The sequence below is a fragment of the Gordonia malaquae genome (genome assembly GCF_037148075.1).
Classification (GTDB): Bacteria; Actinomycetota; Actinomycetes; order Mycobacteriales; family Mycobacteriaceae; genus Gordonia; species Gordonia malaquae.
Genome location: NZ_JBBCUB010000002.1, coordinates 519043 through 978432, shown reverse-complemented (window position 1 = coordinate 978432; position 459390 = coordinate 519043). Strand labels below are relative to the sequence as shown.

445 protein-coding genes, 13 tRNA genes and 3 pseudogenes (2 of these 461 cut by a window edge) are annotated in these 459390 nt (G+C 66.8%); 297 read left to right on the top strand and 164 right to left on the bottom strand.

Features of this window, described 5'->3' with window-relative positions:
• Positions 1 to 519: the 3' end of a DEAD/DEAH box helicase gene (locus WFK36_RS11745; RefSeq protein WP_336791829.1), read on the top strand. Its footprint begins 1206 nt before the window's first position; only the last 519 of its 1725 coding nucleotides appear in the window; its start codon lies off the left edge, out of view; the stop codon is at positions 517 to 519.
• An 82-nt stretch (positions 520 to 601) separates the two neighbouring features.
• Here WFK36_RS11745 and WFK36_RS11740 read toward each other — a convergent pair whose 3' ends face one another.
• Positions 602 to 1207: a TetR/AcrR family transcriptional regulator gene (locus tag WFK36_RS11740; protein ID WP_336791827.1), complete on the bottom strand. Its 606-nt coding sequence runs from the start codon at positions 1205 to 1207 to the stop codon at positions 602 to 604.
• A 97-nt stretch (positions 1208 to 1304) separates the two neighbouring features.
• On the opposite strand from WFK36_RS11740, the gene WFK36_RS11735 reads away from it, so the two are divergent.
• Complete coding sequence (locus WFK36_RS11735; protein ID WP_336791825.1) at positions 1305 to 2297, top strand: ABC transporter permease; 993 nt, start codon at positions 1305 to 1307, stop codon at positions 2295 to 2297.
• 27 nt (positions 2298 to 2324) lie between these two features.
• Here the strand turns inward: WFK36_RS11735 and WFK36_RS11730 are convergent, their stop codons facing one another.
• From WFK36_RS11730 to WFK36_RS11710, 5 genes are read right to left on the bottom strand one after another with little or no spacing between them, the layout of a single operon-like run.
• Complete coding sequence (locus WFK36_RS11730) at positions 2325 to 2879, bottom strand: hypothetical protein (RefSeq protein ID WP_336791823.1); 555 nt, start codon at positions 2877 to 2879, stop codon at positions 2325 to 2327.
• Positions 2876 to 3610: an SIR2 family NAD-dependent protein deacylase gene (locus WFK36_RS11725; protein ID WP_336791821.1), complete on the bottom strand. Its 735-nt coding sequence runs from the start codon at positions 3608 to 3610 to the stop codon at positions 2876 to 2878. The genes WFK36_RS11730 and WFK36_RS11725 overlap by 4 nt, the downstream gene beginning before the upstream one ends.
• Positions 3607 to 4038: an HIT family protein gene (locus tag WFK36_RS11720; protein ID WP_336791820.1), complete on the bottom strand. Its 432-nt coding sequence runs from the start codon at positions 4036 to 4038 to the stop codon at positions 3607 to 3609. The genes WFK36_RS11725 and WFK36_RS11720 overlap by 4 nt, the downstream gene beginning before the upstream one ends.
• A 59-nt stretch (positions 4039 to 4097) precedes the next feature.
• Positions 4098 to 4487 carry a DUF4189 domain-containing protein gene (locus WFK36_RS11715; protein ID WP_336791818.1) on the bottom strand — a complete coding sequence of 130 codons (390 nt, stop codon included), beginning with the start codon at positions 4485 to 4487 and terminating at the stop codon, positions 4098 to 4100.
• Between the two features lie 43 nt (positions 4488 to 4530).
• Positions 4531 to 5331 carry an LppX_LprAFG lipoprotein gene (locus WFK36_RS11710; protein ID WP_008378839.1) on the bottom strand — a complete coding sequence of 267 codons (801 nt, stop codon included), beginning with the start codon at positions 5329 to 5331 and terminating at the stop codon, positions 4531 to 4533.
• 298 nt (positions 5332 to 5629) lie between these two features.
• Here WFK36_RS11710 and WFK36_RS11705 point away from each other — a divergent pair, with 298 nt between their 5' ends.
• Together WFK36_RS11705 and acpS are read left to right on the top strand one after the other, a co-directional pair.
• Complete coding sequence (locus WFK36_RS11705) at positions 5630 to 14884, top strand: fatty acid synthase subunit beta domain-containing protein (protein WP_336791817.1); 9255 nt, start codon at positions 5630 to 5632, stop codon at positions 14882 to 14884.
• Between the two features lie 16 nt (positions 14885 to 14900).
• Positions 14901 to 15293: a holo-ACP synthase AcpS gene (gene acpS, locus WFK36_RS11700; RefSeq protein ID WP_008378843.1), complete on the top strand. Its 393-nt coding sequence runs from the start codon at positions 14901 to 14903 to the stop codon at positions 15291 to 15293.
• Positions 15294 to 15297: 4 nt separating this feature from the next.
• Here the strand turns inward: acpS and WFK36_RS11695 are convergent, their stop codons facing one another.
• Both WFK36_RS11695 and bcp read right to left on the bottom strand, forming a co-directional pair.
• Positions 15298 to 15912 carry a TetR/AcrR family transcriptional regulator gene (locus tag WFK36_RS11695; RefSeq protein WP_008378844.1) on the bottom strand — a complete coding sequence of 205 codons (615 nt, stop codon included), beginning with the start codon at positions 15910 to 15912 and terminating at the stop codon, positions 15298 to 15300.
• A gap of 14 nt (positions 15913 to 15926) precedes the next feature.
• The gene (gene bcp, locus WFK36_RS11690) at positions 15927 to 16400 is read right to left on the bottom strand and encodes a thioredoxin-dependent thiol peroxidase (protein WP_008378846.1); all 474 of its coding nucleotides are present in this window, start codon (positions 16398 to 16400) and stop codon (positions 15927 to 15929) included.
• Between the two features lie 117 nt (positions 16401 to 16517).
• On the opposite strand from bcp, the gene WFK36_RS11685 reads away from it, so the two are divergent.
• Together WFK36_RS11685 and WFK36_RS11680 are read left to right on the top strand one after the other, a co-directional pair.
• Complete coding sequence (locus tag WFK36_RS11685; protein WP_008378848.1) at positions 16518 to 16739, top strand: DUF3618 domain-containing protein; 222 nt, start codon at positions 16518 to 16520, stop codon at positions 16737 to 16739.
• A 90-nt stretch (positions 16740 to 16829) separates the two neighbouring features.
• Positions 16830 to 16902, top strand: a tRNA-Lys gene (locus WFK36_RS11680).
• Here the strand turns inward: WFK36_RS11680 and WFK36_RS11675 are convergent.
• Complete coding sequence (locus WFK36_RS11675) at positions 16868 to 17191, bottom strand: helix-turn-helix domain-containing protein (RefSeq protein WP_336791814.1); 324 nt, start codon at positions 17189 to 17191, stop codon at positions 16868 to 16870. The two genes, WFK36_RS11680 and WFK36_RS11675, sit on opposite strands and share 35 nt — an antisense overlap.
• A gap of 113 nt (positions 17192 to 17304) precedes the next feature.
• Between WFK36_RS11675 and WFK36_RS11670 the strand changes: the two genes are divergently transcribed.
• Positions 17305 to 17538 (top strand): helix-turn-helix transcriptional regulator, encoded by a 234-nt coding sequence (locus WFK36_RS11670; RefSeq protein WP_336791812.1) that lies wholly within the window; start codon positions 17305 to 17307, stop codon positions 17536 to 17538.
• Positions 17539 to 17564: 26 nt separating this feature from the next.
• Here WFK36_RS11670 and WFK36_RS11665 read toward each other — a convergent pair whose 3' ends face one another.
• Positions 17565 to 17915 (bottom strand): hypothetical protein, encoded by a 351-nt coding sequence (locus WFK36_RS11665; RefSeq protein WP_336791810.1) that lies wholly within the window; start codon positions 17913 to 17915, stop codon positions 17565 to 17567.
• A 183-nt stretch (positions 17916 to 18098) separates the two neighbouring features.
• Between WFK36_RS11665 and WFK36_RS11660 the strand changes: the two genes are divergently transcribed.
• Positions 18099 to 18413 carry a hypothetical protein gene (locus WFK36_RS11660; RefSeq protein WP_336791809.1) on the top strand — a complete coding sequence of 105 codons (315 nt, stop codon included), beginning with the start codon at positions 18099 to 18101 and terminating at the stop codon, positions 18411 to 18413.
• 8 nt (positions 18414 to 18421) lie between these two features.
• Here the strand turns inward: WFK36_RS11660 and WFK36_RS11655 are convergent, their stop codons facing one another.
• Positions 18422 to 19084, bottom strand: coding sequence for a hypothetical protein (locus WFK36_RS11655; RefSeq protein ID WP_336791808.1), 663 nt, complete (start codon positions 19082 to 19084; stop codon positions 18422 to 18424).
• Between the two features lie 47 nt (positions 19085 to 19131).
• On the opposite strand from WFK36_RS11655, the gene WFK36_RS11650 reads away from it, so the two are divergent.
• The 43 genes from WFK36_RS11650 (at position 19132) to WFK36_RS11440 (ending at position 55391) form a co-directional block, all read left to right on the top strand.
• A complete protein-coding gene (locus WFK36_RS11650; RefSeq protein ID WP_336791806.1) occupies positions 19132 to 19560 on the top strand; it encodes a hypothetical protein in 429 nt (142 codons plus the stop codon).
• Positions 19557 to 19880 (top strand): hypothetical protein, encoded by a 324-nt coding sequence (locus WFK36_RS11645; RefSeq protein WP_336791804.1) that lies wholly within the window; start codon positions 19557 to 19559, stop codon positions 19878 to 19880. Before WFK36_RS11650 ends, WFK36_RS11645 begins: the two co-directional genes overlap by 4 nt.
• A 5-nt stretch (positions 19881 to 19885) precedes the next feature.
• The gene (locus tag WFK36_RS11640; protein WP_336791803.1) at positions 19886 to 21343 is read left to right on the top strand and encodes a ParB/RepB/Spo0J family partition protein; all 1458 of its coding nucleotides are present in this window, start codon (positions 19886 to 19888) and stop codon (positions 21341 to 21343) included.
• Entirely contained in the window at positions 21340 to 22134 is a 795-nt protein-coding gene (locus WFK36_RS11635; protein ID WP_336791802.1) for a hypothetical protein, read from the top strand. The genes WFK36_RS11640 and WFK36_RS11635 overlap by 4 nt, the downstream gene beginning before the upstream one ends.
• 163 nt (positions 22135 to 22297) lie before the next feature.
• Positions 22298 to 22678: a hypothetical protein gene (locus tag WFK36_RS11630; protein ID WP_336791800.1), complete on the top strand. Its 381-nt coding sequence runs from the start codon at positions 22298 to 22300 to the stop codon at positions 22676 to 22678.
• Positions 22675 to 23154 carry a hypothetical protein gene (locus WFK36_RS11625; RefSeq protein WP_336791799.1) on the top strand — a complete coding sequence of 160 codons (480 nt, stop codon included), beginning with the start codon at positions 22675 to 22677 and terminating at the stop codon, positions 23152 to 23154. The genes WFK36_RS11630 and WFK36_RS11625 overlap by 4 nt, the downstream gene beginning before the upstream one ends.
• Positions 23155 to 23538: 384 nt before the next feature.
• Positions 23539 to 24777, top strand: a complete 1239-nt coding sequence (locus WFK36_RS11620; protein ID WP_336791797.1) for a hypothetical protein — start codon at positions 23539 to 23541, stop codon at positions 24775 to 24777.
• Between the two features lie 3 nt (positions 24778 to 24780).
• Positions 24781 to 25650 carry a hypothetical protein gene (locus WFK36_RS11615; RefSeq protein WP_336791796.1) on the top strand — a complete coding sequence of 290 codons (870 nt, stop codon included), beginning with the start codon at positions 24781 to 24783 and terminating at the stop codon, positions 25648 to 25650.
• The gene (locus WFK36_RS11610; RefSeq protein ID WP_336791795.1) at positions 25647 to 26102 is read left to right on the top strand and encodes a hypothetical protein; all 456 of its coding nucleotides are present in this window, start codon (positions 25647 to 25649) and stop codon (positions 26100 to 26102) included. Before WFK36_RS11615 ends, WFK36_RS11610 begins: the two co-directional genes overlap by 4 nt.
• Positions 26099 to 26656 carry a hypothetical protein gene (locus WFK36_RS11605; RefSeq protein WP_336791794.1) on the top strand — a complete coding sequence of 186 codons (558 nt, stop codon included), beginning with the start codon at positions 26099 to 26101 and terminating at the stop codon, positions 26654 to 26656. Before WFK36_RS11610 ends, WFK36_RS11605 begins: the two co-directional genes overlap by 4 nt.
• Positions 26649 to 26957 carry a hypothetical protein gene (locus tag WFK36_RS11600; RefSeq protein WP_336791793.1) on the top strand — a complete coding sequence of 103 codons (309 nt, stop codon included), beginning with the start codon at positions 26649 to 26651 and terminating at the stop codon, positions 26955 to 26957. The genes WFK36_RS11605 and WFK36_RS11600 overlap by 8 nt, the downstream gene beginning before the upstream one ends.
• Complete coding sequence (locus tag WFK36_RS11595; RefSeq protein ID WP_336791792.1) at positions 26954 to 27136, top strand: hypothetical protein; 183 nt, start codon at positions 26954 to 26956, stop codon at positions 27134 to 27136. The genes WFK36_RS11600 and WFK36_RS11595 overlap by 4 nt, the downstream gene beginning before the upstream one ends.
• A 127-nt stretch (positions 27137 to 27263) precedes the next feature.
• Positions 27264 to 27620, top strand: coding sequence for an HNH endonuclease (locus WFK36_RS11590; protein ID WP_336791791.1), 357 nt, complete (start codon positions 27264 to 27266; stop codon positions 27618 to 27620).
• A gap of 168 nt (positions 27621 to 27788) precedes the next feature.
• Complete coding sequence (locus WFK36_RS11585) at positions 27789 to 27983, top strand: hypothetical protein (protein ID WP_336791790.1); 195 nt, start codon at positions 27789 to 27791, stop codon at positions 27981 to 27983.
• On the top strand, positions 27983 to 28222 hold the full coding sequence (locus WFK36_RS11580) for a DUF7427 family protein (RefSeq protein WP_336791788.1): 240 nt from the start codon (positions 27983 to 27985) through the stop codon (positions 28220 to 28222). The genes WFK36_RS11585 and WFK36_RS11580 overlap by 1 nt, the downstream gene beginning before the upstream one ends.
• A gap of 68 nt (positions 28223 to 28290) precedes the next feature.
• Positions 28291 to 28794, top strand: a complete 504-nt coding sequence (locus tag WFK36_RS11575) for a hypothetical protein (protein WP_336791787.1) — start codon at positions 28291 to 28293, stop codon at positions 28792 to 28794.
• Positions 28784 to 29833 carry a terminase gene (locus WFK36_RS11570; RefSeq protein ID WP_336791786.1) on the top strand — a complete coding sequence of 350 codons (1050 nt, stop codon included), beginning with the start codon at positions 28784 to 28786 and terminating at the stop codon, positions 29831 to 29833. The genes WFK36_RS11575 and WFK36_RS11570 overlap by 11 nt, the downstream gene beginning before the upstream one ends.
• Entirely contained in the window at positions 29817 to 30458 is a 642-nt protein-coding gene (locus tag WFK36_RS11565; RefSeq protein ID WP_336791785.1) for a terminase, read from the top strand. The genes WFK36_RS11570 and WFK36_RS11565 overlap by 17 nt, the downstream gene beginning before the upstream one ends.
• Positions 30459 to 30473: 15 nt before the next feature.
• On the top strand, positions 30474 to 31913 hold the full coding sequence (locus tag WFK36_RS11560; protein WP_336791783.1) for a phage portal protein: 1440 nt from the start codon (positions 30474 to 30476) through the stop codon (positions 31911 to 31913).
• A 9-nt stretch (positions 31914 to 31922) separates the two neighbouring features.
• Positions 31923 to 33587: a hypothetical protein gene (locus tag WFK36_RS11555; protein ID WP_336791781.1), complete on the top strand. Its 1665-nt coding sequence runs from the start codon at positions 31923 to 31925 to the stop codon at positions 33585 to 33587.
• Positions 33574 to 33888, top strand: a complete 315-nt coding sequence (locus WFK36_RS11550; RefSeq protein ID WP_336791780.1) for a hypothetical protein — start codon at positions 33574 to 33576, stop codon at positions 33886 to 33888. The genes WFK36_RS11555 and WFK36_RS11550 overlap by 14 nt, the downstream gene beginning before the upstream one ends.
• 149 nt (positions 33889 to 34037) lie before the next feature.
• Positions 34038 to 34697 (top strand): hypothetical protein, encoded by a 660-nt coding sequence (locus tag WFK36_RS11545; protein ID WP_336791779.1) that lies wholly within the window; start codon positions 34038 to 34040, stop codon positions 34695 to 34697.
• A gap of 48 nt (positions 34698 to 34745) precedes the next feature.
• Positions 34746 to 35690, top strand: a complete 945-nt coding sequence (locus WFK36_RS11540) for a major capsid protein (RefSeq protein WP_336791778.1) — start codon at positions 34746 to 34748, stop codon at positions 35688 to 35690.
• A gap of 18 nt (positions 35691 to 35708) precedes the next feature.
• Positions 35709 to 35969, top strand: coding sequence for a hypothetical protein (locus WFK36_RS11535; RefSeq protein WP_336791777.1), 261 nt, complete (start codon positions 35709 to 35711; stop codon positions 35967 to 35969).
• Entirely contained in the window at positions 35969 to 36364 is a 396-nt protein-coding gene (locus WFK36_RS11530; protein ID WP_336791776.1) for a hypothetical protein, read from the top strand. Before WFK36_RS11535 ends, WFK36_RS11530 begins: the two co-directional genes overlap by 1 nt.
• Before the next feature lie 2 nt (positions 36365 to 36366).
• The gene (locus tag WFK36_RS11525) at positions 36367 to 36741 is read left to right on the top strand and encodes a hypothetical protein (RefSeq protein ID WP_336791775.1); all 375 of its coding nucleotides are present in this window, start codon (positions 36367 to 36369) and stop codon (positions 36739 to 36741) included.
• Between the two features lie 2 nt (positions 36742 to 36743).
• Positions 36744 to 37079 (top strand): hypothetical protein, encoded by a 336-nt coding sequence (locus WFK36_RS11520; RefSeq protein ID WP_336791774.1) that lies wholly within the window; start codon positions 36744 to 36746, stop codon positions 37077 to 37079.
• Between the two features lie 7 nt (positions 37080 to 37086).
• On the top strand, positions 37087 to 37401 hold the full coding sequence (locus WFK36_RS11515) for an HK97 gp10 family phage protein (RefSeq protein WP_336791773.1): 315 nt from the start codon (positions 37087 to 37089) through the stop codon (positions 37399 to 37401).
• Positions 37398 to 37880, top strand: coding sequence for a hypothetical protein (locus tag WFK36_RS11510; protein ID WP_336791772.1), 483 nt, complete (start codon positions 37398 to 37400; stop codon positions 37878 to 37880). Before WFK36_RS11515 ends, WFK36_RS11510 begins: the two co-directional genes overlap by 4 nt.
• A gap of 183 nt (positions 37881 to 38063) precedes the next feature.
• Positions 38064 to 38645, top strand: coding sequence for a hypothetical protein (locus WFK36_RS11505; RefSeq protein WP_336791771.1), 582 nt, complete (start codon positions 38064 to 38066; stop codon positions 38643 to 38645).
• Positions 38646 to 38660: 15 nt separating this feature from the next.
• On the top strand, positions 38661 to 39095 hold the full coding sequence (locus WFK36_RS11500) for a hypothetical protein (RefSeq protein WP_336791769.1): 435 nt from the start codon (positions 38661 to 38663) through the stop codon (positions 39093 to 39095).
• 80 nt (positions 39096 to 39175) lie between these two features.
• Complete coding sequence (locus WFK36_RS11495) at positions 39176 to 39532, top strand: hypothetical protein (protein WP_336791768.1); 357 nt, start codon at positions 39176 to 39178, stop codon at positions 39530 to 39532.
• A gap of 23 nt (positions 39533 to 39555) precedes the next feature.
• Positions 39556 to 44955 (top strand): phage tail tape measure protein, encoded by a 5400-nt coding sequence (locus WFK36_RS11490; RefSeq protein ID WP_336791766.1) that lies wholly within the window; start codon positions 39556 to 39558, stop codon positions 44953 to 44955.
• Positions 44956 to 44969: 14 nt separating this feature from the next.
• On the top strand, positions 44970 to 45800 hold the full coding sequence (locus WFK36_RS11485; protein ID WP_336791765.1) for a hypothetical protein: 831 nt from the start codon (positions 44970 to 44972) through the stop codon (positions 45798 to 45800).
• Positions 45791 to 47461, top strand: a complete 1671-nt coding sequence (locus WFK36_RS11480; protein ID WP_336791764.1) for a Gp37-like protein — start codon at positions 45791 to 45793, stop codon at positions 47459 to 47461. The genes WFK36_RS11485 and WFK36_RS11480 overlap by 10 nt, the downstream gene beginning before the upstream one ends.
• A gap of 1 nt (position 47462) precedes the next feature.
• On the top strand, positions 47463 to 47837 hold the full coding sequence (locus WFK36_RS11475) for a phage gene 29 protein family protein (RefSeq protein ID WP_336791763.1): 375 nt from the start codon (positions 47463 to 47465) through the stop codon (positions 47835 to 47837).
• 72 nt (positions 47838 to 47909) lie between these two features.
• On the top strand, positions 47910 to 49010 hold the full coding sequence (locus WFK36_RS11470) for an LGFP repeat-containing protein (protein ID WP_336791762.1): 1101 nt from the start codon (positions 47910 to 47912) through the stop codon (positions 49008 to 49010).
• Positions 49007 to 49198 (top strand): hypothetical protein, encoded by a 192-nt coding sequence (locus WFK36_RS11465; RefSeq protein ID WP_336791761.1) that lies wholly within the window; start codon positions 49007 to 49009, stop codon positions 49196 to 49198. Before WFK36_RS11470 ends, WFK36_RS11465 begins: the two co-directional genes overlap by 4 nt.
• The gene (locus tag WFK36_RS11460; protein ID WP_336791760.1) at positions 49198 to 49509 is read left to right on the top strand and encodes a hypothetical protein; all 312 of its coding nucleotides are present in this window, start codon (positions 49198 to 49200) and stop codon (positions 49507 to 49509) included. The genes WFK36_RS11465 and WFK36_RS11460 overlap by 1 nt, the downstream gene beginning before the upstream one ends.
• Positions 49510 to 49521: 12 nt before the next feature.
• Positions 49522 to 50568: a hypothetical protein gene (locus WFK36_RS11455; protein WP_336791759.1), complete on the top strand. Its 1047-nt coding sequence runs from the start codon at positions 49522 to 49524 to the stop codon at positions 50566 to 50568.
• 1 nt (position 50569) lies between these two features.
• Positions 50570 to 53230: a hypothetical protein gene (locus WFK36_RS11450; protein ID WP_336791758.1), complete on the top strand. Its 2661-nt coding sequence runs from the start codon at positions 50570 to 50572 to the stop codon at positions 53228 to 53230.
• Positions 53227 to 54945: a hypothetical protein gene (locus tag WFK36_RS11445; RefSeq protein WP_336791757.1), complete on the top strand. Its 1719-nt coding sequence runs from the start codon at positions 53227 to 53229 to the stop codon at positions 54943 to 54945. The genes WFK36_RS11450 and WFK36_RS11445 overlap by 4 nt, the downstream gene beginning before the upstream one ends.
• An 8-nt stretch (positions 54946 to 54953) precedes the next feature.
• Complete coding sequence (locus tag WFK36_RS11440) at positions 54954 to 55391, top strand: hypothetical protein (RefSeq protein ID WP_336791756.1); 438 nt, start codon at positions 54954 to 54956, stop codon at positions 55389 to 55391.
• Here WFK36_RS11440 and WFK36_RS11435 read toward each other — a convergent pair.
• Positions 55388 to 56245 carry a tyrosine-type recombinase/integrase gene (locus WFK36_RS11435; RefSeq protein ID WP_336791755.1) on the bottom strand — a complete coding sequence of 286 codons (858 nt, stop codon included), beginning with the start codon at positions 56243 to 56245 and terminating at the stop codon, positions 55388 to 55390. The two genes, WFK36_RS11440 and WFK36_RS11435, sit on opposite strands and share 4 nt — an antisense overlap.
• A gap of 157 nt (positions 56246 to 56402) precedes the next feature.
• Positions 56403 to 56813, bottom strand: coding sequence for a hypothetical protein (locus WFK36_RS11430; RefSeq protein ID WP_336791753.1), 411 nt, complete (start codon positions 56811 to 56813; stop codon positions 56403 to 56405).
• A gap of 292 nt (positions 56814 to 57105) precedes the next feature.
• Here WFK36_RS11430 and WFK36_RS11425 point away from each other — a divergent pair, with 292 nt between their 5' ends.
• The 3 genes from WFK36_RS11425 to WFK36_RS11415 all read left to right on the top strand — a co-directional run bounded on the left by WFK36_RS11425 (position 57106) and on the right by WFK36_RS11415 (position 60705).
• The gene (locus tag WFK36_RS11425; RefSeq protein ID WP_336791752.1) at positions 57106 to 57894 is read left to right on the top strand and encodes an esterase/lipase family protein; all 789 of its coding nucleotides are present in this window, start codon (positions 57106 to 57108) and stop codon (positions 57892 to 57894) included.
• A gap of 302 nt (positions 57895 to 58196) precedes the next feature.
• Positions 58197 to 59423, top strand: coding sequence for a L,D-transpeptidase (locus WFK36_RS11420; RefSeq protein ID WP_419717483.1), 1227 nt, complete (start codon positions 58197 to 58199; stop codon positions 59421 to 59423).
• Between the two features lie 142 nt (positions 59424 to 59565).
• On the top strand, positions 59566 to 60705 hold the full coding sequence (locus WFK36_RS11415; RefSeq protein ID WP_040519946.1) for an acyl-CoA dehydrogenase family protein: 1140 nt from the start codon (positions 59566 to 59568) through the stop codon (positions 60703 to 60705).
• A 22-nt stretch (positions 60706 to 60727) separates the two neighbouring features.
• On the opposite strand, the gene WFK36_RS11410 is transcribed toward WFK36_RS11415, so the two are convergent.
• From WFK36_RS11410 to WFK36_RS11400, 3 genes are read right to left on the bottom strand one after another with little or no spacing between them, the layout of a single operon-like run.
• Positions 60728 to 62212, bottom strand: coding sequence for a pyridoxal phosphate-dependent decarboxylase family protein (locus tag WFK36_RS11410; RefSeq protein ID WP_336791749.1), 1485 nt, complete (start codon positions 62210 to 62212; stop codon positions 60728 to 60730).
• A complete protein-coding gene (locus WFK36_RS11405; protein ID WP_336791748.1) occupies positions 62209 to 63525 on the bottom strand; it encodes an MFS transporter in 1317 nt (438 codons plus the stop codon). The genes WFK36_RS11410 and WFK36_RS11405 overlap by 4 nt, the downstream gene beginning before the upstream one ends.
• The gene (locus WFK36_RS11400) at positions 63522 to 65390 is read right to left on the bottom strand and encodes a sphingolipid ceramide N-deacylase (protein ID WP_336791747.1); all 1869 of its coding nucleotides are present in this window, start codon (positions 65388 to 65390) and stop codon (positions 63522 to 63524) included. Before WFK36_RS11400 ends, WFK36_RS11405 begins: the two co-directional genes overlap by 4 nt.
• A 71-nt stretch (positions 65391 to 65461) precedes the next feature.
• On the opposite strand from WFK36_RS11400, the gene WFK36_RS11395 reads away from it, so the two are divergent.
• The 6 genes from WFK36_RS11395 (at position 65462) to WFK36_RS11370 (ending at position 72619) form a co-directional block, all read left to right on the top strand.
• Positions 65462 to 65959 (top strand): nuclear transport factor 2 family protein, encoded by a 498-nt coding sequence (locus WFK36_RS11395; protein WP_336791746.1) that lies wholly within the window; start codon positions 65462 to 65464, stop codon positions 65957 to 65959.
• Positions 65960 to 66047: 88 nt separating this feature from the next.
• Positions 66048 to 68291: a glycerol-3-phosphate 1-O-acyltransferase gene (locus tag WFK36_RS11390; protein WP_336791744.1), complete on the top strand. Its 2244-nt coding sequence runs from the start codon at positions 66048 to 66050 to the stop codon at positions 68289 to 68291.
• Complete coding sequence (locus tag WFK36_RS11385) at positions 68288 to 69796, top strand: HAD-IB family hydrolase (protein ID WP_336791743.1); 1509 nt, start codon at positions 68288 to 68290, stop codon at positions 69794 to 69796. Before WFK36_RS11390 ends, WFK36_RS11385 begins: the two co-directional genes overlap by 4 nt.
• Complete coding sequence (locus WFK36_RS11380) at positions 69789 to 71225, top strand: wax ester/triacylglycerol synthase domain-containing protein (RefSeq protein WP_008378867.1); 1437 nt, start codon at positions 69789 to 69791, stop codon at positions 71223 to 71225. The genes WFK36_RS11385 and WFK36_RS11380 overlap by 8 nt, the downstream gene beginning before the upstream one ends.
• Before the next feature lie 19 nt (positions 71226 to 71244).
• Entirely contained in the window at positions 71245 to 72033 is a 789-nt protein-coding gene (gene thiD, locus WFK36_RS11375; RefSeq protein WP_336791742.1) for a bifunctional hydroxymethylpyrimidine kinase/phosphomethylpyrimidine kinase, read from the top strand.
• A gap of 25 nt (positions 72034 to 72058) precedes the next feature.
• Complete coding sequence (locus tag WFK36_RS11370; RefSeq protein ID WP_336791740.1) at positions 72059 to 72619, top strand: dihydrofolate reductase family protein; 561 nt, start codon at positions 72059 to 72061, stop codon at positions 72617 to 72619.
• Between the two features lie 161 nt (positions 72620 to 72780).
• Here the strand turns inward: WFK36_RS11370 and WFK36_RS11365 are convergent, their stop codons facing one another.
• A complete protein-coding gene (locus WFK36_RS11365; RefSeq protein ID WP_336791739.1) occupies positions 72781 to 74289 on the bottom strand; it encodes an HNH endonuclease signature motif containing protein in 1509 nt (502 codons plus the stop codon).
• Positions 74290 to 74502: 213 nt separating this feature from the next.
• On the opposite strand from WFK36_RS11365, the gene WFK36_RS11360 reads away from it, so the two are divergent.
• Genes WFK36_RS11360 through WFK36_RS11350 form a run of 3 tightly spaced genes read left to right on the top strand, consistent with a single transcriptional unit; the run spans position 74503 to position 76198 of the window.
• Positions 74503 to 74877, top strand: a complete 375-nt coding sequence (locus WFK36_RS11360) for a VOC family protein (protein ID WP_336791738.1) — start codon at positions 74503 to 74505, stop codon at positions 74875 to 74877.
• A gap of 42 nt (positions 74878 to 74919) precedes the next feature.
• On the top strand, positions 74920 to 75429 hold the full coding sequence (locus WFK36_RS11355) for a GNAT family N-acetyltransferase (protein ID WP_008378875.1): 510 nt from the start codon (positions 74920 to 74922) through the stop codon (positions 75427 to 75429).
• Between the two features lies 1 nt (position 75430).
• Positions 75431 to 76198 carry a crotonase/enoyl-CoA hydratase family protein gene (locus tag WFK36_RS11350; RefSeq protein WP_336791737.1) on the top strand — a complete coding sequence of 256 codons (768 nt, stop codon included), beginning with the start codon at positions 75431 to 75433 and terminating at the stop codon, positions 76196 to 76198.
• 19 nt (positions 76199 to 76217) lie between these two features.
• Here WFK36_RS11350 and WFK36_RS11345 read toward each other — a convergent pair whose 3' ends face one another.
• Together WFK36_RS11345 and allB are read right to left on the bottom strand one after the other, a co-directional pair.
• Positions 76218 to 76778, bottom strand: a complete 561-nt coding sequence (locus tag WFK36_RS11345; protein ID WP_336791736.1) for a Type 1 glutamine amidotransferase-like domain-containing protein — start codon at positions 76776 to 76778, stop codon at positions 76218 to 76220.
• Positions 76779 to 78152, bottom strand: a complete 1374-nt coding sequence (gene allB / locus WFK36_RS11340) for an allantoinase AllB (RefSeq protein WP_008378880.1) — start codon at positions 78150 to 78152, stop codon at positions 76779 to 76781. It abuts the gene before it with no gap.
• A 234-nt stretch (positions 78153 to 78386) separates the two neighbouring features.
• On the opposite strand from allB, the gene WFK36_RS11335 reads away from it, so the two are divergent.
• Both WFK36_RS11335 and WFK36_RS11330 read left to right on the top strand, forming a co-directional pair.
• Positions 78387 to 79880, top strand: coding sequence for an NCS1 family nucleobase:cation symporter-1 (locus WFK36_RS11335; protein WP_373278341.1), 1494 nt, complete (start codon positions 78387 to 78389; stop codon positions 79878 to 79880).
• Positions 79881 to 79905: 25 nt separating this feature from the next.
• Positions 79906 to 80628 carry an aspartate/glutamate racemase family protein gene (locus WFK36_RS11330; RefSeq protein ID WP_008378884.1) on the top strand — a complete coding sequence of 241 codons (723 nt, stop codon included), beginning with the start codon at positions 79906 to 79908 and terminating at the stop codon, positions 80626 to 80628.
• Between the two features lie 200 nt (positions 80629 to 80828).
• On the opposite strand, the gene WFK36_RS11325 is transcribed toward WFK36_RS11330, so the two are convergent.
• Together WFK36_RS11325 and WFK36_RS11320 are read right to left on the bottom strand one after the other, a co-directional pair.
• Positions 80829 to 81644: a bifunctional allantoicase/(S)-ureidoglycine aminohydrolase gene (locus WFK36_RS11325; RefSeq protein ID WP_336791734.1), complete on the bottom strand. Its 816-nt coding sequence runs from the start codon at positions 81642 to 81644 to the stop codon at positions 80829 to 80831.
• Positions 81641 to 82915 (bottom strand): DUF6986 family protein, encoded by a 1275-nt coding sequence (locus WFK36_RS11320; RefSeq protein ID WP_336791732.1) that lies wholly within the window; start codon positions 82913 to 82915, stop codon positions 81641 to 81643. Before WFK36_RS11320 ends, WFK36_RS11325 begins: the two co-directional genes overlap by 4 nt.
• Positions 82916 to 83065: 150 nt before the next feature.
• On the opposite strand from WFK36_RS11320, the gene WFK36_RS11315 reads away from it, so the two are divergent.
• The 3 genes from WFK36_RS11315 to WFK36_RS11305 all read left to right on the top strand — a co-directional run bounded on the left by WFK36_RS11315 (position 83066) and on the right by WFK36_RS11305 (position 85611).
• Positions 83066 to 83839, top strand: coding sequence for an IclR family transcriptional regulator (locus WFK36_RS11315; protein WP_419717482.1), 774 nt, complete (start codon positions 83066 to 83068; stop codon positions 83837 to 83839).
• Positions 83840 to 83999: 160 nt separating this feature from the next.
• Positions 84000 to 84806 carry a hypothetical protein gene (locus tag WFK36_RS11310; protein WP_336791728.1) on the top strand — a complete coding sequence of 269 codons (807 nt, stop codon included), beginning with the start codon at positions 84000 to 84002 and terminating at the stop codon, positions 84804 to 84806.
• A 232-nt stretch (positions 84807 to 85038) separates the two neighbouring features.
• Positions 85039 to 85611, top strand: a complete 573-nt coding sequence (locus tag WFK36_RS11305) for a hypothetical protein (protein ID WP_336791727.1) — start codon at positions 85039 to 85041, stop codon at positions 85609 to 85611.
• A gap of 38 nt (positions 85612 to 85649) precedes the next feature.
• Here the strand turns inward: WFK36_RS11305 and WFK36_RS11300 are convergent, their stop codons facing one another.
• Positions 85650 to 86495 carry an alpha/beta fold hydrolase gene (locus WFK36_RS11300; protein WP_336791725.1) on the bottom strand — a complete coding sequence of 282 codons (846 nt, stop codon included), beginning with the start codon at positions 86493 to 86495 and terminating at the stop codon, positions 85650 to 85652.
• A gap of 43 nt (positions 86496 to 86538) precedes the next feature.
• On the opposite strand from WFK36_RS11300, the gene WFK36_RS11295 reads away from it, so the two are divergent.
• From WFK36_RS11295 to WFK36_RS11275, 5 genes are all read left to right on the top strand, one after another.
• Complete coding sequence (locus tag WFK36_RS11295) at positions 86539 to 86817, top strand: 4a-hydroxytetrahydrobiopterin dehydratase (protein WP_336791723.1); 279 nt, start codon at positions 86539 to 86541, stop codon at positions 86815 to 86817.
• Between the two features lie 117 nt (positions 86818 to 86934).
• Complete coding sequence (locus WFK36_RS11290) at positions 86935 to 87264, top strand: PadR family transcriptional regulator (RefSeq protein ID WP_336791722.1); 330 nt, start codon at positions 86935 to 86937, stop codon at positions 87262 to 87264.
• A gap of 1 nt (position 87265) precedes the next feature.
• Positions 87266 to 87622, top strand: a complete 357-nt coding sequence (locus tag WFK36_RS11285) for a DUF1048 domain-containing protein (RefSeq protein ID WP_336791721.1) — start codon at positions 87266 to 87268, stop codon at positions 87620 to 87622.
• Positions 87619 to 88395 carry an ABC transporter ATP-binding protein gene (locus tag WFK36_RS11280; RefSeq protein ID WP_336791720.1) on the top strand — a complete coding sequence of 259 codons (777 nt, stop codon included), beginning with the start codon at positions 87619 to 87621 and terminating at the stop codon, positions 88393 to 88395. The genes WFK36_RS11285 and WFK36_RS11280 overlap by 4 nt, the downstream gene beginning before the upstream one ends.
• A complete protein-coding gene (locus WFK36_RS11275; RefSeq protein ID WP_336791719.1) occupies positions 88392 to 89168 on the top strand; it encodes an ABC transporter permease in 777 nt (258 codons plus the stop codon). The genes WFK36_RS11280 and WFK36_RS11275 overlap by 4 nt, the downstream gene beginning before the upstream one ends.
• Positions 89169 to 89395: 227 nt before the next feature.
• Here the strand turns inward: WFK36_RS11275 and nuoN are convergent, their stop codons facing one another.
• The 17 genes from nuoN to WFK36_RS11190 all read right to left on the bottom strand — a co-directional run bounded on the left by nuoN (position 89396) and on the right by WFK36_RS11190 (position 107614).
• Entirely contained in the window at positions 89396 to 91081 is a 1686-nt protein-coding gene (gene nuoN / locus WFK36_RS11270; protein WP_336791718.1) for an NADH-quinone oxidoreductase subunit NuoN, read from the bottom strand.
• Positions 91078 to 92634, bottom strand: a complete 1557-nt coding sequence (locus WFK36_RS11265) for an NADH-quinone oxidoreductase subunit M (RefSeq protein WP_336791716.1) — start codon at positions 92632 to 92634, stop codon at positions 91078 to 91080. The genes nuoN and WFK36_RS11265 overlap by 4 nt, the downstream gene beginning before the upstream one ends.
• Complete coding sequence (nuoL, locus tag WFK36_RS11260; protein WP_336791714.1) at positions 92631 to 94547, bottom strand: NADH-quinone oxidoreductase subunit L; 1917 nt, start codon at positions 94545 to 94547, stop codon at positions 92631 to 92633. The genes WFK36_RS11265 and nuoL overlap by 4 nt, the downstream gene beginning before the upstream one ends.
• 4 nt (positions 94548 to 94551) lie before the next feature.
• Complete coding sequence (gene nuoK, locus WFK36_RS11255) at positions 94552 to 94851, bottom strand: NADH-quinone oxidoreductase subunit NuoK (RefSeq protein WP_008378915.1); 300 nt, start codon at positions 94849 to 94851, stop codon at positions 94552 to 94554.
• The gene (locus WFK36_RS11250; protein ID WP_336791712.1) at positions 94848 to 95687 is read right to left on the bottom strand and encodes an NADH-quinone oxidoreductase subunit J; all 840 of its coding nucleotides are present in this window, start codon (positions 95685 to 95687) and stop codon (positions 94848 to 94850) included. The genes nuoK and WFK36_RS11250 overlap by 4 nt, the downstream gene beginning before the upstream one ends.
• Entirely contained in the window at positions 95684 to 96202 is a 519-nt protein-coding gene (gene nuoI / locus WFK36_RS11245; RefSeq protein WP_336791710.1) for an NADH-quinone oxidoreductase subunit NuoI, read from the bottom strand. Before nuoI ends, WFK36_RS11250 begins: the two co-directional genes overlap by 4 nt.
• Positions 96202 to 97533: an NADH-quinone oxidoreductase subunit NuoH gene (nuoH, locus tag WFK36_RS11240; protein WP_336791709.1), complete on the bottom strand. Its 1332-nt coding sequence runs from the start codon at positions 97531 to 97533 to the stop codon at positions 96202 to 96204. Before nuoH ends, nuoI begins: the two co-directional genes overlap by 1 nt.
• The gene (locus tag WFK36_RS11235) at positions 97530 to 99926 is read right to left on the bottom strand and encodes an NADH-quinone oxidoreductase subunit G (protein WP_336791708.1); all 2397 of its coding nucleotides are present in this window, start codon (positions 99924 to 99926) and stop codon (positions 97530 to 97532) included. Before WFK36_RS11235 ends, nuoH begins: the two co-directional genes overlap by 4 nt.
• The gene (gene nuoF / locus WFK36_RS11230; RefSeq protein WP_336791707.1) at positions 99926 to 101266 is read right to left on the bottom strand and encodes an NADH-quinone oxidoreductase subunit NuoF; all 1341 of its coding nucleotides are present in this window, start codon (positions 101264 to 101266) and stop codon (positions 99926 to 99928) included. Before nuoF ends, WFK36_RS11235 begins: the two co-directional genes overlap by 1 nt.
• Entirely contained in the window at positions 101263 to 101925 is a 663-nt protein-coding gene (gene nuoE, locus WFK36_RS11225; protein ID WP_336791705.1) for an NADH-quinone oxidoreductase subunit NuoE, read from the bottom strand. Before nuoE ends, nuoF begins: the two co-directional genes overlap by 4 nt.
• Positions 101922 to 103244 (bottom strand): NADH dehydrogenase (quinone) subunit D, encoded by a 1323-nt coding sequence (nuoD, locus tag WFK36_RS11220; RefSeq protein WP_336791704.1) that lies wholly within the window; start codon positions 103242 to 103244, stop codon positions 101922 to 101924. The genes nuoE and nuoD overlap by 4 nt, the downstream gene beginning before the upstream one ends.
• Entirely contained in the window at positions 103244 to 103909 is a 666-nt protein-coding gene (locus tag WFK36_RS11215; RefSeq protein ID WP_336791703.1) for an NADH-quinone oxidoreductase subunit C, read from the bottom strand. The genes nuoD and WFK36_RS11215 overlap by 1 nt, the downstream gene beginning before the upstream one ends.
• Positions 103906 to 104460 (bottom strand): NuoB/complex I 20 kDa subunit family protein, encoded by a 555-nt coding sequence (locus WFK36_RS11210; RefSeq protein WP_008378934.1) that lies wholly within the window; start codon positions 104458 to 104460, stop codon positions 103906 to 103908. Before WFK36_RS11210 ends, WFK36_RS11215 begins: the two co-directional genes overlap by 4 nt.
• Positions 104461 to 104465: 5 nt before the next feature.
• Positions 104466 to 104828, bottom strand: a complete 363-nt coding sequence (locus tag WFK36_RS11205; protein WP_008378935.1) for an NADH-quinone oxidoreductase subunit A — start codon at positions 104826 to 104828, stop codon at positions 104466 to 104468.
• A 76-nt stretch (positions 104829 to 104904) separates the two neighbouring features.
• Entirely contained in the window at positions 104905 to 105702 is a 798-nt protein-coding gene (locus WFK36_RS11200) for a hypothetical protein (protein ID WP_336791701.1), read from the bottom strand.
• A gap of 7 nt (positions 105703 to 105709) precedes the next feature.
• On the bottom strand, positions 105710 to 106105 hold the full coding sequence (locus tag WFK36_RS11195; protein ID WP_336791700.1) for a hypothetical protein: 396 nt from the start codon (positions 106103 to 106105) through the stop codon (positions 105710 to 105712).
• Between the two features lie 156 nt (positions 106106 to 106261).
• Entirely contained in the window at positions 106262 to 107614 is a 1353-nt protein-coding gene (locus WFK36_RS11190; protein ID WP_336791698.1) for a YhgE/Pip domain-containing protein, read from the bottom strand.
• Between the two features lie 68 nt (positions 107615 to 107682).
• Here WFK36_RS11190 and WFK36_RS11185 point away from each other — a divergent pair, with 68 nt between their 5' ends.
• On the top strand, positions 107683 to 108744 hold the full coding sequence (locus tag WFK36_RS11185; RefSeq protein WP_336791697.1) for a 2,3-butanediol dehydrogenase: 1062 nt from the start codon (positions 107683 to 107685) through the stop codon (positions 108742 to 108744).
• 21 nt (positions 108745 to 108765) lie between these two features.
• Entirely contained in the window at positions 108766 to 109857 is a 1092-nt protein-coding gene (locus tag WFK36_RS11180; protein WP_336791695.1) for an AI-2E family transporter, read from the top strand.
• Here WFK36_RS11180 and WFK36_RS11175 read toward each other — a convergent pair.
• From WFK36_RS11175 to WFK36_RS11160, 4 genes are all read right to left on the bottom strand, one after another.
• Positions 109847 to 111106: an RNA polymerase sigma factor gene (locus WFK36_RS11175; RefSeq protein ID WP_336791693.1), complete on the bottom strand. Its 1260-nt coding sequence runs from the start codon at positions 111104 to 111106 to the stop codon at positions 109847 to 109849. The genes WFK36_RS11180 and WFK36_RS11175 overlap by 11 nt on opposite strands.
• A 10-nt stretch (positions 111107 to 111116) precedes the next feature.
• Positions 111117 to 111461 (bottom strand): YciI family protein, encoded by a 345-nt coding sequence (locus WFK36_RS11170; RefSeq protein ID WP_336791692.1) that lies wholly within the window; start codon positions 111459 to 111461, stop codon positions 111117 to 111119.
• A gap of 130 nt (positions 111462 to 111591) precedes the next feature.
• Positions 111592 to 113244: an SLC13 family permease gene (locus WFK36_RS11165; protein ID WP_336791691.1), complete on the bottom strand. Its 1653-nt coding sequence runs from the start codon at positions 113242 to 113244 to the stop codon at positions 111592 to 111594.
• Positions 113245 to 113298: 54 nt separating this feature from the next.
• Complete coding sequence (locus WFK36_RS11160; protein ID WP_336791690.1) at positions 113299 to 114198, bottom strand: Rossmann-fold NAD(P)-binding domain-containing protein; 900 nt, start codon at positions 114196 to 114198, stop codon at positions 113299 to 113301.
• 127 nt (positions 114199 to 114325) lie between these two features.
• Here WFK36_RS11160 and WFK36_RS11155 point away from each other — a divergent pair, with 127 nt between their 5' ends.
• The gene (locus tag WFK36_RS11155; RefSeq protein ID WP_336791689.1) at positions 114326 to 115114 is read left to right on the top strand and encodes an ArsR/SmtB family transcription factor; all 789 of its coding nucleotides are present in this window, start codon (positions 114326 to 114328) and stop codon (positions 115112 to 115114) included.
• Positions 115115 to 115117: 3 nt separating this feature from the next.
• Here the strand turns inward: WFK36_RS11155 and WFK36_RS11150 are convergent, their stop codons facing one another.
• The 6 genes from WFK36_RS11150 to WFK36_RS11125 all read right to left on the bottom strand — a co-directional run bounded on the left by WFK36_RS11150 (position 115118) and on the right by WFK36_RS11125 (position 120105).
• Positions 115118 to 115639, bottom strand: a complete 522-nt coding sequence (locus WFK36_RS11150; protein WP_336791688.1) for a potassium channel family protein — start codon at positions 115637 to 115639, stop codon at positions 115118 to 115120.
• Between the two features lie 83 nt (positions 115640 to 115722).
• A tRNA-His gene (locus WFK36_RS11145) sits at positions 115723 to 115795 on the bottom strand.
• 111 nt (positions 115796 to 115906) lie between these two features.
• Positions 115907 to 116506 carry an oligoribonuclease gene (gene orn, locus WFK36_RS11140; protein ID WP_205331466.1) on the bottom strand — a complete coding sequence of 200 codons (600 nt, stop codon included), beginning with the start codon at positions 116504 to 116506 and terminating at the stop codon, positions 115907 to 115909.
• A 24-nt stretch (positions 116507 to 116530) separates the two neighbouring features.
• Positions 116531 to 117337 carry a mycolate reductase gene (gene cmrA / locus WFK36_RS11135; protein WP_008378306.1) on the bottom strand — a complete coding sequence of 269 codons (807 nt, stop codon included), beginning with the start codon at positions 117335 to 117337 and terminating at the stop codon, positions 116531 to 116533.
• 103 nt (positions 117338 to 117440) lie between these two features.
• Positions 117441 to 119504 (bottom strand): NADPH-dependent 2,4-dienoyl-CoA reductase, encoded by a 2064-nt coding sequence (locus WFK36_RS11130; RefSeq protein WP_336791687.1) that lies wholly within the window; start codon positions 119502 to 119504, stop codon positions 117441 to 117443.
• Positions 119505 to 119535: 31 nt separating this feature from the next.
• Complete coding sequence (locus WFK36_RS11125) at positions 119536 to 120105, bottom strand: PadR family transcriptional regulator (RefSeq protein ID WP_336791686.1); 570 nt, start codon at positions 120103 to 120105, stop codon at positions 119536 to 119538.
• 40 nt (positions 120106 to 120145) lie between these two features.
• On the opposite strand from WFK36_RS11125, the pseudogene WFK36_RS11120 reads away from it, so the two are divergent.
• A pseudogene (locus WFK36_RS11120) lies at positions 120146 to 120853 on the top strand (SMP-30/gluconolactonase/LRE family protein); the annotation flags it as partial.
• 9 nt (positions 120854 to 120862) lie between these two features.
• Here the strand turns inward: WFK36_RS11120 and WFK36_RS11115 are convergent.
• Positions 120863 to 122794 (bottom strand): ABC transporter ATP-binding protein, encoded by a 1932-nt coding sequence (locus tag WFK36_RS11115; protein ID WP_336791685.1) that lies wholly within the window; start codon positions 122792 to 122794, stop codon positions 120863 to 120865.
• A gap of 99 nt (positions 122795 to 122893) precedes the next feature.
• Positions 122894 to 123025 carry a hypothetical protein gene (locus WFK36_RS11110; protein ID WP_263053695.1) on the bottom strand — a complete coding sequence of 44 codons (132 nt, stop codon included), beginning with the start codon at positions 123023 to 123025 and terminating at the stop codon, positions 122894 to 122896.
• A 272-nt stretch (positions 123026 to 123297) separates the two neighbouring features.
• On the opposite strand from WFK36_RS11110, the gene WFK36_RS11105 reads away from it, so the two are divergent.
• Positions 123298 to 124686: a nitrate/nitrite transporter gene (locus WFK36_RS11105; RefSeq protein WP_336791684.1), complete on the top strand. Its 1389-nt coding sequence runs from the start codon at positions 123298 to 123300 to the stop codon at positions 124684 to 124686.
• Positions 124683 to 125819 (top strand): uroporphyrinogen-III synthase, encoded by a 1137-nt coding sequence (locus tag WFK36_RS11100; protein WP_336791683.1) that lies wholly within the window; start codon positions 124683 to 124685, stop codon positions 125817 to 125819. The genes WFK36_RS11105 and WFK36_RS11100 overlap by 4 nt, the downstream gene beginning before the upstream one ends.
• A gap of 71 nt (positions 125820 to 125890) precedes the next feature.
• Here WFK36_RS11100 and WFK36_RS11095 read toward each other — a convergent pair whose 3' ends face one another.
• From WFK36_RS11095 to WFK36_RS11080, 4 genes are all read right to left on the bottom strand, one after another.
• Positions 125891 to 126550, bottom strand: a complete 660-nt coding sequence (locus WFK36_RS11095; RefSeq protein ID WP_336791682.1) for a sirohydrochlorin chelatase — start codon at positions 126548 to 126550, stop codon at positions 125891 to 125893.
• Positions 126551 to 126561: 11 nt separating this feature from the next.
• Positions 126562 to 126966, bottom strand: coding sequence for a nitrite reductase small subunit NirD (gene nirD, locus WFK36_RS11090; protein ID WP_336791681.1), 405 nt, complete (start codon positions 126964 to 126966; stop codon positions 126562 to 126564).
• A complete protein-coding gene (gene nirB / locus WFK36_RS11085) occupies positions 126963 to 129488 on the bottom strand; it encodes a nitrite reductase large subunit NirB (RefSeq protein WP_336791680.1) in 2526 nt (841 codons plus the stop codon). Before nirB ends, nirD begins: the two co-directional genes overlap by 4 nt.
• 105 nt (positions 129489 to 129593) lie before the next feature.
• A complete protein-coding gene (locus WFK36_RS11080; protein ID WP_336791678.1) occupies positions 129594 to 133658 on the bottom strand; it encodes a bifunctional nitrate reductase/sulfite reductase flavoprotein subunit alpha in 4065 nt (1354 codons plus the stop codon).
• 80 nt (positions 133659 to 133738) lie between these two features.
• On the opposite strand from WFK36_RS11080, the gene WFK36_RS11075 reads away from it, so the two are divergent.
• The 5 genes from WFK36_RS11075 to WFK36_RS11055 all read left to right on the top strand — a co-directional run bounded on the left by WFK36_RS11075 (position 133739) and on the right by WFK36_RS11055 (position 137968).
• A complete protein-coding gene (locus WFK36_RS11075) occupies positions 133739 to 134869 on the top strand; it encodes a thiolase family protein (RefSeq protein WP_336791677.1) in 1131 nt (376 codons plus the stop codon).
• Positions 134866 to 135666, top strand: a complete 801-nt coding sequence (locus WFK36_RS11070; RefSeq protein WP_336791676.1) for a crotonase/enoyl-CoA hydratase family protein — start codon at positions 134866 to 134868, stop codon at positions 135664 to 135666. Before WFK36_RS11075 ends, WFK36_RS11070 begins: the two co-directional genes overlap by 4 nt.
• Positions 135663 to 136808 (top strand): FAD-dependent oxidoreductase, encoded by a 1146-nt coding sequence (locus WFK36_RS11065; protein ID WP_336791936.1) that lies wholly within the window; start codon positions 135663 to 135665, stop codon positions 136806 to 136808. The genes WFK36_RS11070 and WFK36_RS11065 overlap by 4 nt, the downstream gene beginning before the upstream one ends.
• Positions 136809 to 136948: 140 nt before the next feature.
• Entirely contained in the window at positions 136949 to 137599 is a 651-nt protein-coding gene (locus WFK36_RS11060) for an HAD-IA family hydrolase (protein ID WP_336791675.1), read from the top strand.
• Positions 137600 to 137662: 63 nt separating this feature from the next.
• Positions 137663 to 137968 (top strand): GlsB/YeaQ/YmgE family stress response membrane protein, encoded by a 306-nt coding sequence (locus WFK36_RS11055; protein ID WP_336791674.1) that lies wholly within the window; start codon positions 137663 to 137665, stop codon positions 137966 to 137968.
• 22 nt (positions 137969 to 137990) lie between these two features.
• On the opposite strand, the gene WFK36_RS11050 is transcribed toward WFK36_RS11055, so the two are convergent.
• Positions 137991 to 138635 (bottom strand): pentapeptide repeat-containing protein, encoded by a 645-nt coding sequence (locus WFK36_RS11050; protein ID WP_336791673.1) that lies wholly within the window; start codon positions 138633 to 138635, stop codon positions 137991 to 137993.
• Between the two features lie 197 nt (positions 138636 to 138832).
• Here WFK36_RS11050 and WFK36_RS11045 point away from each other — a divergent pair, with 197 nt between their 5' ends.
• Positions 138833 to 139018 carry a hypothetical protein gene (locus WFK36_RS11045; RefSeq protein WP_336791672.1) on the top strand — a complete coding sequence of 62 codons (186 nt, stop codon included), beginning with the start codon at positions 138833 to 138835 and terminating at the stop codon, positions 139016 to 139018.
• Between the two features lie 253 nt (positions 139019 to 139271).
• Here the strand turns inward: WFK36_RS11045 and WFK36_RS11040 are convergent.
• Positions 139272 to 139344: transfer RNA gene (locus WFK36_RS11040), tRNA-Arg, on the bottom strand.
• 59 nt (positions 139345 to 139403) lie between these two features.
• On the opposite strand from WFK36_RS11040, the gene WFK36_RS11035 reads away from it, so the two are divergent.
• Positions 139404 to 141455, top strand: a complete 2052-nt coding sequence (locus WFK36_RS11035; protein ID WP_336791670.1) for a bifunctional copper resistance protein CopD/cytochrome c oxidase assembly protein — start codon at positions 139404 to 139406, stop codon at positions 141453 to 141455.
• A 12-nt stretch (positions 141456 to 141467) separates the two neighbouring features.
• Here the strand turns inward: WFK36_RS11035 and WFK36_RS11030 are convergent, their stop codons facing one another.
• Together WFK36_RS11030 and WFK36_RS11025 are read right to left on the bottom strand one after the other, a co-directional pair.
• Positions 141468 to 141866 carry a PGPGW domain-containing protein gene (locus WFK36_RS11030; RefSeq protein WP_040519792.1) on the bottom strand — a complete coding sequence of 133 codons (399 nt, stop codon included), beginning with the start codon at positions 141864 to 141866 and terminating at the stop codon, positions 141468 to 141470.
• Positions 141867 to 142003: 137 nt separating this feature from the next.
• Complete coding sequence (locus WFK36_RS11025; protein WP_336791667.1) at positions 142004 to 142450, bottom strand: MarR family winged helix-turn-helix transcriptional regulator; 447 nt, start codon at positions 142448 to 142450, stop codon at positions 142004 to 142006.
• Positions 142451 to 142518: 68 nt separating this feature from the next.
• Here WFK36_RS11025 and WFK36_RS11020 point away from each other — a divergent pair, with 68 nt between their 5' ends.
• The 5 genes from WFK36_RS11020 (at position 142519) to WFK36_RS11000 (ending at position 151285) form a co-directional block, all read left to right on the top strand.
• A complete protein-coding gene (locus WFK36_RS11020) occupies positions 142519 to 143562 on the top strand; it encodes an ABC-2 transporter permease (RefSeq protein WP_336791665.1) in 1044 nt (347 codons plus the stop codon).
• A gap of 152 nt (positions 143563 to 143714) precedes the next feature.
• The gene (ettA, locus tag WFK36_RS11015) at positions 143715 to 145391 is read left to right on the top strand and encodes an energy-dependent translational throttle protein EttA (RefSeq protein WP_008378333.1); all 1677 of its coding nucleotides are present in this window, start codon (positions 143715 to 143717) and stop codon (positions 145389 to 145391) included.
• 153 nt (positions 145392 to 145544) lie between these two features.
• Positions 145545 to 150077 carry an NAD-glutamate dehydrogenase gene (locus WFK36_RS11010; protein WP_336791662.1) on the top strand — a complete coding sequence of 1511 codons (4533 nt, stop codon included), beginning with the start codon at positions 145545 to 145547 and terminating at the stop codon, positions 150075 to 150077.
• Positions 150078 to 150122: 45 nt separating this feature from the next.
• Complete coding sequence (locus WFK36_RS11005) at positions 150123 to 150605, top strand: acyl-CoA thioesterase (protein ID WP_008378335.1); 483 nt, start codon at positions 150123 to 150125, stop codon at positions 150603 to 150605.
• 2 nt (positions 150606 to 150607) lie between these two features.
• Complete coding sequence (locus tag WFK36_RS11000) at positions 150608 to 151285, top strand: DUF8185 domain-containing protein (protein WP_336791659.1); 678 nt, start codon at positions 150608 to 150610, stop codon at positions 151283 to 151285.
• Between the two features lie 5 nt (positions 151286 to 151290).
• Here WFK36_RS11000 and WFK36_RS10995 read toward each other — a convergent pair whose 3' ends face one another.
• Both WFK36_RS10995 and WFK36_RS10990 read right to left on the bottom strand, forming a co-directional pair.
• On the bottom strand, positions 151291 to 152889 hold the full coding sequence (locus tag WFK36_RS10995; protein ID WP_336791658.1) for a glycoside hydrolase family 13 protein: 1599 nt from the start codon (positions 152887 to 152889) through the stop codon (positions 151291 to 151293).
• Positions 152890 to 152908: 19 nt separating this feature from the next.
• The gene (locus WFK36_RS10990) at positions 152909 to 153301 is read right to left on the bottom strand and encodes a globin (protein ID WP_008378338.1); all 393 of its coding nucleotides are present in this window, start codon (positions 153299 to 153301) and stop codon (positions 152909 to 152911) included.
• Positions 153302 to 153465: 164 nt separating this feature from the next.
• On the opposite strand from WFK36_RS10990, the gene ctaJ reads away from it, so the two are divergent.
• Together ctaJ and WFK36_RS10980 are read left to right on the top strand one after the other, a co-directional pair.
• Positions 153466 to 153714, top strand: a complete 249-nt coding sequence (gene ctaJ / locus WFK36_RS10985; protein WP_008378339.1) for an aa3-type cytochrome oxidase subunit CtaJ — start codon at positions 153466 to 153468, stop codon at positions 153712 to 153714.
• Positions 153701 to 154168, top strand: coding sequence for a DUF5130 family protein (locus WFK36_RS10980; RefSeq protein ID WP_008378340.1), 468 nt, complete (start codon positions 153701 to 153703; stop codon positions 154166 to 154168). Before ctaJ ends, WFK36_RS10980 begins: the two co-directional genes overlap by 14 nt.
• A 138-nt stretch (positions 154169 to 154306) precedes the next feature.
• On the opposite strand, the gene fadD1 is transcribed toward WFK36_RS10980, so the two are convergent.
• Entirely contained in the window at positions 154307 to 155908 is a 1602-nt protein-coding gene (fadD1, locus tag WFK36_RS10975; protein ID WP_336791657.1) for a fatty-acid--CoA ligase FadD1, read from the bottom strand.
• Between the two features lie 22 nt (positions 155909 to 155930).
• Positions 155931 to 158537, bottom strand: coding sequence for an aminopeptidase N (pepN, locus tag WFK36_RS10970; protein ID WP_336791656.1), 2607 nt, complete (start codon positions 158535 to 158537; stop codon positions 155931 to 155933).
• A gap of 60 nt (positions 158538 to 158597) precedes the next feature.
• On the opposite strand from pepN, the gene WFK36_RS10965 reads away from it, so the two are divergent.
• The gene (locus WFK36_RS10965; RefSeq protein WP_336791654.1) at positions 158598 to 159206 is read left to right on the top strand and encodes a mycothiol-dependent nitroreductase Rv2466c family protein; all 609 of its coding nucleotides are present in this window, start codon (positions 158598 to 158600) and stop codon (positions 159204 to 159206) included.
• A gap of 97 nt (positions 159207 to 159303) precedes the next feature.
• On the opposite strand, the gene WFK36_RS10960 is transcribed toward WFK36_RS10965, so the two are convergent.
• Positions 159304 to 160344: a M48 family metallopeptidase gene (locus WFK36_RS10960; RefSeq protein WP_336791652.1), complete on the bottom strand. Its 1041-nt coding sequence runs from the start codon at positions 160342 to 160344 to the stop codon at positions 159304 to 159306.
• Between the two features lie 22 nt (positions 160345 to 160366).
• Between WFK36_RS10960 and WFK36_RS10955 the strand changes: the two genes are divergently transcribed.
• The 3 genes from WFK36_RS10955 (at position 160367) to WFK36_RS10945 (ending at position 162645) form a co-directional block, all read left to right on the top strand.
• Positions 160367 to 160846, top strand: a complete 480-nt coding sequence (locus tag WFK36_RS10955; RefSeq protein WP_008378346.1) for a ribose-5-phosphate isomerase — start codon at positions 160367 to 160369, stop codon at positions 160844 to 160846.
• Positions 160847 to 160861: 15 nt separating this feature from the next.
• Entirely contained in the window at positions 160862 to 161680 is an 819-nt protein-coding gene (locus WFK36_RS10950; RefSeq protein WP_336791650.1) for an Fpg/Nei family DNA glycosylase, read from the top strand.
• A gap of 65 nt (positions 161681 to 161745) precedes the next feature.
• On the top strand, positions 161746 to 162645 hold the full coding sequence (locus tag WFK36_RS10945; RefSeq protein ID WP_336791649.1) for a PE-PPE domain-containing protein: 900 nt from the start codon (positions 161746 to 161748) through the stop codon (positions 162643 to 162645).
• A gap of 69 nt (positions 162646 to 162714) precedes the next feature.
• Here the strand turns inward: WFK36_RS10945 and WFK36_RS10940 are convergent, their stop codons facing one another.
• Complete coding sequence (locus WFK36_RS10940) at positions 162715 to 163395, bottom strand: L,D-transpeptidase (protein ID WP_008378349.1); 681 nt, start codon at positions 163393 to 163395, stop codon at positions 162715 to 162717.
• Positions 163396 to 163559: 164 nt separating this feature from the next.
• Entirely contained in the window at positions 163560 to 164117 is a 558-nt protein-coding gene (locus WFK36_RS10935; protein ID WP_336791648.1) for a helix-turn-helix domain-containing protein, read from the bottom strand.
• Positions 164118 to 164177: 60 nt separating this feature from the next.
• Between WFK36_RS10935 and WFK36_RS10930 the strand changes: the two genes are divergently transcribed.
• On the top strand, positions 164178 to 165368 hold the full coding sequence (locus tag WFK36_RS10930; protein WP_336791647.1) for a benzoate/H(+) symporter BenE family transporter: 1191 nt from the start codon (positions 164178 to 164180) through the stop codon (positions 165366 to 165368).
• A 91-nt stretch (positions 165369 to 165459) separates the two neighbouring features.
• Positions 165460 to 165948, top strand: coding sequence for a lipoprotein LpqH (locus tag WFK36_RS10925; protein WP_336791645.1), 489 nt, complete (start codon positions 165460 to 165462; stop codon positions 165946 to 165948).
• Positions 165949 to 166017: 69 nt separating this feature from the next.
• Here the strand turns inward: WFK36_RS10925 and WFK36_RS10920 are convergent, their stop codons facing one another.
• Entirely contained in the window at positions 166018 to 166644 is a 627-nt protein-coding gene (locus WFK36_RS10920; protein WP_336791644.1) for a hypothetical protein, read from the bottom strand.
• Between the two features lie 362 nt (positions 166645 to 167006).
• Between WFK36_RS10920 and WFK36_RS10915 the strand changes: the two genes are divergently transcribed.
• From WFK36_RS10915 to WFK36_RS10890, 6 genes are all read left to right on the top strand, one after another.
• Positions 167007 to 168137, top strand: a complete 1131-nt coding sequence (locus tag WFK36_RS10915) for a tyrosine-type recombinase/integrase (RefSeq protein WP_336791643.1) — start codon at positions 167007 to 167009, stop codon at positions 168135 to 168137.
• Positions 168138 to 168367: 230 nt separating this feature from the next.
• Complete coding sequence (locus tag WFK36_RS10910) at positions 168368 to 168550, top strand: helix-turn-helix domain-containing protein (protein WP_336791642.1); 183 nt, start codon at positions 168368 to 168370, stop codon at positions 168548 to 168550.
• 1394 nt (positions 168551 to 169944) lie between these two features.
• Positions 169945 to 170709 (top strand): helix-turn-helix domain-containing protein, encoded by a 765-nt coding sequence (locus WFK36_RS10905; protein ID WP_336791641.1) that lies wholly within the window; start codon positions 169945 to 169947, stop codon positions 170707 to 170709.
• Positions 170710 to 170919: 210 nt separating this feature from the next.
• Positions 170920 to 171189: a hypothetical protein gene (locus WFK36_RS10900; protein WP_336791640.1), complete on the top strand. Its 270-nt coding sequence runs from the start codon at positions 170920 to 170922 to the stop codon at positions 171187 to 171189.
• Positions 171189 to 172418 (top strand): phage portal protein, encoded by a 1230-nt coding sequence (locus tag WFK36_RS10895; RefSeq protein WP_336791639.1) that lies wholly within the window; start codon positions 171189 to 171191, stop codon positions 172416 to 172418. Before WFK36_RS10900 ends, WFK36_RS10895 begins: the two co-directional genes overlap by 1 nt.
• A complete protein-coding gene (locus WFK36_RS10890; RefSeq protein WP_336791637.1) occupies positions 172390 to 174054 on the top strand; it encodes an HK97 family phage prohead protease in 1665 nt (554 codons plus the stop codon). The genes WFK36_RS10895 and WFK36_RS10890 overlap by 29 nt, the downstream gene beginning before the upstream one ends.
• A gap of 96 nt (positions 174055 to 174150) precedes the next feature.
• Here the strand turns inward: WFK36_RS10890 and WFK36_RS10885 are convergent, their stop codons facing one another.
• The 4 genes from WFK36_RS10885 to WFK36_RS10870 form a co-directional block, all read right to left on the bottom strand.
• Complete coding sequence (locus WFK36_RS10885; protein WP_336791636.1) at positions 174151 to 174531, bottom strand: hypothetical protein; 381 nt, start codon at positions 174529 to 174531, stop codon at positions 174151 to 174153.
• Between the two features lie 471 nt (positions 174532 to 175002).
• Complete coding sequence (locus WFK36_RS10880; protein WP_336791635.1) at positions 175003 to 175470, bottom strand: hypothetical protein; 468 nt, start codon at positions 175468 to 175470, stop codon at positions 175003 to 175005.
• Positions 175467 to 175595: a hypothetical protein gene (locus tag WFK36_RS10875; RefSeq protein ID WP_336791634.1), complete on the bottom strand. Its 129-nt coding sequence runs from the start codon at positions 175593 to 175595 to the stop codon at positions 175467 to 175469. The genes WFK36_RS10880 and WFK36_RS10875 overlap by 4 nt, the downstream gene beginning before the upstream one ends.
• A gap of 150 nt (positions 175596 to 175745) precedes the next feature.
• Positions 175746 to 175819 (bottom strand) — tRNA-Gly (locus WFK36_RS10870).
• A gap of 137 nt (positions 175820 to 175956) precedes the next feature.
• Here WFK36_RS10870 and WFK36_RS10865 point away from each other — a divergent pair.
• From WFK36_RS10865 to clpX, 5 genes are all read left to right on the top strand, one after another.
• A tRNA-Pro gene (locus WFK36_RS10865) sits at positions 175957 to 176030 on the top strand.
• 40 nt (positions 176031 to 176070) lie between these two features.
• On the top strand, positions 176071 to 177423 hold the full coding sequence (gene tig / locus WFK36_RS10860) for a trigger factor (RefSeq protein WP_008378354.1): 1353 nt from the start codon (positions 176071 to 176073) through the stop codon (positions 177421 to 177423).
• A gap of 229 nt (positions 177424 to 177652) precedes the next feature.
• A complete protein-coding gene (locus WFK36_RS10855; RefSeq protein ID WP_040519807.1) occupies positions 177653 to 178231 on the top strand; it encodes an ATP-dependent Clp protease proteolytic subunit in 579 nt (192 codons plus the stop codon).
• A gap of 46 nt (positions 178232 to 178277) precedes the next feature.
• Positions 178278 to 178955, top strand: a complete 678-nt coding sequence (locus WFK36_RS10850) for an ATP-dependent Clp protease proteolytic subunit (protein ID WP_008378356.1) — start codon at positions 178278 to 178280, stop codon at positions 178953 to 178955.
• A gap of 83 nt (positions 178956 to 179038) precedes the next feature.
• On the top strand, positions 179039 to 180322 hold the full coding sequence (gene clpX / locus WFK36_RS10845) for an ATP-dependent Clp protease ATP-binding subunit ClpX (RefSeq protein WP_336791633.1): 1284 nt from the start codon (positions 179039 to 179041) through the stop codon (positions 180320 to 180322).
• 96 nt (positions 180323 to 180418) lie between these two features.
• Here the strand turns inward: clpX and WFK36_RS10840 are convergent, their stop codons facing one another.
• Positions 180419 to 181012: a hypothetical protein gene (locus tag WFK36_RS10840; protein ID WP_336791631.1), complete on the bottom strand. Its 594-nt coding sequence runs from the start codon at positions 181010 to 181012 to the stop codon at positions 180419 to 180421.
• A gap of 489 nt (positions 181013 to 181501) precedes the next feature.
• On the opposite strand from WFK36_RS10840, the gene mobA reads away from it, so the two are divergent.
• The 11 genes from mobA (at position 181502) to proB (ending at position 194510) form a co-directional block, all read left to right on the top strand.
• Entirely contained in the window at positions 181502 to 182098 is a 597-nt protein-coding gene (gene mobA, locus WFK36_RS10835) for a molybdenum cofactor guanylyltransferase (RefSeq protein ID WP_336791630.1), read from the top strand.
• Between the two features lie 46 nt (positions 182099 to 182144).
• Positions 182145 to 184799, top strand: coding sequence for a valine--tRNA ligase (locus WFK36_RS10830; RefSeq protein ID WP_336791629.1), 2655 nt, complete (start codon positions 182145 to 182147; stop codon positions 184797 to 184799).
• Positions 184799 to 186196, top strand: a complete 1398-nt coding sequence (folC, locus tag WFK36_RS10825) for a bifunctional tetrahydrofolate synthase/dihydrofolate synthase (protein WP_336791628.1) — start codon at positions 184799 to 184801, stop codon at positions 186194 to 186196. Before WFK36_RS10830 ends, folC begins: the two co-directional genes overlap by 1 nt.
• Positions 186193 to 186591: a DUF4233 domain-containing protein gene (locus WFK36_RS10820; RefSeq protein WP_336791627.1), complete on the top strand. Its 399-nt coding sequence runs from the start codon at positions 186193 to 186195 to the stop codon at positions 186589 to 186591. Before folC ends, WFK36_RS10820 begins: the two co-directional genes overlap by 4 nt.
• Positions 186592 to 186666: 75 nt before the next feature.
• Positions 186667 to 187101, top strand: coding sequence for a hypothetical protein (locus WFK36_RS10815; protein ID WP_336791626.1), 435 nt, complete (start codon positions 186667 to 186669; stop codon positions 187099 to 187101).
• 37 nt (positions 187102 to 187138) lie between these two features.
• Positions 187139 to 187555 (top strand): nucleoside-diphosphate kinase, encoded by a 417-nt coding sequence (gene ndk, locus WFK36_RS10810; protein ID WP_040519809.1) that lies wholly within the window; start codon positions 187139 to 187141, stop codon positions 187553 to 187555.
• A gap of 270 nt (positions 187556 to 187825) precedes the next feature.
• Positions 187826 to 190999 (top strand): Rne/Rng family ribonuclease, encoded by a 3174-nt coding sequence (locus tag WFK36_RS10805; protein ID WP_336791625.1) that lies wholly within the window; start codon positions 187826 to 187828, stop codon positions 190997 to 190999.
• A gap of 203 nt (positions 191000 to 191202) precedes the next feature.
• Positions 191203 to 191514 (top strand): 50S ribosomal protein L21, encoded by a 312-nt coding sequence (rplU, locus tag WFK36_RS10800; RefSeq protein ID WP_008378366.1) that lies wholly within the window; start codon positions 191203 to 191205, stop codon positions 191512 to 191514.
• A gap of 32 nt (positions 191515 to 191546) precedes the next feature.
• A complete protein-coding gene (gene rpmA, locus WFK36_RS10795) occupies positions 191547 to 191810 on the top strand; it encodes a 50S ribosomal protein L27 (RefSeq protein WP_008378367.1) in 264 nt (87 codons plus the stop codon).
• A gap of 98 nt (positions 191811 to 191908) precedes the next feature.
• Positions 191909 to 193402, top strand: a complete 1494-nt coding sequence (obgE, locus tag WFK36_RS10790) for a GTPase ObgE (protein ID WP_336791624.1) — start codon at positions 191909 to 191911, stop codon at positions 193400 to 193402.
• Complete coding sequence (gene proB / locus WFK36_RS10785) at positions 193395 to 194510, top strand: glutamate 5-kinase (RefSeq protein ID WP_008378369.1); 1116 nt, start codon at positions 193395 to 193397, stop codon at positions 194508 to 194510. The genes obgE and proB overlap by 8 nt, the downstream gene beginning before the upstream one ends.
• Positions 194511 to 194617: 107 nt before the next feature.
• On the opposite strand, the gene WFK36_RS10780 is transcribed toward proB, so the two are convergent.
• The 4 genes from WFK36_RS10780 to WFK36_RS10765 all read right to left on the bottom strand — a co-directional run bounded on the left by WFK36_RS10780 (position 194618) and on the right by WFK36_RS10765 (position 197854).
• A complete protein-coding gene (locus WFK36_RS10780) occupies positions 194618 to 195055 on the bottom strand; it encodes an ectoine synthase (RefSeq protein WP_336791623.1) in 438 nt (145 codons plus the stop codon).
• Positions 195052 to 196323, bottom strand: coding sequence for a diaminobutyrate--2-oxoglutarate transaminase (gene ectB, locus WFK36_RS10775; protein ID WP_008378371.1), 1272 nt, complete (start codon positions 196321 to 196323; stop codon positions 195052 to 195054). Before ectB ends, WFK36_RS10780 begins: the two co-directional genes overlap by 4 nt.
• A gap of 30 nt (positions 196324 to 196353) precedes the next feature.
• On the bottom strand, positions 196354 to 196860 hold the full coding sequence (gene ectA / locus WFK36_RS10770) for a diaminobutyrate acetyltransferase (RefSeq protein ID WP_336791622.1): 507 nt from the start codon (positions 196858 to 196860) through the stop codon (positions 196354 to 196356).
• Positions 196861 to 196966: 106 nt separating this feature from the next.
• Complete coding sequence (locus WFK36_RS10765) at positions 196967 to 197854, bottom strand: Sir2 family NAD-dependent protein deacetylase (protein ID WP_336791621.1); 888 nt, start codon at positions 197852 to 197854, stop codon at positions 196967 to 196969.
• A 27-nt stretch (positions 197855 to 197881) separates the two neighbouring features.
• On the opposite strand from WFK36_RS10765, the gene rsmD reads away from it, so the two are divergent.
• From rsmD to mutM, 6 genes are all read left to right on the top strand, one after another.
• Positions 197882 to 198427, top strand: a complete 546-nt coding sequence (gene rsmD / locus WFK36_RS10760; RefSeq protein ID WP_336791620.1) for a 16S rRNA (guanine(966)-N(2))-methyltransferase RsmD — start codon at positions 197882 to 197884, stop codon at positions 198425 to 198427.
• A 37-nt stretch (positions 198428 to 198464) separates the two neighbouring features.
• Entirely contained in the window at positions 198465 to 198953 is a 489-nt protein-coding gene (gene coaD / locus WFK36_RS10755; RefSeq protein WP_336791619.1) for a pantetheine-phosphate adenylyltransferase, read from the top strand.
• Positions 198954 to 199057: 104 nt separating this feature from the next.
• Positions 199058 to 199852, top strand: a complete 795-nt coding sequence (locus WFK36_RS10750) for a DivIVA domain-containing protein (protein WP_336791618.1) — start codon at positions 199058 to 199060, stop codon at positions 199850 to 199852.
• 34 nt (positions 199853 to 199886) lie between these two features.
• Entirely contained in the window at positions 199887 to 200465 is a 579-nt protein-coding gene (locus tag WFK36_RS10745; protein ID WP_336791617.1) for a YceD family protein, read from the top strand.
• Positions 200462 to 201190: a ribonuclease III gene (gene rnc, locus WFK36_RS10740; RefSeq protein WP_008378378.1), complete on the top strand. Its 729-nt coding sequence runs from the start codon at positions 200462 to 200464 to the stop codon at positions 201188 to 201190. Before WFK36_RS10745 ends, rnc begins: the two co-directional genes overlap by 4 nt.
• 3 nt (positions 201191 to 201193) lie before the next feature.
• Positions 201194 to 202060: a bifunctional DNA-formamidopyrimidine glycosylase/DNA-(apurinic or apyrimidinic site) lyase gene (gene mutM, locus WFK36_RS10735; protein ID WP_336791616.1), complete on the top strand. Its 867-nt coding sequence runs from the start codon at positions 201194 to 201196 to the stop codon at positions 202058 to 202060.
• A gap of 51 nt (positions 202061 to 202111) precedes the next feature.
• Here the strand turns inward: mutM and WFK36_RS10730 are convergent, their stop codons facing one another.
• Positions 202112 to 203488 (bottom strand): MFS transporter, encoded by a 1377-nt coding sequence (locus tag WFK36_RS10730; RefSeq protein WP_336791615.1) that lies wholly within the window; start codon positions 203486 to 203488, stop codon positions 202112 to 202114.
• Between the two features lie 60 nt (positions 203489 to 203548).
• Between WFK36_RS10730 and WFK36_RS10725 the strand changes: the two genes are divergently transcribed.
• From WFK36_RS10725 to WFK36_RS10660, 14 genes are all read left to right on the top strand, one after another.
• On the top strand, positions 203549 to 204208 hold the full coding sequence (locus WFK36_RS10725; protein WP_336791614.1) for a TetR/AcrR family transcriptional regulator: 660 nt from the start codon (positions 203549 to 203551) through the stop codon (positions 204206 to 204208).
• A 714-nt stretch (positions 204209 to 204922) separates the two neighbouring features.
• Complete coding sequence (locus WFK36_RS10720) at positions 204923 to 205525, top strand: hypothetical protein (protein ID WP_336791613.1); 603 nt, start codon at positions 204923 to 204925, stop codon at positions 205523 to 205525.
• Positions 205526 to 205891: 366 nt separating this feature from the next.
• A complete protein-coding gene (locus WFK36_RS10715; protein WP_008378383.1) occupies positions 205892 to 206299 on the top strand; it encodes an OsmC family protein in 408 nt (135 codons plus the stop codon).
• Between the two features lie 3 nt (positions 206300 to 206302).
• Complete coding sequence (locus tag WFK36_RS10710; protein ID WP_336791612.1) at positions 206303 to 206572, top strand: acylphosphatase; 270 nt, start codon at positions 206303 to 206305, stop codon at positions 206570 to 206572.
• 25 nt (positions 206573 to 206597) lie between these two features.
• Positions 206598 to 210218: a chromosome segregation protein SMC gene (gene smc, locus WFK36_RS10705; RefSeq protein ID WP_336791611.1), complete on the top strand. Its 3621-nt coding sequence runs from the start codon at positions 206598 to 206600 to the stop codon at positions 210216 to 210218.
• On the top strand, positions 210215 to 211567 hold the full coding sequence (ftsY, locus tag WFK36_RS10700) for a signal recognition particle-docking protein FtsY (RefSeq protein WP_336791610.1): 1353 nt from the start codon (positions 210215 to 210217) through the stop codon (positions 211565 to 211567). Before smc ends, ftsY begins: the two co-directional genes overlap by 4 nt.
• Positions 211568 to 211720: 153 nt before the next feature.
• Complete coding sequence (locus WFK36_RS10695; protein ID WP_336791609.1) at positions 211721 to 212350, top strand: TetR/AcrR family transcriptional regulator; 630 nt, start codon at positions 211721 to 211723, stop codon at positions 212348 to 212350.
• Entirely contained in the window at positions 212347 to 213966 is a 1620-nt protein-coding gene (locus tag WFK36_RS10690; protein ID WP_336791608.1) for an acyl-CoA dehydrogenase family protein, read from the top strand. Before WFK36_RS10695 ends, WFK36_RS10690 begins: the two co-directional genes overlap by 4 nt.
• Positions 213967 to 213969: 3 nt before the next feature.
• Positions 213970 to 215487 (top strand): class I adenylate-forming enzyme family protein, encoded by a 1518-nt coding sequence (locus tag WFK36_RS10685; protein WP_336791607.1) that lies wholly within the window; start codon positions 213970 to 213972, stop codon positions 215485 to 215487.
• Between the two features lie 129 nt (positions 215488 to 215616).
• Positions 215617 to 216951 carry an ammonium transporter gene (locus tag WFK36_RS10680; RefSeq protein WP_336791606.1) on the top strand — a complete coding sequence of 445 codons (1335 nt, stop codon included), beginning with the start codon at positions 215617 to 215619 and terminating at the stop codon, positions 216949 to 216951.
• 69 nt (positions 216952 to 217020) lie between these two features.
• Positions 217021 to 217359, top strand: coding sequence for a P-II family nitrogen regulator (locus tag WFK36_RS10675; RefSeq protein WP_008378391.1), 339 nt, complete (start codon positions 217021 to 217023; stop codon positions 217357 to 217359).
• Positions 217334 to 219721 carry a [protein-PII] uridylyltransferase gene (locus tag WFK36_RS10670; protein WP_419717481.1) on the top strand — a complete coding sequence of 796 codons (2388 nt, stop codon included), beginning with the start codon at positions 217334 to 217336 and terminating at the stop codon, positions 219719 to 219721. Before WFK36_RS10675 ends, WFK36_RS10670 begins: the two co-directional genes overlap by 26 nt.
• Positions 219722 to 219869: 148 nt before the next feature.
• Positions 219870 to 221450: a signal recognition particle protein gene (gene ffh / locus WFK36_RS10665; protein WP_336791605.1), complete on the top strand. Its 1581-nt coding sequence runs from the start codon at positions 219870 to 219872 to the stop codon at positions 221448 to 221450.
• A gap of 13 nt (positions 221451 to 221463) precedes the next feature.
• A complete protein-coding gene (locus tag WFK36_RS10660) occupies positions 221464 to 222543 on the top strand; it encodes an amidohydrolase family protein (protein WP_008378394.1) in 1080 nt (359 codons plus the stop codon).
• A gap of 158 nt (positions 222544 to 222701) precedes the next feature.
• On the opposite strand, the gene WFK36_RS10655 is transcribed toward WFK36_RS10660, so the two are convergent.
• The gene (locus WFK36_RS10655; protein ID WP_205331537.1) at positions 222702 to 223364 is read right to left on the bottom strand and encodes a hypothetical protein; all 663 of its coding nucleotides are present in this window, start codon (positions 223362 to 223364) and stop codon (positions 222702 to 222704) included.
• 245 nt (positions 223365 to 223609) lie between these two features.
• Between WFK36_RS10655 and rpsP the strand changes: the two genes are divergently transcribed.
• The 12 genes from rpsP to dprA all read left to right on the top strand — a co-directional run bounded on the left by rpsP (position 223610) and on the right by dprA (position 232372).
• Positions 223610 to 224062 (top strand): 30S ribosomal protein S16, encoded by a 453-nt coding sequence (gene rpsP / locus WFK36_RS10650; protein WP_008378396.1) that lies wholly within the window; start codon positions 223610 to 223612, stop codon positions 224060 to 224062.
• The gene (locus WFK36_RS10645; RefSeq protein WP_008378397.1) at positions 224059 to 224301 is read left to right on the top strand and encodes an RNA-binding protein; all 243 of its coding nucleotides are present in this window, start codon (positions 224059 to 224061) and stop codon (positions 224299 to 224301) included. Before rpsP ends, WFK36_RS10645 begins: the two co-directional genes overlap by 4 nt.
• Before the next feature lie 13 nt (positions 224302 to 224314).
• Positions 224315 to 224851 (top strand): ribosome maturation factor RimM, encoded by a 537-nt coding sequence (rimM, locus tag WFK36_RS10640; protein WP_205332299.1) that lies wholly within the window; start codon positions 224315 to 224317, stop codon positions 224849 to 224851.
• 13 nt (positions 224852 to 224864) lie between these two features.
• Complete coding sequence (gene trmD / locus WFK36_RS10635) at positions 224865 to 225551, top strand: tRNA (guanosine(37)-N1)-methyltransferase TrmD (protein ID WP_336791604.1); 687 nt, start codon at positions 224865 to 224867, stop codon at positions 225549 to 225551.
• Between the two features lie 69 nt (positions 225552 to 225620).
• Complete coding sequence (locus tag WFK36_RS10630) at positions 225621 to 226775, top strand: hypothetical protein (protein ID WP_336791603.1); 1155 nt, start codon at positions 225621 to 225623, stop codon at positions 226773 to 226775.
• Positions 226776 to 226973: 198 nt separating this feature from the next.
• Positions 226974 to 227315 (top strand): 50S ribosomal protein L19, encoded by a 342-nt coding sequence (rplS, locus tag WFK36_RS10625; protein WP_008378400.1) that lies wholly within the window; start codon positions 226974 to 226976, stop codon positions 227313 to 227315.
• A gap of 95 nt (positions 227316 to 227410) precedes the next feature.
• Entirely contained in the window at positions 227411 to 228235 is an 825-nt protein-coding gene (gene lepB, locus WFK36_RS10620; RefSeq protein ID WP_336791602.1) for a signal peptidase I, read from the top strand.
• Positions 228235 to 228894 carry a ribonuclease HII gene (locus WFK36_RS10615; protein ID WP_336791601.1) on the top strand — a complete coding sequence of 220 codons (660 nt, stop codon included), beginning with the start codon at positions 228235 to 228237 and terminating at the stop codon, positions 228892 to 228894. The genes lepB and WFK36_RS10615 overlap by 1 nt, the downstream gene beginning before the upstream one ends.
• Positions 228894 to 229205, top strand: a complete 312-nt coding sequence (locus WFK36_RS10610; RefSeq protein WP_040519813.1) for a DUF2469 domain-containing protein — start codon at positions 228894 to 228896, stop codon at positions 229203 to 229205. The genes WFK36_RS10615 and WFK36_RS10610 overlap by 1 nt, the downstream gene beginning before the upstream one ends.
• Positions 229206 to 229320: 115 nt before the next feature.
• Positions 229321 to 229716 carry a YraN family protein gene (locus WFK36_RS10605; RefSeq protein ID WP_008378405.1) on the top strand — a complete coding sequence of 132 codons (396 nt, stop codon included), beginning with the start codon at positions 229321 to 229323 and terminating at the stop codon, positions 229714 to 229716.
• Positions 229713 to 231242 carry a YifB family Mg chelatase-like AAA ATPase gene (locus WFK36_RS10600; RefSeq protein WP_336791600.1) on the top strand — a complete coding sequence of 510 codons (1530 nt, stop codon included), beginning with the start codon at positions 229713 to 229715 and terminating at the stop codon, positions 231240 to 231242. The genes WFK36_RS10605 and WFK36_RS10600 overlap by 4 nt, the downstream gene beginning before the upstream one ends.
• Positions 231239 to 232372 carry a DNA-processing protein DprA gene (gene dprA / locus WFK36_RS10595; RefSeq protein WP_336791599.1) on the top strand — a complete coding sequence of 378 codons (1134 nt, stop codon included), beginning with the start codon at positions 231239 to 231241 and terminating at the stop codon, positions 232370 to 232372. The genes WFK36_RS10600 and dprA overlap by 4 nt, the downstream gene beginning before the upstream one ends.
• A 15-nt stretch (positions 232373 to 232387) precedes the next feature.
• On the opposite strand, the gene WFK36_RS10590 is transcribed toward dprA, so the two are convergent.
• Positions 232388 to 232948, bottom strand: a complete 561-nt coding sequence (locus WFK36_RS10590; protein WP_336791598.1) for a hypothetical protein — start codon at positions 232946 to 232948, stop codon at positions 232388 to 232390.
• A gap of 6 nt (positions 232949 to 232954) precedes the next feature.
• Positions 232955 to 233632, bottom strand: coding sequence for a DUF6891 domain-containing protein (locus WFK36_RS10585; protein ID WP_336791597.1), 678 nt, complete (start codon positions 233630 to 233632; stop codon positions 232955 to 232957).
• Between the two features lie 102 nt (positions 233633 to 233734).
• Between WFK36_RS10585 and WFK36_RS10580 the strand changes: the two genes are divergently transcribed.
• From WFK36_RS10580 to WFK36_RS10565, 4 genes are all read left to right on the top strand, one after another.
• The gene (locus WFK36_RS10580) at positions 233735 to 234520 is read left to right on the top strand and encodes a siderophore-interacting protein (RefSeq protein ID WP_008378415.1); all 786 of its coding nucleotides are present in this window, start codon (positions 233735 to 233737) and stop codon (positions 234518 to 234520) included.
• A 77-nt stretch (positions 234521 to 234597) separates the two neighbouring features.
• Positions 234598 to 235800, top strand: coding sequence for an MFS transporter (locus tag WFK36_RS10575; RefSeq protein WP_336791596.1), 1203 nt, complete (start codon positions 234598 to 234600; stop codon positions 235798 to 235800).
• 28 nt (positions 235801 to 235828) lie between these two features.
• Positions 235829 to 236389, top strand: coding sequence for a TetR/AcrR family transcriptional regulator (locus tag WFK36_RS10570; RefSeq protein WP_336791595.1), 561 nt, complete (start codon positions 235829 to 235831; stop codon positions 236387 to 236389).
• Positions 236390 to 236394: 5 nt separating this feature from the next.
• Complete coding sequence (locus WFK36_RS10565; protein ID WP_336791594.1) at positions 236395 to 237279, top strand: tyrosine recombinase XerC; 885 nt, start codon at positions 236395 to 236397, stop codon at positions 237277 to 237279.
• On the opposite strand, the gene WFK36_RS10560 is transcribed toward WFK36_RS10565, so the two are convergent.
• The gene (locus tag WFK36_RS10560; protein ID WP_336791593.1) at positions 237227 to 237781 is read right to left on the bottom strand and encodes a M23 family metallopeptidase; all 555 of its coding nucleotides are present in this window, start codon (positions 237779 to 237781) and stop codon (positions 237227 to 237229) included. The two genes, WFK36_RS10565 and WFK36_RS10560, sit on opposite strands and share 53 nt — an antisense overlap.
• A gap of 287 nt (positions 237782 to 238068) precedes the next feature.
• Between WFK36_RS10560 and rpsB the strand changes: the two genes are divergently transcribed.
• From rpsB to rlmN, 8 genes are all read left to right on the top strand, one after another.
• Positions 238069 to 238908, top strand: coding sequence for a 30S ribosomal protein S2 (rpsB, locus tag WFK36_RS10555; RefSeq protein ID WP_008378425.1), 840 nt, complete (start codon positions 238069 to 238071; stop codon positions 238906 to 238908).
• Positions 238909 to 239002: 94 nt separating this feature from the next.
• Positions 239003 to 239827, top strand: coding sequence for a translation elongation factor Ts (gene tsf / locus WFK36_RS10550; RefSeq protein WP_008378427.1), 825 nt, complete (start codon positions 239003 to 239005; stop codon positions 239825 to 239827).
• Between the two features lie 119 nt (positions 239828 to 239946).
• Positions 239947 to 240687 carry a UMP kinase gene (gene pyrH, locus WFK36_RS10545; protein ID WP_008378428.1) on the top strand — a complete coding sequence of 247 codons (741 nt, stop codon included), beginning with the start codon at positions 239947 to 239949 and terminating at the stop codon, positions 240685 to 240687.
• A 51-nt stretch (positions 240688 to 240738) separates the two neighbouring features.
• On the top strand, positions 240739 to 241296 hold the full coding sequence (gene frr, locus WFK36_RS10540) for a ribosome recycling factor (protein WP_008378429.1): 558 nt from the start codon (positions 240739 to 240741) through the stop codon (positions 241294 to 241296).
• Positions 241293 to 242126: a phosphatidate cytidylyltransferase gene (locus WFK36_RS10535; RefSeq protein WP_336791592.1), complete on the top strand. Its 834-nt coding sequence runs from the start codon at positions 241293 to 241295 to the stop codon at positions 242124 to 242126. Before frr ends, WFK36_RS10535 begins: the two co-directional genes overlap by 4 nt.
• 68 nt (positions 242127 to 242194) lie before the next feature.
• Positions 242195 to 243694, top strand: coding sequence for a basic amino acid/polyamine antiporter (locus WFK36_RS10530; protein ID WP_336791591.1), 1500 nt, complete (start codon positions 242195 to 242197; stop codon positions 243692 to 243694).
• 16 nt (positions 243695 to 243710) lie between these two features.
• Entirely contained in the window at positions 243711 to 244961 is a 1251-nt protein-coding gene (locus WFK36_RS10525) for an arginine deiminase (protein ID WP_336791590.1), read from the top strand.
• 36 nt (positions 244962 to 244997) lie between these two features.
• Positions 244998 to 246104 carry a dual-specificity RNA methyltransferase RlmN gene (rlmN, locus tag WFK36_RS10520; protein ID WP_336791589.1) on the top strand — a complete coding sequence of 369 codons (1107 nt, stop codon included), beginning with the start codon at positions 244998 to 245000 and terminating at the stop codon, positions 246102 to 246104.
• 79 nt (positions 246105 to 246183) lie between these two features.
• On the opposite strand, the gene WFK36_RS10515 is transcribed toward rlmN, so the two are convergent.
• On the bottom strand, positions 246184 to 246447 hold the full coding sequence (locus WFK36_RS10515) for a DUF2631 domain-containing protein (protein ID WP_336791588.1): 264 nt from the start codon (positions 246445 to 246447) through the stop codon (positions 246184 to 246186).
• 82 nt (positions 246448 to 246529) lie between these two features.
• Between WFK36_RS10515 and dxr the strand changes: the two genes are divergently transcribed.
• The 6 genes from dxr to WFK36_RS10485 all read left to right on the top strand — a co-directional run bounded on the left by dxr (position 246530) and on the right by WFK36_RS10485 (position 253841).
• Positions 246530 to 247699 carry a 1-deoxy-D-xylulose-5-phosphate reductoisomerase gene (gene dxr, locus WFK36_RS10510; RefSeq protein WP_040519799.1) on the top strand — a complete coding sequence of 390 codons (1170 nt, stop codon included), beginning with the start codon at positions 246530 to 246532 and terminating at the stop codon, positions 247697 to 247699.
• A 26-nt stretch (positions 247700 to 247725) separates the two neighbouring features.
• On the top strand, positions 247726 to 248934 hold the full coding sequence (locus WFK36_RS10505) for a M50 family metallopeptidase (RefSeq protein WP_336791587.1): 1209 nt from the start codon (positions 247726 to 247728) through the stop codon (positions 248932 to 248934).
• Between the two features lie 36 nt (positions 248935 to 248970).
• Positions 248971 to 250125, top strand: coding sequence for a flavodoxin-dependent (E)-4-hydroxy-3-methylbut-2-enyl-diphosphate synthase (gene ispG / locus WFK36_RS10500; protein ID WP_008378440.1), 1155 nt, complete (start codon positions 248971 to 248973; stop codon positions 250123 to 250125).
• 60 nt (positions 250126 to 250185) lie between these two features.
• Positions 250186 to 251022 carry a GNAT family N-acetyltransferase gene (locus WFK36_RS10495; protein WP_008378442.1) on the top strand — a complete coding sequence of 279 codons (837 nt, stop codon included), beginning with the start codon at positions 250186 to 250188 and terminating at the stop codon, positions 251020 to 251022.
• A gap of 22 nt (positions 251023 to 251044) precedes the next feature.
• Positions 251045 to 252850 (top strand): penicillin-binding transpeptidase domain-containing protein, encoded by a 1806-nt coding sequence (locus WFK36_RS10490; protein WP_336791586.1) that lies wholly within the window; start codon positions 251045 to 251047, stop codon positions 252848 to 252850.
• 187 nt (positions 252851 to 253037) lie between these two features.
• Positions 253038 to 253841, top strand: coding sequence for a hypothetical protein (locus tag WFK36_RS10485; RefSeq protein ID WP_336791585.1), 804 nt, complete (start codon positions 253038 to 253040; stop codon positions 253839 to 253841).
• A 51-nt stretch (positions 253842 to 253892) separates the two neighbouring features.
• Here WFK36_RS10485 and WFK36_RS10480 read toward each other — a convergent pair whose 3' ends face one another.
• Genes WFK36_RS10480 through WFK36_RS10470 form a run of 3 tightly spaced genes read right to left on the bottom strand, consistent with a single transcriptional unit; the run spans position 253893 to position 256676 of the window.
• A complete protein-coding gene (locus WFK36_RS10480) occupies positions 253893 to 254660 on the bottom strand; it encodes a heme ABC transporter ATP-binding protein (RefSeq protein WP_008378447.1) in 768 nt (255 codons plus the stop codon).
• A complete protein-coding gene (locus WFK36_RS10475) occupies positions 254657 to 255697 on the bottom strand; it encodes a FecCD family ABC transporter permease (RefSeq protein WP_336791584.1) in 1041 nt (346 codons plus the stop codon). The genes WFK36_RS10480 and WFK36_RS10475 overlap by 4 nt, the downstream gene beginning before the upstream one ends.
• Complete coding sequence (locus WFK36_RS10470; protein ID WP_336791583.1) at positions 255690 to 256676, bottom strand: heme/hemin ABC transporter substrate-binding protein; 987 nt, start codon at positions 256674 to 256676, stop codon at positions 255690 to 255692. Before WFK36_RS10470 ends, WFK36_RS10475 begins: the two co-directional genes overlap by 8 nt.
• Before the next feature lie 110 nt (positions 256677 to 256786).
• Between WFK36_RS10470 and map (WFK36_RS10465) the strand changes: the two genes are divergently transcribed.
• Positions 256787 to 257650 (top strand): type I methionyl aminopeptidase, encoded by an 864-nt coding sequence (gene map, locus WFK36_RS10465; protein ID WP_008378453.1) that lies wholly within the window; start codon positions 256787 to 256789, stop codon positions 257648 to 257650.
• A gap of 70 nt (positions 257651 to 257720) precedes the next feature.
• On the opposite strand, the gene WFK36_RS10460 is transcribed toward map (WFK36_RS10465), so the two are convergent.
• Positions 257721 to 258671, bottom strand: coding sequence for a sulfite exporter TauE/SafE family protein (locus tag WFK36_RS10460; RefSeq protein WP_336791582.1), 951 nt, complete (start codon positions 258669 to 258671; stop codon positions 257721 to 257723).
• A 125-nt stretch (positions 258672 to 258796) separates the two neighbouring features.
• Between WFK36_RS10460 and WFK36_RS10455 the strand changes: the two genes are divergently transcribed.
• Both WFK36_RS10455 and WFK36_RS10450 read left to right on the top strand, forming a co-directional pair.
• Entirely contained in the window at positions 258797 to 260353 is a 1557-nt protein-coding gene (locus WFK36_RS10455) for a cobyric acid synthase (protein WP_336791581.1), read from the top strand.
• Complete coding sequence (locus WFK36_RS10450) at positions 260322 to 261149, top strand: alpha/beta fold hydrolase (protein WP_008378458.1); 828 nt, start codon at positions 260322 to 260324, stop codon at positions 261147 to 261149. Before WFK36_RS10455 ends, WFK36_RS10450 begins: the two co-directional genes overlap by 32 nt.
• On the opposite strand, the gene WFK36_RS10445 is transcribed toward WFK36_RS10450, so the two are convergent.
• Genes WFK36_RS10445 through WFK36_RS10430 form a run of 4 tightly spaced genes read right to left on the bottom strand, consistent with a single transcriptional unit; the run spans position 261135 to position 264512 of the window.
• The gene (locus WFK36_RS10445; RefSeq protein WP_336791580.1) at positions 261135 to 261437 is read right to left on the bottom strand and encodes a hypothetical protein; all 303 of its coding nucleotides are present in this window, start codon (positions 261435 to 261437) and stop codon (positions 261135 to 261137) included. The genes WFK36_RS10450 and WFK36_RS10445 overlap by 15 nt on opposite strands.
• Positions 261438 to 261463: 26 nt before the next feature.
• A complete protein-coding gene (locus WFK36_RS10440; RefSeq protein ID WP_336791579.1) occupies positions 261464 to 262117 on the bottom strand; it encodes a DinB family protein in 654 nt (217 codons plus the stop codon).
• Positions 262114 to 263508, bottom strand: a complete 1395-nt coding sequence (gene mtr / locus WFK36_RS10435) for a mycothione reductase (protein ID WP_336791578.1) — start codon at positions 263506 to 263508, stop codon at positions 262114 to 262116. The genes WFK36_RS10440 and mtr overlap by 4 nt, the downstream gene beginning before the upstream one ends.
• On the bottom strand, positions 263505 to 264512 hold the full coding sequence (locus WFK36_RS10430; protein WP_336791577.1) for an alpha/beta hydrolase: 1008 nt from the start codon (positions 264510 to 264512) through the stop codon (positions 263505 to 263507). The genes mtr and WFK36_RS10430 overlap by 4 nt, the downstream gene beginning before the upstream one ends.
• A gap of 151 nt (positions 264513 to 264663) precedes the next feature.
• On the opposite strand from WFK36_RS10430, the gene mqo reads away from it, so the two are divergent.
• From mqo to WFK36_RS10405, 5 genes are all read left to right on the top strand, one after another.
• A complete protein-coding gene (gene mqo / locus WFK36_RS10425; RefSeq protein ID WP_008378467.1) occupies positions 264664 to 266148 on the top strand; it encodes a malate dehydrogenase (quinone) in 1485 nt (494 codons plus the stop codon).
• A gap of 3 nt (positions 266149 to 266151) precedes the next feature.
• On the top strand, positions 266152 to 268032 hold the full coding sequence (locus WFK36_RS10420) for a VWA domain-containing protein (RefSeq protein ID WP_336791576.1): 1881 nt from the start codon (positions 266152 to 266154) through the stop codon (positions 268030 to 268032).
• A gap of 156 nt (positions 268033 to 268188) precedes the next feature.
• Complete coding sequence (gene cobO / locus WFK36_RS10415) at positions 268189 to 268806, top strand: cob(I)yrinic acid a,c-diamide adenosyltransferase (RefSeq protein ID WP_336791575.1); 618 nt, start codon at positions 268189 to 268191, stop codon at positions 268804 to 268806.
• The gene (locus WFK36_RS10410; RefSeq protein WP_336791574.1) at positions 268800 to 270200 is read left to right on the top strand and encodes a cobyrinic acid a,c-diamide synthase CobB; all 1401 of its coding nucleotides are present in this window, start codon (positions 268800 to 268802) and stop codon (positions 270198 to 270200) included. Before cobO ends, WFK36_RS10410 begins: the two co-directional genes overlap by 7 nt.
• Positions 270197 to 271792, top strand: a complete 1596-nt coding sequence (locus WFK36_RS10405; protein WP_336791573.1) for a GAF domain-containing sensor histidine kinase — start codon at positions 270197 to 270199, stop codon at positions 271790 to 271792. The genes WFK36_RS10410 and WFK36_RS10405 overlap by 4 nt, the downstream gene beginning before the upstream one ends.
• Before the next feature lie 109 nt (positions 271793 to 271901).
• On the opposite strand, the gene WFK36_RS10400 is transcribed toward WFK36_RS10405, so the two are convergent.
• Together WFK36_RS10400 and WFK36_RS10395 are read right to left on the bottom strand one after the other, a co-directional pair.
• Positions 271902 to 272594: a hypothetical protein gene (locus WFK36_RS10400; protein WP_336791572.1), complete on the bottom strand. Its 693-nt coding sequence runs from the start codon at positions 272592 to 272594 to the stop codon at positions 271902 to 271904.
• Positions 272584 to 273252: a response regulator gene (locus WFK36_RS10395; RefSeq protein ID WP_040520887.1), complete on the bottom strand. Its 669-nt coding sequence runs from the start codon at positions 273250 to 273252 to the stop codon at positions 272584 to 272586. Before WFK36_RS10395 ends, WFK36_RS10400 begins: the two co-directional genes overlap by 11 nt.
• Before the next feature lie 100 nt (positions 273253 to 273352).
• Between WFK36_RS10395 and WFK36_RS10390 the strand changes: the two genes are divergently transcribed.
• The 3 genes from WFK36_RS10390 to WFK36_RS10380 are packed head-to-tail and all read left to right on the top strand — an operon-like array spanning position 273353 to position 275963.
• Positions 273353 to 274324, top strand: a complete 972-nt coding sequence (locus WFK36_RS10390) for an acyl-ACP desaturase (protein WP_008382119.1) — start codon at positions 273353 to 273355, stop codon at positions 274322 to 274324.
• A gap of 26 nt (positions 274325 to 274350) precedes the next feature.
• Positions 274351 to 275571, top strand: coding sequence for a uroporphyrinogen-III C-methyltransferase (gene cobA, locus WFK36_RS10385; protein ID WP_336791571.1), 1221 nt, complete (start codon positions 274351 to 274353; stop codon positions 275569 to 275571).
• Between the two features lie 41 nt (positions 275572 to 275612).
• Positions 275613 to 275963: a hypothetical protein gene (locus tag WFK36_RS10380; protein WP_336791570.1), complete on the top strand. Its 351-nt coding sequence runs from the start codon at positions 275613 to 275615 to the stop codon at positions 275961 to 275963.
• Between the two features lie 54 nt (positions 275964 to 276017).
• Here the strand turns inward: WFK36_RS10380 and WFK36_RS10375 are convergent, their stop codons facing one another.
• Positions 276018 to 276767, bottom strand: coding sequence for a YaaA family protein (locus tag WFK36_RS10375; RefSeq protein ID WP_336791569.1), 750 nt, complete (start codon positions 276765 to 276767; stop codon positions 276018 to 276020).
• Between the two features lie 60 nt (positions 276768 to 276827).
• On the opposite strand from WFK36_RS10375, the gene WFK36_RS10370 reads away from it, so the two are divergent.
• Positions 276828 to 278558 carry a proline--tRNA ligase gene (locus WFK36_RS10370; protein ID WP_336791933.1) on the top strand — a complete coding sequence of 577 codons (1731 nt, stop codon included), beginning with the start codon at positions 276828 to 276830 and terminating at the stop codon, positions 278556 to 278558.
• 72 nt (positions 278559 to 278630) lie between these two features.
• Here WFK36_RS10370 and WFK36_RS10365 read toward each other — a convergent pair whose 3' ends face one another.
• Positions 278631 to 279056, bottom strand: a complete 426-nt coding sequence (locus tag WFK36_RS10365) for a ferritin-like domain-containing protein (protein WP_008382114.1) — start codon at positions 279054 to 279056, stop codon at positions 278631 to 278633.
• The gene (locus WFK36_RS10360; protein WP_336791568.1) at positions 279053 to 279538 is read right to left on the bottom strand and encodes a hypothetical protein; all 486 of its coding nucleotides are present in this window, start codon (positions 279536 to 279538) and stop codon (positions 279053 to 279055) included. Before WFK36_RS10360 ends, WFK36_RS10365 begins: the two co-directional genes overlap by 4 nt.
• Before the next feature lie 127 nt (positions 279539 to 279665).
• Here WFK36_RS10360 and rimP point away from each other — a divergent pair, with 127 nt between their 5' ends.
• The 7 genes from rimP to WFK36_RS10325 all read left to right on the top strand — a co-directional run bounded on the left by rimP (position 279666) and on the right by WFK36_RS10325 (position 287309).
• Entirely contained in the window at positions 279666 to 280217 is a 552-nt protein-coding gene (rimP, locus tag WFK36_RS10355) for a ribosome maturation factor RimP (RefSeq protein WP_336791567.1), read from the top strand.
• Between the two features lie 49 nt (positions 280218 to 280266).
• Positions 280267 to 281355, top strand: a complete 1089-nt coding sequence (nusA, locus tag WFK36_RS10350) for a transcription termination factor NusA (protein ID WP_336791566.1) — start codon at positions 280267 to 280269, stop codon at positions 281353 to 281355.
• Positions 281356 to 281358: 3 nt separating this feature from the next.
• Positions 281359 to 281676 (top strand): YlxR family protein, encoded by a 318-nt coding sequence (locus WFK36_RS10345; RefSeq protein WP_336791565.1) that lies wholly within the window; start codon positions 281359 to 281361, stop codon positions 281674 to 281676.
• Positions 281677 to 281779: 103 nt separating this feature from the next.
• Positions 281780 to 284626 carry a translation initiation factor IF-2 gene (gene infB, locus WFK36_RS10340; RefSeq protein ID WP_336791564.1) on the top strand — a complete coding sequence of 949 codons (2847 nt, stop codon included), beginning with the start codon at positions 281780 to 281782 and terminating at the stop codon, positions 284624 to 284626.
• Complete coding sequence (rbfA, locus tag WFK36_RS10335; protein WP_008382165.1) at positions 284626 to 285075, top strand: 30S ribosome-binding factor RbfA; 450 nt, start codon at positions 284626 to 284628, stop codon at positions 285073 to 285075. Before infB ends, rbfA begins: the two co-directional genes overlap by 1 nt.
• Entirely contained in the window at positions 285072 to 286028 is a 957-nt protein-coding gene (locus WFK36_RS10330) for a DHH family phosphoesterase (protein ID WP_336791563.1), read from the top strand. Before rbfA ends, WFK36_RS10330 begins: the two co-directional genes overlap by 4 nt.
• Before the next feature lie 6 nt (positions 286029 to 286034).
• Complete coding sequence (locus WFK36_RS10325) at positions 286035 to 287309, top strand: MATE family efflux transporter (RefSeq protein WP_336791562.1); 1275 nt, start codon at positions 286035 to 286037, stop codon at positions 287307 to 287309.
• A gap of 11 nt (positions 287310 to 287320) precedes the next feature.
• Here the strand turns inward: WFK36_RS10325 and WFK36_RS10320 are convergent, their stop codons facing one another.
• Positions 287321 to 287956 carry a hypothetical protein gene (locus WFK36_RS10320; RefSeq protein WP_336791561.1) on the bottom strand — a complete coding sequence of 212 codons (636 nt, stop codon included), beginning with the start codon at positions 287954 to 287956 and terminating at the stop codon, positions 287321 to 287323.
• A gap of 52 nt (positions 287957 to 288008) precedes the next feature.
• Here WFK36_RS10320 and WFK36_RS10315 point away from each other — a divergent pair, with 52 nt between their 5' ends.
• Together WFK36_RS10315 and WFK36_RS10310 are read left to right on the top strand one after the other, a co-directional pair.
• Positions 288009 to 288617 carry a TetR/AcrR family transcriptional regulator gene (locus WFK36_RS10315; protein WP_336791560.1) on the top strand — a complete coding sequence of 203 codons (609 nt, stop codon included), beginning with the start codon at positions 288009 to 288011 and terminating at the stop codon, positions 288615 to 288617.
• The gene (locus tag WFK36_RS10310; protein ID WP_336791559.1) at positions 288617 to 288976 is read left to right on the top strand and encodes a DoxX family protein; all 360 of its coding nucleotides are present in this window, start codon (positions 288617 to 288619) and stop codon (positions 288974 to 288976) included. Before WFK36_RS10315 ends, WFK36_RS10310 begins: the two co-directional genes overlap by 1 nt.
• Here WFK36_RS10310 and WFK36_RS10305 read toward each other — a convergent pair.
• Together WFK36_RS10305 and WFK36_RS10300 are read right to left on the bottom strand one after the other, a co-directional pair.
• Positions 288915 to 289499 (bottom strand): hypothetical protein, encoded by a 585-nt coding sequence (locus WFK36_RS10305; RefSeq protein ID WP_336791558.1) that lies wholly within the window; start codon positions 289497 to 289499, stop codon positions 288915 to 288917. The two genes, WFK36_RS10310 and WFK36_RS10305, sit on opposite strands and share 62 nt — an antisense overlap.
• Positions 289499 to 289828: a GNAT family N-acetyltransferase gene (locus WFK36_RS10300; RefSeq protein WP_336791557.1), complete on the bottom strand. Its 330-nt coding sequence runs from the start codon at positions 289826 to 289828 to the stop codon at positions 289499 to 289501. Before WFK36_RS10300 ends, WFK36_RS10305 begins: the two co-directional genes overlap by 1 nt.
• A 129-nt stretch (positions 289829 to 289957) precedes the next feature.
• Here WFK36_RS10300 and WFK36_RS10295 point away from each other — a divergent pair, with 129 nt between their 5' ends.
• The 3 genes from WFK36_RS10295 to truB are packed head-to-tail and all read left to right on the top strand — an operon-like array spanning position 289958 to position 292495.
• Entirely contained in the window at positions 289958 to 290911 is a 954-nt protein-coding gene (locus WFK36_RS10295) for a metallophosphoesterase family protein (RefSeq protein WP_336791556.1), read from the top strand.
• Between the two features lie 19 nt (positions 290912 to 290930).
• Positions 290931 to 291596 carry a 4'-phosphopantetheinyl transferase family protein gene (locus WFK36_RS10290; RefSeq protein ID WP_336791555.1) on the top strand — a complete coding sequence of 222 codons (666 nt, stop codon included), beginning with the start codon at positions 290931 to 290933 and terminating at the stop codon, positions 291594 to 291596.
• Positions 291596 to 292495 (top strand): tRNA pseudouridine(55) synthase TruB, encoded by a 900-nt coding sequence (gene truB / locus WFK36_RS10285; protein ID WP_008382152.1) that lies wholly within the window; start codon positions 291596 to 291598, stop codon positions 292493 to 292495. Before WFK36_RS10290 ends, truB begins: the two co-directional genes overlap by 1 nt.
• Positions 292496 to 292499: 4 nt before the next feature.
• Here the strand turns inward: truB and WFK36_RS10280 are convergent, their stop codons facing one another.
• Both WFK36_RS10280 and WFK36_RS10275 read right to left on the bottom strand, forming a co-directional pair.
• Positions 292500 to 293939, bottom strand: a complete 1440-nt coding sequence (locus WFK36_RS10280) for a carboxylesterase/lipase family protein (protein WP_336791554.1) — start codon at positions 293937 to 293939, stop codon at positions 292500 to 292502.
• Positions 293940 to 294059: 120 nt separating this feature from the next.
• Positions 294060 to 294743 carry a metal-dependent transcriptional regulator gene (locus WFK36_RS10275; protein WP_008382182.1) on the bottom strand — a complete coding sequence of 228 codons (684 nt, stop codon included), beginning with the start codon at positions 294741 to 294743 and terminating at the stop codon, positions 294060 to 294062.
• A gap of 60 nt (positions 294744 to 294803) precedes the next feature.
• Here WFK36_RS10275 and WFK36_RS10270 point away from each other — a divergent pair, with 60 nt between their 5' ends.
• The 6 genes from WFK36_RS10270 (at position 294804) to WFK36_RS10245 (ending at position 301338) form a co-directional block, all read left to right on the top strand.
• Positions 294804 to 295766 carry a bifunctional riboflavin kinase/FAD synthetase gene (locus tag WFK36_RS10270; RefSeq protein WP_075051951.1) on the top strand — a complete coding sequence of 321 codons (963 nt, stop codon included), beginning with the start codon at positions 294804 to 294806 and terminating at the stop codon, positions 295764 to 295766.
• A 3-nt stretch (positions 295767 to 295769) separates the two neighbouring features.
• The gene (locus tag WFK36_RS10265; RefSeq protein ID WP_336791553.1) at positions 295770 to 296267 is read left to right on the top strand and encodes a hypothetical protein; all 498 of its coding nucleotides are present in this window, start codon (positions 295770 to 295772) and stop codon (positions 296265 to 296267) included.
• Between the two features lie 101 nt (positions 296268 to 296368).
• A complete protein-coding gene (gene rpsO, locus WFK36_RS10260; RefSeq protein WP_008382178.1) occupies positions 296369 to 296638 on the top strand; it encodes a 30S ribosomal protein S15 in 270 nt (89 codons plus the stop codon).
• Between the two features lie 347 nt (positions 296639 to 296985).
• Positions 296986 to 299268: a polyribonucleotide nucleotidyltransferase gene (locus WFK36_RS10255; RefSeq protein WP_336791552.1), complete on the top strand. Its 2283-nt coding sequence runs from the start codon at positions 296986 to 296988 to the stop codon at positions 299266 to 299268.
• Positions 299269 to 299408: 140 nt separating this feature from the next.
• Complete coding sequence (locus WFK36_RS10250; protein ID WP_336791551.1) at positions 299409 to 300677, top strand: sensor histidine kinase; 1269 nt, start codon at positions 299409 to 299411, stop codon at positions 300675 to 300677.
• Between the two features lie 22 nt (positions 300678 to 300699).
• Positions 300700 to 301338: a response regulator transcription factor gene (locus WFK36_RS10245; protein ID WP_336791550.1), complete on the top strand. Its 639-nt coding sequence runs from the start codon at positions 300700 to 300702 to the stop codon at positions 301336 to 301338.
• Here the strand turns inward: WFK36_RS10245 and WFK36_RS10240 are convergent.
• Complete coding sequence (locus WFK36_RS10240; protein WP_336791549.1) at positions 301331 to 303385, bottom strand: neutral/alkaline non-lysosomal ceramidase N-terminal domain-containing protein; 2055 nt, start codon at positions 303383 to 303385, stop codon at positions 301331 to 301333. The two genes, WFK36_RS10245 and WFK36_RS10240, sit on opposite strands and share 8 nt — an antisense overlap.
• 148 nt (positions 303386 to 303533) lie before the next feature.
• Between WFK36_RS10240 and dapB the strand changes: the two genes are divergently transcribed.
• From dapB to WFK36_RS10210, 6 genes and pseudogenes are all read left to right on the top strand, one after another.
• A complete protein-coding gene (gene dapB / locus WFK36_RS10235; RefSeq protein ID WP_075051952.1) occupies positions 303534 to 304286 on the top strand; it encodes a 4-hydroxy-tetrahydrodipicolinate reductase in 753 nt (250 codons plus the stop codon).
• 5 nt (positions 304287 to 304291) lie between these two features.
• Complete coding sequence (locus WFK36_RS10230) at positions 304292 to 304777, top strand: hypothetical protein (RefSeq protein WP_419717480.1); 486 nt, start codon at positions 304292 to 304294, stop codon at positions 304775 to 304777.
• Positions 304778 to 304934: 157 nt separating this feature from the next.
• Positions 304935 to 305150, top strand: a pseudogene (locus WFK36_RS10225) (flavodoxin family protein); the annotation flags it as partial.
• Between the two features lie 47 nt (positions 305151 to 305197).
• Positions 305198 to 305653 (top strand): flavodoxin family protein, encoded by a 456-nt coding sequence (locus tag WFK36_RS10220; protein WP_336791548.1) that lies wholly within the window; start codon positions 305198 to 305200, stop codon positions 305651 to 305653.
• Positions 305654 to 305775: 122 nt separating this feature from the next.
• Positions 305776 to 306792, top strand: coding sequence for a hypothetical protein (locus WFK36_RS10215; protein WP_336791547.1), 1017 nt, complete (start codon positions 305776 to 305778; stop codon positions 306790 to 306792).
• A 90-nt stretch (positions 306793 to 306882) separates the two neighbouring features.
• The gene (locus WFK36_RS10210; protein WP_336791546.1) at positions 306883 to 307428 is read left to right on the top strand and encodes a hypothetical protein; all 546 of its coding nucleotides are present in this window, start codon (positions 306883 to 306885) and stop codon (positions 307426 to 307428) included.
• Positions 307429 to 307750: 322 nt separating this feature from the next.
• Here the strand turns inward: WFK36_RS10210 and WFK36_RS10205 are convergent, their stop codons facing one another.
• Together WFK36_RS10205 and WFK36_RS10200 are read right to left on the bottom strand one after the other, a co-directional pair.
• Positions 307751 to 307948, bottom strand: a complete 198-nt coding sequence (locus WFK36_RS10205) for a hypothetical protein (protein WP_336791545.1) — start codon at positions 307946 to 307948, stop codon at positions 307751 to 307753.
• Between the two features lie 108 nt (positions 307949 to 308056).
• Complete coding sequence (locus WFK36_RS10200) at positions 308057 to 311956, bottom strand: YobI family P-loop NTPase (protein ID WP_336791544.1); 3900 nt, start codon at positions 311954 to 311956, stop codon at positions 308057 to 308059.
• Between the two features lie 591 nt (positions 311957 to 312547).
• Here WFK36_RS10200 and WFK36_RS10195 point away from each other — a divergent pair.
• The 9 genes from WFK36_RS10195 (at position 312548) to WFK36_RS10155 (ending at position 319426) form a co-directional block, all read left to right on the top strand.
• Positions 312548 to 313354, top strand: a complete 807-nt coding sequence (locus tag WFK36_RS10195) for a thymidylate synthase (protein WP_336791543.1) — start codon at positions 312548 to 312550, stop codon at positions 313352 to 313354.
• 1 nt (position 313355) lies between these two features.
• The gene (locus WFK36_RS10190) at positions 313356 to 313862 is read left to right on the top strand and encodes a DUF1648 domain-containing protein (RefSeq protein WP_336791542.1); all 507 of its coding nucleotides are present in this window, start codon (positions 313356 to 313358) and stop codon (positions 313860 to 313862) included.
• Positions 313862 to 314359: a dihydrofolate reductase gene (locus WFK36_RS10185; protein WP_336791541.1), complete on the top strand. Its 498-nt coding sequence runs from the start codon at positions 313862 to 313864 to the stop codon at positions 314357 to 314359. The genes WFK36_RS10190 and WFK36_RS10185 overlap by 1 nt, the downstream gene beginning before the upstream one ends.
• Positions 314356 to 314880 (top strand): bifunctional adenosylcobinamide kinase/adenosylcobinamide-phosphate guanylyltransferase, encoded by a 525-nt coding sequence (gene cobU, locus WFK36_RS10180; protein ID WP_336791540.1) that lies wholly within the window; start codon positions 314356 to 314358, stop codon positions 314878 to 314880. Before WFK36_RS10185 ends, cobU begins: the two co-directional genes overlap by 4 nt.
• Positions 314877 to 316097, top strand: coding sequence for a winged helix-turn-helix domain-containing protein (locus tag WFK36_RS10175; protein ID WP_336791539.1), 1221 nt, complete (start codon positions 314877 to 314879; stop codon positions 316095 to 316097). Before cobU ends, WFK36_RS10175 begins: the two co-directional genes overlap by 4 nt.
• On the top strand, positions 316094 to 316444 hold the full coding sequence (locus WFK36_RS10170; protein ID WP_336791538.1) for a hypothetical protein: 351 nt from the start codon (positions 316094 to 316096) through the stop codon (positions 316442 to 316444). Before WFK36_RS10175 ends, WFK36_RS10170 begins: the two co-directional genes overlap by 4 nt.
• Complete coding sequence (locus tag WFK36_RS10165; RefSeq protein ID WP_336791537.1) at positions 316444 to 317637, top strand: CaiB/BaiF CoA transferase family protein; 1194 nt, start codon at positions 316444 to 316446, stop codon at positions 317635 to 317637. Before WFK36_RS10170 ends, WFK36_RS10165 begins: the two co-directional genes overlap by 1 nt.
• Positions 317638 to 317715: 78 nt before the next feature.
• Positions 317716 to 318645, top strand: a complete 930-nt coding sequence (locus tag WFK36_RS10160; RefSeq protein WP_336791536.1) for a beta/alpha barrel domain-containing protein — start codon at positions 317716 to 317718, stop codon at positions 318643 to 318645.
• Positions 318646 to 318655: 10 nt separating this feature from the next.
• Positions 318656 to 319426 carry an HAD-IIB family hydrolase gene (locus tag WFK36_RS10155; RefSeq protein ID WP_008382228.1) on the top strand — a complete coding sequence of 257 codons (771 nt, stop codon included), beginning with the start codon at positions 318656 to 318658 and terminating at the stop codon, positions 319424 to 319426.
• 163 nt (positions 319427 to 319589) lie between these two features.
• Here WFK36_RS10155 and WFK36_RS10150 read toward each other — a convergent pair whose 3' ends face one another.
• Positions 319590 to 320417 (bottom strand): tyrosine-protein phosphatase, encoded by an 828-nt coding sequence (locus WFK36_RS10150; RefSeq protein WP_336791930.1) that lies wholly within the window; start codon positions 320415 to 320417, stop codon positions 319590 to 319592.
• A gap of 78 nt (positions 320418 to 320495) precedes the next feature.
• Between WFK36_RS10150 and WFK36_RS10145 the strand changes: the two genes are divergently transcribed.
• From WFK36_RS10145 to WFK36_RS10110, 8 genes are all read left to right on the top strand, one after another.
• On the top strand, positions 320496 to 321731 hold the full coding sequence (locus WFK36_RS10145; protein WP_336791535.1) for an esterase/lipase family protein: 1236 nt from the start codon (positions 320496 to 320498) through the stop codon (positions 321729 to 321731).
• 84 nt (positions 321732 to 321815) lie between these two features.
• The gene (thyX, locus tag WFK36_RS10140; protein WP_336791534.1) at positions 321816 to 322568 is read left to right on the top strand and encodes an FAD-dependent thymidylate synthase; all 753 of its coding nucleotides are present in this window, start codon (positions 321816 to 321818) and stop codon (positions 322566 to 322568) included.
• Positions 322569 to 322606: 38 nt separating this feature from the next.
• Complete coding sequence (gene dapA / locus WFK36_RS10135; RefSeq protein ID WP_336791533.1) at positions 322607 to 323509, top strand: 4-hydroxy-tetrahydrodipicolinate synthase; 903 nt, start codon at positions 322607 to 322609, stop codon at positions 323507 to 323509.
• A gap of 1 nt (position 323510) precedes the next feature.
• On the top strand, positions 323511 to 325325 hold the full coding sequence (locus WFK36_RS10130; RefSeq protein ID WP_336791532.1) for a ribonuclease J: 1815 nt from the start codon (positions 323511 to 323513) through the stop codon (positions 325323 to 325325).
• 2 nt (positions 325326 to 325327) lie between these two features.
• Positions 325328 to 325960: a TIGR03085 family metal-binding protein gene (locus WFK36_RS10125; protein ID WP_008379293.1), complete on the top strand. Its 633-nt coding sequence runs from the start codon at positions 325328 to 325330 to the stop codon at positions 325958 to 325960.
• A 97-nt stretch (positions 325961 to 326057) separates the two neighbouring features.
• Entirely contained in the window at positions 326058 to 328868 is a 2811-nt protein-coding gene (locus tag WFK36_RS10120; RefSeq protein ID WP_336791531.1) for an FtsK/SpoIIIE family DNA translocase, read from the top strand.
• Between the two features lie 174 nt (positions 328869 to 329042).
• Entirely contained in the window at positions 329043 to 330026 is a 984-nt protein-coding gene (locus tag WFK36_RS10115) for a TerC family protein (RefSeq protein WP_336791530.1), read from the top strand.
• 83 nt (positions 330027 to 330109) lie between these two features.
• Positions 330110 to 330811, top strand: a complete 702-nt coding sequence (locus WFK36_RS10110) for a hypothetical protein (protein WP_336791529.1) — start codon at positions 330110 to 330112, stop codon at positions 330809 to 330811.
• 4 nt (positions 330812 to 330815) lie between these two features.
• On the opposite strand, the gene WFK36_RS10105 is transcribed toward WFK36_RS10110, so the two are convergent.
• Together WFK36_RS10105 and WFK36_RS10100 are read right to left on the bottom strand one after the other, a co-directional pair.
• The gene (locus WFK36_RS10105; protein WP_008379289.1) at positions 330816 to 331094 is read right to left on the bottom strand and encodes a YciI family protein; all 279 of its coding nucleotides are present in this window, start codon (positions 331092 to 331094) and stop codon (positions 330816 to 330818) included.
• Between the two features lie 16 nt (positions 331095 to 331110).
• Positions 331111 to 331644 carry an amino-acid N-acetyltransferase gene (locus WFK36_RS10100; protein ID WP_052005401.1) on the bottom strand — a complete coding sequence of 178 codons (534 nt, stop codon included), beginning with the start codon at positions 331642 to 331644 and terminating at the stop codon, positions 331111 to 331113.
• A 75-nt stretch (positions 331645 to 331719) separates the two neighbouring features.
• Here WFK36_RS10100 and pgsA (WFK36_RS10095) point away from each other — a divergent pair, with 75 nt between their 5' ends.
• The 7 genes from pgsA (WFK36_RS10095) to WFK36_RS10065 all read left to right on the top strand — a co-directional run bounded on the left by pgsA (WFK36_RS10095) (position 331720) and on the right by WFK36_RS10065 (position 336798).
• Positions 331720 to 332325 (top strand): CDP-diacylglycerol--glycerol-3-phosphate 3-phosphatidyltransferase, encoded by a 606-nt coding sequence (gene pgsA, locus WFK36_RS10095; protein WP_040520022.1) that lies wholly within the window; start codon positions 331720 to 331722, stop codon positions 332323 to 332325.
• A 121-nt stretch (positions 332326 to 332446) separates the two neighbouring features.
• On the top strand, positions 332447 to 332758 hold the full coding sequence (locus tag WFK36_RS10090; RefSeq protein ID WP_008379285.1) for a helix-turn-helix domain-containing protein: 312 nt from the start codon (positions 332447 to 332449) through the stop codon (positions 332756 to 332758).
• A gap of 56 nt (positions 332759 to 332814) precedes the next feature.
• Entirely contained in the window at positions 332815 to 333621 is an 807-nt protein-coding gene (locus WFK36_RS10085) for a PspA/IM30 family protein (protein WP_008379283.1), read from the top strand.
• 14 nt (positions 333622 to 333635) lie between these two features.
• A complete protein-coding gene (locus WFK36_RS10080; RefSeq protein ID WP_336791528.1) occupies positions 333636 to 334805 on the top strand; it encodes a glycosyltransferase in 1170 nt (389 codons plus the stop codon).
• Entirely contained in the window at positions 334796 to 334990 is a 195-nt protein-coding gene (locus WFK36_RS10075) for a DUF3046 domain-containing protein (protein ID WP_008379281.1), read from the top strand. The genes WFK36_RS10080 and WFK36_RS10075 overlap by 10 nt, the downstream gene beginning before the upstream one ends.
• Before the next feature lie 240 nt (positions 334991 to 335230).
• Positions 335231 to 336277, top strand: coding sequence for a recombinase RecA (recA, locus tag WFK36_RS10070; RefSeq protein WP_008379280.1), 1047 nt, complete (start codon positions 335231 to 335233; stop codon positions 336275 to 336277).
• Between the two features lie 8 nt (positions 336278 to 336285).
• The gene (locus WFK36_RS10065) at positions 336286 to 336798 is read left to right on the top strand and encodes a regulatory protein RecX (protein ID WP_336791527.1); all 513 of its coding nucleotides are present in this window, start codon (positions 336286 to 336288) and stop codon (positions 336796 to 336798) included.
• Positions 336799 to 336802: 4 nt separating this feature from the next.
• On the opposite strand, the gene WFK36_RS10060 is transcribed toward WFK36_RS10065, so the two are convergent.
• The 4 genes from WFK36_RS10060 to WFK36_RS10045 are packed head-to-tail and all read right to left on the bottom strand — an operon-like array spanning position 336803 to position 340089.
• Positions 336803 to 337681, bottom strand: a complete 879-nt coding sequence (locus WFK36_RS10060; RefSeq protein ID WP_336791928.1) for an amino acid ABC transporter permease — start codon at positions 337679 to 337681, stop codon at positions 336803 to 336805.
• The gene (locus WFK36_RS10055) at positions 337678 to 338361 is read right to left on the bottom strand and encodes an amino acid ABC transporter permease (RefSeq protein ID WP_008379277.1); all 684 of its coding nucleotides are present in this window, start codon (positions 338359 to 338361) and stop codon (positions 337678 to 337680) included. The genes WFK36_RS10060 and WFK36_RS10055 overlap by 4 nt, the downstream gene beginning before the upstream one ends.
• The gene (locus tag WFK36_RS10050) at positions 338361 to 339359 is read right to left on the bottom strand and encodes a glutamate ABC transporter substrate-binding protein (protein ID WP_336791526.1); all 999 of its coding nucleotides are present in this window, start codon (positions 339357 to 339359) and stop codon (positions 338361 to 338363) included. The genes WFK36_RS10055 and WFK36_RS10050 overlap by 1 nt, the downstream gene beginning before the upstream one ends.
• Before the next feature lies 1 nt (position 339360).
• Positions 339361 to 340089, bottom strand: coding sequence for an amino acid ABC transporter ATP-binding protein (locus WFK36_RS10045; protein WP_157435990.1), 729 nt, complete (start codon positions 340087 to 340089; stop codon positions 339361 to 339363).
• A gap of 155 nt (positions 340090 to 340244) precedes the next feature.
• Here WFK36_RS10045 and miaB point away from each other — a divergent pair, with 155 nt between their 5' ends.
• Together miaB and WFK36_RS10035 are read left to right on the top strand one after the other, a co-directional pair.
• A complete protein-coding gene (miaB, locus tag WFK36_RS10040; RefSeq protein ID WP_008379274.1) occupies positions 340245 to 341744 on the top strand; it encodes a tRNA (N6-isopentenyl adenosine(37)-C2)-methylthiotransferase MiaB in 1500 nt (499 codons plus the stop codon).
• Positions 341741 to 342334, top strand: coding sequence for an Rv2732c family membrane protein (locus tag WFK36_RS10035; protein ID WP_008379273.1), 594 nt, complete (start codon positions 341741 to 341743; stop codon positions 342332 to 342334). The genes miaB and WFK36_RS10035 overlap by 4 nt, the downstream gene beginning before the upstream one ends.
• A gap of 24 nt (positions 342335 to 342358) precedes the next feature.
• Here WFK36_RS10035 and WFK36_RS10030 read toward each other — a convergent pair whose 3' ends face one another.
• Entirely contained in the window at positions 342359 to 343690 is a 1332-nt protein-coding gene (locus WFK36_RS10030; RefSeq protein WP_336791525.1) for a DUF349 domain-containing protein, read from the bottom strand.
• Between the two features lie 139 nt (positions 343691 to 343829).
• On the opposite strand from WFK36_RS10030, the gene WFK36_RS10025 reads away from it, so the two are divergent.
• From WFK36_RS10025 to hflX, 4 genes are all read left to right on the top strand, one after another.
• Positions 343830 to 344519, top strand: coding sequence for a class III extradiol ring-cleavage dioxygenase family protein (locus WFK36_RS10025; RefSeq protein ID WP_336791524.1), 690 nt, complete (start codon positions 343830 to 343832; stop codon positions 344517 to 344519).
• A complete protein-coding gene (miaA, locus tag WFK36_RS10020) occupies positions 344504 to 345418 on the top strand; it encodes a tRNA (adenosine(37)-N6)-dimethylallyltransferase MiaA (RefSeq protein ID WP_336791523.1) in 915 nt (304 codons plus the stop codon). The genes WFK36_RS10025 and miaA overlap by 16 nt, the downstream gene beginning before the upstream one ends.
• 10 nt (positions 345419 to 345428) lie before the next feature.
• Positions 345429 to 346328, top strand: a complete 900-nt coding sequence (gene dapF / locus WFK36_RS10015; protein ID WP_336791522.1) for a diaminopimelate epimerase — start codon at positions 345429 to 345431, stop codon at positions 346326 to 346328.
• Positions 346329 to 346390: 62 nt separating this feature from the next.
• The gene (gene hflX, locus WFK36_RS10010; RefSeq protein WP_336791521.1) at positions 346391 to 347800 is read left to right on the top strand and encodes a GTPase HflX; all 1410 of its coding nucleotides are present in this window, start codon (positions 346391 to 346393) and stop codon (positions 347798 to 347800) included.
• A 61-nt stretch (positions 347801 to 347861) separates the two neighbouring features.
• On the opposite strand, the gene WFK36_RS10005 is transcribed toward hflX, so the two are convergent.
• The 4 genes from WFK36_RS10005 to WFK36_RS09990 are packed head-to-tail and all read right to left on the bottom strand — an operon-like array spanning position 347862 to position 351943.
• Entirely contained in the window at positions 347862 to 348122 is a 261-nt protein-coding gene (locus tag WFK36_RS10005) for an HPr family phosphocarrier protein (protein WP_008379267.1), read from the bottom strand.
• 50 nt (positions 348123 to 348172) lie between these two features.
• A complete protein-coding gene (locus tag WFK36_RS10000) occupies positions 348173 to 350197 on the bottom strand; it encodes a PTS fructose transporter subunit IIABC (protein ID WP_008379266.1) in 2025 nt (674 codons plus the stop codon).
• 34 nt (positions 350198 to 350231) lie between these two features.
• Positions 350232 to 351176, bottom strand: a complete 945-nt coding sequence (locus WFK36_RS09995) for a 1-phosphofructokinase family hexose kinase (RefSeq protein WP_336791520.1) — start codon at positions 351174 to 351176, stop codon at positions 350232 to 350234.
• Entirely contained in the window at positions 351173 to 351943 is a 771-nt protein-coding gene (locus WFK36_RS09990; protein WP_008379264.1) for a DeoR/GlpR family DNA-binding transcription regulator, read from the bottom strand. The genes WFK36_RS09995 and WFK36_RS09990 overlap by 4 nt, the downstream gene beginning before the upstream one ends.
• Positions 351944 to 352062: 119 nt before the next feature.
• On the opposite strand from WFK36_RS09990, the gene WFK36_RS09985 reads away from it, so the two are divergent.
• Positions 352063 to 353775 (top strand): phosphoenolpyruvate--protein phosphotransferase, encoded by a 1713-nt coding sequence (locus WFK36_RS09985; RefSeq protein WP_336791519.1) that lies wholly within the window; start codon positions 352063 to 352065, stop codon positions 353773 to 353775.
• A gap of 30 nt (positions 353776 to 353805) precedes the next feature.
• On the opposite strand, the gene lexA is transcribed toward WFK36_RS09985, so the two are convergent.
• Complete coding sequence (gene lexA / locus WFK36_RS09980) at positions 353806 to 354477, bottom strand: transcriptional repressor LexA (RefSeq protein ID WP_008379262.1); 672 nt, start codon at positions 354475 to 354477, stop codon at positions 353806 to 353808.
• Between the two features lie 165 nt (positions 354478 to 354642).
• Between lexA and WFK36_RS09975 the strand changes: the two genes are divergently transcribed.
• Positions 354643 to 355242, top strand: coding sequence for a LysM peptidoglycan-binding domain-containing protein (locus WFK36_RS09975; protein ID WP_008379261.1), 600 nt, complete (start codon positions 354643 to 354645; stop codon positions 355240 to 355242).
• A gap of 30 nt (positions 355243 to 355272) precedes the next feature.
• Positions 355273 to 355719 (top strand): transcriptional regulator NrdR, encoded by a 447-nt coding sequence (nrdR, locus tag WFK36_RS09970; RefSeq protein WP_008379260.1) that lies wholly within the window; start codon positions 355273 to 355275, stop codon positions 355717 to 355719.
• Positions 355720 to 355723: 4 nt separating this feature from the next.
• Here nrdR and hrpA read toward each other — a convergent pair whose 3' ends face one another.
• Positions 355724 to 359407 carry an ATP-dependent RNA helicase HrpA gene (gene hrpA / locus WFK36_RS09965; protein WP_336791518.1) on the bottom strand — a complete coding sequence of 1228 codons (3684 nt, stop codon included), beginning with the start codon at positions 359405 to 359407 and terminating at the stop codon, positions 355724 to 355726.
• Between the two features lie 72 nt (positions 359408 to 359479).
• On the opposite strand from hrpA, the gene WFK36_RS09960 reads away from it, so the two are divergent.
• Positions 359480 to 359941 (top strand): SRPBCC family protein, encoded by a 462-nt coding sequence (locus WFK36_RS09960; protein WP_336791517.1) that lies wholly within the window; start codon positions 359480 to 359482, stop codon positions 359939 to 359941.
• Positions 359942 to 359950: 9 nt separating this feature from the next.
• Here WFK36_RS09960 and WFK36_RS09955 read toward each other — a convergent pair whose 3' ends face one another.
• A complete protein-coding gene (locus tag WFK36_RS09955; protein WP_336791516.1) occupies positions 359951 to 360562 on the bottom strand; it encodes an AAA family ATPase in 612 nt (203 codons plus the stop codon).
• A gap of 54 nt (positions 360563 to 360616) precedes the next feature.
• Between WFK36_RS09955 and WFK36_RS09950 the strand changes: the two genes are divergently transcribed.
• A complete protein-coding gene (locus WFK36_RS09950) occupies positions 360617 to 361849 on the top strand; it encodes an aminotransferase family protein (protein WP_336791515.1) in 1233 nt (410 codons plus the stop codon).
• Positions 361850 to 362100: 251 nt separating this feature from the next.
• Positions 362101 to 362802 carry a DUF899 family protein gene (locus WFK36_RS09945; RefSeq protein WP_336791514.1) on the top strand — a complete coding sequence of 234 codons (702 nt, stop codon included), beginning with the start codon at positions 362101 to 362103 and terminating at the stop codon, positions 362800 to 362802.
• Positions 362803 to 362863: 61 nt separating this feature from the next.
• Here the strand turns inward: WFK36_RS09945 and ahpD are convergent, their stop codons facing one another.
• Together ahpD and WFK36_RS09935 are read right to left on the bottom strand one after the other, a co-directional pair.
• Complete coding sequence (gene ahpD, locus WFK36_RS09940; RefSeq protein WP_336791513.1) at positions 362864 to 363391, bottom strand: alkylhydroperoxidase, AhpD family; 528 nt, start codon at positions 363389 to 363391, stop codon at positions 362864 to 362866.
• Positions 363391 to 363972, bottom strand: coding sequence for a peroxiredoxin (locus WFK36_RS09935; protein WP_008379253.1), 582 nt, complete (start codon positions 363970 to 363972; stop codon positions 363391 to 363393). Before WFK36_RS09935 ends, ahpD begins: the two co-directional genes overlap by 1 nt.
• Positions 363973 to 364119: 147 nt before the next feature.
• On the opposite strand from WFK36_RS09935, the gene WFK36_RS09930 reads away from it, so the two are divergent.
• Positions 364120 to 365070, top strand: a complete 951-nt coding sequence (locus tag WFK36_RS09930; protein ID WP_336791512.1) for a hydrogen peroxide-inducible genes activator — start codon at positions 364120 to 364122, stop codon at positions 365068 to 365070.
• On the opposite strand, the gene WFK36_RS09925 is transcribed toward WFK36_RS09930, so the two are convergent.
• Positions 365051 to 367057, bottom strand: a complete 2007-nt coding sequence (locus WFK36_RS09925; protein ID WP_336791511.1) for a DEAD/DEAH box helicase — start codon at positions 367055 to 367057, stop codon at positions 365051 to 365053. The genes WFK36_RS09930 and WFK36_RS09925 overlap by 20 nt on opposite strands.
• Before the next feature lie 101 nt (positions 367058 to 367158).
• Entirely contained in the window at positions 367159 to 368121 is a 963-nt protein-coding gene (locus tag WFK36_RS09920) for a proteasome assembly chaperone family protein (RefSeq protein WP_336791510.1), read from the bottom strand.
• A gap of 136 nt (positions 368122 to 368257) precedes the next feature.
• On the opposite strand from WFK36_RS09920, the gene WFK36_RS09915 reads away from it, so the two are divergent.
• Both WFK36_RS09915 and WFK36_RS09910 read left to right on the top strand, forming a co-directional pair.
• Positions 368258 to 368881 (top strand): hypothetical protein, encoded by a 624-nt coding sequence (locus WFK36_RS09915; RefSeq protein ID WP_336791509.1) that lies wholly within the window; start codon positions 368258 to 368260, stop codon positions 368879 to 368881.
• Between the two features lie 123 nt (positions 368882 to 369004).
• Positions 369005 to 370111, top strand: coding sequence for a DUF4192 domain-containing protein (locus tag WFK36_RS09910; protein WP_336791508.1), 1107 nt, complete (start codon positions 369005 to 369007; stop codon positions 370109 to 370111).
• 21 nt (positions 370112 to 370132) lie between these two features.
• Here the strand turns inward: WFK36_RS09910 and WFK36_RS09905 are convergent, their stop codons facing one another.
• On the bottom strand, positions 370133 to 370816 hold the full coding sequence (locus tag WFK36_RS09905; protein WP_040520028.1) for an iron-dependent transcriptional repressor DtxR: 684 nt from the start codon (positions 370814 to 370816) through the stop codon (positions 370133 to 370135).
• Between the two features lie 131 nt (positions 370817 to 370947).
• Between WFK36_RS09905 and WFK36_RS09900 the strand changes: the two genes are divergently transcribed.
• Positions 370948 to 372192, top strand: coding sequence for an acetoin utilization protein AcuC (locus WFK36_RS09900; protein WP_336791507.1), 1245 nt, complete (start codon positions 370948 to 370950; stop codon positions 372190 to 372192).
• Complete coding sequence (locus WFK36_RS09895) at positions 372185 to 374947, top strand: bifunctional acetate--CoA ligase family protein/GNAT family N-acetyltransferase (RefSeq protein WP_336791506.1); 2763 nt, start codon at positions 372185 to 372187, stop codon at positions 374945 to 374947. Before WFK36_RS09900 ends, WFK36_RS09895 begins: the two co-directional genes overlap by 8 nt.
• A 15-nt stretch (positions 374948 to 374962) precedes the next feature.
• On the opposite strand, the gene WFK36_RS09890 is transcribed toward WFK36_RS09895, so the two are convergent.
• Both WFK36_RS09890 and WFK36_RS09885 read right to left on the bottom strand, forming a co-directional pair.
• Positions 374963 to 375961 carry a sigma-70 family RNA polymerase sigma factor gene (locus WFK36_RS09890; protein ID WP_008379244.1) on the bottom strand — a complete coding sequence of 333 codons (999 nt, stop codon included), beginning with the start codon at positions 375959 to 375961 and terminating at the stop codon, positions 374963 to 374965.
• Between the two features lie 98 nt (positions 375962 to 376059).
• A complete protein-coding gene (locus WFK36_RS09885) occupies positions 376060 to 376599 on the bottom strand; it encodes a TetR/AcrR family transcriptional regulator (protein WP_336791505.1) in 540 nt (179 codons plus the stop codon).
• Between the two features lie 33 nt (positions 376600 to 376632).
• Here WFK36_RS09885 and zapE (WFK36_RS09880) point away from each other — a divergent pair, with 33 nt between their 5' ends.
• The gene (zapE, locus tag WFK36_RS09880; RefSeq protein ID WP_336791504.1) at positions 376633 to 377640 is read left to right on the top strand and encodes a cell division protein ZapE; all 1008 of its coding nucleotides are present in this window, start codon (positions 376633 to 376635) and stop codon (positions 377638 to 377640) included.
• Here the strand turns inward: zapE (WFK36_RS09880) and map (WFK36_RS09875) are convergent.
• Both map (WFK36_RS09875) and WFK36_RS09870 read right to left on the bottom strand, forming a co-directional pair.
• Complete coding sequence (gene map, locus WFK36_RS09875; protein WP_336791503.1) at positions 377624 to 378400, bottom strand: type I methionyl aminopeptidase; 777 nt, start codon at positions 378398 to 378400, stop codon at positions 377624 to 377626. The two genes, zapE (WFK36_RS09880) and map (WFK36_RS09875), sit on opposite strands and share 17 nt — an antisense overlap.
• Positions 378397 to 378837 carry a DUF3099 domain-containing protein gene (locus WFK36_RS09870; protein WP_336791502.1) on the bottom strand — a complete coding sequence of 147 codons (441 nt, stop codon included), beginning with the start codon at positions 378835 to 378837 and terminating at the stop codon, positions 378397 to 378399. The genes map (WFK36_RS09875) and WFK36_RS09870 overlap by 4 nt, the downstream gene beginning before the upstream one ends.
• A 35-nt stretch (positions 378838 to 378872) precedes the next feature.
• On the opposite strand from WFK36_RS09870, the gene WFK36_RS09865 reads away from it, so the two are divergent.
• Complete coding sequence (locus WFK36_RS09865) at positions 378873 to 379103, top strand: DUF3039 domain-containing protein (protein ID WP_008379238.1); 231 nt, start codon at positions 378873 to 378875, stop codon at positions 379101 to 379103.
• A 23-nt stretch (positions 379104 to 379126) separates the two neighbouring features.
• On the opposite strand, the gene WFK36_RS09860 is transcribed toward WFK36_RS09865, so the two are convergent.
• Positions 379127 to 380155: a YihY/virulence factor BrkB family protein gene (locus tag WFK36_RS09860; RefSeq protein ID WP_157435988.1), complete on the bottom strand. Its 1029-nt coding sequence runs from the start codon at positions 380153 to 380155 to the stop codon at positions 379127 to 379129.
• Positions 380156 to 380299: 144 nt separating this feature from the next.
• On the opposite strand from WFK36_RS09860, the gene WFK36_RS09855 reads away from it, so the two are divergent.
• Positions 380300 to 382036, top strand: coding sequence for a DEAD/DEAH box helicase (locus WFK36_RS09855; RefSeq protein ID WP_340410376.1), 1737 nt, complete (start codon positions 380300 to 380302; stop codon positions 382034 to 382036).
• Between the two features lie 78 nt (positions 382037 to 382114).
• Here the strand turns inward: WFK36_RS09855 and WFK36_RS09850 are convergent, their stop codons facing one another.
• The gene (locus WFK36_RS09850) at positions 382115 to 382312 is read right to left on the bottom strand and encodes a DUF7455 domain-containing protein (RefSeq protein WP_008379233.1); all 198 of its coding nucleotides are present in this window, start codon (positions 382310 to 382312) and stop codon (positions 382115 to 382117) included.
• A 109-nt stretch (positions 382313 to 382421) separates the two neighbouring features.
• Complete coding sequence (locus WFK36_RS09845; protein ID WP_336791927.1) at positions 382422 to 383027, bottom strand: TetR/AcrR family transcriptional regulator; 606 nt, start codon at positions 383025 to 383027, stop codon at positions 382422 to 382424.
• A 146-nt stretch (positions 383028 to 383173) separates the two neighbouring features.
• Here WFK36_RS09845 and WFK36_RS09840 point away from each other — a divergent pair, with 146 nt between their 5' ends.
• The 10 genes from WFK36_RS09840 to WFK36_RS09795 all read left to right on the top strand — a co-directional run bounded on the left by WFK36_RS09840 (position 383174) and on the right by WFK36_RS09795 (position 396653).
• Positions 383174 to 383941, top strand: coding sequence for an SDR family oxidoreductase (locus tag WFK36_RS09840; RefSeq protein ID WP_336791500.1), 768 nt, complete (start codon positions 383174 to 383176; stop codon positions 383939 to 383941).
• Positions 383941 to 384756 carry an SDR family NAD(P)-dependent oxidoreductase gene (locus WFK36_RS09835; RefSeq protein WP_336791499.1) on the top strand — a complete coding sequence of 272 codons (816 nt, stop codon included), beginning with the start codon at positions 383941 to 383943 and terminating at the stop codon, positions 384754 to 384756. Before WFK36_RS09840 ends, WFK36_RS09835 begins: the two co-directional genes overlap by 1 nt.
• On the top strand, positions 384753 to 385742 hold the full coding sequence (locus WFK36_RS09830) for an NADPH:quinone oxidoreductase family protein (protein WP_336791498.1): 990 nt from the start codon (positions 384753 to 384755) through the stop codon (positions 385740 to 385742). Before WFK36_RS09835 ends, WFK36_RS09830 begins: the two co-directional genes overlap by 4 nt.
• Complete coding sequence (locus WFK36_RS09825; RefSeq protein WP_336791497.1) at positions 385742 to 386917, top strand: acyl-CoA dehydrogenase family protein; 1176 nt, start codon at positions 385742 to 385744, stop codon at positions 386915 to 386917. The genes WFK36_RS09830 and WFK36_RS09825 overlap by 1 nt, the downstream gene beginning before the upstream one ends.
• Positions 386914 to 388029 (top strand): acyl-CoA dehydrogenase family protein, encoded by a 1116-nt coding sequence (locus WFK36_RS09820; RefSeq protein ID WP_336791496.1) that lies wholly within the window; start codon positions 386914 to 386916, stop codon positions 388027 to 388029. Before WFK36_RS09825 ends, WFK36_RS09820 begins: the two co-directional genes overlap by 4 nt.
• 24 nt (positions 388030 to 388053) lie before the next feature.
• A complete protein-coding gene (locus WFK36_RS09815; RefSeq protein ID WP_336791495.1) occupies positions 388054 to 389571 on the top strand; it encodes a long-chain-fatty-acid--CoA ligase in 1518 nt (505 codons plus the stop codon).
• A 137-nt stretch (positions 389572 to 389708) separates the two neighbouring features.
• Entirely contained in the window at positions 389709 to 391097 is a 1389-nt protein-coding gene (locus tag WFK36_RS09810; RefSeq protein ID WP_336791494.1) for an MFS transporter, read from the top strand.
• A gap of 58 nt (positions 391098 to 391155) precedes the next feature.
• Complete coding sequence (locus tag WFK36_RS09805; protein WP_223291343.1) at positions 391156 to 391773, top strand: TetR/AcrR family transcriptional regulator; 618 nt, start codon at positions 391156 to 391158, stop codon at positions 391771 to 391773.
• A 33-nt stretch (positions 391774 to 391806) separates the two neighbouring features.
• Positions 391807 to 393474: an AMP-binding protein gene (locus WFK36_RS09800; protein WP_336791493.1), complete on the top strand. Its 1668-nt coding sequence runs from the start codon at positions 391807 to 391809 to the stop codon at positions 393472 to 393474.
• Positions 393471 to 396653 (top strand): acetyl-CoA carboxylase family protein, encoded by a 3183-nt coding sequence (locus tag WFK36_RS09795; RefSeq protein WP_336791492.1) that lies wholly within the window; start codon positions 393471 to 393473, stop codon positions 396651 to 396653. Before WFK36_RS09800 ends, WFK36_RS09795 begins: the two co-directional genes overlap by 4 nt.
• 56 nt (positions 396654 to 396709) lie before the next feature.
• Here WFK36_RS09795 and WFK36_RS09790 read toward each other — a convergent pair.
• Both WFK36_RS09790 and ppgK read right to left on the bottom strand, forming a co-directional pair.
• Positions 396710 to 398167 (bottom strand): annotated as a pseudogene (locus tag WFK36_RS09790) (RNA polymerase sigma factor); the annotation flags it as partial.
• A 75-nt stretch (positions 398168 to 398242) separates the two neighbouring features.
• A complete protein-coding gene (ppgK, locus tag WFK36_RS09785; RefSeq protein ID WP_008379211.1) occupies positions 398243 to 399079 on the bottom strand; it encodes a polyphosphate--glucose phosphotransferase in 837 nt (278 codons plus the stop codon).
• Between the two features lie 56 nt (positions 399080 to 399135).
• On the opposite strand from ppgK, the gene WFK36_RS09780 reads away from it, so the two are divergent.
• On the top strand, positions 399136 to 400032 hold the full coding sequence (locus WFK36_RS09780; RefSeq protein ID WP_336791491.1) for an inositol monophosphatase family protein: 897 nt from the start codon (positions 399136 to 399138) through the stop codon (positions 400030 to 400032).
• A 48-nt stretch (positions 400033 to 400080) separates the two neighbouring features.
• On the opposite strand, the gene cei is transcribed toward WFK36_RS09780, so the two are convergent.
• Complete coding sequence (gene cei / locus WFK36_RS09775; protein WP_336791490.1) at positions 400081 to 400728, bottom strand: envelope integrity protein Cei; 648 nt, start codon at positions 400726 to 400728, stop codon at positions 400081 to 400083.
• 320 nt (positions 400729 to 401048) lie between these two features.
• Here cei and WFK36_RS09770 point away from each other — a divergent pair, with 320 nt between their 5' ends.
• Positions 401049 to 401348: a DUF4193 domain-containing protein gene (locus WFK36_RS09770; protein WP_205331674.1), complete on the top strand. Its 300-nt coding sequence runs from the start codon at positions 401049 to 401051 to the stop codon at positions 401346 to 401348.
• Between the two features lie 37 nt (positions 401349 to 401385).
• Here the strand turns inward: WFK36_RS09770 and WFK36_RS09765 are convergent, their stop codons facing one another.
• Positions 401386 to 401880, bottom strand: coding sequence for a DUF3093 domain-containing protein (locus WFK36_RS09765; RefSeq protein WP_008379203.1), 495 nt, complete (start codon positions 401878 to 401880; stop codon positions 401386 to 401388).
• Positions 401881 to 401922: 42 nt separating this feature from the next.
• Here WFK36_RS09765 and dut point away from each other — a divergent pair, with 42 nt between their 5' ends.
• Both dut and WFK36_RS09755 read left to right on the top strand, forming a co-directional pair.
• Positions 401923 to 402447 carry a dUTP diphosphatase gene (gene dut / locus WFK36_RS09760; RefSeq protein ID WP_336791489.1) on the top strand — a complete coding sequence of 175 codons (525 nt, stop codon included), beginning with the start codon at positions 401923 to 401925 and terminating at the stop codon, positions 402445 to 402447.
• Positions 402444 to 403286, top strand: a complete 843-nt coding sequence (locus tag WFK36_RS09755; protein WP_336791488.1) for a DUF3710 domain-containing protein — start codon at positions 402444 to 402446, stop codon at positions 403284 to 403286. Before dut ends, WFK36_RS09755 begins: the two co-directional genes overlap by 4 nt.
• A 4-nt stretch (positions 403287 to 403290) precedes the next feature.
• Here WFK36_RS09755 and WFK36_RS09750 read toward each other — a convergent pair whose 3' ends face one another.
• The gene (locus tag WFK36_RS09750) at positions 403291 to 404001 is read right to left on the bottom strand and encodes an alpha/beta hydrolase (protein WP_336791487.1); all 711 of its coding nucleotides are present in this window, start codon (positions 403999 to 404001) and stop codon (positions 403291 to 403293) included.
• 70 nt (positions 404002 to 404071) lie between these two features.
• Here WFK36_RS09750 and WFK36_RS09745 point away from each other — a divergent pair, with 70 nt between their 5' ends.
• Positions 404072 to 404464, top strand: a complete 393-nt coding sequence (locus tag WFK36_RS09745; protein WP_336791486.1) for an OB-fold nucleic acid binding domain-containing protein — start codon at positions 404072 to 404074, stop codon at positions 404462 to 404464.
• Between the two features lie 45 nt (positions 404465 to 404509).
• Here the strand turns inward: WFK36_RS09745 and WFK36_RS09740 are convergent, their stop codons facing one another.
• From WFK36_RS09740 to WFK36_RS09725, 4 genes are all read right to left on the bottom strand, one after another.
• A complete protein-coding gene (locus WFK36_RS09740) occupies positions 404510 to 404947 on the bottom strand; it encodes a hypothetical protein (RefSeq protein WP_336791485.1) in 438 nt (145 codons plus the stop codon).
• Positions 404944 to 406104: a globin domain-containing protein gene (locus WFK36_RS09735; RefSeq protein ID WP_336791484.1), complete on the bottom strand. Its 1161-nt coding sequence runs from the start codon at positions 406102 to 406104 to the stop codon at positions 404944 to 404946. The genes WFK36_RS09740 and WFK36_RS09735 overlap by 4 nt, the downstream gene beginning before the upstream one ends.
• 194 nt (positions 406105 to 406298) lie before the next feature.
• On the bottom strand, positions 406299 to 406961 hold the full coding sequence (locus WFK36_RS09730) for a potassium channel family protein (protein WP_008379189.1): 663 nt from the start codon (positions 406959 to 406961) through the stop codon (positions 406299 to 406301).
• 5 nt (positions 406962 to 406966) lie between these two features.
• Complete coding sequence (locus WFK36_RS09725; protein ID WP_008379187.1) at positions 406967 to 407626, bottom strand: potassium channel family protein; 660 nt, start codon at positions 407624 to 407626, stop codon at positions 406967 to 406969.
• 77 nt (positions 407627 to 407703) lie between these two features.
• Here WFK36_RS09725 and WFK36_RS09720 point away from each other — a divergent pair, with 77 nt between their 5' ends.
• From WFK36_RS09720 to dxs, 3 genes are all read left to right on the top strand, one after another.
• Positions 407704 to 409725 carry an APC family permease gene (locus WFK36_RS09720; RefSeq protein WP_336791483.1) on the top strand — a complete coding sequence of 674 codons (2022 nt, stop codon included), beginning with the start codon at positions 407704 to 407706 and terminating at the stop codon, positions 409723 to 409725.
• Positions 409722 to 410987, top strand: coding sequence for a class I SAM-dependent RNA methyltransferase (locus WFK36_RS09715; protein ID WP_336791482.1), 1266 nt, complete (start codon positions 409722 to 409724; stop codon positions 410985 to 410987). The genes WFK36_RS09720 and WFK36_RS09715 overlap by 4 nt, the downstream gene beginning before the upstream one ends.
• Positions 410988 to 411062: 75 nt before the next feature.
• The gene (dxs, locus tag WFK36_RS09710) at positions 411063 to 412946 is read left to right on the top strand and encodes a 1-deoxy-D-xylulose-5-phosphate synthase (RefSeq protein WP_336791481.1); all 1884 of its coding nucleotides are present in this window, start codon (positions 411063 to 411065) and stop codon (positions 412944 to 412946) included.
• Positions 412947 to 412949: 3 nt separating this feature from the next.
• Here dxs and WFK36_RS09705 read toward each other — a convergent pair whose 3' ends face one another.
• Positions 412950 to 414164, bottom strand: coding sequence for a ribonuclease D (locus WFK36_RS09705; protein WP_336791480.1), 1215 nt, complete (start codon positions 414162 to 414164; stop codon positions 412950 to 412952).
• The gene (locus WFK36_RS09700) at positions 414164 to 414796 is read right to left on the bottom strand and encodes a DUF3000 domain-containing protein (protein ID WP_008379177.1); all 633 of its coding nucleotides are present in this window, start codon (positions 414794 to 414796) and stop codon (positions 414164 to 414166) included. Before WFK36_RS09700 ends, WFK36_RS09705 begins: the two co-directional genes overlap by 1 nt.
• Before the next feature lie 136 nt (positions 414797 to 414932).
• Between WFK36_RS09700 and hemE the strand changes: the two genes are divergently transcribed.
• Genes hemE through hemQ form a run of 3 tightly spaced genes read left to right on the top strand, consistent with a single transcriptional unit; the run spans position 414933 to position 418059 of the window.
• Entirely contained in the window at positions 414933 to 415958 is a 1026-nt protein-coding gene (gene hemE, locus WFK36_RS09695; RefSeq protein ID WP_008379176.1) for a uroporphyrinogen decarboxylase, read from the top strand.
• Between the two features lie 5 nt (positions 415959 to 415963).
• Positions 415964 to 417340: a protoporphyrinogen oxidase gene (gene hemG, locus WFK36_RS09690; RefSeq protein ID WP_336791479.1), complete on the top strand. Its 1377-nt coding sequence runs from the start codon at positions 415964 to 415966 to the stop codon at positions 417338 to 417340.
• A 23-nt stretch (positions 417341 to 417363) separates the two neighbouring features.
• Positions 417364 to 418059, top strand: coding sequence for a hydrogen peroxide-dependent heme synthase (hemQ, locus tag WFK36_RS09685; RefSeq protein WP_008379172.1), 696 nt, complete (start codon positions 417364 to 417366; stop codon positions 418057 to 418059).
• A gap of 123 nt (positions 418060 to 418182) precedes the next feature.
• Here hemQ and msrB read toward each other — a convergent pair whose 3' ends face one another.
• Genes msrB through WFK36_RS09665 form a run of 4 tightly spaced genes read right to left on the bottom strand, consistent with a single transcriptional unit; the run spans position 418183 to position 422208 of the window.
• Positions 418183 to 418599, bottom strand: a complete 417-nt coding sequence (gene msrB / locus WFK36_RS09680; protein WP_205331692.1) for a peptide-methionine (R)-S-oxide reductase MsrB — start codon at positions 418597 to 418599, stop codon at positions 418183 to 418185.
• Between the two features lie 36 nt (positions 418600 to 418635).
• The gene (locus tag WFK36_RS09675) at positions 418636 to 419862 is read right to left on the bottom strand and encodes a glycosyltransferase family 87 protein (protein ID WP_336791478.1); all 1227 of its coding nucleotides are present in this window, start codon (positions 419860 to 419862) and stop codon (positions 418636 to 418638) included.
• Positions 419863 to 419888: 26 nt separating this feature from the next.
• Positions 419889 to 421460: an alpha/beta fold hydrolase gene (locus WFK36_RS09670; RefSeq protein ID WP_336791477.1), complete on the bottom strand. Its 1572-nt coding sequence runs from the start codon at positions 421458 to 421460 to the stop codon at positions 419889 to 419891.
• A gap of 10 nt (positions 421461 to 421470) precedes the next feature.
• Positions 421471 to 422208 (bottom strand): dihydrofolate reductase family protein, encoded by a 738-nt coding sequence (locus WFK36_RS09665; protein WP_336791476.1) that lies wholly within the window; start codon positions 422206 to 422208, stop codon positions 421471 to 421473.
• A gap of 35 nt (positions 422209 to 422243) precedes the next feature.
• On the opposite strand from WFK36_RS09665, the gene zapE (WFK36_RS09660) reads away from it, so the two are divergent.
• Entirely contained in the window at positions 422244 to 423263 is a 1020-nt protein-coding gene (gene zapE, locus WFK36_RS09660; protein ID WP_008379163.1) for a cell division protein ZapE, read from the top strand.
• Positions 423264 to 423371: 108 nt separating this feature from the next.
• Here the strand turns inward: zapE (WFK36_RS09660) and WFK36_RS09655 are convergent, their stop codons facing one another.
• The 10 genes from WFK36_RS09655 to WFK36_RS09610 form a co-directional block, all read right to left on the bottom strand.
• Positions 423372 to 423998: a GNAT family N-acetyltransferase gene (locus tag WFK36_RS09655; protein WP_336791475.1), complete on the bottom strand. Its 627-nt coding sequence runs from the start codon at positions 423996 to 423998 to the stop codon at positions 423372 to 423374.
• Between the two features lie 143 nt (positions 423999 to 424141).
• Positions 424142 to 424987, bottom strand: coding sequence for a DUF4261 domain-containing protein (locus WFK36_RS09650; RefSeq protein ID WP_336791474.1), 846 nt, complete (start codon positions 424985 to 424987; stop codon positions 424142 to 424144).
• Positions 424988 to 425097: 110 nt separating this feature from the next.
• Positions 425098 to 425169: transfer RNA gene (locus WFK36_RS09645), tRNA-Val, on the bottom strand.
• 32 nt (positions 425170 to 425201) lie between these two features.
• Positions 425202 to 425275 (bottom strand) — tRNA-Cys (locus WFK36_RS09640).
• Between the two features lie 26 nt (positions 425276 to 425301).
• Positions 425302 to 425374: transfer RNA gene (locus tag WFK36_RS09635), tRNA-Gly, on the bottom strand.
• A gap of 104 nt (positions 425375 to 425478) precedes the next feature.
• Complete coding sequence (locus tag WFK36_RS09630) at positions 425479 to 425859, bottom strand: DUF4259 domain-containing protein (RefSeq protein WP_336791473.1); 381 nt, start codon at positions 425857 to 425859, stop codon at positions 425479 to 425481.
• A 71-nt stretch (positions 425860 to 425930) separates the two neighbouring features.
• Positions 425931 to 426003 (bottom strand) — tRNA-Gly (locus WFK36_RS09625).
• A 55-nt stretch (positions 426004 to 426058) separates the two neighbouring features.
• Positions 426059 to 426133, bottom strand: a tRNA-Val gene (locus tag WFK36_RS09620).
• Between the two features lie 23 nt (positions 426134 to 426156).
• A tRNA-Cys gene (locus tag WFK36_RS09615) sits at positions 426157 to 426230 on the bottom strand.
• Positions 426231 to 426256: 26 nt separating this feature from the next.
• A tRNA-Gly gene (locus tag WFK36_RS09610) sits at positions 426257 to 426329 on the bottom strand.
• A gap of 264 nt (positions 426330 to 426593) precedes the next feature.
• Here WFK36_RS09610 and WFK36_RS09605 point away from each other — a divergent pair.
• Positions 426594 to 426665: transfer RNA gene (locus tag WFK36_RS09605), tRNA-Val, on the top strand.
• 53 nt (positions 426666 to 426718) lie between these two features.
• The gene (locus WFK36_RS09600; RefSeq protein WP_336791472.1) at positions 426719 to 427411 is read left to right on the top strand and encodes a hypothetical protein; all 693 of its coding nucleotides are present in this window, start codon (positions 426719 to 426721) and stop codon (positions 427409 to 427411) included.
• A 37-nt stretch (positions 427412 to 427448) separates the two neighbouring features.
• Here WFK36_RS09600 and WFK36_RS22755 read toward each other — a convergent pair whose 3' ends face one another.
• The 6 genes from WFK36_RS22755 to WFK36_RS09575 form a co-directional block, all read right to left on the bottom strand.
• Positions 427449 to 427856 carry a nuclear transport factor 2 family protein gene (locus tag WFK36_RS22755; RefSeq protein WP_419717479.1) on the bottom strand — a complete coding sequence of 136 codons (408 nt, stop codon included), beginning with the start codon at positions 427854 to 427856 and terminating at the stop codon, positions 427449 to 427451.
• Between the two features lie 685 nt (positions 427857 to 428541).
• A complete protein-coding gene (locus WFK36_RS09595; RefSeq protein ID WP_336791471.1) occupies positions 428542 to 429156 on the bottom strand; it encodes a hypothetical protein in 615 nt (204 codons plus the stop codon).
• On the bottom strand, positions 429153 to 430145 hold the full coding sequence (locus WFK36_RS09590; RefSeq protein WP_419717478.1) for an alpha/beta hydrolase: 993 nt from the start codon (positions 430143 to 430145) through the stop codon (positions 429153 to 429155). The genes WFK36_RS09595 and WFK36_RS09590 overlap by 4 nt, the downstream gene beginning before the upstream one ends.
• A 97-nt stretch (positions 430146 to 430242) precedes the next feature.
• Positions 430243 to 430389, bottom strand: a complete 147-nt coding sequence (locus WFK36_RS09585) for a hypothetical protein (protein ID WP_336791470.1) — start codon at positions 430387 to 430389, stop codon at positions 430243 to 430245.
• Between the two features lie 287 nt (positions 430390 to 430676).
• Entirely contained in the window at positions 430677 to 432515 is a 1839-nt protein-coding gene (locus WFK36_RS09580; protein ID WP_336791469.1) for an ABC transporter ATP-binding protein, read from the bottom strand.
• Complete coding sequence (locus WFK36_RS09575) at positions 432512 to 434275, bottom strand: ABC transporter ATP-binding protein (RefSeq protein ID WP_336791468.1); 1764 nt, start codon at positions 434273 to 434275, stop codon at positions 432512 to 432514. The genes WFK36_RS09580 and WFK36_RS09575 overlap by 4 nt, the downstream gene beginning before the upstream one ends.
• Positions 434276 to 434384: 109 nt before the next feature.
• On the opposite strand from WFK36_RS09575, the gene WFK36_RS09570 reads away from it, so the two are divergent.
• The 8 genes from WFK36_RS09570 to pdxS all read left to right on the top strand — a co-directional run bounded on the left by WFK36_RS09570 (position 434385) and on the right by pdxS (position 442642).
• A complete protein-coding gene (locus tag WFK36_RS09570; RefSeq protein WP_336791467.1) occupies positions 434385 to 435716 on the top strand; it encodes a glycosyltransferase 87 family protein in 1332 nt (443 codons plus the stop codon).
• A 126-nt stretch (positions 435717 to 435842) separates the two neighbouring features.
• Entirely contained in the window at positions 435843 to 437861 is a 2019-nt protein-coding gene (gene thrS, locus WFK36_RS09565) for a threonine--tRNA ligase (protein ID WP_336791925.1), read from the top strand.
• Positions 437858 to 438430 (top strand): ATP adenylyltransferase, encoded by a 573-nt coding sequence (locus WFK36_RS09560; protein WP_008378067.1) that lies wholly within the window; start codon positions 437858 to 437860, stop codon positions 438428 to 438430. Before thrS ends, WFK36_RS09560 begins: the two co-directional genes overlap by 4 nt.
• The gene (gene pgsA, locus WFK36_RS09555) at positions 438423 to 439085 is read left to right on the top strand and encodes a phosphatidylinositol phosphate synthase (RefSeq protein WP_008378066.1); all 663 of its coding nucleotides are present in this window, start codon (positions 438423 to 438425) and stop codon (positions 439083 to 439085) included. Before WFK36_RS09560 ends, pgsA (WFK36_RS09555) begins: the two co-directional genes overlap by 8 nt.
• A 7-nt stretch (positions 439086 to 439092) precedes the next feature.
• Positions 439093 to 440013, top strand: coding sequence for a phosphatidylinositol mannoside acyltransferase (locus WFK36_RS09550; protein ID WP_336791923.1), 921 nt, complete (start codon positions 439093 to 439095; stop codon positions 440011 to 440013).
• On the top strand, positions 440010 to 441134 hold the full coding sequence (locus WFK36_RS09545; protein ID WP_336791466.1) for a glycosyltransferase family 4 protein: 1125 nt from the start codon (positions 440010 to 440012) through the stop codon (positions 441132 to 441134). Before WFK36_RS09550 ends, WFK36_RS09545 begins: the two co-directional genes overlap by 4 nt.
• An 11-nt stretch (positions 441135 to 441145) precedes the next feature.
• Positions 441146 to 441670: a LemA family protein gene (locus tag WFK36_RS09540; protein WP_336791465.1), complete on the top strand. Its 525-nt coding sequence runs from the start codon at positions 441146 to 441148 to the stop codon at positions 441668 to 441670.
• Between the two features lie 66 nt (positions 441671 to 441736).
• Positions 441737 to 442642: a pyridoxal 5'-phosphate synthase lyase subunit PdxS gene (pdxS, locus tag WFK36_RS09535; RefSeq protein ID WP_008378058.1), complete on the top strand. Its 906-nt coding sequence runs from the start codon at positions 441737 to 441739 to the stop codon at positions 442640 to 442642.
• 140 nt (positions 442643 to 442782) lie between these two features.
• On the opposite strand, the gene WFK36_RS09530 is transcribed toward pdxS, so the two are convergent.
• The gene (locus WFK36_RS09530; protein ID WP_336791464.1) at positions 442783 to 443127 is read right to left on the bottom strand and encodes a hypothetical protein; all 345 of its coding nucleotides are present in this window, start codon (positions 443125 to 443127) and stop codon (positions 442783 to 442785) included.
• A gap of 262 nt (positions 443128 to 443389) precedes the next feature.
• Between WFK36_RS09530 and WFK36_RS09525 the strand changes: the two genes are divergently transcribed.
• The 5 genes from WFK36_RS09525 to WFK36_RS09505 all read left to right on the top strand — a co-directional run bounded on the left by WFK36_RS09525 (position 443390) and on the right by WFK36_RS09505 (position 446620).
• A complete protein-coding gene (locus WFK36_RS09525; protein ID WP_336791463.1) occupies positions 443390 to 443650 on the top strand; it encodes a hypothetical protein in 261 nt (86 codons plus the stop codon).
• On the top strand, positions 443650 to 444273 hold the full coding sequence (locus tag WFK36_RS09520; RefSeq protein WP_336791462.1) for a hypothetical protein: 624 nt from the start codon (positions 443650 to 443652) through the stop codon (positions 444271 to 444273). Before WFK36_RS09525 ends, WFK36_RS09520 begins: the two co-directional genes overlap by 1 nt.
• Before the next feature lie 176 nt (positions 444274 to 444449).
• A complete protein-coding gene (locus WFK36_RS09515; RefSeq protein WP_336791461.1) occupies positions 444450 to 445235 on the top strand; it encodes a PP2C family protein-serine/threonine phosphatase in 786 nt (261 codons plus the stop codon).
• A gap of 13 nt (positions 445236 to 445248) precedes the next feature.
• Positions 445249 to 445980 carry a hypothetical protein gene (locus WFK36_RS09510; protein ID WP_008378047.1) on the top strand — a complete coding sequence of 244 codons (732 nt, stop codon included), beginning with the start codon at positions 445249 to 445251 and terminating at the stop codon, positions 445978 to 445980.
• A 172-nt stretch (positions 445981 to 446152) separates the two neighbouring features.
• On the top strand, positions 446153 to 446620 hold the full coding sequence (locus WFK36_RS09505; RefSeq protein ID WP_008378045.1) for a helix-turn-helix transcriptional regulator: 468 nt from the start codon (positions 446153 to 446155) through the stop codon (positions 446618 to 446620).
• A 36-nt stretch (positions 446621 to 446656) separates the two neighbouring features.
• Here WFK36_RS09505 and WFK36_RS09500 read toward each other — a convergent pair whose 3' ends face one another.
• Entirely contained in the window at positions 446657 to 448615 is a 1959-nt protein-coding gene (locus WFK36_RS09500; RefSeq protein WP_336791460.1) for an acyl-CoA dehydrogenase family protein, read from the bottom strand.
• A 61-nt stretch (positions 448616 to 448676) separates the two neighbouring features.
• Here WFK36_RS09500 and WFK36_RS09495 point away from each other — a divergent pair, with 61 nt between their 5' ends.
• The 6 genes from WFK36_RS09495 to ruvB all read left to right on the top strand — a co-directional run bounded on the left by WFK36_RS09495 (position 448677) and on the right by ruvB (position 453225).
• On the top strand, positions 448677 to 449540 hold the full coding sequence (locus WFK36_RS09495) for an acyl-CoA thioesterase (RefSeq protein ID WP_008378041.1): 864 nt from the start codon (positions 448677 to 448679) through the stop codon (positions 449538 to 449540).
• The gene (gene pdxT / locus WFK36_RS09490; RefSeq protein ID WP_336791459.1) at positions 449537 to 450148 is read left to right on the top strand and encodes a pyridoxal 5'-phosphate synthase glutaminase subunit PdxT; all 612 of its coding nucleotides are present in this window, start codon (positions 449537 to 449539) and stop codon (positions 450146 to 450148) included. Before WFK36_RS09495 ends, pdxT begins: the two co-directional genes overlap by 4 nt.
• Positions 450149 to 450182: 34 nt before the next feature.
• Positions 450183 to 450938: a YebC/PmpR family DNA-binding transcriptional regulator gene (locus WFK36_RS09485; protein WP_008378036.1), complete on the top strand. Its 756-nt coding sequence runs from the start codon at positions 450183 to 450185 to the stop codon at positions 450936 to 450938.
• Between the two features lie 63 nt (positions 450939 to 451001).
• Entirely contained in the window at positions 451002 to 451571 is a 570-nt protein-coding gene (gene ruvC, locus WFK36_RS09480) for a crossover junction endodeoxyribonuclease RuvC (protein WP_008378035.1), read from the top strand.
• A complete protein-coding gene (ruvA, locus tag WFK36_RS09475; RefSeq protein ID WP_336791458.1) occupies positions 451568 to 452161 on the top strand; it encodes a Holliday junction branch migration protein RuvA in 594 nt (197 codons plus the stop codon). The genes ruvC and ruvA overlap by 4 nt, the downstream gene beginning before the upstream one ends.
• Positions 452158 to 453225: a Holliday junction branch migration DNA helicase RuvB gene (ruvB, locus tag WFK36_RS09470; protein ID WP_336791457.1), complete on the top strand. Its 1068-nt coding sequence runs from the start codon at positions 452158 to 452160 to the stop codon at positions 453223 to 453225. The genes ruvA and ruvB overlap by 4 nt, the downstream gene beginning before the upstream one ends.
• 46 nt (positions 453226 to 453271) lie before the next feature.
• Here the strand turns inward: ruvB and WFK36_RS09465 are convergent, their stop codons facing one another.
• A complete protein-coding gene (locus WFK36_RS09465; RefSeq protein WP_336791456.1) occupies positions 453272 to 457078 on the bottom strand; it encodes a WD40 repeat domain-containing protein in 3807 nt (1268 codons plus the stop codon).
• A 112-nt stretch (positions 457079 to 457190) separates the two neighbouring features.
• Between WFK36_RS09465 and WFK36_RS09460 the strand changes: the two genes are divergently transcribed.
• The 3 genes from WFK36_RS09460 to secD form a co-directional block, all read left to right on the top strand.
• On the top strand, positions 457191 to 457511 hold the full coding sequence (locus tag WFK36_RS09460) for a response regulator transcription factor (protein ID WP_336791455.1): 321 nt from the start codon (positions 457191 to 457193) through the stop codon (positions 457509 to 457511).
• A 74-nt stretch (positions 457512 to 457585) separates the two neighbouring features.
• On the top strand, positions 457586 to 457978 hold the full coding sequence (yajC, locus tag WFK36_RS09455; protein WP_336791454.1) for a preprotein translocase subunit YajC: 393 nt from the start codon (positions 457586 to 457588) through the stop codon (positions 457976 to 457978).
• Positions 457979 to 457989: 11 nt separating this feature from the next.
• Positions 457990 to 459390: the 5' portion of a protein translocase subunit SecD gene (gene secD, locus WFK36_RS09450; protein ID WP_336791453.1), read on the top strand. Its footprint extends 207 nt past the window's final position; only the first 1401 of its 1608 coding nucleotides appear in the window; it begins with the start codon at positions 457990 to 457992; its stop codon lies off the right edge, out of view.

Here is a 459390-nt window from a genome sequence, read left to right as displayed (position 1 = left end):
GGGTCGAGCAATCTCGACATGTTCCGCGGCCTCGTGGAGAACTACGCCCGCGAGAACGACGTCGCGATGGCGGACATCGCTGCCGCTCTTGCGCTCGAATCACGGGACGGCGGGTTCCTCATGGCGCCCGATCCGCCGGCGGGGCAGCGACGTGAGCGCAACGAGCGTCCGGAGCGTGCACCGCGCGGCAGCAACGGCGGTCACTTCGCGACCTACCGCATCGCCGTCGGACGCAAGCACAAGGTGTCGCCTGGAGCCATCGTCGGTGCGATCGCCAACGAAGGCGGCCTCACCCGAGGCGACTTCGGAAACATCAGCATCCGTGACGACTTCTCGCTGGTCGAGCTGCCGAACGATCTCGACTCCGAGACTCTGAACCTGCTCAAGCACACGCGGATCGGCAAGAACCCGATCGATCTGCGCGTCGACATGGGCGCACCGCGTGGCCGCGGCGGATACAACAAGCGTGACGGCTACAACAAGCGGTCGCCGCGCGTCGCCGGACGCGGCCGCGGCTGACGACACGCTTCACGCGTAACATTCACCGATTCGACGGGAAACGGGCCGATACCGGCCGGTAACCGTCGGATCGGTGAATCTTTTACGGCGAGACGGTTCCGTCGGCGTCCACGATCAGCTGGAGCCGGGGCCCGTACATCGCGATCACCTCGTCACGGCTCATCTCGGCGAACGTCGGGACTCCGATGAGATAGCGAACCATCGCCATGCCGAACATGCAGCTGATGAGCACGCGGGCGGTGTCCAGATCCACCCCGGCCTTCTCGGAGAGCAGTGGGACCATGCGGTGCGAGGCGAACTCGCCGAACGCATTCGATCGTCCGGGGTCGTTGACGATGGACCTCAGCAGTCCCTGGAGTGCAGTGCCGGTCGTCTCGCCCTCCCATGCTCCGGTGAACTCGGTGATCATCCTCGTGCCCAGCGCGGACCGGGGCCCAGTCGCGGCGCGCGTCAATTGCTCGGCGGGGTCGACCGGGACTTCGAGTGCTTCGACGAACAGGCCGTGCTTGCTGCCGAAGTAGTAGGAGACGAGCGCGACGTCGACGCCGGCCTCGGCGGCCACCGCGCGCAGTGACGTGCTCTTGAATCCGTTGCTTGCGAACATTTCTCGCGCCGCGGCCAGGATGTCGGCACGTGCCGTGGACTCTCCGCTGCGTCGTCCGGCTCGGGTGGATGAAGGCTCTGCCATGTGGTTCAGCCTACCTGAAATTCAACAGTTGTTGACTTGGTCCGGGGTTGGTCGTACCGTGTGCGTCAACAGTTGTTGAATTAATCGGAGGTTGGACATGTCCACGACAGTCCGCAAGCTGGGAGCCGTCGTCCTCGGACTCTCGATCGTCATTCCGCTCGTCCTGCTGATGTTCATCGGACCCGCGTCTCGGGGCACGCCGCACGAGGTGCCGATCGGTGTGGCGGGGCCCGCCGCTGCAGTGGACCAGGTGAGCGCTTCGCTCGACCAGCACCAGCCGGGGGCCTTCGACGTCCGTGGGTTCGAGTCGTCAGACGACCTGCAGGACGCCGCCCGCAATCGTGAGGTGTACGGCGGGTTTGTGCTCGGCGCGCAGCCTCGGACGATCGTCGCGACCGGTGGCAGCCCCACGGTCGCGACGATGCTCACGCAGATCGGGACCGGGCTGGCCGCGCAGTCGGGTGCGCCCGCCGCCCCGGTCGTGGACGTCGCGCCGGCCACCGACGACGACTCGCGTGGTGCGGGGTTCGGTTCGATGGTCATGCCGGTCTTCATGGCCGGTGTCGCACTCGGCGCCACAGCGGCGCTCGTCGGACGTCGCCGCAGGGTGATCCTGTGGGCTCTGCCCGTCGGCGCCGCGGCCGTTTCGGCCGCGTCGATCGGCGTCGCGATGGCGGTGGGTGTGCTCGGCGGGGGATTCGTGCTTCAGTGGTTGGCTCTCGCCGCGGGCATCCTCGCGATCGCGGCGCCGGTCGCGGGTCTTGTCCGTGTCGTGGGTGCACCGGGGATCGGCGTGGCCGCGCTGCTGTTCATGCTCGTCGGAATGCCGCTCGCGGGCGTCTCCGCACCGCCGGAGTTCCTGCCGTCGATCTGGGCGACCGTGGGACAACTGTTGCCGCTCGGCGCCACCGGGACCGCGCTGCGCAGTGCCGCGTTCTTCGACGGGGCCGGCTCTGCGGCGGCGTTCGCCGTGCTCACGGTGTGGATCGTCATCGGCTACCTGCTCCTGTCGGTTCCGAAAAGGACTCCAGAGGCAGAGAGTGACGGCGCTGCCGAGGTCGATGAGCTGCGTGAACCAGCCGCAGTCTGACGGCTGAGTCCACCACCCGGGTCACGCTCAGACGAGCATCAACCGTTGACGGACGCTGAGCCACCTGGCTTCGGCGATCTGTTGATGATCGGTGAGCGCCCGCCAGAAGCCGGCGAGGTCCGCAGTCGGAGACTCCTCGCAGGCGAGCGACATCCGAGCCAGGAGCGTCGGGTATCCGCGCCGGTACCAATGGTCGATGAGCGCGACCGCGAGATGCGCGACGTCGGCGCCTCCCGGAAGCGGCCCCGCACCCGACGGCGCGGCGATGTCGAGGAGCACACTGCGCAGGCTCGCCTTCGCTTTCGGATCGGCGATGCTCTCGGTGAGAAGGGTCGGGGTAACCGGCAGTCCGGCGTCCGTGCGGGCCACCACGGCGGCGAAGACGGCGGTGTGAACCGGACGAAGGAAGAGCTCGGTGTCGACGGGGAGCACGTCCCGCGACGAGGGGTCGCGATCGTCCGGTCCGCCGACCATCGCGTGCACGGCGGCGAGCGACACTGCCGCCGGAGCCCAGACGAGTGAGGTGAGGAACTCCAGTTCCAGGCGGATGGTGTCGTCGAGATCGGCCGATGTGTCGGTCATCCGATCACCCGAGGAAGCGTCTCGGCTGCAGATCCGGCGAGACGGATGGTCGCCAACCGCGTGAGCTCTGACGGCTCCGGGTTCACCTCGATGATGGGGACTCCCTCGACATGTGCTCGTTCGGGAAGACTCGCGGCAGGTCGAACGACTCCGCTCGTCCCGATCACGATCATCAGGTCGCAGGCGGCGACCGCATCCGATGCCGCAGCCCAGGCGTCGCGAGGAAGCAGTTCGCCGAACCAGACGACGCCGGGCCGCAGGGAGTCGCCGCACAGCGGGCACATCGGCCGGGGTGTGATGAGCGCTGTATCCGCGCTCTCGGGACGCCGACAGGATTCGCAGCGGGGCGCGAACAGGCTGCCGTGGAGGTGACTCGCGACCGTGCTGCCTGCACGTTCATGGAGATCGTCGACGTTCTGCGTGATCACACTGACCGCACGACCGTCGATGCGTGCGGTGACGGCCAACTGCGCGAGCGCGATGTGTCCGTCGTTCGGGTCGACACGGCGGACGTCGTTCGCCCGCTGCGCGTACCAGGCCCAGACGAGGTCGCGGTCGGCCGTCCAGCCCTCCGGCGAGGCGAGGGTCATCGGGTCGTGTTTCTCCCACATCCCGACGAGAGCGTCGCGGAACGTCGGGATGCCGCTCTCGGCCGACATGCCCGCACCGGTGAAGACGACAGTCCGCTCGGCATGCGCGATGAGCTCGGCGGCCCGTTCGGTGTCCGTCACGTGCGGTCTCCGATCAGGGATCGGAGGTGCGCTGCGGTCGTCGCGAGATCGCCTGCGCGGCGAGTGACGAGCCCCGTGGCGAACGAGAGTTTGTCGCCGCTCCGCCGTGGCACGACGTGCAGGTGAGTGTGGAACACGGTCTGCATCGCGGCGCGGCCGTCATTGACTGCGAGATTGACGCCGTGCGCGCCGAACTCGGGGGTCTTCATGGCGTCGGCGATCCGTTGAGCCGCCGCGAACAGGGGAGTGCCGAGTGCTGGATCGAGGTCGGACAGTCCGGACGAGTGTTTCCGCGGAATCACGAGCGTGTGGCCGCGGATGACAGGAGCTCGGTCGAGGAACGCGACGACGTGCTCGTCGGAGTAGACGAGGTGTGCGGGTCCGCGTCCGGCGACGATGTCGCAGAACACGCAGGGAACGGTCGACATGGAACAAAACTAACGGCCCGGGCGCGCTTGTGCGCTCCCGGGCCGTCGGCCGGCGGAGATCAGCTGTGCCCGGAGGTGCAGACCCAGTCGTAGATGTAGCCGCCCTCGGAGTAGTAGCGGGCGTACGACTGGGCTGTGTACAGGTCGTTCGCCGTACCGTAGCCCCAGTAGTTCGTGCCCTTGGCGATGGCGCCGCAGCCGTTGACGAACTGAGTCACGACCTTGCAGTCGGAGTACGAGCAGTAGCTCAACGCGACGTTTGCGGCGTCACGAGAGTTGTCGTAATCCCATGAGCGACCGGTCTGCCCGGTGCTCGGCGAGAGCGCGATCGCGCCGTAGTAGCTGTAGGCGTGCGCCGGAGCGGGGTCGACGATGGACGGGACGGTGAGCGCGGAGCCGACTCCGACTGCGATCAGTCCCGCGGTGACGAGACGCTTGCGGATGTTCATGGTGTTTCTCCTGTGGAAGAGAGGAAGGAATGGGACGAGAGGGTCAGCTGCCGGTCTTCTCACGCGGGGTCTCGCCCGACGTTGTCGACTTCGGCTTCGCGGTGGGCGCCTCGACGTTCTTCGGCTTGGTCACGTCGACCTTCTGGCCCCACTTGCTGATGTCGACGGTCAGTGTGGCGTCCTTGGCGGGGGAGACGACGACCCTGGCGACGTTGTTCTTGCCGTCGTTGGTGACGAAGACGGTGGCGTCGTAGGTCGCTTCGGCGAGCTCACCGGTGGACGGTGTCGATGCGAGACCTGCGAGGTCCTTGCCGCTGACGGTGCCGGTGATCTTGGTGGTCTCGACGCCGTTGACGGTCTCGGTGCCGGCCTTGTTGGCGCCCTGGAGTGCACGAAGGATGGCGGGGACGCCGTTCTTCGAGTCGAGGATCTTCGAGACGTCGTAGATGGATCGGCCGTCGCCGTAGTCCTGGTAGCCCTTGTCGGCGACGTCGGCGTACAGCTTGCCGTCGATGTAGACGAACGGCGCCTCGGTTGTGCGGTTGCCCATGTTCAGGGTGGTCCGTCCCTTGCCCTTGAGCTCGGGCTTGGTCTCGACGTCGGCCTCGACCTTGGTGGCGTTCAGGCTCTGCAGCTTGCCGTCGATGGACAGCACGATGTGTGCACCGGTCAGGGCTTCGGTCGCGGTGGCCGCGGCGTCGAGGGTGGATTTCGCGGCGGAATCGGAGGCTGCGGTCGTCGAGCTGCTGCCGCTGTCGTCGCTGCTGGAGCACCCGGTCAGGATGACCGACGCTGCGACGACTCCCGCGAACGCTCCGGCGACGAGTCGGTATGAACGGTTCATGGATGGTGCTCCTCCCCGCGCGATCGCACCCGGTGTGCGATTCACTGCGAATTTTCTGGCTCGAAATCTAGTACGTATCGGCGCGAAGTGGGGGATACACGTCGTTTCTGCGGATGACGCGGCTCGTCCGTCGGCGCGTGTGACCACAGTCACTGGACTTTCCGGCGGCGCAGGTCCGAGTGGTTACCGACGGGTCTACCAGTGGGTATACCTCCCGGTCACCATGAAACATGAGGGATCCCTCATGTTTCTGTGGCACTATGGCCGAGTTCCCCCACACAGGCCGACAGGAGTATCCGTGACCCTCGACCAGTTCCGCACCGGCGATCGAGCAACCTCAACCGACGACGGTTCGACGAGTCTGATCGACCGCTTCGCGGCCGGCGAGAGCTATGCGATCAGCTTCGGCGGACAGGGTGGGCCGTGGTTGCCGACCCTCGCCGAGCTCGTCGCCGACGCCGACCTCGGCCGACGGATCTCCGCGATCGTCGACTCCGCCACGCGTTCCCTCGAGCCCGTCGCCGATCGCCTGGCCGCTGCAGGCGGCGATCGTTTCGCGCCTGCCGACTGGATCGCCGCCATCGACGAGGACCGCGACGTGCCGACAGACGCCGAGCTCGCGGCCGCTGAGCTGTCGGTCCCGGGCATCCTCCTCGCTCAGATCGCGGCCATCGCCAACCTGTCGAAGCAGGGTCTGGACCCGAGCAGGCTCCCGGCGAGCGCGGTCATCGGCCACTCGCAGGGGCTCCTCGCCGCTGAGGCCATCACCACCGCCGAGCATCCCCGCGAAGCCGACGACGCCGCACTGCTCGCCATCGCCCAGCTCATGGGCGCAGCGGCGACCGTCACCGCCCGCCGCCTCGGGCTGCTCGGCTCCGCAGATCAGACCACCGAGGGCACCTCGCCGATGGTCGCGGTCAACGGCGTCCCGCCGCGCGAGATCGACGTGATGCTCGACGAATACCGCGCGTCGCTGCCCGCCGGGACCTCGGGACTGCCGACCGTCGCGATCGTCAACAACCGACGATCGATCGTCCTCTCGGGGTCACCGCGTCATCTGACTGGATTCCAGGCGCTGTGCGCACGTCGCGCAACCGCCGAAGCCGCAGACCGCAAGGCCAAGCTGACCGGCGGAAAGCCGTTCGCACCGACCTTCGAGGAACTGGCCGTCACCGTGCCGTTCCACCATCCCGATCTCGCGCCCGCCGTCGACCTCGTCGTCGAATGGGCAGGCCTCTCCGGACTCGACCCGCAGTTCGCGGGCCGTCTCGCGACCCGCATTCTTGTCGACCCCGTCGACTGGGTGGACCAGATCGGCGATGCCGTCGCCTCGGGTGCATCGTGGATCATCGACTTCGGCCCGGCCGATCTCGGTGCCCGACTGGCCGCCCCGCTGGTCCGCGGACAGGGCGTCGGCGTCATCGCCGCCGCCACCCGTCGTGGCCAGCGCAGTCTCTTCGTTCCGGGCAGCGCCCCCGCCGTCGCGCGGCCGTGGTCGGCCTTCTCGCCGCGCCTCGTGTCGCTGCCGACCGGCCGCACCGTCGTCGACACCGCTTTCACTCGGCTCACCGGCCGATCGCCGATGCTCCTCGCGGGCATGACCCCGACCACCGTCGACCCGGCGATCGTCGCGGCGGCCGCCAATGCGGGCCACTGGGCCGAGCTCGCAGGCGGTGGACAGGTGACCGAGGAGATCTTCGCGTCCAACGTCGCCAAGCTCACCGATCTGCTCGACGAGAACCGCCAGGTGCAGTTCAACTCGCTGTTCCTCGACCCCTACCTGTGGAAGCTGCAGCTCGGCGGCAAGCGCCTCGTGCAGAAGGCTCGCGCCCAGGGTGCTCCGTTCGACGGTGTCATCATCACCGCCGGCATCCCCGAGCTCGACGAGGCGGTGGATCTCGTCGGCGAACTGAACGACGCGGGCCTGCACTACGTCGCCTTCAAGCCGGGCACCGTCGACCAGATCCGCGCCGTCATCCGCATCGCGATCGCGGTTCCGCAGTTCCCGGTCATCGTTCAGATCGAAGGCGGACGCGCAGGCGGCCACCACTCGTGGGAAGATCTCGACGACCTGCTCCTCGCCACCTACGGCGAACTCCGCGACCGACCGAACGTCGTCGTCTGCGTCGGCGGAGGCATCGGAACCCCCGAACGCGCGTCGGCGTACCTGACCGGCGAATGGTCCGCGCGGTACGACTACCCGTCGATGCCGCTGGACGGCATCCTGATCGGCACGGCCGCGATGGCGACGCTGGAGGCCACCACCTCACCCGAGGTGAAGCAGCTGCTCGTCGACACCGAGGGCTGCGACACCTGGATCGGCGCGGGCCACAGTGAGGCCGGCATGGCTTCGGGCCGCAGCCAGCTCGGCGCGGACATCCACGAGATCGACAATTCAGCGTCACGCTGCGGTCGCCTCCTCGACGAGGTGGCGGGCGATGCCGACGCCGTGGCCGAGCGACGCGACGAGATCATCGCCGCGATGGAGCGCACCGCCAAGCCGTACTTCGGCGACGTCAGCACCATGACCTACCTCGAGTGGCTCACCCGCTTCGCCGAGCTCGCAGTGGGCGCCGACGGCGAGTACGCATGGGCCGACATCACGTGGGAGCAGCGTTTCGTCGACATGCTCCGGCGCACCGAGGCCCGTATGCACCACCTCGACACAGGCGAGTTCGAGTCGCTGTTCGGCGTCCGGGTGGACGACGCACACGGTGCGATCGCTCGCCTGGCCGAGACCTTTCCCGCTGTCGAGGCCGACATCCTGCATCCCGCGGATGTGGCGTTCTTCCTGGAGCAGTGCCGCACGCCCGGCAAGCCCGTCAACTTCGTCCCCGTCATCGACAAGGACGTCCGCCGCTGGTGGCGTTCGGACTCCCTCTGGCAGGCGCACGACGCCCGCTACTCCGCAGACGAGGTCTGCATCATCCCGGGCACTGTCGCGGTGTCCGGCATCACCCAGGTCGACGAGCCGGTCGGCGACCTGCTGAATCGATTCGAAGCCCAGGTCGTCGCCGATCTGCGCACCTCCGGTGAGCAGGCGCAGGTCGTCGCCGCGCGTCGTCGGCGGGGCATCGTCAGCGAGTCCGGGCCGCTCAGCATTCTGATCGAAGCCGAAGACGTGCTCTGGGCAGGTCGCCAGGTCCGCAATCCCATCGCTCTCCTCGGCGACCGCGAGGCATGGACCGTGTACGACGGCGAGTACGCCGAGCACTCCACGGGCGCGATGATCGCCTACGTCCCGGACGCGGAGACCGCGGACGACGAGATCCGTCTCGACCTGGTGATCCCGGTGTCCGGCTCGATCCTGCGCATCCCGTTCACCGGCGACCTCAAGGTGGTCGACGGCGGCAGCCCCCGCGTCACCACAGCGGGCGCAGCCGATGCCATGCGCGACCTGCTCACCGTCGCCGCAGGCGGCGATCTGCTCACTCTCACCGACGGCGCCACCTCCGGCACCGTCGCGTGGCGCGCCGACTCGGTCGCCGATCACAGCGGCGCGACGTCGTCGGGTCTTCCGACTCGATTCGGCGCGACCACGCCGTCGTCGCCCAACGGTTTCGCGGTGCCCGACGCGCTCGTCGTGGCCTGCTGGCCGACGGTGTTCAGCGTGATCGGCGGAGTCTTGACCGATGACGGCCTGCCGGTTGTCGAAGGGCTGCTCGATCTGGTCCACCTGGATCACGCGATCACCCTGGCGGCGGCGCTGCCGACAGTCGACACAGACCTGACCGTCGCGGCGCGCTGCGTCGGCGTCAGCGACGCCGACGTGGGACGCGTCGTCGAGGTCGAGGTGACCGTCACCGACGGCGACACTCCGATCGCCCAGCTCGTCGAGCGTTTCGCGATCCGCGGCCGCACCGGCGATGCCGGACTGGCCGACCCGCTCCGGGCCGGCGGCGCACTGAGCGACGAGCGGACCGGCACCCGTAAGCACCTGCGATCGGTGACGGTCAACGCACCGTCCCGCATGCACGGCTTCGCCGTCGTCTCGGGCGACCGCAACCCCATCCACACCGATCCGCTCGCGGCCCGCCTGGCCGGACTCGGCGACCCGATCGTCCACGGCATGTGGCTCTCGGCGCTCGCACAGCAGGTCGTGACCGCCTCCGACTCCGGTCAGCCGACCCCCGCACCGCGCGCTCTGCTCGGTTGGACCGCGCGCTACCTGGGCATGGTCCGTCTCGGCGACGCCGTGGACGTCCGTGTCGACCGTGTCGGAATCGACTCCGGTCGCGAAGTCATCGAGGTGACCGCCAAGGTCGACGGTGAGCTCGTGATGGCGGCCACCGGACTGCTCGCCGCGCCGCGGACCGTCTACGCGTTCCCCGGCCAGGGCATCCAGAGCAAGGGCATGGGCCTGGAGGCTCGGTCACGCAGTGCTGCCGCTCGCGAAATCTGGGACCGTGCCGACAAGCACACCCGCGAGACGCTCGGCTTCTCCATCCTCGCGGTGGTTCGCGACAACCCGACAACACTCGTCGCCTACGGTGCCGGGAGCGCAGCGAGCGGGCCGAATCGGAAGCGCAAGACCTACTTCCATCCGGACGGCGTGCTGTTCCTGACGCAGTTCACCCAGGTCGCGATGGCCACGCTCGGCGTCGCTCAGATCGCCGAACTCCGCGAGGCGGGCGCGTACGTCGAAGACTCGATCACCTGCGGTCACTCGGTCGGCGAGTACAACGCGCTCGCCGCCTGCGCCGGAGTACTGCCCCTCGAAGCGGTGCTCGAGGTCGTGTTCCAGCGCGGCAGCGCCATGCATCACCTGGTTCCCCGCGACGCGAAGGGACGAAGCGACTACCGTCTCGCAGCGATCCGGCCGAGCCAGTTCGGTCTGGCCGACGCCGACGTCGAGGCGTTCGTCTCCGGCATCGGTGCCGAGGCAGACGAGTTCCTGCAGGTGGTCAACCTCAACCTGCTCGGGTCGCAGTACGCGATCGCGGGCACCGTGCGCGGGCTCGAACTGCTCGAGGCCGAGATCGATCGGCGTCGTGCCGAGTTCGGCGGCAAGCGGGCGTTCATCCTCGTCCCCGGCATCGACGTGCCGTTCCACTCGACGGTTCTGCGTGCCGGTGTGCCGGAGTTCCGCGGGAAGCTCGACGAACTCCTGCCGGAGGTCATCGACCCCGACATCCTCGTCGGCAACTACATCCCGAACCTCGTCCCTCGCCTGTTCAACCTGGGACGCGACTTCGTCCAGGAGATCGCCGACCTGGTTCCGTCCGAGCCCCTCGACGCAGTGCTCGCCGACTGGGAGTCGTGGGAGGCCCGTCCGGCCGACCTCGCCCGGGTCATCCTCATCGAGCTCCTGGCGTGGCAGTTCGCCAGCCCGGTCCGGTGGATCGAGACGCAAGACCTGCTGTTCTCGACCGTCGAACAGGGCGGACTCGGGATCGATCGCTTCGTCGAGGTCGGCGTCAAGTCGGCCCCGACACTTACCGGGCTCGCCCGCAACACCCTCAAGCTCCCGCCGTACGGCGCAGCGGTCACCGAAGTCCTCAACGCGCAGACCGATGAACAGCTCCTGCGTGCCGAGGACAGTGCCCCAGAACCGGTCGAGGACGAGGCGCCGGCCGAGGCGGCCGTCGAAGCCACACCTGTGGAGGCCGCACCCGTCGCCGTCGCCGCGCCTGTCGCTGCAGCCGCCGGCCCGCGCCCGGACGACATCACGTTCGGCCCCGCCGACGCAGTCCGGGCCGTCATCTCCCTCTGGACCAAGATGACGCCGTCGCAGATCGGCTCCGCGGACACGATCGAGTCCCTGTGCGACGGTGTGTCGTCCCGACGCAACCAGCTGCTGCTCGACATCGGCGGCGAGCTCGGCCTCGGCGCCATCGACGGTGCCGCAGAGGCGGAGATGCACGCTCTCGCTGCAACAGTCGAGACGATGGCCCGCGGGTACAAGCCGCTCGGCGACGTTCTCACCGACGCCGTCGGCGATCAGATCCGCAAGGTGGCCGGACCCGTCAACAAGCGTCAGAACTACATCGTCGACCGTGTCACCGACACATGGCAGCTCGGCGGCGGGTGGGCGCAGCACACACTCGTCGCGGTCGCTCTGGGTTCGCGCGACGGCGCCAGTGTCCGCGGCGGCGATCTCGGCGACCTGCTCGAGAGCGCCGTCACCACGGTGAACGACCTCGACAACCTCGTCGACCGGGCGGTCCGCTCGGTCGGTGCGGCCCGCGGCATCAGTGTGGAACTGCCCGCGGCGGGCGGAGCAGCGGGAGGTGCAGTCGACTCGGCTGCACTCGACGCACTCGCCGAGCACATGGGCGGCAAGGACGGAGTCCTCGCGGCCACGGCGAACACGATCCTCGCGAAGCTCGGCCTCACCTCGACGGCGTCGACCGAGGAGATCCTCGACGACCCGAACGCCGTCGCCGCACAGCGGATCAGCGACGAGCTCGGCGCGGACTGGGTCCGCACCGTCACCCCGTCGTTCGACGAGCAGCGCGCCGTCCTCCTGGACGACCGTTGGGCCAGCGCCCGTGAAGACCTCGCACGCTTGTGGCTGCTCGACGAGACCACGATCGACGCCGACCACGATCGCATCGTCGCCCGGCTGGCGGGCAGCGGCGAGACCGTCGCCGAGCACGCCACCTGGTGGCAGGGCAAAGCACTGCACAGGGGCTTCCGTGTGCACGCCCGTCTGTTCGCCGCGATCGCCGAAGCGGCGCAGTCGACCCAGGCAGGCGCCTTCGCCGACGACGTCGCAGTCGTGACCGGCGCGTCGCCCGACTCGATCGCCGCGTCGGTCGTCGGAGAACTCCTGAGCGGGGGAGCGACGGTCGTCGCGACCACCTCGCGCCTGAGCAGTGAGCGTCTCGGGTTCTACAAGGAGCTCTACCGAGTCCACGCGAGCCACGGTGCCGCCCTCTGGGTGGTGCCGGCGAACCTCGCGTCGTACGTCGACGTGGACGCCGTCGTCGAGTGGATCGGCACCGAGCAGACCGAGAACCTCGGCGCCACCACGGGTGTCATCAAGCGGGCCATGACGCCGACCCTGCTGTTCCCGTTCGCGGCGCCTCGCGTCGCGGGCGATCTCACCGACGCCGGTGGTCGCGCGGAGATGGAGATGAAGGTCCTGTTGTGGTCCGTGGAGCGGATGATCGCGGGTCTCGGCGCCATCGGCGCAGATCACGACCTCGATTCGCGACTCCACGTGGTCCTGCCGGGCTCGCCGAACCGCGGCATGTTCGGCGGCGACGGCGCGTACGGCGAGTCGAAGGCGGCGCTCGACGCCCTCGTCACCCGCTGGGGCGCCGAGGAGTCGTGGGGCTCGCGCACCACGATCGCTCACGCCCTCATCGGGTGGGTTCGTGGAACCGGCCTCATGGGCGGCAACGACGGCATGGTCGCCGCAGTGGAAGCGGCGGGAGTCCGCACGTGGAGCACTGAGGAGATGGCCGCCGAACTCGTGTCGCTGTGCACCGCTGACAAGCGCACCCAGGCTCGGGCGGAACCGATCGTGGCAGATCTGACTGCCGGACTCGACCCGAACATCGACCTGAAGGCGCTGGCGAAGGTTGCGGCGGCCGACAGCGCCGACGAGCCGGAATCGGACGTCGACGAGCCGGTCAACCCGCTGGTCGCGGCACTCCCGTTCCCGGCACGCGCCGACCTCCCGACCGCTCACGAGTGGCCGGAGATCACGGCCCGCCCCGAGGACATGGTTGTCATCGTCGGCGCGGGTGAGGTGGGACCGTACGGTTCGTCGCGCACCCGATTCGAGATGGAGGTCGACGAGAAGCTGTCGGCCGCAGGCGTTCTCGAACTCGCGTGGAACACCGGTCTCGTCACCTGGGAGGAGACCCCGAAGCCGGGCTGGTACGACGTCGAGTCGGGCGATCCGGTCGCCGAGGCGGACATCGCCGACCGCTACCACGACGAGGTCGTCGCTCGATGCGGCATCCGCCGCTACGTCGACGAGGGCGCGATGGTCGACAACTCGTCGCCGTTGCTCGAGTCGGTGTTCCTCGACGAGGACCTCACGTTCACCGTTCCCAACGAGGCCGCCGCTCGTGCGTTCGCGTCGGCTGACCCGGAGCGCACGCGCATCGTGGCCACCGAGTCCGGCGACTGGAGCGTGACCCGCCTGGCGGGGACCGAGATCCGCGTCCCGCGTCGCTTCGAACTCTCGCGCACCGTCGGCGGCCAGATCCCGACAGGCTTCGATCCGGTCCGCTGGGGCGTCTCGCCCGACATGGCGGAGTCGGTCGACCGCGTCGCCCTGTGGAATCTCGTCGCGACCGTCGACGCGTTCATCACTGCGGGCCTCACCCCGTCGGAACTGATGCGGTGGGTCCACCCCGGTCTGGTCGCCAACACCCAGGGCACCGGCATGGGTGGCATGACGTCGATGCGTTCGCTGTACGTCGACACGCTGCTCGGCGAGTCGAAGGCGAACGACATCCTGCAGGAAGCGCTGCCCAATGTGGTCGCCGCGCACGTCGTGCAGTCGTACATCGGCAGCTACGGCGCCATGATTCACCCGGTCGCCGCGTGCGCCACCGCGGCCGTCTCGGTCGAGGAGGGCGCAGACAAGATCCGCCTCGGCAAGGCGCTGTTCGCAGTGGCGGGCGGCTTCGACGACGTCGGCATCGAAGGCATCGTCGGCTTCGGCGACATGTCGGCGACCGCCGATTCGGCGGCGATGAAGGCCAAGGGCATCGACGAACGTCGCTACTCGCGAGCCAACGACCGTCGACGCAGCGGATTCGTCGAGTCGGCGGGCGGCGGAACCGTCCTGCTGGCTCGCGGCGACGTCGCAGCCCAGCTCGGGCTTCCGGTCCTCGGTGTGGTGGCATGGGCGCAGAGCTTCGGCGACGGCGTGCACACGTCGATCCCGGCTCCGGGCCTCGGCGCACTCGGTGCGGCTCGTGGACAGAAGCTGTCCCCGTTGGCCACATCCCTCGCCTCGCTCGGTGTGAGCCCCGACGATGTCGCAGTCGTGTCCAAGCACGACACGTCGACCCGGGCCAACGACCCGAACGAGTCAGAACTGCATGAGCGTCTCGCCGGTGCGATCGGCCGTGGCGACGGAGCTCCGCTGTTCGTCGTGTCGCAGAAGTCGCTGACCGGTCACGCCAAGGGCGGCGCGGCGGCATTCCAGCTGATCGGCCTGTGCCAGGTGCTCCGCGACGGCGTGGTCCCGCCGAACCGCAGTCTCGACTGTGTCGACGAGAAGATGGCCGAGTACCCGCACCTGGTGTGGCCGCGGGAGACCCTGCGGATGGGAGAGCGCTTCCCGCTCAAGGCCGGCCTGCTGACCAGCCTCGGCTTCGGGCACGTCTCCGGTCTCATCGCCGTGGTCCATCCCGAGGCGTTCGTCTCGTCGCTCGACGAGAACGCGCGCGCGGACTACCGACGCGCGGCCGCAGCTCGACTGCGTGACGGACAGCAGCGTCTGCTCTCGGCCATGTGCGGCGGTGAACCCGCCTACCAGCGGCCGGCGGACCGTCGTCTCGGCGACGGCGACGAGCACACCGCTGAGGCGTCGCTCCTGCTGAACCCGGAGGTCCGTCTCGACGCAGAGGGCTCGTACGCATGACCACACCGGATGCACGATGAGCATCGTCGGAGTCGGCATCGACATGGTGTCGGTGACTGAGTTCGCCGAGCAGCTCAAGCAGCCCGGCTCGACGTTCGCCCGCCGGTTCTCGGTAGGCGAACGTCGGGATTCGGCCGACCGGACCGGTGCCGACGACCGTCACCTCGCGGCGCGCTGGGCGGCGCGTGAAGCCGTGATCAAGGCGTGGTCGTCGAGCCGGTTCGGTCTGGCGCCGGTGCTGCCCGAGACGGCGGTGAACGAGGTGGAGGTGCAGTCGGACGCCCACGGCCGTCCGCGCATCCGTCTGCACGGCGACCTGGCCGAGCAGATCGGACACCTGCGGATCCACGTGTCGTTGACGCACGACGGCGACATGGCCGCGGCGGTCGCGATCCTTGAGGAAGCCTGACGCTTCAGCGGCTGACGGCGTCCTCGAGGAGCAGGTAGCCGGCGAGCATCCGCTTGAGCTCGCCGACGACCTTCTGATGATCGTGCGGCTCCTGCACGGAGAAGCTCAGCAGCGAGTACGACGCGTGGACCAGGACCTCGGCCATCATTTGACGTCGTTGTCTCTCCGACGTCGGGGTTAGCGGCGCGAGGATCCGCGCGACCTGCTCGGCCAGGATCTTCTCGGTGATCGACGCGGTCGCTCGCGTCGCAGGCGTCGACTGGACGGCCAGCCACACCGCGCGCCTCGACGGGTCCGTGCGCCACAGTTCCGCGAGGTGATCGAGGAACTTCTCCAACAGCTCAGGCCATTTGAGGGACGGGATCTCGGCGGCGAACGCCGACAGCTCGTTGCTGACGGCGGTCGTGTCCTGCCGGTCGAGTTCGCACACCACGACGTACTTGTTGGCGAAGTACTGGTAGATGGTGCCGATCGGCAGGTCGGCGCGCTGGGCGATCTGTTCACACGTCAACGATTCGAATCCGACGTCGATGAGCACCTCGCGCGCGGACGACAGGATGGAGTCGAACGTGCGCCGACTGCGCTCTTGGGTCGGACGCTTGCGGGGAACGAGTTCCACTGGGAGCGGTGCCGCTAGACTGAGAGGTCGCGGCGCAACTTGGCGACGTGGCCGGTGGCGCGCACGTTGTACTGGGCTGCTTCGATCACACCGTTCTCATCGACGAGGAATGTCGACCGGATGACGCCCTGCACGACCTTCCCGTACAGCTTCTTCTCGCCGAACGCGCCCCACGCCGTCAGTACTTCTTTCTCGGGGTCGCTGAGCAGCGGGAACGTCAGCTCGTCGCGTTCGACGAACTTGGCGAGCTTGGCGGGCTTGTCGGGGGAGATGCCGACGACGTCGATGCCCTGACCGGTGAGTTCGGCGAGACTGTCGCGGAAGTCGCACGCCTGCTTGGTGCAGCCGGGTGTCATGGCGGCGGGGTAGAAGTAGACGATCACCTTGCGGCCCTCGTAGTCCGCGAGTGACACGGGCTTCTCAGTGGAGTCGAGCAGGGTGAATTCCGGGGCCTTGTCACCAACGGTGAGGCGTGCGTTCTCCGACATACCGCCAGGCTATCCGATCGCCCGACCTGATCGGCCGCCATGCGCCACAGCCCTTATAGGCTGGTCTGCACAAGTAGGCTTGCCTGCACAGACACAACAAGCAGAAGTGGAGACGCCGTGGCCGGGGAAACCGAACGGATCGAGAAAGAAATCGCACAGGCGCGCGAGGAGCTGGCCAAGACGCTCGATCAGCTCGCCGTGCGCGCCAATCCGGAACGTCTCGCGAACGACGCGAAGAGCAAGGCCCTCGCTGTGCTGGCGAGCCCCCCGGTGAAGTTCGGCCTCATCGGAGTCGGCGCGCTCGCCGTTGTGGTCGTGATTCGCAAGATCGTCCGCTGATGAGCCGCGAGAAGAGCTGAAAATAGAGTCTGACCAGCCGATTTTTGTTCTGGTTACATCTACTGTTAATGTTTCTTCTCGCAAGGCCAAGCGCCATTAGCTCAATTGGCAGAGCAGCTGACTCTTAATCAGCGGGTTCGGGGTTCGAGTCCCTGATGGCGCACAACGGAGCCCCCGTCTGGACCATTCGGTCCGGCGGGGGTTTCTTCTATTCCGGTCAGCAAGTATGCCGCCGAGATCCCCGTGACGTTCTCGATCAGTTCGAGCTCGTCCGTGTTGAGGGCTGTCTGCCCTGAGAGTCGTCGGCTGATCATTGCCCGACCCATTCCGGATCGGGTCGCCAGTTCGAGGCCGCTGATTCGTCTCTCGGCGAGCTTTCCGCGCAGACGCCGTGCAACGGCGTCCGTCAGGGACTCGCTTCGCGCGCTATCTACTACATGGAATGTCGTCATGCTGACATTGTGCGCGCTCAGCGTGCGCAATGCAAGCAGGTCGAATCTTCCAACACTCTCATCGTGCAGACGAGGGTTGACAAAGATTCCGCTCAGCGTGCAGTGTGTCTCCCATGACACAGGATTCCGCTCAGCGTGCAGTTTGCTCCGCAGTTAGGGCAGAGATGGCGCGCCGTCGCAAGACTCAAGCTGACCTGGCGCCGGTCCTTGGAGTCACACGCCAGGCTGTATCTCGTCGACTGACTGGCGATGTCCCGCTCACGGTGGACGAGCTTGCCGCGATCGCCGATTTCCTCGACGTACCGGTGACGCAGCTGCTCGGTGGCGGCGTCAAGGCGGGCGCGTGATGGCCGCCGAGCGGGACGACGCTCGCCTACTTCGAGAGTCTTGCGACGGCGACCATCTCGCCGGAGTCGTAGCCGTAGCTCGCGTCGCAGGTGAACGGGGCGAACCCGGCCTTGGCGCCGTAACTGTTCGCGGCATTGACCTCGCCGGTCACCGCCCACAGATTGCTGTCGGAACTCGCTGGCGATTCGATCGCCGTCTCATTGCGGTACTCAGCAGACTCTGGGTCCTTCAGCTTGTTCCCGACCTCTGCGCGGCACGCCGCAATCGCCATCTCTTCGCGCGACGGCTCGCTGTCGCTGTTACTGCACCCCGCAACTCCGGTCGCCATCACCACGGCGGCGGCAGAGCACATCAATACGTTCATTCGCTTCGTCATGGCCGGAGCGTATGCCCGGTCCGCGACGTTGCGGTGTGACTCGCCCTGCCCTGGCACTCAATCACCTGTTCACCCGACACCCGAGAGGTCTCCTGCCATGACCACCCTCCACCCGCTCACGATGGCCGTGCTCTTCGCGCTGGCCGTGTTCTCCGTGCTCCCGCTCCTCGAGAAGGATCCGCGATGAGCACAATCCAGATCCTCACCCTCGCCGCCATCGCCAGCCTCGCGTACGTCGCACTCGCCGCGGCGGCAGCGTACGCCGCGATCGTCGACGGCGAGCAGTCCTACGTCCCGCGCATCGGCCGCCGCTACGGCGACCAGTGGCCCACCCACAAGGCCCGTGCACGAAACCAGCGGGCGGCCCGGCGTGCACGCCACCGTGAGGCGATCCGTCGCCGCAGGCGCGCAGCCAGAGGCCACCGCGACGGGGGAGTGGTGGGAGCCGTAGGGGATTCGGCTCCCACCACTCGCCGGCACAGTGGAGGTTCGCGATGAACCACGTCCTAAGTAGTTGCGATTCTCTCGATGGTCCCGCCGACCGCCATGCGGTGACTCACGGTGGCCTCGACAATCTGAGTTCGGCGCACACCGGCAGGCGTGGTCCACGAGATATGAGCGCGGAAGGCCGTGGACACAACAGGTCCGTCGCTCGCAAACATCGTCACCTGCCCACTGAAGTAGCTCTCGGATGCGGGATGTTGACGAACACGTTCGAGATGCAGCTCGAACGCACCTTCGGACCCGAGCGACAACTCCTCAAACGCGGCTGCACTATCGAACCGTCGAGAGGTGCGCGAGACGCCGTTCGTCTCGATAACGACCATCACGTCACTCGCTTCGTGTGCGCTCCCATTTCGGACGACGGACATTCCGGCGTCATCGATCTGGAGAGTCCAGTCGTAGTCGATGTCGTCCGACGCGACCGCGAGCGCCCGCTCGCTGACCTTGTTCGCGTCGCGTGCGAGGCGATTCGACTCCTCGGCGATGTGATTCGCTTCGTCGGCCCGGTCGACAGCGTCACTCGCGGATTCCGCTGCACGCTCCGCGCTGCTGTTTGCGCGCTTCGCGAGCTGCTGACCGCGGTACCCGAACCACAAACCGCCGAGGCCGAACGCGATACCGGCGATCGCGCCGCTCGCCTCCAGCCATTCCGTCACGTCAGACATCAAGCCCCTTCCGTAGTTGATTCGACGAGCGTAGAGGCAGGTGTCCGATGACCACCGTCGAATACCTTCGACCCGTCCCGGATGGGGTCCGACCGATCAGCATCGGTGACGACGTCGCGCCGGTCGTCGAGTTGGTCGGCGCCCACGTCCGACACCTCGACTGGGCCCGACGCGTCGCCGCCCGCCGAGGCCTCGCCCTCGAGGTCACGGTCTGCGATGTCGACGGCATCGAGATCGACGGTGCCCCCGCCGACTCCGACGTCGAGCACTTCGCCTGTCGCGCCACCGCCCGCCCGTCAGGCCGCGCACGCCACCCCCGCGAGCCCGAGGTCCGCGCCGGCGTCACCGACCCGATCCCGCGCGCCGCGCTCCTCGCCCCGGGCGGGCTGCTCGGTGAGCTGATCGACGCCGTCGACGACCTGCTCGCGCAGCTGCACGTTCATCCGGCCGAGCTCGCCGAGCGACCGATCCGATGACCGCCCGCGGCAAGACCGCGCGCCGGCCGACGTCGACGTGCAAGCGGTGCCACCGCCCGGTCGCCTGGTGGCGTTCGTCCACCCGCGAAGGCGGATGGATCTGCGTCGACGCCAGCCCCGACGACGCGGGCACCGTGCAGCGCGTCCCGTCCCGCGAAGGCGGACGACCCGTCATGTACGGGCTCGTCCTCTCCGGGCTCGAACTCGCCGCCGCCGTAGCTGACGGCGAGCTCCTGTTCACCATCCACTCCAAGACCTGCCCGGCCGGACGCCCACGCAACCCGCGTCCCGCCGGACTCGCCCCCACCGAAAGGCCGTAGCAGCCATGCCGAGCACACGCACACTGCCCCGTTTCCTCGACGTCCCAATCGTCGACCTCCAGCCGCACCCCGAGAACCCGCGCCGCATCGTCGACGTCGACACCCTCGCAGCGTCAGTGAAAGCACAGGGCATCCTCGAACCGCTCGTGATCGCGCCGACCGACGACGCCAACAAGTACGTCGTCCTGGGCGGGCACCGACGACTTGCAGCAGCGACGGCCGCCAAGATCGCCGTCGTTCCGTGCCACCTCCGAGCAGACCTCACCGACCCCGCCGATCAACTCGCGGTCATGCTGTCCGAGAACGGCGAGCGCACAGACCTCACCGCGGCCGAGGAAGCAACGGGCGTGCAGGCAATGCTCGACCTGGGCGAGTCCGTCTCGTCCATCGCCAAGCGCACCGGTATGTCCCGCAGCCGAGTGACGCAGCGAGTGAAGATCGGGAAGCTCTCGCCTGATGTGCTCGACAAGGTCCACGCTCACGGCGTCACGCTGTCCGATGCTGTCTTTATCGCCGACCACCCGGCCTACTCTGACCGCCTCGAGGACGCGCTCGGCACCAACAATTGGGGCCAGGTCCGCGAGAGTGTCCTCCGCGAGGTAAAGCGAGAAGAGGCCAACGCCAAGCGAGTCAAGGAAGCGCACGAGTTGTTCGGCGCAGTCGAGGTCAGTCCTGGCGAGCTGCGCAACAAGGCGACCGCGGACGCGGGCCGGGACGTCGATATCACGTACCCGTTCGGGGAGTGGGACGAGCAGATCAAGAGCGCCCGCAGCGCTGTCGACGCCGACGAGTCGACGATCGTCTACGCCGTCAAGTCCTGGCAGAACATCATGATCGCATTCGCAACGCCGATAGCGGAGACGGCGGCGGCTCAGCCAGACGACGAGCCCTCCGCGGACCAGCCCGCTACTGAACCCGAACCGACCGCGGAGGCGATCGCGGAACGGGAGCGCGCTGCCGCCGAGGCCGAAGCGGAACGCCGCGCAGCCAGAGAAGCCCTTGCGTCTGCGACCGACGCACGTCGGCGGTACATCCGCACGCTCACTTCTGATCAGCTGATCGCCGCCGCTGAGGCCGGTCGGGCTCTTGCGGCGGAGGCGATGGACATGGTCGACGAGGGCGGAGTCTGGCTGTCGTACAACCTGGCCGCAGTCAAGGAGGTCTCGGAAGCGTTCGACTGGGACGACCTAGACACGATGCACCGACAGTGGCTCGCATCCGCACCAGTCGCAGAGATCGGCGCCGTCGGCGTCATCTCGACTCTGATCTTCGATGTCGACAAGGTGTTGACCGAAGAGCCTACCGAGTACCGGTTGACGATGAACCCGCAACGCACCGTCGACTACGTTGCGTGGCTGCGGTCGATCGGCCACGTCCTCTCCGATGCCGAGGAGACCATCGCGCAGGAGTACCTCAACGCTGCCACGGTGAAAGCCAACCTCGACGGCGGCGCGGATTCATGACCGTCATCATGGCCGCAACGCGCATGCTCGACGTCACCGTGGGCGCCGACGATCTCCGCCGCGCACTCATCGCAGTTCTCCCGCATGCCGCCAAAAAGGCCGAGCGCACGCATCTGCACCGCGTCCGCTGCTACGTCGCACCCGACACCCTCACCGTGACCGGGACCGATGGGTACACGGTCGCCGCCGCACTCGTCCCGGTGGTCGTCGACCACGATCACGACGCCGCCGCCGACTTCGGACATCTGGACCTGTCACCCGCCGATGCCGCCAAGATCCTCGCCGTATTCAGGATCGGCCCCAAGGGGCACGAGCAGGACGACGCGCCGGACTGGCTCATCCGGATCGAGGTCGAGGTCACCCTCTACCCGCCGGACAAGCAGGGAGAGGCCGACGTCCAGGTGCCCTACGTACGGCTCACCGACGTGTCCGGATTCATCCCCGGGGCCGAACTGGAACTGCCGATGCTCGCCGCCGACGAGCATGCGCCACACGTTCCGCGCCTGGTCGCGACACAGCTCGCTCGCCCCGCCGGAGCGCTCGACACATTCGGTGTCGGTACCGAGATGATCGCCCGGTTCACCGCTGCCGCTAAGGCCTACGGGTCCCCGCTGCTCCAGTCGGTCACCGAGTCTCCACAGATGCTCGTGATCCGCGTCGGCGACAGCTTCATCGGCTGCGTCCGTCCCCTCGAGTTCACCGAGGACGACAAGGCCCTGCACAAGCAGTGGCTCGAGGACTGGTGCTCACGACTGCCTGCCGCCCCGCCCGGAGATAGCAGGCCGGAGTGACCACGGCCGGTTCTTGCGACGACTGGTGGCACTCGCTCCCGCTCAAACGGCGTGAGCAGCTGTACCGCTGGTTCGGCGCCGAAGGCATGACCCCAACCGCCGAGATCGAAGGGCAGCAGCCCATGTTCGACGCTCTCGATCTCCAGCCCAGAAAGCAACGCCGATGACAAACGACTTGTGCTCCACGCCGCTTACGACGACCCGCCGGAAGCCTCGCTCAAGCACCACCGCCGCGACACCAGCCTGGCAGCGCCGCGGGCAGCCCACCTGGTGCACCCGAGCCACGCACGCAGGCTCCCCGCTCCCGAGCATCGTCGACGACGACGGAAACCGGAGCCTCGTCGGCGTCGGTGTCGACGTCCCGCTCGTTCGCCTCGGGATGAACGCTGACGGGTTCGACGTCTGGCAGGTGCCCGCGTCCGCCTGGTCGCCCGGCGACACCATCACCGTCGGCCCGCTGCCCGAAGGAGTCCGCGTCGAGTACGAGATCGACCGGCCCCACCACCCCTCCAACTTCCACATCGACGGGACGTACATTCCATGACCGAGCACTTCATCCACCAAGACTTCGCGCTGCAGCGCGTCATCCTCAAGGACGGCCGCGACCTGATAGTCGACCGGATCCCGCCGACGTTCACCAAGGCCCCGTGGGGCACACCGGGGGATGCAGGAGACCACGCACCGCGGCCCGGTCTAGTAACCCCAGACGGGTACTACTACCGAGTCCTCGGGTCGAACGAGACCGTACTGTACGGCGAGATCCGTGAGTTCCGATCCGACTACCCGATTGTGTGCCCGTGCCTGCGGTGCTCCGACCAACGCAACCGCGATCACCGGGTACGCCTGGCTATCGAAGCCGTGAAGTCGACGTCGACGACGATCAGGATCGAAGGCGTCAGGATCACCGCGGTTGAGCGGAACGGCGACGCTGACCCTGCCGGCGACGCGCCGATCGACGATGTCCCGCTCGGCGAGATCCCTCCGGGTCTCCCGCACATCCCGTACGTGCGGCGCGGCTGATGCCCTGGCTCATCGTCGACGGTGACGGCATCCTCGCTCCCGAGGATCAGCCATCTTCCGCGGCTGTCTCCAGACGGCTGAAGCACCCCCTGTGGGCACCTCGCGCGTGGCGCGTGTTCGGTCCGTCCGGGAACTTGATCGCCGAGGCAGGGGACGAGCGGTGAAGGCCTTCGTCCGCCGGCACGCTCTGCGGCTCCTCGAAGACGTCGCACTGTTCGCAGTCGCGATTCTGCTGGTCGTCGGAGCGTGGGCATGACTCCCCGCGGACGAGGCCGAGCCCCGCCCACAGAACCAACGATTCACAGTCCCAGTTCGATCGTCGAGAGGTAGCAGACCAGCATGTGGGCCCGGTTTGGTGACACCAGCGCGTTCCATCCGATCCCCATGACCGTGCTCGAGCACCCGGAGAACGACGAGCGCCTCCTGAACGAGGTGTTCGGATTCTTCGTCCGGTGCGGCACTCAGGCTGCAGCTCACCTCACCGACTACGTCGTCACTCTCGGCACCGCGACCATCATCGGCGGCGCCAGGGTGACCACACTCCTCGCCGTATGCGAGTTCACCGGACTCATGGCCCGGCAAGAACTCGACGGCGCGACCGTGTGGAAGCTCGTCGACGACGTACCCGACTTCCTCCACCTCAGGTTGAAGCGGGACATCGACTGGGAGAGGCAACGCAAGGCAGACGCGAACAGGCCTTCGCTCGTAGTACCGGTCCGCCTCCGAGATGGAGACGGATGCCGGTGGTGCGGCAAGGTCGTCGACTGGAACGACCGGAGATCCGGACGCTCCGGAACCTATGACCACCTTGATCCGGGAGAGCCGGCCACGGTGGACACGTACGTCGTCTGCTGCAAGACCTGCAACTCCAGTCGCCAAGAGGGCGTGATGCCCGCCGGCGTGACTGGACTGCTCGACCCACCCGACGAACCGATCTTCTCGACAGTGTCGATCAGGTGGCTCACTGAGAATCGCTGGCGCGCCGACAACGGGTTCCCCGTCCCGTCGGCCACGTCACCGGACACTCTCAGCCAGCTCGTCCGCGGCTCCCGCCCCCGGCAGGACCGCGCCAACTCTCCGGAAATTCCGGACGGTTCGTCTAAGCGCCGCGCATCCAGCGTGGGCACGCCGGGCATGACCGCAGCACAGAGCACCGCTCCGAGCGCGACTCCGACGTCGAAGACGCCGAACAAGGCAGCAGCGACCACACGCAGCGCCGACCCAACCCCGGGTATGGCAGCAGCACGCAGCGCCGGTTCGCCCGATCAGGCAGCACGACCACGCAGCGCCGACCCGAACCCGGGTATGGCAGCAGCCCGCGCGCCGATCACCGACGAGCACCCCGCGGCGGCGGACCCGACCCCAACGATCAACCCAAAGTTGACAGTTGCCGGGGCCGAGTCCGCCACCGCAGAGCCACCACCAGGCGATACCCGATCTGCCGGAAACCAGCTTGATCGGACAGATCGCAGGGGTACACGACCTGCCGTCTCTGGTCGGGACGGGTCGGGACGGGCCGGGACGGGAAGCGAATCCTCTCCACCTACCCACCATCACTCTCAGCGTCAGTCTCGCAATCGCCGTCGTGGTGGTCGTGGTGGACGCTCACGCCCGAAGGACTGACTCGTGACAGCACTAGACCTCACCCCGTTCGCCGCACTCAAAGCACCTCGACCACGCACGACCGCCGAGCTCCGGGAGACGCAGCGCGCAGTCACCCGAGCCAAACTCCGCGACGACGTCCGAGACCTGAACTACCTGTACGGCGCGTGGCCCTACGTGTGCGGCATCCGCGAGCGCGGCACCCCCCGACACTGGGTGCAGCACGACCAGCGACGCGCAGCCGGCATGCTCCGCATGTCCGAGCTCGAGCGGATCGGCGTCCGAGGCACGGCGATCTCGTCGCCGGCCGACGTCTCCGCGCTCGACGCGCTCTCGCAGATCGCATCGACCGTCACCTGGATTCACAACGAGATCACGCGGACCCTCCCGCAGTACAGGGCCGAGGTCTGGCAGCCACCACGCCGAGCGTCACTCGACCCTCGCTCGTGGATCCTGATCGTCCTCCGGCTGCTCCCGCAGGCGCACGCCGCGACCATCGACGACGACGAGCCGATCGCGCACTGGGTGGAGCACCGCCTCGCGCCGGTCGTCTCTGTCGTCGCCCGACTCCTCGGCGATGCTCGCGACGGCCAGGAGCTCGCAGGGATCTGCCCGTGGTGCACCGGCCGCACACCGAAGGGCACGCACTTCCCGACGATGCGGATCCACTACCCGGCCGAGATGGACCTCGGCCAGCCCCTCGACCCCGACACCGCGCACGCCGAGATGGCCGGCCGCGGCGTCGAGCCACTGATCGTGTGCCACGGACTCTCGTGCACACCACCGTCCACCGCGTACGGCCAGCAGTGGAAAGGCATGCCCGCGTGGGCCGCCCGCGAATGGGACTGGCTCGCGAAACAACTGATCGACCCCAAGGCAGGAGACCACCGATGACCACCAACGAGATCCTGGACCGAGCCCGACGCGCGATCGGTGACGACGGCACGAACGACGACGAGCACGAGGCGCTGCTCGAGTGCATCGACGAGATCGAGCGACTGAAGGACGGCGACTGGGCCCGACTGTCCCGCGAGCTTCACGACGCAGAGACAGTGCGAGACAAGCTCCGTGGGGACATCGACCAACTGAACGAGTGGCGCGACTTCAGCGACGGTCGGTACCAGGAGGTGATCGACGCGTGCGCTGTATTCGAGTGGCTTCACGCGGAAGCCGTGTACGACCGCGACGAGGCCCGCATCGAAGCGCGGACGCTGCGGCAGTCCGCTGCGCGGACGGCGCTGATCGAGAAAGCGCTGGAGGAGTACGGCGGCCTCGGTGCCGGCACTCACGGCGAGGCGCTTGGCCGCGTCGTCGACATGGTCCTCGCCGAGGCGGCACAGTCGTGAGCGCGCAGGAGACGCTCGCCGCGGAACTGTACGAGCACTGGGGTGCGGCACTCCCACGTGACGAGACCGAGTGCTGCGCCGAGGCGGGACTCAAGGCCCTCGCCGCCGCCGGGTACGCCGTCGTGAAGCTGCCCGAGCCTGTGCACGATGACCCCGGCCGCCACCCGTACTTCCCGTCCGCGGGCGTTAGTGCGGTCCAGGGCACCGTCTGGAGTGAGGAGGGTGAATGGACGGGCGTGCAGGCTGAGCAGATCGGCGCGGAGATGATCGCCGCTGGACGACTCGCGGGCGAAGGTCTGACGGCCAGTTGGCGCCGCCACCGAACGACACCGGCGATCGCCACAGTCCGCCGCGTGCGCGCAGCGAACGAACTCATCCACGCTCATCGATTCGATCTCAACAGCAGCGACCCTGCCGGGCATAAGGAGTGGCTCGCGACGCTAGGGGAGAAGAGTGCAGCAGGAGGACCAGACAGCTTCTACCACGGCATCACCTTCGCGCACCGGCGAATCACTCGTGCGCTCGACGAGACGGGGGGTGAGATCGGTGAGTGATGACGCTGCCGTCAGCATCGTCGCCTTCACGCACGCTCGACTCGACGAGGAGGCGAAGGCGTGCGCGTCGATCGACGACGCAGCACTCCGCGCTCGACATGGCCGCATGGTCGATGCGCTGCGCACGGTCGCGAACTCGATCGAGGCTCAGCTGGATTCACATCGTGAATCACATTTCGATTCACCTCTGGCTGCCGGGTTGCTGGTGGTGGCGCAGGTATGGGCCGAGCACCCCGACCACCAGCCGCGTCGCTGGTTCCCCCGCATGATCGCGGGCTGGACGCCGAGCCAGTCCCGATGACGACAGCGAACCGTGCTCGACGTGACGGCAAGGTGGCGGGAGCGATGATGCCGGCGAAGGTATTCACTCCGGCTGAGCGTCGTGCCGCCGGTCGGTGCATGGACTGTGAGTGGGATCCGCCGACGCAGGGTCACCACGAGCTGTGCCCGGCCAAGCCGGGACGCAAGCGCAGGCGATGAGCAGCAGCGTGCACGGTTGCGAGTGGAGTTATCCACAGGGCACAATGAGTTCGTTGGTTCCCGCGTGCCCTGATCAGGGTGCGCGGGTTCTGTCGTTCGAGGGGGCGACGTCGTGGTGAGGGCGCCGATGCGCGCGTGCGCTGATTCCGGGTGCGGTGAGCTGTCGACCCGGAGCCGGTGCCCGAAGCACCGTGCCGCCGAGGATCGCAGGCAGGCCCGGACCGTACCGACCAAGCTCAACCGCAACCGCGACCGGCAACGTCGAGGCAGGGCAGTCGACGAGCACAAGGCGAAGCACGGTGCATGGTGTCGAGGTTTCGGCCGTGATCCTCACTCGTCGACCGACCTCACTGCCGATCACGTCGTGGAGCAAGCCGACGGCGGCGCGTGGGACGGAGAGCTCGAAGTCCTGTGCCGCTCGTGCAACTCGAGGAAGAACCGCCTCGCGCAGGTCCGCCGGGCGAAGCGCTACCAGACGCCCTGAAGACTCCAGCTATCGGCGGCTTCGGTGGAGGTTCGAGACCGGAAAATTAAGGCAAAAATTTCAAAAATTTTTGAATCAAAAATTTTGAAAATCGTTTTCATGTACGCACCCCCAGGGGGGTACCCCCGACCGGCCTACCGTCCCCCGCGCCGCCGGAGAGGGCTGTAAATGGTGCGGAGGGTTCAAGACGATCCGGAGAAGGGACAGGGGCTGATGTTGGTGGATGCGCTCGTACTGACTGGAGCACTGACCTGGCTTCTTGCGATGGGAGTCGTCGGATCGTACGTCGGCTCGTGGCTCGTGTCCGGCGTGGCCCGGCTCGTCGACTGCGCGATGGCCGACGACGAACCGTCCGACGACTGATGACTGGCGGCCAGGTGCTCGCCGCGCTGGTCGCGCTCGTTGTGGTGTGGGAGCGGCGGTGCCATCGCTCGGGGCAGCTCGAGCACTTGATCTCGCGGGTCGTTGATCGACTGCGCGCTCGCCATCGGGTGATCCGGTGGTTCGTGAATTACGTCGTCGTCGCGACGGCGCTGCACCTGCTGCGGTGGGTGCCGGCGCGCTTCGACGTCTATCAGGCGATGCGCTGGACGCGTCGCTGATCCTCTGCGTGGCGAGACGCCGCGCGTGTTGATGCTCGGCGAGATGCCGGGCGGAACGGATGATGATCATGGCTGGACATGGTGGTGCCCGCAATCGGTCGGGCCCGGCGCCGTCGATGCACTCGGCGCGCTCTGATGCACGGGACGTCCGTGCGACGAAGCTCCCCGTCGGTGGATACGCCGGCGACTTCCCTCCGCTGTCGGAGCTGCTGGTCGATGCGACCGAGCGCGAGGGCATCGTCTGGGCGGACCTCTGGCGGACACCGCAGGCAGCGCAGTGGGCGCGGGAGAAGTGGCGCCATCGCGTCGTGGCGATGTACGTCCGGTGGCTGGTGCGTGCCGAGGACCGGGAGGCGACCGCCGCGACGATCAACGCCGCGCAGCGTCTCGCCGACCAGATCGGGCTCACGCCGGCCGGGCTGAAGGAGAACGGCTGGCTGATCGTCCCCGACGACTCGGCGTCGAACCCGGAGCAGGTCGAGAAGCACGAGAAAGTGAAGGCGTCGACCCGGCGTGCGGCTCGAACGAACGGTGGCGGGCGCCGGATGAGCACCGTGCCCAATGGCGACTGAGCCGGAGTCGTTCCTCGTAGACTTCCCGACGCTGGCACACGTGCAGGACCCGTGGGTGCGTGCGCACTGCTCGGTCCCTGACGGCTTCGACCAGGGGCAGCCGTTCGTGATGTCCGATGATCAGTTCTGGTGCACAGCCAACCACTACCAGGTCCGCAAGTCGGCGAAGTGGCAGCCGCGCCGCCCGATGAAGTCGCAGGCGTTCGTCTACCGCCGGTCGTTGATCGTCGGTCCACAGAAGTCAGGCAAGGGCCCGTGGTCCGCGACGATCGTCGCGGTCGAAGCGGTCGGCCCGTCACTGTTCGCAGGATGGGCACAGAAAGGCGACGGGTACTCGTGCGCGGACTGGGGCTGCGGCTGCGGGTTCGAGCACGAGTACGAGCCGGGCGAGCCGATGGGGATGCCGCACCCGACACCGCTGATCCAGCTGACCGCGACGTCCGAGGATCAGGTCGACAACGTGTACCGCCCACTTCGGTCGATGATCAAGATGGGCCCGCTCGCAGAGCTGATGCTGATCCGCGAGGACTTCATCCGACTTCCCGGCGAGGACAATCGCATCGACGTCGTCACCGCAGCTGCGAACTCTCGCCTCGGTAACCCGATCACGTTCGCGCTGCACGACGAGAACGGCCTCTACCTCAAGTCGAACAAGCTCCTGAAGGTAGCGCAGACGCAGCGCCGCGGCGCCGCCGGCATGGACGGCCGAACGATGGCGACGACGAACTGTTGGGACGCGTCGGAGAACTCCGACGCACAGCAGACGTGGGAGTCCAGCGCAAAGGACGTGTTCAAGTTTTGGCGGCAGCCGCCGAAGTCCCTGAGCTGGGGAAACAAGCGCGATCGCCGGAAGATCCTTCAGGAGGTCTACTCGTCGTCACCGTGGGTCACGATCCCCACGATCGAGGCGGAAGTCGACGAGTACATGGAACGTGACCCCGCCGAGGCGGAACGGTTCTTCGGCAACCGAGTAACGACCGGCATGGGCGCCTGGCTCGAGGACGACCTCTGGGAGAAGGCGTATGCCAACGCGTCCTAACCGGGTGTGGTTGCCGAACCCGCCGAAGGGCACACAGATCACCGCAGGCTTCGACGGATCGGAGACCGACGACTGGACGGCGCTGCGATGCCAGACGCGCGCAGGCCGACAGTTCACGCCCCGCTACGGGCCAGACCGTCGCCCGACGATCTGGCGACCCGAGGAGTGGGGCGGGGAGATCCCGCGCGATCAGGTGGCCGTCGCGGTGTCGGAGGTGTTCGAGCGGTGGCAGGTCGCCCGAATGTACTGCGACCCGTTCGGGTGGAGAACCGAGATCGGGGAGTGGGCGGCCGAACATGGCGCCGAGAAGGTCGTGGAGTGGGCGACCAACCGGCAGAAGCCCATGTACGAGGCGATCAAGACCTTCGAGACCGACCTCCGCACCGGCGCGATCACGCACGACGGATGCCCACTGACGGAACAGGCGATGGGCAACGCCCGCAAGGTACCGCTGCCAGGGCAGCGCTACGGGTTGGGGAAGCCGCACGGCGAGTACCACCGCAAGATCGACCCCGCGATCGCGTCGATCCTTGCCCGCGAGGCGGCCGGTGACGTTACCAGCACCAACGGCTGGGACGAGAAGCCCCGCAAGAAGATCTCCGACCGCATGTACGGATTCAACTGAGACGAAGGACCAGCGATGGACACCGTGATCGACCGCCTCCACATGGGCCTGAACGCGCTCAGCACGGGCGAGAAGGACTGGAACCGCCGGGAGGACAACTACCGCGGCGACCAGCAGCTCCCATACGCACCCGAAGGTGTCAGTGTCGAGTACCAAGAGCTCCGAGACCAGTCGATCGCGAACTGGCTGCGGCCGGCGATGGACGTCCCCGTGCAGCGGATGGAGGTCGAGTCGGTCACCGACGCCGACGGCGAGATCGACAAGGACGCGTGGGCGACGATGGAGGCTGCGCAGATGCAGACGCGCGGCAGGATCTTGTTCAGTCAGATGATGGTGCACGGTCGCGGCGTCATGTCGGTGTCCAAGAGCCCGTCCGGCCCGCGGATGATGATCGAGAACTGCCGGCGTGTGCACATCGAGGGCCGCGCCGACGATCCGTTCACGCGCGCGTGGGCGGTCAAGTCGTGGACCGAGAAGCGGCCGCGGACCTCGTCGCTGATTCTGCCCGCCGACGCCGATCTCGGTGGCCTCGAGGTGGCCGTCGTGTACGACGAGACGAAGTGCACCAGGTTTGAGAAGAAGTCGTCGGGCATGTACGGCAAGTGGGAGGACGTCGGCACCGTTGACCATGGGTTGAAGTCCGTGCCGTTCGTGTCGTTCGGTTCGCGGCTGGACGCCGACGCGGTCCCTCACTCGGCGATCGACGACCTGATCCCCATGCAGAACGCAATCAACACGATCAGGTTCAACACCCTCCTGGCGATGCAGTTCAGCGCGTACCGCCAACGCGTGGTCGTCGGATACGACCCGATCCTGCGCAACGACTCCGGCGACATCGTCTACATCACCGACGAGAACGGCGAGCCGATCGTCGGACCGGGAGGCGAACCGGTCCCCGCACTACGCCCAGGTGGCCGCGCAGGCGTCGACCGCCTGTTGGTGTTCCCTGGCTCTGAGACCAAGGTCTTCGACCTCGCAGAGTCGAACCTCAAGAACTACGTCGAGGTGTACATTCGGTTCCTCACGGACCTGTTCACGATGGCGCAGATCCCGCCGCAGTACGCACTCGACAAAATGGCCAACCTCTCCGGCGACGCGATGGCCGGAGCCGACGCCACCCTCCAGTCGCTCGTCTCCGACCTCCAGGCAGAAGCGTCCGGCGGGTTCAACGAGGTCCTACAGCTGATGGACATCGCGGCCGGTCGCTCCCCGCAGTCGCGCCGCCTCGCATGGGCCGACCGGGCGCCGAAGAGCTTCGGGCAGATCGTCGACGGGATCGTCAAGCTGATCTCGCAGGGGTTCCCCAAGCGCGACGCCTGGGACATGCTCCCCGGCGCGACGCCGGTCAAGGTGCAGGCGTGGATCGATCACGCGCTCGAGGAGTCGCGGTCGGAGATCGACCAACTGACCGCCACGTCGTCGATGTCGGCGCTCGAACCCGCACCGCAGGAATAGCACCGCGCCGTGGCGTTCGACGCGCAGCTCCGCTACACAGCCGCCCGCCACGACATCGTCGATGCGCTGCTGCGCCACCTACTCGTCGAGTGGGGGCGCCGCGCGCCAGCCGACCCGCAGGCGTGGATGGACAAGCACGCGCCGACGATGGCAGGGCGCATCGCCGAAGCTCAGGCGCAACTTATCGGGATCTCCGAAGAGTTCGTGCCCGCGGTCCTGGCCGAGCAACGAACACCGATCGCCGCAGTCGGTGAGATCGACGCGTCATCCCTCGTCGGCGTCGACGGCCAAGGCCTCCCGATCGACTCGCTGCTCGCCACGACTCTGCCGACGGTTGAGCGGAAAGTGCAGTCGCTCGTCATGCCCGACGACGCCGCGGGGCAGGCGGCCTCGCAGTCCGCTGGATGGGCCGCTGGCGCGCTCGATCTGGTGACCAAGGTCCGCACACTCACGTCGGACACCTCACGCGTGGCGACCGGGCTGCACACGATCGCACGCCCCGGTGTCGGGTACACGCGACGACTCGTCGGCGCGTCCTGCCCGAGGTGCGTCGTCCTCGCAGGCCGCGTCTACAAGTCGTCGCACGCATTCGACCGTCACCCGCGGTGCGACTGCGAGCACGTGCCCGCCGCGATGCGGAACCTCGACGCGCGCACCATCGACCCCCGCGCGCACTTCGACAGTCTGAGCGAGGCCGAACAGGACCGCATCTTCACCAAGGCCGGTGCTCGCGCGATCCGCGAGGGCGCCGACATCTCACAGGTGGTGAACGCTCGACGGGGAGCTGGTCTCGGCCCTGCATCGGGGCAGCGCTTGACCGATGCGGAGGCGGCCGAGATCCGCAACGGCACAGGGAAGTACGCGACCGCCCGCGACACCACCACAGAGGGAATGACCAAGCGGGGCCTTGCGCACAAGTCGATGCGCGCGAAGACCTCAAAGAAGCTGCCGCGCCTGATGCCGGAGACGATCTACCGTGTCGCCGGCGACGATGACGGCCTCGCTCGCGAGATGCTCCAGTTCTACGGCTATATGGGGAAGTCGTCGAAGAAGGTCAAGAAGGTCAAGGGGCCCGCCGGCGGAGCGGGCGGTGGCGGTGGTGGGAACCGCAACCGTGGTTCAGGGGGTGCCGGGGATAACGACGACCTGCCGATCGACACTCACGTCACTGCGCAGCCGGGCGGTACGCCGGTCGACCCCTCGAAGGTGCTCACCAGGCATCAGCTCGAGGAGTTCGGCAAGGTCGTCGCTGACGATGAGCACCGCTGGGACGAGTTCCTCGTCCACGAGAAGGCCATCGCTGAGTGGCTGCTGACTAGGAAAGTCCCGGTGTTGTCGGTCAGGACGTTCAAGGAGGGGCCGCGGACGAGGCAGGCGCCCGACGCCGTCACCCAAGGTGTGCGCTCGTCCCCGGTCGAGTTCAAGAAGCTGAATCCGGATGACGGGATCACGTTCAACTACCTGTCGTTCAAGGCCAACGTCCGCCTGATCGCCCAGAAGTGCCGCCGGGGTGTGATCGATGCGCGAGGGACTGACGGCACGATCTCCTCAGTATCGGCTGCGCTCAAGGACGCGATCCAGGAGCACGGAGTCAACCTCGATGAGGTCACAGTGATCATCAACGGCGCTGATGGGCTGCCGGTCGCGGTAGGATGGCGGCGTGGGCAGCGTTGAGGTCATGTACTGGGTTGGGGACGGTCCGTCTCCCGCCGCGGTGGAGGCTGCCGCAGCGTCGCTGGAGTCGTCCGATGTCGACGCGTGGGCGTGGGCCTTCGCCACGTCTGATCCGGACACCCCGGGGTTCTCAACGCAGCTGGTTGTTGAGGGGCCAGACGCGCCGGCGTTCGCCGAGCAGGTGTTGGCGCACGTTCGCGCCGAGTTCGGTGTCGAGACGCTTGACGAGCACGAGCTCGCGGTGCGGTTCGACCCGGAGTATCGCCGCCGGTACGAGGCACGTAGGCGGCTTGCATCGTGAGTTATCCACAGGCATAATCGAATCGGTGGTTACCCCCATGCCGTAAACGGCTGGGGGTTTCGTCATTTCAGGGTCCGACCGCGTGATGCGGCCGGGCCCTTTTCGTTTGTCCGGGAGAGCCGGACCCGCATCCGAGATGGAGCCGACCAATGCATCGCCGCACCCTTCCGAACGTTCAGCACCCGCTCGCTCCGTGCCCGCCTGCACCGTCGGGGATCGGGGCTAAGCCTCGTCTCCGGTTCTTCTCAATGGCGGGCGGCGACGGCGGGGGAGCGGGATCCGGCGGCGACGGCGGTCAGGGCGGCACTGACGGTGCCGGCGCGGGGAGTGACGGCGGCGCCGACGGCGGGCAGCAGTCGACGAACAACGCCGACGGCGGCGACGGGTTCAAGAGCGAGCACTCCAAGAACTCCGTGCTCGCCGATCTCGTCGCAGAGCGAAAGGCGCGCGCCGAGCTGCAGCAGAAGCTCGACGCGATCGAAGACAAGAACAAGACCGACGAGCAGCGCAAGGCCGATGCTGACGCAAAGAAGGACGCCGAGCATCGGTCCGCGACGCTGAAGGCGGCGCAGTACGAGGCAGCCGCCGCGGCGGGTCTGTCGCTCGAGTGGGCCAAGCGAATCTCGGGCACCACGCCGGAGGAAATGGCAGCCGACGCTAAGCAGCTCAAGGCCGCAATGGACGCCCAGGCAGGGACGCAGCAGCGCACCGATGGTGCCGGTGCCGGCGCGGGGTCCTCGACCGCCTCGACTGCGGCACCGGGCGTCGGACGTCTCAACGACTACTACGCAGCAACAGCCAAGAAATAACCGAAGCCCGGCGGCGGCCGCCATCGGGATCACAGGAAGGAACGCCACATGGCACTCACTCTGGCCCAGGCCGCTACCCTCTCGCAGGATCAGCTCGCCCGGGGGATTCACGAGATCTTCGTCCAGGAGTCGCCGATCCTCGATCGACTCCCGCTCATGCCGATCGAGGGCAACGCCTACGCGTACAACTCGGAGGAAACCCTGCCCGGTGTCGCATTCCGCGGCGTCAACGAGCCGTACACCGAGTCGACCGGTACGTTCAACCAGCTCACCGAGAAGCTCGTTATCCTCGGTGGCGATTCGGATGTCGATCGGTTCATCCAGCAGACCCGATCGAACGTGTTCAACCAGCGCGCCGAGCAGGACAAGCTCAAGGTCAAGGCCATGAGCTACAAGTTCCAGGACCACTTCATCAATGGCGACGTCGCGGTCGACACAAAGGGTTTCGACGGACTCAAGAAGCGCGTCGTCGGCAACCAGGTCATCGACGCCGGCACCAACGGTGCGCCCGTCCTGGGCAACGGCACCACCGATACGCACGCGTTCTTCGACAAGCTCGACGAGCTCGTCGCCGCGTGCCCCGGTGCGGATGCGTTCTACTGCAACCGGCAGGTGCGGTCCAAGCTCATCTCGGCCGGCCGCCGCATCGGTGGCACCGAGTTCGTCAAGGAGGACGAGACCGGCAAGCGTGTCGCGCAGTGGAACGGGATCCCGTTCCTCGACATCGGCGACAACCTCGCAGGCTCCCAGATCCTGCCGCAGTCCGAGACCGTCGGCTCCTCTAGCGTGACGTCCTCGATCTACGCGGTCCGGTTCGGCGGTACCGACGGTGATCAGGCCGTGACCGGACTGACCAACGGCGGGATCATGGTCGACGATCTCGGCCAGCTTCAGGAGAAGCCCGCACTGCGTACCCGCATCGAGTTCTACTGCGGTCTCGCACTGTTCGGCGGCAAGGCCGCAGCACGTCTCCGCGGCGTCATCGCCGCCTAATCCGAGAGGAACCGACAGATGACCGACGAGAACACCGGCCAGTCCACCGATACACAGGACGAGGACTCGGCCGTGGTGCCGCCTGCCGATACGGCCGACGTCCAGCCTCCGGCGAAGCCGACGCCCGCGAAGAAGGCGACGGCCGCGAAGAAGGCCACCGCCAAGCCGAAGCATCGGATGGAGACGTTCGACGCCGTCCGGCCCGACGGCAAGATCGCCACGATCGAACGCAACATCGACACCGGCGACCAGTCGGTCGTCGGGGTGCGCGACGCCTGATGTCCGCCCCGGTCGCGGAGCTCGTCACCGCGCAGGACGTCGTCGATGCGACGGCCGGCGAGCTCCCGGCCGCTGACACCGCAGAGCGCGTCCAGCTGGACGTGCTCTGCACCCGCGCGGCCGCTGAGATCCGCGCACACGTCGTGGCTGTCGATCGGCGCATCGCCGCCGGATCGCTCGACCTCGACCGGGTTCGCGGCATCGCCGTCGACATGGTCGTGGCCGCGCTCGAAACGCTCGAAATCGGGTTCCGGTCGACCGGCGAGACGTACCCGGAGATCGGGACTCAGCACGTGGCCGCCGCCAATCGCATGTCGATCGAGATGACACCCGCGCAGATGCGGGCCCTCGCACCGCCTGCGCCCGGCATGTACAGCGTTTCGCTCTCAGGCTGACCATGCTTGCCTTTCCGGAAGAGTGGGGGATCCGCCCGCCTCGCTCGTGGACCGTAGACCCGTCGACGGGAAACCGGCGGCCGGGGCAGCGTCCCGACGCTGTGCCGGTCCGAGCCTCGCTCGAGCAGCGGTTCCCGGCCAACGAACAGAAGTCGATCCGCAACGACGTCGTCTCCGATGAGCGGATCTTGCTGCTCCATCCGGGGGCGGACCGGAAGGTCGGCGGCATCACGAACGAGCACCAGGCGATCGCACCTGACGGGACGGTGTGGTCGATCGTCCTCGAACCGAACCCCCGTCGTCGCCGCCGATTCGGCGCGCCGACCCGCTACATCGCGCTCGTCATCCGGCGGGCCACAGACATCAAGGAGAAGTGATCATGGCTGATAACACCACCGCCGACCAGAACGACGAGGTCGAGTCGGACTTGGTCCAGTGGCTCGACGAAGACGGCCGCCAGCACACAGGCTCCCGCTACGGCGAGGGCTACCGGCTCCATCAGCAGAAGGAAGCCAAGAAGGCCAAGGCCGAGGCGGCGGCCAAAGCCAAGGCTGAGGCGGACGCCAAGGCCGCGGAGACCGCTGAGCCCGGCAACGCCGCCGAGGCGCCGGCGCCCGCTGCTGCGGGAGCGGCGTCCGCTGCCGAGGCTGCCGCGGCAGCAGCTCCGGTGGAGACGCCGGAGACCGCGAAGCCGACGCGGTCGGGCCGAAAGTAGTCGACCAGTGGCCGGCGTCCGTGTGTCTGCGCGGGCCAGAGTCATCGCCGATCAGGCGATCGCTCAAGCCAACCGGACTACGGTCGAGCAGCGCGCACGAGTCGCGCACATGATGGCCGACGACGCTCGCGCAGCTGCGCCGGTCCTCACCGGCAAGTACCGCGACGGTGTCGGCGTCACCGTCTCCGGAACCGACGTGAAGCTGGTCGACGAGGACGACCTCGCGATCCACAAGGAGTACGGGACCAGCGACACGCCAGCGCACGCGACGCTGATCAACGCCGCGAGCGCGTACGGCACCTACCACGGGCGGCGGCCATGAGGCGGACACCGTTCGCTCCCGGCGCAGCTCGTGAGCTGCTGCGCAGCAACGCCGACTTTCTCCGCCACTTCGACGGGCCGGACTCGATCACAACCCGTGAGGTCCCGAACCCGGTCACCGGGCCGTGCATCACCATCGTCACCGGCGTCAACCGCAAACAGAACGCCGAGCTGTCGAAGATCCGACTGTTCGTGTCCGTGTGGGTACCGAAGGCGGAGATCCTGGTCGACCGGGACGAGCCGATCCTCACCGACCCGGAAGAGCTGTCGTGGGACATCGCCGACGAGGCCGCGCGGATCTTCGATGCAACACGTGGCATGGGCAGAGGATCCAACGCGTTCGTCTTCCGCGGAGTCACGTGGAAGGCCGAGTGGGACGCCGGGCCGACGACGATGGTCGACAAGGACCGCGGCGACGACAACCCGCTCTACCGATCGGTGATCGAAGTCGTGATGAAGGCGGGCTCAGCGCCCGCATAAAGAACTCCTGCTCGCGCGCCGGGCAGCCCTTCTGCTGACGGGTTCGTATTCCGTCGAGTCGGTGTGGCGCAGCGTGCAGGACATGGCCCGGCCCCTGGTGCCTGCTCGGCACGCCAGGGGTCGGGCCTCCCCAATTTTCCGCAGTGATCGCTCACGACGTGGGCACCAGTAGAGGAGGCTCCGATGAGCACCACCCCCGACAACAGCAAGGCCTACGTGTGGCAGGACGGCGACGCATTCCGCGCGCCCGTCGGTACCGCGCTGCCGGCCGACCCGTGGGCAGCACCGCCGCTGGTCACCGGCACCAGCCCCGGCGTCACGTGGGATCCGTTCGGCGGCATCCAGGCAGGGTTCCAGCTCGATCCGCAGCAGGACGTCAAGAAGCACAAGATCTTCAACAAGCGCGAGAGCTCCTACGCGATCAGCCGCGGACCCCGCGAAGACACCACCAAGTTCCGTGCGACCGACTACTCGAAGGCAGCGGTGCTGACGGCACTGCTCGGCGGGTCGATCGTCGAGACGTCGCCCGGCAGCGACGTCTTCGAGTGGATCGAGGGCAGCGCCGAGGAGTTCGCGCTCCTGTGGATCCTCGCGGATCCGTCGAACGCCAGCGCGGACCGGACCGGCTTCTACACGCCGAAGGCGACACTCGCGACGCCTCCGCCGCGCGCCTTCACCGGAGAGGAGCTCGACGGCTTCGAGCTGGAGATCCTGTCTCTCGCACCGCTCCGACCCATCTCCAACTTCAACCCGCTCATCCCGTAGCAGGAGACGATCACTATGCCGAGCACCAAGAAGAACAAGTCCGGGGCGGCTGAGGTCGCGGCCGCCCCGGTCCTCGGGACGGCGCAAGCCGTCGCCGTCCCGAGGATCGACATCATGGCTGGACTCGAAGTCGGAGCGCCGTCTCTCGAACCGCTCCCTGCGACATTCCAGGGGATCGACTTCTCGATCCGACGGCACTTCTCGGCGGAGGTCGTGTGGGAGTGGACCCGCCTCCAGCACCGCGACTCAGCGAAGCTTTCCGTCGAGGAGATCGACAGTGCGTCGTCGCGACTGCTTGAGATCGTGATCGATGAAGCCGACCACGACAAGATCGCCGCACTGCGTGCCAAGGTCGAGGCGCTCGACGTACATGTTGCACGTCGGCTGTGGATGTACATCTACCTCCAGGCGGGCCTGGTGGACGAGCGGGGAAACCCTCTCGCGCTCTGATCGCTCTCCAGAAGTACGAGAGCGGTTGGGGCTCCCTGATCGCGAGGTTCCGTGTCGTCTACAGCACGGACCTGCGGACCGTGCTTGCGACGTGGCCGTGGCAGGACGCGCTCGCGATGCTCACCGATCTACCGTCATCGTGGTCGCACACGGACGAGAACGTCGCGACACTCGTCGACCTTCAGACGTACTGGCTTAGTGCGGAGTACGTGAAGTGGACCACGGATGCAGCCGAGGCGAAGAGGGCTGCTGCATCGCGTGAGAAGCCGCCCCCGATGCCTCTGATCCAGCCCGTTGCGCGCAGGCCACGGGCCGCACACGAGGCCGCCGTGCGCAGGTACGAAGAGCTCCGCTCTCGTGCGGAGCAGCCAGACGAGAGTGCGCACCGGCAGTGGACTGCTCGGGAACTGTGGGCCCACATCAGCGGGTCCGTCTAATCGTGAACGAAGGAGCACAGTAGATGGCCGGTGGCCGGATCGACATCGACGTTGTGCTCAACGATCGCGACCTCGCGCGCCGTCTCGACGGCACCCTGACCAGGGCGACGTCGATGGCGAGCAAGGCCGCCGGCGTTCTCGGGGTCGCGTTCGGTGGTGCCGCGATTGTCGCCGGCCTCAAGAGCGTCGCCGCCGCGGGTATGGACTACGACCAGGTCATGAACCAGATCCGCGGCACCTCGGGGGCCACGGACGCCGAGATGCGGAAGCTCTCAGAGACGGCGCGGCAGCTGGGCAACGACGCGTCGATCCCGGCGACATCGGCACGAGACGCCGCCACCGCGATGCTGGAGCTCGGCAAGGGCGGTCTCACTGTCCAGCAGGCGATGGAGGCCGCACGTGGGTCATTGACGCTCGCCGCGGCTGCGCAGATCGACGCTGGTCAAGCTGCCGAGATCCAGGGCCAGGCGCTCAACACATTCAGTCTCGACGCCAGCAAGGCGGGGCACGTCGCGGACGTGCTCGCCAACACCGCGAACCGGGCCGCTGGCGAGATCACGGACATCGCCGAAGGCCTCCAGCAGTCCGGCAGCGTTGCTGCGCAGTTCGGCATGACGATCGAGCAGACCGCCGGGGCCCTCGGCGTCCTCGCCAACAACGGCATCACTGGCAGCGACGCGGGCACCTTGCTCAAGTCGACACTGCTCGCGCTCCAGGACACCGCCGAGCCTGCATCGGCGGCGATGGAGACGCTCGGGATCAAGGTGTACGACGCCCAGGGCAAGTTCCGCGGACTGGGCCCGATCATGGACGAGCTCAAAGCCGCGTCGTCGAGGCTCACCGAGGAACAGTTCAACCAGGCGACGAACGTCCTGTTCGGCAGCGACGCGATGCGCCTCGCTGGAATCGCGGCGAAGGACGGTTCCGCGTCGTTCCGGGAGATGGCCGACGCTGTCGGTAAGGCTGGCGGCGCGGCGAAGCTCGGCGAGGAGATGAGCAAAGGGTTGCCGGGCGCCGTCGCCGCCCTCAGCAATGCTGCTGACGAGGCCAAGCTCGCTCTCTACGACTTGTTGCGGGGGCCGCTCACCGATCTCGCTGAGTATGGGGCCGACAAGCTTTCCGGTATCGCCGAGCTGATCAAGGGTGGCGGCATACCGCGCGCTGTCGATGGTCTCCGGCCGATCATTGAGAACGTCAAGGAGCTCGGGGCGGCGGGCACCGAGGCTGCACAGAAGTTCGCAGGGCCCGGTGGTGGTCTCGACATGGCCGCCGATGCGGCGAAAGCAACTGGGCAGGTTGCGGTCGCCGGACTGGCTCCCGTCGTCGGTGTCGTGCAGGGTGCGGCGAGCGCGTTCGCCGCACTTCCCGCCCCAGTCCAGACAGCCGCTCTGGCGATGGCATCGATGGGCTTCGCTCGGTCCAAGCTCAACAGCCACATTCAGGCCGGTGCGGGACTCGAACGCGGACAGATGACCCGACTCCAGCGGATGGGCCGTGAGATCGGGAGCTTCAACGGGGCGATGCGGACCCAGACGGCGCTCGCCGGTATGTCGGGTCAGCAGCTCAGCAGGTCTGCGTCGATCATGGCGGCGTACCAGACTTCGACCGGACATGCAGTCTCCGCGATGCGCGGGTTCACGAACCAGGTCGGGCAGATCCGCGCGGGTGCTGCCGCGGCAGGCACTCCGATCTCGGCGCTATCGGCGACCATGCGGACGATGGGTGAGCGCTCGGCAGCGCTCCAGCGGATCGGGACCGCGTTCACCACCGCGTCCGCGGGAGCGTCGACGTTCGCGCGGACGGCGGGGACAGTCGCCGCCAGCGGTACAGCATTGAAGATGGCCGGCAGTTCGATCGTTGGAGCGTTCGGCGGGCCCGTGGGATTCGGCATCACCGCGACAATCATGGCCGCCACCTGGGCGTTGAGCGCACACAAGAAGCGGCAGCAGGAAGCGGCGCAGGCCGCGGCCGAGCATGCGGCCGCAGTGAAGAACCTCGTCGGTCAGATCAACCTCGAGACGGGTGCACTCACCGCCGCCGGCAAAGAACAGCTGACGAAGGACCTGTCGGGCGGGGCTGGGCTCGGAGACGACAACGACACGTTCAAGTACGCGCGGGATCTCGGGATCTCCTCGCGACTCGTCGTGGACGCCGCGAGCGGGCAGCGTACTGCGATCCGCAGCCTGAACTCGGATCTAGACGATCTGATCGAAACCTCCCTCGCGTCATCGTCGGTCTGGAAGGACAACGCGCACCTACTCCGGGAGCAGGGGATCAGTGCGGGCACTCTCGGCAGAGCACTTCGCGGAGACAAAGACGCGATCGGTGCCGTGACCCCAGGACTCGACAACCTCAACCTCAGCCTCGACGACATGCGGGGACAGCTGAGTGGCGCGGGAAGCGCGGCAGCACACCTCGGAGTCAACACCGCGGCGGCATCAGACCGCGTCGAAGAGGCCACGGGCATTCAGCGTGGCCAGGCCGAGGCGCTGGCCGCGACGAACCCGCAGGCGAAGGCACTCGCCGAACAGATGGACGTGCTCGCCTCGAATACGTCGACGGCCGCGGACAAAGCGGGAGCGCTAAAGAAGGCACTCGACATCCTCACTGGCGATGCCGACACCTTCGATGAGGCGATGGGCGCGGCCGCCGAGTCGAATCGCAAGGTCGCCGATGCGTGGAACGCAGCCGCCGGTGAGGCCGGAAGCTACAACAAGGTCGTCGGCGACGACGGCCGGATCTCCACGAAGACAGAAGCAACGGCAGAGCTTGCGTCAACGGTCCGCGACGTCCGCGACTCGATGCACACCGCTGCGGCATCAGCCCTCGAGATGGCCCAGAACCAGGGAAAGAGCTCGGAAGAAGCGGCCACCGCCGCCACGACAGCGGCCCGCGAGATCTACGACTCGTTCATGCACCAGTCCGAGGGCGCCAAGCGCGCCGGCGTTGACGTCGCCGAGGTCGCCGCCGCGATGGGACTACTCCCACCCGAGACCACGATCGACCTACTCCTGGCCGGAGACGGCGAAGTGACCGCCGAACTGGCACTGGTTCGGGCCAAGCTAGAGATGGTCCCGAAGAACACCCCGGTAAAGATCACCGCGCTGTCTGACGATGCACGCGAAAAGCTCGAGATGATCAAGGGCCTGGTGATCGAACGAATCCCAGGGTCGAAGGACGTCAAGGTCACCGCCACGACGGACCAGGCGGCCGCCCGGATCAACGATCTCGTCGACGGACTCGCGAAGATCAACTCCAAGCAAGTCACCGTCACCGTCACTCAGCAGATTCACCAGATGGTCACGCAGGGCCCCGGCACCGCGCCCCAGCCTGTCGAGGGCGTGCCATTCCTCAATACCCCGGGACGCCGGTTCGCCACCGGTGGTGGAGTTGCTGACGATGGAGCGATCCGGGGACCAGGGTCAGGGACATCGGACTCGATCCGGACGTCGGTCCGCGAGGGCTCGCACATCTTCACAGCCGCGGAGGTTCGAGCCGCGGGAGGTCACGGCGCGATCAACCGCAAGATGGCCGCCATGTCGACGTCCTCCGTCGCATCGGCCGGCGCAGGCCCCATGGTTCCAGTCGCGCTCTCCAACGGTGAGCACTATGCGTCGCCGGAGCAGGTCGACGCGCTCGGCGGACACGACGCGATGCTCGCGTTCCGTGCCGGGCTGACCGGCGACGGTGGGACCGCGGCCGCGCAGCAGCGGCAAGGCCTCTATCTCGGCGGACTGGTGCGCGCGGAGCAGGTCGGCAAGCAGAATGACGGGCTCCCGTACATCACCGGCGCCCGCGACTGCTCGATGTGGGTGTCGTGGATGGTGTCGGCTGCGCAGGGCAAGGAGCTCCAGCGGCTGTTCACCACGTACAGCTTGATCGGTGGCCAGACAGCGGGGTTGGTCTCCGGCGCGTCGCCGTCCGATGCGCTCACGGTGGGCACGTCGATGGAGCACATGGCCGCGACCGTGCGCACCGAGCAAGGCCCGGTCAACACCGAGTCCGGCGGCAACAGCTCGCCGTCGCAGGTGCGGTGGGGGCGTGGTGCCGCGGGCGCTTTCGATCCGCAGTTCACGCACCGCTTCCACCTGCCGGAGAACCTGATCAATCCGCCGATCACCACCGAACCGGCGCCTGACGACAAGTCGTCGACCACGACGACGGATTCGACGTCGTCGGATTCGACGCCGCAGCGGCAGTACATCGAGGCACCGAAGGCCCCGAAGGCTGAGGATGTCGCGGCCGAGGCTGCGAGGATCGGCGTCCGCGGGCTCCTCGAAACGTTCGGCCTTGAGGACAGCGTGATCGCTGACCCGGACAAGTTCGTGGCGGGGCGTGCGTGGCAGATCGGCGAGAACACCAAACGGTTCCGCAATGAGCAGGGCGAGGCGCCGACGACGTCGGGGGTCAGCGAGGCCGACCAGAACGCGTACGACATCGCGAAGCTCAAGCGCGATCAGAAGTACGAGAACGATCGGCTCGCGATCAAGAACAGCATGCCGCCCGGTGCGGCTCGTGACCGGAAGCTGCTCGACCTCAAACAGGACCACGACAAGGCGGGACTGGACGCGAAGATCGCGCTGCGGGGGAAGAAGAACGGGACGACGTCGACGACCGACCCGTCGGCCCCGTCGACTCCGACCGGTCCGACGACGGGCTCCGCTGACTCCGACCCGTACCTCGCGGTCAACTCAGCTCCGTATCGGCCGGGTGCTGGCGCGGCGCAGTGGTCGAAGGAGATCGCGGCCGCCCTTAAGATCACGAACTCGGCGGCGTCGTTGGCGTCGGCGATGATCGGGCAGGGCGACATCGAGTCGAAGGGTGACCCGCGCGCGGTCGGTCCGGACTCGTCGGACGGCAAGCCGATGGGGTGGATGCAGGTCAAGCCGCCGACGTTCGCCGCGAACCGCGACCCGAAGCTGCCGAACGATCCGTTCAACGTCCTCGCCAACGGTGTTGCCTCCCTGAACTACGCGAACAAGCGCTACCCGCAGGGCATCCCGTGGCCGACGACGCAGGGCTACTGGGGTGGTGGGATCTCGCCGATGGACAGCAAGTCGGCCGCGATCGTCGGGCCCGGAAAGTTCCGGCTGCTCGGCGACCGGCAGCTCACCGATGAGTTCTTCATCCCGGACACCGACGATCCGCAGCACATCGAGATCGGCGCGGAGTGGGCTCGGCGCCGCGGGTTCCAGCTGGTGAACATGCATGCCGACGGTGGCACCGCGGCGCGTGCTCGTGGCGGGCAGGCAGCGCTGATGGACCGGCCTGCGGCGGTCGGCGGTCCGGTGACGAAGAACTACAACTACTCCGGTCCGGCCGAGCAGGCTCCGAAGTACTTCCGTGAGGCGCGGCGCCACGACCGCATCGACACCGCTGGTGCCGGTGTCCGTCGGGCTGGAGCGAAGGGGGTCCGGTGGTGAGGGCACGGGGATTGGTGGACGACACGGTCGTCCGGATCTACGACTGGCGAGGCAGCGGGGACTTCGTCGAGTTGTCGGGCCCTCGGCAGGGCGACCACGGGGCGCGGCTCCTCGAGGGCGTCGAGGGGATCTGGGAGGCCGAGCGGTCGTTGGTGTCGATCAAGACCGCCCGGCTGCCCGGGTCGATCCCTGTCGCGGTCCGCATCGAAGAGCTCGAGATCGACTTCATGACGATCATCCAGGGCAAGGATTCCCTCGAGTGGCAGTGGTGGAACAGGCGCATCCACCGGCTGCTGTCGTTCGATCACGATTCGCTGCTCGTTGTGCAGACGCTCCCGTGGGGGCCGCGGTGGATCAAGGTCCGCCGGTCGGGAAAACACGAGACGGAGATCGAAGAGGACCCGACGTGGTCGCTCTCGCAGCTGTGGGACTGGCGGTTGGTCGCCCACGACCCGGACTGGCGGACGAAGGATCTGACGGCGTCGTGGTCGAACAATACGGCCGCGCGCCGAGGGAACCTGCGCGTCGCGAACCGCGGTGACCGGCCGACGTTCGTGAAGTGGGCCGGCCGCGGCGGAAACTGGAATCTGCAAGCTCCGGGCGGGCAGTGGAATCCGCTGCCGCGCATGGCTGCTGACGAGGAGTGGAAGGTCGACTCGCACCCGCTCGCCACGCAGTTGTCGTCGACGGCGGACCGTGACAAGTGGCGCCGGCTGCAGCGTGGATTCACCACGCCGATCAGCGAGCCCGGCGCGCACGCGTTCGGCGTCGAGTGCGAGGGGCCGCTGTCGGCGGCCAAGGTTCAGCTGCGCGTCGAGCAGCGCTACGAACACCCGTGGGGCTGACGATGTACGGGGCGAACGATGACGATCTTGACGGCATCTTCCACCGGCTCGACGAGCAGGACCGCGCCGATCGGCACGCGCATTTCTCGTCGTCGCTGATCCAACTATGGGACGGCAACCTCGAGTATCCGCTCGAGGTGCGGTCGGTGATCTTCCATGAGGGGGAGGACCCCGCGTACAGCGTGGGCGGCGGCAAGACGCAGTTCGTCTATGACTCGCCGGAGGGGCACTACTGCTGGGACCTGATCCGGCCCGACGAGGATCTGCACCTCACGGTCGAGCTCGTCGACCCGGACGACCCGCAGGTCGGGTTCGATAGCCGCGTCCTGTTCAAGGCGATCGACGTGGACATGGTCGACGCCGAGGACGGAAGCAAGGTCATCGAGGTGACGTGGGTGTCGTCGCTGATCTGGTGGGACACCGCGATCCTGATGGCGTGCCCGGCTCTGCCGCCGGCGGTGCAGCCGATCCACTACTACGTCGCGCTCGGCAACATTCGGTCCGCGTTCCTCCAGGCGATCTTCTTGTCCCTCGTCGTCACGTACTCGCCACTGTGGCGGTTCGTCGATGACTGGACCTCGCCCGCGAGTTACCGGGACGCGGTCGACCCGCGCCGGTGGCCGTTGATGGTGTCTCCGGTGTCGCCGCTGCGCGACGCGACCAAGCCGGTGCTTGCTGCGTTCCGTTTCGACATGGCGCTGCCGGCGATGATCGACCAGCTTCGCGACGCGGACTGCTTTCCGACGGCGAAGCTCTGGCGGCCCGGTGATCCGCAGCCGTTCCCGAAGCACGTGACGCTGACGCGTCCGGTCGTCATCCTCGACATCGTTCACGAGGAGCTCGTCCCCGGCATCACCGGGACGGCGCTCGATGGGTGGATCCATCTGCTCGTGCAGCTCGGCGACGATCTGATCACCGAGATCGTGCACCCGATCCTCGACCCGTCGGCGACGAAGGCGCTGCCGTCGCAGCATCCGCTCGGCGACAAGCTCGGGTTGGCGCCGGCGAAACCGTGGCCGGTGTACCGGCAAGGGGAGTACTCGGGGATCACGGGGATCACGACGTCGCGGATCTCCCGGAAGAAGAGCCGCGGCACCGTCTACTGGACCGGTGGCCGGTCGCCGGAATGGGTGAACTCGGCGATCACGCTGGCGATCACGACGGCGTTGGACTACCTCGGGTGGGCGATGGCGATCCCCGGCCTGGGCAACCTGTACCAGGGCGAGTTCGACAACACGCTGCTGGCGTTCGCGAAGGTCGAGAACCGCCGGCAGGCGAGGCGCGCCGGCCGGTTTGCGATCCGGCACGTGTGGTGCTCGGAGGGCTCGACGGGGTTCGGTATGGCGACGGCCGTCGCGCTCCGGAAGGGCTACTACGACACCAAGCCGCGTCTCCTCCAGACGGTCGAGGTCATCGACGGGTTCCCGTACCGGATCGGCCGCGACATCCGGAAGGGTTCGGCGTGCTGCTTCGAGATGCCGGACGGATCGATCTACGTCGACCGCATCACCGACGTCAAGCACCGTCTCGACCGCGACGAAGAACTCCGGTTCGCACTCACTGTCGGTGACGGCGAGGCGGACCCCGACCCGATCGCCGAACTGTGGGCGCAGGCGAGCCATATCCGCGACGTCGCCCGCAAGATCTTCCTGGAGCACTGACATGGACCACCTCGAAGGCGTCTGGCGCGCCGACCCCGGACGCTCGACAGAGCCGCACCGGTTCGCGGACTTCTTCCGCGACGTTCCGCTCCTGCCCGACGGGCAGGCGATCTACCTCGACGCCGCCCAGCGCAACCGTCTCGCGATCCACTGCGAGGCCGTCGGCCTCCGCAAGACGGCACCGCAGCAGATCAAGTACTGGCCGCCGCCCCGCGGCCAACACATGCCCGGGAACTGCGGACTGTGGGTGCCCGTAGACGTCGAGGATCCCGTCGAGCTCGGCACCCCAGACCCGGCCCTGATGACCGCACACGAACGCGAGCACCTGCGCGCGCAGCTCGCTGCGTTCGACGCCGCAGACCACCCCACCGACTAGCACTGCCCCGATCTCTTGGCCCGTCGCCGACTTGGCGGCGGGCCGTCCTGTCACGCCCGCAAGGAGAAGCCCATGACCACCGCAGTACGCCCCACGTTCAAGGACATCGTCAACTTCGGCGGGTCGTTCTCACCGCGCTTCGGTGCCCGCGTTTGCTACGCGCTCGGCCACACACAGGAAGGACCGGGCGACGCGTACTCGTTGGCCGCGTACTGCCGCAACCCTGCGAACAACGCCAGCTACCACGACATCATCGACAACTTCACGTGCATCGCGATCGTCGACACCGACGACGCGTCGTGGTCAGTGCTCAACGCGAACCCTCGCGCGTACAACTTCTGCTACGCCGGATCGCGCGCGAGCTGGACTCGTGAAGAGTGGATCCGCAACATGCGCAACGGGATCCGGATCTCGGCCTGGAAGATCGTCGAGAACCTTGCGAAGTACCCGTACCTCAAGGCGATCGTGCAGGCCCGGCCGTACCCGAAGGGCGACATCGCGTGCGTCGCCGACCACTACTTCGTCACCCGCGTTCTCGGCATCGGCACGCACACCGACCTGGGCCCGCACTACCCGTTCGACCTCCTCGAGGCAGACATCCGCATGTACCTCGGCATGACGTCACCCAAGCCGCTGCCCGCCCCGGTGAACCGGATCAACGAGCGCGCCGCCAAGGCCAGCGACGATCTGTTCGTTCTCGGTGCGCGGGTCAAGACCGGCCGCGAGAACGCGATCGGCGAGGTCGTCACGCCGGACGGCCGCGGCCGATGGGCGAAGTTCGAGAACGGCTACGTCTACTGGTCACCGACCACCGGTGCCGTCGCGATGCCCGACGAGATCTTCGACGTCTGGAAGACCCACGGATTCGAGGGCGGAGCACTCGGCTACCCGACGGTCGAGCGCACTGAACTCGACGGCGGCCTGGTGCAGGCCTTCGAGCGTGGCGTGATCTACCGCCGCCACGGCTCGGACATCGGGTTCTACGTGCACGGCATCATCGGCACTCGCTGGGCACGAGAAGGGTACGAGGAGGGCCCGTTGGGCTGGCCGATCAGCAACGAGTACAGCGATGGTAACGGCGGCCGCCGGCAGGACTTCGAACACGGCTCACTCCTGTGGGATCCGTCCGGCGCCGTGAAGGTCGCAGCCGTGAAGGTGGTGATGGCCGCATGATCACCCTGACTCCGGCGCGTCGCCGGTTCATCTACCGCCTCCTGGTGGCGATCGCGGCGGTCGCCGTCGTCTACGGCCGGATGTCGCAGGCCGAAGCCGCCCAGTGGGTAGGGCTGGCTGCCATCATCCTCGGCGGCGCTGGCAACGTCCTCGCCGACCGCAACGTGCCGCCGGACGGTGATCGCTGATGCCCGTCGTCGAAGACGCCGTCGACCTGATCGGCCTCGCGCTCTACCTCGGACTGCCCTTGATCGGCAGCGTCGTCCTCGGCCGGTTCGCGCTCCAGCAGAAGCAGGTCGAGGCGCGGATTGCCGAACTCGAGCGGCTGCTCGCCGAGACCCGGGCCGACCTCGCCGCGTCGGTCGAGTCGAAGAGCGCCGTCGAACACCTACTGCGGGTGGCGGTCCGGCACATCCGGGACTGGGTGGCCTGGCAAGTCCAGCACGCACCCGAGACCCCGGCGCCCGCGCTGCCGCCCGAACTAGTCGACGAAGTCTGAGGAGGCATCATCATGGCAGTCCCGAATCTCGGCACGCACCTGGCCGACGTGCTACTGCGCGCGAAGGTGTGGGGCCTGGCAACCCCGCCCGGTGAGCCGCCGCTCCAGCAGGCACAGCTCTCGATCACCGGCGACGACGCTGACCTTGCGATCCCCGTACTCCAGGGCGAGCCGGGGCCGCCGGGAACCGCGGCCGCGCCGTTCCTGTGGCAGTTCCCCACACTCGCGTCGGCCGGTGAACTGCCGACGCTGGCCGCCGGGGACAAGGGGAAGGCGTGGGTGATCTCCGATGGGGCCGGTACCGGCGACATCGCGTACTGGACGGGGACGGAGTGGCGGTACTTTGTCGATGCGTTCGGGCCCGGACTGCCGGGCCCGGCGCCTGACGTCACCGCGACCGGTGAGCTGGTGGCGGAGGCCGATCCGTTCGAGGTCGAGATCTCGGGCCCGGCCGCCGCGCCGAACCTGCACTTCAAGATCCCCGGCACGCCGGGGCCGCCCGGGCCTGGCGGCGCGTGGTCGCTCTTCGACGCGTCGGTTGCTCGCCCTGATGGCGCCGTGCCCGTGTGGGATGCGGACACAGCGAAGTTCGTGCCGGCCACTGCGGAGACTGCGCTCCCGAGGCCGACTCGCTACACGCTGCCCGAGTCGGCGTTCACCGCGTACGCCGGCACCGCAGCATCCCAGACGGTGGCGACTATGCCGCTGCCAGTACTGCCGTACCCGTTCCAGGTCGACGTCACTGGTCACGCGAAGGTCGGCCTACAGTCCGGCTCCACCGCCGAGACATCGATCATGGTCCGGATCGACGACCCGACCGCCGGACAGCTCGTCGCGAAGTCGATCCCGATCTCATCCGGAGCAGCTGCGATCGGCCCGCACCACAGCTCGGCCGGCGCACCGTCGGCAGCAGCGGCACCCGGAGGAGCGACGGGGCTGATCCCGGCCCACGCTGCACGCAACCTCGTCGTGGTCGCCACGCGCGTCGCCGGGTCGGGCGGTTGGACGTTCGCGAAGACCGACGCCCAGCTGCGAGTGCTCATCGTCCCGGAAGCCTGACATGGGAGCGATTGAGGACTGGTACGACGATGTCGCTCCGGATCCGTCGGGACTCGACGCGGAGCTGTTCGACGACCCCGTGTCGCCGCTCGACACTTCCAAGATCCCGTCGCGCACTGCCGGCCTGCCGATCGACCCGGCGATCCTCGACATCCTCACCGGCCCGGACGGGCTGACGACCAAGCCCGGTGCCGCGCAGATCGCCGACGAGCTGATGGCGCCGTTGAAGTCGTTCGTCAACGCGATACTGGAGTCGTTGAAGACGGGGAGCCCGGCACCTCTGATCACGTGGATCAGCGAGGTTACCGCGGACTGGCTCGGCGACTTCGAGGACTTCGTCCTCGGGATCGGCGCGGATCTCGGGGCCCTTCTCGACGCGCTGTCGGGGGAGTACGTCGGCGACGACCCGATCCTGACCGCGATCCAGGACGTCACCGAACCGATCCGGATCATCTTCGACGGCGGCGGCCTGATCAAGCAAGCATTGCTCCCGCTGATCTCGATCGGCAAGCTGACCGATCAGTCGGTGAACATGCTCGACGGCGGCGACCTCGACGCCCTGCCGCCGGGCACCGGGACGGAGGGGACGTGGTACTACGCGGCTGGCGCCGGTCGGGCTGGCGCGTGTGCTGCTCTCGATGCTCCGTCGGTGGCGCGGGAGATGGTGTGGCAGCCGTCCGCTGTTGCCGCCGGGCAGACCGTGACCGCGTCGGCGTGGGTGCGCGGCGACGGCGCGACGTCGGTCGGATCCCCGTTCGAACTGCGGCTGCACGCGTTCGACGACAGTGGCGTGAAGGTCGAGTCGAAGCTCGTCACGTCGGCGCCGCTGACGGGCGCATGGGTGAAGGCGACTGGCGCGTGGGAGATCCCCGCTGGCGCGACGCGCGTGAGCCTCGGGGTCACCGGCACACCGGCACTGACGGCGGGGCGGATGCTCGTCGACGACGTCGGTCTGTCGCGGCCGTCGACGACGCTGCCGCAGGACTGGATCACTGGGCTGGTGCCGGACCTGGCAGGGCTGGTCGACAATCTCGAGTCGCTCGTCGACCACATGCTCGGGTCGCTCGGCGTCCCGCCGATCGGCACCCTGATTGACCGCATCCTTGATCTCGGTGACGAGATCGGCGACATGCTTGGTCTCGGCCAGGACAACGCCGCCGGCCTCGACGATCTGATCGACCGGCTGCTGCACGATCCGTCGCAGGTGATTGGGGCGATCCCGCAGGCTCTCGTGTCCGGGCTGCAGGGTGCGCTCGCGAACGCGAACGCCTTCGTCCAGAACCTGCTTAATGCGATCTTGCGCGGCATCCGTGGTATCCCGGTGGTCGGCGGAACGATCGCCGAGGTGATCGAAGAACTCGCCGGAATGAAGACAGTGGTCGACACGACCGAGGCGCAGATCGGCGCGGTCCAGATCCAGGTGACCGCTGTGCAGGAGGTCTTTTCGGTCACCTCAACGAAGCCTCTGTGGGCGGGGCTGGATCCGACGGCTGACGTGTCGTTCCCTCTGGCTCTGTTGTCGCAGGCGCCGCCGCACACTCACTCGTACGAGGTGTTCACAGGGTTCGGCGTCCGCACGGATGCGACGACCGGGTCGAGCGGAATCATGGAACATCAGCTGTCGGGGACTCGGATTCTCGGCGCGTGTGTCCGTGTCGGCGAGGCAGGTGCCCGGGACCAGATCGCGTTCCTTGCCCGACGCGTCGGTACGGTGTCGAACCTGTTCGGCTACGTGTTCAAGATGTCGCCGAACGGGAGCTTCGTGAAGGTCGGTGACACGGCCAACATGGCCGCCGATCTGACGACCTCCTCGTCGTGGATCCAAGCGAAGTTCCCGCCGATCCTCGCAGAGCCGGGCGACACGATCCTCGTCGCGTTCGCGGCCGACGGCAACGTGCAGATGATGGGCGTGCAGATGACCACCCCGGCGATCGCGACGGGGTTCCGGCCCCGCCGCATCGGCCTCGACGTCGCAGTGGCCGACACCTCCGATTCGGGGAGCACGATCCCCACCCTCGTCGCCGACAGTGGGTACACAGCGAAGACGGTGTACGTCGAGCTCGGACGCGACATCGGCGCGGCCGACCGGAGGTCGCTGTTCGACACGTTCAATCGCGGTGCCCTCGGCCAGAGCTGGCTTCTGGGTGTCGGGTCGTCCGGTGGTGCGAAGCTGGCCATCGAGTCGAACCAGGTTGTCAACCCGTCCGCGCAGCTCCTGTCGCAGCGGTCGTGGGGGATGTACACCGCAGCATTGGCCACGGACCACATCGCGTGCGAGGTGACCGTCACCGGGTCGGACTCACCTCCGTCGGGCATCGTGATCTGTGCGTCGTCGCAGCAAGGGAACCTTGCCGCGCTGGTCGTTACCGACACGACCGCATCCATCGTCACGGCCGATTCGATCTCGGGTGCCGGTGCAACGACTCGGGCCTCGGCATCCGGCGGTGGTGCGGCGCGCTGGCGTCTGGTCTACGACCCTGCCGACAACTCATTCCGAGGGTTCCGCGACGGCACGCAGGTGCTCGCATGGATCGACTCCGGCAACGTCATCAAGCACGGCCAAGGGCAGAGATTCTGCGGGATGTTCATCGACCATTCGGTCTTCAACAGCGGTGCCGCACTCGACGGGTGGCACGCCTACGACGTGGAGGAAACACCATGACCACTCCGTACTTCGCCCGCGGCCCGCGCGGCGCATCCATCGACTCGATCTCCGTCGACGGCTCCGACCTCGTGATCGCCCGGTCGCAAGAAGGTGGCCCAGCGTTGCCGCCTGTCCGTGCGGCGGTGCCGTCACTGTCGGCCGCCGCGGCCGCAGCAGCCGCAGCAGAGGCAGCGAAGGTCGCAGCCGCCGGATCAGCCACGGATGCGGTGGCCGCCCGCGACGGCGCGACCACCGCCAAGACAGCCGCCGAGTCGGCGAAGTCAGCCGCGCAGACATCGGCGACCGCGGCCGCCGGGTCGGCGACGGCCGCAGACAGCGCACGCGGCGTCGCGGTCCAGGCCGCCGAGTCCGCGTCGACCGCACAGACCGCAGCCGAGACCGCGCGAACCGCAGCGACCGGCGCACGCGACGCCGCAATCACCGCACGCGACGCCGCCCAGTCGTCAGCGACAGACGCCGCCGCCGCCGCCACTGGCGCCGACACCGCAGAAGCCGACGCATCCGCCTCGTCGGCCGCCGCGACTGCGGCCAAGACTGCCGCCCAGACCGCGGCGACCGCCGCCTCCGGATCGGCGTCGGCTGCCGACGCAGCCAAGACCGCCGCGCAAGGCCACGCCACGACGGCACAGTCGGCATCGACGTCAGCCTCGGCCGCGCAGTCCGGCGCCGAGACAGCTCGGTCACAAGCACAGGCGTCAGCCGACGCGGCGGCACAGTCAGCCGAGGACGCCGCGAGTGTCGTGACTGACGGCGTCCCGAACGCCACGTCGTCGATCAAAGGCGGCATCAAACTCACGGGGGACCTCGGCGGAACGTGGGATGCCCCGGCCGTCCCCGGCCTGAACAGCAAGGTCCCGACCGCACGGAAGGTCGACGCAGGCACCGGGCTCACCGGCGGCGGCGACCTCACCACAGACCGGGTCCTCGAGGTCGCGTTCGGCAACGTCGCCGGATCGGTATGCGAGGGCGACGACCCAAGGTTGGCTGGGCCCCGCACTCCTGCCGACGGATCGGTGACGTGGTCCAAGGTCGACCCCGCAGGCGGCGTGTTCGGCGTGCTCTCAGCCTCGGCCGTGATGGCAGACGAAGAGGCAATCGTTCCGCCGGGAATGTGGTTCGTGCTCTTCGACGTAGACCCCGATCCGTCGAAGCATCGGATCATGTACATGATCCGGTCGAACGGCGAGACCATCGCCGACATCGGTGCCGACGACCGCCTGTGGCCGATGTTCAAGGGTGCCACTGGCGGGCTGGAGTTCGACGTCGGGACTGGCGAGATGGGCCTCGCGGACTCCGGAGTGACCGCGCCGAAGATCGCGATGGGAGCAGTCACCGCCGACAAGCTCGCCGCCGGCGTTGTCCCCGCCGACATCAGCATGATCGTGGTCGGCAAGGACACCGTCCGGTCCAACGGAAGCGGGGATAACCCCTTCGGCGTGAAGATGCAGCGGGCAGTCGTCATCGAGTCGGTAACCGTCCGCTGTCTGACCGCCGACGCGTCGGGGAACCTGGTCGTCGAACTGCGGAAGAACGGGACGGCGATCCCGGTGACGTCGCAGACGATCGCCGCCGCCAACCAAGTTGCCGGCGCAACCGTATCGGGGCTGTCCGTGTCGCTCGCTGCTGGCGACATCCTCGCGGTGCAGGTAACCGGTGTCGGCGGCACCCCGGGCAAAGGCCTGGTCGCCGACATCAAGGCGCGGGTGGCCTGATGCAGATCGTGAGCGCACCGCCCGGCGGAGCCGGCCTCGCACGTCAACGGATGGTCAAGAGTGGGAACTTCGCGACCCGCTCCGCTGGTGCCGGCGGCATGCAGCTCGTCCCGTCGTGGTCCTCCGACGCGGCCGCCCCGGCAACGATCAGCAGCAACAAGCTGGTCGTCGCCGGGGCGATGGTCGGCGCGACAGTGCGGGCGACAGTCGAGGTGTCCGACGGTAACCCGGGCCGCCTGTCGTGCCGGTTGATGGTCGATGGTGTTCAGGTCGCGGCGGCCGAGCAGCCCACGACAAGCAGCTCGACGCCGGTGAGTTTGTCGGCGACGGTCAATCTGACCGCGGGCGCGCTGGTCCACCTCGAGGCATACAGCATCACCCTGTCCAGTTTTCAGGAGCGCACGATCAAGGCGACGACGACGTTCCTCGAAGTCGCGCCGGTCTAGGCTGCGGCCCCGAGCACCGCGCGCCTCTTCGCGCCGGACGGCACGGCCGTGTAGATCTGTGTCGTTCGGACATCGGCGTGGCCGAGGAGATCCTGAACGGCGCGGATGTCACGCTCGACGGCGTACGTCGCCGTGGCGAAACGGTGTCTCAAGGTGTGCGCAGTCCAATCGCCGGGCAGCGCCCGCGACACAAGCTTGCCGACGTACTCGGGGCTGAGGTGTCCCTCGATCTGGCCGGGGAAAGTCCAGCCCTCTCCGTGCATGAGAATCCGGTCGGCGATCTCGTCGACCAGCGGGACTGAGCGCATCACGCCGCCCTTGCCCGCGACGATCAGTTCGTACGTCCCGTCGTAGGCCTGGAGAACATCGGCGCCACGGACACGCGAGATCTCGCCGCGGCGCAGACCTTCGTAGGCGGCGAGGCTGACCATCAGCCGCACGCGCGGCGTCGCCTGCTCTAGGGATTGACGAAGCACGGCCTCCGGCGTCGGACGTGGGATTCCTCGTCGCGCTCGGATCGAGGCGAGCGCGGCGGCGGGGTTCTCCGGGCAGCGGCCGACAGCCGCAGCCCATGCGTAGAACGTCCGGCACGTAGTCAGGTATGAGCGCCGGGTCTCCGTCGACCAGCCCGTCTGTCCGAGGAAAGACACGAGGTCGGATTCGGTGACGTCCCACGGGCCGATCCCGGGCGTGTGCCGTTCCAGTCGCTCGAGGTGGTACCGGCGAAGGCGTCGTGTCCCGTGGAGTTTGTCGCCGGCCGCGAGCCACCGGCAGAACTCGTCGCGCGCGTCGATCCACGCCGGGGCTGCCGCGGTGTCGACGACGATAGTGAAGGTGGGGGGAAGTTCGTTCATGGTGGAGTGAATCCAATCGGACGACTGTCCAGACAGACACGACGAAATCGCGCGGAAGGGACTTTAGTCCCAATCGCCATCGGGGTGTCGCGGGTGAACGCGCCGACGGGCGGCACGTATTCGACGGCACAAAGCGAACCTTCGCGCGCGTCCTGACCTACTCGGGTCGGTTGTGTGCGGCCACGTGTGTCGGCCAGGTGGCCTCGATGTGGGCGCGTGCGGCCGCGAGTGCGGCTGTCAGGCCGTCGATGCACTCGGGCGGCACGCCCTGCGGACTCGCGGCGAGGAGCACTATCGGCCGGGGTGTGTCGTCGTACGGGTAACGGCCGCTGTCGTCGTAGACCTCGACGCGAGCGGCGTCCCACGAGTCCGTCGGGTCCCAGACGTGGAGACAGAACTCGCCCTCGCGTGATCCGCAGTAGGACGAGACGGCTCCGACCTGGCCGCCACCGGGGTACAGCTCGACGTCGGGGAGACCGTGGCAGTCGTAGTACCCCGTCGCGCGGATCTGAACGTCGCGCTCAGGGATGTCGTCCTCGCGCCGGACGAACGTCGTCTTCTCGCTCATGCCGGAACCGCCTCGGGGATCGGTGCCGGTGCGTGTCGCGGTGCGGGGAAAGGCACGACGACCGGGTTCGGGGTTCGAGTCCCGTCGCCTTCGGCCTGGTCAGTCGACGTGCCGCTTTGCGTTAACCAGCGGGTTCGGGGTTCGAGTCCCTGATGGCGCACATAGGAAAAAGACCCCCTCCAGTCGGAGGGGGTCTTTTTCGTTGCCGGCGAGAGCCGGTCCTCATCCGCGTCGTGTGGCGTCCGCCTCAGCCTCGTCCATTCGAAGCTAGGTGACGCTAACCTAATTCACCATGATGATCAGGAGAGCTGCCGTCCTCGGTGCCGCTGCCGTCCTCGCCGCGTCGATGGTCGGAACCGGAGCGGTGTCCGCGGAGAAGCCGACGCGCGACGCGGGTATCACCGATGTCGTGATCGTTCCGGGCCAGACCTTCGGCGGCACGCCATATCAGCCGCTCGCCGCGACTCTGCGCGACAAGGGATACCGGACGCATGTCCTCGAGCTCGCGGGCACGGAACTGCGCGAGGATCCGGCGAAGATCGGGGCTGCGGTCGACCGGATCCGTGCCGATCGACCGAGTGCGAAGATCGCGCTCGTCGGACACAGCATCGGCGGACTGACGGCCCGCTGGTATCTGAAGGAACTCGGGGGCGCGTCGAAGGTCGCCGCGTACATCGCGGTCGGAGCGCCGCAGTACGGCTCGATGGGCGGCTGCTCGCAGCGGGGGCAGGCGCGACTGGTCTGCCCGGGCACCGACTACATCACCCAGGTCAACGCGGGGGACGACACCCCTGGGGGCACCGCATACTTCGGCATCCGCAGCGAGCGGGAATGGGCGAGCGGCCACCTCGACGGTGGACAGTGCCGTGTGACCCCGGTGCGGGGCTACTCGCCGCTGCCGGACGTCGGTGTCGAGCACATGGTGGAGACGATCGATCCGGCAGGACAGGCCGCGATCGTGACAGCGCTGTCGGGGCGTTGCGACGGTGAATTCGTCGAGGAGAAGGACGGGGTGATCACCTACAAGTCGTCGGAGTTCCCCGGCGGTTACCCGGATGTCGCCGCTCCGCGGGCCAAGTAGACGTCCAAACCTCGACTACGACTCTAGGTGGACGCGTCGTTCGGCTGAATGCTCCGACTGTGATCCTGTGCGTCCTCGGTGGTGCTTGTCGGAGGGTGTCGGTACTCTCGAACGCGAATCCTCGCAGGCTGAATCGCCATTGACCTGCCGCTACGCCGTTGGGAGGCGTAGGGGTGGGCGATGGCCGGTTGTGTGGTGGGGATGACGGTCAATGTCGGATACGTGAAACGTGTTCGGCGTCTCGTACAATCGAGAAAACGGAATACCGGTCCGTTTACGGGTCACACAGTTTTGGGAGCAAGATGGGCATCACTCGGAGCGGCCTCCGTCGACCTCGCGTCAAAGCGACCTCTGCAGTCGCTTTGATGGTCGCGGCCACCGCATTCCTCTCGGCGTGCAGCGGCGTCAGCGGCTACGACACGGAAGTGCACGCGAACGGCGAGTTCGGCGACATGATCAAGCCTGCCGTCTCGATCACCGACGAGGACGGCAAGCCGCTGACGAAGAACGAACTCGGCGTTCAGCCGGGCCGTCCGGTCGTCGTCAAGGCCACCGAGGGCGCCATCTCCGATGTGCGCATCAAGAAGTCCGACGGTGGCCTCATCAAGGGTGAGTTGAGCGACGACGGCACCACCTGGACAAGCGCCGAGCCCTTCGGCTACGACCGGACCTACACGGTCAACGCGACGGCCACCGGCGTCGGCGGCAAGACCGTGCAGACCACCAAGTTCCGGACCCGTTCGCCCGAGAACCAGACCGCTGCCTACATCGGCCCGCCGGACGGCGAGACCGTCGGCGTCGCGCAGACCGTCTCGGTCCGCTTCGACGAGGCGATCGGCAACCGCAAGGCCGCGCAGGACGCCATCAAGATCACGTCCACTCCGGCCGTCGAGGGTGCTTTCTACTGGATCAGTGATCAGGAAGTCCGCTGGCGTCCCGAGAACTACTGGGCCTCGGGCACCAAGGTGAACGTCAAGGTCAACATCTTCGGCATCGACCTCGGCAACGGCACCTTCGGCCAGGAGAACGCCTCGTCGAGCTTCAAGGTCGGCCGCGACCTCGAGATGTTCGTCGACGACAACGACAAGATGGTCGTCGTCAAGAAGAACGGCAAGGTCATCCGGACCATGCCGACGTCGATGGGCAAGGAATCCGCGCCCACGAACAACGGCATCTACATGATCGGTGACCGCGTCGACCACATCATCATGGACTCGTCCACCTACGGCGTCCCCACCAACTCGGCTGACGGCTACCGCACGCCGGTCGACTACGCCACTCAGATGTCCTACAGCGGCATCTACCTGCACTCGGCACCCTGGTCGGTGTGGGCGCAGGGCAACACGAACACCAGTCACGGCTGCCTCAACCTCAGCCCGGACGACGCGTTGTGGACGGTGCGCAACACGCTGCGCGGCGACCCGGTGACGATCAAGAACACGATCGGCGACCCGCTGCCGGGCACCGACGGCCTCGGCGACTGGAACATCCCGTGGTCGACGTGGAAGAAGGGCAACGCGAAGGGCTGATCGCGAAGTAACGAGTCGCCTCGGAGCGAAGAGTTTCCGAACTGGTCAAGGTCCGGTGGGGTCATCCCCACCGGACCTTGTCATTGGTCAGTGTTAAGATCGCGGCGATCGAAAAAAGTCACCGAAGATTGGTATGAACACCATGGCTCGTCCCAGCTGGGAAACCGAGGATCTGTCCGCACTGCGTGAGATGGCCCGCGCCTTCTGCGAGAAGGAGATCGCGCCCAACACCGAGCGCTACATCGAGCAGCATCACGTCGATCGTGACCTGTGGACCAAGGCAGGCGAGGTCGGTCTTCTCGGCATGTCGATTCCCGAGGAGTACGGCGGCGGTGGCGGCACCTTCGCTCACGAGGCCGTCCTGATCGAGGAGCAGGCGCGTGTCGTCGACTCCGCGTGGGGCCAGAGCCTGCACAACGGGATCGTCGCTCACTACATCCTGGCGTACGGCTCCGAAGAGCAGAAGAAGACGTGGCTTCCGAAGATGGCGTCGGGAGAGGTCGTCGGCGCGATCGCGATGACCGAGCCCGGTACAGGTTCGGACCTGCAGAACATCAAGACCAAGGCAGTCAAAGACGGTGACGACTACGTCATCGACGGCTCCAAGACCTTCATCACCAACGGTGGTCAGGCCGATCTGGTGATCGTCGTGGTCAAGACCGATTCCAACGAGGGTGCGAAGGGCATCTCGCTCGTCCTGGTCGAGACCGACCGCGAAGGCTTCAGCCGAGGCCGAATCCTGGACAAGGTCGGCATGCGCGGTCAGGACACCGCGGAGCTGAGTTTCTCCGGCGTCCGCGTCCCGCAGTCGAACCTGCTCGGCGAGCAGGAGGGCCTCGGCTTCATCCAGCTCATGACGCAGCTTCCGCAGGAACGCCTCATCATCGCCGTCGCTTCGGTGGCGGGCATGGAGGTCGCGCTGGAGAAGACCGTCGCCTACACCAAGGAACGCACCGCGTTCGGTCGCCCGGTGTTCGGATTCCAGAACACCAAGTTCAAGCTTGCCGAGGTCGCCACCGAAGCTCACGTGGCCCGCGTGTTCCTCGACGACTGCATGGAGAAGCACCTGCGCGGCGAGCTCGACATCCCGACGGTGGCCATGGCGAAGTGGTGGACCACCGACCGCGCCATGCAGGTCGCCGACACCTGCCTGCAGCTCTTCGGCGGCTACGGCTACATGAATGAGTACCCGATCGCTCGCATGTGGGCCGACAACCGTGTCCAGATGATCTACGGCGGCACCAACGAGATCATGAAGGAGATCATTTCTCGTTCGCTGTGAGCTAGGTGTCGGGGAAGTACAGCTAGGGGTTGGTGAAGGCGGCGAGGAACTCGGTCAGCATCTTCGCGGTGACCGGCCGCGGCAGAAGGTCGATCGCCGCTATCACCGCGCTCAGGTCCAACGCGTCCGACGCGGCGGCGGGGTCGGTGTGCGGATCGATTCCCGCGCCGACGAGGATCGCCTCGGTCGTCGCGGAGTCGAGGCCGAGCGCGTCCTCGACGCTGACGGTGCCGGAGGCAAACGCCGCTCCCAGTTCGGCCAACGAGGTCGGCGCCTGAGCGGGTGAGACACCGCGTGCGGCCGTCGCTCCCAGGACCAACGCCTCCGACAACTCGCCGACGATCCTCGCGGTGATCGGTGTGATCGTCAGGTGAGTGCTGGGCGCGAGGGCCGTTCCGTCGCCCTGTGTGAAGCCAGGCTGAGCCTGAAGGGTGAATCCGCGGGAGGCGACCTCGTCGGCCCAACGATGCGGGTCGACGGGGTCGGGGGAGTCGTGGTCTGCGGCGACGGCGAAAACGGGTCCCTGCGGATCACCGACTACTCGGAGCCCGTCGATGCCGCGGATCGTGTCGATCAGAGCAGACTTGGCCGAGGCGATGTCGCGGACCAGCCTGCGGAAACCCGCAGTGCCGAGATGACGAGTGATGGCCCAGGCGGACGCGAGCCCCGCGGCCGACCGCGAACCGAGAAGGGTGGCGTTCACGATCGGATATCCCGGCCAGTCGGTGGTCGCGAAGTACGCGGACCGGTGTCGGTCTCGATCGGTGTGCAGCAGGATCGACGCGCCCTTGGGCGCGTATCCGTATTTGTGGAAGTCGGCGGAAAGGCTCGTCACGCCGGGCACCCGAAGGTCCCAAGCGGGCAACTCCTCCGGCCACCACGCCAGCGCGAATCCGCCGAGGCACGCGTCGACGTGCAACGGCAGTCCGAGGTCGAGCGCGACTGCTCCGATCTCCTCGATCGGGTCGAGGGCTCCGGTCGGGTAGTTCGGAGCGGATGCGACAAGCAGGAAGGTGTCGTCGGTGACGGCGTCGGCCATCGCTTGCGGGTCGACGCGGGTGGTGATGGGGTCGACGGGTACCCGGCGCGCGGTGACTCCGAGGAGTTTCGCGGCCTTGTCGAACGCTGCGTGGGCAGTGGACGGCATCACGATGCTGCCGGATCCGGCGCGGGTTCCGGAGTGCTCGCGAGCCGCGAGAACGGCGAGCACGCAGCTCTCGGTTCCGCCGGACGTGATCGATCCCACCGCGTCGTCCGATCCGAACGCGGTGCGCGCGAAGGTGATCAGATCTCGTTCGCACGACGCGACCGAGCCGAAGACAGTCGGATCGAGACCGTTGACCGGCTGGACTATGGCGGCTGCGTCAGCGGCGAGGCGGTCGATCTCGGCGAGTCCGGGATCGTAGACGTACGACAGGATCCGTCCGCCGTGCGTCGGAGCGTCGCCGGCCCGCCGGGACGCGAGTTCGGCGAGGACGTCGTCGACGGAACTGCCCGGTGAGGTCACTGTGTCGTCTTTCGTTCGTAGCGGAGGAGGACTGCGACGCTGACCGCGACGAGCAGGGCGGGCAGCACCGAGAACCCGAGGGAGATGCCCGTGCGAGCGAGGTCGGTCTGCTGTGCCGTCTCGTCCCCGCTGGAGGAGACGAAGCCGGTGGCGGCCAACACGAGCAGGTAGACGCCGGGACCGAGCGCGAGGCCGAGCGTCTCGCCCGCCGTCCACAAGCCGGAGAGTGCACCGCCCTGATCACGTCCTCGATCCTGAGACACTTCATCGATCACATCGGGCAACATCGCGAGGGGGAACGTCTGCATGCCGGCGTAGCCGACACCCGCGATCGCGACGAGCGCGAACATCCACGGCCCCGGTGCGGCGACCGCCCCGGACAGGCCGAGCGCCGCGACGCCGAACAGGACTGACGCCGCGAGCAGACCTGCGCGTTTGCCTTGGCGTACACCGACCCGCACCCACAGGGGCATCACCAGAAGCGCGGGCGCGACCAGTGCGACGAACACGATCGTCAATGCGCCCTTGTCCTCGAGCACATACGTCGCCACATACTGAGCACCCGCGAGCATGACCGCCGAGGCGAGAGCCTGCAGGACGTACACGGTCAGCAGAATCCGGTAGTGGGTGTTGGTCGTGAACGCGGTGAATGCGTCGCGGTGATGCAGGTCCGTGGCGTCGGTGCCGGTGACCGGGCGGGCCCTGGTCGCGGCGAACGAGGTCGCGACCGTCATCCCCGTCGCGATGAGGGCGACGGACGCGACCGCCATGACCACGTAGCCGACGGCTCCGCCGCCGAGAGCGTCCCGCACGGCGGGTGCACCCGCCCCGATCACCAGGATCGTCAAAGCGAGCACCGCGATCCGAACCGAGATGAGTCGGGTTCGCTCGTTGTAGTCGGGTGTCAGTTCGGTGGGCAGCGCCACGTATGGAACCTGGAAGCACGCGTAAGCGACGGCGCTGAGGGTGAAGAACAGCAGCACCCAGGCCGCGGCCGCCGCAGGCCCGAACGACTGCGGTGTGCTGAAGGTGAGGATGAACGCGGGAACTAGCGCGAATGCGCCGAGCCGCATCAGTCGCGTTCGCGTGCCCGTCGCGGCGGCCGCTCGGTCGCTGATCGCGCCGATGACCGGGTTGATCACCACATCGATCGCCTTGGGTATGACCACGACGATCGACGCGATGAGGGCGGCCACCCCGAGAGTGTCGGTCAGGTAGTACGCGAGGACGAGCCCCGGCAGGACGCCGAAGCCTCCGGTGCCGACGCTTCCGGCGGCGTACCCGCCGACAACTCTGCGGGGGAGCGACGTCATGGCCGGTAGGCCTCCACACGTTCCCACATCGCGGCGTACGATTCCGCCGCCCGGTACAGGTCAGCGACCAGTGCGGCGCCGTCAGCGCCCGCCTGAAGCCGCATCCCCTGGATCCAGTCGGGAAGGAGGCCGTAGTGGGCGGTGCCGTCCTTCGTCACGTCGAATACTCGTACACCGGTCCGCTGGCGACTGACGACGGCGCCGTTCGGCATGGTGAAGGGGTAGGTGACAGGTGTTCCAGTCTTCCGCGGTGGCGCCTGCGCGCCCAGCCCGTTCATGTCCGGACCGAACCCGAGGCCGAACGGGCGGTCTTTCGGCGCGGCCTTGCGTGCCTCTCGCCACTCGTCGATGAACGACTCGGTCTCACCGCCGTACAGGCCGACGACGCCGCCCGCCGCCATGATGCGACGGTAGTTCAGCTCGTCGGTCCACGAATGGGACGAGACGACACCCGGATAGCGGAGAGCACTGACGATGTCGAGCGCACGGTCGGACGACTTCGCCGACAGATGATCGACGTCGACCACCATGTTCCGCTTGATCGTGGCTCTGACCGCGTACTCGCCGAGGCGGGTGAGGCCTCGGACGTTGCAGCGCTCCGAGCCGCGCCCGACCGCATCGTTGTCATGCGTGTGACCCGGGCACTTGCCGACCTGCCAGAGTCCGCCGCCCGCGTAGACCTGACCGATCTCGACGCCGACGCCCGTGAGGCCGCCGTCCATGCGTGCACCGCCCAGGGCGTTGTCGAACTTGTGAGTGAGAATCACCTGTCGGACTCCGAGGCCGTGAAGTTCGTCGAGCCCACGGTCGATGTCGGCACTGGAGCACAGCGGACGTCCTCCGACCGCGCCGCAGCCGAACGGCTCGGAGATCTCGATGCCCAGCGTGACAGCGAGTTTGCCGGACGCGACGATACGGCGCAGTTCCTGGGAATTGGTCGCGATCTGGAAGAAGCCCTTACCCGGCCCGCCCGCCTGCGCGTCGATGTAGTCCCGAAGCTGCAGCAGCCGACGGTGCTGGATTCGGACGGACTCCATCTCGTTGCACGGTTCGTCGGACAGCGGGTAGATCTCGCACAGGACGCGGTTCTGGACGTAGTAGTTGTTGAGGACGCGTAGTCCGGATCGCCACGTCCTCTCGATCCACTTGTAGTACGTCTGCTCGTGAGTGAGCGAGTACCAGGCGGGATACCCCTTGAAGGTCGGCCAACCCTTCGTGTCATGCGGGCCGGGTCTGCTGAGGATGTGCTCGCTGACCGCCGGAATGCCGTCGGGTCGGTGATCGGGGCAGTCCGCAAGTGCGACGGTGATGCCGAGAGGACTGAACGGGCGGCCGCAGTGCATCCGGCCGCCGAGGAACTGTTCGGCCATGAGGTGCGCGTGCGAGTCCACGAAGCCCTGGAGTCGCCCGTCTGCGTCGGTCCCGGTCTGAGTCGGCCCGTTCACGTCGACCTGCGCCTCGGGGAAGGCGCGACACCCGGTGGCCGGGGTCAGTCGGACAGCGCGGGTCAGTCCCTTGGTTGAAGTGAACCGGTATGTGGAACCGGTCCGGTCGACTTTCCAGATCGCGTCGTCAGTCGGTGTCGCAGTCCGGACGGCCTTGCTGCCCTTGGCTGTCAGCAGTGTGCCCGCGGTGTCGTAGAACAGGAACTTGCCGAGCGCGGCGGCCTTGGCGGTGGACGGCCCCTTGCCCGGCAGCGCGGCGCCGCCGATCGCCGACATCGCGAAGCAGCCGTTCGCGATGTCGTAGGCGGGAGTGGCGGGCTCTGCGATGGCGGCCTGCGGGGTCAGCAGCGGCACGACGGCGATGACGGGCACCAGGAGGGCGGCGGCGAGACTTCGCCATTTCATCCGTGAGACGTCCATGGTCGATAAACGTAGTCGATCGATCGATCTAATTGTGAGCTTTCGCTCATCGTGAGCATTACCGTGAGCTGATGGACACCTTTTCGGCACAGATCGCCGCATTGACGGCGGTCTCCGACATAACGGCGCTCAAGCACAACTACTGGCGGGCATGCGATGCGAAAGACGTGGACGGCTTCCGTGCGTCGTTCATCACCGACGGTGCGATCATCGATTACGGGCCCCTCGGCACCTTCGACGACGCCGCGCCGATGGTCGCGGTCTTCGAGCGAGTCGCCCTCGCGAAGGTCGACGGCCGGTACGTCGTTCTCGACATGCACACGGGAGGACACCCGGAGATCGAAGTGACCGGACCCGACAGCGCACGTGGTCGCTGGTCGCTGCGATTCCGCCAGGTCAACACCGTCCAACGGACTGAGACGGTGTCAGTGGGCGAATATCACGACGAATACCGTCTCGAGGGTGGGAAGTGGCGGATGTCGGTCTGCCGATTCACTCAGCACTGGTCGATCACGCGTCCGATCGGTGACGACGTCGTCGTGGCCGAGGGGGTGTTCGCCGCCGGCTGAACGGGCTGTGGTGGCGATTCGGGTCCGTCGGCCGCGCCGATCGACCACAATCGGTCTTCTCGGCTGATGTAGAGGGGTGGACTGTTCCGTGGGTGTGATCGTTCTGGCCGATGTGCGTACGACGACCGAGCAAGAGATCGTCGCGGAGTGGGCCGCATCGAGCTATCCGGGGGTCGATGTCCGTCGACTCGGCGAGGTGGACTTCGCGGCACTCGATCCGGAGACGATGCTGGTCCCGGCACGTGTGGTGTGGCTGCCGCCGGTCCGCAAGGGGGAACGGAGGGTCGCACTGGCCGACGCCATCGTGCTCTCGAACCCGCGACGCCCTCCGGCATTCCGGCAACAGGCCATCAGGAGACTCGGGCAGGACCGAGTGCGTGTGGTGGAAGGCGTTCCCGCGACCGTCGCCGACCTCGGGGCCCGCTACGGAACCCAACAGGCCGAGGGGGAGTCGTTTGCCTCCTTCGTCGGGATGCAGGCGTCTCTGTCGGCCGAACGAGCCGAACTGGAGCTCGTCGGCACGCGTTACAAGGTGCCTCGGCTGGTGGCCGAACAGATCAGTTCGTCAGCGCGCTTCCAGGCGGCGGCTGCCCGACTCGCGGCCGATCTGGGGCGCAGTGCGTCGTCGGTGGCCCAAGAGGCGACCGAGAAGATGGGGACGTTCGTCGCCACCCAGAGCCGACTCGTGCAGGACGTCTTCACGTCAACCTTCAGCGGGCTCTACGAGAGAGCGTGGACGGTCTCGGCCGACCTGGACACGCTCGGCCGATTGCGGACGCTGAACAAGTCGAACTCGCTGGTGTTCCTGCCGTCGCACCGGTCGTACGTCGACACCCTCATCCTGGCCAGCGTGTTGCACGACCACGACTTCCCGCAGAACCTCGTCCTCGGCGGCGACAACCTGGCGTTCTGGCCGATGGGCTCGATCGCCCGTCGGGCGGGCACGATCTTCATCCGTCGCAAGTTCGGCTCCGACCCGGTCTACAAGTTCGCGATGCGCTCGTACCTGTCGTTCATCGTCGAGAAGCACTTCAACCTCGAGTGGTACATCGAGGGCGGCCGGTCGCGTACCGGCAAGCTGCGGCCTCCGATGCTCGGACTCCTCGCGTACGTCGCCGATGCCGTCGAAGCGCTCGACGACGGTGACGTGATGCTGGTCCCGACGTCGATCGTGTACGACCAACTGCCCGAGATCGCGGCGATGGCGCGGGAGTCGGCTGGCGGTGCGAAGACCCCGGAAGATCTGAAGTGGCTTTTCAAGTACGCGCGGGCCCAGCGGGAGTACCGGGGTGAGGCACGTGTGCGATTCGGCGAGCCGATCTCGCTGCGCACGGCGTTGGACGAAGCGGGAACCGGTCGCGCACGGCTGGAGAAGGTCGCTTTCCGCGTGATGGACGAGATCAACGCCGCCACCCCGATCTCGGCGACGTCGCTCGCCGGCTTTGCGCTCCTCGGTGCGGAGGACCGGGCCTATACGGCCCGCGAGATCGAGGAGATCCTCGCGCCGTTGCTGACCTACATCGACGCGCGGAAGTTGCCCGGCCCCGATCCGTCGTTGTGCCGCGGACTCGGTCTGCTGACCACACTCAGCGAACTGACTGACGCGGGCGTCCTCGACACGTTCGACGGCGGTCCCGAGCAGGTGTGGTCGATCGCGCCGGACAACCACGCGGTGGCCGCGTACTACCGGAACGGCGCCCTGCATCACTTCGTCGATCGGGCGATCGTCGAACTCGGCATGCTCGCGCTCGCGGACGGGAAGCCGACGCCGTCGGACGGACTGCTCGCCGCCGGACAGGCCGAAGCACTCCGGACCCGAGACCTGCTGAAGTTCGAGTTCTTCTTCCCGCCGAAGGAGGAGTTCCTCCATCGCCTCGGCCAGGAGATGGACCTGATCTCCGCCGATTGGCGCACCCGTCGACCCACCATCGAGTGGGTGTACGACACCCTGTTCGCCAGCGCCGGAATGCTGCTGGCGCGGCGCTCGTTGCAGACGTTCTTCGACGCGCAGTACGTCGTCGCGACGCATCTGGCGAAGCTCGGATCGGTCGACGTCGACAAGGACACGGTGTTGGCCGACTGCCTGGGTCTCGGTCGGCAGCTCGCGATGCAGGGACTCGTCAAGATGGACTCGGTGTCGCGTGAGCTGTACGACGCCGCGTACCGGCTGGCCGACAATCAGGGCGCCATCGCGGGAGAATCCGATGACGCCGTCCAGGCGGCGCGTCGGGCGTGGCTCGACGACGTGCAGGAGCTGCGGTCGCGTCTCACCCGGTTGGCGGCGATCGAAGCGGAACAGGCCGCCGCGAACCGACGAGAGGACAACCGGTGAGTGCGCTGGCCGACCGGCTGCAGGAGATCAAGGCGGCGCCGTCGGGAAAGCAGGTATGCGCCTTCTTCGACTACGACGGAACGCTGCTCGACGGTTTCTCCGCGGTCGCCATTCTGCGCGCCCGACTGAGGAGCCTCGAGTTCACCGGAGCCGAACTGCTCGACGGCCTGATGATCGCGCTGCGCGGCTGTTCGTCGGAGCAGGACTATGCCGAAGTGCTCGAAGCGACCCGGCCGGCGTTCGCGGGCAAGACGTATGCCGAGCTCCTCGCCATGGGGGAGAAGCTGTTCAAGGAGGACACGGCGTCCAAACTGCGACCACAGATGTGGCAGGTGATCCGCGCACACCGCGCCAAGGGGCACCGAATCGTCATCGCGTCGTCGGCCACCCGCTTCCAGATCGAGCCGATCGCCAAGCAGATCGACGCCGACCACGCCCTCGCGACCGACGTCGAAGTGATCGACGGAGTCGTCACCGGACGGATCCTCGGGCGTCCGCTGTGGGGGCCGGGCAAGGCCGCGGCAGTGCGTCGTCTCGCCGCCGAGCACGATCTCGACCTGGCGTCGTCGTTCGCGTACAGCGACGGGAACGAAGACGTGCCATACCTCGAGTCGGTGGGGCATCCTGCCGCGATCTCCCCGCAGAGCGGTCTGCGGGCCGTCGCCGAGGCGCGAGGGTGGCCGATTCTGGAACTCCGCAACCCGTCGCACAGCGCGCTGAGCATGATCGCCAGGACCAGCGCGTTCTACGGGTCGTTCCTCGGCGGTGCAGCCGTCGGAATCGCGAAGGGCCTGATGGGCGGTGAGGACAGCACCGCCGCCATGCAGGACGCGGTCGCATCGGGCATCGACACCGGATTCGCATTGGCAGGCGTGAGCGTCGACGTGCTCGACGGTCGGGAACACCTGGAGAAGGCCCGACCGTGTGTGTTCGTGTTCAACCACCAGTCGAAACTCGACCTGCCGGTGATGATCCACTTGGTCCGCGATCATGCAACAGGCGTCGCGAAGAAGGAGATCCGCAGCGTTCCGTTGTTCGGACAGATCCTCCAGATCGGCGGTGTCGCCTTCATCGATCGAGCCGACGCGGGCAAGGCCATCGAACAACTCGAGCCGGTGGTCCAGAAGATCCAGGAGGAAGGGCTGTCGTTGGTGGTCGCCCCCGAGGGAACGCGGTCGGCGACGCCGCGGATCGGGCCGTTCAAGAAGGGGCCGTTCCACATCGCGATGCAGGCCGGTGTGCCGATCGTGCCCGTTGTGATGCGCAACGCGGGCGAACTGATGTGGCGCGGCGCGCAACTCATCAAACCCGGAACTGTCGAAGTACGGGTCCTACCGCCCGTCGACACCTCGGACTGGGTGCCGGAGAAGGCCGGCGAGTACGCCGAGCAGGTGCGTGAACAGTTCTTGGACGCATTGGCGGACTGGCCGGTGACAGCGTTCGACGACGGACGAATGACCAGGACCATGGGAGTCTTCGAATGGAAGGAGTCGGCGGGTGACTGACGACAAGCCGCTCGACTGGGGCAACGACGCCGAGATGAGCGCAGTCGACACCGTCATGTGGCGAGGCGACGCCGACCGTCGTCTCCGGTCGACAATCTCGGTTGTCGAAGTGCTCGACTGCGAACCCGACTGGGACCGCCTCGTCGCCGCCCACGACTGGGGCACCCGAATGGCGCCCCGATTCCGCCAGCGGGTGGTGGAGTCGCCACTGCGCACGGGAACACCCAGCTGGCAGGTGGATCCCGACTTCGACCTGCACTATCACCTGCGGCGTGTCCGGGTGGCGGGCGACGGTTCGATGAGCGAGCTCTTCAGCCTGTGCGAGCAGATCGCGATGACACCGCTCGACCCGGCTCGCCCGCCGTGGGAGGGCTACCTGATCGACGGCCTCTCCGACGGCAAGACCGCGTACTTCATGAAGGCTCACCACGCGTTGACCGATGGGATGGGCGCGATGCTCGTCGTCGCCCAACTCCACTCGACGACGCGCGAGCCGAAGCCGGGCAAGCCTCAGCCGCCCGCACCGAAGCCCGCTGAGCTGTCCGGGCTCGACGTCCTGTCGCGCCAGGTGAGTGAGGAACTCAGCCGACTGCCCAAGCTCGCCGGTCTGGCAGTCGACGGTGTCCGGGCGCTCACCGATCCGAAGAAGACGTTGAGCCGCGTCCTGCGCTACGGACGCTCCGTTCCGCGGGTCGCCGGGATGATCAGCCCCGAGGGATCACCTCTCCTCGCAGGCCGCAGCGTGTCGTGGCGGTTCAGTGCGTTCGAGGCTGATTTCGGAGCCATCCGGGCCACGAGTGCCGCGACGGGAGCGTCGGTCAACGACGTGTACCTCGCCGGGCTCATCGGCGGGTTCCGCAAGTACCACGACGCGAACGGTGTGTTCGTCGAGTCGATCCCCGTCGCCATTCCGATCTCCGTCCGCCAGGAAGGCGATTCGGCGAGCGGCAACCGAATCGCCGTCGGCCGTCTCGCCGGTCCCATCGGCATCGACGACCCGTTCGAGCGGGTGCTGACGATTCGTGAGCAGGTGCGTGCGGCGCGCGGCGAGCCCGCAGTCGACATCTTCAACACGATCGGGCCGGTTCTGGCGTGGCTGCCGGGTCAGGTTCTGACGCAGTTCAGCGGCACCACGTCGATGAACGACCTGCAGGCGAGCAACGTGCCCGGCATCCCGTGGGACACGTACTTCGCGGGTGCAAAAGTGGAACGGATGTATCCGTTCGGCCCGCTGCCCGGCTGTGCCGTGATGGCGACGATGATCACGCACAACGGCGTCGCCTGCCTCGGCCTGAACATCGACGCTGCCGCTGTCACCGACATCGACCTGTTCGCGGAATGTCTTGTCGAAGGATTCGACGAGGTGTTCGACCTTGCCGAGTCGTCATCGGACCACCCCGTGGGATCACGAATGGTGAGGGTGATCTGACGGCCACTACCATGGCCTCATGGTTGACTTCGCATACGTGATCGCAGGTTCCGAGGCCACCGGCGGCGCCGGTATTCAGACGGACTTGAAGACGTTCCAGCAGCTCGGTGCGTTCGGGCTCGGCACGATCACGTGCATCGTCTCGTTCGACCCGAAGAACAACTGGGGTCACCGCTTCGTGCCGGTCGACCCGACTGTCATCGCGGACCAGATCGAAGCCGCGACCAGCGCGTACGACCTCGACGTCGTCAAGATCGGCATGATGGGCACGCCCGCGACGATCGACGTCGTCGCCGATGCGCTGGCACGGCAGTCGTGGCGGCACGTCGTCCTCGATCCGGTCCTCATCTGCAAGGGGCAGGAGCCGGGGGCCGCGCTCGATACGGACCAGGCGCTGCGAGCGAAGGTGCTGCCGCAGGCCACCGTGGTGACACCGAATCTGTTTGAGGCGCAGATCCTGTCGGGGATGGACTCGATTCAGACCGTCGACGACCTCGCTGAGGCCGCGCGCCGGATCGGCGCGCAGGGGCCGCAGTACGTTCTCGCCAAGGGCGGCGTGGAGTTGCCGGGTGACGACGCCGTGGACGTCCTCTTCGACGGCGAGGACGTGACGGTGCTCCGCGCACCGAAGATCGGAAGCGAGCGCGTGTCTGGGGCCGGCTGCACACTCGCCGCCGCGGTCACCGCGGAACTCGCGAAGGGCGCCACCGTTCTCGAAGCGGCGCGTCGGGCGAAGGATTTCACAAGCGACGCCATTGCGGCTCGTGTCAGCGGTAACCTCCCGTTCGACGCAGTCCGACAGGGCTGACACACCAGGCGAGGAGATCAGACGCATGGGCCTCTTGACCTACAGCATCAACGTCACACTTGATGGTTGTGTCGACCATCAGGAGGGCATCGCCGACGACGAGACCCACGCGTACTTCACCCGGCTCATGAACGACAGCGGCGCGATGCTGTGGGGCCGCGTCACATACGAGATGATGGAGAGCTACTGGCCCGCCGTGGCTCGCGGCGAGATCGACGCGCCGCTCGCGCTGCAAGACTGGGCTCGTGCCCTGGAGTCGAAGGCGAAGTACGTCGTGTCGACGACACGGACCGACTTCCCGTGGACGAACAGTCATCACCTCGGGGGTGATCTGACGAGCACGGTCGGCGAACTCAAAGAGCGCACCCCGGACGGTGTGCTCGTCGGCAGTGTCGCTCTCGCTGCAGAACTCGACCGACTCGATCTGATCGACGAGTACAAGTTCCTGATTCACCCGATGATCGCGGGCCACGGGCCGACGCTGCACCAGTCAGGTCTGCCCACAACCCGTCGTCTCGAACTGATCTCAGCGGAACCGCTAACCAACGGTGCCATCGCAGTCCACTACCGCCGCTCGCGCGCCTGAGCGAACCGCCCCTGCTCCTTGAGCGAGCCGACCCTGCTCCTGAGCGAACCGCCCCTGCTCTTTGAGCGAGCCGACCCCTGCTCCTTGAGCGAGCTTGCGAGTCGAAAGGCAAGCGACGATTCACCTGAGAGTAGGCATGGCGGTGTACTCGCCTGACCAGCTCAGGCGGGGTTCCGGACCACGTCGACCCCCGGTGGGGCCGGCGGTCCCGGTGGTGGTGCCGGGATCCGGCAGGAGAGCCATTTCTCGACTGCCGATCCGGACTGGGTGGCCCGGATGGCCGGGAGCAGCTTCTCGGGCTGCAGCGAGTGGTTGACTTTCCACGGCTGGTTCGAGCCGGTGGGTCGCCATCCGACCCGGCCTTTGAACGGGCCGGAGGTGAGGATGGTGGTCTCCCATCCGCCGGGTGTGGTGGAGACGCTGCGGTTGTGTCCTCCGCAGGCCCCACCCAGGTGGTTGATGTCGGTGGGTCCGCCGTCTTGCCAGTCGGGCATGTGGTGGGCTTGGGTGCGTGACCACGGGGTAGTGCAGCCGGGCGCGGTGCATCCGCGGTCCCGACCGAACAACGCCAGCCGCTGAGCCAACGAGGCCAGTCGCTTGCCGCGACCCAGGTGCAGAACCTGTGAGGACTGGCCTTCGAACACTTCGAGCCACGGTGTCGCGTCGGCGGCGATGTCGACCAGATCAGTGACCGGCAAGCGGGTGCCGGTGGCGGTGACCGCAACACCCGCGCGGTCTTCTAGGTCCTCCAGCGAGGCCGTCACGACCAGGTGTGAGGGGAGGGCGATGGAGTCGCCGAGGGCGCCGTTGGCGAGCAGGTGGTCGAGCATTGCCTCGAGCGCGTCGTGGTTGCGCTGGGACTGCGAGCGCGTATCGCGCTCACGAGCCGCGGAAAGGGCCTCAGCGTCTGCACCGTAGGCCGCGCCGCGCGGGGACTCGGGGTCGTCGGGATTGTTCATCCCGGGCTCTGCCCAGAGGGTGAGAATGGCTTCGAGCTTGGCTCGAAGCGACGGCGACAGTTGCGCCCGGATCTTGGACATCAGCCGCTTGTCTTGCGGCTGGATCGCGAATCCCCGCGTCCGGGCGCGATCGGCGTCGTCGGTCAATGACCCGTCGGGGTCGAGGTGTGCCAGGATCCGGCGGCCGACCTCCCGCGTCCCCTCCGGGGTCAACTCGCGGGACAGTTCGTCGATCTCGGATTCGGCACGAGCCTTGTCCTCGGCAGGAATCGCGGCGGGAATCTCTTCGATCACGGCGGTGATCTCACTGACGTGATCGACCGACAGGTCGCCATCGGCGACTGCTGCGGCGGTAGCTGGGAGTGCCGGGTCGAGCTGGTCGCCGGAGTAGTTGTACATCGGAGCCAGTGCCAACGCTGCGGCGACACGGCGCTTGCTAGCACCGGCACCAAGGCGCAGGACTGCGGTCAAATACTTGCCCGGCGTCTGGACCCCGGCTTTGCGGTACGCGCCGCGGGTGGAGACCTCGGCGTACACGCGGGCGTCGACGCCGTCGGACCGGCGATGTGAACGCTCCAGGACATCCGCGGTGAGCAGGACGTCGTCGTCGGTCATCGCCGTCAGCGAGACGGACGACAGCTTCACAGTCACCGCATCCTGCAGACGCGCGAGTTCGAGAGGCGAATCGGGGAGATCAAAGGTGCTGGTCATGGCGTCCGCCTCCCTTCCGTAAATCGTGGACCGTGTCCAGTTTTGCTGTTATCTCCATAGTACTCCGAAGGTGTCGAAAATCATAGTACTATAGCTAATCAGTTCGATTGAGCGGAACGAGAGCAAAGCGGACCGAAACTGGCCGGAATGGCTCCTATGTTCAGGGCATCGGCCCAATACGAGGTCGAGTGATCCGACTCCAGGAGAGACACCGTGACCTTCGCAGCAACTCGCATCATCACCGACGACGTCGACGGACTCGTCGCTTTCTACGAGGCGGTGACCGGCGGCACCGTTGAACGCCTGCATCCACTGTTCGCACAACTCAACACGTCGATCGGAAGCCTTGCGATCGCGAGTTCGGCCACCGCCGGACTGTTGGGGGAGGGCGCCGTGGAACCGGCGGCCAACAGGTCTGTTTTGCTCGACTTCCTCGTGGCCGACGTTGACGCCGAGTACCAGCGGCTGCAGGGTGTCGTCACGTCGTTCGTCAACGAGCCGACCGACATGCCGTGGGGCAACCGTTCCCTCCTCTTCCGCGACCCGGACGGCAATCTGGTCAACTTCTTCGCGCCACTGAACCGGTGAAGTGAGGTCGGGACGTTCGACGGCGCTCGGTAGGGTGACAGGATGACTGTGACCCTCCGCGCGCAAGAGACAACCGATCTGGAGTTCCTGCATTCGCTGTTCAGCGACCCGGAGGTGGTTCGGTACTGGTTCGTCGAGCCGTACGTGACGCGTGCTGATTTCGAAGCCAAGTTCGAGGCGCGTCGCGGTGACCCGACGTCTCGCCGCTTCATCATCGACGACGACGGAGAATCAGTCGGCATCGTCGAACTCGTCGACATCCGTCGCATCCATCGGAACTGCGAGTTCCAGATCATCGTCGCGCCAGGCCGGCAGGGGCATGGCTACGCGCAGACGGCCACCACGCTTGTGCTCGACTACGCGTTCAACACCCTCAACCTCCACAAGGTGTATCTGCAGGTGGACGACGAGAACAAGGGTGCGATTCACGTGTACAGCAAGTGCGGCTTCCACGTGGAGGGGCACCAGCGAGACGAGTTCTGGGTGGATGGTGCGTACCACGACGTGACGCGGATGGCAGTGTTCGCCGACGACCCTCGTCCACAAGCCTGACATGAGCGACGTCCGTGTGGAGCGCGACGGCGATGTCCTGATCGTCGTGATGGACCGCGGTGATCGGCACAACGCGGTCGACGGGCCGATGGCGGCTGAGCTCGCCGCAGCGTTCCGTGACTTCGAGGCGTCGGACGCCAAGGTCGCGGTCCTCGCGGGCGAGGGGCCGTCGTTCTGCGCAGGCGCCGACCTCAAAGGCGTCGGAACCGAGCGAGGCAACTCGGTGACTCCGGACGGCGACGGCCCCATGGGGCCGACCCGGTTCGACCTCGACAAGCCGGTGATCGCGGCGATCCACGGTCACGCCGTCGCCGGCGGACTCGAACTCGCCCTCTGGTGCGACCTGCGGGTGGCTGAGGAGGGTGCAACACTCGGAGTCTTCTGCCGGCGATGGGGAGTGCCGCTCGTCGACGGCGGAACCGTCCGTCTTCCGCGGCTCATCGGGCACAGCCGGGCGATGGACCTCATTCTCACCGGACGCCCGGTGGGCGCCGCAGAAGCGTTGTCGTTCGGGCTGGTCAACAGGGTGGTATCGGACGGCTCGGCTCGGGCCGCCGCAGTGGAGCTCGCGCACGAGATCGCGCGGATGCCGAACACGTGCATGCGCGGCGACCGTCGGTCGGCTCGTGATCAGTGGAGCCTCGACGAGGCGTCCGCGCTCTCTGCCGAATTCGAGATCGGGATGACGTCGCTCATGGCCGACGGTATCGGCGGCGCCGGCCGGTTTGCGTCCGGCAAGGGCCGCGGCGGATCGTTCGACGACATCTGACGCTCTCGCTCCAGCTTGGTCAGGGGCTTCGAATGAGGCGAAGTGTCGAGTCGTGGACCTCGACGGCTTGGTCGTCGTCGACGGGCAGGAGTGGGAACCGCGGCCCGTACGTACGCAGAGTCTGCGCGATCAACGACGACGGATAGGCCGGAAGCATGCCTCCGGCGTGGGGGATCACCACCTGATCGATCAGACCGAGACCCGCGGTGGAGCCCAGCTCCGGAGCCTCGGCGGGATCGTCGAGAAGTGCGGCGGGCTCGATGTCCGGGCCGACGATCACCGATCCGGCGCTGAGTCCGATGTAGGGCAGACCTGCGCGTACCCTCGCTGCGAGTTCCAGATCCATGCCCGAGCGTCGTAGGTCGCCGAGGATTCGGAACGTGTTGCCGCCGCCCACGTAGACGGCGTCGACGTCGTCGAAACTGAAGTCGTCGACTGTCGTGTAGCCGCGGTCGTGTAATAGTTCGCGGCCCGCGCCGGCGACAATCCCGATCCGAACGTCCGATGCGGGTCTGGAAACGCACTCGGCGACGAAGCGCGTGAGCGCTCCGTCGCCGAGGGACAGCAGTAGCAGGTGCAATTACACGTCGCCGCGACGCAGCATGCGACCCTGTGCGGTCGTGAAGTCGATCTTCTTTCCGCGAAGCCACGTGCTCTTGACGACGCCTGCGAGAGCCCGTCCATCGTAGGGGCTGATCGGGTTCTTGTGGTGAAGCTTGTTGACGTCGACCACCTGCGCAGATTCCGGCTCGAAGATCGCGAAGTCGGCGTCGTAGCCGAGAGCGATGCGGCCCTTGTTGTTCAGGCCCGCGAGAGCGGCCGGCTTGGCCGACATCCACTCCATGACCTGAGTGAGGGGGATCCCGCGCTTGCGGGCCTCGGTCCAGATCAGGGACAGGCCGAGCTGCAGCGACGCGACGCCGCCCCAGGCGACACCGAAATCGCCATTCTCGACGTCCTTGAGGTCGATCGTCGACGGGGAGTGGTCGGAGACGATGCAGTCGATGGTGCCGTCTTCGAGTCCCTGCCACAGGAGTTCACGGTTCGACGCCTCGCGGATCGGCGGGCAGCACTTGAAAGCGGTCGCGCCGTTCGGGATCTCCTCCGCGAGCAGCGTGAGGTAGTGCGGGCAGGTCTCGACCGTGATCTTGACACCGTCGCGGCGGGCCGAGGCGATCATCGGCAGTGCGTCGGACGACGACAGGTGCAGCACGTGGGCGCGCGCACCGGTCCAGCGTGCCCGCTCGATGACCTCCGCGATCGCCACGTTCTCGGCGCCGCGCGGACGCGAGGCCAGGAACTGCGAGTACTGATTCCCCTCGGCGGTGGGAGCGTGGTCGATCGCGCGGGAATCCTCCGCGTGCACGATCATGAGGGAGTCGAAACCGGCCAGCTCGGCCATGTCCTCTTCCATCTCGTCCGCGGTGAGGTGAGGGAACTCGTCGACGCCGGAGTGCAGAAGGAAGCACTTGAAGCCGAAGACGCCTTCGTCGTGCAGGCCGCGCAGGTCCGCCTTGTTGCCGGGGACCGCCCCGCCCCAGAATCCGACGTCGATGTGGGTCTTTCCTGCAGCGGCTGCGCGTTTCGCGTTGAGCGCCTCGACGTTGACCGTCGGCGGGATCGAGTTCAGCGGCATGTCGATGAGGGTGGTGACACCGCCGGCGGCTGCGGCACGGGTGGCGGAGTCGAAGCCCTCCCACTCGGTGCGGCCGGGTTCGTTGACGTGCACGTGGGTGTCGACGAGGCCGGGGATCATCACCTGGTCGGACGTCAGCTCGATGACCTCGGCGCCGTCCAGTCCGCTGCCGAGCGGTTCGATTGCGACGACACGACCGCCGGAGATTCCGATCTCGCGTGCAACGATGCCCGCCGTGGTCAGGGTCTTCTCGCCCCGGACGACAAGATCGAATCGGGCCTGCGGTGCCTGTGTCGAATCGGCAGCGTCGTCGGTCATGGACGGGTCTCCTTAGCGAGATGAAAGTTCCTCATCGTGGAACTAGAAGTCTACTCAACGGAAATGGTAGATGTGACGGGAGACACGGGTCAAGGCGGCCCGGGGCTTGACAGTTTGGCCTAAGGTACGCGTTACTTATCGAACCTGTGGAATACTCTTTCCGCAGAGTGGAATACAGCGGTCGGCTCCCCAGCTGCCGCCCCGAACGTGAAAGTTCTTCCCATGAGCACAGAGATGACCGAGCCGGTGGACGTCGTGTCGACCGTCAAGGACTCCGGATTCGTACCGAGTCCGGAGCTGTACAACGCCGACCTGGCCCCGACCAAACGCGAAGGGCGACGCTGGAACGCGTACAGCATCTTCACCCTGTGGGCCAACGACGTTCACAGCCTCGGCAACTACGGGTTCGCGCTGGGTCTGTTCGCGGCGGGCGGCCTCGGCGGCTGGCAGATCCTGCTGGCACTCGGCCTCGGCGGAGCCTTCCTCTTCCTGCTGCTCAACCTCTCGGGCTTCATGGGCGAGAAGACCGGCGTCCCGTTCCCGGTGATGAGCCGCATCTCGTTCGGCATCCGGGGAGCGCAGGTCCCCGCGCTCATCCGTGGCATCGTCGCCATCGCATGGTTCGGTGTGCAGACGTACCTCGCATCGGTCGTGCTGCGAGTCATGATCGTGGCGCTCGCGCCGTCGGCCGGCACGCTCGACACCAACGACTTCCTCGGCCTCTCCACTCTCGGCTGGATCTCCTTCGTCGGCCTGTGGATCATCCAGGTCTTCATCGTCAGCTACGGCATGGAGATGATCCGCAAGTACGAGGCCTTCGCCGGTCCGGTCATCCTGATCACCATGGTCGCGCTCGCGGCATGGATGCTGAACAAGGCCGACTGGTCGATCGCGTGGACCGCTCCCGACGCCAAGACCGGTGGCGCGATGTGGGCCAAGATCATCGGCGCTGCGAGCCTGTGGGTCGCGATCTACGGCACGTTCGTCCTCAACTTCTGCGACTTCACTCGTAGTGCGAAGTCGAAGGGCTCCATCGTTCGTGGCAACTTCGTCGGCATCCCGCTGAACATGTTGCTGTTCGGCGGCATCGTGGTGGTCCTCGCCGGTGGACAGTTCAAGATCGACGGCAAGGTCATAACGTCCGTCTCGGACATCGTCGAGACCGTCCCGAACACATTCCTGCTGGTCCTGGCCTGCCTCGCATTGCTGATTCTGACAGTCGCCGTGAATCTGATGGCCAACTTCGTCGCGCCGATCTATGCGCTGTCGAATCTGTTCCCGAAGGTCCTGAACTTCCGCCGTGCGGGCGTCGTGTCGGCCGTGATCGGCCTGGTGATCCTGCCCTGGAACCTGTACGACTCGCCCGCAGTGATCGACTACTTCCTCGGCGGCCTCGGCGCGCTGCTCGGCCCGTTGTTCGGAATCGTGATGGCCGACTACTGGCTCGTCCGCAGGGGCAAGATCAACGTTCTGGATCTCTTCTCGATGGACGAGAACGGTGACTACCACTACTCCAAGGGTGTCAATCCGCGTGCCGTGCTCGCGTTCGTGGTGACCGCGATCGTGGCGCTGCTTCTGGCGTTCGTCCCGGCGTTCAAGGTGGTCGCGGACTTCTCCTGGTTCATCGGAGCCGGCCTCGGCGCGGTGGTCTACCTGGTGGTCGCCGATCGCCAGGGGCCGTTCCGCGACGTCTCCGGCGAAGAGATCGCCGTCGCGAGCGCGCACTAGACCAACCGTCACCGAAGGAGACTTGATGAGGATTCTGGTAGCCAACGTCAACACGACGCAGTCGATGACCGACGCCATCGCCGAGTCGGCGCGAGCCGTCGCCTCGCCTGGAACTGAGATCGTCGGCATCACACCGCGCTTCGGCGCCGACTCGTGTGAAGGCAACTTCGAGAGCTACCTCGCGGCGATCGCTGTGATGGATGCGATCACCTCGTACCCGGAGCCGTTCGACGCCGTCATCCAGGCCGGATACGGCGAGCACGGTCGTGAGGGTCTGCAGGAGTTGCTCGACGTGCCCGTCGTCGACATCACCGAGGCGGCCGCGTCGACCGCGATGTACCTGGGGCACAAGTACTCGGTCGTCACAACGCTCGATCGCACCGTTCCGCTCATCGAGGATCGGCTCAAGCTCGCCGGGCTCGACGCTCGCTGCGCATCAGTCCGCGCGTCCGGGCTCGGTGTCCTCGAACTCGAGTCCGATCCGGACCGGGCCGTCGAGGCGATCGTCGCGCAGTCGCGCGAAGCCGTCGAATCCGATCACGCCGAGGTGATCTGCCTCGGGTGCGGCGGGATGGCAGAACTCGAAGAACGCGTGCGTGAGGCCACGGGGGTGCCGATCGTCGACGGCGTCCGGTCGGCCGTCACAATCGCGGAAGGCCTTGTCCGCATGGGACTTTCGACGTCTAAGGTACGGACATACGCGCAACCGCGCGAGAAGAAGGTCATCGGCTGGCCGTTCACGATCTGACGACCAGTATGACCACGCCGAAGCCGGGCGCCACCTCCCAGGTGCCCGGCTTCGTCGTGTCGTGACCTCCGGCTCCTTCGGTTCTTCGCTCGTCGGCTCGTCCGCTCTTCGCGTTTTCGGCTCTTCGGCTTTTCGAGCGCAGTCGAGAAATGGAAACTGCCCGGCACGCTGTCGCGTGCCGGGCAGTGTCTGTGGGGACGTCAGAGCGTGATCTGGCGGTTGACGTCCTTGTAGAGGAGGTATCGGAAGTTCGACGGTCCGCCGGCGTAGCAGGCCTGCGGGCAGAAGGCGCGCAGCGACAGGTAGTCGCCCTCCTGGACCTCCACCCAGTCGCCGTTGAGGTGATAGACGGCCTTGCCCTCGAGCATGAGCAGTCCGTGCTCCATCACATGGGTCTCGGCGAACGGGATCGATGCACCGGGCTCGAACGTGACGACGTTGACGTGCATGTCGTAGGCGAGATCCTGCGGGTCGAGCATGCGAGTGGTGCGCCACTTGCCGTCGGTGCCGGGCATCGCGGACGGTTCGATGTCCTGCTCGTTGCCGAACTTGACGGACGGGATGTGGCCCTCGGCGGGCTCGTAGCGCTTCCGGATCCAGACGAACGTCGCGGGGGCGTCGCCGTCGTTGCGCGAGGACCAGATGGTGCCGGCGGGGAGGTAGGCGAAACCGCCCTCGGTGAGGGTCTCAGTCTGGCCTGCGGCGGCGACGGTGAGGGCGCCGGAGGTCACGAACACGAACCCCTCGACCTCTGCCTGCGGCTCCGGACGCTCAGCTCCGCCGCCGGGCGCCACCTCGACGATGGCCTGGAAGAACGTGGTCGCGCCACCGGCGACAGGGCGATTGATGATCCACGCCCGGGTGTCGGTCCACTCGGGGAACACCGAGGTCACGATGTCGGAGAGGACGCCGCGGGGAATCACGGTGTACGCCTCGGTGACGATCGCGCGGTCGGTGAGCAGGTCTGTCTGCGGCGGCAGTCCGCCGCGAGGGGTGTAATACGACGCTGAGGTCACTGGTCTCTCCTGGTGGTGGTGGTCGCGCGGCCAAGGGCGGTGTCGCGGACGGTGGACATCGGAAGGTCTGTCGCCGACTCGGCTTCGTCGACCGTCACCGCACCGCAGGTGACGCCGCGGTCGATGACGGCGGCGAGGGCGCGTGCCGTGGCGGGTTCGTCGAGGATCGTCGAGTCGAGTTTGTGCATGTAGTTGCGCAGACGTGTCGCCGCCGGGCCGAAACCGTCGCGGTAGAACGCGTACGTGGCCAGGAAACGGGTCACGAGCTGGGCGGGGTGCAGGTCCCAGCCCTGGTAGATGCCGCGTTCGAGGTGGCGGCGCACCAGTCGTGCGTGCAGCTTCCAGGCGTGGGCCACGGTGTCGGCGTCGCCGATCGGCAGGATGTTGGTCGAGCCGTCGGACAGGTGGACGCCGGTGCCCGCGACAGCGAGCTGCATGACGTTCTTCGCGTGGTCGGCCGCGGGGTGTTCCATCGACTGGTACGCGGCGGCGATGCCGAGCGATGCGGAGTAGTCGTAGGTGCCGTAGTGGAGCGAGCTGACGCGTCCGTCGCCTGCGTGGATCATTCGGGCCACGGGTGCGGAGCCGTCGGCGCCGAGGATGGCCTGCGGCGTCTCGACCTGCACCTCGAAGCGGATGCGGTGGTCGGGGAGGTTGTGCTCGGACTCCAGGGTCTCGGCGACGAACACCATCGCCTCCACCTGGTCGACCGACGTCACCTTGGGGAGGGTGAGGGTCAGTCCGTCGGGCAGGCCGCCGGTCTCCATCAGACCGCCGATGAACAGATCGAGGGTTCGGAGGCCGCGTCGACGTGTCGGAGCCTCGAAGCATTTGAACCGAGTGCCGACGAACGGCGTCGACGTCCCGGCGTCCAGTGCCGTCCGGAGGCGACTGACGGCCGCGGCGACGTCGGCGTCCTCGGTCGTGTCGCCGCGGTTGCCGTACCCGTCCTCGAAGTCGATGCGGAGGTCTTCGATGGGCTCGGTCGTCAGCTTGCGGGCGACGAGTTCGGCGAGAGTGTCGGCGGTGTCCGTGCTGCCGATCATCGCGGCGACGGCGTCGAGGCCGCCCGCGTTGTGGGCGGCGTCCAGTGCTGCCGCGCCCCACTCCTGCGGCATGGTCGCCGTGTAGCGGTCGCCGGGCAGGTAGACGGTGTGGATCGGCTGGCGACGTCCGTCGTCGCCGGGGTACTGCGCTTTCAGTGCGGCGTCCGCTGATGTGAGACGGCGGTCGACGTCGTCGAGCAGGGCGTCGTCGAGATGTCGTGTCACGATGGTGGCCTCCCGGTTGGCTCGTACGGAATCGGAATCACAATTCCACGATGTGGAGTTTACTGTGAACGGGGTTGAATGCACAAGGATTCGCCGGTCTTCTTGCGGATCGCAGATTCCGCATTGCGGAACGAATCGTGAGCGTGTTGAATGAACCGCATGGCGGATGGCAGGTCGGGTGGCGTTCAATCAGTGGAGCGCGCATTTGAACTCATGGAACTGATCGGTCGCGCGGGCGGGGAGTGCTCGTTGACGGAGCTGTCGTCCGAGTCGCCGCTTCCACCTCCCACCATCCACCGACTGCTCCGAACGCTGGTCGGCATCGGTTACGTGAGGCAGCTTCCCAATCGCCGCTACTCGCTCGGGCCGAGACTCATTCGGTTGGGGGAGGTTGCGAACCGGCAGTTGGGCGCCGTGGCGGGCCCTGTCCTTCAATCGCTCGTCGACGAACTCTCGGAGACAGCCAGCCTCGCCGTTCTCGACGGCGACATGGTGATCTACACCGGCCAGGTCGCGTCGCTGCACAGCATGCGTACGAACAACGAGATCGGGCGTCGCGTGAACTTGCACAACTCGGGTGTCGGCAAAGCCGTTCTCGCCGAGCTCGACGACGCGCGGATCCTCAAGCTCGTGACGCAAGCCGGCCTTCCTGCCGCCACCGAGAACAGTGTGACCACGTTGTCGTCTGTCTTCGCCAACGTGGAGAAGGTGCGCGCCGACGGGTTCGCCGTCGACGAGCAGGAGCAGGAGATCGGCGTTCGGTGCATCGCGATGGCTGTGCCTGGCGCGCCGACGCCGATGGCCATCGGCATCTCCGGCCCGGAATCCCGCATGGATGCGGACCTGCTGAAGCGTGCGGTCCCTGCTCTCCGTCACGCGACCGACGTGATCTCCGAAGCCCTCATCGGGGCTCGGGAGGAGTAGGCCTGGGATCACGCGTGTGGCCGTACGTCCCGGCGTGGCGTCGTGAGCGACGGGGCGAATCTGTGTCATCAGTCGTGATGATCGGACCTGGGCGGGCAGATGTGACGTAGCGTTCTGCGCATACGTGATCGATGCTCGCTGTTTGCAATCCGGGGGTTCTGTGTTCAGACGTTCAATCGCCTGTGCTGCGGCAGTGGCTGCGCTCGCCGCCGTGGCTCCGACAGGCAGTGCCGAGGCGGCATCCATCCCGCGCCTCGTCTCGACCGTCGTCTCGCACGACTGCGAGAACCTCGGTGTGACTATCAGTCTGACGCCGTCGCAGAAGCGGCGAGCACAAGCTCTCCTGCCCGCGGGCTTCCGGCTGGCGGACGCCGCTACCCTCCTTGTCGAGACGTCGACGTGTGCGGGCGCGACAGTGAACGGGCAGGTCATTCATTCGTTCAAACTGTCCGAGGCCGCATTGTCGGTGGTGCCGCCGCGGCGGGTGGAGTCTCGCCAACTGCCGGATCTGGTCACCGAGAACGTCTTCATGCTGTCGCAACTCGACACGAACCGGTTGCTGTCGGAGACGAAGTCGAGGGCGGGCTATCGGACCGAGATCGCCGAGATCTCCCTCGACCGCGGCTCGAACAGTGCGGTCCCGCGCATAATGACCGCGTCGGCGGGCGGTTCACTCGCTCCGTCGTCGGCGCGGGCACGGACCACGCCGCTTCTGCTCCCGGCCGGAGTGGAAGTCCCGAACCCGGGCGTGGTCTACCAACTGTGGACCAAGGACGCCGCCGGGCGATTCGTCGTGACGACCAACTCGAACATGCGAATCGGGGCGCCCGCGGTGGGCGCCGGAACCGTCACCGCCGAACCCGGAACACTTCTGCATCGACTTCTCGGTGGACGGTCGGCGTCGGGGGTGGCGTTCTCCGGTCGGGCGAGTGGATTCATCAACGACACCTACGTCTTCCGTCGCTGAGACCGGACCGATTAGCCCGAAGCTGTCGCTTCACGGGCGGACGGGGATTGTCGGCGCCGTGCATCAGGACCCGTACATCATCCATCCGATTCGGCTCGCCCTGCGATTGCTGCGCTGGGGTGGCGTCCAGAGTGTCGCCGGCGTGACGAATCGCTCGGCCGCACCGGCCGCTCGACAGATTTGTCGGGGGTGGGGGATACCATCACGGAAATCGACATAGGGGGAGTTCAGGATGAATCGCACTGCTACGGCTGTGACTGCAATCGGCCTGATGGGAGTGCTCGCGGGGTGCGCCGACGGTGGTGCGTCCGACGAAGCGAGTGCCTCGGACGCCGCCGGCACCACGACGACCGGCTCGACGCGGACGGTGACGAGCACGCAAACGCAACCTCGAATCGTCGACGCAGACCCGGCCGAGTTCGCAACTGCCGGTTCGCCGGGCTACTACCGGTGGACGTACGCCACGGGTCGGGGATGTGCGGCCGCACCGGCGATGAATGGGATGGATCCTGCCGTCTATTGTTCGGTCACCTTCCCGGCGGGGACGCCGGACGTGAAGAACGATGTCTTCGTCGGAGCACCGAACTCGATCCGGCTCACCGCAGAGGGAACAGAAGCGACGATTCAAGAAGGTGGGCCACCTGGGGCTCGGACTCTTCCCGTGGGGAGTCGGATCGCCATCGGAGACAATGCGTGCACGGCGCTGGCGAACGGGATCACCTGCAGTAGTCCTGGCGGTGGCTTCACGTTCGAGGGTGGTGCATTGACTCGAACCGGGATCGAGATCCCGCCGACGGCTCCGTAGCGACTGCTCCGACGTGCGGCACTGGTTTCACGATCGCGTCATGACGACTCGGACACGAGGCGTCTGACCGCGGGAAGCACGACGTCCCACGTGTGCGGCGGCGGAACTTCGTGCCCCACTCCCGTCAAACGTAGAAGCCGGGATCCGGGGATCATCGCAGCGAGCGCTTTACCGTGCTCGACGGGGAACATCGGATCGTCCACGCTGTGAACGACGAGCGTCGGTGCGGCGATCATGGCGGGGTCGACGCCGCCGGATGGCGCCGCAACGAAGTGATTGGACATCGACGACTCCATATTCGCGGTGCGGCGCACCTCGAGAGATGCGATGTGCCGGACGCGCGCTTCGTCGAAACGTTCTGGGCAGGCGTAGGGTCGTTCGACGTCGACGCGATAGTCGATCACCGAGTCCAGATCGGCCCAGTCGATCGCGGGAGGGGGTTCGGTCCAGGTGGCGGCGACCGCTGGCGTCGGCCCCGGTAGCGATCCGTGGTCGCCTCCGGCCGGACTCGACTCGATGAGAGTCACCGACGCGACACGATCGGGATGGCCGACGGCGAGAGCTTGCGCGATTCCGCCGCCCATCGACATGCCGACGAGGTGAGCGCGCTCGATGTCGAAGGCGTTGAGCACCCGCAGAGCGTCTGTCACCAGATCGTCGCCCGTGTAGTCGGGTCGGCCGGGCGGCGACTGCGCCGATCGTCCGGTGTCGCGGTGGTCGTAGCGGATCACCTGGAGTCGCCCGGCGCTAAGGGCATCGCAGAACTCCGGTGTCCACCAGTCCATCGACTGGCCGCCGCCTGCGATCAGCAGGACCGCCGGCGCATCGGCGGAGCCACGTCGGTCCGCGGCGAGATCGATTCCATCTGCGTGCAGCATCGTCATGGGAGGCCTTTCGAGACGCTCTCCATCGTGTCATCGTGGAGTGATGGGCGACGAAGATTTGACGACAGCAGGTTGGACGGCGACCCCAGACGGGCTCGTCGCCCGCTTCCGCACCGGAACGATGGTCCGTGGTCTCGAGTTCGTGACTCGTGTCGTCGCGGCCGCGGAGGCGGCGAATCATCACCCGGACATCGACTTCCGGTACGGATCGGTGGCGCTCACGCTGATAACGCACGATGCCGGTGACGAGATCACCGATCTCGACCATCGCCTCGCGCGCGAGATCACAAACATCGCAGCCAGCCTGGACGTATCGTCCTGACCTCCTGATCCCCGGGTCCCTCACGATCGGAAACGACCGTGCGGGGCCTCTCTTGCGCTTCCACTATCAGCGTTACTATGTACTGGTAGTAAATATCACTTAGTAGTGGGAGGGGTTGTGGGAAAGCAGATCACGGAGATGCTCAAGGGCACGCTCGAAGGAATCGTTCTCGCGGTGCTGGCGGTCGCGCCGGCGTACGGGTACGAGATCACCGCGCGTCTGCGCGACGAGGGTTTCGCAGACATCGCGGAGGGCACCGTCTACGCGTTGCTGGTGCGCATCGAGAAGCGCGGCATCGTCGACGTGGAGAAGGTCCCGTCGGAGAAGGGGCCGCCGCGAAAGGTCTACTCGCTCAACGACGCCGGGCGAGCGGAACTCGACGAGTTCTGGCGCACCTGGACCTTCCTGTCCGACCGAATCGAACACCTGCACCGAGGAGTCAACTGACATGTCCATCATCAACAAGATCGTCGGCGACAAGAAGCGCTACCGCGCGTATCAGGCGCGAGTCGCGGCTCTGCCGACACCGCACCGCGAGACCGTTGAAGCACTCGCTCGCTACCTGATGTACTTCGGGCCCGGTGAAAGCGACAACCTGACGTCGATGCTCGAAGACCTCACCGACCTGTTCGAGCAGAGCGTGGCCGACGGCGTAGACGTCCGCGGCATCGTCGGGGACAATCCCGTCGACTTCGCCGAAGACTTCCAGCGCAACTACCCCGAAGGTCAGTGGATCGGCCGCGAGCGCGACCGCCTCAACGACACGATCAGCAAGGCCGTCGGCGACGAGGGGACACCACGATGACCGGCGCCGACAACGCGATCAGCGTGCGTGGGTTGACCAAGAAGTATGGTGACCATGTTGTTCTCAACGGCGTCGACCTGGACGTCGCCCGAGGCTCGGTGTTCGCGCTGCTCGGATCCAACGGTGCCGGAAAGACCACCCTCGTCAAGATCCTCGCCACCGTCCTGTCGGCCGATGCCGGGACTGCGACTGTCAACGGGCACGACCTCGGACAGCAGGCGCGGAGTGTCCGTCAGGCGATCAGCCTCACCGGGCAGTTCGCCGCCGTCGACGAGATTCTGACGGGCCGCGAGAACCTCGTGCTCATCGCGCGACTGCGCCATCAGGCGGATCCGGGAGAGGTCGCCGACCGCCTGCTCGCTCAGTTCGGCCTGACTGACGCCGGCGCGCGTCGAGTCGGCACGTACTCCGGCGGGATGAGGAGACGTCTCGACATAGCGATGAGTTTGATCGGCGACCCGCCGATCGTGTTCCTCGACGAGCCGACGACCGGGCTGGATCCGCAGGCCCGCATCGACGTGTGGAACGCGGTTCGGGGACTCGCCGACAGCGGCACGACAGTCCTCCTGACTACGCAGTACCTGGACGAGGCCGAGCACCTCGCAGACCGGATCGCGATCCTCCACGAGGGACGGATCATCGTCGACGGCACACTCGCCGACCTCAAACGGCTCCTGCCGCCCGTCGAGGTCGAGTACATCGAGAAGCAGCCGACACTGGAGGACGTGTTCCTCGCCGTTGTCAGCGACGACGACCTCGGGAGGTCGGCATGACCACTCAGGCTCTCGGCTCGACAGCCGTCTCCGACACTCTGACCCTTCTCGGTCGGTCGTTGCGACACATCACACGGAGTGTCGACACGGTGATCACGACGACGGTCATGCCGATCGCGTTCATGCTGCTGTTCGTCTACGTCTTCGGAGGGGCGATCGACACCGGAGCTCAGCGTTACGTCGACTATCTGCTGCCGGGGATCCTGCTGATCACCATCGCGTCGGGAGTCGCCTACACCGCGTTCCGCCTGTACCAGGACATGCAGGGCGGGATCGTCGAACGGCTGGTGTCCATGCCGATCAGTCGGACGAGTGTTTTGTGGGCGCACGTCTTCACATCGATGGTGGCGAACGCGGTATCGGTGCTCATCGTGCTGATCGTGGCCGCCGTGATGGGGTTTCGCACGAGCGCCGGGCCGGGCGCGTGGTTGGCTGTCGTGGGCATCCTCTGCCTGTTCACGCTCGCGATGACATGGCTTGCGGTGATCCCGGGGCTGACCGCGAGTTCGCCGGACGGGGCGACTGCGTTCTCCTATCCGCTGATCCTGTTGCCGTTTGTCAGTTCGGCATTCGTCCCGACAGCCGGCATGCCCGGTCCAGTGCGGGCCTTCGCGGAGAACCAGCCGGTCACCGCGATCGTCGACGCGATCCGAAACCTCTTTGCGGAGCAGCCGGTCGGTGGCGGGATCTGGATCGCACTGGGCTGGTGCTTCGCGCTTCTCGTCGCGGCGTACGCCGTCGCCATGCTCGTGTACCGCAGAAAACTGCGGTGAGCAGGCTGACACTAGACGCCGGGGGGAGGTCCCCACTGCTGTGGCGACTACAGCTCGTAGCCGGGGCGGACGTTCTGTTGCGGCGGCGCCTGCGGGTGCTGCGACGGCCGGACCGAGCGGAGTAGACGCGGAACGTTGGGCCGCAAAAGTCACGCGGGTGTGGTGTACGAAACGCACCCCGGCGCTACTCTCCTGCCAGGTCGCGAGTTCCGCGATCCCCAAGTCATCTATCCGAGGAACGTCGCCACGTCGTGGGAGACGTCGAGCAGCCAGGCGGGCACGATGCCGAGAGCGATCGTGAGGCCGACGCTGATCGCGATCGGGATCGTGGTCAGCAGGCTCGGTTGTGCGACCGTGGGTCCGCCTTCTGGAGGATCGGAGAAGAACATCGCAACGATCACCCGCACGTAGAAGTAGGCGGCGATCGCGCTGCACACCACTCCGACGATCACCAACGGCCACGCGCCCTCCTGGCCTGCGGCCGAGAACACTGCGAACTTGCCGATGAACCCGCCGGTGAGCGGGATGCCCGCGAAGGAGAGCAGGAGGATCGACATCATCGTGCCCACGAGCGGATGCTCGCGACCCAGTCCGGCCCACGCGCGGAGGTCGGACTCCTCTCGGCCGGTCGCATCGCGCACCACGCTGATCAGCGCGAATGCGCCGAACGCGGACACTGCGTACACGGCGATGTAGAACAGAGTGCCCGCGAGGGCGTCCCGCGAGAGGGTGATCGCCCCGATGAGGGCGAAGCCGACGTGACTCACCGACGAGTACGCAAGCATGCGTTTGCAGTCCCGCTGGGTGACGGCCATGAAGGTCGCGATCACCATTGTGGCGATCGTTATCGTCCACAGCGCGGGGCGCGCGATGTCGGCCAGGTCGGGGAATCCGACGTGCAGCACTCGGAGCAGCGCGCCGAAAGCGGCCGCCTTCGTCGCGGATGCCATCAACGATGTGACCGGAGAGGGAGCGCCCTGGTAGACGTCCGGGACCCACGACCCGAAGGGAACGGCGCCGACTTTGAACAGCAGGCCGACGGCGATCAAGACCAGCGCGATCACACCGAAGGTGCGATCGTCCGCAGTCTGCAACGACTGCCCGACGTCCCGCAGCGACAGCGAGGCGCTCGCACCGTAGGCGAAGGCGGTCCCGAACAAGAAGATCGCCGACGCGAACGCGCCGAGCAGGAAGTACTTGAGCGACGCCTCTTGAGACAGCAATCGGCGACGTCGAGCCAGACCGCACAGCACGTACAGGGGCAGTGACAGCACCTCGAGTGCGATGAACATCGTCAGCAGATCGCCGCACGAGCCGAACAGCATCATGCCGCCCACCGCGAACAGCGTGAGGGGATACACCTCGGTCGTCAGGAACCCGGCGCGTCCTGCGGCGAGTTCGTCCGTCGAACCGGGCACGGTGGCTCCGGACGGCGTGAATGCGTCAGCTGTCAGTTCGGCATCGGCATCCGAACCCGCGTCGTCGGAGCGTGTCCTCCGTTCGTCGAGTGGAGTCGAGACGTATCCCACCGCCACCGGTTTGCCTGCCGCGGTCCGGACCTCGGCGGGCGCCCACACCCTGTCGAGCCGCCGTTCTCCCATGAATGCGACGGCTCCCAGTGCGACGACGAGGACGACTGCCTGAACGAACAGCCCAGGGCCGTCGATCAGGACTGCGCCGGACATGAGGGTCCGTTGCTGTGGCGAGTCCGTTGTGGCGGTGTGTGCGACGAATCCCAGCGCGACCATCGCGGCGACAATGCCCGCACAGGACAATCCGAGCTGAATGCGGTACCGCGCCTCGCTTCGCGCGAAGGCCTCCACGAGGACGCTGACCACGGCGACACCGAACACGATCAGCATCGGCGAGAGCCGGTAGTAGTCGATCGAGGGAAGCACGAGTCCGTCGGTCATCGGTCTGCTCCGTCGTTGGCAGTGGTCGAGGTCGTCGCCGGTGCGGCCGGATCGACGAAGTCCAGGATGATCCGGGGGAAGAACCCGAGGACGAACAACAGGACGATCAACGGTGCGACGACGACCTTCTCCCGCACCCCGAGATCGGTGATGCGCTCGTCCGCACCGTCCGGCGCAGGGCCGCCCATCATTCGCTGATATGTCCAGAGGATGTAGACGGCCGACAGGACCAACGCGAGCGAAGCGATCACGGCTGCCGCGGGATACCGCACGAACGTTCCGATCAGGACGAGGAACTCGCTGATGAACGGTCCCAGCCCGGGAAGAGACAGGGTGGCGAGGCCTGCGATCAGAAATGTCCCCGACAACACCGGTGCAAGGCGTTGCACACCGCCGTAGTCGCTGATCAACGAACTGCCGCGACGCGAGACGAGGAACCCCGCGATGAGGAACAGGGCAGCCGTCGAGATGCCGTGATTGACCATGTAGAGAGTGGAGCCGACGTGGCCCTGATCGGTGAGCGCAAAAACGCCGAGCACGATGAAACCGAAGTGCGAGATCGACGTGTAGGCGATGAGCCGCATCACGTCGGTCTGGCCGATCGCCATCACTGCGCCGTAGACGATGCTGACGACCGCGAGAGTGCACAACACCGGGGCGAAGGTCTCCGAGGCGTCGGGGAACAGGCCGATGCAGAACCTCAGCATCGCGAACGTGCCCACCTTGTCCATCACCGCCATCATCATCACGGCGGCGGCCGGAGTGGTGGAGACGGCGGCGTCGGGCAGCCAAGTGTGCAGCGGCCAGAGCGGGGCCTTCACGGCGAATGCGAATACGAAGCCCGCGAACAGGAGGTTCTGTGTGGTCGGCGACATCTCAAGGGCGCCGTCCGCCACGGCGGTGGAGATCGACTCGAAGCTGAACCGGCCGGCGACGACGTACAGTCCGATCACCGCGGCGAGCATGACGAGTCCGCCGAACAGGTTGTACAGCAGGAACTGCACGGCCGCCCGCGACCGTTCGGCACGCACTCCGGGACCGGCCGTCCCGAAGCCGCCGATCAGGAAGTACATCGGAATCAACATCGCCTCGAAGAAGATGTAGAACAACAGCACATCGGTCGCGACGAAGCTCATCAGCACCATCGCCTCGACCGCGAGCAGCAGGGCGACGTAGATGTGGACGCTCTTGCCCTGCCCGTTCTCGGTTATGGCCGACGGAGCCGCGGTGGAGTCTGCGTCCCGCCACCCTGCCAGCAACAGGAGGGGAGTGAGGACAGCGGTGAGGAGGATCAAGGCGAGTCCGACGCCGTCCAACCCGAGCGAGTAGCGGGCTCCGAACTGCGGGATCCAGCTCAGATCCTCGGTCATCTGGAAACGCCCGCCGCCGGGTTCGAAACGGGCCGCGACGATCACCGACCACACCAGCACCAGCAGGGCTGCGCCGACGCCGATCACCTTCGCGTTGTGGGCGCGGGCCGCGGGCAGGAACATCACCACGGCGGATGCGACTGCGGGGAGCAGCCACAACACGGTGAGCCAGGGCATCGTCATAGGACGTTCACCACCATCGTCAGCGCGGCGATCACCACGGTTCCGGCGAGAATCGACAGAGCGTACGAGCGGACGAAGCCGTTCTGAGCACGTCGGGCGACGGTCGACGTGCCGGTGACGGCCGCGCCGATGCCTGTCGGAACCGCGCTGAGTCCACGCTCGTCCACCGTCACCAGGCCGGCCGTCGCGAGTGCCCCCGGACCCGCGAACACCTTCTCGTTGAAGGTGTCGCCGAACAGGTCGGCGCGCGCCGCGACAGTCAGCATCGACACGTCGTCGGGCGGTGTCGTGGGAACCGGTTGTCGTCCGTACTTGGCCCATGCGACGGCGGCGCCTGCGACGACACATACGAGGACGATGGTCGTGACAGCCCACGCCGGGACGGAACCGTGGTGCTCGGGCGCCTCACCGACGACAGGTGTGAGCCAGTCCGTCAGCGACCCTCCGATCGCGAGGAGCGCACCCGCGCCGACCGAACCGATCGCGAGCACGATCATCGGGCCGGTCATCGATGTGGACGACTCGTGCGGGTGTGCGTCGTCCCGCCACCTCGGCGGACCGAAGAACGTCAACACCATCACCCGGGTCATGTAGAACGCGGTGATCGCGGCGCCGAGAATCGTCGCACCGCCGAGCATCCATCCGCGGACTCCTCCCTCGGCGAGCGCGGCTTCGATGATGCCGTCTTTCGAGAAGAAGCCGGAGAACGGCGGCACGCCGATGATGGCGAGGTATCCGAGGCCGAAGGTGGCGAACGTGATCGGCATCGCCGTCCGGAGCCCGCCGAAGCGGCGCATGTCCGTCTCGTCGTTCATCGCGTGCATCACCGAGCCCGCGCCGAGGAACAGACCGGCTTTGAAGAAGCCGTGTGTGATCAGGTGCAGAATCGCGGCGGCGTAGCCGGCTGGACCGAGACCCGCCGCGAGGATCATGTAGCCGATCTGGCTCATCGTCGACGCCGCAAGCGCCTTCTTGATGTCGTCCTTCGCGCAGCCGATGATCGCGCCGAACAGCAGCGTCACGGCGCCGACCACGGTGACCGCGGTCTGCGCGTTCGGCGCGAGGTCGAAGACCGGACCCGACCGGGTGATCAGGTAGACGCCTGCGGTGACCATGGTCGCGGCGTGGATCAGCGCCGACACCGGGGTCGGGCCTTCCATCGCGTCGCCGAGCCACGCCTGCAGCGGCACCTGCGCCGACTTGCCGCAGGCTGCGAGCAACAGCATGAATCCGATGCCGGTCACCGCGGCGTCGCTCGCCCCCGAGGCGCCCGCGAACACGGTGTCGAAGTCGACGGACCCGAAGGTCGAGAACATGATCATCATCGCGATCGCCAGCCCCATGTCGCCGACACGGTTCATCACGAACGCCTTCTTCGCGGCCGTCGCCGCCGACGGCTTGTGCTGCCAGAAGCCGATGAGCAGGTACGACGCGACGCCCACCCCCTCCCAGCCGAGGTACAGGCCGAGATAGTTGTTCGCGAGGACGAGCACGAGCATCGCCGCGACGAACAGGTTCAGATACGCGAAGAACCGCCGACGGTCCGGATCGTCGGCCATGTAGCCGAGCGAGTACATGTGGATCAACGTCCCGACCACGGTGATCAACAGGACGAAGCACATCGACAACTGATCGAGTTGCAGGCCGAAGTCGACTCGAAGACTCCCCGCCGGCACCCATGAGTACAGGTCGTTGGAGACGGTGCGGTCGCCGACGTCGCGGCCGATCATGGAGATCCACGCGACGATCGCGGCAACCGCCGATCCGGCGGCGAGTGCCGTCGAGAGAAGAGGACCCCAGGTGTCGGCAGCCTTTCGGCCCGCCGGTGCGCTTCGATCAAGGACCGGGGGAAGCACGAGGAGGAGCGCTGCGCCGAGGGCGGGCAGTGCGGGGATGATCCAGAGTTGCGTCACGGGGTCACCGCCTCAACAGGTTGGCGTCGTCGACGTTCGCGGACCGTCGTGTGCGGAAGATCGTCATGATGATCGCCAGTCCGATCACCACTTCGGCGGCGGCGACCACCATCGTGAAGAACGCGATCACCTGTCCGTCGAAGCTGCCGTGCATCCGTGCGAACGTCACGAACGCCAAGTTCGCAGCGTTCAACATCAACTCGACACACATGAACACCACGATCGCGTTGCGACGCAGCAGAACACCGGACGCTCCGATCGCGAAGATGATCGCGGACAGGTAGAGGTAGTTGGCGGGGTTCACTTCTCGACTCCGCTCGAAGGCCGGGGACTCGTCGAAGGCTGGGGACTCCTCGACGACTGGGGACTCAGCTGCGGGGCGGCGCGGCCCGACTCCGGGAGCCGAGGAGTGAGATTCCGATTGACCGAGAGCAGCGACGGGCTGCCGTCAGCCTGCCGGCCGGGCATGTCGACGGCGTTGTGACGTGCGTAGACGCCGGGTGCGGGCAGCGGAGTCGGGTGCCCGGTCTTGAATCGCTCGATGGATTGTTCGCGTTGTCCGCGGACGGGTGCTGTCGGACGCCGGTGAGCGAGGACCATCGCGCCGAGTGTCGCCGTGATCAGAAGGGCGCCGGTCAACTCGAACGCCCACAGGTACCGCACGAAGATCAGTTCGGCGAGCGCTCGGATGTTCTCGTTGCCCCCACCCGGCGACGTCCCGCGGCTCGCGTCGGGCGCACCGATGAAGGGAGCGATGGAGGCGGTGCCGATCGCCGCCACAAGCAGGATCCCGAATCCTGCCGACAGGCCGATCGCCACCAGTCGTTGGCCCCGGACGGCCTCCACCAGAGAGTCGGCGGAGTCGACGCCGATGAGCATCAGCACGAACAGGAACAGCATCATCACCGCGCCGGTGTAGACCACCACCTGCACAACACCGAGGAACAGCGCGCCCTGCATCACGTAGAAGACGGCGAGGATGATCATCGTCATCGCCAGAAATACTGCGGAGTAGACGGCTTTCGGCGACAGGACCACGCCGAGCGCGCCGATGACGACGATCACGGCGAGCACCCAGAACGTCACGGCCTCGGCGCCGGACGTCTCCATCAGCGGCGCGGCCGCGCTCACCAGACTCATCGCATGCCGTCCGGTCCGACGTCGCCCCGGTAGTAGTTCTCGGGTCGTGCGCCGTCGGCCATCGGGTGCGGAGGCGCCGTCATGTCATCACCCAGCGGTGCGAGAAGTCGGTCCTTCTCGTAGATCATCGACTCCCGACTGGTGCCGACGATCTCGTAGTCGCCTGTCATCGTCAGCGCTCGCGTCGGGCAGGCCTCGACGCAGAGGCCGCAGCCGATGCACCGCAGGTAATTGATCTGATAGACCCGGCCGTACCGCTCGCCGGGGGAGAAGCGTTCCTCGTCGGTGTTGTCCGCGCCCTCGACGAAGATCGCGTCGGCCGGGCACGCCCAGGCACACAGCTCGCAGCCGATGCACTTCTCCAGCCCGTCGTCGTACCTGTTGAGTTGGTGCCGTCCATGAGTACGCGGCAGCGACGGGCGTCGTTCCTCCGGATACTGCTCGGTGACCGGCTTGCGGAACATCGACGAGAACGTTCCGCCGAAACCTGCGATCGGCTTGAGACCGTCCGACATCACTCACTCTCCTTCGACTCGACGGGGCGACTGGCCGCGGCGAGGGCAGGCGAGAGGACGACCTGCCCCGGAAGCGGTGGAACGGGGAAGCCTCCGGCCATCGGGTCGAACGGTTCGGACGTCTCGACTCCGCTCGACGATCGGGGCGGGGCGCTCGGGGACCGGGACGCGGTGCCAGAGGTTCGGGACAGGCGAGCGATGGCGTATACGAGAAACCCGGTCACGAGCAGGCCTGCGGCGGCGAGCAGCAACGACGACGTCAGTTCCGAGGCTTCTCGGGTGGCCTGAGTGATGATGCCGACCACCAGCACCCAGCCGAGGGCGATCGGGATCAACACCTTCCAGCCGAGGTTCATGAACTGGTCGTACCGAAGGCGGGGAAGTGCGGTCCGCAGCCAGATGAACCCGAACAGGAAGATCCACATCTTGACCGTGAACCAGACCAGCGGCAACCATCCGGAGTTCGCGCCGTCCCACATCGACAGCGGCCACGGCGCCTGCCATCCACCGAGGAACAGCGTGGTCGCCAGCGCGGACACGGTGGCCATGTTGACGTATTCGGCGAGCATGAACATCGCGAACTTGAGGGAGCTGTACTCGGTGTGGAACCCGCCGACGAGCTCGCCTTCGGCCTCGGGGAGGTCGAACGGCGCGCGGTTCGTCTCGCCGACCATCGAGATCAGATAGATCACGAACGACGGGAGGACGAGCAGGACGTACCAGTGGTGCTGTTGCCCGCCGACGATCTCCGACGTCGACATCGTCGACGACAGCAGGAACACCGCGGCGAACGACAGGCCCATCGCGATCTCGTAGGAGATCACCTGTGCCGTCGAGCGCAGGCCGCCGAGCAGCGGATACGTCGATCCCGACGCCCACCCGGCGAGGATGATCCCGTAGACGCCGATCGAGGTGACAGCCAGCACGAACAACACCCCGACGGGCAGATCAGTCAACTGAAGGGGAGTGCGGTGGCCGAAGACCGACACCTCGGGACCCATCGGGATGACGGCGAAAGCGGTGATCGCGGGGACCACCGAGATGATCGGCGCCAGCAGGTAGATCACCTTGTCGACGCCGGCTGGAGTGAGCCCCTCCTTGAGTGCGAGCTTCACACCGTCGGCGAGGCTCTGCAGCAGGCCGCCGGGCCCGACTCGGTTCGGTCCGAGCCTGCGTTGCATGCGCGCCATGATCTTGCGTTCGGCGAGGATGCCGACGAGCACCGTGAGCACCAGGAACACGAAGATGCCGATCGACTTCGCGAGGATCAGCCACCACGTGTCGTGTCCGAAACTGTGCAGTGTCGGGAACACGGTGCTCGCCGCAGTCATCGTGGTGCTCCGATCTCAACGACGTCACCCGGGGTCGCGCCGAGCGTCGCGTGGACGCGGGAGTCGACGGAGTTCATCGGCACCCACACCACACAGTCCGGCATGTCCGTGATCACGAGAGGCAAGGTGATCGACCCTCGCGATGTCGACACCCGCACGTCGTCGCCGTCGACGACGTCCATGCTCGCTGCAGTGGCGGACGACAGTCGGGCCACGGCGCGGTGCGCGGTCCCGGCGAGATTCGGTTCGCCGTCCTGCATGCGACCGAGGTCGAGCAGCATCCGCCACGATGCGAGGACTGCCTCGCCAGGACCCGCAACCGGACCTTCGACAGGTGCGGGCGGAGCGGAGGCGTGACGTTCACCTCGCCACGCGCCGATGCGGGCGAACTCGGCGTGGATGCCCTCGGCGGTGTCGCATCCGAGGTCGATGCCGATCTGCTCCGCGAGTGCGTGGAGCACGCGGTGATCCGAGAGGGGGACACTGCCGGTCTCGACGGGCAGAGCAGTATCGAACGGTCGTGGCCGGCCCTCCCAGTCGAGGTAGGTGCCCGACTTCTCGGGTGCCGCCGCGACGGGGAACACGACGTCAGCGTGGCGAGTGGCGTCGCTGGCGCGCTGTTCGAGGCTGACGACAAACGTGGCCGACTGCAGTGCACGCGCGGCGTGTCCGGGGTCGGGGAGATCGTCGAGTTCCACACCGCCGATCACCACGCCGTCGAGGTCTCCGCTGATCAGAGCGTCGAGGATCTGCGACGTCGAACGACCGGTCTCGGCGGGTACGTCGACGCCCCAGATCTCGGCGATGTCGGCTCGGGCACGTTCGGATCGCACCGGTCGGCCGGCGGGCAGCAGGCCCGGTGCGGCGCCGACGTCGAGCGCGCCGCGCTCGCCGGATCGGCGGGGGATCCACGCGATCGGCGCCCCGGCAGCGGCTGCCGCGGTCAGGGCTCCCGGGCTCGTGGCGAGTCGTTCGCCGACCACCAGTACGGCACCCGGTGTCGTGAGGAGGCCGCGCATCTCATCCGAGCCGAGAACCTCCGCCTCGTGGCCGGGCACGCACGAGTGCAGGGTGGCCGACAACTTCTGTGCGCCGGGACTGCACCACGACGCGATCGTGTGCACCCGCTGACCGCGTGCGCGGACGGCTTTGCGCAGCCGGAGGAAGACGATCGGAGACTCCTCCTCGGGCTCGAGACCGGCGAGGACCACAACCGGTGCCGCCTCGAGATCGGCGTAGGTGACTCCGAGCCCAGTGCCCGCGACGTGCTCGGCGAGGAACTGCGCCTCCTCCCCGGAATGGGCCCGCGCCCGGAAGTCGACGTCCGACGTCCCGAGCACCACCCGTGCGAACTTTCCGTAGGCATACGCGTCCTCGACGGTGCACCGTCCGCCGAGCAGCACACCCGAGCGCGAGCCCGACGCCGCGAGACCGGCGGCAGCGGTGTACAGCGCGTGCGGCCACGACGCCGGGCGCAACACTCCGTCGTCGCCTCGGACGAGTGGTGAGACGATGCGGTCCGGCTCCCGGGTGTATGCGAATGCCCACCGGCCCTTGTCGCAGTTCCACTCCTCGTTGACCTCCGGATCGTCGCCCGCGAGACGGCGCAGCACCTTCCCTCGCCGATGGTCGGTTCGCTGGTCGCAGCCCGACGCGCAGTGCTCGCACACGCCGGGCGACGACACCAGGTCGAACGGGCGTGCACGGAAGCGGTACGCCGCCCCGGTGAGCGCGCCGACCGGGCATATCTGCACGGTGTTCCCCGAGAAGTACGAATCGAATGGCGCATCGGTGGTGGCCTCGGGGTCCGCTCCAGGCTCCCGATACGCGCTCACCTGCTGCAACGCTCCGCGGTCGGACAGGGCGATCAACGGGTCGCCCGCTATCTCGTCTGCGAATCGGGTGCAGCGTGCGCAGAGCACACAGCGCTCCCGGTCGAGGAGGATCTCCGACGACAGCGGGACCGGCTTCGTGTACGTCCGCTTCACACCGGCGAAACGCGACTCGGAGCGGCCGGCTGACATCGCCTGGTTCTGCAGAGGACACTCGCCGCCTTTGTCGCACGTCGGGCAGTCGAGCGGATGATTGATGAGAAGGAGTTCCATGACGCCGCTCTGCGCTTTCGCCGCGGTCTCCGACGAATGCTGCGTGCGGACGATCATTCCGTCGCTCACCACGGTGGTGCACGACGCCATCGGCTTGCGGAGACCTTCGACGTCGACGAGGCACTGGCGGCACGCGCCGACCGGGGCGAGCAGTGGGTGATCGCAGAATCGGGGGATGTCGACGCCGATCATCTCGGCGGCTCGGATCACCAGCGTCCCGGTGGGCACGGAGACCTCCGTGCCGTCGATGACGACGGTGACCTGATCGTCGGCCGCGGCTTCGGGCATCAGTGCACCCCCTCGTGGAAGACGGTCGACAACGCGGGATCGAACGGGCATCCCCGGCCGTCGAGATGAGCGACGTACTCGTCGCGGAAGTACTGCAGCGACGACGTGATCGGGCTGCCGCTGCCGTCGCCGAGCGCGCAGAAACTCTTGCCGACGACGGTGTCGGTGGTGTCGGTCAGCAGGTCGAGGTCTGCTTCGGTGGCGTCACCGTTCTCGATGCGCTGCAGGATCTGGACCAGCCAATAGGTGCCTTCGCGGCACGGCGTGCATTTGCCGCACGACTCGTGTTTGTAGAACTCGGTCCACCGAAGCACAGCGCGGACCACGCATGTCGTCTCGTCGAAGAGCTGGACGGCCTTGGTACCGAGCATCGAACCCGCCGCGCCGACGCCTTCGTAGTCGAGGGGCACGTCGAGGTGCTCGGCGGTGAACATCGGCGTCGACGAACCGCCCGGTGTCCAGAACTTGAGCTCGTGGCCGGCGCGGATCCCGCCGGCGCGGTCGAGGAGTTCGCGGAGGGTGACGCCGAGCGGCGCTTCGTACTGGCCGGGCCGCGTGACGTGGCCGGAGAGCGAGTAGAGGGTGAAACCGGGTGACTTCTCGGTCCCCATAGACCGGAACCAGTCGACGCCGTTGCGCAGGATCGACGGGACGCTGGCGATCGACTCGACGTTGTTGACCACGGTGGGGCTCGCATACAGGCCGGCGGTGGCGGGGAACGGAGGACGCAGGCGTGGTTGGCCGCGGCGTCCTTCGAGCGAGTCCAGCAGCGCCGTCTCTTCGCCGCAGATGTAGGCGCCCGCTCCCGCGTGGACCACGAGGTCGAGACTGAATCCGGACCCGAAGATGTTCCTGCCGAGCAGACCGGCCTCATAGGCTTCGGCCACTGCGCCGCGCAGTCGCCGGATGACTGAGGCGACCTCACCGCGCACGTAGATGAACGCATGACTCGCCCGGATGGCGTGCGCCGCGATGATCACGCCCTCCACCAGCATGTGCGGCGACGCCAGCATCAGCGGCATGTCCTTGCATGTGCCGGGCTCGGACTCGTCGGCGTTCACCACGAGGTAGTGCGGCTTGGCCGACGGCTCGCCCTGTGGGATGAACGACCATTTCAGCCCGACCGGGAAACCGGCGCCGCCGCGCCCGCGCAGACCGGACGCCTTGACGAGCTCGATCACGTCATCCGGGGTCATCGCCAGCGCAGCCTTGAGCCCCTGGTAGCCGTGTTGACGGACGTAGTTCTGCAACAGCCACGACTCGTCGTCGGACCAGTGCTTGGACAGCACGGGCGCCTCTGCCGCCTCCGCGCCCGGGGTGGGCTGGTCGATGACGATCACGACGCACCTCCGGGTTGCTCCGGGACTCCGGCGAGGAGACGTGCGGTCTGCCGGAACGTGCACAACGCCGGTGCGCCGCGGCTGGGGGCGGGCGGTTGTCCGGCCTGCAGATCGGCGACGAGGCAGGCGGCGGACTCCGGTGTCTGGGCGTCGAAGAACTCCCAGTTCACCATCACGACGGGCGCATGATCGCAGGCTGCGTTGCACTCGACGTGCTCGAGCGTGACCGAACCGTCCGGGGTCGTCTCGCCAGGGGCGATGCCGAGCCGCTGCGTCAGATCCGCGAGTATCGCGTCCCCGCCCATCACCGCGCACAGCGTGTTCGTGCACACTCCGACGAGGTATTCACCTGTCGGTTGCTGTCGGTACATCGAATAGAACGTCGCGACCGATGCGACCTGCGCGGTGGTCAATCCGAGACGGTCGGCGCAGAACGCGACACCGGCCCGGGTGAGGTAACCGTCGTTGCTCTGGACGAGGTGCAGGAGCGGCAGGAGCGCCGACCTCGACTCCGGGTAGCGCGCGACGATGTCGTCCGACTCCGCGGTCAGCGACGCCAGCACATCGGTCGGGTAGTCCGCCGGCCCGTCGAACGAGATCGGGGGAACGGGCTCCGACGTCGTGAACATGATCGGAACGGTCCGAGAAGGTGTGCTCATCGGTCGACGCCTCCCATCACGGGGTCGATGCTGGCCACCGCTGTGATCACGTCGGCGATGAGGCCGCCTTCGCACATCGCGGCCACGGCCTGGAGGTTGGTGAACGACGGGTCGCGGAAGTGGACGCGGTACGGGCGGGTGCCGCCGTCGGACACCACGTGCACACCCAGCTCTCCCCGCGGCGACTCGATCGAGACGTAGCACTGTCCCGCAGGCACTCGCATGCCCTCGGTGACGAGTTTGAAATGGTGGATCAGCGCCTCCATCGACATGCCCATGATCTCGGCGATGTGCTCGGGGGAGTTGCCGAGTCCGTCCGGCCCGACGGCGAGATCGGCGGGCCACGCCAATTTGCGGTCGGTGACCATCACCGGTCCCGGTTCGAGCTTGTCGATGGCCTGTCGGACGATCCTGATGGACTGCCGCATCTCCTCGATGCGGATCAGGTACCTGCCGTACGAGTCGCAGGCGTCGTCGGTGACGACGTCGAAGTCGTAGTCTTCGTAGCCGCAGTACGGCGCGGTCTTGCGCAGGTCGTGCGGCAGGCCGGTCGAACGCAGGACTGGTCCGGTGACGCCGAGTGCCATGCATCCGGTGAGGTCGAGGAAGCCGACTCCCTTCGTGCGGGCCTTCCAGATGTAGTTCTCGGTGAGCAGTGCCTCGACCTCCGCGATCTCGTCGGGGAGAGCGTCGAGCACGGCGAGGATCTTCGGAATCACACCGTCGGGCAGGTCGGCGGCCACACCGCCGGGTCGGATGTACGCGTGATTCATGCGCAGTCCGGTGATCTCCTCGAAGAGGTCGAGGATCTTCTCGCGGGAGCCGAATCCGAGGAACATCGGCGTCACTGCACCGAGCTCCATCCCGCCGGTCGCCAACGCCACGAGGTGCGACGTGATGCGGTTGAGCTCCATCAAGATCACACGGATGACGGTGGCTCGCGCGGGGATGTCGACGGTGATGCCGAGCAGCTTCTCCACGGCCAGGCAGTAGGCGGCCTCGTTGAAGAACGGCGACAGATAGTCCATCCGGGTCACGAAGGAGACCCCCTGCGTCCAGGTGCGGAACTCGAGGTTCTTCTCGATCCCGGTGTGCAGGAAGCCGATTCCGCAGCGCGCTTCGGTGACGGTCTCGCCTTCGATCTCCAGGATCAGGCGCAACACACCGTGGGTGGACGGGTGCTGCGGGCCCATGTTGACGACGATCCGCTCGTCGATCTGGGCGGCTGCCGCACGTTCGGCGACGGCGTTCACGACGTCCTCCCAGTCGTTGCCGGTGACGGTGAACGCGGTGGAGTCGGAATGAGTGGTGCCTGCCATCAGCTGTACGACCTCCGCTGGTCGGGCGGCGCGACGGTGGCGCCTTTGTACTCGACGGGGATGCCGCCGAGCGGGTAGTCCTTGCGTTGCGGATGGCCCTCCCAGTCGTCGGGCATCTCGATGCGCGTCAACGACGGGTGGCCGTCGAAGATCAGTCCGAAGAAGTCGTACGTCTCGCGTTCGTGCCAGTCGTTCGTCGGGTACACGCGGAAGAGGGTCGGCAGATGCGGGTCGGCGTCGGGCGCCGTCGTCTCCAAGCGGGCCGTCCGGTTGTGGGTGATCGATCGGAGCGGGTAGACGGCGTGCAGTTCACGACCCGCCTCCTCGGGGTAGTGAACGCCGCTCACGCCGAGGCACAGCTCGAACCGCAGTGACGGCTCGTCGCGCATCGTCGACGCGACCGCAGGCAGATTCTCTCGGGTCACATGGATCGTCATCTCGTCGCGGTAGACGACGATCTTCTCGACCGCCGCGTCGAATGCGATGCCACGCCGACCGAGGCCTGCGGCGAGTTCGTCTGCGACCTCGTCGAAGTAGCCGCCGAACGGCCGTTCCGAGCTGCCCGGCAGGTTGACCTGTGCGATCATCCGACCGTATCCGGATGTGTCGCCGGTGCCGGAGGCGCCGAAGAGGCCGTGGCGGGCGCCGATGAGTTCGCCGCTCATCGCAGCAGCCCGGTGAACTCGATGGTCGGTTTCGCCGACAGTGCAGCCTGCTCGGCTGCGCGGATCGCCTCCTCGCGGTGCACTCCGAGCGGCATCTGCCCGATCTGTTCGTGGAGCGTGAGGATCGCGTTCAGCAGCATCTCGGGCCGAGGAGGGCAGCCGGGCAGGTAGATGTCGACGGGCACCACGTGGTCGACGCCCTGAACGATCGCGTAGTTGTTGAACATCCCGCCGGACGACGCGCAGACGCCCATCGCGAGGACCCATTTCGGTTCGGCCATCTGGTCGTAGATCTGGCGGAGAACGGGCGCCATCTTCTGGCTGACACGGCCTGCGACGATCATCAGGTCGGCCTGACGGGGCGACGCGCGGAACGCCTCCATGCCGAACCTCGCGAGGTCGTAGCGGCCGGAGGTGGTCGCCATCATCTCGATCGCGCAGCACGCGAGCCCGAAGGTCGCGGGCCAGAGGGAGCCTTTCCGCATGTACCCGGCGAGCTTCTCGACGGTCGTCAGCATCAGTCCGCCGGGAAGCTGTTCTTCGATTCCCACAGTTTCTAATCCCACCTGAGTCCGCCGCGGCGCCACTCGTAGGCGTACGCGACGGACACGTTGACGATGAAGAGTGCAACGGCCAGGAGGCCGAACCATCCGAGGGTGTCTGAGGCGACGGCCCACGGGTAGAGGAAGACGATCTCGATGTCGAAGATGATGAACAGCATGGCCGTCAGGTAGTACTTCACCGGGAAGCGCTGGACCATGTCGGCGGCGGGCGGAAGAGGTTCGATTCCGCACTCGTACGCGGCGAGTTTGGCGGCGTTCCGACGCTTCGGGCCGACGATCGACGCGATCACCACGGACACGATGGCGAAGGCGGCGGCGATCGCGCCGAGAACCAGGATCGGTGCGTAGACGTTCATCCGCGTTAGCCTCCCCACTGTGTGACTTGAACCACACCATACGCACGGAATGGTGTGTGCCGTGGGCGCTTTCGGCTTAAACCGAGGTGAACACCGCTTCCAACGCGAACGCCGGGTCGAGAGTTGTGGACACGTTCGCCGCGGTGACGAGGGCGGCCACCAGGGCGCACATCAGGAGGGTCGCGACGTAGGCCCTGGACACGATGGCGGCGCGCATCGAGGCGTGGTGTCGCGACCGCCACGCCCGGACTGCGAGGACGGCGAGAACCAGGGTGGCGACGCCGGCGAGGACTGCCATCACGAGGTGGTAGCGCCCGAAATCGTCGACCAGCGCCGATACGTCGGCCGGGTGCGGCGAACCCGCGGGTACGGCCGACAACAGCGACGAACGCGGAACCATCGTGCCCTGCAGGTTCGCCAGCAGGATCACCGCCGCGAGGCCGGTGAGGAGCGTGGATCCGATGATGGACGCTGAGGCCGCGGCGTCCACGAATCGGAGCCGGCCGCTGCGTGCCGAGAATCGCCGCGCGAGAGTTCTGGAGAGTTGGACCGCGACGATGAGAAGCAGTGCTGCGAGCACGGCCTTCGCTGCATGGAAACGCGACCAGTATGCAGCGAGGTCGTCGAGAGGCGGCGTCGAACCGGCCCAGAACGACGCGAATGCATCGCGCGACGCTGCGGGGAGGTCGCGTTGCGCGGCTGTCGCGCCCGCGAGCAGAGGCGGCGCGGTGAACACAGCGACTGTCAGCAGTGCTGCGATTCCAGCGAGCAGTCCGAGTCTCGTGCGGCCGTCGCCTGCACCTGCGGAAACCGGCGAGGTGAGAGTCCACCGTGGGCCGGTCGTGTCGGACCGGTGTGCAAAGGCGAAGGTCATCCGCCCATCATCGCAGCAGGTCGACCAGCGTGCGGGACAACCGCATCGGATCCACCGGCACCTGCGCGACGGCGTCGGCCCGTGACCAGTCGGCCAGCCACCGGTCGGCTTCGCGGGCCACCAGCACCACCAACGGCGGGCACGGGCTGTACTCGTCGCGGATCTGTTTCGCCATGCCCATGCCTCCGGCGGGGGAGGCCTCGCCGTCGAGGATGGCCACGTCCACCGTCCCGCTGTCGAGATGGGACAGCAGCATCGGCGCGGTGGCGACTTCGACGTACTCGAGGTCGGGCAACTCCGGGTGCAGGCGCTCGCCGAGCGCCCCGATCACCTGCTCACGTGTGCCTGAATCGTCGGAGTACACGACGACGCGCAGAGTCACCCGTTCCTGTGTCGTGCTCACGAGTCCGACAGTAACTCAGCCGACCGCGCTTGTTCCGCCCATCGTGCAGTTCCCAGGGATCACGAAAATCGCGACCTGGCATGAACGTAACGCCGAGGTGCGTTTCGTCCGCCACCCTCACGTGACTTCTGCGGCACAACGTTCACAATCGAACGTCTAGGTCTTGTCGAGTACCTGGACGCCGGCGCGGGCGAGGCCGCGGTGGTCGTAGTACCAGTTGACGCCGACGCCGAGTGCGACGCCGATGGCGAGGCCCGCGACTGTCATCCATAGACCGTGCGTCAGACCCGCGCTGCCGCGAGCGTCGAAGTAGAGGATCGCGCGGATGCCCATGTACACCTGGTGCAGCGGTTCGAACGACGAGAGCCACGCGAAGAATCCGGGGACCGCTTCGATCGGCGTCGTCGCGCCTGCGGACGGCAAGCCGAGGAAGATGAACACGAACATGTTGATCAGCAGGCCGATGGTGCCGAACGCCGACACGACGGCCAGCGCGGTGACTCCGACCGCGGCTGCGGCGAGCGAGCTGAACAGCCACAACGTCCACGGATGATCGATCGGCATGTCGAGTGCGGTCGCGATGCCGATGTACACCGCGGATACGGCGAGGCTGGTGACGACCATGATCGCCCACTTGATCAGCAACACCCTCAGCCGGGTGAGTCCGATGGCTTTGCGGACGATGACCCGGGGACCGATCTCCGACGGGATGTAGCCGAGAGTCGAGTCGACGAGCGAGTTGATCAGCATCGCACCGGTGAAGCCCGCGAGCAGCACCAGCAGGGCGAAGTAGAACGCCGACAGACCCATGCCGGTGCCGGTAGGCAGGGGTTGGAATGCCGTCGTGACGATGTCGATCGGTGCAGACAGCACGATCGACGCCGTGCCGGTGATGGTCAGCGGCGGGACGGCGGCTGCAGCCTGCTTCGTGACCGCGGCGGTCAGCTGCTGACCGAGCTGCTTGTTCATCTCGGCGAGCGCTTCTTTGCTCAGAGCCGTGACGAGAGAACTCCCGAGCGTTCCGGACTGAGGATTCGTGTACACGATGATCTGGGGACGTTCGACGGCGTTGGGCGTCACCGACCCTTCGGCGAGCGCGAGTGTTTTCGCCGTGAAGTCCGCCGGAACTCGGATCGCGCCGTAGACCTTGCCGTCGCGCAGCTTCTCCTGCGCGTCATCCCAGCTCAGATCCTCGAGGGAGACCTTGTCGGGGTCGACCTTCTCCTTGACCGTCGCCTCCATCTGGGCGCCGAAGTTCTGCTGTGCGCCGGTCGGGTCGACGGCGCCCTCATCGTCGTTGACGACGGCGATCGGGAACGACGTCAGGCTCCCCACCGGGTCGAGGATGCTGCCCAGATACAGGCCTGCCATCGCCGACATCGCCACGAGCACTGCGATCACCGGCGCGATCCACAGACGCCACGAGCGGAGGACTCCGTCCCTGTCGTCGGTCTCCACGACAGGCTCGTCGGTCGGCGGCTGGGGCTGATCTGTTTCGGCGTCGGTCACGCATCGATGGTAATTGCAACGCATCGCAACCCTGGAGCGGATCGGGCTGTCGCTCCTACCGTGTCGACATGAGAGCAGCGCGATACCACGACAGAAACGACATCCGCATCGAAGACGTAGCCGAGCCGCCGGTGCAGCCGGGCACGGTGGCCATCGACGTGGGGTGGTGTGGCATATGCGGCACCGACCTGCACGAGTTCCTCGAGGGGCCGATCTTCATCCCGCCGTCCGGCTGCCCGCACCCGATCTCAGGGGAGTCGGCGCCCGTTGTCATCGGACATGAGTTCTCCGGGACGATCACCGCACTCGGCGAGGGCGTCACGGATCTCACGGTGGGGGAGAACGTTGTCGTTGAGCCGTACATCGTCGGCGAGGACGTCGACACCGGCCCCGGCGAGGCATATCAGCTGTCGAAGGACATGAACTTCATCGGACTCGGCGGCCGTGGGGGCGGACTGGCGGAGAAGATCGTCGTCGAACGCCGCTGGGTGCATCCGATCGGGGACATCCCCCTCGACCAAGCCGCGCTCATCGAGCCGTTGTCGGTGGGTCATCACGCCTACGTCCGCTCGGGTGCGCGGACCGGCGACGTCGCCGTCATCGGAGGAGCCGGACCGATCGGGTTGCTCACCGCGGCGGTCCTCAAGGCCGAAGGGCTCACGGTGTACATCTCAGAGCTGTCCGAGGCGCGTAAGCAGATGGCGCGGTCCACGGGTGTCGCCGATGACGTCCTCGATCCGCGCGACGGCGACGTCGCCGAACGGATCCGGGAACTCACGGGCGGTCGAGGCGCCGACGTCGGCTTCGAATGCTCATCGGTGCCGGTCGTCCTCGACATGCTGCTCGACGCGGTGCGCCCGGGAGCGGTGATCGTCAATGTGTCGATCTGGGGCCACAAGCCCGAGGTCGACATGCCGAAGCTGGTGCTCAAGGAGATCGACCTCCGCGGAACGATCGGCTACTCCAATGATCATCCGGCGACCATCGCGCTGGTTCAGTCGGGGAAGATCGATCTCGCGCCGTTCATCACTGGCCGTATCGGACTCGACGGCCTCGTCTCCGAGGGCTACGACCAGCTGATCAACAACAACGAACACCACGTGAAGATCATCGTCGACCCGCGGGCCTGACAGGCGGTCTACAGTTGGCGGGTGACCGAGACCGAATCCGACAGGCCGGGCGATCTGAACACCGCGACCACTCGTTCCGCAGCCGACACGGTGCGGTCGATCGGAGCGCTGAGCTGGTCGATCATCGGTGTGGTCATCCTGGTTGTCCTGACAGCCGCCGCGATCAGCGCGATCAGTGGAATCGTCGTGCCGCTCATCATCGCCACGATCCTCGGAATTGTTCTGGAGCCGGCGGCTGCGGTGCTGCGCCGACGTCGGGTTCCTCCGGTCGTCGCAACACTCCTGGTGATGCTCGCGGCCGTGGTGGTCGCCGGAGGTCTGGTCGCCCTCGTGGTCTTCGGCATCGTCGATCAATGGTCGCAGATCTACGACCAGCTGATGGTCGGGTGGAACACGCTGCTGGAATGGTTGCGCGATCACGACCTGGACACCGCGGCGGCAGAACACCTTCGAACCGCTGTCGCCGATTACGCGCCGCAACTCGGCCAAGGTGTCCTCGGCGTCGTGACCAGCACGTTCTACGGACTGCTGTCGTTGATCCTCGGGACGTTCTTCTCGTTGTTCTTCTTGTTCTTCGTGCTGCGCGACGGCTACCGGTTCCCGGCGTGGGTCGCGCGGGCCGGACTCGACCCGATCGAGGTGTCGGCCGTCGCGGACCTCTCTCGTCAATCGGTGCGAGGCTACTTCTCGGGAACGGCGAAGACCGCGGTGATCACGGCGCCCATCTTCATGATCCCGATGCTGATCCTCGGTGTCCCGCTGCCGATTCCGATCTTCATCCTGTACTTCTTTCTGTCCTTCCTTCCCTACGTCGGCGCCTGGCTCACCGGTGCGGTCGTCGTGCTGATCGCGCTCGGGTCCGGTGGGACAACGGCGGCTCTGATCATGCTGGCGACGTTCATCGTGTCGAACGGATCCGTGCAGAGCGCAGTCAGTTCGTGGGCTCTCGGTACGTCGCTCAAGATCCACCCGGTGCTCGTCCTGCTGTCGACGATCATCGGGGGAGCGATCGCAGGGATGATCGGCATGGTCCTCGGACCGCCTGTCGTGGCTGCGACGGTCAAATCCGTCGCCGAAGTCCGACGTCTCAGAGCGGCGAGCACTACAGGCTGAGCCCGGCGAGCGACTCGGCGAGGTAGCCGTCCTCGACCCGGTTTCCGGGCAGGTCGAGAGCGCGCCGGTACGCGGCCGCGGCGGCGTGGTGGTCGTCCAGCTCGACGTAGGTCAACGCACGCGCGATGTGGAAAGGGCGGTAGCGGTCGAGGGCCGGATCGTCGGCGAGGCCGTTGAGATGAGCGATTCCGCGCTGCGGTCCGAACGCGCGTCCGATGGCGACCGCCCGTCCCACGCGGACCACTGGCCCGGGATCGACCGCCTCGAGGAGCCGGTAGAGGACTGCGATCTGCGGCCAGTCGGTGGCCGACGCAGTCGGGGCCTCGGCATGCACTGCGGCGATCGCGGCCTGAATCGCATACGGTCCGGCGTCCGGTCGTGACGCCGCCTGCTCGGCGAGGGAGGTGCCCTCCGCGATCAGGGAACGTTCCCACCGGGTGCGGTCCTGGTCGGCGAGGGGCACTGGGCGACCGTCGACGTCGATCCTGGACGGCCGACGGGCCTGCGTGAGGATCAGGAGTGCGAGCAGCCCCGTCGTTTCGGAGCACGGGAGGAGGCGGTGCAGGATCCGGGCCAGCCGGATCGCCTCGTCGGTGAGGTCGTCGTCGACGTGGCTGTCTCCGGTCGACCTGGCGAATCCCTCCGCGAACAGCAGGTAGACCACGCGTAGGACGCCAGGCAGTCGATCCGGGAGATCGCCGTGGCGCGGTGGCGTGAACGGCACCCCGAGCGCGCCGATTCGCTTCTTGGCGCGCACGATCCGCTGCTGCGCGGTTGGGACCGGAAGCAGGAGCGCGTGCGCGACCTCCGCCGTCGAGAGGCCTGCGACGAACCGCAGGGTGAGGGCGATCCGGTCCTCAGCCCGTAGCACGGGGTGCGCGCACGCGAAGAACATGCCGAGCCTGTCGTCGACTATCGGCGCTGGGTCGGGGCGTTCGCCGGGGTCCAGGAAGTCCGGCGGGATCGGGGATCTGTCGGCTTCGACGTGCATGCGCGCGAGCTTGCCGGTGAGAACGTTCGCCCGGCGAACGACGTCGAGCGCCCGATGTTTGGCCGTGGTGGTGAGCCAGGCGTCGGGAATGTCCGGCACCCCCGTCGTCGGCCAGGTGGTCATCGCCTGGGTGATCGCGTCCTGCAGAGCGTCCTCTGCGAGGTCGAGATCCCCGAACCGCCTCGTCAACGTCGCGAGGAGGCGGCTCCGGGTCTCTCGGTCGATCGCGGCGACCGCCCGCCGCGTCACATCGTCCATGACCGTCGGGTCAGTACGGGGCGAGCGGACGGATCTCCACGTGCCCACCGGGCGCCGATCCGGGGCTGCGCCGAGCCCACGCGATCGCCTCGTCGATATCGGCGACGTCGATGATGTAGCCACCACCGACGAACTCCTGGACTTCGGCGAAGGGCCCGGACGCCGCGATGACGCGGTCGCCTGCGTCGTCGCTGTGGACGTAGACGCGCTCGTCCTCGAGGGCGAACGAGCTGACGACCACCCCGGCGGCGGTGATCTCCTCGTCGAAGGCGAAGAACTCCTCCGGAGATGCCCCGCCCTCCTGTCCGCAGTCGGGGTCGGTGACGTGGCCCATGAGAAGCAGTGCGTACTTCATGTGTCCTCCTGTTGATCTCGCTCAGTGAATGTGACTGAGGTGCATGTCGTCGGGCCGAGCGGCTCGACACCATGGTGACGGACGGGACGGCTCGATATCGACAGGGTCGGAGAATCTCTTTTCGGCAGTGTCAGGCGAGGACGGCGCCGACGCCGATCGCGGTGACGACACCCGCGACCAGCACCGGAACACCGAACCGCACGAACTCCCTGGTGGAGTAGCCGATCGGGCCGATCACCATGAGATTGGTCTGGTGACTGTACGGGTTGAGGAACGTGAACGAGATGCACGTGCCGACGAGTGCCAACAGCACCACCGGACTCATTCCGACGTCGTGAGCGATGGCGATCGCGACAGGGGTCAGAATCGACGCTGCCGCGGCGTTGGAGATCACGTTGGTGAGAATCGTGGTCGCCACCGCGAAGACGACCACCACCAGCAACGACTTGCCGCCGACGAGGTATCGGATGGCCTCGGCGAGGGTGTCGGCGAGCCCGCTCGACAAGACGATCGCGCCGAGACCGACGGATCCGGCCAGTGTGAACAGCACCGGCCAGTCGAGGGCCCGCCCGGCGGATCGCGGAGACAACACTCCGGTGAGGACCATGAGCATCGCGCCCGCAACAGACGTGTACTCGATCGGGGCCAGGCCTGCAGACGCCGTCCCGACCACGACGGCCAGGATCAGCAGAGCCTTCCAGGTGTTCTTCGGCTGCGGTGCTCGGCTGGTGGCCTGCTGCCACAGTGCGACGAAGTCGCTGTCCGCAACAACGTGAGCGGACGGCGCCGACAGATAGCAGGTGGCTCCCGGGACGAGCGGAGTGCGGCGCAGCGAGACGTCGGTGCGCGCGGCGATGACCGTGATGTCGTCATCGGTCATGTCGTTGAGAGTGCCGACCTCGCCGGTGTTCACCGAGACGGTGTACAGGCGCTCCGGTTCGAGACCGAAGTGGGGGCTCGACCAGATCGCTGGGATGCCTGCTTCGGTGGCGTGGTAGATCAAGATGTCGCCGGACTCGATCGTCGTGTCGGGTGCAAGGTACTCGCCGTCGCGTTTGACGTAGTCGAGAACGTAGTCGCGGGCGGTCGCCATTCCGACCGAGTCCGCCGTCCTCCCGAGCACCACGGCACGTTCGCCCACCGGGATCTCCACCCGCCAGTCGAGCCCGGCAGGCTCGCCGTCGCGGTTGCCCGCGAGCATCCGTGGCGCGGTCACCGCGATGACGATGATTCCGACGATCGCGACCGGCAGCGCCACGATCCCGAACGACACCATGCCCATCTCGACGTCGCTGTCACCGGCGATGCCCGCGATCAGCAGATTGGAGCTGGTGCCGATGAGAGTGATCGATCCGGTGAGCGTGGTCAGGTGCGCGATCGGCAGCATGATCTCGCGTGCGGGGATCGAACGAGTCTGTTCGAGTTGCCTGCTGGCCGGGATCAGCATGGCGACGATCGGCGTCGTGTTCATCAAGCCCGATGCGACGCCGACGGGCAGCGCGAGGCGACGGAACGCCTGGCCCGCGGAGTTCACCGTTGCGAGCAGGCGTTGTGTCACGCGGGAGACCACGCCGGTCTTGACGACACCCTTCGCGATGACGAGCATCGCGCCGACCGTGATGACGCCGCCGTTCGACAGGCCTGCGAACAGGTCGCTGCGCGGTGCGATCCCGATGAGTCCGGCGATGACGATGGCCGATCCCAGTGCGATCACCGGTTTCACCCACCCCGCCGTCATCACGACCAAGGTGGCGATCACAAGAACAGCGGCGACCCATTGCACTGGAGCAGAATTCCGGCTCTGTTCGGGTCGTCTGCCCGTCGACGGCGAGGGGAGTCAGGCGTTCAGTGCGGCGGTCGCCTCGGAGAGCGTCATGACGTCGGCCATGGTCACCGCGCCATGGCCGCTGTGGACGGCCGCACGCTCGGCGGCGAGGGCGGTCAGCACACCGGTGGCCTCAGATTGACCGGCCCCGGACGCCGAGCGCTCCGTGCCGGTGCGTCGATTGCGGGCGGCGACGTGCCAGCGGTCCGATCCGATGGGCGGGACCCACCGCAGTGTCGGGCGCAGCACGGGGATCCGCGCCACGAGGGCGAGCGACGACGTCATCGGCGCAGAGGTCAGGGTGAAGTAGGTCCGGACCGTCGGACCGCCGTCGCCGCTGAGCAGAACGTGGTCGGGGAAGTCGGCACGCAGATAGCGTCGCATCACTCCGTCTGGTCCGGTCGCCCGGACGGACTCTCGAAGGTTGATCACTCTGCCCGACTCCGGGGGCGCGAACACGTCGGACCCGATGAGGCCCTCGGTCCATTCCACTGCGGCCGCGCCGTGCTTCTCGCCTGCGCCGAGCATGACGAACACGTCGACGGCGTCACCCGGAGCGTCGACGACGTCTGACACGAGCAGCGTCGAGAGGCCCGGTGCCAGTCCTGCGCCGAGGACGACGAGCCCCACGGCGGACCGTCGGAGGTCCGCCAGGTACGACCCGGTGGCCGAGATGTCCACCAGCGGTGTGTCGCCGACCGCTGTCGCCAGGTCGGCTCGCTCCACCCCGGACGTATTGATCACGACGTCGTGGTCGATCGCCGACTCCGACAAGGTGTCGAGATCACCGTGCAGGTCGACGGGCGTGTCGCTGGAGCGGCTGGCGACCGTCACCGAGTGTCCGGAACGTTCGAGTTCGCGACGGACGACAGTGCCGACGGCGCCTCGTCCTCCGAGTAGGAGTGCTTTCACGAAATCCCTCTCCAATCAGCGTCGCAGGGTCTGTTTCATTGTGTCTCACGGGCAACGTCGAGGCTGTCTGGGCAGGTCGGAGACGTGCCCATTGCAATATGCAGGTATTTACCTGCATTATTGGAGGGTGGATGCGGACCTCGTCTTCAAAGCGCTCGCCGACCCAGGTCGACGTCGCCTGCTCGACATGCTTCATGAGCGTTCCGGCTTGACGCTGGGGGAGTTGTGCGACGGCCTCGACATGAGACGGCAGTCGGTCAGTCAACATCTCGCGGTGCTCGACGAGGCAGGGCTGGTCACATCGATCCGAGACGGTCGCCGCAAGCTGCACTACCTGAACGCCGTACCCATCCACGAGATCCAGCAGCGCTGGATCTGGAAGTTCGAAGAGCCGACGCTGGCGGTCCTCGCCTCCGTCAAACGACACGCAGAGGAGAGTTTCATGACCACGGAGCAAGCGGGTCCAGTTCCCGACTACGTCTACACCACCTACATCCGGGCCACTCCGGACCAGGTCTGGGACGCGCTCACCGATCCGGAGATCACGGCTCGGTACTGGGGTCACGCGCAGACGTCCGACTGGCAGGTGGGCAGCCGCGTCGATCACGTCCGCATCGACGGTTCCGGCACCGTCGATGTGACGGGTCGCGTGATCGAGACCGATCGGCCCACGAGGCTGGTGTTCGGTTTCGGTGATCCCGCCGTCGCGGATGATCCCGACGCAGAGATCAGCGTCGTCGCATTCGACATCGAGCAGGGCCGCGACATCGTCAAACTCACTGTCACGCACACCAACCTGCAGAGCGCGAACGACCTGCGCGACATCAGTCAGGGGTGGCCCGCCGTGCTCGCGAACCTCAAGACGCTCCTGGAGACCGGCGACGTGCTCCCTCAGGAGCCGTGGACATTGGAGTGAGTGTCACGCACGGTGCTCGTGGCCGCGCTCGGCAAGCCGTTCCTTGACCATGACGGTCACGAACCGGACGCCGAGGCCGAGAAGGATCAGGGAGCTGGCCATCTGCAGACTGGTGACGATCCGAGCACCCTGGGTGATCGGCACGATGTCGCCGAACCCGGTGGTCGTGAAAACGGTGAGGCAGTAGTAGATCGCGTCGACCCGGGTGAGGGGTTCGGCGAAGGCACCGGGCGAATGCACGCTCATCAAGAAGTACGACGCCGAGAAGACGATGAGGTACAACGAGAAGCCTGCGGCGAGCATCTCGATCGCCGTCTCGACAGGTCGAGTCGAACGGATGAAGTGCCGCACCTCCCATGTGCACACGGCCAGGACGGCGAGACATCCGATCACGAGCGCACCCGGCGACGGCTCGCTGGGGAGTGCGAAGTAGCCGGCCAGGAGGACGATCATCGCGCCCAACGGGCGAAGCAGTGCCGGCCATACACGCCGGTTGTCCGACGCGGGCTCGTCCGTACGGGTCATCCACTGAACTGTTCCACAGCTCGGGCCAACGGCGTGAACGAAAGAACGCCCGACCGGAAATTCCGGTCGGGCGTTCTGTTCGGGGTGGCTGACGGGACTCGAACCCGCGACAGCCAGGATCACAACCTGGTGCTCTACCAACTGAACTACAGCCACCATCGGCGCGGATTCCCAGTGTTCACACACTGTTGGCCGGGCCAGGGTCATACTCTAGCCGGTTTCCACCGATCATGGCCAATCGGTTTCTGACCAGCGTGTTTCCAGGCGTCAGGCGGGACCGAGGTCCGAGACGATCTTCTCGAGTGTCTTCGAGTCGGGGCCGGGGGCGGGCACGAACGCCGCCGCACGGTAGTAGCGCAGCTCCAGAATCGACTCGCGGATGTCCGCGAGCGCACGGTGCGCCAGACCCTTCGGCGGCTGCCCGAAGTAGATCGCGGGGAACCAACGACGGGTCAGCTCCTTGATCGAGCTCACGTCAACCATCCGGTAATGGAGGAACGAGTCGAGGCGCGGCATGTCCCGCGTGATGAAACCGCGGTCGGTCGCGATCGAGTTGCCCGCGAGCGGAACGGTGCCGGTCGCGCTCACGTGTTGGCGGAGGTACGCCAGAACCATCTCCTCGGCCTCGGCGAGGGTGACGGTCGACGCGCGGACCTCCTCTGTGAGCCCCGACTTCGCGTGCATCTCGGTGACGACGTCGGGCATGTTCGCGAGCGCCTCGTCGTCGGCGTGGATCACCACGTCGACGCCTTCTCCGAGGATGTTCAGGTCACTGTCGGTGACGAGTGCGGCGATCTCGATGAGCTTGTCCGAGCCCAGATCGAGGCCGGTCATTTCACAGTCGATCCATACGAGTTTGTCTTGCACGGTGTCGACTGTAGTCGCCGAAGGCTAATCGCCCTCGCCGAGCTTGCCGTAGAAGCCGCCGACGATCGGCGCGACGATCGCTCGCGGGGAGTACCCGCCTGCTACGGACATCGCCTTCGACAGGGTGCCTGGAACGACGCGCATCTTGTTGCGGGCGAGGGCGTCCAAGCTCATCTCGGCGACCTTCTCCGACGAGTGCCAGAGGAAGTCGGGGACCATCTTGTCGACGATCGACTGATCCTCGGGAGCGGGCGTCTGGGTACGGACGGGCCCGGGCGCAAGCAGCGTCACGTGCACACCCGTGCCCTTGAGTTCACCGCGCAATGATTCGCTGAACGTGTTGACGAAGGCTTTCGTCGCGGCGTACGTGGCGTTGTTCGGAATCGGCATGTTGCCGGCCGCCGAGCCGACCATGAGGATGCCGCCGGTGTTTCGTTCGATCATCTGCGGCAGGACAGCCAAGGTCAGGTCGTGCACGGCGACGGCGTTCAACCGGACCTGGGCGCGCTCGTATGCGGCGTCGAGTTCGGCGATCGGACCGAACGTCGCGATTCCCGCGTTGTTGCACAGAACCGAGACCTGGCGGTTCGAGAGTTCGTCGCAGAGCACGCCGACCGCGTCCAGATCCGACAGATCCACGGCGCGCACCTCGGCCTCCACCGCAAAACGAGAACGCAGTTCGGTGGCCAGCTCTTCGAGGATCTCGCCGCGTCGAGCCACCAGGATCACCGAGTGACCGCGGGCGGCGAGGGCCCTGGCGAGCGCCATGCCGATTCCGGATGATGCGCCGGTGACGACAGCGCGGGCGGAGGCAGAGGGAGGTACTGGCATGGACCGATCGTATCTGTCGTTCAACCATTGTCGCTCGGTCAGACCAGCGCACTCTCCGCCGATTGTGACCGCATGTCGGTCACAATCGGCGGAAAGTGTCAGATCACGGCATGCCCGCGGCGACTTCCGTTCCCTGACGGATTGCTCGCTTGGCGTCGAGCTCGGACGCGAGATCGGCTCCACCGATGACATGGGTGATCACGCCGGCCTCGGTCAACGGATCGACGAGGTCGCGGACCGACTCCTGGCCCGCGCAGACGACGACGTTGTCGACCTCGAGGACTCGCTGGCCCGTCACGTTGCCCTCCTTGTCGCGCACGGTGATGTGCAGGCCGGCGTCGTCGATCTTGTCGTAGCTGGCGCCGGAGATCTGCTCGACGCCCTTCATCTTGACGGTTGCACGGTGCACCCAACCGGACGTCTTGCCGAGGGTCTTGCCCTGGCCGCCGGGCTTGCGCTGGACCAGGTACACCTGGCGGGTCGCGGGCAGCGGGCGCGGCTTGGTGACGAAGCCGGGAGTGTCGAGGTCTTCGGTGACGCCCCACTCCTGCTCCCACTCCTTCAAATTGAGGGTGGGGGACTCGTCGACGGTCAGGAACTCGGTGACGTCGAAACCGATGCCGCCCGCGCCGATCACGGCGACGCGCTTGCCGATCTCGCGGTGCCCGAGCACGGCGTCGGCGTACGACACGACCATCGGGTGATCGATGCCGTCGATGTCCGGGATGCGCGGGACCACACCGGTCGCGACGACAACCTGGTCGAACCCGCCGTCGATGATGTCCTGTGCGGTCACCCGGGTGCCGAGGTGGACGTTCACGTTGTTGATCTCGAGCTGGCGGGTGAAGTATCGGATCGTCTCGTTGAACTCCTCCTTGCCCGGAATGCGGGCCGCGATGGAGAACTGTCCGCCGATGGTGTCGCCGCCCTCGTAGAGGTCGACGCGGTGTCCGCGCTGAGCTGCCGAGACGGCCGCCGACAGGCCGGCGGGACCCGCGCCGACGACGGCGACCCGCTTGGCGGTCCTGGTGGCGCCGAGCGTCAGGACCGTCTCGCGGCCGGCCCGCGGATTCAGCAGGCACGAGACCTTCTTGCCGACGAACGCGTGGTCCAGGCAGGCCTGGTTGCAGCCGATGCACGTGTTGATCTCGTCGGAGCGACCATCCGCCGCTTTGTTGGCGAAATCCGGGTCGGCGAGCAACGGGCGCGCCATCGAGACCGCGTCGACCTTGCCGCCTTCGAGGATCTCCTCGGCGAACTCGGGCGTATTGATGCGGTTTGACGCGATCAGCGGGATCGACACCACGTCGCGCAGGCGCTCGGTGAACTTCACGAACGCGCCGCGAGGAACTGACGTGACGATCGTCGGGACCTGGGCCTCGTGCCAGCCGATGTCGGTGTTGATGGCGTCCACACCGAGTTCCTCGGCTTTGCGTGCGAGTTGCGCGATCTCGTCGAACGTCTGGCCGTTCTTCACGAAGTCGGCGACGCTCTGGCGCAGGATGATCGGGAAGTCGCGCGGGACCTGCTTGCGGATCTCCTTGATGATCTCCAGCAGGAAGCGCTGACGGTTCTCGGTGGAGCCGCCCCACTTGTCGGTGCGATCGTTGGTGTGGGGGCACAGGAACTGGTTGATCAGGTAGCCCTCGCCGCCCATGATCTCGATCGCGTCGTAACCCGCGCGGCGGGCGAGCTTGGCGCCCTGGCCGAATGACCGGATCACGTGCCAGATGACCTGCTCGGTCATCTGGAAATGCTTGAACGGGTGGATCGGCGACGGCTCGCTGCCGGCGGCGACCTTGAACGGCGTGTAGCCGTACCGTCCCGCGTGGATCAGCTGGAGCGCGATCTTGCCGTTCTCGGCATGCACGGCCTTGGTGAACTCGCGGTGTCGCAGAACGTCGGCCTGGTTGGTCATCTTGCCCGCGAACGGAAGCAGGAGGCCGGTTCGCGACGGCGAGAACCCGCCGGTGATGATCAGGCCGACGCCGCCGCGGGCGCGCTCGGCGTAATACGCCGCGAGCTTCGGAGTGTCCCACAAGCGGTCTTCGAAACCGGTGTGCATGGAACCCATGACGATGCGGTTCCGCAGCGTGGTGCCGCCGATCTGCAGGGGCTCGAACAGGAGCGGATAGTGGGTGTTGGGCTCGGCCGTCTGGGCTGACATGGCGCGACCTTTCTCTTTCGGGCTGGGCTGACTATCGGGCTGTGGCTGTGGCGGTGGTTCGGCGGAGCTCTCGCTGCAGACCCTCGAGCGCTTCATCGCACCAGTCGAGGGTGCTCTGGCACATGCGGATCCCGCCGCGGAGCACGAGGTACTGATTGAGGCGGCGCCCGTGAAGCGCATCGGGATCGGGGTAGTAGTCGCGTTCGAAGCCGGAATAGACCTCGAGCATCGCTGCTGCCTCGTCACGATGAGCGGCGAGCTGGGCGATCGATTCGGTGAGATCACCCATGTCGGCGGCGCGAAGCTTCACTCCGAGGTCGCTGCGGAGCGGGGCGAACGGGGTGGGGGTGACGACCCATTCGGCGAGCATGTCGCGTCCGGCGTCAGAGATCGTGTAGACCTTCTTGTCCGGACGGCCGTCCTGTTCGATCTCCTCGAAACTCACCAGGCCGTCGGCGTGCAGCTTCTTCAGGGTGCGATAGATCTGCTGGTGTGTGGCCGACCAGAAGTACCCGATCGACCGCACGAACTGCTGCCCGATCTCGTAGCCGGTCCCCGGTCGCTCGGTCAGTGAGACGAGGATGGCGTGCTCCAATGCCATGCGATGACGCTAGCAGTGCAACAGTGCGGTATGCAACAGAATGTTATGCAACAAGGTTCATAGTCGCGAGCGGGCGGCCTCAATCCCTGCTAAGAAAGGTGCCGTGAGCACTTTTCGTCGCATCGACCTGCCCGGATCCGCGCCCGAAGACGTCGTCGTGTTGCCCGACGGACGCATCGGCACCGGACTCTCGGATGGAAGACTGCTGGCCGTCGACGCCGAGTCCGGCACGGTGGAGGTGATCGCCGACACCGCGGGCCGACTCCTCGGGCTCGACGTGCAGGCCGACGGGTCCGTTGTGCTCTGCGATCACGATCGTGGTCTGTTGCTCCTCGGCGCGGGTAGACAACGGGCGTCGGTGCTCGTCGACACCGTCGACGGTCGCCCGCTGCACTTCGCGAGCAACGCCGCCACCGCGTCGGACGGGTCGGTGTACTTCTCATCGTCCAGTCAGCGCTTCACAATCGATCGGTGGCGGGCCGACCTCATCGAGCATTCCGGCACCGGACGGCTGATGCGCCGCAATCCGGATGGAACGGTCGACGTGCTGCGCGGTGGCCTTCAGTTCGCCAACGGTGTCGTGCTGTCGCCGGACGAGACGTTTGTGCTGGTGGCCGAGACCGGCGCGGCCCGGATCTCCAGGCTGTGGCTCAACGGCGCACGCGCCGGAGAATGGGACGTGTTCGCAGACGATCTGCCCGGCTATCCGGACAACATGTCGGTCGGCAGTGACGGACGCGTCTGGGTGGCCCTGGCGTCACCCCGCAACAGCGTCCTCGAAGCGCTCTTCAAACTGCCTCTGCGGGCCCGCAAGGTCCTCGCACGTGCCCCGGAACGCGTGGGACCGGCGCCGGAGGAGACCCTGTGGGCCCTCGGAATCGCCTTCGACGGCACGGTGGCGCGCGAGGTCCGGCTCGACGACGTCGACTTCTCGTTCGCCACGAGTGTCGTCGAGCGGGACGGTGTCCTGTACTTCGGCACCATCGCCCACGACGCGCTCGCCGTTGTCACGCTCGACTGACCAGCACGTCTCCGGTTCGAGGACACGACCGTCCCGGAGCGTCGCCACTCGGTCCGCGAGACGCAGGATTCGGGGGTCGTGTGTGATGAGCAGCGTGGTGCGGCCTTCGATCAATGTCCTCAACGGGCCCATCAGGCCGTCCACCGCCTCGTCGTCCAGCGCGGACGTCGGTTCGTCCAGGACGAGGATGCGGGTGTCTCGCAGCAGTGCTCGTGCGATGCACAGGCGTTGACGCTGGCCGCCCGACAGATCGAGTCCACCGTCGGACAGCACGGCGTCGTAGCCGCCGGGCAGGGAACGAATGAAGTCGTCGGCGCCCACCGCGACGGCGGCGTCGATCACAGCGTTCCGCGCCGCACCCGGTCGCCCGTAGGCGATGTTGTCGGCGACGGTGCCGGGTTTGATCAGCGGGACCTGCGGCAGCACAGTGACGTGATCGCGGACGGATGCCGCAGTCGTCGAAGCGATGTCGACGCCGTCGATGTGCACTGAACCTCGACTGGGAGTCTCGAGCCTGCCGAGGATTCCCGCCATCGTCGACTTGCCCGCGCCACTGGGGCCGACAAGCGCGGTCACCCGCCCGGCAGGCAGCGTGAGGTCGGCGTGACGCAGAACCGTCCGGTCGCCACGCTGCATCGTGACCTGGCGGAAATGAACGTGACCAGCGTGGATGGCGAGCGGACGCGCCTCGGGTCGATCCGGTGCGTGCGGTTCCTCGTCGAGCAGTTCGGCGATCCGGGCCGCACTGACCCCCGTCGACGCCAACGACAATCGGACCTCCGCCAACTCCTGGAACTTGGGGTACAGCATCGCGACATAGCCGGTCAGCGCCATCAACTGGCCGACGCTCATCGAGCCCTGACGGACCTGCCACACGCCGGTGACGGCGACGCTCAACGACACGAGCACCTGCGCGAATCCGAGCACCGCGCCGAAGCCGGCCTCCACCCGCGTCAGAGCCACCCGGGCCGTCATCCAGTCCCGTCCGCGACGGTGCAGCGCAGTCTGTTCGGTGCCCTCCTGGTTGTACGCAACCGTCACCTCGTGACCGGTCAGCGCCGAATGGAGTGTGTCAGTGAGTGCAGAGTCGGCGTCGCGTTCGCGCCACGTCTCGGTTGTCTGACGGCGCCCGTACCATGCCGACAGCAAGGCGATCGGCGGCACTGCGCACACCGCGACGACGGTGACGACGGTGTTCATCCAGAAGGCGGCGACCAGCAGGGCGACCATGTTGACGACCGCGATCACGCCCGTGAGCAGGCCCGACGCGATGAGGTGCTCCACGGCTTCGAGATCGCTGGAGTGGCGGACCACCAGATCGCCGATGCCACGTCTCCGGTGGGCAGACGGTGAGAGCCGCTGGACGTGAGCGAAGACGGTGTCTCTGAGCGTCAGGACGATCTTCTCCGACTCCTTCGCTGCGATCACCTGGCCGAGATAGTCGCCGAGCGACGACGCCGCAGTGACGGCGATCCACATGCACGCGAGGGGGATCAGCGCTGCTGTCGTATCGGAGTCGAGTGCGCTGTCGACGACGTCGGAGAGCACGAACACGCCGACGGCGTCGCAACTCGCCGCGATGATGAACAGCAGGGCGGCCGTCGTGAGCAGTCGACGGTGACCGCGGAGCAGAGGGACGAAGCGGGCAAGTGCGCGGCGGGCTGTCATTCGGGTGGCCTCTCTCGATCGAACTGGGTGCGGACGCGCCGCGTGCGCCGGACCCGAGGGGGGAGTCCGGCGCACGCGCAGGGGTTCAGGTGGTGCTTGTCAGCGCCAGATCCAGGTCCAGCGGTGGTTGCGGCGATCCCACTGACGCGTCCGGCGACGACGCGTCGGCTGTTGCTGGGTCTGGCGGTGCGGCTGCTGGTTGCCGGGGCGGGGTGCGGTGGTGTTCGACATGTGATGTTCTCCTTGTTCGCAGATTGTTTCTTGCTTCTCTTCGGGCGCCTCGGGTGTGCGCCACGTGATTCAAGGTAGGAATCGTTCCTGGCAGGATTCGGGTGCGCGGCCTGCCAACTTCCTGGCCGCGATCTCACACACGCGATGGTCGACCTGCGAGGTGTTCATTACGTACCGGTGATCGACCCCGCAGTCGGATGCAACATCGTCTCCCTAGTTTCGAAGTCGACAGTCGACGACCAAGCCGTCGACTCCGGCACGAGGAGGCATACGTGAGACGCAGTCACACGATTGAGAACTGGGACGCGGAGGACGTCGCCGCGTGGGAGTCCGGCGGGAAGGACATCGCGCGCCGGAACCTCATCTGGTCGGTGGTCGCCGAGCATGTCGGCTTCTCGGTGTGGTCGCTGTGGTCGGTGATGGTGCTGTTCATGCCGTCCGACGTCTACGGGATCTCCGCGGGTGACAAGTTCCTGATCGGCGCCGTCGCCACGCTCACCGGTGCGGTGCTGCGGTTCCCGTACACGATGGCCACCACCCGATTCGGCGGGCGGAACTGGACGATCTTCTCCGCAGTCGTGCTGCTGGTTCCGGTCTCGGCGACGATCGTCCTGCTCGCCAACCCCGGTCAGCCGCTCTGGATGTACCTGGTGTGCGCGGCCTTGACAGGCCTCGGCGGCGGCAACTTCGCGTCGTCGATGACCAACATCAACGCGTTCTATCCCCAACGGCTCAAAGGCTGGGCACTCGGTCTCAATGCGGGCGGCGGCAATCTGGGTGTGCCCGCCGTGCAGCTTCTCGGCCTGCTCGTCCTGGCGCTCGTCGGCGACACCGAGCCCTACTGGGTGTGTGCGTTCTACCTGGTTGCGTTGGTGATCGCGGGTATCGGCGCCGCCCTCTTCATGGACAACCTCGACGGGCCCGGCGTGGACATGTCGGCGATGAGAGCCGCGGTCGCCAATAAGAACACCTGGGTGATCGCCCTGCTGTACATCGGGACCTTCGGCTCGTTCATCGGCTTCTCATTCGCGTTCGCCCAGTTGCTGGTCATCAACTTCAAAGCCGACGGCCAGTCCGCGGGTGATGCCGCACTGCACGCTGCGTCGATCGCGTTCATCGGGCCGTTGCTCGGTTCGATCAGCCGCGTGTACGGCGGGAAGCTCGCCGACCGCATCGGCGGAAGCGTGGTGACCCTCGGTGTGTTCGTCGGCATGATCGGCGCTGCCGCGCTGCTGATCGTGGGGAACGGTTCACTCACCGTCTCCGTGATCGCCTTCATCGTCCTGTTCGTCTTGTCGGGCATGGGCAACGGCTCGGTGTACAAGATCATCCCGTCGGTGTTCGACGCGGCCTCGCGGTCGCTGCCCCTCGACGAGGCAGGGCGCTCGGACTACTCGCGGTCCATGTCGGGTGCGGTCATCGGAATCGCGGGCGCCGTCGGCGGCCTCGGCGGAGTCGGCATCAACCTGGTCCTCCGCCAGTCGTATCAGTCCGGCGACGCCGGATCCGGAGTGTGGGCGTTCACCGTCTTCGCAGTGTTCTACCTGATCGCCGCACTGGTCACCTGGCGCGCCTATGTCGCCACTCCTGCCGCGACGAGCGGCGGCGACGAGCAGGCACTCGCGTCGGAACCGGCCACATCTGGAACGATTGCTTCATGAGTCTCGGTACCGATCGGGGAACCCCGCCCACGTTGGCGGGGTTCTCCGTTGCCATCACTGCGGCTCGGCGCGCGGAAGAGTTCGAGGCGCTGCTGACTCGCCGCGGCGCGCGCGTCGTGTCGGCCGCCGCCATATCGATGGTCCCGCTGGCCGACGACCGCGGTCTCTCCGAAGCGACAGCCGACCTCATCGAGAACCCGCCGGACGTCTTGATAGCGACGACCGGCATCGGTTTCCGCGGCTGGATCGAGGCCGCCGACGAGTGGGGTGTGGCCGACGACCTGCTGTCTGCGCTCGCCGGCGCTCGTGTGATCTCCCGGGGCCCGAAGGCCACCGGGGCCCTGCGCGCAGCAGGCCTACGGGAGGAGTGGTCGCCGGAGTCGGAGTCGTCCGCCGAGGTCCTCGCGCACCTGACCAGCGACGACCTCGGCGGAAAGCGGGTCGCCGTCCAACTCCACGGGGCGATCGACGCGTGGGATCCCAATCCCGGATTCCTATCCGGGCTCGTCGGTCGCGGTGCCAGCGTCGTCGGAGTGCCCGTCTACAGATGGGAGGGACCGAGCGACGTCGCCGCATTCGACGCCCTCGTCGACGACGTCGCCCGAGCACGCGTCGACGCGGTGGCCTTCACGTCGGCGCCCGCAGCGGCGTCCATGCTGCTGCGGGCGGACGAGCTCGGCGTTCGAGACGCGTTGGTCGCGGCGCTGTCCGGCCCGGTCACCGCGTACAGCGTCGGCCCGGTGACGTCGGCGCCACTGGAGGCGGCAGGCATACCGTCGGTGGCGCCCGACCGGATGCGGCTCGGTGCGCTCGCTCGCCTGATCGCCGAAGATCTACCCGCAGGCAGCCCCGACATCGCGGTGGCGGGCCATCGACTCGGTGTGCACGCCGCTGCCGCAGTCGTGGACGGTGAGGTCCGTGACGTGTCCGCGAGCGGTCTGACCGTGTTGAAAGCTCTCGCCGAGCAGCCAGGAGACGTCGTGTCCCGACAAGACCTCCTGGCCCTGCTTCCCGCGGCGGGCGACGACCTGCACGCCGTCGAGGTCGCCATCGGGCGGCTCCGGGACGCGCTCGGCGTCAGGGAGATTGTCGGGACCGTGGTCAAACGCGGCTACCGCCTCGCGGTGGACTGAGCGCAGACAAGACTGGTGACCAACGGCTGCTCGTCAGCCGTTGGTCACCAGTTCTGTGTGTGCCGACGTGATCAGACAGTGACGGGTCGCGCTGCGAGAGCGCACGCGCGGTCCACGATGAGGGGATGGAGCCCGAGTGGGCGCGCGACGACGTCGGCTCCCGACTCGACGAGCCTGCTCTGGAACAGTCCGGGAGCGAGCAGGTGAGATGCGACGGCGACGCGGCCCCGAGTCCTCGACACCGCCTCGGCGACGCTCGGGATGTGCGCGACGTGCGGCGACGGCGCGGCGAACGCGACGGTCACCGGAGCGTCGACCAGCGACGACAGGCGGTCGGCGACCTCCTCGACGTCGGCGACAGCCATGGAGTCCGACGATCCCGCGGCCGCGAGGACCACGGCGTCCCCGCGGCGACGGCCCCCCTCGTCGAGCCGGTCGACGAGGGCGGCGAGCACCTCGTCCGACGGTCCGAGGGAGTCGGTGACTCTCGTCGGCGGGAGGCCGGGCCGTGACAGGTGCTCGGGGATGTCGCGGCGCACGTGGTAGCCGCGGCCGAGGAACGCGGGAACCACGGTCGTTTCACGGTTCAGGCGCGCGAGGGCCTCGCTCGGGCTGGGGCCGAGGACGTCGACGAACGCCACCGACACGTCGACGTCCAAGCGTTCGCGCATCGCGCAGGCGAGGTCTCCGATGAGGGCGACCCCGTGTGGGTTGCGAGTTCCGTGCGCCACCAGGAGGACCGTCATTTCACGACCGGTTCCGGGCGCCGACCGAACCGGACGTCGGGCGTGTTGGCGACGAACACGGTGCCGTCGATTCCGACGCGGGTCGCGAACACCGGCACCCGAACGCCGTCCGCGTCCAGGCAGCGGCCGTCGAGCAGGCTGAACGCCTGCTTCTTGAGCGGTGACTGCACCACCGGGAAGCCGCCGCGGTCGCCGACGATGCCGCGGGACAAGACCGCGGCCCGGCCGATCGGGTCGATGTTTCCGACGGCGCGCAGCGAGTCGTCGGCCAGCCGGAACAACGCCACCTGGACGCCGTCGGGCAGCAGGACCGCGACGCCGCGCAACGGCTGCAGACGCTCGTAGGGGCAGGCGGGAGTCCAGTCGCGGGTCCAGCGGTGCAGATCGAAGGCGAGGCTCATCGGGGACTCCTGACGGTGGGCTGTCCGAGGAGAACCGGAACCTTGCGGCCGTGGCTCTCGCCGAACGAGATGGTGGGGTCGGGAACGCCTGGGGCGTTGACGAAGGACGTGAAGCGGGCGAGCTTGTCGGGGTCGTCGAGGACGCCCTTCCACTCGCACTGGTAGCCGGACACGTGGCGGGCCATGTCCGCCTCGAAGTCGGCTGCGAGGCCGAGGCTGTCGTCGACGACAACGGCCTTGACGTGGTCGAGGCCGCCGTCGACGGTCTCCATCCAGGCCGCGGTGCGCTGCAATCGGTCGGCCGTCCGGATGTAGTACATGAGGTACCGGTCGATGTAGCGGACCAAGGTCTCGGTGTCGAGGTCGCCCGCGAGGAGCTGTGCGTGTCGCGGCGTCATTCCGCCGTTGCCGCCGACGTACAGATTCCAGCCGCTCTCGGTCGCGATGACGCCGATGTCCTTGCCGCGTGCCTCCGCGCACTCGCGTGCACAACCGGAGACGCCCATCTTGATCTTGTGCGGCGACCGGAGTCCTCGGTATCGCAGTTCGAGGTCGATGGCGAGCTGCACCGAGTCCTGCTGCCCGTACCGGCACCAGTCCGATCCGGCGCAGCTCTTCACGGTGCGCAACGACTTGCCGTACGCCTGCCCCGACTCCATCCCGCCGTCCACGAGACGCTTCCAGATCTCGGGAAGCTGGTCGACGGTGGCGCCGAACATGTCGATGCGCTGGCCCCCGGTGATCTTGGTGTACAACCCGAAGTCACGGGCGATCTCGCCGATCAAGATGAGCTGATCGGCGCTGATGTCGCCGCCGGGAACTCGAGGCACCACCGAGTACGTGCCGTTGCGTTGGATGTTGGCGAGGAAATGGTCGTTCGAGTCCTGTAGAGACGCCTGCTCGCCGTCGAGGATGTGATCACTGCTCGTGGATGCGAGGATCGACGCGACGGTCGGTTTGCAGATGTCGCAGCCGGTTCCGGTTCCGAAGCGTTCGACCAGGCCGGTGAACGTGCGGATCCCACTCGCGCGGACGAGCTCGAAGAGTTCCGCGCGAGAGACGCTGAAGTGCTCGCACAGCGCCGTCGACTGTTCGACGCCGGAGTCTGCCAGGATCTGCGACAGCAGCGGGACACACGAGCCGCACGACGTGCCCGCGCCCGTGCACTTCTTGAGCTCGGCGACGTCGCACGCGCCGTTCTCGATCGCCGCGCACAGGGTCCCCTTGGAGACGTCGTTGCAGGAGCAGATCTGGGCGTCGTCGCCGAGCGCGCCGACACCGAGTGCGGGAGCGTCGCCGGACGCCGGGCTGATGAGGGCAACCGGGTCGCCGGGCAGACTCGAACCGACGAGCGGGCGGAGCAGGCCGTACGAGCCGGCGTCGCCCACCAACACACCGCCGAGGAGAGTGGAGGCGTCGTCGGACAGGACGAGCTTGGCGTACGTGCCGTTGATCGGATCGCTCACCACCACGTTCAGCGCGCCCGGGGTCTCGCCATGCGCGTCGCCGAAACTGGCGACGTCCACGCCGAGGAGCTTCAACTTGGTCGAGGTGTCGGCGCCGGGGAACTCTGCGGTGCCGTCGAGGAGGCGGTCGGCGACGACTTCTGCGGTCGCATAGCCCGGGCCCACCAGCCCGTAACACCGTCCTTCGACGGCGGCGACCTCGCCGATCGCGTAGATCGCCGGGTCACTCGTCACGCCGGAAAGGTCGGTGAGCACACCGCCGCGTTCAGCCATCGCCAGTCCGGCGTCTCGTCCGAGTTCGTCGCGCGGGCGGACACCGGCCGCGAAGACGAGCAGAGCCGCGTCGACGACGGTGTCGTCGGCCAGGGTCACCGCGACGCCTGAAGCTCCGGGGGTGATGGCCTTGGTCCCGGACGACAGTGAGATGTCGATGCCGAGCTCGCCGATCATCCGCGCGAGGTGCTCGCCGCCCGCCGGGTCGATCTGTTGGGGCATCAGTCGCGGATTCACCTCGACCACGTGCGGTCGAAGGCCCATCTGGCGGAGCGCGTTCGCGGCCTCCAGACCGAGCAGTCCACCGCCGACGACAAGCCCGACCGGCGTCGTGTCGGGGTTCGCCGCGAGTGCCGCATCAGCGTCGACGCGGATGGCGTCGAGATCGTCGAGAGTGCGGTAGACGTGGCAGCCGACGGTGTCGTGACCCGGCACCGGCGGCACGAACGCGTACGACCCGGTAGCGAGGACCAGCGCGTCGTACGAGACGGTGTGGCCGTCGTCGAGACGGACGACGTGAGCATCGCGGTCGATCCCGGTGACGCGTCGACCGAGCACCACCTGAACGTTGTCGTCTCCGGCGTAGTCGTTGCCAGGCAACGCCAGCGCGCTCCGATCCCAGGCGCCGACATACGACGAGAGGCCGACCCTGTCGTAGGCGGCGTCGGTCTCCTCGCCGATCACGACCACCCGCCACTGCGAGTCGATGTCGCGTGTGCGGAGTGCTTCGACGAAACGGTGACCGACCATTCCGTGCCCGATGACTGCGACTGTTCTGTTCATGGCAACGACGTTATGGATCGGGTGTTGCAGCTGATGGGGCCCGGCGTTGCCCGATTGTCACCGCTTCCGCACAGTGTTACAGATCCGTGTGTGAGGAGGACGGGGTCAGTACACGTCGCGGACGTAGCGGTGATCGGCGGCGAGAGCAGTCACGTACTGGTCGGCGCTGTGCGGCGCGAGACGACCCTGTTGGGCGACGATCTCCCGCAGCGCGTCGTCGACGTCACGCGCCATGCGCGACGCGTCTCCGCACACGTAGACGTGGGCGCCCCGCCGGATCCACGACCACAGTTCGGCGGCGTGCTCACGCATCAGGTCCTGGACGTACACCTTCTCGGCCTGATCCCGCGAGAAGGCCACGTCGAGTCGGTCGAGGACGCCCGTGTCGCTGAGCTCGCCGAGCTCGTCGCGATACAGGTAGTCGGAGGCCCGGTGCTGATCACCGAAGAACAACCAGTTGTCGCCCGACGCACCCGACGCGGCTCGATCGTGCAGGAAACCACGGAACGGCGCGACGCCCGTGCCCGGGCCGATCATGATCGCTGGAGCGTCGGAGTCGGAGGGCGGACCGAACTTGGCGTTGGGTTGGACGAACACTCGGACGGGTGTGTCGGGGCCGGAGTCGGCGAGGAACGTCGAGCACACCCCGCCACGCGCCGAGCCGGACTCTGCCGCTGCGAATCTGACGGCCGACACGGTGATCTCCACTCGGTCGGCGCGGCTCCGGGGACTCGATGAGATCGAGTACAGCCGGGGTTGCAGGGGTCGGAGCACAGCCAGCCACTCTTCGACGTCGGCGACAACCGGGTACGCCGCCAACAAGTCGACCGACTGCCGTCCCCAGGACCACTCGCTGAACGCCGCCCGATCGTCCACGAGCGTCCGCAAGAACGGGTCGTCGTGACGATCGCTGACGAACACCAGGAGGTCGCGGGTGAGCCGCGCGATCTCGAATTGTTCGGACAGCGCCGACCGAAGCGGCGTCTCGCCCGAACCCACGGCGACGGGAAGGTCGCCGTCCAGTCCTGTCGCCGTCAGCCACTCGTCGACCAACGAGGGCGAGTTGGACGGCCATACTCCGAGAGCGTCGCCCGCCGTGTACGTGAGGGTGCCCGCGGGCAGGTCGAACGCCAGACGACGCACCTCTTTCGCCGAACTCTCGCCGGTCAAGAGCTCGTTGGCCACCAAAGACGTCGTCAGCGGATTCTTGCGGGAGTACGTCTCGACTGCGCTCGACGAGCCGGGGAGGTCTGCGCTTGACGAGCCGGGGAGGTCTGCGTTCGACGAGCCGGGGAGGTCTGCGCTCGACGAGCCGGAAGGATCCGCGCTCGACGGTTGGGGAGAGGCGAGCTGTGGAAGGAGTGCTGCGATCCAGGCGTCGGCGACGGCGTCGTCCCCAGGCTCGCAGGACACGCGCGCCGCGATGCGTGTCGCTCCGAGATGAGCGAGCCGCCCGTCGAGTTTGCGGGCGAAACCGCAGAAGTCGGCGTACGAGGAGTCGCCGAAGCCGATGACGGCGTAGGCCAGGTCGTCGACGTCCGACTCGGTGGCCGCCGACAGCCGGGTCCACAGCGCCGCTCCATTGTCCGGTGGGTCTCCGTCGCCGGTCGTCGACACGACGAACAGCACGGTGCCGTGAAGTTCGTCGAGGTCGACGGCATCGGCACAGCGCACCGTGGTGGTGACACCCGCCGAGCCCAATGCGGGCTCGAGTCCGATCGCGTACTCCTCGGCGGTCCCGGTCTGCGATGCCCAGACGACCGTCACCGACGGCTGCGCCGGAGCTCTGTGGGCGACGGCCGCGGCGGGAGTGCGCGAGTAGAAGCCCGCGAGAACACCATCGGCCCACGCCCGGACGTCCTCGGACAGCGGCGACTGTGCGGGGATCGTCGGGATCTCGTCGACGGGCGGATTGGCGGTGAGACCGTGTACAAGGCCGGACAGGTACGCCTGCTCGGCGGGCTCGGGCTCCGGACGGCGCCCGACGGTTCCGAACACTCCGGCAAGCGGATGGGCGTCGAGCGGTTCAGCGGTCACAGGGGGCGTCTCCAACGGTTGATCGATGCGGGTCAGCACGACAGCGCACGCTTTGAACTCGGGCTGCAGGGAGTCCTGGTCGACGGCGTCGCTGGTCACGGCGTTGACGGCGAGATCGGGGCCGGCGGCGTCGTTGAAGTGCATCGGCACGAAGCAGCAGCCGGGGGAGATGTCGGCCGAGATCTGTGCCGGCACGCGGACGGCGCCGCGACGAGAGCGGACCTCAACCCGGTCGCCGTCCGCGATGCCGAGACCGGCCGCCGTGTCCGGATGCAGTTGGACGAAACTCGACGGATTGAGCCGGTTGAGTTTGGGGACTCGGCCGGTCTTGCTCATCGTGTGCCATTGGTGTGCGAGTCGCCCGGTGGTCATGAGCAGCGGGAAGTCGTCGTCGGGAAGCTCCGCGGGCGGCAGGTAGGGGCGGGCGAGGAACTGCGCACGCCCGTTGGCGGTCGCGAAGCGAAGACCGTCGCCGTCGATGTACCGGATCGGGTTGCGGTCGGGCCCTCCCGGGGCAGCCGGCCATTGCACGGGGCCGCCGCGGAGTCGACTGTGGTCGACACCCCGGACGTCCCATCCGGTGCGCGGGTTGTGAAAGGTCTTCAACTCGTCGAACACGGCTGCCGCGTCGGGGAAGTCGAAATCGTCTCCGAACCCCATGGCGGTTGCGACGTCGCAGATCAGACGCCAGTCGGGCCGCGCGTCGCCAGGCGGAGGGACAGCGGGGACGCACAAGGTGAGGCTCCGTTCAGAGTTCACCATGACCCCCTCCGCCTCGGTCCAGAGCGCTGCCGGGAGGATGATGTCGGCGTACTCCGCCGTCTCCGTGCCGGTGAAGACCTCTTGCACGATCACGAGGTCCGCACGTTCCAGGGCGTCGATCACGGTCTGCCGGTTGGCGACCGACGCGACCGGATTGGTGCAGATGATCCACGCGGCGCGGATCTCGCCGGCAGCCATCCGTTCGAACATGTCGATGGTGCCGCCGCCCGGATCCGACCTCAGGGTTCCCGGATCGAGTCCCCAGACCGATTCGACTTCGGCTCGGTCACGCTCGAGCAGCGCCGTCCGCTGACCTGGGAGACCGGGACCCATGTAGCCCATCTCGCGGCCGCCCATCGCATTCGGCTGCCCGGTCAACGAGAACGGCCCCGATCCGGTGCGACAGATCGCGCCCGTCGCCAGATGAAGGTTGCAGATCGCGTTGGTATGCCAGGTGCCGTGTGTGGACTGGTTGAGCCCCATCGTCCACAGGCTCACCCACTCGTCGGCGTCGACGATCATCTGCGCCACCGCGCGGAGATCGTCCACGGCGAGCCCGGTGACCTCGGCGACCCGCTCCGGCGGGTACTCGTCCAACAGCGGGCCCATCGTGTCCCAGCCGTCGGTGTTGGCTTCGATGAAACCCTGATCCACACCGCCGGCGTCGACGACGAGGCGGAGCAGGCCGTTGAGCAGCGCGAGGTCGGTGCCCGGCCGTACCGGGAGATAGATGTCGGCTTTGGCGGCGGTCGCGGTGCGGCGAGGGTCGACGACGACAAGCTTCGCGCCCGCCTTCACTCGGTCCATCATGCGCAGGTACAGGATCGGATGGCACTCGGCCATGTTCGCGCCGATCACGAAGAACAGATCGGCGTGGTCGAGGTCGTCATAGCTGCCCGGCGGCCCGTCGGCGCCGAGGGACTGCTTGTATCCGGTGCCCGCGGACGCCATGCACAGGCGCGAGTTCGACTCGATCTGATTGGTCCCGAGGAATCCCTTGGTCAGCTTGTTCGAGAGGTACTGAGCCTCCAGCGACATCTGGCCCGACACGTAGACGGCGACCGAGTCCGGACCGTGCTCGTCGCGGATCGCGGACAGCCTGCGGGCGGCCTCGGCCACGGCGGCGTCGGTGGTGACCGCTGCCCGTTCGGACAACCGATCCGGACGAACGAACGCTGAGGTCAGGCGGCCCGGAGCCGCGAGCATGTCGGCGGTGGTCGAGCCCTTCGTGCAGAGCCTTCCCCGATTGGCCGGATGCCCCGGTGTGCCCTTCGACGCGGTCACTGCACCGTCGACCACGGTGAGGGTCAGACCGCAGCCGACGCCGCAGTAACCGCACACGGTGTCGACGGTGCGAGTGGCATCGTTCATGTGTTGATGGTCGCCACCGCGTGTTTCCAGATGTGCCCCTTCGTGTTACGCCCCGATCAACCGTGAGTGATGATGGTCATATGCGCGATGCAGTGATCGTCGATGCGGTTCGCACCCCCATCGGCAAGAGAAACGGTTCCTTGTCCACGATCCACCCCGGTGACCTGACCGGACACGTCCTCGGGGCGCTCGCCGGCCGAGTCGGGTTCGATCCGGCCACCGTCGACGACGTCGTCTGGGGTTGCGTCAGCCAGGTGGGTGATCAAGCGGGCAGCATCGGACGAGTGGGTGTTCTCGCCGCGGGATGGCCGGAGTCGGTTCCGGCGACCGTCGTCGACCGACGATGCGGATCGGGTCAGCAGGCGGTCGTGTTCGCGGCCGCCGGTGTGATCGCCGGTCACTACGACATCGCGATCGCGGGCGGCGTGGAGTCGATGTCCCGGGTTCCGATGGGCTCTGCCCGCGGCGACGGTGCTCCCTACCCGGCGTCTGTCCTCGACCGCTACGGCGTTGATGGATTCAACCAGGGTCTCGGCGCCGAGATGATGGCGAAGCGCTGGGATCTGTCTCGCCAGGTGCTCGACGAGTACTCGGCCCGCTCCCACGAACGCACCGCGGCGGCCATCGACGCCGGAGCGTTCGACGCTCAGCTCGCGCCGATCGGCGGGCTGACGCACGACGAAGGCCTCCGTCGCGGCACGACAGCCGAGAAGCTGGGCGGCCTGAAGACGCCGTTCGACCCCGAGGGTGTGATCACGGCCGGCAATGCGTCGCAGATCTCCGACGGTGCCGGCGCACTGCTTGTCACGTCGTCGGAGACCGCGGCGGAGCACGGCTGGAAGCCGTTGGCTCGCATCCACACCACGGTCCTCGCCGGGGACGACCCGGTGATCATGCTCAGCGCGCCGATCGCCGCGACCGAGAAGGTCTTGAAGCGTTCAGGCCTCTCGATCGGTGACATCGGCGCGTTCGAGGTGAATGAGGCGTTCGCGCCGGTCCCGCTCGCCTGGCAGAAGGAGACCGGCGCGTCCGACGCCGTCCTGAACCCGCTCGGCGGCGCCATCTCGGTCGGTCATCCGCTCGGCGGGTCCGGGGCCATCCTCATGACCCGCCTCGTGCACCACATGCGCGACAACGGGATCCGCTACGGCCTGCAGACGATGTGTGAGGCGGGCGGCATGGCCAACGCGACGATCCTGGAGCTGCTGTGAGCGATGACCTGCTGATCGAGCGTGACGGCGACGTCGTCACCTGGACTCTCAATCTTCCAGACCTGCGCAATGCGATCTCCGACGTCGGGATCATCGACGCGATCGTCGACGCGGTCACCGCGACCAACAACGACCAGTCGATCCGCGCGGTGATCCTGACCGGCGCGGGTTCGGCGTTCTCGGCCGGTGGCAATGTGAAGGCGATGGCCGCCGGTGAGGGGCTTTTCGGCGGGGCCGGTCACACCCAACGAATCGGCTATCGCGAGGGCATTCAGCGGATTCCGCGCGCCATGTACTCATTGGAAGTGCCGGTGATCGCTGCGGTGAACGGTCCGGCCGTGGGCGCGGGTTGTGACCTGGCGATGATGTGTGACCTCCGCGTCGCGTCGTCGACGGCGTTCTTCGCGGAGAGCTTCGTGAAGCTGGGCATCATTCCCGGCGACGGCGGCGCGTGGTTCCTGCCCCGGATCATCGGTCCGGCGCGCGCCGCGGAGATGGCTCTGACCGGTGATCGGGTGGACGCCGCGACAGCACTCGACTGGGGAATGGTGTCGCAGGTCGTCGATCCCGACGAGCTGCTGCCGACGGCGAGGGCCCTCGCCGCGCGGGTCGCGGTGAATCCGCCTGTCGCGGTTCGCATGACGAAGAAGCTGTTGCGCGAATCGTCCCAGCAGACTCTCGACCAACTCCTCGAACTGTCCGCCGCGATGCAGGGGCTGGCTCACCAGACCGACGACCACCGCGAGGCGGTCGCCGCGATGCTGGAGAAGCGGCCCGGCGTCTACACCGGGCGCTGACCGTGCGTGTGGTCGTCGTCGGTGCGGGGATAGCGGGACTCACCGCGGCCGTCGCCCTGCACCGCGACGGTCACGACGTCACGGTCCTCGAACGGTCGCCGGATCCTGCTCCTCGAGCGCAGTCTCCTGATCCTCGAGCGCAGTCGAGAGGCGGCATCTCCATCTGGCCGAACGCCTTGGCAGCGCTCGACCGGATCGACGCCGGCGATGCAGTTCGCGCGGCCGGGGGAGCGGTTGCTGCGGGCGCAGTTCGTTGGCGCGACGGAAGTTGGATTCGACGTCCGGCGGCCGATCGCCTGGTCGACGCTCTCGGCGAACCATTGGTCGTCATCGAACGGTCGGTGCTCCTGTCCGTGCTCGCGGACCGGTTGCCTGCCGGGACGGTGCGATACGGCGTCGACGTCGAGTCGTCGTCCGATCTTGACTCCGACGTGGTGATCGGTGCGGACGGGATCGCGTCGCGGGTGGCGACCGCGGTGGACGGTCCGCTGCCGCGAACCTATTGCGGTTACACCGCGTGGCGCGGCGTGGCCGACGCGAGCTTCGATCCGGTTCTGGCGGGAGAGGTGCTCGGCCCCCGATCACAGTTCGGGCTGGTCCCGCTCGGTGAGGACCGCACGTACTGGTTCGCGACCCAGCAACTGCCGGAGCGATCGTTCTTCGACGACGAGCTTGCGCACGTCAAGGACCTGGTCGCCGGGTGGGCGACGCCGCTGCCGGACCTGGTCGCGGCGACCGCGCCTCAGAATCTCCTGCGCAACGACCTTCACGATCGCCCGACCGCGGGGCGGTGGACAGACGGACGAACGGTGCTGATCGGCGACGCCGCGCACCCGATGCGTCCGCACCTCGGGCAGGGCGGCTGTCAGGCGATCGAGGACGCCGTGATTCTGGCCGCGTGCATCGCCGCGGGCCCCGACGTCGACTCCGCCTGCCGGACTTTCGAGAGTGTACGACGCGGACGGGTCACCGCGATCGTGCGTGAGTCGAAGCTCATCGGTCGAGTCGTGAACGGTCGACCCGCAGCACTGTCGGGCGCGGTGATTCGAGCCGGTGTCCTTGGCCCGGACCTGTTGGTCCGCAGGCATCTCGCGCAGATCGCCGGGCGGGCGGCCTTCGAGCGGAACCTCAATCGCGTCTGACCCTCGAATGTTCTCCGCCCGTCGAGCGCCGGTTCTCTGTTCTCTGAGCGACCGATCCTCGCTCGCCGAGCGACCGTTCCTCGCTCGTCGAGCGCGAGTTTTCTGCTCGTCGAGCGAAGTCGAGACGTACCGTGGCGAGCATGACTGTCACACTCTCCGCCCGTGCCCTGCTGCTCGACATGGACGGGACGCTCGTCGACTCGACGCCCGTGGTGAATCGGATCTGGAGTGAGTGGGCTGTTGACCATGACGTGGACGTCGAGGACGTTCTGCATCGGGCGCACGGCCGCCAAGGCCACGATGTGATGGCGGAGTTCTTGCCTGACCGGCCGCAGGAGGAGAACGTCCGCGAGAACGATCTCATGCTCGCGAGGGAGGTCGCCGAGACCGAGGGGATCGTCGAGATCCCCGGTGCCGCAGAGTTCCTCGCGTCGCTCGCCGGGCTGCCGCACGCACTCGTCACCTCGGCCAACGAACCACTCGCGGCAGGTCGAATGGCAGCCGCGGGACTCTCGGTGCCGTCGATAGCGGTCATGGCCGACGATGTCGCGGTGAGCAAGCCCGACCCCGAGGGCTTCCTGAAGGCTGCGGGGATCCTCGGCGTGGACCCGGCGGATTGCATCGTGTTCGAGGACTCGCGTGCCGGCATCACGGCTGCGCGGGCCGCCGGAATGCGTGTGATCGGTGTGGGTGACGCCGCAGCGTTCGAGCCCGACCACGTTGTGTCCGACTTGACGGCGGTAACGGTCACGCCAACACCGGACGGCGTCGAGGTCACGGTGCGCTCGTAACGGTTCCGAACTCGCGTGTCAGCCGATAGCGTTGGGACTCAACCACTATCGGAGGTCATGGACATGGACGTTCTTGCAGCATCAGAGATTCTGGCTCGTTCGACAACACTGACGAATGTGGGCTGGATCGGCTACATCGTGATCGGTGCGATCGCCGGCTTCATCGCCGGGAAGATCGTTCACGGCAGCGGTTCGGGATTCTTCGCGAACATCGTGATCGGCATCATCGGCGCCCTGGTCGGCGGCTTCCTGCTCAGCTTCTGGTTCGACACTGAATCCGGCGGCTGGTGGTTCACGCTGTTCACCGCGGTCCTCGGCTCGGTGATCCTGCTCTGGGTGATGGAGAAGCTCCAGAAGTCGCGCCGCTGACCGGCCGCGCCGATCGCAGCGCTCAGTCCAGAGTCACACCGAGGTGCGCGGCGAAGTGATTGACGAGGCCGACGGCCTGGTCGGTGTCCATCGTGGACCCGCGTAGGCCGTCCAGGTGATGCACGTTGCCGATGGTCAAGCCGCGCAGGTCGACGTCGGACAGTTCAGCTTGATGTACGTCGAGTGTCTCGACGCGGCAGTCGGTGAACGACACGCGAGCCACCGTCGCGCCGCCGAAGTCGAGTTCGCCGATGATGCAGCCGCGGAACTCGACGTCGCGCACGTCGCAGCCACGCAGGTTGACCAGCTCGATCTTGCAGTTCTCGACGACCATCGAGCGGACCTTGCCGTCGAAGAGGTCGAGCGCGCCGATCCGGCTGTCGGCGAGGTGAACGTTGCGGAGAAATGCTCGGGCGAGGGTGAATCGGGGAACGGTGATCCTCGTCAGTCGTGAGTCTGCGAACCGGGCTCCGGTGAAGTCGGTGTCGTCGAGATTCGACGCCGCGATCTCGCACTCGACGAGAGATGCGCCCACGGCGGATTCGCCTGCGAGGTCGACGTTGTCGAACATGGCCAACTCGACGTCGGAGTGCGGCGCGATGTCGGTCGCATCTCCCGTTTCGAGTTCTGGGAGGACCAGACGTTCCAAGCGAGGTGCACGCGGCACGTTCCGACCTTTCGTAGTTTTCGTACTGGTGATCGATCCTACCGACGTCGGCGGGCGTCCGATCGCGCTGAAGCCTGCCGGCTGAGTGTCGCCGGACGCTGTGGGGATCGGCGTGTTCGATCAGGTCCAGCGGGTTGTCGTGCAAGAGTGATCAGCGGGGGCCTGCTGTAGGCAGGTGAGAACTACAAGGGGGAACAATGACAAGATCTGACGGCTTGACCGCATTCTCCTGGACGCTCATCGCGATCGCAGGCGTGGTCGCGGTCGTGACGGGGAGCGGAGAAGGCACCGGCGACCGGATTCTCATCGTGCTGTTGGTAGCGGCAGTCGTGGCGGCGATTCAGTCCATCGGCCGAGAGCCAGAGGTCTCGAATTCAGAGTGACCGGTGCTCGCACCGCCAACCCTGGGCGCACGGAGTGCCGCGGCCGCCCATGCCAGACGATAGGCGCGTAAGGTTCCCCGATTTCGTGAGAAATCAGGGAAAGAAGAGCTTCCGCCGCTGTTATGGGGAACCTTAAACGCAGTTCACAGTGGGCAGGTCGCGGGAGTGGTACGTCTCAGTCTCATGACGGCGGACCGTCTATGACGGCTCGATGACCGTCAGCGGTACCACTCGCGCGATACGACTGCATGGGTGCCCCCGATAGGATTCGAACCTATGACCGGCGGATTAGAAGGCCGCTGCTCTATCCCCTGAGCTACGGAGGCGTCGACCGTCACACTAGGTGGCGGCGAGGGTTGAGTATATCGGGTCCTACGATGGACTCATGACAACGACGTCGCCTGCGAGCGGTACAGACAAGAGCGACGGCGCGACGATCGACCACGATCGGCTGAAGGACCCCTCCGGAATCCGGCGGATCCTGATCGCGGTGATGATGGTGCTCGGCTCCGTGGCGGGTGTCCTTGTGACCGCTGCTTCGGCGGCGACGGCGCTGAAGCTGACCGGACTTCCCGACGCGGGGAACCTCACGACCTACGGAATCCCGGTGGTCACCGTGGTGGGCCAGATCAGTGCGGCGATCGGTTTCGGGTGCGCGATGTTCGCAGCGTTCTTCGTTCCGCCCCAGCAGTCGGGAATCTTGGACGCAGGCGGCTTCCGCGCGATCCGATGGGCGTATGCAGCGATGCTGAGCTGGGCCGTCTGTGGTCTCATGCTGGTTCCGCTGACGATCTCGAATCAGAGCGGGCACTCGTTGGGGGAGACCCTCAAGCCCGACAATCTCATGAACGCCTACGGTCAGGTGGCCGAAGCGCGGTACTGGCTGTGGACGGCGATCTTCGCGATCGCAGCCGCCATCGTCGCGCGCCTTGCACTCGCGTGGGGGTGGACGTTCGTCGTTCTTGCGTTGGCATTCCTGTCCCTGATGCCGTCGGCGTTGGCCGGGCACTCGTCGTCGGGCGGTTCGCACGACATCGCGACCAACAGCCTGATCATCCACATCGTTGCGGCGGCGGCGTGGCTCGGCGGTCTGCTCGCGGTCCTCGCGTACGCGTTCGGTGACGGCCGATGGCGGACTCTGGCGCTGCGCCGGTACTCGCGGGTGGCCTTCTGGTGCCTCTTCGCGGTCGGCATCAGCGGCGTCATCAACGCGCTGGTCCGCATGCCGATCGGCGAACTGTTCACCACCACGTACGGACTCATCGTCCTCGGCAAGCTCGCCGCGTTTGTACTGGCAGGCGTCATCGGTGGACTGCACCGGGCCGTCACGTTGCGGGAGTTGGAAGAGACCGACGAACCTCGGAAGTCGCTGTTCGTGCGCTTCGCCGCGGTGGAAGCCCTCGTTTTCGCAGTGGCGTTCGGATTCGGCGCGGGGCTGTCACGGACGCCGCCTCCAGTTCTGTCGACGGCCGACGTGACACCGATGGAACTCAAGATCGGCTACAACGTCGACGGAGCTCCGACGCTTGCGCGACTGGCATTCGACTGGCGCTTCGACCTGATCTTCGGCACCGCGGCGATCATCGCGGCGGTCGTCTATCTCCGCGGTGTCTACCGCCTGCGCAAGCGAGGCGACGCCTGGCCGATCGGTAGGACCATCGCCTGGATCGCAGGCTGCCTCGGCCTGCTCATCGCGACGTCGTCGGGGATGGGACGGTATTCGCCCGCGTTGTTCAGCAGTCACATGATGAGCCACATGATGCTGTCGATGCTGGTGCCGGTGCTGATGGTCCTGGGTGGTCCGGTGACATTGGCCCTGCGCGCGATCCCGCCCGCGGGACGCGGCAACCCGGATGGTCCCCGTGAGTGGATCCTCGCGGGGCTACACAGCAAGTACTCCCGGATCATCACGCACCCGCTCATCGCGGTCACGGTGTTCGTCGGCAGCTTCTACGTCCTCTACCTCGGCGGGCTGTTCGACGCCGTCGTCGAGAACCACTCGGCGCACCTGCTGATGAATCTGCACTTCCTGCTGAGCGGGTACCTGTTCTATTGGATCGTCATCGGCATCGATCCCGCGCCGCGGCAGCTCAGTCACGTCGGGAAGCTCGGCATCGTGCTCGGCGCACTGCCGTTCCACGCCTTCTTCGGCGTCGCATTGATGATGACCACCGGGATCATCGCCGAGCAGTACTACAAGGGGCTGCAACTGCCGTTCGCGCTGGATCTCGCCGCAGACCAGAAGGTGGGCGGCGGTATCGCGTGGGCCACCGGCGAGTTCCCGCTCGTGTTGGTCATGTTGGCGCTGCTGATCCAGTGGCGGCGTCAGGACGACAAGGTCGCCCGGCGATTCGACCGCCGCGAGGAGCGCGACGAAGACGCCGAGTTGGAGGCGTACAACAAGATGCTGCGTGAGATGAAGGACGCGAGAGACTAGCTCAGAGCAGCGTTAGGCGAACGCGTAGGGCACCTGGAGCGACCGCTGGTGCTCGAGCCAGGTCTGGACGAGGCGCGCGCCGGTGATCCGCTCGACGCGACGGTGAACGGCTGCGTCGATCCGCTGCCAAGTGTGCTGCGCGATTGTGCCTGCGCGTCGGAGCGACGCGACGATGAACGACGTCACGCGGTGTGCCCACTCGAACTCGGTCGACAGCACGCCGAGTCCGAGGAAGAACGATCCCCAGCCGGGACCCGGGATCGGCAACGGGATCATGACGAGGCCGGCCAGGATGAGCAGGCTTCCGACGACGGCGACGCCGACGCGGTACATGCGATCAAGAGAACGGTGACGCCGGATCGCGTATCGCTGCTTCCGGTGCCAGATCTTGATTCGCAGGCGCGTACTCAAATCGCCGTCCCTCTCCTCGTCCGCCGTGTCGTCGGTGTGTCCGTCGGGCCTGCAGGGTGAACGACCCGCCTTTGCGCGACGGTTCCCAGTGTGACACACGTCATGGGAATAAATCAGGGTTGGCACGCAAACATCGTTCAGGGATTTCCCTGAGTTGAGGACGAGTTGTACCTGTGCAGGAGCGCGGCGAACGTCGCCACATCGTCGGCGGGCCAGTCCGTCAGCCGGGCGCTGATCGCAGCTTCGCTGGCAGATGCGATGTCGCTGAGGGTTGTTCGTGCGAGGTCAGTCAGTTCTAGTCGCTGACCTCGGGCGCTGCGACCGTCCGCCGCGCGCGCCAGTAGACCGCGATCGCGGAGTGCGCCGAGCTGTCTGCTCGCCGTCGACTTGTCGATCATTGCAGTGCTCGCCAGTTCGGCGGCGTTCATTCCGGGTCGATCGTCGACCATGCGCAGGAGCGAGTACTCGGTGAAAGTCAGCCCGTTTGCGGCGTAGATGCCGCGCGCGCCGTTTCGGAGTCGGCGGGAGAGCGCTGTCAGTTCGCGCTCGACGGTGACGACGCTCTCTTGCCCGGCCTCATTCATGGTTGTATATTACAACTAAGTCAAAGTTGCATATTACAACTTCACTGAAATGAAAGGTCGAACGCTTCATGTCAGCCAGCCCGGCACCGGCACTGCCCGTCAAGACGATCGCCTCCCACGTTCTTGTCCCTGTTCTCATCGGCATCGTCATGGCGCTCTGCTACCTGGGCGGCTTCCATAAACCGGATCCGCATGGACTGCGTGTCGATGTCGTCGGGCAGCCCGCAGTCACGCAGCCGGTGGGGGAGGCGTTGTCGGCGAAACTCGGCGACACCGTCGATCTGGACTACGTCGCGACCGTCGGGGAGGCCCGCGCCGCCATCGAGAATCGAGAGATCGTCGCGGCGTTCGTGCCCGGCGCCGACTACAACGAAGTTCTCGTCTCCACGGCTGCGAGTGATCCGACGGCGATGGTCGCCGAGCGCATCTTCTCCTCGGTCAGTGCCCACACGCAGACCCGACTCGTCATCACCGACGTCGTGCCCGCGGATCCGGCCACCGACCCGTCCGGCCAGAGCCTGTTCTTCCTTCTTGTCGCTCTCACTGTCGGCTCTTACGGAACCGGCATCGCGATCGCCGTCGCAGGTGGCGGCCGATCGGTGGGCGTCCGCCTGGCGTTCGCTGCGTCGGCGGCCATCGCAGTCCCGGCCGCCGTCATCGCGGTCGCCTCGGTGTTCGACGCGCTTCCGGGGTCGGGCTGGGGTGTGTTCGGACTCGCGGTGCCGTACGCCCTCGCGACGATGCTGTTCGCGATCGGCCTGCATCCGCTGATCGGGCGGTTCACGACCTTCGCCATGGTCACGATCTTCGTCGGACTCAACTTCACGACAAGTGGCGGTGTGTTCGCGCCGGCTCTTCAACCGGCCTTCTTCGGCGTCCTGCACAACTTCTGGATCGGCGCGGGATTCAACGAGGCGGCGCGGAACCTCGCCTACTTCCCGAACCTGAGCATCGCTGGAGAGCTCGGCAAGCTGGCGGGCTGGCTTGTCGCGGCGTTGGTTCTCGTCGCGGTGGCGACCGTCGTGGAGCGACGTCGTCACGCTGTCACCGTGAAGGCGGAGCAGCCGTCACCGGCCCAGCTCTCCGAACTCGAGGAGGAGTTCGTCGCCTGACCTGCTGCTGTGTCGCCCATGCTGATCACGCCACTGTGACGACCGATAGGATGGCCGATGAACCATGCCCACTCTTCCGGCCTGTTGTGACAGCCGAAGTGTCGTGAGCATGTCCGCAATCGCAGTAACCCTGATGCTAGGAGTCGAAACCGGTGGCCGGTGAATTCATTTACACGATGAAGCAGGTGCGCAAGGCGCACGGCGACAAGGTGATCCTCGACAACGTCACCATGAGCTTCTACCCGGGCGCCAAGATCGGCGTCGTCGGACCGAACGGCGCGGGCAAGTCGTCGATCCTCAAGATCATGGCCGGACTCGACCAGCCGTCGAACGGCGAGGCGTTCCTCGACCCGGAGGCGACTGTCGGCATCCTCATGCAGGAGCCGGCGCTCAACGAGGAGAAGACCGTCAAGGAGAACGTCGAGGAGGGCCTCGGCGAGGTCAAGGTCAAGCTCGACCGCTTCAACGAGATCGCCGAGCTCATGGCGACCGACTACTCCGACGAGCTCATGGAGGAGATGGGCAAGTTGCAGGAGTACCTCGACCACGCCGACGCGTGGGACGTCGACTCGCAGCTCGAGCAGGCGATGGACGCTCTGCGCTGTCCGCCCGGAGACCAGCCCGTCACTCATCTGTCCGGCGGTGAGCGCCGCCGCGTGGCGCTGTGCAAGCTGCTGCTGAGCAAGCCCGACCTGCTGCTCCTGGACGAGCCGACCAACCACCTGGACGCAGAGTCGGTCCTGTGGCTGGAGCAGTTCCTCGCGAGCTACGCGGGCGCCGTCCTGGCCGTCACGCACGACCGCTACTTCCTCGATCACGTCGCGCAGTGGATCTGTGAGGTCGACCGCGGCAAGCTGCACCCGTACGAGGGCAACTACTCGACGTACCTCGAGAAGAAGGCCGAGCGGCTCGAAGTCCAGGGCAAGAAGGATCAGAAGCTGCAGAAGCGCCTCAAGGAGGAGCTCGAGTGGGTCCGGTCGGGTGCCAAGGCACGCCAGACCAAGAACAAGGCCCGTCTGGCCCGCTACGAGGAGATGGCGGCCGAGGCCGAGAAGCACCGCAAGCTCGACTTCGAGGAGATCCAGATCCCGACGCCGCCTCGTCTGGGCAACGTCGTCGTCGAGGTCGACAACCTCGACAAGGGCTTCGACGGCCGCGTCCTCATCAAGGACCTGTCGTTCACGCTGCCGCGCAACGGCATCGTCGGCGTCATCGGTCCCAACGGTGTCGGCAAGACGACCCTGTTCAAGACCATCGTCGGCCTGGAGGAGCCCGACTCGGGCAGCGTGAAGGTCGGCGAGACCGTCAAGCTGAGCTACGTCGACCAGAACCGCGCGAACATCGACCCGAAGAAGTCGGTGTGGGAGGTCGTCTCCGACGGGCTGGACTTCATCGAGGTCGGCCAGAACGAGATGCCGTCGCGTGCGTACGTCAGCGCTTTCGGCTTCAAGGGCCCGGATCAGCAGAAGCCGTCCGAGGTGCTGTCCGGTGGTGAGCGCAACCGCCTCAACCTCGCACTGACGCTCAAAGAGGGCGGAAACCTGATCCTGCTCGATGAGCCGACCAACGACCTCGACGTCGAGACCCTGAGCTCGCTGGAGAACGCTCTCCAGCAGTTCCCCGGCTGCGCCGTCGTGATCTCGCACGACCGCTGGTTCCTCGACCGGACCTGTACCCACATCCTGGCGTGGGAGGGCAACGTCAACGAAGGCCAGTGGTTCTGGTTCGAGGGCAACTTCGAGGCTTACGAGGCGAACAAGGTGGAGCGTCTGGGCGCCGACGCGGCACGCCCGCACCGGGTGACTCACCGCAAGCTGACGCGCGACTGACAACACCGTCGACGAGCCGGTTCGGAACGTGAAGTTCCGGACCGGCTCGTGTCGTCTGCGGGGTCGGTGCGTCGGACTCGCAGACCATTCCGCCTGATACCTGCGGGTAACACGGTTGCGCCCGTAGGCTCGTCGCAGCACGAGAGGAAGGGCGTGGAGGAAGTGGCCGACTTGGCGGAGCGCTATGGCGCGGACGTCCATGACCTGGCGAAGGCCCAGGTCGACAGTCAGTTCGATCGGCACCGGGCGGTCGGTGCGGTCAGACCGCCGGGACAGGCCCGAGTCGCCGCGACCCGTATCGCAGGCGGGACGATCGAACTGCAGGTGGTGGTCGACGACGTGCCTCTGCTCGTCGAATCGATCCTCACCGTGGTGGGAGCCGCCGGGCACTCCGTGATCCGAATCGACCACCCGGCGCTCACCGTCACCCGCGACACAGAGGGGCGTCTCGCGGCGTCCGGCGGCGACGTCGCCGAATCGTGGATCAACGTCGCGATCGCCTCAGCGCCTGACGCCGACCTCGACGCACTCGTCCGCGCGGTGACCGCGGCACTGTCTCGGGCGGCGTCAGTCCGTGACGACACGATCATGATGCGAGAACGCATCGCAGAAGTGATTGCGGCACTCGCCGACTCCGACGCTGATCTCGAAGACGTCCGCCTGCTCGAATGGCTCGCCGCGCGCGCCAACTTCGTCGGACTCGGATACCGGGCGGCGGGCCTCGACGCCGAAGCCGGGGAAGCACTCGGCGTATGGCGCGACCCCGACACACCACGACCGTCACCGGCCGCCGTCGGCGTCGCCGTCGACCGGGTGTGGCTCCCGACCGGAGTGCTCCGCAGCACGTTCCCCGTTCTCGTCCGCGCCGCTGTCGGCGATGTGGAGCACCAGTTCGTCGGCCTGATCACCTCCACCGGGCTCTATCAGTCGGTCCGCGACATCCCGGGTGTCCGAGCCAAGGTGCGCACGGTCCTCGATGGCCTCGCGCTCGACGACGACTCGTACGACGGCCTCGCAGCCATCGAACTCCTCCAGACGTTCCCACTCGTCGAACTGATGGCGAGCGACGCCGACGACCTCACCGGGAGGATCGGTGAACTGCTCGACGCGCAGGCAGGCCGCACCCCGCGGTTCCAGGTTCGCGCAGGACTCGACGGGCACACCGTGACCGCGCTGGTCTTCATGCCCCGCGAGGCCTACTCGACGGCTGTCCGCACACGTGTCATCGACATCATCAAACGGGCGCACGGCGGCGACGAGACCGACTTCACCACCCGCATCTCGAACTCGCCGCTGGCTCAGCTGCAAGTGCTCATGCACGTCGGCGAGGCCACCACGCTCGCCGACGCCGCGGGCGCATCGTGCCGCGCGCAGCTGGCCGACGCCGTCCGGACGTGGGACGACCACATCCGAGACAGAGTGTCCGACGACGCGTCGCTCCGACTTCTCGGCACCGTCGCCGAGCGGTATCGCGACGAACGTGACCCCGCCGATGCGGCCGCCGACCTGCCGATCGCGGCGGGTTTGGAGTCCGGTGATCTCCATGTCGCCGTCGAGACCCCGGACTCCGACGCCTGGACCTTCACGCTGTACCTCTGCGATCGCCAGGCCGCGCTCACCGATGTGCTGCCGATGCTGCAGAGCCTCGGGCTCACAGTCGACGACGAACATCCTCACGTCATCGACCGACCCGACGGATCCCGAGTCTGGATCTACGAGTTCACCGTCCAACCAGCCCCCGGCGTCGACGTGGAACGCACCCCTGATCTGCCCGACCGTGTCGCGGACGCCTTCCGCCGGATGTGGCGCGGCGAGGCGGACATCGACGGTCTCGGCGAACTCGTCCTTCGAGCAGGACTGTCGGCGCGGTGGGTCGCGATGCTCCGCACCTACGCCCGCTACCTCGGCCAGTGCGGATTCGGGTACACCCTCGCGCACATCGCGACCGTCCTGGGCGAGCACCGTGACGCGACGGCTGCCCTCGTCGACCTGTTCGAGGCGTCGTTCGACCCCGACACCGCAGACGTTCAGCGGCGCGTCGAGGCGTCCGAACGCCTGGACCGGCATATCGCAGGCATCCTCAGCCTCGACGCCGACCGGGTGGTGTCAGCTCTCGCAGCGACTGTCCGGGCCACCCTGCGCACCACCTTCTACATCGACGCCGACGGCTGGACCCGGCCGACGATCGCAGTGAAGCTCAGCACCGGTGATCTCGCGCACGCGCCCGCGCCGCGCCCCAAGTACGAGATCTTCGTGCACTCGCCCCTCGTCGAAGGCGTGCATCTCCGGTTCGGTGACGTCTCGCGCGGAGGCCTGCGCTGGTCCGACCGGTTGGAGGACTTCCGCACCGAGATCCTCGGTCTGGTGAAGGCGCAGGCGGTGAAGAACGCCGTGATCGTGCCGGTCGGCGCCAAGGGCGGATTCGTCGTGCGACGGGGACCGGCTACCCGCGACGAGGGCATCGAGTGCTACCGGGCGTTCATCGCGTCACTCCTGCAGCTCACAGACGATCTCGACACCGCGACCGGTGCGGTCCTGCACCCGCCGCGCGTCGTGCGGCGCGACGGCGACGATCCCTACCTCGTCGTCGCGGCCGACAAGGGCACCGCGTCGTTCTCCGACATCGCGAACAGCGTGTCCGCACACTACGACTTCTGGCTCGGTGACGCATTCGCGTCCGGCGGGTCCGTCGGATACGACCACAAGGCGATGGGCATCACCGCCCGCGGTGCGTGGGAGAGCGTGAAGCGACACTTCTGGGAGATGGGCGTCGACGTCCAGACACAAGACTTCACCGCAGTCGGCGTGGGCGACATGAGCGGCGATGTGTTCGGCAACGGCATGCTCGCCTCCCGGCACACGCGACTGGTCGCGGCATTCGACCACCGCCACGTCTTCGTCGACCCGAACCCCGACGCGGCGTCGTCGTACGTCGAGCGTGAACGACTGTTCCGGCTGCCACGATCGTCGTGGGCCGACTACAACACCTCGCTGATCTCCGCGGGCGGCGGCGTGTGGCCGCGCGACGTGAAGTCGATCCCGATCAGCCCTGCGATGCGGTCGGCGCTCGGCCTGGCCGACGATGTGACCGAACTGTCTCCGCCGGAACTGCTGCGCAGTGTGCTGCTGGCGCCCGTCGATCTGCTGTTCAACGGCGGTATCGGCACCTATGTCAAGGCGTCGGACGAAGCCGACGCCGAAGTCGGCGACAAGGCCAACGATCCGATCCGAGTGACCGGCTCGCAGCTTCGTGTGAAGGTGGTCGGCGAGGGCGGCAACCTCGGCGTCACCGAACACGGACGCATCGAGGCCGACCTGTCGGGAGTTCGGATCAACAGTGACGCACTGGACAACTCCGCCGGCGTCGACTGCTCCGATCACGAGGTGAACATCAAGGTCCTGCTCGACTCGCAGATCGCCTCGGGCGCTCTCGACGCGGACGATCGTGTGAGCTTCCTCGAGTCGATGACCGACGACGTCGCCGCGCTCGTCCTCGCCGACAACATCGCACAGAACGCCGAACTCGGCGTCGCGCGCGGTACGGCTGTCGATGATGTCGAACTGCACGCCCGAATCCTGACCGAACTGGCCGAGGCGGGCGTCGACCTGGCTCTGGAGGCGTTGCCGACGCCGACCAAGCTCCGCGCGCGGCGTGCGGGTGAGCTCGGTCGAGGCCTCACCAGCCCCGAGCTGGCCACGGTGATGGCGCACGTCAAACTGCTCACCAAAGGCAGGCTGCTCGCCTCGAACCTGCCGGACAACGACCTGTTCATTCCGATGGCCGCCGCGTACTTCCCGGAGCCTGTCCGCGACCGGTTCGCCGACGGGATCGCGGGTCACCGGCTTCGTCGCGAGATCGTCACCACCTGCCTGGTGAACCAGATCGTCGACGACGGCGGCATCGCGCATCTGTTGACGATCGCCGAGTCGACCGGAGCCGACACCGGTGAGGGCGCTCGCGGCTTCGTCGTGTCCAACGACGTGTTCGGGCTCAGCGCGCTGATCGGCTCGATCCGCGGCAGGCGGATCCCGGCCGCGACCGGCGACGCGATGACCTCTCGAGTGAGGCGTCTGTTGGCGACGTCGTCCCGGTGGCTGCTGGCACACCGCCCGCAGCCGCTCGCCATCGCGGCCGAGGCCACTCGGTACAACGACGTGTCGGTGCTCGCCCCGAGGCTGGGGGAATGGCTGCGGCGCGCGAGCGCCGACGCCGTCGAGGCGACCTCCTCCGAGTACACCGCCGCGGGCGTGGACGCGGAGCTGGCTCGGGTCGTCGCCGAGGTCCCGTACCGGGTCCACTTGCTCGACGTCCACGACCTCGCCGAGATCGAGGACCGTGATCCAGACGAGGTCGGCGACCTGTTGTTCGCGGTACTCGACCACTTCGGGATCGACCGTCTGATCGCGGCGGTCGACGGGTTGCCGCACGGTGACCGGTGGGACCTGCTCGCCAGGGTGGCGTTGCACGACGACCTGCTCGCCGTGCTGCGCGGCCTCACCGGATCGATTCTGGCGATGAGCGAACCCGACGAGACATCGGAGCAGAAGATCTCCGAATGGTCGTCCGCGCGCACGGCCCTTCTGCAGCGCGCGAGAGGGACTCTCGAGGAGCTGACGGCGGCCGACAGTTGGGACATCGCCACGCTGTCGGTTGCGGTTCGGGCGTTGCGTAGTGTGATCGGGTAGGAGCGGCTGGTCCGACGGCCGCCGACGATGAAGGGGGCCGCCGGAATGACCGACCCGATTGCAGTGACCGATGCCGAACGTCGATTGTTCGACGACGGTGGACGACGCACCGACTCCGGGTACGTCGTCTCGGTACCAGTCCGATGGTCGGACATGGACGTCTACCAGCACATCAACCATGCGCGCATGGTGACGCTGCTCGAAGAGGCCCGCATCCCGTGGCTGTTCTACGACGACAAACCGACCGTGCTGCTGCGCAAGGGCTGCCTCGTCGCCGACCTGCACGTGAAGTACCAGGGACAGATCAGGCACGACGAGTCGCCGATCTCGGTGACCATGCATGTCGAGCGACTTCGTGCGGTGGACTTCACCGTCGGGTACGAGGTGCGGCCCCGTGGAGCGGACCTCGACTCGAAGCCTGCCGTCGTCGCATCGACCCAGCTCGTGTCGTTCGACATCGACACCCAGCGTCCTCGGAGGATGACGGCCGAGGAGAAGGCGTACCTCGCGTCCTTCCAGCGGTCGTGACGATGTCCACACGCGGCGTCGCACCGCACCGGGACTCCGATCGGGCCGATCTCGCAGCATTCGTATCTCGTGCACGACGCGTCGACGACTCGGGCGTGCTGCGCATTCACGCTCGTCCCGACTCCCGTGTGGGACTCTGGGTCCGCACCGGCTTCGACGTTCTGGCGACCCGATCGATCTTCGGCTCCGTCGAGCCGGGCGACGTGATCGCCGACGCCGTCGTCATGTCGTCGGCCCTTGCCGCGGGCGACGCGGTGATCGGTGTGGGTGCGCCGCCGACGATCGCCTGGCAGGGCGCACTTCCCGGCGCCAACGGTTTCGTCCAGGTGGACGATGTCCCTGCGCGTGACGTCATCGACCTCGCTCGTCGCGGAGCAGGGGTGGCGCGCGACGAGTCGGGAGCGCTCGGGCCCGCCTCGTCACTGCTCGACCAGAAGGTCCTGTCCGTCGTCGAGGGCGATCTGAGTGTCGACGTCACGATGAGAGCGGTGTTCGCGCTGACGGCGATGGGATTCGTCCGCGATGCCGTCGGCCGGGAGATCACCTCCGAATCGCCGCTCGACGCGATCGCGCCGGACGAACCGGTCCGTGTCCGCGCATCAGGCGCGTGGGTTCGCATCGACGCCCGTTTCGGGTCCGTCTATCAACGACGCTCGTCGCTGAATCTCAACGTCTCCTAGGACTCTCAGACGAGCCAGGCGGCGGTGTTCGGCGGGAGGAGACCCGCGTCGAGGGGAGTGCTGACGAGGAGAACCTGCCCCGGAGGCAGGGGGACGGGGACGTCGGAGGCGTTGAGCGCGCAGATCAGTCCGCCGGGACGACGGAACGCGATGCAGCCGTCCGGGGCGCCGTACCACTCGACGGTGTCGCCGGAGAACTCCGGCCGGTTGTACCGCAGCTCAAGCGCTTGCCGGTAGAGCGACAGCGTCGAGAAGATGTCTTCCAGCTGGGCTTCGACAGTCAGCGACGCCCATTCCGCCGGAATCGGCAGCCAGGTGTCGGCGCTGGAACTGAAGCCGAACGGCGGCTCGGTTCCCTCCCACGGCAGGGGGACGCGGCACTCGTCGCGTCCGCGGTCGGTGTGGCCCGAGTTCTCCCACACCGGGTCGACCAGCGCGTCGTCGGGCAGGTCGGCGTTCGGGAGGCCGAGCTCGGCGCCGTTGTAGATGAACACGGTGCCGGGCAGAGCGAGTTCCACAAGCGCCATCGCTCGCGCGCGCAGTTCGCCGATCCCGGTGTCCCCGGCGGGCGCGTACCTCGACACCTCACGCGGCACGTCGTGATTCGACAGCGTCCACGTCGGTGTCGCGCCGACGAGGTCGGTAGCCGCCAATGACGATGCGATGGCCTCACGGATCTGGTCGCCGTCGAAGTCGACGGTCGCGAGACGGAAATTGAATCCGAGGTGCAGCTCGTCGGGGCGGACGTACTTAGCGAACGCCTCGTTCGACTCGACCCACACCTCGCCGACGTTGAACGTGCCCGGATAGTCGTCCATCACGGCGCGGATCGCGCGGTGGATCGCATGCACACCCTCGCGGTTGAAGCGGGGGTCGTCGTCGGTGTGCTTGAGGATCTCCGACGGATGTTCCATGTCGGGGAGGCCTTCGGGTTTCGCCATCCCGTGGGACACATCGATCCGGAAGCCGCCGACACCGCGGTCGAGCCAGAAGCGCATCGTGGTGCGCAGGTCCTCGAGGACTTCGAGGTTGTCCCAGTTCAGGTCGGGCTGCTGCGGTGCGAACAGGTGCATGTACCACTGGCCAGGCGTGCCGTCGGGTTCAGTGATCCGACTCCAGGCCGGGCCGCCGAAGACGCTCGTCCAGTTGTTCGGCGGGAGGGACCCGTCGTCGCCGAGACCGTCGCGGAAGATGTATCGCGCACGTTCACGGCTGCCGGGTCCGGCGGCCAGCGCAGCGGTGAACCATGCGTGCTGATCGCTCGTGTGGTTGGGGACGAGATCCATGGTGACGCGGATGTCGCGGTCGTGAGCCTCACGCACCAGCCGGTCGAACACGGAGAGGTCGCCGAACAGTGGATCGATGTCCCGCGGGTCTGACACGTCGTAGCCGTGATCGGCCATGGGCGACCGCATGATCGGCGACAGCCAGATCGCGTCGACGCCCAACAACTCGAGATAGCCGAGCTTGTCGATGACGCCGGCGAGATCGCCGACTCCGTCACCGTTCAGGTCCGAGAACGATCGCGGATACACCTGATAGACCACGGCGGACCGCCACCAGTCATCGGCCGGTCCCGAATTGCTCACGTACTGTTCGCTCACGTACGCGATTGTTTCACAGTCAGATGGGGCTGTTGATCAACGAATCGGCCGCCATCTCCATGTATGCGAGGAGTCGGGCCCGATGGTCGTCGTCGAGGACGTCCGATTCGACGGTTCCGATCGCGATCCGCATGCATCGCAGCCACGCGTCACGCTCGAGGGGACCGACCTTGTACGGGACGTGGCGCATGCGCAGTCGGGGGTGACCGCGTTCGTCCGAGTAGGTGTGCGGTCCGCCCCAGTACTGCTCGAGGAACATGCGGAGGCGCCTCTCGGCTGGTCCGAGGTCCTCCTCGGGGTACATCGGGCGCAGAATCTCGTCGGACGCGACCTCCGCATAGAACGCTGCGGTGATCCGCTCGAACGTCGCGTGGCCGCCGACCTCGTCGTAAAAGGTGCTCACGACGCCCATTGTCCATGACGGGAGTCGTCTGCGACGTCGATGGCCGTCGTCTACGACGCTGCGTAGGCCCTATCGCGACACCGGTCGGAGCCGTGAGCTAAATTAGTCAACGATGACCTGCACCTGGCGGGTCGTGTGCGCTCAACTCCAGGCGCGAGTCGAAAGGGTGGGGTGTGGACCAGCTCATAGTTCCCGTCGGTGTGACGGTCACCGCGCTGTGCGTGCTCTCAGTGATTCTCTGTGTCGTCGCGATGGCCTTCTCCTGGGGCGTCAAGCGTCCCGAGGTCAAGGAATACACGCTCGACCAGCGGTGGGACCGCGGACCTGCGTTGTTCACCGCGACCGACATCGATCCGATGACTCTCGCCCGGCACACCGAGCCCGGCGACACCGAGGGAGGTTCCGCAAGTGGCAAGTGGTGACATCGCGCACGTCGATCCGGCGTCGCTCCCGATCGGTTCGGCCGTCACGTCCAGCGGTCGCGTGTCCGCGGCCCTCTACCCGGGCCAGGGTTTCGGCACCCCGCCGCTGAGCCAGGATGACCTGATCCTGCTCGACGACACGCTCAAGGAGACCAGCGAAGTGGCCCGCGTGCGCTTCTCGGTCTTCATCGGCGATCTCGGCTCCGACGTCGTCGCAGGTGCGCGTGCCGCGCTCGCGAAAGCGCCCGAGCCCTACAACGGCGCGCTCCTCGCCGTCTCTCCGAACTCGCGCGACGTTGTTGTGGTGTCGGGATCGGACGTCGCGGGTCGTGTCAACGATCGTGTCGCCGAACTCGGTGTCTCGGCAGCTCTCTCGGCGTTCAAGCAGGGTGAGCTCGTCGACGGACTCGTCTCTGCGCTGCGCGTGATGGCCACCGCCGTCGCCCGCCCCTGATCTGACCTGTTCTACGCCAAGGACCCCGGCCCGACGGCCGGGGTCCTTTGCTGTTCTACTCGTTCCTACTGCTCGTTGAGCCGCGTCCGAGGCGCTAGCCGAGGCCGCGTGTCGAAGCGTGCCACGCCGCAAGCAGAATCACGGCGTGCACCGCGTGTACGACCGCGAACGGGCGGCGCGGGTCCAGAGGACGTCGTCGCCGACGTCGACGCCCTCGGCGACGAGTGATCGTTTGAGGATCTTGTTGGTCGCGGTGGCGGGAAGGTCCGCGGCGACCCGGACGTACCGGGGCCATGCTTTCGGCGACAGGTCGTCCTGGTCGGCCAGGAAGCGGCCGAACTGGTCCGGCGACAGCTCAGCGTCGTCACGCAGGACCACTGCCGCCATCACTTCGTCGCCGACCGAGTCGGGTTCCCGCGCCGGGTACACGGCGACACGACTGATCGCGTCCAACCGCATCAGGATCCGTTCGATCGGACCCGCGGTGAGGTTCTCGCCGTCCACCCGCAGCCAGTCCGACGTCCGGCCCGCGAGATAGAGGTAACCGTCGGCGTCCTCGTAGGCGAGATCACCGGACCAGTACATGCCGCCGCGCATCCGTTCGGCGTTCGCTTCGGCGTTGTTGTAGTAGCCGGAGAAGAATCCGGCGCCCGTGGTGTTCACGAGCTCGCCTATCGCCTCGTCCGGGTTGATCAACACGTGGTGCTCGTCGAACTCGGCCGTCGCGCATCTGCGTGCGGTGTCGGAGTTGTACACGGCGACACCTTCGAGACCTCGACCGATCGAACCGGGAGGGGTCGTCTCGTCGCGGGTGATGATGACGGCGTTCTCGGTCGAACCGAACGCGTCCATGACGTGGGTGCCGAACCGTCGGGCGAATTCGGTGATGTCGCGTTCGGAGCCCTCGTTTCCGAAGGCGACGCGTAGCGGGTTGTCGGCGTCGTCCGGGCGAGGCGCGGTTGCCAGCACATACGACAGCGGCTTGCCGACGTAGTTCATGTACGTGACGCCGTAGCGGCGGAGGTCGTCGACGAAACGCGTCGCCGAGAACCGAGCCGGCACAAGCGTTCCACCTGCGTTGAGGGCTGGGGAGAAGCCGCCCGCGATGGCGTTCGAATGGAAGAGCGGCATCGACAGGTAGAACACGTCGTCGCCCGTCAGGTCAAAACGCTGCGCGAGGTTGCTGCCCGCGAACAACACCATCAGATGCGACACGAGGACGGCTTTCGGTTCACCGCTGGTGCCCGAGGTGAAGATCATCATGAACGGGTCTGTCATCTCGACAGTTCGGACCGGTGTCAGATCCCGTGCAGAGTCGACTTCGGCGGACCACGACCGTGAATCGACGTCGATCACGATGACTCCCGGCAGGTCGAGCCCGTCGAGGAGCGGTCGATGCTCGGCGTCGACGAGTAGCACCTGCGCGTCCGAGCGTGCGACGTCGCCCGCGAGCGCCGCGCCCCGCCTGGTGTTGTTGACGCCGCACAGTACGTACCCGCCCGCTGCAGCGGCTGCCAACGCCACGAGCATGTCGGGTGTGTTTCCGAGGAGGGCGGCGACGTGCGGAGGCCGCGCCGGGTCGAGGCGGCCGATCACGGCAGCAGCGTGCCGCCGCGCGCGGCCGATGTAGTCGGGCCACGACCACTCGACAAGAACGCCGGTGTCGGCGTGCGTGAAACGCACTGCGACACCGGCGGTCTCGGCTCGTTCAGCAATCAATTCCTGGACAGTCTGCGCCATATGGCGCATTGTGGCACAGGTCTCAGTCGGTGGACTCCGCATCGAATGAACGGGCCCGCATCGCACGCGCCGCCGAGTCTCGGCCCTCCAGAATCAGTCGCCGCAGTGCCGCGGGCAGGTCGGTCGCGAGCAACGCGTCCGCTGCGGCGAGCGCCGAGTCGGAGAGATCCCAGCTCGGGTAGAGGCCGATGACTACGGTCTGTGCGACTTCACTCGTGCGTCGTGCCCACAGGCCTTCGACCTCGCTGAAGTAGCGGTTCGTGTACGGCGCGAGGAGTTCAGTCTGGCCGGGACGGGCCAGACCTTCGACGATCGACCGGACGGTGACGTTGGCGATCGAGTCGTCGTCGAACGCGGTGGTCCACGCGGTCTCCTTGGCCTCGGTGGTCGGCAGCGCGGCGCGCGCGGCCGCCGCGTGACGCGCACCGGCCGCGGTGTTGTCGCGGTCGGCTTCGGCGCTGATCTCGTCGAGGCCGATCGTGCCGTGCGTCGCGAGGGCCTTGACGAGCCGCCAGCGGAACTCGTCGTCGACGACGAGACCGGTCAGGCCGTGTGCCGCGGGATCGTCTCCGGCGAGCAGACCTTGGAGCACGGACTGCTGGTCATCGGTCGTCACTCCGGCGAGCAGCGTGTTCACAAACGCCAACTGATGATCCGAGCCGGCCTCCGCTCCGCGGGCGAGTTCCAGGAGACGGTCGGCGAACTGCGGCCAGCCGGTGGAAGTGGCCCACCCCGTCTCGGCGTACGACTCCAGGGCCGTCGTCGCCTGCAGCAGCACACGCTGCACCACGCCGACCTCCGATTCGGCGGCGATTCCGCGGCTCACCAGTTCGACGAAGTCGCGCGCGGACATCTCCGCCTGGCGGGTCATCTCCCATGCCGCGGACCAGACCAGGGTCCGGGGCATCGGGTCGTCGATGGCGCCAATGCGGGCGGTCGCGGTTGCCAACGACTCCGGGTCCAGACGCACGGACGCGTACGTCAGATCGTCGTCGTTCAGGAGGATCAGCTCTCCGCGGTGCTTGCCGACGAGCTCGGGAACCTCCGTGCGCGGACCTTCGACGTCGAGTTCGACCGACTCGGTGCGGACGAGCTTGCCCCTCGACTCCGCTCGGGGATCGGATGACGCCGAGGCGTACACGCCGATCCGCATGCGGTGGACGCGGGTCTCGCCCGCGCCGGGAGCCGCGCCGTCCTGCAGCACGGCGAACGAGGTGATGACACCGTCCGAGTCGACCTCGATGTCGGGGCGCATCACGTTGATGCCGGTGGTCTTGAGCCACTGGTCTCCCCAGTCCGACAGGTCGCGCCCCGACGCCTTCTCGAGTGCGCCGAGCAGATCCGCGAACGTCGCGTTGCCGAATCGGTGAGCGGCGAAGTAGTCGCGCAGGCCCGCCAGGAACGGTTCGAGGCCCACGTACGCGACGAGTTGCTTGAGGACCGATGCGCCCTTCGCGTAGGTGATGCCGTCGAAGTTCACCTCGACGGCGGCGATGTCGGGGATGTCGGCGGCGATCGGGTGGGTCGACGGCAGCTGGTCCTGGCGGTACGCCCACGACTTCTCGACGTTGGCGAACGTGGTCCAGGCGTTGGTGTATTCGGTGGCCTCCACCTGGGACAGGACGGAAGCGAACGTCGCGAACGACTCGTTGAGCCACAGGTCGTCCCACCAGGTCATGGTGACGAGGTCGCCGAACCACATGTGCGCCATCTCGTGCAGCACGGTCTCGGCGCGACGTTCGTACAGGTAGCGAGTGACGCGCGAACGGAAGACGTAGTCCTCCAGGAAGGTGACGGCGCCCGCGTTCTCCATCGCGCCCGCGTTGAACTCGGGGACGAACAGCTGGTCGTACTTGCCGAACGCGTACGGCACGCCGAACACTCGGTGGTAGAAGCCGAAGCCCTGCTTGGTCTCGGTGAACAGGCGCTCGGCATCCATGTGTTCGGCGAGTGAGGCACGGCAGAACAGACCGAGTGGAATGGTGCCGTGTTCGTCGGTGTATTCGTCGGTCCACGTGGCGTACGGTCCGGCGATCAGCGCGACGAGGTAGGTGCTCATCACCTCGGTGGTGACGAACCGGTGGACGAGTGCGCCCGATTCGGTCGATGCGGGTGTGCCGTCCGGCGCCCCGTTGGAGATGACCTTCCAGTCGGCCGGCGCCGTGACCGTCGTCGTGTAGCGGGCCTTCAGGTCGGGCTGATCGAAGCAGGCGAACATGCGCTTCGCGTCGGCCGTCTCGAACTGCGAGTACAGGTACACCGCGCCGTCTGCCGGGTCGACGAAGCGATGCAGCCCCTCACCTGTGTTGGAGTACGCGCACTCGGCGACCACGGTCAGCGTGTTCTGCTCGGCGAGGTCGGGGAGTGCCAGGCCGACGGACTCGTCGAAGTCGGTGACGTCGAGCGCAACGCCGTTCAACGTGGCCGAGACCAGGGTCGGGGCGACGAGGTCGATGAACGTCGACGCACCCGCCGTCGCACGGAAGGTGACAGTCGAGGTGGAGGAGAACCGTTCCTCGCCCGGGGCTCCGGACCCGTCGGTCAGGTCGAGGTCGACGACGTACTCGTCGACGGCGAGAAGGGCTGCGCGCTGCTGCGCCTGGTCACGTGTCAGATTCGGTGCGCTCACGCGACCATCGTACTGACGAGGACGGGAATGCGACCGGTGCCGCGGTGGTTGAATGCAGGCATGGCTGATAACGATCGTGTTGACTTCTGGATCGACCCCTTCTGCCCGTGGTGCTGGATCACGTCACGCTGGATCCTCGAGGCCGCGCAGGTCCGCGAGCTCGACGTGAACTTCCACATTATGAGTCTGGCCGTCTTGAACGAGGGCAAGGACATCCCCGACGGCTACCGCGAGATGCTGAAGGACGCATGGCAGCCGGTCCGTGTGCTCGCCGCGGCTCAGGCGCGTCACGGTGACGACGTCCTCGCACCTCTGTACACGGCGATGGGCACCCAGCTTCACAACAACGGGAACCGCGACATCCCGGCGATGATCGCGACCTCACTCGCTGAGGCGGGTCTGGAAGCCGATCTGGCGGACGCCGCGCACAGCGAGGAGTTCGACGCCGCCATCCGTACCAGTCACCATGCGGGCATGGACAAGGTCGGCGACGACGTCGGCACCCCCACGATCCACGTCAACGGCATCGCGTTCTTCGGGCCCGTCCTGTCCCGCATCCCGCGTGGCGAGGACGCCGGTCGGGTGTGGGACGGCGTCGTCGCACTAGCGTCGTACCCGCACTTCTTCGAACTCAAGCGATCCCGCCACGAAGACCCGCAGTTCGACTGACCTCGGGCCTTTCGACTCGCTCCGCTCGCTCAAGGAGCAGTGGACGCGGGCGGCGTTTACTGCTCCTTGAGCGAGCGAAGCGAGTCGAAAGGTCGGTTCAGTACGTCCCGGTCTCTGACAGCTTGTTCGGCATCGAACCGGGCGCGACTTGCGCGGGTGGCAGGGGAGCGGGAACGGGGACCACGTTCCCGCTCCCCGTTCCCCTGACGAAGGTTCGGGGCCGCAGCAGGATGGATCCGCTGCGCGTTCGGTCGCGGAGCGCGGCGGCGCGCCAGGTGAGCACGGGGTGCGAGCTCAATGCGTTCACCAGGACGACGAAGAACCCCTTCTCGTGGGTGGCGCGGTCGGCGAACTGGTCGAAGTCGACTGCACTGAGCAGGTACTTGCCTGATGCGAGGACGCCGATCGCGGGCGCCGCGCCGTCGGGCCGCGTGTAGTAGCCGTAGTTGTCGGCGGTGTACTCCTGCGCGCGTGACAGCAGTGAGCCGAGGATCGGGATGTTCATGATCACGCTGCTGAACAGCTGACGCCAGTAGGAGACGTGGCCCGCCGCGATGTGCCCGACTTCGTGTCCGATCACGAACTCGAGGGCCTCGGGACTGCGGGCTCGCCCGCCGACCTCGAACAGGTCCGAGTACACGACGACGAACCGACGAAAACCGTGGCCGGACGCGAACGCGTTGATCTGACCGTTCCCGGACATCACGTACGCGTCGGGGACGTACTCCATTCCATACCGCGCCGCAGCCTCGACGACCATCGTGAACGCCTCGGGAAACTGTGTCGGCGTGATCTGGACTGCGTTCGCTCGAATGCTCGCGTAACCGATCCCGCGGCCGAGGAAGATGAGGAACGGCAGGGCGAGCGGAATCAACAGGTACTCGGTCACGAGGCCGATGGAGATCAAGGCGAGGATGACCGCGTAGACGCCGACCGCCAGGAGCACGGCGAGCACAAGCACCGGAATCTCCCACGGATGACGACGCGGAGCACCCGCGTACAACGCAGGCTGCTGCCAGACGCTCGTCGGCCCGGGAGGCGGGGTGACCGCGGCGGGCCGCGTGTCGTCCACACCGGGAACCGACGGGATCGGCGAGTCGGCGAGTCTGGAGCGGGGGATGGGCGCATCGGAGTCCACGCCCTCAAACTATAGTGGCGGCATGCGCATCTACCTCGGAGCCGACCATGCAGGATTTGAACTCAAGAACCAGATCTCTGACCATCTGAAGGCCGCGGGCCACGACGTGGTCGACTGCGGAGCTCACGAGTACGACGCGGTCGACGACTACCCGGCGTTCTGCATCGCGGCCGCCGAGCGCGTCGTCGCCGACCCGGGCAGCCTCGGATTCGTTCTCGGCGGAAGCGGCAACGGCGAGCAGATCGCCGCGAACAAGGTCAAGGGCGCGCGCTGCGCCCTCGCGTGGAGCGTGGAGACCGCCCAGCTCGCGCGTCAGCACAACAATGCGCAGCTCATCGGCATCGGTGGCCGCATGCACAGCACCGAAGAGGCGCTTGCGATCGTCGACGCGTTCATCGGCGCCGACTGGTCGGACGAGGCGCGTCACCAGCGTCGTATCGACATCCTCGCCGAGTACGAGACGACCGGCGTCGCGCCGGAGCTGCCCGAGCCCCCTCGCTGATCGGCGTCGGGCACCATGCCCGAAGGTCACGCTCTGCATCGGCTCGCTCGCCGGCAGCAACGACATTTCGGCGGACAGCGTGTCCGCGTCACCAGCCCGCAGGGTCGGTTCGCCCACGAGGCGGCCCAGCTCGACGGGCTGGTGTTTCGTCGTGCCGAGGCGTGGGGAAAGCACCTGGTCCACCGATACTCGGCCGACCCGGTCGGCAGGTTGGACGCCGGGCTGATCGTGCATGTCCACCTCGGCATCTACGGCACGTTCAGCGAAGAGCCGTCACCGATGGGAGTGCCCACCGGGCAGGTGCGGATGCGCATCGAAGGCTCCGACATCGGCACCGACCTGCGCGGGCCGAACGCGTGTGAGCTGTACACGCCGGCCGATCTCGACGCACTCGTGGCGCGGCTGGGGCCGGACCCGTTGCGGTCCGACGCCGATCCCGACAAGGCCTGGCGGGCGATCAGCAGATCCCGACGTGCGATCGGCTCGTTGCTGATGGACCAGAAGGTGATCGCGGGAGTCGGGAACATCTACCGCGCGGAAGTGCTCTTTCGGGTAGGCGTCGACCCGCACCGACCGGGAACGTCGATCAGCCGTGACGAGTTCGACGAGATGTGGGCCGACCTGCTTCACCTGATGCCGATCGGCGCCCGGCACGGCAAGATCCACGTCGTGCGACCGGACGACGATCACGGCGCCCCCGCGTACGCCGTAGACCGGCCGCGGACCTACGTCTACCGCCGCACCGGTAAGGAGTGCCGACTGTGTCGAACACCGATCGCCTGGGAGGACATGGAGGGCCGCAACCTGTTCTGGTGCCCGTCCTGCCAGTCGTGACTTCTCAGAAATCCCACAGTCGCAGCGACCGTCGTTTGTCAGAGTCGACGTGCAGAGTGGTCTTCATGAACAGAACCACCGAACCGATCACGGTGTTCGCCGTCGGCGGCACCGGTGAGTCGTACCCCGCCGACAACCGCACGCACGTCACCGGAATGCTCGCCGCGGTGACCGACCAGCTCGACTCCCGATTCGTCAGTCGATGGGTGCCGTATCCGGCCAGCTACGGTCCGACGGCAGGGCGCCACGGGATCGCGTATGTCGACAGCGTCGCATGCGGCGTGGCCTCATTGGCCGCTTCGATCCGTGACACCGACGGACCGATCATGCTGATCGGCTACTCGCAGGGCGCGGCCGTGATCCGCACGTTCCTCGCTCACCCCGCATCGTCGAACCTCGTGGCGAAGGTGACCGCAGTCGGGTTCGTCGCTGACCCGCATCAGCCGCGAGGCGCTGTCGACGGGTGCACCGGGTGGGGAGTCGCCGGGCCGGGAGCGCCGCTCCCGGGCGACGTGCCCGCGTGTTGGGTCGGTGTGGCCGACGACGTCATCTGCAATGCGACGGACGACTCGCTGATCCGCGACATCGCCGACCTCACCGACTCACTGTCGATGCTGCACGTCCGCCGTTGGATGACGGCGATGGGTTCCGCGGTGATCGGCAGACGGATGCAGAACGCCGCGCGCACGTCGGTCTCCCCACGTCAGTGGAGGCGGGACGTTCACCGCATCGCCACCGCAGCCCGGGAAGTCCGGGGATACCTGCCGTCGGTGCTGCCGGTCGGGCGCTGGTCGATCACGAATCGGTCCGGAGGCCGCCACGTGTCGTATGCGGCCGAGCCGTACCGGCATGCGCCGCTCACCGATCCGGACGTGACGGGATGCGAGATGCTCGCGGCCTGGATGCAGGTGGAGGCCACGATGTCGTACCGCCACCAGGCGCCTGCGACAGCTGTCGCCGCGTAAAGTCGTCACCAACGAGACAGGGCCCCTACCGACTGCGAGTCGGAAGGGGCCCTGTCGACGTCTACGGGACTAGTCGCCGGTGTACTGTCCGCCGATGGTGCCGCGAACCACGATCGGAGTGCCGCGTCCGACGTTGTCGAACACCCACTTGCCGTTCTCGGTGCTCACGTTGATGCAACCGTGGCTGGCGTTCGAGACACCCTGCTGGGCGACCGACCACGGTGCGGCGTGGATGAAGATGCCGTCCCAGGACATGCGCGTCGCGTACTCGACGTACGTGCGGTAGCCCTCGGGGGAGTCGATCGGGACACCATACGTGGACGAGTCCATGTACATGTCGCGGTACTTCTCCTTGGTGTGGTACACGCCATTGGGAGTCGGGTGCTTGTCGGTGCCCATCGAGATCGGCATCTTCTTGATGAACTCGCCGTTCTTCCACCAGTAGATCTGGTGGTCGCCGTCGACCGCGAGGGCGACGTAGCCGGTCTCGCTCTTCACGTTCGGCATCGCGGGAACACCCGGAGTGGTCGGCGTGGTGGGCTTGGGCTTCGGCTTCGACTTGGAAGTCGGGGGCACACCCGGGAAGGTCGGAGCCTTCGGGAGGTCGGGCAGCTGCACCGGCGGGAGGCCGGGGATCACGGTGACCGGAGCTGCGTCGGCGACGGCGGGGAGGCCGGCGGTCAGAGCCGCCACGCTGACTGCGATGGCGGTCAGGCGAGCCGCGCGGCTCGCACTCTTCTTCTTGAACACGTCGTTTCTACCTTCGTTTTGTCGTCACAAAAACGCCACCCCCGTGGACGCTCAGGAGTCATCGTTACACAACCGTTGCAGCCTCGCCAAGCGATAACACGCCGCCGGAGGCACTCGGAGTCCGTTTAGCGGGTTATTTGCCGGTGAAGCCTGTCACAGTAGCATCACCGCTGATCATACGGAACGCCGCCGGGACTGGTGATCACCACGACGGCTTCGGCGGGTCCGTCGACTGCGGCGAACACGTGTTCGCGGTCGCTGGTCCACGCGTGGCATCGACCTGCGGCGACGTTGGCGGCCTCGTCGACGGTGCCCGCGCGCACGACGCCGGTGACAACACAGAGCTGTTCGCGGACACCGGACCCGTGGGCGGGGGAGACGTGATGTGCGCCGGCGGGGAACTCGAGGCGGAACACCTCCACGGTTGCGCCGTCTGGGTGTTCTGCTGACGCAGGTAGACGCCTTGTGGACAGCAGGACTGTCACCATTCCGCCCTCTGCCGCGCCGTGCGCGCCCGGTGACTCGCCGAGTAGCGCCGTCAGTGGGACGTCGAGTGGTGCGCAGAGCGCGTACAGCGTCTCGATCGTCGGGTTGCGGCGGCCGCTCTCGATCTCCGACAGTGTCGCCTTGCCGACTTCGGCGCGGCGGGCGAGTTCGGAGAGGCTGAGTCCACGAGCAGCGCGCAGTTCGCGGAGTCGCTTGCCGATGTCGGTGTCGGTCATGCCGTTGAGCGTATCGAATGTTCCGTTTACAGAACGTTCTGTTTGTGGAACGATCGGCGGATGGCTCATTCCGACGTCGAGACTTCAGTGCCCATCGCCATTCCGATCGGCGCAGGCGTGGTCTGTGCACTCGTCGGTTTCACGTCGTCGTTCGCGGTGGTCCTCGCGGGTCTGCGCGCGGCGGGCGCAGACGCGTCCCAGGCTGCGTCGGGGCTCTTGGCGGTGAGCGTGGCGATGGGAGTGGCGACGATCGTGCTGTCGTGGCGCTTCCGCATGCCGATCACGTCGGCGTGGTCGACGCCTGGCGCGGCGCTGCTCGTGAGCACCGGAGCCGTGGCCGGTGGGTGGCCCGCTGCGGTGGGCGCGTTCCTGTGTTGCGGCGTCCTTCTGGTGGTCACCGGGCTGTGGCCGCGACTCGCCGATCTCGTCACCAGGATTCCGACGCCTATCGCCCAGGCGATGCTCGCCGGCGTCCTGCTCCCGCTGTGTGTGAAGCCGCTTCACGGGGTGGTCGATGATCCGGCGGCGGTGGTGCCAGTTCTGATCGTCTGGCTCGTGGTCTTGAAGATCCGGCCGCGCTGGGCCGTGCCCGCGGCGTTTGTGGCCGCTCTGGTGGTCATCGCCGTGTCCGTGGTGCGGGACGGCACCGCGCCCGGCCTGGCCGATCTGGTTCCGTCATTGACCCTGACCGCGCCGTCGTTCACTCTCGGTGCCCTCACCGGGGTCGCGTTGCCCCTCTATCTCGTGACCATGGCGGCGCAGAACCTTCCGGGTGTTGCGGTGATGGCCGGATACGACTATGCGGTTCCGTGGAGGCCTGCGATGACGGTGACGGGCATCGGTTCGATTCTCGCCGCGCCGTTCGGTGGGCACGCCGTCAACCTGTCGGCGATCAGCGCGGCCCTCGCCGCGGCGCCGGATGCCGATCCGGATCATGAACGGCGCTGGGTTGCCGGCCTCACGACGGGCATCACGTACGTCGTCCTCGGCCTCGGTTCTGCGGGCCTGGTCGCAATCGTGCTCGCCGCCCCCGACGGTGTGGTTCAGGCAGTAGCGGGCGTCGCGCTCCTCGGAGCGTTCGCGGGCGCCTGTGCCGCTGCGCTCTCGGACGCCGACGGCCGATTCCCGGCGGCTGTGACATTTGTGATCGCCGCGTCCGGCATCAGTATCGCCGGAGTCGGCTCCGCGTTCTGGGCGCTCCTTGTCGGAGTGCTCGTGTGGGTCTTGGGGATCGGGCGAGAAATTCGGTAACGCCCCGCGCTAGCCGTCGAGGTGAGAACCTCTTTCTCAGGCGTCTCTCAGAGGCGTGGGGGGCGTTGTCATCCTGATGAAAGGAACCCCCATGAAACGAATCATCGGAACTGCACTTGTAGCGATCGCGGCCGCCGCGGTCCTGGCCGGGTGTGGCAGTTCGGACTCCGACAGCAGCAGCGACCCCACGACGACGACAGCGGGCGTCGAGACCGGCTCAGACGCATCGACAGGTGGGGCCGCAGTCGTCAAGGTCGAAGGCAAGGATCTCGAGGGACTCGACCTGAAGTCGGTCACGTGCGTCAAGCAGGGCGATGGCATCGCGATCGCGAGCGGGACGATCGGCGGCCAGGAGGGCGTCTCGGCCACGATGAAGGACGGTAACCCTCCCACGGTCACCGCGTTGGCTGTGGTCGTCGAAGGTTCGACGCTCGCTGTGGCGCCCGGGGTCGGGTCCGCGGAGGTGGCGGTTGATGGGGACAAGTACACGATTACCGGTACCGCTACCGGCGCGGATCTGAAGGACCTCGCTGCTGGCCCGGTGAGCAAGAAGTTCGAGATCGTCATCACCTGCAAGTGACGAACGGACGATTCCGCCGGTTGTGACGAACATGTCGTCACAACCGGCGGAAAGTCGGTGGTGCTCGGCTTATCTGGCCGCGAATGAGTCCAGAACCCGGGTGAGTTCGATCGGGTCCGGCTCGAGGATCTCCCGCGTGACGCCGCCGACGACGGTGGTGATCACGGGGCAGCTGTCGGCTGCCTTGCTCTTGACGGTTCCAGCGTCGCCGGCGACCTCACCGGTCCGAGCATTCCGGATTGTCACCTTGAACTCGGTTGAGATGAGGTCGATGGTCACCTTCTTGCCATTGACGTCGAATGGGCACGACATCAGCTTCTTCTCCGAAGATGCCACAGACGAGAAACACGCGACGGCGTTGGTCGGCGAGGGATCGGTGGGGGACACGTACCAGCTGGACGTGGGCAGTCCGACGATGTTCTTCCGGTCCCCTGTCGCCTCGGGGTCGCCGAAGAGTTGGAACCGGTACGGCTTGGCGAAGTCCTTCGCATTCGTGATTGCGGTGCCGTCGCACACCGCCGCGTAGTCGAGAAAACTGTTCGCGGTGGTCTCTGCGGCTGCTGTCTCTGAAGCGGAGTCGGTCGTCGATTCACCGTCTGATCCGCATGCGGTCAATGCAGCAACAGCTCCGATCGCTGCAAATGCTCCGGCTGTCCGGAGGAATCGAGTGGGAAGCGCAAGGAGCGTTGTTGTCATGATGCAGAACTTCCTTCATGTCAGTCGTGGCAGATTGGTGCGTTTTGGCCCAATCTTCGGGTTGACACTAGCGGGGAACTCAGGCATCGTCCACGCGGCGTCGTTCCAATGGGTGACACTCTCTGGAACGACAAAGGCCCGGCATCTTTACGATGCCGGGCCCTCGACGGATCTTTGAGCGGGTGACGGGAATCGAACCCGCGTAGCTAGTTTGGAAGGCTGCCAGCGGTGAGCTGGTCTATTTGGTTGTTTACCTGCGGTGACAATGTCGGTCAAGGCGGGCACGACGAACGTTACACGTGGACATATGTGCACGCAAGAACCCATGATCGGACACGGTGCGCGTTCGATAAGGTTGCACCATGACGAGCACTAGACGGTCCTGGGGGACTGTGCGGAAGATGCGCGGGAAGTTCCAGGCGTCCTACGTCGGCCCGAACGGTCAGCGCTACTACGCACCGCACACCTATGCGGCGAAGATGGACGCCGAGGGTTGGCTGTCGGCAGAGCGCAAGCTGATTGAGCGTGGCGAGTGGGTGGCACCTGAAGAGCGGGAACGCGACCTAGTAGCAGCGGCAACCACGGTTCGCGACTACGCGACGACGTGGGTAGCTGAACGCAAACTCGCACCGAAAACCCGATGGCTCTACAACCACGAACTTGAGTCCAGGATCGTCCCGACGTTTGGGGACATGCGGATGGGCGACGTGGACGCAGCAACCGTTCGCACGTGGTGGGCGAACCTTCCGGACACGCCTACCGCGAATCGGCAGGCGTACACGCTGTTGCGGTCCATATTCGCCACTGCGGCAGAGGACAAGCTGATCCCTGAGAATCCAGTTCGGATCAAGGGTGCGAGCAAGGCCGCGCGGCGACGCGAGCTGGAGGTGTTGACTCCGGGGGAGCTGGAAGACATGGTCGATGACATGCCGGAGAAGTACCGAGCGGCGGCTCTGGTCCTGGCGTGGTGCGGACTGCGGTTCGGGGAACTAATTGAGTTGCGGCGCAAGAGTTTTCAGCGTGTCGATGGCGTCCCGGTGGCTGTCCATGTTCGCACCTCCGCAACGAAGGTCGGCACGAAGATGGTCGTCGGGCCGACGAAGTCTGATGCGGGCGTTCGTGATGTGGCGATACCGCCACACGTTGGCGTAGTCCTGGCCGAACACCTTCGGGAACATGTCGGGCGGGGGCCGGATTCGTACGTGTTCACGAACCAATCGAACGGTGAGCGACTTACGCAGCGTGCGTTCACGCTGGCGTTCAAGCGGTCGGCGGCGAAGGTGGGTCACGCCGACCTGCGGGTGCACGACTTGCGGCACGTGGGTGCGACCCTGGCGGCGCAAGCTGGCGCGACGACGCGTGAGCTGATGGAGCGTTTGGGCCATTCGTCGCCGGGTGTGGCTATGCACTACCAGCACGCGTCAGCGGATCGAGACCGCCAGCTCGCGGAGGCGCTTTCGGGCTTGGCTGGAAAGGCCGTCAAGTCGAAATAGTGTGTTCTGTGACACGTTCGGGAATCACAACGAACCAGTGTCGTCCGGTCTCGTCCAGTCTGGTCCGGTCGTGGACCGTTCGTGTCCATAAGTGTCCCAAAAACGGGTGTTAGATTCTCTCTACCGGCCAGCAGCCAACGACGGCGCTGCAACGTGAGGCCATGAATTCCGGCGAGACCGGAGCAGAAGACGTTCACTAACCCGCCACGCAAGTGGCGGGTCTATCTGTCATGCCTGGAGGCCCCGTGAATTATCTATCGATTGCTCAGACAGCGGATCAGGTCGGCGTCTGCACTAAGACTGTGCGGCGCTGGATCGCTGCTGGTGACCTGTCGGCCCGACGTGCTGGGCCGCGACTGCTGAGGGTCGCACAGGCTGACCTGGACGCGTTCATGTCGGCTGGTGTCGCATGAAGACGTGTGACCTGTGCGGCGTCCGCAAATGGCTTGACGCCTACCGCAAGAAAAACCGTGGTGGCGGGTACCGGTCGACGTGTACCGCGTGTAGCCGAGCACGCCACGCGGAAGCGACTGGCTGCACGCCGCGCACGGCGAAGAAGTGGAAGCCGCGTCACTCCGGCAGTACCGAACCCGCTCTGTGGGCAGAGCACGTCATAAATGGAAACACCTACCTAGGCGAGCTGGCGGCACAGCGGTACGTCAACCGTGGAACTACAACGTTGTGGGATTGGCGTCGGCGTGGGTCTGTTGTCGCGCGAAAGATCAAGGTGGAAAGCGGCTATGTCGGCTGGGCCTACCATCGCGGTTCACTCCGGCAAGGTCTCCGCGATGCCGACCGGCGCAGCCGGGAACGGTTACGTGTGGGGGGCGGTGGTCGTGGACGCAAGGGGCCGCAGAGTCCGGAGAAGCTGGCCGCTGCTCGGCTGCGGGCGGAGGCGAAGCGGGCGGCTCGGGAGCGGGTGAAGCGGGATCGTAGGGCGGCGATGCGGGCGGCTGCTGAAGAGGCTGAGCGGCTGGACGATCTGGAGTGGGCGCGTACCCATCCGGGCGAGTGAAAGCCCTTTTCGCGTGATGCGCGCGCGAGGGACGTCCGGAGTGGGTGCGTCTTGGCGTCTGGAATCGGCGCTGAACGGCTGCGGAGGATCGTTGCATTCAGAGTGGCCGCGGTGGTCACGGCGCCACCTTCGACTTCAGAGGAATTGATATGCCCATCTACTTGACCGCGCGGCAGGCAGCAGCCCACGTTGACCGAGCGGACCGGACCGTTAGGCGCTGGCGACGGTCGGGCCTTCCATTTGTCATGCAGCCGCGCGTGGGGTGTTTGATCCGAGTCGATGATCTGGAGGCGCACCGGGACCACGTGGAGCTACTGCGGGCGTTCGGTACTGACGGCGCACGGGAGCGAATCGAAGCGGGTTCACTGTGAGCGTCAGGCCGAAACGCGGAATCGTGTCGCGCGGGAAAATCGAGACCAGCGCGCGAAGGCGGAAAGACGGAGGTGCCACCATCCGGGTCCGCGTACGCAGCGACGACGACACGCAGCGGGTTCACCTATCCGTACAGGACGCCTACGACTTGCGGGACGCGCTCACGCAGCAACTCAGGCGACATGAAGCAATCCAATGGAGAGTGAGACGACGTGAGGCCCAAGCGGCGCAACTACACGCAGTTTGAACGGGACCTAGCGAAGAACTGTGGACTGACACCGGGGCAGGCGAGAACGGCACTGCATCAACTGGAGCGAGTCAGGTTGATTCGTAGAGCTGGCGAATCATTCGCCGATGGCGTCGTGCTCACTGTGCCGGAACTACCTGAGAACGGTCTGACCGTCGGTCCGCGGAGGTCGAATGACTGACTATTTCGTAATGACCCCCGACCGGGTTCTAGACATGGTCGAAGATTCAGAGCTACCGCCAACGTCAGCGTTCATGCTCACCGTACTGGTTCGGATGGCGCGCAAACAGGGCGGAGGCCCGTTCTTGGCGACGCGCCAGGAAATTGCGCGCGGAATGGGCATGGCGAGAAAGCAGAGTGTGGACCCGCACCTGAAGAACCTTCAGGACGCTGGCCTAGTCGAGGTGGCTCACCGTTGGAAGAACCGTGCTGGTGACGTCCGGACCGGCGACAAGGGCGAGGGATTCAACGAGCAAGTCGAGAGCGAGTACACCATCACGGGCGGACGTGTTGATGACCGTCGATCGCCACCGAACCACGGTGATGCGCCAGAGCGCACAAGGGTTGTACGCGATACCGCACCAGGGTTGTACGTTGTACCGAACCACGCTGATGCGCCAGACCGCACACTTCCTATAGAGGGTTCAGAAGATAAAGAACAGATCCGCGCGGATGGGTTCGAGGAATGGTGGACGGCGTACCCCAAACGGTCCGGGAAGGGGCAGGCACGGACGGCGTACAGGGCAGCCCTGAAGAAGGTATCGGCGGGCGAATTGCTGGCCGGAGCTGAGCGATATAGGGACGACCGGAACCGGAAGCCGGACTACACGAAGAACGCGAGTACGTGGCTGAACGGTGAGTGTTGGGCGGACGAGGTCGAGGTGGCTAAGGCGTCTGGTCCGGATCAGCGGTGGGATAGGTGGCAGTCGGGCGTATGACGGCGGCACAACCGACCAGGGGCCTCCAGATCGCGAGAATCTGAAGGCTACGGCCCACGCCGCTCCGGTGTGTGCCTCCCCCTCCGAATGCAGTACCCCATCATGTGCGCGCGAGGCATTCGACATGAATAACTGAATAGCAAACAACGATTATAACCCGCTGGCGTCCACGCTGGCGGGTTTTTCTATTGACCTGAGGTATTTGGGCGTATGAGTAACAAGATCACGGCACAGGCGCATATAGGCGCTGTTGCGCTGCTGGAATCGATTGAACGTGATGACCGGTCCGCGTACGAGGCGTGTATCGATGAGGCGTATCAGCGATTCGGCGGCATTGACATGTTGGTGACGGCACTTGCGTTCGAGGCGCTGCGCAACGTTGAGGACAGTCCGGGCCACTTCGCTCAGCGGCGCGCCGAACTTGTCGAGGACGTGTACGGATTCGCTGGTGGCTCGGCGGTCTATGCGGGTGACGAATAGTGCAGGTGTGGCCGTCGTCCTGGCGGATCAGACGAACCAGGGTCGAATCACTACCCGACAGTGAGGCGCTGCTGACGGCGCTCGATCCGGACGCCATCGCACAGTCTCCAGCGGACATGTACGAGAGTCAGCCTCATCTACGGACTGTGGTCAGCTTCCTTGCCCGCAACGTCGCTCACCTCGGGTTGCACGTCTACCGGCGTGACGAGAATGGATCACGCAAGCGTGTTCGCGACCATGCCCTTGCTCGGCTCCTGGCACGCCCGAACCCGCACACCACGACGTTCGAGTTCGTGCAGGCGATCGTGTCGAACCTGGCGCTGTTCGATCGGGCGCTGATCTGGGTGACGCCGGACAATACGGACACTCCGGCAGAGCTGCGGGTCATCACTGAGTCATGGATCGTAGACACGGTCGATTCGACTCCGTTCGCGGTCGGCTCCTATGTGCTGTCGCCGGATGGTAAGAACCGGGTCACTGTTCCGGCGTCGGACGTGATCGAGCTGCACGGCTGGAACGCCGGGGACTGTCGGACCGGAACCAGCCCTGTCGTGGCTCTGAGGGCTGTTCTCGCGGAACAGATTCAGGCTCAGGTCTATCGGGGTCAGTTGTGGTCGAACGGCGGGAGGATCGGCGCGTATCTGACGCGCCCAAAGGATGCGCCGGAGTGGGGCAACGTAGGCCGCAAGCGTTTCAAGGAACAGTGGAAGGCCGCGTACACGGGCACCGGCAAGAAGGTCGGCGGCGTTCCTCTGCTCGAAGACGGTATGGAGCTGAAGCGGCTCGGGTTCTCGGCGAAAGAAGAGGACTACGTCGAAGGAACCAAGCTTGCATTGACGACGGTAGCGGCTGTCTATCACGTCAATCCGACAATGCTCGGATTGCTCGACAATGCCAATTACTCGAATGTGCGCGAATTCCGGTCAATGCTGTACGTCGACACTCTCGGCCCGCTGATCGCCATGATTGAGGCACGCCTTAACGCCTACCTGATCGATCGGTTCGCGGATTCTGATGGGCTGTACGTGGAATTCAATATCAGCGAGAAGCTGGAAGGCTCGTTCGAGGATCAGAACCAGCAGCTCTCAACGGCTCTGGCGTCCGGATACATGACGGTTAACGAAGTCCGTCAGCGGCTCAATCTGCCAGCGCTACCGGACGGTGACGTACTCGCACGTCCGCTCAACACTGAATGGATCGATGGGAACAGTGAAGAAGAAACGGAATGAATCGCCGCTGCTCAAAGCGGCTGATGGCACCGCTGGAGTGTTTACGGGTTACGCGAGTGTCTTCGGCGTCAAGGACTCGTACGGTGACGTGGTGGAGCCTGGAGCTTTCCGCGACACGCTCGCGGAGTGGGCGGCGAAGGATACGCGGATTCCGGTCTTGTACGGTCACCGCTCCGACGATCCCGACTTTAATATCGGGTATGTTATCGCGGCTGAAGAAGACGAACGCGGCCTGAAGATCACCGCTCAGCTCGATATGGAATCGCCGAAAGGCGAACAGGTCTATCGGATGCTGAAGGATCGGCGAATCGGCGAAATGTCGTTCGCCTACAACATTTGGGACAGCGAACGGAAGTCCGATCACCTATCGCTGAAGTCGCTCGAATTGCATGAAGTTTCGATCGTGCCTATTGGCGCGAATCGGGAAACCAGTATCACTAATATCAAGGGGAATTGTATGAAGATTGATACCAAGGACGCGCGGACTGCTGCTATGTCGAAGGCCGACGGGCTGGCTACGAAGGCGGCGGCGGGCGACCTGGACGACGCCGGTAAGGCAGAGCTTGCGGCGCTGATCGATGACGTGAAGGAGTTCGATGCGAAGGTGGCTAAGGCTCTGGAGTCGAAGGCGCTGATTGATGCTGTGGCCGCGCTCGGCGGTGAGCCGGAGTCACCGGCAGACGAGGGCGCGAAGGCTGGACAGGTCGCTGGGCGTAAGTTCCTGGCGTTCGGCGGTGGGCAGAAGAGTCGGGCAGCGGCGGGCACGCTGGCGAAGGCGATGCTGGGCGGCGTCGGTGTGAAGTCGCTCGTTGCGTCCGGGTCGACCGTGGTCGGTGTGCCGCTGGAGGATAAGACCCCGATCGAAATGCAGAAGATTCCTACGACTCTGCTCGATCTGCTCCCGGTCACTCAGCACTCCAGCCCGACGTTCCGCTACCTCCGTCAGAAGACGCGCGATATGAATGCGGCACCCTGGACCACGGGCGCGAAGGCTGAGTCGACCTTCAGCGTGGAAAGCGTGGACGGGGCGCTGACCGTTATCGCCCACATTTCCGAAGGTCTGTCGACATACGACCTACTGGACAACGACGCGCTGACTGTCTTCGCCGAATCTCAGATGCTCTACGGACTCCGCACCGCGCTCGAAGCGCAGGTCGTCAATGGTTCGGGCACCGCTCCGAACATGCGCGGTCTGCTCAACACGTCCGGCATTCAGAACCAGGCGTTCGACACTGACCCGATCACCACGACGCGCAAGGCGATCACGGCTCTGGAGTCGACCGGCTTCACTCCCTCCGTGTTCGTGCTGTCGCCGAAGACGTGGGAAACGATCAGCCTCCAGCGTGCCAACGGGTCGGGAACCTTCGACCTCGGCAACGTCGCGGTCGATCGTGCCGCACAGCGCCTCCACGGCGTTCCGGTCGTGGTGTCGAACGCGCTCGCGACAAAGACGGGCGTCTTGCTCGACTCGACGGCTGCACGTGTCGACGCCGACACTCAGGGCATTCAGGTCGCTTGGGGCACGCAGGGCAACGACTTCGGATCGAACCTGATCCGCGTCCGTACTGAGCTGCGGGCGGGCGTGTCCGTGCTCCGTCCGGGCGGCGTCGTCAAGATCGCAACCGAAGCCGCTTGACCTGTGGTTACGTAAGGGCTGACACGTACGTTCGGATGACACGAGAAGCGCCCCACCTTGGTTCCAGGGTGGGGCGCTTTTCGTGTAGCTGACGTGCTAGTCGTCGAGGTGGGCTGCCTTCTTGAGCATGTCGATCATCTCGCGCAGTTCTTCAGCACTCGCGTGAAACTTCACGGAGTCTTTCTCGTCTGTGCCAAGCAGCTTCATATCCAACGTGATCTCGTATCGACGTGGAATGTGCTTGCTCTGTCGACGGCTGATCGCTCCGGAACCAACTTTCATGGATCGGGTGAGGTGCCATTCGTCCAGCTCCGCTAGATCGCTCCCGATGATCACTTCGGGGCCGTGACCCGTGAAGTTGTGGCAGGCCCAGTCGGTCTCTGGGTCCTGCAGGATTGTCAGATGCTGCTGGCAGACGGGCATCTCCATTGGGTAGCTGTAAGGCCCACCGGGCTTGTCCGGGTCAAGATCGATCACAGAAGCGGCGTTCTCGTTGCAGTGGCGTACGTGGCATGACATGTGTCCGTTTTACGTCCGCGATACGGTCTGAACGCCGAGGCTGCGGGAATTCGTTTGAACGTACGACTAGGTTCGGCACAATCAAGCGATAGGAACCCATACGGGTGCCGGTGTCGAAACCCGCTCCGCCCATCGATCCCACGAAACCATGCCCCTATCGCTTCCGGCCACGACGAGTAGCGCCCGCTGAGACAGCGCGCGTTGAGTCATGGCACCTGCGGGCGGCGATCAAACGCGCACAGATGGCGACGGGCCAGGCGTCGACTGAGCTACTGGCCGGAGGTCGGTTTACGTCGGACACTCCACAAAGCGACGGCGCACGCAGTTATGGTCGGTGCGGCTTAGTGCCCTGGCCGGTCGTCTGCCACCGGCTGACCGCTTGAACGGGTCAGGGCATAGGGGAGCGCACAAAAGGTGCGGGAGCACCGCCTACAGGCGGGAGATTGCGGCGTAGACAGCGGTCGCGTTGGCGACCTCGGCGGCGAACTCCACCGGGTCGGTCACTTCACCATCGGCTGTGATGAACATTCGCGGCTCACCGTGGCCGGTCTCGACGTCGAATCTGGAGCTGACGTAGACGCGCTGGAGGCGCGCGACACCTTCGGGAAGGCATGTCAGGTACCGGTTCACGTACGTGTATTCGAGGCAGTCGACGCCATCGATCGATAGAGCGCTGACGCGCGGTTCCTGAGCGATCGGTTCCGGAGCGGTAGGAGTGTCAGCGGGCACGTCGAAGTGCGCGGACTGCTGGCGGATGCGGGCGGCGTGCCGCTGAAGTTCGGCAATCACTGCGGGCAGCTCTTCGACCGTTTGGACGCGGACGAGGGCGTCGGCGGCGTGCTCTAGGCCGATGGCGGTTCCACGATTGACGCCGTGGGCGAAGTCGGCGGCGCTCATGCGGGCGCTCCGGCGTACAGGCCGAGGGCGTGGACGGCGTGGAAGACGCCGATCATGGCGGCGTACGTGCCGAGCACGAACACGGTGGCGATTGCCAGGCCGATTACTATGGGATGAACGTTCAAGACGGCTGCTTCCGTAGTGGGCGTGAGGCCCCAATCTGCATTGCCGTGCAGGTCGGGGCCGAACTTTCTTCACCACTGGAAGCGTTCGATAAGGTCGCAGACCTTCGGAAATAGCAAAAGGTCGGAGGCTAGAAACAGCCTCCGACCTGCTGGAGCGGGTGACGGGAATCGAACCCGCGTAGCTAGTTTGGAAGACTAGGGCTCTACCATTGAGCTACACCCGCGTGCCGCACGCTTGGTGCGACGGGTGAAACAGTACCCCAGGGCATCGGCGATGGACAAAACCGGTCCCTGGTTCGCGGTGGGACACCCTCGGCCCGTACTATGTGCGTTTGGCCGTGCCCGCACTGCGGGACGTCCACGGGATGTGGCGCAGCTTGGTAGCGCATCCGCTTTGGGAGCGGAGGGTCGCAGGTTCAAATCCTGTCATCCCGACGAATACGTGACGTACGGATCTATAAGGAGCATCGAAGTCGTGAAGAGCACCGTCGAGCAGCTGAGCCCGACCCGAGTCAAGCTGAGTGTCGAAGTTCCGTTCGAGGAGCTCTCCGCTGACTTCGACCGGGCATACAAGTCGCTCGCGCAGCAGATCCGAATCCCCGGCTTCCGCCCGGGCAAGGCCCCCGCGAAGCTGATCGAAGCCCGCGTCGGCCGTCAGTCGATCCTCGAGCAGGTCGTCAACGACGCACTGCCGAACAAGTACTCGCAGGCGATCGCCGAAGCCGACATCAAGGCGATCAGCCAGCCCGAGCTCGACGTCGCAGAGCTCGAAGACGGCCAGCCGGTTCGCTTCACCGCCGAGGTCGACATCCGCCCGGAGATCACGCTGCCGGAGTACTCGACGATCGCAGTGCAGGTCGACGCCATCGAGGTCGCCGACGCTGACGTCGAGACCGAGCTGGACAACCTCCGCGCACGCTTCGGCACCCTCGTCGGTGTGGAGCGCGGCGCGACCAACGGCGACTTCGTGTCGATCGACCTGGTCGCCACCGTCAACGGTGAGACCGTCGACGAGGCCACCACCGAGGGCCTCTCGCACGAGGTCGGCAGCGGCGATCTGGTCGACGGCCTGGAAGAAGCCCTCGAAGGCCTGAAGGCCGGCGAGAAGAACACCTTCACCACCAAGCTCGTTGCAGGCGACCACGCAGGCGAAGAGGCAGAGGTCACCGTGACCGTCAACTCGGTCAAGGAGCGCGAGCTCCCCGCCGTCGACGACGACTTCGCACAGCTCGCCAGCGAGTTCGACACCGTCGACGAGCTGCGCGAGAGCCTGCGTGAGCGCGCAGGCGAGTCGAAGAAGTACGAGCAGGCCGGCGCGATCCGCGACGCAGTCCTCGAGCAGCTCCTCGAGACCGTCGAGTTCCCGCTGCCCGAGAAGGTCGTCGCAGACGAGGTCGAGGGCGTCCAGCACCAGCTGGTCCACGCACTCGGTCACGACGACGCTCAGGTCGACCGCTTCCTCGAAGCCCAGGGCAAGACCCGCGAGGAGTGGGACGCCGAGAGCCGTACGGACGCGGAGAAGTCGGTCCGGACCCAGCTGCTGCTCGACGCGATCGCGGACGCGACCGAGGTCGAGGTCGGCCAGGACGAGCTGACCCAGCAGATCCTCATGCAGAGCCAGCGCTACGGCGTCGCACCGCAGGAGTTCATCCAGCAGCTGCAGAACGCGAACCAGATCGGCGCTCTGTACGCCGACGTGCGTCGCAACAAGGCGCTCGCCGAGGTCATCGGTGACGTCACGGTGACCGACACCAACGGTGAGGCCATCGACACCAAGGCGTTCTTCGGCGGAGCCGACGAGGACGCTCAGGACGACGAAGAGGCCTGATCCTCTCGCCTCGATCACGAGGTTTCACGACAGCCGGGACGGTATCCGTCCCGGCTGTCGTGTTCTCCCACAGATGAACCCGCAGGACGAGGCGTCGCCTTGTTCTGCTGTGAGCGAATCCGGGGTGTCACCGGAACATTCGGGACCCCGGTAGTGATTAATCTCGGTGACAACGCCGCAGTTTCTCGACAGATAGGTACAACCAGTGAGCACTCTCCACACGCCTTCGATGAGCTCGGGCGTCGCCGGCCTGAACCTGACTGATTCGGTTTTCGAGCGACTCCTCCGCGAGCGCATCATCTTCCTCGGCACTCAGGTCGACGACGACATCGCCAACCGCCTCTGCGCGCAGATCCTGCTGCTCGCCGCGGAAGACCCGGAGAAGGACATCAACCTTTACATCAACTCGCCCGGCGGCAGTGTCACGGCGGGCATGGCGATCTTCGACACGATGCAGCTCGCGCCGTGCGATGTCGCGACCTACGGGATGGGGATGGCCGCGTCGATGGGCCAGTTCCTGCTCGCCGCGGGCACCAAGGGCAAGCGTCACGCGCTCCCGCACGCACGCATCATGATGCACCAGCCGTCAGCGGGCATCGGCGGCACCGCGGCCGACATCGCGATCCAGGCCGAGCAGTTCGCCGCCACCAAGCGAGAGATGAACCGACTCAACGCCGAGTTCACCGGTCAGCCGCTCGAGAAGATCGAGGCCGACGCCGACCGCGACAACTGGTTCACCGCGGCGGAAGCCAAGGAATACGGCTTCGTCGACCACGTGGTGACCACCATCTCGCGACCGGGTGCCTGAGCGCCTCCTTCTTCCCTCACATCCCTTCACCGGCTACGGAGAAACCATGTACAACGATCTTCCCGCTGATGTCCGCGCAGGCATCTCGGATTCGGCGATCGCTCTGAAGAGCATCGAAGCCCGCTACATCCTGCCGTCGTTCATCGAGAACACCCCGAACGGTCAGCGCCAGTACGACCCGTACGCGAAGCTGTTCGAAGAGCGCATCGTCTTCGTCGGCACGCCGATCGACCAGACCGTCGCCAACGACGTGATGGCTCAGCTGCTGGTGCTGGAGAGCCAGGATCCCGACCGCGACATCACGATGTACATCAACTCGCCCGGCGGCAGCGTCCCGGACATGCTCGCGATCTACGACACGATGCAGTACGTCCACTGCGACGTCGTCACCGTCTGCCTCGGCGAAGCCGCGTCGGCCGCCGCGATCCTGCTCGCAGGCGGCACCCCCGGCAAGCGCGCGGCTCTCCCGAACGCAACCGTCCTGATCCACCAGCCTCGCACGGGTGGCGCCTACCAGGGCCAGGTCTCCGACCTGGAGATCCAGGCGGCCGAGATCGAGCGCATCCGCAAGCGTCTCGACGAGATCCTCAGCCACCACACCGGTCAGGACACCGACAAGATCCGCAAGGACACCGACCGCGACAACATCCTGACGGCCGATGAGGCCAAGGAGTACGGGATCATCGACGAGGTCTTCGACTACCGCAAGAAGTCGGCACGCTAGTAAACCGTGTTCGCCCCGGCGAACGCAGTCTGCGCGAGTACCGTTCATGGTGACGCGCGTCACGAGAAAGAAGGTGCGGCCACATGGCGCGAATGGGAGACGGCGGGGACCTTCTCAAGTGCTCGTTCTGCGGTAAGAGCCAGAAGCAGGTCAAGAAGCTGATTGCAGGGCCTGGGGTCTACATCTGCGATGAGTGCATCGACTTGTGCAACGAGATCATCGAGGAGGAGCTGGCCGAGACCAGCGATGTGAAGATCGACGAGCTTCCGAAGCCCGCCGAGATCCGTGACTTCTTGGACAACTACGTGGTGGGTCAGGACACGGCCAAGCGCACGCTCGCCGTCGCGGTCTACAACCACTACAAGCGAATCCAGGCAGGCGAGAAGAAGGTCAACGACAAGCGCGGCTCGGTGGAGACAGTCGAGCTGGCCAAGTCGAACATCCTGATGCTCGGTCCGACGGGCTGTGGCAAGACCTACCTCGCTCAGACGCTCGCGAAGATGCTGAACGTGCCGTTCGCGATCGCGGATGCGACCGCACTCACCGAGGCCGGCTATGTGGGTGAGGACGTCGAGAACATCCTGCTCAAGCTGATCCAGGCTGCCGACTACGACGTGAAGCGCGCCGAGACCGGCATCATCTACATCGACGAGGTCGACAAGATCGCTCGCAAGAGCGAGAACCCGTCGATCACGCGCGACGTGTCGGGCGAGGGCGTGCAACAGGCGCTGTTGAAGATCCTCGAGGGCACGCAGGCGTCTGTGCCTCCGCAGGGCGGACGCAAGCACCCGCACCAGGAGTTCATCCAGCTCGACACGACGAACGTCCTGTTCATCGTGGCAGGAGCCTTCGCCGGTCTGGAGAAGGTCGTGGCAGAGCGGATCGGCAAGCGCGGCATCGGCTTCGGCAACGAGGTCACCAGCAAGCGCGACGTCGACACGACGGACCACTTCGCCGAGGTGATGCCCGAGGATCTGATCAAGTTCGGTCTGATCCCCGAGTTCATCGGACGTCTCCCGATGATCGCGTCGGTTCGGAACCTCGACAAGGAGGCCCTCGTCTCCATCCTGTCCGAGCCGAAGAACGCGCTGGTCAAGCAGTACGCGAAGCTGTTCGACATGGACAACGTGGAACTCGAGTTCAGCCAGGACGCCCTGGAGGCGATCGCCGACCAGGCGATCCACCGCGGCACCGGTGCTCGTGGTCTCCGCGCGATCATGGAGGAAGTCTTGCTTCCCGTCATGTACGACATCCCGAGCCGCGACGACGTCGCCAAGGTCGTCGTCACCGGCGAGACCGTCCGCGACAACGTCCTCCCGACCGTCGTCCCGCGCAAGGACGAAGGCCCGAAGGAGAAGTCGGCCTAAGGCCGACGGACCGACAGGCCTAACCTTCACGCATCAGGCGTTGGTTCCCGCTAATTGTCAGACAATTAGCGGGAACTGACGCCTGATGCGTATTGGCTAAAGGAGTCCGTGGCGCCGGAGTTTCTGCGTCACGCGGGGGACCATCAGGCGGTTCTCGAGGTCGGCCCAGATGAATCGGACCACGTCGCACCCCAGGTCGCGGAGACGGTCCTCCCGGACCTTCTCGCGCACGACGGCGTCTTCGACGCTCTGGCCCGGGCGCACGTCTCGACCGTACTTCCGGAAACCGTCGAACTCTGCGATCAGGACTCGCCCCCAGTCGTAGTCGGTGAATGCCGTTGATCCGTCTCCGAGTTCGAACTCAGTCTGCAGTTCGGGGACGGGGAGGCCGGCTTCGATCATCTGCGCGCGACCCCACGATTCTCCAGGGTTCGCCGATCGGCCGTCTGCATACCGCAACGCCGCATCGACGACGGCCGCCCCGCGGATGCGGTGGCGCGCGGCCTCAGCACGCAGTTCTTCAAGCGTCACCCCGAGGCGAAGAGCGCTGTCCATCACGGCAAGGGCACGAGCAAGGTCGGCGCACGCGGCGACGTCCACAGCAGTTCGCGCGATCGACGTGACCGCGATACCGCTGACAACGACGAGGACGTCGTCGGGCACTCCGGTGTGGATGTGGCGACTGTGCATTCGGCGTCCACCGCTTGAGCGGTTCGTGCCGAAATGAACCACAGAGCGGTCCGGCTTGAGGGTCGCGAGTCCGTGGACGGCGGCCGCCGATTCGTGTGTGAGCGGCATCGACTGCCGAGACGCAGCGGCAACAAACCTTGTACCGGTAGACAGCGTCGTCTATGTCGTACGTGGGCAATTGTGCAGCCGGTAGGTAGAAGCCCCTGTCCAGGGCGATGATCTCGCCGGAGCGCAATGCACGTTTGACCTCGGCGTCGGTGACTCCGATGTCGAGGAGCGTTGAACGCTGGATGATCCCGTGTTCGTCTGTCGGCCACATGGCCAGATTGAAACCCGAAACGCCGATTTCGTCACCTGCGTTATCCACAGACCTGCTTGCGCCGCAAGTTTCGATTCCCGCTAATTGTCAGACAATTAGCGGGAGCCAACGCATCGTGCGTAAACGCCAAGCGGCGGCGGGAAGGTGGCGTCGCCGCTACGGTGGTCGGTATGACGCACAACACAGTTGCCGGAATCGTTCTCGCTGGGGGACGGTCGCGGCGCATGGGGCAGGACAAGGCAGCACTCGAGTACGAGGGAGTCACCATGCTCACTCGGATCACGGAGGCGATCGGGGAGCGGTGCGCGCCGGTCCTGGTCGCCGCACCGGAGGCGTCGCAGGCCTATCGGGAACTGTCAGCCGAGTCGGATCTGCAGTGGGTCACCGACGAGAAGGACGGAAGCGGCCCGCTCGGCGGGCTTGTGGCAGCCCTGCGAGCCGCCGCGGCGGCCGGAGCCGACGTCGCATTCGTGTGCGCCACGGACATGCCGCTCGTGAAGGCCGATCTCGTCGACGAACTGCTCGCCGGACTCACGCCGTCGACCGATGCCGTGATCGCTCACGACGCCCAACGCGACCACCCGATGGCAGGGGTCTACCGGACGAGTGCGGCCGACGCGCTGGCCGGCCTCGTCGACGCAGGAGAACTGCGCATGCTGGCGGCGTTGGACGCGATCAGCACGCGCCGCGTCGGTGTCAGCGACCCGAACTGGCTCACCAACGTCGACGCGCCCGAAGACCTGCACCGACTCCGAGTGGGAGCCTGACTGGGCCGGTTCGTCCCACGAGCTGTGTCGCTTCTAGAATCGAACCGTGACGAACTCCGACCAGAGCGCCAGCCTGCCCAAGTCATGGGACCCTTCCGAGCATGAAGCGGGCCTGTACGAGCGGTGGGTAGACGCCGGATACTTCGAAGCCGACGCGTCGAGTGACAAGCCCGGCTACTCGATCGTCCTGCCTCCGCCGAATGTGACCGGCTCGCTGCACATGGGCCATGCGCTCGACCACACCCTGATGGACACTCTGACGCGCCGCAAGCGCATGCAGGGTTTCGAGGTGCTGTGGCTGCCCGGCATGGATCATGCGGGCATCGCGACGCAGACCATCGTCGAGAAGCAGCTGGCGGCCGAAGGCACGTCCCGCGAGGAGCTCGGGCGCGAGGCCTTCATCGAGCGCGTCTGGAAGTGGAAGGCCGAATCGGGCGGCATGATCCAGGGCCAGATGCGTCGACTCGGCGAGGGCGTCGACTGGAACCGTGACCGGTTCACCATGGACGAGGGTCTGTCCCGCGCCGTCCAGACGATCTTCAAGAAGCTCTACGACGACGGTCTGATCTACCGCGCCGAGCGGCTGGTCAACTGGTCGCCCGCACAGCAGACCGCCATCTCCGACATCGAGGTCAAGTACAAGGACGTCGACGGTGAGCTCGTCTCATTCCGCTACGGTTCGCTCGACGACGCAGAGCCGCACATCGTCGTCGCCACCACCCGTATGGAGACGATGCTCGGCGACACCGCGATCGCCGTCCATCCCGACGACGAGCGGTACAAGGCACTGATCGGTGTCGAGCTCGACCACCCGTTCCTCGACCGCAAGATCCCGGTGATCGCCGACGACTACGTCGATCCTGAATTCGGTTCCGGCGCAGTCAAGATCACCCCTGCCCACGACCCGAACGACTTCGCGATCGGGCAGCGCCACAACCTGCCGATGATCACGATCATGGACAAGACCGCCGTCGTGGAGGGCACCGGAACGCAGTTCGACGGTCTCGACCGTTTCGCGGCGCGCGTCGCCGTCCGGGAGGCCCTCGCCGAGCAGGGACGCATCGTCAAGGAGGTGCGCCCGTACTCGCACAGCGTCGGCCATTCCGAACGCGCCGGCGAGCCGATCGAACCTCGCCTGTCGATGCAGTGGTGGGTCGACGTGTCGTCACTGGCCAAGGCCGCGGGTGACGCAGTCCGTGACGGCGACACCGTGATCCACCCCAAGAGCCAGGAACCGCGCTGGTTCGACTGGGTCGACGACATGCACGACTGGACCATCTCCCGTCAGCTCTGGTGGGGCCACCGCATCCCGATCTGGTACGGCCCGAACGGCGAAGTCGAGTGCTTCGGCCCCGACGAGACCGCACCCGAGGGCTGGGAGCAAGACCCCGACGTCCTCGACACCTGGTTCAGCTCCGGACTGTGGCCGTTCTCGACGATGGGCTGGCCCGAGCAGACTGCCGATCTCGACAAGTTCTACCCGACATCGGTCCTGGTCACCGGCTACGACATCCTGTTCTTCTGGGTCGCCCGCATGATGATGTTCGGAACCTACGTCTCGAACCTCGACCTCGGCGGCCTGCAGGGGCGCACCGCTGCAGTTCCGTTCCGCGACGTCTTCCTGCACGGACTCGTCCGTGACGAACGCGGTCAGAAGATGAGCAAGTCGAAGGGCAACGGCATCGACCCGCTCGACTGGATCGACCGCTTCGGCGCCGACGCCCTGCGCTTCACACTCGCGCGCGGCGCGAACCCGGGCAGCGACATCTCGGTCGGCGAGTCGCATGCGCAGAGCTCACGCAACTTCGCCACCAAACTGTTCAACGCCACCAAGTTCGCCATGATGAACGGTGCACGCCTGGGTGATCTGCCGGCCGCAGACGACCTCACCGTCGCCGACCGCTGGATCCTCGGCCGACTCGACCAGGTGCTGGCCGACGTCGACGCAGGCTTCGAGACGTACGAGTTCTCGAAGGCCTGTGAGGCGCTCTACCACTTCGCGTGGGACGAGGTCTGCGACTGGTACCTCGAGCTGTCGAAGGTTCAGGTCGCCGAGGGCGGCGCCCGCGCCGACGCCACCGCGCTTGTCCTCGGGACCATCCTCGACAAGCTGCTGCGTGCGCTGCACCCGGTGATGCCGTTCGTCACCGAAGTCCTCTGGACCACGCTGACCGGCGGCGAGTCCGTCGTGATCGCCGAATGGCCCACACCGTCGGGGGCGCCCGCGGACCCGACCGCGGCACAGCAGATCGACGACCTCCAGAAGCTCATCACCGAAGTGCGACGGTTCCGCAGCGATCAGGGGCTCAACCCGGGACAGCGAGTCGCCGCCACCGTCGAGGGCCTCGACGCACTCGGATTGGACACCCTGCGCGGACAACTAGACTCGCTCGCACGGCTCGAGACCGCGGGTGACGACTTCGCGGCGACAGCGACCGTTGAAGTCCGCCTCTCGGGCGGCACTGCCACCGTCGCGATCGACACCTCCGGGACAGTCGACATCGAGGCCGAGCGCAAGCGCGCGGCGAAGGACCTCGCCGCGGCCGAGAAGGAACTCGCGGGCACCACCGGGAAGCTCGGCAATGAGCAATTCCTGTCCAAGGCGCCCGACGCCGTCGTCGACAAGATCAAGGCCCGCCAGGCCCTCGCACAGGAGGACATCGCCCGTCTGAAGGCCAAGCTCGAGGCGCTGGGCGCCTGATGGCTCCCAGCCCGGAGGACCTCGCCGAACTCGCGGCGGTCGAGGCCGAACTCGACACCCGGTGGCCCGAGACCAAGATCGAGCCGTCGCTCACGCGGATCAACCTGCTGCTCGAGTTGCTCGGGAACCCGCAGCACGCCTACCCGGCGATCCACATCGCGGGAACCAACGGGAAGACGTCGGTCACGCGGATGATCGACTCTCTGCTGCAGGCGTTCCACCGCCGCACCGGCCGGATCACCAGCCCGCACCTGCAACTGGTGACCGAGCGGATCGCGATCGACGGCACGCCGATCTCGCCGAGGCTCTACGTGGACACCTACCGCGAACTGGAGCCGTTCATCACGATGGTCGACGACTCGTCGACCGCGCAGGGCGGCCCGCGCATGAGTAAGTTCGAAGTCCTCACCGCGATGGCCTACGCCGCATTCGCCGAGGCTCCGATCGAGGTGGCCGTCGTCGAGACGGGCATGGGGGGACGCTGGGACGCCACCAACGTGATCGACTCCAAAGTCGCGGTGATCACGCCGATCGCGATGGACCACGCCGACTACCTCGGTGACACGCTCACGGCCATCGCGGGGGAGAAGGCGGGGATCATCAAACCCGGCCCGACCGACGCCGTGGTCCCGAGTGATCCGGTCACGGTCATCGGACCGCAGGAACCCGAGGTGGCCGACGTGCTGCTGCGAGCGAGTGTGGAGGCCGGGACCATCGTCGCGCGGCAGAACTCCGAGTTCGCGGTGCTCGACTCGGCGACCGCCGTCGGCGGCCAGCTGCTGCGGATCCAAGGTCTCGGCGGCGTGTACGACGAGGTGTTCCTCCCGCTGCACGGTGCCCACCAGGCGCAGAATGCCGCCCTCGCGCTGGCCGCAGTCGAGGCGTTCTTCGGCGCCGGCGCCGACCGTCAACTCGACGTCGACACCGTGCGCGAAGCATTCGCCGAAGTCCGGACCCCCGGACGGCTCGAACGGCTGCGTAACGCGCCGAGCGTCTTCATCGACGCCGCACACAACCCACACGGTGCACGCGCACTGGCCCAAGCACTGGTGTCGGAGTTCGACTTCCGCCGCCTCGTAGGCGTGATCGGCGTGCTCGGCGACAAGGACGCGCGCGGACTGCTCACCGAGCTGGAACCGGTGCTCGATGCCGTCGTCCTCACCAACAACGGTTCACCGCGAGCCCTCGACACCGACTCCCTCTACGACCTCGCGCTGCCCATTTTCGGAGACGAACGACTGAGCGTGGAACCGTTCTTGCCCGACGCCGTCGAGGCGGCGATCGCCCTCGCGGAGGACGGTGAGACCGGGACCGTTTCCGGTGCGGGCGTCATCATCACCGGATCGGTCGTCACTGCGGGCGCCGGTCGCACACTGTTTGCGAAGGACCCGTCATGACCGACGAGAACACTCCGGCGGTCAACCCGCCCGCCACCGATCCGTGGAAGGGATTCCGCGGTGTGATGGCCGGAACGCTGATCCTCGAAGTGATCGTGATTCTGCTCGCGTTCCCGATCATCGCCAAGATCGGCGGTGGTCTCGGGTGGGGCTCGGGCCTGTACCTCGGTGCGATGGCCCTCGCTCACGTGCTGATGTCGGGCATGTGCGCGCGGTCGTGGGCACTCCCGGCGATCCTGGTGCTCCAGGTGGCTCTCATCGCAGGCGGACTGTTTCACTGGTCGATCGCTGTGATCGGAGTGATCTTCCTCTGTGTGTGGGTGTACATCGCCTACATCCGGCGTGACGTGGCACTGCGTATCGAACGAGGCCTGCTGCCCAGCCAACGCGCGTAGTCCGATCGAGCGAATCCGTCCGTTACACTCCTAGGCAGTAGCGTCGATCACTCCGAGATCGACCGGAAGGATTGCATGCGTTCGTCTCATCTCGTGTCGGCACTGATGGCTGCGGTCGCGGTCCCGTTGTTCATCGCGCCGCTCGCTCATGCGGGGCCCTCGTCGACTGTTCCGTCGCCGACGACGCCTCCGTCGGACGGCTTCGACCCGTCGATGGTGAAGCCTGGTCTGCCGATGCCCGTGCCCGAGGGCTCCTTCGGTTACATCGCGACGCGTGGTGCCACCAAGTGGATGGATGATCGTCAGCCGGGTGCGCTCGTTCGCAGTCTTCCGGTGCCGCCCGCTTTCCGCGAGGCGAACAGTGCGATGGGCAAGATCATCGACGCCGAGCTCGACGCGGCGATGGCCAAGCCGGGCGCCTGCGTCCAGATCATCGTCACGCCGCACTCCAAGTCGGGCCTGTTCAGCTACGGATTCTTCGCGGTCGAGCCCGAGTACTGTCCCAGCTGACGCGGCGTATCCGCCCAGTGGTCGTTACAGTGTGCTGGTGACTGAACAGACTCTCGTCCTCATCAAGCCCGACGGCGTGCAGCGCGGTGTCATCGGTGAAGTGATCTCCCGCATCGAACGCAAAGGCCTGACCCTGGCCGCGCTCGAACTGCGCACCGTCACCACCGAGATCGCCAGCGAGCACTACGCAGAGCACGCCGAACGCCCGTTCTTCGGTTCGCTGCTCGAATTCATCACCTCCGGCCCCGTGGTCGCACTCGTCGTGGAAGGCCCCCGCGCCATCGCGGCATTCCGTCAGCTCGCGGGCGGAACGGATCCCGTCGAGAAGGCCACACCGGGTACCATCCGCGGCGACTTCGGCCTCGAGACCCAGTTCAACCTGGTTCACGGCTCCGACTCGCCCGAGTCTGCCGCACGTGAGATCGGTCTCTGGTTCCCGTCGCTCAACTCCTGATCTGACACCCTCGCGCTGCGGCGCGCGGGGGCACTTTTCCAGGCTGTGCGGGTTCTGCCCGGCACGTGTGGGATACTTGTTGTAGTTCACGGCGTCACACTTTGACGCCGAGGGCTCGGCGGATGCACCGCCACAGCAAGGCGTCGAGAACGACGCGAAGACCACACAACACCCGGTCGCATCGACCGGCACACATTGGGAAGGCCCTCGCGTGGCCGCGTCGTGAGAAGTCCACACGCCCGACGCGCCCGGGGGTCTCGAGGAGACCACGTGACCGACAACGGGTCGCCGGTGAACGCCGACAAGGCGGATTTCACGGCGGAACATTTTCCCCTTCGACTCCGCGTGCACGCACTCGCCCGGATGCTGGAATCCACCAGCCGGGACGTGCTCGCGCACTTGGGTGAGTTGGGGGTGACGGCGCGCACCGCGCAGTCGTCCATCTCACGCGATGACGCGTACGCCGTCGCACAGCGTCTGGGCGCCACCGCGCCCGACGCCTCCAGCGATTCCGCAGCTCCCGCGGCAGAGCCGTCAGCCTCACTGTTCTCTGCAGTCGAGGTCGTCGAGCCGACCGCGCCCGCCGCCGCCGGCGACGCCGGAGCTCCGTTGTTCTTGTCGGCAGACACACCTGCGGGCGACAAGCCTGCCAAGAAGTCGCCTGCACGCAAGGCCGCTGCCCGTAAGACCAAGAAAGCCGACGCAGAGTCCGTCGCCGACGACCGTCACGCTGACGATCCGACGGCCGATGAGAAGTCTGACGACAAGAAGTCCGACGAGAAGAAGTCGACCCGCAAGGCTGCGAAGAAGGCCGACGACGCCGCGCCTGCGAAGAAGAAGAGCGCCAAGAAGTCCGGCAAGAAGGCCAAGGCCGCAGACTCCGACGACACCGCTGATGCGCCGGTCGCCGAGATCGCGGAACAGCCGCCGATCGACGGGCCGGCGGAGGAGAAGGGCGACGCTCCGGCGGTCGCCGATACTTCGACCGGCGACGCGCAGGACGCCGACGAGTCCGCCGCCGACGACACGACGAATGCCGACACCGCCCAGGAGATCGATGCCGACGGCGAGTCGCGGTCGCGCCGCCGTCGTCGTGGTCGCCGCGGACGTGGCCGTGGACGCGGCGATCAGCCCGTCGACGAGCAGAACGACAACGCGGAGGCCGCCGACACAGACGGTGCAGGCGACGACGAGGAGCAGGCCGCACCTGACGCTCCCGCAGACACGGAGTCGGAGTCCGCGGACACGTCCGACGACACGGAGACCTCCGAGGCCGACTCCGACGACGACGCCACCGATGACACGACGCCCACCAGCAAGCGTCGTCGTCGTCGCCGCCGCCGTCGCGGTGCCGGTGAGGGTGAGGAGGCGACGTCGTCCGACGACCCGCCGAACACCGTCGTCCACGAGCGTGAGCCGCGCACCAAGCGGGTCCGCGACGAAGTCCAGGGCATCTCCGGGTCCACTCGACTGGAGGCCAAGCGCCAGCGTCGGCGTGACGGACGGGATGCGGGACGTCGTCGTCCGCCGATCCTGACCGAGTCGGAGTTCCTCGCTCGCCGTGAGTCGGTGGAGCGGGTCATGGTGATCCGCGAGCGCGGCGCCAACGCCACCACCGAGGACTACACGCAGGTCGCAGTGCTCGAAGACGGCGTTCTGGTCGAGCACTTCGTCACCACCGAGACGTCGCAGTCGATGGTCGGCAACATCTACCTCGGCCGCGTTCAGAACGTGCTGCCCGGGATGGAGGCAGCATTCGTCGACATCGGTCGTGGCCGCAACGGTGTCCTGTACGCGGGTGAAGTCAACTGGGAAGCGGCGGGCCTCGACGGCCGGTCGCGCAAGATCGAGCAGGCTCTCAAGCCCGGCGACTACGTCCTGGTCCAGGTCAGCAAGGATCCGATCGGACACAAGGGCGCTCGCCTGACGACGCAGATCTCGCTGGCGGGTCGCTACCTGGTGTACGTGCCGGGCGGGACCTCGACCGGTATCAGCCGCAAGCTGCCCGACACTGAGCGCAAGCGTCTCAAGCAGATCCTCTCCAAGCTCGTTCCCGACGAGGCGGGCGTTATCATTCGCACCGCGTCCGAAGGCGTCAGCGCCGAGGAGCTCGCGGCCGACGTCGCGCGGCTGGAATCGCAGTGGAAGGGCATCGAAGCAGCCGCCGCTGAGCACTCGGAGAAGGCGTCCGGCACTCCTCGTGCGCTCTACGAGGAGCCCGACCTGCTGGTCCGCGTGGTCCGCGACCTCTTCAATGAAGACTTCAGCAAGCTCGTCGTCGAAGGCGACAAGGCATGGAACCTGGTGTCCGGGTACGTCAACGACGTCGCCGCCGACTTGTCCGAGCGCGTCGAGGAGTTCACCAAGGCGCATGCCGACGCACCGGACTCGTTCGCGGTGCACCGCATCGACGAACAACTCGCGAAGGCGCTCGACCGCAAGGTGTGGTTGCCCTCGGGCGGCACGCTGATCATCGAGCACACCGAGGCGATGACCGTCGTCGACGTCAACACCGGCAAGTTCACCGGTTCGGGCGGCAACCTCGAGGAGACCGTCACCAGGAACAACCTGGAGGCGGCCGAGGAGATCGTCCGGCAGATGCGTCTGCGCGACATCGGCGGGATGATCATCGTCGACTTCATCGACATGGTCCTCGAGTCGAACCGCGATCTCGTGCTGCGGCGTCTCACCGAGGCGCTGGCTCGTGACCGCACGCGTCACCAGGTGTCGGAAGTGACGTCCCTGGGGCTGGTGCAGATGACCCGCAAGCGTCTCGGAACCGGTTTGCTCGAGGCGTTCTCCACCACCTGCACCGCGTGTGCCGGTCGAGGAGTGATCGTTCACGCCAACCCGGTCGAGGTGCGTCCGGCGTCGTCCGACGACGCGTCGCGCGGCGATTCGAGCAGCCGACGGTCGCGTCGTAAGAAGGGCCGCGCCGACGCCGCTCCGGAGACGAAGCCGGAATCGGCCGCGCCGACGCAGCAGCCCAAGGCGCCGCACAAGCCGGCTGCGGAGCATCCGTTGTTCCGGACCATGGCTCACCACGACGACGAGCACGCTCACGATCACGGCGACGACCACGCCGTCGTCGATCAGCCGGTGGACGTCGCTCCGGCTGCGGTCGAAGAGAAGGCAGAGGCCGCTGTCGAGGTTGTGGCGGCCGAGACGGCTGTCGAGGCGACTCCGGAAGCTGCGCCCGTCGTCGATGAAGCCCCTGTCGCCGACACGGCTCCGGCCGTCGGCGTCGTCAGGCGTCGTCGCCGTGCGGTCCGCCGTCCGTCGGCGCCCACCGCGGTCGCCCCGGAGGCGATCACCGTGAGCAGCGAGGAACCGCCGGTCACCACCGTCGCGCCGCAGGCCTCCGAGCCTGTCGTGTCGGTCACCCGGACCCCGCGCAGGCGTACCGGTCGACGTGCGGCGGGGCCTCCGCCGAGCGGCGACTGACACGCCGACGGGATGAGTTTGACCTGATAGGGAGCGCTACCGTAACCTTAACAGGTCGCATCCCCCAGACGCGCGCTGACGCGCGCGCTGGAGAGGAAATGCTCCGAGGACGGATCCCCGGAGCGTGCAGCACCACAGATTCGCTGGAGCGCAGGAATGGCCTGCGACTTCGGCCCGATGAGACAAGTTAGAGGACAGCGGGAATGGCTACGTACGCGATCGTCAAGACCGGCGGTAAGCAGTACAAGGTCGCCGAAGGCGACATTGTGAAGGTTGAGAAGATCGACGCCGCTCAGGGCAGCAGCGTTGATCTGCCGGTGGCGCTGGTCGTCGATGGTGCGAACCTCACCACCGATGCGGACAAGCTCGCCAAGGTGTCGGTCGCAGCCGAGATCCTCGAGCACGTCAAGGGTCCGAAGATCCGCATCCACAAGTTCAAGAACAAGACCGGCTACCACAAGCGCCAGGGTCACCGTCAGAACCTGACGGTCCTCAAGGTCACCGGTATCAAGTAAGCAACGCACTTTTCTTTCAGGAGGAATGAACCATGGCACATAAGAAGGGTGCATCCAGCTCGCGCAACGGTCGCGATTCGAATGCCCAGCGACTCGGTGTGAAGCGCTTCGGCGGCCAGCAGGTCAGCGCAGGCGAGATCCTGATCCGCCAGCGCGGCACCAAGTTCCACCCGGGCGTCAACGTGGGTCGCGGTGGCGACGACACGCTGTTCGCTCTCGAGGCGGGCGCTGTGCAGTTCGGTACCAAGCGCGGCCGCAAGACCGTGAACATCGTCCCGGAGTCGGCCTCGGTCTGACACCAGGTGTTCTGGTAACAAAGCTCTACGCAGGGCGGGTCGGGGTCACTTCAGAACCCTGACCCGCCTTGTGTCATTCGGTGAGGAAGGAGACGAACGTGTCGCGTTTCGTCGACCGCGTCAAGATCGACGTGGTAGCAGGCAACGGCGGACACGGATGTTCGTCTGTGCACCGCGAGAAGTTCAAGCCGCTCGGTGGTCCCGACGGCGGTAACGGTGGCAACGGCGGCGACGTCCGCCTCGTCGTCGACCCTCAGGTGCACACGCTCCTCGACTTCCACTTCCGACCGCACGCACGCGGCACCAACGGCCGACCCGGTCACGGTGACAACCGCAGCGGCGCCAACGGCGACGAACTCGTGCTGCCGGTCCCCGACGGCACCGTCGTACTCGATGACAAGGGCAACATCCTCGCGGACATGGTCGGGGAGGGCACCGAGTTCATCGCCGCACAGGGTGGCCGCGGCGGACTGGGCAACGCGGCTCTGGCGTCGAAGGCTCGCAAGGCTCCTGGTTTTGCTCTGCTGGGCGAGCCCGGCGAGGAACGCGAGCTGATCCTCGAACTGAAGTCGGTGGCCGACGTCGGCCTCGTCGGCTTCCCGTCGGCCGGCAAGTCGTCGCTGGTCTCGGTGCTGTCCGCAGCGAAGCCGAAGATCGCCGACTACCCGTTCACCACGCTCACCCCGAACCTCGGAGTCGTCACGGCGGGTGCCGACGTGTTCACCGTCGCCGACGTCCCGGGTCTGATCCCCGGAGCGTCGGAGGGACGCGGTCTCGGTCTGGAGTTCCTCCGGCACCTCGAGCGCTGCGCCGTCTTGGCGCACGTCGTCGACTGCGCGACCCTCGACCCGGGGCGCGACCCGCTGTCGGACATCAACGCGCTCGAAGCCGAACTCGCCGCGTACCGACCCGCCCTGGACGCCGACCATTCGCTCGGCGACCTCGCGAGCCGTCCGCGCATCGTCGTCCTGAACAAGGTCGACATCCCCGAGGCGGCGGAGCTCGCGGACCTCGTCGAAGCCGACATCGCCGAGCGCGGCTGGCCCGTCTATCGGATCTCGGCTGTGGCGCACCAGGGGCTGTCGGAGCTGACGTTCGCGCTGGCGGAGATGGTCTCGGACTACCGGGCAAAGAACGCCAAGCCCGTTGCGCGCCGCGCGATCATTCGGCCCAAGGCTGTCGACCAGGGCGAGTTCACCATCGAGGCGGATCCGTCGATCGAAGGCGGCTTCATCGTCCGCGGCGCTCGCCCGGAGCGGTGGATCATCCAGACCCAGTTCGAGAACGACGAGGCCGTCGGCTACCTCGCGGACCGGCTCAATCGCCTCGGTGTGGAGGCGGCGCTGGTCAAGCGCGGCGCCAAGCCGGGAGCGGCGGTCACGATCGCCGGTATGACCTTCGACTGGGAGCCGACCACGCCGACCGGAGACGCTGTCCCGATCACCGGTCGTGGCACCGACATCCGTCTCGAGCGGAACGACCGTGTCGGCGCCGCTGAGCGCAAGGTCGCCAGGAAGGCTCGCCGTGAGCACTCCGACGCAGACAGCGAGCAGGCTCTCGGCTGGGATTCGGACGACCTCGACGATGAGTGACGTTCGGGCCGGGATCGCCGCGGCCCGGAGCATCGTCGTCAAGATCGGGTCGTCGGCCCTGACCGATCTGGAGAGTGGTCTCGACCGCGGTCGTCTGGACGTCCTCGTCGACGCTCTGGAAGCACGGATGCGAGCGGGGTCCGACGTGATCGTCGTCTCGTCCGGAGCGATCGGGGCGGGCATCGCTCCGCTCGGTCTGCGTAAACGACCGACTGATCTCGCGACCAAACAGGCAGCTGCCAGTGTCGGCCAACTCGCGTTGGCGCATGCCTGGGGGACGTCGTTCGCGCGATACGAGCGCGTGGTGGGGCAGGTGCTGCTCACCGCGGACGACATCTCCAACCGTGCGCACCATGCGAACGCCCAGCGGACGCTCGATCGCCTGCGGTCACTGCATGCGGTGGCGGTGGTCAATGAGAACGACACCGTCGCGACGAACGAGATCCGCTTCGGTGACAACGACCGTCTGGCCGCGCTCGTGGCACACCTGGTGTCCGCCGACGCGCTTGTGCTGCTGTCGGATGTCGACGGCCTGTACACGGGGGACCCCCGCAAACCAGGGCCTGACGGGCTGCCCGCGCGTCTCATCGAGCAGGTGGACGGTCCCGACGACCTCGACGGGGTGATCGCCGGGTCGGGTGGCGCCCTCGGCACCGGCGGCATGGCCTCGAAGTTGGCGGCCGCACGTCTGGCCTCGGACTCGGGTGTACCGGTTCTCCTCGCATCCGCCGCCGACGCGGCGGGCGCTCTTCGCGACGCGTCTGTCGGAACAGTGTTCGCCGCACGGCCCGAACGACTTTCCGCGCGACGCTTCTGGGTGCGTCACGCGGCGGAGTCGCATGGCCGGCTCGTGCTCGACGACGGCGCCGTCCAGGCTGTGTGCCTGCGGCGACGGTCACTGCTGGCCGCCGGGGTCACCGAGGCGCACGGGAACTTCTCCAGCGGCGACGTCGTCGACCTCGTCGACCTCACGGGCGCCGTTCGAGGTCGGGGAGTGGTGGCGTACGACGCAGACGACGTCGCGCGGATGATCGGACGGTCGACGGACGAGTTGCCCGGTGACCTTCAACGTCCGATCATCCACGCGGACGATCTAGTTCCTGCTTGACCTTTCGACTCGCAGGCTCGCTCAAGGAGCAGAAACTACTGCTCGCTGACCTAGCAAAAGCGTGCTACTGTTCGTTGAGCGAGCGAAGCGAGTCGAAGCGTCGTCGCCTAAGCGCGGTGACGACCCGCGAGCTCACCTTCGGGCGCGGGCGCCGGCACCTCGACGAGCGGGTAGACGCCGTTCTCGTCGTGGACCTCGGTGCCCACGACGGGCGGGTTGAACACGCACAGCATCCGCATCTGCTCGTCAACGGACACGGTGTGCCGCTCGTTGCCGTTAAGCAGGTACATGCTGCCGGGGCCGAGCGGGTACGTCTTGCCGGTCTCCCGATCGAGAAGTGTGCCCGACCCCTCGATGAGCCAGACGGCCTCGACGTGGTTCGCGTAGTGGAACTCGTTGATCGAACCGGCCTTGATGGTCGTCTCGTGGAACGAGAACCCCACCATGTCGCCGCCGAGGACGATGCGCTTGGAGACCCAGTTGCCCTTCGGGTCGGCGACTTCGCGGTCGGTGCCGGTGATTTCAGCGGTGGTGCGGACGATCATCCGAGTACCTCCTCGACTGCTGCGGACAGAATGGTGAGACCTTCGCTCAGTTCGGCGTCGGTGATCGTCAACGCCGGAAGCAGCTTGACGACTTCACTGGACGGGCCGGACGTCTCGGCGAGCAGTCCGCGTTCGAATGCCTTGGCGCACACCTCATCTGCCTTCGGTGCGTCGGCGAACACGAGACCTTGGACCATGCCGCGTCCACGGTGGCTGAGGCCGTCGAAGCGCTCGCACAGATCGTCGAAATGCTCGGAGATCGCGATGCCCTTCGCTTTGGTGGCGATCGTCAGCTTGTCGTCTGACCAGTAGTGATCGATCGCAGCCTTCGCCGTGACGAACGCCGGGTTGTTGCCGCGGAACGTTCCGTTGTGCTCACCGGGCTCCCACACGTCGAGCTCGGGGCGGATCAGGGTGAGCGCCATCGGCAGTCCGTAGCCGCCGATCGACTTCGACAGCGTGACGATGTCGGGGACGATGCCGGCTTCCTCGAAGGAGAAGAACTCACCGGTACGACCACAACCCATCTGGACGTCGTCGACGATGAGGAGCATGTCCTGGCGCTTGCAGAGGTCGGCGAGGCCGCGCAGCCACTCGGCGCGTGCGACGTTCACGCCGCCCTCGCCCTGGACGGTCTCGACGATGACGGCGGCAGGCTTGTTCAGTCCGCTGCCCTCGTCGTTGAGGACTCGCTCGAACCATGCGAAGTCTTCAGTGGCGCCACCCATGTAGTTGTCGAACGGCATCGGGGTGGAATGAACGAGCGGGATGCCCGCGCCTGCGCGCTTCATCGCGTTGCCCGTGACCGACAGCGAGCCGAGCGTCATGCCGTGGAAGGCGTTGGTGAAGTTGACGATCGCTTCGCGCCCGGTCACCTTGCGGGCGAGCTTGAGCGCCGACTCGACGGCGTTGGTGCCGGTCGGGCCGGGGAACTGGACCACGTAGTCCAGTCCGCGGGGCTTGAGGATCTTCTCCGCGAACGTCGAGAGGAACGCACCCTTGGCGCGCGTGTTCATGTCGAGTGCGTGTGTGATGCCGTCGCGCTCGATGTAGTCGAGCAGCGCGGACTTGAGGAGCGGGTTGTTGTGCCCGTAGTTCAGGGCGCCTGCGCCTGCGAAGAAGTCGAGGTAGCTGCGTCCGTCGACGTCTACGAGTCGAGAGCCGACGGCGGTGTCGAAGAGGGCAGGCCAATCACGGCAGTAAGAGCGGACTTGAGATTCGTGCTTGGTGAAAGTGTCGTCGCCGCGTGCTGTGTGCATCGTCGTCATTTGTTTAGGTTCCTTACGGATTTGTCGGCGTCATGCCGGCGAGAGCCGGTACAGGTCTTCCGGCTCGTGCGAGTCGCCGAAGAGTTCGGCCTCGAGAAAGGGCTCGCGTGTGAACTGCAAGCCCAGCGATCGGGCGACCCCGGAGAACAAGCGCTGAGAAGCGTCGTTGTCGGGGCTGATCGTGGTGTGGATCGCGGAGACCCCTGATCGGCTGAACAGTTCGCGGAGCATCGTGCCCGCGATCTGCTTGCCGCGTTGATCGGCGTCTACCGCCACCTGCCACACCATGAGGACATCGGAGGCGTCTGGCCTGCGATATCCGGTGATGAAGCCGACGGGCCTTCCGTCGACTTCGGCGATGATCGACGTGTCGGCGAAGTCGACGGCCCACAAGACATAGGCGTAGCTCGAGTTCACGTCGAGGACCTGCGAGTCGCGGGCTATCTGCCACATCCGCAGGCCGTCGGTGGCCCGGGGCCGCCGGTAGGCGACACCGCTGCGCTCATTGATTTGGATCGCGCTGAGTTCCGGGTTCATGACGTGACCGAGGCTAACGAGGGGCCTTGGCGATGTCACCCGATCAGGCCACGCGACGCCGATATGTCGGGCCTTTGTGCAGTTCACAGCTTTGCTGTGGGATAAATCACAGTAACGTCGTGGCGGCCGTCAGCGACGGCAGAATCACCTCGCATCGGTGATCGATCTTGAGTGTCGCAAAACGGTCCCCACGGGTGCCTCCGCGGTTCACGATCACCACCGGAATCCCGGATTGCGCGGCGTGGCGTACAAACCGGAGCCCGGACATGACGGTGAGCGACGACCCGGCCACCAGCATCGCCTCGGCGGCGTCGACCATCGCGAATGCGCGATCGGTGACCGGCCGGGGGACTGTCTCTCCGAAGTAGACGATGTCGGGCTTGAGGACGCCGCCACAGTTCTCGCAGTCGACCATCACGAAGTCGGCGGTGTCGTGCAGGACGGCGTCCGCATCGGGCGCCACTTCGATCGCGCCACGACTGCGGACCCTGTCGGCGAAGTCGGGATTCACGGCGTCGAGCCTGTCTGCCAGCGTGTATCTCGACAGCAGGTTCCCGCAGTCCAAGCAGATCACTCGGCCGTACGAGCCGTGAAGGTCGAGAGTCGGAACGCTCCCGGCTTTGAGGTGCAGCATGTCGACGTTCTGGGTGATCACTCCCGTCATGGATCCGTCACGCTGCATCCGGGCGATCGCATGATGGGCAGAGTTCGGCCGTGCGGCGTCCATGTGGCGCCAGCCGAGATGGTTGCGCGCCCAGTAGTGCCTGCGGAAGTCGGGGGAGGAGAGGAACTGGCCGATCGTCATCGGATTCCGGACCGGCGACCCGGGGCTTCGATAGTCGGGGATTCCGGACGGGGTGGAGATCCCGGCGCCGGTGAGGACAACAGTGCGGCGTCCATCGAGGATCTGAGCGGCATGAACTGCCGCGGCATGAGGATCTGGGTCTGCTGTGGTCGGCGGGGCCGGCGACCAGGCGTTGACGCGCGTACGCATGCCACGACGATACGATGGTTAACCGATATGACCAGGATCATCGCCGGAGAGTTCCGCGGCCGCCGACTCAGTGTTCCCGCCGACACCACCAGGCCCACGTCCGACAGGGTGCGCGAGGCCGTGTTCTCCATGCTCGGCGCGCGTCTCGACCTCGACGGGCTGCGAGTGGCCGACCTCTACGCAGGCACCGGTGCGCTCGGGCTCGAGGCGGTCTCGCGGGGAGCGGCGTCTGCGGTGCTGGTGGAGGCCGACCGTCGCGCGGCGAAGATCGTTCGCGACAACATCGCCACGTGCCGTGCCGGTGGGCGGGCGCGGGTCGTCGACCGAACCGTTGAATCATTCCTCTCGGCTGCCGCCGGGCCGTTTGATCTCGTCTTCCTCGATCCCCCGTACGACGTGACGACGGCCGACGTCGACGCGGTCTTGGCTTTGTTGCTTCCGGCGTTGGCCGACGACGCATGGGTTCTGGTGGAGCGCGGGGCTCGCACGGATCCGATCACCTGGCCGGACGGGCTCGACGAGGTCTCGACGAAGAAGTACGGCGACTCGGTGGTGCATCTCGCGGCACGATGATGCCGTCGGCGACCCTGCGCCCGGTAGATTCGGCGGCATGAGCGCCGCTGTCTGCCCCGGTTCGTACGATCCCTTCACTCTCGGTCACCGATTCGTCGTCGAGCGCACCGCCGCCCGTTTCGATCGAGTGGTCGTCGCCGTTGTGGTCAATCCCAACAAGCAGGGGATGTTCTCGATCGACGAGCGGATCGAGCTGATCCGTGAGGACTGCGCCGATCTGCCGAACGTCGAAGTCCGCAGCTGGTCGGGGTTGTTGGTGGATCTCGTGCGCGACGACGATCTTCCGACCATCGTCAAGGGCCTGCGGTCGGAGACCGACTTCGCATACGAGACGCCCATGGCGCAGATGAATCGTGAACTCGCCGATGCCGAGACCCTCTTCATGCTCACCGATCCCCGTTTTGCGCACGTCTCCAGCTCGCTGGTGAAGGAGGTCGCCAAGCTCGGCGGCGACGTCACGCCCTACCTCGCTCCACACATCCACCGTGCGCTCGCCGACAAACTCGCCGGTGCCCGCTCCATCTGACGAGCCACGACACGACACGCCGACCTCACCTCCTGAATCACAGTCGCAACATTCGGCACAATGGCCACAAGAACATCAAGGCCTTGTGCCGGATCGGAGTAACCGTGTACCGCGTATTCGAAGCGCTGGACGAACTCGTCGCACTCGTCGAAGAGGCGCGCACCGTCCCGATGACCGCCGGCTGCCTCGTGCCCCGCGGTGACGTCCTGGAACTGCTCGACGACCTGCGCGACGCGCTCCCCGGGGAGCTCGACGACGCCCAGGACGTGCTCGACGAGCGCGACACCATCGTCGGCAACGCACGTGACACGTCGGACAAGCTGATCACCGGCGCCGAGACCGACTCGGAAGCGATGCTCGCTCACGCGAAGGCAGAAGCCGAGCGAATCGTCGCCGAGGCGCAGGCCAGGGCTGATCGACTCGTCGGTGAGGCGGGGGTGCACGCCCAGCAGACCATCGACTCCGCAGACGAGGAGGCTCAGCGCCTCGAGGCGAGCGCCAACCGCGAGTTCGAGGCGGTCACCGGTCGCGCACGCGCTGAAGCCGCACGGGTGGTTGAGGCGGGCGACGCCAGTTACCACAAGTCGGTGGCGGACGGCATCGCCGAGCAGCAGCGGTTGGTGTCGGATTCAGAGGTCGTCGCCGCAGCCAAGAGCGAGGCCGAGCGGATCGTCGATGCAGCGCACGCAGAGTCCGACCGCCTTCGGGGCGACTGTGACATCTACGTCGACGACAAGCTCGCCGGGTTCGAGGACCTGTTGACGAACACGCTGCGGTCGGTGAACCGCGGTCGTCAGCAGCTTCGCACCGGAGCGGGCATGCACGACTACGTCGAGTACCCGCGCAGCGTCGAGGACTCGCATCGCGAGGACTACGACGAGCACGAGATGGCGGGCTGACGATCCGATTCGACACAAGCGCTAAAATCACTGCGTGAGTGTGAATCCCTTCGTAATCGACGTTCGGAGCGTCCCCCGTCGCGCAGGATCGATGGTCGAGGTCGACCGCACGGTTGCGGCGCCCGACCGAATCGGTGCACAGATGGTCGGGATCCCCGCCGGTGCGGACGTTCACCTCGATCTGCGGTTGGAGTCGGTCACCGAGGGTGTGCTGGTCAGCGGCACTGTCGACGGTCCGCTCGACGGGCAGTGCGGTCGATGCCTCGATCCGATCGAGGATTCGGTGTCGGTGTACCTGACCGAGCTGTTCGCCTACCCGGACAGTGAGACCGATAAGACGTCCGACGATGAGGACGTCGAGCGGATCGTCGACGAGGAGATCAACCTCGAGCAGACGATCATCGACGCCATCGGCACGGAGCTTCCCTTGACGCCGGTCTGCACGCCCGACTGTCCCGGCCTGTGCCAGGTGTGCGGTGTGAAGCTCGCCGACGCCGAGCCCGACCACGGACACGACGTCATCGATCCTCGTTGGGCGAAGCTGGCGCAGTTCTCATCTGATCCGCACGCGGGTCTGTCCGATCCACGAGCGCAGTCGAGGGGCGCCGAGTGAGTCGTCGTACCGACCAGACTGAGCTCCTCGAGGCTCTCGGGGTCACGATCAGTGACGAGATCCTCACGTTGGCGTTGACGCACCGCTCGTACGCGTACGAGAACGGTGGGCTGCCGACAAACGAGCGTCTCGAGTTCCTCGGCGACGCAGTGCTCGGCGTTGTCGTCACCGAACGGCTCTACGTAGGTTTCCCCGATCGTCCCGAAGGCGAGCTGGCGAAGATCCGCGCGAGTGTGGTGAACATGAACGCACTCGCAGACATCGCCCGTGGTCTGGGCGACGGCGGGCTCGGAGCGCACATCCACCTCGGTCGGGGTGAGGAGCTGACAGGCGGACGGGACAAGGCGAGCATCCTCGCGGACGGTCTCGAGTCGTTGTTCGGCGCCATCTTCCTCGATCACGGCATCGAGGTCGCCAAGCGTGTGGTCATGGGACTGTTCGAGCCGATCATCGCTCGCGCCGGAGAGCTCGGCGCCGGTCTCGACTGGAAGACGTCCCTGCAGGAGCTGTCCGCCGAACGTGGGACCGGGCAGCCGCATTATCAGGTGACGTCGACGGGACCCGATCACGACAAGGAGTTCACCGCCACGGCCGTGGTCGCCGGTCGTTCGCTCGGCGAAGGCGTCGGACGGACCAAGAAGGAAGCCGAGCAGAACGCCGCTGCGATCGCGTGGCGCGAACTTGACGGCGATCCGACTGTCGGACAGTCGACGTCCGGGAACTGACGGGTGCCTGAACTTCCCGAGGTCGAGACGATTCGGTCCGGCCTCGCTCCGTACCTCGCGGGTCGGACTGCGACGTCGGTCGAGGTGGCTCATCCGCGCGCTGCACGTCGTCACGTCGGTGGACCGTCCGATCTGGAGAATCGGTTGCGCGGCAAGCGTTTCGAGTCGGTCGATCGGCGAGGCAAGTACCTGTGGATCACCGGAGCCGACGCCACCGACGAAGTGGCGGTCGTCGTCCATCTCGGCATGAGCGGTCAACTGCTGATCAGCGAAGCCGATGCTCCCGATCCCGTGCACCTGCGTATTCGCGTCCAGCTCGACGACGGTCGACAATTGAGGTTCGTCGACCAGCGCACCTTCGGCGGCTGGCACGTCGACGAGCTGGTGACGGTCGGGGAGCGGGCGCTCCCGGAGTCGGTGGCACACATCGCGCCGGACCCGTTCGAGCCCGCCTACGATCCCGACCGCGTGGTGTCTGTGCTCCGCAAGCGCGACACGGAGATCAAACGCGCGATCCTGGACCAGACCGTCGTCTCCGGGATCGGCAACATCTATGCAGATGAATCGTTGTGGCGCGCGCAGCTTCACGGACGTCGACGTACACGTGGCATCACCAGGGCCGCACTCGGCGGACTGCTCGGTGCGGCGTCGGACGTGATGGGCGAGGCGATCAAAGTCGGCGGCACCTCGTTCGACGATCTCTACGTGAACGTCAACGGGCAGTCGGGGTACTTCGAGCGATCGTTGAACGCGTACGGCCGCGAAGGACTTCCGTGCAGGCGCTGCGAGACGCTGATGCACCGCGAACAGTTCATGAACCGCAGTTCGTTCTTCTGCCCGCTGTGCCAGCGGCCGCCACGAGCGAGATAGCGCCACGCACGGTCGTCGCGTCGACGATCAAGTCATGGGGTCTGCCGGAGATCAGTCGGTTCGCACCTTTGCCGGCAGAAGTAGCGCGATGACAAACGCCGCGCCGACCAGGCCTGCGCTCACGAACAGTGCGCTTCGGTAACCCGGGAGGACGTCGGCACCGGTGTTCACGGCAGCGGATACGGTCACCAGAATCGCGAGCCCGAGTGCGCCGCCGACCTGACGGAAGGTGTTGAGCAGCCCGGAGACCATGCCCGCGGCCGAGGGCGCCACGGCAGCGGTGGCGACGTTCGGGAGCGGTAGGAAGACCATTCCGATTCCGACCGAGGTCACGAGTGACGGGATGAGGATCGCGGTGATGAACGGGCCGTCAGTGGGGAGAGGCGCGAACAAGAGGAACCCGACAGTCGCGAGCGCCGCGCCACCGGCGACCACTCGGCGGGCACCGAATCTCGGCACGAGACGTGATGCGATCTGCACCGCGGCGATGGTGCCGAAGCAGAAGGGGAGGAACACAAGTCCGGTCTTCGTGGCGGAATAGCCGAGCCCCATCTGCAGGTACAGAGACACGAAATAGAAGGCGCCGAATTGCCCCGCGACGATGAAAGCGAAGACCAAGCACGGGACGAGGACCTCGCGACGACCGAGAACGCGAAAGTCGACAAGCGGGACAGCGGTTCGCCGCTCGGCCGCGACGAATGCGCCCAGCAGGACGGCGGCCACGGCGAACCAGACGAGTGTACGAACGCTGCCCCAGCCGTTGTCGGTCGCGGCGACGATCCCGTAGGTGAGCACTGTCAGCCCGGCAGTGGCGAGCACACCGCCCGCCCAATCGGTACGGCGGTCCGCACTCGCGATCGGGCCGGGTGCTGCGAATGACAGGGCGAGCCCCGCCGCCGACACCAGTGCACCGCAGGCGATCACCGTGCGCCAGCCGAACGCGTCGGTCAGCACGCCCGAGAGCACGACACCCACCGCACCGCCGAGAGACGCGCCGATCGCGATGGCTGCAAATCCTTTGGCGCGTTCAGTTGGTTCGCGGAAGGTCAGCGCCACCGAAGTGATCGCTGCGGGTGCAACGGCTGCGGCGCCAACGCCCTGCAGGATCCGCACGGCGATCACCTGCCACGGCTCACTGCACAGGTACGCGGCCAGTGACGCGATGGTGAACAGGGCGAATCCGAACCTGAGCAGTGATCTGGCTCCGAACCTGTCGGAGAGTCGCCCGGACAAGAGGAGCAGCCCTCCGAAGACGATCGCGTACGCATTGACGACCCACGACAACCCTTGTGGGCTGAAGTGGACGTCGTCCCGGATCGCTCGAAGCGCGACGTTGGTGACCGAGGCGTCGAAGGTGACGAGGAACTGGGAGAGGCCGGCGAGGACAAGCGAGGTCCGGACCGCAGTAGTTTGTGTAGCACGTAACATAATTAGTTAGGCTACACTTACTTGTGCTGTGAATGCAAGAGGCTCTGGCAGAATGCGGGCATGCGTCAGAGCACGCCCCGCCGGGGTCGTCCGCCGAGCATTACGCGGGACCAAATTGTTGAAAAGGCGCTTCATCGGCTCGATGAAGCAGGTGTCGACGAGCTCACGATGAAGGCTTTGGCTGGCGACTTGGGTGTGACGACCATGGCGCTGTACCGCCACGTGGGCGACAAGGAGACGCTGGTCGCGCTGGCCCTCGACGCGATCGCAGACCCGTTCGCGACAATCACGTATCCAGATGAGCCGCATGCATGCATTCGGCTCGCGATGACGACCCTCTACACCACGCTAACCGCACATCCGTGGGTGCCGGAAGCGCTCATCCGACCCCAGCGGATCGGACGCGGCGCTCTGTTGCTGGCCGATGCGGTGATCGGTGCGGCATTCGACATCACCGGTGATCGGGCCGCCGCGCTCGCAGCGTATCGAGCGCTGTGGAGCCTCACGCTCGGCAGTGTGCTCTCGCATCTGCGGCAGCGCGCAGAGGGGACGCCGCTGTCGCACGACCGGATGGACGAACTCATGGGTTCGGTCTCCGGCGACTCGCTGCCGAACCTGCGCGCGAGTGTCTTATTGGACCTGCAACCGTCCACCGGTGAGGATTTCGAGGAGAGTCTCGACGCGCTGATGACTGGACTGTTCGCCTCGTTCGGTGACTGATGCCAGTTGACTTCCTGTGCGGCCGAGACGGGCTTGCCTGCCGGCTACAGGGCGGCCATTCCCAACGGTCGGGGCGCTGTCGGCGAAGGCACGGACCGGTCCGGACTTCGACGGTGGTCACCGTGTGCGCGCTTCTTCGCCAGATTGGCTGCGCGCAGTCAACCGATGTCGGTGCTGAGCGGATCGGTCGCGTCGACTACCTGGTCCAGCATGCCGATCGCGCGAAGGACCTGGGCGACGCTGCGAAAGTTCACTCCGGGGTCGCCGGTCTCGATCTTGCGTAGAGTGTCGCGCGTTCAGCCTCCTGCTGTGCGGTCAATCCGAGCACCATGCGCCAACCGCGCACGTGCTCCCCAAACTCCGAGAGTTGTCTGTCGCTCCGGTACACGGCCATGATTCGCTCATTTTCAATGACGAGAAGAGCAGCCGTATCCGATGGTTACGAAGTGTTTCATCGTCATTGTGATCGCCTCCAGAGCTGAACGGCCGGAGGCTCGGACGACTCTGCGCGCATTGCTGGAATTGCTTACCTGGCTACACGTTCGACGGTAGCCATCCCGGCCGCCTGGACACGATCGTGGCGGGCGGCCCCTGGGTGTCACTGTTATGACGAGCCAATGGACGATCTGTGCCACAGGAACCGGTCTCGGGGGTTTGCGAAGGATTTCCTCACTATGATCGACGGGTCTCATCTCACCCGATCTGGGGGTTCGAATGTTCCGTAATTTCCGTCGTATCGCCGTCGTCGCCGCAGCGTCGATGGCCCTGGTCGCAGGCGCGGCCGTCGTCGCGCCCGGCGAGGCCGCCGCCGCCACCCGCTACGCGGCCCCGACTCTGAAGGCTGAGCAGGGAGCATTCGCCGGCGACAAGAACGTCAAGCTGACGATCACCAACACCAATGTCTCCAGCGGTCTCTTCGCCGAAAGCACCTGCTCGTCCAGCCTGCTCCACGGCACTGAGGCCCTGCAGGCGTTCGTCGCATTCAACAACAAGGACTACATCAACCTTCTCAAGATCATTGCGACCTCCAACAGCAAGGTCGGGCCGGTCGTCAGCAACAACCTGATCAGCCCCGGCCCGAACAGTGCGTCGCGCGAGGTCAATGCCGCTGACGGCGTCTACATCTACCTCGGCACCTGTGGCGGCATCAAGTCGCTGGAGCCGGGCAACGTCGGCGTCGCCTTGCTGCCGGTGATCGTGCCCAGTGGCGTCGGCAGCATCGGCTCCGTACTGGACTTCGGCAGCGCTGCAATGGAATCCGGCATGGCGATGGGCGACGTCCTGAGCCTGCTGAGCATCCTCGGCAGCGGCTCCTAGTCGCTCGCTTCAAAAACAGTCGCCCGTGACCGTCTCCATCTGGTCCCGGGCGACTGTTGTCTTCCGATCCGCGTCAGCATCGATCGGCGTCCGCGTGGTGGGTGAAGGCTTCTCGCCGTGACGAGCGGCCTGATGGGCAACCAGGGGTGTGCGCCGTCTTAGGTTCACCGATGTGTGGCATACAGTCGGCCCGGGGCACAGAACTCGCGGAATCGGGGAACATTAGACGACGGCTGGACTCGGCGACGTCGGTCGGCGCCATGAACGCGGCGGTCACTACGCTGGTGACAAGGACGAGCCGACGAGGGAAGCATTCGCGCGCCTCTCGTGTTGCCACCCACACAACGACGAAGGAGTCTTCCCGACATGACTGATCTGTGGGTGCAGCGCACCGGAACCCGGCGGTACACGGGCCAGAGCTCGCGCGGTGCGGAGGTGCTGATCGGTTCCGCCGACGTCGAGGGTGTGTTCACGCCCGGCGAGCTGTTGAAGATCGCTCTCGCGGCGTGCACCGGCATGTCGTCGGACAAGCCGCTGTCGCGTCGCCTCGGCGACGACTACGACGCGACCGTCCGCGTGTCAGGCGAGGCCGACCGCGAGAACGAGGTGTACCCGGTGCTGTCGGAGACCCTCGAAGTGGACCTGTCCGATCTCGATCCCGAGGCCGCTCAGCGGCTGCTCGTGGTCGTCGAACGCGCAGTCGACAAGGTGTGCACCGTGGGGCGCACCATCAAGGCCGGTGCGCAGGTCGAGCTGGCGATCGAAACGGACTGACACATGGAACGGTTGTCGGCGTGGGTGCACGGAAACGTCCAAGGCGTCGGTTTCCGCTGGTGGACTCGATCGCGAGCGTTGGAGCTCGGTCTGGTCGGTTATGCGTCCAACCACGCCGACGGTCGGGTCCACGTGGTGGCCGAAGGGCCACGTCCGCAGCTGGAGGCCCTGCTGAACGCACTGCGGTCCGACGAGACGCCCGGACGCGTGGATCTGGTGGTCGAGGACTTCCTCGCGGCGCGCTCGGACCTGCACTCGTTCGTCGAACGCTGAGGTCGCACGGGTAAACTGGACAGCCGTGCACCTCAAGAGCCTCACCCTCAAGGGCTTCAAATCGTTTGCGTCGTCGACGACGCTGCGATTCGAGCCCGGCATCACGTGTGTGGTGGGGCCGAACGGGTCGGGCAAGTCGAACGTCGTGGACGCCCTCACCTGGGTGATGGGTGAGCAGGGCGCGAAGGCGTTGCGCGGCGGAAAGATGGCCGACGTCATCTTCGCCGGAACGTCCGGTCGGGCGCCGCTCGGCCGTGCGGAAGTGACGCTGACCATCGACAACTCCGACGGCGCGCTGCCGATCGAGTACTCCGAAGTGTCGGTCACGCGGCGCATGTTCCGCGACGGTGCGGGGGAGTACGAGATCAACGGGAACGCATGCCGTCTCATGGATGTGCAGGAACTCCTCTCCGACTCCGGCATCGGCCGCGAGATGCACGTCATCGTCGGTCAGGGTCGGCTCTCCGCGATTCTCGAATCGAAGCCGGAAGATCGCCGAGCGTTCATCGAAGAGGCGGCGGGCGTCCTCAAGCATCGTCGGCGCAGAGAGAAGGCGGTCCGCAAGCTCGACGCGATGGCCGCGAACCTCGCCCGCTTGACGGACCTGACAGCAGAACTGCGCCGACAGCTCAAACCCCTTGGACGACAAGCGGAGGTGGCGCGTCGCGCGGCGACGGTGCAGGCAGACCTGCGTGACGCTCGACTGCGGCTGGCGGCTGACGACCTCGTGACCCGCCGTGAGGAGATGGCGCAGCACACGAGCCTCGAACACGAGATCCGCGAACGGCAGAACGAGGTGGCCGCCCAACTCGACGAGGCGACAGCCGCGCTGGCTGCGGCGCAGGAGCACCTCGCGCAGATCACGCCCGCGGCCACCGAGGCCGGACGCGTCTACCACCAGTTGTCGACGTTGGCCGAGCGTGTGGACGGCACTCGCCGGGTCGCGTCCGAACGCGCGGCACACCTCTCACAGCCTGCGTCGGCGCCCACCGGCCCAGACCCCGAGACGTTGGAGCGTCAGGCCGAAGAAGCGGCGATGACCGAGGCGGAACACGCGTTCGCCGTCGAAGAGGGCGCGGAACGCCTCGAGTACGCGACCGCCGCACTCCAGGCTGCGGAGCAGGCCGCATCGGCCGCTGAGAAGGCGCACATGGCTGCGGTGCAGGCCGTCGCCGATCGCCGTGAAGGCCTTGCCCGTCTCGAAGGTCAGGCCGCGAACCTACGGACCAAGGTGGAGTCGGTCGACGCTGAGACGTCGCGTCTGGCCGAGGGCATCGAGGCCGCCCACCAGCGTGCCGACGCCGCGCAGGCCCTCATCGACGAGCAGGCCGCCGCGACCGCGGAGCTGGAGTCGCGCGAGGCGAGTCTCGACGAGCATCACGAACGATGTGTCGCCGCACTCGAGACTGCGTCCGCGACCGTCGTCGCACTGCAGAAGACCGAACGCGAGGCCGAGCAGGCGATCGCCTCGCTCACCGCACGCATCGAAGCGCTCGCCGTCGGCCTCGAACGCGGCGACGGTGGCGCATGGCTCCAAGAACACGCTGGTGACGGACTTCTCGCTCCGCTGTCGGACCTGCTGACCGTGGAACCGGGATACGAGACGGCGGTCTCGCTGGCCCTCGGCCCCGCCGCCGACGCCATCGCCACGGTAGACGGACTCGCCGCGGTGCGGGCGCTCGACGCTCTCCGAGGCGGGGACGGCGGACGGGCGGCACTGATAGTCGGCGGCCTTCCGCAGACGGCCGAGCCCACCCGCCCGCAACTGCCGGCAGGCGTCGTGTGGGCACGTGACGTGGTCAGCGCACCGGACACGATCAGCGGTGCCGTCGACATTCTTCTGGCCGGCACCGTGATCGTCGACGATGCGGCACTCGGACTGCGGCTGGCCGCCGAGCACGGATTGGTGGCCGTCACCGGAGACGGTGACCGGGTGTCGGCAGCGTCGGTGGAAGGCGGCTCGTCCAAGCGTCCGTCGACTCTCGAAGTCCAGTCGGCCGTCGACACCGCGACCGACGACCTCGCAAAGGCACGTGCGACCGTAGACCGCGTGCTCGGCGAACTGAGCGAGGCTCAGGCCGCCGAGGCTCAAGCCAGGGAGGCCGCTGAGGGTGCACTGGCAGCGCTGAATGAGTCCGATGCCAACGTCGGCGCCGCATACGAACAACTGGGCCGCCTCGGTTCCGACGTCCGTTCCGCCCGTGATGAAGCCGACCGACTCACCCGGCAGCGGCGGTTCGTCGAAGAGGGGAGAGCCGATAATCTCGCGGCCCTCACCGAGGTCGAGGAGAGGCTCGCCCGGGCCCTCGACGAGCACGACGACCCGACGGCCGGAGACCTCGACAGCGGAATGCGAGAGGCGGCCGCAGCAGAGGTCGCGTCTGCGCGCTCGATGGAAGTCGAGACCCGACTGACCCTTCGGACGGCCGAGGAGCGTCTCGGATCGGTACGCGGCAAAGCCGAGAGTCTGCGCCGTGCGGCGGTCAACGAACGAGCCAACCGTGAGCGACTCAAGCGGCAGGACGCCAGCCGTCGGTACGCGGCGGGCGTCGCGAACGTCGTCGTCGACGCAGGACGGAAGCTCGCCGATGCGGTGTCGACCGCAGCCTCTGACGCTGCCCGCGGACGTGACGAACTCGAGGCCGTCCGTGCCGCACGGACCACGGAGACCGACGAATTGCGTCGACTCGTCGACGAGCTCACCGCCACCATGAACCAACTCCGCGACGCCGTCCACCGCGACGAGGTCGCCAAGGCGCAGGCCGAACTGCGCATCGAGCAGCTCGAAGAACAAGTACTCGAACAGTTCGCGATGGCGCCCGACGACCTCGTCGCCGAGTACGGGCCGGACGTCCCGATGCCGCCGTCCGATCTAGAGATGCGCGAGTACGAGGACGCCAAGGCGCGCGGCGAGCAGGTGGTCGCTCCGGCTCCGATGCCATACGACCGCAAGACACAGGAGATCCGTGCGAAGCGGGCGCAGAAGGACCTCACCACGCTCGGCAAGGTGAACCCCCTCGCGCTCGAGGAGTTCGCCGCACTCGAAGAGCGCTACTCGTTCCTGTCGACGCAGCTTGAAGACGTCAAGAAAGCACGTGAAGACCTCCTTGACGTGGTCGCCGACGTCGACGCCAGGATTCTGCAGGTCTTCACCGAGGCCTACGCCGATGTCGAAGCCGAATTCACCCAGGTGTTCGCGACTCTCTTCCCCGGCGGCGAAGGCAGGCTCGTGCTGACCGACCCGTCCGACATGCTGACCACCGGCGTGGAGGTGGAAGCGCGTCCACCGGGCAAGAAGGTCAAACGACTCTCACTTCTCTCCGGCGGGGAGAAGTCGCTGACCGCGGTCGCCATGCTCGTCGCGATCTTCCGCGCCCGACCGTCGCCGTTCTATGTGATGGACGAGGTGGAGGCCGCGCTCGACGACGCGAACCTCCGTCGTCTCATCAGCCTGTTCGAGCAGCTTCGCGAAAAATCGCAGCTCATCGTCATCACGCACCAGAAACCGACGATGGAGATCGCCGACGCCCTGTACGGCGTCAGCATGCGCGGCGACGGCATCACCCAAGTCATCTCCCAACGACTCCGCGGCGTCGACCTCGCCACGGCAGGCTCATCGCCACAAGGAAAGGCACAGTCTTCGTGACTACAGAAGTCCTCATCGGAATCATCGTCGGAGTGATCCTGCTGATCGCTCTGGTCGGCCTGACCGGCTATCTGATCAGCCGCAAGCGGCAGATCTCGATCTCCGACAAGCCCGAACAGATGGATGTCACCGACGGCACCACACGCCAAGTGGACCGATCGGGGGGCTACCAGGCCGGCTCGGGTTTCAACTTCAGTCAGGGCGGGACGGCGACCGTTGACGCGCCCGCACCCACGCCCGAGCCCGAGCCTGAGCCGGTCGACGCTCCGGAGGTCGAGGCACAGCCGGAGGTCTCGGAGTCGACCGCCGCTGAGCCTGCTTCCGCCGAACCCGAAGCGGCCGAGCCCGAGGGCGACGAGGTGGAGGCAGACGCCGAGCCCGAACCGGAGCCGATCGTCGAAGACGCTCCGGCGCCCGCCCTCGACGACATCGAACCCACGGCCGGACGTCTGTCCCGTCTGCGTGGACGACTCTCTCGTTCGCAAGGCGCCATCGGCGCCAGCGTCCTGGGCCTGCTCGGTGCGGGTGATCTCGATGAAGACTCGTGGGAAGAGATCGAAGACACCCTGGTCATGGCCGACCTCGGCACTGCGGCTACCGCCACTGTCGTCGAACGGCTCCGCGAGGAGTTGGCGACCGGCAAGGTCCGCACGGCCGACGACGCGCGTTCGGCACTTCGTCGGATCCTCATCGAACAGCTCCACCCGAAGCTTGATCGCTCGGTGAAGGCGCTTCCGCACGCCGACGGACCGGCAGTGGTGCTGGTGGTCGGCGTGAACGGTGTCGGCAAGACCACCACCACCGGAAAGCTCGCGCGAGTGCTCGTCGCAGACGGACGACGCGTGACACTCGGAGCCGCGGACACCTTCCGCGCCGCGGCCGCCGACCAACTGCAGACCTGGGGCGAGCGCGTCGGTGCGGGCATCGTCCGGGGCAAGGAAGGCGCCGACCCGGCGTCGGTCGCGTTCGACGCCGTCAGCAAGGGCATCGACGACGGGGTGGACGTCGTCCTCATCGACACCGCCGGTCGACTGCACACCAAGACCGGGCTCATGGACGAGCTCGGGAAGGTGAAGCGCGTGGTGGAGAAGAAGGTTCCCGTCGACGAGGTCCTGCTCGTCCTCGATGCGACCGTTGGACAGAACGGACTCATGCAGGCGAAGGTGTTCGCCGAGGTCGTCGACCTGACCGGCGTGGTGCTGACCAAACTCGACGGAACGGCCAAGGGTGGCATCGTCTTCCGCATCCAGGAAGAGCTCGGTGTGCCGGTGAAACTCGTCGGTCTCGGAGAAGGCGCAGACGATCTCGCTCCCTTCGAACCCGGCGCATTCGTCGACGCACTGCTGTAAGCGCACCTCGACGAGATCCCCATCCGGCCGTGCCGGGTGGGGATCTTTGCGTTCTGGGTCGCTTGAGGGCCGGATCCCTTGAAAGCAACCTCTGAATCATGGTTCAATACTTTCCGAACGAAGAATTGAATTGAGATTCAGAAGGGGTGGGCAGTGGCATACCGACCGACCGAGGCGACGCGTCGCGCGGCGCAGGCGAAACGCGCGGCGATGCTCGCCGCCGCGCGCGGTCTGGTCGCAGACGCCGGATTCTCCGCGACGACGGTTGCGGCCATCGCCGAGGGCGCCGACGTGAGCGTCGGATCGGTCTACTCGTACTTCGACAACCGTGAGACGCTTCTCGCCGAAGTGTTCCGCACCGCGGCGGAGTACGAGTTCGCCCAGGTGGCAGCGGCGGTCGAGGCCGCAGGCGGCGACCCTCTCGCGCAACTCGACGCACTGATCGTCACCTTCGCCGACCGTGCGCTGCGCGGTCGGCGGATGGCGTGGTCGCTGCTCTTCGAGCCCGTCATCCCCGCCGTCGACGCTGAACGCCTCCGGCTGCGCCAGTGGTACCGCGACCTGGGGGAAGCCGTGATCGCTGCGGGTGTGGCGTCGTCGATCTTCGTCGACCAGGACGTGCGTGTCACCGCTTCTGCAGTCATGGGCGCGATCTCCGAAGCGCTCGTCGGGGCCCTCAATCCCGACACATCGCCGCTGGCCACCGACCCCGATCAACTGCTCGGAACCATCCGAGCATTCTGCCTACGTGCGCTCGGCGCACCACCGAAGGAGACTCCATGACCGCCACCCACGATGTGTTCAACCAGGCCGCGCCCCGCGTCGACGTCAACGAGTATCTGACCGACCTGCCGCTCGTGGAAGCAGTGGAGGCGTACGGCGCGTCCTGGGCCACCGACGAGCTCACCGAAGCGGGTGCACTCGTCGGACGTGCGGACTTCCAGCGTGACGCGGAACTCGCCAACACGATCACTCCGAAGCTCCACACTCATGACCGATGGGGACATCGCGTCGACGAGATCGAGTTCCATCCCGCCTACCACCGGATCATCGGCGACGCCATCGCACACGGCGCGCACACGAGCTGCTGGGACGATCCGCGCGAGGGGGCGCACGTCGCCCGCGCGGCGATGTTCATGCAGTTCGGGCAGGTGGAGCCCGGCCACGCGTGTCCGGTGAGCATGACGCACGCGGTGGTCCCGTCATTGCGCGTGGATCAGACTCTCGCGGATCAGTGGATCCCGCGGACCCTGTCGCGCAACTACGATCCGTCACTGGCCGATCCGTCGAAGAGCTCCGCGATCTTCGGCATGGCGATGACCGAGAAGCAGGGTGGATCCGACATTCGCGCCAACACCACACGCGCGGTCGACAACGGGGACGGGACCTACCGGATCACCGGACACAAATGGTTCTGCTCCGCGCCGCAGTCTGACGCGTTCCTCGTCCTGGCGAAGGCTGAGCCGGGGGTGACCTGCTTCGTCGTCCCGCGCACGCTGCCGGACGGCTCGCGCAACACCTTCAACATCCAGCGCCTCAAAGACAAGCTCGGAAACAAGTCGAACGCGTCGAGTGAGATCGAGTTCTCCGACACCGTCGGCTGGCGCCTCGGTGACGAGGGCTCGGGCGTGCGCACGATCATCGAGATGGTCAACCAGACCCGTCTCGACTGCGCGTTGGGCAGTGCCGCGGGCATGCGTCAGTCGGTCGCGGAAGCAGCATGGCATGTGCGCCACCGCTCCGCGTTCGGCGCGACCCTGATCGACCAGCCCGCGATGACCGCGGTGATCGCCGATCTTCAGGTGGAGGCCGAGGCCGCGATGTGGACCGCGATGCGTCTGGCGTCCGCATACGACGACGACTCGGAGCAGTCGCAGGCGTTCCGGAGACTCGCCACCGCTGTCGGCAAGTACTGGGTGTGCAAACGAGGCCCGAACCACGCCTACGAGGCACTCGAATGTCTCGGCGGCAACGGATACACCGAGGCGTTCCCGCTGGCCCGTCGCTTCCGCGAACAGCCGGTGATGGCCGTGTGGGAGGGGTCGGGGAACGTCATCGCGCTCGACGTCTTGCGCGCGATGGTGCGTGATCCGCTGTCGGTCGAGGCGCTCGACGCCGAGTTCGAACTCGCACTCGGTCAGCACCACGCGTACGACCTGCATGTCGAGAACACACGCAAACTCGTGGCGCAGGCCGCCGCTGATCCTTTGAACGCGCCCGCCATCGCGCGTCGTCTGACGGAGTCGCTGGCGATTGCCCTTCAGGGATCGATCGTCATCCGACAGGCGCCGTCGTTCGTCGCGGACGCGTTCGTCGCAGGTCGGATCGCCGAACCGGGCCAGATGTACGGCGTTCTCGACTCGAAGCTCGACCTGGCCGGAATCGCCGGACGGGCCTGAGACATGCATCTGACAGCAGTCCTCGAACGCGCGGCGCGAATCGCGGCCGACAAGCCGGCACTGATCTCAGACGACCACGAGATCACTTTCGGGCAGCTCCTCGACCGGTCGAAGCGTGCGGCCGCGGTCTTCATCGACGCGGGCGTCCGCCCGGGGGATCGGGTCGCCGTGATGGCTTTCAACACACCGGGGTTCGTGGTCGCGGCTTTCGGCGCCTGGTTCGCGGGAGCGACCTTGGTGCCGGTGAACCACAAGTTCGCCGCACCCGAGGTCGAGTACACGATCGGGCACAGCCGAGCGAGTCTCGGAGTGGTCGACGGGACGCTGGTGTCGACCACACTCGGAACCGGCATCACGTGGCTGACCACCGACTCGACAGCTGCAGGCTTCGGCGACTTCGATGCGCTCGTCGCTGCTGCGACCGCGGTCTCCGGACCCGTCGACGACGATGTGGACACGCCGGCACAGATCCTCTACACGTCCGGGACCACGAGTTCGCCGAAGGGATGCGTGCACACTCATCGGGGGCTGTCGACAGTGGCTCCTCTGATCGCGACCGCTCTCGGCTTCACGTCGGACGAGCGTTTCCTTCTCGCGATGCCCATCTGGCACGCCGCGCCGCTGAACGATTGGCTGCTCACGATGATCTCGTTGACGGCTACCACCGTGCTGATGCGCGAGTACGACCCCGCAGCGTTCCTCCCGACTGTGGAGAGGCACCGGATCACCGCGTTCTTCGGCTCGCCGATCGCGTACCTGTTGCCAGTGCAACTCGCTGACGCAGGGCGCCTCGACCTCGCGGAATGCAACCTGTCCAGTGTCCGCGCATGGCTGTACGGCGGTGCATCGCTCGGCGAACACACCGCGCGCCGACTGATCGAGGCCTACCGGAGCGACCGCTTCTTCCAGGTCTACGGCATGAGTGAGACCGGCCCCGTCGGCACCGCTCTGTACCCGCACGAACAGACCACAAAAGCCGGATCGATCGGTCGCGGTGGGATGTACGGCGTGGATCTACGGGTTGTGGATGCCGGCGGTGTCGACCAGACAGCAGGCGGGACAGGCGAGATCTGGCTGCGCGCCGACACCCGCATGGTCGGCTATCTCGACAACCCGGAAGCGACTGCTGCCGCGTTCGCGGGACCGTGGTTCCGGACGGGCGACGTCGCGCGCATCGACGACGACGGCTACCTGTACATCGTGGACCGGCTCAAGGACGTCATCATCGTCGGTGGCGAGAACGTGCACTCACAGGAGGTGGAGGAAGTCCTGCGTGGGCATCCGCGGGTGGCGGACGTCGCGGTCATCGGTCGTCCGCACCCGGAATGGGGTGAGACCGTGGTGGCGGCGTGCGTGTCCACGGACGGCGTCGACGTCACCGTCGGCGAGGTCCGCGACTTCCTCGCCGATCGCCTCGCGCGCTACAAGATCCCCAGGGAGGTCGTCATGGTGGACGCGCTTCCGCGCAATCCGAGCGGAAAGATCGTCAAGCACGTCCTTCGCGATCGCGTCACTGTGTGATGTAACCCGCCCGAAACGTGGACCGTCCGCACGTGACGCGCACGAAACACGAGCGCGGCTGTGCGGCAACCTGCGGGCGACACAGTTACCTCACACGTCGACAGACGACGGGTGAGGAGGCCTGCAACAGTGAATGTGGCACTGCCGGACACAGTGTTCGGAACCATCGACAGCGGAAACACCGCCTGGGTGATCGCGAGTGCGGGACTCGTACTCCTGATGACCCCGGCCCTGGCGTTCTTCTACGGAGGACTCACCCGGGCCAAATCGGTCCTCAACATGATGATGATGTCGTTCGGCGCCCTCGGCGTCGTGACTGTCATCTACGTCCTGTGGGGATTCTCGATGTCGTTCGGCAACTCGTTGACGGGTTCGAAAGACATCCTCGGCATCTTCTCGAATCCGTTCGAACTCTTCGGATCCGACCAGCTGATGCAGTCCAAGGAAGTCGGCGGCACCACTCAGGTGGTCGTCTGGGGCGACTACGGCATCCCAGCCATCGTCTTCCTGGCGTTCCAGCTGACATTCGCGGTGATCACCGTCGCGCTGATCAGCGGTGCCATCGCCGAACGCGTCAAGTTCATCACGTGGCTCGTCTTCAGCGGGTTGTTCGCGACGATCGTCTACTTCCCGCTCGCTCACATGGTGTGGGGCGGCGGCATCCTCTCGGGTGCCGAGGACGGTATCGCGGCGAAGATGTTCGGAGTCACCGACGGCGCAGCGACAGTCGCGCCGATCGACTTCGCGGGCGGCACCGTCGTCCACATCAACGCCGGTATGGCGGGCCTGGTGCTCGCGTTGATCGTCGGTAAGCGCAAGGGCTTCGGAAAGACCGCCTACCGTCCTCACAACATCCCGTTCGTGATGCTCGGTGCTGCGCTCCTGTGGTTCGGCTGGTTCGGATTCAACGCCGGTTCCGAACTCGGCGCCGACGCGACTGCCGGACTGGTGTGGGTCAACACGACCGTCGCGACAGCCGCCGCCATGATCGGATGGCTTCTCGTCGAGTGGTTCCGTGACGGACACGCGACCAGCGTCGGCGCGGCTTCGGGCATCGTCGCAGGTCTGGTCGCCATCACCCCGGCATGCGCCGCGCTCACCCCGGTCGGTTCCATCGCTCTCGGCCTGGTCGCAGGTGCACTCGCCGCGGTAGCGATCGGCCTGAAGTACAAGTTCGGCTTCGACGATTCACTCGACGTCGTCGGCGTCCACCTGGTGGCAGGCCTGTGGGGCACGATCGGCATCGGCCTGCTGGCCAAGGACACCGGACTGTTCTACGGCAACGGATTCGAGCAGATCGCTGTCCAGACCGTTGTGGCGCTTGTGGCGCTACTGTTCACTGCAGTGCTCACCGCCGTGATCGGCTACGCCCTCAAGCCGCTCGGCTGGCGCGTGGACGACGAGGCGGAGTTCGTCGGAATCGACTCTGCGGAGCACGCGGAGAGTGCATATGAGACGACGTAGTCGACCGAACAGGCCGTCACGGCCGGAACGTTGCGCCGTAGGCTCGAAATCTCAGGGAAAGGTCTATTCATGAAGCTGGTCACCGCAATCGTCAAGCCGTTCACCTTGGAAGACGTGAAGGCCGCACTGGAACAGATAGGCATCGTCGGCATGACGGTCAGTGAAGTCCAGGGCTACGGACGTCAGAAGGGGCACACCGAGGTCTACCGCGGCGCCGAGTACGCCGTCGACTTCGTGCCGAAGGTCCGCGTCGAGGTCATCGTCGACGACGACGTGCTCGATCAGGTCACCGAGACCATCGTCGAAGCGGCCCGGACGGGCAAGATCGGCGACGGCAAAGTGTGGGTGACTCCCGTCGAGTCGATCATCCGGGTGCGCACCGGTGAACGCGGACCCGACGCGATCTAGTGCGGAGTCGTTCGCCGCGGCACGTCGAGTGCTGCTGCGCGCCGGCGATCTTCACGGGCAAGCTCTGCGGGACGCTCTCGCAGACCGGGCCGAGGAATGGATCGCCGCGCGTGCAGCGGAACTCGGCGTCGTCGAGGGGAGCGGCTTCGCCGTTGTCGCCGTCGGCAGCCTCGGGCGTCGAGAGATGGTCGGATACTCCGACCTGGACCTGATCCTGGTCCACGACGACCGGCACCGAGATCGTCTCGCCGAGGTCGCGGACGGGCTCTGGTATCCGATCTGGGACGCCGGGATCAAACTCGACCACAGTGTCCGGTCGGTTCCCGAGGCCATGAAAGTGGCGCGCGAAGATGTGACGGCAGCCCTCGGGTTGCTCGACGCCCGGTTCATCGCAGGCGACTCCGATCTCGCTGCGTTGCTGATCTCCTCGGTCCGGAACCTGTGGCGCGCCGAGGCGAGAATGCGTCTGCCCGAGGTGATCGACGCCGCGAAGGCACGGTGGGAGCGGACCGGTGAGATCGCGCACCGGGCCGAGCCGGATCTGAAGAACGGCAGGGGAGGACTGCGCGACGTCCAACTGCTCGACGCCCTCGCATTCGCACATCTCACCGACGGCCTCGGTCGTCTCGACCCCGGCCGGGCGGAGTCTCCGCTGCGGACCGCGTACGGAGATCTCCTCGCGGTTCGAACCGAACTGCACGTAGTGGCGGGCCGAGCGCGCGACCAGGTGCGAGCGCAGGACGCCGACGACATCGCCGCCGCACTCGGCGCAGGAGACAGGTTCGACCTGGCGCGAATAATCAGCCGGGCGGCCAGAACCACCTCGTATGCAGTCGACACAGGCTTCCGGACCGCCACCAACGCGGTGGGACGACGCGGACTGTCGCGCTTTCGCCGGAATCCGATCCGCAAGCCGCTCGACGAGGGAGTCGTCGAACACGACGGCGAAGTGGTCCTGGCGAAGACCGCCACACCCAGTTCGGATCCAGGACTGGTCTTGCGTGTCGCCAGCGCGTCCGCGCGGAATCAACTGCCGATTAACGGTGCTGTCCTCGAGCGTCTCGCGAACTTCGCGTCCCCGATTCCCGAGCCGTGGTCGAGCGAGAATCTGTCGGATCTGCTCGTACTGCTCGCATCGGGGCACGAGTTGATCGCACCGGTCGAGGCGCTCGACGCCACGGGGTTGTGGGAGAGGATCGTGCCCGAATGGCCTGTCGTCCGCGACCTGCCTCCGCGGGACGCGATCCACACGTGGACCGTCGACCGTCACCTGTTGGAGACCACCGCCTACGCCGGATCCCTGACTACGAGCGTGTCGCGCCCGGACCTCCTGATCCTAGGCGCGCTCTTCCACGACATCGGCAAGGGACGCGGCGGGGACCACAGCGTGGTCGGGGCCGAGCTCGTCGGCCCGATCGCCGACCGAATGGGCCTGTGGCCAGACGACCGGGATCTGCTCGTCGAGATGGTGCGGCTGCACCTCCTGCTTCCCTCGGTCGTGACGCGCCGTGACGTCACCGAGCCCGCGACGATCGCGTGGGTCGCCGACCAGGTCGGAGGTGATCGGGTGCTCATCGAACTGCTCGGCGCCCTGGCCGAGGCCGACTCTAGGGCCACGGGACCGGGCGTCTGGAACGAATGGAAGGCGTCGCTCATCGGGGGACTGGTGGAGCGGGTGGTCGATCATCTCGGCGGCCGGCCGGTTCCGACTCCCGAACCAATCGCCGACGATGTCCGAGCTCTCGCCGAGCATGGCGGCGTCCGCGTCCACACGGCGCCCGGGGACGGGCCGAACATGACCGTCGTGACGATGGTCGCGCCCGACGGGCCGGGAATGCTGTCGACGATGGCGGGTGTGCTCGCACTGGCGGGGCTGCAGGCGCATTCGGCGTCGGTTCGCACACATGCCGGTGCGGCAGTGGACTCGTTTGTGGTGATGCCGACGTTCGGCAGCGCCCCGGACGCGCAGTTGCTTCGGCAAAGGCTCGTCGCCGCAGTGTCCGGAAGCCTCGATGTGCATGACGCGCTGGCCAAGAGGATCGCGGATCGGAAGCCTGCGGTCGGCGTCGGCTCTGCTGCTGTGCCGACCGCTCGGACCACGCCGCCCCCGCGCGTCGCGTGGCTCCGGAGCCCGGAGAAGGAGCGTCAGCTCCTCGAACTCCGAGCCCAGGACGACGAGGGCCTGCTCGCCCGGGTGAGCGCGGAACTCGATCGTTGTGGTGTCGACGTCGTCTGGGCGACGGTCGCGACCATGGGCGCCACCGCGGTCGACACGTTCTGCGTCGTCCTGCCGGACGACAGTCCCGCGACCCGCGAACGCGTCGCCGCCGCGGTCCTGGCGGTCTGCGGGGGCCGGCCGTAGGTCAGGGCCGCAAACGAGGTGTTCAGCGACAAACGAAGCATGCAGGTATGCCTCGTCTGTCGTTGAACACCTCGTTTGTGGGTCGCCGCAGCGGTGGCTGATCTGATCCGGGAGGCGGCCGCTCGGCTCGGCATGGAAAGATAGAAGAATGTTCGAATCCCTCTCCGACCGGTTGACAGGCGCCCTGAAGGACCTGCGCGGCAAGGGTCGTCTCACCGACTCCGACATCGATGCGACGGCGCGCGAGATCCGTCTGGCACTTCTCGAGGCCGACGTCTCGCTGCCCGTGGTCCGCACGTTCATCGCGAACGTGAAGGAGCGCGCCAAGGGCTCCGAGGTGTCCGCGGCGCTGAACCCCGCGCAGCAGATCGTCAAGATCGTCAACGAGGAGCTCGTCGCCATCCTCGGCGGGGAGACCCGCCGTGTCCAGCTGGCGAAGACTCCGCCGACGGTCATCATGCTGGCGGGCTTGCAGGGCGCCGGTAAGACGACGCTCGCGGGCAAGCTGGCCAAATGGCTGTCGGGCCAGGGCCACACCCCGATGCTCGTCGCCTGTGACCTGCAGCGTCCCGGCGCCGTCCAGCAGCTCCAGATCGTGGGCGAGCGCGCCGGTGTGCCGGTGTTCGCTCCGCATCCCGGCACCGCCGTCGGCGGCGAAGGCACGCTCGGCGTCAGCTCCGGCGACCCCGTGCAGGTGGCGCAGGCCGGTGTCGCGGAAGCCAAGACCAAACAGCACGACGTGGTCATCATCGACACCGCGGGTCGTCTCGGCATCGACGCGGAGCTGATGCGCCAGGCGTCCGACATCCGCGACGCCACGAACCCGGACGAAGTCCTGTTCGTGCTCGACTCCATGATCGGTCAGGACGCGGTCAGCACGGCGCAGGCCTTCGCCGAGGGCGTTGACTTCACCGGCGTCGTCCTCACCAAACTCGACGGCGACGCCCGAGGCGGTGCGGCGCTCTCCGTGCGAGAGATCACCGGACGCCCGATCATGTTCGCGTCGACCGGTGAGAAGCTCGAAGACTTCGACGTCTTCCATCCGGACCGCATGGCCAGCCGCATCCTCGGCATGGGCGACGTCCTCTCGCTCATCGAGCAGGCCGAACAGCACTTCGACGAGGCTGAGGCGCAGCGCACCGCGGAGAAGATCAGCCAGGGTGAACTCACCCTCGACGACTTCCTCCAGCAGATGCTGATGATCCGGAAGATGGGTCCGATCGGCAATCTCCTGGGCATGCTGCCCGGCGCCGGCGACATGAAAGACGCACTGTCTCAGGTCGACGACAAGCAGCTCGACAAGATTCAGGCGATCATCCGCGGCATGACGCCCGCCGAGCGTGACAACCCGAAGATCATCAACGCCTCGCGCCGCATCCGAATCGCCAAGGGTTCGGGTGTCACCGTCACCGACGTGAACCAGCTCGTGGACCGCTTCTTCGCGGCCCGCAAGATGATGTCTCAGATGTCCGGCCGCATGATGGGCGGCGGCATGCGCAAGAATCAGCGCAAGGGCAAGAAAGGCGCCAAGGGACGCAAGGGCAAGGGCAAGGGCGGACGCGGACCCACGCCGCCGAAGGCGATGCGCGGTGGAGGTTTCCCCGGCATGCCCCCGGGCATGGGGATGCCGCCCGGCCTCGATCTGTCGAACATGCCGCCCGGGCTCGACGAACTGCCCCCGGGCCTGGAGGGCTTCGATCTCAACAACCTGAAGTTCCCGAAGAAGTAGGTTCACGCAGCCCATGAATGCGCCCCTCGAGTTCAACGGCACAGACCCGTTCACCGGTGAACCGATTCGGTTCTGGATGCACGACGGCGTCGTGTCGACCGAACCGATCGCGGGCGCCAACGTGGCGGTCGCGCGCGGCTGGATCGTTCCCGGTCTGGTCGACGCTCACAACCACGTGGGGATCGCGCCCGGACTCGGGGTCACCATCGAACGCGCGCGCGAGCTCGCCGCGCAGGACCTGCGCGCGGGCACCATGCTGATTCGTGAGGTCGGCTCGCCTGTGGACACCCATCCGCTCGACGCCGACGCTCACGGTCCGCGGTTCCTTCGCTCGGGCAAACACATCGCCCGACCCAAGCGGTACCTGCGCGACTACGGGGTGGAGCTGGACGACCCCGACCAGCTGGCCGCCGAAGTGGCCGTGCAGGCGCGGGCGGGCGACGGCTGGGTGAAGCTCGTCGGCGACTGGATCGACCGCGAGGTCGGCGACCTCGCACCGCTGTGGTCGCGGGAACAGCTCGTGGCCGCGGTCGAGGCCGCGCACGCCAACGGCGCACGCATCACCGCACACGTCTTCGGCGCCGAAGCGCTCCCGGACATCATCGCCGCGGGCTTCGATTCGATCGAGCACGGCACCGGCCTGGATGAGGACCTGATCGATCAACTGGTGGAACGGGACATCGCACTGGTTCCGACGCTGATCCAGCTGGAGACCTTCCCCGAGATCGCCGCGGGCGCCGACCGTTTCCCCAAGTACAAGCAGAACATGCTGTCCCTGCATGCTGGTCGCCACGAGGTCTTCGCTCGGGCTCGCGAGGCCGGTGTCCGGATCTATGCAGGCACCGATGCGGGCGGAACAATCAAGCACGGTCGAATCGTCGACGAGGTCGAGGCGCTGACGACCATCGGTTTCAGCCCTCTCCAGGCTCTCGCCGCCGCATCAACAGCTCCGCGCGACTGGCTCGGCGCTCCGGGCATCGTCCACGGTGCGCGTGCCGACTTCCTGGTGCTCGACTCCGATCCGGCAGAAGATCTCTCGACCCTCCGCCGTCCGCTCCACATCGTCTGCGGCGGCGAGAAGATACCCGCCTAGGGCGTGTCTCCTAATTCGCTTCGCGCGGTCTCGACGGCCAGGTGCACTCCCCGCGGCGTTGTCGTCGGTCGTGATACCTACCGGTATCCCTCCCTCCTCCGCCTTGCGGGGCGCACACCTGATCCGCCGATCCCGAGCGGCGAATTAGGAGACACGCCCTAGGCTTGCTGCACGATCTGCGCGATGCCGATCACGATCAGCAGCACGGTCACAAACCAGCCGGCGGCGCGGGCCACGGACTCCTGATTTCGGCGACCGTAGGCGAACACACGGCCGATCCACCAATGTGGGCGTGCGCGGACGGCGACGAGTGCCAGGCCGGTGAGGAACGGCAGACTCAACGCCACCGTCGCGTACAGGAACACGCCGATATAGCGCTCGACGGTCGGGAAATCTGCGGCAGACAGCACCGCGAGACCAGCGTAAAACGGGGCGGATGTAGCCGACTGCACCACGCCGAGGACGAAGCCGACCACCAGAGTCAGCGGCGACGGCGATCGCAGGGGAGTGAGGATCTTCTCCATCAGGCCGGACGAATCGCCGCCACGCCACGTCAAATACGCGGTCAGCACACCCGTCAGGATCAGCAGAATGCCGAACGTCGGCGAGTTCAACACGGCGTCGACCAGTGGCTTCAGGCCGTCGAAGACCAGCATCACCAACACTGACAGCACAAACACGCCGAGCCAGTCGCCGATCAGCAGCAGGGGGACGATACGCCGGTAGCTGCCTGGCGCGAGCATCATCGCGAGCGTCACGAGCACGCCGATCAGGAGGACGTTGACCGAGTCGACGAACGCGAGCGACAGTGCGTGCAGCATGGTTGAGGCGAGTCTCCGGCGGTCGTTCGGCAGCCCGGTCGGCCGTCGATGTGTGTCTGAAACGGTACCTGGAGAAGCACCTCGGCCACCGGTTTGGGTGCGTGACACGGGATCTGGCACAATGGACAGCTGGTTCGCCGGAGCCGGCCACGGCCGACCGGCGGTCACCCCAGAAGAGATCGCAAAACCGGGCCCATCGACGTGGTGGGTCGCTGAATTGCGCTGTGACGAATGGAGAGCCAACCATGGCTGTCAAGATCAAGCTCACGCGGCTCGGCAAGATCCGCAACCCGCAGTACCGCATCGTCGTCGCTGACGCTCGCACCCGTCGCAACGGTCGCGTCATCGAGACCATCGGCAAGTACCACCCGAAGGAAGAGCCGTCGCTGATCGAGATCGACTCCGATCGCGCGCAGCACTGGCTGAGCGTCGGCGCACAGCCGACCGAGCCGGTCGCAGCACTCCTGAAGGTCACCGGTGACTGGCAGAAGTTCAAGGGCCTGCCGGGCGCCGAGGGCACCCTCAAGGTCGCTGAGCCGAAGCCCAGCAAGCAGGACCTGTTCAACGCTGCGCTCGCTGCTGCCGAGAACGAGCCGGTCGCTGCCGCCACCACCGCCAAGAAGAAGGCGAAGAAGGCCGACGAGGCGCCGGCCGAGGCCGCAGCTGCTGACGCAGGCGAGGACAAGGCCGACGCGTGAGCACTGTCGTCGCTGACGCAGTCGAGCACCTGGTGCGCGGGATCGTCTCCAACCCGGACGACGTTCGTGTCGACCTGATCACCGGCCGTCGCGGCCGCATGGTCGAGGTCCACGTGAGCCCCGAAGACCTCGGCAAGGTGATCGGCCGTAACGGTCGCACCGCCACCGCTCTGCGCACCCTGGTCGCCGGAATCGGCGGCCGCGGCATGCGTGTCGACATCGTCGACACCGACCGCTGACGAGTCCGCATACATGGATCTCGTCGTCGGTCGCGTCGTCAAGACGCATGGCGTTCGCGGTGAACTCGTCGTCGATGTCCGCACCGACGACCCGCAGACGCGCTTCGCCGTAGGCGCACGCCTGGTCGGGCGTGCACCGAAGGGCGCAGGCGACACCGAATACGTGGTGACAGCCGCCCGGAATCACTCCGGGCGGCTGTTGCTGTCCCTGAAAGGTGTCGCCGATCGAACCGCAGCCGACGCGCTGCGCGGAACTCTGTTCGTGATCGATGCTGCTGACGTCGACTCAGGAGACGATCCCGACGAGTTCTACGACCACGAACTCGAAGGCGTCGCCGTCTCGACCGTCGCGGGTGATCCGGTCGGCACGTTGACCTCGATCCTGCACCTGCCGGGAGGCGACGTACTCGCGATTCGAACGGACGACGGCCGTGAGGTGCTGGTTCCGTTCGTACGCCAGATGGTCCCGACCGTCACGCGCGAGCGCATCGAGATCGATCCGCCGGAAGGCCTGATCGACCTCGACACCGCGGTGTCGGAGAGGGATTGACGGCGAGTCGACCATGAGAATCGATGTCGTCACCATCTTCCCCGAGTACCTCGAACCGCTGAAGGCCGCTCTGCTCGGCAAAGCCGTCGACGCGGGACTACTCGAGTTCGGTGTCCATGACCTCCGGCGATGGACGTACGACGTCCACCACAGCGTCGACGACGCGCCGTACGGCGGTGGGCCTGGCATGGTCATGAAACCGCAGGTCTGGGGCGAGGCGCTCGACGCCGTGTGCCCCGACGACGCACTTCTCGTGGTGCCGACACCAGCAGGTGTGCCGTTCACTCAAGCGACAGCGCACCGGTGGAGCGCAGAGAAGCATCTGGTGTTCGCGTGCGGCCGATACGAGGGCATCGACCAGCGGGTGTTCGACGACGCGGAACGCCGTGTCCGCGTCGAAGAGGTGTCGCTCGGCGACTTCGTCCTGATCGGCGGCGAGGTCGCCGTCCTCGCGATGGTCGAGGCGACCACTCGCCTGATGCCGGGAGTCCTCGGAAATCCGCAGTCGCATCAGGAGGACTCCTTCTCCGACGGGCTGCTCGAAGGGCCCAGCTACACCCGTCCCAAAGTGTGGCGTGACCTCGAGGTCCCGCCGGTTCTGCTGTCCGGTGATCACGGCAAGGTCGCCGCGTGGCGACGCGAGCAGTCGCTGGAGCGCACGAGACGTCGACGGCCAGATCTCCTTCCCGACGAAGGCTGACTCTCCCCATCGATCGGTGTGTCGCGGAACCGAACATCGGCGTGGTGCGTCTGACCTTATGTGGGAACTGTGTGGACCGACATCGCGACGACCCTCGCGCGCATCGACACGATGAGCTCCGCTTCGGCGGCCGCTGACGCCGCCGAACTCGCCAGGATCGTGTCGGCAGTCGAAAGCGTCGCGGTGGGTCTGCGTGCGGCCTTCGCGCCGGCGGCGGGCCTCCTGGGCGTAGCAACGGACGGCGCCTCCGACGCCGGGCAATCGCTGGCCGCACGGATCAGCACCTCGGCCGCCGAACTCGAACCTGCGGCTTCAGTCCTCTCCGATGTCTCTGGTGTGTTGGCGGCGAGCGAAGGGGTGCGAGGGAGGATCGCGGCGATGGCCCCGATCATGAGCATCCCGGGTCTGCGGGGATCTGTCGTCGGCGCCGTCAACTCGCTGATGGTCGGGACCTACAACGAGCCCATGACGGTGTCGCGGGGCATGGAGATCACGCCGGCGGGCGCGCCGGAGGCAGCCACAAGCGCCACTGCGACACTCGGAATGCCGAGTGTCGCCGCGGGTGATCAGCCGGTTGCGCTCCGGCCCGCCGGGCCCGATCCGTCGTACTCTCCCAGTCCTGTCGGCGTCGTGGCAGACGGGGGCGGTCCGCGCGGTGGTCCGGCGCCCGCGAGTTCGCCGCGAGAGGCGACCCCGAACGCGGCGCCGACACCGACTCGCGCTCCGGCCGTGCCACCGGGAACCGCGCCGCCTGATCCCGCCGTCACCCGTGGGGACCCTAGGGACGGTCCGGGGCCTGCGTCCCCAGCGGTCAGTGTCGCGCCCGGCGTCAAACCGACGCTGCGACCATCTGCAGTCACTCCGGGCACGTCTGTGCCGTTGAGAGTCTCGCTCCCCTCGACGCCGGCTGTTCCGGCGGGAACGGTCTCGTCGCCTGGTTCGCCAGTGACCCGGGTCGTTCCGCCCCTTGCGGCGACGCCTCCGACTCAGCCGGGACCGGCGGCAGGCAATCAGGCGCGTCCCGCCCCCGGCGGGGCGCAGCCGATGGGGCCGGGAGCGACTCGGTCGCGTGACGAGCAGACTCGGAGACCTGCGGACTATCTACGGTCGACGTCGGAGGGTGAACTCCTCTTGGGGGACCAGCGGTTGGTCACGCCTGCTGTCCTTGCACCGCCCATGCCGCCACCGGTCGACGACGAGCCCGATTCGACGGACGGGCCCTGATCGTCGTGACCGTGGGTCGATTTCGTTCAACGGTCGTCATCTGGCAGAATGTGTCAGGTTGCCTGTCGCCGCCGAGGATCTCTCGGATGCGCAGCGCACGAAGACCAATGATTCGGGCACGAACCGGTCGATCCTTTCGCACTCGCTGCGGAGCGGGCCACCAGGTTCCTCTGTCCTGCTGAACGAATGGACTCCACAATGAACACCCTCGACTTCCTCGACAAGCAGTCGCTGCGCGACGACATCCCCGAATTCGGCCCCGGCGACACCCTCGACGTTCACGTCAAGGTCATCGAGGGCTCGAAGGAGCGCATCCAGGTGTTCAAGGGCGCCGTGATCCGTCGTCAGGGCGGCGGCATCGGTGAGACCTTCACCGTCCGCAAGGTGTCGTTCGGCGTCGGTGTGGAGCGTACCTTCCCGGTTCACAGCCCGAACATCGCGAAGATCGACGTCCTCAGCCGTGGTGACGTCCGTCGCGCCAAGCTGTACTACCTCCGCGACCTGCGCGGCAAGAAGGCCAAGATCAAGGAGAAGCGCTGAAGTATCGCCTTCGGGCGACTTCTCGCACCGGCCCCGGCCGGTTCACCGCATACGCGGTGGATCGGGTCGGGGCCGTTCTGCATTAGGCTGTCGGGGTGGACGACGACAAGATGAACGGCGACGAGACCACTCCCGTTGACGCTGATGCTGCAGACGAACCGAAGTTCGTCATCAAAGACGAGTCGGAGGACGACGAGCCGAAGAAGTCGGGGAGGTTTCTCCGCGAGATCGCGATCATCGTCGCCATCGTTCTCGGTCTGATGTTCGTGTTCACCCAGTTCTTCTTCCGGCAGTACGTGGTGCCGTCGGAATCGATGGAGCCGACTCTGATGGGGTGCACGGGCTGCAGCAACGACCGGATCGTCGTCGACAAGATGGTGTACCGATTCAGCGACCCCGAGCCCGGTGACGTCGTCGTGTTCAAGGCGCCGACCAGCTCGTGGGACGGTACGTGGGTGTCGCCCCGGTCGTCCAACCCTGTCGTTCACAAGATCCAGGACGTCCTGTCGTGGTTCTCCCTCTCTCCGCCCGATGAGAACAACCTGGTCAAGCGTGTGATCGCGGTCGGCGGGCAGACTGTGCAGTGCACCAACGCGGACGGCAAGGGCGTGACCGTGAACGGCAAGCCGCTCGACGAGCCGTACATCGACAAGAGCATGCAGGTGAACACCAACACCGAGACCGACGGGGCCCTCGGCGGCGGAAGCTGCTACGGCTCGGATTTCGGCCCTGTCAAGGTGCCGGACGGCAACGTGTGGGTGATGGGCGACAACCGGTCCAACTCGGCGGATTCGCGTGCTCACGTAGATGACGAACTGCAGGGCACCATCCCGGTCTCGGACATCCGGGGCAAGGTGCGGTTCATCCTGTACCCGTTCTCGCGCTTCGGCGGAGTCGGCTCGGTGAACCCGCAGGGCTGATGTCTCGAACGGATCGTTGGCCGCCTCGTTCGCCGGTCCGCAAGGCCGCGTCGCTGCGCACCCTGGAGTTCACTCTGGCGCGCCACCGACTAGGACCCGTCGCCGGTGTCGACGAGGCCGGCCGCGGGGCCTGTGCGGGGCCGCTCGTCGTGGCCGCCTGTGTCCTCGGACCGACGCAACTCAAGTCCCTCGCCGATCTCGACGACTCCAAACGACTCAGCGAGTCCACGCGTGACCGACTCTTCGACGCCGTCCGACGTCACGCGGTGGCGAGCTGCGTCGTGATCGTCGACGCGCCCGAAGTCGACCGTATCGGCGTGCACGTCGCGAACATCGAAGGGATGCGGCGTGCGGTCGCCGGACTCGACGTGCGGCCTGGATACGTCCTCTCCGACGGATTCGGTGTGCCAGGGCTGCCGATGCCGTCCCTTCCGGTGATCGGCGGGGACGCGAACGCGGCATGCATCGCGGCGGCGTCGATCCTCGCCAAGGTCACTCGCGATCGGATCATGACGGACCTCGACGCGAGCGTGCCCGGCTACGATTTCGCGGTTCACAAGGGCTACAGCACCGCCCACCACATGTCGCGACTCGATGCCCTCGGCCCCTCTGCGGAGCACCGGCTCTCGTACCGGAACGTCCGCGATAGGCTTGCATGATGAGCACGGAGGACCTCGAGAAGTACGAAGCCGAGATGGAGCTGTCTCTGTACAAGGAGTACAAGGACATCGTCGGCCAGTTCACCTACGTGGTGGAGACCGAGCGTCGTTTCTACCTTGCGAACGGCGTTGATCTCATTCCGCGGAGCAACGACGGCGAAGTGTACTTCGAGATCCACATGACCGATGCCTGGGTGTGGGACATGTACCGCCCGGCGCGCTTCGTCAAGCAGGTCCGCGTCGTCACGTTCAAGGACGTGAACATCGAAGAACTCGAACGGTCGGAGCTTCGTCTTCCCGACGAGCCGTGATCTGAGCGTGCATCTGCGCAGGTGAATCTGTGGACACCGACCAGGCTGTCCACAAATCCTTCGCTTCGACCGAAACCCTCTGGTCGTTGTCGGCGGTCGGGGCCATTCTCTGCGCATGGGGGAGAACGCAGGGCGCCGGGACCGGCGTGGACAAATAGGTCGACTGGGCGAAGACGTGGCCGCCGAGTACATCAGCGGGCTCGGGTGGCAGGTGCTGGCTCGCAACTGGCGGACACGCTACGGCGAACTCGATCTCATCGCGGCGGACGGTCGCACGCTGATCATCGTCGAAGTCAAGACGAGGGCGAGTCGGACGTTCGTCGATCCGGTGGCCGCGGTGACACCACAGAAGCTCCGGACGATGCGGCTCGTCACTCGACAATGGTTGGCGGAGCAGTCCGAGTTCTGGCCGGTGATCCGGTTCGACATAGTCTCGATTCGATTGGACATCGGCGATCCCGAGGATCTGGAACGCGCGACGATCGCCCATCACCGGGGAATCGTCGAATGACCGGCGTCGCGACCGACCTCGGCCGAGTCCACTCGGTCGGGTTGAACGCGTTCGCGGCCGACGTGGTGGAGGTCCAGGCCAACATCAGCAGTGGACTTCCGGGCTTCTACATCAGCGGCAGCACCGACACGTCGCTGCGGGAGGCGAAGGAGCGCGTTCGGGCCGCCGTCAACAACAGTGATCTCAAGTTTCCGGAGAAGCGACTGACGGTCGCGCTCGCACCGGCCAACCTCCCGAAGTCAGGCGCCGGGTTCGATCTGGCAATGGCCGTCGCTGTGCTCGTCGCCACGGGACAGGCGCCGACGACGCTGCTGCCGGGCACGGTGATGATCGGCGAACTGGCGTTGGACGGGCGTCTGCGCTCGACGCGCGGCGTGTTGCCGTTGCTGCTCGGTGCGCGGGACGCCGGATTCACCAGGGCAGTCGTGCCGATCGACAACGTCGCCGAGGCGACTCTCGTCGAAGGAATCGAGATCGGCGGGGCGTATTCGCTGTCCGACGTGGTCGCCTGGATGGCCGGAAATCTCGTGCTCGACACCGTGGCGGACGGGCCCGGCCCGTCAGCGGCTCCTGCCGTCCCCGACATGACGGACGTCGTCGGCCAGCCGGCCGCTCGGCATGCGCTCGAGGTGGCGGCGGCAGGCGCTCATCACATCTTGATGACCGGGCCGCCCGGTATCGGGAAGACGATGCTCGCGTGCAGACTGCCGGGGATTCTTCCCGCGCTCGATCACGCGGAATCGTTGGAGGTCACCGCGATTCACTCGGTCGCAGGGATCCTGCCCGCGCATAGGCCGCTTGTCGTGGTGCCACCGTTCGTGGCGCCGCATCACAGTGCGAGCATCACGTCACTGCTCGGCGGCGGCACCGGGATGGCCCGGCCGGGTGCGGTGTCTCGGGCGCACCGGGGAGTGCTGTTTCTGGACGAGTGCGCGGAGATGGGCACCAAGGTGCTCGACTCGCTGCGGCAACCTTTGGAAGAGGGCATCGTGCGCGTCGCGCGGCGCGACGGGACGGCGGTCTACCCCGCGCGTTTCCAACTGATCCTCGCGGCCAACCCGTGTCCGTGTGCTCCCGTGAACGACGTCGACTGCGTGTGCACGTCCATCGTGCGCCGACGTTACCTGGGCAAACTGTCCGGTCCGCTGATGGATCGGATCGACATCCGGGTCCAGATGGAACCGCCGGGCAATACCGCGCTGATGACCGAGCAGGGAGAGTCGAGTGCACTGGTGAGTGCACGAGTGGCGACAGCCCGCGCTGCCGCCAGGGATCGGTGGCGCGATCACGGATGGCTCACCAACGCCGAAGTGCCGGGCAGCGCACTGCGGCGGGAGTACCGGTTGCCGCCTGACACGATGCGCCCGATCGAGGCGTTTCTGCGTGAGGGTCGGATCACCGCACGCGGTGCGGACCGCGCATTGCGGTTGGCGTGGACGCTAACCGATCTTCGTGGAGGGACGTCCCCGGAAGCGGACGACGTCGCTCAAGCACTCATGTACCGCGACCGGGGGAACGGGAGATGACCACACACGATGATTCCGAACGGCGCGCCTGGGCGTATCTCGCGAGTGTCGCCGAACCGCCGGCGGCGTCCGTCATCCGGCTGGTCGCAGCGATCGGACCGGTCGACGCGGCGGCCGCGATCCGAGCGCGCTCGGTCCCACCCGGGCACGCCGGCGTGATCGAGGTGACGGAGGCGCGACACATGATCACCACGGTCGACGACGACCTGGCAGTCTGCGACAAGATCGGGGCACGGTTGCTCACACCGGACGACGCCGAGTGGCCGGCGTGGTCGCTGTCTGCGCTCGATCGGGCGTCGACCGCTGCGCGCGGCGGTGCGCCGCTCGCCCTGTGGGTTCGTGGCCGAGCACCACTGGATGTGCTGGGCGACACGGCGGTGGCCCTGGTCGGATCCCGCGCCGCGACGTCGTACGGCGAATACGTCGCCGGGCAGTTCGCGTCCGGGCTGGCGGCCCAGGGGAGAGCGGTCGTGTCCGGTGGCGCGTACGGCATCGACGGAGCGGCACACCGAGGCTCACTCGCCGCAGGCGGCGTCACAGCAGCCGTTCTCGCTTGCGGGATCGACCGGACGTATCCGAGCGGACACGCTCGACTGTTGGAGGAGATCGGAGCGCGGGGCCTCGTCGTCTCGGAGTACCCGCCCGGAACCACCGCGGCCAAACATCGATTCCTGACACGGAATCGGCTGGTCGCCGCGCTGTCCGGCGCTACAGTCGTGGTGGAGGCGGGACGGCGTTCGGGTGCGACGAACACCGCGGCGTGGGCGACTCGGCTGGGTCGGCCACTCGGCGCGGTGCCCGGGTCGATCACCAGCGCGACGTCGGTCGGGACGCACGCCATGATCGCCGACGGCCAAGCGACGCTCGTGGCGGACGTCGACGCGGTCGCCACGCTGGTGACACCCGACGGTGAGGACCCTCGTGGGCCCGCCCCAACGCGGTCCACCGACGGACTGCCGCGAGATCAGTTCCGAGTGATCGACGCGATCCCCGCACACGACGGCGTCTCGATCGACGAGATCGCCTTCAGTTCAGGACTGCAGGTCGACGCGGTGCGTCGTGCGCTCGCCGGCCTGGACGTCGCTGGTCTGGTCGACGAGGACCGCGGCCTCTGGCGGCTGCGGAGGTGACCGGATCGCTTCTGTTCACTCGACGGTGAACTCGACCGACGCCGAGTCCGCCGGCGCACAGAGCGGTGCTCGGTCGGGGCGTGCAGCGCGCGGCGGAATCTCCAGGGCGGCGGTCACGCGGTAGTGGCCGCGCTCGGTGACCGGCCAGATCGTCGCCGTCATGCCGCCGGACGCCGCGACAGTGTGACTACGAATCGCAGCGGGGGAGCCTGTTCCACCGTCCACTTCGACATCGAGCGCCTGCGACTCCTCAGGGGCGAGGTCGCCGAGCGCCGCACGGACGGCGTCCACTGCGGGGACAATTGTCAGAATCGCTCGGGACGTGCTTGGCACGTCGACCCCGTCACGATGGACGGACACCACTCGCAGACTGCCGATCCCGTGTTTGGGGACCGCGCACGCCGCGTCGGAATTGTTGTGGACGGCCAAAGTCAACGTCGGAGCGGTCCCTGCCGGGTAGTTGTCGCGGGCCGACCGCAGCTCGACGGTGACTGCGCCTGGTGAGTCGTCAGCGGAGCATGCTCCGACGCCGACCGCCAGCAGTAGGACGGTCGCTGCTTGTAGACGTCGGCGCACGCCGGCTCAGCTCGCGGCCGGCATCATCGCGACGTAGTCGACGTTGTCGAGCCGGATCCGGACAGCGAGGTCGCCGGACCATTCCACCGCGATGTCGTGGCGCTCGAGCACGGTGCGGACCTCGGCCATGAGGTCCCGAACGATCCGTTCGTACTCGGCGTCCTTCTGGGCGTCGGAGAACGCGACCCACTGCTCCTCGGTGAAGTACGCGGGCAGGAACGCGCCGTAGCCGAGGTACGTCTGCCTGCTGTCGAAGATGCCGTCGGTGTCCTGCGAGTGATAGAAGACGTAGCCACGCCACTCGCTGGAGTCGTCGCGTTCGTCGAAGATCTCGGCGCTGCCACAGGTTCCACAGCACGTGAAGTCCTCGCGGGCGACGACGCCGATGGTCGCGAGTTCGGCGAAGGCCTCGGTGAGGCGGGATTTCGGGACGTCGCCCCACGACGCCTGCTGCTTGCGACGCTGGTCGATCACCGATTCGAAGAAGTCGGTGGCCGTCTCCTCCGATACGCCCGCGGTGTCCAACTCTTCTTCGAAGAGTTCGAGGTACCCCTCGACGTCGTCGGTGCCGCGGAGGACCAACTGCCAGGTCTGATCCGTGAGGTACTCACGGTCGTCGTCGGACAGCTTCCAGTCGGCTGGCACGGAGTACGTTGGCGGGGCACTGTAGAAGTCGACGCTCATAGACCTCGTTCTACACGAGGCGGCCGACGACCGTCGGCCGGCTGCCAGATCTGTTTGTTAGGCTGTCCTAAATTAGTTCTCATTGATATTCGGAGGTGCTTCATGGCGAAGCGACAGAACACGATGACGGTCCTGCGGTCGGAGGATCTGACCCCGCACATGCGCCGCGTGTGGCTCGGCGGCGACGGCTACGACGACTTCTTGGCCACCGGCGACACGGACATGTACGTCAAGATCATGTTCGCCGTCGATGGTCAGGACGACCCGGTGCTCCGCACGTACACCGTCCGTCACAACAACGAGCAGACGCGAGAGATCGCCATCGACTTCGTGGTTCACGGCGACGAGGGCATCGCAGGACCGTGGGCGGCGTCCGCGCAACCGGGGGAGACGGTCACGTTCCTCGGTCCTGGCAGCGGATATGCACCGGACGCCGAAGCGCCGTGGCACCTGCTGGTGTCCGACGAGGCCGGGCTGCCCGCGCTCGCCGCGGCACTCGAAGCGCTCCCGTCCGACGCTGTGGCGAAGGTGTTCATCGAGGTGGCTGGGCCGGGAGACGAGATGGAGCTCATTGCGCCCGCAGGTGCCGACATCACCTGGGTGCACCGCGGTTCGGGGTCGAACGAGGCGCCGGAAGAGCTTGCAGGCGACAACGCCCCGATCATCGCCGCGGTCAAGGCTGCCGAGTGGCTCGACGGCGAGCCTCAGGTGTTCATTCACGGCGAAGCTCAGGCCGTGATGAAGAACCTGCGCCCGTACGTCCGGAAAGAGCGAGGCGTCAGCGCAAAGCGTGCGGCCTCGATCTCCGGCTACTGGCGACGCGGTCGCACCGAGGAGGGCTTCCGCCAGTGGAAGGCTGAGCAGCGTCAGGCCGAAGCGTCTAACTGATCACATTTCGGAACACGTTGTCTTGAAATGGTGCTAGCTTCAATATCGAGTCACATTGTCTCGATATTGGAGTTGGCATGATTACCTCACAATCCCGCGGAGCCGTCGTCGCGACGGCGTCCGCACTGCTCGTCACCATGGCGGGCACCACCGTCCCCACCCCGCTCTACTCGATCTACGCCGGTCGGCTGGGTTTCACCGGTCTCACGGTGACGCTCTTGTTCGCGGTCTACGCGATTGGCGTCGTGGCCGCTCTCACCGCGTTCGGGCGGCTGTCCGACGAAATCGGTCGCAAACCGGTGCTGTTGGCCGCGCTCGCGTGCGCCGGTGTCAGTGCAGTTCTGTTTCTTCTCCCGCAGTCGTTGCCGATGCTGTTCGCGGCGCGAATCGTCTCCGGACTCAGCGCCGGCCTGATGAGCGGCGCCGCCACCGCGGCGATCGTCGATCTCTTCCCGGCGGAACGTCGAGCCGTCGGAGGTGCGCTCGCCGTCGGAGTGAACACGGGTGGCCTCGCAGCGGGCACCCTGATTGCCGGAATTGCAGCCGACCTCTCGTCGGCGCCGCTGGTTGTTCCGTTCGCCGTTCACCTCGGCTTCTCGATCCTCGCGTTCTGCGCTGTCTGGCGATTCGCGCCGGCACCCGTCGACGCAGGTCCATTGCGCATCCGGCCCCGAAAACTGCGCGTCCCGTCGTCGATCCGCGGTGCGTTCGTCCGTGCGGTGCTTGCAGGTGGATCTGCCTTCGCCGTCGCAGGCGTCCTGACCGCAGTCTCGGCGCTCTTCCTCGCCCAGCACATCGGACTGTCGAGCCATGCACTCGCCGGGTTCGTCGTCTGCCTCGTCTTCGCAGGCATGGCCGTGGGGCAGATCGCCGCGCGCAGGTTCGCTCCGCGGCCGGCGATGGCAGTCGGATGTGGGGGACTGGCCGTCGGTGCGGCGATTCTCGGCATCGCGTTGGGCGCCGTCTCGCTCACCGCACTGATCCTCGCGGCAGTCGTGTCCGGAGTCTCCGGCGGACTGTGCGTCAACGCGGGCCTCGCCACCACAGTCGAAGCAGTTGAACCCGCTCGTCGCGGTGAGGTCTCGTCCTCATACTTCGCCGGCCTCTACCTGATGCTCGCCGTCCCCGCGATCGGTGTCGGTGCGCTGTCGGCCGGCGTTGGACTCCAGACGTCCGGACTCGTGTTCGCTTGTGTCGTCGCACTCGTCTCGGCCGTCGTCGGGCTCGTCGAAGCGGTGAGCGTCAAGCGGTCATCGCCGGTGTTCGAGGCCGTCGGCTGACCTGAGTGCTGCTGCTACGGTGGCGATCATGACCAGAACCGCCGGGCGCCCTCGAAGTGAAGAGGCGCGCCTGGCGGTTCTGCACGCCGCCGACGATCTTCTCGTCGAGGGCGGCTACGCGAAGCTGACCATGAAAGGCATCGCGGAGCGTGCAGGCGTCGGCCGCCAGACGATCTATCGATGGTGGCAGTCGAAGGCGGAGATCCTCCTGGAGGCGAGCCGCTCGGACGCCGAGCGTGAACTCCGGACAGAGCCTCAGGCGACACCGCATGACGACGTCGTCGTGTTCTTGACCGCGCTCGTCACGTTTCTCACCACATCGGACGCCGGCCTCGCGTATCGAGCGCTCTTGGGCGAGGCTCAGCACGACGAGGCCGTCGCCGAACTGCTTCGCTCCGTCGACGTTCTCGGTGACGCGGCGGCGGCGGTGCTGACCAGGCTGCGCGACCGTGGAGAGTTCCACCGCACGGTCGACGGCCAGGTGACCGCCGAGCTCGTCGGGCCAGTGGTGTACCGAGTACTCGCTCACGACTGGCGCGGCGACGCCGACACGATAGCGGCGTCGGCGTCCGCATTCCTGCGATACTGAGAACCATGGCCGATGTCCTCGGGAAGTTCGCAGATCATCTGCGCTACGAGATGGCGCGCAGCGAGCACACGATTCGCGCGTACGTCGGCGACATCCGTGGCCTGATCACCTTCGCGGGCGCCCGCGGAGTGGAAGTGGCCGACCTCGACCTGCCGTTGCTGCGCGCCTGGCTCGCCGAACACACCCGACGAGGCGCGGCCCGGTCGAGCATCGCCCGGCAGGTGTCGTCGGCGAAGACCTTCTGCGCCTGGGCCGTCCGCGAAGGTGTGCTCGCGTCGAATCCGGCCCAACGACTCCAGGCGCCCAAGGCGCATCGGACCCTCCCGCACGTCCTCGCGCCCGAGGAGGCGGCTGCGGCCGTCGGCGTCGATCCCGATCCGACCGACCCGGTCGCGCTGCGCGATCGGCTGATCGTGGAGCTTCTCTACTCGAGCGGTATCCGCGTCGGAGAGCTCTGCGGACTCGACCTCGCCGACGTAGACGCCGACCGCAGGGTGCTCCGCGTGATCGGCAAGGGCGACAAACAGCGCACCGTGCCGTACGGCGCGCCCGCGGAGAAGGCCCTCCGTGCGTGGCTGAGGACTGGACGTCCGGCGCTGGCGACGACGGCGTCGAACAACGCACTGCTGCTCGGCGTGAAGGGCGGACGGCTGGACCAGCGGATGGCGCGCAGTGTTGTCCACAAGGCGACGGACGACGGCGACGGCGGCTCGATCGGACCGCACGGACTCCGCCACAGTGCCGCCACCCACTTGTTGGAGGGGGGAGCGGACCTCCGCGTGGTCCAGGAACTGCTCGGGCACTCGTCGCTCGCGACCACTCAGCTGTACACCCACGTCAGCGTCGAGAGGCTACGCGCGGTGCACGATCAGGCGCATCCGCGGGCGTGAGCGGTTTCAGCCGCACACGGAGCACGCCCAGCAGTCCGAGGGGATTCAGATAGTCGGCGTCGTGGCCGACGCCGCGCCGAGCACCCCAATGCAGGCACGCCGGCGCGGAACAGTCGGGATGGCCCGCGAGAAGAACACCGATCACCTCTCCGCGACCCACGGGGTCGCCCCGCCGCACCCGCGGTGTGACGGGCTCATAGGTGGTGGTGACGCCGTCGGCGTGCAGGATCGAGATCACCGGCCTGCCTCCGACCGAGCCCGCGAACTGGACTGTTCCGGCCCGCGCCGCCAGCACCGCCGAATCCGCCGGTGAGGCGAGGTCCACTCCGCGGTGGCCGGACTCCCAGTGCTGTTCGGGTGGGTCGAACCCCCGAGTCACCGGCGGGCGCGGCGCCAACGGCCAGTCGTACTGCGACTGCCCGCGGGAGCCGACCGGCCCGGCCACTGTCGCGCCGGCCACGACAGCGGCGGTCAGACCGGCAACGACTCGGCGTCCTCTCATACAAGGTCAGACGCGACGCGCCGGAGGCAAGTTCCACAACGCGCCGCAGTGAGCGTTGATAGGCCGGGATTTGCCTGGTCGAAGCGGATCAGAGTAGTCTGGCCGACGCACTCGGGTATGCCCGGGTGACTTCGCGCGCCCGCGTGACGTCTCCGCAAGGGGAATGAAGAAGTGCCGCAGAGCGCGGTCCCGGACTACAGAGAAGTCCGGGTGCTCTGACGGCGGCGGGCGCCAGGGTCGGACCCAAAACGTGGGCCCGACGTCAAACTGCGAGAGAGGACCCATTCATGGCTGTCGTGACCATGAAGCAGCTGCTTGACAGCGGTGCACACTTCGGACATCAGACCCGTCGCTGGAACCCGAAGATGAAGCGTTTCATCTTCACCGACCGCAACGGCATCTACATCATCGACCTGCAGCAGACGCTGTCGTTCATCGACCGCGCCTACGAGTTCGTCAAGGAGACCGTCGCCCACGGCGGCACCATCCTCTTCGTCGGCACCAAGAAGCAGGCGCAGGAGTCGATCGCCGCAGAGGCGACGCGCGTCGGAATGCCGTACGTGAACCAGCGCTGGCTCGGTGGCATGCTCACCAACTTCCAGACCGTGCACAAGCGCCTTCAGCGTATGAAGGAGCTCGAGGCCATGGAGCAGACCGGTGGCTTCGAGGGTCGCACCAAGAAGGAAATCCTCATGCTCACGCGTGAGAAGAACAAGCTCGCTCGTACCCTCGGCGGCATCCGCGACATGGCCAAGGTTCCCTCGGCCATGTGGGTCGTCGACACCAACAAGGAGCACATCGCCGTCGGTGAGGCTCGCAAGCTGAACATCCCGGTCATCGCGATCCTGGACACCAACTGCGATCCCGACGTCGTCGATTACCCGATCCCGGCCAACGACGATGCGATCCGCAGCGCTGCTCTCCTCACGCGCGTCATCGCTTCGGCCGTGGCCGAGGGTGTGCAGGCACGTGCAGGCCAGGGCGCGGCAGACGCCAAGCCCGAGGCAGGCGCAGAGCCGCTCGCCGAGTGGGAGCAGGATCTGCTCGCCGAGGCGACCGCACCGGCTGAGGCCGCTGCGCCCGCGGAGGCTTCGGCCGACGCTGCCGCCGCTCCGGCTGCAGAATAAGTCTGTGGCGCAGTGACCCCGCCACGGACATGAGTCCGAGGCGGGGCCACTCGCCTCACACCGACACAAAACTTTACGAAAGGGGCTCGCCTCAATGGCGAACTACACCGCTGCGGACGTGAAGCGTCTGCGCGAACTGACCGGTTCGGGCATGCTCGACTGCAAGAACGCTCTTGCCAACAACGACGGTGACTTCGACAAGGCTGTCGAAGAGCTCCGCATCAAGGGAGCCAAGGACGTCGGCAAGCGCGCTGAGCGCTCGACGGCCGAGGGCCTGGTCGCCGCTCGTGACGGCGTCATGATCGAGATCAACAGCGAGACCGACTTCGTCGCCAAGAACGACGAGTTCCAGAAGCTGGCCGACGACGTCCTCGGGGCCGCTGCAGAACTGCGCACCAACGACGTCGACGCGCTGCTCGCCGCACCGCTCGGTTCGGGCACCGTCGCTGAAGCAGTCGAGGCTCTCTCGGCCAAGATCGGCGAGAAGCTGGTCCTCCGCCGTGTCGCCGCATACGACGGCCAGGTTGCCGTTTACCTGCACAAGCGTGCGTCGGACCTGCCGCCGAGCGTCGGCGTCCTCGTCCAGTTCACCGGTGAGGGCGACGCCGCAGCCGAAGCTGCCCGTGGCGCCGCCATGCAGGTTGCCGCGCTGAAGGCCAAGTACGCCAGCCGCGACGAGGTTCCCGCGGAGATCGTCGCGCAGGAGCGCCACGTCGCCGAGGAGACCGCCAAGGCCGAAGGCAAGCCGGAGCAGGCGCTGCCGAAGATCGTCGAAGGCCGCGTCAACGGTTACTACAAGGACGTCGTCCTCGTGGACCAGGCATCGGTCACCGACTCGAAGAAGACGGTCAAGGCTGTCCTCGACGAGGCGGGCGCTGCTGTCGTGGCGTTCTCGCGCTTCGAGGTCGGCCAGTCCTGAGACTGACCCTCGTCTGACGATCCGGCCCCGGATCCGCTGAATCTCAGCGGGCCCGGGGCCGGGTTCTTGCGTGCCCTAAGATAGAGAAGATTGTGTCCACTTCTTCAGCGAAGGAAAAGATGAGCGACGCCGGTGTCAACGAAGACGGACGCGAGGGTTTCAGCCGGGTGCTGCTGAAGCTGGGTGGCGAGATGTTCGGCGGCGGCGGCGGAGTGGGCCTCGATCCCGACGTGGTCGCCATGATCGCCGACCAGATCGCCGAGGTCGTCGAATCGGGTGTCCAGGTGGGCATCGTGATCGGTGGCGGCAACTTCTTCCGCGGTGCGGAACTGCAGCAGCGTGGCCTGGACCGGTCCAGGTCGGATTACATGGGCATGCTCGGCACCGTGATGAACTGCCTTGCACTGCAGGACTTCCTGGAGAAGCGCGGCGTCACCACCCGTGTCCAGACGGCCATCACGATGGGGCAGGTCGCTGAGCCGTACCTGCCGTTGCGTGCAGTCCGCCACCTGGAGAAGGGTCGCGTTGTGATCTTCGGTGCGGGCATGGGCATGCCGTACTTCTCCACCGACACGACGGCCGCGCAGCGCGCACTCGAGATCAAGGCCGAAGCGGTCCTGATGGCGAAGGCGGTGGACGGCGTCTACTCGGATGATCCTCGCACCAATCCCGACGCGACGATGTACGACCACATCACCCATCGTGAGGCCATCGAGAAAGAACTCAAGGTGGCCGACGCGACCGCTTTCAGCCTCTGCATGGACAACAACATGCCGATTCTCGTGTTCAACCTGCTCGAACGAGGCAATATCGCACGTGCGGTCGCGGGCGAGAAGATCGGCACGCTGGTCAGCAGCTAGCCGACCACAGACCACCACTGTCGCAAGACTCGACGAAGGAACGATTCGACAATGATCGACGAAGCTCTGCTCGACGCCGAAGAGAAGATGGAGAAGGCCGTCGCCCACGTGCGTGACGACATGGCCTCCATCCGCACCGGCCGCGCCAACCCCGCGATGTTCAACAAGGTCGCCATCGAGTACTACGGGGCCCGCACACCGATCACACAGGTGGCCAGCATCAACACGCCGGAGCCCCGGCTCGTCGTCATCAAGCCGTACGAGGCGTCGACGATGAACGACATCGAGACCGCGATCCGCAACTCGGATCTCGGCGTGAACCCGACCAACGACGGCAACGTCATCCGCGTCGCGATCCCGCAGCTCACCGAGGAACGCCGCAAGGATCTCGTGAAGCAGGCTCGCAACAAGGGTGAGGACGCCAAGGTAGCCATCCGCAACGTGCGCCGTAAGGCCGCGGACGAGCTCAAGCGCATCCAGAAGGACGGCGAAGCCGGCGAGGACGAAGTGGTCCGTGCCGAGAAGGAGCTCGACAAGACGACGCACACGTACACCGATTCGGTCGACGTCCTCGTCAAGAACAAGGAAGCCGAGCTGCTCGAAGTATGACAACACCGACGACGTCCAAGGCCGGACGCAACCTGCCAGCCGCAATCGGAGTCGGCGTCGGTCTCGGCGCGATGCTGATCGCGGTCCTGGCGCTCGTCCCGCTGGCCTTCTACGGCGTCGTCGGCGTCGCCTTGGCGATCGCCACCTGGGAGGTGGGCAAACGCCTCCGAGACGGCGGCTATGACATCGCCCTGATCCCGCTGCTCGTCGGCGGGCAGGGCGTGATCTGGGCGACGTGGCCGTGGGGCATCGAGGGCGCCTTCGTCGCCTTTGTCATCACCGTGTTGGTGATGATGGTCTGGAAGCTCTTCGCCCAAGGGCTCACGGCCGCACCGCAGAACTATCTGCGCGACCTGTCGCTGTCGGTGCTCGTCCTCGCCTGGCTGCCGATGCTCGCGACGTTCGCGACGGCGATGATCCAGCAGGATCACGGCGCGAACCGGGTGTTCACACTGATCATCGTCGTGGTCTGCTCTGATGTCGGCGGTTACGCCGCCGGAGTGCTTCTCGGCAAGCATCCGATGGCGCCCGCGATCAGCCCGAAGAAGTCGTGGGAGGGACTCGGCGGTTCGATGGTGTTCGCCACCGCAGGTGCAGTCTGCTGCGCACTGTGGCTGCTCGACACGCACTGGTGGGTCGGCCTCGCACTCGGTCCGTTGATGGTGATCGTCGCGACCACCGGTGACCTCGTCGAATCCCAGGTCAAGCGAGACCTCGGCATCAAGGACATGGGCACCCTGCTGCCCGGTCACGGCGGCATCATGGATCGACTCGATTCACTTCTGCCCTCCGCGTTCGTTACGTGGGCGGTGCTCACACTGCTGATGTAGCGTCAGAATCAGGACGTGTCTCGTAACTCGCCCTAGCCGTAGCAGACCTGACGATCGGGGATTGGCAAGTGGCACAGGCGGAACCGTCAACAAACACGGACGCGGGTCCGGCCAAGGTCAGTCTTCCGACTCTGACGGCGATGGTCGTCGGATCCATGATCGGGTCCGGCGTCTTCCTGCTCCCGCGTCGTTTCGGCACCGAGACCGGGGTGCTGGGCGCGATCATCGCGTGGACGATCGCCGGCGGCGGAATGTTGATGCTGGCGCTGGTCTTCCAACGGCTGGCGACGCGAAAGCCTGAGCTGGACGCCGGCGTCTACGCCTATGCGAAGGACGGGTTCGGCGACTACATCGGTTTCAACTCGGCGTTCGGTTTCTGGGCGTCGGCGTGCGCGGGCAATACGTCGTACTGGGTGCTGATCATGGCGACCACCAGTGCGTTGTTCCCAGAATTGGGTGACGGCGCGACGGTGCTGTCGGTAGGACTCTCGTCGGTCGGGGTGTGGCTCTTCTTCCTGCTGATCAGCCGAGGAGTCCAGCAGGCGGCGATCATCAACCGGATCGCGACTGTGGCCAAGGTAGTGCCGCTGATCGTCTTCATCATCCTCGCGATCGTGATGTTCGACGCGGGCTACTTCGCCGACAACTTCTTGGGCGGCAACGGCATCGAGGTCGGGAGCCTGTGGGATCAGGTGACCGGCACGATGCTGATCACCGTGTTCGTCTTCATGGGCATCGAGGGCGCGAGCATGTACTCGCGCTATGCACGTCGGCGGGAGGACGTCGGGCGCGCCACAGTGCTCGGTTTCGTCGGCGTCCTCGGTGTCTTCGCTCTTGTCACGCTGGTGTCGTACGGCTCGATGAGCCAGGGCGACCTCGCCGCCGTCGATCAGCCGTCCGTGGCTTCGGTGCTCGCCCACCTCGTCGGCGACTGGGGATCGGTGTTCATCCGGATCGGCGTCATCGTGTCGGTCCTCGGCGCCTACCTCGCGTGGACGCTGATGGCGGCGGAGATCCTCTACATCCCGGCGCAGGCCGACGACATGCCTGCCTTCTTGAAGCGGACCAACTCGAAGGGCGCGCCGATCGCCGCGCTGATGATGGCGACCGGCTTCGTTCAGCTGCTCCTGATCTGGCTCCTGTTCGTCGATGACGCGCTCGACTTCATGCTCGACCTGACGGCGGCTCTTGCACTCGTGCCATACCTGCTCGTCGCGCTCTACGGTCTGCGTCTGGTGGTCAGGAGGGAGACCTATTCCGACGGGCGCGATCGGACAAAGGATCTGGTCATCGCGTCACTCGCAGTCGTGTACACCGGGTTTCTCGTGGTCGCGGCCGGACTCGACAAACTCCTCCTCGCCTTCAGCCTGTACGCGATCGGCACGATCCTGTTCGTGATCGCCAGGCGGGAGCGAGGTCTGACAGTGTTCCGACCCTTCGAGGCCACATTGTTCGGCGCGATCGTGGTCGGCGGCGTCGTGGGTGTGGTGCTGCTCGCGACCGGCGTCGAAGAGATCGACCATCATCCAGAACCAGACCGCTACTCGGTCGTCCACGAATCCGACTGAACGAGAGGCTTCCCACATGAATGACAGTCCGTCCAGCGCGTACGGTGTGCACTCCGAGGTCGGGACACTGCGCAAGGTACTGGTCTGCGCGCCGGGGCTCGCGCACGAACGCCTCACACCGACGAACTCCGACGATCTGCTGTTCGACGACGTCCTCTGGGTGCAGAACGCGAAGCGCGACCACTTCGACTTCATGACGAAGATGCGTGACCGTGGAGTCGACGTGGTGGAACTGCACAACGTTCTTGCCGAGACCGTCGCAGATCCGGCCGCGCGTGCGTGGCTGCTCGACCGGAAGATCGTTCCGAACGAAGTCGGTGTCGGACTCGTCGCCGAGACCCGGTCGTACCTGGACGGACTCGACGCGCGCGAACTCACTGAGAAGTTGATCGGCGGCATGTCGACGCGGGATCTCCCTGCCGAGCTGCGGACGGGTTACCTGTCTCTGGCCCGTGAGTCCGGCGGCGTCAACGAGTACTTGATGCCGCCGCTGCCGAACACGCTGTACACCCGCGACACCACGTGCTGGATCTACGGCGGTGTCACGTTGAACCCTCTGTACTGGCCTGCGCGTCACGACGAGACGTTGCTGATGAAGGCCGTGTACGAGTTCCACCCCGACTTCGTCGGTTCGCCTGTCCGCTGGGGCGATCCGGAGAAGCACTGGGGCGGCGCGACAATCGAGGGAGGTGACGTCCTCGTGCCGGGCGACGGTGTGGTGCTGATCGGCATGAGCGAACGGACCTCTCGACAGGCGATTACTCAGGTGGCGCAACAGTTGTTCGCGGCCGGGGACGTGACGAAGGTGATCGTCGCCGGTATGCCGAAATTGAGGTCGGCGATGCATCTGGACACGGTGTTCACGTTCGCCGACCGCGATCTGGTCACCGTCTACCCGAAGATCGTCGACGCGATCGTCCCCTTCACGATCGTGCCGGCGGACAACGAGGTCGGTCTCGACGTGATCGAGGAGTCCGAGCACTTCGTCGACGTGGTCCGCAAGGCCGTGGGTCTCGACGTTCTTCGAGTGGTCGAGGCGGGAGGCAGTGAGTACGCGTCCGAGCGGCAGCAGTGGGACAGCGGGAACAACCTCGTCGCCGTCGAACCGGGAGTCGTGTTCGCGTACGACCGCAACACCTACACGAACGCCCTCCTGCGGAAGGAGGGCATCGAGGTGATCACTATCGTCGGCGCCGAACTGGGCCGCGGGCGTGGGGGCGGACATTGCATGACTTGCCCGATCATCCGTGACCCGCTTCCCGCGTAGGCAGACGGCAGCTCCGATCGTGAGAGAATGGACGGCATGACGTCTCTGCCGCTCGTGTTCGACGCGCCCAAGCGTGGGCTTCCGCCCACGCACTTCGCCGATCTCGACGAGGCCGGACGCATCGCAGCGGTCGCCGAGCTCGGGCTGCCGAAGTTCCGCGCGAATCAGCTGGCCAAGCAGTATTACGGCCGGCTGACGGGCGACGTCACGGAGATGACGGACCTGCCCGCAGACAAGCGTGACGCGGTCGGCGAAGCCCTCTTCCCGACGCTGATGACGCCTGTCCGACACGTGGCGTGCGACGACGAGTCGACCCGAAAGACCCTGTGGCGACTGCACGACGGCACGCTTCTGGAATCGGTCCTGATGCGCTATAGCGACCGCACCACGCTGTGCATCTCCTCACAGGCCGGCTGCGGTATGGCCTGCCCGTTCTGTGCCACAGGTCAGGGTGGTCTGGACCGGAACCTGTCGACGGCGGAGATCGTCGACCAGGTCCGTGCCGCGGCACGGGCCACCCGCGACGGCGACCTCGGGGACCCGGGGCGACTGTCGAACATCGTCTTCATGGGCATGGGCGAGCCGCTCGCCAACTACAAGCGTGTTGTCGACGCGGTCCGCAAGATCACGTCGCCCTCGCCGGAGGGCTTCGGCATCTCCCAGCGCCACGTCACCGTCTCGACTGTCGGCCTGGCACCCGCGATCCGCCGCCTGGCGGACGAGGGGCTGTCGGTGACTCTCGCAGTCTCACTGCACACGCCGGACGACGAGCTCCGCGACACGCTCGTCCCGGTGAACAACCGCTGGTCGGTTGCCGAAGTGCTGTCGGCGGCGCGCTACTACGCCGACAAGACGGGCCGCCGTGTGTCGATCGAATACGCGTTGATCCGCGACGTGAACGATCAGCCGTGGCGCGCGGACATGCTGGGGGAGAAGCTGCGTCGCACGCTCGGCTCCCTGGCGCACGTCAACCTGATCCCGCTCAATCCGACTCCGGGGTCGGAGTGGGACGCGAGTCCGCGGCACGTCCAGGACGAGTTCGTCCGTCGGGTTCGCGAACAGGGGATCTCCTGCACCGTCCGCGACACCCGCGGCCAGGAGATCGCCGCCGCCTGCGGCCAGCTCGCCGCCGACGAACGCTGACAGCAGACCGGCGGGGACGAACGAAAAACGGTCGTCCACCTCGATGAGGCGGACGACCGTTGGTCGTGTGCAGGACGCGCTAGTGTCGCCAGGCGCCCTTCTTCGGGATCATCTTGAAGCCTGCGTAGCCGATCAGGACAACGGCGAATCCGATGAGGAAGATGTCCTCGACGTGGCCGATGTGGTTGCCCTTCAGCATCGCGAGGCAGATCAGTCCCGAGACGAACGCGGCGATCGCGTACGTGCGCGGTGCGGTGCCGTGCCAGCCGAAGCGGGCCGACGGTGCATCGGCGGGCTCACGGACCCAGCCGGTATCGATCGCCTGGACCTCAGTACTTGCCACGTCCACTCCTTATGACAGCCGGTAGTAGTTCGGGGTAAGCATAACCCGTGCCAGTGACGGAACCGGCACCCGGTGCGCGACAATGTCAGATGTGACGACACGTGTGCTGATCCTCGGATCGACAGGCTCCATCGGTACCCAGGCGCTGGAGGTGATCGACGAGCATCCAGAACTGTTCGAGGTCGTCGGACTCGGTGCGGGCGGCGGCAATCTGGACCTCCTGGAACGCCAGGTGGCGGCAACCGGGCTCACCGCTTCCCGCATCGCGGTCGCCGACCCGGCCGCGGCCGGTGTACTCGCCGATCGGATCGGTGCGGGCGTCCTCGCCGGAGACGACGCGATGGTCCGTCTCATCGAGTCGGTCGAGGCCGACGTGGTGCTGAACGGCGTCGTCGGAGCGATCGGGCTGCGCCCGAGTCTTGCGGCGCTCGAGTCCGGGGCGCGGTTGGCGCTGGCGAACAAGGAATCGTTGGTCGCGGGAGGCGCGCTCGTCCTCGATGCCGCGGCCCCCGGCCAGATCGTGCCCGTGGACTCCGAGCACTCGGCGATCGCACAGTGCCTGCGTGGTGGATCGGCATCGGAGGTCGACCGGCTGGTGCTCACCGCCTCGGGTGGTCCGTTCCGCGGTTGGACCGCGGAGCAGGTGGCGAATGTGACTCCCGAGCAGGCGGGCAAGCACCCGACGTGGTCTATGGGGCCGATGATCACGTTGAATTCGGCGACCCTGGTCAACAAAGCGCTCGAGGTGATCGAGGCGCATCTGCTGTTCGATGTGCCGTACGACCGGATCGACGTCACAGTGCATCCGCAGTCGATCGTGCACTCGATGGTGACGTTCGTCGACGGCGCGACCATCGCGAAGGCGTCGCCGCCGAGCATGAAACTCCCGATCGCTCTGGCGCTCGGCTGGCCGGACCGGGTGCCGGGCAGTTCGGCCGCCTGCGACTGGAGTCAAGCGTCGACCTGGACGTTCGAGCCGGTCGACAACGTCGTGTTCCCGGCGATCAACCTTGCCCGCGAAGCCGGGACCACGGGCGGAAGCCTCACCGCGATCTTCAACGCGGCCAACGAAGTCGCCGCCGACGGCTTCTTCGCCGGGCGGATCACCTTCCCGCGGATCGTGGGCGTCATCGCCGACGTGCTCGCCGACGCTGATCAGTGGACCGGCAGGCCGGGTACTCTGGACGAGGTCCTGGCAGCGGACCGGTGGGCACGCGAACGCGCTGCCGTGCTGGTCGCTGCTGCCACCTAGGTTCGTCGACGACTGGAGTCTTACGGGTGAGTTACGTGCTCGGCGTGGTGGCGTTCGCGCTCGCGCTGCTGATCTCGATCGGTTGGCACGAGTTGGGACACCACCTCGCGGCCAAGGCCACCGGCATGAAGGTCCGCCGCTTCTTCGTCGGCTTCGGTCCCACTGTGTGGTCGACGCGTGTAGGGGAGACCGAGTACGGCCTGAAAGCGATCCCGCTCGGCGGCTTCTGCGACATCGCAGGCATGACGCCGCACGACGAGATGTCGATCATCGATCAGCCTCGGGCCATGTACAAGCAGGCCACGTGGAAGCGTCTGGTCGTCCTCATCGCAGGACCGGTCCAGAACTTCATCCTCGGCTTCATTCTGATCATCGTGCTCGCGCTCGGGTGGGGACTGCCCGTCCTCGGTGACAAGCCGGTGCACGTCGCCGAGATCTCGTGCGTCGCTCCGACGACCGACGCGGAAGGCAAGCCCGTCCCGTGCACCGGAGCCGCACCCGCGGTCGACGCGGGACTGCGGACCGGTGACCTGATCGTCGCCGTCGACGGCTCGTCGATCTCCGACTCCACGGACATGATCGAGAAGGTCCGTGACGTGCAGGGCTCGACGGTGCTGACCGTCGAACGCGACGGTGAACGCACCGACGTGACGATCCCGGTGTCGCAGGTCCAGCGGATGGCGCAGAACCCGGACGGCACGTTGACGCCGGTGACCGTCGGCGCGATCGGCGTGACACTGTCGAACACGTTGGTCCAGCAGTACGACTGGGGCTCGGTCTGGGGTGGGGCGGTGTCGTTCACCGGCGACATATTCGTCGAGACCGCGAAGTCGTTGGCGTCGCTGCCGACGAAGATCGGTGACCTCTGGACGGCGGTGACCGGCGGTGAACGCGCTGTCGACTCGCCGGTCAGTGTGGTCGGAGCGTCACGCCTGGGCGGCGAGGCCGTCGAACGCGGCTACTGGGACCTGTTCATCGGGCTGCTGCTGAGCATCAACTTCTTCCTCGGCGCGTTCAACCTGGTGCCGCTGTTGCCGTTGGACGGCGGGCACATGCTGATCGCTCTGTACGAGAAGTTCCGCAACCTCATTCGCCGTGCCATGGGCAGGGCGGACGGGCCGCCCGTCGACTACGTGAAACTGCTCCCGCTGACCTATGCGGTCGTGGCGGTGATGGGTGCCTTCATGGTGCTGACTGTGACGGCGGACATCATCAATCCGATCCGACTCGGCTGACGTTCGCGGTACGGCGTGAGTCGGTAGACTCGGGGCATGACTGATCTGATCGGGCTGGGAATGCCTGCTGGACCTCCGCCTGTTCTTGCACCTCGCCGAAAGACCCGCCAGATCCAGGTCGGGTCGGTCGGAGTCGGAAGCGACCACCAGATCTCCGTGCAGTCGATGTGCACCACGAAGACGCACGATGTGAACGCGACACTGCAGCAGATCGCCGAGCTCACCGCTTCGGGCTGCGACATCGTGCGCGTTGCCTGCCCCCGCCAGGAGGACGCGGACGCACTCGCCACGATCGCCAAGAAGTCGAAGATCCCGGTGATCGCCGACATCCACTTCCAGCCGAAGTACATCTTCGCCGCGATCGACGCAGGCTGTGCCGCAGTGCGCGTCAACCCGGGCAACATCAAGGAGTTCGACGGCCGCGTCAAAGAGGTCGCAAAAGCGGCGGGCGACGCGGGCATCCCGATCCGCATCGGCGTCAACGCCGGATCGCTCGATCCGCGACTGCTGAAGAAGTACGGCAAGGCGACACCTGAAGCACTCGTCGAGTCGGCGCTGTGGGAGGCGAGCCTGTTCGAGGAGCACGGCTTCGGCGACATCAAGATCTCGGTGAAGCACAACGACCCGGTGATCATGGTGGAGGCGTACCGCCAACTCGCGGCGCAGTCCGACTACCCCCTGCACCTCGGCGTCACCGAGGCCGGTCCGGCGTTCCAGGGCACGATCAAGTCGGCCGTCGCGTTCGGGTCGCTGCTGTCGGAGGGAATCGGTGACACGATTCGTGTTTCCCTCTCGGCACCGCCGGCCGAAGAGATCAAGGTGGGCGACGCGATCCTGCAGTCGCTCAACCTGCGTCCCCGCAAGTTGGAGATCGTGTCGTGCCCGTCGTGCGGCCGCGCGCAGGTCGACGTGTACAAGCTCGCGAATGAGGTGTCCGCCGGGCTCGAGGGTCTCGAAGTGCCGTTGCGCGTCGCGGTCATGGGATGTGTGGTCAACGGACCCGGTGAGGCGCGCGAGGCAGACCTCGGTGTCGCGTCCGGCAACGGCAAGGGCCAGATCTTCATCAAGGGTGAGGTGGTCAAGACCGTTCCCGAGGCTCAGATCGTTGAGACGTTGATCGCCGAAGCGCTGCGTATCGCCGAGGAGTCGGGGGACACTGAGAGCGGATCACCAGTCGTCTCGGTGAGCTGAGACCCCCTCGGCCGACCGCGGAGCATTGACGACTAGGACTTCGAACACGGAGGTGGGGACGTGCTGCGATTGTTGGGCGGACGCCCGTTGGGAGCCCGTGACACCGAAGCGGTGAGCCGCGCCCTCGATCAAGACCCCGTCGGGTCGTGCATGGTCGCCGCACGCGTCGAGGCGTACGGCATGTCGCCGCGCTTTCTCGGTGGCGAGATGTGGAGTGCCTCCACGCCCGCCCAGTCGTTGTGCTTCTCGGGCGCCAATCTGATGCCGCTCCTCGGTGGCGACGCCGATCTCGACGATTTCGCCGGACGCGCTCTGGCATCGCCGCGCGGTTGCACGTCGGTCGTCGGATACGCGCCGCTCGCCCTCGGCCTGTGGGAGCGGTTGGCGCCCATGTGGGGCGATCCGCGAGAGATTCGTCCCGATCAACCGCTGCTGGCGTTGAGCGGAATGCCCGCCGTTATACCAGACCCGCTGGTCCGGCTCGTGACTCCTGCCGACCTCGACAACTACTTCCCGGCAGCCGTCGCGATGTTCCGCACCGAAGTGGGTGTGGACCCGTGCGAAGTCGACGGTGGTGCGTCGTACCGGCGTCGGTTGGCCGCGTTGATCTCCGCACGCCGCGTGTTCGCCCGGTTCGACGGTGATCGGGTGGTCTACAAGGCGGAGATCGGATCGATGTCGCGTCGGGTCGGACAGATCCAGGGCGTGTGGGTGGATCAGGAGTCGCGCGGCCACGGACTCGGCGCGTCCGGAACGGCAGCGGTCGCCGCAGCCATCGCACGGCAGGGACGTATCGCGAGTCTGTACGTCAACAGCTTCAACGCGCCTGCCCGTGCCACCTACCAGCGTGTCGGCTTCACCCAGGTCGGCACGTTCGCGACCGTTCTCGTCGACTGACAAAGAAAGTCCTCCGCACACGATGATCCTGCGTCGCGCCATTGCACTGTTCTGTGTCTTCGTGTTGGCGGTGACGGCCGCGGCGTGCTCGTCGGACGACGATGAACCCCGCGATGCGGCGGACCGTTTCATATCCGCGTTCGCCGCCCGCGACGTGCAGTCCGCGGCCGCCGTCACGACGAACCCGGACGCCGCGACTCGCGCGATGTCCGAGACGTGGGAAGGCCTCGGCGCGGAGTCGATGTCTGCGCGCACCGGACGCGTGCGCGTGGATCACGATGTCGCCGACGTCGACGTGACGTACACGTGGTCGCTGCCGGGTGGGCGAACGTGGGAGTACCAGGCCATGCTGTCGATGGGCCGCAGCGACACCGGATGGTCGGTGCGATGGACGTCCACCGCCATTCACCCGAAGCTCGGCACCGACCAGCATCTCGCCGTCGGCGACCTCAGCCCGCCGAGAGCGAGTGTCAACGAGTCCGACGGCACCGAGGTGATGGTGAACGGCGTGGTCACCGGGGTGTTGTTCGACGGCCGCGCTGCGGCGCAGGCCGGGGACGTCATCGGACCCGCGACTCGACTCGTGCAGGTCATGGGCCCCTTCGTGCCCGGCCTGTCTGCGCAGCGGATCGCCGAGCAGGCCACCGCGTCCAGCGACCCGATGCCGATCGGGACCCTGTCGGAAGCGGATGCGGCCAGACTGCGTGATCAATTGGCCCTGCCGGGCATCGTGCTGCGAGACGAGTCGGTGCTCCAGCCGCGGAATCCCGGCTTCGCCTCCGCCGTCGTCGCACGTGTCAAGAACGCCGTCGGCGCCGACATCATCGGCACTCCTGGATGGCGGGTGTCGGTGGTGAACGCCAACGGGCTGGTCGCAGATGTCGTCTTCGACCATCCCAGTGTCCCGGCGCCCGCCGTGTCGCTGACTCTGTCCCGGACCGTGCAGGATGCGGCGCAGCGAGCGGTGAACGCCGTCGCAGGCAAACAGGCGATGACCGTCGCGATCCAGGCGTCCACCGGCAAGATCCTCGCGATCGCGCAGAACGGTGACGCCGACCGTGCGGGATTCCCGGCCGCCGCGGGCCAGTTCCCGCCGGGTTCAACCTTCAAGATGGTCACCTCGGCCGCAGCGATGTACGGGCGTCTGAGCGAGCCGGACGCGCAGGTGCAGTGCCCCGGCGAGATCACCATCGGTGAACGCACCATTCCCAACTACGACGGATTCTCGCTCGGCCAGGTCACGCTGCGACAGGCCTTCGCGGCGTCGTGCAACACCACGTTCGCAAAACTCGCCAGCGAGATGGGGCCGTCCGACCTCGCTCACGCGAGCGCCGCCATGGGCCTCGGCTCGGACTACACGATCGCGGGAATCGAGTCCGAAACCGGATCGGTGCGTATCGAACCCGAACTCGTGCGACGCAGCGAGGACGGCTTCGGGCAGGGCACCGTACTCGCGAGCCCGCTCGGAATGGCGTTGGTGTCGGCGACAGCGGCCACCGGTCGCCGGCCCGTCCCGCAACTCATCAACGACCGCCCGACCAAGGTCGTGGGGCCGACGGTCGACTTCGACGGCGACGTCTACGCGCGCTTGCGGACGATGATGCGCGCCGTCGTGACGTCGGGGACGGCGTCGGCGATCGCTGATCAAGGCGAGGTGTACGGCAAGACAGGTGAGGCCGAGGTCGCGGGCGGATCGCACGCGTGGTTCGCGGGCTTTCGCGGCGACATCGCTTTCGCCACTCTCATCGTGATGGGCGGGGGATCGGAAGCCGCAGTGGCCGTCACCCGAGACTTTCTCGCAGCCCTGCCCGCCGACTACCACCCCTGACCGGCCCTGTCGCTCCGTCGATTGAGTTCAGGAATCGGCGGACGTCGACGCCGGATCTGGGTGTTTCGTCAATTCCGTGCCAGGCGTGTGCGTCATTCGGATGAACCCCCGTCGTGCATTCGGTCTAATGAGGGCATAGGTTATGGAAGTCTCACGGGAGACCCTGTAGTGAAAGTCGAGGCGAACCATGACTGGTCCCACACCCGGATACCCCGGGCAGAATCCCGAGCACGGTGGCGCTCCCCAATACGGCGCGCCCCAGTACGGTGCTCCCCAATACGGCGCTCCCCAGCAGGGCCAGCAGCCCCAGTACGGTGCTCCCCAACAGCCTCAGTACGGCGCTCCCCAGCAGCCACAACAGTACGGGCAGCAGCCGCAGTACGGCCAGCAGCCTGACTACGGTCAGGGGCAGCAGCCGCAGTACGGGCAGCAGCAGCCGCAGTACGGCCAGCAGCCGCAGGCGAGTCAGTACGGTGCCGCACCCGCGTACGGCCAGCAGTACCCGCCGCTGGCGGGCGCACAGGCGACGGCCCTGAATCCGCGGCTTGTCCCCGTGCTGTGGGGCATTGTCGGCGTGGCGGTTGTCCTTCTCATTGCGTCGTTCCTGCCATGGGCGTCGATCGAGAGCTCCTTCTACAGCGAAACGGTGTCCGGTACCGGCGACGGCAACGACGGTGTGTACACGCTGATCCTGGCATTGATCGCAGGCGGTCTGGCCGGTGCCGCGGTGTTTCTCACCGCTAAGCAGCCGGTGCTTCCTCTGGCCGCGGGCATCGCGGCCGTGGTTGCGGGCGCGATCTCGACGCTGATCGCGATCATCGACATCGTCGATGTCCAAGACGCGAAGAACGAACTCGGCGACATCGGTGGGCTGGGCGCCGGCGGTGTCGAGGTGAGCGTTGGCTTCGGCCTCTGGCTCACGTTGCTGGCGGGTTTGGCGCTCGCCGCGGCCGGCGCATACGCAGTCTTCCTTCGGAAGCAGCAGGCCTGACCTTCCGCAACAGCAAACGCGCCGTCCCGTCGAGGGGCGGCGCGTTTGTCGTCAGCGGCGCGGGACGATGAGCAACTCGCCGGTGTCGGGATGGTCGACGACTAGCACCGGATGATCGTAGGTCGTCGAGAGCAGATCGGCGGTCATCACGTCACGGACGGGGCCGCAGGCCTGAATGCGGCCGTCCTTCATCACCGCTACCCGGTCGGCATACGCGGCGGCGAGCGACAGATCGTGCACCACGAGGAGAACTGTGGCGCCGCCCTTCGCGCGTTCGGCGAGGATCTGAAGGACCTGTTCACTGTGGCCGATGTCGAGAGCGGCGGTCGGTTCGTCGAGCAGCAGGACCGGCGTGTCCTGTGCGAGGGCGCGGGCCAGGCTCACACGGGCCTGCTGCCCACCAGACAGTTGAGAGAAATGGCGTTCCAGCAGGTCGCCGAGTTCACAAGCCTCGACTGCAGCGGTGATCAACGCCTCCGACTGCGCGGCCTCCGGAGTGCGAGTCCACGGGTAGCGGCCCATCTCGACCACTTCGCGAACGGTGAAAGGCGTGTCGGTCCGGTTCGTCTGGGTGACGAGGGCACGCCGACGAGCGAGCGCTCGGGAATCGAGTGTCGCGATGTCCGCCTCGCCGATGAGGACCCGCCCCGAGTCGGGGGATCGGAGCCCGGACACTGCAGACAGCAATGTCGACTTGCCACAGCCGTTCGGACCGACGAGAGCGACGAGTTCACCGGGCTTCACAACGAGATCCACGTCGGATACGACTGTCCGTCCGCCGAGAGTCACGGTGACGCCGCGTGCATCGATGCCGGTCACAGGGCCGCTCCTGCACTCTTACGGCGCAACAGTAGGAAGAACACCGGGCCGCCGATCAACGAGGTCAACATACCCAGCGGCAGTTCGCCTGCGGTGAGCGTCCGTGCCGCGAGATCGGCGGCGGCCACGACGAGTGCACCGCCCAACGCGCTGGCAGGCAGGAGCACCGCATGTCGGGGTCCCACGACCAAGCGCATCACGTGCGGCACGATCAGGCCGACGAACATCAGGATCCCGGTGAAGGCGACGGCCGCGGCAGTCAGGATCGCGACCAACACGATCACCTGGCGTCGAACGACTTCGACATTGACACCGAGGGATGCGGCCTGGACCTCGCCGAGCGCGAGCAGATCGAGTTTGCGGACGAGCACCATGCCGCCCGCGACGCCCGCGATCACCAGGGGTGCGACCACACGGATCTGTGCCCACGACGCATTGCCCGCGAGTGAGCCGAGTTGCCAGAAGACGATCTGCTCCCGGGCCGCGGTGCTGGCGACGTAGGTCAGGTAGGCGATGACGCCGAGTGCGAACGCGTTCACAGCGATGCCGGTGAGAACCAGCATGATGGTCGACGATGCCCCGTCGCGCATGGAGAGGGTGTACACAGCGAACGTGGTCGCGAGACCGAACACGGCCGCGGCGCCCGCGACGGCCCATCCGTTGGTTCCGGTGCCGCCGATCACGATCATCAGGCAGGCTCCGATCGCCGCGCCGGAGGAGATGCCGACGATTCCGGGTTCGGCCAACGGATTGGCGAGCATTCCCTGGAGGAGGCAGCCCGCCGCGCCGAGCGCGATGCCGACCAGCAGCCCGAGGACGATGCGGGGGAATCGTGTCACCCACAATGCGGTCTCACCGTTCGGGTGACTCGGAAGCGGCCCGATGTCGAGGTGCCAATGGTGCGCGATCGAACCGAGGACTTCAGCCGGAGAGACGTGTACCGCGCCGGTGCCCGCCGAGACGACGACGATCACCGCGAGCACGACGAGCAGGGCGACGAACACCACGAGGGTGCGGCCGCGGATCAATTCACGCATAAATCGCCTTCGCCAAAGCACCCATCACCAGACCGGTGTCGGGCCCGAACATCAGAATCTGCGTCTCGTCCATCTCCACGATCCGCCTGGACCGCCCCGCCTTCGTCTGCGCGATGGCCGGCAGTTCGAGCAATCGGTCCATTCCGCCTACTGAATCCGCGCCCTGCGTCATCACCAGAATCACGTCGGGGTCGGCGGCCATCAGAATCTCGGCGCTGACGGTGGTGAACGGCGCCGTCAGACCGGATGCGGTGCCCGCGTCAACTCCGCCGAGGTGCTCGATAAGGTCGTCGGCGCCGGACTTCGGTCCCGCCAGGAGGAGCAGGTACTCGCCGCGGACGTAGAGGAACGCGATCGACGGCTTGGTCGGCAGGTCGGGGATCGATCGCCCGGCGTCGTTGATCTGAGACTGTGTCCGGGCGACGAGCTTCTCACCTTCTGCAGGCACACCGAGTGCTGTCGCAACAGCCCGGATCAGTTCAGGGGTGGATGCCACTGATCGTTCGGCCGGGAACTGAACCACCTGGAGGCCCGCCCGCCGGAGCGCGTCGACGGCGCCCGCAGGGTTGCTGTCGGTACCGGTCAACACGATGGTCGGAGACACGTTGAGGACACGCTCGGTGTTGATGGCGTGCCCGGTATCGGTGATGACGGGAACTGCGCGCGCCGACGGGAACGTCGTGGACTTGTCACGGCCCACGACGTGCGACCCGAGGCCGAGGGAGTAGACGATCGCGCCGAGCGTTCCGTTGCGGTCGATGGCCACGATGCGCTCGGCTCTCGCGGGGGCGGTCACGGTGGTCGACACCGGAACTATGTCCGGCGTGGGGAGCACCGCCGTGGTCGGCCCCGGTCGGAGGGAGGCCGAGAGCTTCGCCGACCGTGCTGCATCGGTCTCGATCGGCTCGGTGGTGCATGCCGACGTCAGTGTAACGAGGACCGCCACAGCGACGACCAGCACACGTGGGCGACCGATCACCAGAACCTGCCTGTCTCGAAATGAGTGAAAGTAGACTATTAGGAATACCTTACCTGTCCTGGAGCAGGCGACAGCCTCGGGAGTTCGGTTGGCATGAAACAATCGACGGCATGACTGTTCGTGCCCCGCTCACTCCCGGCGTCGTCGCGCCGGTCCTGTCCGTGCCAGACGCCATCGAGCGCCCCGAGTACGTGTGGAAGGACACCGTCGCGGAGGGGAGTGAGCCGTGGGTGCAGACTCCGGAGACCATCGCGAAGATGCGCGTGGCGTCGAAGATCGCCGCAAACGCTCTCGCCGAGGCGGGACGTGCCGTCGCGCCGGGAGTCACCACGGCCGAACTCGACCGGATCGCCCACGAGTACATGCTCGATCACGGCGCGTACCCGTCCACCCTTGGCTACAAGGGCTTCCCGAAGTCGTGCTGCACGTCGCTGAACGAAGTGATCTGCCACGGCATTCCGGACTCGACCGTGATCCAGGACGGCGACATCGTCAACATCGACGTGACGGCGTTCAAAGACGGTGTCCACGGCGACACGAATGCCACGTTCCTTGCGGGCGACGTCTCTCAGGAAGTCCGTGACCTCGTGGAACGTACCCGGATCGCAACCGACCGAGCGATCAAGGCGGTGAAGCCGGGCCGCGCGCTGAATGTCGTGGGACGTGTCATCGAGGCATACGCGAGCCGCTTCGGCTACTCGGTGGTCCGTGACTTCACCGGGCACGGCATCGGTGAGACCTTCCACAACGGGCTCGTCGTCCTCCACTACGACGAGCCGAGTGTGAGCACCGTCCTGGAGCCGGGCATGGTCTTCACGATCGAGCCGATGATCAACCTCGGCGGCAAGGACTGGGAGATGTGGGACGACGACTGGACCGTCGTCACCGCGGACCGGAAGTGGACGGCCCAGTTCGAGCACACACTCGTCGTCACCGAAACCGGCGCAGAGATCCTGACACTTCCCGACGCGTGAGCGAGACCGGACCGGGGCTAGGCCGTATCACGACCTCGTCCCGGTGCGGTCTCACCTCACGCGTATGACGTCACTTCGAAGTGGCGAGCTCTTGACCCGATTCTGCCGACCGGAGCTCCACGATCTCCGAGAGCGCATCGACCGACTCGAGGGCCTTGTCACGTCGGTACTGGACGAACGAGTACACGAACGCCGCCGCCCACAGCGCGACGATCGCGATGTACACGACCCGCTGCTGCAGCGGGTCGAGTCCGAAGCCGCTCTTGCCCACGAGGGTTCGAGCGTTGGTGAGGATGATCAATCCGCCGACGGTCGCTCCGAGCAGGCGCGGAGGGAAGTGGCGGACCACAAACGCTGCGATCGGTGCGGCGATCACACCGCCGATCAGGATCGCGCCGGCCGCGCCGAATTCGACGCCTTCACCGCCGAGATTCGCCAGGAAGCCGAGAGATGCGGCGACGGCGACGATGAACTCGCTGGTGTCGATTGTGCCCACCACTTTGCGGGGTTCAAGACGGCCCGATGCAAGGAGAGCGGGTGTGCCGACCGGGCCCCAGCCGCCACCGCCGGTGGCGTCGATGAAGCCGCCGAACAGACCGAGCGGGGTGAGGAAACGCGACTTCAGGGGTTTGCCGAGGTTCTTGGTGCTGATGCCTCGGAAGGTGAACCGCAGCAGCACGTAGAGGCCGAGGACCAGCAGGATCGTGGCCATGACGGGTTTCGCGTCCTCGGTGGACAGATTCGACAGGACCGTCGCGCCGACGAATGCACCGATGCCGCCGGGGATGCCGATCCGCGCGACGACCCGCCAATCGACGTTGCCGAACTTCCAGTGCGAGACCCCGGACACGAGACTCGTACCGATTTCGGCGAGGTGGACGGTGGCGCTGATCGCTGCGGGCGACAACGTCGTCAGCGCGATGAGGAATGTCGTCGCCGTGACACCGAACGCCATTCCGAGGCTTCCGTCGACCAATTGGCCGAGCAGGCCGACAAAACCGATGATGAGCAGGGTGGGCATGGGAACTCCTAGGGCGTGCACCGGGACTTCGAGCGGTGCGTGGCCTCTGACAGTGCTCTGTTTCGCCGACGACGCACAGGGTTTCGATCGTGGTGAGCGAAAGGGCGGTCGGTAGGGTCATCTGTGTGTCTGACAACCATGGCGCACTGCTGGTCGGCGGCACGACCAGTGACGCGGGCAAGAGCCTCATCGTCGCGGGACTGTGCCGTGCGCTTGCGCGGGACGGTGTGCGAGTGGCGCCGTTCAAGGCGCAGAACATGTCGAACAACTCCGCGGTGACGCTGGACGGTGGAGAGATCGGTCGAGCGCAGGCGTTTCAGGCTGTGGCGTGTGGGCTTCAACCGGACACGCGCTTCAATCCGGTCCTGCTCAAACCCGGAAGTGATCGGCGCTCGCACGTCATCGTGCGCGGTCGGCCGTACGGTGACGTCGGTGCGGCCGACTATCACGTTCGCCGCAGCGAGTTGTCCCACGTGGTCGCGGACGAGCTCGCGTCATTGCGTCGCGACTTCGACGCCGTGATCTGCGAGGGCGCCGGGTCGATCGCGGAGGTGAATCTCCGCGCGACGGACATCGCGAACATGGGTCTGGCGAGGGCCGCCGAACTGCCCGTACTGCTCGTCACCGACATCGATCGCGGCGGTTCGCTAGCGCATCTGTTCGGGACGCTCGCGCTCCTCGAACCCGACGACCAAGCACTCGTTGCAGGCTTTGTCATCAACAAATTCCGCGGTGACCCGTCTCTGCTCGATCCCGGTCTCGTCACTCTTCGTGAACGCACCGGCAGACGCACACTCGGCGTCCTGCCGTTCGCCGACAACCTGTGGATCGACGCCGAAGACTCGCTTGCGTCGCCCGTCGGACGGCGAGTCGGCGGGCCGGTCGCCCACACCGGCGGACAGCGTCTCACAGTCGCCGCCATCCGACTGCCGCGGACCTCCAACACGACCGACGTCGAGGCACTCGCGTGCGAACCCGACGTGGACGTGACCTGGGTGGACGACCCCGCCGCTGTTCGGGCAGCCGATCTCGTCGTCCTTCCGGGCAGCCGTGCCACAGTCTCCGATCTCGCCTGGCTGCGATCCACCGGCCTCGCCGACGCCGTGGTTGACCGAGCGCGCGCGGGGCGTCCGGTGCTCGGCGTGTGCGGTGGATTCCAGATGCTCGCGCGGCGGATCACCGATCGAGTGGAGTCGACCGCGGGAACCGTCGACGGACTCGGCCTGCTCGACGTCGACATCGAGTTCCGATCCGACAAGACCCTCCGAACGTTCTCCGGACACGACGGTGCAGGTGCACGAGTCGCCGGATACGAGATCCATCACGGCGTCGTGACGCGAAGTGCTGAAGAGACGTGGCTGGTGGATTCCGAGACCGGCCCTGAAGGCGCACGCCGCGGGCCGGTCGTCGGCACCCACTGTCACGGACTGCTCGACGGCGACGACATGCGGCGATCGTTTCTGCGGACGGTCGCCGTCCAGGCCGGACGTGCAGGGTTCACACCTGCGGCGGGACTGTCCGTGGCGAAGGTCCGCGAAGACCAGCTGGACACCATTGCCGATCTGGTCACAGAACACCTCGACATGAGAGCTGTGCACAGATTGCTCGAGGCGGGCACCGGGCCGCTGCCGTCCGTCCTATCCTGGCTGAGTGGAAACCGAGCACCTGAAAGTCGAGCATGACGGTCTGACCTTCGATGTGAAGCTCAGCGGACCGGCCCGCGGGCCATGGGTGGTGCTGTTGCACGGCTTCCCCGTCGACTCCCGCTGCTGGGACGATGTGGTCCCGCGGCTGCACGAAGCGGGCCTGCGCACCGTCACGTTCGACCAGCGCGGATACAGCCCAGGTGCGCGACCGGAGCACGTCGAGGACTACCGATTGGAGAAGTTGGTCGGCGACGTCCTCGGGGTGCTCGGTCACCTGAACATCGCGTACTCGATGATCGTCGGACACGATTGGGGCGGCATCGTCGCGTGGCATCTCGCCGCGAAGCACCCGGAACGCTTCACCGGTCTCGTCGCCGTCAGCACCGGCCATCCGTCTGCCATGAAAGAGGCGCTGGAGGCGGGCTCCGACCAGCGGGAACGCTCGTCGTACATCTCGACGTTCGTCAAACCCAAGGCGGAGCAGCTGCTCACCGAAGACAACGGTGTGCGACTGACCCGTCACGGGGTCACACCCGAAGAAGTCGCGCCGCTGCTGGAACCGGGCGCTCTCACCGGCCCGCTGAACTGGTATCGCGCCAACTTCACCGGCGACATCGCCGCCACTCTCGCGTGCCCGCCGGTCGAGATCCCGACAACCATGGTGTGGAGCGACGGTGACACCGCGCTGGGTCGCGAACAGGCCGAGTTCAGCGGTCGCCACGTGTACGGCGACTACCGGTTCTCCGTCATCGAAGGCATCGATCACTGGGTGCCGCAGAAGGCGGCGAAGGCCGTCGCGAGCGAGATCTCGCTGCGGTCAGCGCTGTACTGACTCGAGGCGCGCTACGAGCTCGTCGACCTGAGCTCGGCCGTGCTCGTCGACGGTCAACGCCATGAACGACGACATCGCGAGCAGCACGTCGAACTGACGCGGGTTCTTGGGCTTGCCGAACAGGGAGGTCTTCTCCTTGATCGACACCTCGCGGTATGTGGAGACCGGGTTGCGAGCCGTCTCCTCCTTGCCGTGATGCTTGAACTTCGCCACGGTGACGCCGTCGAACACCAACGACTCTCCGTTCGCGCCGATAACCTCGAGTCCGGCCTGGGAGGGGGTTGTCATCGAAGCAGCATAAACCCAGGCATCTTCTAGCGCAGGCAGGTGAAGCCATCCGGCATTTCGCCTCGTCCGAGGATGCCGCGAAGAAGCGTGTAGACGTCGTAGTCGCGGGTCAACGACGCGGCCAGTGCCGCCGCCCGGCGTGCGCACCCGGGCAGTTGCACAGGCGGTTCGATTCCGGCGGCGTCAACGATGTCGAGCGTGTGCACACTCAACTCGAAGGCTCGGGTGGCGAGGTAGTCCACTGCGGAGATCGCGCCGACCGGAGTGAGCAGCAGGTCATCGTCGGCAAGTGTGTCCACGAGAGCCACACCGCGTGCGGCGAGGTCGTGGGCGTGATCGAACGGATCGTCGCCTAGCCCGACACCGGCGCGCACGCCCGCCTCGGTGATAACCGCCTGGTCGGTCACCCAGTCCAGGGCGGCGTGAAAGTACGCCGCTGGGCCGTCGAGAAGATCACCGAGGCCCTCGCCGGCATCGATTCGATCGCGGGCCGCCGCGACGTAGATCTCGATCGTGGTGAAGCCAGATCTGCACGTGTGGCCCACCAGCGAACGCATGGTCCACTCGCCGAGCGCGGGACGATCCAGTGTCGATGCCGGGACCCGGTCGACGACGTCCACGAACGCGGCGGACGAGTCGGCGTACCACTCTCGCACCGACACCGGATCGTGCAGGCTCACAACTCCAACCCCAGCAGTGCGTTCTCGAGAACCTCCGGCAGCGCGGGGTGGATCCAGTACTGGCCGCGTGCCATCTCGTGCGCCGACAGCCCGAAGCTCATCGCCTGGATGACGGGCTGGATGATCGACGACGCCTGTGCGCCGAGAAGGTGGGCGCCGAGGAGTGTGCCGGACCCGCGTTCGGCGATCACCTTGCAGATTCCGACCGTGTCCTCCATCGCCCAGCCGTATGCGACGTCGCCGTACTTCTGGACCTTGACGGTGATGTCGAGGCCGCGTTCGCGGGCCTGCTCCTCGGTGAGCCCGACACTCGCGATCTGCGGGTGCGTGAACACCGCAGCGGGAACGAACCGGTGGTCGAAGGAGGCGAGTTCGGCCGACTCCCAGCCGAGCAGGAGATTGCCCTGCACCACACGCTGCTCGTGGTTCGCGACATGCTTGAGCTGGTACGGCGAACTCACATCGCCAAGCGCCCACACGCCGCGAGCCGGCGTGCGGCCGTGGGAGTCGACCGGGACCCGGCCGTCGTCGGTGAGTTCCACACCGATCGTGTCCAACGACAGCAGGTCGCCGTTCGGGATGCGGCCGGTGGCGACGAGCAGTGCGTCGGCGTCGAGGGTGTCGCCCGAGTCGAACGTCAGTCGAACGCCGCCACCGTCGAGCATCGTCGCGCCCTTGACCTGGGTGTTCAAGTGGACGTCCCACTGCTCCGCGGCGACCTCGGTGAATCGGGCGCTGATGTCGTCGTCCATGGGACGCAGCAGTCGGGGACCGCGGGCGATCACTGACACCTCGACGCCGAGGCCCGAGAACACATGGGCGAACTCGGAGGCGATGTAACCGCTGCCGACGATGACCAGTCGCTTGGGCAGTTCCGGGAGCCTCATCACGTCGTTGTTCGTGTAGTAGCGGACACCGGACTCGGCGATGGCGTCCGGGACCGCGGACCGGGCGCCCGCGGCGATGACGACCTGTGATGCGAGAACCACATCGCCGGCCGCCGTGACCAGGCGGTACCGGTCGTCGTCGACGCCGTCGAATCGGACGTGACTCTCGTACACGGTGATGTTGGGGCAGCGATCCACGCGGTACTCGCGGCCGCCGGCGGTGATCGGGTCGATGCGGCCGAAGACTCGATCGACGATCGACGGCCAGTCGACGCTGTCGACACTCGCGTGGACGCCGTACCGACCGGCGCTCCGAGCGGCCTCCGCCACGTCGGCCGCGTACACGAACATCTTCGTCGGGATGCAGCCGACGTTGAGGCATGTCCCGCCGAACAGGTTCTCCTCGAAGATCGCGATCGAAATGTCGTCGAACCGCTCGTCAGGGATCGAATTGCCGCTGCCGGTGCCGATGACCGCCAGGTCGACGATCTGTGGTGTGCTCACTTGTCGAACTCGCTCTCCATCCAGGCGTCGACCTCGGCGTACGCCCGTTTGCGCACACTCTCGATCGACAAGAACACGTCGTGCCGCGCGTCGGTCACGGCGACGGCCAGGACTCGGCCGCCGATGCATCCGGACCATTGCGCGATCTGCTTCACGTCCAGCACGCAGTCCGCCGTGTCGACCGACGCGTCGTACTTCCCGCGGAACGACGACTTGTCGGACCGCAGGACCAAGGCCGGGACACCTACGTCGAGGCCGGCATGCACCCGTCGGTGTCCGGCGCGGACGGCGGACAACCAACCGAACGTCACCGGGAATCCGGAGAGGGGCTTGCGGACGAGGTCGTACGTCCATTCGCCGTGGACGTCGGCGTGCAGGCTGTCGCCGTACGCCGACGACAGTTCGCGGGGGAGCGACTGCATGCCGCGGACCGACCCGACGGCGGAGATCAGCTTGGACGCTGGCGTCGACCGCAACACGGCCTCGCCCTGCAGATCGAGCCAGGGGCTGTTGAGCAGAAGGCCGACGACGTGCCCGTGGCGTTCGGGATCGCTGGTCCGCAGTCGGTTCAACCACAGTGGCGTCACCAGGCCGCCCGTCGAATGGCCCGCGACGATCACCTGCGGTGTCCCGCCCGCGGCGCTCACCTCATCGGTGACGATGTCCAGTGAGGCGTTCAACTCCTCGTCGTAGAACGCGAGATCGCTGGTGTAGTGCGGCTGATGGTGAGCCTTCAGGGACCGACCGCACTTACGGAGGTCGAGCGCGTAGAACGCGTATCCACGCTCGTGGAAGAAGTCGGCGAGTTCGGTCTGGAAGAAGTAGTCGGTGAAGCCGTGCACGTACAACACCGCGCCACGCGGCGTGATGCCGTCGAGCGGGCGGCGAACGAGACTCGCGAAGATCGGATCCTCGCCGTCGGGATCCGTTGCGAGGGGGATGGTTCGGACTTCATAGCCGTCGAGAAACTCGTCAGGGCGCCAGTCGGTGGTCACGCCGACCACTCTAGTGCTGCTTCATCCGCGTGTCGGACGCGACACATTTGGAAGCACCGGTGCTACCTGTCAACGTTCGATGGTGAACAATGAGTCTCCTAGAGCGGCCCCTGGAGTGGGTCGGCAAGGATTCACCCCGACCTCGGAGGAGAGCAGCATCGTGTCGCAGAAGGTCATCAAGACGGACGTGGCGTTGATCGGCGCAGGCATCATGAGCGCGACGCTCGGCGCCCTCATTCGTCAGCTGGAGCCGAGCTGGTCGATCAGCTTGTTCGAACGTCTCGACGCGGCAGCGGCCGAGAGCTCGGATCCCTGGAACAACGCAGGCACCGGACACTCGGCGCTGTGCGAACTGAACTACACGCCTGCGGGCGCCGACGGCGAGATCGACATCACCAAGGCACTCACCATCAATGAGCAGTTCCAGATGTCGCGTCAGTTCTGGGCCCACGGCGTCGACAACGGGGTGCTCGGTGCCCCGGACGAGTTCATCAACCCGATCCCGCACGTGGCCTACTGCCACGGCGCCGACGGCGTCGAGTTCCTCCGCAAGCGCCACGCGGCGCTGTCGAGCCAGACGCTGTTCGAGGGCATGGAGTTCATCGACGACGCCGACACCTTCGCCGAGCGTCTCCCGCTGATGGGCGCAGGCCGCGACTATTCCGACCCGGTCGGTCTGAACTGGTTCACTGAAGGCACGGACGTCGACTTCGGCGCGCTCACGCAGCAGCTCCTGAACTACGTCGGCCGCGACGCCGACCTGTACTTCGGGCACGAGGTCCGCAACCTGAGCAAGCAGTCGGACGGCAGCTGGGTGATCAAGCTCCGCAATACGCGCAGCGGCGAGAAGCTCCGCGTCGAGGCCCGGTTCGTGTTCGTCGGTGCAGGCGGCGGCGCCCTCGGCCTGCTGCAGAAGTCGGGCATCAAGGAAGCCAAGGGCTTCGGCGGTTTCCCGGTCAGCGGTGAGTTCTTCCGCTGCACCAACCCCGACATCATCGCCGAGCACTCGGCGAAGGTCTACGGTCAGGCCGCTGTCGGTGCGCCGCCGATGTCGGTGCCGCATCTCGACACCCGCGTCATCAACCACGAAAAGGGTCTGCTCTTCGGCCCGTACGCGGGTTGGTCGCCCAAGTTCCTGAAGACCGGCGGCGTCCTCGACCTGCCGAAGTCGGTGAAGCCGGGCAACCTGGTGCCGATGATGTCGATCGCCCCCAAGGAGTTCGGTCTCCTCAAGTACCTGATCTCCGAGCTCGCGGCGAGCCGGAACGATCGTGTCACCACCCTGCAGGACTTCGCACCGCTCGCCGTCGGCGAGGACTGGGAGCTGATCACCGCAGGTCAGCGCGTCCAGGTGATCCGCAAGAACGGCATGGGCGGAAGCCTCGAATTCGGCACCGCCGTCGTCACCTCGGAAGACGGTTCGATGGCCGGACTGCTCGGTGCGTCGCCGGGTGCGTCGACTGCCGTCCCCGCCATGATCTCGGTCCTGGAGAAGTGCTTCACCGCCCACTTCGACGGGTGGCGCGACAAGCTGACCGAGATGATCCCGTCGTTCGGCCAGAAGCTCAACGACAATCCCGCCCTGTACAACCAGGTCTGGGACTGGACCAACCGCAGCCTGCAGCTCACCGGCGACAACGACTGACCGATGTCCGACGCGGTTCGGTACCCGTTCAGCGCGGTTGTCGGTCAGGAGCGGCTCAAACTCGCGCTGATCCTGTCGGCGGTGTCGCCGGGGATCGGCGGAGTGCTGATCCGGGGCGAGAAGGGCACCGCGAAGTCGACCGTCGTCCGCGGACTCGGGCCGCTGCTCGGCTCTGCATCACGGGTCGTCGAACTGCCGATCGGCGCGACCGAGGACAGGGTTGTCGGGTCGCTCGATCTGACCCGCGTGCTCCGTGACGGCCAGGCACACTTCACGCCCGGCCTGCTTGCGAAGGCGGACGACGGTGTCCTGTACATCGACGAAGTGAACCTGCTGTCCGACCATCTCGTCGACGTCCTGTTGGACGCCGCGGCGAGTGGTCGGGTGACCGTCGAACGCGACGGTGTGTCCCACACCCAGTCCGCCCGGTTCGTTCTCGTCGGCACGATGAACCCGGAGGAAGGGGAGTTGCGGCCGCAGCTCCTCGACCGTTTCGGTCTGGTCGTCGACGTGGCGGGCCCGCGCGACGTCGACGAACGAGTGGCGATCGTGACCGCCCGCATGGCGTTCGACGCCGATCCGGCCGGCTTCTCCGGTCGGCACGATGCCGCCGAGTCCGAACTCGCGGCACGGATCTCGCACGCGCGCACGGCGCTGCCCGACGTGGTGCTGCCTGTCTCGGAACTGCGTCGCATCGCGGGCATCTGTGCGCACCTCGACGTGGACGGCCTCCGCGGCGACATCGTGATGGCCCGCACCGCGACCGCTCATGCCGCGTGGCGCGGCGCGTCAGAGGTGACCGAGGACGATGTCCGCGTGGCCGCCGAACTGGCACTCCCACACCGTCGTCGACGCAATCCGTTCGACGAATCGTCGATGTCGGAGGAACAACTCGACGACGCTCTCCGCGCAGGCGACGACGCCTCCGCCGGCGATCAGGACGAGACTTCTCCCGACACATCCGACGACAGTTCTCCCAACTCGCCGGACGACGGTCCGTCCGACTCGTCGAGCGAAGTCGAACCCGACCCCGACGACGACGATGACCCGCCGCCGAGCGGCGGCGGTGCTCCCGGACCGCAGTTTGGGACACGACCGACAGCCGGCTCCCCGCGGGTGCGGACCTTCCGCGCCGACGGAGTCGGTGACGGCGACCCCGGTCGGCGCTCGCGCGCCCGCAGTACCCGCGGGTCGACGGTCCGTGACGTGGACTTCGGCTCCGGAACCGGCGTCCACCTGTTCGGCACGGTGCTCGCGGCGGCCCGGCGTGCGTCCGGCGACGGGATGCCGAGCCTGCAACCGGGTGACCTGCGGGGCGCCGAGCGAATCGGCACCGAGTCGAACCTTGTGGTGTTCCTCGTCGACCTGTCCGGGTCGATGACCGCCCGATCACGTCTGACCGCGGTCCGTGACGCATGCGTCGAGATGCTGCGCGACTCGTACACCCGCCGCGATCGGGTCGCGGTGGTCGTCGCCGCAGGCGCGGACGCCTATGTCGCCGTCCCGCCGACTCGCTCCGTCGACATCGCCGTCAGTCGACTGGCCCAGGTCCGGACCGGTGGTCGGACGCCGCTCGCTGAAGGGCTACAGCGCAGTGTTGAGGTGATCGATCGGTCGGCGCGCGTCGACCCGCACCGCAGGCCGCTGCTGGTCCTCCTCACCGACGGTCGCGCGACCGGCGGACGAGACGCCGGGCGTCGGGCGGACGCAGCGGCCGACGATGTCGCGCGCCGCGGTGTCAGTTCGGTCGTCGTCGACTGCGAGCAGGGTTTCGTCCGTCTCGGTTCTGCGGTGGCCCTCGCCCAGCGGCTCCGAGCCGAGTACGTGCCTCTCGACGACCTCGCCGACACCGGCCTCGCCGCGGGCATCCGCGGCGTAGCCTAGCCGTCCTTCCCGCTCCTGCCCAGCGACGCCCCTCCCTGCCCAGTGACGCCCTTCCTGCTCGCTCAACGAGCAGTGGGGTCGGTTGCTGCGCAGTGGGAGGCCGATTGTCGAGCGGGGGATGGTGAGTACGTGGAGGGCGGTGGATAGGGTGATCACATGCCTCAGGGAGTCCCCGAATCTGTCCCGAACGACGGTCTGACCACACGTCAGCGACGCAATCAGCCGGTGCTGGCGGTGCACACCGGACCAGGCAAGGGCAAGTCGACTGCAGCCTTCGGAATGGCGATGCGTGCGTGGAACGCCGGGATGGACGTCGCGGTGTTCCAGTTCGTGAAGAGCGCGAAGTGGAAGGTCGGCGAGGAGTCGACGATGACCGCGCTGGGTCGCCTTCACGACCAGACCGGCGAAGGCGGACCGGTCGAGTGGCACAAGATGGGCCAGGGGTGGTCGTGGATCCGCCGGAGCGACGACGCCGAACAGGACCATGCCGATGCGGCGCGTGCCGGATGGACCGAGATCGCGCGGCGCATCGCATCGGAACAGCACGACTTCTATGTACTCGACGAATTCACCTATCCGCTGCACTGGGGATGGATCGACGTCGACGAAGTGGTGACCGCGCTCCGTGAGCGGCCCGGCCGCCAGCACGTCGTGATCACCGGTCGATACGCGCCCGATGCGCTCGTCGAAGCCGCCGACCTGGTCACCGAGATGACCAAGATCAAGCATCCGATGGACGCCGGCCGCAAAGGCCAGAAGGGCATCGAGTGGTGATCAGCACCCGCCCGTCACGTGGGCTGAGTGTTCCGACGATCGTCATCGCCGCACCGTCCTCCGGCAGCGGCAAGACGACGATCACCACCGGACTCATCGGTGCACTCGTCGCCGCAGGTCACCGGGTTGCGCCGTTCAAGGTGGGCCCGGACTACATCGACCCCGGATATCACGCAGTGGCCGCGGGCAGGCCTGGACGCAACCTCGACCCGAACCTCGTGGGGGAGCACCGCATCGGGCCGCTCTTCGCGGCGGGGTCGGCGGGCGCGGACATCGCGGTCGTCGAAGGCGTGATGGGCCTGTTCGACGGCCGGATCACCGACGACGACGGCACTCTCGGAGTCGGGTCCACCGCGCACGTCGCATCGCTGATCGGGGCCCCCGTGGTGCTGGTGGTCGACGCAGGCGGACACAGCCAGTCGCTTGCGGCCCTGCTGCACGGTTTCGTCTCCTACGATCCAACGGTTCACGTGGCGGGCGTGATCCTCAATCGGGTCGGGTCCGATCGACATGAAGCGGTGCTGCGGCAGGCTGCGGACCGGGCGGGTCTGCCGGTGTTCGGTGCGGTCCGCCGAGCCTCCGCGTTGTCGGTGCCGTCGCGGCACCTGGGACTGGTGCCCGCGGCGGAACGCAGCGCCGAGGCCCTGGCGTCCGTCGACGCGATCACTCGGCTGGTCGGCGCAGGCATCGACGTCGAGGCGATCGTCCGTCTCGCAGCGACGGCCAGGGGCAGCGACGTCGCACTGTGGTCTGCCGCCGACGAGATGGCCGAGCATCGTGTCGACACGAGACCTGTCGTGGCAGTCGCCCAGGGCGCGGCGTTCACATTCGGTTACGCCGAGCACCCAGAACTCCTGACTGCGGCAGGCGCCGATGTGGTGTCGTTCGATCCACTGCACGACAGGCTGCCCGAGCACACGTCGGCGGTGGTGATCGGAGGAGGCTTCCCGGAGGAGCACGCCGTCGACCTCGCCGCCAACGCGGGACTGCGCGCCGACCTCGCCCGCCATGCCGCGGCCGGACGTCCCGTCCACGCGGAATGTGCGGGGCTGCTATATCTCTCGTCGATGCTCGACGGCCATGAGATGGTCGGAGCGATCGAGGCCGACGGCGCGTTCGGACCGCGACTGACCCTCGGCTACCGGGACGCAGTCGCCGTTGCCGACAGCGTGCTCTATCGCACCGGTGAACGGGTCACCGGACACGAGTTCCACCGAAGCACCGTGGACTTCCGGACGGACAGGACACCGGCGTGGGCCTGGCGCGCAGGAGAGACGAACTGCGCTGACGGCTTCGTCTCAGGTGGCATTCATGCCTCTTACCTGCATGTTCACCCTGCGGGTGTGCCCGAATCGATCGGACGGTTCGTCGCCGCGGCAGGGCGGGCCCGATGACGTTCCAAGAGGTCCGCACGGCGGTCGACGCCCTCGCGGCCAAAGACGGCAACGATCCCACGGCTCTGCGTGATGTGCTCGAGGCAGTGCTTCTGGTCGGGCAGGGTCTCGAACTCGACCTCGCGCTGCAGCGGATCGTCGACGTCGCAGCAGGTGTGCTCGACGCACGCTACTGTGCGCTCGGCGTCCGTGGTCCGGAACTGAGCCTGCAGGCGTTCGTCTACACGGGGATCAGTCCTGATGTGCGTGCGACGATGGGCCGACTGCCCGTCGGACACGGTGTGCTCGGCGAACTGCTTCACCATCCCGAGGTACTGCGCATCGAACGACTGTCGGACCACCCGGCGTCGATCGGGTTCCCTCCTCATCACCCGCCGATGAACACCTTCCTCGGGGCGCCGATCATCGTCCGCGGGGAGTTGTTCGGCAGCATCTACCTCACGGAGAAGCAGGGGGCGCCTGCCTTCACGGAGCTCGACGAGAAGATCGTCGCGGTGCTCGCCGTCGCCGCAGGCATCGCGGTCGACAACGCGCGTTCCTTCGAGAGTTCACAGACCCGCTTGCGGTGGATGCAGCTGCTCGCCGACCGAGGCAGCGAACCGGTTCGTGGGATCTCACTCGACGACACGCTGACCGGCGTGTGCGGGGACGTTGCGGTGTTGAGTCACGCCACCGACGTGTATGTGGTGACGGGTGCGGAGCTCGTCGCACACACGGGAGATCCGGTGGACGTCGTCGACGTTGCAGACACATTCGGCGCGCGTGACGCAGGTCTCGCAGTGTCCGCTGTCGACGACGAGCGCGCGTGGCTGCGCGACGGCGCGAGGTGGGTCACCGTGCAACCGATTCAGGGGCCGCCCGGGCAGTTCCGCGCGATCGTCCTGACCCACGTCGATCGTCGAGTGTGGACCGCCGAAGAGGAAGCGGGGCTCGCCGGTGTCGCACGCGTCGCGTCGTTGTCGATCGCGTACGCGCAACAGCAGGAGCTGGCACGGGAGATGGAGGTCCTCTCCGACCGGCATCGGATCGCTCGTGACCTGCACGATCTGGTGATCCAACGACTGTTCGCGATCGGCATGTCGATGCAGACGATGAAGGCCCGGCCGGCCGAACTCGACGGCCGCATGGATCAGGCGATCACTGACCTCGACTCCACGATCGCCCAGATACGAACGTCGATCTTCGACCTTCACAGCAGTTCGGGCCAGAGCACGAGAACACTCCGGCGGCGGGTGCTCGACGTGGTCGCCGAGCTCGCCGCACACGCGCCGATCACCCCGAGCGTCGCGTTCTCCGGTCCGGTCGACACGATCGTCCCGGACACCTTGTCGCCGCACATCGAAGCGGTCCTGCGGGAAGGGCTGTCGAACGCCCTCCGCCATTCCGACGCCGAGTGGATCGGCGTCCGGATCGTGGCGTCCGACAACCTCGTCGTGGAGGTGTCCGACGATGGTGTCGGCATACCGCAGGACGCTCGTCGCTCCGGTCTGCGGAACTTGGAACGCCGCGCGACAGAATGCGGCGGCGTCTTCAGCGAACGGTCCGCCCCAGGCGAAGGCACCACTCTGACCTGGACGGTCCCGCTCGCCTGAGTGGTACCTCTGCGCCGGGGGCGCGCCGCTATCGGGCGACGCATCGCCGCTGCGGTACCACTCGGGCGACAGTCTCGATCGTCTGTCTCCGACGGTCGAAGAGCTGAGTTCAGTCGACCAGTTCGCGCATGTGGACGCTGGAGTCGGGGAGGATGATCACCTCGCGGTCGTCCGTCAGGACGTGCAGGAATCCAGGCTCGGCCTCGAGGACGTACCCCTCGATGACGCCCTCGTCGGTCGTGATCCGTTCCGCGCCCATCCACGGAACGTCGTTCACTGCGGCGAGGATCAGAACGCCTGCGGCGGCGAGCATCGAGACGCGTCGACTCACCCGGAGCAATACGTCGTGCACGGCACCGGTGCGCCACCACAGCCGCATGGCCGCGATGACGAGTCCGACGGCTGCGGCGCCCAGGAACGTCCACGGGTTGCCGAAGGTGACAGTCATCGACAGTGCCATCGTCAGCAGTGTCACCGCGCCCAGCACGATCGACACGGTGATGGTGCCGCGGTGTCGATCCATCGGCCACACCACGCGCATCAGCACGATCGGCAGCAGCAGCGCGATGAACACCCCCGTTAACACAGGCTGACCGACGACCGTCCCGAACGCGATCGGAAAGGCGTCCGAGAAGTCGAACGTGTCGGCGATCGCCGCGACCGTGTGCCAATCCCAATGTGCGACGGCGAGCATGCGGAGCACCAGGAACAGCACGGCGACCGCCGCGGTCGTCCCGAGTTGAACGCTCAGTTCCCGGCCCTCGGACGGTCCACGATCGGACGCGTCGGGATCAGCGGTCACGACCGCGCAGTTCTGTCGCCAGGACGGCGACCTGGGTGCGACGCTGCATGTCGAGCTTCGACAGGATGCGCGAGACGTAGTTCTTGATCGTCTTCTCGGCGAGGAACATGCGGTCGGCGATCTGCCGGTTGGTGAGTCCTTCGCCGATCAACGTGAACACTTCGCGCTCTTGCGACGTCAGTTGGGCGAGGGGATCGGTGGGTTCGCCCTTGCGCAGCTTCGCGAGCAGCGCGCCGGTGCTCTTCGGATCGAGCAGGGACCCGCCGTTGCCCACGGTCCGTACCGCTTCGATCAGGTTGTGGCCCAGAATCTGCTTGAGCACGAAGCCCGACGCGCCTGCGAGGACTGCCGCGAGGAGTGCGTCGTCGTCGGCGTAGCTGGTCAGCATCAAACAGCGGATGTTCGGGTTCTCTGCGCGGACGTCTCGACACAGTTCCACGCCGTTGCCGTCGGGGAGTCGAACGTCGAGCACTGCGACGTCGGGTTCTGTGGAGGCGATGCCGACCCGGGCCTCGCCGACGGTTGCGGCTTCGCCCACCACAAGAAGGTCGTCTGCGGTCCCGAGCAGATCACGGAGTCCACGTCGGACGAGTTCGTGGTCGTCGACGAGGAACACGCGTACTCGGCGTCGGGTGGGGTCAACGGGTCCTGCAGTCATGCGAGCAACGTTACCGCAGGTGAGGAGTGGACTCGGGGCCCAATCGACTCGGGACCTTCGGCTCAGGACATCATCGGGTCCGCGTCGTCATGGTGGAGGCATGACTGCACTGATCGGCTCGCCGATGACCGGCTCGGACCTGCTTCGTGAACTGCTTCCCGACTGCGAGCGGGAAGTGGAACGACACATGAAGCTCACCCGCGACTGGCATCCGCACGACTACGTCCCGTGGGACGACGGCCGCAATTTCGCAGCCCTCGGCGGTGTCGACTGGGACCCGGAGCAGTCGCAGCTGTCGGAGACGGCGAAGGCCGCGATGATCACCAACCTCCTGACGGAGGACAACCTGCCGTCGTACCACCGGGTGATCGCCGACAACTTCACCCTCGACGACGCATGGGGCTTCTGGGTGGGACGGTGGACCGCCGAGGAGATGCGTCACTCGATCGTGATGCGCGACTACCTCGTCGTCACCCGCGGTGTCGACCCGGTGGAGCTGGAGAACCTCCGAATGGAACACATGACCGGCGGATACAACCCGCTGCCGGACGACGACGGCCAGCGCGACCACAGTTTCGACATGCTGTACGCGGTGGCGTACGTGTCGTTCCAAGAACTGGCCACCAGGGTCAGTCACAAGAACACCGGCAAGGCGTGCGGCGACCCGATCGCCGACCGCATGCTGCAGCGCGTGGCCGCCGACGAGAACCTGCACATGATCTTCTACCGGAACATCGTCTCCGCAGCCCTCGACGTGGTGCCCGACGAGGCGATGGAGGCGATTTTCACGATCGTCTCGAACTTCGCCATGCCGGGAGCGACGATGCCGAACTTCCGGCGCAACGCCGTGTTGATCGCCAAGGGCGGCATCTACGACCTGCCGCAGCACATGAACGAAGTGGTGATGCCGGTGTTGCGCAAGTGGCGGATCTTCGATCGCGACGACTTCGGTCCGACCGGCCAGATGTACCGGGAGAAGCTCGCCGCCTTCCTCTCGGCGATGGACGTGAAGGTCACGAAGTTCGAGGAGTCGCGCGCACGGGCCCTGGCCCGGGCCGAAGCACGGATGTAACACGTCGCCGACTACTGTCAACGGTCATGGGGCACCCTCATTACCTGGCCGGACTGGACCTGCGAGACCGACGTGTTGTCGTCGTCGGAGGCGGAAGCGTCGCGCAGCGTCGCTTGCCGAATCTGCTGGCAGCGGGCGCGGACGTGCATGTGATCGCCGTCGATCCGACACCGACGATCGAGTCCGAACCGGCGGTGACCGTCCATCGCCGGGCGTACGCCGCCGGTGATCTCGCCGACGCCTGGTACGCCATCGCCTGCACCGACGATGCGGCGGTGAACGCCGCGGTCGTCGACGAGGCGACGGCAGGCCGGATCTTCTGCGTCCGGGCCGACGACGGTTCGTCCGGCACCGCGGTGACACCGGCGTCCGGACATCACCGTGATCTGCAGTTCGGAGTTCTGGCCGGGGGCGATCACCGTCGTTCCGCGGCGGCCCGCGCCGCGATCACCGCGGCGTTCGCAGACGGCACGTCGTTGACCGTCGAGGACGACAACCGTCATGCGCCGGGTGTCGCGCTCGTCGGCGGTGGGCCCGGCGCGGCGGACATGATCACCGTCCGCGGACGCAGGCTGCTCGCCGAGGCCGACGTCGTGGTAGCCGATCGTCTGGCTCCCGTCGCACTGCTCGACGAACTCGGTCCTCAGGTGGAGATCATCGACGCGGCGAAAGTTCCGTACGGCCGCGCGATGCGCCAGGAGCAGATCAATGAGATTCTCGTCGATCGGGCCAAAGCGGGGAAGTTCGTCGTCCGTCTGAAGGGCGGGGATCCGTACGTGTACGGGCGTGGATTCGAAGAACTGCAGGCGTGTGTCGAGGCCGGTGTCCCGGTGACGGTGGTCCCCGGTGTCACGAGCCCGATCTCGGCGCCCGGCCTCGCGGGAATCCCGGTGACCCACCGGGGAGTGACCCACGAGTTCGTCGTCGTGTCCGGTCACGTCGCACCCGATCATCCGGACTCGCTGACGAACTGGAACGCACTCGCGCAGTTGCGGGGCACGATCGTGCTGATGATGGCGGTCAAGCGGATCGACGTGTTCGCCCAGGCACTGCTCGACGGAGGGCGCCCGGCGGACACTCCCGTCGCCTTCATCGAGAACGCATCTCGCCCCGATCAGCGGCTCATCCGCACCGACCTCTCTCATGCGGCGCAGGCCGCGAGTGACGAGGGACTGATCGCGCCCGCTATCGCGGTGATCGGTCCGGTCGCCGGATTCACCGACGTCGATCGTGCGGTGCTCCTGTGAACGCCCGCATCGCCGCCGGGGTATCAGGTTCACTTCTGCTCGTGGCCGCCATCGCAGCGTGGTTCGTGAATCCGGTGGTCACCGCCGTGCTCGTGGGACTGGCAGTGGTGGTGATGTCGGGGTGGCAGATGTACCGCCGCCGTGCAGGCATCGAACCGCTCCCCGAATCCGGTTTCACCACGATCGTCGTCCCGCTCGTGTTCGGCGGGCTCGCGGTCACGGCTCTCAACGGCTGGATCTACCGAATCTCCGCCGACGCGGGCTCGGGATCCGGCGACCTGCGCATGCTGATCGGGCTGATCACCGGCGTCATCGGGATGGCCGCGGCGTACGGTTACGGCCGCATCCGGGCGCAGAAGGCCCAGATCGCGGCGATCGACGACGAGGACTGACCTCAGGGTGCGAATCGGTGTCATCAGGTGGCACCGATTCACCCTTAATCTGTGTCAGCCTTCCGTGACCACTGTGATCTCGATCGGTGAGGTGATCTCCACTCGCTGACCGGCGTCGGACAGCACGGCGGCCAGCCCGTTGATGTCACGGACGTTCCGGCGTGTGCGGACGAGTTCGTGTGCGACGAGGCCCTTGTAGTGCTTGTTGAAGTGGCTGACCACCTTGCGGGTACCGTTCGCGTACTCGGTGACGACGGTTGCGGTCACTGCGCCCGCAACGGGCCCGAGCTTCTGGTAGACGCCCGACCGCAGGTCGACCACGAAGTCGTCGATCGCATCGAGCGCGGGGGAGAGGACTGGTTTCCACACGGAGCCGAGTGTCCCGAAACCGGGAAGCTTCGATCCGCCCGAGAGTCGATACGCCGGGATCTCGTCGGTGGCCGAGACGACGCCGAACAGCGCCGATCCCACCATGAGCCGGTCGGCGGCCTTCGCCTTGGACGCGCGGGTCATCCCCGGGTAGTCCAGGGCGTCGTAGAGGACGCCCGTGTACCGAGTGATCGCCGGACGGGTCGGACTGGTGAACAGTTCGGCGTTGCGGGCGACCTCGGCGATCGCCGCGTCGCTCGCGCCCAGTCCGAGTGCCTCGCGGGAGGCGTCGAGATCGGACGACAGCGTGACGACGGCGTCGGCCACACGTCCGCGGACGTCGGTGAGTGCAGGAAGCGACAGCGATTCGAGGTCGAGCGGGACCGACGTCCCGCCGTCGGACTTGGTCTCCGAAGGAGGCAGGATCACGAGCACGCGACCACCCTAACGAACGCGACGTGACCCGCACTAAGCTGGACTACCGTGATCACACGCATGTCCGCACTGTTCCTCCGCACGCTCCGCGACGACCCCGCCGACGCCGAGGTTCCGAGCCACAAGCTCCTCGTCCGCGCAGGCTACATCCGACGCACCGCACCAGGCGTCTACTCGTGGCTGCCGCTCGGCCTGCGGGTGTTCAGGAACGTCGAACAGGTCGTGCGCGACGAGATGGACGCGATGGGCGCGCAGGAGATCCTGCTGCCCGCGCTGCTCCCTCGTGATCCGTACGAGTCGACCGGCCGGTGGACCGAGTACGGCCCCAATCTGTTCCGCCTCAAGGACCGCAAAGGCGCCGAGATGCTGCTCGGCCCCACCCACGAGGAGATCTTCACCCAACTGGTGAAGGGCGAGTACAGCTCGTACAAAGATCTCCCAGTGATCCTGTACCAGGTTCAGACCAAGTACCGCGACGAAGAACGGCCCCGCGCAGGCATCCTCCGCGGGCGCGAGTTCGTGATGAAGGACTCGTACTCCTTCGACCTCGACGACGCGGGTCTGCAGGTCTCGTACGACAAGCACCGCGCCGCGTACCAGAACATCTTCGACCGTCTCGGGGTCAAGTACGTGATCGTCAAGGCGACCGCAGGCGCGATGGGCGGCAGCCAGTCCGAAGAATTCCTCGCCGAGTGCGAGGTGGGCGAGGACACCTTCGTCCGCAGCACCGAGTCCGACTACGCAGCCAACGTCGAAGCAGTCGTCACCACCGTGCCGGCCTCGCGGCCGATCGACGGCCTGCCCGCGGCAGTCGCACACGAGACCGGCGACACTCCAACGATCGAGACGCTCGTCGACTGGGCGAACGCGACCCTCGGCGGGGAGTACACGGCAGCAGACACCCTCAAGAACGTGATGGTCAAGATCCGCAAGCCGGGAGGCGAGTGGGAGATCACCGCGATCGGCGTGCCAGGCGACCGCGAAGTCGACTTCAAGCGGCTCGAGGCGTCCGTGGAGCCCTCAGAGGTCGAGCTTCTCGAGGAGTCCGACTTCGTCGCGAACCCCGCGCTGGTCAAGGGCTACATCGGTCCCAAGGGAGTGCAGGGCGCCGGATTCACGTATCTCGTCGACCCGCGAGTCGTCGAGGGCACGTCGTGGATCACGGGCGCCGATGTGAAAGGTCAGCACTTCGTCGACCTCGTCGTGGGCCGCGACTTCACTCCGGACGGAGTGATCGAGGCCGCATCGGTGCGCGACGGCGACCCGTCGCCCGACGGCAAGGGTGTTCTGACCTCGGCCAAGGGCATTGAGATCGGGCACATCTTCCAGCTCGGACGCAAGTACGCCGACGCCTTCGAGCTCGACGTCCTCGGCGAGAACGGCAAGCCGGTCCGCGTGACGATGGGGTCGTACGGGCTCGGCGTCTCGCGCATGGTCGCGGTCCTCGCCGAGCAGATGCACGACGACAAGGGGCTGCGTTGGCCGCGCGAGGTCGCGCCGTTCGACGTTCACCTGGTGATCGCCAACAAGGATGAGGCCGCTGTCGCAGGCGCCGAGGATCTCGCCGCCGAACTCGACGCGGCGGGCGTCTCGGTGCTTCTCGACGATCGCAAGGCGTCACCCGGTGTGAAGTTCAAGGACTCCGAACTCCTCGGCATGCCGATCGTCGTCGTCGTCGGACGTGGCTGGTCCAACGGCACCGTCGAGATCCGGGACCGCTTCACCGGTGAAGCCGTGGAAGCGCCGGTCGACAGCGCCACCGACGCCGTTCTCGCCGCAGTACGCGGCTAGTCAACGTCTAAGGTTCCCCGATTCCGCCGATTTCGCCGGCGCGCAGCCGGAAATCGCGCGGATCGGGGAACGTTACGCGCCGGGGAAGGGAACCGTCGTCGGAGAGACGCCCTGCGACGCCCTCCAGTGTGCGATGCGCAGTGCGGAATCGGTGAGGCCGTCGACTCCGAGCCTGCGGGCCGCGGTGTCTGATGCTTGTTCAACGAGGGCGCGATAGGCCTGCGCGCACGTGTTCTCCGCCTGCAGGATGGCCTTTCCGGCAGTGGCGCCGTCGGTCACGTCGAACGGCAGTGTGTAGCCGGCCGCGGGTACTCGTTCGTTCGACCCCGCCGTGACCAGCGCATTGTTCAGCGCGTCGCGGCGAACCCGGTGCGCGGCGATGTACGTGCCCACGGCGGCTCGGTCGTCGCCCGTTGCGAATGCGGTGGCGAGACCGTACACGAAGATCGCGGTGTTCTCGGCGTCGGCCGCAGTGGAGAGTGCGTCGACCTGGGTCATGCGAGCTGGACCTCCGTGAGAGTGCGGCACGCGGCCGAGGTGGATGCGAGCAATCCCGCGACGAACCCCTCGGCGGCGACCGCCGAGGTCGCGGCCGACTTGGTGGACGCGGTGATCGCCGAACGCAGGGCGTCGATCGTGGTGATGGCGGGTCCCGCGTCGTCGATCCGTGCCGCCGACGAGGAGTGAAGTCTGTTCACTTCGTCACGCAACGCCTGTGCGTGTTCGCCTCGCTGCGCCGCGACCACCGCCAGCGCTGCTGTGTATTCGGTGACCCGCGGGCCGAGCGACTGAGCGGCCTTCTGCTCACGAACCGCCGCCTGCGCATGCTGGACCAGCATCTCGGCGGTGTCTCGCTGCTCGTCGACTGTCGGGCCACATGCTGTCACCGATACGCCGGCGACAACGACGAGGGGGACCGCAGCCGCTCCGCGTAGGACTGCTCGGCGGGATGGACCGGGGTACGGGGATAGGGCAGTCACGTTGTCGAATTCTGCCAGTCCGTCGAATCGACTACACTCAGCAGGCCCCGAACGGTGCGTTCTCGGCCACGTAGAGTGGACCGTCGGAACGGGGCGCGGATCAGGAAAGTCACGAGGTGAGGGCACGATGAGCGGCGACAAGACCGAGTTGATCGGAACGGTCGTCGAACCGGTTCTCACCGATGCAGGGTACGACCTCGAAGAGGTCGCACTGCTGACTCCGCCGGGACGACGTGACGTTCGCATCGTCGTCGACCGAGACGGTGGAGCGAGTCTCGACGCGATCGCCGAGCTGAGCCGAGCCGTCGACGAGGCGCTGGAAGCGTCCGGGGTGATGGGCGAACAGCCGTACGACCTCGAGCTCACCACGCCGGGCGTCGGGCGACCGCTCACCGCGGAACGCCACTGGCGGCGCTCGACCGGCCGGACCGTGAAAGTCGCGTACACGGTCGATGGAGTCGACAACGACGTCGTGGGGCGGATCGGACCGATCGCCGAGGGAGTGGTGACACTCGTCAAAGCGGACAAGGGTCGCCTCTCGACGGTCGACGTGGTCCTCGACACGGTCACGCGCGCTGTGGTCGACGTCGACTTCCGCCGGCCAGGTGAAGCGGAGTTGCGGGCCTGCGGCCTCGACGACGCCGAGATCGCGCGGCGGCGCGAACGCACAGACGACTGAACACAGAACTGAACAGACAACTCAACCCGACAAGCGAATAGGAGTCGCCATGCACATCGATATCAGTGCTCTCCGCCTGATCGAAGCCGACAAGGGCGTGTCCATCGACACCGTCGTCACCGCCATCGAATCGGCGCTGCTCACCGCCTACCGGCACACCGACGGCTTCGCGCCGAACGCCAGGATCGACGTCGACCGCAAGAGCGGCGCCGTCCGGGTGATGGCGCAGGAGGTCGACGAAGCAGGCGTCGTCGTTCACGAATGGGACGACACTCCTGAAGGATTCGGCCGCATCGCCGCCACGACAGCCCGTCAGGTGATCCTGCAGCGTCTCCGCGACGCCGAGAACGAGAAGAACTACGGCGAGCTCGCGGCCCACGAAGGCGAAGTCGTCGGCGGCGTGGTCCAGGCCGACGCCCGGCTCAACGCCAAGGGCATCATCGTCGTCCAGATCGGGTCGGACGCCAATGCCACCGAGGGCATCATTCCGCCTGTCGAGCAGGTTCCGGGGGAGCAGTACAAGCACGGCGACCGCATCAAGTGCTACGTCGTCGGAGTGACGCGCGGAATGCGCGGACCGCAGATCACCCTGTCGCGCACCCACCCGAACCTCGTCCGCAAGCTCTTCGCGCTCGAGGTGCCGGAGATCGCCGACGGCTCGGTCGAGATCGTCGCGGTCGCGCGCGAGGCAGGCCACCGCTCGAAGATCGCCGTCCACACCGGCGTCAACGGGCTCAACGCGAAGGGCGCGTGCATCGGCCCGATGGGCCAGCGGGTTCGCAACGTGATGAGCGAGCTGTCCGGCGAGAAGATCGACATCATCGACTTCGCATCCGATCCCGCGGTCTTCGTCGGCAACGCGCTGTCGCCGGCGAAGGTGCTGTCGGTCACCGTCATCGACGCCGAGACCAATGCCGCGCGAGTCATCGTGCCCGACTATCAACTGTCGCTCGCAATCGGCAAGGAGGGGCAGAACGCGCGCCTGGCTGCACGTCTGACCGGGTGGCGCATCGACATCCGCTCCGACACCGGCGACGGCGGGCCTCGTGAGACTCCGGAGAGCACTGAGGGGGACGTCACACCTGACGCGGCGCACGACAATGCGGTGACGTCCGGCCCGTCCGATGAGCTAGACTGACCTGTGGCTCCTCGAACGTCGACCGCGCCGGTCCGTACGTGCATCGGATGCCGCCGTCGCGACAACGCTCCCGAACTGGTGCGTGTTGTCGCTCGGCGAGCGCCCGGTGAACCGAGCACCGTGGTGATCGACACCACGAGGAGTCTGCCGGGACGTGGCGCCTGGCTGCATCGCACCGCCGACTGTGTTTCGGCCGCGATGCGGCGACGAGCCTTCGGTCCGGCGCTACGGGATCGCGGTCTCACCGTGAACCCGCAGGACCTCGCCGATCTGATCGACGAGATCACGCCAACAGATCCCACGCGGGATCAGGACAGGTAGCAGAGAACCATGAGCACACCGTGAAGTCTCCACGATGAGCACGTTGACCGAATAAATCGAGGTCGCAGCGGGAAGCCCGCTCGACCTCCAAGTGAGGAGAGCAGTGGCAGGCAAGGCCCGCGTTCACGAACTGGCCAAGGAACTCGGCGTTCCCAGCAAGACAGTGCTGGAGCGTCTGAAGGAACAAGGCGAGTTCGTCAAATCCGCATCGTCGACAGTGGAAGCCCCCGTGGCTCGTCGACTGCGTGAATCCTTCTCCGGCGGATCCGCCGGAGGCGACGCCCCCAAGGCGTCCCCCAAGCCCTCGGCTGCGAAGCCGAGCCCCGCGAAGCCGGGCGTCCCCGGCCCCAAGCCCGGTGTGCCGAAGCCCGCGGCACCCGCAGCAGCAGCACCCGCACCGGCGGCTCCGTCGCCGCGTCCGGCGACACCCGGACCTCGTCCGGGCCCCGCGCCGACTCCGGCGGCTCCCGCCGCACCGGCACCGAAGCCCGAAGCTCCGCAGGCGCCTGCCGCGGCTGCTCCGACACCGTCGGCCCCCGCAGCGTCAGCTGCTCCGGGCCCGAAGCCGGCCGGACCCCGCCCGGGTCCGCGCCCCGGTCCGCGTGCACCGCGTGTCGGCAACAACCCGTTCTCGTCGGCGCCCGCTCCCGCGCCTCGTCCCCAGGGCGGACCTCGCCCGGGTCCGGGCCAGGCAGGTCCCCGTCCAGGTGGCGGCCGTCCCGGCGCTGCAGGCGGACGTCCCGCACCCGGCCAGGGCGGTCCTCGTCCTCCGGCCGGTGCAGGCGGTCCCCGTCCCAACCCCGGCAACATGCCTCCTCGCCCGTCGCCCGGTGCGATGCCGCAGCGTGCGGCCCGTCCTGACGCGCGGCCCGGTGGCCGTGGCGGTCCGGGTGGACGTCCCGGCGGCGGCGGTGGCGGCGGCTACCGCGGCGGCCCAGGCGGCGGCGGTGCTCCCGGTGCCGGTGGCGCACCTGCGGGCGGCTTCCGCGGTCGTCCCGGTGGCGGTGGCGGCGGCAACCGTGGACGCGGCGGCGCAGCAGGCGCCTTCGGTCGTCCCGGTGGCGCTCCGCGTCGTGGACGCAAGTCGAAGCGTCAGAAGCGGCAAGAATACGATTCGATGCGCGCTCCCGAGGTCGGCGGCGTCCGTCTGCCTCACGGCAACGGCGAGGTCATCCGCCTCGCCCGCGGCGCATCGCTGTCCGACTTCGCCGAGAAGATCAACGCCAACCCGGCATCGCTGGTCCAGGCACTGTTCAACCTCGGTGAGATGGTCACGGCGACCGAGTCGGTCAACGACGAGACGCTGGAGCTGCTCGGCGGCGAGATGAACTACACGGTTCAGGTCGTCAGCCCCGAGGACGAAGACCGCGAGCTTCTGCAGAAGTTCGATCTCACCTACGGCGAAGACGAAGGCGACGAGGACGATCTCCAGCAGCGTCCGCCGGTGGTCACCGTCATGGGTCACGTCGACCACGGCAAGACCCGCCTGCTCGACACGATCCGCAAGGCGAATGTCGGCGGCGGCGAAGCCGGCGGCATCACCCAGCACATCGGTGCGTACCAGGTGAACACTCACCTGAACGACGAAGATCGCCTGATCACGTTCATCGACACCCCGGGTCACGAGGCGTTCACCGCTATGCGTGCCCGTGGTGCGAAGGCCACCGACATCGCGATCCTCGTGGTCGCGGCCGACGACGGCGTCATGCCGCAGACGGTGGAGGCTGTGAACCACGCGCAGGCGGCCGGTGTGCCGATCGTCGTCGCGGTCAACAAGATCGACAAGGAAGGCGCCGACCCGGCCAAGATCCGCGGTCAGCTCACCGAGTACGGTCTGGTGCCCGAGGAGTACGGCGGCGACGCAATGTTCGTCGACATCTCGGCCAAGCAGGGCGAGAACATCGACGCACTGCTCGAAGCCGTCCTGCTCACCGCGGACGCGTCTCTCGATCTGCGCGCGAACCCGGACATGGACGCACAGGGTGTGGCCATCGAAGCTCACTTGGACCGCGGTCGCGGCCCGGTGGCAACGGTGCTCATCCAGCGCGGAACGCTCCGCGTCGGCGACTCGATCGTCGCGGGCGACGCCTACGGTCGTGTCCGTCGCATGGTCGACGAGCACGGCGACGACGTCACCGCGGCGTACCCGTCGCGTCCCGTCCAGGTCATCGGCTTCACGTCGGTGCCGGGTGCAGGCGACAACCTGCTCGTGGTCGACGAAGACCGCACGGCACGTCAGATCGCGGACCGTCGTAATGCACGCAAGCGCAATGCGCTCGCTGCACGAAGCCGTAAGCGCATCAGCCTCGAGGACCTGGATTCGGCCCTCAAGGAGACCAGTCAGCTGAACTTGATCCTCAAGGGCGACAACTCGGGCACTGTGGAGGCGCTCGAGGAGGCCCTGCTGGGCATCGAGATCGACGACGAGGTGTCGTTGCGTGTCATCGACCGCGGCGTCGGCGGCGTCACCGAGACCAACGTCAACCTGGCGGCGGCTTCGGACGCGATCATCATCGGCTTCAACGTCCGTGCCGAAGGCAAGGCGACGGAGCTGGCGAACCGCGAAGGCGTCGAGATCCGCTACTACTCGGTCATCTACCGGGCCATCGAGGAGATCGAAGCAGCGCTCAAGGGCATGCTCAAGCCTGTCTACGAAGAGGTCGAACTGGGACGCACCGAGATCCGCGCGATCTTCAAGTCGTCCAAGGTCGGCAACATCGCAGGCTGCATGGTCCAGTCGGGTGTGGTCCGCCGCAACGCCAAGGCTCGTCTGCTGCGCGACAACACGGTCATCGCCGAAACTGCCACGATCTCGTCGTTGCGACGTGAGAAGGACGACGTCACCGAGGTCCGCGAAGGCTTCGAGTGCGGTCTGACGATCACCTACAGCGACATCAAGGTCGGCGACATCATCGAGACCTACGAGATGGTGGAGAAGGCGCGCGACTGATGGTCGATCATGCACGAGCCGCACGGCTCGCCAAGCGGATCACCACCATCGTGGCTTCCGCTATCGGCTCGGAGATCAAGGATCCCCGGCTGGCGCACGTGACGATCACGGATTGCCGGGTGACCGGCGATCTGCACGACGCCACGGTGTTCTACACGGTGATGGGAGCGTCGGTCGACGCAGAGCCCGACATCGCCGAGGCACAGGCCGGCCTGGCCGCAGCCACCGGCTCCCTGCGCTCCAAAGTGGGCGCGGGGACCGGGGTGCGGTTCACACCGACCCTCCGGTTCGAGCTCGACACCGTGCCGGATGCGACGCGGGCCATGGACGAACTGCTTGCTCGCGCTCGTGCTCAGGACGAGCTCGTCGCTCGAGCTGCGCAGGACGCGAAGCCCGCAGGAGAGTCGGACCCGTACAAGCACGACGATGAGTCGTCTGGGGAGTCGTGAACCGGGCGTCTGCCTCAGCGGTCGCGTCCGCCCTGCGGGACGCGGATTCGGTCGTGATCATCAGTCACGTCCGGCCCGATCCCGACACCATCGGCAGCGCCCTCGGACTGGGACTCGGACTCGCATCGCTCGGCATCGCCGTGCGGTGCGGGTTCTCCGGTCCCGAGCCGTTGCCGAGCACCCTCCTGGAGCTTCCGGGCGTCGAGTTGGTCCAGTCGTTGACGATGCCGTCCGCCGGTGAGGTGGCGGTGGCCGTCGACGCTGCGACGCCGAGTCGGCTGGGGGACTACGAGGCTGTGTTCGCTGCGGCCGACACCACCGTCTGCATCGATCACCACGTGTCGAATCCCGGTTTCGGCGATCTCGACTTCATCGACGCCGAATCCGATTGCACCGCCGTGCTGGTCCTCCAGGTGCTCGACGAACTCGGCGTCGAGCTGACCGCCGACATCGCGACATGTCTCTACGCGGGTCTGGTCACCGATACCGGATCGTTCAAGTGGGCTCGCCCCGCGTCGTTCGAAGTGGCGGCGCGACTGCTGAAGGCGGGTGTCGACGGAGGCAAGTGGAGCCGGGTGCTGCTCGACTCCCATCCGTATGCGTGGCTGCAGATGGTCTCCCAGGTGCTCGGTTCGTCTGTGCTCGATGAGACGGCATGCGATGGACGTGGACTCGTCTACGGATGTGTCAACGCCGACGCGATGGCGGACATGAGCTGGGACGAGTCGGAGAGCGTGATCGACATCGTGCGCACCGCTCGCGAAGCCGAAGTCGCAGCCGTCTTCAAGGAGGCGACAGAGGGATCGTGGACGGTGTCGCTGCGGAGTAAGGGCGCCGTCGACCTGGTGCCGATCGCGCGGGCGCTCGGCGGGGGCGGACACACTCGTGCGTCCGGCTACTCCGACACCGGGACGGCCGACGAGGTCGTCGCCCGGCTGCGCGCACTTCTGTAGTCGTTCATGCTCAAGCTCGCCGCGTCGGCATTGGTCGTCCTCGTGGCGCCGCCGTTGTATCTCATGCTCGACCTCGCCGTCGTCGGACGGCTCGGCGCTCACGAGCTGGCGTCGCTCGCGGTGTCGACGCTGGTTCTCGGAGTGATCTCCACGCAATTGACATTTCTGTCGTACGGGACCACCGCTCGGTCGGCCCGTGCGTTCGGCGCGGGTCACCGAGAGCGGGCCGTCGACGAGGGGGTGCAGGCCACATGGATCGCGCTCGGTGTCGGCGCGCTGATCGTCGCCGTCGCCTGGGTGGTCGCGCCGTGGGTCACCGGCGTCCTCGTGCCCGACGACGTCGTGGCGTCCGACGCTGCGCGATGGCTTCGCATTGCCGTGTTCGGAGTACCGCTGATCCTCGTGTCGATGGCGGGCAACGGGTGGATGCGCGGCGTGCAAGACACCCGGCGACCAGTGGTCTACGTGGTGGCCGGGCTGTCCGTCGGCGCCGTGCTCTGCGTCGGGCTCGTTCATGGACTGTTCGGCCTTCCGCGACTCGGATTGGAAGGCAGCGCGATCGCCAACCTGGTCGGCGAGTCGATCACCGGCGCACTCTTCGCGTGGCGATTGGTCCGTGAGGCGTCGGGGCGGTTGGCACCGGTAGGCGGCGTCATCCGCGCGCAACTCACAATGGGTCGCGATCTCATCCTGCGCAGTCTTTCGTTCCAGGTCTGTTTCGTGTCTGCTGCCGCTGTCGCCGCGCGATTCGGCGTGGCCCAGGTGGCGGCGCATCAAGTGGTGCTGCAGTTGTGGGAGTTCACCGCCCTGCTGCTGGATTCGCTCGCCATCGCCGCTCAACAACTCGTCGGCGCAGCGCTCGGAGCCAAGCTGTTCGACGACGCTCGGAAGACGTCGACCCACGTCACGAAGGTGTCTGCCGCGGTGTCTGTTGCCGTGGCCGCAGGTCTGGCGCTCGGGGCAGGACTACTCCCGCGCATCTTCACGTCCGATCAGGGAGTCCTCGACGCGATCACCACACCGTGGTGGTTCTTCGTGGCCATGCTTCCGATCGCCGGTGTCGTCTTCGCGCTCGACGGTGTGCTCCTCGGCAGCGGCGACGCGGCGTTTCTCCGCACGGCCACCCTCGCGGGTGCGCTCGGCGCATTCCTGCCGATGATCTGGCTGTCACTCGTGTTCGACTGGGGCCTGGCCGGCATCTGGTCCGGTCTGCTGCTGTTCATGATCACCCGGCTCGGCGCCGTCGTCTGGCGTGTCCGTTCAGGCGCCTGGGTCCGCTGATCTGCTACAGGTCAGTCGCGATCGGCGAGCCAGATCAGAAATGGGTCCGTCGGGTCGTCGTCGTCCATGTCTGCGGCGGTGGTGACGATGTCGACGCCTCGATCAGGGATGTCCACCGCGAACGCTGTCCTGAGAAACGTCTGGAACGCGGTCGGGGCGGTGAACGGAGGATCGTCGTCGTCCGCTTCGGCGGCGTAGACCTCTTCCGGCGTCAGCGCGTGCGCCTCGGGCCAGCAGGGTTCGTCGTAGCCGATCGCGAGGAATCGGAGGAAATCGACGGCGTCGTCGGTGATCACTCCGGACCACGTCGAACCGGACCCGGACCCCAGATGGACGAATCGACTGCGGCCATCGTCATCGACCCACAAACCTGCGTGCGAACCGTCGCCGCCCGTGCGGAACAGCGGGATCACCCGGTCGCGTTTGGACTCGTCGTCGTGCCAGTACGTCATGAAGTCGGGATCGACGTCGACGGCGACCTCGCTCAGCGAGTCGATGCCGACCGGAACGAGGCGGGCATGCAGATGGTCAGTCGCTTCGTCGACATGTCCGTTGTCGGCGAGCCAGTCGAATGTGGTGAGGATCGGCTGTGGAAGGACGATTCCGGCAGGGAGCAGCGCGACGAGCCGGTCGGTGAACGTGGTCATGGAACGAACGTATCGCTGGACTGGATCCTCCGCCGCGGGTACCGTAATGAACATGTTCAATGAACGGGTTCAGTCAACGAGGGCGGAGCAGAAGTCTGCGACTCGAGAACGAGTCATCGCCTCGGCGCAGAGGCTGTTCGTCGAAGTCGGGTTCGGGGCGACGACGATCCGCCGGATCGCCGAAGACGCGGGAGTCAGTGTCGGGACGGTGATGAGCGTGGGGGATAAGGACTCGCTGCTGCTCGCCGCATTCGACGGATGGATCGGTGCCGTGCACGAGGCGAGGGGAGAAGTGTCTCCCGGTGGTGACCCGGTCACTCGGATCGGCGACGTCGTGCAACCGTTCCTCGACATCTTCGACGCCGACCTCCATTTGGCTCGGGAGTACGGAGCTGTGCTGGCCCGGGGTTCGCAGTCGACCGAGGTGTTCGGCGCCCTCGCCGTCGCGCTGCAGAACGACTTCGAGGCGGTGTTCGCCGACGCGGGCCTCGGACCAGACGCCGGAACCGCCGCCCGGGCGGTTTACCTGGCCTATCTCGGGCTGGTGATGACGTCCGCCGTCGTCGACAGCGACGCCGTCGCCATCCGCGCCGACCTCGAGTCCGTCGCTGCCGTGCTCATCCGCTCGACCGTCGCAGATACGCAACCCGAGGAGTCCTGATGTTCGCAACACCCGATCCCGTCTGGCCCGTTCTGCTGCTCGCCGTTGTCATCGGCGGGGACGCGCTCATGTCGATCCGACCACCGGCTTTCATCCGTGACTGCTACGCGGGTGTCGGCTTCCCCCTCGAATGGGGATGGGCGCTCGTCTACATCAAGGCGCTCGCCACCGCGGGCCTGATCGTCGGAGTCTGGCATGACGGCGTTGGAGTCGCGGCGACGGCAGGCGTGGTCGCGTACTTCGTGGCCGCGTCCATCGCTCACATCCGGGCGGGCTTCGTCGGTGTCACCTTCTGGATCAACTGCTTGGGAATGCTGGCGCTGTCTCTCGGGGTGCTGGTGTGGTCGTTCGTCTGGTGATCCGTTCCCGGACCACTTCCTCGAGCCAGAGTGCGCCATTGGCGGCGGCGATGATCACCCAGCCGATTCGGATGGCGCCGGACGCGTGGTTCACCAGGTGCTCGGAGGCGGGGCCGGGCATCGCGAAATAGATCATCAACATCACGCACCCGTAGACGACCACGATGGTCGCGGTGATCACGCCGAAGAGACCGATACCGGCTCGCCTCGCGATCGACCATGCGAGGACGTACGCGAATGGCCAGCCGACGATGAATAAGGTCGCGTCTGGGACCAGAGGCAGGGACGCGACTGGAATCACGGTCGCCGCCATTGCAGTGCTCGCCGCGGATGCGGCTCTTCCAGCTGGGGCAATCGTGAAGAGCACCGCGCTGTACACCACAGCGTTGACGATCAAGCCGACGAGTGCGGCAGCATTGGGGATCTGATCGGCGAACGTGAACACTGCTACCGGCACAGCACTCGACACCGCGAGGGCGACCACGGCGATCACAGCGCGCAGCCGCGAGTCCGTCGGCCGCATCAGGCCAGGATCATGTGCTGGTATTGCGGGAATCTTTCCACGAACTTCTGCACATACGTGCAGACCGGGACCACTTGCCGGCCCTCGGCTTCGAGGGCGTCGAGCAGTTGGACGGTGAGGAGGCGAGCGAAGCCGGCTCGTCCGAACTTCTCGGTCACCACCGTGTGGAGGATGACGATGTCGCCCCCTGCGGTCATTTCATAGCCGGCTAATCCGATCAACTCGTCGCCCGACCACATCTCGTAGCGGTCCCGGTCCGGGTTGTGTCGGAGGAGCGGGGACGGATCGAGTTCCACTGTCGGCGGCGGAACCGGGGTGGGCTGCGTCATGGCTCCACGGTAGTCCTCTCATCGCGCCGCGCGTCCGATCCGGAAATGAACCCAGGCAGTCGACGAATGCCTCGGAAGGTGTTGTGCGGCGGTGATCAGCCGTGAATCGACGCGTGCGACGATGAACGCATGGCGACTCTCTGGGCGATCAGCGATCTGCACGTCTCGCACCGCGGCAACGAGCAGATCCTGGACCAGATCAGGCCCACAGATCCCGGGGACTGGCTGATCGTCGCAGGCGACGTCGCCGAGCGCACCGACGACATCGTCGACACGCTGCGCCGTCTTGCGGCACGTTTCGCCAAGGTCGTGTGGGTCCCCGGAAACCACGAGCTCTACACGACGGCGAAGGATCCGCTGCAGATCTTCGGCGTCGCCCGATACGACTACCTGGTTCAGGCCTGCCGCGACCTCGGTGTGATCACCCCGGAGGACATCTATCCGCTGTTCGACCCGGGAGACGGCTCGGACCCTGTGCGGGTCGTCCCGATGTTCCTTCTGTACGACTACACGTTCCGCCCCGAAGGCACAGCGACCACCTTGCAGGCGCTGGCGGTCGCACGGGAGCGGAACGTCGTCGCGACCGACGAGTTCCTGTTGTCGCCGGAACCGTTCGGAACCCGCGACGCGTGGGGTCGAGCCCGGATCGACGCCACGCGGACACGGTTGGAGGCGATCGATCCGAGTGAGAAGACCGTGCTGATCAACCATTGGCCGCTCCGACGCGAGCCGTGCGACGCGTTGATGTACCCGGAGTTCGCATTGTGGTGCGGCAGTGAGCTGACCGCCGACTGGCACACCAGGTTCAACGCTGTCTGCAGCGTCTACGGTCACCTGCACATCCCGCGGACCACCTGGTACGACGGTGTCCGGTTCGAGGAGGTGTCTGTCGGCTACCCACGGGAATGGAAGCGACGCGGTCTGCCGCATCCGCTGCTGCGTCCGATCGTGCCGGACGGCGGCATCACACCCGACGCGCTGCCCGAGCACGGTGCGCGCTTCGACCTGCCGCCGGACTACGAGGAGAAGGCGGCCGAGTTCCGCAAACGCATCGAGGAGCGGCGCGCCAAGCGCGACACATGAGCATGGCAAAATCGAACACATGATCTCGCGACTCGTGCCGTCCGGCGTGGGCGCCGCCGAAACATTCGGCGACCCACCCGGACTGACAGCCATGCCCGCCGAAGAGAGCCTCATCTCGCAGGCGGTGGAGAAGCGTCGTCGCGAGTTCATCACCGCGCGGCACCTCGCCCGTCAAGCCCTCGGCCAGCTCGGATACGACCCGGTTCCGATCCTGCGCGGCGAACGCGGGATGCCGCTGTGGCCGAATCAGGTGGTTGGCAGCATGACGCACTGCGACGGCTATCGCGCCGCCGTCGCCGCCTACACGATGCAGGTCCGCTCGCTCGGCATCGACGCCGAACCGCACCTGGCGCTGCCGGACGGCGTCCTCAGCCATACCTCGGTACAGGCTGAGCGCGACGTCCTCGCCACCCGAGACGACGACCTGCACTGGGATCGCCTGCTGTTCTGCGCCAAAGAGGCGACATATAAGGCGTGGTTCCCGATCACTCACCGTTGGCTCGGCTTCGAGGACGCTCACATCACGTTCACCAGGGACACCGACGCCGACGGACTGAGCGGCACGTTCACGTCCACCATCTTGATCGACGGCGCCACCATCGACGGGGGCGACCCGCTGCTGACGATGCCCGGTCGGTGGGCCGTCACGGACGGTCTGATCCTCACGACGATTGCGCTCACCTGATGGCAGATTCCAGCATCGACAACGCGGGGCTGCTCATCGTCGACAAGGCTGCCGGAATGACCAGCCACGACGTCGTCGCCAAGACCCGCAAGGCGTTTCAGACACGCAAGGTCGGGCATGCGGGGACCCTCGACCCGATGGCGACCGGGGTCCTCGTGATCGGCGTCGAGCGCGCCACCAAGCTTCTCGGCCTGCTGTCGCTGACGACGAAGTCGTACGCTGCGACCATCCGACTCGGTCAGAGCACGAACACTGACGACGCCGAGGGCGACGTCCTCGAATCGTCGGATGCGAGCGGCGTCACCGATGAGCAGATCGTGGCCGGCGTCGCCGCGTTGACCGGCGACATCCTGCAGATCCCCGCCAAGGTCAGTGCCATCAAGGTCGACGGCCGACGCGCTCACGTCCTCATGCGCACGGGCGAGGAGTTCGAGCTCGACGCCCGACCCGTCACGGTGTCGAGATTCGACATCCTCGACATCCGCCGCGACGGTGCGTTCGTCGATGTCGACGTCGACGTCGACTGCTCGTCAGGAACCTACATCCGTTCCCTCGCGCGGGATCTCGGCGCCGGCCTGGGCGTCGGCGGTCACTTGACTGCGCTCCGCCGCACGGCCGTCGGGCCGTTCACTCTGGATCACGCGCGGACGATGGATGCGGTGACGGAGGCTCCCGGACTGTCGCTCGGGATCGATGATGCGGCGAAGCTGTGTTTCCCGCTGCGCGAGATCAGCGACGACGATGCGGAGTCGATCAGCCAGGGCCGCTGGCTGGAGCCTGTCGGGATGAAAGGCGTCTACACCGTCGTCGATCCGTCCGGGCAGGCGATCGCGCTGGTCCAGGAGAAGGGTCGACGAGCGAGCTCGGTCATGGTCGTGCGCCCCGCGACCCTCCGCTGATCCCTCACGCGAACAGATGCGGCTGCGCTCCTGCGACGTGAGGTTCCCACCCCGGGTCACCGGACATGACGAATGCCGTCCAGACGGCGTGCATTCGGGTCGCGAGTGCTTGGTCGGGGGAGTCGCCGACCAAGCGGTGAGCGTCATCGAGGTGATCGAAGACGTAGGGGATCTCGACGGCGTGTCCGGCGCGGATGCCTGCGACCGGGCTGTGGCGGCCGAACTCGTACAGGAACGTGTGAGTGTCTCCTCGGGCGTCGGCGATGTTGATCGTCGGGTCGGAGAACCCCGTCCGTGTCAGTTCGGCGCACAGAGCGTCACCCGGAGTGACGCCGCTCGCGACGAGTTCGGTGAACCGCGCCGTGTCGAGTCCGGCACGTGCCAGGAACCCGGCGGCACCGGCCTCGTCGACCGCGGCGACCAGACCGGTCGGCGCCAGGAAGAAGTGGAACTCGTCGGCGTTCCAGCCCGCGAGCAGCGGCACTCCGGCACCTGCGCCGTCGGCGATCGATGCAACAGGGTGGGCAGGCAGTACGTCACCGTCGATCACCGGGAACAAGCTCATGATGCCTTGGCCTGCAGCGATGACCGACTCGCCCCACACGGATGCATCGGGGTTCATCGACAGTTCGAGGGCCATCTGGGTCTGGGCCGCAAGCAGGTCCTCGGACGACACGGATGCCCAGCCCGCAGCAGTCGGTTCCACGCCGAGGATTTCGCTGATTCTGGCGCTGACCTTGCGAGCGTCGGGGATCGTCGCGGCCGCCACGCCGTTGCCGCTCTCCATCACGGCCCGCTGGAACAGTCCCGTGGCGCGCGGTGACGCCAGGAGCGACGCGACGCTCATCGCGCCTGCGGATTCACCGACGATGGTGACTTGCGACGGGTCGCCGCCGAACGCGGCGACATTGTCGCGCACCCATTCGAGGGCGGCGATCTGATCGAGCAGTCCACGGTTCTCCGGTGCACCTTCGACAGACGCGAAGCCGGGCGCCCCGAGGCGGTAGTTGATTCCGACGAACACCACGCCGTCGCGGGCGAAGGAGTCGCCGGAGTAGATGCCGACCCGATTCGCTCCGCGAGTGAAGGCTCCACCGTGGATCCACACGAGAACCGGAAGGTCGTGCGCGTCGGTGTCGGGTGTCCACACGTTGACGTTCAGGTAGTCGTCGCCGGGCGCGATGACGTTCTCCAGGATCGATCCGATCGGCTCCGGATACCCGACCTGCGGTGCCGCGGGCCCGTACTCACCGGCGTCGCGAAGCGCCGTCCAAGCAGTGGGAGGCTGCGGTGCGGCGACTGCGAGATCGCCGACAGGTGCTGCGGCGTAGGGGATTCCGAGGAACGCGGCGACGGTCGAACCGTTGCTCGTGGGGACGAATCGGCCGCGGACGGGGCCGGACACGGTCTCGACGACGGGATGCTCGATTGAGGCAGAGGTCACATCCTGCACCCTATCCGCTTCGGGCTCGGTGAGGTGGGTTCCCCAAACTCAGTCCCCAGAACGCCGGTCGAGGACTGTCTTCCCTCGGATGTCGCTGTGAGTACTGAGTTTGGGAGTGGGTCAGGCGCGGTCGAGGAAGATCGCGCGGGCGGCGATGTCACCGAGGTGGATCGGTGTGCCGTCGTCGACACACACGGTCACCGTGCCTGCGAAGGCTCGCTTCTCGGTGATCCGCACTCGACAGTCGAGGCTGATGCCGATCTCTTCGAAGTACCGGAGCATCTCGGGGTCGGAGTCGGAGATGCGGGTGATCGTGCCGACGTCGTCCACGTCGAGGTCGGCGAGTTGGAGTGACGCCGACGAGGGCACCGTTCCGTTGGCATCCGGAATCGGGTCGCCATGAGGGTCGCGCTTGGGATGGCCGAGTTTCGCGTCGATGCGTTGGAGGAGAAGCTCGGAGACGGCGTGTTCGAGGACTTCGGCGTCGGTGTGCACCTCGTCCCAGCCGTACCCGAGTTCGCGGACAAGGAAGGTCTCGAGGAGTCGATGTCGGCGGACCATGCCGACTGCGGCCTCACGGCCGCTGTCGGTCAGAGTCACCGCACCATACGGGGCATGGTCCACAAGGCCCTGATCGGCGAGCTTGCGGATGCCTTCCGACGCGGTGGACGGGGACACGCTCAGCTTCTCGGCCAGCAGTTTTGTCGTCACCTTGGTGTCGGACCACTCCTGCGACGTCCAGATCACTTTCAGGTAGTCCTGGGTCACTGACGAGAGTTCGTCGACCGGTCGAGAGTCGGGCATGAACCAAACCTTACCCACCGGGCACTGCCGATAGCGCGCGCGAGTCGTACTCTTAGACCCGTGTTGCGTTGGCGAGGTTTGGACGAGGTACCTGCCGGATGGGGTCGCTGTGTGGTGACCATCGGCGTGTTCGACGGTATTCACCGTGGGCACGCCCAATTGGTGAACGCGGCGACGCGTGCGGCGGCGGAGCGCGGAGTGCCCGCCGTTCTCATGACGTTCGACCCGCATCCGTCCGAAGTGGTGCGACCAGGCAGCCACCCGCCGCAACTGTCGACGCTGCGACGCCGTGCGGACCTCGCGGAGGAGATGGGGATCGACGTCTTCTGCGTCATCCCGTTCACCCCGACGTTGGCGGCGCAGTCGCCCGAGGAGTTCGTCCACGAGGTCCTCGTCGAGCAGTTGCATGCCGCAGAGGTGATCGTCGGCGACAACTTCACGTTCGGCCACAAGGCGCTCGGCGATGTCCCGAAGCTCCGCGAACTCGGCCAGCGGTTCGGATTCGAGGTCACCGCGGTGTCGCTGTTCGGTGAGCACGCAGTGACGTACTCGTCCACCTACATCCGTTCGTGCGTCGCATCGGGCGACGTCGAGCTGGCCGCAGAAGCGCTCGGCCGCCCGCATCGGGTCGAGGGCGTCGTCGTCCACGGTGAGCGCCGCGGCCGCGACCTCGGATACCCGACCGCCAACGTCGCTCCGCCCGAGCATGCCGCCATCCCCGGCGACGGGGTCTACGCCGCATGGTTCACGGTCCTCGGCGACAAGGAAGCGGACGACATCCGTGTGGGCGAGCGCTACGCGGCATCGGTGTCGGTCGGAACCAACCCGACGTTCTCTGGACGGAACCGCACAGTCGAGGCGTACGTCCTCGACGTCGACGCCGACCTCTACGGACAACACGTCGCCGTCGACTTCGTCAGTCGTCTGCGCGGCATGGAGTCGTACGACGGCATCGACGCCCTCATCGCCGCGATCGCCGACGATGTCGACCGCACGCGAACGATTCTGTCGGCCGAAGACTGACAGATGGAACGCCGCGGCGGAGCCGCCGGCACGCTTGCAGCAGTCCTCGGCGTCGCCGCAGGGTGCATGCTGATCATCGCGAGCACGGCGCGGTGGTACGGGCCCCCGAACATGGCGCTCGAACCGCGTGGTCTCGGTGTCTTCTACGTCCACCGCGACGAACTGATCACGACTCATCCGGCTGGTTGGGCCGTGCTCGTGACCGGAGTCGCCGTTTGTCTGGCGTTCGCTGTGGGGGCGTTCTACTGTCGTCGCACTCTGGGCGTCATCGGCGCAGTTTCTGCGCTGGTGGGCTTCGTCGTGCTGCTGAGGTCGTGGCTCGACCCTGACTCGGTATTGCGTGAGAGCGAAGCTCGGATCGGCGTGAATGTGTTTGTCGATTCATCGGCCGCGTGGGGGCTGTACGCCGGGATGGCTGCGAGCGTCGTTGCTCTGATCTGCAGTGCGGTCGTCTCTGTCAGCGGTGCCGCCGCCCGATCGGATTCTTCACAACAGGTGTGACCTGGTAACGTACACCGCTGGTGTCGGCTGCGGTCCGTGGCGGCGCACCCTTTCCCTGGTGGGGAAGTCTGGAGCACGGACTGGAAATCAAGGAGACTCTCATGGCATTGACCACTGAAGAGAAGAAGGCCATCCTCGCTGAGTACGGCGTGCACCCGACCGACACCGGTTCGCCGGAGGCTCAGGTCGCGATGCTGACCAAGCGAATCAAGGATCTCACCGAGCACCTCAAGCAGCACAAGCACGATCACCACAGCCGTCGTGGTCTGCTCCTGCTCGTCGGTCGTCGTCGTCGCCTGCTGAAGTACTTGGCCGGCGTGGACATCAACCGCTACCGCTCGCTGATCGAGCGTCTGGGCATGCGTCGCTGACGTAGCCGTGATTTCGCCTTCGAGGCCGCAACCCGCACGGGTTGCGGCCTCGAAGTGTTTTTGCAGGGTGAATGCTAGAATGTCCGTGCGATGAAGGTGCGGTACGCACGAATGGTCGTGACACGTCAGATCGGTCCTCGGTAGTGGCTGTCGGAAGTGCAAGGGCACATCCGGCCGCTTCGATCGAAGGCCGTCTACTCACAGCGCGAGGTGCGCTGTTCACGACCGTAGGGCCGTTCCCACTCTCATCTCGGTAGACCCGCCACGGCGCCCGCCGCTGGAGGGTCTGCACCTGCATATTCGCCGCGCGTGGATCGCGACGGCACAAACAAAGGAAAATCCACTTCATGACTGATGTCATCAACGACGACTTCGACGATTCGATCACCGAAGTCTCCGCTGTCATCGACAACGGATCGTTCGGCACCCGCACGATCCGCTTCGAGACCGGCCGCCTCGCACTGCAGGCCGCAGGCTCGGTCGTCGCGTACCTCGACGAGGGCACCATGATCCTCTCGACGACCACCGCCTCGAAGTCGCCGAAGGACCATTTCGACTTCTTCCCGCTGACCGTCGACGTCGAAGAGCGCATGTACGCCGCGGGACGCATCCCCGGATCGTTCTTCCGCCGCGAAGGCCGCCCGTCGACCGACGCGATCCTCACCTGCCGTCTCATCGACCGTCCGTTGCGCCCGTCGTTCGTCGACGGACTCCGCAACGAGATCCAGGTCGTCGAGACCATCCTCTCGCTCGACCCGAACGACCTGTACGACGTCGTGGCGATCAACGCTGCTTCCGCGTCGACGCAAATCGCCGGCCTGCCGTTCTCCGGTCCCGTCGGCGGCGTCCGCGTCGCACTCATCCCGACCGACGAGAACAAGGCGGGCCAGTGGGTCGCGTTCCCGACCGTCGAGCAGCTCGAAGGCGCCGTGTTCGACATGGTCGTCGCAGGCCGCATCGTCGCCGGTGAAGGCGCATCCGCCGACGTCGCGATCATGATGGTCGAAGCCGAGGCCACCGAGAACGTCCTCGAACTCATCGCAGGCGGCGCGCAGGCGCCGAGCGAGACCGTCGTCGCAGAAGGCCTCGAGGCCGCGAAGCCCTTCATCGCCGCTCTGTGCGAGGCGCAGAAGCAGCTGGCCGCGGCAGCCGCCAAGGAGACCCGCGACTTCCCGCTGTTCCCGGCCTACGCCGACGACGTCTTCGCGGCAGTCTCCGAGTTCGCATCGGCACGCCTCGGCGACGCCCTCGCGATCTCCGGCAAGCAGGAACGCGACAACGCGACCGACGCACTCAAGGCAGACGTCCTCGCCGAACTCGGCGAGCGTTTCGAGGGTCGCGAAGGCCAGATCGGCGCAGCCTACCGCTCGCTGACCAAGAAGCTCGTCCGCCAACGCATCCTGACCGACCACTTCCGCATCGACGGCCGTGGCATCACCGACATCCGTGAGCTGTCGGCCGAGATCGGGATCATCCCGCGCGCACACGGCAGCGCACTGTTCGAGCGCGGCGAGACCCAGATCATGGGTGTCACCACCCTCGACATGGTCAAGATGGCTCAGCAGGTCGACTCACTCGGCCCCGAGACCAGCAAGCGCTACATGCATCACTACAACTTCCCGCCGTACTCGACCGGTGAGACCGGTCGTGTCGGCTCGCCGAAGCGTCGCGAGATCGGCCACGGCGCACTCGCTGAGCGCGCCATCGTGCCGGTGCTCCCGAGCGTCGAGGAGTTCCCGTACGCGATTCGCCAGGTGTCCGAGGCTCTCGGCTCCAACGGTTCGACGTCGATGGGTTCGGTCTGTGCTGCGACCATCTCGCTGCTCAACGCCGGTGTGCCGCTGAAGGCTCCGGTCGCAGGCATCGCGATGGGCCTGGTCTCCGACGAGGTCACCATCGATGGCAAGACCGAGACCCGCTACGTCGCCCTCACCGACATCCTCGGCGCCGAGGACGCATTCGGCGACATGGACTTCAAGGTCGCAGGCACCAAGGACTTCGTGACGGCCCTCCAGCTCGACACCAAGCTCGACGGCATCCCCTCGAAGGTTCTCGCCGGTGCGCTGAGCCAGGCCAAGCAGGCCCGCCTCACCATCCTCGACGTCCTCGCCGAGGCCATCGACGAGCCCGACGAGATGAGCCCGTACGCTCCGCGGATCACCACCGTCAAGATCCCGATGGACAAGATCGGCGAGCTGATCGGCCCCAAGGGCAAGACGATCAACGGCATCACCGAAGAGACCGGCGCCAACATCTCGATCGAGGACGACGGCACCGTGTTCATCGGCGCAGCCGACGGCCTGTCCGCTCAGGCGGCGATCGACAAGGTCAACGCCATCGCCAACCCGCAGCTGCCGAAGGTTGGCGAGCGCTTCCTCGGCACCGTCGTCAAGACGGCCGCCTTCGGCGCATTCGTCTCGCTGCTGCCGGGCCGCGACGGTCTCGTCCACATCAGCAAGCTGGGCAACGGCAAGCGCATCGGCAAGGTCGAAGACGTCGTCAAGGTCGGTGACAAGCTCCAGGTGGAGATCGCCGACATCGACGAGCGCGGCAAGATCAGCCTCATCCCCGTCAACAACGACGCGGACAAGGCAGACGACAAGAAGGCGGAGGAGAAGGCTGACGCCTGATCCCTCGGACTGACGGCTCCGGCCCGCGACACCCACCGTGTCGCGGGCCGGAGCCGTCTGTGAGGGTGGTGCTGGCTCTACCATGAACTGTCCACACCAGGCCCGTGACTCCATCTGTGCAGGTCAATAGCGTTCAAGGCATGGCAATCACCGATATGAACCGAACCGTCCACTCCGCGGACGAACCGTCGCCCGGAGCCCCGTGGCAGCGCATGCGGCAATCGCCGCTCACGTACCTCCTGTCCGCCGCGCCGTGGCGCGCGGCGACGTACACCGGCGTCACGCTGATCCTCGGCTGGCTGACGATCCTCGTCTACATCGCGATCGTGCTGCTGCCGTTTGTTCCCGCATGGGCGAATCTGCTCGGCAAGATCGAACGCCAGCGCGTGAGACTGCTCGGGCTGCCCGAGATCGGCGACCCGCACCGACCGGTGGACGGTGGCCTCGGGATGCGGATCGGAGTCCGACTCGGTGAGGCGTCGACGTGGCGCGAGGTGGTCTACACGCTCGTGCTGGCCGCGGTGACTCCTGTGCTGACACTCGTCCTCGTTCTCGAAGGTGTTGTGCTCGGCATGTTCGCCCTCGCGCCGATGTTCGTCGTTCAGGACATGCCCATCGAACTCGGGTTCTGGACGGTGGAAAGCACGGCCGAAGCCTGGATGCTTGTCCCGATCGCGATCCCGCTCCTGATCATCACGCTGTATCTGTGGGCCGGTGTCGCCGCAGCGACGGCGTCGATCGCGATCGCCCTGCTCGGCCCCCGCCAGGAGGAGCTCGCCGCCCGTGTCGAAGCGCTGGAGTCGTCTCGTGGTGTGCTCGTCGACTCTTTCGAGGTGGAGCGGCGCCGTATCGAGCGGGATCTCCACGATGGCCCGCAGCAGGAGTTGGTGGGCGCGGCGATGCAGTTGGGAGAGATCGCCCAGATGAACGACGACCCGACCGTCCGTACCGACGTCGAAGCAGTTCAGGCGCGCGTCGAGCGTGCGCTCTCGTCTCTGCGGGACACGGTGCGGGACATCCATCCGCAGGTTCTCGAAGACCACGGTGTCGAGGCGGCGTGCGCGGAGCTCGGCGGCCCGGTGGTCGTTCACGTGAGCGTGGGCGACGGATGGACGCCGGGCCGACGACTGTCGGGCCCCGTGGAGCGGGCGCTCTACTACACGGCTAGCGAAGCGGTGACGAATGCCGTCAAGCACGCGGCGGCGTCGACGGTGACCATTCACCTCGCCGGTGCGGACACGGTCACCATGACCGTCACAGACGACGGCGCGGGTGGTGCGGACGTCTCGGCAGGCAGCGGGCTCGCCGGCCTCGTCGAGCGGGCGGAGGCAGTTGGAGCCGCTCTCACCGTCGACAGCCCGACAGGCGGCCCCACCGTCCTTCACTGGTGCGGCCCGTCGTCGTCCTGACGGCGTCGGGGACAATCGGACGGTGACACAACGCATCGTCCTGGCCGAGGACTCGATCCTGCTGGCCGAAGGTATTCAACGCATCCTGGAACGTGCAGGCCACGATGTGGTCGCCGTAGTCGACAATGCCGACGCACTGCGTCTCGCGGACGTGAGCGACGTCGACCTGGTGATCACCGACGTGCGCATGCCCCCGGGGTCGGGTGACGACGGCTTGCGCGCAGCGCTTGAGCTTCGGCAAGGCCGACCCGGACTGCCGGTGCTGGTGGTGTCGCAGTACGTCGCCGCAGCGTATGCCAGGACGATGCTCGCCGAACCCGGGGGAGCGGTCGGCTACCTGCTCAAAGAGCGGGTCGGGCGCGTCGCGGACTTCCTGCGTGCCGTCGACACGGTGATCGCGGGCGGTGTGGTCGTCGATCCGGAGGTGGTCGCATCCATGTTCGCCACGGCGGCGCTCGACCGGCTCACGCCCCGTGAATCCGAAGTGCTCGAACTCATGGCTCGTGGTGCGAGCAACTCGGAGATTGCGGCGTCGCTCGTCGTGTCTGACGCCGCGGTCTCCAAGCATGTGGCGAACATCTTCGCCAAACTCGATCTGCCTCCCGAGACGGAGAATCGTCGCGTGCGCGCGATCCTCCTGTATCTGGGACGGGTCAGCTGACCTTGATGCGACCCGTGGTGCCGGTGATCTCGCGAAGGCCGCCCGACGCAGACTTCACGTCGCCGTAGTACCGGATGCGGTAGTCGCCTGCGGGAGTGTTGCGCGGCACGTGCCAGGACACGGTCACCTTGGACGCCGACGCACTTCCGCCGGGTCGGACCCAGGTCATCTCCGTCGACTCGTGGTCGTCGTCGAAAGCGACCGTCCACGCGGTGCCGGTGAAGCGCTCCACGGCGAAATAGCCCTTGGTGCCTTTGCCGCGGCGGATCTTGTTGGACGGGAACGCCCCGCAGAAGCTTGCGGAGACCGTCGTCCCGACCTTCGCCGACGACGGGACCTTCGACACGACCTGCCCGAACTTGCGGCCGGGCATCGGTGTGTCCGCGGGTTGACCGCCGAGGAGATCGGGCTGCAGATCGTCACGGTTCGCCGGGCGGGCACCCGCAGGCTTGCGGCTGCCTCGCGCCATCGAGCGCGCCATCGAATGGAACTCCTGCATGTACGCGCACAGCGTCCACCGGCCGAACAGGCTCTCGCCGCCCTCGTACTGCTGGGCCAAGTACTCCTCAGGCGTCACCGTGTACTGGCTGTAGCCGTTCGAGTAGCCCTGGAGAAGGACGTTCTCCAACGGCATACCGAGAGCATCGGCGACGAGGCGGCGAATGCGCAGACCTGCGACGATCGTCGTCTCCGAGGGCATCGCCGCGAGCGCGAGGTCGCCGATGCGGATCAACTGGATCGGCAGGCGCTGCTCGATCCACGAGCGAGGCGGAAGCAGACCGAGCGGAAAGAGGTCGGCTTTCGGCGCCTGGACGTCGAGCATCCACTGCGCGGGAGTGGGTGTCTTGCCTGCGCCGAGTGCCATTGCGAGCTCGTTGCGCATGCCCTCGTGCAGGATCGCGAGCTGGCTGCGGTTGTTGTCCTCCATGCTCGTCGCGGCCGCGGCCATGCCCATGATGGCGGGCGACGTGCGGGTCGACTTGCCGTTGGGGGTGTAGTGACCCGAGATGTGCAGGTCGTCGAGGTTGAGATAGCGGGTCGCAGTGTCGACGCCGCCCTTCGACATCGCGCGGGCACCGGACAGGGCGCGCTGGCCCGCGTCGTCCTGGCGGCGGCCGATGAGCACGCGGTTGGTGCGATGGTCCTCGGTGGGCCCGCCCGGGTTCATCTTCCGCAGCCACAGGTTCGGTGTCATGTCGCCTGCGTTGGTCTGCGCGTGAGCTGCGACAACACCTGCGTTGCGCTGTTCGGCGAGGTACGACGCGTAACCCTTGTTGTCGGGGCCGATCTGGAAGTTGTTGTCGGTCAGCGACGTGCCGTGGGTGGCGAACCAGGTGATCTCACCGATGGTCTGACCGCCGCGCCGGAGCCGGAGCGCGGTCACCTGCGGGTCGATGTTCTCCGGGAAGTGGCGACGGTCCTCTGCGGCGTTGAGCTTGAACGCAGGCATCGACCGGTTCGCGCTGGCGTTGTGCAGCTCGTCATGGCCGAGTTCGACGGTTCCGGGGCCGAGGCTGCGGTGAGCTTCGTCGACGGCGTCGAGCAAGCCGGCGAGTTCGGCCTTCAAGGAATTGCTGCGGTGACCCATCGCCGCCAGCACGTATGCGTAATCCCACGACGTGCCGCCGCACGAGTTGTGGTTGTGCGTCGCGTTGATGTTCACGTTGTGCACGTTGTACGTGTCGCCGTAACGCTTGGCGAGTTCGGCGAGCAGGAGGTTGTGGTGCGAGGTGAAGATGCATGCGATGTCGGCGGTGATGAACAGGACACGCTTGCCGGTGGCCGCGTCGGCGATGACGTAGGCGCGTGCCCAGGTCCGACCGAGTAGGCCTTTCGCCACCTGCTCGGCGTCGGAGTAGCCCATCATTCCCTGGCCCGCGATGGCGCCGGTCATGTCGCCCTTGCCCGCGCCGACGAGGTATCCGGTGGCAGCGGCTGCCGGCCCGGCCTGGCTGACGGCGACTCCGCCGATCGTGGCTGCTGCGGCGGTCGCGGTCGCACCGACGGCGGCTGCCTGCAGGAGTGAGCGGCGAGAGATGTCAGACATGAGTCTCCTCGAAAGTGAAACGCGTACTAGTCAAGCGATTCTGTGACCCTAGCCTCATTCGATCGATCGATCAAGAATCCTCGTCGGATGTGGCCGAGTACGTGCTTCTAGACTGGACGGGAGATCCGCGACAAGAGAGGCTCCGCTCATGGGCAACGGCATCCGCACGGGTGTACTCGGCAGCAACGGCAAGGTCGGCAAGGCCATCATCGAAGGTGTTGAAGGCTCCTCCGACGCCGTGTTCACCGTCGGCGTCGACAAGGGCGACTCCCTGCAGGCCTTCGTCGACTCGGAGACGTCGGTCGTCGTCGACTTCACCCACCCCGACGCGGTGATGGACAATCTGAAGTTCTTGATCGACAACGGGATCCACGCGGTCGTCGGCACCACCGGGTTCACGTCGGAGCGCCTCGCGACGGTCACCGAGTGGCTGGGTGCGAATCCGCGCAGTGGCGTGTTGATCGCACCGAACTTCGCGATCGGCGCAGTCCTGTCGATGCATTTCGCGCAGCAGGCCGCACGCTTCTTCGACTCGGTCGAGGTCGTCGAACTCCACCACCCGCACAAGGCGGATGCGCCGTCCGGCACCGCAGGGCGAACGGCCCAGCTGATCGCCGCGGCTCGCGCCGAAGCAGGGCTCGGACCGTCGCCGGACGCGACGTCGACGGGCATCGAGGAGGCGCGCGGCGCAGACGTCGACGGTGTCCGCGTTCATTCGATCCGCCTGGCCGGACTCGTCGCCCATCAGGAAGTGCTGTTCGGCACCCAGGGGGAGACGCTGACCATTCGCCACGACTCGATCGACCGCAACTCGTTCGTCCCCGGTGTTCTCCTGGGCGTCCGCGAGATCGGCTCGCGCCCCGGCCTCACGGTCGGCCTCGAGCACCTGATGGATCTGTGACGCGCGTGTCTGCACGTAAGCCGGACTCCCGTCCGATCGTGGCGATGATTGCCTTCCTCGTCATCGCGATGTGCGTCTACTTCGTGATCCTCGGACGAATGGCGGTGAATCTGATCGGGGAGGGGACCGCGGTCTCGATCGGTTTGGGCGTCGGCGTGTTCATCCTCCCGCTGCTCGGCGTGTGGATGATCGTCGCGACGCTCAAGTCGGGAATCGAACACCAGCGCATGGCTGCCGCCGTCGCCGACCTCGGACGCGAACTCGACGTCGACGACCTGCCGCGACGCGCGTCGGGCCGCATCGAACGCGACGCCGCCGATGAGCTGTTCGCCCAGGTCAAGGACGAGTGGGAAGCGGACCCGTCCGACTGGGTCCGCACCTACCGCATCGCCCGCGCCTACGACTACGCGGGCGACCGCTCCCGCGCCCGCGAGATGATGAAGCGGGCCGCGGGCCAATACCGCGTTGCCAAGTCCACCCCCGCTCCCTGAGCCAGCTCGCCTGCTCCTTGAGCGAGTTCGACCCTGCACCTCAACAAGCTCGCCTCTGCTTCTTGAGCGAGCTTGCCCCGCTGCTCCTTGAGCGAGCTTGCCCCGCTGCTCCTTGAGCGAGCTTGCGAGTCGAAAGGCCCTCCGGCACTCTGACCACATGGCCCGCCTGCTGATCGTCCACCACGCGCCGTCGCCGCACTGCCAGGAGATGTTCGAGGCCGTCGTCGCGGGCGCAACCGACTCCGAGATCGTAGGTGTCGACGTGGTGCGGCGCGCTGCGCTCTCTGTGTCGCCCGCCGAGGTGCTCGACGCCGACGGATACCTTCTCGGGACGCCGGCAAACCTCGGGTACATGAGTGGTGCTCTTAAGCATTTGAGTTGCGAAAGCCCCGCTATTACGTGTTCTTGGAGGTCGGCGGCATGAAGCGCTTGCTGATCATCCACCACACTCCCTCGCCGCACTGCCAGGCGATGTTCGAGGCAGTGGTGAGCGGTGCGACCGACCCCGAGATCGAGGGCGTCGAAGTGGTGCGCCGCGCGGCGCTATCGGTGTCGACGAGCGACTTCCTCGACGCAGACGGCTACGTGCTCGGAAGCCCGGCGAACCTCGGGTCGATTTCAGGTGCTCTCAAGCACGCCTTCGATTGCTCGTACTACCAGATACTCGACTCCACGCGGGGCCGCCCGTTCGGGCTGTACCTGCACGGCAACGAGGGGACCGAGGGCGCCGAGAACGCCGTCGACCGGATCACCGCCGGGCTCGGCTGGGAGAAGGCCGCCGAGTACGTCATCGCCGCGAACAAGCCCGACAAGTCGGTGCTGGAGGCGTGCTGGGAGCTGGGCGCGACGGTCGCCGCCGGGCTGATGGAGCAGTGACGGGCGGCAGGTTAGGCGGCTCGCCGGTGCAACGGTCACGTTGTCGGCCTGAGCAATTAGAATCTGCCCGATGACCAGGGCAGGCTGCTCGGTCGCGCAACTGGAGTTTGGAGAGATAGCCGATGGCCGAGGTGACATTCCTCAATCAGAGTGAACCGGTTGATGAGTATGGGCGAGCGCTATACGCGGTATCTCGATCAGTGTTGAGAGCCCACTTCGACGAACTCTCCCATTCGGACCTCGAAGACCTCAACTGCGACCGGGTGGACGTGACGTTCCGCCAGTTGTCCAAGGTCGCGAGGCTCCATCGCGACAAGGGTGCGCGCGGTGACGGGTTCGAGTGGGCGGTGCATGAAGCGATCGTCGGCGGTGAACCGCGCGTGGTCGACCTGGTCTCAGAGGCGCTCAAGAAGGTGAGCCCGAAGTCGTTCGCGGGGATCGATATGCCTACGTCGCTGATGTTCGGGCACGAGCGTGCCCGGCACCTTGGGTTCACTGAGGCGGTTGTCAGCAACGCGAGTGGCGACGCAGTTCTGCTCCCAGACGGTTCTGGTCGGCCTTTCGCCTTCGACTCGTGGATTCCCGTGGCTGCGCGCGGAGTATCGGGAGAGCCGTTTCTAAGGGACAGGATCAAGAAGGTCTGGAAGACCGACCTGTTTCTGAGCGGGGCTGACAAATCTCGTTTCGCTGCTGCGACGATCAAGAGCAACTGGCACCAGCTTGAGGACGGGAAGGGGCTACGCGTGGCGATAGTGCCACAGGCCGTGGATCTGAGGCCCGGCTACCAGCGGTGGAAGTCGCTTCACCTTGTCGCGTTGCCAGATCCAGATGGGTTTATGGGGTTATTCAATGACGCGTATGAGGCAGTGGCCGAGGCGATCTTGACTGCTGGTCGGCACGACCGTGCGCCCTACTACTACAAGCCGAGCGCGAAAGCGCAGAAGATCCAGAAGCAGTTGGAGAAGTTCGAGACCGTCAAGGTGATCGAGATTCTGGAAGCCCTCAACGACGCCGCCCAGCAGAACCTAATCACGGTGGACAAGAAACTGATGTCGGTGGAGCCACCCGCGTGGCTGAGCATCAACGAGAAGAGGACCCCCGTCGTTGCGCCGAGGCCGTCGTTCGTGAAACTGGATTGACCTCCGCACCGCTCCTAGTGCCCGATCTGCCACCGGGGGCGGTGTGTCGATTAGGGTGTGTCTGTCAGCGCACGCAGATACAGTTCGACGGTGACTACACCGCCCTCGCCCCCGCCCTCGGTTCTCATCGAGGTACGCGCACGCACTGACTACCTCGAACCCCACCACCGCGAGGCGCTGGAGTCTCTGCCCGAGGTGCTGCGATCGCAAGACGTCGAGACTCAGCTTGTCTATCGCGAGCTTGGCGGCATGGGAGCGCCACCCCTCGACATTCTCACCGCGTATCTCGTCGGAGTTGGCGGCGGTCTGACGGTGGAGCTGGCGAAGGCCACGATCAATGGCCTGATCGAGTGGGGCCGCAGGCGGATTCGCGAGCAGCCGCCCGAGTACGAGGACTACGAGCCGCCCGAGGGGTGGCGGGTGCGCACAAAGCTCTACGGACCGAAGGGCGAACTGCTCAAGGTCATGGACGTGAAGCGCGCTAGCGTCGATGCCGAGTACACCCACCCCGATATCGAGGGGGGCAGGACAGCTAACGCAGCGTCCGACCCCACATTTGCGTGCGCCCTACTGGGTTGGAGCTGTCGGCCGTGCCCGCACTGCCACCGCGCCACTCGCGCCGGTACCTCACGATGAGGTTGTTGCCGAGCGGAATTCCGCTCACATTCAGAAGTAACTCGCCGGGGCGTTTCAACCTGCGATTGCTGGTGGTCGCGGCCATGTCGACGGAAACCAAAGGACGCACACCCAGGACATAGACCCCGAAGATGGCGACCTGTGGATGTCGAGTGCGGATTAGTACGATCGTGTCGTCGTCGATCCGCTCGGTGCGAAACGGGGAGGTGGGGCGGGCCTGGAGGTACCCGAGCATGCCAGCGATCGCGGCGACCACGGCGGCGACGGCTGAAACGACAGTCAGGGTGAACACGCACCGATCGTACTGTGGCGTACCGACAGGTCAGGCCCTCACGCCTGCCGGGGTGATCCCTACGGTGCCCGGCGTCGCACCGCTTCTGATGTTGGCGAGTGCGAACGCTCGCGCGTCGGTGCCGTCGAGGGGCAGGAACGGTGCGTGGTCGACGTCGGGCTGCGAGATCTTGCCATCGGTGTAGAGCTGGTGCAAGAGTCCGGTGATCGAGCCCCAACAGTTCGCCACCAACCGGGGCTTGGATTCGATCGTCGACGCTGTCCGGACAGGTAGGTCTTCGGTTGCCGCGTCCCGGCCGAATTGGTCCTGCCGGCGCGCATGGGCGAGTTCGAAGTCCTACAGGAGTGTGACGGTGCGCATTCCGGTGAGCTTAGGCCTGTTGACCTTGAGCACGTTCTGTGACGCCAGGAATTGGAGCACAGAGATGGCTGGCTCCTCATCGGGTGCGTCGAACTTCGCGACCTCGCGAGTTGCCGGGTAACACCACGGGCTCTCGAGATTCGACAGGACGGCGAGGACCTCCGGTACGTCCGCCGGCTGCGGGTCGGCGAAGCTGATGAGCTGCATTGTCTGCCGCGCTGGAATAGCACGGATCGCTGCTAGCCGCTGCAACTGCGACCACGCCAAGACGTTGTGGGTTCGCAGCGCGTATTGGGCGACCTGGGCCCAGGTGTATGCGTTCTCGTCCGAGACGAACGAGTCCAGTTCTTTCAGGATGCGGTGACCGACCTTGTCGGCAGTACTTCGGTCTTTGAGGACGTCGCCGACGGCGCCGACGACGTGTGTGGGGGCCAGGAACGTCGCCACGTTCGCAGATGCGTCGATGCCGGTCCTGATGGCGTGCCAGCCGCCGGTCGCGAGGTGATCGAACGTGTTGGCATCGTCGGCAAGCAGTCGGGCGTCCAGGAGCCGGGCGAACAGATCGCTATTCTCAGCGGCGATGTCGGTCGCCGTAAGGTGTGTCTGGAGGCCGTCCAGGCTCTTTGCGAGTTGCACACGCATCTCGGTCGAGGGGATCTCGACGCGGGCGTTCAGCACAGCGACCGCGAGTTTACGGACGTCCGAAGACGTCTGTTCCTCAGCGCCTGCCTCCGCTTCGTTGGCGGACTCCAATCCGGAAGTGTCGACGGTGAAGGCGCCGGCGGCGGTCAGCAGCTCACTGAGCTTGGTGTCGATGCTGCCGACCTGGTCCAGGTACACCTCGACGTTCGCCGCGGTGGCATGGAAGAGCTGGGCTCCGGCCAGCGACTCCCAAGTCGCTGGTGGTGCCGCCTCGAGGTCGCTGAGGGTGGCCGGGGTCGCGGTGCCGCCGAGTACTGCCGCCAGCTGCTCCGAGGGCCAATCGGCCGCCTCGTCGGTGTTCAGCACGTTGACGAGCGTCGCCTCGTGGGTGATGGCGGCGTCTGTGGCGTCGTCGGCGGCGATCAGGGCGAGATACTCATGGGGGTTGCGCAAGCAGTAGCTGTAGACGGTGTCCGGGGCCGCATCGAGGAGCTGGTCTAGCGCCACGGGGCCTTCGATGCTCGCGGCAAGGCGTAAGTTCTCGGCGCTGAGCTCGTACAGGTCCGACTTCACGACACGGTGGAGCACGTCTTTGTGGAGCCCGTTCAGATCGGACAGGCACACGTCGCACCGCACGAGCATCGCGACTGCGGCGTCTGCGACTCCTGCGTCCTGAGGGTCGGTGTAGGCCGGCATCTGCTGGTAGTGGCCAAGCACGAAGTGCGCGACGTCGGCGGGGGTGTCAAACGCGCTGATGGTCTTAGCGGTGGTAGCGCGCAGCGCTACGTCGACGAGTTCGACGCGGACGTCGTCGGGCACGTCGGTGCTGGTGACCAGGTGGGTGAAGACGGGCCGCCACCCCTCGTGCGCGAGCCGGGCTACGAACTCGGTTCGTGCCTTCCCAGAGGTCAGGTAGGTGGCCATGAACCGCTGTGCGATATCGCTTGTGTCGTGCACCCGCACCAGATGTTCGACCACGTCGTTGGCGCCGCCGTGGTCGGCGGCGAGCAACCAGTCGACGACGTCGGTGTTGAACGCACTGACCGAAGCAGTGAAGTCGGCGCTGGCTTCGGCGAGCAGGTTCTGGACGGCGTTCGGACTGCGAAACTTGTGGTCGATATCGGTGCCGTTTGTCTGTTCGGTCTGGATGAGGAACGTGTGGACGTCGATACCGGCGAAGTTGCCGTAGAACTGGGCGGCGTACACGCTGTAGTTCGGGTCGATGTGACCGCCGCGGACCAGGTCGCGCGCGAGCTCGGAGTCGAGAAGTTCGTGCACACGATCCGCCATCGTCACTGCCTCGGTCGAGGTGTCGCCGTCTGCGGCGGCTTGCCAGTCGACGGTGCCGGGGCCGCCTGTCCCGGCCAGGGGCTGGGGCATTGTATAGCTGACCGTGGAATCGATGACGCCGCGGAAGTCGGCACCCCTGAGAGCGGCTATCTGGGCGTTGATCCTCGCTGCCTCGATCTGCGCTGCCTTCTCGTTCCGTTTCTCCCACCGGCCCTCTAGCAGCTCCGGGTAGAGATTCTTCAGCCCGTCCTGGTTCAGCGAAGCGATTGACACATCTCCGTAGCCACGCCGGCGAACCATCATTGTGATATTTGCAGTGTCGAGCGCGTGGTCCCAGAACACAGCCGTTGCGGCGGCCGACATCGGGTAGTCTTCGTCGCCGACTCGGTACCTCACCTCACCGTCGGTCGACCCCTGTTGGTCCCGCAGCATGCTTGCCACAGCGTTGAGTCGCTTGGCCATCTCTCGAATGAACGGCCGGACGGACGTAGGTCGCGCGCCCTCCTTGAGCACAGCGCGCTTCTCGTTCTCGAGCCGCTCGACGCCGAGGCGGATGATGCCGCGTCGGTCGTCGTAGAGGACGTCCAGGGCGCTGGTGCGGCGCGCTATGTTCTCGAAGTCAGCCATGTGGAAGTTCTTGTACGCCACGAGCGCGAACAGTTTCGTCTCGTCCAGCTCCGGCGCGCGCTTCTCGCTATGCAGGAGTCGCTCGGCGAACACCAGGTACTCGTTGACCATGTTGAGCAGCAGCCGCATGTCGGTGCAGTGGCGGGCCACAAGGTCGACGAGAGAACGCTCGATCCTCACGCCGACATCGTCGAGCAGGCCCTTCAGCAGGTCGCGGGCGTTGCGATGCGAGATGAACGGCACGACAGGGACCACGACCTCGAAGAACTTGGTCCGGTTTGCCCTGGCTGTCTCCGCGGTTACGGCGTCGTCACGACGAGCGGCTCGCATGCTCGCGTCTGCAGCCGTCGTGGCGGCGTCGGTCTGGCCGACGCGGTCCTGCTCGGCACCGAGCTTCTCGAACAGGCTGTCGCGGACCGCGTACACGAACCGCAGTGGCCGTCCGGACCGGGCCTTGCCGCGCTTGGGTCCATTCAGCAGCGTGTTCAGCTCCCGAAGAGCCTCGAAGATCTGCGGGTCGTCGAACCGGTCGAGGTCTTCGAAGATGACGATGTCGATGTTCTCAGAGTCGAAGTAGTTCACGATCAGGTCGAGGTACTGGTCGAAGTAGGTGAGCTTCTTTTCCGACAGTTTCACTGTGGCGCCCCCGGCCGAGATGTCGGAGACGAAGAACTTCTCGTGGGTCAGCATCCGCACGCCTGCGGCCGCAGCCAGCACGATGCCAGCCAACACCAGCCACACCAGGCCCCGGAGGAACGAGTGGGCTGACTGTGCGACCTCGGGGGTCGGCAACCACCCCATCAGCACCAGCAGCGCCGCCAGAGGTGCCAGCACAGCGCCAGCCTGCCACGTCGCCCTGCCCCACGACAGCTCGACGGGGCACCGGAACTGCGACCGCTTAAGTGTGGACGGTTCGGCGCTGTAGACGAGTTGCTTCACGACCTCCTTCTGGATTCGGTTTGTCAGCGACGTGCCTTCGTCGCTCGGGCCGAGTGAGGAGATCGCCAGGCGCAGCGTGGTGTCTGAGTGCTCCTCGACGTACTTACCCAGAATGCTTGACTTGCCGGCCCCATACCGACCGGTGAGCGCGATGTTGCGGTTCCGATCATCATCCAAGGCAGCCGTCAGCCGCTCCAGGTAGGACTGGTGCTGAGACTCGACAAATTTCGGCGCTAACGACGCGAGAGCGGGCGCCGTGCGCCCGGAGGCCGGCGTAGGAGACCCTGAGGCGGGGTCTACCGCGCGCTCCGGAAAAGGATCGTGGCCGACCGTGCAGTCCTCGGTCTCCGCCGCATCCTGGGGTGTTGCTTCAGGCACTGTGGCTCCCAACTCCTTGCGCGTCGCCGCTTCACGTCTGGGCCGGGACCGAGTGTGAACCCCGGTCCGCAGATGAGCGGCCGGGAAGCCGACAGGTACGACTCTAGGTGAAGGTGCCGACACCGGCCATCTAGGTAGTTCACCTCACCGCACTCAGTCGGGCCGGGCCAGCTCGACGTCCCACCCACGAGATGTTCAATTCAGCGACAAAGTGACCGACCGGCCGGGTGCTGCGGGCCTCACACTTTCAGCCGACTTCCCTGTGACAGCTCGCCGCACAGCATGACAATCACCGCTCAAGCCGAAAGCACAGGGTGTGCTTGTCATCTCGCGAGCCTCGTCGGCGAAGAACGCTCCCCCGCCTTTCGATTGTGAAACCCATCGTTAGCAACACGACAGCGACGCCGATCAGCGTTGTACCGACGGCCTTGAATCCGGTCGCTGTGCTGCTTCTGATTTACGTTATTCGCGGCGTCTGATGGATGCTCGTCGGGGAGCGTACTGCCGAGTGGGAGCCGCTGCACCGCAGAGTCGGATTTGCAGAACACGGGCGGATCACGTCGGCTGGGTCGCATCGCTACACTCGGGAGCGTGAGCACGCCGATCCCCACACCGTACGAGGACCTGCTGAAACTGGTCCTGGAGACAGGCACGCCGAAGGCGGACCGAACCGGTACCGGGACCAGGAGCGTGTTCGGGCATCAGATGAGGTTCGACCTGTCGGAGGGCTTCCCGCTCATCACGACGAAGAAGGTCCATCTCAAGTCGATCGTCTATGAACTGCTGTGGTTCCTGCGCGGCGACTCGAATGTCGGCTGGCTTCAGGAGCACGGAGTCACCATCTGGGACGAGTGGGCCGACGCGGACGGCGAACTCGGGCCGGTGTACGGCGTGCAGTGGCGCAACTGGCCCACCCCGTCGGGTGAGCACGTCGACCAGATCCAGACCGCCCTCGACACGTTGACGGCCAACCCGGACTCGCGACGCAACATCGTGTCTGCGTGGAACGTCGGTGAGATCCCGCAGATGGCGCTTCCGCCGTGCCACGCGTTCTTCCAGTTCTATGTCGCCGACGGGAAACTGTCGTGCCAGCTGTATCAGCGCAGTGCCGACCTGTTCCTCGGAGTTCCGTTCAACATCGCGTCGTACGCGCTGCTCACGCACATGATGGCGCAGCAGGCGGGACTGGACGTCGGGGACTTCATCTGGACAGGCGGCGACTGCCACATCTACGACAACCACGTGGAGCAGGTCACCGAGCAGCTGTCGCGCGAGCCGTTCGCCTACCCACGTCTCGAATTGCGGAAGGCCGCATCGATCTTCGACTACGAGTTCGACGACATCGCCGTGGTCGACTACACGCCGCATCCGGCGATCAAAGCTCCGGTGGCGGTCTGACGTGGTCGGCATCCGTAGGCAGATACGGCCTGCTCCGGACTACCGGACGGGTCCGATCACCAGCGCAGCCCGGTGGATGGGCCCCGCCGTGACAGGCATCGTCACCATTGTCCTCCTGGCGACCTATCCGTCGCTGCCCGACGAAGTGCCGACGCATTTCAACGGTGTGGGAGAAGCGGACTCGTTCGGCCCGCGGTGGTCTGTGCTCATCCTGGCGGCGATCTTCACAGTGATCGGCGCACTGTTCCCGTACCTCGCGCGAAAGCCGCAACTGTTCAACCTGCCGGTTCGAGTCACCGAGGACAACGCGCAGGCGTTGTACCGCGAAGGCGAGACGATGCTCGTGTTCATGGGGGTCGGGCTCTCCCTGCTGTACGCAGGCATCGGTCTCGCCGTTCACGAGATCGGCGGCGGGATCGTCCTGGCGACCGGCTTCACCGTCATGATGGGCGCGGTGCTGATCGGTCTGATCCGCATCTTCCGCGTGTCCGCACGATCGGAGCGCTGATGACCGTCGCACTCGTCTGGGCACAGGACCGTGTCGGAGCGATCGGCAAAGCCAACACCATCCCGTGGCGCGTCCCCGAGGACATGGCCCGCTTCAAGGCGCTCACCGGCGCCGGCGCCGTGATCATGGGCCGCAAGACGTGGGAGTCGCTACCGGCGTCGTTCCGCCCGCTGCCCGGCAGACGCAACGTGGTCGTCACCAGGAACAGCGCGTTCGACGCTCCGGGCGCCGAGGTGGTCGCCGGTCTGCAGGAAGCCCTCGATCTGGTCGACGGTGTCGCATCGGTGATCGGCGGCGGCGAGATCTACGCGGCGGCGATGGCCGTCGCGACGCACCTCCGGGTCACCGAAATCGATCTGCACGTCGAGGGCGCGGACGCGTTCGCACCCGAGATCGACCTCGACATCTGGCAGGCCGAGTCGACGGGGGACTGGCTGTACTCGAAGACCGGCACGCTGTACCGATTCGTCGACTATCGACGACGACCACTGCCGTGACCAGCGAGTTCCTCGTCGGTGCGGCCCGTTCGGGCAAGAGCAGGCATGCGTCGACGCTGGCGGCCGAGTCGGGCGATCGGGTGATCGTGCTCGCCACGGCCGTCGCGGGCGATGCGGAGATCCGAGCGCGGATCGCACGCCATCGCGCCGACCGACCGACCGAATGGACGACCGTCGAGGAACCGTACGATCTCGCAGCCGCGATCCGACGCCACGCAACCGACCGAACCGTCGTCATCGTCGACTGCCTCACCATGTGGCTGGCCAACCTGCACTACGGCGCAGAGCGTCCTCTCAATCGAGAATCCGCGCTCGACGAGCTTGTGACTGTTCTCGACGGGCCGCCCGGACGAGTAGTCGTGATCTCCAACGAGATCGGAGCGGGTGTGGTGCCCACAGACCCGCACTCCAGGGCGTTCGTCGACGACCTCGGACGACTCAATCAACGGGTGGCGGAAGTGTGCGACCGGGTCACGCTCCTCTCGGTGGGACTGCCGCTTGTACTGAAGGACATGCGGTGACAGCCGATATCTCGTTGCCCCAGGCCAGGCGCATCGCACTCGCCGCCCAGGGATTCACCGACCCGATGCCGTCGGGCGAGCCGACTCGCAGCCACCTGAAGCGGGTCGTCGGCCGCACTCGGTTCCTGCAGATCGATTCGGTGAACATCCTCGCCCGCGCGCACTACATGCCGACGTTCAGCCGGATCGGGCCGTACGACGAGGGACTCCTCGATCGTGCCGCCTGGTCGGACACGAAACGGTCGCCGCGCCTGTACGCCGAGTACTGGGCTCACGAGGCCGCGTTGATTCCGATCGACGACTGGCCGTTGATGCGTTGGCGGATGGACGACTATCGAGACGGTCGGTACCGCTACACGCGCGACGTGATGCGACGCAACGGCGAGCTCGCGGCGGACATCCGCGCGGTGATCGTCGCGCAGGGAGCGTCGACGCCACGGCAGATCGAGGGCGCGCTGGGCATCGAACGTCCGTCGGCGGCAGCCGGAAGTTGGTGGGACCGCGGCGATGTGAAGCACGTCTGCGAAGCGATGTTCGCATCCGGCGACCTGTCAGCGACACGCAACGCCAACTTCGTCCGACACTACGACCTCGCCGAACGCATCGTCGGAGACGAGCGTGCGGGACTCGAGATTCCTCGGCACGACGCGCATCGCGCGTTGGTCGCACAGGCTGCGGCCGCGCACGGTGTCGCAACAGTCGCTGATCTCGCCGACTATTACCGGATGACCACCGCTCAGGTGCGCGCCGTCCTCCCGGACCTCGTCGACGACGGAGTCGTGACCGAGACCTCCGTGGACGGCTGGCGCGACACCGCCTACCTGCATCGAGATGCGCGAACCCCGCGGTCGGTGCGTCGCAGCACACTGCTGTCGCCGTTCGACCCGCTCGTGTTCTTCCGGCCGCGCACCGAGCGACTCTTCGACTTCCACTACCGCATCGAGATCTACGTGCCCGAAGCCAAACGGGTGCACGGCTACTACGTTCTGCCGTACCTCATGGACGACCGGGTCGTCGCGCGAGTCGACCTGAAAGCAGATCGTGCGGCCCGGGTGCTGCAGGTCCTCGCATCGCACGTCGAACCGGACGTCGACAGGGGAGAGGTGGCGCAGCGGCTCGCCGTCGACCTGCAGACGATGGCCCGGTGGCGCGGGTTGGACGAGGTGAACGTCCATCCCCGCGGGGAGTTGGCGGCGCACCTAAACTGTTCGGTGTGAACACTTTCCAGCGTGTGGCCAAGGCCGTCAATGCAGTGATGCTGCCGATCATGAAGGCCCCGATCATCGGGCCGAAACTGAGCTCGTCGATGACGGAGATCACCTACACCGGACGTCGGAGCGGACGGACGATCAGTCTGCCGATCGCTTTCCAGCGCAAAGGCGACGACACCGTGGTCATCGGGGTGGCCGCTCCGTCTCAGAAGACGTGGTGGCGCAACTTTCAGCCGGGGCCGGAGCCGATCAGCATCGTGCTCGACGGTGTAACCCGCACCGGCACGGGCGTGGCGAGAATCGGTGACAAGGGCACCGCCGTCATCGTCACTCTCGACGCGTTGCCTGCTTGATGGCTCGCCGACTGCCGCTGGACGGTGTCCGGGTCCTCGAACTCGGCAACTACATCGCCGCCCCGACCGCCGGGCGCATGCTTGCCGACTTCGGTGCCGAGGTCATCAAAGTGGAACGCGAGACCGGCGACGAACTGCGCAATTGGCGCCTGTACGACGGCGACACGTCGATGCTGTTCCGCACGATCAACCGAAACAAGAAGTCCATCGTCCTCGACTTGCGAACCGATGCGGGGCGCGACGACGTGCGTGCGCTCGCCGCGCACTGCGACGTCGTCCTCGAGAACTTCCGGCCCGGGACGATCGAGAAGTGGGGGCTCGGTCCCGCGGAGCTCAGCGAGGCCAATCCGAATCTGATCTTCGTGCGGATCTCGGCGTTCGGCCAGACCGGACCCTACGCCGAACGGCCGGGCTTCGCCGCCGTCGCCGAGGCGTACGGCGGATTCCGGGAACTCGTCGGAGATCCCGACCGACCACCCGTGCGCGTCGGAGTGTCCATCGGCGATTCGATCGCAGGACTGTACGGCGCGTTCGGCGCGGTCATGGCCCTGTACGAACAACTGCGTCGCCGTGACGAGTCAGACGAGCCGTTGCCGCTGGAGGACAGGATCGTCGACGTCGCGCTCAACGAGGCGATCTTCTCGATGATGGAGTCGCTGGTGCCCGACCTCGGCGCGTACGGCGTCACGCGCGAGCGGACCGGCGGCCGGATGGAGGGCATCGCGCCGTCCAACGGCTACACCTGCGGCGACGGACTGTCCGTGGTGATCTCCGGCAACGCCGACGCGATCTTCGGACGCTACATGCGGGCCATCGGTCGCCCCGATCTCGCCGACGACCCCGACCTGTCGACGAACGACGGGCGCTGGCGGCGTCGCGACGAGGTCGACGACGCGATCGGCGCGTGGACCGGGACCCTGCCCCGCGCGGATGTGCTTGCAATACTCGACGACGCGGGTGTTCCCGCCGGGCCGATCTACACCGCCGCGGACATCGTCGCCGATGAGCAGTACCAAGCGCGGAACATGGTGCAGCACTTCGACGTCGACACCGGGGGAGACACCCCGCGCAGCGTCGGATTCCCCGGCATCGTGCCGGTCCTCGGCGAGAAGTCGTTGCCGATCCGCTCCGTCGGGCCCGACCTCGGTGAGCACACTGACGAGCTTCGGGAGCGTTTCCTCCGCGATGGATGACTCGCCAACTCTGGAGACCTTCTCCGGCCCCTGGACCGGAAAGGCCTCCGAGGTTGAAGCGTCGATAAACTCGCTCCCATGACAGCCCTCCACGACGCGATCCTGCGCGATGTGACTCTCCGTGACGGTTTGCAGTTGACGGGTAAGGCGCTCGATGTGCAGACGCGTGTCGATCTGGCGCGGACGTTGTTGGCCGCGGGAGTGCCAGAACTGGAGATCGGGTCGATGGCCCGGCCCGATCTGGTGCCGCCGATGGCCGGATCGCTCGACGTCGTCGCCGAGCTCACGCCGGAGGAGCTCGAACGCTGCTGGATCTGGGTCGCGACGCCTCGACATGTGGAGAAGGCGATCGCTGCGGGAGCGCGCAATGTGCAGTACTGTTTCTCGGCGTCCGACGCCCACAACAAGGCGAACATCGGTCGCCTGACGGAGGACAGCGTCGCCGCGATGCCACGGGCGATCGACATGATCCGCGAAGCGGGTGGACGTATCCAGTTGTGCATCGCGACGGCGTTCACGTGCCCGTTCGACGGGCCTGTCGATCCCGCCCGAGTACGGGGCATCGTCGCCGATCCGCGCACGGTGGAGGCCGACGACATCGTCCTCGCCGACACGCTCGGCCAAGCGCACCCGGCACAGGTGTCCGACCTCTTTCGGACAGTCGACGCCGCAGGGCGACGCCTGGTCTTCCACGGCCACGACACATGGGGGATGGGCGTCGCGAACTCGCTCGCCGCGATCGAGGCGGGCGCCCACATGGTCGACGGCGCACTCGGCGGTCTGGGTGGCTGCCCGTTCGCCCCGGGAGCGAGCGGCAACACGTCGTCGGAAGACCTATTGTTCGCGACCCGACCCGACTACCTCACGCCGAAGCTGCTCGGGATGCTCGTCGAAGCAGGCGAGACGTTGCTCGCCGAACTCGGGGAGACCTCGCGATCGAAGACGGCGCAGGGAGCTCGGTCGAAGGCATCGGCGTTCGAATGGGTGATCGGCGGTACCGGCCAGTAAAGTCCCAGCCATGGTTGATGGAGTCACTCGCGACGGTAAGTCGTACAAGCTCGTCATGTTCGATCTCGACGACACGCTCGCGCCGTCGAAGACTGCGATGAGCGACGAGATGGTCGAACTGTTCCGCGAACTGCTGGCGACGAGCCTGGGATGCATCATCTCCGGCGGACAATACGGCCAGTTCCAGTCACAGGTCCTCGACCGACTCGGCGACTTCCCCGACAAAGCGAACCTGCACCTGATGCCCACCAACGGCACCCGCTACGTCCGCTGGTCAGGCGACGACTGGGAGACCGTCTACGCCGAAGACCTCTCCGAGGAGCAGAAGTCGCTCGCAATGGCAGTCGTCGAAGAGGGGGCTCGCGAACTCGGTCTGTGGGAGTCCAAGACGTGGGGCCCGATCCTCGAAGACCGCGGCAGCCAGGTCACCTTCTCCGCGCTCGGCCAGTCGGCCCCTGTCGACGCGAAGGCGGCATGGGATCCGGACGGCCGCAAGAAGGAGTCGCTGCGCGCTTACGCCGCGGCGCGCCTGCCCGAACTCGAAGTCCGCAGCGGGGGGTCGACGTCCGTCGACATCACCGCGAAGGGCATCGACAAGGCGTTCGGCGCGCGTCGTCTCATGGAGATTCTCGGGCTGGGCATCGACGACATTCTCTTCTTCGGCGACCGCCTCGACGACGGCGGCAACGACCGCCCCGTCGCCGACCTCGGCATCGACTCGGTCCACGTCCACGGCTGGGAAGACACATACACCAAGCTCGGGGCTGTCGTACGCGGCTGAGTTCAGTTGGGTCGCGGGCCTTTCGACTCGCAAGCTCGCTCAAGGAGCAGTAGGACAAAGCTCGCTCAAGGAGCAGTAGGACCAAGCTCGCTCAAGGAGCAGTGGGCCAACGTGCTTCCCACTGCTCCTTGAGCGAGCGGAGCGAGTCGAATGGACGGTCCGGTCAGCGCAGGAGGCTGGCGCGGAGAGAGTTGATGTCGGCGTCGGTCAGGCGCAGACCCTTGCGGATGTAGCCGTCCATCGAGCCGTACTTGCGGTTCGCCGCCGCGAAGGATGTGTTCAGCAGACCGATGTTGACACCGTTGAGGACGTCGTTCGGCGATGCGTGACGGAATCGGTTCGACGCGAGGAAGTCGGCCTTGATGGTTCCGCGGTCGACGCCGAGGATCGTGAGCAGCGTCGCGGACACCCAGCCGGTGCGGTCCTTGCCCGCTGAGCAGTGGAACAGCGTCGTCTGTCCATGTGCGGCCGTCGATTTGATCGCGAGGAGCGCACGGCGGATCTCGGTGCGGGCCTGCTTGTCGGTGACAAAAGCCGCGTAGGCCTGCTTCAGGTCGACGAGAGCGATCGGCGGCAGTCCGCCGAGGACGTCGGCGTTCACCGTGCGGGCGCCGGGAACGGGTCGGTTGGCCTGGAAACGCTTCTCGAGTCCAGTGCGCAGATCGACGATGGTCGTGACGTGACGCTTGGTGAGCTTGCGCGTATCGGCTGCGGTGATCTTCGAGAGATTGTCGCTGCGCAAGACGAGGTCGTCGACGTGCTTGCCGCCGAGCCCTCGGTAGCCGTCGAGAGTACGAGTGTTCTGTGTTCCGGTCAGTCCGATCTCACGGCCGGGTGTGAAGACCGCCGCCGACAATGCCGGGTTCGCGCCCGGAGCCGCCGACGCGGGCGAGACGACAACCGTCGCGGCAGCAGGTGCTGCGAGAAGCGAGGTGGACAACGCGATCGCCGCGGTACGACGACGGAGGGAGAAAGTGTTCACGACGATCATGATGCACCTGATCCGTGACCCGCGCAGGGCAACGGTTCCCGCAGACAATGTGAGTGAACGCATGTACACTCAATTCTCATGACCGCAGTTCACGACACGCTCTCCGACGTTCGCACCGACGAAGTCCGTGCGCTCACCGACCTCGCATTCACCGAGATCGGGGTCGCGGTCGGTGGCGTGCACCGGACTCACCGCGGTATCTCCGACCGAGTGTTCCGCTGCGTCGGACTGGTCGCGGGCCGAGCGTCCGATCCGGTCAAGACGGTGCACGACGCGATCACCGACGGTGTCTACTCGGCGATTCGAGCAAGCACCGGCACGGCGGCGACTGTCGGAGGGGCGGTCGCCGACCTGCCGCTCGCGGTCCCGCCGTCGCACACCCGAACCGGTGCCACGGTCATCGCGGCGGTCGCCGGACTCATCGGCGACGACCTCGCAGACCGTCGGTCCGTTCTCGCCGACGGTGGGGTGACGCTCCGAGTGGACGGCGCCCCGGTGGAGTTCGGAAACGATGCGGTCGCCGCGGCGTATCCGGGGGCGACGGGCAAGATCATCGTCTTCGTGCACGGACTGATGGAGACCGAGCACGCATTCGAGATCGGGGAGGGGCCGCATTACGGACCGCTGTTCGCCGAACTCGGCCACACGCCCGTCCACGTCCGATACAACTCCGGCCGCCACATCTCGGTGAACGGCCGCGGACTCGCGCAGCGTCTCGACCGACTCGTCCAGGACTGGCCCGTCGACGTCGAGCAGATCATTCTCGTTGGACACTCGATGGGCGGACTGGTGGTGCGCAGCGCCGTTCATCACGCCGATCAGGTCGGCCAGGGCTGGGTCCGCCACGTCACCGCCACGGCGAGCCTCGGAACTCCACACCTGGGCGCGCCGCTGGAGAGCCTCGCCCACTACGGCAGCGCCGCACTGCTGGCCTTCCGTGAGACAGCGTCGTTCGGTGCCCTGCTGCGGCGGCGGAGTGCCGGCATCCGGGATCTGCGCGGAGGCAGCCTCGTCGACGCCGACTGGGAGAACCGCGACCCCGACGAACTCGGCGCGGCGATCGCCCAGGAGATTCCGCTGCTCCCCGGCGTTGATCACTACTTCGCGTCGGCGACGATCACTCGCTCGCCGCGTAACCCGATCGGCCGTCTCATCGGCGACGGGCTCGTCCTGCGGCCGAGTGCGAGTGGGGAGAATCGCGCCCGCCGGATCGGATTCGACCCCGCAAACGGAGTACACCTCGACCGCGCCCATCATTTCTCGCTGCTGGCGAACGAAGACGTCGCGATCGCGCTGATCGACTGGGTCGGCTGATGCCTGCGTCCGACGCTGCGGGACAATGGCGCGACAGGGTCCGGCACTCGCCGGACCGCAGATCCGCTTGTCAGGAGTCCAACGGTGTCCGAACTCGTGCCGCTCAAGGTGCAATTGGTGGCCTCGACGCAGTTCACGCCGCCCGCCGACATCGACTGGAGCACGGACACCGACGGCGGCGAAGCGCTCATCGAGTTCGCCGGACGCGCATGCTACGAGAGCTGGGACAAGCCGAACCCGCGTACGGCAACGAACGCCGGATACCTGCGACACGTCCTCGAAGTGGGGCACACCTCCCTGTTCGAGCACTCGAACGTCACCTTCTACATCACCGGCATCTCCCGGTCGTGCACACACGAACTCATTCGTCATCGACACTTCTCGTATTCGCAGCTCTCCCAGCGCTTTGTGCCCGAGCACGACTCCAACGTGGTCGCGCCGCCCGCGATCAGGGGAGACCAGCGCCTTGAAGAGTTGTTCGTCAAGGCCACCGACGCGTCGCGGGCCGCGTACACCGAACTCCTGACCGAGCTCGAAGCCAAGTTCGACGACGTCCCGAACGCGATTCTGCGACGTAAACAGGCCCGTCAGGCGGCCCGCGCGGTGCTGCCGAACGCGACGGAGACCCGGATCGTCGTGACCGGCAACTATCGGGCGTGGCGCCACTTCATCGGCATGCGCGCCACCGAGCACGCCGACGTCGAGATCCGCCAGCTCGCCGTCGAATGCCTTCGGCAGCTCGCGGACATCGCGCCGACCGCTTTCGGAGACTTCGAAATCGGTGAACTCGCGGACGGAACCCACGTCGCGACATCACCCTTCGTTTTCGAGGGCTGACGGTCGATCGCACCCGCCCAGGCGGTAGCCTGAGCGGCATGGAAACCGCAGACGCAGGGCGCGTGAAACACCCGTTTGGAACGGTCTCGGTGGCAATGGTGACCCCCTTCACGTCGAAGGGTGAGGTCGACTTCGACAAGGCGGCTGAACTGGCCGACCAACTCGTCTCGCGAGGCTGTGACGGCCTCGTCGTCTCCGGCACCACAGGAGAGTCTCCGACGACCACCGTTCCCGAGAAGACCGATCTCCTCAAGGTCGTCCTCGACGCCGTCGGCGACCGCGCCCGCGTCGTCCAGGGCGCAGGCAGCTACGACACCGCCGAGACCATCCGCCGCTGTCGCGACGCCGCAGAGATCGGTGCGCACGGACTGCTCATCGTGACCCCGTACTACAGCAAGCCGCCGCAGGCAGGCGTGTACGCGCACTTCACCGCCGTCGCGGACGCCACCGACCTGCCGGTGATGCTCTACGACATCCCGCCGCGATCGGTGGTCCCGATTGAGACCGAGACGATCCTGCGTCTGGCCGAGCATCCCAATATCAAGGCCGTGAAGGACGCCAAGGGAGACTTGCACGCCGGCGCGACGATCATGGCGCAGACCGACCTCGAGTTCCTGTCCGGCGACGACGGCATCAACTTGCCGTGGCTGTCGGTCGGCGCCTCCGGATTCGTCAGTGTGATCGGCCACCTGGTCCCGGACCGGCTCGCTGCTCTGCGTGACGCGGCGGCGGCAGGCGACCTCGACCGAGCTCGTTCGCTCACCCGCTCGATGGCGCCGCTGGTCGACGCGATGGGTCGGCTCGGCGGAGTGACGATGGTCAAGGCCGCACTACGGATCACCGGCCTCGACGTCGGCGACCCGCGACTGCCTCAGGTGGCCGCGGACGGCCCGCAGATCGAGGCGCTCATCAATGATCTGCGCACCGCGGAGGTGATCTGACATGGCAGGCTCACAGCGTCGTCGTCGCGCCGGACGTCCGGCAGGACCGCCGAGCGAGACCCAGAAGCCCACGAAGAAGACCGGCCCCGCCGTTCCCGAGGCGACGGGCATCGGGGTCACCGGCGACATCATCGACCGCCTGACCGCGCCGAAGCCACTGGTCAAGGGTGGCCTCCGCGTTGTCGCACTCGGCGGCATCGGCGAGATCGGCCGTAACATGACGGTCTTCGAGTACGACGGCAAGCTGCTCATCGTCGACTGCGGTGTGCTCTTCCCCGAAGACCAGCAGCCGGGCGTCGACTTGATCCTTCCCGACTTCAGTTACCTCGAGGGACGCACCGACGACATCGAGGCCGTCGTGCTGACACACGGCCACGAGGATCACATCGGCGCCGTTCCCTTCCTGCTGAAGCTCCGCTCCGACATCCCCGTCGTCGGTTCGCGATTCACCCTGGCACTGGTCGCCGCGAAATGCCGCGAGCACCGTCTGCGGCCGAAGCTCATCCAGGTCGCCGAGGGCGACCGCCAGGACTTCGGCGCCTTCGACTGCGAGTTCTTCGCAGTCAACCACTCGATCCCGGACGCCGTGGCCGTCGCGATCCGCACTCCCGCAGGCCTCGTGCTGCACACCGGCGACATCAAGCTCGATCAGCTGCCGCTCGACGGCCGCCTCACCGACCTCGCGGGCTTCTCGCGACTCGGCGACGAGGGTGTCGATCTCTTCCTCGTCGACTCCACCAACGCCGAAGTTCCGGGATTCGTGACGCCCGAGCGCGACATCGGCGGAGTGCTCGACAACGTGATCGGCAAGGCCAAACAGCGCGTCATCGTCGCGTCGTTCGCGAGTCACGTCCACCGCATCCAGCAGATCGTCGACGTCGCGCACCGCCACGGCCGCCGCGTCACGTTCGTGGGTCGTTCGATGGTCCGCAACATGCAGATCGCGCAGGATCTCGGCTACCTGTCGGTGCCCGAGGGTGTCGTCGTCGACATGGACACGGCCGCCACCTTGCCCGACCACCGCCTCGTCCTGATCTCGACCGGCTCGCAGGGAGAGCCGCTGTCTGCGCTGTCGCGGATGGCTCGCGGTGAGCACCGCCAGATCAACGTTCGCGCCGACGACCTCGTCGTCCTCGCGTCGTCGTTGATCCCCGGCAACGAGAACTCGGTGTTCGCCGTGGTCAACGGGCTTGCGAAGCGCGGCGCAACCGTCATCACGCAGGCCAGCGCCAAGGTTCACGTGTCGGGCCACGCGTCCGCGGGCGAACTGCTGTACCTGTACAACGCGGTCCGGCCGTCCAACGCGATGCCGGTTCACGGGGAATGGCGGCACCTGCGCGCCAACGCGGCACTCGCCGAGGCCACGGGCGTGCCCTCCGACCGCATCGTGTTGGCAGAGGACGGCGTGGTGGTCGACCTCGTCGACGGTCGCGCGCAGATCACCGGCCGGGTGCCGGTGGGTCACGTCTACGTCGACGGTCTGTCCGTCGGCGACGTCGGTGACTCCACACTGTCCGATCGCCTCGTTCTCGGTGAGGGCGGATTCATCTCGATCTCCGTCGCCGTCGACACCACGACCGGTGTCGCGGTCAGCGCCCCGAAGGTGGACGGCCGAGGCTTCTCCGACGACCCGACAGCGCTCGCCGAGGCCGTCGTGCTGGTGGAGAAGACGCTCACCGAACTCGCCAACGAAGGCGTCACCGACACGCACCGGATCGCACAGGCAGTCCGCCGAGTGGTCGGCCGCTGGGTGGCGGGCAAGTACCGCCGCCGACCGATGATCGTGCCGACCGTGATCGCCGTCGGGGACGACTAGCGGTGTCCCTCGCCCGAGACGAACGCGCGGCTCTCGTCGCGACGCTCCGGAACGTCGGTCCCGACGCTCCGACGATGTGTGAGGGTTGGACGGCCCGTGACCTGGCCGTCCACCTCGCCATCCGGGAGCGACGCCTCGACGCCGCGGCCGCGATGATCCTTCCTCCGCTGTCCGGGCACGCTCGGTCGGTCGAGGCGTCGTATGCGGCGAAGCCGTGGCCGGTGCTGATGCGGACGGTGCTCGACGGTCCGCCCTGGTACTCGCCGTTCCGGCCGCTCGACTCGGTGCTCAACCTCGCTGAGATGTTCGTCCATCACGAGGATCTGCTGCGCGGGGGAGCGGACCCCACGGGCCCGTTCCTGCCGCGGAAACTGTCGTCGGCGATGAACCGGGCGCTGGAGACTCCGCTGTCGCTGGTGGGACGTCTCACGCTGGCGAAGGCGCCTGCGAGAGTGACCCTCGGGTCGCCGGACGGGCGGGAACTGTTGACCGTCGGTCGTGGGGAATCGGTCGCCGTGACCGGCTCGGTCGGCGAATTGCTGCTCTTCGCATTCGGTCGCGCGCCCGTCGACGTGACGGTGACCGGACCGCAGGCTGCGGTCGACGCCGTCCGGAAGAGCGAACGGTCCGTCTGACGCCGGCGAGGCCTCAACGTCACGAAAAGAACACGACCTGTGCCGTTCCGGTGTTGCGGGTGTGACTGTTGTGACGCAGGGGCACTAGTCTGGACCCATGGCTTCTCAAGCAACCACGCGTCGACGTGCGGCTGCCGGCACCTCCACGCCTCGGGCGGCTGCGAGCCGGAAGCCCGCAAGCAATCGGCAACCGCAGAAGGATCGTGCACAGAAGGGTCGCGGCGGGCAGCCGCAGTCGCGCGCACGCAAGGTGCCCGCGGGTCGGCAGGCGCCGCGCACTCCTGCCAAGTCTCAGGACCTGCATCGTCCGTCTGTCGTTGTGACTGTCGGCCACGGCGCCGCATCCGCGTGGACCATGCTCGCCAAGGGGATCGGGAACCTCGCACGAGTCGGGTCGCACCGCGATGACGAACCGTCGGCCCGGCGCGACGGGGTGGCGCTGGCGATTCTGTTGCTCGGAGTCGTCGCCGCCGTCGGAGTCTGGTTCCATGCGCTCGGACCGGTCGGTGCGTTCATCGACACCCTGATCAGGGCCTGCGTCGGATCGCTCGCGTACGCGGTGCCCGTGGCCCACCTGGCGCTCGCGGTGTGCCTGATGCGTTTCGCGCCGAACCCGGACCGCCTTCTGCGCAATGTCGGCGGCACTGTGCTGCTCTCCATCGCTGTACTCGGGATGACGCATCTGATTCAGGGCGCACCCCGCGACTACGACGGCCGAGCCGACGCGGCGGGCTTCGCGGGCTACGCAGTAGGCGGTCCACTCACCGATGCGGTCACCGTGTGGCTGTCGGTTCCGGTGTACCTGGTGGCCGCTGCGTTCGGCGTGCTCGCATTCAGCGGCCGCACGCTGCGCGACGTGATCCACGGCGCACAGGAGTACCTCGGACTCGGCCGCGACTACCGCTACGGCGAGGACGATTACTACGACGACGACTACGACGAGTACGAGGACGACATCGCAGACGACGATGTCGACGCCTCGCCGGACCCGGCTCCGTTCGACATCGGCGACTCGTTCGACGACGCCGACGACGGTTACGGCGATCCGTACGACAACTACCCGCCCGACGAGCGTCGTCAGCCACAGGAGCGACGCGCACGCGGCGACCGGCCGACGCGAGAACGGCCCACTCGAACGAGCAGTCGTGCGGAACACGACCGCGCGTCTCGGACGTCGCCGTCGGTGTCGGGTCGGCGCACCGCGGGGGAGGACCGTGACGCGCATATGCCGGATCTGGTGATCGAGCCGATCCTGCCCGACACGCAGATCACTGAGCCGATCGGGCCGCTCGCGGACCTGGACCCCGTGCCAGCTCCGGTTGCCGAACCCGCGCCGCGTCGACGTCCCGCGCGTCGTGAGCCGGCGCCGACTCCGCCGCCCGCACCTCGCGCTCCCGCAGTGCCGCGTGCGAACGACAGCGGCTACGAACTACCGCCCGCCGATCTGCTGATCGCGGGAGACCCGCCGAAGACGGGGAGCTCGGCCAACGAAGACATGATCGACCGGATCAACTCCGTCCTCGAACAGTTCAAGGTCGACGCGGCCGTCACCGGCTACACCAGGGGCCCGACTGTCACGCGCTACGAGGTCGAGCTCGGACCCGCGGTCAAGGTCGAGAAGATCACGCAGCTGCAGCGCAACATCGCATACGCGGTGGCGACCGACAACGTGCGCCTGCTGGCGCCGATCCCCGGCAAGTCGGCCGTCGGCATCGAGGTGCCCAACTCCGACCGCGAAATGGTGCGCCTGGCCGACGTCCTCGACGCGCCGAGCACCAGGCGTGACGATCACCCGTTGATCATCGGCCTCGGCAAGGACATCGAAGGTGATTTCGTCAGCGCCAATCTGGCGAAGATGCCGCACCTGCTGGTCGCCGGTTCCACCGGCTCGGGCAAGTCGAGCTTCGTCAACTCGATGCTCGTGTCGCTGCTGACCCGCGCGACGCCCGAAGACGTCCGGATGATCCTGATCGACCCGAAGATGGTCGAGTTGACGCCGTACGAGGGTGTTCCGCACCTCATCACGCCGATCATCACCGAGCCGAAGAAGGCCGCCGCGGCGCTCGCGTGGCTCGTCGAGGAGATGGAACAGCGCTACATGGACATGAAGATGTCCCGGGTGCGTCACATCAACGACTTCAACGAGAAGGTGCGGTCGGGTGAGATCAGCACACCGCTGGGCTCCGAGCGCGTGTACAAGCCGTACCCTTACATCGTGGCGATCGTCGACGAGCTCGCCGATCTGATGATGACCGCGCCGCGCGATGTGGAGGACGCGATCGTCCGCATCACGCAGAAGGCGCGTGCGGCCGGCATCCACCTGGTCTTGGCCACCCAGCGCCCGTCTGTCGACGTCGTGACCGGTCTGATCAAGACGAACGTGCCGTCACGACTGGCATTCGCGACGAGTTCGCTCACGGACTCCCGCGTGATCCTCGACCAGCCGGGCGCCGAGAAGCTCATCGGCATGGGCGACGGACTGTTCCTGCCGATGGGAGCCAACAAGCCCATCCGCATGCAGGGTGCGTTCATCACCGACGAGGAGATCTCGGCGGTCGTCGAGTTCACCAAGGAGCAGTCGGAGCCCGAGTACACCGAGGGCGTGACCTCCGCCAAGGCGTCGGACAAGAAGGAGATCGACTCCGACATCGGCAACGATCTCGACGACCTGCTGCAGGCGATCGAACTCGTCGTGTCCAGCCAGTTCGGGTCGACGTCGATGCTGCAGCGCAAGCTGCGCGTCGGCTTCGCGAAGGCCGGACGTCTCATGGACCTGATGGAGACACGCGGGGTCGTCGGACCCAGCGAGGGATCCAAGGCGCGCGACGTTCTGGTGAAGCCGGAGGACCTGGCCGGGGTGATCGCATCCATCACCGGTGGCGGGTCCGACGACGGTTCGCTAGACTGACGGTGATCAGGAGGGGAGTATCCCCTTACCTATGGCGTCTCCGTCAATACGGACTTGCCGCGGACATCCGCCGATCGGATGTCGGGCTCGCTCCCGGAGCGCCGCCGTCACTCCGGTGACGGTGGGAGAGACCTCCAGCATCGCTCAATCGAGCTGAACGCTGGAGGTTTTTTCATGCATGTTTCTCTGACCACCTGGATCGTCACCGGGTTGGTGATTCTGGGGCTCTTCGTCTTCGACTTCTTCGCCCACGTCCGCACGCCGCACGAACCGACACTCCGTGAGTCGGGATTCTGGTCGGCTGTCTACATCGCCATCGCCATCGCCTTCGGCGGATTCGTGTGGTGGCAGTGGGGCGGAGTGTACGGCGGGGAGTACTTCGCCGGGTACGTCACGGAGAAGGCGCTGTCGGTCGACAACCTGTTCGTGTTCGTCGTCATCATGGCGAAGTTCGCGGTCCCGAAGATCTACCAGCAGAAGGTCCTCCTGCTCGGCATCGTGATGGCGCTCGTGATGCGCGGCGCGTTCATCGCAGTCGGCGCGGCCGCGATCAACACCTACAGTTGGGTGTTCTACCTGTTCGGGCTGTTCCTGCTGCTCACCGCCGTCAAGCTGCTCACCGAGAGCGACGCGCCCGTCGAGCACGAGAAGGAGCGCGAAGGCCGCCTCGAACGAATGGTCAAGAAGTTCTTCCGGACCTCTGACACCTACGACGGCGACCGTCTGATCACCAAGGTCGACGGCAAGCGCATGATCACCCCGCTGCTGCTGGTCTTGGTGGTCATCGGCTTCACCGACGTGCTCTTCGCGCTCGACTCGATCCCGGCGATCTACGGCCTCACCCAGGAGCCGTACCTGGTGTTCACCGCCAACGCGTTCGCGCTGATGGGACTGCGCCAGCTGTACTTCCTGCTCGGCGGACTGCTCGACAAGCTGATCTACCTGTCGTACGGACTCTCGTTGATCCTCGCCTTCATCGGCGTGAAGCTGGTGCTGCACGCACTGCACGAGAACACTCTCGGCTTCATCAACGGCGGCGAGTCGGTGCACGTCCCGGAGATCTCGACTCCGCTCTCGCTGGCGGTGATCGGCGGCACCCTGCTGGTGACCACCGTGGCGAGTCTGGTCGTGTCCAAGCGACGCGACGCGTCGGTCTGATCAGACGAATCCGCTCCGACTCCGCGACGGTCGGATCAAGGAGGGCGTAGCTTCCTGGTGGACGACCCACCAGGAGGCTCCTCATGAAGTTCACTCGTCTGCGCTGCATCGCGGTCGCCGCGTTCGCCCTTGCGGCGACCGCGACTGCTGTACCGGCCGTCACTCACGCGGAGCCGACTGCCGGATCAGGTATCCGGGTGGCAGCCGCCACCGACGACTGGCGGTGCACGGTTACCTTGACGATGAAGAACTACACCAATGCCCACAACTGGTACACGCTGGACTACTGGTTCGCTCAGGAGGACCAGCCGTGGGCGCCCACCGACGCCGAATTGATCAGTGGCTACAACAGGAATCCCGGTTACCCGAATCCCTTGCCGGCACCGTGGCGGCTGATCGCCGGCGCGAAGGAGGCGGTGGGGCGGTACACGCCGCCGAACGACGAGGCCGCAGCGGCGAACCTCGGATCCTTGCGCAGCGCCGTGCCTGCCGACTTCCCAGCTGAGCAGCGGTACGGGTACGGCGGCGTCTATACGAACTTCAACGCCGCGGCTCTGACGACGCCGTACACCACGAAGGTCACGTTCGATCTGCGAACCGTCACCCCGGCCCCTCCGCTCACGAGCGACGGTACGTACACGATCCGGTACCGCGTGTACCTCGGCCCGCAGACTCAGGCACTGGCGTTCTGGAAGCCCCGATCGATCACGGTTCGCGGCTGCAAGACCCCGACTGGCAGTTCCCTGGGCAGTTCCGACGGCTCGTGGGGATCGTCGGTGGGCTGACGGGTCAGAACGGTCCGAAGACCTGCTTCCATTCCGTGACGCGGACGGCTGCGACAGCGTCGGCAAGAGCGAACGGGTCGCGGCCGAGTAATTCGCGTGCGGCCTGCTCGTCGTCCGCGGTCACCATGAGTGCCGCGCCGGTGCCGTCGACGAACGGGCCGACGAACTGGAGTTCACCGGTCTCGTGAAGGGCTCCGAGGAACTCGCGGTGAGCGGGACGGTGTTCGTCCCGGACGGCGGCCTTGTCGGCGGCGTAGGTGTACTCGACGTGGAACAGTGGCACTTCGGTCTCCTGAGGTCTAAAGGTGAGCGAGCATACGGGTGTTGCCGAGCGTGTTCGGCTTGACGAAGCTGAGGTCGAGGAATTCGGCGACACCGGTGTCGTACGACCGGGTCATCTCCTCGTAGACCTCCTTTGTGACCGGGGTTCCGTCGATCTCGACGAAGCCGTGTCGGCCGAAGAAGGTCGTCTCGAACGTCAGGACGAACACACGCTGGAGGCCGAGGCTGCGCGCCTCGTCCATCAGTCTGGCGACCACTCGGTGACCCACGCCGCGGCCCGAGCACTCCTTGGCGACCGCGACGGTGCGCACCTCGCCGAGGTCGGACCACAGGACGTGCAGGGCCCCGCACCCGACGACGGTGTCGTCGATCTGCGCCACCCAGAACTCCTGGACCGCCTCGTACAGGGTGACGAGGTTCTTCTCCAGCAGGATCTTGCCCGCGTAGACGTCGATCAGCTCTTTGATCCGGGGAACGTCCGAGGTCCGGGCTCGACGCACGACGACCTCCGACGACCCGTCGGGACGTGGCGGCGGCTGCTGGTGCGACATGGAAAACAAGAATAGTCGCAGGTATGCGTCTGCCCGGCAGCGGTCGCCGGACGGCGTGCCGATAGGCTTACGTCCGTGACTGAACCAGTGCGCCGTGTCGACGGTGATCATGCGTCGGCGGTGCCGCCGGTGATCAATGTCGCGAACGCGTTGACGATGTTCCGCATCGTGCTGGTGCCGGTGTTCGTGGCGGCGTTGTTCATCGATTCGGGAGAATCGACGATATGGCGCATCACGGCGTTCGTCATCTTCGCGGTCGCGGCCATCACCGATCAGGTGGACGGCCGGATCGCCCGTGGATGGAATCTGGTGACGGATTTCGGCAAGATGGCCGACCCGATTGCCGACAAGGCGTTGATCGGCGCAGCTCTCCTCGGACTCTCCATTCTCGGCGTCCTTCCGTGGTGGGTGACGATCGTTATCCTCGCCCGCGAGATCGGTGTGACACTGCTGCGGTTCTGGGTCATCAGGCACGGCGTCATCGCAGCGAGCCGGGGCGGCAAGCTGAAGACACTGCTGCAGGCGGTGGCGATCGGCTTGTTCACGCTCCCGGACGTCGGAGCGCTGCACACCGTCGGCTGGGTCGTGATGGTCGCCGCGGTCGTGGCGACTGTCGTCACCGGGCTGGATTACGTGTGGCAGGCGATCCGGCTCCGCAAGTCGGGGTCGGCGTCGGCATGAGGTCGGTCCGACGGCCGACGAGGAACACCGCGGCGGCGACGAGCGTTGGTAAATTCGGATAGTGTCGTCGACACGGCTTGTGAGAATGATTTCGCGACCTGAGAGTGCGGGAGGAGTACACGTGACAGTGCTGCTGCGTGAGGCGATCGGCGATCAGTTGCGCCGTGTGCGGACCGGCCAGGGCCGAACACTGCGCGACGTGTCGACCGATGCGCGCGTCAGCCTCGGCTACTTGTCCGAGGTGGAACGCGGGCAGAAGGAGGCGTCGAGCGAACTGCTCGCATCGATCTGTGTCGCACTCGAGGTCGAGATCAGCGACGTGCTGCGCGATGTGGCGGGTGCCATGGCGCCGGTCGCGACCCTGCAGACCGACGCACTCGTCGAGGTCATCGCACCGCAGGGTGACGCTGCAGCTGCGCTTGCCGCGGCCTGAAACACGCATTCATCCGAGCAACTTCTCCCGCATCGAAACTCGTTAGGAACTAGGCAATGGCGAACCCCTTCGTGAAGTTCTGGAACTACATGATGGCTCTGGGCAACTCCAAGATCGACGAGCACGCCGACCCGAAGGTCCAGATCCAGCAGGCCATCGAAGACGCACAGCGGCAGCACCAGGCGCTGTCGCAGCAGGCAGCCGCTGTGATCGGCAACCAGCGCCAGCTGGAGATGCGACTGAACCGCCAGCTCGAGGAGATCGAGAAGTTGCAGGGCAACGCCCGTCAGGCGCTCACTCTCGCCGATCAGGCCGCCACCGCGGGCGACGCCGCGAAGGCTGCGGAGTACACGAACGCCGCCGAGGCGTTCGCCGCGCAGCTGGTGACCGCAGAGCAGAACGTCGAAGACCTCAAGGTGCTGCACGACCAGTCGCTGACCGCGGCCGCACAGGCCAAGCAGGCCGTCGAACGCAATGCGATGGCCCTGCAGCAGAAGCTCGCCGAGCGGTCCAAGCTGCTCAGCCAGCTCGAGCAGGCGAAGATGCAGGAGCAGGTCAGCGCTTCGCTCAACAGCATGAGTGAGCTCGCCGCGCCGGGCAACACCCCCAGCCTCGACCAGGTGCGGGACAAGATCGAACGCCGCTACGCGAACGCTCTCGGATCCGCGGAACTGGCCAAGGGATCTGTCGCAGGCCGCATGGCAGAAGTCGAAGCCGCAGGCGTCCAGCTCGCGGGCCACGCCCGTCTCGAGCAGATCCGCGCCAGCATGAACGGCGGATCGCTCACCGCAGGCACTGCGCCGGCCGCAGGCCAGGTTGCTCCCGCTCCCGCCGCACCTGCTGTGGACACGGAGAAGCACTGACCCGGATCGCGGTGGTGGCCGGCTCTGACGCCGGCCACGCCTTCCCTGCGCTCGGACTCGCATCGAAGCTGGTCGCCGCAGGCGACGAGGTGATCGTCTACACCGGTGGTAGATGGGTGTCCGAGGAGTCGCGTTCCGGGGCGAGCGTCCGGGAACTGCCCGGCCTCGCCGCACTGCCGGGGGAGGACGACGACGATGCGGGCGCCAAACTCAGCGCGCGTGCCGCCCGCATGGCGCTCGCGCTGGCGCCTGAACTCGCCGAGTCCGGTGTCGATCTGGTGGTCAGCGACGTGATCACCCGCGCAGGCGGATGGGCCGCCGAACTGCTCGGCGTCCCGTGGATCGAACTGTCGCCGCACCCGTTGTACGAGCAGTCGTGCGGGCTTCCACCGATCGGAGCCGGAATGGCGGCCGGAACCACTGTGACCACGCGTCTACGTGACACGGTGTTGCGGTCGATGAGCGCCCGTGCGGTCGCGTCCGGGGAGCGCGCCACAGCGGTCGCTCGACGCGGAATCATGCTTCCTCCGGCGCCACGGCCAGCGGCTCGCTTCGTCGCGACCCTGCCGGGCCTGGAAGTGCACCGTCCCGACTGGCCCGAGCGGACCCACCTCATCGGACCGCTTCTGCACGAGCCCACCGATGCGGTGTTCGATCGTCCGCCCGGCGACGGACGTCTTGTCGTCATCGCCCCGTCGACGGCACGGTCCGGCGAAGCCGACCTGGGCGCCGCGGCGTTGGAAGGCCTCTCCGATCTATCCGTAGAACGTCCGCTGCGCGTGGTGTACTCGGCCCTCACGCCGCCCCCGGCGGACGTTCGGGCGCCGTCCGCGCTCGTCGCCGGAACGGCTCGTCAGGACGAGGTCCTCGCCGATGCCGCGGTCGCTGTCTGCGGCGCCGGACACGGGATGCTCGCCAAGGCCCTGCTCGCCGGAGTGCCTGTCGTGACAGTCCCGGGTGGCGGCGATCAGTGGGAACTGGCGAATCGAGTGTCGCGCGCCGGAGCGGGTGTCATCGTCAGACCGGCGACCCCGGCTGCGATAGCCGCCGCCGTGAAGCAGGTACTCGACGATCCCTCGTACACCGACAACGCTCGGCGGATCGGGGCGGGAGTGGCCGCGACCGTCGATCCCGTCCCGATCGTTCGCAGAATCCTCACGAAAGCGCCCTTGACATGCGTCTGACAGAATTCAACGAGATGGTCGGGATCGAGTTCGGACGTCTGCGGTCAGATGCGATGCTCGTCGACCACGTGCTCATCGAACTGGGCGGCCGCACGGGCGCCCAGGCCATCGCCGACGGCGTGGATCCGCGCGACGTGTGGCGTGCACTCTGCCGCGACTTCGAGGTCCCACCGGAACGCTGGTGAGGTTCCATCACACGATGTTCGGGCGTGTCGCTTGCAGTCGAACATCTGTTCGCTAGACTGCAGTGGAACCGAATCACCGTTCCGTGCGTCCAACCTTGTATGAAGACGATCAGCAAGGTCCCGGACATCAGCACTACGACGCAGACTCGGAACGGCTCGACAAAATTGTCGGAGGTCGGCTCTACGGTGGTCACAGAACCGCCGGATGAGCCGGAGAAAGACCAGAACGAGGAGACCAACATGGCACCCGTCACCGATCGACAGAAGGCGCTCGACCTCGCACTCGCGCAGATCGACAAGAACTTCGGCAAGGGCTCGGTCATGCGACTGGGCGAAGACACCCGCCCGCCGATGGAGGTGATCCCCACCGGTTCGGTTGCGCTCGACATCGCGCTGGGCATCGGGGGTCTGCCCCGCGGTCGCGTCGTGGAGGTCTACGGCCCGGAATCGTCGGGTAAGACCACGGTTGCGCTCCACGCGGTCGCGAACGCGCAGGCCGCAGGCGGCATCGCAGCGTTCATCGACGCCGAGCACGCTCTCGATCCCGACTACGCGGCCAAGCTGGGTGTCGACGTCGACGCGCTTCTCGTGTCCCAGCCGGACACCGGAGAGCAGGCGCTGGAGATCGCCGACATGCTGATCCGCTCGGGCGCTCTGGACATCCTCGTCATCGACTCCGTCGCGGCTCTGGTGCCGAAGGCCGAGATCGAAGGCGAGATGGGCGACAGTCACGTCGGCCTGCAGGCCCGTCTCATGAGCCAGGCCCTCCGCAAGATGACCTCCGGTCTGAACAACTCGAACACCACTGCGATCTTCATCAACCAGCTTCGCGAGAAGATCGGTGTCATGTTCGGCTCGCCGGAGACCACAACCGGCGGCAAGGCGCTCAAGTTCTACGCTTCGGTCCGCCTGGACGTGCGTCGCATCGAGACACTGAAGGATGGCACCGACGCAGTCGGCAACCGCACGCGTGTCAAGGTCGTCAAGAACAAGGTCGCGCCGCCCTTCAAGCAGGCCGAGTTCGACATCCTGTACGGACACGGCATCAGCCGCGAAGGCTCGCTGATCGATCTCGGCGTCGCCGAGGGCTTCATCCGGAAGTCCGGCTCGTGGTTCACCTACGAGGGCGACCAGCTCGGCCAGGGCAAGGAGAAGGCCCGTACCTTCTTGATCGAGAATCCCGACATCGCCAATGAGATCGAGACCAAGATCAAGGACAAGCTCGGCATCGGCCGCCGTGACGCAGTCGACGCCGACGCCGTCGCACCCGAACCCGTCGACTTCTGACCTCGTCCATGGTGGAGCGTAAATCCACCGGCTCGGGCCCGTCCGCCTGGGACGCCGCACTGCGGCTCCTCGGTGCACGGGCCCGCAGTCGTCAGGAGATGCAGGATCGGCTCGTCGCACGGGAGTTCCCGCCGGACGAGATCGAACGGACCATGACTCGACTGGACGAGTGGAAACTGCTCGACGACGAAGAGTTCGCGCAGCAGTGGGTCCGGTCGCGCAGCGCGACGTCGCAACGAGGCAGGCTCGCACTCAAACGGGAGCTTCGGACCAAGGGAATCGACGACGACGTCGCCGCGCAGGCGCTCGAGACGATCGACGCCGAAGCCGAACGCGAGATCGCGTACTCTCTCGCCGAGAAGAAGCTCACATTCGACGCCGACGATCTCGCCGACCCGGCAGTGCGAGCGAAAGCGTACCGTCGGCTGACCGGGGCGCTCGGACGCCGCGGGTACCCGCCGGACGTGATCACGTCCGTGGTGAAGGACGTGATCGCCGCCCGGCGGGACGCCGGGGACTGATCGATCAGCCGCCCACGTCGGCCTTCGGTGCGTCGGCGTCGATCGCGGGCAGCTTGCCCGACTTCCGCTTGCCCTCGCGAAGGCGCCGCTCCATGCGGCGAGCGAGCGTGGTGAGCGCGAAGTTCAACACGATCATGATCACCGCGACCACGATCAGCGACGGCAGGTAGTTCCCGAAGTACGACGCAGCCTTCTGCCCGGATCGGACCACCTCGATGTAGCCGATCGCGTAACCGAGAGCGCTGTCCTTCAGCGCGATGACCATCTGCGACACGAGTGCGGGCAGCATGGCGGTCACGGCCTGGGGGAGCAGGATCAGGCGCATCATCTGCGACTTGCGCATGCCGATCGACTTCGCGGCCTCGGCCTGCCCCTTCGGGAGCGATTCGATGCCCGCCCGGAGGATCTCGGCGATCACCGAACCGTTGTAGAAGGTCAGACCGAAGACGACGGCCGCGAACGCCAACTGCGACGACGGGACCACCGCGTAGGCGGCGAAGAAGTAGTACGCGAAGTAGATCAGGATCAGCACGGGGATCGCGCGGAACACTTCGACGAGCACGCCGGAGACCTTCCGCACCCAGGCGTGGTCGGACAGACGGCCGACGCCGAGGACCGCGCCGAGGACCAGGGCGAAGACGACGGAGAGAACCGCGGCCTTCAACGTGCCGAGGATGCCCGGGAGGATCCACGTGGTCCACGTGCCGGCTTGCGTGAACGGCTCCCACTTCTCCGAGGTGAGCTGGCCGTTGTCGTTCAACGCCATGACGATGTACACGATCACGGCCACCAGCAACGCCAGGAAGACGACGGTGCTGATCATGTTGCGAGTGCGGGCGCGTGGGCCCGGTGCGTCGTAGAGGACGGTCGCCTGCTGGCTCATCGCTTGACCGCCCATCGCTTGGCGGCCCATCCGAAGACGGCGCCCTCCGACAGGGTGATGATCATGAACCCGACGGCGATGATCGCGAAGATCGCCATGATCTGGTCGCCGTTGGTCTCCAGCTCGGTCTTCATCAGCAGCGACGCCTCAGCGACACCGATGACCGATGCGATCGTCGTGTTCTTGGTGAGCGCGATGAGCACCGAGCCCATCGGTGCGATGACCGTCCGCATGGCCTGCGGTAGGACGACAAGTCCGAGCACCTGCGGGAACGACATGCCGAGTGACCGTGCGGCCTCGGCCTGCCCGAGTGGAACCGTGTTGATGCCGGACCGGAGAGTCTCGCAGACGAAGGTCGCCGTGTAGAGGACGAACGCGAGGATCGCGAGCCGGAAGTTGTTGTTCACGATGAAGTCGCTGTCCTCGGGCGCCAGTGCCAGACCCAGGTTCTGGTACAGGCCGACTGAACAGAACAGAACGATCAGAGTCAGCGGGGTGTTGCGGACGATGTTCACGTAGGTCGTTGCGAACCCGCGCATGATGGGAACGGGCGACACGGCCATCGCGGCGAGCAGCGTTCCCCAGATGAGAGCTCCGACGGCGGAGATCAGCGTCAGTTTGATCGTCATCCAGAAGGCGGGCCACAGTGCCGGGCCCATGGTGTCCCAGAGTGTGGACATCAGGCGGCTCCTTCACAGGGTGTGGACTTGCTTGTCAAGAATTCGAGATCGCCGACTGTCGGCAGGAGGTCGTAGTCGACCTTCGGGTCGTCGGCGCGGGCGGCGAACGCGTCGACGTCCTTGTCGCCGAGGTTCTCGCGCAGCGCGATCTCCCACGGGGACTGGCCGCCGGGCGGCGCAACGAGCATCGCCGTGAGCGCCCTGTTCACGGCGTCGACCGCTTCCGGGTACTCCTGCGCCATGCCGATGCCGTACCGCTCCTTCGAGAACGGCGCACCGGCCTTCTTGAGTGCGTCCTTGACACACGCGTCCTTCGGGTAGGTCATCGAGACGAGCTTGAACTCCCCGGGGTACCGATTGGAGTATCCGGCGAGGATCGTCTCGTCCGTGGTCAGCGCGTCGACTTTGCCTCGGCGCAACGCCTCGACACAGGACGAGTACGAGTCGTACTCCTGCAGCTGGACTCCGCTCAGCTGAGCCTTCACGTTCTGCGCGGGCGTCGATCCGGACACCGAACAGAGCTTCTTGCCGTTGTTGAGGTCGGTCAGCGAGGTCAGAGTGTCGTCGTCCTGCCGAACGAGGAGTCCCTGATAGGTGATGAGGTACGGGCCCGCGAACGCCACCTTCTTGGAGCGTGCGGCGTTGATGGAGTAGGTGGCGGCGATCATGTCGACCTCGCCGTTGTTGATCAGCGTCTCGCGCTGGGCGGACGGAGTCTCGCGCCACGAGATCTCCGGGTGGGCGACACCGAGCTCGTCTGCGATGTGGTTCACCACGAACTCCGACACCTCGGGGTCGAATCCGACCACTGATGCGTCGGGCTTCTGCATGCCCATGCCAGGCTGATCGAACTTGGTTCCGAGGATCACCTTGCCGTTGCGGATCGAGTCGAGCAGGTTGCGCGGTTCGGAACTGCCGCATGCGGCCAGTGCCGTCGCCAGCACGGCGATCACCGCCGCGACGACCGCAAGTCGTCGTAGGGGAGAGGGTCTGCTCATGTCAGTGCCCCAGGATCTTGGACAGGAAGTCCCTGGCCCGTTCGGACTTCGGTGCGGTGAAGAAGCTCTCCGGATCGGTGTCCTCGACGATTGCGCCGTCGGCCATGAAGATGATCCGGTCGGCGGCCTTGCGCGCGAAGCCCATCTCGTGGGTAACCACGACCATCGTCATGCCCTCGCGGGCCAACGACACCATCACGTCGAGGACTTCGGAGACCATCTCGGGGTCGAGCGCCGACGTCGGCTCGTCGAACAGGATCACCTTCGGGTCCATCGCGAGCGAGCGGGCGATCGCGACGCGCTGCTGCTGCCCGCCCGACAGTTGCGCCGGGTACTTGTCCTTCTGCTTCGTGACACCGACGCGGTCGAGGAGTTCGAGGGCGTGCTTCTCGGCGTCTGCCGAACTGACTTTGCGGACTTTGGTCGGGCCCATCGTGACGTTCTGCAGGATCGTCTTGTGGGCGAAGAGGTTGAAGGACTGGAAGACCATGCCGACGTCGGATCTCAGTCGGGCCAGGTCCTTGCCTTCGGCGGGAAGCAACTCACCTTCGATCCGGATCTCGCCGCTGTCGATCGGTTCGAGTCGGTTGATGGTGCGGCAGAGAGTCGACTTGCCAGAGCCTGAAGGCCCGAGCACGACGACCACTTGGCCGCGTGGGATCTCGATCGTGATGTCTTGCAGCACATGGAGGTCGCCATAGTGCTTCTGAACATGCGTCATCGAGATCATCGGTGTGACGTTCGAGTCGTTCATGTGTACCAACGTAGTTGTGGCAACGGCCACAGGTCTGCAGGACGGGCGAAGAACTGTGTTTCAGACGTGTAAAGATCGGCGTCCGGTCGATTTGCCCCGCCACGTAATCTGGAGGGGTGAGCAGTGCAGCGATGAAGTCGTATTCGGTACGGACCTACGGGTGTCAGATGAACGTCCACGATTCCGAGCGCATCGCGGGACTTCTCGAGGACGCCGGATACGTCGCCGCTCCCGACGGTGACGACGCAGACCTCGTCGTCTTCAACACCTGCGCGATCCGCGAGAACGCCGACAACAAGCTGTACGGCAACCTGTCGCACCTGGCACCGGTGAAGTCCGCTCGGCCGGGCATGCAGATCGCCGTCGGCGGGTGTCTTGCGCAGAAGGACAAGGACGTCGTCCTGAAGAAGGCGCCCTGGGTGGACGTCGTGTTCGGCACACACAACATCGGATCGCTGCCCGCATTGCTCGACCGCGCCAGGCACAACGAGGAGGCGCAGGTCGAGATCCTCGATTCGCTCGAGACCTTCCCGTCGACTCTGCCCGCACGTCGAGACTCGGCGTACTCGGGCTGGGTGTCGGTGTCGGTCGGCTGCAACAACACCTGCACGTTCTGCATCGTCCCGTCACTGCGCGGCAAGGAGGTCGATCGTCGGCCGGGCGACGTGCTGGCCGAAGTGCAGGCGCTCGTCGATCAGGGGGTGCTCGAGGTGACGTTGCTCGGTCAGAACGTCAACGCCTACGGCATGTCGTTCGCCGACCCGGACACACCGCGCAACCGCGGTGCGTTCGCCGAGCTGCTCCGCGCGTGCGGGGACATCGAGGGCCTCGAGCGCGTCCGCTTCACGTCGCCCCACCCCGCTGAGTTCACCGACGACGTGATCGAGGCGATGGCGCAGACTCCCAACGTGTGCCCGCAGCTGCACATGCCTTTGCAGTCGGGTTCCGACCGGGTGCTCAAGGCGATGCGACGGAGCTACCGCAAGGCCAAGTACCTCGGCATCCTCGAACGTGTCCGCGAGGCGATGCCGCACGCCGCGATCACGACCGACATCATCGTCGGGTTCCCCGGCGAGACCGAGGAGGACTTCGCCGAGACCCTCGACGTCGTCGAGAAGGCCCGTTTCTCCAGCGCGTTCACGTTCCAGTATTCGGCGCGTCCCGGCACGCCCGCTGCGACCATGGCCGATCAGGTTCCGCAGGAGGTGGTGACCGAGCGGTATCAGCGTCTCATCAAGCTGCAGGAACGGATCTGCCTGGAAGCGAACGAAGAACTCGTCGGCACTGACGTGGAGTTGCTCGTCGTCGCGGACGAGGGCCGCAAGAGTTCGGCGACGGGCCGGATGACGGGCCGCGCACGAGATGGTCGCTTGGTGCACTTCGCCGTCGACGACCGCACCGCTGTCCGGCCGGGCGACATCGTGACGAGCACGATCACCGAGGCCGCACCACACCACTTGATCGCCGACGCCGGCGTCGCCTCGGTCCGGCGGACTCGGGCGGGCGACGCCCATCAGGCGGGAACCACACCCACGACGGCGCCGGTCGGCGTGGGACTCGGCATGCCGATGGTCGGCGCGTCGCCGATCATCGAAACGGCTTCGGCCTGCGGAACTGGAGGATGCGCATGAGTGCGGACGAGACGTCGACGTTCGGCGAATACGAAGACGACCTGAAGAAGGCCGAGCAGAAGGTCGCGGGCGAGATCGATCCCGGCGCGCGTGCCGTGGTCGTGGCCGTCTGCGTGCTGGTCGCACTGCTGTCGGTGATTCTGCCGCATGCGGGCGCGGCCAACGGGCTCGACGTGATGACGATGTCGGACACCGCGCACGCCGAAGCGATCGCGCTTCCGTCGCGCGTGTTCGTCTACCTGCTGGTGATCTTCGGGATCGGCTTCTCGATCGTCGCACTGCTGACCCGCCGGTGGGTGCTGGCCTGGCTCGCGCTGTGCGGCTCCGCCGTGGCATCCGTTGCCGGCATGCTTGCGATCTGGACGCGGAACACGGTCGGCGTCGCCGACTGGACAGTGCCGTCGGGTGCGGGGATCGGACTGCTCCTCGGCTGGTTCGCCGTGATCGTGCTGACGTTCCACTGGTCGCGCACAGTGTGGGCCCGCAGCAACTACCACCTCGCATTGGAGGCAGAGCGCCGCGAGAAGGCGGCGGAGCAGGAAGCAGCGGGTCTGGCTCTCCAGCGGAAGTCGGGCACCGGAGGCAACTGACGCCCGGCGCCCGACTTCGACCGGCTACCGGTCGGAGAGTGCGGACTGAGCGGTGCCCGCCCAGTCGCGCCACTGCGCTGCCTGCTCGCGGAACTTCGCGGCGTCCCGGTCCTTGCCTGCCTCGGCTGCCTTCGCCGCCTGCTCTTCGAGCTTCTCGGCGCGCTCGGTGAACTGCGCGGCACGTGCCTGCGCTTCGGGATCGGTGCGGCTCCAGTCGGCGTCCTCCGCGTCGCGCAGCGCCTTCTCGAGAGCGCGGACGCGACCTTCGAGAGCGTGCATCTGCTCGCGGGGGACCTTGCCGATCTCCTCCCACTTGTCGCGGAACGCGCGGAACTGAGTACGTGCCGCTTCGAGGTCCTTCTCCGGATCGATGGACGCCTCGGCCTCGGTGAGGAGTTCGAGCTTGACCTTCGCGTTCTCAGCGAACTCGGCGTCGCGTTCGGAGTTGACGGCGTTCCGCGCCGCGAAGAAGACGTCCTGTGCTGCCTTGAAGCGCACCCACAGGGCTTCGTCGGCGTCGCGGGGCGCTCGCCCTGCGGCCTTCCACTCCTGCAGGAGATCGCGGAAGCGGCCCGCGGTGGGCCCCCAGTCGGTGGATGACGAGAGGGCCTCAGCCTGAGCGATCAGTTCCTCCTTGCGCGACTTGGCGCCCGCACGTTCCCGATCGAGGTCGGCGAAGTACGCGCCGCGCCGACGATTGAACGCGTCGCGCGCCTTGGAGAACCGCTTCCACAGCGCGTCGTCCGTCTTGCGGTCGACGCCCTTGATCGTCTTCCACTCGTCGAGGATGGCGCGTAGACGGTCGCCGCCGGTCTTCCACGACGTGCCCTCGGAACCGATCTGCTCGGCCTCCGAGGCGAGTTCCTCCTTGCGGGCGATCGCCGCCGCGCGCTGTTCACCGCGTTCGGCCTTCACCTCCTCGGCGACGCCGTCGGCACTCGCGACGATGCCGCCCAGGCGTGCGGCGAGTTCGTCGACGTCGCCGATGACCTGAGCGTTCGGCAGCTCTTCAAGGAGGTGGGCCGCGGCGGTCTGTGTCTTGCGGGGATCACCGGACCGCGCCGCAAGACGTTCCTCCAGGATCTCGACCTCGGTCGCGAGGTCGGCGAACTTGCGCGCGAAGTGGGCCAGCCCCTCGTCGACGGTTCCCGCCTGCCACGACCCGATACTGCGTTCGCCCGACGAGGTGATCAGCCACACGGTTCCGTCCGCGTCGATGCGGCCGTGCTTGGACGGATCGCCGACGGCTACGTGGTGCACCGGGACCGCGGGGGTCGGGGCACCGTGCGGACGAGGGCCGGGCTTCGGCCCGGACGTCGACGGACCTGGCTTGGGGGCTGGGGTCGGGTTGGTCATCTCGGGTGTCCCTACTGCTATCGCCGCGCGTCACGGCTGCCGATCACTACGGACTTCATTCAAGCAGGTCAGATCCAGGCGCGGGGCCGCCCACCGCAGATTTGGGTAAAGCTGCGGCGATGCCGGTACGGTCGGTCCCATGCTTGCCCAGGTTGCGATCGTCCCGAGTGCTCCGGTTCTGCTCCCCGAATTGTCCGGTCCGGATGCGCCCGAGGTGATCGACGTCCGCGCAGCTGCACTGGCGGCCGCGGAGAGTCTCGGCACCGCGGCGGAGAGGTGGGTGGCGATCGGCGCCGACGGTCCGAACAGGCGTTTCTCGTCCTACGGCGTCGACGTTCCGGTGACGCTCCGGGCCGGAGGCGACGACGAGCGGTCTCCGCTGTCGATACTGATCGCCGCATGGCTGCGCGGTGAGACGTCGCCGGCAGCGTCCATCCGGCCGCTTGTGGTGGATCCATTGTGGACGCCGCAGGAGGCTGCGTCGGCCGGGTTCGACCTCGCCAAGAGCATCGGCGACTACCCGATCCCGGTCGGCGTGTTGGTCGTCGCCGACGGCGCCACCGCGTTGACGCCGTCGGCACCGGGCGGTGGCGACCGCCCATCTGCGCACGCGCTGCAGCGAACCGTCGACGACGCGATCGCTTCGGTCGATCTGGAGGCGTTGGCCGCTCTTGATCCCGCGGCGTGCGAGGCCGACGGCGTGGGTGGGCGAGTCGCTCTGCAGGTCCTCGCGGCGTTGGCGCGAGGCCACGAGATGACGTCAGAGCTCCGGTACGCGGATGCGCCGCTCGGTGTCGGGTACACGGTCGCCACATGGACTCCCCGGTGATTGCCCCGATCGCGATCGTCGGGCCGACGGCCAGCGGGAAGTCGGCACTGGCCCTCGACCTCGCCGAGCGGTTCGGCGGGCAGATCGTCAACGTCGACGCGATGGCTCAATACCGTGGGATGGACATCGGGACCGCGAAGCCGCCGGTCGACGAGCGTCGCGGCATACCTCATCACCTGTTCGACGTACTCGACGTCACCGAGACGGCGACGGTCGCGGGGTACAAGGTTGCGGCGACCGTGGTGATCGAGCGGCTGTTGGCGGACGACGTCACGCCGGTCATCGTCGGCGGATCGATGATGTACGTGCAGGGACTGCTCGACGACTGGGAGTTTCCCGCCACCGATGCGCAGGTGAGAGCTCGATACGAGGCGGAGCTCGACCGCATCGGGTCACTCGCGCTGCACGCGCGCCTCGGCGAGGTCGACCCCGCCGCGGCGTCGACGATCCTCGACACGGACGGCAGACGGATCGTGCGGGCGCTCGAAGTCGTCGAGATCACCGGCCGGCCGTTCGCGGCCTCCGCGCCGACCATCGGGGAACCGCGTTGGGGCACAAGAATCCTGGCGATCGACCGCGAGCGGGACGTGCTCGACGCGCGGATCGAGGAGCGGACGGCCCAGATGTTCGCGTCGGGCTTCCGCGACGAGGTCGTCGCACTGTGTGAGCGGGGCCTGCGCGACGGGAAGACCGCATCGCAGGCGATCGGGTACGCACAGATGCTCGCTCACCTCGACGGCGAGTACGATCTGGACACGGCACAGGAGCTGACGTTCATCGGCACTCGCCGCTACGTCCGCAGACAGCGGTCCTGGTTCCGGCGCGATCACCGCGCGATCTGGCTTGATGCGGCGTCGCCGACACTGTTCGCCGAAGCCCTCCGGGCGCTCGACAGGTAAAATCGCCTGCATGACTGCCGCGCCCGCACTCTCGTTCGTCAAAGGCCATGGAACCCAGAACGACTTCGTGGTGATCCCGGACCCGACGGTCTCCGTCGATCTGACGACCGAGCTGGTGAGCGCACTGTGCGACCGGCAGCGAGGCATCGGCGCCGACGGAGTGCTGCGCGTGGCCACCGCCGGTGCACTCGTCGGTGCAGGCGTGATCGACGCACTGCCGGACGGTGTCGCTGCCGACGACTGGTTCATGGACTACCGCAACGCCGACGGATCGATCGCCGAGATGTGCGGCAACGGGGTCCGCGTGTTCGCCCATTACTGTCGGGCGGCCGGGCTCGTCGACTCGGACACGTTCCCCGTCGGTTCGCGGGCCGGGTCTCGGCCGGTGGTGGTCCACCGCTTCGACGCTGTCGACGCCGATGTGAGTGTCGCGATGGGCCATGTGCGACTCGACGGACCGAGCGCGGTCGGGATCGCCGGAGGCCGTTACATCGGTGAGCGAGTCGACGTCGGCAATCCGCACCTGGCGTGTGTCGTCGAGGGCCTCACCGTCGACTCACTCGCTGCGTTGGATTTGACGACCGGAGCGCAGCTCGATGCCGACGTGTTTCCGAACGGCGCCAATGTGGAGATCCTGACGCCGCTCGCACCATCAGAATCCGACGTCGACTTCACCGCGCACATGCGGGTGTTCGAGCGGGGCGTGGGGGAGACACGATCGTGCGGCACCGGCCTCGTCGCGGCGGCGAGCGCCGCGCTCCACGGGATCGGGCGCGACGCCGGAGTCGTTGGCATCACGATTCCCGGCGGTGACGTCGTGGTGACCGTCGCCGACGGCGCTGCCGTCCTCCGTGGACCGTCCCGGCTTGTGGCCCGCGGCGAGCTCAATCCCGGCTGGGCGGTCCTCTAGACGGCCCGGCCGGGAAACTCACGTGCATCGTCCCTGCCTCACCGGGCACAATGGTGCACAGAATGACTGAAACTCACATCGACACCCCCGAACATCCCACCACCGGTGAACTCGCGCTCGACGATCGCGCGTCACTGCAACGTGTCGTCGGACTGTCCACCGAACTCGACGACGTCACCGAGGTCGAGTACCGCCAGCTCCGACTCGAGCGCGTCGTGCTCGTCGGCGTCTGGACGTCCGGCACACTCGCGCAGGCCGAAGCCAGCCTCGCCGAACTCGCTGCACTTGCCGAGACCGCGGGCTCCGAGGTTCTCGAAGCCCTGTTCCAACGGCGGTCCAAACCCGACCCGGCGACGTACCTCGGGTCCGGCAAGGCACAGGAGGTCCGCGAGGTCGTCCTCGCCACCGGCGCCGACACCGTCGTCTGCGACGGCGAGCTGACTCCCGCTCAGCTGACCGCGCTCGAAAAGGTCGTCAAGGTCAAGGTGATCGACCGCACGGCCCTGATCCTCGACATCTTCGCCCAGCACGCCACGTCGCGCGAGGGCAAGGCACAGGTGTCCCTCGCCCAGATGGAGTACATGCTCCCGCGTCTGCGCGGCTGGGGCGAGTCGATGTCCCGCCAGGCCGGCGGTCGTGCCGGCAGCAACGGAGGCGTCGGCCTCCGCGGGCCCGGTGAGACCAAGATCGAGACCGACCGCCGCCGGATTCGTGAACGAATGGCCAAGCTCCGCAAGGAGATCCGCGGCATGAAGACCGCGCGCACCGTGAAACGAGCGGCCCGCCGCCGGGGCACCGTTCCCGCGCTCACCGTGGTCGGCTACACGAATGCGGGCAAGTCGAGCCTGGTCAACGCCATGACCGGGGCCGGCGTGCTGGTGCAGGACGCGCTGTTCGCCACTCTCGACCCGACGACCCGCCGCGCGGAACTCGCCGACGGCCACGAAGTGGTCTTCACCGACACCGTCGGTTTCGTCCGACACCTGCCGACTCAGCTCGTCGAAGCGTTCCGGTCGACGCTCGAAGAGGCGGTCGACGCGGATCTGCTGATCCACGTCGTCGACGGCGCCGACCCCTTCCCGGATCTGCAGATCTCCACGGTCCGTCAGGTGCTCCGCGAAGTGCTCGAGGAGGAGAAGCTTCCGCCGCCGCCGGAGATGTTGGTGATCAACAAGATCGACGCGATCGACGATGTGCGCATGACCACCCTGCGTGCGGAGTTCCCCGACGCGGTCTTCGTGTCGGCGCGCACGGGCGAAGGGCTGCCCGGCCTGTTCGACCGCATCACCGCGTTCGTCCAGCGTGACGACGTCGAAGCAGACCTCCAGGTCCCGTTCGCCCGGGGCGAGGTGATCTCGCGGCTCCACCAGTACGCGCATGTGCTGTCGACCGAGCACAACGCCGACGGCACTCGTCTGCACGTGCGCATGCCGTCCGCGCTGGCGGGAGAACTCGAGGACCTCATCGTTTAGGAACACCGAAGGCGCCCGCACGGATGCGGGCGCCTTCGGTGTTCGTGTCGAAAGAGAAGCTCTATTCGGCGTCGAGGTCCTTCGCGACCAGAGCCGCGATGGTGTCCACGGCGGCCTGGTCGTCGCTCTCGACGGTGATCGTCGCGCCCTTCTCGGCGCCGAGCGTCATGATCATCAGCGCACTGCCAGCGTCGACCGGGTCACCGCCGTCTGCGGCGAGGGTGACCGACGAGCCGAGGGCGGCCGCGGCTTCTGCGATCAGAGTCGCCGGGCGAGCGTGGAGACCGACTGCGGAGCCGACGGTCACGGTGGTGCTGGGCATGTGGTGCGCCTTTCGGATTGTTTTTACTTCAGGGTCAAGCGGAGTCGGAGTCAGGCGGTGGCGGCGGCGGGAGCGGTGTCCGCTGCGTCGTCGGTGGCGCGTGGCTTGATCTGCTTGGCGGCGATCACCGCGAACGCGGAGACAACCATGCCAACGAGGATAGCGATCAGGAACTTCCACCACGTTCCGTTCATCGCGAAGAGCACGAAGACGCCGCCGTGCGGCGCACGCAGTTCGGCGCCGAGCGCCATCGACAGGCCGCCGGTGACGGCGCCGCCGAGCATCATCGACGGGATCACGCGCAACGGGTCTGCCGCCGCGAACGGGATGGCGCCTTCGGAGATGAATGACGCGCCGAGCAGCCACGCCGCTTTGCCGTTCTCTCGCTCGGGTTCGGTGAACAGACTCGGTCGGAGCGTGGTCGCGAGCGCCAGAGCCAGCGGCGGGACCATGCCCGCGGCCATCACTGCCGCCATGAACTGCCACTGGCCTGCGCCGGCGTCGGCGGCGGCGAGACCGGCCACGCCCACCGCGTATGCGGCCTTGTTCACCGGGCCACCGAGGTCGAAGCACATCATCAGGCCGATGACGATGCCGAGGATCACCTTGGAACTGCCCGACATCGAGTTGAGAGCGTCCTCGAGCGAAGTGTTCACCCACGACAGGGGACCGGCGAGCAGCATGTACATGATCGCGCCGGTGATCAGCGTGCCGAGCAGCGGAATGATCACCACCGGCTGCAGTCCACGAGCCCACTGCGGGAGCGGAAGCTTCGAGAGCCACAGCGCGACGACACCCGCGATCAGACCTCCGACGACGCCGCCGATGAATCCGGAGCCGACCGTGACGGCGATGACACCGGCGGTGAAACCCGGCGCCAGGCCTGGCCGATCGGCGATCGCGTACGAGATGTAGCCGGCGAGGACGGCGACCATCAGGCCCATCGCGGCACCGCCCACCGCGAAGCTGACGCCGCCGATGTACTCGGCGAGCCCTCCCGAAGGCAGGTCCCAGAGGGTGTTGTTGAGCGCGACGTACGCGCCGTTCGACAGGCCCGAGTCGCCGTGTGAGTTTCCGATCTCGTATCCGGCGATCAGGAATCCGAGAGCGATGAGCAGACCGCCTGCCGCGACGAAGGGGATCATGTAGCTGACGCCGGTCAGCAGCGCCTGCTTCAGGCGTCCGCCGACGCCGATGCCGCCGTCGTTCGTCTCACTCGTGGCGTCGGCGCCGTCACCGGCCGCGACGCGACGTGCGTGCGGGTCGGTGGACGCTGCCACCGCTTCGCCGATCATGGTGTCGGGTTCGTTGATCGCGCGCTTGACGCCGGACTCGATCACCGGTTTGCCGGCGAACCGCTCGCGGCCCTTCACACCGACGTCGGTCGCGAAGATCACCGCGTCTGCAGCGGACAGTTGGGCCGCGGTGAACGGTGTGGTCCCGCTGGATCCCTGCGTCTCGACGGCGAAATCGACGTCGGCCCGTTCGGCGGCGAGTTTGAGGGCGTCCGCGGCCATGTAGGTGTGGGCGATGCCGGTGGGGCAGGCTGTGATCGCGAGAATCGACGTCTTGCCCGTCGGCTCGGAAGCGGGTTCTGGAGCAGGAGCCGGAGCGGCCGGTTTCGGAGTGACGGCGTCGGTGACGAGCTCTACGATCGTGGTGTCGTCGGGTGCGTCGCGCAGGCTCTGGACGAACTCCGGGCGGACCAGAGCGCGTGCGAGGGCGCTGAGCACCTTCATGTGCTCGCTGCCCGCGCCGGCGGGCGCAGCGATCAAGAAGACGATGTCCGCCGGTCCGTCCTTCGCTCCGAAGTCGACGGGGCGGGACAGTCGGGCCATCGCGAGAGTCGCGGAGGTGACCGATTCCGCGCGAGCGTGGGGGATCGCGATGCCGCCCGGCAATCCGGTCGGGGAGCTCGCCTCGCGGGCGAGCGCACCAGCGATGAGATCGGACGGGTCTGCGGAGCGGCCGGCGTCACCGACGAGCGCCGCGAGGGTGCGGACTACAGCCTCGGTGTCGGCGCCCGCGTCGGCGTCGAGCAGCACCAGCGATGGAGCGATGATGGGATCGGACATTGTCTTCTACCTTGCTGTGGGGCGGGGAGGGGGTCTACAGGCGGGTGACGGTGATGCGTGCGTGGTCGAGCAGGTCTGGGGTCGGTGGGGTGGTGCCGGGCAGTGACGCGGCGGCGGAGCCGTATGCGACAGCCCGCGCGAGGCGATCGGCCGGGTCGGCGCCGGCGTGGTCGGCGATCAGATAGCCGGCGAGGGAGGCGTCGCCTGCCCCGACGGTGCTCCGGACCCGCACCTCGGGCGCCGAGGCGAACCAGGCTTCGCCTCCGACCGCAAGCACGGCGCCCGCGCCGCCGAGAGTGGTGAGCACCGCTCCACGGGTGGATTCGGCGAGTGCGATGGATGCGCGCGCCGCCTCCGAAGGATCGCCGTCGGCCGCGGCGGACTCGAGTGCGACGGGATCCGCGCCGGTCAATTCCGCAAGTTCCTCAGAGTTCGGCTTCATCAGATCCGGGCCCGCAGCCGCCACGTGACGCAGAGGAGCGCCTGAGGTGTCGACCGCGATGTGCACGCCGACGCCGCGAAGCGCGCCGATGACGTCGGCGTACCAGGTTGCGGGCAGACCGGGCGGGAGTGAGCCGCAGAGCGCCAACCAGTCCGCGTGGGCTGCATGCTCGACGATGGCCGTCACCAGGGACTGCGCCTCGGCGGCGTCGAGCTTCGCGCCGGGTGCATTGATCTTGGTGGTGACGCCATCGGGGTCGGCGATCGTCAGGTTCACCCGGACGTCTCCGGCCACGTCGATCGCGCTGTGCGGCAGGCCTGCTCGTTCGAGGTGATGGACGAACGAGTCGCCCGCGTGCGCAGGCGCCACAGCCATCGTCGGAAGCCCTGCGGCATCGACGACTCGGGCCACGTTCACGCCCTTCCCGCCCGGCTGGTCGACAACACCGACCGGTCGGTGGACGCCGCCGGGTATCAACGGCCCGTCCAGTTGAACCGTCCGGTCGATGCTCGGATTGGCTGTGACTGTCAGAATCATGCGACGACCACCTCGATGTCGTGTTCGGTCAGTGCGGTGACGAGAGCCGGGTCGATGCCGGCGTCGGTGACGAGGACGTCGACGTCCTCCAGGCCGGAGAAGCCGACGAGTTCCTGGCGGTTCATCTTCGACGAGTCGGCCAGCACCACCACGCGGTCGCAGCAGGCGATCATCGCCCGTTTGGTCGCGGCTTCGTCGGAGTCTGGAGTGGACAGGCCGTGATCGGCGGTGAGCCCGTTTGTGCCGATGAACCCGACGCTCACATGAAGTCGCGCGAATGCCTCGACGGCATCGGCGCCGACCGCAGCCTGCGTCTTCGGTCGGAGTCTGCCTCCGATCAGCAGCACCGTAGACCGTGACAATCCGGTGAGCGACGACGCGATCGGCACGCTGTTGGTGACCAATTGCAGGCGTGCGTCACCACTCACCGCAGTCGCGGCCTGGTATGTGGTGCTCCCGGCGTCGAAGAGGACCGAACCACCGGTGGCGGGCAGGAAGCGCTGCGCCGCGACGCCTATCGCGGCCTTCTCGGACTGACGCGCGGCCTCCCTCGACGGGAGGTCCGGTTCGTCGACGACGGCGGCGACGTCGAGTCGCACTGCTCCGCCGTGAACACGCATCAGGCTGCCGGAACGCTGCAGGACCGCGAGGTCGCGCCGGACGGTCTCGCCGGTGACTGCGAATCGTTCAGCCAGCTCGGCGACGGACACGCGGCCGCGTTGGCGGACTTCGTTCGCGATCGCCTGTTGGCGTTCTTCGGCGTACATGTGACGACTCCTGGTCAGCTGAGCACTTGTGTGTTGATTCATCTTCGTTTGCTTGGATTACATCTTTGTTTACTCCCGTACCGTCGGGTGCGTCAAGGACTTCTTGTAATCTCTCTCACATGAGCCAGATCGATGCCGCGCCCGTGCAATCCGCCGACAACCCGTTCGCCGCCAGTTCCGTCGTGACCGGGACTCCGGTGGTCGGCGGGCTCGCATACGGCCCGATCATCCGCATCGGTGAGCGGCCGACGTACGACGCATCGGCCGCGCCCGTGGCCGACACCGAGCGCGAGTCCGAGGCCGCACGTTTTGTCGATGCCGCGACAGTGGTGGCCGCACGCCTCTCCGAACGGGCATCGCACAGCACCGGCGTCTCCGCTGAAGTCCTCACTGCCACAGCGGGTCTCGCTCGCGATCGCGGGTGGATCGGCGCGGCGTCCAAGCTCATCGCCGCGGGCAGCCCGGCGCCGGCCGCCGCCGCCGCGGCCACTGAACAGTTCGTCGAGATGTTCACCAAACTCGGTGGCCTGATGGCGGAGCGAGTGACCGACCTGCGCGATGTCCGCGACCGGGTGATCGCCGAACTCCTGGGCCTTCCGGAGCCGGGGATCCCGACGCCCGAGGTGCCGTCAATCCTGTGCGCCGACGATCTGGCGCCGGCGGACACCGCCGGACTCGATCCGGCGTTGGTTGTCGGATTGGCGATGCGGCTCGGCGGACCGAGCAGTCACACGGCGATCATCGCCCGCCAACTGGGCATCCCGTGCATCGTCGCCGCGGCCGACCTCGACGACATCCCGACCGGCGCGCACGGTTACGTCGACGGCGGCACCGGAACCATCGGTATCGACCCTGATGAGGACTTGATCTCGGCCGCGATCGTCGCGGCGCGCGACACGGCGGAGAAAATCGCCGCGTGGCGGGGTCCCGGTGCAACGGCCGACGGAGAGCCGGTCCTCATTCTCGCGAACGTGGCCGACGGCGTGTCGGCGCGGGCCGCGGCAGACGCGCCCGTGCAGGGTGTCGGCCTGTTTCGGACCGAGCTCGCATTCCTCGACCGTGCGACCGAACCGACGCTCGAGGAGCAGACGGCGCTGTACCGCGAGGTCATCGATGCATTCGACGGTCAGAAGGTGGTGATCCGAACCCTTGACGCGGGCTCGGACAAGCCGCTGAAGTTCGTCGCGAACACCGACGAGCCGAATCCGGCGATGGGTGTGCGTGGGAACCGGATAGTCGCGACGTACCCGGAGATCCGCAACGGGCAACTCGATGCACTCGCCGCCGCGGCGAAAGGGGCCGGGGCGGTTCCGTGGGTGATGGCGCCGATGATCGCGACGGTCGACGAGGCTCGCGAGTTCGCCGGTCAGGTGCGTGGTCGGGGCATGGTTCCCGGCGTCATGATCGAGGTGCCGTCGGCGGCGATACTTGCCGACAAGATCCTTGCCGAAGTCGATTTCGTGTCGGTCGGGACGAATGATCTGACGCAATACACGATGGCCGCCGACCGCATGTCGCCTGAACTCGCGTCGCTCACCGATCCATGGCAGCCCGCTGTTCTCGCACTCATCGAGATGATCGGACGGGCAGGAGAGAAGCACTCCAAGTCGGTCGGCGTCTGCGGCGAGGCTGCGGCTGATCCCCTGCTGGCCTGCGTACTCGTCGGGCTCGGCGTGCGATCGTTGTCGTCCGCCCCGGCGGCGTCGCCCGCGGTGGGACTCAAGCTCGGCGGCGTGACGTTGCAGCAGTGCCGTGACGCCGCGACCGCAGCGCTCGCGGCGACCAGCGCATCCGGCGCGCGCGATGCCGCGCGTGCCGTGGTCGGCGCCTGAGGACCGGCGCCGACCACCAGCGGTGATGCGTCAGATACGACGCATCACCGTGACGACCTTGCCGAGAATCGCGGCGTCGTCGCCGGGGATCGGCTCGAAATGCTCGTTGTGGGGGAGCAGCCACACGTGGCCGTCCTTACGCTTGAACGTCTTCACCGTGGCCTCGCCGTCGATCATCGCCGCGACGATGTCGCCGTTCTCGGCGACGTTCTGCTGACGGACGACCACCCAGTCGCCGTCGCAGATGGCGGCGTCGATCATCGACTCGCCGACCACGCGAAGCATGAACAGCGAGCCGTCGCCGACAAGTTCCTTGGGCATCGGGAACACTTCTTCGACAGCCTGTTCGGCGAGAATCGGGCCGCCGGCGGCGATGCGGCCGAGCACCGGCACGAAGGTCGGCGTCGGCAGCGACTCCGACGAGTCGTCGGCGGGAGGCGTGCGATTGTCGTCTCGGACGTTCACCGCGCGCGGACGATGCGGATCGCGCTTGAGGAGACCGCGGCGCTCGAGTGTCCGGAGTTGATGCGCCACCGACGATGTCGACGTGAGGCCGACGGCTTCGCCGATCTCGCGGATGCTCGGCGGGTAGCCGCGCTCCCGGACCGACTTCCGGATCACCTCGAGCACTTCACGCTGACGCTGAGTCAGCGACGCCTCCAGGGTGGAGGTCGAGAGCAGGGGATCGGGATTGTCCGCCATCGTCGGTCCTTTCCATTCGAACATCGCATGTGAACTGACCTCGACGTTAGTCGACTGGATCACAGATTTCAAACAATTGTTCGACGTGTTGCTGACTTTGTCGGACCCATGGTGTTAACTATCGAACAAAGGTTCTTCGAACAGTTGATCGAACAGGAGGCTCCGATGAGTCAAGCACTGATCACCCGCCCCGCCGCTCGCGCGGACCGCTCACCCGAGCGTGCGCGCATCTCCGCTATGACCTGCGATATTCCGGTCGTCGACACGCGGCGCGTCGATCATTCGAGTCCGCGCGTGGACGGCGATGTGTGCCGCCCGACAGGGCGAGGACGACGACGATCGGCAGGCGTCGACTCGCTCAAGCATGAGCCGCAGGCGCAGTGGGAGGCCCGCGATCGGGCGGTCCTCCGGCCCAGTCGGGCGTCCCGATCGACCGTGGCCTCGCCGGCGACGAACCGTTCGAACACCGAGGCCGTGTTCCGTCGTCGTCGAGTCGTCGGCTCGCTGCTTCTCGGTGCGGTGCTGGCCGGCGTGGTGTGGATCCTCGCGATCATCGGAGGGTCGTACCAGGATGCGGCGACGCCCGACGTTCCGGCGGCCACCCAGGTGGTCCATGTCCGGTCCGGAGAGTCGCTGACGGACGTCGCTCACCGGATCGCACCTGATCTGCCCGCGGCGGGGGTGGTTGCTCAGTTGCGTGCGATGAACGGTCTGGACACGTCGGGTCTGCGGGTGAGTCAGTCCCTGGTTGCTCCCGCGTACTGACCGCCTCGAGCTGGACGTTATCATCGGGGGATGCGCTGCCCGTTCTGCAAGAACGACGACACACGAGTGGTGGACTCCCGAGTTGCCGATGACGGCCTGGCGATCCGCCGCCGTCGATCATGCGCAGAGTGTGGTCGACGCTTCAGCACGGTGGAGGCAGCGGTGCTGTCCGTCGTGAAGCGCAACGGGGTCACCGAACCGTTCAGCCGCGAGAAGGTCATGAAGGGCGTCCGTCGGGCGTGTCAAGGCCGCAGCGTCGACGAAGACGCGCTCGCCAAGCTCGCCTCGCAGGTGGAAGACACCGTACGTGGTCTCGGCTCGGCCGAGATACCGAGCAATGAGGTCGGACTGGCGATCCTGCGTCCGCTCCGCGACCTCGACGAGGTCGCCTACCTGCGGTTCGCCTCCGTCTACAAGTCGTTCGAATCGGCGGACGACTTCCAGAAGGAGATCAACGAGCTCCGCGAGCGCGTTTGACTCCTCAGAACTGAGCGATCGCCTTGAGCACTCGCTTCTCAGATATTGGGCCCGCAGTCCCCAACTGCTGTGCGAACAGGCTCACCCGGAGTTCCTCCAACTGCCACTGGACCAGATCGTTCAACGCGTCCTGTCGAGCCTCCGGGACCTGCGCCAGCCGCTGATTCCATGCCGCGATCACCCGGTCGACGACCAGCATGCCCTGGTTGTCGCGGGCTGCCGACCCCGGGAGCGATTCCAGGCGGAGTCGCGCAGCCGTCAGGTAGCGCGGCAGCGACCGCAGCGCCGCGCCAGGAGTGACGGCGACGAAGCCGTCGAACACAAGATTGGCCGCCTGATCGGCGACGTCGTCGGCGGCGAGCGAACCCGTGCGCGAATCGATGGTGCGCCTGAGTTCGGAGTATTCGGCGAGCGCCGCGACCGCGAGGTCGAAGTACTCGGGCGCCAGTGAGCGCACGGTCGGTGTGATCCGCTCAGACACGGCCGCGAAGTCGGAGGGGCCACGGAGGTCGCCGAGTGTGTTCTCGCGTGCGAGGACGTCGGTGACGGCTCGACGCGTGCAGTCGGCGAGCAGTGCGTCGACGTCCCGGTAGGGGCTCTGACTGAGCGCAAGCCTGCGTGCGGGCGGCAACGACGAAGCGAGTTTCCGGCTCGGCGGAGCGATGGCCAGTGTCAGCAGTTCACGCACGCCTGCTGTGATCCCGGCGTCGCGCGCCACCGGGCTCGGGACGGTGGTGACCCGAACGCCCCGGCCGGGGACCACGACGAGGGTCGGGTACCGCGTCACCTGCTGGCCTGCGAGCGTCTGCACGCGACTGTCGTCCAGCGTCCCGATGCCGTCGGAGGCCCAGGCGGTGTGGACGGCGGCGTCGGCGGTGGGACTCGCGGTGGTCGGGCCGAACTGCGAGCGGAGGTCGCCGAGGCGGTCGCCCCGAGCGATGACGGCGCCCTTCGTGTCGTCGACGACGGCGAAGTGCATCCGCAGGTGGTCGGGCAGAGTGTCCGGTCGGAAATCGCGCGGACCGAGCGACATGCGAGTGATCGACGAGAGCTCTCGCGCGAGCGCCGGAACCAATGCCTCGGAGCGAGGCGTGAGCTGGTCGAGGGCGAGATCGGCATATCTCTGCGCGGGTGACATAGACTTGCGCAAGCCCTTGGGAAGGGACTTGATCAGCGCTGTCGCGAGTTCACTGCGCATGCCCGGCACCAACCAGTCGAAACCGCCGTCGTGGACGTGGGACAGCAGCGCACGCGGAATCACAACGGTGACACCGTCGTCCGGTGCGCCGGGTGAGAAGTTGTACCGCAACTCGAGGCGGGTCTCGCCCTGCTGCCAGGCCTCCGGGAAATCGGCCGCAGACGGACCGTCGTCGGACCCGAGCATGTCGACCGAGAGGTTCAGCAGTGTCGGATCGGCCCGGCCCGCCTTCTTCCACCATGAGTCGAAGTGCCGCGCGGACACGACGTTCGGTGGGACGCGGGCGTCGTAGAAGTCGAAGAGTTCGGCGTCGGAGAGGCCGAGGTCGCGGCGACGAGCGCGGTGTTCGAGATCCTCTGCGCTGGAGATGATCTCGGCGTTGTGGCGGACGAACGCATGCCTGCTGCGCCACTTTCCGGCGACGAGAGCCTCGGTGATGAAGATCTCGCGCGACGTCTTCGGGTCGATCGGCCCGTAATGCACACGACGCTGCACGACGAGCGGCACGCCGTACAGGCTGACGCGCTCGTAGGCCATCACCGCGGCCCGACGGGTGGACCAGTGCGGTTCGCTGTATGTGCGGGTCACGAGGTCGCCCGCGGCCGACTCGACCCATTCCGGGTTGATGGCTGCGACCGTGTGTGCGAACAGTCGGGAGGTCTCCATGAGATCGGCGGCCATCACGAATGCGGGCGGCTTCGATGACAGGAACGATCCGGGGAAGATCGCGAACTTGGTGCCGCGGGTGCCCAGGAACTCGCGTGTGTCGCCCTGGCGGGCGCCGATGTTCGTGAGCAGGCCGGTGAGCAGGGACGTATGGATTGCGGTCGCGTCGACCTCGGTCGTCGGGATCTGCCAGTCGAGGTCGCGGACCGTGCGGGTCAGTTGGCGATGCAGGTCGATCCATTCGCGGACGCGCAGGAAGTGGATGAACTCACGTTCGCACTGTCGTCGGAACTGATTGCTCGACAGTTCGGAGCGCTGCTCTTGTAGGTACGACCACAGTTGCACCTGACCGAGGAACTCCGAGCCGGGGACTGCGTGCTTCTTGTGCGCGGCAGTGGCTGCGTCGCGCTTGTCGGACGGGAACTCTCGAACGTCAGGCAGTGCGAGCGCCGCCGCGATCACCAGGACGTGGTCGAGGCAGCCGTTCTCGTGACCGGCGACGAGCATGCGGCCGAGCCGCGGGTCGACCGGGAGTCGTGCCAGCGTCCGACCCACCTTGGTCAGCCGAGCGGAGGCGGAGTCGGTGTCGGTGACGGCGCCGAGCTCGGACAGCAGCGCCATGCCGTCTCGGATCGCGCGGGACTCCGGTGGCTGCACGAAGGGGAAGTCGGCGATGTCGCCGAGCTTCAGCGACAGCATGGACAGGATGACGGCGGCGAGGTTGCTGCGGAGGATCTCGGGATCGGTGTACTCGGGGCGTGCGTCGAAATCGTCCTCGGCGTACAGGCGGATGCACACGCCGGGAGCCACGCGCCCGCAGCGTCCGGCGCGTTGACGAGCGCTGGCCTGCGACACCTTCTCCACGGGAAGCCGCGTGACCTTGGTTCGCGTCGAGTACCTGGAGATGCGCGCGGTGCCCGAATCGATGACGTAGCGGATTCCCGGCACGGTCAGCGACGTCTCGGCGACGTTGGTCGCCAACACGATACGACGGCCGTCCGACGGGCTGAACACCTTGTGCTGCTCGGCGACCGAGAGTCGGGCGTACAGCGGGACGACCTCCACATCGGGTCGTCGGCCGAGCGTGTCCGCGGTCTCCCGGATGTCGCGCTCGGTCGGGAGGAAGACCAGGATGTCGCCGTTTCCGCCGGACCACAGTTCCCGGACAGCGGCCTCGATCGCGGCGATCTGGTCGAGGTCGGCGTGGTCCTCATCGTCGGTCGCGAGCGGCCGATAACGCACCTCGACGGGATACGTTCGACCGGAGACCTCGATGATCGGGACCGCGTCGTCCGGTCCCGCGAAATGCCTCGCGAATCGATCGGGCTCGATGGTCGCCGAGGTGATGACAAGTTTCAAGTCGGGCCTGCGCGGCAGGAGCTGCTTTAAGTACCCGAGCAGGAAATCGATGTTGAGGCTGCGTTCGTGCGCCTCGTCGATGATCAGCGTGTCGTAGCGACGCAGGAGCGGGTCGGTCGTGATCTCGCGCAGGAGGATGCCGTCGGTCATCACCTTGATCTGCGTGTTCTTCGAACTCTTGTCGGAGAACCTGACCTGGTACCCGACGGCGTCGCCGATCTCGGTGTGCAGCTCGTCGGCGATGCGGCGCGCCACCGATGTCGCCGCGATGCGCCGCGGCTGCGTGTGGCCGATCGACGTCCGCCCCATCTCCAGGCAGATCTTCGGGAGTTGGGTGGTCTTGCCCGATCCCGTCTCGCCGGCGATCACCACCACTTGGTGGTCGCGGATCGCTTCGGCGATCTCCTCGCGGCAGGCGCTGACGGGCAGCTCGGGCGGATAAGTGATGGTCAGCGTCGACGACATGATCCGTCAATCCTACGTGCGCGCTGAACAGAACCGTTGCCACGCCGTCGCCCGGCTGGTGAGGTGTCGGTCATGACGAACGACTCACGACGTGTGATCTCCGCCCAGCGAACCGTGACCGCGCCGGCCGAGGTGATCTTCGACCTCATCGCCGATCCGACACGGCAACCGGAATGGGACGGCAACGACAATCTGCGGAGTGCGGCTTCAGGCCAGCGAATCCACGCCGTGGGCGACACCTTCGACACCGTGCTCACGACCGGCGACGTGCGCCGCAATCACGTCGTCGAGTTCAGCGAGGGGCGGCTCGTCGCATGGCAGCCGTCTCCGGTGGACGCACCGCGACCCGGGCACCTCTGGCGGTGGGAGGTGACGCCGACCGACGACGGAGCCGTCGTCACGCACACGTACGACTGGACGGAACTGCACGACACCACCCGGCAGGCGCGTGCGAGGGCGACGACAGTCGACAAGCTCGCCGCGTCTGTCGATCGCCTAGCGGAACTGGCTGAGGGGCAGGCGTCGAAGGCCTGAGGGGACAGCTCAGAAGCGAATGTGCCGTACGGCGACCTCGGCTCGACGCACTGCGGCGGCCGGGCGTGACAGCCGGTTCCGTGTCAGTGGCAGGCCGACGTCCGCTGCGATGACCTCGACGACCTCGTCGAGCGTGAGATCGTCGGTTTCGATGTGCACACCGAAAGAATCGTCGGCGAGCGCAGTCCGACATCGGTCGATCTGAGCGTGAGCCCATGTCTCGTCCCGGCCGAGAAGGCGGGCGCCGAGCGTCGACACCCGTGAGGCCAGGCGGCGTTCGAGTGTCTCTCGACTCGCGATGAGCGCGTAGTGCCGCACGTCTGCCCCGCGGCGGCGGAGTTCCCCCACCGTCTCATCGAAGAACTGCGGGTCGACGATTGTCATCGGCACGAGAATCGGCTCGTCGCTTACGGCGGCCGACCGCTCGAGCGTGTCGGCCACGCCTGTCCGCCACTGAGGCAGGTCTTGGAAGTCCGTGCGTGCGGACGCAGGCAGCATCTTGTGCATCGCGTAGCCGAGTATCTCGGGGTCTGCGACGTGGCCCTGCCCGTGCCTGCGGTGCAGTTCGTGGACGGTGTGCGTCTTCCCAGACCCGAAGGCGCCGTTCACCCAGATGATCATGGGATTCACGGTACCGACGGGCGGCGATCGGTCGCCTCATGCGATATTTGAGGCATGGGTTCACTCTGGCACGGTTTTGCAGACATGGGCGCGGTCACGGCGAGCGGTCCGTTCGTCGTCACCCGAGGTGACGGCACGCGCATCTACGACGACAAGGGCAACGAGTACCTCGACGCCACGGCAGGCCTCTGGTTCACCAACATCGGCCACGGCCGCACCGAGGTGGCAGAGGCGGTTGCGAAGCAGCTGTCGGCGATCGCGCACTATTCGAACTTCGGCGACTTCGCCTCCGATGTGACGCTCGAACTCGCCGACCGCGTCGCCGCCATCGCCCCGGTCGAGGGGTCGAAGGTCATGTTCACCCTCGGCGGTTCCGATTCCGTGGACAGTGCCTACAAGCTCGCCCGTCGCTACTGGGTGGAGCAGGGCAAGCCCGGCAAGACCATCGCCGTCGGGCGTACCAAGGCGTATCACGGCATGCACGCGGCGGGCACCTCGCTGGCAGGCATCCCGCTCAACGCCGAGGGCTACGGCGAGATCATCCCCGACACCGAGACCGTCGACTGGGACGACGCGAAGGCGCTGCTCGGCCTCATCGAGCGCATCGGCGCCGACAAGATCGCGGCGTTCTTCGTCGAACCGATCATCGGCGCGGGCGGCGTCTACCTGCCGCCGGACGGCTACCTCGCCGAAGTGCGCGACATCTGCCGCGAGCATGACATCCTGTTCATCGTCGACGAGGTCGTGACCGGCTTCGGCCGCATCGGCGGCGGCGCATGGTTCGCGTCGGCGCGTTTCGATCTGCAGCCCGACATGATCACTACCGCGAAGGGGCTGACCAGCGGTTACGTTCCGATGGGCGCCCTCATCGTGTCGCCGCGCGTGGCCGAGCCGTTCTTCACCGGCGGAACGTGGTTCCGCCACGGTTACACCTACGGAGGCCACAACGCGTCGGCCGCGGCCGCACTGGCGAACTTGGACATCATCGAGCGCGAGAATCTGCTCGACGGCGCGAACCGCCTCGAATCCGATCTCGCCCAGGCACTGTCGCCGCTCGCCGAGCTCGATTCGGTCGCCGAGGTCCGCACCGGACTCGGTGCCGTCAGCGCGGTTCAGCTGGCCGATCCGGCCAAGGCGATGGCCGCCATCGGCAAGCTCCGCGAGCACGGTGTGAGCGGCCGTGCGGCAGGCCAGGGCGCGCTGCAGGTCTCGCCTGCGTTCGTCATGACGACGGAGGAGGTCGGCGAGCTCGCCGACCGCTTCGCAGCGGCACTGAAAGAACTGTAGAAAACCCGTTGCGGTCCCTCCTGGCCCGGGCGTAGCGTCGTCCTCGTCAAGGGAAAGGAGGTGGTCCAGACAATGATTTCATTCAGGACCGAGGAGGTGGCCGCCGCCTGACGGCGGTCGCCCACCTGAACGAAGACGAACCCCTTCGCACGCGAGAATCGCGAGCGGAGGGGTTCGCTCATTCGACGACAGGCGTCCGCTTCCGGGGCTTACCGTGGATTCTGCCGACCACCGCGACACTTGGAGGAAGCATGTACCAGAATCCGATTCCGCCGGTTGTGGATCGACAGGCGTGGCAGATCGACGCCGAGCGCCTACGCGAGCGAGAGAAAGCCGCCACCAGAGAGCTCGACGCCATCGCGGCGCAACGCAGGCGCATGCCGGTCGTCGAGCTCCCCGAGTACGTGCTCACCGGCGAGGACGGCACGTCGGTGACTCTCGCCGACGTCTTCGCCGGGCGCACTCAATTGGTCGTCTACAACCACATGTGGACCGACGGCGCGCAGTGGCAGTGCTCCGGGTGCACCGGATTCACGTCGCAGTTCGTCCGCCTGGAGGGGCTGGACGCTTACGACGCACGGTTCGTCATCGTGAGCAACGGACCGATCGGCGAGCTCGTCGCCTACACAGAGGCGACGGGCAACCGGATGCCCTGGTATTCGTGTGCGGGGACGGACTTCGGCGCAGAAGTCGGGGCGCCGGCGGGTGGAGGCTTCGCCCTCAACACCTTCGTCCGCGACGGAGATCGAGTGTTCCATCAATGGCAGACGTTCAGCCGCGGCGTCGAACAGATCTCATCGGTGTTCGGGCTGCTCGACCTTCTGCCGTACGGGAGGCAGGAGGAGTGGCAGGACGTCCCCGACGGGTGGCCGCAGTCGCCGACGTTCACCCGCTGGGCGAGCGCTGAGGACGTGGCGGACTGGTATGGCGCGGCAGCCCGGGACAGCGACTGACAAACACCGGTGCCCCGTCGACTGATCGACGGGGCACCGGTGTGTACAGCTGAGTGCGGACCTACGCGAGGGTCTCGGCGATGCCGATGGCCTGGCCGACGCCCGCGACGATCGACGCGACCTTGAGCGCTTCGAGGACGGCTTCACGATCGACGCCCGCTTCGCGGACGACGTTCTCGTGCGCGCCGACGCAGTGCTCGCAGCCATTGATCGCCGAGACGGCCAACGACCACAGTTCGAACGTCGCCTTGTCGACACCGGGGTTGCCGATGATGTTCATCCGCAGTCCGGGGCGCAGGTCGTCGTACTTGCCACCGAGGAATCCACGACCGCGGTAGAACACGTTGTTCATGCCCATGATCGACGCCGCGCCGAGTGCCGCGTTGTACGCCTCTGCGGACAGGGTGTCGGCGGCCTCGTCGGAGATTTCCCGCAGGACGGTCGCATTGCGGGTGGCTGCGGCGGTGGCCAGCAGGGTTCCCCACAACTGCTCCTCGGTCAGCACGGTGGTGCGGCTGATCGAGCCGAGGTTGAGCTTCAGGTCTTTGGCGAACTCGGGGAGTGCGCTCTTCAGATTGTCGATGCTCATCAGGCGGTCATCAGTTCGCCGGCGTTGATGGTGGGGTCACCCTTCTTCCAGTTGCAGGCGCACAGTTCGTCCGACTGGAGGGCGTCGAGGACGCGGAGGACCTCGTCGACGTTGCGGCCGACCGAGCCGGCGGTCACGGAGACGAACTGGACCTCGTTGTTCGGGTCGACGATGAAGGTGGCGCGGTCTGCGACACCGTCGGCGTTCAGCACGCCTGCGGCCTCGGCGAGCTCACGCTTGAGGTCCGAGAGCATCGGGAAGGGGAGGGTCTTGAGGTCCTCGTGCTGTGCACGCCACTGGAAGTGGACGAACTCGTTGTCGACCGAGGCGCCGAGCACCTGGGTGTCGCGGTCGGCGAACTCGTCGTTGAGCTTGCCGAAGGCGGCGATCTCGGTGGGGCACACGAAGGTGAAGTCCTTCGGCCAGAAGAACACGACGCGCCACTTGCCGGCGTAGTCGTCCGAGGTGACGGTGGTGAAGTAGTCGTCGGGCTGCTGCGCGTCGACCTTCGAGAGGTCGCCGCCGATGACTGCGGTCAAGTTGTAGGCCGGGAACTGGTCGCCGATGGTCAGCAATGCCATGACACGTACTCCTGAATTCGTTGAAAGGGGTGCGATGAGAATTGATCGGCCGCGAGCATGCCGGGGTCACCGTCGCTCGGGCTCGTATCCAGTCTGCCCACAAACGGTTAGAAAGTAAACGTGATGACACGCACTATACTGATAGGCATGGGCAATCAAAGCTATCAGCCGTCGATCGGTGGACTCCGCGCCTTCGTCGCCATCGCCAAGAAACTCCACTTCGGAACGGCCGCAATGGATCTCGGTGTGAGCCAGCCCTCACTGTCGCAGGCTCTCGCAGGCCTCGAGGCAGGCCTCGGGCTCCAGCTGGTGGAACGCACAACTCGACGCGTGATGCTCACTCCGGAGGGCGCTCGGCTGCTCCCCGCGGCCATCGCCGCATGCGATGCGGTCGACGACTTCCTGCTCGACGCGGCAGGCGACCTCGATCCTCTGGTGGGCAGGCTGCGCCTCGGATTCATCCCGACGATCGCGCCGTACATCCTGCCGCGAGTGCTGCGCGGCTTGGCGACAAGACGCCCGTCCCTCGATCTGATGGTGATCGAGGATCAGACCGACCGACTGCTCGGGCAACTGCGGGACGGCACACTCGACGCCGCGGTGCTCGCCTTGCCGACCGGCGTCGCGACGTTGGGGGAGGTGACGATGTACGACGAGGACTTCCTGCTGGCGCTGCCCGCTGATCATCCGCTCGCGGGGCGTAAACGGCTGTCACCGCAACTGCTCGCCGACCTGCCGTTGCTGCTGCTCGACGAAGGTCACTGCATGCGGGACCAAGCGCTCGACGTGTGTCAGAGCGCAGGAGTCCAGCCCGATCTCCAGCAGACGCGCGCCGCATCGCTCACCACCGCTGTGCAGTGTGTGGAAGGCGGACTCGGCGTCACGCTGATTCCGAAGACGTCTGTCGCAGTGGAGACCGCCGCCGGTGCGCTTGCCGTCGCGGAGTTCGCGCGGCCGCGGCCCGGCCGCCGGATCGGTCTGGTCTACCGGCAGTCGTCGGGTCGCGCCGAGGCGTACCGCGCGTTGGCGGCCGACATCACCGAGCTCGTCGCACAGAGCGGTGACGTCACCGTTCCGGTCAGGCCTGCGAACCGGTGAGCTCGGCCCACTCGTCGAGCAGGCTGGAGTCCACTCCGCGGATGAGCGCACCGAGTTCGTCGGTGAGATCCTCGATCTCGTCGGTGACCGCCGACATCGGCAGGCCGTTCGACAACGCTCGGTAACAGTCGGTGAGGTACCGCAGCACCACGCCTTCGCTGCGGGCGAGGCCGAACTGCGAGATCAACTCGGCGAAGGTCATCGACCGCTCGCGCATGTGACGAAGCACCGATTTGCACGACGGTGTCGAGCCTGCGAGCCACGGGTGGCCCCGTCGGTACACCTCGTACGCAAAACCGATCTCCTCGGCGAGCGGCTGCGGCCACGAGATCTCCTCGAGGCGCTCCATCCGTTCCTCGTACTCGATGCCGTCGGCCTTCATCTCGGCTATCGCCGCATCGCGGGCCGCCTTGCGCTGGGCGATCAGCACGGGTCGCGGATCGTCCAGAATGCTCTCGACCACTGAGACGACGTCGAGAGCGTAGGTCGGTGCGTCCTTGTCGAGAAGTTCGAACGCTGCGACGGCGAAGGCCGACAGCGGATTGGTGAGCGCGAAGTTCTCCGGCAGGTCGACGGACAGCTCCACCTTCTTGCCGTCGGGGGCCGGGGTGTCGAGCTTCGTGACGATTCCCGTCTCGCACAGGTCGCGGTACAGCGCGATGGTGTGCTTGATGTGGCGCAACTGCCGGGTGCGCGGCTCGTGGTTCTCCTCGAGCAGATGGCGGAGCGCGGCAAAGCAGTCGCCAGGGCGTTCCATGACCTCCATGAGCATCGCCGTCGTCATCCGGAAATGCGAGCGCATCTCTTCGTCCGGGGCGTCGATCAGCGTGGTGAACGTCTGCTCGCCCCAGCTCACGAAGCCTTCCGGGGCTTTGCGACGCACCATCTTCTTCAGTTTCTTCGGGTCGTCGCCGGCTTTGGCGAGCGCACGGGCGTTCTCGACGTCGTGATCCGGCGCCTGGGCCACGACGTATCCGACGGTGTCGTACCCGGCGCGCCCCGCGCGTCCGGCGATCTGATGGAACTCGCGGGCCCGCAGCCGCCGGACTCGGTTGCCGTCGTACTTGGTTAGGCCGGCGAACAACACCGTGCGGATCGGGACATTGATGCCGACCCCGAGCGTGTCCGTGCCTGCGACCACCTTGAGAAGGCCGGCCTGCGCGAGGCGTTCGACGAGGCGACGGTACCGGGGGAGCATGCCCGCGTGGTGCACGCCGATGCCCGATCGCAGCAGCTTGCTGAGGGTTCCGCCGAATCCGGTGCTGAAGGCGAAATCGCCGATCGCCTCGACTATCGCGGCCTTCTCCTCCTTGGTGCACAGCTTGGCCGACAGCAGTGCCTGGCCGCGTTCCACCGCCTGCTGCTGGGTGAAATGGACGACGTACACCGGTGCGCGGCCCGCGGACACGAGTTCTTCGATGGTCTCGTGGATCGGAGTCATCGCGTACCGGTGCTCCAGCGGCACCGGTCGCTCCACGCCGGTGACGGGCACGGTGGCCCGACCGGTGCGCTTGGAGAGGTCGTCGACGAAGAACGATGTGTCGCCGAGCGTCGCGGACATCAGCAGGAACTGAGTGTTGGGGAGTTCGATCAACGGCACCTGCCAGGCCCAGCCACGGTCGGACTCGCCGTAGTAGTGGAACTCATCGGCCACCAGGACGCCGATATCGCTGTCGGGACCTTCGCGCAGGGCGATGTTGGCGACGATCTCGGCGGTCGCACACACGATCGGCGCATCGGAGTTGACCGAGGCGTCGCCGGTCGCCAACCCGACGTTCTCTGCGCCGAACTGCTCGCACAGGTCGAAGAACTTCTCGCTGACCAGGGCTTTGATGGGTGCGGTGTAGTAGGCGCGCTGTCCCCGGCAGCGGGCGAAGTAGATCGCGCCGGACGCTACAAGTGACTTGCCCGAACCGGTCGGTGTCGCCAGGATGACGTTGCTCCCCGACACGAGCTCCAGGAGCGAGTCCTCTTGGTGCGGGTACATGTCGATGCCGCGAGCAGCCCACCAGTCGGAGAACCTCTCGAATGCGAGGTCCTCGTTCTCGGTGGGCTGCAGCGGTTCAGGGGCGGTGGGGGTCTGGTCGGTCAGACCTGATCACGTCCTTCATCTGTGTCGCCGAACTCTGCGGCGTGTTCGGCGAGGAACTTCTCGAACTCGGCGCCGAGTTCGTCGCCGGTTGGCATGGATTCGTCCGGCGCCAGGAGCGAGGCCTGCTCCTCCTGCGACCGCATGTAGGCGTCGTACTGGTTCTCGAGCGCGGACACGACCGACGAGATCTCCTCGTTGCCCTCGACTTCGCCGTCGATCTGCTTGCGGACCTCCGCGGCGGCGTTGGTCAGTGCGGCGATCGGCAGGTCGAGTCCGGTGACGACGCCGATGTTCTCGACGAGCGAGGCGGCGGCGGCCGGGTAGTTCGTCTGCGACAGGTAGTGCGGCACATGCGCGGACAGGCCCGCGGTGCGGTAGCCGGCTTCGCCGAGACGGAGTTCGAGCAGCATCGATGCGCTCGCGGGGAGCTTCAACGGATTGCCCCATTTGTTGAGGTCGGCGAGCGCGTCCTTGTCGTTGCCGTGCGCGGTGACCGAGGCTGGGCGGGTGTGGGGGACGGCCATCGGGATCGAGTTGAGGCCGACGACCTGGGAGACTCCGAAGTGCTCGGCGAGCGCCGCGAGCGCCTCGGTGAATCGATCCCAGCGAAGGTCGGGCTCGGGGCCCTCGAGCAGCAGGAACGGCACTCCCGCATTGTCTTTGACCGCGTGCATGGTCAGCTTCGGCATGGTGATGCCGTCGAATTGGGTGCCGGAGAAGGAGATCATCGGTCGACGTGACCGGTAGTCGATCAGCTCGTCGGTGTTGAACGTCGCGACCAGTTCGGTGTCGAGGGCGTCGCGCAGGTGCGATGCGGCGAGCGCGACGGCGTGGCCTGCGTCGGCGTAGCCCTCGAGTGCGTGGATCAGCACCGGGCCGTCGCCCTCGGCGCCGGAGACGGCGGGTGCGGGGAATTCGAGCTCGTACAGCGAACGCGGCTCCATCGAGTTGTCGTTCACGGGTGCCCCTTCCTTGACGATGGTGCGTCGAGTGCACCACAAGAGTTTCCATTGTCCCGTACGGGAGTCATGCGCTTCAACACGGTTTCCGATGTGACCATTCCCCGCAGGTGGCAGACGTGGCACAGTGAGGGGCGTGCGTGTTGTGACTGGAGTGAAGTGTGGTGTTGTCGCGGTGGCCGTGCTTGTCGGCACGACCGCGTGTGGTGTCGACGGCGGCGCCGTCCGCGAACCCGATCTCTCGACGAAAGTCGTCGAGGTCTCCGCGTTCCCGTACGGACCTGCGACCGCGGTTCCACAGGCCGGTGTGCCCGGTGCGATCGCCGACATCACGTTCCGCCCCCTCCGTGCCGTCAACGACCCGGAGGAGTGCACGCCCGCGCCGGTGGACGGCGACAGCGCACACGTCGTGGTGGGTCCCGGCGGCCCGGCGGGCGGCACTCTGACGGTCATGGTCGCGCGTGCATCCGACAGCCGTGCCGACTTCGTCGACGGCATCTGCCAGACGTTCCGCCTCGGCGGAACCGTCGGCACGACGATCACCACCACCGTCGACACCTCGACCGAGGTGATCGTCAACCGTCGTGATCTCGTCGCGAACGGCACCGCGTACGCGCACGTGTACGAACTCGTCCGGCAGGAGGGCTCGACTCGGCTGTACGTCCAGAACCGGTACCCGTCCGCGACGTTGTCGGCCGACGAGGAGGCCGCCACACGCGCGCTGTTCGACGCCGCTTCGACAGCCGCATTCGGCGAGTGACGACTCGCGCGGGTGCACGACGACGTGCATCACCGCAGGTGAATCTGTGGACAACCGAATCGGTTGTCCACGGGTCGTGGTCAGGGCCGTCGACGAGGTGATTCTCGGCGCACAGTGAGCGCCATGAAGATCACCATCACCACCCGTCTTGAGGGCTCAGCCACCGTCGCCGATCCCGATCCGCTTCTCGCGGCCATTCCGGCACTGTTCGGATTCGTGCCGGAACGGTCCATCATCCTGATGTGCTTCGATGCGCGCTCGCAGGTCACCGCGACTATGCGGCACGACCTACTGTGGACTCGCGGCGGCCGACCGCCCGCAGCCCTCAAGAAGGTGTTCGCACAACTCGGCGGTCTCGGAGCAGACTACGGCGCGACGAATGTCATCGCGGTCGCCGTCGACGATCGGTTCGCGCCCGACCATCCGGCGTTCACCCACCTGTTCCGCGAACTGCACCGCGCACTCCGACCCGCGGGGGGAGTGACGGCGGCGTTCGCAGTGGGAGACATGTCGCTGGGCGCGCAGTGGCGAACGGTGTGGCGGTCGGCGGCGCCGTTCTCGATGTTCCCGATAGACATCGCCGAGTCGGGAACGCTCAGCGACCCTCAGTGCTCACCGGTCGCCCTGGCGAAGGCCGTCGAACACGGCCGCGGGATACTCCGCAGACGCTCGGAGATGGCCGATCTCCTGGCGTCCACGGCGCACTGTGACGACGGGGACGAATGCCGCACAGGTGAATGGATCGGTGCTGGTGGTCCGACCGAGAGCACCGACGCCGATCGGCTGGCACTGGTGTACGAGACCATCCTGGCCCGCACCGGTGGACAGCCCACGCCGATGGCGTGCAGGCGGGTCGACGAGCTGGCGGATGCGTTGACCTCGGTCCACGTCCGGGACGCACTGCTCGGGCTGTGCCTCACCGTCCACCGGCACGCAGCCGAAGAGATGTGGCTCGACCTGACCCGTCGGCTCGCCGGGACACCGCGCGCGGCCGCCGCCACCCTCCTCGGGTACCTGCACTACATGGAGGGATCGGGTGCCATGGCGTCCGTCGCGTTCGAGGTCGCGCTGGCTGCGGACCCGTCGTACGGACTCGCCAACCTTCTCGACACGGCACTGCTCAACGGCATGCGCCCGCGCGACCTCGACGGACTGGCCGACCTGTCGTTCGACCTCGCACGCCGCCTCGGCGTTCAGATCCCGCCCGCGACATACAGCGCTGCGGGATGACGATCGGCTGCGGGTCGACGATCAGGCGGGGACGACGAAGATCGCGTGCGCCATCTCCGACGACAACGTGAGGCCCTCGTGGCCCGGAGTGCTGATGATGACCGCGCGCGGTCCGACGTTGGCGCTCACGCGTGCGTTGGGGACCACGCCCGCCTCGCGGAGGTCGGCGATCAGCTCGGGATCGGCCTGCGCGTGCTCGGACATCCGTCGCACGATCACCGCGGACTCGCCCTCGGGCAGGTCGACGAGGCGGACCACTGTGTCGCCCGCTTCGGGTGTCGGCGCGACGCCGAGTTCTTCGAGTCCCGGGATCGGATTGCCGTAGGGCGACGTTGTCGGATTGTCGAGGACCGCCAGGAGACGTCGCTCGACGTTCTCGCTCATCACGTGCTCCCAGCGGCAGGCCTCGTCGTGGACCTCTTCCCACGGCATGCCGATGACGTCGACGAGCAGTCGCTCGGCGAGACGGTGCTTGCGCATCACGGAGACCGCGAGGGAGCGGCCGGCCGGAGTCAGTTCGAGGTGACGATCACCGGCGACACGCACCAGCCCGTCGCGTTCCATCCGCGCAACGGTCTGCGAGACGGTGGGGCCGCTCTGCTCCAAACGTTCCGCGATGCGTGCGCGGAGGGGGACGATTCCCTCCTCTTCGAGGTCGTAGATCGTCCGCAGGTACATCTCTGTGGTGTCGACAAGATCGTTCACGGCAGCCATGGTCCTTTCGCTGAACTCTCAGGTTACCCAAAGTGATCGGCCGGCGGTGACTACCGGTCGGCTCACGCGATTCGGCGAGTGTCGGCCACATGTGCGCGAGCAGAACCTATAGCGTTGGCGGGGTGAATGCCGCGATCATCTGGAGCGATCATTTCCTCGACTACAAGTGGGCCTACACCCACCCGATGAGCCCCATCCGGCTCGCGTTGACGATGTCGCTGTCGCGGAGTCTCGGCCTGCTCGACGACGTCGAGCCCGCCGAACCGCTGCCGGTGGACGACACGATCCTCTCGACTGTCCACACGCGGTCGTACATCGACGCCGTGCGCGCGGTCGGGTCGGGGGCCACCGCGTCGAACAATGCCCTGCTGCAACGGTTGTTCGGGTTGGGCAACGACGACAACCCGGTGTTCGAATCCATGCACGAGGCCGGATCGATGCTCGTCGGCGGCACGCTCGCCGCGGCGCAGGCCATCACCTCCGGCGCGGTGACGCGTGCGGTGAACATCGGCGGCGGCATGCATCACGCCATGCCGGGGCACGCAGCGGGCTTCTGCATCTACAACGACTGCTCGATCGCCATCGAATGGCTGCTCGCGCAGGGATACGACCGGATCGCGTACGTCGACATCGACGCTCACCACGGCGACGGCGTCCAGCACCAGTTCTACAGCGACCCGCGGGTCATGACGATCTCAGTTCACCAGCACCCGGCGACGCTCTGGCCCGGCACCGGATGGACCACCGAGATCGGTGACGGACACGCCGAGGGCACATCGGTGAACCTCGGCCTCATGCCCGGTGTCACAGACCGGTTGTGGCTTCGGGCGTTCCACGCCGTCGTCCCGTCGATGATCGCGTCCTTCAAACCGCAGATCATCGTCACGCAGGCCGGCGTCGACTCCCACGTGGCCGACCCGCTCACCGATCTGGCGCTGACCGTCGACGGTCAGGCGTCCGCGATGCGCGCCCTGCGGGACCTCGCGGACACCTACTGCGACGGCCGATGGCTCGCCGTCGGCGGCGGCGGGTACGGCGTGATCAACGTCGTGCCACGCGCCTGGACGCACTTGATCGGCATGGCGCTCGACAGGGACGTCGACCCCGCGACGCCGATCGGCGCCGACTGGCTCGCCGAGGCCGCCGCGGCGGAGCATGCCGTGCATCCCGACTACTCGCGACCGCCGGAGTCGACGATGGGCGACGGCGGCGACCTCGCCTATGTGCCATGGGACGGCGACGCCGGGGCTCCGCCTCCGGACGGCATCTCCGAGAACGCTCAACGCCAGACCGACAAGGCGATCCTCGCCACCCGCCGCGCCGTGTTCCCACTGCACGGCCTCGATCCGGAGGACCCCCGTGACTGACACCGAATACCCTCGCCACTGGGTGGCCGACGTACTCGCCTCGGACGGCGGCGTCGTTCACCTGCGGCCGATCGTCCCCGCCGACGCCGACGCCCTCGTCGAGTTCCACAACGGGCTGAGCGAACGCACGCGGTACCTCCGCTATTTCGGACCCACTCCGACGCTGCCGCCACGCGAGGTGGTCCGCATGACGACCGTCGACTACAAGAACCGGGCCGCCTTCCTGGCACTCCTCGGCGACGAGATCATCGCGATGGGCGTGTACGAGGGGCTGGCGGCCGACGGCAAACCGGAGTCCGCCGAGGTCGCGTTCGTCGTCGCCGATCACCATCAGGGTCGTGGTCTCGGGCCGATCCTGCTCGAGCACCTGGCGGGCGCCGCGGCCGAACACGGATTCACGCGCTTCGAGGCAGAGGTGCTCTCGGAGAACCCGAACATGGTCGCGGTGTTCCGCGACGCCGGTTACCAGGTGAGCCGGGCATTCGACGGCAGCACCGTGCACGTGGAGTTCCTGATCGACCCGAGCGAGGCGTTGACGTCGGTGCGCAACGCCCGCGAACGGGCGTCGGAGGCGCGGAGCATCGCCAATCTCCTCCATCCGCAGTCCATCGCCGTGATCGGTGCGTCGACGGACACCAAGAAGGTCGGCAACGTGCTGCTCGCAAACATCATTGCGGGCGGATTCACCGGACCCGTGTTCCCGGTGAACGGTCCCGGCGCACCGGTCGACGAGCCCGAACCCGAGGAACACGTCTCGAAGTTCGCAGCACCGACCCAGCGCAGGCCGGTCCGCGAGCCGCGACCAGCTCCGCCGTCGGTGCGCGGCATCCGTTCGTACCCGAGTGTCCGCGCCATTCCAGATCCGGTCGATCTCGCTGTGGTCGCCGTGCCCGCCGCAGGGATGGACGATGTGCTCAGCGACTGTCTCGCCAAGGGTGTTCGGACTCTGGTCGTGGTGTCGGCTGGGTTCGGTGAGAGCGGTGAGGCGGGGCTGGAGTCCGAACGCCGGCTCGCCGAGCGGGTACGAGCGCACGGGATGCGCCTGGTGGGGCCGAACGCTCTCGGCGTCATCAACGCGGACCTGGACATCGGACTCAACGCCACCCTGGCACCTCGGGTGCCGGGCCCGGGCCGGGTCGGGTTCTTCTGCCAGTCGGGCGCGCTGGGCATCGCGATTCTCGACACCGCCGCCCATCGGGGGCTGGGCCTGTCGACATTCGTGTCGGCGGGAAACCGCGCCGACGTGTCGGGCAACGACGTGCTGCAGTTCTGGGACACCGACGAGAGCACCGACGTGGTGCTGCTCTACCTGGAGAGTTTCGGAAATCCGCGCAAGTTCAGCCGCATCGCCCGACGTGTCGCCGAGTCGAAGCCGATCGTCGCGATCAAGTCCGGACGCGGTGCGATGACGCAGAGTCGGGCGGCACGCACCCGCGAAGCAGGGCGAGACGACGCGATCGCGCACATGGTGCTCGGCCAAGCGGGGGTGATCCAAGTGGAGACGTTGACCGAACTCTTCGACTGCGGAGCGATCCTCGCATACCAGCCGTTGCCCGCGGGGCCGCGAACGGCGATCATCGGCAACTCGTCGGTCATCGCGTCGTTGGCCGCGAACACCGCGCGTGCATCCGGTCTCGACGTCGTCGCGATGGTCGACCTCGGTCCCGCAGTCACTCAGCCGGACCTCTCCGCGGCTGTCGCCGTCGCGATGAACGACTCCTCCGTCGATGCGGTGATCGTGGTGTTCGTGCCTCCGGTCGCGGTAGATGCAGCGGACTACGCACACGGTCTGATGGAGGCGGTGCGTCCCGCGGACGGGGGAGACGTTCCGTCGAAACCTGTGGTCACCACGTTCCTCGCGGTGGAGGGTGTGCCGCCGGGGCTGTCCCGATCGGGTCCGGACGGGATGCCCGTGCGCGGTTCGATCCCGTCGTACTCGACGCCCGAACGTGCGGCGAATGCCCTCGCGCACGCGTGGAAGTACTCGGCGTGGCGATCGCGACCACCGTCGCAGGTCCGTACGTTCGAGGGCGCCGCAGCCGAGGATGCCCGGTCGTTCGTTCGCGAGGCGATGGCCGACGGTCCTCGGGAGCTCACTCGGGTCGAGTCGGCGAGGGTGCTCGCCTACTTCGGCATCAACGTGGTGCCGTTCCGCGAAGTCCGCACGATGCAGGAGGCGTCGGCCGCCGCGCGTGAGTTCGGATTCCCGGTCGCGGTGAAGGCGACGTCGAAGTCGTGGGTCGGCCGCGTGGACAGGGAAGGCGCACGCCTGGACCTGCCGGACGCCACCAGCGTGCTGACTGCGTTCGCCGAACTGCAGGCGCTGACCGGCGACACGGTGCTGCATGTGCAGAAGATGGCGCCCAAGGGCCTCGGCACGTCGATCTCGGTGACCGACAACGCGTCGTTCGGCCCTCTCCTCAGTTTCGGCTTGTCGGGTCGCCTGTTCGACGTCCTCGGCGACCGCGGTTACCGGGCGGTGCCGTTGACCGAGGCGGATGCGCGGGAACTGGTCGTGGAACCACAGGCGGCGATGCTCTTGGAAGCTGGTCCGGTGGACGACGCCGTCGACACCGAACACCTCGTGGACCTGCTGCTGCGTGTGTCTGCGTTGGTCGACGCCGTGCCCGAGATCCGCAGTGTGCGATGTGATCCCGTCCTCGCGTCGGCGGACGGCATCGCGGTGCTGGGGGCGTGGATGCGCGTCGGCCCGGTGCCCACTCTCGCGGACACCGGGCCTAGGCGGCTCGGGTAGGAGGACCCGGGCGGATCAGCTGGCGTAGGCGCGCAGCTTGTCCGCCCGGTCGCCCTGACGCAGCTTGCCCATCACGTCGCGTTCGATCTGGCGGACGCGCTCACGCGACAGCCCGAATGCGCGTCCGATCTGGTCGAGCGTGCGCGGCTGACCGTCGTCGAGGCCGAAACGCATCGTGATGACGGCCTGCTCGCGTTCGTCGAGCGTGCCGAGCACCAACCGGATGTCCGAGTGGAGCAGGTTGGCGATGACAACGGTCTCGGCCGACGTCGCCTCGGAGTCTTCGATGAAGTCGCCGAGGGGCGCCTCCTCATCGGAGCCCACCGGCATGTCGAGGCTCACCGGGTCCCGGCTGTGGTCCATGAGATCGGCGATCTTCTCCGCGGGGATGCCCGACTCGGCGGCCAACTCGTCGTCGGTGGCTTCGCGTCCCAGCTGCTGGTGCAGTTCCCGGCGAATGCGGGCGAGCTTGTTCACCTGCTCCACGAGGTGGACGGGCAGACGGATCGTGCGGCTCTGGTCGGCCATGCCGCGGCTGATCGCCTGACGGATCCACCAGGTGGCGTACGTCGAGAACTTGAAGCCCTTCGCGTAGTCGAACTTCTCGGCGGCGCGGATCAGACCGAGGTTGCCTTCCTGGATGAGGTCCAGGAGCGGCATGCCGCGGCCGGTGTAGCGCTTGGCGAGCGACACGACGAGGCGAAGGTTGGCTTCGAGCAGGTGAGCGCGAGCGGCGTCGCCCTCGCGGGCGATGATGTTCAGATCGCGCTTCTTGGCGGCGGTGAGGCGCTTCTTGGTCGCGAGGAGGTGTTTCGCGTAGAGGCCTGCTTCGATCTGCTTGGCGAGCTCCACCTCCTGCTCGGCGTTCAGCAGTGCCGTGCGGCCGATGCCGTTCAGGTAGACGCGGACCAGGTCGGCGGATGGCGACTGAGCGTCGAGATCCTGCTCTGTCAATGCCGGGCGGGTCCGGGCGGCGGGAACTGCAGTGGGGCGTGCAATCGTCGTGCGAGACATACGACCTCCAAGTGTGCGCTGTTCGTGTGCGTTCACGAGGTTCAACGTGTTCGGTCGGCGAAAGGTTCCCGACGTCCCTGAGAAGTCTCTGAGACCTTCTACAGGCGGAATCGTCGACGAACCGCGGCGGTCAGTTCGACCGGTGTCGGCGTCGCTCCGAACAGATGCGACGCCGCGACCCCTTCGCAGAAGACAAGCAGGTCGGCCGCGTCGGCGGCGGGTGCGGGCGAGCCGGTGGAGGCGAACAACGCAACGGCGCCGTCGTGGGAGAACAGACAGCGTGCGAGATCGTCCCGAAGCTGGTGATCATGTGACGTGTCGGAGGCCAACGCGAACCTCGCGCGCACATCGCGACTCCTGGCGGTCACGAGCGAGTGCAGGTAGGCGCCGATCGTCTCGGCTGGATCAGCAGGGTCGAGGCGTGCGAACGCGGTCCGTGAATCCTCCGTGAGACGCCCGATCGCACCGTCGAGGAGTGCTCGGCGGGTGCGGAAGTAGTACGACGTCGACCCGGCAGGGAGTTCGAGCAGCCTGTCGACACCGCTGTGGGTCACCGCGCGATTGCCGCCGTCGGCGGCGAGGTCGAGAGCGGCGTCGCAGATCGCGTCGCGGCGAGTGAGGTCCGGCACGTCTGCCATCCAACCAGACTCTATGAACATAGAGTCATGGACATGGGTGGATCCACGAAGGTGACGAGGCGAGTGCGTCGCCGCCTCCGGTCGGGGGTGCGCTCCCGCCGGAGGATCGTCGACGGCATCGGACAGGCGGCGTTGGAAACGGGCATGCGTCTGACCGATGGTCAGTCGGCGGCGGCCGAGGTGCTCGCCTGTGACGGGCACGTGTATCTGTGCGGGCCGCCAGGTCGCGGGAAGACCCAGGTCGTCGACTGGTTCGTCGGCGTCGTCACCGCCACCGGGACGTCCGTCCGTCGGTGCCACGTTCACGAGTTCTTCGCCGACCTGCATGCGGCGATCGACAGGAGCGGCGGATGGCGCGAGGGACTGGACGCAGTGCTGCGCGGAGTGGACGTGCTCTGTCTCGACGAGTTCGCGGTGCACGATCCGGCGGACGGCGTGTTCCTGGATCGGATTCTGCGCGCTCTGATCTCACGCGAGATCAGAGTGATCGTCACATCCAACCGAACTCCGGCCGAGCAGATGCCGAATCCGCTCTTTCACGCCGGCTTCGAGCCGACCATCGCGTTCATCGAGGACGTGTTCACGACCGTCGACGTCGGGGGAGCACACGATCTGCGGGCCGACGGCGGCACGACCGGATTCCGCGGCGGCTGGTGGATAGTCGGTGCGACGCCCGGACTGCCGCCCGTCGGCGCGAGCGGAGTGCACTGTCGAGCGGTTCGGCTGCTGGGAAGTGACGCCGGGACGGTCTGGATGGAATTCGCAGCGCTCTGCGACGCGCCGACCGCGGCTGCGGACTACCTGAAACTTGCCGAACGGTTCGATCACTGGGTGATCGTGGGTCTCGACGTCCCGGACGGCGTCGACCCGCTCGCTCGATGGGCGACGGTCCTCGACGTCGCACACGACGCGGACGTCCGGATCGACGTGTGGGCGTCCTGCGAGCGGGACGACCTCGCATCCGCGTTGACTCGTGCGCTTCCCGATGCGGGACGGGCGATCAGTCGGATGAACTCGTGGCAGGTCAGTCGAGAGTCGTGAGGATCCGCGGGCCGTCGTCGGTGACCGCGACGGTGTGCTCGGAGTGCGCGGTCATCGAACCGTCCGCCGACCGCAGGGTCCAGCCGTCCGGATCGGCGACGAGGCGTTCGGTTCCGATCGCCCACCAGGGCTCGAGCGCCAGAGTCGCACCGGGGCGTAGGAGTGGTCCCTTGCCGCGACGGCCGAGGTTGGGGACGTGCGGGTCCTCGTGCATCGTCCGCCCGAGACCGTGCCCGCCGAACTGGGTGTTCACTCGGTAGCCCTCGGCGACGGCGACCTCGCCGATCGCGCAGGACACGTCACCGAGTCGGTGGCCCGGAACCATTTCGGCGACGGCCGCGGCGAGCGCTCGCTCGGTGGACGCGACCAGTTGTGCGTCCGGGTGTGTGGGATCGTCCTCGACTCCCACCCGAACGGTGCGGGCGGCGTCGGCGACCCACCCGTCGATCGACACGGCGAAGTCGAGGGTCAGCACGTCGCCCGGCGCGAGCACGTGGTCGCGGGGCAGACCGTGCAGGACGGCGTCGTTGACCGACAGGCAGATCACGTTGCCGAACGGGCCGCTCCCGAACGAGGGCGCGTAGTCCCAATAGCAGCTGACAGCTCCGCGGTCGGCGACCATCGTTCGCGCACGCTGCTCCAGGTCGAGCAGGTTGACGCCCGGTTCAGCGCGACGCGCGAGATCGTCGAGGACCTGCGCCACGAAGCGACCGGTGACGGCCATCTTCTCGACTTCGGCTGGAGTCTTGAGTTCGATCATCGTGTTGAGTCCTGCCCGCCTGCTTGGTCATCGTTCAGTGTGCCCCCGGGCTGATCGGGCGCCTCGATCTCGGCGTCGATCACCGGGTGATCGTCGTCGGCGAAGCGGTCGCGTGCCGGTTCGGCGGCCAACTCGGCCTGCCCGACGGTGTAGCCGCCGCCGTAGTGGTAGGTCGGGACCTCGCCGCGCTTGCGGGGTTCGCGATCGTTGGCCCGGAGGACGGCGATCCAGGGGATCGGGATCGACGCGACGATGATGGCCAGTGCGATCCATCCGTTCTGCGTCATCGAGTACACGATCGCGGCGATGATCAGCGCGGGCACACGGATCGACATCATGATGAGGTAACGCCGTTTGCGGGCCCGGTACACCGCTTCGAGGTCGTCATCGGCGCCGGTGATCAGGAATGTCGTGGGGTCGGATTCGTCGCGCGCCATACCCCGATCCTTCCACAGTGCGTCACAATGGCTGTATGGCAACGCAGACGATCGAACGGCCCGATATCGACGAACGGACCGAGCAGGACGACGACACTCCCAAGGTCTTCCATTACGTGAAGAAGGACAAGATGGCCGAGAGCGCCGTCATGGGGACCCACGTCGTCGCACTGTGCGGTGAGACGTTCCCGGTGACGAAGGCTGCCAAGCCCGGTTCGCCGGTGTGCGAGAAGTGCAAGAAGGTCTACGAGAAGATGAAGAAATAGCAGCGACGCTGCGAGTCAGCCGATCACTCCGGGGAACCGCGCCGACCGACGGCGCGGTTCCGCAGGGTGTCGGTCAACTCGGTGGTCTGCGACGTGACCCAATGCCGGACGACGGCACCGTCCTTCCTCGCGGGCCAGAATTCCTGAATCACTGAATTGAGCTCGGCGCCCGCCACGATCGCGAAGCCGAGGAAGTACGTGAACAGAAGGAACGCGATAGGTGTCGCGAGTGCGCCGTATGTGTACCCGGCGTCGGTGACCGCGGTCAGATAGAACCGCAGGACGTACGAGGTCAGCCAGAACCCGACACCCGCGAGGATCGCGCCTGGCACCAGTCGCCTGCGGGGCAGCGGATTGGGCAGTGCGAAGCGGTACAGCGCCGACAGGGCCCCGATCAGCAGCAGGCCGACGAACGGGAAGTACAACCAGTCGATCAGGTCGCTGATCGCCGGGCCCCAGGACGCGGGCACGATGTTCCGCAGATACGTCGGTCCCAACGCCACCAGGGGCAGCACCAGAATCGCCATCACCAGGAAGAACAGGTAGATGATCAGCGCGAAGATGCGCTGCCACACCGGATTCCGGACGTCGTGCTGACCGTGCGCGTGGACGATCGACGAAACGAAGCACGACATCGCCGACGACCCCGCCCACAGCGACAGGATGAAACCCACGGACATGATCGTGACTCGGCCTCGACCGAGGACGTTCTCGACCGTCGGCTGAATCAGATCGTTCACGACCTGCGGGGTGAACGTGCGGTCGGCGAACGAGAGGATCCGTTCGGTCACGACCTGGACGGTGTCCGGGCCGAACCATCCGGCCACATAACCGATACTGCCGAGCACTCCGAGCAGCAGCGGTGGAAGCGACAGCGCCTGCCAGAAGGCGGCCTGGGCGGCCCAGCCGATGATGGAGTCGTCCCACGACTTCACGATGGTGCGCCACAGCAGACGTGGAAGGCTCCGGAATACCGGCCGTCGCGCCTGCTCGGGCTCCGGCGGTGGAAGCTCGGCGGCGTCGTCGCTGGGGTACGTGCCGTGGGTGTTGATGTGTCAAGCATGGCCGATGCGGGTCACCTGGTCGATCACCGACCCGGTTTCCTGGCGTGGCGAACCGGGTGCGCGAGGCGGGTAGAATCGTCGGGTCGGGTGCGGGGGAGACTGCACGACGAGCCACAGTCGAGCTACAGGAGCATGGTGACCAGTACCGATGTCGACACTGACCGCAGAATCGTCTCGGGGGCACCGCTTCGCGCATGGCAGCGACGGGCCCTCACTCGCTACCTGACGTCGAACCCGACGGACTACCTGGCCGTCGCCACGCCGGGTGCGGGAAAGACCACATTCGGTCTGCGCGTCGCGTCGGAGCTGCTGGCGGACCGCACGGTGGAGCGGATCACCGTCGTGGCGCCGACAGAGCACCTCAAACACCAGTGGGCGGCCTCAGCGGCCCGCAACGGAATCGCCCTCGACCCGAACTTCTCGAACTCGACGGGCTCGACGAGCTCGGACTTCGACGGTGTCGTCCTCACGTACGCGCAGGTCGCCGCGCACCCGTACCGGCATCGAGTGCGCACCGAGCAGTACAAGACACTGGTGATCCTCGACGAGATCCACCACGGTGGCGACGCGAAGTCGTGGGGTGACGGCATCCGGGAGGCGTTCGGCGACGCCACGCGGCGTCTGGCCCTGACCGGTACGCCGTTCCGATCAGACGATTCGCCGATTCCCTTCGTGACGTACGAGCCCGAGCCCGGCGGCGGCCAGCGGTCGAAGGCCGACAGCACGTACGGCTACTCCGAGGCGTTGCGTGACGGCGTCGTCCGTCCCGTCGTGTTCCTCGCCTATTCGGGTGAGGCGAGTTGGCGGACCAGCGCGGGTGAGGAGTTCACCGCGCGGCTCGGCGAACCGTTGTCCCAAGAGCAGACCGCACGTGCGTGGCGTACGGCGCTCGATCCGCACGGCGACTGGATCTACGCGGTGTTCACCGCGGCCCATCGACGACTCGTGCGCCTGCGGGAGTCCGGTGTGCCCGACGCAGGCGGCCTGGTGATCGCGACCGACCAGCAGAACGCTCGCGACTACGCAGACCTGCTCCACTCCATCACCGGGAAGAAGCCGACGGTGGTGCTGTCGGACGACCCGAAGTCGTCGTCGCGCATCGAGGAGTTCTCGAACTCGACCGACGAGTGGATGGTCGCGGTCCGCATGGTGTCCGAAGGCGTCGACGTGCCACGTCTGTCGGTCGGCGTGTACGCGACCAATGCGTCCACCCCACTGTACTTCGCGCAGGCGATCGGGCGTTTTGTGCGCTCACGCAGGCCAGGTGAGACGGCGAGCGTCTTCTTGCCGTCCGTCCCGGTCCTGCTGCAACTTGCGAGCGAGTTGGAAGCCGAACGTGATCACGTCCTCGGAAAGCCGCACCGCGAGTCGGACGGGCTCGACGACGCGATGCTCACCGACGCGAACAAGCGCAAGGACGAGCCGGGCGAGGAGGAGAAGGCGTTCCAGTCGTTGCACGCCGACGCCGAGCTCGACCAGGTGATCTACGACGGCTCGTCCTTCGGGACGTCGACGTTCGTCGGGTCCGAGGAGGAATCGGACTACCTCGGCCTGCCAGGCCTCCTCGACGCGGACCAGGTCCGCACGCTCCTGCAACAGCGACAGGCTCAGCAGGTGACGAATCGGTCGTCCCGTCCGCGCGACGACGAGGCGGCGAAGGCCGCGCCGAACGCGAACGAGCGGACCGGTGAGAACCTTCTCGCGCTGCGCAAGGAGCTCAACACGCTTGTCGCGCTGCACAATCAGCGCACCGGCAAACCGCACGGCCAGATCCACAACGATCTCCGTGAACGCCTCGGCGGCCCGCCGACGGCGATGGCGACCGGCGATCAGCTCCGCGAACGGATCGCCGCTCTGCGCAGCTGGTAGGGCACGTAGCCACAGAACAGAGCAGAGGCGAGCCGATGATCGGCTCGCCTCTGGTCTGTTGTGGGCGTTCGCCCGATGTCAGGCGTCGATCGTCACCACGGCGCCGAGCTCGACGAGACGAGCTTCGTGGTCGTTGTAGTGGTGACGGCAGAACAGGAGCTCGCCCCCGGTGGGGAGCTCAGCGCGCACCTTGGCCGCCGCGCTGCACCGATCGCAGCGATCAGCGAGGGTCAGCGGGGTGGAGACGACAGTGTCGGGCGTTGCGATGTCTGGCATGGCTTCCTCCGTCTCATCATTGACGTACCTGGTCGGTGCATCATTGCTACACCTTGTCAGACGTATGGGGCCACCTATTTGTTCCCGGCGGTCCCGGGTGTGTCGCAGATCATCGGTCCGGACGCGCTCCGACGACGCGCAGACTCGTCCGCGCATAGAACTCGCCGAGTTCGGCGGGGGAGAGGTGACCGTCCTCTCGATACCAGCGCGCGATGTCGATGCCCATGGACAGCAGGGTGTTCGTGGTGCTGTGCGGATCGTCGACGTCGAACTGTCCGGACTCGGCGCCTGCATCGACGATGGCTCGGACGCGGCGGGTGATCTCGCGGCGGAGGGTGAGGATCTCGCGCAGATGATCGGGCTCGAGGGCGGTGAGCTCGTAGTTCACGATCCGAGCGCTGGTGTGGCCCTTCGCGTGGTGCTCGCTGAACGCGCGCATCACCGCCGCGAGGCGGGTTGCCGGGTCGGCGTCCGGGTCGTCGGCATCGTTGATCATCGTGATGGTGGCGATGTGCCCGCTGTGCGACAACTCGTAGAGCAGCTCTTCCTTCGAGCGGTAGTGGACGTACACCGCGGCTGAGCTCATTCCGGCGGTCGACGCGATGTCGCGCGTGGTGGTCGCGTGGAACCCGCGTTCGGAGAACGCTTCCAGTGCGGCGGCGAGAAGTCGGCCGCGAGTGGCCTCTGCGCGGGATGCGGACGGTTCGTCGGGCACGGGAATCCTCTCGATGGTCTCGCCTGCGGTGTGAGTCGGGTCTAGTTCCGAAGAACGGTTGACGAACATCTCAGTGTCAGGCATTGTGAATCGTAACACTAAGCAAGCGCTTAGTAATCAACTGTGTTCACTTCAGGAGGCTTTCCGTGGTTCAGATCGATCCCCAGCGTTTCAAGGGACAGACGGCCATCGTCACCGGCGCCAGTCGCGGCATCGGACTGGCGATCGCGGAGCGGCTGGTCGCCGAGGGCGCCAAGGTAACGATCACCGCACGCAAGCAGGACGCACTCGACGAGGCCGTCACACGCCTGGGCGGACCCGACGTCGCGCTCGCCGTCGCAGGCCGCGCCGACGATCCCGATCATCAGGCCGACACCGTCGCCAAGACGATCGAGGCGTTCGGCAGTGCCGACCTCCTTGTCAACAACACCGGGATCAACCCGGTGTACGGCCCGATCATGCAGATCGACCCCGACGCCGCCCGCAAGATCATGGATGTCAACGTGATCTCCGCTCTGCGGTGGACCCAGGCGGTCAACGCCGCATGGCAAGCGGAGCACGGGGGCGCGATCGTCAACGTCGCATCGATCGCCGGTCTGCGGCCGGCGCCGGGCATCGCGTTCTACGGAGTGTCGAAGGCCGCGGTCATCCACCTGACCGAAGAGCTCGCGTGGGAACTCGGCCCGAACATCCGGGTCAACGCCGTGGCCCCGGCGGTCGTGAAGACCAAGTTCGCCACCGCGCTCTACGAGGGGCGCGAAGACGAGGTCTCGCAGGCCTACCCGCTGAAGCGGCTCGGCGAGCCCGACGACATCGGTTCGGTCGTGGCGTTCCTCCTCTCGAACGATGCGGGGTGGATGACGGGCCAGACGCTCGTCATCGACGGCGGCGTCACGTTGGGCGGCGGCGCCTGATGCCCGGCTTCGATCCCGCAGGCTCCACCGTTGTCGTGACGGGTGCGGGCAACGGCATCGGCGCCGGACTGGCGACGTCGATGGCACGCAGAGGTGCACGTGTGGTGGTGGCCGACCTCGACGCCGACGGTGCGCAACGGATGGTCGACGACATCGTCGCGGCAGGCGGCACCGCACTCGCGGCGCCCGGCGACGCCGCGTCGCAGGAGGGCGTGGACGCACTCATCACCACCGCGCGAGCAGCGTACGGACCGATCGACGCCTGGTTCGCCAACGCCGGCGTCGACCGAGGCAGGGGACTCGACGCGACCGACGCGGATTGGGATCTGTCGTGGAACGTCAACGTGCTCGCTCACGTGCACGCCGCGCGTCGCCTCGTTCCCGAGTGGATCGAACGCGGCGGAGGGCGCTTCGTCGTGACGGCCTCAGCCGCGGGTCTGCTCACCATGCTCGGCGCACCGGCCTACTCGGTGACCAAGCACGGCGCCGTCGCGTTCGCCGAATGGCTGTCGACCACCTACCGCCACCGCGGGATCGTGGTGCAGGCCATCTGCCCGCAAGGTGTGCAGACGCGCATGCTCGCACAGTCGGGCGAGCTGGAGGAACTGCTCAGTCACGACGTCGCGCTGACCGTCGACGACGTCGCGGCGACAGTCGAGAAGGCTCTCGAGGGTGACGATTTCCTCATCCTTCCGCACGCCGAAGTGGCCGGCTACTACCAGGTGCGAGCCGCCAAGACCGACAAGTGGCTCGCCGGAATGAACAAGCTCCAGCAGCGACTGGACGATGCGACCACACAAGGAGACAAGCAGTGAAGGCATGGCACGTGACAAGCCTCGGGGAACCGTCCGCGGTACTCGAAGCGGTCGAGATCGACACCCCGGCGCCGGGCCCCGGCCAGGTGACCGTTCGAGTTCTCGCGTCGGCGGCGAACTTCCCCGACGTCCTGATGTGCCGGGGGCTGTACCAGGTTCGCCCGGAGCTCCCGTTCACACCCGGTGTGGAACTGTGCGGTGAGATCACTGCACTCGGCGACGGCGTCGACGGGTTCGCAGTCGGCGACCGGGTTCTCGGTGGTGCGGTGTTGCCGTACGGCGGCTTCGGCGAGTACGCGCTGATGTCAGCGACCGAGACATTCCCCGCGCCCGCCTCGTTGAACGACGCGCAGGCGTCCTCGCTGTTCATCGGCTATCAGACCGGCTGGTTCGGTCTGCACCGCCGCGCGAACATTCAGCCGGGTGAGACCCTGCTCGTCCACGCTGCGGCCGGTGGCGTCGGCAGCGCCGCCATCCAGCTCGGCAAAGCCGCCGGTGCGCGTGTCATCGGCGTGGTCGGGGGCGAGGCGAAGGCCGACGTCGCCAGGCGACTCGGCGCGGACGTCGTCGTCGACCGACACACGCAGGACTTCGTCGAGGTCGTCAAGGCAGAGACTGGCGGGCGTGGCGCCGACGTGATCTACGACCCGGTCGGCGGCGACACATACCTGCGGTCGACCAAGTGCATCGCCTTCGAAGGCCGAATCCTGGTGATCGGTTTCGCCGGCGGAGCGATCACCGAGACCGCTCTCAACCACGCGCTCATCAAGAACTACTCGATCGTCGGCCTCCACTGGGGTCTCTACAACAAGATGGCTCCCGAGCTGGTCGGTGAATGCCACGCCGAACTCACGCGTCTCGCGGACGCCGGACTCATCGCGCCGCTGGTCAGCGAGCGGCTTGCGCTCGCCGACGTGCCGGACGGCCTCCAGCGGCTCGCCGACGGAGTGACCGTCGGACGGGTCGTCTACGAAGGAGGCGTGTGATGACAGTCGACGTGACCACCCTGGTCCGATCGTTCCTCGCCGACCACGACCCGGCCACGACGGAGCCACTGGAGTGGCTCCGCGCGCGCTACGACGCGGGTCTGGCGTGGGTGAACTACCCGGTGGGACGCGGCGGTCTCGATCTGTCGCGCTCCCTGCAGCCCGAGGTGGAGCGGCTGTTCGCCGAGGCGGGATCGCCCGGCAATCGCAGCGAAGTCAACGGGATCGGTCTCGGCATGGCCGCGCCGACCATCCTGCGGTACGGGACGCCGGAACAGATCGACCGATTTCTCCGACCGCTGTGGACGGGGGAGGAGATCTGGTGCCAGCTCTTCAGCGAACCCGGCGCCGGGTCCGATCTCGCCGCCGTCGCGACGCGGGCCGTCCGCGACGGCGACGACTGGGTCGTCAACGGGCAGAAGGTGTGGACCTCCGGCGCGCACAACGCCGCCATGGCGATCCTCGTCGCTCGCACGGACGGTGACGTGCCCAAGCACCGAGGGCTCACGTACTTCCTGTGCGACATGACCGACCCCGGCGTCGACGTCCGTCCACTCCGCCAGATCACCGGTGAAGCCGAGTTCAACGAGGTGTTCCTCACCGACGTCCGGATTCCCGACAGCCGTCGGCTCGGAGCCGTCGGCCAGGGCTGGGAGGTCGCCAACGCCACGCTGAACAATGAGCGGGTCGCGATCGGCGGCCGCGCGGCGCGACGTGAGGACGGCATGATCGGAGTCGTCGCGCAGACCTGGCGCGACCGTCCGGATCTGCGCACCCCGGATCTGCACGACGACCTGCTGAGACTGTGGGTCGACTCCGAGGTCGCGAGGGTGACCGGCGTCCGCCTGGGGCAGAAGCTGGCGTCCGGTCAACCCGGACCGGAGGGTGCGGCGATGAAGCTGTCGTTCGCACGCATCAATCAGCAGTTGTCCGGACTGGAGTTGGAGATCCTCGGCGCCGGCGGCCTGCGCTATTCGGACTGGACGATGGTGCGACCCGACCGCGTCGACTTCTTCGGGCGCGACGCCGGATACCGCTACCTGCGAGCCAAAGGCAACTCGATCGAAGGCGGGACATCGGAGATCCTGCGGAACATCGTCGCCGAACGTGTGCTCGGATTGCCGCCCGAACACCGCGTCGACAAGGACATCCCCTGGAAGGACGTCGCGAAATGACCGACCACGCCGGCCCCGTCGACCGCACTGACTACGTGCCCACCCTGCTGCCCGACGAGGTGGAAGAGGACCTGCGTTCCGCGGTTCGTGACCTGCTGTCTCGCCGCGTCGGCGTCGATCAGTTGATCGCGGCGTATGACGGCGCCGCACTGCCCGACCTGTGGCCCGAGATGACCGGACTCGGACTCGCCGGACTATTGATCGGCGAGGAGTTCGGCGGAGCAGGCGCGACCCCTGCCGTGGCGGCGGTCGTCCTCGAGGAGCTGGGTGCACTGCCCGTCCGCACCCCCATGCTGACCAGCGCCGTCGTCGCGACGACGGTCCTTCAGGAGGCGGGCGACACCGCTCTGCTGCCTGGTCTGGCGGACGGCTCGGTCGTTGCAGCTCTCGCGGTCCCGTTGTCCGCCGACCCGTACTCGACCGCTCCGACGGTGCGGGTCGGGGAGAGCGGTCTCACCGGGACGGTGCGGTCGGTCGCAGGGGTCGAAGCCGCCACGGTGTTCATCGTGCCCGGCTCGGACGGATGCTTGTACGCCGTCGACCGGGCCGACGCCGCGGTCGCGCCGGTCTCCTCACTCGACATGACCCGGCCCGTCGCAGACGTGACGTTCGACGCATCGCGCGGTCGGCGGATCGTCGACGACGCGGACTCTGCGGTCCGTGCCGGCCTGCGGCTCGGCGCTGCTCTGCTTGCCTCAGAACAGGCCGGGGCCGCCCGCTGGTGCGTGACCGAGACGGTCGCCTACCTGCAGCAGCGTCGCCAATTCGGACGTGTCGTCGGAGGATTCCAGGCGATCAAGCATCGGCTCGCCGATCTGTACGCCGATACCGAGCAGGCGTCGGCGATCGCTCGAGCAGCCGCTGTGGCGGCGACCGACCTCGGTGTCGGTCACGAGGAGACGGCGCTGATGAGCGCGGTCGCGGCCGCATACAACGGTGATCACGCGGTACGGGCCGCCGAGGAGGCGGTGCAGTTGCACGGCGGCATCGGCATGACGTGGGAGTATCCCGCTCACCTGTGTCTGAAGCGAGCCAAGGCCGATCAGATCGCCTTCGGAACTCCCGGACGGCACCGCGCCGCGCTCGCCGGCCTCGCGGACCTTCCGGCCTGACGCTCACCGACGAAAGGAGAAGACATGTCATTCAACCTGGCGATCATGCTGCAGGAGTCGGTGACGGCGGCGCCGTCTGCGCCGATGCTGTACATGGGCGATGCGACTATCACCTACCACGAGGTCGACGACCGGTCGCGTCGTGTCGCGACCGCGTTGCGCGACCGCGGCCTGCAGCCCGGCGACAAGGTCGCCGTCCAAGTGCCCAACGTCCCCGAGTTCGTGTACGCGTACTTCGGCATTCTGCGGGCCGGTCTCACCATGGTCCCGTTGAATCCGTTGTTCACTGCGCGCGAGATGGCGTACCACCTGGACGACAGCGACACCCGGCTGCTGATCACGTCGGCGTTCTCCCTGGCGGGGGCCGTCGAGGGTGCGGCGGAGGCCGGCGTCTCCGACATCGTCGTGGTGCCGCTGGGCACGGAGCTGCCAGACGGCTCGGTCGCGTTCGACAGCCTCCTCGACGCCCCTCCGTTCGACGATCTCCATCCGACGTCGGCGGACGACACCGCGGTGCTGCTCTACACCTCGGGCACGACGGGTCGGCCCAAGGGCGCAGAACTGACTCACTACCAGCTCTACATGAACTGCACCGTGGCTCCGGAACTGTTCGGCATGTCGGCGTCGGACGTGTCGATCGGCGTTCTTCCGCTGTTCCACGTCTTCGGCCTGTCGAGTGTGCTGAACGCCACGACACGGTGGGGCGCCTCGGTCGCGCTCCTGCCGCGGTTCGACGCGACCGCCGTCATCGACGAGATCGAACGTCGGCGAGCGACCGTGTTCGCCGGTGTGCCGACGATGTACGTGGCGCTCGCCGAGGCGGATGCGACCGGTCGCGACCTCTCGACGCTGCGAGCGGCGGTGTCCGGCGGCGCGTCCATCCCCGGGGAGGTGATCAAAGCGGTCGAGGCGAAGTTCACCGGCCTTGTCGTCCTGGAGGGCTATGGGTTGTCGGAGACCGCGAGCACCACGACGTTCAACGTCAGCGCCACCGAGCGGAAGGTGCTCTCGATCGGCAAACCCGTGTGGGGCGTCGAGATGAAGGTGATCGACGACGAAGGGAACTCGCTGTCCGCAGGAGCCGACAACGTCGGACAACTCCTCGTCCGCGGACACAACATCATGAAGGGGTACTACAAGAGGCCGGACGCGACGGCCGACGCTCTCCGCAACGGATGGCTGCACACCGGTGATCTGGGGTATCGCGACGACGAGGGCTACTACTTCGTCGTCGACAGACTCAAAGACATGATCGTCCGCGGCGGATACAACGTCTATCCCCGCGAGATCGAAGAGGTCTTGTACTCGCATCCCGATGTCGTCGAGGCGGCCGTGATCGGCACGCCGGATGATCGGCTGGGAGAGGAGGTGGTCGCGTACGTCGCCGTGCGCGATGGAGCCGACCTCTCCGAGGCCGAGGTGATCACCTTCGCGAAAGAGCAGTTGGCGGCGTACAAGTACCCGCGATCAGTGGTGTTCGTGGCCGAACTTCCCAAGGGCGCCACCGGAAAGATCCTGAAACGCGAACTGCGCACGTCGTGAACTGACGACACGCGCGACCGCCCCGTCCCGAGGGCTCCTCGGAGGCGGGGCAGCTTTTCACCCGAATCCGTTGACGTTGACGTCAATGTAAAGCAAGATCGTGACAGAGATCACGCACTCACAGTTGGAGGAGATCAATGACAGAGTCCGTCTCGACGACGACGGGAGTAGGAGCACCCGACCGCTCCGCCCACCGGAAACTGCTCGCCGCAGGACTGTTCGGCAGTTCCATCGAGTGGTACGACTTCTTCGTCTACGGCACCGCCGCAGCGCTGGTCTTCCCGAAGGTGTTCTTCCCGGACGCATCCGCACTCGTCGGCACCCTGCTCGCGTTCAGCACGTTCGCGATCGGCTTCATCGCCAGGCCGCTCGGCGGCATCCTCGCCGGCCACTACGGCGACAAGATCGGCCGCAAACCGATGGTCCTCATCTGCCTCATCTCGATGGGGCTCGCGACGTTCCTCATCGGTTGTCTGCCGTCGGCGGCGGCGATCGGTTCAGCCGCGCCGATCCTGCTGGTGGCACTCCGGTTCATCCAAGGCCTCGCGTGCGGTGGGCAGTGGGGAGGAATTGTTCTGCTTCTCACCGAATCCGCAGGCCCGAAGCGCCGCGGCTTCGCCGGGACGTTCGGCCAGATGGGTGTGCCGCTCGGACTCGTCCTGGGCAACCTCTCGATGATCGTCGTCAACAGTCTCGTCTCCGACGCCGCGTTCCTCAGCTGGGGCTGGCGCATCCCGTTCTGGGCGAGTGCGGCACTGATCCCCGTCGTCCTCTACATCCACTTCAAGGTCGAGGACTCGCCTGAGTTCCGGGCGCTGCAGGCCGAAGCCGAAGCCAAGCGCGGTGACGGCGAACAGGTCGCGCAGGCTCCGTTGTCGGAAGCCGTTCGCTTCCACTGGCGCAAGATCGTGCTCGGAGCCGGACTCCTCGCGGCCACCAACTCGGCGTTCTACGTCGCGATCGCGGGCTTCCTCGCCTACGCGACCAAGTCGCCCGACGAGAACGGCCTCGGCATGGACCGCAACACCGTCCTCACAGCGGTGATGGCCGTTTCGCTGATCATGCCGTTCGCGGTCATGTGGGCGGGCAAGGTGTCCGACCGCGTCGGTCGACGTCCGCTGATCATCCTCGGCGGAGGAGTGCTGCTGCTGTGGGCGTTCCCGTTCTTCTGGCTCGCCAACACCACCTCGGGCGTGCTGCTGTTCTTCGCGATGCTGATCAGCAGCTGCGGACAGTCGCTCACCTACGGTCCCCTCGCGGCATTCATGGCAGAACTGTTCGAGCCTCGCCTGCGGTACTCGGGCGCGTCGCTCGGCTACCAGCTCGCGGCCGTCGCGGTGTCCGGCGTGGCGCCTCTGCTGATGACGTGGATCATCGCCGAGACCGCATCGACCGCGGGCGTGTCGCTCTACCTCGCCGCGATGGCGGTCGTCACCATGTACTGCGCGTGGCGACTCCCGGAGACCAACACCGAAGCCGTCCGCAACGATCCGGTGGCAGTGCCCGGTCTGTCCGCTGCAGCCTGACGGCGCAGCTCGCTCCGGCGTCCTTGAAAGGCCGACAATGTCACAGCAGACTGTCAGCGTGAGCAACGCCCAAGAGCGTGCACGGGCCAGTCGCAAAGACGCCGGAGCCGCACGCCGCACCCAGTTGATCGACGCCGCCGCCGACTGTTTCGACGAATTCGGCTACGCCGGTGTGACCGTCGAGATGATCGCCGGTCGTGCACACACGTCGCGTCCGACGTTCTACGCGTACTTTCGCTCGAAGGACGAGATCTTTCTCGCCCTGGTCGAGCGGGTCACCGAGGATCTGTCCCGCACACAGAGTCTCGTGGGCCTCGAGGACGCGTCCACGCGTCAGATCCTCGCCGCGACCACACGCGCGTACGTGGACGCGATCACGTCGATGGGCGGGCTCGTCGCGCTGATCGACGTCAGCGCGACCATCGACCCGGCCGTCGCCGCCATCTGGAACGCGGGTGTCGACCGTCGGAACGCCGGTTACGCGCGTTACCTGCGCAACCTGCCCGACGGAGCCATCGAACCGACCCTCGACCCAGAACGTCTTGTGCAGATCATCGGATTCGCCATCCACCACGGTGCAAAACGCGCCGCGGGCGCCGACGACGCGCACAAAGAGCAGTTCATCCTCGACATCATCGCCGTCACCGAACGACTCATCGGAGTTCAAGGCGGCTGACACCCACTCGCCACCACCCGACAGGGAGCCCACATGTCCGACGCCCTCGAAGCCGCACTTGCGGAGATCACCGCGGTGCAGATCGCGAACTGGCCGGAGGAGGTGGGGAGGGAGATCGTCTACCCGGCCGGTCGAGCGACGATGGTCGACCATCTGCGCCACTGGGCGGCGACGCGCCCCGCCTCGGTCGCGATCTCGTTCTACGGTCACGACATCACGTACGCGGAGTACAACGACGCGTCCGACCGGTTCGCGGGTTGGCTCTCCTCAGTCGGAGTCGAGCCGGGAGATCGCGTGGGCGTTCACCTGGCGAACTGCCCGCAGTTTCTCATCGCGATGCTCGGAATCCTCAAGGCCGGAGCGGTGCACGTGCCGGTCAACCCGATGTTCAAGGCGTTCGAACTGCGTCATGAGCTTGTCGACGCGGACGTGACCGTGCTCCTGACCTCGCCCGACCAGTTGGACCTCCTCGACGGCATCCGCACTGACACGTCGCTTCGGGTCGTGGCGACGACTGCGATCGACGACCTGCTGCGTCCCGATCCGGGCCGAGACTGGGTCGACGTCATGGCGGCGCCACGCGCGCCGATCCGCCCTGCCGATCCCGACGCCCTCGCCGCGCTCAACTACACCGGCGGCACCACCGGGATGCCCAAGGGATGTGAGCACACCCAACGGCACATGGCCTACACCGCCGCCACCGCAACCCTCGCCTCCGGCCAGCAGATCGGGGAGCCCGACAGCGTCCCGCTCAACTTCCTGCCCGTCTTCTGGATCGCGGGGGAGGACTTCGGCATCCTGAAGTCGTTGATCAACGGGCAGCGCGTGGTCCTTCTCACCCGGTGGGACGCCGCCGTCGTCGTCGACGCGATCCGGGACAACCGGGTGACCGACCTGGTCGCGACCGTCGACAACTACCTCGAGATTCTTGAGCTCGCCGACCTGGACCCGGCGGCGCTCGCGTCGCTGACCTCAACACTCGCGGTCTCGTTCGTGACCCGACTGAGCCCGGACATCAGGGCCCGATGGCGGACCGAGGTCGGCACCGTCCTGCGGGAAGCGTCGTACGGCATGACCGAGACCCACACCGCGGACACGTTCACGCTCGGCTTCCAACACGACGATCGAGACCTTCGAGCGGATCCGGTGTTCTGCGGTCTCCCGGTGCCGGGCACGGACATCCTCGTCGTCGACGACCGCGGAATCCCTGTCGAGGTCGGCGGCACGGGCCAGATCATCGTGCGCAGTCCGTCGATCATGACCCGGTACCTCGACAATCCTGAAGCGACCGCGTCGAGCATCGTCGACGGCTGGCTGCAGACCGGCGACCTCGGACGCTTCGACGAGTGGGGTGCACTGCACTATCTCGCGCGCACCAAGGAGATGATCAAGATCAACGGCATGAGCGTGTTCCCGTCCGAAGTGGAGACGTTGATGAGACTGCACGACGGAATAGCGGCGGTGTCGGTCGTCCCACGCCCGGACGCGGCAAAGGGACAGGTCCCGGTGGCGTTCGTCGTGACCGTCGACGGCGGTCCCGACAGAACAGAACTGGACGCGTGGACCCGCGAGAACCTCGCCACCTACAAGGTGCCGGAGATCGTCATCGTCGACGCCCTCCCGATGACGGCCACCGGCAAGATCCGCAAGGGCGACCTCCTCGAACGGGCGGCGGCGACTGTGTCGGGCGGTGCGGAATGAAGTTGCTCATCGCGAACCGCGGCGAGATCGCCCTGCGCATCATTCGCACCGCACAAGAGAGGGGAGTCCACACGGTGGCCGTTCATGCGGCCGACGACGCGGCGACACCACATGTCGCCGCGGCAGACGAGGCTTGTGCACTGCCGGGCGAAGGGCCCGCCGCGTATCTGGACGTCGACGCGATCCTGCGGATCGCCGACTCGACGGCGACCGATGCGATCCACCCCGGGTACGGCTTCCTCGCCGAGAACGCGGACTTCGCCCAGGCGTGCGCCGATGCCGGTATCCGATTCGTCGGCCCGAGCCCCGCCGTGCTTCGCAGGTTCGGCGACAAGCTCGCGGCGCGGGCGGCCGCGGTCGACTGCGGACTCGACGTCCTGGCCGGGACGAACGGCGCCGCCGACCTGTCCGAGATCGAGGCGTTCGCGGAGGCCTTGCCGGGCGGAGTGATGCTGAAGGCCCTCGCGGGCGGCGGTGGACGCGGTATGCGGGAGGTCGCCCGAGGTGGAGACCTGATGCGCGCCTACCGCGCCGCCGTCGCCGAGGCTGACCTCGGCTTCGGCGACCCCAGAGTGTTCGCCGAGGAATTGTTGACCGGAGCACGGCACATCGAAGTCCAGGTGGTCGGCGACGGCACCGCGGCGACGGCACTCGGCGACCGCGACTGCAGTGTGCAACGCCGGAGACAGAAGCTCATCGAGATCGCGCCGGCGCCCGCGCTGTCCGACGAGTTCCGCCTCCGCCTGCATTCCGACGCGGCCCGCCTGTGCGCCGCGGCAGGCCTCGTGGGACTCGCCACCGTGGAGTTCCTCGTCGCCGACGACCGTGCGGTGTTCCTCGAGGTGAACCCGCGCATCCAGGTGGAGCACACGGTCACCGAGGAGGTCACCGGTGTGGATCTGGTCGCGGCCGGCCTGATCATCTCCGACGGTGGCTCACTCGCCGACTGCGGGCTGCCCGACGGTGTCACAGCGCGCGGCGGCCAGGTGTCGGGGACACCTGCGCGGGCATCGGGCTCTGCGGTTCAGGTACGCGTGAACATGGAGTCGTTGACGGCCGACGGCGCCGCCGCACCGACCGGTGGAGTGCTCGCCTCATTCAGCCCGCCGGTCGGTCCCGGCGTCCGGGTCGACACGTTCGGCGTGCCCGGGCTGGAGACGACGACGCGCTACGACTCGCTGCTGGCCAAGGTGATCGTGCGCGCACCGAACCTGTCCGCGGCAATGGCCAAGGCCGACCGGGCATTGGCCGAGTTCGTGATCGACGGACCGGCGACGACGATCGGCGTGTTGCGGGCGATCCTCACCGACGACGAGTTCCTCAGCGGCCCGGTCGACACGGGATACCTCGATCGGCGGATCGGGTCGCTCGCACCGGAGGCCGACACGAGCGCGGCCGATGTCGTTCTCGACCTCTCCGACGATGAGCGTGCGGTCGCCGCACCGCTGACCGGGACTGTCGTCGACCTCGCCGAGGTGGGCGCGGTGGTGCCTGCCGGGACTCCGTTGGCTGTGCTCGAAGCGATGAAGATGCAGCACGAGGTGCTCGCCGAGACAGATGTCGAGGTCGTGAGCGTGGGGTCGGCGGTCGGCCGGACGGTGTCGGCCGGTGCGGCCCTTGTCGTCTACCGGCCGGCGGGCGACGGCCTCGATTGCGCGGGCGACGCTGATCTCGACCTTGATCGGCGCAGGACCGACCTCGACGAGGTCGACGAGCGCCATCGCATGACGCTCGACGAGGCACGTCCGGAAGCGGTGGCCAAGCGGCGGCGCATCGGGCGGCGGACGGCCCGCGAGAACATCGCCGACCTCGTCGACGAGGAGACGTTCGTCGAATACGGTGCGCTCGCGGTCGCCGCCCAGAAGGCCAGGCGATCCGAAGAGGAGCTGATCGCGCAGACCCCGGCCGACGGCCTCGTCGGCGGTGTCGCGACGATCGGCATCGATCGTTTCGGCCGTGATCGCTCGACGGCCGTGGTGATGTCGTACGACTACACCGTTCTCGCCGGAACACAGGGCTGGCGCAACCATGCGAAGACCGATCGGCTCCTCGAGGTCGCCCTGTCGCGCCGCGTGCCCGTCGTCTTCTTCACCGAGGGCGGCGGCGGGCGGCCGGGGGACACCGACTACGACATCGTCGCGGGACTCGACGTGCCGACTTTCCGGTCCATGGCGAAGATCCGCGACCTCGCGCCGTCCATCGCCGTCGTGTCCGGACGGTGCTTCGCCGGCAACGCGGCCCTCGCGGGTGCGTGTGATCTCATCATCGCGACTCCTGACGCCACCATCGGCATGGGCGGACCCGCGATGATCTCCGGTGGCGGGCTCGGCGAGTACCCGCCCGAGGCTGTCGGACCGATCGACGTGCAACGTCGGAACGGGGTCGTCGACATCGTCGCCGACGACGAGGCGCACGCGGTTCGCCTCACCCGACAGGTGCTCGGGTACTTCCAGGGTCCGATCGACGGGTGGACAGCCCCCGACGCCAGGGCTGCGCGGCACGCGATCGGGGAGAACCGGCTGCGTGCCTACGACGTGCACACCGTGATCGCCTCGGTCGCCGACCTCGGCTCGGTCCTGGAACTGCGAGCCGACTACGCGAAGGGCATCGTCACCGGATTCCTTCGGGTGGAGGGCCGACCGTTCGGGTTCGTCGCCAACAGCACCCTCCACCTGGGCGGAGCGATCGACGCCGACGGCGCCGACAAGCTCGCCGAGTTCCTCGAACTCTGTCAGTTGCGCGGGCTGCCGGTGGTCTCGTTCTGCGACACCCCGGGCTTCATGGTGGGTCCGGAGTCGGAGGAGAAGGCCACCGTCCGACGCTTCTCCCGCCTCTTCTCGGTCGGCGCGAGGATGACCGTGCCGATGGGCGCGTTCATTCTGCGCAAGGGATACGGCCTCGGTGCGATGGCGATGACAGCAGGCAGCTTCCGGGCCACCCAGTTCACCGTCGCCTGGCCGACCGGCGAGATCGGCGGCATGGGCCTGGAAGGCGCGGTCCGTCTCGGGTTCGCCAAAGAACTCGCGGCCGTCGCCGACGAGGAAGCACGAGCGGACCTGTACAACACGCTCGTCGCCGAGATGTACCGCCGGGGCAGGGCACTCAGCGCAGCCGCGACATTCGAACTCGACGACGTCATCGACCCGGCGGACACCCGCCGGTGGATCGCAACGCTGTAGCCCAACAGGAAGCGCCCCGACTCCGCGGAGTCGGGGCGCTTCCTATTGTCGTGCAGTCAGTCGAGATAGTCGCGGAGGACCTGCGAGCGGCTCGGGTGCCGCAGTTTGCTCATCGTCTTCGACTCGATCTGGCGGATGCGCTCACGCGTCACGCCGTACACCTGGCCGATCTCGTCGAGTGTGCGCGGCTGGCCGTCGGTGAGGCCGAACCGGAGGCGGACCACGCCGGCCTCGCGCTCGGACAGTGTGTCGAGCACATCCTGGAGCTGATCCTGCAGGAGTGTGAAGCTGACGGCGTCCACGGCCACAACTGCTTCGGAGTCCTCGATGAAGTCGCCGAGCTGGCTGTCGCCCTCATCACCGATCGTCTGGTCGAGGGAGATCGGCTCACGCGCGTACTGCTGGATCTCCAGCACCTTCTCCGGCGTGATGTCCATCTCCTTGGCGAGTTCCTCCGGTGTGGGCTCGCGGCCAAGGTCCTGGAGAAGTTCGCGCTGGATGCGACCGAGCTTGTTGATGACCTCGACCATGTGCACCGGGATTCGGATGGTGCGGGCCTGGTCGGCCATGGCGCGGGTGATGGCCTGACGGATCCACCAGGTGGCGTACGTGGAGAACTTGTAACCCTTGGTGTAGTCGAACTTCTCGACCGCGCGGATCAGACCGAGGTTGCCCTCCTGGATGAGGTCCAGGAACGCCATGCCGCGGCCCGTGTAGCGCTTGGCGAGCGACACGACCAGGCGAAGGTTCGCTTCGAGCAGGTGATTCTTGGCGCGGTTGCCGTCGCGTGCGATCCACGACAGGTCGCGACGCTGGGCGACGGTGAGCTTCTCACCCGACTCCATGATCCGGCGCATGCGCTCGGTGGAGAAGAGCCCGGCCTCGATGCGCTTGGCGAGCTCCACCTCCTCCTCGGCGTTCAGCAGTGCGACCTTGCCGATCTGCTTGAGATACGCGCGGACGGAGTCGGCCGATGCGGTGAGCTCGGCGTCCTTGCGGGCCTGCCGGAGTGCTTCGGACTCCTCTTCGTCCCAGACGAAGTCGCCGGACTTCGCGTCGGCGTCGTCGTCCTTCGCCTTGGCGCCTGCCGCCTTGCGGCCCTTCGCGGCCGGCTTGGTCTCTGCGGGCTCGTCGACGACCAGTTCCTCGTCGCCGAGGTCGATGTCGGCGTCGTCGATGTCCTCGAGGTTCTCGGGACCGTCTACGTCGGGATTCTCATCGACGGGACCGGCCTTCTTGGCTGCGGTCTTCTTCGCGGCCGTCTTCTTGGCGGCGGTGGTGGTCTTCTTCGCCGCAGTCTTCTTGGCGGCGGCCTTCTTGGCCGGAGCCTTTTTGGCGGCGGCCTTCTTGGCCGGAGCCTTTTTAGCCGGAGCCTTCTTGGCTGGGGCCTTTTTGGCGGCGGGCGCCGCGTCGGCGGCGGCCTCGACCGGTGTGTCGGTGGACTCTGTGGTTGCCACGTACGACCTTTCGACTGAACTCACGGCACGGCTGGCTGCGTCCGCTGAATGGGACGTGGGGCCGTGGGCGAAGGGGCTAGAGGGCTCGGTGCGGGACCGATGTGTTCCATTGTAACCTCGCGGCCGCCAAGGTCACATGCGCAGACCCTCGTCAACGGCCATCGCTGCGCCTACTATGCCCGCTGTGTTGCGCAGTTCCGCCGCCACAATCGGCGTTTCGATCGTCACCATCGGCAGCCATATGTCCGCTTTCGAGCTGATGCCGCCGCCGATGACGAACAGGTCCGGCGAGAAGATCCGTTCGTAGTGTGTGAGCACGCGTGAGAACTTCCGTGCCCATTTCGACAGCGACCAGCCCTTGTCCTCCCGGACCTTCGCCGATGCACGATGCTCGGCGATCTTGCCGCCGACCTCGAGATGCCCGAACTCGGTGTTCGGGACGAGTCCGCCGTTGTGGAACAGTGCCGATCCGATCCCGGTGCCGATCGTCAGCAGGATCACAGTTCCCGACTCGTCGATCGGACCGAGCGTGTCCCGCCCGATTCCGAAACGCAATTCGGCGAGACCTGCCGCGTCGGCGTCGTTGAGGCCGACCACCGTGCGACCGCCCAGATGAGAGCCGAACAGCGGTTGGAGCTCAACACCCTCCCACGTGGGGTCGATGTTGGCGGCCGACCGCACGACACCGTCGCGCACGATCCCGGGCACGGTGATCCCGACCGGGCCCGTCCACCCGAAGTGGTCGGTGATCTCGGCGCAAGTGCGGGCGACGGCGTCCGGGGTGGCCGGCTGCGGGGTCGCGATGCGGTGACGTTCGCCGACGAACGAACCGGTCCGGAGATCGACGATCGCGCCCTTGATGCCGGACCCGCCGACGTCGATGCCGAAGCCGAGGTGAGGGGAGGGGGAGTGACTGCCGTCCGCTCCGAGGTACGTGACGCGTGCTCCACCGGACGCTGCATCGTTCATATCGACGAGAGTAGTGCGTGGAGTCGGGCGTCGCCGCGCGCCGTAGACTCGGATTCGTGACCCGGTCAGCATCTTCGGCGGCAGTCGATGCCGCCGACCTCGCAGTCGTAGCCCGTTCCGTAGCCGAGACCGCCGCCGCACACGTCCGTTCGCGGCGCGCCGAACTGTTCGCACCGACCGGGACGGCGCCGGGAAACGACGCCGTGACATCGAAGTCGACTCCGACCGACCCGGTCACCGTCGCCGACACCGAGACCGAAGCGCTCGTCCGCGACCTCCTGCGAGTCCGCCGACCCGGCGACGCGGTGTTGGGCGAGGAGGCCGGTGGTGCACTCAGCGTCCCCGACGGGGTCCGGTGGGTGGTCGACCCGATCGACGGTACCGTCAACTTCCTCTACGGGATCCCCGCATACGCGGTCTCGGTGGCCGCCCAGATCGGCGGGGAGTCGGTCGCAGGGGCCGTCGTCGACGTGGCGCGTGGGATCACGTACTGGGCATGGCGCGACGGCGGTGCGTACTCGTGCCCGGGAACGGCGCAGGCGCCGGAAGGCGAACCGATCCGATTGCGCGCGAATGCGATCGACGACATCGGATTTGCGCTCGTGGCGACGGGCTTCGCCTACGCGGCGGGACGCAGACGAGCCCAGGGCGAGATCGTCGCGCGCATGCTTCCGCGGGTCAGGGATCTCCGTCGTATGGGTGCGGCCGCTCTCGACCTCTGCATGGTCGCGTCCGGCGCCGTCGATGCCCACATCGAGCACGGACTCAGTCCATGGGACTGGGCGGCCGGTGGACTGATCGCGGCCGAGGCGGGAGCGCACGTGGTGCTCCCGGCACCCGACTCCCGGGCGAGCGACGGCGACCCGACGATCGCCATCGCACCCGGCATCGCCGACGACTTCATGGTGATGCTCGCCGAGATCGGCGCCACCGAGCCGCTGCCGGAAGTCTGAGACCGTCTCGACTGCGCTCGACGCGCGGTGATCTCGACGCGCGGTGACTCAGCAGGATTGGCCGTGCACCGCGTCGAGCAGCGACTCGTCGACCGGGGACTGCTTCTGCTTCGGCGACGCGACCCGCAGTGCCTCGATCGCCGACTGTGCGTCCTGCGTGGGCTGGGTGGACGTGTAGTACTCGCCGAGAGCCAGGTCGACGTCGGTGCCCTTTCGCCCGTCGTTCACGAGCTGAGCGCACGGCGAGACCAGCCAGACCGCGGCCGCGGCAGCCTGGCCTGCCGAGCCGAATCGGATCTGGGCGACGCAGTTGAGGTCGCGGTCGGGGTATACGGTGTCGTCGGCGTACGCCGGATCCGCGCCGCGGTAGCCGAGCGAAGCGAGGTCGTCGCTCACCGAACGGGCCGAACCGCGTGCGGCGGCGGAGTTCAACACGCGAACGCCGAAGGTGCTCAGTGCGGCAGGCGCGACACTCCTCATCTCCGAACTGTCGACGACGGTCAAGCCGGCGCCGTCGGCGAGGGTGCAATCGGTCTGCACCGTGTCGTCGCCGCGGCCACTGAAGGCGAACGCCCAGGCCGATACCGCTACGACCGCCAGGACGGCGATCACGATGAGGCCCGGCAACAGATTCCGGCGCATGAAGGGGCGACCCTTCGAGTCGGTCGTGTAACCGGTAGCGATTTTCGAGACCACGTCGCCGTGCACCTTCTTCCGTGAGGTCAGTCGGCACCACTCTAGTTGCGCGGCGATGCCGGTGACTCACCGGCGCGCCGGTGGCGGATCATCAAGATTGTCCTCTGAACGGGTGAATGACGTGGCACTCTTGACACGCCGTGAAGTCTCACCTAGAGTACGGGCGCCCAAGGTCATATGCATGGAGACTTATGGCGGGATGCAAGACCACAAGTCTTCGATCCCGTGATGATCTGCTGGCGACGGGAATAATCTCGGCGGATCCAGCGATGAATGACCGGACACGACAAAACACTCCAGACAATCCAGGCAGGCAGGCAATGGCAACTGACTACGACGCGCCCCGGCGGACCAACGACGACGATCTCGCCGAGGACTCGCTTGAGGAACTGAAGGCGCGCCGAAACGAAGCACAGTCCGGCGACGTCGACGTCGACGAAGGTGACACCGCGGAGTCGTTCGAGCTGCCTGGCGCGGACCTCTCCGGCGAAGAACTGTCGGTGCGCGTGGTCCCCAAGCAGGACGACGAGTTCACCTGCACGAGCTGCTTCCTCGTGTACCACCGCAACCGGCTCGCTGAGCAGAACGGCACCGAGCTGATCTGCGTCGACTGCGCCTGAGCGTCGACAGCATCGTCCAACCGACGCCGTACGGGACCTAGTCCCGTGCGGCGTCTGTCATCTCCAGGGCCTCGAGGATCTTCTCCGGGTGGCGCGTCGACACGAGCCAGTACGGCGTCGGATCGTCCGGGTCGTCCAACACGAGCAGCACCATCGACTTGATCCAGGACCGGTGGATCAGGAATGCGGCCGGGTCGAGCTGGCGGCCCATCGCCGCGCTGCGCTGCGACGGTCCGATGGCCGCACCCCGTGAGATCACCTCGGCGGGCAGGACCGCCTTGTGCGCATGGACGGCGCCGTCCGCGTCGATCCGGATGTGGGTGCGTCCCATCGACCAGATGCCCCATGCAATCAGGGCGCCCAGCAGGGGATAAGCGACCACGCTCCACGACTGCCGGTAGGCGGCGAGCTGGATCTCGTAGCCGAGGACAAGGGTCAACGCCGCGCCGGCGAGCCACCACCACCAGGGTGCGGTGAGCCGTTCGGAGTACCGGTCGGCACGCGAGGGGGCGGTCTTGGAGGATTCCGTCACGCCTCCCAGATTAGTCGTGCTGTCGGCTAGTACTCTGCGGGGGTGACCACGCAGAGCCGAACCACGCAGGGCCGAACGCAGACGTGTCCGCCGTTGCGCATCCGCCGCTTGGACAGTGGACTCCCACTGCCGGTGCGAGCCCATCCCGACGACGCGGGCGTCGACCTCTTCGCCGCGTCGGATCTCGAGCTCGAACCGGGACGCCGAGCCCTGGTCGGGACCGGGATAGCCATCGCGCTCCCCGTCGGCACTGTCGGGCTGATCCACCCCCGGTCGGGTCTGGCCGCTCGCGCGGGTCTGTCGATCGTCAACACGCCGGGCACCATCGACGCCGGGTACCGCGGTGAGATCAAGGTGTGCCTGATCAACCACGATCTGGACGACACCATCGCCATCCGTCGCGGCGACCGGATCGCCCAGTTGCTCGTTCAGCGCGTGGAACTGCCAGAACTCGTCGAGGTCGACGAGCTCGACGACACCGTGCGCGGCGACGGCGGATACGGCTCAAGCGGCGGGCACGCCGCCCTCACCACCAGCACACCGAGCGACGAGGAGACACAGTCATGAGTGGCACCAAGCGGATCGGTGAGGCGGGCGGCCCGTACGACATCGACGACCTCGCGGGCTCACCCGACGAACTCACCAACTCGCACCTCGACCTGGGGTCGGTCCTGATGCCCGTGGTCGAAGGCGGTCAGGTGACCGTCGAGATGTCCGGCGACAATCAGCCGGAAGCCGTGTACCTGGTCACGCCTGTCGGGCGGATCGGCATTCACGCGTTCGCCGCTCCGCGCAGCGGCGGGCTCTGGCGCGAAGTGGTCCGCGAGCTCGCCGAGTCGTTGCGTGCCGAGGGCGCCTCCACGTCGATCGAAGACGGGCATTGGGGCCGAGAGGTCATCGCGCGGGTGCCCGGCGGCCACCACCGCTTCATCGGCGTCGACGGTTCGCGCTGGATGGTCCGCCTCGTCGCCAGCGGCCCCGATGAGGGCGACGAACAGCTCGCTCAGCTCGCGCGGGCGGTGCTGGCCGAGACGGTCGTCCGCCGTGGCAATCAGCCCTTCCCTCCGCGCGACGTGCTGCCGATCGTCCTGCCGCCCGTGCTCGCCGAACAGGTGGCCGCGGCGCAGCAGCAGATGGCCGACGAACAGGGCGACGGGCCGCGATCCGAGCCGTTGTCCGCAGCACCCGCGCCCACGAGTTCTCCCGCCGAGGGCGAGGTCGTCCCCGGAGGCGCAGTCGCTCAGAGCGCCAAGGCGACGGTGTTCACCGAAGACGCTCCGGTTGCCGCCCCGCAGGCGGAGGCCGTCGTCGAGGAGGTGGAGCCGCAGGCGCCCGAAGCCGCCGATCCGCAGCCCGGGTCCCGCGGTTCGGCCCTCTCTCGCCTCCGCGGTCGCCGCAGGCGCTGATCTGTCAGAGGTTCGCTCTGGTCGCCGATGCGGTCCGCCACGCGCGGACGCATGCGGCGCCGAGGAGCGCCTCGTCCGGTCCGAACTCAGTGAGCGGCGTCTCGACGACGGCGCCGCGAGGTGCTGCCGACGCCCAGGCGCGTCCGACGTCGGCGGGATGAAGCGGATCGTCGGGGGCGACGGCGACACCGAGCGGGACGCGCAGCCCTGCGATGTCGTCCAGCGTCGGACAGGTGAACACGGAAGCCGCCCGGAGCTGAGCGACGAGGCCCCGTGGGTGCAGCGACCGCCACGAGCGGGCCAGCTCGGCCCCCAGCCAGTCCGGACTGCCGTCGACCATCGCGGCCACGCTGTGTTCGAGACCGTTGTTCTCGATGGCGTCGGCGGTGATGCGCGCCGACAGAGACGCCAGTGAGTCGCCCGGCGCACCCGACCACGGCGGGAGCGCGGCGAGCACGCCGTCGCAACGGTCAACGTGTGCCGGATCGCTCGCCCATGCCACCGCGATCGCCGCACCGATCGAGACGCCGCCGACGATCACCCGGTCCGAGCGGGCGGCGATCGCATCAATCCTGGTCAGATAGCTGTCGACGAGGTCCGCCTCGGGCTCGAGGCAGTGCAGTTCGGCTTCGATGGAGGCGGCGTGCGGAGCGAAGACGCGGCGGACGAAGTCGGCGTCCGACCCTGTGCCCGGCATCACGATGACAGTGCGCATACAACGATCTTGCACGGGGAGTAGGGTGAGGGCGCAAACGACTTCGACGGGGTACGCCCGGAGGATGGGAATGACGAACACCGGTCTGCTCAAGCGGCTGAGCAAGATGCTCACCGAGGACCTCGAGAACATCGAGGACGAGCGAGTACAACGTGAGTGTCGGGAGGCCAGTGCACAGCACGCCACCGGCGCTCAGCCCGCCCGCGAATGCACCCGCGGCGCCCAAGCGGTCATGATCGGCGAGCTCCGCTCGGTCGAGACGTGTTCGCGCAACTCCCATACGGGAGTGCGCGCCGAGTTCTTCGACGGCACCGACACCGTGATCCTCAAGTGGATGGGCCGCAATCGCATCCCGGGCATCGAGCCGGGGCGGCGCATCACCGTCCGAGGCCGGGTGGCGAACGCCGACGGCATGAAGGTCGTCTACAACCCCGAGTACGAACTTCACTCGACAGACGAGTGAGAGCGCGTCTGCCCTGCAGACGCGCCCTGTGCCACTACCCGCGGTTCACGCGGACAGCAGGCTCGCTCCGGCGACGATCAGCGCGACCACCTTGATCGCTTCGAGGCCCACGTACCAGAGGTGCGCGCGACTCCGGGTCTCCGAGATGTCATCGGGCGCCGCGAGCGCCGCATCCGACCGCCGGGTCAACGCTGGACGTACCGCGATCAGTTGACACGCGAGCGCGGCAATCGCCACGCCGCCCGCGATGACCGCGCCCCGCGTCCACCCGTCACCGAGCAGCACGACGACAACCAGCACGATCGACCACACGACCTCGACGGCGTTCAGTGCGCGGAACACGAGTCGGCCGATGCCGAGTCCGAGCGGAATCGTGATCCCGGGCGCGCGAAACTTCAACGGCGCCTCGATGAACGAGATCGCGAGCACCATGCCCAGCCATACGAACGTCGCCGCGGTCGCGAGTGCGTGACCGACTGTCACCGAACGCCGCCGAAGGTCTCGAAGTGGATCCGGTCGGCGGGCACGTCGCGATCGACAAGAGCGTCGCGGACCGCACTCATGAAGCCCGTCGGCCCGCACACGAGCGCGGTCGCCGCGGGGTCGACCGGGATGTCGGCCAGGTCGATGAGACCGATGCGCGTCGTCGGTTCTGCACTGACCCCGTGCTCGTACCACTGGTACAGGGTCCCGCCCGGTAGCTGGGCCACGAGTTCGCCGAGTTCGCCGCGATGCGGCTGACGAGCGCGCGAGCGGTCGGCGTGCATCACCTGTACTGGCCGGGTGTCCCCGGTCCTGACCAGATGATGCAGGATGCCGATCATCGGTGTGCACCCGATGCCTGCCGACGCGAGGAGCAGCGGGCCGTCGTCGTCGGGGAGGGTCAGATCACCGAATGGAGTGCTGACGGACAGGTCGTCGCCGGCGAAGCTGTGTTCGTGCAGCCACGACGACACTTCGCCGTCGAGTTTCACGCTGAATCGCCACGTCGGCTCCCCGGCCGCTCCCGTCAGGCTGTACTGGCGGATCTGGTGCGCGCCGTCGGCCAGCGGAACTTGAACCGACACGTACTGTCCCGGCACGAAGCCGGGGAGCGCTGTGCCGTCGCTCGCGGCCACGGTGAACGAGACGGCGTCCGGGGACACCTGGTCGCGTTCGGTGACGCGCACGGTGCGCCAGACCTGACCGGGGGCGACGCCTGCCGCGGAGTACAGTTCGCCCTCACGACCGATCAGGACGTGGGCCATCTCCCAGTACAGTTCGTCCCACGCCGCGGCGACCTCGGGGGTGACCGCCTCGCCGAGGATCTCGACGATCGCCGCGAACAGGTGCTCGTGGACGATCGGATACTGGTCGGCGACGACGCCAAGTGATGCGTGCTTGTGCGCGATCCGCTCGATGATCGTGCGCTGGAGCTCCAGATCCGGCTCGCATTGCAGTCGGGCGAACGCCGCGATCGACCCGGCCAGGACCATCGGCTGGGAACCGTTCTTCTGATTTGTTCGATTGAACAGGTCCGACAGCAGCTCGGGATGGGCGTCGAACATGCGTCGGTAGAAGTTCTCGGTGATTGCGCCGAGGGCGCCCTCCACTGCAGGCAGTGTCGCCTCGAGCATGGTGCGGCTGTCATCGGAGATCATGTCTCTCAGTACTCCTCGCTTGTCGATCCGCCGAGGCGGAGGCGACTCGGGGCCGCCTGAATCGATCTGAGCACGAGGATGCGCAAGGGCACTACGGATCGTGGTGCAGGTCGCATGACCTGCGGCGATGTCGTGACAATCGGTCCTATGCCAGTGGGACGAAGGTCCCTACTACGGAAGGTAGTAGTTCGCGGTCACACCGGGAGCTGCATCACGCGATGCAACTCCGCCTCGGACTCCTCCGGAGCGACGAAGACGAGTTCGTCACCGCCCTCGAGTGAGTCGTCGGGCTGCGGGACGATCACGCGCTTGCCGCGAATGATCGCGACGAGCGCGACGTCGTGAGGAAGATGCAGACGCCGGACCGCTTTACCCGCGAGGGGAGTGTCGTCGGGCAGCGTCAACTCGACGAGGTTCGCCTGTCCCTGACGGAAGGTCATCAGTCGGACGAGGTCGCCGACAGACACGGCCTCTTCGACGAGCGAGGCGAGCATTCGTGGGGTCGACACGGCGACGTCGACGCCCCAGTCGTCGTTGAACAGCCACTCGTTCCGCGGATCGTTCACGCGGGCGACCACACGGTTCACCGCGAACTCGGTGGTGGCCAGCAGACTCACGACGAGATTGGCCTTGTCGTCGCCCGTCGCCGCGACCATGACGTCGAAGGTCTGCAGCTGAGTTCGCTCGAGGTCGTCGAGCTCGCACGCGTCGGCGTGCACCCAGACGGCGCCCGCTACAGCCTCCCTGTCGATATGCGACGGGTCCTTCTCGAACAGCGTCACATCGTGCTCGTTGAGCAGCAGTTCCCGGGCGATGGCTCGACCGACTGCGCCGGCTCCGGCGATGGCGACCTTCACAGTTTCTACTCCCCGAACTCGGAGGCCGCGACGGCCCGCGCGTTGTCGACGTTCGCGGCGGGTGTCGCCACGTACAGCTCGTCGTCCTGCTGAATGACGGTCCGCGGTTCCGGAAGCACCGGGCGTCCCAGACGATGCAGGAACGCGATCCGGGCGCCCGTCTGCTCTTGGAACTTCTGGCAGTCCACGCCCACCCACGACTCGTGGAACGGCAGGACGATCATCGCGAGCGATCCGGACGGATCGTTCCACACGGATGTCTCCGCTGTCTCGCCGAGCGCGGAGACGAAGCGTTCAGTCGTCCACGGCACCGTGGCGACGGTTGGGATCCCGAGACGTTCGTAGACGGCAGCGCGTTTCGCGTCGTAGATGCGGGCGACGACGCGGTTCACGCCGAACGTCTCGCGCGCCACCCGGGCGGAGATGATGTTGGAGTTGTCGCCGGACGAGACGGCGGCGAACGCGTCCGCCTCGGCGATGCCCGCTTCGGCGAGCACATCGCGGTCGAAACCGACACCGAGCACCGTACGTCCGCGGAAGTCGTCGCCCAGGCGACGGAACGCCGATGCATTCCGGTCGATGACGACAACCTCGTGTCCACGCCCCGACATGGCGACTGCCAGGGCAGATCCGACTCGGCCGCAGCCCATGATGATCACACGCACGATGGGAGACGTTACTTCTCGCAGCGCGAATTCGCACCCCGGTGGTACGCGCGGAGGGGACGGCTTAGTGTTGCTGAGTGTCCACGATGTCGAAGGTGTCTGTCGGCGCCAAGCGCCTGCTCCTGGGTCGCCCGTTTCGGAGCGACCGCCTGGGGCACACTCTGCTGCCCAAGCGAATCGCACTTCCGGTGTTCGCGTCCGACGCCATGTCGTCGGTCGCGTACGCGCCGCAGGAGATCTTCCTGGTCCTCTCCGTGGCAGGTCTGAGCGCAATCGCACTCGCCCCCTGGGTGGGCGTCGCGGTCGCGGTGGTCATGGTCGTCGTGGTGGCCAGCTACCGCCAGAATGTGCACGCGTACCCGTCCGGCGGCGGCGACTACGAGGTCGCGACAGTCAATCTGGGACCGAACGCGGGCCTGACGGTTGCTGCGGCATTGCTCGTCGACTACGTCCTGACTGTCGCCGTCTCGATCACCTCGGCGGCGGAGAACATCGGCTCGGCGATCCCGTTCGTCCACGAACACAAGGTTCTGTTCTGTGTCATGGCGATCGCACTGATCGCCGCTGTGAACCTGCGCGGCATCAAGGAGTCGGGCGCAGTTCTGGCGATCCCGACGTACGCGTTCATCTTCGGTGTCGCCGCGATGCTCATCTGGGGATTCGTCAAGATCTTCGTGCTGGGCGACACCGTCAACGCTGAGACCAGCAAATACGACATCGTGCCGGAACAAGATCACTTGATGGGGCTGGCGATGGTGTTCCTCGTCGCCCGAGCCTTCTCATCCGGCTGTGCCGCGCTGACCGGTGTGGAGGCCATCAGCAACGGTGTTCCCGCATTCCAGAAGCCGAAGTCGCGCAATGCCGCCACCACGCTCCTGATGCTCGGAGCCTTCTCGATCCTGTTGTTGCTCGGCATCGTCATGCTCGCCCAGGAGATCGGTGCGAAGTACGTGCTCGACCCGGTCAAAGACCTGGCCGGGGTCCCGGAGGGATATCAGCAGAAGTCGATCATCGCGCAGATCGCCGAAGCGGTGTTCTCGGGCTTCCCGCCCGGCTTCTACGCGATCGCCGTCGTCACCGCACTCATCTTGATGCTGGCCGCGAACACCGCCTTCAACGGCTTCCCGGTCCTCGGTTCGGTGCTGGCTCAGGACCGGTTCCTGCCCCGTCAGCTGCACACTCGCGGCGACCGACTCGCGTTCTCGAACGGCATCGTGTTCCTCGCCATCGCCGCGGTCGGGTTCGTCGTGGCTTTCGGCGCCGAAGTGACGTCGTTGATTCAGCTCTACATCGTCGGTGTCTTCGTGTCGTTCACGCTCAGCCAGACGGGCATGGTCCGGCACTGGACCCGGCACCTGAAGACCGAGACCGACCCCGACGCCCGTCGTCGCATGATCCGGTCCAGGATCATCAACGCGATCGGCATGCTCATGACCGGAACCGTGCTCGTGGTCGTGCTGATCACCAAGTTCACCGCGGGCGCCTGGATGGCGATTCTCGCGATGGTCCTGCTGTTCATCTTGATGAAACTCATCCACCGCCACTACTCGTCGGTGCAGCGTGAGCTCGACGAGGCCGTCGAAGGCGACGACGAAGTGCTGCCGAGCCGAACGCACTCGATCGTGCTCGTCTCGACGCTGCACCTGCCGACGCGGCGTGCACTTCGCTACGCCCGTGCGACACGCCCCGACGTCCTCGAGGCGTTGACCGTGAACGTCGACGACCGCGAGACCCGCAAACTCGTATCGGAGTGGGAGGACAGCGACGTCACGATTCCGCTCAAGGTGGTCGCGTCGCCGTACCGCGAGGTGACGCGGCCGATCATCAGTTACGTTCGACGCATCCGCCGAGAGTCTCCGCGCGACGTCATCACCGTGTTCATCCCCGAGTACGTCGTCGGCCACTGGTGGGAGCAGATCCTGCACAACCAGTCCGCGCTGCGCATCAAGACTCGCCTGCTGTTCGAGCCGGGTGTCATGGTGACGTCGGTCCCGTGGCAGCTGTCGTCCTCGGAGGAGCGCGGCAAACGCATGCAGACCCGCTACATCGCGCCGGGCGACGTGCGTCGCGGCTTCACCTCGGAGGAGAAGACTCGGTGACCGAGCTTGAACTGGACGTCACCGGCTACGCGAACGGCGGCTCCGGAATCGCGCGCCACAACGGCCGCGTGGTGTTCGTGGCCGGTGCGCTGCCGGGGGAGCGGGTACGGGTGAACGTCACCGACGATTCGCGCGCCTCGTACGCCAAGGCTTCGGTTGTGGACGTCCTCGATGCGAGTCCGCACCGCGTGGCACCGCTCTGCCGGGCCGCCGCGGCCGGAGCCGGCTGCTGTGACCTGTCGTTCGTCGACCCCGCGTACGCGCGGGAACTCGGCGCAGACGCGCTGGGCGACGTGCTGCGCCGGATCGGCGGATTCGGAATCGATGCGACTGAGCCACCGACTGTTGAGCCGCTCGGCGACGTTCCGACGGGCTGGCGGGTCCGCACGCGGTTGGCAGTCGGGGCGGACGGTGTTGTCGGCCTTCGTGGTCGGCGATCGTCCGATCTGGTGACGACGCCGTGCGCGGGACCGGTCGCCGGCCTTCTGGACGGTCTCGACGGATTGGGCGGCGCGGCCGGCACCGAACTGGTCCTCGCGTCCGACAGCGACGGTGTCCGTCACATCGCCGAGCTGTCCGCGCCCGTCGACCGACGCGGCCGGAGCGGGCGAGGCGGGGACCGGCGTGGTCGTGCCCAGCGGAGTCGTTCGGCGCACAGCGCACCGCGGTCCGTCCGTACTGTTCAGGGCGACACGCACGCGGTGCAGACCATCGGTGAGCGCTCGTGGACTGTTCCGGTCACCGGCTTCTGGCAGGCGCATCACAACGCGCCTGCCGCGTACACCCGTGCCGCGTTGGAACTGATCAAGGGAATCGGGCTGTCCGGGGACGTTCACGTGTGGGACCTCTACGGCGGTGTCGGAGTGTTCAGTGCGTCACTGCTCGACGGAGCGTCCGACTTCAGCGTGCGCGGCGTCGACCTGGTCGACACCGATCCGGGCGCGCTCGCAGCCGCTGAACGAACGCTGGCGACCGATCCCGTCGAGATCCATCGCGGTGCGGTCGCCGACGTGGTCTCGAGCCTGCGTGCACCAGACCTGGTGATCTCCGATCCGCCCCGGTCAGGCGCCGGTGCGGACGTCGTCGACGCCGTCGTCGCCGCCGAACCCGGCGTCGTGGTGCACGTCGGATGCGATGCGGCGGCGTTCGCCCGCGATCTCGGAAGGTTCGCCACACACGGATACAGCGTGCGCGAATGGCGTGCGTTCGACGCGTTCCCGATGACGCACCATGTGGAGGGCATCGCCGTTCTCACGCGCTGACGGCGTTCCGTAGACTGGTTCGAACGCACCGTCCGTGACCGCGGACAGTGCATGACGAAGGTGAGGAGACGCTCGATGGGTGTGCTGGATCGAGTCGATTCGCCTGCGGACGTGCGGGCGCTGTCGCCTGCCGACCTCGAGAAGCTGGCGACGGAGATCCGTGCGTTCCTCATCGAGAAGGTCGCCGCGACTGGCGGTCACCTGGGACCCAATCTCGGCGTCGTCGAATTGACGCTCGCGATCCACCGGGTGTTCGAGTCGCCGACAGATCCGATCCTGTTCGACACCGGCCACCAGTGTTACGTCCACAAGATCGTGACCGGCCGCAAGGGGAAGTTCGACACCCTTCGCCAGCGTGACGGTCTGACCGGGTACCAGGACCGTGCCGAGAGCCCGCACGACTGGATCGAGTCGTCACACGCCTCTGCCGCGCTGTCGAACGCGGACGGGCTGTCGAAGGCGTTTGAGCTCACCGACCAGGACCGCACCGTCGTCGCCGTCGTCGGCGACGGGGCCCTCACCGGCGGCATGTGCTGGGAGGCGCTCAACAACATCGCCGACGGCCACCGTCCCGTCGTGATCGTCGTCAACGACAACGGACGCTCGTACGCCCCGACGATCGGCGGCCTCGCCAAGAACCTGTCCGCACTGCGCCTGCAGCCGGGCTACGAACGCTTTCTCACCGGCGGCCGCCGTGCGCTTCGCGGTCTTCCCGTGGTCGGGGACGCGACCTACGCGGTCCTGCACGGGATGAAGAGCGGCGTCAAAGACCTCGTGTCGCCTCAGGCCATGTTCGCCGACCTCGGCCTCAAGTACGTCGGCCCCGTCGACGGTCACGACCTCCAGGAGATGGAGGGCGCGCTGCGTCGTGCGAAGGCGTTCGGCGGACCGGTGATCGTGCATGCCGTGACCCGCAAGGGGAACGGCTACGCGCCCGCCGAGAACGACGAGGCCGAGCAGATGCACGCGACCGCCAAGATGGACCCCGCGACCGGCAAAGCCACGTCGGTGCCGCCGCAGGACTGGACTTCGGTGTTCTCGTCGGCGCTCGTGAAGGAGGGCGCGCGTCGCCCCGAGATCGTCGCGATCACGGCCGCGATGCCCGGGCCCACCGGTCTCGCGGCCTTCGGCGAGAAGTTTCCCGAGCGCATGTTCGACGTCGGCATCGCCGAGCAGCACGGCATGGCGTCGGCCGCAGGCCTGGCCCTGGGCGGCATGCATCCGGTGTTGGCGATCTACGCCACCTTCCTCAACCGAGCCTTCGATCAGTTGTTGATGGATGTCGCGCTGCTCAAGCTCCCCATGACTCTGGTTCTCGACCGCGCGGGCATCACCGGTCCGGACGGTCCGAGTCACCACGGCATGTGGGATCTGTCGCTGATGTCGTTGGTCCCAGGACTCAAGGTGGCCGCGCCCCGCGACGCGATCAGGGTCCGCGAGGAGCTCTCGGAGGCTCTCGACACGGCTGACGGCCCGACGGCGGTCCGCTACTCGAAGGGCGCCGTCCCCGCCGACATTCCCGCCCTCGCACGTCTCGACGACGGTGTCGACGTCCTCGCCGGCGACCGTGACGGCGGCGCCGACGTGCTGATCGTCGGAGTCGGAGCGTTCGCGCAGCTGGCGCTCGACACAGCCGCCGGACTGACTGAACACGGTGTGACCGCGACGGTCGTCGACCCACGATGGGTTCTTCCGGTGCCCGCGTCGATCACCGATCTGGCGCGGAGTCACCGACTGGTGGTGACGTTGGAGGACAGCGGCGTTCAGGGCGGGGTAGGTTCTGCCGTCACCCGTGCGGTGGCAGAGGCCGGTGTCGGCACACCGGTGATCCAGCGTGGAGTCCCGCAGGAGTTCATCCTGCACTCCACGCGGGAACAGATCCTCGCCGACATCGGCCTCACCGCAGCCGACCTCGTCGAGTCGATCGCGAAGGCGCTCACCGGCGCACCGCTGGCCTGACGCTCAGGGCAAGGCGGCGTCGATCAACTCGGCGGTGAGCTCGATCTGCCACGGGCGTGCACCGAGCTCGGCGAGCCGCTGCGCGACGGTGCTGTCTGCACGGACTCCTTCCCAGCACAGGTCCCGGATCACATTCGGCGACAGCAGATTCTCGGTTGGAATCCCGATCGACTCCGACAGCTCCTTCACAGCCGGCCGGACGGCCTTCGCGCGGGCTGCGGCCACCGGGTGTTTCGGCTCCCAGCGGTTGATCGGGGGGACGCCGGTCTGCGGAGCCCGCTTGGACGGGAGCTGCTTGTCGGACAGTTCCTGGGCGCGGCGTACGGCCCGCATCCAGATGTCGGCCTGGCGTCGCTGTCGAGGGCCGGAGAACACCGGGAGTGACGTGAGTTCGGCGGTGTTCCGTGGCGCCGACTTCGCGGCGTTGACGATCGCGGCGTCGGGTAGGACTCGGCTGGGAGCGACGTCGCGGCGGCGCGCGACCTCTTCGCGTTCGGTCCACAACTCACGGACGACGGCGTACTCCCGAGTTGTCTTGAGTGTGTTCAGATTCGACGTCCTGCGCCACCGGTCGGGCTTCGGTTCGGGTGCCGGGCGGGCGAGCACGGCGGCGAACTCCTGCGCGGCCCACGTCTCGCGGCCTGCCTCACGCAGTGCCGCCGACACCGCGTCGCGGAGTTCCACGAGCACTTCGACGTCGAGCGCGGCGTAATTGAGCCAATCGTCGGGGAGCGGCCGCTGTGACCAGTCGGCTGCGCCGTGACCTTTCGCCAGTCCCAGATGAAGGAAGCCCGCGACCATCGCTGCGAGGTTCACCTTGGGGACGTTCAGAAGGCGACCGGCGAGTTCTGTGTCGAAGACGCTCTCGCACACAAAACCGAGTTCACGCAGACAAGGGAGATCCTGGTCGGCGGCGTGCAGGATCCATTGCGGGCCGGTCAGCACGTCGATCACCGGGGTGAGAGCGTCGGGGTGATCGATCGGGTCGAGGAGGAAGCTTCCGGACCCGGTTCGGCGCAACTGGATCAGATACGCGCGCTGTGAGTAGCGGAAGCCGCTGGCGCGCTCGGTGTCGACGGCGATCGGCCCGGTGCCTGCCGCGAGCCGGGCAGCGGCGGCGGAGAACTCCTCGGGAGTGGTCAGAACGTCGGGCACTCCGTCACGAGGTCGTGTCAGCGGAGTGACCGACTCGTCCGGCTCGATCCCGTTGGCGCTCACTAGAGCGAGCCGAGCGCCGAGACGCCGGACGGTGGCAGACCGGCAACGGACGCCAGCACGTCACAGAACGCTTCGAGGTGGACGGACAGGTCGACACCCGTGGCGGTCCACGATGCGCGCAGTTCGAGCTGGTGCGACTGCGGAGGCCCCGCGATGTCGCCGTAGCGGACAGACGTGGTCGCTGTGACGGTGCCGCCGAGCGCACGGACCGGCGGGACGTCGCTTCCGAAGGCCGGAGTCGACTCGGTCTCGCCGTCACTGACGCCGAGCGCCTCCGACAGCCAACTCCACGTCACCTGGGGGAGCAGAGGGTCGGCTGCGAGTGCCGCCTCGACCTCGGCCTGGATGAATGCGACGAGGCGGAATGTCCCGTTCCACGCCTCCTGGCCGTCCGGGTCGTACAAGAGCACAAGACGTCCGAACGAGCTGCCCGCCGAATCGGCGGGGATCATCGCAGAGTCGGTGACGTCGGGTTGGCGCACTTCCACGCCGAGCGCATAGCTGTACGGTGCAAGACGCTGCGGGGGACGGATGGATCCGACTTCGATCTCCGGGCGCACGTTCGCGGCATGCAGCGACTGCACTGCGTCGCGGAACTCGGCAGGCTCCGTCGGAGCTCCAGAAGTGGTCACGGGCGTCACAGTAGGCCGCGACTCGCCCGTGATCACGGAGGCGCGCCGGAAAGGCGGGGTGTGACCTGCTCTGTCCGCCCGGTGATGGCACAGTGAAGGCATGACTTCCCTGCGTGCCCGCCGATCCCCGACTCAGATGCCGCTGATCGCGGCCGCGACCGGCGGTACGCCGTCACGGCGTCCGGTGTGGTTCATGCGCCAGGCCGGACGGTCCTTGCCGGAGTACCGGGCGATCCGGGTGGACCGCGGAATGCTCGAATCGTGCTTCGACCCCGAACTGGTCTGCGAGATCACCATGCAGCCGGTTCGCCGTCACGACACCGACGCGGCGATCCTGTTCTCCGACATCGTCGTCCCGTTGAAGGCGGCCGGTGTCGACTTGGACATCGTGCCGGGGACCGGGCCGGTGATCGCCTCGCCGATTCGCACGGCCGCCGATGTGGCCGGCCTGCCCCGACTGGAACCGGAAGCGGTCGGTGCTGTCACCGCCGCGATCGGACTCCTGATCGACGAACTCCCGCCGACGGTCTCGCTCATCGGTTTCGCCGGTGCGCCGTTCACATTGGCGTCGTACCTGATCGAGGGCGGTCCGAGCAGGACCTACGAGCACACTAAGGCGATGATGCTCGGCGATCCCGAGTTGTGGCATGCGCTGATGGGCCGTCTCACGGATCTGACGATCGCGTTCTTGCGCGCCCAGATCAACGCGGGCGTCGATGCGGTCCAACTGTTCGACTCCTGGGCCGGCACCCTCTCCGAGGCGGCGTACGAGGCGTTCGTCGCACCGCACTCTATGCGTGTGATGGCCGAGATCGAACAGTACGGCGTCCCGCGCATCCACTTCGGCGTCGGCACCGGTGAACTACTCGGTGCGATGACCCGGATCGGCACCGACGTGATCGGTGTCGACTGGCGCACCCCGTTGGACGTCGCCGCCGAACGCGTTGGACGCTCGGTCGCGATCCAGGGCAACCTCGATCCGACGGCGCTCCTCGCGGGCCGCGACGTGGTGCGCGGTGAGCTCGTGAGGATCATCGCCGAGGGCGAGCGTGCCATCGCCGCCGGGACACCGGGTCACATCGTGAATCTCGGTCACGGCGTGCTGCCGAACACCGAGGCCGACGCGGTGACACACGCCGTCGAGCTCATCCACACCCTGTAGATCTGATGTCGACGGACGTGCGAGTCGCCGTCGTCGGTGCCGGGGTGTCCGGACTGACTGCGGCCTACGACCTGCGCCGCCGCCTCGGCGACGACGCGCGTATCGATGTGTTCTGCGCGGAGTCGGAGCCGGGGGGACTCCTCGCGACTCGCCCGCTCGGGCCGGCCACGCTCGACGTTGGAGCCGAGGCGTTCATCGTCCGCCGGCCCGAAGCGGTCGAGTTGGTGGCCGAACTCGGTCTTGCCGATGACGTCGTCTCGCCGGGGCCGATGCGCCCGGCGATCTGGTCCGGCGACCGACTTCACGCATTGCCGTCGCCTGCACTGATGGGCATACCGGCGTCGGCCGACGTCGTACGAGGACTCCTCGACACCGACCACGTCGGGTTCGTCGAGTCGGAGCCGAGCAGGCCGTTCGCGTGGACTCCGGGCGCGGACGTGAGTGTCGGTCACCTGGTGGCTGAGCGGTTCGGCGAGCAGGTTGTCGCGCGGAGTGTCGATCCGATGCTCGGCGGTGTCTACTCGGCCCGATCGCGAGACCTCGGGCTCCGGGAAGCGATTCCGGCGCTCGCCGCAGAACTGGACAACGGCGCCCCGTCGTTGACGGCTGCGGTCGCAGCAGTCATCGCCCGTGGCACCGGTACCGGGCCGGTGTTCGGTGCGCTTCGCGGCGGCTACCGGACGCTCGTCGACGCATTGATCCTCGCGGCCCGCGGCGACGTGACCACGAATGTCGCCGTCCCACGGGTGGTCCGCGTCGGGGAACGCTACCGACTCGACGGAGTCGGCGACTACAACGCCGTTGTCGTCGCCACGCCTGTCTGGACCGCAGGAGAACTCCTCGCTGACGTGGCACCGGTTTCTGCCGCGGCCTTCGCAGGAGTCAGAGCGGCAGGCTCGGCGGTGGTCGGCTTCGCCGTCGACGCCGAGTCGCCGTTGCCCGAGAACTCCGGTGTGCTCGTGGCGTCCGATGCGGATCTGTCGATCAAGGCCATCACGTTGAGCAGCCGCAAATGGCCTCACCTGGCCCCGCAGCCGGGCGGCGTCTCCGTGCTGAGGGCGTCGTTCGGACGGCTCGGCGAACCGGTGACCGGGAGCGACTCCGACCTCGTCGAACGGGCGACGGCAGACCTCCAGACGGTGTTCGGTGCGACCGGGCTGCCTGCGCCCACCGTGGTGGACGCAGCTGTGCAGCGCTGGCCGGGGGGTCTGCCCCATTACGGCCCGGGTCACCTCTCGGCGATGGCGGACGCCGTCGCGTCACTGCCGGATGGTGTCGCGGTTGCCGGGTCTGGGTATCGAGGAGTCGGAGTGCCCGCATGCATCGGCACTGGTCGTGCCGCGGCGGCCCGTGTGGTCGATCACCTGCGCGCCGACCGCTGACGTCGCGGTGGCACGATGGGTGCATGAGTCGCTTGGATTATGCAGAGATCAACTCCACCATCCGATACCTGATGTTCTCGGTGTTCACCGTCCGCGCCGGGGAACTCCCCACCGATCGCACGGAAGCGGCCGCTGACTTCGAACGATTCCTTTCCGAGGTCGCCGAGACGGGTGTTGTGGTCCGCGGCGTGTACGACGTCGCCGGAATGCGCGGCGACTCCGACTTCATGTTCTGGTGGCATGCCGAGACCATCGAGCAGTTGCAGGCCGCCTACTCGACGTTCCGTCGCACGACGATCCTCGGGCGTGCGAGCGACCCGTTCTGGAGCGGTGCCGCACTGCATCGCCCGGCCGAGTTCAACAAGAGTCACATCCCCGCCTTCATGGCGGGGGAGGACCCCGGAAACTACGTGTGCGTGTACCCGTTCGTCCGGTCGTTCGAGTGGTACCTGCTGCCCGATCAGGAGCGTCGCACGATGCTTGCCGATCACGGCAAGGCGGCCCGCGATTACAAGGACGTCCGAGCCAACACCGTTCCCGCCTTCGCTCTCGGCGACTACGAGTGGATCCTCGCGTTCGAAGCGCCCGAACTCGACCGCATCGTCGACCTGATGCGCGATCTGCGTGCCACCGAGGCCCGCATGCACGTCCGCGTCGAGATCCCGTTCTTCACCGGCCCGCGCGTGGAGCCCGCGAAGCTCGTCAACGCACTGCCGTAGCAGAGCAGCACGTCACGACGCTTCGACTCGCTTCGCTCGCTCAACGGGCAGTATGAGCCCCCTGCTCCTTGAGCGAGCGGGCGTCCCACTGCTCCCTGAGCGAGCGGAGCGAGTCGAAAGGCCTCACGCCTTGTCGAGCCGAAGGCTGATCGAGTTGATGCAGTAACGCAGGTCTGTCGGGGTGTCGTAGCCCTCGCCTGCGAAGACGTGGCCGAGGTGACTGTGGCAGTTGGCGCACAGCACCTCGGTCCGTCGCATTCCGAGGGAGTCGTCGTGACGTTCGATGATCGCCTCGCCCGCGAGCGGGGAGAAGAACGACGGCCAGCCGCAGTGCGAGTCGAACTTCGTCTCGCTGCGGAACAGCTCGGCACCGCACGCACGGCACGAGTACACGCCGACGTCTTTGGTGTCGGTGTACTCACCGACGAACGGCGCCTCGGTGCCTGCTTGGCGGAGCACCCGGAACTCGGCGGCGTTGAGCCGTTCCCGCCAGTCGGCGTCGGTGAGCTTGGTGAAGTCGGTCTGGGCGTCGTCGGTCATGGCCACCAGGGTAGCGGCGTCCGGCCCTGCGCGTCGTCAGGCGGTGACGGGCGGCTTCGACGGTGAGACGCTGTCGATGCCGAGGACGTCGGCGCGACGCATGTCCAGGTACCGGAACAGCAGTGAGGAGAACACCGCGATCATCAGGAGCGACCAGCCCCACGTGACCTTGCCGTACTCGAGGTAGCGCCCGAACGGCTCCCATTCCTTCGACACCCAGACGTCGAAGGTCATGCAGCCGTACACGCCGAGCCACGCGGGCCAGTTCCGAACCGCCGAGCCCGGCCGGAGCACGGTCATGAGCATCGGGAACAGCAGCATCGAGTAGTAGCCCTGGCCGAGCGAGCTGACGAGGAAGAACGTGCCCAGCAGGATGCCCGACGACGTCGTCAGCCAGAGGAGCTCGTCGCTCCGACGGTAATAGCGGTACAGGAACCAGAGGCCGAAGACGGCCATCGCAACGAATGCGATGCGCAGCAGGAGGGTCAGCCAGTCGCCCATTCCGAAGTACTGGCCCATGCCGGTGATCGAACTGTTGTAGTAGTCGCGGGATTCCCCGAGGTAGGGCACTGTCCGCTTGACGAAGTCCATCGGATCGTTCGAGAGCGGCCACGCGGCGGCGTTCAACAGGAGCGGGATGCCGACGGCCGTGATGAGGATCTTCCACTGTCGATTCATCAGGACGAGCAGCAGCAGGACGCCCAGGATCGGCTTCACCGACAGTGTGAGGCCGATGAAAACGCCTGCCCAGAGATCCTGTCGTTTGAGCATGAGAATCAGGAACGCCACCATGCCGAGCAGCACGAACCCGTTGAAGTTGGTGAAGATCAGCGTGTGGGCGACGGTTTCGGTGCTGTAGAAGAAGAACACGACGGCGGGGAATACCCACGAGCGGTGGTCCAGGCCGAACAGCCTGCACAGCAGGTAGGCACATCCGATGAGGACGACCGCACTGACACCGATGAACGTCCACCGTGCGGTGTCCGGGTCGAGGATCGCCAGTGGCGACATCAACAGGGTGCCCGACGGCGGGTACAGGTAGTGCGGGTCGACTGTCGCGTAGTTCTCGTTGTAGACCGGCCGCTGGTTCAGGAACGCGAGGGCTGCGTTGTACACCGGCGTGAAGTCGTCGGTGCGGTGCCCGTTGACGCCGAGGATCAGCGAACGGTGGATCACCATCAGCAGACTGATCGGCCACAGGATCAGGTTCCCGATGCGCGACGGATCGACGCGCGGATACAGGTAACGGTCTACAACAGTCACCCGCGAAGCGTACTAGATGACCGTTGTCACGCCGGGCAGGAGCGTTCTGTCGGCCCGGTGAGCGGGGCGTCGCCCATGTAGTCGCGGACCACGTCGGCGGCGCACGTGCTGTGCGCCAGTACCGAGAAGCCGAGGCCGTCCCATCCGACGGCCGTCGGGTTGGTCTTCGTCGGAGCGAGGGTCTGGGCCAGGGTGTCGACGACGGTCGAGCCGTTGAACGGGTCGTTGGCGCCGACGAGGATCAGGGGATCGACAGGAAGTCGGTCCGGTGCGATCGGCGCGTCGGTGCTGCCCCAGCCGTCGCACGAAGCGAGGCTCAGCGCTGCGGTCGGCGCTGTCATCGGCGCATCGGCGGACCAGTCTTTGGCCAGTCCGGGCAGTTCTTGCAGTCCGGGTCTGCCGCGCAGGTCGTTGCACACCCCGACGAGTCGTCCGTCGGTGCCGCGTACCGCGGTGGCCGCCTTCACATATGCCTTCAGGGCGGCGACGTCGCCGCGGTCGGCGTCGGCGATCGCCGAACCGAGCTTGCGGAGTCCGGACTGCGACATGTCGCCGATCGCGATCGCCGTGCTGACCGCGTCGATCACCTCGGAGTCGGAGACGCCGCCCAGATCACCCGCCGCGCCCGCGTCGACGACACGGTTCAGCATCGCCGCGCCGTCGGCGCCGAGTGCACACCCGGCGCCCGCGCAGCGCTGCGCGAATGTGGTCAGGGACTTCTGCACTCCCCGCGCCCGGGCGGCGGTCGCCTCTCGTGCCGGGGTGGCGTACCCGGTGGGCGAGTCGAGGATCAGTCGGCCGACCTGGTCGTGGTGGGCTGCGGCGTAGCTCAGCGCCACCGACGATCCGGCTCCGACGCCGACGAGAGCAATGCGGTCGACGTCCCATCGGCTGCGCAACGCTTCGATGTCCGACGCTGCCGCGGTGATCGAGTAGTTCAGCTGGTCGGGGCTCAACGTGTCCGAGCAGAGGTCTGCCGCCGCCCGTGCTGCGGTACCGACGGCGGTGGCTCGGGCCGCGACGTCACGTCCGGGGCCTGCCGCCGACGTCGACAGGACGTCGCGCTGCGCCGACGTCAGACAGTCGACGGTGGCGCCGAGCCCGGTGCCGCGGAAGTCGACGGCGACCACCGGCTGGCGGTCGAGCACGATCTTCCCTTCGCCGTCAGCCAGCGCCAACAGCGTCCGTGAGCTGGGCAGGTCTGTTCCGCTGGTGAGGACCAGTGGCGGTGCGTCGCGCGGTGTGGCCTTGGTCGTCGCCTTCATGGCGCCGATGGAGACCGTGTCGCCCGAAGAGTCGTCCGGATTCACCGGCACTTCGTACTTTGCGCATTGAACGATCACGCCGTCCGGAACTGTGAGGTCGTACGCCTTCGAGATCGACGAGTCGCATGACCGCCAGTTCAGATCATTCTTGGGCGCTGACAGTTCAGGCTGAACAGGCTTCGCGTTCTGAGCGTCGTCGGGCTGGTCGCCGCGCACGATGTTCGGCCCGGTGTCCGGGCCCACGGAACAGCCCGCCGTGATCGCGCCGACCGTGGCGAGTGCGGTGGCCGTGACGAGGGCGGCGGTCAGTCGTGCGCGGAGGGTCGACGGCATAGTCGCGAGCCTAGTCGGCGCGTGAGCGTCGCGACCACAAGGAGTAGAGGTACCCGTCGTCATCGCCGAACTGGCGGACCAGACTCATCGGGTAGGGGAGCCGGTCCGGCAGCGGCAGGTCCTGGTCGGGGAGCGGCAGGGTCGCGCCGTGGGCGATGCGGGGAGCGTCGCCGAGCCCGAGCGTGGGGCTCGTCGTGAGGATCAGCTCGTCGACGGCGCCGGCGGCGACGAACGAGGCGAAGAGTCGAGGGCCGCCCTCGAGGTCGATCCGGCGGAGTCCACGCGTGCCGAGTTCATCGAGAAGGCGACGGGGATCGAGGTCGACGTCGCCGCAGTCGATGAGCGTCGCGCCGGCGTCGATCAGCCTGCGGCGGCGGTCGGCGGGTGCCGACGTGCACGTGGCGATCAGTACGCGGGGATGCGTCACCGGGAGGTAGTCGACGGGGATGTCGAGCGAGCGTGACGCCAGGACCATGACGGGGGCGTTGTCGTCCGCCGGGGCCTTGTAGTTCTCGATCACCGCTGTCCGTGCACCGACGACCACCGTGTCCGACAGCGTCCGCATGAGCAAGAAGACGTGGCGGTCGCCGTCGCCGCCGAGAACGCCGGACCGGCCGTCGACGGTCGCCGCTCCATCGATCGTCGAGACGAAGGTGGCGCGCACTACGGGCCCCGCGGAGGTGGGGTAGGCAAGCAGCTCCGCTAGCTCCGACGCTGTGAGATCAGTCGCTTTCTGCATGAGGAACATGAGTCCATCATGGCCTGCCTGGATACCCTTACCGAATGTTGGCACGACTGAGTGACCGGAACCCGGTCTTGGCTCCCGATCAACTCGTCGGCGAAATGGTTCCGCCGCGGATGTTCGACGACGTCAGTTTCGACTCGTACATCCCCGATCCGAACGAACCGAGCCAGGCTGCCGCGGTGGCGGCCGCCCGCGATTTCGTGGCGCGTGCGTCGAAGGTCCGGGCAGGGGCTAAGAAGAAGGGCCTGTTCCGCAAGGCCTCGACGCCGCAGGGCATCGGCCTGTACCTCGACGGCGGGTTCGGCGTCGGCAAGACGCACCTCCTCGCGTCGGTGTACCACTCAATGCCGGGGCCGAAGGCGTTCGCGACGTTCGGTGAGGTCACCAACGTGGTCGGTGCGCTCGGCTACATCGATGCTCTGGAGCGGCTCGCCGACCACAGTGTGCTGTGCATCGACGAGTTCGAGCTCGACGATCCGGGCGACACGATGGTCGTCTCCCGCCTGCTGACCGAACTCGTGGCGCGCGGCGTCTCGATCGTCGCGACGTCGAACACGCTACCGGGCCAGCTCGGTGAGGGCCGGTTCGCCGCGCAGGACTTTCTCCGCGAGATCCAGAAGCTCTCGGCGATCTTCGAGACGATCCGCGTCGACGGCCCCGACTACCGCCACCGCGATCTGCCGCCGGCCCCGGAACCCGCCACGGACGCCGAGCTCGAAGAGCACGCCGCGTCCGTCGAGGGCTCGACGCTCGACACGTTCGACGACCTCGTCGCCCATCTGGCGAAGCTGCACCCCTCGAAGTACAAGTCCCTGGTCGACGGTGTGAACCTCGTCTGCATCGAGGGGCTCCGTCCGGCTGCTGATCAGGCAGTCGCACTGCGAATCGTCGCCTTCGCTGACCGCCTGTACGACGCCGAGATCCCGGTCAGCGTCTCCGGCGTCAAGCTCGACGAGGTCTTCACCCCGGAGATGGTCGCAGGCGGGTATCGCAAGAAGTACCTCCGCGCGACGTCACGCCTCCTCGCTCTCTCCCGCTTCGCGGAGGCAGACGCCTGACGGCGGTCGCTCACTTCGACGACAGTCCGCTCACCTGAACGACAATCTGCTCGCATCATCGACAGGCGCTCACCTCCGGAGGTGAGCGCCTGTCGTCGAAGTGAGCAGTTACGGCCGGATGAGGCGCCCCATGACGTGGTCGTGCTCGACGACGCCGTTCATGTTGAAGGTCTTGGTCCCGATCTGGGCGAAGCCCATCTTGCGGTAGTACTTCTGTGCGCGTTCGTTCTCGCTGTTGACGCCTAGCCAGACGTAGTGAGCGCCGCGTGTTCGAGCAGTGTCCAACGACGCCTCCATGAGGGCGTGCGACGGACGTGCCTGCCCGCGTGATGCGTGATGGTCGGGGAGCACGTACATCTTGGACACCTCGGTGACGTTCTCCGACTCCAGAGCGTCGCGCCCACACTCGGCAGCCCTGATCGCCTTGATCACGTCGGGATCCGCCGGATTCGCGTGGACGAGCAGTGCGTAGCCTACGACGCCGCCTTCGTCATCGCGTGCGACGAGGACTTCATGGGTGTCATCTGCGATGTAGCACGCGAACTTCGCCTCGCTGAGGTGCGCGGCGATGTGGGCGGTGATGTTCTCCGGCTTCGAATGCGGAGGGCACGCAAGCGGGAAGGTGACGGCGGCGACCGCGGCCACCTCCGCGGCCTCCGTCGGATCGGTGACGGTCTCGATGTTCACCGTCCCATTCTGCCCCAGGTCGTCGTGCGGACGTCCGGGCCTCGCCATGCGCTCACCTGAACTACTGTTCAGCGATTGTTCCGGAAAGTCAGCGGGAGTTGCACGTCACTGAGCGGGTCGTCCTGGGGTCTCTGATGACCGTGGCCGGTCCAGCGGGGACGGCCTGGATCGCGAGAACTTCGACAGCGACGCTACTTTCGACGGAACCAACTGCGTTTCTTATGTTCCGGTTCGGCGACGACGGGTGCTGCCGGCTCCGCGTCGCCGAAAGTGAGTTGCATGACCTCTTTCCCTTCGATGACGACCGACGGCACGTGGTGAGCGACGACTTCGGCGTCGGCGGTGCTGCCGAGCGTGTCGCCGTCGCCGATGACGGGTCCGTTCTGCAGGAGGTAGATGGCGATGTTCGCCAGCCGCGCGAACGTCTCCTCGGCAGTCTCGGGCGATTCCGGGATCTCGATGTCCTTGAGCCCGAGCATGTCCAGACCCATCGTGTGGCCGGTCATCACGCCGTCGGTGCGCGGGGCGACGTTAAGGGCGACCCATGCGGGCAGGATCGGCTCCGGAAGAGTCTCGATGGCCAACTCCCGGAACAGGGACGGCAGGATCACGTGGTCGGCGCTGCCGAAGTACACGGCGATCACGGTGTCGGTGAGGGCGATCGTCGAGGCGATCACCTTCGACAGCAGTACGGCGTCGGCGATCGCGTGCCGATGGTTCGTGTCCTGGCCCGGTCGGAGCACGGTGACGATGGTGTGCGCGTCGTGGGTGCCCGGAACGGGTGCGGTATCGGGCCACAGGCGGCTGTACTGAGCGATCTCCGGCAGGTTGTCGCTTGCGGCTGCGGGAATGCCCATCAGCGCGATCATCGTGTCGCCGTACGACAGGGTGAGTGGTGCATCGTCGCCCTCGGACGGGTCGACGGTCAGGATCGACGCGTCCAGATCCGGGAAGTCGGCGAGCAACTGAGCCCGGAGCCGGGGGCCGTCGACGGCGGGATCGAGACGGTCCTGGAACAACATGGCGAGGCTGGGCACGGCTGCTCGGGTCCTTACGTTCGGTTACACGAGGGGAGTGGCTGTCACGGTACCTGCCGCCTCAGAACACACTGAAGGCCCGTCGAGATTCGACGGGCCTTCAGTGACTGTGCGCGATACAAGGATTGAACTTGTGACCTCTTCCGTGTCAGGGAAGCGCTCTCCCACTGAGCTAATCGCGCGGGATTGTGAAGTTGTACAGCGGTGGGGCAGCTGGAGGTGGCGACGGGAATCGAACCCGTGTGCACGGCTTTGCAGGCCGTTGCCTCACCACTCGGCCACGCCACCAACGCGAGGGCAAAGCCCTCGTTCCGAGCGGATGACGAGATTCGAACTCGCGACCCTCACCTTGGCAAGGTGATGCGCTACCAGCTGCGCCACATCCGCGTGCCGCTGAACTGTTGTTCACCAGCGAGATGAAACTCTAGCGGGTCAACCCTCCGGATTCCAAACCGGGTCGACGAATCGGTCGCTCGTTGTGCCGACCGCCGTCATGCGGGCGGGATGCTTGCGCGTGACGCTGTGAGCCATTCGTCGAGGTCTTCGGACTCTTCCCAGAGTTCGTACAGTTCAGACGTGTCACCGTCCGCGAGTACTCGTCCCATCCAGTCGCGCAGACGTCCGAACTGCTCGTCGGTGAGGCTCGCCGCGAATGCGACGGCGTCCACATCGGCCGGGCCGCCAGACCCGTCGCCACGACCGATCGTGACCAGCGCGCCCATCGCGATGGCGATCTGTCCGCCGTCGACCTCGATGTACTCGTCGTCGAATGCCCACGCCTGTGACTCGAAATCGAATGACGCATCACTGATCTCAACCAGCAGATCGGCGGCCGCGTCGTTCTCGAACGGTCCTGCTCCCCATGTGCCCATGGATCAAGAAGCTACCGCAGGTGTGGAAACGACAAAGTCCCGGTCGCGCGGGCGACCGGGACTTGTCTCTGAGCGGATGACGAGATTCGAACTCGCGACCCTCACCTTGGCAAGGTGATGCGCTACCAGCTGCGCCACATCCGCGTGTGCCAGGAATCCTGGCCAATGAAATAACCCCTGTCAACAGGGGCTATTCATCTGGTGCGCGATACAAGGATTGAACTTGTGACCTCTTCCGTGTCAGGGAAGCGCTCTCCCACTGAGCTAATCGCGCGGGACTTGTGAAGTTGTCAGGCGTGGAGGTGGCGACGGGAATCGAACCCGTGTGCACGGCTTTGCAGGCCGTTGCCTCACCACTCGGCCACGCCACCATCGCAAGAGGCAAGCTCTTGTTCCGAGCGGATGACGAGATTCGAACTCGCGACCCTCACCTTGGCAAGGTGATGCGCTACCAGCTGCGCCACATCCGCATGTACCGGCGAGTTTGCCTTTTGGGCGCCGCTCACCAGCGACATGAACACTATAGGTCTCGTGCTGCGATGACAAATCGCGAGGTCAGGGTCTTACATCGATGTGTTTTCGCAGGTGGCGCGTCATTGTTGCGTGTATGACGCGTGAACGAGGGGCCATCGACAGGGGGATGGGGCCTGGCTCGGGGGTGAGTTGGCGTCGCTCGACGTGAGTGTGTAATCTCATTCCTCGTGCGAACCGCTGCAACGCGGAACGCAATATCTGGTCCCGTGGCTCAGTGGAAGAGCGTCCCGTTCACACCGGGAAGGTCGCTGGTTCGATCCCAGCCGGGACCACAACGAAAAGACCCGCAGGAAACTGCGGGTCTTTTCTGCATCCAGGGGAGGGGATGGGGTTGCGTACGGCACTTCTTGTGGCGAGGTGGGCCGCTCTGCTGGTCGTCACTACAGGCTTCGTGTCTGCGGCGGCAGCGTTTCAGCCGAAGGCGGCTGATCACGATCAGTTCGCTCGCGACGTGGATCGTGGAGCCGTCGACATCGTGCTCATCGACAGTGCGGAGTCGGACGCGCTGATCTCGGCCGTCACGTGGTCGACAGGTCCCTTTCACTGGCGGACGGGCCCTGCGGCCGCAGTTTCTGTCGAGGTCGGTGAGTTCAAGCAGCGAATGCACGACAAGGGTGTTGAGGTCGACATCGCGCGCGATGCCCCGAAGTTGATCAGCTGGCCTTCTCGTGCGCCCGGGTGGGTGGTCAGTGTGCTTGCTCTGGTCTGGCTCGTGACGTTCCTGGCGATGGTCTCGTCGACTCCTCGATGGGCGAACCGCTGGGCTTGGTTCTGGATGTTCTTCGTGGGCCAGATCGGGGTTCTGATCTATCTTCTCGTCGAGCCTGAGCCGCTGTGGCGACGCGCAGCCGGCCCCGGAGAGGTCGAGATGTCGCCCGTTGAGGACGATTTGCCAGAGCTGGTGCCCGACTCCCGAATCCGTGGCGGAATGGGCTTTATCTTCGCGGGGGCCATGGGCATCGCGGCTGGTCTACTTGCTGGCGCTGTCAGTTGGGTGCTGAATCATGTGTTGTCCTGACCGATCGGATGCTTCGAACCACTTGGTTGATTGAGGACTAACCGCCAGGCTGATCGGGACATGAATCGAGTCTTGCATCGCATAGTGTCCCTTGGTGGTAGACGGCGCGATAGTTCGAGTCGTGTTTTCGCCACAGTGTCGATCGGCGTGACGTTCGGCCGCCGAATGTCAGCCGATATGTGACCAGGTGAAGAAGTGGTCCGACGTGTTGAACTGACAATTCGTCGATCTGCCAAGCAGTATCGTCTGGATCAAGGCCACGGGCGTACCGCTGCGCAATAGTCTCGATCACGAATTCTCGGTCGTAGACGGCGCCGGATGCCCCGACTTCGACGAAGTCGGCTTCCAGGAGTGCGTCAACATCAGAACGGTCGGCCCCGGGCGGGTGTCGGTGGGAGATTGGCTCGAGCGCTGTGAGTGCCGCGATTGTAGAGCGATCCTTCATGGCGTCAGCCTAAGTGCCATCGGCTGCGCAAAGGCGTCGGTCGGGTCCTTCTCGCGGATCGTCGGTGTATCCGCGTTGCGCTAGGCGAGGTCTTTTATGTGGGAGCTCTGCCGCGACGCGGACCGTAGGACAGGTCCACAGCCGCCGCTCTGACATGCTCGGGTAGACGTACGGGTCAACTCGCTGAATGAGCTGACGTCGATGTTCCGAGTTCGCAGCACAGGTGTTTCCTGACGTATCCGCATCGCAACGACGAAACCCCGCCCGAATCCGTGGATTCGGGCGGGGTTTCTATGTCAGCGGGGAGGTTGCGTTACTCGCTGCTGCCGGGAAGCGAGCTGCCGCCCTCGGACGAGCCTCCGCCGAGCATGCCGAGGAGCTGGCCGATGATCTGGGTGGGCAGTTCTGCCATGGTGTCTTCCTAACGCTATGTGGGAGGGATTCTGTCGTGCGGGGCGCTTGTGTGGTGCTCAGCTCGACGTCTCCAAGAGTGCCGGACGGCGGCGTCGAATGTGACCGGTGGCACAGTTCCGGTGATGCGGTGGTCGAGTGGCCGCAGACGGCGAATCCGACCTTCACGAAAACGGCCCCACGATCCGCGAGTGTGATGTGAGCCACAGCCTGCGACGATGAGGCCGATGTCGTTCGATCAGTTGAATCGACGGGCAACGTCAAAACTGTGCCGTCAGGCGGGTGCCAAGTACTGGTAGACGGTGCATTCGCCCACTGGGTAGCTGGATTGGAACACTGCGCCGTGAGTCCGCTCGTGTGCTTTTCCCAGGGCTAGATCGCTGGTTGTCATCAGCAGGTCCATTCCGGCAGCCTGTGCGGCGGCGCGGGGCGCCAGACCCAGTGCGGCCGGAATGCCAGTCCGGCGCGCAGTCGGGGCGACGACGCCGAGCACGATCAGCACGTGGTCGCCCGGAAGCTGATGGTCGAGCGTCGCGTCGGCGAGGATCTTGAGCCGCTCCACGATGTCCTGGCGACGAGGCAGGAGCGAGGTCGACGACGCGACGACCGACGCGGGCAATTCTGGTGGGGGCCCGTCTGGGGCCGACCATGCGACGATCCCGAGGAGTCGACCGTCGGCGTCGAAGGCTCCTTCGACGCGACCGAGCGCGATGTGCGGTCCGATGAACACCGATGCCAGCCAGTCGACCATGGCCGGCTCAACGAGATACTCCCCGAGAATCCAGCTGTACAGCGGGATCTCGGGGAGCATCGCCCCGACCAGGTCGACGGCAGCGGGAAGCTCGTCGTCGACCAACGGGCGGATCGTCACATCGGCGTCAACGCTCACGCGCCGATCTTCCGGGCCATCTGCGGCCACGACTTGTGCAGCTGGTCCTGCCAGTACTTCCAGGAGTGCGTGCCGGTGGCCGGACGGTCGACGGTCGCGGGAATCCGCAGCGACGCGAGCTTGGCCGCGAGGTCCTCGGTGCAGATCCGCGTCGCGGCTTCGATGCCGCCGCCGAGTGCGATCTGATCGGCGAGGACGGCGGGCTTGGGCACGTAACGAGTGGTGTCGTACTTGCCGGGCAGTCCGGTCGCCGCGCTCAGATAGATCGAGAGTCCACGCAGGCCTGCCGCGTGCACGATCGGGTCGTTCTTGAGCCAGCCCGGTCCACGCAGCGGGCCCCACATGTTCTTCACGTCACCGCCGCCGCGGGACTCGACGACCAGCCGGATGTACAGCTTGCCCATCTCCGACGACGTGCTCGCACAACCGCTGTACGCGGACACCGCCTTGTAGAGACCCTTGTGGGCGATCGCGAGATTCAGGACGGAGGTCGCCGACGACGAGATGCCCGCGATCGCGTTCTTGCCGTTGGTCGAGTACGCCGAATTGATGACGCCGGGCAGTTCTTTGCCGAGGAACGTCGACCACTTGTTGACGCCGAGGACGGGGTCGGGCTTGATCCAGTCGGTGTAGTACGAGAAGGCGCCCTTGTTCGGGATCACTACGTAGACGTTCTTGTGGGCGAAGAACTTCACGACGTCCGACTTGTTCAGCCAGTTGGCCGAGTCCTCGCCGCCGCCTGCTCCGTTGAGGAGATAGAGGACGCCTGCAGGCTTGGACTTGTTCTTGGGGGACAACACGGTCATCGGGATGTCGCGGTTCATCGACGGCGAGTGGACGACGATGTCGGACACCTGCGACGTGTACTTGTACGTCGAGACGATGCCGGCTTTCGGGGCAGCCGTGGCCGGAGGCGCGATTGTGGCTCCGGTGGTGAGAAGGGCTGCGGCAATGGTCGCTGTGAAGGCTGTGCGGAGGGAGATCTTCACGGTCGTGCGGCTCCTGTTGTGAAACCGGCCCCGTCGGCGAGAACGCCGACGGGGCCGAAACTGATTGTCGAGGCTGGACGAAGGGTAACCCGATTCGTCAGGAGCCGAAGGTGGGTCCGTTGTTATTGGTGTTTCCGGTTCCACCGTCCTGGCCGTTGCCTGTCGATCCGATGCCTGCCGACGAACCGGTGAACGAGCCGATCTCGATGAGATGAGTGAGGCCGCTGAGGTCGATGGTTGCCATGAGATTCCCTGCTTTCGTTCGGGCGAAGTGGCCGGGCGGCGGTCGGGGCGAACGCTGCCGGTGTGCTCACGGTCACACAAAAGTGGGACAGATCACGTTCGTATTGCGACCGTGTGGCGATTCTCTATTGACGACGCGGCCCGACTGGGTGAAAGACCGCTCTGAACTGCAGGAATGCGCCATTCTGACGATGTAGTCCGAACGGATGAACTTCGTGAGCGCCCTGGCGTTCACTGGATCAGGGAGGCGGCCGTTGGGCCGATTCGTGCCGTTCGCCCGGCATGAACTCACTCCGCGTAGATACGTGCGAACTCGCCGCCCGCAGCAAGCAGATCCTGCGCCGTCCCCTGCTCGACGATGCGGCCGCCGGCGAGTACGGCCACTTCGTCGGCAGCCGCGAGCGTCGACATGCGGTGCGTGACGATGAGAGTGGTCGTGCGGTGCCGAAGCGACTCGAGCCCACGTTGGATGAGCAGTTCCGATCGTGGATCGGCCGCACTGGTCGCCTCGTCCAAGATGAGGATGTCCGGCTGCGCGGCCAAGGCTCGTGCGACGGTGATGAGCTGCTTCTCGCCCGCGCTGAGGGTTTCGACATCACCTGACACCTCGGTCGCTGCGCCGCTCGGCAACGCCGCCAACAACGTGTGAACGGTGGGATCGGCGGTCTCCACGCCGTGCGCCGCGCCGAGGTCGATGTTCTCGCCTGCGGTGCCGGTGAAGAGCCATGGATCCTGCGTCACGACGGCCATCAACGACCGCACCTCCGACCGAGTCAAGTCGGTGATGTCCGTCCCATCGACGGTGATCCGCCCTCCTGTGGGATCGGCGAATCGTTGCACGAGGGCGGTGAGCGTCGTCTTTCCCGATCCCGTCGCGCCGACCAGCGCCGTCGTCGTACCGGGTTCGACGACGAGGTCGACTCCGTTGAGGACCGGTGGGCCGTCGGAGTATGCGAATGAGACGTCCTCGAACACGATCCGCGGCGGTGTGCGGTGACGGCCGTGTCGTGGGGTCACCGGGTCGTCGTCGACGGCGGGTGCGATCTCCTCTTTCCGGGCGAGGAACTCGCGGACACGGCCCACCGACACCAGTCCGGACTGCAGCGTCGGCAGGGTTCCGGTCAGTTCGGACAACGCACTGGACAGTTGCTGCGTGTACAGGACCACGGCCTGCAGCACACCGAGGGTCACCGCGCCGTCGAGCATCTTGAACGCGCCGAGCACGGCGACGGTGACGAATGCGAGGGCGTTGCACAACGTCAGGACCGGCCCGAGGGCGCCGCTCCACGTCTGACCCGTTCGTGTCGCGTGAGCCAGTTCGGAGTTCACCGCGGTGAACTGGCGCTCCGTCGTACGGTGGGCGTCGTACGCGGAGAGCATGTCGCGGGCGGCGTACACGTCCTCCGCGTGAGCCGTCAGAGACGACTGCGCGGCCCACTGCCTCTTCACGTGGGGACGCGCGAATCGCAGAATCAATGCGACGGCGACCGCGGAGATCGGGACGGTCAGGAACGCGATCATCGCGAAGAACCCGGACACCCAGATCAGCGCCGCCGACACCCCGACGATCGTCAGCAACACGACCGGGAGTTGGACGAACACCGGACCGATCAGGGTCGCCACATTGTCGACGTCGACGGTGACGGCGTTGAGTACCTCGCCCCGACGTCCGCCTTCCAGAGCAGTCACCGGCATGCGGTGGAGTTTGCTCTCCACCCGTCGCCGAAGTCTCCGGATCGCCCGTTGAACGGCGGCATTGAGAATCAGGCCGCCGCCGATGCGAGCGCCTGCCGCCAGGACGAAAGCGGCAAGTGTCACGGCCGTGTATGTCCACAGCAGCGACCAGTCGATCCCGACTCCGGGCGTGGCACCGATCGCCGAGACGATATTGGCCTGACGGTCGTCACCGGCTTCCCGAAGGGCTTCGACCATCTGGTCGTGGGTCGCACCTTCGTCCAGGTTCGCGCCGAGAGCACCCGCGAAGATGATGTTGGTGACCTGGGCGAGGAGCCAGGGGACCGCCACCGTCAGCAGAGCGGACACGATCGCGAGGGCCAACGCCCAGGTGAGGCTACGACCCGCGCCGAGGAAACGTCGGACTTCGCCCAGAGCCCGGAATATCTTCATCGGGCCCGCACCGGGGCTTGTGCGTCTGCGATCTCGCGGTACACGCTGCATCGTTCCAGCAGGTCACGGTGCGAACCCTTGTCGACGACGCGTCCCAGCTCGAGCACGGCGATCAGGTCGGCAGTGCGCACCGAATGAATCTGCTGAGCGGCAATGAGGAATGTGGTGCGAGGCAGATGGGCCCGAACCGACGTGAACACCTGCGATGCGGTGGACCGGTCCATCGCGGAGAACGCGTCGTCGAGAACCATCACCCGGGGCCTGTGCAGGAGTGCACGGGCGATCGCGAGACGTTGCCGTTGGCCTCCAGAGAAGTTCGATCCGCCCTGGGACACGGCCGCGTCGAGGCCGCCGCGATCGGCGACGGTGTCGGCCATCTTGGTCACCCGCAGTGCTTTCCACACCAGGTCGTCAGTCGCGTCGTCGTAGGCGAGGCGCAGATTGGACGCGACGGTTCCGGCGATCAGCGCATGACGCTGGCCGACGTAGGCGACTTCTGATCGCACCGCGGTCAACGGCCAGTCGGCGATCGGACGGTCGCCGAGGGTCACTTCGCCTGCGGACGAGTCCAGGAGGCGCGGTACGAGGGACAAGAGCGTCGACTTTCCGCTCGACGTTCCCCCGATCACCGCTGTCACGCCGCCGGGGACGCATCGCAGGGTCACATCGGACAGTGTGAGTTGCTCGGCGCCGGCATACCGCACGTCGACCGAACGGAAGTCGACATCCAGCACACCGCGCGGTCGATCCGGAATGTCCGTCGGTCCAGGATCCGGGACGTCTTCGTCGAGGACCTCGCGGAGGCGGATGGCACTCGCCTCGGCGCGGGGGAGGACCGCGGCCAGCGCCACGAACAGCGACACTCCGCTCACGATCTGCATCAGGTAACCGGAGAACGCGGTGAGCCCGCCGATGGTGAGGTCGTCCGATTCGATGAGGTCCGCACCGATGACGTTCGTGGCGACCACCGCGATGTTGGCGATCAGCAACACCGAGGGCAGCAGCAGGACCTGCAACGCCCCGACGCGCCGCGCGAGGACGGTCAGTTCGGTGTTCGCGATTCCGAACCTGTCAGACGCCGTGTGCTCCCGGCGGAACGTTCTCAGGATGCGAGTGCCGGTCAACTGCTCACGCAGCACTCGGTTCACCGCGTCCACCGCGCGCTGCAGCCGGCCCGCCAGGGGCGTCACCCGTGCCACGTACAGCCCGACGACCACTCCGAGGAGAATCGCCGTCACGACGATCACCGGCGCGAGCTGCACCGATTGGCGCAAGGACAGGATCACCGCGCCGACGGTCACGATCGGCGCGGACATCGCGACGCTGGTGAACGCGAAGACCGTGCGCCCGACGACTCCGGTGTCGGCGGAGGTCCGTGTGAGCATCGACGCGGTACCGAGTTCGTGGTAGTCGGCGGTCGACAGTTCCCCCGCGCGCCGATATACGGCCAGCCGCAGATCCGCGGAGATCCCGGCGGCGATCGCCGAGCCGCACGCGACCGCCGCCATCGAGGCGACGAGGCCGATCAGAACGACGCCGATCATCAACGCGCCCATGCGCTGAACGTAGTCGACGTCGCCCGCGATCACACCCGCGTCGACGATCCGCGCGTTGAACGCAGGTTGCGCGAGCCCCGCTGCCATCGCCACCAGTTGTGCGACGAGAACTCCCGCGGTCAGGGCTTTGCGACTCGAGATGGCGGGAACGGCGAGCGAGACGATAGCCCATGTCCGCCGCCGCTCGGCCCGTCTGCCTGTCACACGCCCATATTGCACGGCGGCCGCCGCGGGCGTGGGCGGACCGGTGGGTTTGGCGCAGCAGCACGCGTCGTGCACCGACATCGAGGGAGGTCGGACGTATCATCTCCGAGTGACCAGACCCGCGCCGATACGTTCGGTGAGAACCATCATGCTCGCGATCGCCGCCGTCGGAGCTGTTTTGGTCGTGTGTTGGCACATTTGGGTGGTGCCGTTCACGGATCCGGTCTACGGGTTGTTCAACATGGGCATCGACACCCGCGTGTACCGCGGTGGCGCGATCGCCGTGTGGGACGGGCTGCCCCTGTACGCGAAGCCGGTCTACGAGGTCTGGGAGTTCACGTACCCGCCGTTCGCGGCGCTTGTCATGGTGCCGCTGGCCGGACTGCCGATCCACACAGCGAAGTTCCTGTGGAACGTCGGCAGCGTCATCAGTCTGCTGCTCCTCATCGGGTTGTCGCTGCGCGCGCTCCGATTCCGATTCGACGCGAGGTTCGTCGCCTTCACCGTGCTCGTCGCCGTCTTCGCGACAAGCCTGGAACCGGTCCACACCACACTCTGGAACGGTCAGATCAACCTGGTCCTCGCGCTTTTTGTGGTCGCCGACCTCGCGTTGCGGAATCACCGGCTGCAGGGCCTCGGAGTAGGACTCGCGGCGGGCATCAAACTGACGCCGCTGTTCTTCGTCGCCCACCTGGTGACCGTGCGCAAGTTTCGCGCCGCGATCGTCGCGGTGGCGGTGTTCGTCGGGACCGTGCTGATCGGCATCGCAGTCCTCGGACGTGAGGCGATCGACTTCTGGACCGGGGACATCTCCGACACCAAGCGCATCGGATCCATGGCGGCCCCCGCGAACCAGTCGTTCAACGGCTTCTTCGCCCGACTCGGCACGATGGATTTGGCGCATCCACCTACGTGGTTGTGGGTTCCGGTCGGGCTTGTCGTCGGACTGTTGTCGCTGTGGGCCGCGTACTGCGCCTACCAGGCGGGAGGCAGGCTTCTCGCGGTGGCGATCACCGGTATGGCGTCGTGTGCCGTGTCGCCGTTCTCGTGGGGTCACCACTGGGTGTGGATCCTTCCGCTGCTGCTCGTCGCATTCGTCCACGCCTACGAACAGACCCGGAGGGAAGATCCCCGCACCTGGCTGTGGTGGCTCGCGCCCGCCTCGATCGTCACGCTGACCTTCACCTATTGGCAGGCGATGCCGCTTCCGGTCCCGGGCCACCCTGGCAAGGTGTTCCACGGGATGGCGTTCGGTTCGTTCCGCGGATTCGGCTCGGTGGACGGTCCCGCGTGGCAGGTGCCGTTCCAGCTGATCGGAAGCGGGGCGTACTTGATCGTGTTGTTGGGCACGATCGCGGTCACGCTGTGGTGGACGCGTCGCGTGGAACCGATACGATCAGCGCAGCGCCTCGTCGAATCGGACGACGCGCTGCCCAGCTGAGAATCGAGGAGTCACCCCGTGTCCGACAATGTCGCGTCCGCCGAAAGACCTGTTTCGAGCGCAGTCGAGAAGGTTCGTCTGCCCGAGATCGTGCGGGTTCCGGCGGGCACTACCGCGGGCGCAGCGATGCGAGACGCGGAGCTCCCCGACGGCGTCGAACTGCCGAACAAGGGGCCGCAGGCGGTCGTGGTGGTCCGGGAGGCGGACGGCACGCTTCGCGACCTGTCGTGGGCGCCGGCTGCCGACACGCTCGTCGAGCCGGTCACGGCCGACTCCGAAGACGGACGCGCGGTGATCCGTCACTCGTGCGCCCATGTTCTTGCACAGGCGGTGCAGGAGCTCAACCCGAAGGCGAACCTCGGAATCGGACCGCCGGTCACCGACGGCTTCTACTACGACTTCCAGGTGGACGACCCGTTCACCCCCGAGGACCTCAAGGCCCTCGAGAAGCAGATGAAGAAGATCATCAAGTCGGGCCAGAAGTTCTCCCGTCGCGTGTACGAGTCGAAGGACGCCGCGCGCGCCGAACTGGCGAACGAGCCGTTCAAGCTCGAGCTGATCGACGACAAGGGCGCCGCGGACGACGCCGAGGTGATGGAGGTCGGCGGCGGCGAACTGACCGCATACGACAACCTCAACCCGCGCACCGGCGAGAAGGTGTGGGGCGACCTGTGCCGTGGCCCGCACGTGCCGACCACGAAGTACATCGCGGCGTTCACCCTGACCCGCAGCTCCGCCGCGTACTGGCGAGGCGACCAGAGCCTGGCCGACCTGCAGCGCGTGTACGGCACTGCGTGGGAGTCGACCGAGGCGATGGACCTGTACCTCGATCGTCTCGCCGAAGCGGAGAAGCGTGATCACCGTCGACTCGGCAGCGAGCTCGACCTGTTCAGCTTCCCCGACGAGCTCGGATCGGGCCTTCCGGTGTTCCATCCCAAGGGCGGCATCATCCGCCGGGAGATGGAGGACTATTCCCGCGAGCAGCACGCGGCCGCCGGGTACGAGTTCGTCAACACCCCGCACGTCACCAAGAGCAACCTCTTCGAGGTGTCCGGTCACCTCGATTGGTATGCCGAGGGCATGTTCCCGCCCATGCAGCTCGACGCGGAGTACAACGAGGACGGAACGGTCCGCAAACCCGGCCAGGACTACTACGTCAAGCCGATGAACTGCCCGATGCACAACCTGATCTACGCGTCCCGTGGACGTTCGTACCGCGAACTGCCGCTGCGCCTGTTCGAGTTCGGTTCGGTGTACCGCTACGAGAAGTCCGGCGTGGTCCACGGCCTGACCCGTGCCCGCGGCTTCACGCAGGACGACGCTCACATCTTCTGCACGCAGGAACAGATCGTCGAGGAGCTCACGACGACCCTCAACTTCGTGCTGCAGCTCCTCAAGGACTACGGGCTCGACGACTTCTACCTCGAACTGTCCACCAAGGACCCGGTGAAGTTCGTCGGTTCGGACGAAGTCTGGGAAGAGGCCACCGAGACACTCCGCCAGGTCGGGGAGGCGTCGGGTCTCGAGCTCGTGCCCGACCCGGAGGGTGCGGCGTTCTACGGTCCGAAGATCTCGGTGCAGGCCAAGGACGCTCTCGGCCGCACGTGGCAGATGTCGACGATCCAGCTCGACTTCAACCTGCCCGAGCGTTTCGACCTCGAATACACCGCCTCAGACGGCACCAAGAAGCGACCGGTGATGATCCACCGTGCGCTGTTCGGCTCCATCGAACGCTTCTTCGGTGTGCTGACCGAGCACTACGCGGGAGCGTTCCCGGTGTGGCTGTCGCCGGTCCAGGTGATGGGCATCCCGGTCGCCGAGGCGTTCGCGCCGCATCTGCAGGGTGTGGTCAATCGCCTCAAGTCGCGTCGTGTGCGCGCCGAGGTCGACCTGTCCGACGACCGGATGCAGAAGAAGATCCGCAATCACACCACTGCCAAAGTGCCGTTCATGCTGCTCGCGGGTGAGCGCGACGTCGAAGCGGGCGCGGTCAGCTTCCGATTCCGGGACGGCACCCAGGTCAACGGTGTCGCTGTCGACGACGCCGTGGTCGCCATCGACGAGTGGGAGGAGTCGCGTCGCAACGACTCGCCGACCGCGGAGTCGATGACCGCACTCCTCGAACTGGTCCGGAAGCGTCGATGACGTCGGCCGATCGCGATCCAGGCACCGGCGCGATGCGCGGGGGACTGGAACGTCTGTGGACGCCGCATCGGATGAGCTACATCACCGCGGCGGCCCCCAAGGTGGCCTCCGACGGTGGTGAGCTGTCCGGGCACCCGTTCTTGGACATCCCGCGGATGACCGACGAGGACGGCCTGATCATCGCGCGTGGCGAATCGGTGTACGCGGTGCTGAACCTGTACCCGTACAACCCGGGTCACACGATGGTCGTGCCGTACCGGCAAGTGGCCGACCTCGAGGACCTCACCGTTCCCGAGTCGCGGGAGCTGATGGCGTTCACGCAGCATGTGATCCGCACGATCAAGGCCGTGTCGAGTCCCGACGCGTTCAACGTCGGCCTGAACCTCGGGTCCGCCGCGGGCGGATCGCTGTCGGAGCACCTGCATCAGCACGTCGTGCCGCGGTGGTCGGGCGACGCCAACTTCATCACGGTGGTCGGCGACACGAAGGTGATGCCGCAACTGCTCGCGGACACCCGCGACCTGTTGGCGACCAAGTGGATCGAACTCGGGGGACCTGCCAGTGCTTAGCATTCTGGGCCGCGCGTCGGTGTCGAAGGTGACGCTGCCGATCGGCCGGGCGCTCATCAAGACCGGGCTCACCCCGGACATCATGACGATTGCCGGAACCGTCGTGACGGTCGGCGCATCGATCGCCCTGTTCTCGCAGGGGCACCTGTTCGCGGGCGCACTGGTCACGTGGGCTTTTGTCATGTTCGACATGCTCGACGGTGCGATGGCGCGGGCGCGTGGTGGAGGCACACGGTTCGGATCGGTGCTGGACGCGACATGCGACCGCATCGCCGACGGCGCGATCTTCGGCGGACTCGCGTGGTGGGCGGCATTTCACGAACCGCACCGCCTGCTGCTCATCGCGACGCTGATCTGCCTGGTCACCTCGCAGGTGATCTCGTACGCGAAAGCGCGCGCGGAGGCTGCCGGTCTCAACGGCGACGGTGGCCTCATCGAACGTCCGGACCGGCTGATCATCGTCCTCGTCGGCGCCGGCTTGACCCAGTTCCCCGGTCTGCAGTGGTCGTGGTCGATTCACATCGCGATGTGGGTGCTCGCCGTCCTCAGCGTGATCACCGTGGGACAGCGCATGTGGTCCATTTACTGTTCGCCCGGCGCTCGCGATCTGATTCCGTCCGCCGCGCCTGCAGCCGACGCCACGGACGAGGTCTGAGCGCGTGCTGGGCGGACTGAGCTCGATCGTCGCCGACCTGGGTTACCGGGCAGGCTGGGCCGCGGTGAAGTATGCACCCGAGACAGTGGCGCGCACCGCGTTCGACGCCGTCGGCACCCTCGCGGGCAAACGGAACGGCGGACCGGAGCAGCTTCGCAAGAATCTCGCCCGGGTGATCGGGACGACACCCGACAACGTTCCCGACTCGCTTGTGGAGGAGTCGATGCGCTCGTACGCCAGGTACTGGCGGGAGGCGTTCCGGCTGCCGACGACCGACCCCGCCGACATCGTGGCGAGCGTGGAGATGTCCGAGCACGATCGGACCGTGCTCGACGAAGTTCTCGGCACCGGGCGCGGTGTTGTGATGGCGTTGCCGCATTCGGGGAACTGGGATGTGGCCGGAGTGTGGCTCGTCGACCATTTCGGCCAGTTCTCGACCGTCGCGGAGCGACTCGAACCGGAGTCGTTGTTCGACCAGTTCGTCGAATACCGCGAATCCCTCGGATTCGAGGTGTTCCCCCTGACCGGCGGTGAGCAGCCGCCGTTCCCGATCCTGGCCGATCGCCTGCGAGCTGGGGGAGTGGTGTGTTTGATGGCCGACCGCGATCTCACCTCGCACGGTGTGCCGGTCACCCTGTTCGGTGAACGCACCCGCATCCCGGCCGGATCAGCGAAGCTCGCCATCGAGACCGGCGCGACGTTGCTCGCCGTGCATCACAGTTACACCGGGCCGACGACGTCGCGTCTGCGCTGCGGCACCGTCATCAGCACCGAGGGCGGGATCGCGCCGACCGCGCAGCGCCTTGCGGACGCCTTCACGCGCGACATCGCGACGGCGCCCGCCGACTGGCACATGCTGCAACCGCTGTGGGAGGCGGACTGGTCTGCGGCCCGCCGTGAACGGCTCGGTCTGGACTCGGACCGGTGAAGATCGGCATGATCTGCCCGTACTCGTTCGACGTGCCGGGCGGTGTACAGGCGCACGTCGTCGAGTTGGCCGAGGTGTTCATCGGGCGCGGGCACGACGTGAGAGTTCTGGCTCCGGCCGGTCCTGATGTGGAGTTGCCGCCGTACGTCGACTCCGCCGGTCCAGCACTCGGGATCCCGTACAACGGTTCGGTGTCGCGGGTGTCGTTCTCGCCCAAGATGTTCCACGTCTTGCGGAGGTGGATCGACAGCAATGAGTTCGACGTCCTTCACCTGCACGAGCCGAATGCGCCGAGTCTGTCGATGCTGTCGTTGATGGTCGCGACCGGACCGATCGTCACAACGTTCCACACGGCCACCACCAAGTCGATGTGGTTGTCGGTGTTCGACTCGGTGCTCCGGCAGTTCCGCGAACGCATCCGCGGAAAGATCGCCGTCTCGGAACTGGCGCGGCGCTGGCAGATGGAATCCCTCGGCAACGACGCGGTGGAGATCCCCAACGGTGTCGACGTCGGTTCGTTCCGCCGGGTCGAACCACTTGAGGGATACCCGCGCGCCGGCCGCACGGTCATGTTCCTTGGACGGTACGACGAACCCCGCAAGGGCATCGACATCCTGATGCGAGCACTTCCGACGATCGTTGACGAGTTCCCCGACGTCACCGTGCTCGTCGTCGGCGGCGGAAATGAACGTGCGCTCGTCAAACGCGCGGGAGACCTCGCGAAACACCTGACCTTCCTCGGGATGGTCGACGACGAGACCAAAGCGCGCGCGTTGCGAAGCGCCGACGTCTACGTGGCGCCGAACCTCGGCGGTGAGAGTTTCGGCATCGTCCTCGTCGAAGCCATGGCGGCGGGTGCGGCGGTTGTGGCGAGTGATCTGGTGGCGTTCGCGCGGGTGCTCGACCACGGCGACGCAGGCTGTCTGGTCACGACGGGGTCGCCGACGGCGCTCGCCGCGCAGATCAACGATCTCCTGCGCGACGACGATCTCCGCGCAGGCTACGTGGCGCGAGGGCACCTGCGTGCCGAGCAGTACGACTGGTCGAAGGTGGCCGACCAGATCCAACGTGTGTACGACACGGTGACCTATGGTGCGGGTCCCGTCGTCGTATCGGATTGAGCGGGGGAGTCATGGTCGGTTCGATCATCGCGTGGGCCGGCTCGGCGGTCGGAATCGTCGTCGTGCTGTGCGTCATCTGGTTCGCCGTGTTGAGCTCCACTCGGGCGACAAGGATCAGGCTCCTGTCCGAGCGCGTCACACTGGCACGCGGTGCGCTGATCGCCGCTCTCGATCGGCGAGTGGATGTGGCACATCGGATCGCCGTCGCAGGCGGTTCGGAGACGACGACTCTGCGAGCCGCAGTCGACATCCCTCACGGGTCCGATCCCGTCGAACGCGAGTCCGCAGAGAACCGCTTGTCCTCGGCGCTCGCGCTCACCGACCTGCCCGGCGAAGCATCGTCGCTGGTAGGGGAGCTGTCGGACGCTCAGACCCGGGTCACGATGGCTCGTCGCTTCTACAACGACGCGGTGCGCGACACCAGGGCGCTTCGAGGACGCCGAATGGTCCGGTGGCTGCGGCTCGGCGGGGGAGGGCCGATGCCCGCCTATTTCGAGATCGCCGAAGGCGTCGGCAGGGTCACCGACCCGGCGTAGAGCACATCACCCCTGATCGGGTTTACTGTTGTGGTCCTTTCTCATCAGACATTCAGGAGCACCGAAGTGACCACCGATCCTCAGAACGCCCCGGCAACCGGTACCGCACGCGTCAAGCGCGGCATGGCCGAGATGCTGAAGGGCGGCGTGATCATGGACGTGGTGACGCCGGAGCAGGCGAAGATCGCCGAAGACGCAGGCGCCGTCGCAGTCATGGCACTCGAGCGGGTTCCCGCCGACATCCGCGCCCAGGGCGGCGTGTCGCGGATGAGCGACCCGGACATGATCGACGGCATCATCGAAGCAGTTTCGATCCCCGTCATGGCGAAGGCCCGCATCGGTCACTTCGTCGAGGCGCAGATCCTGCAGAGCCTCGGAGTCGACTACATCGACGAGTCGGAAGTGCTGACCCCCGCGGACTACACGAATCACATCGACAAGTTCGCGTTCACCGTCCCGTTCGTGTGTGGCGCCACCAATCTCGGTGAGGCGCTCCGCCGCATCAACGAGGGCGCCGCCATGATCCGTTCGAAGGGCGAGGCCGGCACCGGTGACGTCTCGAACGCCACCACCCACATGCGCCAGATCCGCCAGGAGATCCGTCGCCTGACGTCGCTGCCCGAAGACGAGCTCTATGTCGCCGCCAAGGAACTGCAGGCGCCGTACGACCTGGTCGTCGAGGTCGCCAAGGCAGGCAAGCTCCCGGTCACGCTGTTCACCGCAGGCGGCATCGCCACTCCGGCCGACGCCGCGATGATGATGCAGCTCGGCGCCGAAGGCGTGTTCGTCGGCTCCGGCATCTTCAAGTCGGGCAACCCGGCCGAGCGCGCCGCCGCCATCGTCAAGGCGACCACCTTCCACGACGACCCCGACGTCCTCGCCAACGTCTCGCGTGGACTCGGTGAGGCCATGGTCGGCATCAACGTCGACGAGATCCCCGAGCCGCACCGCCTCGCCGAGCGCGGCTGGTGATCGCGAGTCCGGCCTCCGCCGCGGGGCCGGACTGCTGAACGAGGTGCTCGACGACAAACGAGGCATGCATGCATGCCTCGTTTGTCGTCGAATGCCTCGATAGGAGGTCCCGGATCAGTCGCTCGTGAGCGCGTCGGCGTTCACGAGCGGGCGGGTTCCACCGCGCGGAGCGTCGTGTTCGCACGTCGACGGCGAACTATCCAGGAGTGGACTTCTTGGGCTTCCCATAGACGCAGACGGCCGATCTGTCCGACTGCTTTCGGTGCAGATCCTCGGGCGACGTGGGCTTCCCACTGGCGCACCGTGCCACCGAGGTGGTCCGCGCACGCCCCCGCGGTCCACAGTTCGTCCCCGGTGTCGGCGTCGACGATGATGGGGTTCACCGGCCGCTGCCGGTCCTGGAAGGAGCCGCTGGTTCGGATGGCGCCACGATGACGGGTCTCCTCGATGATCGACTGAACTGTTGTCATCTGTTCAATCGACATCAGTCACCATGGTGTTTCGATTAGAAACATGGGATCTCGGTCACACGTCGCGGGCGGGCCGCTCCAGGGGGAGGTGTGCGGTGTCTGGATTCTTCCATCATGGGGTTTCGACCAGTAACATCTACCTCGAATCAGTCGATTGATCAGATGACACTCGATCAACTGACAGCTTTTCTCACAGAGACTCCGTCATCATGCGCATATGCAGACATCCATCCGGTACCGGCTTCGCTGCCGATCGACTCGCTGAAAGCAGGACCCGGTGAACCCGATCATCATCGACACCGACTCCGGCGACGAACTGTGGGTCGCGGGTGCGTGCGCCGACCACGCAGGCGTCAACCTGCGTGAGTGGAATGCTCACGTGTCCCGCGGTCGAGCGCCCGCGCCGGTCGCCCGCATCGGTCACCTTCAGTTGTGGGTGGCCCATGAAGTGCATTCGTGGACGCTGGAGCGCCGGCTGACGGGAACCAACCCGCTCCGCGTGATCAGGCTCGCCGACGACAGGGTCGGACAGGTCTGATGGCGACTGTGAACAGATCGGGGATCGCTTCCGTATGCGCACTCGTGGCCGTTGCCCTCGTCGGGTGCTCGACCAGCGATTCGAGCTCGGACGAGGATCTCCGACTGCCGGTCGGAGCCGGATCGCTTCGAGATCTGTCCGCGGGCGGAATATGTGAGGCTCGCGAGTCCGTGACGATCGGGACCTCCGGCGCGTCGCCGATCATCGCTGGCGACTGCGGCTCGATCACCGTCACCGGCAACAAGGTGTCCGGCAACATCGAGACCGCTGGCTCAGTCGTCGTCAAAGGTGCAGACGTCACCCTGCTCGGCGTCGAGTGGGGGAGCGCGACGGTGTCGGGCGCGGACGTCGGTCTCAACGTCGATCACATCGGAACACTGCGCGCGAGCGGAGGCGGCCTCCACGTGACCAACCGAACGCTCGGCACCGTCACCCTCGACGGGGACGCGGCGACGATCAACACCGACAAGATCGACGACCTGACCGTCGCCGGCGACGGTTCGACCGTCGTCGTGACCGGTCCGATCCTGAAACTCGCGGTTCGGGGCGACGACAACACTCTCAGCTGGGACGGCGGCGCGGAAGCGCCGTCTGCCGGATCGGGCAACACCTACAGCAGGTGATGGCTTCGGCCCGACGACCGGCCGTCTGTGCCGTTTCTCGCAGTGTCATCGAATGACATGGGACCTGTCTCGACTACCCTGTTAAGGACATGCACAGGTACGCCTGTGCAGCGGTCGGCCCGTGCGGCCGATTTTCCGCAGATCTCGATAGTGCGAGGTCCTGGAGAGAGGTGAGCATGGACGACTCCGTCATCTTGCGTGACGAGGCGCAGACCGGGCAAGACGTGGTCGGCGACCTGACGATCGACTGGGCCGTGGTGTGCCACGTCGGCCGAGTGCGCGAGGCCAACGAGGACGCCGCTCTCGCCCAGCCCGGACGCTACCTGGTGGCCGACGGTATGGGCGGCCACGACAGTGGGGAACTCGCCAGTGAAGCGGCCCTGGTCGCACTCAACGAGGTACCGGTCGGCGAGACGTTCGACGTCACCCGGACGGCCGTCGCGGGGCTCCTCGTCAAAGCGCAGGAGAAGATCGGAGAGTTCGGATCGGACACCGGCCGACGTGCGGGGACGACAGCCACCGGCATCGTTCTCGCCCAGGGCGAGGACGGCCCGGCCTGGGTCGCCTTCAACATCGGCGACTCGCGTACGTACTTGTTCTCGCAGTCGGCGCTCACCCAGGTCAGCGTGGATCATTCGCAAGTGCAGGAACTCGTCACAGCCGGGTACCTGACCCCGGAGCAGGCGCGCGTCGACTCGCGGCGCAACGTGATAACCCGAGCGCTGGGCGCAGGTATGGCCGAACCTCTCGCCGACTACTTCGCGTTCTCCGCAGTCCCCGGCGACATCGTCCTCATGTGCTCGGACGGTCTCGACGGGGAACTCGAGGACGCCGCGATCTCATCGATCATCACCGCCGCCGACGGCGATGTCGAGCTGGCCGCCGCATCATTGGTCGAAGCTGCGCTTGAGCATGGCGCGCATGACAACGTCACAGTCGTCGCGGTGACCGTCACTCAGTGACGAACTGGAGTCGATGACGGTGGGGCCAGGGGGTGACAACGCGACGTTCGTCGAGTTCTGCGGCGAACGTTTCCCAGTGGTGCCGAGCCAACCGTTCTACATCGGCCGGGAAGCGACGCTCACCGTCGACGACAACCCGTACCTGCACCGTCGGTTCCTGTTGCTGCACGACGAGAACGGGATGTGGTGGCTCACCAATCTCGGCACTCACCTGACGGCCACCGTCACCGCGGCCGACCTCGGATTCACTGCGACACTCGGCCCGGGCGCGCGGATGCCGCTCGTCTTCGGACGGACCAGCATCGTGTTCAGTGCCGGCCCGACCACCTACGAGGTACAGGTCCAGGCCGGTGCGCCCGCTGTGATCCCGCCTCCGGCGACGTCTCCGGGCAGCGGCGACACCACCCGCGGAGTCCCGAACTTCACCGAGAGTCAAAAGCTGGCCGTCCTGGTGCTCGCCGAAGCGATCCTGCGCCGTGACGGGACGGGCGCCAGCGCACTCCCCAGTTCCGCGCAGGCCGCCGCGCGACTGGGGTGGTCGCTGACCAAGTTCAATCGCAAGCTCGACAATGTGTGCGACAAACTCGACCTCATCGGAGTGGCCGGGATGCGCGCCGGAGGTGGACGGCTGGCGTCCAACCGTCGTCTTCGCCTTGTGGAGTACGCGCTCTCCACCGGACTTGTCGCACGGGAGGATCTCCCGATGCTCGACGCCGAGCACGCGCGCAACCTCACCGGGCGATAGATCCTTGTCGGTGCCATGGGCACTGCGCTGGGGAGTCGCCTGGAAACACTGTTTGACCTGCGATGACACCATGGGTAGTTCTCCCCATCGCGTTCGTGTGGATCCCGCCTTAACGTTCTTCTCAACAGCCGGTCGAACTGCTCGCCACCGGCACCGAGGAAGGGACCACACCATGACCGTCGCCGCGATCCGCACCGCACCCGCACGTCAGACCGCCCGCACCGCGACCGCCTTCAGCTCCGTCTCCGCGCCGGCTCGTTCGGCATCTGCCGAGCAGCGTCGCCGCGAAGCGCTCGCTCGCCTCAGCGCTCGCGTGATGCCGCTGCCCGGCCGCCCGGTGTACGTGGAGACGGCTGCCGTGCGCCGCATGCAGGCCCTCGCTCCGATCGTCGAGCCCGCCGCGCCGGAACTGCCGCGCCCCACTCTGACCGACCGTGAGGTCGAGGTGCTCCGCACGTGGCTGATGGTCGACTCGAAGCCCGCGTGCGGTCAGGAACTGCACATCTCGCTCGGCACCGTGAACACGCACCTCACGCGCATCCGCGCGAAGTACGCCGAGATCGGCCGTCCCGCATCGACTAAAGCGGCGCTCGTCGCCCGCGCCATCCAGGACGACATCATCGACATCGAAGAGCTCTGAGCGGATCCTTCCTGCTCCTTGAGCGGAGTCGAAAGGCTACCGATGCTCGATCATCGGGACGTCGAGAGCGACGGCGGGTACCCCGAAGGCGCCGACGAGCTCGGCGGCATGGGGACGCAGGGTGCCGCACAGCTCGTTGACGCCGCGTCGGATGGCCTTGGCCCGCTCGACGCTCACGTGCCGGTGCATCAGGAACCAGCCGAGATCATCTTCCAGAAGTGAATAGACGAACAGGTCGCGGACTCTCTTCAAGAGAGTCCGCGTCTGCGTGTCCGTGACCTTCCCGATGACGTCGACGACGATCTCCAGGACGATCCGCTCGATGTGGGCGTCGCCGACCTTGATCAGGTGGTCCTGCGTGGAGGTGAACACCTCCTGGGCGTCCGCGTCCTCGTCCTTGGCTCGACGCATCCGGTTCGCGGCGGTGCGCAGCAAGTGATCTTCGCGGTTGCGCAGCAACCGGAGCTGTGTGCCGGGGTGCGAAAGCTCGGAGTTCTCCGGGTCCTCGTCGGAGTCGTCGAGCAGGGTCTGCACCACCTGGCGAGCCGCAGTCTTCTCCAGAGCGATGTCCTTCACCGTCGAGGCGACGAACCGGATCCAGCCCACGGCGTCGAGATCACTCACATCGTCGGCGTACGCCGTGAGCAACTGTTTTGCGACGAGCTGACGGAGGATGAGATTGTCGCCTTCGAACGTGGTGAACACGTCTATGTCACCGCGGAGGCGCGACAGTCGGTTCTCGTCGAGGTAGCCCGCGCCGCCACACGCCTCGCGCGCCTCCGAGATGGCGCGGGACGCGAGTTCGGTGTGCCCGGCCTTGATCGCGGCGGCCTTCACCTCGAGCTTGCGGATCGCATCGGGGTCGACATCGGACGGGTCGGCGGTCTGGAGTTCGTGGAGTTCGGCGACGACCTCGTTCTGCGCGAGCCCGAACGCGTACGCCCGCGCGACGAGGGGGAGCAGTCGACGCTGGTGTGCGCGGTAGTCCATGAGCACCAGTTCGGAGTCTTGGCCGGGTGCGGAGAACTGTCGACGGACCAGCGCGTAATTCACCGCGAGAGCGAGCCCGAGCCTGCCTGCGGCCCCGGCAGCGGCGCCGACGGTCACACGTCCTCGGATCAGCGTCCCGAGCATCGTGAAGAACCGGCGATTGTCCGACTCGATGGGACTCGAGTAGGTGCCGTCGGCGGCGACGTCCGCGTACCTGTTCAACAGATCCTCACGCGGGATGCGCACGCCGTCGAACATGATGCGGCCGTTGTCGACACCGGGCAGGCCGCCCTTGTATCCGCAGTCGGATGTGGTGACGCCGGGCAGATCGGCACCGTCGGCGTCGCGGATCGGAACGACGAAGCAGTGCACTCCGCGACCGGTCGGCTCCTCGCCTGGGCCCGCCGTGATCAGCTGCGCGAACACGGCAGCGTATGCGGCGTGCTCGGCGGCGCCGCCGATGTAGTCTTTGCGTGCACTCGGGGACGGGGAGTCGATGACGAACTCGCCGGTCGCGGCGTCGTAGGTTGCGGTGGTCTCGAGTGCCTGCACATTCGAGCCGTGACCGGTCTCGGTCATCGCGAAGCACCCGACGACGTCGAGGTCGATGAGGCCGCGCACGTACTTCTCGTGGTGACGATCGGTTCCGAGGTTCTCGACGGCACCGCCGAAGAGGCCCCATTGGACTCCGGCCTTCACCATCAGCGACAAGTCGCCGTACCCGAGCGTCTCGATCGCAGTGACGGCTGCACCCACGTCGCCGGAGCCGCCGTGCTCGGGTCGGAATCCGTCGGCGGGGAACCCGAGCGGGACCATCGCCGCCATCTGCTCGAGCATCAACGCGCGGTACTCGTCGAGCGAAACCCCCGATCGAGGGACCAGAGACTCCTCGTCGATGAGGTCACGGACCACGTTCCGGGTGGCCGCCCACCGGCCGTCGAGAACATCACGAAGAGCGGCAGTCAGATCGTTCGAGGTGGGAGCGCTGGCGTCGATGTCGGTCATGGGGCCGACCCTACCGACCCTCGGATCGATGCGCCCGTCGGTCGTGGGGGATAATTCCTTCGTGGCTGACATCGAAGAGATTCTGTCCGTCGAACGCATCGACGCCGACATCTATCGCGGCGGCGCGTTCGCGAGCGCGCTGCGCCGAACCTTCGGCGGCCAGGTGGCCGGACAAGCACTGGTCGCGGCGACGCAGACCGTCGCTCCGGAGTTCGCCGTGCACTCGCTGCACGGCTACTTCCTGCGTCCCGGCAAGCCCGATCAGCCCGCTGTGTTCCTCGTCGACCGCATCCGGGACGGGCGCTCGTTCGTCACTCGGCGGGTCACCGGCGTTCAGAACGGCGAGGCGATCTTCTCGATGTCGGCGTCGTTCCACATCACCGACGATCACGGCATCGAGCACCAGGACGTGATGCCGCCTGCGCCCGACCCGGAGTCGCTGCCCGATCAGAAGGAGAAGGCAGAGCAGCTCAAGGGCAATGCCCGCGTGTTCTACGCCGAATGGGAGAACTTCGACATTCGGATCGTGCCCCGCGATCAGCTCGTCACTCACGAGTCGTTCGCCGCGCAGCAGCGGGTGTGGTTCCGCTACCGCAAACCGCTGCCCGATGATCAGCTGCTGCACGTCTGCACCCTCGCCTACATGAGCGACATGACGTTGCTCGGGTCGTCGAAGACGGCACACCCGGACGTCGACTCGCAGAACGCATCGCTCGACCACGCGATGTGGTTCCTGCGCCCGTTCCGAGCCGACGACTGGCTGCTGTACGACCAGACGTCGCCGTCGGCAGGCGGCGCGCGGGCCCTCACGCAGGGGCGGATCTTCGATCGTGCTGGCCGGATGGTCGCGGCCGTCACGCAGGAAGGCCTCACACGCACCGGGGTGCCGACGTCCATCGCGAGTGTCACCAGGCCCGCAACGTGACCCCGCTGATCGGAGTTCTCGCACTTCAGGGGGACGTGCGAGAACACACCGAGGCCCTCGTCGCATCAGGGGCCGATGTGCTCCCGGTGCGCAGGGAAGCCGAACTCGACCGCGTCGACGGTCTGGTGATTCCAGGCGGGGAGTCGACGACGATGAGCAGGCTGCTCGGCGTGTTCGACCTCTACGATCCGCTCGTCGGCAGACTGCGTGACGGTCTGCCCGCGTACGGCTCGTGCGCGGGCATGATCATGCTCGCGTCGACGATCCTCGACACCCGACCCGACGCCAGGCACCTCGACGCACTCGACGTGACCGTCCGCCGCAACGCGTTCGGGCGTCAGGTCGAATCGTTCGAGACCGACCTGGACTTCGTCGGAATCACCGATGTGCCGGGCGCCGACCCGATGCGCGCGGTGTTCATCCGAGCACCCTGGGTCGAGTCGGTCGGGGAGGGCGTCGACGTGCTGGCGACCGTTCCCGACGGTCCGGCCGCCGGGCGTGTCGTCGCTGTGCGCCAGCAGAACGTGCTGGCCACGTCGTTCCATCCCGAAGTCACCGGGGATCACCGTGTGCACCGCTTCTTCGTCGACATGGTCGCGGAAGCGTAGGATTTCACAGTCGTAAACGGAAGGAAGCACCACTATGAGCGGCCACTCCAAATGGGCCACCACCAAGCACAAGAAGGCGGTCATCGACGCCAAGCGCGGCAAGATGTTCGCCAAGCTGATCAAGAACATCGAGGTGGCGGCTCGAACCGGTGGTGGTGACCCGGCGGGCAACCCGACGCTCTTCGACGCGATCCAGAAGGCCAAGAAGTCGTCGGTTCCCAACGACAACATCGAACGCGCACGCAAGCGCGGCGGTGGCGAAGAAGGCGGCGGCGCCGACTGGCAGACCATCATGTACGAGGGCTACGGCCCCAATGGTGTCGCGATCCTCATCGAGTGCCTGACCGACAACCGCAATCGCGCCGCAGGCGAGGTCCGCACGGCGATGACCCGCAACGGCGGCAACATGGCGGATCCGGGTTCGGTGTCGTACCTGTTCGCCCGCAAGGGCGTGGTGACCCTCGACAAGGGTGACCAGTCCGAGGACGACGTGCTGATGGCAGTGCTCGACGCGGGCGCAGAAGAGGTGACCGACCTCGGTGAGCAGTTCGAGATCGTCAGCGAGCCGACGGATCTCATCGCAGTCCGCACCGCGCTCCAGGAGGCGGGCATCGACTACGAGTCGGCCGAACCCGACTTCCGTGCATCGGTCGAAGTGCCTGTCGACGCCGACGGCGCCCGGAAGATGTTCAAGCTCATCGACGCGCTCGAAGACTCTGACGACGTGCAGAACGTCTACAGCAACGTCGACATCAGCGACGAGGTCCTCGCCGAGCTCGAGAACGACTGATAGTCTCGAACAAACGTTCGTCACCGACCGGGTGACACGGTTGTCTGGAGGGCAGGTCGTCTCGTGCGTGTGATGGGGGTCGATCCGGGTCTCACCAGGTGCGGTGTCGCGCTGGTCGAGTCGACGGGCGGGCGCGGGGTAACCGCGCTCGACGTCGACGTGGTGCGCACCCCGGCCGACATGGAGCTCGCCGAGCGTCTCCTCGCCGTGCACAAGGGCGTGGAGCACTGGCTCGACACGCACTCGCCCGACGTGGTCGCGATCGAGCGAGTGTTCGCGCAGCGTCAGGTGAGCACCGCGATGGGCACGGCACAGGCCGCCGGTGTGGTCGCGCTGGCCGCGGCGCAGCGGGGGATACCAGTGCGTTTCCACACCCCGTCCGAGGTCAAGGCGGCTGTCACCGGGTCGGGCCGCGCCGACAAGGCGCAGGTCACGGCGATGATCACGCGAATCCTCGGACTGCAGACACCGCCGAAGCCTGCCGATGCCGCCGACGCTCTCGCCCTGGCGGTGTGTCACTGCTGGCGTGGGCCGGTGAACGAACGCATGGAGGCCGCCGCCAAACAGGCGAAGGTCGCTCAGGAACGTCATCGTGCCCGCCTGCGTGCGGCACGAGAGGAGGCAGCTCGATGATCGCGTCCGTGTCCGGTGAGGTCATCGACATCGCCCTCGATCACGCCGTCGTGGAATGCGCCGGAGTCGGCTACCGAGTGCTCGCCACACCGCCGACCCTCGGCAGGCTCAGCCGAGGGTCGCATGCGCGGCTGCTGACGTCGATGATCGTCCGTGAGGACTCTATGACGTTGTACGGCTTCACCGACCCGGAGGCACGTGACCTCTTCGGACTGCTGCAGACGGTGACCGGCGTCGGTCCGCGGCTCGCGATGGCGACCCTCGCGGTCCTCGAGCCGGACAGCTTGCGGCGTGCACTCGCTGAATCCGATGCCAAGGCGCTGACGGCCGTTCCGGGCATCGGCAAGCGGGTCGCGGAACGCCTGGTGGTGGAGCTTCGCGACAAGGTCGACGCAGCCCCGGTCGCAGGCGGAGTCCCCGGAGCGCCGTCGCCGGGTACCGGCGGGCAGGTGACCGAGGCGCTCATCGGTCTCGGATTCACCGAGAACGCCGCTCAGCAGGCCGTTGCGGCGGTGCTCGCCGCACAGCCCGACGCCGACTCCTCGACCCTCCTCCGCACGGCGCTCGCAGGCCTCGGTCCCCGCCGATGATCGACGGATTCGACGACGACCATCTGACCGGCGCGGACGCAGTACCCGCAGACCGGGACCTCGACAACAGCCTTCGTCCGTCGACACTGCAGGACTTCATCGGGCAGCCGAAGGTTCGAGAGCAGCTCGAACTCGTCCTTCATGCGGCGAGGGCGCGCGGCCGCACTCCGGACCACATCCTCCTGTCCGGTCCGCCGGGACTCGGCAAGACATCGCTCGCGATGATCATCGCCGCCGAGATGGGCGCGGCCATTCGGATCACCTCGGGACCCGCGCTCGAACGGGCGGGTGATCTCGCAGCAATGCTGTCGAACCTCGTTGAGGGCGACGTCCTGTTCATCGACGAGATCCACCGTATTGCGCGGCCCGCCGAAGAGATGCTGTACCTCGCGATGGAGGACTTCCGGGTCGACGTCGTCGTCGGAAAGGGGCCGGGTGCGACGTCGATCCCGCTCGACATCGCGCCGTTCACCCTCGTCGGCGCCACGACACGGTCGGGTGCGCTCACCGGACCGCTGCGCGACCGCTTCGGTTTCACAGCGCACATGGAGTTCTACGAGCCCTCCGAACTCGTTCGAGTGCTCACCCGATCGGCCGTGATCCTGGGGATCGACATCGACGACGACGCGGCCGCCGAAGTGGCGGGCCGATCGCGTGGCACGCCTCGTATCGCGAACAGGCTCCTGCGACGGGTCCGCGACTACGCCGAAGTTCGAGGCGACGGCCGTGTCGACGTGACAGCCGCCCGCGCAGCTCTCGCCGTGTACGACGTCGACGAACTCGGTCTCGACCGTCTGGACCGGGCGGTCCTCGGCGCCCTGGTCCGCGGGTTCGGCGGGGGACCAGTCGGGGTGTCGACACTCGCCGTCGCCGTGGGTGAAGAGCCCTCCACGGTCGAGGAGGTGTGCGAGCCGTTCCTCGTGCGAGCCGGAATGATCGCGCGCACGCCCCGGGGCCGGGTGGCGACCGCCGCCGCTTGGCATCACCTCGGCCTCACCCCGCCGCCAGACGCGATCGACCGGGTTCACGGTGTGCGTGCCCGCGAAGAGACATTGTTCGACTAGACGATCGATTTCCCGTGGGGCGGTGCGCCGACCTGGGCTCGTCCGCTCAGGTCGCCGCCGGGCACGGCGGGGCGTAGTCCAGTCCGGGGATGTACGTCTTCCACTCGTCCTCGGTGATCTGGTCGCCGACCCGTGCGCACTGAGCGGCGATCAGATCGTCAGGCTCGAGCGACCAGGATTCGACGCAACCGCCTGCGCCGGCGGCGAGCACCGTGTGGTCGCCGATGAACCGGACGTCGTACACGTTTCCGGGGAACGAGCGGATGACCATCGATTCGGTCGGAGTGCCGCTGACGTCCCACACCCAGACCTCCGAATTGCTGCCGCCTGCCACGAGCCGCGTGCCGTCAGGGGAGAAGGCCGCGGAGTAGGGCTGACCGGCGGGTCCGGTGAGGCGCGCGGTCTCGCGAGGCGATTCTGGATCGCTGATGTCGGCGATTGCGACGACGCGGTCTTCCGAGGTGGCGACGAGACGGTCGCCGGTCGAGTCGAATCTGGTGGACAGGGCTGCGCCGCCGAATCGAATCGGGTCGGGATAGGCGCGGGGACGGTCCGGTGTCGTCAGATCGACAAGGCGGACCTGACCGGTCGTGGTGGCCACAGCCAGCCGTCGACCGTCAGGATTCAGCGACGCCCACCAGACGCCGGCGCCCGCGTCGAATCGGCCGACCACACGCGGTGCGGTCAGATCCTTCGCGTCGACGACAGTCACGACGCGGGAGGCGGTCCCGCCGGTCACCGCAAGGTGCGACTGCGCACTGTAGTCGACGGTCTCGTTGAGGGCGTCGTGTGCAGCGACTGCGCCGACGATGTGAGGGCGTGCGGGGTCGGACACGTCTGCGAACACGACGGTGCCGTCCGCGGTGCCGATCGCCAGGACATCGGCTTCCGGTGTGGTCACGACGGCGCCGGAGAAGACCGTTCCCGCCGGGGGCGCGAGGTCGGGGCCGGCACGGACGTAACCGCCGTCGACGGACCGCCACTGAGTGATGGCGCCGTCGGCGGAGGTGTCCGCGGCGAACATGCGGCGACCGTCGGGGCCGGCAGGCGCCTGGAAGACAGTCTTCATTCCCACGTGCACCACGCTGCGCGCGGGCGGCCAGTCCATCACACGGCCGTCGTCGCTGGCGACCACGACGTGATCGCCGACGAACACGGCGCTCGACGAATTGGCGGCGGTCGGGAGGGTCCTCGGTGGATCGGTCGGTCGGGCCAGATCGTAGACGGCGACGGTGTTGTCCGCGCCCGTCGCGATTAGGTGTGTGCCCGCCGCGTTCGAACGCACAGATCGAGCCCAACTCGAGAAGCCGCCGAACTGGGCGGTCAGCCGAGGGGCAGCGGGGTCCGTGACGGAGTAGACGTCGACGGTACGGCTGCGCAACGCGGCAGCGAGCCTGCCGTCGGGTAGGTAGTCCAGGCCCTGTGCGAGCTGGTTGGACGACCCGCCCAAGGCGATCTGTCCCGTACTGACCAGGTCCCTTCCGCTGATTCGCCACAGGTCTATTCGGTGACTGGTCGTCGACGACACCATCGACCGCCCATCGGGGGAGAACGCGACAGCGCCGTCCAGGTGTCCGGCCGCCTGCGGGAGGGCCACTCGGTTCCATCGCCCAGCGGTGTCGGCCGCCCACACGTAGAGGCCGGTTCCCGTGGCCGCGGCCGCGAGCATGGCGCCGTCTGGGCTGACCGCCAGCGCGTTCGCGTCGCCGTCGACACCGGTGAGCTCGGCCGTCTTCGCAGGATTGCGAGGATCGGCTATGTTCCAGACCGTCACCCCACCGCGGCCGCCGACGTACAGTGTGCGGCCGTCGGGTGCGAGCGCTACGCCCCCGAGGTGTCCGTCGGCAGTCGCCTCGCCTGCCCGGAAGTCGCCGACGACCCGGCGGACACCGTTGTCGCCGACGTCGAAGATCCGCACCTGTCCGCTTCCGCCTGCAGCGGCGACTCGGCCGGGGGACTGGGCGAGCAGGGTGGAGCCGCCGTCCCCGGTGAATCGGGCGGGGACCGGCGCCGACAGCGTGTCGCTGAGGGTGGACCGCGCCTCGAGCGTCGTCGACTGTCGATACGCGATCATCGCAAGCTGCGCGGACAGGTATGGATCGCGATCGCGGAGCTGGTCGGCCTGAACGGCGATCTGCCTGCTCACGGTGTCGAGACGGGCGCGGTCGGCTTGTTCGCGGGCGTTGCCCGCCCGAATGCCGAAGACGAGTGCGGTGACGGCCGCCACCAGCGCGACCACACCGAACACGCCCGCGTACAGCGCAAAACGGCGGAGTTGGCGAGTGCGGGCTCGTTCGACGTCGTCTTCGCGAACCGCCACCGTCTGTGCGGCATCCAGGAACTCTCGGGTGACGCCCGACACCTCGTCGTCTGGAAGCGTCCGGAACAGCTCGAGTCGCCCGCGGCCGGGAAGGAGATCGTCCGGTTTGCCGTTGCTCTCCCAGGTGTCGCGCAGAGTCCGCAGCCGACGATGCATGAGGAGACGCTCACGGTCGGCGTCGAGCCACTCGCCCAGACGTGGCCAGGCGGTCAGCAGCGTCTCGTGGGCGAACTGAGCATGAGTGCCGCTCACCGTGATCAGACGTGCGTCGGCGAACGCATCGATCACACGGGCGACGGGATCGGAGGTGTCGGCGGTCTCAAGCTCGGCGAGTCGGACGGGCCGCCTGCTGACGGAGTCCTCGTCGACGTTGACCATCGACAGCAGCGTCCGACGCGCGACAGATCGGTCGTCAGGAGTCAGATCGGCGTACACACGTTCGGCCGCGAGTTCGACGGCGCCGCCGATCCGGCCCGTCGCGACGTAGTCGGCGACGGTCAGACGACGCCCGTCGGACTGCTCCCACGTCGCGCGCAGCGCGTAGGACAGGAGCGGCAGGACACCCGCGCCCGCCTGTTGCGAGCCGTCCGACGGCACGACCTCGTCGAGCAGGAGGTCGACGAGGTCGTCGTCGACGAGCAGGCCTGCGTGCGCCGCGGGACCGACGATGACCGCTCGTAGCTGATCGCGCGTCATCGGCGGCACGACGACCTGCCCGTCGGCGAGAACGGAGGCCAGGCCGGGCATCTCCGCCGCCCGCCCGTAGAAGTCGGCCCGGAGCACGCCGACGGGGATCACATTTCGTCCGTCGATCAGTTCAGTGAATCGGCTGTCGTAGGCGTCACGACTGCGCTCGTCGCTCTGTGTCCACAGCTCCTCCATCTGATCGACGATCACGACGACCGGTGTCGCCGAGTCGAGGTCCACCCCCGACAGTGCGGCGTCGAAGGCCGCGGCCGGGTCGTCACCCGGAGTGAAGACCACAGCCTGCCAACCGGCGAGCTCTCCGGATTCTCCGGTTGCGGCCATCAGCCCGGCCCGAACCAGCGACGACTTGCCCGCACCCGACCCGCCGACCACGAGCGCGGCGCGGAACGCTCCGCGTTCGCCGGTCCCGTCGATATCGCGTTGCCGCGCACGGGACTGCTCGGCCACGATCGTCACGAGCCGATCGATCAGGTCGTCCCGTCCGAAGAACCAGCTGCGGTCGTTCGGTCCGAGCGGATCGAGGCCCGGATACGGGGACACGGCCCGGGTCCTCCGCCGTCCGCCGCGTCGTCCGGTGCGTTCGACGGCGACCCACCAGGCTTCCTGCTCGACCGCCTCGGTGACACCGCACGCGGCGAGAACACGGTTGAACATGTCGCGACTGGCACGTGTCGGCGCGTGCTGCCCGGCGAACCAGCCTGCGATGGTGCCGTGCAGGGCGTCCGCTGTCGAAGCGACGTCGCGGACGCTCAGGCCTGCCGTCGTGCGAAGCTCCGTGAGCGCTCTTCCTAGTTCTTCGCGGGAGGAGACGGCCTCCGGATGCATCGGGCGAGTTCCTTCTGTCTGCGGCATACGCCCAGGTCGGCGTATCGGAATCTGTATCGACTTACGGTCAGGCAATCGTCGCACGCGTCCGACGGGTCCACCGAGGGCCACGATGAGAATTCATCCGAACTGCGGAGTGCATCCGCCGGTCCTCGAGGAGAGACACGTGTTCGACGGAACTCATCACGTACCACCCACGCCGTCTCGCCGGCCTCTGTTGTCAGCGCGCGAAGTGGAAGTGCTCACCACGTGGCTGCGTCTCGGGTCCAAAGAGGCTGCCGCGGCGAAACTGTTCATCAGTCCGGCGACCGTCAGCACGCACATTGTGCGAATCCGTGCCAAGTATTCGGCCGTCGGTCGGGACGCGACGACGAAGTCGGCGTTGTTCGCGCGGGCGGTCCAGGACGGATACACCACTCTCGACGAATGGTGACCGGCGGCGCGAACGGGTGATGCTCGGGCACCTGGAGTCCAGCGCGGAGCCGGCGGCCTGGCACACTGGAGGCTATGCCTTCAAACTTGATCATCCCGTTGATGCTGGCGGCGATGGCCGTGTTCATGTTCATGAGCATCAGGAACCAGAAGAAGCGGGCCGCCGCGGCCACCGAGATGCAGTCGTCAGTGGTGCCCGGTTCACGTGTGCAGCTTCACTCCGGCCTGTTCGGCACCGTCGTCGATCCGTCGGGCGAGGAAGTCGTGACGATCGAGATCGCTCCCGGTGTGGTCACCGAGTGGAACCGCCTCGCGATTCGTGAGGTCATCACCACCGACGAGGACGCGACCGATACGTCGGATCCTGCCGACGACGATTCCATCGAGGTTCCCGACAGCCCGGCCGCGCTCGACAAACTGACCAAGAAGACCGACGACGAGTCCGGCGACAAGCCCGAAGAGAAGTAGGCTTTTCAGACGTGACCAGCAACAATCCACTCACTGCGCGACGCAACGCGCAGCGAGAGACACCTCCGTGGGTGCCTCTCTTGGCGTTTCTCGCCGTTCTCGGTGCGATCTTCGCGCTGATCTTCGCCACCGGCAGCGGAAAAGCCGAGCCCAAGCTGGGCATCGACCTGCAGGGCGGAACGCGCGTCGTTCTGACCGCGCGCACCGACCAGGGCGCCGACCCGACCCGGGCACAGCTCGACGACGCACGCCAGATCATCCAGCAGCGCGTCGACGGCCTCGGCGTCGGCGGCTCCGAGGTGGTCGTGAACGGCAACACGCTCGTCATCACCGTTCCCGGTGAGGACGGCAAGCAGGCGCGCACCCTCGCACAGACCGCTCAGTTGTTCATTCGCCCGGTCATCACGAGCCAGCCTGCGGTAGCGCAGAAGGCGGACCCGAACGCGAAGAAGCCCGCCGACATGACGGCTGACGAGCAGAAGAAGGCGATCGCCGATGCTCGCGCCGCGCGCCAGGCTCCGGCGAACGCCGACCAGAAAGAGCTCGCCCGCCTGCAGGCCGAGATGTCCAAGGTCAACTGCGCGCCGAACGTGAGTGATCCGCTGGTCGGCTACGACAAGCCCGACCAGTACCTCGTCGCCTGTGGCCAGGACGACGGTCAGGTGTACCTGCTGGCGCCGATGATCATCCGCGGCACCGATGTCGCCGACGCCAAGTCGCAGCAGAACCAGGCAGGCCAATGGGTCGTGTCCGTGGACTACCGCGGCGAAGGCAAGCAGACCTGGGTCGACTACACGTCGAAGAACGTCGGCAAGACCACCGCGACTGTGCTCGACACCCGAGTTGTGAGCGCAGCGACGATCAACGGCGCCATCATCGGCACCACCGAGATCAGCGGCAGCTTCACGCAGTCCGAGACCATCGATCTCGCCAACGCGCTCAAGTACGGCTCGCTCCCGCTGTCGTTCTCGATGTCGGACGCGCAGACTGTGTCGGCCACGCTCGGTCTCACGTCGTTGCGTGCCGGTCTCATCGCAGGCGGTGTCGGTCTGCTCGCGGTGCTGATCTACGCGCTCGCGTACTACCGGATGCTCGGCTTCCTCACGTTCCTGTCGCTGCTCCTCGCCTCAGCGATGGTGTACGGCCTGATCGTGCTCCTCGGTCGGTGGATCGGGTTCACCCTCGACCTCTCCGGCATCGCCGGTCTTGTCATCGGCATCGGTATGACAGCCGACTCGTTCGTCGTCTACTTCGAACGAATAAAGGACGAGATGAGAGAGGGCAGATCGTTCCGATCCGCCGTCACCCGCGGTTGGCAGAGCGCACGTCGTACCGTCTGGACCGGTAACGCCGTCAGCTTCCTTGCCGCCGTGATCATCTACGTTCTCGCCGTCGGCCAGGTCAAGGGCTTC

Bases quoted from the DNA above. Each gene is read 5' to 3' on its own strand.
- WFK36_RS11740 (WP_336791827.1), bottom strand. From the start codon at position 1,207: ATGGCAGAGCCTTCATCCACCCGAGCCGGACGACGCAGCGGAGAGTCC.
- WFK36_RS11735 (WP_336791825.1), top strand. From the start codon at position 1,305: ATGTCCACGACAGTCCGCAAGCTGGGAGCCGTCGTCCTCGGACTCTCG.
- WFK36_RS11730 (WP_336791823.1), bottom strand. From the start codon at position 2,879: ATGACCGACACATCGGCCGATCTCGACGACACCATCCGCCTGGAACTG.
- WFK36_RS11720 (WP_336791820.1), bottom strand. From the start codon at position 4,038: ATGTCGACCGTTCCCTGCGTGTTCTGCGACATCGTCGCCGGACGCGGA.
- WFK36_RS11715 (WP_336791818.1), bottom strand. From the start codon at position 4,487: ATGAACATCCGCAAGCGTCTCGTCACCGCGGGACTGATCGCAGTCGGA.
- WFK36_RS11710 (WP_008378839.1), bottom strand. From the start codon at position 5,331: ATGAACCGTTCATACCGACTCGTCGCCGGAGCGTTCGCGGGAGTCGTC.
- acpS (WP_008378843.1), top strand. From the start codon at position 14,901: ATGAGCATCGTCGGAGTCGGCATCGACATGGTGTCGGTGACTGAGTTC.
- bcp (WP_008378846.1), bottom strand. From the start codon at position 16,400: ATGTCGGAGAACGCACGCCTCACCGTTGGTGACAAGGCCCCGGAATTC.
- WFK36_RS11675 (WP_336791814.1), bottom strand. From the start codon at position 17,191: ATGACGACATTCCATGTAGTAGATAGCGCGCGAAGCGAGTCCCTGACG.
- WFK36_RS11670 (WP_336791812.1), top strand. From the start codon at position 17,305: ATGACACAGGATTCCGCTCAGCGTGCAGTTTGCTCCGCAGTTAGGGCA.
- WFK36_RS11665 (WP_336791810.1), bottom strand. From the start codon at position 17,915: ATGACGAAGCGAATGAACGTATTGATGTGCTCTGCCGCCGCCGTGGTG.
- WFK36_RS11660 (WP_336791809.1), top strand. From the start codon at position 18,099: ATGAGCACAATCCAGATCCTCACCCTCGCCGCCATCGCCAGCCTCGCG.
- WFK36_RS11655 (WP_336791808.1), bottom strand. From the start codon at position 19,084: ATGTCTGACGTGACGGAATGGCTGGAGGCGAGCGGCGCGATCGCCGGT.
- WFK36_RS11650 (WP_336791806.1), top strand. From the start codon at position 19,132: ATGACCACCGTCGAATACCTTCGACCCGTCCCGGATGGGGTCCGACCG.
- WFK36_RS11645 (WP_336791804.1), top strand. From the start codon at position 19,557: ATGACCGCCCGCGGCAAGACCGCGCGCCGGCCGACGTCGACGTGCAAG.
- WFK36_RS11640 (WP_336791803.1), top strand. From the start codon at position 19,886: ATGCCGAGCACACGCACACTGCCCCGTTTCCTCGACGTCCCAATCGTC.
- WFK36_RS11635 (WP_336791802.1), top strand. From the start codon at position 21,340: ATGACCGTCATCATGGCCGCAACGCGCATGCTCGACGTCACCGTGGGC.
- WFK36_RS11630 (WP_336791800.1), top strand. From the start codon at position 22,298: ATGACAAACGACTTGTGCTCCACGCCGCTTACGACGACCCGCCGGAAG.
- WFK36_RS11625 (WP_336791799.1), top strand. From the start codon at position 22,675: ATGACCGAGCACTTCATCCACCAAGACTTCGCGCTGCAGCGCGTCATC.
- WFK36_RS11620 (WP_336791797.1), top strand. From the start codon at position 23,539: ATGACCGTGCTCGAGCACCCGGAGAACGACGAGCGCCTCCTGAACGAG.
- WFK36_RS11610 (WP_336791795.1), top strand. From the start codon at position 25,647: ATGACCACCAACGAGATCCTGGACCGAGCCCGACGCGCGATCGGTGAC.
- WFK36_RS11595 (WP_336791792.1), top strand. From the start codon at position 26,954: ATGACGACAGCGAACCGTGCTCGACGTGACGGCAAGGTGGCGGGAGCG.
- WFK36_RS11590 (WP_336791791.1), top strand. From the start codon at position 27,264: ATGCGCGCGTGCGCTGATTCCGGGTGCGGTGAGCTGTCGACCCGGAGC.
- WFK36_RS11585 (WP_336791790.1), top strand. From the start codon at position 27,789: ATGGTGCGGAGGGTTCAAGACGATCCGGAGAAGGGACAGGGGCTGATG.
- WFK36_RS11580 (WP_336791788.1), top strand. From the start codon at position 27,983: ATGACTGGCGGCCAGGTGCTCGCCGCGCTGGTCGCGCTCGTTGTGGTG.
- WFK36_RS11575 (WP_336791787.1), top strand. From the start codon at position 28,291: ATGGCTGGACATGGTGGTGCCCGCAATCGGTCGGGCCCGGCGCCGTCG.
- WFK36_RS11570 (WP_336791786.1), top strand. From the start codon at position 28,784: ATGGCGACTGAGCCGGAGTCGTTCCTCGTAGACTTCCCGACGCTGGCA.
- WFK36_RS11565 (WP_336791785.1), top strand. From the start codon at position 29,817: ATGCCAACGCGTCCTAACCGGGTGTGGTTGCCGAACCCGCCGAAGGGC.
- WFK36_RS11560 (WP_336791783.1), top strand. From the start codon at position 30,474: ATGGACACCGTGATCGACCGCCTCCACATGGGCCTGAACGCGCTCAGC.
- WFK36_RS11545 (WP_336791779.1), top strand. From the start codon at position 34,038: ATGCATCGCCGCACCCTTCCGAACGTTCAGCACCCGCTCGCTCCGTGC.
- WFK36_RS11540 (WP_336791778.1), top strand. From the start codon at position 34,746: ATGGCACTCACTCTGGCCCAGGCCGCTACCCTCTCGCAGGATCAGCTC.
- WFK36_RS11535 (WP_336791777.1), top strand. From the start codon at position 35,709: ATGACCGACGAGAACACCGGCCAGTCCACCGATACACAGGACGAGGAC.
- WFK36_RS11530 (WP_336791776.1), top strand. From the start codon at position 35,969: ATGTCCGCCCCGGTCGCGGAGCTCGTCACCGCGCAGGACGTCGTCGAT.
- WFK36_RS11525 (WP_336791775.1), top strand. From the start codon at position 36,367: ATGCTTGCCTTTCCGGAAGAGTGGGGGATCCGCCCGCCTCGCTCGTGG.
- WFK36_RS11520 (WP_336791774.1), top strand. From the start codon at position 36,744: ATGGCTGATAACACCACCGCCGACCAGAACGACGAGGTCGAGTCGGAC.
- WFK36_RS11510 (WP_336791772.1), top strand. From the start codon at position 37,398: ATGAGGCGGACACCGTTCGCTCCCGGCGCAGCTCGTGAGCTGCTGCGC.
- WFK36_RS11505 (WP_336791771.1), top strand. From the start codon at position 38,064: ATGAGCACCACCCCCGACAACAGCAAGGCCTACGTGTGGCAGGACGGC.
- WFK36_RS11500 (WP_336791769.1), top strand. From the start codon at position 38,661: ATGCCGAGCACCAAGAAGAACAAGTCCGGGGCGGCTGAGGTCGCGGCC.
- WFK36_RS11490 (WP_336791766.1), top strand. From the start codon at position 39,556: ATGGCCGGTGGCCGGATCGACATCGACGTTGTGCTCAACGATCGCGAC.
- WFK36_RS11475 (WP_336791763.1), top strand. From the start codon at position 47,463: ATGGACCACCTCGAAGGCGTCTGGCGCGCCGACCCCGGACGCTCGACA.
- WFK36_RS11470 (WP_336791762.1), top strand. From the start codon at position 47,910: ATGACCACCGCAGTACGCCCCACGTTCAAGGACATCGTCAACTTCGGC.
- WFK36_RS11465 (WP_336791761.1), top strand. From the start codon at position 49,007: ATGATCACCCTGACTCCGGCGCGTCGCCGGTTCATCTACCGCCTCCTG.
- WFK36_RS11460 (WP_336791760.1), top strand. From the start codon at position 49,198: ATGCCCGTCGTCGAAGACGCCGTCGACCTGATCGGCCTCGCGCTCTAC.
- WFK36_RS11455 (WP_336791759.1), top strand. From the start codon at position 49,522: ATGGCAGTCCCGAATCTCGGCACGCACCTGGCCGACGTGCTACTGCGC.
- WFK36_RS11450 (WP_336791758.1), top strand. From the start codon at position 50,570: ATGGGAGCGATTGAGGACTGGTACGACGATGTCGCTCCGGATCCGTCG.
- WFK36_RS11445 (WP_336791757.1), top strand. From the start codon at position 53,227: ATGACCACTCCGTACTTCGCCCGCGGCCCGCGCGGCGCATCCATCGAC.
- WFK36_RS11435 (WP_336791755.1), bottom strand. From the start codon at position 56,245: ATGAACGAACTTCCCCCCACCTTCACTATCGTCGTCGACACCGCGGCA.
- WFK36_RS11430 (WP_336791753.1), bottom strand. From the start codon at position 56,813: ATGAGCGAGAAGACGACGTTCGTCCGGCGCGAGGACGACATCCCTGAG.
- WFK36_RS11425 (WP_336791752.1), top strand. From the start codon at position 57,106: ATGATGATCAGGAGAGCTGCCGTCCTCGGTGCCGCTGCCGTCCTCGCC.
- WFK36_RS11420 (WP_419717483.1), top strand. From the start codon at position 58,197: ATGGGCATCACTCGGAGCGGCCTCCGTCGACCTCGCGTCAAAGCGACC.
- WFK36_RS11415 (WP_040519946.1), top strand. From the start codon at position 59,566: ATGGCTCGTCCCAGCTGGGAAACCGAGGATCTGTCCGCACTGCGTGAG.
- WFK36_RS11405 (WP_336791748.1), bottom strand. From the start codon at position 63,525: ATGACGTCGCTCCCCCGCAGAGTTGTCGGCGGGTACGCCGCCGGAAGC.
- WFK36_RS11400 (WP_336791747.1), bottom strand. From the start codon at position 65,390: ATGGACGTCTCACGGATGAAATGGCGAAGTCTCGCCGCCGCCCTCCTG.
- WFK36_RS11395 (WP_336791746.1), top strand. From the start codon at position 65,462: ATGGACACCTTTTCGGCACAGATCGCCGCATTGACGGCGGTCTCCGAC.
- thiD (WP_336791742.1), top strand. From the start codon at position 71,245: ATGGTTGACTTCGCATACGTGATCGCAGGTTCCGAGGCCACCGGCGGC.
- WFK36_RS11370 (WP_336791740.1), top strand. From the start codon at position 72,059: ATGGGCCTCTTGACCTACAGCATCAACGTCACACTTGATGGTTGTGTC.
- WFK36_RS11365 (WP_336791739.1), bottom strand. From the start codon at position 74,289: ATGACCAGCACCTTTGATCTCCCCGATTCGCCTCTCGAACTCGCGCGT.
- WFK36_RS11355 (WP_008378875.1), top strand. From the start codon at position 74,920: ATGACTGTGACCCTCCGCGCGCAAGAGACAACCGATCTGGAGTTCCTG.
- WFK36_RS11350 (WP_336791737.1), top strand. From the start codon at position 75,431: ATGAGCGACGTCCGTGTGGAGCGCGACGGCGATGTCCTGATCGTCGTG.
- allB (WP_008378880.1), bottom strand. From the start codon at position 78,152: ATGACCGACGACGCTGCCGATTCGACACAGGCACCGCAGGCCCGATTC.
- WFK36_RS11335 (WP_373278341.1), top strand. From the start codon at position 78,387: ATGACCGAGCCGGTGGACGTCGTGTCGACCGTCAAGGACTCCGGATTC.
- WFK36_RS11330 (WP_008378884.1), top strand. From the start codon at position 79,906: ATGAGGATTCTGGTAGCCAACGTCAACACGACGCAGTCGATGACCGAC.
- WFK36_RS11315 (WP_419717482.1), top strand. From the start codon at position 83,066: ATGAACCGCATGGCGGATGGCAGGTCGGGTGGCGTTCAATCAGTGGAG.
- WFK36_RS11305 (WP_336791727.1), top strand. From the start codon at position 85,039: ATGAATCGCACTGCTACGGCTGTGACTGCAATCGGCCTGATGGGAGTG.
- WFK36_RS11300 (WP_336791725.1), bottom strand. From the start codon at position 86,495: ATGACGATGCTGCACGCAGATGGAATCGATCTCGCCGCGGACCGACGT.
- WFK36_RS11295 (WP_336791723.1), top strand. From the start codon at position 86,539: ATGGGCGACGAAGATTTGACGACAGCAGGTTGGACGGCGACCCCAGAC.
- WFK36_RS11285 (WP_336791721.1), top strand. From the start codon at position 87,266: ATGTCCATCATCAACAAGATCGTCGGCGACAAGAAGCGCTACCGCGCG.
- WFK36_RS11280 (WP_336791720.1), top strand. From the start codon at position 87,619: ATGACCGGCGCCGACAACGCGATCAGCGTGCGTGGGTTGACCAAGAAG.
- WFK36_RS11275 (WP_336791719.1), top strand. From the start codon at position 88,392: ATGACCACTCAGGCTCTCGGCTCGACAGCCGTCTCCGACACTCTGACC.
- nuoN (WP_336791718.1), bottom strand. From the start codon at position 91,081: ATGACCGACGGACTCGTGCTTCCCTCGATCGACTACTACCGGCTCTCG.
- WFK36_RS11265 (WP_336791716.1), bottom strand. From the start codon at position 92,634: ATGACGATGCCCTGGCTCACCGTGTTGTGGCTGCTCCCCGCAGTCGCA.
- WFK36_RS11250 (WP_336791712.1), bottom strand. From the start codon at position 95,687: ATGAGTCTGGTGAGCGCGGCCGCGCCGCTGATGGAGACGTCCGGCGCC.
- nuoI (WP_336791710.1), bottom strand. From the start codon at position 96,202: ATGTCGGACGGTCTCAAGCCGATCGCAGGTTTCGGCGGAACGTTCTCG.
- nuoH (WP_336791709.1), bottom strand. From the start codon at position 97,533: ATGACTGCGGCGAGCACCGTGTTCCCGACACTGCACAGTTTCGGACAC.
- WFK36_RS11235 (WP_336791708.1), bottom strand. From the start codon at position 99,926: ATGCCCGAAGCCGCGGCCGACGATCAGGTCACCGTCGTCATCGACGGC.
- nuoE (WP_336791705.1), bottom strand. From the start codon at position 101,925: ATGAGCACACCTTCTCGGACCGTTCCGATCATGTTCACGACGTCGGAG.
- nuoD (WP_336791704.1), bottom strand. From the start codon at position 103,244: ATGGCAGGCACCACTCATTCCGACTCCACCGCGTTCACCGTCACCGGC.
- WFK36_RS11215 (WP_336791703.1), bottom strand. From the start codon at position 103,909: ATGAGCGGCGAACTCATCGGCGCCCGCCACGGCCTCTTCGGCGCCTCC.
- WFK36_RS11205 (WP_008378935.1), bottom strand. From the start codon at position 104,828: ATGAACGTCTACGCACCGATCCTGGTTCTCGGCGCGATCGCCGCCGCC.
- WFK36_RS11200 (WP_336791701.1), bottom strand. From the start codon at position 105,702: ATGACCTTCGCCTTTGCACACCGGTCCGACACGACCGGCCCACGGTGG.
- WFK36_RS11185 (WP_336791697.1), top strand. From the start codon at position 107,683: ATGAGAGCAGCGCGATACCACGACAGAAACGACATCCGCATCGAAGAC.
- WFK36_RS11175 (WP_336791693.1), bottom strand. From the start codon at position 111,106: ATGGACGATGTGACGCGGCGGGCGGTCGCCGCGATCGACCGAGAGACC.
- WFK36_RS11170 (WP_336791692.1), bottom strand. From the start codon at position 111,461: ATGAAGTACGCACTGCTTCTCATGGGCCACGTCACCGACCCCGACTGC.
- WFK36_RS11150 (WP_336791688.1), bottom strand. From the start codon at position 115,639: ATGACCCGTACGGACGAGCCCGCGTCGGACAACCGGCGTGTATGGCCG.
- cmrA (WP_008378306.1), bottom strand. From the start codon at position 117,337: ATGCCAGTACCTCCCTCTGCCTCCGCCCGCGCTGTCGTCACCGGCGCA.
- WFK36_RS11130 (WP_336791687.1), bottom strand. From the start codon at position 119,504: ATGTCAGCCCAGACGGCCGAGCCCAACACCCACTATCCGCTCCTGTTC.
- WFK36_RS11125 (WP_336791686.1), bottom strand. From the start codon at position 120,105: ATGGCATTGGAGCACGCCATCCTCGTCTCACTGACCGAGCGACCGGGG.
- WFK36_RS11115 (WP_336791685.1), bottom strand. From the start codon at position 122,794: ATGACAGCCCGCCGCGCACTTGCCCGCTTCGTCCCTCTGCTCCGCGGT.
- WFK36_RS11110 (WP_263053695.1), bottom strand. From the start codon at position 123,025: ATGTCGAACACCACCGCACCCCGCCCCGGCAACCAGCAGCCGCACCGC.
- WFK36_RS11100 (WP_336791683.1), top strand. From the start codon at position 124,683: ATGAGTCTCGGTACCGATCGGGGAACCCCGCCCACGTTGGCGGGGTTC.
- nirD (WP_336791681.1), bottom strand. From the start codon at position 126,966: ATGAGCCTCGCCTTCGATCTGCACCGCTGGACCCGCGACTGGACTCCC.
- nirB (WP_336791680.1), bottom strand. From the start codon at position 129,488: ATGAACAGAACAGTCGCAGTCATCGGGCACGGAATGGTCGGTCACCGT.
- WFK36_RS11080 (WP_336791678.1), bottom strand. From the start codon at position 133,658: ATGAACGATGCCACTCGCACCGTCGACACCGTGTGCGGTTACTGCGGC.
- WFK36_RS11075 (WP_336791677.1), top strand. From the start codon at position 133,739: ATGCGCGATGCAGTGATCGTCGATGCGGTTCGCACCCCCATCGGCAAG.
- WFK36_RS11060 (WP_336791675.1), top strand. From the start codon at position 136,949: ATGACTGTCACACTCTCCGCCCGTGCCCTGCTGCTCGACATGGACGGG.
- WFK36_RS11055 (WP_336791674.1), top strand. From the start codon at position 137,663: ATGGACGTTCTTGCAGCATCAGAGATTCTGGCTCGTTCGACAACACTG.
- WFK36_RS11045 (WP_336791672.1), top strand. From the start codon at position 138,833: ATGACAAGATCTGACGGCTTGACCGCATTCTCCTGGACGCTCATCGCG.
- WFK36_RS11035 (WP_336791670.1), top strand. From the start codon at position 139,404: ATGACAACGACGTCGCCTGCGAGCGGTACAGACAAGAGCGACGGCGCG.
- WFK36_RS11025 (WP_336791667.1), bottom strand. From the start codon at position 142,450: ATGAATGAGGCCGGGCAAGAGAGCGTCGTCACCGTCGAGCGCGAACTG.
- WFK36_RS11020 (WP_336791665.1), top strand. From the start codon at position 142,519: ATGTCAGCCAGCCCGGCACCGGCACTGCCCGTCAAGACGATCGCCTCC.
- WFK36_RS11005 (WP_008378335.1), top strand. From the start codon at position 150,123: ATGACCGACCCGATTGCAGTGACCGATGCCGAACGTCGATTGTTCGAC.
- WFK36_RS11000 (WP_336791659.1), top strand. From the start codon at position 150,608: ATGTCCACACGCGGCGTCGCACCGCACCGGGACTCCGATCGGGCCGAT.
- WFK36_RS10990 (WP_008378338.1), bottom strand. From the start codon at position 153,301: ATGGGCGTCGTGAGCACCTTTTACGACGAGGTCGGCGGCCACGCGACG.
- fadD1 (WP_336791657.1), bottom strand. From the start codon at position 155,908: ATGGCGCAGACTGTCCAGGAATTGATTGCTGAACGAGCCGAGACCGCC.
- WFK36_RS10965 (WP_336791654.1), top strand. From the start codon at position 158,598: ATGGCTGATAACGATCGTGTTGACTTCTGGATCGACCCCTTCTGCCCG.
- WFK36_RS10955 (WP_008378346.1), top strand. From the start codon at position 160,367: ATGCGCATCTACCTCGGAGCCGACCATGCAGGATTTGAACTCAAGAAC.
- WFK36_RS10950 (WP_336791650.1), top strand. From the start codon at position 160,862: ATGCCCGAAGGTCACGCTCTGCATCGGCTCGCTCGCCGGCAGCAACGA.
- WFK36_RS10945 (WP_336791649.1), top strand. From the start codon at position 161,746: ATGAACAGAACCACCGAACCGATCACGGTGTTCGCCGTCGGCGGCACC.
- WFK36_RS10935 (WP_336791648.1), bottom strand. From the start codon at position 164,117: ATGACCGACACCGACATCGGCAAGCGACTCCGCGAACTGCGCGCTGCT.
- WFK36_RS10930 (WP_336791647.1), top strand. From the start codon at position 164,178: ATGGCTCATTCCGACGTCGAGACTTCAGTGCCCATCGCCATTCCGATC.
- WFK36_RS10925 (WP_336791645.1), top strand. From the start codon at position 165,460: ATGAAACGAATCATCGGAACTGCACTTGTAGCGATCGCGGCCGCCGCG.
- WFK36_RS10920 (WP_336791644.1), bottom strand. From the start codon at position 166,644: ATGACAACAACGCTCCTTGCGCTTCCCACTCGATTCCTCCGGACAGCC.
- WFK36_RS10915 (WP_336791643.1), top strand. From the start codon at position 167,007: ATGACGAGCACTAGACGGTCCTGGGGGACTGTGCGGAAGATGCGCGGG.
- WFK36_RS10910 (WP_336791642.1), top strand. From the start codon at position 168,368: ATGCCTGGAGGCCCCGTGAATTATCTATCGATTGCTCAGACAGCGGAT.
- WFK36_RS10905 (WP_336791641.1), top strand. From the start codon at position 169,945: ATGACTGACTATTTCGTAATGACCCCCGACCGGGTTCTAGACATGGTC.
- WFK36_RS10900 (WP_336791640.1), top strand. From the start codon at position 170,920: ATGAGTAACAAGATCACGGCACAGGCGCATATAGGCGCTGTTGCGCTG.
- WFK36_RS10890 (WP_336791637.1), top strand. From the start codon at position 172,390: ATGGGAACAGTGAAGAAGAAACGGAATGAATCGCCGCTGCTCAAAGCG.
- WFK36_RS10880 (WP_336791635.1), bottom strand. From the start codon at position 175,470: ATGAGCGCCGCCGACTTCGCCCACGGCGTCAATCGTGGAACCGCCATC.
- WFK36_RS10855 (WP_040519807.1), top strand. From the start codon at position 177,653: ATGAGCTCGGGCGTCGCCGGCCTGAACCTGACTGATTCGGTTTTCGAG.
- WFK36_RS10850 (WP_008378356.1), top strand. From the start codon at position 178,278: ATGTACAACGATCTTCCCGCTGATGTCCGCGCAGGCATCTCGGATTCG.
- clpX (WP_336791633.1), top strand. From the start codon at position 179,039: ATGGCGCGAATGGGAGACGGCGGGGACCTTCTCAAGTGCTCGTTCTGC.
- WFK36_RS10840 (WP_336791631.1), bottom strand. From the start codon at position 181,012: ATGCACAGTCGCCACATCCACACCGGAGTGCCCGACGACGTCCTCGTC.
- mobA (WP_336791630.1), top strand. From the start codon at position 181,502: ATGACGCACAACACAGTTGCCGGAATCGTTCTCGCTGGGGGACGGTCG.
- folC (WP_336791628.1), top strand. From the start codon at position 184,799: ATGGCTCCCAGCCCGGAGGACCTCGCCGAACTCGCGGCGGTCGAGGCC.
- WFK36_RS10820 (WP_336791627.1), top strand. From the start codon at position 186,193: ATGACCGACGAGAACACTCCGGCGGTCAACCCGCCCGCCACCGATCCG.
- WFK36_RS10815 (WP_336791626.1), top strand. From the start codon at position 186,667: ATGCGTTCGTCTCATCTCGTGTCGGCACTGATGGCTGCGGTCGCGGTC.
- rplU (WP_008378366.1), top strand. From the start codon at position 191,203: ATGGCTACGTACGCGATCGTCAAGACCGGCGGTAAGCAGTACAAGGTC.
- rpmA (WP_008378367.1), top strand. From the start codon at position 191,547: ATGGCACATAAGAAGGGTGCATCCAGCTCGCGCAACGGTCGCGATTCG.
- proB (WP_008378369.1), top strand. From the start codon at position 193,395: ATGAGTGACGTTCGGGCCGGGATCGCCGCGGCCCGGAGCATCGTCGTC.
- WFK36_RS10780 (WP_336791623.1), bottom strand. From the start codon at position 195,055: ATGATCGTCCGCACCACCGCTGAAATCACCGGCACCGACCGCGAAGTC.
- ectB (WP_008378371.1), bottom strand. From the start codon at position 196,323: ATGACGACGATGCACACAGCACGCGGCGACGACACTTTCACCAAGCAC.
- ectA (WP_336791622.1), bottom strand. From the start codon at position 196,860: ATGAACCCGGAACTCAGCGCGATCCAAATCAATGAGCGCAGCGGTGTC.
- WFK36_RS10765 (WP_336791621.1), bottom strand. From the start codon at position 197,854: ATGCGTACGCGCGTCAACGCCTGGTCGCCGGCCCCGCCGACCACAGCA.
- rsmD (WP_336791620.1), top strand. From the start codon at position 197,882: ATGACCAGGATCATCGCCGGAGAGTTCCGCGGCCGCCGACTCAGTGTT.
- coaD (WP_336791619.1), top strand. From the start codon at position 198,465: ATGAGCGCCGCTGTCTGCCCCGGTTCGTACGATCCCTTCACTCTCGGT.
- WFK36_RS10730 (WP_336791615.1), bottom strand. From the start codon at position 203,488: ATGTTACGTGCTACACAAACTACTGCGGTCCGGACCTCGCTTGTCCTC.
- WFK36_RS10725 (WP_336791614.1), top strand. From the start codon at position 203,549: ATGCGTCAGAGCACGCCCCGCCGGGGTCGTCCGCCGAGCATTACGCGG.
- WFK36_RS10720 (WP_336791613.1), top strand. From the start codon at position 204,923: ATGTTCCGTAATTTCCGTCGTATCGCCGTCGTCGCCGCAGCGTCGATG.
- WFK36_RS10715 (WP_008378383.1), top strand. From the start codon at position 205,892: ATGACTGATCTGTGGGTGCAGCGCACCGGAACCCGGCGGTACACGGGC.
- WFK36_RS10710 (WP_336791612.1), top strand. From the start codon at position 206,303: ATGGAACGGTTGTCGGCGTGGGTGCACGGAAACGTCCAAGGCGTCGGT.
- WFK36_RS10690 (WP_336791608.1), top strand. From the start codon at position 212,347: ATGACCGCCACCCACGATGTGTTCAACCAGGCCGCGCCCCGCGTCGAC.
- WFK36_RS10685 (WP_336791607.1), top strand. From the start codon at position 213,970: ATGCATCTGACAGCAGTCCTCGAACGCGCGGCGCGAATCGCGGCCGAC.
- WFK36_RS10675 (WP_008378391.1), top strand. From the start codon at position 217,021: ATGAAGCTGGTCACCGCAATCGTCAAGCCGTTCACCTTGGAAGACGTG.
- ffh (WP_336791605.1), top strand. From the start codon at position 219,870: ATGTTCGAATCCCTCTCCGACCGGTTGACAGGCGCCCTGAAGGACCTG.
- WFK36_RS10660 (WP_008378394.1), top strand. From the start codon at position 221,464: ATGAATGCGCCCCTCGAGTTCAACGGCACAGACCCGTTCACCGGTGAA.
- WFK36_RS10655 (WP_205331537.1), bottom strand. From the start codon at position 223,364: ATGCTGCACGCACTGTCGCTCGCGTTCGTCGACTCGGTCAACGTCCTC.
- rpsP (WP_008378396.1), top strand. From the start codon at position 223,610: ATGGCTGTCAAGATCAAGCTCACGCGGCTCGGCAAGATCCGCAACCCG.
- rimM (WP_205332299.1), top strand. From the start codon at position 224,315: ATGGATCTCGTCGTCGGTCGCGTCGTCAAGACGCATGGCGTTCGCGGT.
- trmD (WP_336791604.1), top strand. From the start codon at position 224,865: ATGAGAATCGATGTCGTCACCATCTTCCCCGAGTACCTCGAACCGCTG.
- rplS (WP_008378400.1), top strand. From the start codon at position 226,974: ATGAACACCCTCGACTTCCTCGACAAGCAGTCGCTGCGCGACGACATC.
- WFK36_RS10615 (WP_336791601.1), top strand. From the start codon at position 228,235: ATGTCTCGAACGGATCGTTGGCCGCCTCGTTCGCCGGTCCGCAAGGCC.
- WFK36_RS10610 (WP_040519813.1), top strand. From the start codon at position 228,894: ATGAGCACGGAGGACCTCGAGAAGTACGAAGCCGAGATGGAGCTGTCT.
- WFK36_RS10605 (WP_008378405.1), top strand. From the start codon at position 229,321: ATGGGGGAGAACGCAGGGCGCCGGGACCGGCGTGGACAAATAGGTCGA.
- WFK36_RS10600 (WP_336791600.1), top strand. From the start codon at position 229,713: ATGACCGGCGTCGCGACCGACCTCGGCCGAGTCCACTCGGTCGGGTTG.
- dprA (WP_336791599.1), top strand. From the start codon at position 231,239: ATGACCACACACGATGATTCCGAACGGCGCGCCTGGGCGTATCTCGCG.
- WFK36_RS10585 (WP_336791597.1), bottom strand. From the start codon at position 233,632: ATGAGCGTCGACTTCTACAGTGCCCCGCCAACGTACTCCGTGCCAGCC.
- WFK36_RS10580 (WP_008378415.1), top strand. From the start codon at position 233,735: ATGGCGAAGCGACAGAACACGATGACGGTCCTGCGGTCGGAGGATCTG.
- WFK36_RS10575 (WP_336791596.1), top strand. From the start codon at position 234,598: ATGATTACCTCACAATCCCGCGGAGCCGTCGTCGCGACGGCGTCCGCA.
- WFK36_RS10570 (WP_336791595.1), top strand. From the start codon at position 235,829: ATGACCAGAACCGCCGGGCGCCCTCGAAGTGAAGAGGCGCGCCTGGCG.
- WFK36_RS10565 (WP_336791594.1), top strand. From the start codon at position 236,395: ATGGCCGATGTCCTCGGGAAGTTCGCAGATCATCTGCGCTACGAGATG.
- WFK36_RS10560 (WP_336791593.1), bottom strand. From the start codon at position 237,781: ATGAGAGGACGCCGAGTCGTTGCCGGTCTGACCGCCGCTGTCGTGGCC.
- rpsB (WP_008378425.1), top strand. From the start codon at position 238,069: ATGGCTGTCGTGACCATGAAGCAGCTGCTTGACAGCGGTGCACACTTC.
- tsf (WP_008378427.1), top strand. From the start codon at position 239,003: ATGGCGAACTACACCGCTGCGGACGTGAAGCGTCTGCGCGAACTGACC.
- pyrH (WP_008378428.1), top strand. From the start codon at position 239,947: ATGAGCGACGCCGGTGTCAACGAAGACGGACGCGAGGGTTTCAGCCGG.
- frr (WP_008378429.1), top strand. From the start codon at position 240,739: ATGATCGACGAAGCTCTGCTCGACGCCGAAGAGAAGATGGAGAAGGCC.
- WFK36_RS10535 (WP_336791592.1), top strand. From the start codon at position 241,293: ATGACAACACCGACGACGTCCAAGGCCGGACGCAACCTGCCAGCCGCA.
- WFK36_RS10525 (WP_336791590.1), top strand. From the start codon at position 243,711: ATGAATGACAGTCCGTCCAGCGCGTACGGTGTGCACTCCGAGGTCGGG.
- rlmN (WP_336791589.1), top strand. From the start codon at position 244,998: ATGACGTCTCTGCCGCTCGTGTTCGACGCGCCCAAGCGTGGGCTTCCG.
- dxr (WP_040519799.1), top strand. From the start codon at position 246,530: ATGTCAGATGTGACGACACGTGTGCTGATCCTCGGATCGACAGGCTCC.
- ispG (WP_008378440.1), top strand. From the start codon at position 248,971: ATGACTGATCTGATCGGGCTGGGAATGCCTGCTGGACCTCCGCCTGTT.
- WFK36_RS10490 (WP_336791586.1), top strand. From the start codon at position 251,045: ATGATCCTGCGTCGCGCCATTGCACTGTTCTGTGTCTTCGTGTTGGCG.
- WFK36_RS10485 (WP_336791585.1), top strand. From the start codon at position 253,038: ATGACTGGTCCCACACCCGGATACCCCGGGCAGAATCCCGAGCACGGT.
- WFK36_RS10475 (WP_336791584.1), bottom strand. From the start codon at position 255,697: ATGCGTGAATTGATCCGCGGCCGCACCCTCGTGGTGTTCGTCGCCCTG.
- map (WP_008378453.1), top strand. From the start codon at position 256,787: ATGACTGTTCGTGCCCCGCTCACTCCCGGCGTCGTCGCGCCGGTCCTG.
- WFK36_RS10460 (WP_336791582.1), bottom strand. From the start codon at position 258,671: ATGCCCACCCTGCTCATCATCGGTTTTGTCGGCCTGCTCGGCCAATTG.
- WFK36_RS10445 (WP_336791580.1), bottom strand. From the start codon at position 261,437: ATGACAACCCCCTCCCAGGCCGGACTCGAGGTTATCGGCGCGAACGGA.
- WFK36_RS10420 (WP_336791576.1), top strand. From the start codon at position 266,152: ATGTCCGACGCGGTTCGGTACCCGTTCAGCGCGGTTGTCGGTCAGGAG.
- cobO (WP_336791575.1), top strand. From the start codon at position 268,189: ATGCCTCAGGGAGTCCCCGAATCTGTCCCGAACGACGGTCTGACCACA.
- WFK36_RS10405 (WP_336791573.1), top strand. From the start codon at position 270,197: ATGACGTTCCAAGAGGTCCGCACGGCGGTCGACGCCCTCGCGGCCAAA.
- WFK36_RS10395 (WP_040520887.1), bottom strand. From the start codon at position 273,252: ATGACTGCAGGACCCGTTGACCCCACCCGACGCCGAGTACGCGTGTTC.
- WFK36_RS10390 (WP_008382119.1), top strand. From the start codon at position 273,353: ATGACTGCACTGATCGGCTCGCCGATGACCGGCTCGGACCTGCTTCGT.
- cobA (WP_336791571.1), top strand. From the start codon at position 274,351: ATGGGGCACCCTCATTACCTGGCCGGACTGGACCTGCGAGACCGACGT.
- WFK36_RS10370 (WP_336791933.1), top strand. From the start codon at position 276,828: ATGTCCGCACTGTTCCTCCGCACGCTCCGCGACGACCCCGCCGACGCC.
- WFK36_RS10365 (WP_008382114.1), bottom strand. From the start codon at position 279,056: ATGACCCAGGTCGACGCACTCTCCACTGCGGCCGACGCCGAGAACACC.
- rimP (WP_336791567.1), top strand. From the start codon at position 279,666: ATGAGCGGCGACAAGACCGAGTTGATCGGAACGGTCGTCGAACCGGTT.
- nusA (WP_336791566.1), top strand. From the start codon at position 280,267: ATGCACATCGATATCAGTGCTCTCCGCCTGATCGAAGCCGACAAGGGC.
- rbfA (WP_008382165.1), top strand. From the start codon at position 284,626: ATGGTCGATCATGCACGAGCCGCACGGCTCGCCAAGCGGATCACCACC.
- WFK36_RS10325 (WP_336791562.1), top strand. From the start codon at position 286,035: ATGCTCAAGCTCGCCGCGTCGGCATTGGTCGTCCTCGTGGCGCCGCCG.
- WFK36_RS10320 (WP_336791561.1), bottom strand. From the start codon at position 287,956: ATGACCACGTTCACCGACCGGCTCGTCGCGCTGCTCCCTGCCGGAATC.
- WFK36_RS10315 (WP_336791560.1), top strand. From the start codon at position 288,009: ATGTTCAATGAACGGGTTCAGTCAACGAGGGCGGAGCAGAAGTCTGCG.
- WFK36_RS10310 (WP_336791559.1), top strand. From the start codon at position 288,617: ATGTTCGCAACACCCGATCCCGTCTGGCCCGTTCTGCTGCTCGCCGTT.
- WFK36_RS10305 (WP_336791558.1), bottom strand. From the start codon at position 289,499: ATGCGGCCGACGGACTCGCGGCTGCGCGCTGTGATCGCCGTGGTCGCC.
- WFK36_RS10300 (WP_336791557.1), bottom strand. From the start codon at position 289,828: ATGACGCAGCCCACCCCGGTTCCGCCGCCGACAGTGGAACTCGATCCG.
- WFK36_RS10295 (WP_336791556.1), top strand. From the start codon at position 289,958: ATGGCGACTCTCTGGGCGATCAGCGATCTGCACGTCTCGCACCGCGGC.
- WFK36_RS10290 (WP_336791555.1), top strand. From the start codon at position 290,931: ATGATCTCGCGACTCGTGCCGTCCGGCGTGGGCGCCGCCGAAACATTC.
- truB (WP_008382152.1), top strand. From the start codon at position 291,596: ATGGCAGATTCCAGCATCGACAACGCGGGGCTGCTCATCGTCGACAAG.
- WFK36_RS10275 (WP_008382182.1), bottom strand. From the start codon at position 294,743: ATGCCCGACTCTCGACCGGTCGACGAACTCTCGTCAGTGACCCAGGAC.
- WFK36_RS10265 (WP_336791553.1), top strand. From the start codon at position 295,770: ATGGAACGCCGCGGCGGAGCCGCCGGCACGCTTGCAGCAGTCCTCGGC.
- rpsO (WP_008382178.1), top strand. From the start codon at position 296,369: ATGGCATTGACCACTGAAGAGAAGAAGGCCATCCTCGCTGAGTACGGC.
- WFK36_RS10255 (WP_336791552.1), top strand. From the start codon at position 296,986: ATGACTGATGTCATCAACGACGACTTCGACGATTCGATCACCGAAGTC.
- WFK36_RS10250 (WP_336791551.1), top strand. From the start codon at position 299,409: ATGGCAATCACCGATATGAACCGAACCGTCCACTCCGCGGACGAACCG.
- WFK36_RS10240 (WP_336791549.1), bottom strand. From the start codon at position 303,385: ATGTCTGACATCTCTCGCCGCTCACTCCTGCAGGCAGCCGCCGTCGGT.
- dapB (WP_075051952.1), top strand. From the start codon at position 303,534: ATGGGCAACGGCATCCGCACGGGTGTACTCGGCAGCAACGGCAAGGTC.
- WFK36_RS10220 (WP_336791548.1), top strand. From the start codon at position 305,198: ATGAAGCGCTTGCTGATCATCCACCACACTCCCTCGCCGCACTGCCAG.
- WFK36_RS10215 (WP_336791547.1), top strand. From the start codon at position 305,776: ATGGCCGAGGTGACATTCCTCAATCAGAGTGAACCGGTTGATGAGTAT.
- WFK36_RS10185 (WP_336791541.1), top strand. From the start codon at position 313,862: ATGACCGTCGCACTCGTCTGGGCACAGGACCGTGTCGGAGCGATCGGC.
- WFK36_RS10165 (WP_336791537.1), top strand. From the start codon at position 316,444: ATGGCTCGCCGACTGCCGCTGGACGGTGTCCGGGTCCTCGAACTCGGC.
- WFK36_RS10160 (WP_336791536.1), top strand. From the start codon at position 317,716: ATGACAGCCCTCCACGACGCGATCCTGCGCGATGTGACTCTCCGTGAC.
- WFK36_RS10155 (WP_008382228.1), top strand. From the start codon at position 318,656: ATGGTTGATGGAGTCACTCGCGACGGTAAGTCGTACAAGCTCGTCATG.
- WFK36_RS10150 (WP_336791930.1), bottom strand. From the start codon at position 320,417: ATGATCGTCGTGAACACTTTCTCCCTCCGTCGTCGTACCGCGGCGATC.
- WFK36_RS10145 (WP_336791535.1), top strand. From the start codon at position 320,496: ATGACCGCAGTTCACGACACGCTCTCCGACGTTCGCACCGACGAAGTC.
- dapA (WP_336791533.1), top strand. From the start codon at position 322,607: ATGGAAACCGCAGACGCAGGGCGCGTGAAACACCCGTTTGGAACGGTC.
- WFK36_RS10130 (WP_336791532.1), top strand. From the start codon at position 323,511: ATGGCAGGCTCACAGCGTCGTCGTCGCGCCGGACGTCCGGCAGGACCG.
- WFK36_RS10120 (WP_336791531.1), top strand. From the start codon at position 326,058: ATGGCTTCTCAAGCAACCACGCGTCGACGTGCGGCTGCCGGCACCTCC.
- WFK36_RS10115 (WP_336791530.1), top strand. From the start codon at position 329,043: ATGCATGTTTCTCTGACCACCTGGATCGTCACCGGGTTGGTGATTCTG.
- WFK36_RS10110 (WP_336791529.1), top strand. From the start codon at position 330,110: ATGAAGTTCACTCGTCTGCGCTGCATCGCGGTCGCCGCGTTCGCCCTT.
- WFK36_RS10100 (WP_052005401.1), bottom strand. From the start codon at position 331,644: ATGTCGCACCAGCAGCCGCCGCCACGTCCCGACGGGTCGTCGGAGGTC.
- WFK36_RS10085 (WP_008379283.1), top strand. From the start codon at position 332,815: ATGGCGAACCCCTTCGTGAAGTTCTGGAACTACATGATGGCTCTGGGC.
- WFK36_RS10075 (WP_008379281.1), top strand. From the start codon at position 334,796: ATGCGTCTGACAGAATTCAACGAGATGGTCGGGATCGAGTTCGGACGT.
- recA (WP_008379280.1), top strand. From the start codon at position 335,231: ATGGCACCCGTCACCGATCGACAGAAGGCGCTCGACCTCGCACTCGCG.
- WFK36_RS10065 (WP_336791527.1), top strand. From the start codon at position 336,286: ATGGTGGAGCGTAAATCCACCGGCTCGGGCCCGTCCGCCTGGGACGCC.
- WFK36_RS10060 (WP_336791928.1), bottom strand. From the start codon at position 337,681: ATGAGCCAGCAGGCGACCGTCCTCTACGACGCACCGGGCCCACGCGCC.
- WFK36_RS10055 (WP_008379277.1), bottom strand. From the start codon at position 338,361: ATGTCCACACTCTGGGACACCATGGGCCCGGCACTGTGGCCCGCCTTC.
- WFK36_RS10050 (WP_336791526.1), bottom strand. From the start codon at position 339,359: ATGAGCAGACCCTCTCCCCTACGACGACTTGCGGTCGTCGCGGCGGTG.
- WFK36_RS10045 (WP_157435990.1), bottom strand. From the start codon at position 340,089: ATGATCTCGATGACGCATGTTCAGAAGCACTATGGCGACCTCCATGTG.
- miaB (WP_008379274.1), top strand. From the start codon at position 340,245: ATGAAGTCGTATTCGGTACGGACCTACGGGTGTCAGATGAACGTCCAC.
- WFK36_RS10035 (WP_008379273.1), top strand. From the start codon at position 341,741: ATGAGTGCGGACGAGACGTCGACGTTCGGCGAATACGAAGACGACCTG.
- WFK36_RS10030 (WP_336791525.1), bottom strand. From the start codon at position 343,690: ATGACCAACCCGACCCCAGCCCCCAAGCCAGGTCCGTCGACGTCCGGG.
- WFK36_RS10025 (WP_336791524.1), top strand. From the start codon at position 343,830: ATGCTTGCCCAGGTTGCGATCGTCCCGAGTGCTCCGGTTCTGCTCCCC.
- miaA (WP_336791523.1), top strand. From the start codon at position 344,504: ATGGACTCCCCGGTGATTGCCCCGATCGCGATCGTCGGGCCGACGGCC.
- dapF (WP_336791522.1), top strand. From the start codon at position 345,429: ATGACTGCCGCGCCCGCACTCTCGTTCGTCAAAGGCCATGGAACCCAG.
- hflX (WP_336791521.1), top strand. From the start codon at position 346,391: ATGACTGAAACTCACATCGACACCCCCGAACATCCCACCACCGGTGAA.
- WFK36_RS10005 (WP_008379267.1), bottom strand. From the start codon at position 348,122: ATGCCCAGCACCACCGTGACCGTCGGCTCCGCAGTCGGTCTCCACGCT.
- WFK36_RS10000 (WP_008379266.1), bottom strand. From the start codon at position 350,197: ATGTCCGATCCCATCATCGCTCCATCGCTGGTGCTGCTCGACGCCGAC.
- WFK36_RS09995 (WP_336791520.1), bottom strand. From the start codon at position 351,176: ATGATTCTGACAGTCACAGCCAATCCGAGCATCGACCGGACGGTTCAA.
- WFK36_RS09990 (WP_008379264.1), bottom strand. From the start codon at position 351,943: ATGTACGCCGAAGAACGCCAACAGGCGATCGCGAACGAAGTCCGCCAA.
- WFK36_RS09985 (WP_336791519.1), top strand. From the start codon at position 352,063: ATGAGCCAGATCGATGCCGCGCCCGTGCAATCCGCCGACAACCCGTTC.
- lexA (WP_008379262.1), bottom strand. From the start codon at position 354,477: ATGGCGGACAATCCCGATCCCCTGCTCTCGACCTCCACCCTGGAGGCG.
- WFK36_RS09975 (WP_008379261.1), top strand. From the start codon at position 354,643: ATGAGTCAAGCACTGATCACCCGCCCCGCCGCTCGCGCGGACCGCTCA.
- nrdR (WP_008379260.1), top strand. From the start codon at position 355,273: ATGCGCTGCCCGTTCTGCAAGAACGACGACACACGAGTGGTGGACTCC.
- hrpA (WP_336791518.1), bottom strand. From the start codon at position 359,407: ATGTCGTCGACGCTGACCATCACTTATCCGCCCGAGCTGCCCGTCAGC.
- WFK36_RS09960 (WP_336791517.1), top strand. From the start codon at position 359,480: ATGACGAACGACTCACGACGTGTGATCTCCGCCCAGCGAACCGTGACC.
- WFK36_RS09955 (WP_336791516.1), bottom strand. From the start codon at position 360,562: ATGATCATCTGGGTGAACGGCGCCTTCGGGTCTGGGAAGACGCACACC.
- WFK36_RS09950 (WP_336791515.1), top strand. From the start codon at position 360,617: ATGGGTTCACTCTGGCACGGTTTTGCAGACATGGGCGCGGTCACGGCG.
- WFK36_RS09945 (WP_336791514.1), top strand. From the start codon at position 362,101: ATGTACCAGAATCCGATTCCGCCGGTTGTGGATCGACAGGCGTGGCAG.
- ahpD (WP_336791513.1), bottom strand. From the start codon at position 363,391: ATGAGCATCGACAATCTGAAGAGCGCACTCCCCGAGTTCGCCAAAGAC.
- WFK36_RS09935 (WP_008379253.1), bottom strand. From the start codon at position 363,972: ATGGCATTGCTGACCATCGGCGACCAGTTCCCGGCCTACAACTTGACC.
- WFK36_RS09930 (WP_336791512.1), top strand. From the start codon at position 364,120: ATGGGCAATCAAAGCTATCAGCCGTCGATCGGTGGACTCCGCGCCTTC.
- WFK36_RS09925 (WP_336791511.1), bottom strand. From the start codon at position 367,057: ATGTACCCGCACCAAGAGGACTCGCTCCTGGAGCTCGTGTCGGGGAGC.
- WFK36_RS09910 (WP_336791508.1), top strand. From the start codon at position 369,005: ATGAAGATCACCATCACCACCCGTCTTGAGGGCTCAGCCACCGTCGCC.
- WFK36_RS09890 (WP_008379244.1), bottom strand. From the start codon at position 375,961: ATGTCTCGCACGACGATTGCACGCCCCACTGCAGTTCCCGCCGCCCGG.
- WFK36_RS09885 (WP_336791505.1), bottom strand. From the start codon at position 376,599: ATGGCAGACGTGCCGGACCTCACTCGCCGCGACGCGATCTGCGACGCC.
- zapE (WP_336791504.1), top strand. From the start codon at position 376,633: ATGGGTGGATCCACGAAGGTGACGAGGCGAGTGCGTCGCCGCCTCCGG.
- map (WP_336791503.1), bottom strand. From the start codon at position 378,400: ATGATCGAACTCAAGACTCCAGCCGAAGTCGAGAAGATGGCCGTCACC.
- WFK36_RS09870 (WP_336791502.1), bottom strand. From the start codon at position 378,837: ATGGCGCGCGACGAATCCGACCCCACGACATTCCTGATCACCGGCGCC.
- WFK36_RS09865 (WP_008379238.1), top strand. From the start codon at position 378,873: ATGGCAACGCAGACGATCGAACGGCCCGATATCGACGAACGGACCGAG.
- WFK36_RS09855 (WP_340410376.1), top strand. From the start codon at position 380,300: ATGGTGACCAGTACCGATGTCGACACTGACCGCAGAATCGTCTCGGGG.
- WFK36_RS09850 (WP_008379233.1), bottom strand. From the start codon at position 382,312: ATGCCAGACATCGCAACGCCCGACACTGTCGTCTCCACCCCGCTGACC.
- WFK36_RS09835 (WP_336791499.1), top strand. From the start codon at position 383,941: ATGCCCGGCTTCGATCCCGCAGGCTCCACCGTTGTCGTGACGGGTGCG.
- WFK36_RS09825 (WP_336791497.1), top strand. From the start codon at position 385,742: ATGACAGTCGACGTGACCACCCTGGTCCGATCGTTCCTCGCCGACCAC.
- WFK36_RS09820 (WP_336791496.1), top strand. From the start codon at position 386,914: ATGACCGACCACGCCGGCCCCGTCGACCGCACTGACTACGTGCCCACC.
- WFK36_RS09815 (WP_336791495.1), top strand. From the start codon at position 388,054: ATGTCATTCAACCTGGCGATCATGCTGCAGGAGTCGGTGACGGCGGCG.
- WFK36_RS09810 (WP_336791494.1), top strand. From the start codon at position 389,709: ATGACAGAGTCCGTCTCGACGACGACGGGAGTAGGAGCACCCGACCGC.
- WFK36_RS09800 (WP_336791493.1), top strand. From the start codon at position 391,807: ATGTCCGACGCCCTCGAAGCCGCACTTGCGGAGATCACCGCGGTGCAG.
- WFK36_RS09795 (WP_336791492.1), top strand. From the start codon at position 393,471: ATGAAGTTGCTCATCGCGAACCGCGGCGAGATCGCCCTGCGCATCATT.
- ppgK (WP_008379211.1), bottom strand. From the start codon at position 399,079: ATGAACGATGCAGCGTCCGGTGGAGCACGCGTCACGTACCTCGGAGCG.
- WFK36_RS09770 (WP_205331674.1), top strand. From the start codon at position 401,049: ATGGCAACTGACTACGACGCGCCCCGGCGGACCAACGACGACGATCTC.
- WFK36_RS09755 (WP_336791488.1), top strand. From the start codon at position 402,444: ATGAGTGGCACCAAGCGGATCGGTGAGGCGGGCGGCCCGTACGACATC.
- WFK36_RS09750 (WP_336791487.1), bottom strand. From the start codon at position 404,001: ATGCGCACTGTCATCGTGATGCCGGGCACAGGGTCGGACGCCGACTTC.
- WFK36_RS09745 (WP_336791486.1), top strand. From the start codon at position 404,072: ATGACGAACACCGGTCTGCTCAAGCGGCTGAGCAAGATGCTCACCGAG.
- WFK36_RS09735 (WP_336791484.1), bottom strand. From the start codon at position 406,104: ATGATCTCCGATGACAGCCGCACCATGCTCGAGGCGACACTGCCTGCA.
- dxs (WP_336791481.1), top strand. From the start codon at position 411,063: ATGGGTGTGCTGGATCGAGTCGATTCGCCTGCGGACGTGCGGGCGCTG.
- hemE (WP_008379176.1), top strand. From the start codon at position 414,933: ATGCCGCTGATCGCGGCCGCGACCGGCGGTACGCCGTCACGGCGTCCG.
- hemG (WP_336791479.1), top strand. From the start codon at position 415,964: ATGTCGACGGACGTGCGAGTCGCCGTCGTCGGTGCCGGGGTGTCCGGA.
- hemQ (WP_008379172.1), top strand. From the start codon at position 417,364: ATGAGTCGCTTGGATTATGCAGAGATCAACTCCACCATCCGATACCTG.
- msrB (WP_205331692.1), bottom strand. From the start codon at position 418,599: ATGACCGACGACGCCCAGACCGACTTCACCAAGCTCACCGACGCCGAC.
- WFK36_RS09670 (WP_336791477.1), bottom strand. From the start codon at position 421,460: ATGCCGTCGACCCTCCGCGCACGACTGACCGCCGCCCTCGTCACGGCC.
- WFK36_RS09665 (WP_336791476.1), bottom strand. From the start codon at position 422,208: ATGTTCCTCATGCAGAAAGCGACTGATCTCACAGCGTCGGAGCTAGCG.
- zapE (WP_008379163.1), top strand. From the start codon at position 422,244: ATGTTGGCACGACTGAGTGACCGGAACCCGGTCTTGGCTCCCGATCAA.
- WFK36_RS09655 (WP_336791475.1), bottom strand. From the start codon at position 423,998: ATGGCGAGGCCCGGACGTCCGCACGACGACCTGGGGCAGAATGGGACG.
- WFK36_RS09630 (WP_336791473.1), bottom strand. From the start codon at position 425,859: ATGGGCACATGGGGAGCAGGACCGTTCGAGAACGACGCGGCCGCCGAT.
- WFK36_RS09600 (WP_336791472.1), top strand. From the start codon at position 426,719: ATGGGGTTGCGTACGGCACTTCTTGTGGCGAGGTGGGCCGCTCTGCTG.
- WFK36_RS22755 (WP_419717479.1), bottom strand. From the start codon at position 427,856: ATGAAGGATCGCTCTACAATCGCGGCACTCACAGCGCTCGAGCCAATC.
- WFK36_RS09585 (WP_336791470.1), bottom strand. From the start codon at position 430,389: ATGGCAACCATCGACCTCAGCGGCCTCACTCATCTCATCGAGATCGGC.
- WFK36_RS09580 (WP_336791469.1), bottom strand. From the start codon at position 432,515: ATGAAGATATTCCGGGCTCTGGGCGAAGTCCGACGTTTCCTCGGCGCG.
- thrS (WP_336791925.1), top strand. From the start codon at position 435,843: ATGCGAGACGCGGAGCTCCCCGACGGCGTCGAACTGCCGAACAAGGGG.
- WFK36_RS09560 (WP_008378067.1), top strand. From the start codon at position 437,858: ATGACGTCGGCCGATCGCGATCCAGGCACCGGCGCGATGCGCGGGGGA.
- WFK36_RS09540 (WP_336791465.1), top strand. From the start codon at position 441,146: ATGGTCGGTTCGATCATCGCGTGGGCCGGCTCGGCGGTCGGAATCGTC.
- WFK36_RS09530 (WP_336791464.1), bottom strand. From the start codon at position 443,127: ATGTCGATTGAACAGATGACAACAGTTCAGTCGATCATCGAGGAGACC.
- WFK36_RS09520 (WP_336791462.1), top strand. From the start codon at position 443,650: ATGGCGACTGTGAACAGATCGGGGATCGCTTCCGTATGCGCACTCGTG.
- WFK36_RS09515 (WP_336791461.1), top strand. From the start codon at position 444,450: ATGGACGACTCCGTCATCTTGCGTGACGAGGCGCAGACCGGGCAAGAC.
- WFK36_RS09510 (WP_008378047.1), top strand. From the start codon at position 445,249: ATGACGGTGGGGCCAGGGGGTGACAACGCGACGTTCGTCGAGTTCTGC.
- WFK36_RS09505 (WP_008378045.1), top strand. From the start codon at position 446,153: ATGACCGTCGCCGCGATCCGCACCGCACCCGCACGTCAGACCGCCCGC.
- WFK36_RS09500 (WP_336791460.1), bottom strand. From the start codon at position 448,615: ATGACCGACATCGACGCCAGCGCTCCCACCTCGAACGATCTGACTGCC.
- WFK36_RS09485 (WP_008378036.1), top strand. From the start codon at position 450,183: ATGAGCGGCCACTCCAAATGGGCCACCACCAAGCACAAGAAGGCGGTC.
- ruvA (WP_336791458.1), top strand. From the start codon at position 451,568: ATGATCGCGTCCGTGTCCGGTGAGGTCATCGACATCGCCCTCGATCAC.
- ruvB (WP_336791457.1), top strand. From the start codon at position 452,158: ATGATCGACGGATTCGACGACGACCATCTGACCGGCGCGGACGCAGTA.
- WFK36_RS09465 (WP_336791456.1), bottom strand. From the start codon at position 457,078: ATGCATCCGGAGGCCGTCTCCTCCCGCGAAGAACTAGGAAGAGCGCTC.
- WFK36_RS09460 (WP_336791455.1), top strand. From the start codon at position 457,191: ATGAGAATTCATCCGAACTGCGGAGTGCATCCGCCGGTCCTCGAGGAG.
- yajC (WP_336791454.1), top strand. From the start codon at position 457,586: ATGCCTTCAAACTTGATCATCCCGTTGATGCTGGCGGCGATGGCCGTG.